The organism is Xanthomonas sp. NCPPB 3005 (assembly GCF_041228095.2).
GTDB classification, from domain to species: Bacteria; Pseudomonadota; Gammaproteobacteria; order Xanthomonadales; family Xanthomonadaceae; genus Xanthomonas_A; species Xanthomonas_A bonasiae.
Window position 1 is genome coordinate 894,199 of the sequence record NZ_CP166096.2, and the last position, 460,312, is coordinate 1,354,510.

Below are 460,312 nucleotides of genomic sequence, written 5' to 3' on the forward strand. Positions count from 1 at the left end.
ACCAGTGGCACGGCATGTCGCGCAGCGGCCGGGTGCCGGGGCTGTTCGCGCACAGTCCGCAGCCGGGCCTGCGCATGCATCCGCAGGACGCGGCGCGGCGCGGACTGCGCGCCGGCGACCTGGTGCGCATCGTCAGCAAGCGCGGCAGCCTGGTGTTGCCGCTGGAAGCGTGCGAGGAAATGCGTTCGGGCGACGTGTTCGCGGCGATGCACTGGAACGCGCAGTTCCTGCACAGCGGCGGCATCAACGAACTCAGCCTGGGCGCGGTGGACGCGCGTTCGCAGCAGCCCGAGCTCAAGCACGCGGCAGTGCGTGTGGAGAAGGCCGAGTTCGGCTGGCATCTGTTGCTGGCCCGGCGCGGCGATGCACTCGCGCTGCAGGCGGCGGCGCAGCCGTGGCTGCGCGACTTCGGCTATGCCGCGTTGAGCCTGCAGGCCGAGGCCGGCGAACAGGATCAGGCCTGGCTGGTGCTGCGCGCCGCCGCCGAGCAGGCGCCGGCGCCCGCGCAGCTGGAAGCGCTGGCCGCGGCGCTGGCGCTGGCCGGCGGCGACGCCGATACCCTCGAATACCGGGACGCGCGCCGCGGCCTGCTCAAGCGCGTGGCCTGGCGCGGCGCCGCGCCGCTCAGCCATCTCGACGGCCTGCTGCTGGCGGGTGCGCAGCGCGATGCCGGCGGCGAAGCGTTGCTCGAGCGCGCATTGAGCGGCGATGCCTGGCACGGCGCGCGGCTGGCGGCATTCGCGCAGGCCGGCGGCGCGGCGCGCGATCCGGTGGTGTGCCAGTGCACGCAGGTGCGCGAGTCGGCGATCCGCGCCGAAGCCGCGCGCGGCGCGGCGCCGGCCGAGATCCGCACGCGGCTGGGCTGCGGCAGCGTGTGCGGCTCGTGCATGCCGCAGGTGCTGCGGCTGTGCGCCACGGCCGCAAGCGCATGAACGGCTGTGGCTTACAGGCTGCCCTTGTGCCTGCCGGGGAGTGTGCAGGAAATGCCGCAGGCGTCGGCCTTCCGCGTCAGGCGGGCGACAACGCGCAGCGACGCGCCGGTGGCCAGCGCCTGCCGCAGCTGCGGCGGTTGGGTAACGCAATGGGACTGGCGCTCGCGAGATCTTCCCGCGTCGCACACGCCGCCGCCGCTGCGAGAGTACGCGGCAACCGCGTGCACATGAGCGGTCGCGGCGCGAGCGCCGCCCTGGTGTCAGCAGCGAATGGCGCGACGAACGTCGCATGCGCCCGCGGCCCGCGCCACGCCGCCGGCAGGGCGCGGCGAGCGCGCGCGTCGCGGGCGCAGGCAGACGGCATTGCGGATGGGCGCAGCCGGGCACAGGCGGGTGCGATGTCCCTGGGGTTGTTCCTTCTTTCTGGCTGGAGTCTGCGATGAACGATGCAAGCGCGTCCGGTGTGCGTGGCGGCGGCGAAGTGGTGTTGTTGTCGGCCGGTCCTGGCGACCTGGAACTGCTGACGCTGAAGGCGGTCAAGGCACTGGCGGCGGCGCAGGTGCTGCTGCTCGACGATCTGGTCAATCCCGACATCGTGCAGTTCGCGCCGCAGGCGCGGGTGATCCGCGTCGGCAAGCGCGGCGGTTGCCGTTCCACGCCGCAGGATTTCATCTGCCGGCTGATGCGGCGCTATGCCCTGCAGGGCGCCAATGTGGTGCGCGCCAAGGGCGGCGAAGCGTTGCTGTTCGGCCGCGCCGGCGAGGAGATCGCCTTCCTGCGCGCGTCGGGCGTGGCGGTGCGGATCGTCAATGGCGTCAGCGCGGGGTTCGCGGCGGCGGCCGGGCTGGGCATGTCGCTGACCCATCGCGACCACTGTCACGGCATCACCTTCGTCACCGCGCACACCCAGGACCATGGCGAGCCGGACTGGGCGGCGCTGTGCGCCACCCGCACCACGCTGGCGATCTACATGGGCATGGGCCGCATCGCCGCGCTGACGTCGGCCTTGCTGCGCCACCTGCCCGGCGCCACGCCGGCGGCGGTGGTGCAATCGGCGAGCCTGCCGCAGCAGGCGCAGTTGCTGACCACACTGGACCGCTTGGCCGCCGATGTCGAAGGTTTGGGCATCGGCGCGCCGGGGGTGATCCTGATCGGCGGCGCGGTGGGCGAAGCGCAGGCGCAGCCCGCGCAGTTGCACGTACTGCAGGCGATAGCGTGATTCCTTGTGGGAGCGACTTCAGTCGCGACGGGCTTTACCCGAGGAGCCCGTCGCGACTGAAGTCGCTCCCACAACTGACAACATGGGCATCGAAAATTCGCCAACGCTCCCTGTAGGAGCGACTTCAGCCGCGACGAGCGGAGTCGAACTATCTCGGCATCGTGTAACGTTCCGAAGTCGATGACCCCGAACCACCGCGACATCCTGAATCCAGATGGGCCACCGGCTGCGGATACAGTCGCGGCTGAAGCCGCTCCTACAGTGCACCGCCTTGGAATCTGCCGCGATCCTCTGTAGGAGCGGCTTCAGCCGCGACGAGCGGAGTCGAACTATCTCGGCACCGTGTAACGTTCCGAAGTCGATGACCCCGAACCATCGCGACATGTTGAACCCGGATGGGCCTACGGCTGCGGATACAGTCGCGGCTGAAGCCGCTCCTACAGTGCACCGCCTGGAATCTGCCGCGATCCTCTGTAGGAGCGGCTTCAGCCGCGACGAGCGGAGTCGAACTATCTCGGCACCGTGTAACGTTCCGAAGTCGATGACCCCGAACCACCGCGACATCCTGAATCCGGATGGGCCACCGGCTGCGGACACTGTCGCGGCTGAAGCCGCTCCTACAGAGGCGGGCTCGTCTGTGCTGAGAGCGGCCCAACAATCGATCTGGGCCGCTGTCTGCCACCGCTTCGCGTTACGCCGCCGGTGCCGGCGGCGGCGCCGCATTCTGGTGCTGGGCGGCGGCGACCTTGCCGTCGCGTTCCGCGGCCAGCAGGGTCAGCGAGCGGCAGATGCCATGCCATTGCGAGCCGCCGGGCAGGCCGTGTTCGTGGTCGCGTTCGGCGGTGTCGATCAGCACGCGCCAGTGCTCGCCTTCGACCATCGGCAAGGTGAAGGTCACGTCCTCGGTGGCGCCGTTGACGATCATCAGCAAGGTCACGTTCGACGCCGCCTGGCGCAAGCCGCTGGACGGCGCCTTGCCGTCCAGGCGCATCATCAGCGCGCGTGCGTGCGGATCGTGCCAGGACGCATCGTTCATTTCCTCGCCGTCCGGCGCCAGCCAGCTCACGTCCTTGATGCCCAGTTCTTCGTCGTAGACGCCGTCGAAGAAGCGTGCGCGGTGCAGCAGCGGATAGTGCGCGCGCAGGTGGGTCAGGCGCGTCACGAACGCGGTCAGCCGCTGCGCGCGCTCGCCGCTTTCCCAGTTCAGCCAGGTCAGCTCGTTGTCCTGGCAGTAGGTGTTGTTGTTGCCGCCCTTGCTGCGCCCGAACTCGTCGCCGGCCAGCAGCATCGGCGTGCCCTGCGACAGCAGCAGCGTGGCCAGCATGTTGCGCATCTGCCGCAGGCGCAGTGCGTTGATCTCAGGGTCGTCGCTCTCGCCCTCGACCCCGTAGTTGGCCGAGATGTTGTTGTCCGAGCCGTCGCGGTTGTCCTCGCCGTTGGCCTCGTTGTGCTTGTGCTCGTAGCTGACCAGGTCGTGCAGGGTGAAGCCGTCGTGGGCGGTGACGAAGTTGACCGAGGCGGTGGGGCGGCGGCCGCGGTGGTTGAACAGGTCGGCCGAGCCGGTCAGGCGCGTGGCCAGTTCCGCCAGCTGGCCTTCGTCGCCGCGCCAGAACGCGCGCACGTTGTCGCGGAACTTGTCGTTCCATTCCGACCAGCCGGGCGGGAAGCCGCCGACCTGGTAGCCGCCGGGACCGACGTCCCACGGTTCGGCGATCAGCTTGACTTGGCTCAGCAGCGGATCCTGGCGGCAGGCGTCGAGGAAGCCGCCCTTGGGATCGAAGCCGTGGTGTTCGCGGCCGAGGATGGTGGCCAGGTCGAAGCGGAACCCGTCCACGTGCATCTCCGACACCCAGTAGCGCAGCGAGTCGTTGACCATGCGCAGCGCGCCGGCATTGGTCAGGTCGAAGGTGTTGCCGGTGCCGGTATCGTTGATGTAGAAGCGGCGGTCCTGCGCCAGGCGGTAATAGCTGGCGTTGTCGATGCCCTTGAACGACAGCGTCGGCCCCAGTTCGTTGCCTTCGGCGGTGTGGTTGTAGACCACGTCCAGGATCACCTCCAGCCCGGCGTGGTGCAGGCGCGCCACCATCTGCTTGAACTCGGCGACGGTGCGCGTGGCCATGTAGCGCGGCTGCGGCGCGAAGAAACCGATGGTGTTGTAGCCCCAGTAGTTGCGCAGGCCCTGCTTGAGCAGGTATTCGTCGTCGACGAAGGCGTGCACCGGCAGCAGTTCCACCGCGGTCATGCCGAGCCGCTTGATGTGCTCCACCACCTCGTCCACCTTGAGCCCGGAGAAGGTACCGCGCCAGGCCTCCGGCACCGACGGGTGGCGCATGGTGGTGCCGCGCACGTGGGTCTCGTAGATCACCGTGCGGTCCCAGGGCGTCTGCAGGCGCTGGTCCTTGCCCCAGGTGAAGGCCGGATCGATCACCGCGCACTTGGGCACGTAGGCGGCGCTGTCGCGGCGGTCGAAGCTCAGGTCCGCGTCCTTGTGGCCGATGGTGTAGCCGAACAAGGCAGGCGCCCATTTCAGCTCGCCGACCAGTTGCTTGGCGTAGGGATCGAGCAGCAGCTTGTTGGGATTGAAACGGTGCCCGGCGTCGGGCGCGTACGGGCCGTACACGCGGTAGCCGTACAGCTGGCCGGGGCGCGCATCGGGCAGGTAGCCGTGCCAGATTTCGTCGGTGTACTCGGGCAGCACGATGCGCTCGACCTCGCGGCCGCGCTCGTCGAACAGGCACAGTTCGACCTTGGTGGCATTGGTCGAGTACAGCGCGAAATTGACGCCCAGGCCGTCCCAGGTGGCGCCGAGCGGATACGAGCGGCCTTCGCGGATGCGGGAGCGGCGGGCGAGCTTGCGAAGCGGCATGCGAAATCCTTACGACGTGGCGGGGCCGTTGCCGGCCGGGGAAAGCGAGTGGTCTTGCGGATCGGCGCGGGCTTCGGCGTCGACCAGGCGTTCGGCCATGGCCCAATGGCGGGCGGCGCGGCCGTCGGGCCGGCCTTCGGCTTCCCAGATTTCGTGTGCGAGTTGTTCGATGCGGCGCTGGCGTGTTTCTGCGTCCATGGCGGTCTTGTCGGGGGAAGGTGGCCAGCACGGCCACCGGCATGTCAGGGAACGGCGGCCAGCACGGCCACCGGGAAGTCGGCGAGCAGGTCCGCTACCGGCATCGAGGCCGATGCCGCGAGGTCGCGCCCGCTCAGCACGTGCCGGTACTGTGCCGCGGGCAGCGTCAGAAAGGTGTTACGCCAATCCAGCTGCGCGCGCAGCGGCGCCGCCGCATCCAGCGGTTGCGCCGCGGCGGTCAGGCGCGGCACCACCACCAGCAGGGTCTGGCCCTCGTGTTCGCGCGCGAAGCCGAGCACGTGTTGCGCGTGCGGGCCCTGCGCCTGCAGCGGGCGATAGCGGCCATGCGCGAACAGCGCCGGATGCGCGCCGCGCAGGTGCAGCAGCTGCGCGGTCAGCCACGCCTTGACGTGGCCGCTGTGCCAGTCGCGCAGCAGCGCCGACGGCGCGGTGGCGTCGTGCAGCCAGGCCTGGCGCAGCGCGTAGTCCACCGGGCGGCGGTTGTCCGGATCGACCAACGACAGGTCCCAGCCTTCGCTGCCCTGGTAGAGGTCGGGCACGCCGGGCACGCTCAGCCGCAGCGTGGTCTGCACCAGGCTGTTGAGCGCGCCGGCCGGGGCCAGCGCGGCCGCGGCCTGGGCCAGCGCCTCGCGCAGCGGCGCGCCGGCCGGCGCCAGCAGCGCCGCGTCCAGCAGTGCGCGCGCGCCGCGTTCGTAGGCCTCGTCCGGCCAGGTCCAGTAGGTGCGCAGCTTGGCCTCGCGGGCGGCCTTCAGCTGCCAGGCGCCGACGCGCTCGGCGTAGTCGGCCAGGCCGGCGGCGTCGTCGCTGGCCAGTTCCAGCGGCCAGGCGGCGACCAGCATCTGCCACAGCATCAGCACGTCGCCGGGCAGCGGCGCGGCACTGCCGGCCGGCAACAGGTCGGCGGACAAGGCCTGGAAGCGCGCCACCCGTTCGGCCCACCACGGCGCCTGCGCGCTGAGCGCGGCCAGGCGCATGCGCACATCTTCGCCGCGCTTGTGGTCGTGGGTGGCGGTGGCCAGCAAGGCGCGTGGATGGTGCTGCGCGCGCGCGGCGTTGGCGGCGTGGAACGCGTCCGGCGCCAGCGCGAACACGTCCGGGTCGCTGCCGACCTCGTTGCGCGACAGCAGCACGCCGTGGCGATAGAACGCGGTGTCCTCGACCGACTTGGCGTTGAGCGGCGCCGACAGCTGTTCGATGCGCCGGCGCACGATGCGCCGCAGCGCGATCTGCGCCTTGCCGGTGCCGCGGCCGTCGCGGCTCCAGCGCTCGATCGCGTCGATCGCCGCGCACACCCGCGGCTCGGCGCCGGCGCGCGCGTGCTGCGCGGCCTGCGCCAGGCGCGCCGCATCGGCTTCGTCCAGGCCATCCGGCCCGGCGTAGGTGCGGTACACCTCGAAGTGCCGCAACAGCGCCATCAGGCCGCGCGCCAGCATCTGCGGGCTGAACTCGCGGGTGGCCGGGTCCAGGTGCGCGGCGGCGGCCAGCGCCTGCACGGTGCGCACGAATTCGGTCTGCAGCGACCCTTGCAGGATCTCGTCGCGCGCGGCGCGCTGTTCCTGGCCGAAGTCGCCGCTGCGGCCGGTCTCGCGGCGCCACAGCGCGGTCAGCGGTGCGGCGCCGGCCGGGTCGTGCAGCACGCCGGCGACCTGGTCCATGAAGTCGTAGCCGGTGCTGCCGTCGCATGCCCAGTCGCTGCGCAACGTCTCCTGCGGTGCCAGGATCTTCTCGATGTACAGCGCGATGCCGCCGGCGGCGATGCCGCGGCGGCGCCCGGCGCGGTCCAGCTGCGCGCGCAAGCGCTGCACGTAGCCGGTGGGATCGGCCAGGCCATCGACGTGGTCCACGCGCACGCCATCGAGATGGCCTTCGGCGACCAGCCGCAGCGGCAGTTCGTGCACCGCGGCGAACACGTCGTTCTGCTCCACGCGCAGTGCTGCCAGCGAGGTGATGTCGAAGAAGCGGCGGTAGTTGAGCATGTCGTTGCCGACCCGCCACCAGGCCAGCCGATAGCACTGGCGTTCGATCAGCCGATGCAGCGCGTCGTCGCCCAGCCGCGCGGCGTCGTTGAGCCGTGCCGCCCAGGCCTGGCGTGCGGCCGGCGGATCCTGGGCCACGGCGCCTTCCAGGCGGATCGGGAAGCGCTGGTCGTGGTGTTCCAGCTGCACCTCGCCGTCCTCGGCCACGCGCAGTTGCAGCGCGCCTTCGCTCAACGCCTGCGCGTAGGCGCGGTCCAGCACCGGCAGCCACAGCTTGCCGTCGCGTCCGGGCGCGCGCCAGTCGATGTCGAACCAGCCGGCGTGGCGGCTGCGCCGGCCATGCTTGAGCACGTCCCACCACCATGGATTGGCCGCGTGCGCGGCCATGTGGTTGGGCACGATGTCCAGAACCAGGCCCATGCCGTGCGCGCGCACGCGCTCGGACAGGTGCAGCAGCGCGGGCTCGCCGCCGAGTTCGGGATTGACCTGGCGCGGATCGGTGACGTCGTAGCCGTGGGTGGAGCCGGGCACGGCGGTGCCGATCGGCGACAGGTACAGATGGCTGATGCCCAGGCCGGCGTAGTAGGGCACCTGTGCGGCGGCGTCGAGCAGGGTGAATCCGGCGTGCAGTTGCAGGCGCGCGGTGGCGCGCAGCGGAGTGAAGCTCATGCGTCGGTTCCTTGCGCGGCGGAGGCGGTGCGGCGCGCGTGCGCGAACGCCTCCAGGCGGGTGGCGAGCGGCGCGCCGGCGGCCGCCGTGTCCGCCGCCGGCAAGCGCCGGCGCCAGTTCGGGTGGCCATCGACGGTGCCGGGCAGATTGGGTTGCTGGTCCAGGCCCAGCGCGTCCTCGGCCGGCAGCAGCGCCAGCGGCGAGGGCGTGGCGGCGACGAAGCGCAGCGCATCCAGTTCGGGGTCGTGCGCCTGCGGCAGCGCTGCGGCGACGGCGGCGTCCATGCGCGCCACGTCGGCGATGCGGGCCAGATGGTCGGCGCGTTGCTGCGCGGCATCGGACAGCTGCAGGCGGTGGCGCCAGTCGATGTCCTCGCCGCGGCGCCAGCCGCGCAGCGTCGGCAGGTCGTGGGTGGTGGTGGTGGCGATGGCATCGCCACGCCATTGCGCCGGCGCCAGGAACGCGCCCTTGGCGTCGCGGGTGAACAGCAGCACGTCGATGCCCATCACCCCGCGCTGCGACAGTTCGGCGCGGATGCCGTCCGGCACCACGCCCAGGTCTTCGCCGATCACGATCGCGCGGTGCCGCCACGATTCCAGCGCCAGCAGGCGCAGCAGGTCGTGCAGCGGATAGCGCAGGTACACGCCGTCGGCGGAACGGGCGCCGCGCGGGATCGTCCACAGCCGCAACAGGCCGAGGATGTGGTCGATGCGCACGCCGCCGCGGTCGCGCATCACCGCACGCAGCAGGTCGATGAACGGCGCGAAGCCGCTGGCGCGCAGCCCGGTCGGCGAATAGCCGCCGATGCCCCAGGCCTGGCCGTCGCCGTTGAACGCATCCGGCGGCGCGCCCAGTTCCAGCCCGGCCAGCACCGCCTGCGGCCAGGCCGCGGCCTCGGCACCGCCGGGATCGAAGCCCACCGCCAGGTCGGCGATCAGGCCGATGCCCATGCCGGCATCGCGCGCGTGTCGCTGCACGCCGGCCCAGCTGCGCGCGGCCAGCCACTGCGCGAAGCTGTGCAGGGCCGGATCGGCATCGCCGAAATCGCGCGCGGCGAACGCGGCGTAGTCGTGCAAGGCGGCGCCGCGTTCGTGCTGGAACGCGGCGAAATCGGAATAGAGCGCGGCGTCGGCCTGGGCGAAGTCGGCGTGCAGCTGGCGCAGCCACTGCCACTTCGCCGCGCACGAGGCCGGCCAGTCGATCAGCGCGCGGGTCTGCGCTTCGGCGAAGGCCTGTTGCAGCCCGGCGGCCTGCAGGGCACGCTGCGCCATAGCGGTACCGAGCACGCGTGCCGGGGCGGCCTGCAGCGGATCCAGGAAACGGCGGTCGCCCGGCGAATACGGGCTGTAGTGCGTGCCGATCGGTCGCGCCGCATGCACCGGGCTCAACGCGATCGCATCGCCGCCGGCACGCGCGATGCGCTCGGCCCAGGCGGCGACGCCGTCCGCATCGCCGATGCCGGCGTCGTCCTGGCCTTGCGCCGAATACACCTGCAGCGACAGGCCCCAGCGCCGCGGCGCGTCCTCGCCGACCGCCTCGGCGACGCCGTAGCAACGCACCGGCGCCACCGCCAGCGTGGTGTGGCGGTCGCCGTGCTGCAGGGTCCAGTAGCCGTCGCGGTCGATCGCGGCGAGGCGGCCCTGCGCATCGAAGCGGCCGTCGCGGCGGCTGCCGTCCTCGTGTTCGAGCCGGTACGCCGCACCCGGCGTGCCGCCGGCGTCGATCGGCGTGCCGACGTCGGCGGTCAGCAGCGGCGCGGCGCTGCCGCCGCCGGCCTGCAGCTGGCGCAGGCTGTCGCGGCAGGCGGCATCGTCGCGCGCGTCCAGGCCGAGCGCACCGAGCACGCTGCGCAGCGTGTCCGTGCCGACCGTGCGCGGCGTGTCGGATGCGTCGATCCAGTCGACCAGCAGGCCGGCGGCGGACGCCAGGGTGTGCAGGGGGGTATCGGTCATGGGCGAGTCGGGGCCGCGGCAATGGGGAAAGAAGGACGCACCGCCGTCGCCGCGCGCGCCGCGCACCTGTCAGGCAGGCGCACGGTCGCGGGCGACGCACGGGAGGGGCAGCGTGCCGGAAGCGCTGTCGCGATGGCGTCGCGACAGCCCGCGCTCACGTGGCGGAACCGGCCCGGTAGCGGGCGACGAAGGCGTTCGGCGGCAGCTGCGCCGGATCGTCGCCGGCGTTTTCGGCATGGACCGTCGCGCCAGGCAGATCCAGCGCCACCGGCGTATCGCCGAAGTTGGCGGCTACGTGCCACTCGCCGCCGCCCAGGGTCCAGCCCGCGGCCACCGCCCTCGGCCCCAGCATGCGGGCGCCCACGGCGCGTGCCTGGGGCAACGCCGGTACCAGATGCTGGCGGCGCAGGGCCATCAGCGCCACGAACCAGTCGCGCCAGCGCGCGCCGTCGCCGTGGGTGGCATCGCTGATGTCGGCGATGGACGCTTCGAACGTGCTCGGCGCGTTCGGGTCGGGAATGGTCGCGCGCTGCTCAGGATCGGCGAACGCGGCGAAATGCGCGAACTCGCGGCGCCGGCCTTCGCGCACCGCTTCGTCCAGCGGCGGCGCGAAGTCGGTGAAGAACAGGAACGGGGTGCGGCTGCCCCACGGCTCGCCCATGAAGAACAGCGGGATCATCGGGGTCAGCGCGGTCAGCGCCAGCGCCGCGCGCAGCGCCGGCTCGGACACCTGGGTGATCAGCCGGTCGCCGCGCGCGCGGTTGCCGATCTGGTCGTGGTTCTGCGCGAAGATCACGAACTTGTGCGGCGGCAGCTGCGCGCTCGGTTCGCCGCGCGCATGCCCGCGGTGGTCGGCCTGGCCCTGGTAGGCGAAGCCTTCGCCCAGCACCCGCGCCAGATGCTTCGCCGGCGCGTCGGCGAAGCCGGCGTAGTAGCCCTCGTTCTCGCCGGTCAGCAGCACGTGCAGGCTGTTGTGGAAATCGTCGTCCCATTGCGCGCTGTAGCCGCGCTCCAGCACGCCGGCCTGGTTGGCCTCGTTCTCCAGCACCAGGTGCACGTGGCGCCCGGCCGGCACGCTGGCCACGATCGCCTCGCGCAGCGTGTCCAGGAACGCGTTCGGCACGATCGCGTGCACCGCGTCCAGGCGCAGGCCGTCGAAGCGGTACTCGTGCAGCCACATCAGCGCGTTGTCGATGAAGTAGCGCTGCACCGGCGCGAGCCGGAAGTCGATCGCCGCGCCCCACGGGGTCGGCGCGTCTTCGCGGAAGAACGCCGAGGCGTACTGGCCGAGGTAGTTGCCGTCCGGGCCGAAGTGGTTGTAGACCACGTCCAGGAACACGCTCAGGCCCAGCCCGTGGGCCTCGTCGATCAGCGCCTTGAGCTCGTCCGGATGGCCGTAGGCCGCGGCCGGCGCGTACGGCAGCACGCCGTCGTAGCCCCAGTTGTGGCGGCCGGGGAACGCGGCCAGCGGCATCAGTTCGATCGCGGTGACGCCCAGCGCCGCCAGCGTCCGCAACTGCGCGCGCAACCCGGCGTAGCCGCCGCAGGCGCCCACGTGCAGTTCGTAGAACACCGTTTCCGCCCATGGCCGGCCGCGCCAGTCGGCGTGCTGCCAGCGATAGCCGTCGCTGGCCAGCACCGCGCTGGCGCCGTGCACGCCGTCGGGCTGCCAGCGCGAGGCCGGGTCCGGCACCGGTTCGCCGCCGTCGACGGCGTAGCGGTAGCGGGTGCCGGCGGCGCAGGCGATGGTCGCGGCGAAATAGCCGTCCGCGGCCGCGGCCAGCGGCTGCCGGCTGCCGTCGTCGAACACGATGTCGACGCTGCTCGCGTCCGGTGCCCACAGCACGAAGGCGACTGCGCCGTCGGCGGTGGGCCAGGCGCCCTGGCGCAGTGCCGCGGGCGAAGCGGTTGCCGCGTCGCCGGTCGGCGTTGCGCTCGTTGCGATGTTCAAGTCAATGCTCCGCTTGCAACCAGAGGGTGGACAGCGGCGGCAAGGTCAGCGCCAGCGATTGCGCGTGCCCGTGCATCGGCTGCGCGATGCTGCGCAAGGCGCCGCCGTTGCCCTGGTTGGAGCCGCCGTAGTGGCCGCTGTCGGTGTTGAGGATTTCGCGCCACAGCCCGCCGCGCGGCACGCCCAGGCGGTAATCGTGATGCACGTTCGGGGTGAAGTTGCTCACCGCCAGCAGCGGCGGCGCGCCGCCGGCGCGGTCGTGGCGCACGAAGGCGAACACGCTGTTGCGGTGGTCGTCGGCCACGCTCCATTCGAAGCCTTCCGCCGCAAGGTCGCTGCGGTACAGCGCCGGCAGCGCGCGCAGCTGGCGGTTGAGGTCGCCGACCAGCCGCGCCACGCCGCGATGCTCCGGGCGCTGCGCCTGCGCCCAGTCGAGCGCGCAGTCGTGGTCCCATTCCTGCCATTGCCCGAACTCGCCGCCCATGAACAGCAGCTTGCGTCCCGGGTGCGCCCACATGAAGGCCAGATAGGCGCGCAGGTTGGCGAAGCGCTGCCAGGTGTCGCCGGGCATCTTCGCCAGCAACGAACCCTTGCCGTGCACCACTTCGTCGTGCGACAGCGGCAGCACGAAGTGCTCGGAGAACGCGTACACCAGGCCGAAGCTCATCTCGCTGTGGTGGTGCTGGCGGTGGATGGGATCGCGCCGCATGTAGCTGAGCGTGTCGTGCATCCAGCCCATGTTCCACTTGTGGCTGAAACCCAGCCCGCCCTGCTCCGGCGGCGCGGTCACACCCGGCCAGGCGGTGGATTCCTCGGCGATCACCCGCACCCCGGGGAAGCGTTGCGCGATCTCGGCGTTGAGCCGGCGCAGGAACGCGATCGCCTCCAGGTTCTCGCGCCCGCCCTGGGCGTTGGGCACCCATTCGCCCTCGTTGCGGCCGTAGTCGCGGTACAGCATCGCCGCCACCGCATCCACGCGCAGGCCGTCGACGTGGAAGCGCTCGATCCATTCCAGCGCGCTGCCGATCAGGTAGGCGACCACTTCGGCGCGGCCGTAGTTGTAGATCAGCGTGTTCCACTCGCGGTGCACGCCTTCGCGCGGATCGGCGTGTTCGTACAGCGCGGTGCCGTCGAAGCGCTGCAGGCCGTGCGCGTCGTCGGGAAAGTGCGCGCCGACCCAGTCCAGGAGCACCCCGATCCCGGCCTGGTGGCAGGCATCGACGAAGCGCGCGAAACCGTCCGCGTCGCCATGCCGCGCGGTCGGCGCATACAGGCCCAGCGGCTGGTAGCCCCAGGAGCCGCCGAACGGATATTCGGTGATCGGCAGCAGTTCGATATGGGTGAAGCCCAGTTCCTGCACGTACGGGATCAGCTGCGCGGCCAGCGCGTCCCACTGCAGCGGCTGGCCGTGCGCGTCGTGGCGCCAGGAGCCGGCGTGCAGCTCGTAGATGCTCATCGGCTGCGCCGCGCCGGCGCGGGTTTCGCGCTGCGCCAGCCAGGCCGAGTCGTGCCAGGCGAAATCGGCAGCGCTGGGCACCACCGACGCGGTGTCCGGCGCGCGCGTGCTGTGGCGGGCGACCGGGTCGGCCTTGCGCGGCAGCGGCGTGCCGTCGGCGTCGAGAATCTCGTATTGGTAGTGCTCGCCGCCGCGCAGCCCGGGCACGAACAGTTCCCAGACGCCGGCCTGGCGATGCAGGCGCAGCGGATGGCGGCGGCCGTCCCAGCCGTTGAAGTCGCCGACCAGCGCGACCCGCCGCGCATGCGGCGCCCACACCGCGAAGCGCACCCCGTCGACCGTGCCGATACGGGTGTGGTGCGCGCCCAGCGCGGTGCGCAGCGCGGCGCCGTCGCCCTCGGCCATGCCCTGCAGCCAGGCCTCGTCCAGCACCGGGCCGAACGCGTAGGGGTCGTCGATTTCCTGCACGGCGTCCGGCCACACGATGCGCAGCCGATAGGCCGTCGTGGTCTTCAGGTCGCCTTCGAACACGCCTTCGGCCTCCGGGTGCGCGCGCATCCGCGCCACCAGTTTGCCGTTGCCGTCGAGCAGGCCCAGCGCATCGGCGCCCGGGACCAGCGCGCGCACCCGGATCGTGCCGTTCTCGTCGGCGTGCGGGCCCAGCCAGGCGAACGCGTCCACCGCTTCGCCGCGCGCCAGCGCCTGCAGGGCGAGGCGTTCGCGTTCGTCGTTCGCCGCTTCCAGCGGCGCGTCCCACACCGGGATCGCGTCCGGCGCCTGTTCCCGTTCGCTCATGCCACCGCCGGCGACAGCGGAGCGGTGCGGTCGTACAGGGCCATGTACTTGCGTCCGGCCAGGTCCCAGCCGCTGGGCCGCAGCATCGCCGCGCGGCGCATCGCCTGCAGCAGGCCCGGCAGGCGGAAGGTGCGGAACACCCGCTGCAGGCAGCGGCGCAGGCCGTCGGCGGAGGGCTCCTCGAACAGGAAGCCGGTGACGCCATCGTCCACGGTATCGATCAGGCCGCCGGTGGCGTGCGCGATCGGCAGGCTGCCGAAGCGCTGCGCGTACATCTGGCTCAGCCCGCAGGGTTCGAAGCGCGACGGCATCAGCAGGAAGTCCGAACCGGCGAACATGCGCCGCGCCAAGCGCTCCTCGAAGCCGATATGGGCGCCGACATGGCCGGGGAAGCGCCGCGCCAGCGCCGCCACCGCCTGCTCGATCTGCGGCTCGCCGCCGCCGATCACCACGATCTGGCCGCCGGCGGCGACGATCTGCGGCGCCACCTCGCAGATCATGTCCAGGCCTTTCTGGTGCACCAGCCGCGACACCACCGCGAACAGCGGGCCGTCGCTGTCGATCAGGCCGAACGCGCGGCGTACCTGGGCGGCGTTCTCGCGCTTGCCCTGGACCTGGTCGATGCCGAAATGGGTGTGCAGATGGTCGTCGGTGCGCGGGTCCCAGCTGGCGTCGATGCCGTTGACGATGCCGCTGAGACGGCCGCTGGCGGCATGCCGGGCCAGCAGCGTGTCCAGGCCGCAGCCCTGCGCCGGGCCGGTGATCTGCGCCGCGTAGCTGACGCTGACCGTGTTGACGTGGTCGGCGTGGACGATGCCGGCGCGCAGGAACGACATCTGCCCGTAGAACTCCAGGTCCTGCAGGCCGTTGTCGGGGATGCCCAGCGTGCCGGCCATTGCGTACGGGAACAGGCCCTGGTAGGCCAGGTTGTGGATGGTCAGCAGGCACGGCGTGTTGCCGCCGGACCAGCGCACATAGGCGGCGGCCAGCGCGCACGGCCAGTCGTTGAGATGCAGCAGGTCCGGATTCCAGTCCAGCCCGGCGCGGCCGCCGGCGATCTGCGCGGCGGCGTGCGACAGCGTGGCGAAGCGCAGCGCATTGTCTTCCCAGTCGCGGCCTTCGCTGGACACGTAAGGCGAACCCTGGCGCTCAAACAGCTGCGGGCACAGCAGCACGTACACGCACAGGCCGTCCGGGCGGTCCGCGCGGCCCAGCGCGCAGGCCGGCAGCCCGGCGTGGGCGGCGACGTGGCCGACGATCTCCAGCGGACCGGTCTTGCGCAGCACCGCCGGGTAGCCGGGGATCAGCACCCGGATGTCGCAGCTGCCGCGCAGCGCGCGCGGCAATGCCGCCGCGACGTCGCCCAGGCCGCCGGCCTTGATGAAGTCGGCCATTTCCGAGGTCACGAACAGGCTGGCGCGGCGCGGCGCCGGTTGCAGCTTGACGGTGACCTCGGCGGTGCGGATGAAGCGTCCGCGCGCATCGCGGTGGCGGCGCCGGGGCGCGCGCAGCACCGGGTGGGTGTCGCGTTGTCTATCGGGCAGATCGGCGGGCGGGGGAGGCGACATTGGCGATTCCGTCGGGGAGGGGGGGACGGGCACACGGAAAACGACTGCCGTCGCGTGTCCGCAGCGGGCGCGCGACGTGAAACCAGAAAAATGAAGGACAGCAGATACCGGCGGGTCAGCGCCTCTTCAGTAATGTACGAACGCAGCGATAAAAGGGGCGTGAAACGCGCGGCTTGTCTACGCTGCGCCCGCCCCGTTACCGCATAGTGATTTCGCCGCAATACAGTGGGTTAGACCCGCACAGCCCATGAACCGTTTAGTTTCCTTTCCAGTGCCGCCATCCGCCACGCCGCTCGGCATGAATGCGCAGGTTGCGCTGTCTTCATCGGGCCTGTGCTGCAATGCCGGCATGAACCCATCGGACCCAAGGATGCGACGCGAGCTGGACGGCTTCGTATTGGATGCCGTCCTCGCCGCGGCGCCGGACGGCGTGCTGCTGCCGCAGATCCGCATCTCGGACGCCAAGGGTGCGGTATTGAGCCGGCATGCGTTCGATGGCGTGTATTTCGGCGATGTTCGCGCCGGGGAGCACTTCGTCGCCGAACGTCTGGCGGCGATCCGTTCGGCGCAGTATGGGAAATTGGTGTTCGGCTGAGCCGCAGCGTGCTGTCCGCGGGCCTCGGGCGCAGGCCGTGCATCGGCCCTGCGTCAGTGCGCCGGCTGCAGGCGCTGCAGCGCCGCCAGCAAGCCGGCATGGCTGTAGGGTTTGGGCAGGAAGCCGGTATGCGTCGGCAGCGCCGCGGTGTCGGGATGTTTCATGCCGGAGGTGAGCAGGGCCGGGATCGTGACCGCACGCCGGCGCAGTTCGCGCACCATGGTCATGCCATCGCCGCCGGGCATCTGCACGTCGCTGAAGATCAGGTCCACATCGGGATCCTGTTCGAGCATGGCGAGCGCCTCGTGGGCGGTGCCGGCGGACAGGACCCGATAGCCGTCGGCATCGAGCATCATCCGAGCCAGTTCGCGAATCGTCTGGTCATCCTCAACCAAAAGAATGGTGGTGAGGGCGCAAGTGCCACGCATAATGCTGATACCGCCGCGTTTTCAGTATTGGCAGCTTCACGATTCAGCAGTGAAGCGCTGGTGACGCTGCGGTGATGCCGATATGCTGGACCCACTCATCGCGAGACTCCGCTTGTCCACTCACGCCCGCTATCGACAGATCGTCGAACTCTCGCACGACTGCATCAAGGAGATCGGCCGCGACGGTGTCGTGCGTTCGATCAACACGGGCGGCCTGCGCCTGCTCGGCGCGGCTGAGCCCAAGCACGTCGTCGGCCGCACGTGGCAGGATCTGTGGCCGGAGGAGATGCGGCCGCTCGCCGAAGCGGCGTTCGCCGCCGCCTTGCGCAACGAGCAATACGAATTCTGGGCGCAGCGCGAAACCTTCGACGGCCGGCCACGCTGGTGGCACGTGCAGGCCAGCCCGCTGACCAACGTCGACGCCGAGGTGGAAAGCGTGCTGGTGATCAGCCGCGACGTCACCCAGCACCGCCAGATCGAGGAGGCCCTGCGCACCCTGGGCGACCTGCCGCAGACCGGCGCCGGCGTGCCGGTGCAGCGCGTCAGCGAGACGCTGGGGCAGCAGTTGCAGGCCGAGCACATCGAGCTGCGCGGGCAGCTGGACATCGCCCTGGCCGCGCAGCGCGTCGCCGAGCGGGCCATGACCCAGGCGCAGAAAGGCGAGGCGATCGGGCAGATGCTCGCCGGCATCGTCCACGACTTCAACAACATGCTGCAGACCGCGATGACCTCGGTGAGCATGGTCGCCGAGCATCCGCAGCGCCTGCAGCCGGACCAGCGCAAGCTGCTCGGCATCGCCGGCGAGGCGCTGCAACACGGCGCGCGGATGACCCGGCGCCTGCTCGGCTTCGCCCGTGCGCACCCGGTCAAGCCGCAGTGGCTGGATCTGTGCGAGGTGGTCGCGCACATGCAGCCGCTGTTGGCGCAGGCGTTGGGCGGCGAGATGAAGTTGCAACTGACCAGCCTGGCCGGCGGCGCCACCACCTATGCCGACCGCAGCTCGGTCGAGCAGGCGGTGCTGAACCTGGCGTTGAACGCACGCGACGCCTGCCAATCCGGCGACGTGGTATCGATCCGCTGCGGCAACCTGCAGGTGCCGCCGGGTCAGGCTGCGGCGATGCGCCAGCCGGGCCGCTACGTGACCCTGTCGGTCAGCGACCAGGGCGAGGGCATGTCCGAGGACACCAAGTCGCGGCTGTTCGAGGCCTATTTCACCACCAAGCCCGAGGGCAAGGGCACCGGCCTGGGCCTGGCCCAGGTCTACGGCCTGGTGCGCCAGGCCGGCGGCTTCGTCGACGTGGACTCCGAACTGGGGCGCGGCACCACCATCACCCTGGCGTTCCCCTATGTCGCCGAAGCGCCGCCGGGCGAGGGCGGCGACAGCGCGGCATTGCCCTCGCCGGCCTGAGCCAGAGGCTTGGCGTGTCGGCAGCAGTTCGCTCCGCCTGACCGCTTGCGCGCGGTATAGCCGGCGCACCGCGCTGCTGGCGCGACGCGTGCAAACCGTACCAGCAGCGGCGCCCGGTGCATTCGGCCGCCTGCGGCAGCACCGAGTCGAACCCGGCACCGGCGTTTCCGCGCAACGATTGCGTCGGGCGTCGCGCAGTGCTTCAGCGCGGTCGCGCGCCGGCACGGCAGGCCTGGCGGCTGCGACGGTGAGGTAACGCGACCTTTGTACGAGGCGCTTGCTGGAGCGCGCATCTCTCCGCTGTCCTAGGCGAATCGCGGCTCCGATCCGCCGCGTTTCGAACCGCATGGCCTGCCCGTCGCACGCTTCTGCGCATGCAGCGAAACGCCGCTTGGCGCTGGCGAATGGCTGAACGGACCTGCTGGCGGCGGCGTGGCGCGCGCTCGGCCATCTTCGCGAAAGCTTACTATTTAGGGTTTACAGTGGCGGCCGTATTTTGCCCGCCCGACAGGAGAGAACGTGGGTACGAGTGGCAATGACAGCAGAACGGTGCCGATCGCGGCGCCAGCGCGCGCGGTGGCGCGCCCGTGCGGAAGTCCCAGGTCGCGTCGCTGCGCTGTCCGACGAGGCTGGCGGAACGCATGAGCATGGTCGCCCCCACACCGATCCTGCCCGATTCCGTTGTGCTCGATGCCGGCCATGCGGTGCTGCCGCCCGAGGCGCCGTTGCCGATGCCGGTGCAATCGCTGCGCCAGGGCAAACTGCGCAACACGCGCCTGCCCACCACCCCGCCCGGCATGTTCTGGCGGCGGCTGTACGTGTTCGGCAGTACCGCGCTGATGACCGCCTACGCCAGCGTGCTGATCGGCAAGGTGCTGCTGATCGGCGGGGTCAGCGTGCTCGAAGCCTGCCTGATGGCGCTGTTCATTCCCCTGTTCGCGTGGATCGCGTTTTCGTTCGTCAGTGCGCTGGCCGGATTCGTGACCCTGGTGTTCGGCGGCGGGCGCAAGCTCGGCATCGATCCGGACGCGCCGCTGCCGCTGGTGCGCAGCCGCACCGCCCTGCTGATGCCCACCTACAACGAGGATCCGCACCGGTTGATGGCCGGACTGCAGGCGATCTACGAATCGGTCGAGGCCACCGGCCAGATCGAGCACTTCGATTTCTTCATCCTCAGCGATACCACGCGCGCCGCGGTCGGTGCCGAGGAAGAGCAGGTCTACGCCGAACTGGTCGAACGCACCGGCGGCAAGGGCCGCATCTACTACCGGCGCCGTGCCGACAACGCCGAGCGCAAGGCCGGCAACATCGCCGACTGGGTGCGCCGTTTCGGCGGCGCCTATCCGCAGATGCTGATCCTGGACGCGGACAGCCTGATGACCGGCGAGACCATCGTGCGCCTGGTCGCGGGCATGGAAAACAATCCCGACGTGGGCCTGATCCAGACCCTGCCGGAAGTGGTCAACGGCAACAGCCTGTTCGCGCGCATGCAGCAGTTCGGCGGCCGCGTCTACGGCCCGGTGATCGCCTACGGCGTGGCCTGGTGGCACGGTTCGGAGAGCAACTACTGGGGCCACAACGCGGTGATGCGCACCCAGGCCTTCGCCGAACAGGCCGGCCTGCCGGCGTTGCCCGGGCGCAAGCCGTTCGGCGGCCACGTGCTCAGCCACGATTTCGTCGAGGCCGCGCTGATGCGCCGCGGCGGCTGGGCCACGCACATGGTGCCGTACCTGCAGGGCAGCTACGAGGAGGGCCCGCCGACGCTGACCGACCTGCTGGTGCGCGACCGCCGCTGGTGCCAGGGCAACCTGCAGCACTCCAAGGTGGTCTTCGCGCGCGGCCTGCACTGGATCAGCCGCATGCACATGATGATCGGCATCGGCCATTACTCCACCGCGCCGATGTGGGGCCTGCTGATGCTGATCGGCATCGCGATCCCGCTGCAGAGCAATGGCATCGACCTGGTCGCCACGGTGGTGTCGCCGTTCTCGCCGGCGCGCTACTGGCACCAGCAGGACTCGACCCGGGTGTTCTGGGTGTTCGCGGTGACCATGTTCGTGCTGCTGGCGCCGAAGGTGCTGGGCTACTTCGCGATGCTGCTGAAACCCGAGGAGCGGCGCGGCTGCGGCGGTGCGCTGCGCGCGCTGCTGAGCATGCTGCTGGAAACCGTGCTGGCAGCGCTGATGGCGCCGGTGGTGATGTACGTGCAGTCGCGCGGCGTGGCCGAAGTGCTGGCCGGCAAGGATTCGGGCTGGGACGCGCAGCAGCGCGACGACGGCCGCCTGTCGTGGCTGGCGTTGGCGCGCAGCTACGGCGGGCTCAGCGCGTTCGGGCTGCTGATGGGCGGGATGGCCTATGTGGTGTCGCCGTCGCTGGCGGCGTGGATGGCGCCGGTGGTGATCGGCATGGCGCTGGCGATTCCGGTGGTGGCGGTGAGTTCCTCGCGCGCGGCCGGGTTGTGGCTGCGCCAGCTGCGCATCCTGGCCATTCCCGAAGAGCAGAAACCGCCGGCGGTGCTGCTGCGCGCGGGCGAATTGCGCCGCGCCGCCGCCGCGCGCCGCGCTGCCGGCTGACCCGGCGGCGGACGCGGCAGGCATAATGCGCCCCATCTCGATGGGGACCGCACGCATGCTGGAAACAGTGGAACACGAAACCGCCGCTTCGCCGGCGTGGACCGTCCTGTGGCTGCACGGACTCGGCGCCGACGGCCACGACTTCGCGCCGCTGGTGCCGGAACTGCTGCGGCCGGGCTGGCCGGCGTTGCGCTTCGTGTTTCCGCATGCGCCGGTGCGCGCGGTGACGATCAACAACGGCGTGCGCATGCGCGCCTGGTACGACATCGTCAGCCCGGATTTCTCCAATCGCGCCGACAGCGCCGGCGTCGCCGCATCGGTCGCCCAGGTCGAGGAACTGATCGCGCGCGAACACGCGCGCGGCGTGCCCGCCGAGCGCCTGCTGCTGGCCGGTTTCTCGCAGGGCGGGGCGATCACGCTGGCGACGGGGCTGCGCCGCGAACGGCCGCTGGCCGGGTTGATCGCGCTGTCCACCTACCTGCCGGACGTGGCCGACGTGGCCCGCTGGCATGCGCCGGCGGCGCTGTCGCAGCCGCTGTTCATGGCCCACGGCCAGGGCGACCCGGTGATCCCGCAGCCCTATGCCGAGCAGACCGCGCAGGCGCTGCAGGCGCTGGGCATGCCGGTGCAATGGCAGCGCTATCCGATGGCGCACCAGGTCTGCGCCGAAGAGATCGCCGATCTGCAGGACTGGATGAGCGCGCGCTTCGCCGCCGGCTGAGGCGCGGCCGCGGCGCCGTGCCGCGTGCGCCGGAGCCGAGGCCACAGTCGCTGCGGCGCGGATGACGGCCCGCCGGCAGCGGGGCTACTATGCGGCGAGACCGCGCTCCAGCCCACTGAGGTGACGTACGTGAAGGTGGTGATCGCCGACGACGAACCCCTGGCACGCGAGCGCTTGCGCGCGCTGTTGGCCGAGCATGCCGGCGTCGAGGTGGTGGCCGAGGCCGGCAATGGCCTGGAAACGCTGCGTGCCTGCGCCGAGCTGCGTCCGGATCTGGTGCTGCTGGACATCGCCATGCCCGGCGTCGACGGGTTGGAGACCGCGCGCCACCTGGCCAGCTTCGAGCCGCGCCCGGCGGTGGTGTTCTGCACCGCCTACGATGCGCACGCGCTGTCCGCGTTCGAGGCGGCGGCGATCGACTACCTAATGAAGCCGGTGCGCGCCGAGCGGCTGGCGGCGGCGCTGGAGCGCGCGCGCACCTTCCTGGCCGGCCGCGGCGGCGCCGCGGCGGTGTCGTCGGCGCAGCGCCGCAGCCATCTGTGCGCGCGCCTGCGCGGCAGCCTGCGGCTGATCCCGGTCGACGACATCCACTATCTGCAGGCCGAGGAAAAGTACGTGGTGGTGCATCACGCGCGCGGCGAGGACCTGATCGAGGAGTCGCTGAAGTCGCTGGAAGAGGAGTTCGCCGAGCGCTTCGTGCGCATCCACCGCAACTGCCTGGTCGCGCGCCACGAACTGGTCGAGCTGCGGCGCCTCGGCGAGGGCCAGATGCATGCGGTGCTGCGCCATGCCAAGCAGCCGCTGGAGGTGAGCCGGCGCTGCGTGGCGCAGCTGCGGCAGGAGATCCGGCATCTTTGAGGGGCCGGGATTGGGGATTCGGGATGAGTAGCCGTGCGGCGTTGGGATTTGGGGTGGCCGGGCGTGCGTCTGTGGACGGGCGGCGATCGGCAGCGGCCGTGGGCCTTCGCGCCTGCGGCCCGTGGCGGCGCTTTCCGCGATAATGGGCGGATGAAGATCCTGCGCATCGCTACCCGCAAGAGTCCGCTCGCCCTGTGGCAGAGCGAACATGTCGCCGAACGCCTGCGCCAGGCGCACCCGCAGCTGGACGTGGTGCTGGTGCCGATGAGCACCCGTGGCGACGAAGTGCTGGACCGCTCGCTGGCGGCGATCGGCGGCAAGGGCCTGTTCCTGAAGGAACTGGAGCTGGCGATGCTGCGCGGCGAGGCCGACTGCGCGGTGCATTCGCTGAAGGACGTGCCGATGGAGCTGGACCCGCCGTTCGCGCTGCCGGCGATCCTGACCCGCGCCGATCCGGCCGATGCGCTGATCTCCAATCTCTATGCGTCGCTGGAGGCGCTGCCGCTGGGCGCGCGGGTGGGCACCTCGTCGTTGCGCCGGCAGGCGCAGCTGCGCGCGCGGCGCCCGGACCTGCAGTTGCTGGACCTGCGCGGCAACGTCAACACGCGCCTGGCCAAGCTCGACAACGGCGGCTACGACGGCATCGTGCTGGCCTGCGCCGGCCTGCAGCGACTGGGCCTGGAGGCGCGCATCACCCAGCGCCTGCAGGCGCCGGACTGGCTGCCGGCGCCGGCGCAGGGCGCCATCGCGGTGGAATGCCGCGGCGACGACGCGGCCGCGCTGGGCCTGTTCGCCGCGCTCGACGATGCCGCCACCCGCAGCTGCGTGGAGGCCGAGCGGGCGATGAACCGTGCGCTGCACGGCAGTTGCCACGTGCCGGTGGCTGCGTTCGCGCACTGGCAGGGCGAAGACCTGCTGTTGCAGGGCATGGTCGGCGGCGTCGCCGACGGGCGGCTGGTGCGTGCCGAGGCGCAGCGTCCGGCACACGAGCCCGAGGCACTGGGCCAGGCCGTCGCCGCGGCGCTGCTGGGCGCCGGCGCGCGCGAGCTGCTGGACGCCGCGCTGCCGGCTTGAGAGGCCGAGCCAGGCGCCCTGTCTGCAGGCGGCCAACCCGTAGGGGGCGGCTTCAGCCGCGGCCGGGCCTCACCAGGAACATCCTGTCGCGGCTGAAGCCGCTCCTACAGGAAAGCGCCGTCAGCCGACAGGCCGGGATCGACCCCGACGGCTGGCCGACCATGCGCCGGCCCGATTGCCGCCGCACCTGCCGTTGCGAATCCCCAATCCCGAATCCCCAATCCCGGCCTCACTTGAACTTGTAGACCACGTTCATCGTAGCCAGCGTATCGGTCTTCTTCTTGTCGTCGCTGACATCGCTGTTATGGCGCGCCTGCCAGCCGGCCTTCAGCGCCAGCCGCGAGTTCATGCTGACCGAGATGCCCAGATCGTTCTGCGCGAAGGTGTTGTAGGAACCCGATTCGACCAGCAGGGTATTGGCCAGCTCGGTGTTGTCGGTCAGGCCGTACTTGAAGTCGACCAGGCCGCGGCCGATCAGCCCGGTTTCGGTGCGGTCCTCTTCCACGTCGTGGGCGCGGCGCACGCCGGGGCCGATCTGCACATCGAGGCTCCTGTGATCGCCGTCCATGATCCGCGTGCCGTAGCCGATGCCGATCGTGGCCAGGCGGTCGTAGGTGGCGAAATCGTCGCGCTCGTAGCGCAGCGAGGCGGTCAGCTGGCGGTGCTCGCCCAACTGCAGTGCGCTGCCGGCGCTGCCGGTGTAGCGGTTGGACGTGGTCTGGCGCACGCGCTCGGTGCTGCCGTCGTCGTTGGTGTTGGTGTACTCGGCGCTGGCGCGCAAGGCGAACAGGTCGATGCTGTGGATCCAGTCGCCATCCAGGTACTGGCCCTTGAGCCGGCCGTTGAAACTTTCGTTGGAGCTGTTGCCGCGCGAGGAGGAGAGTCCCAGTTCGCCGGAGCCGCTCCACGGTGAACTGCCCGGTTCCGCCGGCGGGGCGGGCACATCGGCGGCCAGGGCCGGGGAGGTGCACAGCAGCAACAAGGTGATGGCGGATACTACGGTGGCGCAGCGGGGCATGGCTTTACTCTCCGGTTGAGGACGCAGCCTTCGGCTAACGGAATGGAAACGATTTCATCATACCGGATCTACATGACGCCCCGGCCGCCGGCGGACCCCGGCTTCATCGCCGGTTCGGCCGCCTCGCCGCGGTTGGCGCGCGCGACCGGCCGCAGCGCGTTCTTCCGCCACGGACTTCAGACATAATCGGGGCCATGGACCGCTACGAACGCATCAACGCACTGCACCGGCTGCTCAAGTCCGCCCGCTATCCGGTGACGGTGGCGCGGCTGCAGGACGAACTGAGCTGCTCCCGCGCCACCGTCTATCGCGACCTGGCGTTCCTGCGCGATGCGCTGATGGCCCCGGTCGAGGGCGACGGCGAGGCCGGGTTCCGCTACGAGTCCGGCGAGAGCGACCGCTTCGAACTGCCCGGGCTGTGGCTCAGTTCCGAGGAACTGCACGCTCTGCTGGCCTCGCAGCAGTTGCTGGCGCGGACCGGCGGCGGGGTGCTGTCCTCGGTGCTGGCGCCGCTGCAGCAGCGCATCGAGAGCCTGCTGGCGGCGCAGGCCGGGGCCACCCATTGGCCGGTGGAGCGGGTGCGGGTGATCCCGCACCGCGGGCGCAAGCTCGACGAGGCCAGTTTCCGTACCGTCGCCTCGGCGGTGCTGGAGCGCAAGCGGCTGTCGTTCGACTACCGCGCGCGCTCCACCGACGAATCGACCAAGCGCACGGTGTCGCCGCAGCGCATCACCCACTACCGCGACAACTGGTACCTGGACGCCTGGGACCACGGCCGCGATGCGGTGCGCAGCTTCGCGGTGGACCGCATCAACCATGCGCGGCTGCTCGACCAGGTGGCGCAGGACGTGGCCGACGAGGAACTGGACTCGCAGCTGGCGGCCAGCTACGGGATCTTCTCCGGCGCGCCCAAGGGCTGGGCGACGATCGTGTTCAGTCCCAAGGCCGCGCGCTGGGTCGCCGACGAGCACTGGCATTCCAAGCAGCAGGGGCGCTTCCTGGCCGACGGCCGCTACGAACTGAAGGTGCCGTACAGCGTCTCGCGCGAGTTGCTGATGGACGTGCTGCACTACGGGTCGGACGCGGAAATCGTCGAGCCGCGCTCGCTGCGCGAACAGGCCAAGTCGCTGCTGTCGCTGGCGCTGAGCAACTACAGCGACGACTGAGGCGTTGGTAGCGGGCGGGATGCTGCCGTTGTAGGAGCGGCTTCAGCCGCGACGGGGTTGCCGTTAGCTGATGCCGCCTGTCGCGGCTGAAGCCGCTCCTACACTGGATCCGGCGGTGCGCTGCCGCTGCCCAGGATGGCGCCGATGTTGGTCTCGATCCAGTCCACCAGCGCCTGCACATGCGTCGCCGCGTCTTCGCCCAGCGGGGTCAGCGCGTATTCCACATGCGGCGGGACTACCGGATAGGCGGTGCGTTGCACCAGGCCGTCCGCTTCCAGCGCCTGCAGGGTCTGCGACAGCATCTTCTCGCTGACCCCTTCGAGCTTGCGGCGCAGGTCGCCGAAACGATGCGTGCCCTTGCGCAGCGCCACCAGCACCAGCACGCCCCAGCGGCTGGTCACATGGCTGAGGACGGCGCGGGAAGGACAGTGCTGCGCGAACACCTGGCCGCGCGTGGGATCCGCGGCGGGGACGCGCGGCGCAGTGCAGGGGACGTCGGAAGGAACGCTGGCCAATCGGTGCACCTGTCTGGGGGACGGACCGGCCCGATCATACGGGGGCCGGCTGGCGCTGCGCTGAGCGGCAGGCGATGGGGGTGCAACCTATTCGGGGATCGGTGACACGCCTCAGGGCTTGCTCGGCACTTCGAAACCGAGCTTGCCGACCTGGTCGCGGCGCTGCGCCACGCGCTTGAGCTTGTCCACCTTGATCCCGTAATCGTGGTCCAGCTTGCCGACCAGCTCGCGATACTGCTTGTAGTCCATGTCCGGCGTGCGCGAGAACACCCAGGCCAGGTCGCGGCCGGGATAGTCGATCAGCGCCCAGGAATAGTCCGGCGCCACCTCGAGGATGCGGTACTTGGTCGGGACCACGGCGAAGAACCAGGTGGTCCAGCGGCGGTCGCCGGTGCCCTCCTTGACCGTGGCGCGCGAGGTGACTTCCTTGACCGGTTCGTCGAAGCCTTCGCGGTACTGGTAGCGCACGGCGATCTTGCCGTCTTCCTTGAGCGTGTACTCGTCGCTGCTGGCGACATGCCCGCGCTCGGCGAAATAGGGCACGTGCGCGATCACGTACCAGCGGCCCATGAAGCGCTGCAGGTCGATCGGCGGTTGCTGCGAGGGTTCTTGCTCCGGGGATTTCGCCCGTGCCGCCGGCAGGGGAACGGCCATGCCGAGCAGCAGCACGGAGGCGAACAGGGAAAGCAGGCGCATAGGGCAGGGATCCGGGGCTTGAAGAGACACGCTATCCAGTATCGGGCGAAAGTGATGTCAATAGTGGGTCGCAGCTGTTGAGATGGCCGCGCGGCAGGCTGCACGCCTCAACCCTGCTCCGGAGTCGCCGCCATGCCGATCGCCCGTTCCGCCCGTCCCGCCCCCGCGCCGCACCCCGCGCTGCGCCGCCTGGTGCGGCAGGCGCTGCTCGCCGGCCTGGCCCTGGTGCTGGTGTGGCCGGCGGCGCGCGGCTACAGCGAATGGCTGGGCTGGCGGCCGCTGTGGCTGCTGGGCATGCCGCTGAGCGCCTGGTGGGCGCTGCACCGCTTCCCGCTGCCGCTGCGGCCGTTGCGGCGGGTCCTGGCGCGGATGCGGCCGCGGGTGCAGGCACGGCGCCGGCGTGCGCCGGCCTGGCGGGTCAGCCGCGCAGCCTGACCTTCGGCAGGGGAGGGCCGCGGCCCTGCATGCTACGGTTCCGGGCTGTTCTCCTGGACGTAACCCATGCCCTCTCTTGCCCATGCCTGCCTGCTCGCCGGACTGATCGTCTCCGGCACCGCCGCGGCGAAGGAAACCGCGATGCCCCAAGATCCCTATGCCTGGCTCGAAGACGTCACCGGTGCCAAGCCGCTGGACTGGGTCAAGGCGCAGAACGCCAAGACCGAGGCGCGGCTGACCGCGCAGCCGGGCTTCCAGGCGCGCGAAGCCGGCATCCGCGAGGTGCTGGACTCGGACGCGAAGATCCCGGCGGTGCAGAAGATCGGCCCGTACTACTACAACCTGTGGAAGGACCGCGAGCACGAGCGCGGCCTATGGCGGCGCACCACCCTGGACGAATACCGCAAGCCCGAGCCGAAGTGGGAGACGGTGTTGGACCTGGATGCGCTGAACAAGGCCGAGGGCGAGAACTGGGTGTGGCATGGCGCCGAGTGCCTGCGCCCGGACTACCGCCGCTGCCTGATCGCGCTGTCGCGCGGCGGCGCCGACGCCGACGTCACCCGCGAGTTCGACCTGGGTTCCAAGCAATGGGTGAAGGATGGCTTCTTCCGCCCCGAGGCCAAGGGCGGCCTGGGCTGGATCGACGCCGATACCGTCTACCTCTACACCGATTTCGGCGCCGGCTCGCTGACCAGCTCCGGCTATCCGCGGGTGGTCAAGCAGTGGAAGCGCGGCACTCCGCTGCAGAGCGCGAGCCTGGTCTACGAAGGCAAGCCGGAAGACATGTACATCGCCGCGATGCACGACGACACGCCCGGCTACGAGCGCGATTTCGTCAGCCGTACGCTGGCCTTCTATAACGACGAGATGTATCTGCGCAATGCCGACGGCAGCCTGCGCAAGATCGACGTGCCCAACTCGGCCAGCAAGCGCGTGCACCGCGAATGGCTGACCCTGCAGTTGCGCGATCCGTGGACCGTGGACGGCACCACCTATCCCGCCGGTGCGCTGCTGGCCGCCAAGTTCGACGACTTCATGGCCGGCAAGCGTGCGTTCCGGGTGTTGTTCACGCCGACCGACAGCACCTCGCTGGAGGGGTTCGCGTGGACCAAGTCGACGCTGGTGCTGAACGTGCTGGACGACGTCAAGAGCCGGCTGTGGGTGCTGACCCCGGGCGACGGCGAGTGGGCGCGCGCGCCGTTCCCGGTCGGCGATCTGGCCTTCGGCAGCATCAGCGTCGATGCGGTCGATGCCGACGAGAACGACCAGGTGTGGCTGACCTCCACCGATTTCCTGACCCCGACCACGCTGATGCTGGCCGACGTGCAGCGCGGCCCGCAGAGCATCGAAACGCTGAAGGCGATGCCGAGCTTCTTCGATGCGTCCAAGGACGCGATCGAGCAGCACTTCGCCGTGTCCAAGGACGGCACCAAGGTGCCGTACTTCCTGGTCCGGCCGAAGCAGCTCAAGCTGGACGGCAGCCATCCGACCCTGCTGTACGCCTACGGCGGCTTCGAGATCTCGATGACCCCGTTCTACTCCGGCGGCCTCGGCCGCGCCTGGCTCGACCAGGGCGGCGTGTACGCGCTGGCCAATATCCGCGGCGGCGGCGAGTACGGCCCGCGCTGGCACCAGGCGGCGCTGAAGCAGAACCGGCACAAGGCCTACGAGGACATGGCCGCGGTGGCGCAGGACCTGGCCGCGCGCAAGATCACCTCGGCCAAGCACCTGGGCGTGCAGGGCGGCAGCAACGGCGGGCTGATGGCCGGCAACATGCTGGTGCAGTACCCGCAGCTGTTCGGCGCGGTGGTGGTGCAGGTGCCGCTGCTGGACATGAAGCGCTACAGCCACCTGCTGGCCGGCGCCTCGTGGATGGCCGAGTACGGCAATCCGGACACCGACGACTGGACCTACATCCGGACCTTCTCGCCGTACCACCTGTTCGACCCGAAGAAGACCTACCCGCCTGTGATTTTCCTGACTTCGACCCGCGACGACCGGGTGCACCCGGGCCACGCGCGCAAGATGGCGGCGAAGATGATCGACGCCGGCAAGGACGTGAGCTACTACGAGAACACCGAAGGCGGCCACGGCGGCGCGGCCAACAATGCGCAGGCCGCGCATATGCAGGCGCTGGCGTACGGGTTCCTGTGGGAGCGGCTGGCCAAGTGACCGCTGCGGTCCGCTTCCGGGCCCGGAAGCGGACCTTCGTCTTGTCGTGGCACGAAGAGAAAGCGCGATGCTGCTGAACCTGGCGCTGGCCCTCGTGGCCAGCCATTGCACGGTGGAACGTGCGCGCTATGCGTTGCGCGACGATCCTGCGCTCACCGCGCGCTTCGTCGCGGTGGAGTCCGGCCTGGCGTGGCCGGCGCATCTGGCATTGCGCCTGCAATCGGCGCGCAGCGGCCGGGCGTATTGGTTCCTCCCTGCCGATGGCGGCAGCGACGGACGCCAGATGCTGGCCTCGATTACCGATCCGAGCGTGCCGGGCTGGCAGGCGCCGGATCCCGACGGCGGTACGCGTCCGCTCGGCGATGCCGAATACATCGGCACCGATGCCGATTACACCTTGCTGGATCGTGTGCCGCGGCGCGGCGACGCGGCGCCCGCGCATTTCCTGGTGCCGGAGCTGCGCGAACTGCTGTGGTACCGCACGCCGTCGGATCAGCGCGAAGGCAGCGCTCGGCAGTTCTTCGACCTGGTGGGATGCGGCGAATGAGCGGCGCGCGCGCGCGTCAGCGCGACCAGCGCGCCAGCCCGCGCGCGATCCGTGCCACCGCTTCCTGCAACCGCGGCAGGCTCTGCGTGTAGGCGACGCGCACGTGTTGGCGCGCGCGGTGGTGGCCGAAGTCCACGCCCGGGGTGAACGCCAAGTGCTCGGTCTCCAGGAAATGCGCGCAGAACGCCTGCGCGTCGTCGGTGAAGGCGCTCACGTCCGCGTACAGGTAGAACGCGCCCTGCGGTTCCACTTCGATGCGGAAGCCTAGCGCGCGCAGCGCCGGCAGCAGGTAGTCGCGGCGCTGGCCAAATTCGGCGCGGCGCGCTTCCAGGATCTGCAGGGTTTCCGGCAGGAAACAGGCCAGCGCCGCATGCTGGGCGATGCTCGAGGCGCTGATGTACAGGTTTTGCGCCAGCTTCTCCAGCGACGGCACCGCCGCGCGCGGCGCCACCAGCCAGCCCAGGCGCCAGCCGGTCATGCCGAAGTACTTGGAGAAGCTGTTGAGCACGTAGGCGCTGTCGTCGACCTCGAGCACGCTGGGCGCGTCGGTGCCGTAGCTGAGGCCGTGGTAGATCTCGTCGACCACCAGGTGGCCGCCGCGCGCCTGCAGCGCCTGCGCCAGCGCGGCCAGTTCGGCGCGGTCCAGCAGGGTGCCGGTCGGGTTGGCCGGCGAGGCGACCAGTGCGCCGACGCTGTCGGCGTTCCAGTGCGCGTCCAGCAAGGCCGGGGTCAACTGGTAGCGGCTGTCCGGGCCGACCGGCACCAGCTGCGCCGCGCCTTCGACCAAGCGCAGGAAATGCCGGTTGCACGGATAGCCGGGGTCGGCCATCAGCCAGCGCTTGCCCGGATCCACCAGCAGCGCGCTGGCCAGCAGCAGCGCGCCGGAACCGCCGGGGGTGATCATGATCCGCGCCGGGTCCAGGTCCACGTCGTGGCGTTGCCGGTAGAACCCGGCCAGCGCCTCGCGCAGCGCCGGCAACCCGCGCGCGGCGGTGTAGCGGGTGTGGCCCGCGGCTAGCGCGGCCTGGCCGGCGGCGACGATCGGCGCGGCGGTGGTGAAGTCCGGTTCGCCGATCTCCAGGTGGATCACGTCGTGGCCGGCGTGTTCCAGTTCGTTGGCGCGGGCCAGCAGCGCCATCACGTGGAACGGTTCGATGTCGCGGCTGCGTTGGCTGTAGGCGGGCAGCGCGTGCGGCGCGGTACGGGGTTCGGTCGGAAGCGGGTTCATGGCCCGATGATAGAGGAGGGCGGCGCACGAAATCGTTGCGCGCGCTTGCCAGGATGCGGCGTCTCGCGGAGACTCGGCCGGCACCGTGCGGCGCCGCGCCGCATGCCTGCCGTCTCCCGGCCCGGGCGGCGCGTCCTTGCTTGCGTTACTGCCGCCGGAGCCCCATTAGATGCATCACCGTTCCCTGCTAGCGAGCTTTCTGCTGCTCATGACCGCGCCCTTCGCTTCCGCCCTCGCCACCGACGCGACCCCGCCGCATCCGGCCAAGCAGCCGCACACGGTCACCGCGCCGTTCGGCGCCACCCGCCAGGACGACTATTACTGGCTGCGCGACGACAAGCGCGAGAATCCGCAGATGCTGGCGTATCTCAATGCCGAGAACGCCTACGCCGACCAGGTGCTGAAGCCGCTCAAGCCGCTGGAAGACACGCTGTACAAGGAGATCGTCGGCCGCATCAAGCAGGACGACAGCAGCGTGCCGTACCGCGAGCGCGGCTACTGGTACTACACCCGCTTCGAGAGCGGCAAGGACTACCCGGTGCATGCGCGGCGCAAGGGCAGCATGGAGGCGGCGGAGGAAATCCTGCTCGACGTCAACGCGATGGCCGCGGACAAGGGCTATTTCAGCCTGGGCGATGCGGTGGTCAGCCAGGACAACCGCCTGCTGGCGTGGACCGAGGACGACGTCGGCCGCCGCCAGTACGTGGTGCGCTTCAAGAACCTGGACACCGGCGAGATCTACGCCGACCGCGTGCCGGGCGTGTCGCCGGAGGTGGTCTGGGCCGACGACAACAAGACCTTGTTCTACGTCGAGAACGACCCGGAGACCCTGCTCACCGTGCGCGTCAAGAAGCATGTGCTGGGCACGCCGGCCGCGCAGGACGTCCTGGTCTACGAGGAGAAGGACGACAGTTTCTACATGGGCGTGGGCCGTACCCGCGACGACAAGTACATCGTCATCGGCGTGGAGAGCACGGTGTCCTCCGAGCAGCGCTACGCGCCGGCCGCCGACCCGCAGCGCTTCACCGTGCTGGCGCCGCGCGAGCGCGACGTCGAGTACAGCGCCGACCATTTCGACGGGCGCTGGGTGATCCGCACCAACTGGAAGGCCAAGAACTACGCGCTGATGACCGCGCCCGACGGCGCCACCAAGCGCTCGCAGTGGCAGGCCTGGCTGCCCTACGACGAGAAGGTGTTCATCGACGGCTTCGAGCTGTTCGACGGCTTCACCGCGATCGCCGAGCGTTCCGACGGCCTGGAGCGGATCCGCCTGCACTTCGCCGACGGCAAGGAGGACTACGTCAAGGCCGACGAGCCGGCGTATTCGATGGGCCTGTCGGTCAATCCCGAGCCGGACACGCCATGGCTGCGCTACAGCTACACCTCGCTGACCACGCCGGCCACCACCTACGGACTCAACACCCGCACCGGCGAGCGCAAGCTGCTCAAGCAGCAGCCGGTGATCGGCTACGACGCCGACAAGTACCAGACCGAGCGCGTGTGGGTGACCGCGCGCGACGGGGTCAAGGTGCCGGTGTCGCTGGTGTACCGGAAGGGCTTCAAGAAGGACGGCACCGCGGCGCTGTACCAGTACGCCTACGGCAGCTACGGCATGTCCACCGATCCCAACTTCAACCTGCCGGTGGTCAGCCTGCTCGACCGCGGCGTGGTCTACGCCATCGCGCACATCCGCGGCGGCCAGGAGATGGGCCGCGACTGGTACGACCAGGGCAAGCTGCTCAACAAGAAGAACACCTTCACCGACTTCATCGACGTCACCCGCGGCCTGGTCAAGCTGGGCTATGCGGCGCCGGACCGCGTCGCCGCGGCCGGCGGCAGCGCCGGCGGCCTGCTGATGGGCGCGGTGGCGAACATGGCGCCGCAGGATTACCGGGTGCTGGTGGCGCAGGTGCCGTTCGTCGACGTGGTCACCACCATGCTCGACCCGAGCATTCCGCTGACCACCAACGAATACGACGAGTGGGGCAATCCGGAGCAGAAGCAGTACTACGACTACATGCTCGGCTATTCGCCGTACGACAACGTCACCCGCCAGGCGTATCCGGCGCTGTTCGTCGGCACCGGCCTGTGGGATTCGCAGGTGCAGTACTGGGAGCCGGCGAAGTGGGTGGCCAAGTTGCGCGACGACAACACCGGCACCCGCCCGATCGTGTTCCGGGTCAACATGGAAGCCGGCCACGGCGGCAAGTCCGGGCGCTTCCGCCGCTATCGCGAGCAGGCCGAGTCGTACGCGTTCATGCTCGACCAGCTGGGTGTGGAGCAGGCGGCGAAGTAGCGCCGGCTGGTCTGGCATCCTGTCGCGGCTGAAGCCGCTCCTACAGTGTACCCGGCCGGTGCGCCGCAAGCGTTCTTTAGGACCGGCTTCAGCCACGACGGTTCCCCAGGTCAGCCAGGCTTCCGGCTTGGCTCGTCGCGACTGAAGTCGCTCCCACAGTTGAAGTCGCTCCCACAGTGGCGTGCGCTCGGCTGGCTGGGTGCACTGTAGGAGCGGCTTCAGCCGCGACCACGAGGTTCCGGAGCCGGCCCGGTTTCCGGCTTCGTTCGTCGCGACTGACGTCGCTCCTACAAGAGGCCGCTGCGGCGAGTGCCGGTGGGTGCACCGTGGGAGGGACTTCAGTCCCGACGGCATCCAGCTTCGGCCAGCGCGCTGCGTCGTTCCGGGCGCACGAAGCGACGGCGCCCGGCACCGCGAGGTCCGCGTCGCCATCCGGCCGCGGCTTTATCATGCGCCGATGGAACCCCCTTCCCGTTTCCGCTGGGCCTGGTGGCTGCTGGCCTACGTCAGCCTGGCGACGGGCATCGTCGGCATCTTCGTGCCGGGCTTGCCGACCACGGTGTTCGTGCTGATCTCGGCCTATGCCGCCTCGCGCGGCTCCGAGCGCCTGCGCCGGCGGTTGCTGGAGGATCCGCGTTTCGGCGCCAGCATCCGCGACTGGGAAGCGCACGGTGCGGTCAGCCGCCGCGGCAAGTGGATGGCCACGCTGACCATGGCGGTGTGTGCGCTGGTGCTGCTGCTGTTCGTGCACACGCCATGGGTGCAGGTGGTGGCGATCGGCTGCATGAGCTGCGTGGCGCTGTGGCTGTGGCTGCGCCCGGAGCCGCCGCCGCGCGATTGAAGCGGGAGCGCGCGTCTGCATGGGCCCAGGCGTGGCTGCGCCTGGCCGCAGCGTGGCAGGCGGCACAGCCGGTTCATGCCCTTCTGGCTATACTCGGCGCATGAGCACATCGTTCCGTCATCCGATCCGTATCGCCCTGTTCGGCGCCGCCCTGCTGGCGCTGTCCGGGTGCGGCAACAAGGGCCCGCTGGTGATGCCGCAGAAGCCGGTTCCGGTGGAAGCCGCACCGGCCGCCGCGCCCGACGCGACGCCGCCCGCCACCACCGATCCGGCCGGCCAGGCGCAGCCGGTCGATGGCCAGCAGAAGCCGGCCGACGACACCAGCACCACGCCCACCGATGGGAATGAGTGAGGCCAGCGTCGCGGCGCGCCTGCGCTTTTCCAAGATGCAGGGCGCGGGCAACGATTTCGTGGTGCTCGACCTGCGCGACGGCACCCCGCCGCCGGACGCCGCGTTGGCGGTGCGCCTGGCCGATCGCCATTTCGGCGTCGGCTGCGACCAGCTGCTGACCATCGAGGCGCCGCGCACTGCCGAGGCGGTGGCCAGCTACCGGATCTGGAATACCGACGGCAGCCTGGCCGGACAGTGCGGCAACGGCGCGCGCTGCGTCGCCGCCTGGCTGGTGCGCGACGGCGTCGCCGGCAGCGATCCGTTCGTCATCGACAGTCCGTTCGCCTCGCATCGCATCGAACGCGGCGCCGACGGCCAGTTCGCGGTGGCGATGGGCGTGCCGCGCTTCGCCCCGGAGGACGTGCCGCTGATCGGCTTCCCGCGCATGCGCGAGGAGTATGTGCTGCCGCTGCAAGGCGGCAGCGTGCGCTTCGGCGCGGTGTCGATGGGCAATCCGCATGCGGTGCTGGAAGTGGGCCTGGTCGATGCGGCGCCGCTCGAACGGCTGGGGCCGTTGCTGCAGCAGCACGCGTCGTTTCCCGATTCGGTCAACGTCGGCTTCGCCCAGGTGATCGACCGCGGCCATGTGCGCCTGCGTGTGTACGAGCGCGGCGTCGGCGAGACCCTCGCCTGCGGCAGCGGCGCCTGCGCGGCCGCGGCGGTGCTGATCCAGCGCGGCCGCGTGGACCGCGACGTGCGCGTGGTGCTGCCCGGCGGCGAGCTGCGCATCCGCTGGCCGCACGACGCGGCGCCGGTGGTGATGTCCGGGCCGGCCGCATTCGTTTTCGATGGGGAGTGGATCCGATGAGCGAGACCCAGGACAAGATCGGCGCGCACGAAATCGCCGCATGGCTGCGCCGCCATCCGGCGTTCCTGAAACAGTTCCCCGACCTGGCATTGACCCTGGTGGTGCCGCGCGACGACGGCCCGACCGCGTCGCTGGCGAGCTATCAGCTGGAAGTGCTGCGCGACAAGAACCGCGAGCTGTCGCGGCGCCTGTCCGAGCTGGCCGGCAATGCCCAGGTCAACGAGCGCCTGGCGGTGCGGACCCATCAGCTGACCCTGGCGCTGATGCGGCAGACCAGTGCCGCCGACAGCGTGCGCGCGATGGCCGCGTCGCTGCAGGAGGATTTCCAGGGCGACCTGGTCAGCATCGTGCTGCTGCGGCCGTTGCCCGGGCTGGAGCAGGCGCCGTGGCTGCAGATCCTGGCGCAGGACGATCCGCGGCTGGCGCCGTTTCGCGACTGCCTGAAGGACGGCGAGCCGATCTGCGGCCGCCTGCAGCCGGAAAAGCAGGCGCTGCTGTACGCCGAGCGCGTCGAGGACGTGCAGTCCACCGCGCTGCTGCCGTTGCCGGGCGTGGGCCTGCTCGCGGTCGGCAGCCGCGATCCGAACCGCTTCTATCCCGGCATGGGCACCTTGTTCCTGCGCATGATGGGCGAGTCGCTGACGGTGGCGCTGCAGCGCTTCGCATGAAGGCCGGGACGCGGGACGCGGGACGCGGGACTCGGAAAAAGCGCGCCGACGCGCGCGCCGATGCGTCGGCTGTCGATGCCGAATCCCCAATCCCGAATCCCCAATCCCGGTTCCTCAGCTATCTGCAAGTCGAACGGCGCATGTCCGCGCACACGCTGGATGCGTACCGCCGCGACCTCGCCGCGCTGGCGGCCTGGGCGGCGGACAATGCCGGGGTCGACATCGCCGCGCTCGGCGCCGAGCAGCTGCGCCATTTCATCGCCGCCGAGCACCGCCGCGGGCTGTCGCCGAAGAGCCTGCAGCGGCGCCTGTCGGCGTGCCGCAGTTTCTATGCGTGGTTGCTCAAGCATGGGCAGATCGCGGCCAGTCCGGCCGCCGCGCTGCGTGCGCCGAAGGCGCCGCGCAAGCTGCCGCAGGTACTGGACGCGGACGAGGCGGTGCGCCTGGTCGAAGTGCCGACCGACGTGCCGCTGGGCCTGCGCGACCGCGCACTGCTGGAACTGTTCTATTCCTCCGGGCTGCGCCTGAGCGAGCTGTGCGCGCTGCGCTGGCGCGACCTGGATTTCGCCAGCGGCCTGGTCCGCGTGCTCGGCAAGGGCAACAAGCAGCGGCTGGTGCCGGTCGGCTCGCACGCGCGCAAGGCGCTGCTGGAATGGCAGGCGGAAACCAAGGCGGCGGCCGAGGCGCCTGTTTTTCCGGGCCGCGGCGGCGCGCCGATCGGCGCGCGCGCGGTGCAGATCCGGATCAAGCAGCTGGCCGGGCGCCAAGGCCTGTTCAAGCACGTGCACCCGCACATGCTGCGGCACAGCTTCGCCAGCCACATCCTCGAATCCTCCGGCGACCTGCGCGGTGTCCAGGAGCTGCTCGGCCACGCCGACATCGCCACCACGCAGATCTACACCCACCTGGATTTCCAGCATCTGGCCAAGGTCTACGACGCCGCGCACCCGCGCGCCAGGCGCAAGTCGTGACCGGCTGAACGCACGGACGCGGTAAGTCCGTCCGTTCGCGCGCTTGTTCTGGATCAAGGCGCGCGCCGCTGCGGGCGGGAACACTGTCCGCCGGAACATGCAGCGAGGCAGGTCGATGGCGAAACCCTTTCCGTTGCAACCCGCACATCCCGAGCGGATCTGTTGGGGGTGCGACCGCTACTGCGCGGCGGCGGACCTGGCGTGCGGCAACGGCTCCGGACGCGTCATGCATCCGATCGAATTGCAGGGCGAGGACTGGTACCTGCTGTGGGGCATCGAGCCGGAGCCCGAGCATCCGGGCCGCGCGAAGATCGGCGGCGATCGGCAAACCCATGCTTGAACCGGCCGCGGCATGCCCCCACACCTGAAGAACCGCTCAGGAGGCCGCATGGACCCCAGTCAGAATCCCAACGTTTTCCACGCCACCACGATCCTGTCGGTGCGCCGCAACGGCCATGTCGCCGTGGCCGGCGATGGTCAGGTGACGCTGGGCCATACCGTGATGAAGGGCAATGCGCGCAAGGTGCGCCGGCTCGGCCGCGACGGCCAGGTGCTGGCCGGCTTCGCCGGCGCCGCCGCCGATGCGTTCACCCTGTTCGAACTGTTCGAGGCCAAGCTCGAGAAGCACGGCCAGCTGACCCGCGCGGCGGTGGAACTGGCCAAGGACTGGCGCACCGAACGCCGCCTGGGCAAGCTCGAGGCGTTGCTGGCGGTGGCCGACAAGGAAACCTCGCTGATCATCAGCGGCACCGGCGACGTGATCGAGCCGGAGGACGGCATCATCGCGATCGGCTCCGGCGGCTCCTACGCGCTGTCGGCGGCGCGCGCGCTGCTCGGCCACACCGAACTGGACGCCAAGACCATCGCGGTCGAAGCGCTGAACATCGCCGGCGACATCTGCATCTATACCAATCGCAACGTGGTGGTCGAAGAGCTGTGAATCGGGAATGGGGAATCGGGAATCGCAACGGCGGTTCCTGTCTCCGTTGCCGATGACGCCTGCTCTTCCCATTCCCGATTCTCCATTCCCCATTCCCTCTTCGATTTCCCGACCATGACCGATACCCATAGCACCATGACCCCGCGCGAAATCGTGCAGGAGCTGGACCGCCACATCGTCGGCCAGCAAGACGCCAAGCGCGCGGTGGCGATCGCGCTGCGCAACCGCTGGCGGCGCATGCAGCTGCCCGATGCGCTGCGCAACGAAGTGATGCCCAAGAACATCCTGATGATCGGCCCCACCGGCGTCGGCAAGACCGAGATCGCGCGGCGCCTGGCGACGCTGGCCAACGCGCCGTTCGTCAAGGTCGAGGCCACCCGTTTCACCGAGGTCGGCTACGTCGGCAAGGACGTGGAGCAGATCGTGCGCGACCTGGCCGACACCGCGGTCAAGCTGTATCGCGAACAGGCCAAGACCCGCGTGCGCACCCAGGCCGAGGAGCGCGCCGAAGACCGCATCCTCGACGCGCTGCTGCCACGGCGCAGCGCCGGCATCGGCTTCGATCCGGAAGCCGCGCGCAACGAGCCCTCGGCGCAGGACAACGACACCCGCAGCAAGTTCCGGCGCATGCTGCGCGCCGGCGAACTGGACGAGCGCGAGATCGAGCTGGACGTGGCGGTCAACGTCAGCATGGACATCATGACCCCGCCGGGCATGGAGGAAATGGGTCAGCAACTGCGGCAGATGTTCTCCAACCTGGGCGGCAGCAAGTCGCAGTCGCGCAAGCTGACGATCAAGGCGGCGCGGCCGTTGCTGATCGAGGAAGAGGCGGGCAAGCTGGTCAACGAGGAAGACGTGCGCGCCGCGGCGATCGAGGCCTGCGAGCAGCACGGCATCGTGTTCATCGACGAGATCGACAAGGTCGCCAAGCGCGGCGAGGCCGGGTCGTCCGGCGGCGACGTGTCGCGCGAAGGCGTGCAGCGCGACCTGCTGCCGCTGGTCGAAGGCTCCAACGTCAGCACCAAGTACGGCACGGTCAAGACCGACCATATCCTGTTCATCGCCTCGGGCGCGTTCCACCTGGCCAAGCCCAGCGACCTGATCCCGGAGCTGCAGGGCCGCTTCCCGATCCGCGTGGAACTGTCGGCGCTGTCCAAGGACGATTTCATCCGCATCCTCACCGAGCCCAAGGCGGCGCTGAGCAAGCAGTACGAAGCGCTGCTGCTGACCGAAGGCGTGACCCTGAGCTTCACCGAGGATGCGATCGACCGCCTCGCCGAGATCGCGTTCCTGGTCAACGAGCGCCAGGAGAACATCGGCGCGCGGCGCCTGCACACGGTGCTCGAGCGCCTGCTCGATACGTTGAGCTTCGAGGCGCCGGATCGCGACGGCCAGAGCGTCGTCGTCGATGCCGCCTACGTCAACACGCACCTGGGCGAGCTGGTGCAGGATCCGGATCTGAGCCGTTACATCCTGTAACTCCGGCGTGCCGGCTGGGCGCAGGCGAGCCTGCGCCGCAGTGCGCGCAACTGCTTGCTTGCGGTCGGTACAGTTGTGGGAGCGACTTCAGTCGCGACGGGCTTTCCCGGGAAAGCTGCGTCGCGACTGAAGTCGCTCCCACAGAATTCATCTGCAAACCGGAGATGCAAGAACGCACGCCTCGCAGCGCGACGGCGCTGCTGGCTGGTATGCGGCCACGAATGCCTGCCAGGCGTCGGTCTCCGGAACCCTGTAGGAGCGGCTTCAGCCGCGACCGGGCATCACCGGTAACGCCCGGTCGCGGCTGAAGCCGCTCCTACAGGGTTCGTGGCGGTGCCCCCCCCACGCTCAGTACAGCGGCGTCCCCGCCTGGTACGCAGCCACGAATCCCTGCCAGTCCAGCTGCACCTGCGCCGCATAGTCGAACGCGAACTGGCGCAGTTCCGACTTCAATCCGCTCTTGCTGCTGGCCGCGGCATCGATCTGCTTGTCGATGCTGTAGCTCACCACCGCCGGATCGTAGTCCTGGTCGGACAGCGCGTGCGCCGAGGCCAGCGCCTGGCCCAGGTAGGTGGCGGCGGTGGTCAGCTTGCCGGCGCTGCTCAGCGCGGTCGGGTCCAGGTCTTCCTGGAACGGCGATTTCTCGTGCACGTAGAACGGCACGCCGGCGACGCTGGCGTAGCCGATCAGCACGTCGGCATCCAGGGTCTGCGCCTTGGCGGTGCGCGCCACGCGCTCGCCTTCGTGGTTGTCGTAGCTGGAGGCGGGCATCTGCGACGGCGCGGCGACGGCGACCACGCTGGCCGCTTCCTGCTTCCATTCCAGGATCACGTCGTCGCCGGTCGAACTGCTCGCGCCTTCGACCAGCACGTACAGGCGCTGCCGGCCCAGGCTGCCGGTGCCCGAGCCGAGCTTCTGGCGCACGTCCTTGATCGTGTAGTAGCTGGTCGCATAGCGCTTGGATGCCGCGATCGACGCCACATAGCCGTTCATCGCGCTGGCGACCGCCGCGTAGGTGGCGCTGTCCACCGCGACCAGGTTGTCCAGATTCTGGAACGTGCGCTTGCCGCCGCTGACCGCGGTGTATTTGCCGAGCAGGCTGCTGCGGCTCTTGCTGTCGGCGCTGTCGATGGCCTTGGCCACCACGCCGCTGGTGTTGCTCTTGGCCAGCTGGAAACTCTTCTCGGCGTCGCTGCCCTTGAAGTCGCCGATCTTGTCCAGGTAGGCGCCGACCATGGTCTCGATCGCGCTGCCGATGTCGCTGTCGGACAGGCCGTTGTCGCGCCCGGCCAGGACCATGCTCGCCGCCAGCCGGCGCAGGTCCCACACGTACTGGCCGAGATGGCCTTCGTCGAAGTCGGCGACCTTGAACACCGCCTTGCCGCTGCTGTCGCGCGCGGCGTCGAAGTTGCCGATGTGGGTGTCGCCGCCGAGCCAGGTGTAGCCGGTCTGCGGGCTGGTCCACAGCGAGGCCGGCAGGGTCTTCATGTCCTGGTAGAACAGATGGTCGGTGCCGCGATAGAACGCGTAGGCGCTGCCGGCCATCGTCGCCATCTTGGTGTCCAGCTCGGCCTGCTGCGCCGCATAGGGATGGTTGTAGTCGTGGATCTGCTGCACCACCCAGGCGTCGCGCTGGCTCGCGGCGGTGGCGCAGCCGGCGGTGGCGGCGAGGATCAGGCCGATCAGCAGCAGGCGCGGCAGGCGGGTGGGCATCGCAGGTCTCCAGGCGCGGACAGGGCGACCAGTCGAGCATGCCGGCATTGCACGGCGATGAATCCGGGGCCGGGCCGGCCCGGCGCGGGCATCGCTACAGATAGCGCAGCCAGGCCAGGTCGCGCCGGCGCGCCTTCAGTCGCGCGAACGCCGCCACCGGCCAGTACAGCGCCACGCCCAACACCGCGGCGATCGCCCACAGCGCCGCGACACTGTCCACGCCGAACAATGCGCCGTGGTTCGCCCCCCAATACGCCAGCGCTGCCAGGTACAGCAGCCTCAGCACGTACAGATGCAGCAGGTAGAAGAACATCGGCGCCGCGCCGATCACGGCCAGCGGCGCCAGCGCCCGCGCCAGCCGCGGTTGTTCGTACAGGCGCAGCAACAGCAGGCCCACGCCCAGGGTCAGCAGCAGGAACAGCAACGACGGCGGGTACTTGGTCAGGTTGAAGAAGCTCATCGCGGTGTGCACCACGTCGGCCTGGTCGCGCCAGGGCGCATCGCCGTAGCCGTTGTGCCAGCGCAGCAGGTGGAACAGCGCCAGTGCGCCGAGGCCGCAGGCCAGCAGGCGCTGCCGGCGTTGCGCCGGCGCGGTGCCGGCGCCGTACCAGGGGCCGGCCGCATAGCCCAGCGCGATCACCCCGATCCACGGCAGCAACGGATACGAGGTGCGCACGCGCATTTCGCCCAGTTGCAGCCAGCTGCGATCGTGCAGCACGGCCCAGGCCGTGGCCAGCGGACCGTCGCCGGGCACATGCACGCTATCGAGCAGGTTGTGCCCGGCCACCAGCGCCACGCCGAGCAGTGCCAGCAGCGGACGTGGCAGCCACAGCAACGCCGCCAGCGCCAGCATGCTCAGCCCGATCGCCCAGATCACCTGCAGGTACAGCACCTGCGGTGGGAACGAGAGGGTCCAGGCGAAGTTGACCAGGGTCAGTTCCAGCACGATCAGGAACAGCCCGCGCTTGAGCAGGAACGCCGCCGCTGCCTTGCGGCCATGCGGCTGCCGCGCCGCATACAGCCACGCCGACAGCCCGGTCAGGAACACGAACACCGGCGCACACAGGTGCGCCAGCACGCGCGCCACGAACAGCGCCGGGGCGGTGGTTTCCACGTCCACCGGATCGCCGATCGGGTGGTGCAGGTAGAACGTCTCGCGCACGTGGTCGAGCAGCATCAGCGACATCACGGTGCCGCGCAGCAGATCGATCGAGGCCAGGCGCGAGGAGGTGGGGGAAAGAGCGGGGGAAGCGGAAGACATGCGCTGCGGTTCGTGTCAGTATTGAAATAATATAACATTTCTTTTTGGGTGCTTCGCTCCATGTCGCCACGTTCGCCGCAGTCGCTGTCCTTCGTCGCCGCCTTGCTGGCCGGCCTGAGTGCCGGTCCGGCCGATGCCGATGCGGTGCTCGACGCCGCGTCCGAGCCCGCCGAACTGGACACGGTGCGCGTGGTCGGGCGCCGCGATTCGGGCACCTACTACGCCGATGCCACCCAGGGCAGCAAGACCGAGCTGAGCCTGCGCCAGCTGCCGCAATCGGTGCGGGTGCTGCCGCGGCAGGCGATCGACGACCTCGGTGCGACACATCTGGACGGCACCCTGGACTACGTCGGCGGCATCTCGCGGCAGAACGGCTTCGGCGGGCTGTGGGACAACTTCGCGGTGCGCGGCCTGCCCGGCAACGAGAACACCGGCAGCGCGACCCTGCTCAACGGCCTGGCCGGCAACCGCGGCTACAACGCGCCGCGCGACACCGCCAACATCGAGGCGATCGAGTTCCTGAAAGGGCCGGCCGCCGCGCTGTACGGCAGCAGCGAGCCCGGCGGCACGCTCAACATCGTCACCAAGCTGCCGCAGTGGCGGCCGGCGACCGCGCTGGAACTGTCCGCCGGCAGCCACGACGCCTACCGCGTCGCGGCCGACAGCACCGGGCCGCTGGGCGACAGCGTCGCCTACCGGCTCAACCTCGCCGCCGAGGACAGGCACAGCTTCCGCGACGTCGTGCGCACGCAGCGCCGTTTTCTCGCGCCGGCGCTGACCTGGCGCCTGGGGGAGGCCACCACGCTGGACTACAACGGCGAATGGCTGCGCCACCGCGCGCCGCTGGACCGCGGCGTGGTCGCGGTGCGCGGCGACCTGCGCGCGCTGCCGCGTTCGCGCTTCCTCGGCGAGCCGGGCGATGGCGACGTGCAGGTCGAGAACCGCAATCACCAGCTGCTGCTGCGGCATGCGTTCTCCGACACATGGAGCGGGCTGCTCGCCGCGTCGCGGCGCGACGCCAGCCTGCGCGGCTACTCCACCGAACCCAGTGCGGTGCAGGCCGATGCGCGCACGCTGTGGCGGCAGCGGCGCTGGCGCGACTTCGCCTCGCGCGACAGCGCGCTGCAGGCCGAACTGCGCGGCCAGGTGCGCAGCGGGACCCGGCGCCACGACCTGCTGGTCGGCATGGAGGCCTACGACTTCGTGCTCGATCAACGCATGCTGCGGGTCCGCCCCAGCGCCGCCGCACCGTATGCGCTGGACCTGTTCGCGCCGGTCTACGGCCAGGCGCCGCCGACGCCGCTGCCGTTCGTCGATACCCACGAGCGCCAGCGCAACCTGGCGCTGTACCTGCAGGATGCGGTGGCGTTGAACGCGCAGTGGACGCTGCTGCTCGGCCTGCGCCACGACCGCTACCGGCAGGCGCTGGAGGATCGCCGCAGCGGCGGCCGCTACGCGCAGACCCCGGCCAGGACCACGCCGCGCATCGGGCTGAGCTACGCGCCGGGCGAGCAGTGGTCGTGGTACGTCAACGCGGGGCGTTCGTTCCGCCCCAACAACGGCTCCGACGTCTGGTACGGCACCGGCACCAGCACCACGCCGGCGCCGGAAACCGGCCGCGCGCTGGAACTGGGCGGCAAGTGGCAGGCGCGCGACGGCCGCCTCGGCGGCACCCTGGCGCTGTACGAGATCGTCAAGGACAACGTGCTCACCGGCGATCCGCGCAATCCGGGCAACCAGATCGCCGCCGGCCGCGTGCGCAGCCGCGGCGCCGAGGCCGATCTGTCCGGCCAACTGAGCGCGCACTGGCGGCTCAACGCCAGCGCGTCGTGGAACCGGGTGCAGGTGCTGCGCGACAACACGCTGCAGGTCGGCGGCAGCCTGATCAACGTGCCCAAGCTCAACGGCAGCGTGCTGGCGGTGCACGAGACGCCGCTGCCCGGCGGTGGCCTGCTCGGCCTCGGCGGCGGCATCACCCATACCGGTGCGCGGTTGGCCGAGGCCTACACCCAGGCGCAGGCCGACGCCGGTATCGCACCGGCGCGGTTGCCGGCCTACACCGTGGCCAAGCTGCTGGCGTACTGGCGCATCGACGACCGGCTGCGCGTGTCGCTGGACGTGGACAACGTGTTCGACCGGACCTACTACACCAGTTCGGTCGCGGCGACGCCGTGGGTGGCGGTGGGCGCGGCGCGCACGGTCAGCGCCGGCGTGCAGTACCGGTTCTGAGCGCGGCGGCGCTTCAGTCCTCGCCGATGTCCTCGTTCCACACGTCCGGATTGGCCGCGATGTAGCCGCCGAGCAGGTCGATGCATTCCTGGCTGTGCAGGTCGATCACGGTGACCCCGCTGTCGCGCAGCCAGTCGATGCCGCCCTGGAAGGTCACCGATTCGCCGACCACCACGGTGCCGATGTTGAACTGCCGCACCAGGCCGCTGCAGTACCAGCACGGCGCCAGCGTGGTGACCATGATGGTGTCCTTGTAGCGGCGCTGGCGCCCGGCCTTGCGGAACGCATCGGTCTCGCCGTGCACCGACGGGTCGCCTTCCTGCACGCGGCGGTTGTGGCCGCAGCCGAGCAGGCGGCCGTCGTTGTGGTACAGCGCCGCGCCGATCGGGATGCCGCCCTCGGCCAGGCCCTGGCGGGCCTCGGCGATGGCGGTGTCGAGCAGGGCGCGGTAGTCGGGCGTGGCGATCATCGGATGCGTTCCTTGGCGGGAGAGCGCCATAGTGCGCATGGCGGCGCGGGCTGTCATCACCGCAAGCCGGGCGTGGGGCAGGGCGCCTGCGGCGGCGGCGTCGTTGCGAGCGCCGGCCCGCGCGCCGCATCAGCGTTCCGGCGGCGCGCGCATGCGGCTTTACTTACCGCGCGAATGGGTCTATGAACGCTCTACCCCCATCCCCCGCATCACCGGCTCGGCGCAGGCCTGGCTGCAGAAACGCTGTTGTCCGATTGCAGGAGACACGCGATGCGCACCACGATGTGGAAAGGGCTCGGCGGGCTGGCCGTGGCCGCGGCAGGGGTGGCGACCGGCGCGCAGGCGCAGGCCCAGGACCAGGAAAAGGCGCAGGGACTGCAATGGAGCGACGGCGCGGCCAGCGCCTCGCTCTACGGCACGCTGGATATCGGCTACGTCGGCCGCCGCGGCGGCAACGGCGCGGTTGCCGACATGGGCACCCAGAACGACCTGCAGAGCGCCGCCGGTTCCGACGGCAGCAATGTCGGCCTCAAACTCGGCTACGACCTGGGCAACGGCACCCGCCTGATCGGCGAGGTCGAGGTCGGCGTCGACCTGACCGGCGACAAGGACGCCGGCAGCGGCGGCGATACGTTCTACACCCGGCATGCCTGGCTGGGCGCGACCGGCGGCTGGGGGACGCTGCTCGGCGGCACCGTCGACGGCGGGCGCGCCGCGGTGCTCAAGCAGTACGATCCGTTCAAGGGCCGGTCGGTCGCCAGCGCCGGTTCCCTGCAGGTGGTGGTGTCCCGGGCCAAGGACGCGGTGGTCTACGTCACTCCCACCTGGCGAGGCCTCAACGCCACCTTCGCCTATACGCCGAATCTGCTCGGCGTCAGCGACCGCGACAGCCGCAGTCCGCTGTATGCGGTGATCCTGGCCTACAGCAACGGACCGCTGAGCCTGGGCTACGACCACGAAGAGGAATGGTGGAACGACGTGCCCGGCCTGACCCGGCTCAGGATCAATCTGTTCGGGGCCAGCTACGACGTCGGCCCGATCAAGCTGTACGGGTTCTACGAACGCATCGACATCCAGCAGCCGTTCGACGTCGCCGCGCTCGGCTTCTACCACGAGCACAAGGGTTATCTGCTGGGCTTCACCGCGCCGATGGGCGCCAACGGCCTGTGGAAGGCGGCCTGGAGCCGGCGCGATTCGTCCTACGTGGACAACACCTGCAACAAGTGGGGCGTGGGCTACCAGCACGCGCTGTCGCCCAAGGCCTATCTCTACGCCGACTACGCGCGGATCGACAACGGCGCCGGCGGCACCTGCACGATCGCCTACAGCAACGAGCAGACCTCGGCCGACCTCGGCCAGGGCGACGCCGGCGGCTACGGCATCGAGGGCGTGGACGTCGGCCTGGTGCTGAAGTTCTGAGGGTCGCGCCCAGCGGCCGCGCGCGCCGCACCGCGCGCGGCGGGGACGCGGGCGTGCGATCGCCGGGCGGCGGCCGCGTGGCCGGCGGGCCCGGTCGGTCGGCGCAGCGGCGGCTGCGACCGGACGCCGCAGACCATGACGGCGCCAGCAGTGCGATAATCCCCGCCATGAGCGAATCCCCCTACAAGTCCGGCACCACCCATTTCGGCTTCCGCGACGTCGCCGCCAAGGACAAGCAGAAGCTGGTCGGCGAGGTGTTCACCTCGGTCGCCGGCAACTACGACCTGATGAACGACCTGATGAGCCTGGGCATCCACCGGGCCTGGAAGCGCTATTTCGTGGCCACCGCGCAGGTCAAGCCGGGCGACCGCGTGCTCGACCTGGCCGGCGGCACCGGCGACATCGCCGCGCTGCTGAAGGAGCGGGTCGGCGACGACGGCGCGGTGGTCCTGGGCGACATCAACGCCGGCATGCTGTCGGTGGGCCGCGACCGGCTGACCAACCGCGGCCTGGTCGCGGGCCTGGACTACGTGCAGTGCAACGCCGAGGCGCTGCCGTTCCCGGACCAGAGCTTCGACCTGGTCACCATCGCCTTCGGCCTGCGCAACGTCACCGACAAGGACGCGGCGCTGCGCGAGATGTACCGGGTGCTGAAGGTCGGCGGACAGGCGCGGGTGCTGGAGTTTTCCGAGGTCACCGCCGACTGGTTCAAGCCGATCTACGACTTCCATTCGTTCAAGATCCTGCCGCGCCTGGGCAAGCTGTTCGCCAAGGATGCCGACAGCTACCAGTACCTGGCCGAGAGCATCCGCAAGCATCCGCCGCAGGACGCGCTGAAGGGCATGATGGCCGAGGCCGGCTTCGCCCGCAGCCACTACAAGAACCTGACCGGCGGCATCGTCGCGATCCATTCGGGCTACAAGATCTGAGAAGCCGGGATTCGGGATTCGGGATTGGGGATTCGTAAAGCGGGGGCAATGCGCTCTTTGCGAATCCCCAATCCCGAATCCCCGCTTTTCCACAGCCGAATGGCTGGTCATCCCAGCCTTCAAGGTAAACTTCCGGTTTCCCCGAACCGGTGCTGTCCGCCATGCGTTCCCCGTTCCTGTTGTTGTCCCTGGCCGCGGTCATCGCGACCGGTTGTTCCCGCCAAGAGCCCACCGAGGCTGCCGCTCCCGCCGCCAAGCCCGCGCCCTCCGCCGTGAAACCCGCCGACCGCAGCCACGACGAAAGCTCCTACGCCGAGCCGGGCAAGGTCGTGATCAAGGACCTGGCGCTGGACCTGAAGCTGGATTTCGACAGCAAGCAGATCGGCGGCACCGCCACCTACACGCTGGACTGGAAGGACAAGAGCGCCAAGCAACTGCTGCTGGACACGCGCGAGCTGACCATCGAGAACGTGCAGGGCGACGACGGCAAGGGCAACCTGGCGCCGCTGCAGTACGCGCTGGCGCCGGCCGACAAGATCTACGGCAGCAAGCTGACCATCGAAGCGCCGAACCAGCCGCAGAAGGTCACCATCGCCTACCACACCGCCGCGACCGCTTCGGGCCTGCAGTGGCTGGCGCCGTCGATGACCGAGGGCAAGAAACTGCCCTTCATGTTCAGCCAGTCGCAGGCGATCCACGCGCGCAGCTGGGTGCCGCTGCAGGACACGCCGAGCGTGCGCTTCACCTACAGCGCGCACGTCGTGTCGCGTCCGGACGTGATGGTGCTGATGAGCGCCGACAACGACCCGAAGGCGGCGCGCGACGGCGACTACACGTTCAAGATGCCGCAGCCGATCCCGTCCTACCTGCTGGCCATCGCCGCCGGCGACCTGGTGTTCAAGCCGATCTCCGAGCGTTCGGGCGTGTGGGCCGAGCCGACCATGGCCGACAAGGCGGCCAAGGAGTTCGAGGACACCGAGAAGATGATCGTCGCCGCCGAGACGCTGTACGGTCCGTACCGCTGGGGCCGCTACGACATGCTGGTGCTGCCGCCGTCGTTCCCGTTCGGCGGCATGGAGAACCCGCGCCTGACCTTCGCCACCCCGACCGTGATCGTCGGCGACAAGTCGCTGGTGTCGCTGATCGCGCACGAGCTGGCGCATAGCTGGTCCGGCAACCTGGTGACCAACGCCAGCTGGAAGGACATCTGGCTCAACGAAGGCTTCACCACCTACGTGCAGGCGCGCATCACCGAAGCGCTGTACGGCGCCGAAGCGGCGGAGATGGAGCGCGAGATCGACCAGACCGACCTGCTCGCCGAGGTCAAGGACATGAGCCCGGCCGACCAGGCGCTGGCGCTGCCGGCGCTGACCGAGCGCGATCCGGACGATGCGCTGAGCCAGGTCGCCTACGTCAAGGGCGCCTGGTTCCTGCAGTTCCTGGAGCAGCGCTTCGGCCGCGCCACCTTCGATGCGTTCCTGCGCGGCTGGTTCGACGACCACGCGTTCCAGAGCGCCAACACCGACCAGTTCGTCGCGTATCTGAAGAAGAACCTGCTGGCCAAGAAGCCCGATGCGGTCAGCGAGGCCGAACTGCACGCGTGGCTGGACGAGCCGGGCATCCCGGCGTTCGCGCAGAAGGCGCGTTCGCGCAACTTCGCGATGGTCGATACCGCGCGCATCGCCTGGGCCGGCAGCGGCACCCTGCCGGGCAAGCAGGTCACCGACGCCTGGAGCACGCAGGAGTGGACGCGCTTCCTCAGCGGCCTGGGCGCCACGTTGAAGCCCGAGCAGCTCAAGCAGCTCGACGCCGCCTACCACTTCACCGGCACCGCGAACGGCGAGATCGCCATGCGCTGGTATCCGCTGGCGATCCGCAGCGGCTACGTCGACGCACGCCCGGCCGCCGGCGAGTTCATCGCCCGCGTCGGCCGCCGCAAGCTGATCCTGCCGATCTACGCCGAACTGGTGAAGACCCCGGACGGCCTGGCCTTCGCCAAGCAGGTCTTCGCCCAGGCCAAGCCCGGCTACCACCCGATCACCACGGTGTCGGTGGAGGACATGCTGGCCAAGGCCGACAAGGGCGCCGCCGCGCACTGAGGCGGCACTGCGTGCGCACGCACGGCACGGATCGCGGCGCCGGGAGCAGTCCCGGCGCCGTTTTCGTTTGCGCAACGGCGACGGCCGCCGCGCACTGCCTGCGGCGCGCCGACCCGAGCGCACTGCGCCAGCGTGCAGGGCTTGGCGCAAACCGGGCCGCATGCGAAGGTAGGCGCATGGCACGTTTCCGGTTCCCGACTCTTCCATGTTGCTGCTGACGTTGTTGCTGCTGCTGGCGTTCACCGCGCTGGCCGTGGGGGTGACGCTGCTGGTGGGCGCGGTGCTGTTGTTGCGCAGCAAGCCGTTCCTGCTGGTGCGCCTGGAAAGCCTGCGCCTGCGCCGGGGCAGTGGCCTGCGGCGTTGCCAGACGCAGGTCGCCGGGCATCGCTGGATCTACCTGCACCGCGCCGCGGCCGATCCCGCCGCCCCTGCGCTGCTGCTGGTGCACGGCTTCACCGGCAGCAAGGAGAACTGGTTGCCGCTGGCGCGCGCGCTGGGCGACCGCTATCACCTGTTCATTCCCGATCTTCCCGGTTGGGCCGAGAGCCAGCGCATCGACGGGCAGGACTACGGCTTCGTCGCGCAGGCCGAGCGCGTGGCCGCATTCGCCGCGCAGTGCGTGCGCGGGACGGGCAGCGAATGCGTGCTGGTCGGGCATTCGATGGGCGGCGGCATCGCCGCGCTCGCCGCTGCGCGCCATCCTGAACTGTTCGACCGGGTCGGCCTGCTCAACGCCGCCGGCGTGCGATTCGCCGACAACGCCTTCGGCCAGGCGGTGCTGGACGGCGACAATCCGTTCGCGGTGTACGACGCCGACTCGCTGCGCCGCTACATCGACACGGTCTTTCTGCTGGAGCCTAGCAAGCCGCGCATCCCGTCCTGGGCGGTGTCGTCGATCGTCGCCTGGCGGCGCAGCGAGGCCGGCTTCGAACAGCAGGTGCTGGCGCGGATCGGACGCAGCGAGGAAGCCTTCCTGCCGTTCGAGGAAGCCGCGCGCATCCGCCAACCGGCGCTGCTGCTGAACTGCGTGCAGGATGCGGTGATCGATGCCAGCGCGCTGGCGCTGTACGCGCAGCGCGTGCCGCAGGCGCTGCAGGTGCTGCTCGACGGCAGCGGCCACATGTCCATCGTCGAGAAGCCGGCCGAGGTCGCGCAGGCGATCGATACGTTGATCCAACGAGGAGTCCCCCGATGAAACGCATTCTGCTCGGCGCGCTGTGCGCCGTCGCCCTGGCCGGTTGCGGCGACCACGAGGCCGAGCGCAAGGCGCAGGCCGCCGCCGAAGCGCAGGCCAAGGCGCAGGCCGCCGACGACCTGGCCAAGCAATACGACGCCGCGGTGAAGTCCGGCAACTGGGACCTGGCGCGCATCCATGGCGCGGCGCTGCTGGAGCAGTATCCCGGTTCGGACGCGGCCGAGCGCATCGAGCCCGGCTATGCCGAGGTCAAGGCCAAGGGCGAGGCGGCGCGCGAGCTGCGGCGCATGCAGGCCGCCTGGGAATATTCGCAGGTGCCGGCCGGCAAGGGCACGCAGCGCTCGGCGATGCTGTACAGCCGCGACAAGGTCGATGTGGACGGCAGCGGCCCCAAGCCGGTGCAGCTGGTGTTCCGCGACCACCCGGAATGGAAGCGCAGCGCCTACCTGGTGCTGCAGGCCGGCGATTTCCGTTGCGCCGGCGGCTGCAAGGTGCAGTTGAAGGCCGACGCGGCCGCGCCGCGCGCGGCCGCGGCATGGCGTCCGAACACCGACGAGGCGATCGCGATGTTCATCAGCGACGACAAGGCGCTGTGGAAGCTGGCGCGCAAGACCACGGTGCTGCAGATCGAGTTCCCGGTGAAGGCCGGCGGCACCCGTACCGCGGTATTCGAGACCGGCGGCCTGGACGGGTCGCAGATGCCGGGATGGGATTGAGCGCGGCGGCACCCGGCGCGCGCCTGCGCCAGGTGCGGCACTGGGTGTTCGACATGGACGGCACGCTGACCCGTGCGGTGCACGATTTCGCGCTGATCCGCCGCGAGCTGCAGATTCCGCAGCAGGCCGACATCCTGCAGCACCTGGCCGCGCTGCCGGACGGGGAGGGCGCCGCCAAGCACGCCTGGCTGCTCGAGCACGAACGCGAGCTGGCCTTGGGCGCCGTCGCCGCGCCCGGCGCGCCGGCGCTGCTGCGGACGCTGCATGCGGCGGGTTGCCGGCTGGCGGTACTGACCCGCAACGCGCAGGAGCTGGCGCAGCTGACGCTGCGTGAGATCGGGGTCGAGGATCTGTTCGAGGACGCCAGCATCCTTGGCCGCGACGAGGCGCCGCCCAAGCCGCATCCTGGCGGCCTGCAGCAGTTGGCTGCGCACTGGGGCGTGGCGCCGCATTCGCTGGCAATGCTCGGCGATCACGAATACGACCTGCAGTGCGGGCGCCATGCCGGCGCGACCACGGTGCTGCTGCATGCGGACAATCTCTGGCCGGCGCTGGCCGATTTGCATTTCGCCGATTGCGCGGCGCTGCTGGACTGGTGGCGGGACGCGGCCGGGTAGAGCGTCTTCTCTGTGGGAGGGACTTCAGTCCCGACGCTTTGCCGGTGAAGCCCCGTCGGGACTGAAGTCCCTCCCACAAAGGTGAAAAGCGCGCCAGCTGCGGTCGTTGCCTCTGGCATGCAGATCCGGTTTCTTGTGCGCGTGCGTCGCTTGGCGTGTTGCCAATCTCTGCATCCTTCTGATTCCCCTGCGATCACCACTGCGACGGTTAGGCAAAGGCAAAAGGCAAAGCTTTCGCCTTGCGGCGAGTCGCTTTTCTTTGCTTGTGCAAACAGGCGCTTCACAGCAGCCGAAGGCTGATCAAAGTAACCAAAAGAAGCGCTTTACCACGGCCGAAGGCTGGTCAAGCACACCCTCCCCCGCGCCCTCCGTGCTGCGCGCTCCATGTCCGCGAATAGGACGGGATTCGCGGAAGAGGCTGGTCCGCTACGCGGCCAAGTCCGGGGCAGTCGCCTCGCGGCGCCCGCCCGTCGGGGCGAAGCAGTGCTTCGCCTTTTTCCGGCGAGCCCTGCCCCGCCGCGAACGGCGCACATCCCTGTGCGCCGCCCCAGCGGGGTTTTTCCCGACCCATTCGCCGCTGCGTAAGGGACCCGGAAAGTCCAAAGCAACAGCAGAGCAGCAGAGCAACAGCAGCAAAGCAACAGCAGAGGCGAGAGCACGAGCGCGAGCTGGAGAGTTTGTTGCCGCGGATGTTGCGGTTTGCAGCTCGCGCCGGTGATCTGCCGCGCCGCGTCTCCAATAGCTGCCGTGCGATGCAATCGCGTTGGGGCTTAAGGTCTGCAAGGAATCTGGGCGCCATGTCCCAGGTACGCGCCGGCAGCGGTGGTGGATCGGTCCGGCGCCTGTCCCGGCGTCTGCCAGGTCCACCGGTCGCTGCGATGCGTGGGCTTCGGCCCCGCTGCGCCAATCGCGATACAGGCGGGTGGCGCAAAGTGTGCCGTTCTCGATACAGCGCTGCGGCGCGACAGGGGCGCGGCGGTGTCCATGCCGCGGCCGATGCTTGCGGCTCAACGATGGCGCAGTGCAGCAGCGTGCTGGCACGTCGATTGCTCCCTTTCTCCCGATGTTTCCACATCCCGCCGCGCAGGCCGTTCGACGGTAAGCGCCACGGCTCTTCAACGAGGGGAGTAGAACGATGCACAGTCATCCATGTCGTACCCGTGCCTGGACGCTGCTCGCGCTGGCAACCGCGCTGGTGCTGGCAGGCTGCAAGAAGCAGGAAGACGCCGCGGCACCGGCCGCACCCGCCGCCGCGCAGCAACCCGCCGCGGCGGCGCCGGCCGCGGTGGCCGACACCGACAGCGAGTTCGCCGCCACCGCCAGCAATCCCGACAACTGGGGCGGCATCGGTCGCGACTTCGGCCTGAACCGGCACAGCCCGCTGGCCGAGATCAATCGCGACAACGTCAAGAACCTGAAGATGTCGTGGGAAATGAAGACTGACGCCACCCGCGGCCACGAAGGCCAGCCGCTGGTGATCGGCAGCATCATGTACATGGTCAGCGCGTATCCGAACAACGTGTTCGCGATCGATCTGGCGCAGGAAGACGGCGGCAAGGTGCTGTGGAAATACACCCCGCAGCAGGACGAGCGCTCGGTGGCGGTGGCGTGCTGCGACACGGTCAACCGCGGTGCGTCCTATGCCGACGGCAAGCTGGTGTTCGGCAGCCTCAGCGGCGACGTGATCGCGCTCGATGCCAAGACCGGCAAGGAAGTGTGGAAGCAGAAGCTCGCCCATCCGGAAAAGGGCGAGACCATCACCATGGCGCCGATCATCGCCGACGGCAAGGTCGTGGCCGGCATCAGCGGCAACGAGTTCGGCGTGCTCGGCCGCGTCGCCGCGTTCGCGCTGGGCGACGGCAAGCAGGTGTGGTCCTGCGATGCGGCCGGCAGCGACAAGGCGATCTGCCTGGGTCCGGACTTCAACAAGGCCAATCCGCAGCACGGCCAGCTCGGCGACCTGGGCATCAAGACCTTCCCGGAGGATGGCTGGAAGCGCGGCGGCGGCGCGGCGTGGGGCTGGTACAGCTACGACCCGAAACTGAAGCTGGTCTACTACGGCACCGGCAATCCCGGCCTGTGGAGCCCGTCGTACCGCTGCGGCAAGACCACGCAGAAGGAATGCGATACCGGCGAATACGACAACAAGTGGTCGATGACCCTGTTCGCACGCAAGATCGATACCGGCGAAGCGGTGTGGGGCTACCAGAAGACGCCGTTCGACCAGTGGGACTACGACGGCATCAACGAGCCGATCCTGGTCGACCTGACCATCGACGGCAAGCAGGTCCCCTCCGTTGTGCAGTTCGACCGCAACGGCTTCGCCTACGTGCTCGACCGCCGCGACGGCACCCTGCTGCGCGCGCACAAGTTCGTGCCGGCCAACTGGGCCGAGAGCATCGACATGAAGACCGGCCGCCCGATCAAGGTCGCCGCGCATTCGCCGCTGGAGCGCGGCAAGAAGGTCGAGGCGTTCCCGTCGGCGATGGGCGGCAAGGACCAGCAGCCGTGCTCGGTGGATCCGGCCAATTCGGCGGTGTTCTTCTGCGGCACCAACAACTGGCACATGGAACTGGAACCGCAGGAACGCGGCAACACCATGATGGGCCTGCCGTACGTGTTCGCCAACGTGATGATGAAGCCGAACGAACCCGGCGCGCTGGGCATCGTCAAGGCGTTCGACGTGGTCGAAGGCAAGTCCAAGTGGGAGATCAAGGAGAAGTTCCCGGTGTGGAGCGGCACCCTGGTCACCGACGGCGGGCTGGTGTTCTACGGCACGCTCGACGGCTGGTTCCGCGCGGTGGACAAGGACACCGGCAAGAAGCTGTGGGAGACCAAGTTGCCGTCGGGCATCATCGGCAACCCGATCGCCTACAAGGCCAACGGCCACCAGTACGTGGCGGTGTTCTCCGGCATCGGCGGCTGGATCGGCCTGCCGGTCGCCGGCGGCCTGGATCCGGGCGATCCGTACGGCGCGTTGGGCGCGGCGGGCCTGGCCTTCAGCAACGGCTTCGACAAGATCCCGTTGGGTGGCATGGTGCATACCTTCCGCATCGACGGCGCCGGCAAGACCGTCACCGCCAGCGCAACCGCCACCGCTGCAGCGGGTGGCGCACCGGCCGCCGCGGCCAAGACCGCGCGATGAGTCGGCGGCGACGCGTCCATGTTGCGAGCGACCGCCCGGGGGAGGCGGTCGCCCCGCGGCGCTTGTATCGGGGCGCGCGCGCCGTGGTGTTGCTTTGCAGCCTCGGACTCGTCGCCGCAGGTTGCACGCGCGAGCCGTCGTCCGCGACGGCTCGCGTTCCTGAGGCCGCCTCCAGCGCGGCCGCCAAGCCAGCGGCGGGCACCACGCCCGCGCCCGCGCTCCCCGCCGATGCGGCGGTGCTGCGGGTCTGCGCCGATCCGGGCAACATGCCGTTGTCCAATCGCGCCGGCGAAGGTTTCCAGAACAAGATCGCGCAGGTCCTCGCCGAGGCGATGGGCCGGCGCCTGGAATACGAATGGCGCACCTACTATCAACGTGGGTTGGCGCGCAGCACGATCAACGCCGGGCGTTGCGACGTGCTGATGGACATGAACAGCGATTTCGAGATGGGCTTGCCCACGCAGCCGCTGTACCGCTCCACCTATGTGCTGGTGACCCGCAAGGGCCTGGCGTTGCAGCCGGCGTCGCTGGACGATCCGGCGCTGAAGAAACTCAAGATCGGCGTGTTCCAGAGTTCGCCGGCGCGGCAGGCGCTGTTCGACCACGGCGTGTCCGGCGACGTGCAGTATCTGTTCTACGACTCGGCGACCTCGCCGCAGGACCACCCGGGCAAACTGGCCGAACGCGTCGCCGGCGGGCAGCTAGACGCCGCCGAATCCTGGGGTCCGGTCGCCGGCTACTACGCCGCGCGCGGCGGCCTGGGCGTGGTGCCGCTGAACGTCATCGACGACGAAGTGCTGGAGTATTCGATGGCGTGGGCGGTGTCGCGCAAGAACGCCGACCTGCGCGATGCGCTGAACGCGGCGATGCAGCGCAACGCCGGCAAGATCGGCGCGATCCTGCGCGAGTACCACGTGCCGCTGGTGGCGTGCGCCGACTGCATCGTCAACGGCGATCTGCGCTCGCACGGCAGCTACGACACGCCGGCCGACGATGTCACCACGCCGAGCCCACAGGTTTCCTCGGAGATGCTGGCGCAATTGCAGCTGCGCATCGCCGGCGGTGCCGATCCCAACCAGGAACTGGCGCATGCGCTGGATGCCGGCGATGGCGTGCGCGTGGCCTGGCTGCTGCGCCACGGCGCCAGCGCCGATCGGCCCAACCTGCTGGGCGAGCCGCCGCTGCACCAGGCGATCCGCAACCAGGCGCCGCCCCTGGTCGGCGAGTTGCTGGCGGCCGGCGCCAACGTGGAAAGCCGCGACGGCAGCGGCTGGACGCCCTTGATGAAGGCGGCCTGGGGCAACGACGCGCAGAGCACCAAGCTGTTGCTGGCGCGCCGGGCCAAGGTCGATGCGGTGTCCAAGGACGGCTGGACCGCGCTGGACCTGGCGATCTCCTATGCCGATGTCGAACTGGTGCAGGCGCTGCTCGGCGCCGGCGCCAACGTGCGCCGCAGCAATCCGGCCGGCTTCACCCCGGTGATGTTCGCGGTGGCGCGCAACGATCCGCAGATGCTCGATGCCTTGCTGGCGCGCGGTGCCGAGGCCGACCGGCCCAACCGCGCCGGCGTCACCCCGCTGATGCTGGCCGCCGCGGCCGGCCGCGAGGCCGCCAGCCGCCGCCTGCTCGCCGCCGGCGCCAACGCGTCCACCCGCGACGCCGACGGCAAGACGCCGGCGGCGCTGGCGCAACAGCGCGGCGATGCGTCGCTGGCGCAACTGCTGACGGAGGCCGAACACCGACGCACGCAATGACCGCCACGCCTTACCTGCTCGTGCCGCCGCCGCGGCGTTCACGTCCCCACAGTCCGTCCCGCAAAGGTTCTTTTCCCATGCGCAATGCCGTCGTCCGCCGCTCCGTCGTGCCGAAGCTGCTGCACCTGTCCCTGTTCGCGTTGACCCTGGCCCTGTCCGCTTGCGGCAAGGAGGCACCGCCCTCCGCCCCCGCCGCCGCCACACCTGCCGCTCCGTCGGCGGCACCCGCGGCCGCAGCTGCGCCCAGCACGGCTCCGGCCGCCCCGGCCGCCCCGGCCGCTGCGCCGGCCGCCGCCGCCGCGACCCCGCCGCCGGCCGCGGTCACCCCGATTCCGAAAGGCCCGCCGGTGAAGGTGACGCCGGAGCTCGCCGCCGAAGGCAAGAAGATCTTCCTGTCCGCCGGCTGCAGCGCCTGCCACGGCGGCACCGGCGGTGGCGGCATGTGCCCGCCGCTGACCAACGACATCTGGGTCTACGGCCACGACGACGACACGCTGCGCACGCTGATCAGCGAAGGGACCGCCGGCATGACCGCGCACGGCAAGGTCCGCGTCGGCCACGAGAAGGTGGTCGGGCAGATGCCGCCGTTCGCGCCGGTGCTCAAGGACGGCGACACCGAGAAGCTGCTGGCCTTCATCCACTCGATCAACAAGACCGCGGGCGCGGCGCCATGATCCCAGGCGCGCGCCGCACGCTGGGCACCGCTGCGCTGGCGCTGCTGTTGGCCGGCGCGGCCTGCCAGCGTGCGGCGGCGCCTGCCGCGGAGGCGAACGCCGACGCCACGCCGTCCGCCACGCCGGTGGCGGCACTGGCGTACGTGCCCAACCAGCGCGCCGGCACCATCTCGGTGATCGACACCGGCACCGACACGGTGCTGCGCACGCTGTCCGCGCAGGGCCAGCTCGGCAAGCGCCTGCAGCAGATCCTGCCCGGACCCTCGGGGCACCTGTACGTGATCGACGCGCAAGGGCACCGGCTGCTGGAACTGGATACGGTGCAGGACCGGGTGCTGCGCAGCGTGGACATCGGCGAGAACGCCGAGGGCATCGCCGCGTCGCCGGACGGCCGCCAGTTCGCGGTCTGCGTGGAAGGGCAGAACCAGGTGATGCTGATCGATCCGGCCAGTTTCGCGATCGGCGCGCGCATCGCCACCCAGGGCCAGGCGCCAGAGCACTGCGTGTACAGTCCCGACGGCGCGCTGCTGCTGACCAGCAACGAAGGCTCCAACGACCTGGACGTGATCGACCTGAAGGCGGGCAAATCCACCGGCGTCATCGCCACCAGCGGCCATCCGCGCGGCATGGCGTTCGCCCCCGACGGCAATACCGTGTACGTGGCGCAGGAAGCGGCCAGCGTGGTCGATGTGATCGATCTGGTCGCACGCCGGCGCGTGGCCAGCATCCCGGCCGGGCAGCGCACCGCCGGCATCGCCATTTCGCGCGACGGCAGCCGCGTCTACGCCTCCAACGGCGGCGCCGGCACGGTCAGCGTGATCGACCCGGCCGCGCGCGCCAGCCTGGCCGAGATCCCGGTCGGGCAGCGCCCGTGGAATCCGGCGCTCAGCGCCGACGGCAAGAAGCTGTACGTGGCCAACGGCCGCTCCAACAGCGTGAGCGTCATCGACACGACCACCATGAAGGAGATCAAGCAGATCGCAGTGGGCGACATGCCCTGGGGTGTGGTCATCGCGCAATGAGGCGAGGAGCGCATGCGGCACAGCGAGAGGATGCGGGGAGAGGGGAATGAAGACGCGAGCCGCGGTCGCCTGGGCGGCGAACCAACCGCTGGCCATCGAGGAAGTGGACCTGCAACCGCCCAAGGCCGGCGAGGTGCTGGTGCGCCTGGTCGCCAGCGGCGTGTGCCACAGCGACGCCAGCACCCTGTCCGGCGCCGATCCGGATGCCGCGTTCCCGGTGATCCTGGGCCAGGAAGGCGCCGGCGTGGTCGAGGAGGTCGGCATCGGCGTCACCAGCGTGCGCCCCGGCGACCATGTGATCCCGCTGTACATGCCCGAATGCGGTGTGTGCAAGTTCTGCCGTTCCGGGCGCACCAATCTGTGCCAGGCGATCCGCGCCAGCCAGGACCGCGGGCTGATGCCCGACGGCAGCAGCCGCTTCTCGCTGCGCGGGCGGCCGATCCTGCACTACATGGGCACCAGCACCTTCGCCGAGTACACCGTGCTGCCGGAGATCGCGGTGGCCAAGATCCATCCCTCCGCGCCGCTGGACAAGGTGTGCCTGCTCGGCTGCACGATCACCACCGGCATCGGCGCGGTGCTCAACACCGCGCGGGTGCGGCCCGGCGACAGCGTGGCGGTGTTCGGACTCGGCGGCATCGGCCTGTCGGTGGTGCAGGGCGCGGTGATGGCGCGCGCCGGGCGCATCATCGTGGTCGACATCAACCGCGACAAGTTCGAGCTGGCGCGCGCACTGGGCGCCACCGACTGCCTGGATCCGAAGGACTTCGGCGCGCCGGTGCAGCAGGTGATCGTCGATCTCACCGACGGCGGCGCCGACCACAGCTTCGAGTGCGTCGGCGACGTGCGCGCGATGCGCGCGGCGCTGGAGTGCTGCCACAAGGGCTGGGGCGAAAGCATCATCCTGGGAGTGGCGCCGAGCGCGCAGGAGATCAGCACGCGGCCGCTGCAACTGGTCACCGGCCGCGCCTGGCGCGGCAGCGCGTTCGGCGGGGTCAAGGGCCGCAGCGAACTGCCGGCCTACGCCGAGCGCTACCTGGCCGGCGAGATCCGCATCGACGAACTCATCAGCGAGACGCTGCCGCTGCAGGACATCAACCGCGCCTTCGATGCGATCCGCGCGGGCAGGGGCATCAAATCGGTCGTACTGTACTGACACGTAGGAGCAAACATGGCTTGCAACAAGGAACGTGGTACTTCGCTGGCAAGCGCGCATGCGCTGGCCGTCGCCATCGCCATCGCCTTGGCCGCCGCGCCGGCCGGCGCGCAGACCACGGTCAATGCCGGCGATGCGCAGATCACCGCGCTGGACCGGGTCGAGGTCACCGCCACGCCGATCCCCGGCACCCTGATCGATGCCGACCACCTGCCGTACACGGTGCAGACCGCCAACGCCGACGACATCGCGCGCAGCCAGGCTAGCAACCTCACCGATTTCATGCTGCGGCAGATGAACGGCGTGGACACCAACGAGGTGCAGGGTAGCCCGTTCCAGACCGATCTCACCTTCCGCGGTTTCCGCGCCTCGGCGTTGCCGGGCGCCTCGCAGGGCGTGTCGGTCTACCTGGACGGGGTGCGCATGAACGAACCGTTCGCCGACATCGTCAGTTGGGACATGATGCCGGAGGCGGCGATCCGCAGCGTGGCGCTGATGCCCGGCTCCAACCCGTTGTTCGGCCCCAACACGCTGGGCGGCGCGCTGGCGTTCACCACCCAGTCGGGCCTGACCGCGCCGGGCCTGCGCGCGGATCTGTCGTTCGGCAGCGGCGCACGCAAGCGCCTGGACGCGTCCTACGGCTATGCCGGCCGCGATGGCCTGCACGCCTTCGTCGCGGTCACCGGTTTCGACGAGGACGGTTGGCGCGACGCGTCCGAAGGCCGCCTCGGCACCGTGTTCGGCAAGCTCGGGCGGCAGGGCGAAAACACCGACTGGGACGTGTCGCTGCTGCACGGGCGCAGCCGCCTGATCGGCAACGGCCTGCTGCCCGGCAGCCGCTACACCGATGACGGCATCGAGCCCGGTCTGTACGAGGCCGATCGCGACGCGGTCTACACCTCGCCGGACCTGACCCGCAACCGCAACACCCTGCTGACCGCGCAACTGGACCATCGCTTCGACGCGGACACGGCGCTACATCTGTTGGCCTATTACCGCGACGGCCGCCGGGACACCGTCAATGGCGACATCAACGAGGACTACGAGGAATTCGTCGAGGACTGCGCCGATGGCTACGCCGCCGACGGCACGCCGCTGGACGACGACTGCACGGTGTCGCGCGCCGAGGCCGACGCCCTGCACAGCGGCGTGCTCAACACCACGCAGATGCGCCAGCACGCCGAGGGCGTGGCACTTAACTTCAGCCGCCAGGCCGGCGCGCATGCGCTCAGCCTCGGCGCCACCTACGATCGCAACCGGGTGCGCTACCGGCAATACGCACAGGAAGGCTTCGTGGAGGACGACCGCGCCGTCGTCGCCGATCCCGACGAGGAGCGCGAATTCTTTTCCGGGGTCAGCGGCCGCAGCAGCACGCTGGGCGTGTTCGCCGCCGACACCTGGGAGGTGAGCGAGGCCACCCACGTGACCGGCGCGCTGCGCTGGAACCGGGTCGAGGTCAGCAACGTGCTGTCCACCGCCGAGGACGGCGCGCTGCCGCGCGAGCGCTTCGTGTTCGCCAAGGCCAATCCGTCGCTGGGCATCACCCAGCGCCTGGGCGGCGGCTTCACCGCTTTCGCCTCGGCCTCGCAGAACAGTCGCGCGCCGACCGCGATCGAACTGGGCTGCGCCGATCCGGAACAGCCATGCCGGCTGCCGACCGGGCTGCAGGCCGACCCGCGCCTGGAGCAGATCGTCTCGCGCACCTACGAAGTCGGCGTGCGCTGGAACCCGTCGCCGGAGCAGGCCTTCAACGCCTCGCTGTACCGCGCCGACAATCGCAACGACATCCTGTTCCTGCGTGCGCCGAATACCCAGCTGGGCTACTTCGACAACGTCGATCGCACCCGCTACCAGGGCGCGGACCTGAGCTGGCGCGCCAGCAGCGGCCCGCTGCGCTGGTTCGCCGCCTACAGCTACCTGGACGCGACCTACCGCAGCGACGGCGAACTGCTGTCCGGCGAGCGCACCATCGAGCTGCATCCGGGCATGCGCATCGCCGGCCTGCCGCGCAACACGCTGAAGCTGGGCGTGGAGTGGCAGGCGCTGGCGCCATTGGCATTGGGCGCGGACCTGCGCGCGATCTCGCGGCGCGTGGCCAGCGGCAACGAGGACGGCCTGGTCGAGGATCCCGAGGACGGCGAAGACGCGGTGCGCCACGACCTGTCCACCGGCGGTTACGCGTTGATCGACGTGCACGGCACCTGGCAGATCGCCGACGGCCTGTCGCTGTACCTGCGCATCAACAACCTGTTCGATCGCCGCTACGAGACCTATGCGGCGGTCGCCGAGGACCTGTTCCCGGACGGCGCGCTGGCGCGCCCGCAGGACGCCGCGGTCGAGGACGGCCCCTCGCGCTTCGTCGCCCCTGGCGCGCCACGGCAGTACCAGGTCGGTTTGCGCTGGCGGTTCTAGGATGGCCGGTGATCTGTGCAGCGCAGCGCATGGCGCCGCGCCGCCTGCTCCGGACGAATGCTTTTTGTAGGAGCGGCTTCAATCGCGACACCGAAGCCGGAAAGTTTCAGGCTTCGACAGCAGTCGGGACTGAAGTCCCTCCTACAACGGCACGGATGTGCATCGCCGCACCATGCCACGGTTGTTTGTAGGAGCGGCTTCAGCCGCGACATCGAAGCCGGAAATTTTCAGGCTTCGGAGGCAGTCGGGACTGAAGTCCCTCCCACAACAACGGCATGGATGCGCATCGCCGCACCAGGCGGCAGCTTCTTTGTCGGAGCGACTTCAGTCGCGACATCGAAGCCGCTAGGTATCCGGCTTCGATGTCGCGGCTGAAGCCGCTCCTGCAGAGAGCGTTGGCGTACGCGGGATGGCGTGATCGAGCAGCTTCGCGCGCGCACTCAGGCCGTCGCCAACCCATGCTTGCGCAGCTTGCGATACAGGGTGTTGCGGCTGATGCCGAGTGCGTCGGCGGTGCGGCTGACGTTCCAGCGGTGGCGTTCGAGCTGCTGCTGCAGCACGCTGCGCTCGGCGCTGTCCAGGGCCACGCGGCCGGGCATGTCGTCGGCGGCGACCGCATCGCCGTTGACCAGGCACGGGCCGCTGTCGGCATCGACGATTTCCTGCGGCAGGTTGGAGATGCGGATCATGCCGTCGGCGCACAGCACCGCGGCGGTACGCAGCACGTTGCGCAGTTGCCGCAGGTTGCCCGGCCAGGCGTAGCTGAGCAGCTTGTGCAGCGCATCTTCGTTGATGCGCACGTGATGCTCGCCGCTCTCCTCGCGCAGCAGGGTGCGGATCAGTTCGGCCTTGTCGCTGCGCTCGCGCAGCGGCGGCAGGTGCAGCACCACGCCGTTGAGGCGGTAGTACAGGTCCTCGCGGAACTCGCCGGCCGTCACCATCTGCATCAGGTCGCGGTGGCTGGCGCTGATCACGTGCAGTTCCAGCGGCATCGCCCGGTCGCTGCCCAGCGGGGTCACGCTCTGTTCTTCCAGCACGCGCAGCAGCCGCGTCTGCAGCGGCAGCGGCATGTCGCCGATCTCGTCCAGGAACAGAGTGCCGCCGCTGGCCTGCAGCAGCTTGCCGTGGCGGCCTTCGCGCGCGGCATCGGTGAACGCGCCGCGCGCGTAGCCGAACAGTTCGCTCTCGATCAGCGCCTCCGGGATCGCCGCGCAGTTCACCGCCACGAACGGCCGCGCCGCCCACGGCGAGCCCCGATGCACCGCCTTGGCGAACTCTTCCTTGCCGGTGCCGGTGGCGCCGCACAGCAGGATCGACACCCGATGCGCGGCCAGCTTCAGCGCGTTGTCCAGATTGTGGCGCATGCGCGGATCGGAGCCGACGTGTTCGCGCGAATAGGTCGCCTCGCCGCTGTCGGCACTGGCGGCGCGCGCGTGGCCGGCGACAGCGTCGCGGCGCGGCGGCTGCGCCAGGGCGAAGAAGCGGCGCCCGTGGCAGGCGCAGCGGATCGACCACAGCGTGCTGGCGTCGTTGCGCGCGCGCTGCTCCACGGTGTCGAAGTCCAGCTGCATCACCTGCGAGATGTCGCGCCCGACCAGCAGGCCGCGATCGCCCTTGCCGAGCTGTTCCAGCGCGGCATCGTTGACGGCCAGCACGCAGCCGTCGTCGCCGATCGCCATCAGCGCCTCGTGCAGCAGGCCGGCGAACTCCGGGCGGCTGTGGAAGCGCAGGATCCACGCATGCCGGTATTGCTCCAGGAAATACGAGCGCGCGATCTGCGCCGCCGACATGCGCACCAGCGCGCTGGTGTGGCGCTGTACCAGCTTGGTGTCGCGCGCGTCCGGGGTGGAAGCATCCAGTACCGCCAGCAATTGTCCGTGCGGATCGAGGATCGGCGCGCCGCTGCACGACAGCGGCAGATGCCGGACCAGATAATGCTCGCCGCGGTGCACGCCGAGCGCGCTGCGCTCCACCGCGCAGGTGCCGATGCCGTTGGTGCCCTGGTAGCGCTCGGCCCAGCTGGCGCCGCAGAACAGCCCGGTCTCGCGGAATTCGCGCAGCAGCGCCGGGTCCTGCACGCTGTGCAGCAGGGTCGCCTCGGCATCGGCGAACACCACCGCGTAGCCGCCGCCGGCGATCTGCTCGTAGAGGTTCTCCATCTCCACCTTGGCGATGCGCAGCACCTCTTCGAGCCGCTGCTGGCGCTCGCGCAGCCCGCTGCCGTCGTGGACCATCGGCGAAGGGGGGGCGTCCGGACTCAGTCCGTACTCGTCCAGGCAGCGCTGCCAGGAGCGCGCCAGCGCCGGCGGCAGCGGTTCGATCTGGCGGAAGCGGCGCATCCGCGCCAGCAACGCGGATTCCGCCTCGGCAGCGGACGGCGGTCCAGCCGTGGCCTGCAGGAGGTTGGCGACAGTCAGTTCCGACACGTGGCGCATCCTCGGTCCCCACCCGGGACCAGAGCGGCAGTGACGCACAAACCGGGCCTTGGCTCAAACTGCAGTGCAGCAAAAGTGGGGAGTCGGGAATGGGGAATCGGGAATGGCAAGAGCGGCTTGGCTGGTGCGCATCCCGTTCCGCCTTGTAGCCAAAACGAAAAACCGCGCGAAAGCGCGGTTCTTTGTGGTCTCAGGACGCCGGGTTCCCGCTTTTACGATTCCCCATTCCCGATTCCCCACTCGCGGCTACAAGGCATACCCGAACTGCTGCTTGAACTGGTCGTTGAACTCGTCGAAGTCGAAGCGCTGGTTCTGGGTGCCCGGGTGTTCCACCTTCAGCGCGCCCATCAGATTGCCCATGCGCCCGATCGTCAGCCAGTCGCAGCCGCGCTCGATGCCGAAGATCAGGCCGGCGCGGAACGCGTCGCCGCAGCCGGTCGGGTCGACCACGCGGCGCTCGTGCGCCGGCGGGACGTCGTAGGTCTTGTCGGGGGTATACACCAGCGCGCCCTTTGGGCCCTGGGTGGTGATGTAGGCCTGCACCCGCGAGACGATGTCCTGCTCGTTCCAGCCGGTGCGCTCCTGCAGCAGGTTGGACTCGTAGTCGTTGACCACCACGTAGTCGGCCTGTTCGATGAAGGTGCGCAGCTCCGGGCCGTTGAACAGCGGCATCGCCTGGCCAGGATCGAAGATGAAGGGGATGCCGCCGGCGGCGAACTCCTCGGCGTTCTGGATCATGCCCTCGCGCCCGTCCGGGCCGACCAGGCCCAGGGTCACGCCCGGCACGTCGCGCACGTGGTTCTCGTAGCTGCGCATCATCGCGCCGGGATGGAACGCGGTGATCTGGTTGTTGTCGTGGTCGGTGGTGATGAACGCCTGCGGGGTGAACAGCTCGTCGATCACCTTGACCCGCGACAGGTCGATGCCCAGCGTCTCGAAATGCTCGCGGTACGGACCGAAATCCTGGCCCACGGTGCCCATCGGGATCGGATCGCCGCCCAGCAGGTGCAGGTTGTAGGCGATGTTGCCGGCGCAGCCGCCGAACTCGCGGCGCATCCGCGGCACCAGGAACGACACGTTCAGGATGTGCACCTTGTCCGGCAGGATGTGGTTCTTGAACTGGTCCGGGAACACCATGATGGTGTCGAAAGCGAGGGAACCACAGATCAGTGCGGACATCGGGCAGGCCTTGGCGGAGGGATGAGCCCGCATTCAGGCGGGCAGCGTGCGGGGTCGCCGCGGCGCAAAGGGTAACGGCTGCGGCCGGGCAGGGCCACAAGCACGATGCACGGCGCCCCCTGCGAGTGCATGCAAGGCGCGGTTTTAGCGAGAATTTTCCTTGCCCGCACCCAGGTGGGTTGTTACGCTAGCAGACTTCGTTTTCTGCCCATTTTTTCGCCATTCGGCGACGGCACGCGACTCCCCAGGACTCAATTCCCCGATGTTCAAGAAACTCCGCGGCATGTTCTCCAACGACCTGTCCATCGATCTGGGCACGGCCAACACCCTCATCTACGTGCGTGGCCAGGGCATCGTGCTGAACGAACCGTCGGTGGTCGCGGTGCGCCAGGACCGGGCGATCGGCGGCACCCGTTCGGTGGCCGCGGTCGGCGCCGAGGCCAAGCAGATGCTCGGCCGCACCCCGGGTCACATCACCACCATCCGCCCGATGAAGGACGGCGTCATCGCCGACTTCACCTATACCGAGGCGATGCTGAAGCACTTCATCAAGAAGGTGCACAAGTCGCGCTTCCTGCGTCCGAGCCCGCGCGTGCTGGTCTGCGTGCCGGCCGGCTCGACCCAGGTCGAGCGCCGCGCGATCAAGGAATCGGCCGAGGAGGCCGGCGCGCGCGACGTGTACCTGATCGAGGAGCCGATGGCCGCGGCGATCGGCGCCGGCATGCCGGTCACCGAGGCGCGCGGTTCGATGGTCATCGACATCGGCGGCGGCACCACCGAGGTGGCGGTGATCTCGCTGAACGGCATCGTCTACTCGCAGTCGGTGCGCATCGGCGGCGACCGCTTCGACGAGTCGATCACCAACTACGTGCGCCGCAACCACGGCATGCTGATCGGCGAGGCCACCGCCGAGCGGATCAAGCTGCAGATCGGCTGCGCCTATCCGCAGGAAGAGGTGCAGGAGATGGAAATCTCCGGCCGCAACCTCGCCGAGGGCGTGCCGAAGATGATCAAGATCAACTCCAACGAGGTGCTGGAGGCGCTGCACGAGCCGCTGTCGGGCATCGTCTCGGCGGTCAAGCTGGCGCTGGAACAGACCCCGCCGGAGCTGTGCGCCGACGTCGCCGAGCGCGGCATCGTGCTGACCGGCGGCGGTGCGCTGCTGCGCGACCTGGACCGGCTGATCTCCGAGGAGACCGGCCTGCACGTGCAGGTCGCCGACGATCCGCTGACCTGCGTGGCCCGCGGCGGCGGCCGGGCGCTGGAGCTGGTGGACATGCACGGCAACGAGTTCTTCGCGCCGGAGTGATCGTGAAGCCGGGAATGGGGAGTGGGGAATGGGGAATCGAACGGCCCCTCCGCACCGACATTGCCGGCTCCGCAGCCGCTCCCTTGCCTGCGCCCCGGCCTGATCAAGTCGGGGATGCGCTGTTGCTTTCCGATTCCCCATTCCCGATTCCCCAATCCCGGCTTTAACTGTGCCTCCCTACGCCGGTCCTCCCGTCACTGCCCGCCCGGGCGAAGCCGCCAGCACGCCGCGCCTGCTGGCGTACCTGGCCCTGGCGGTGGTGCTGATCGTGCTCGATGCGCAGGCCGGTTGGCTGGCCCAGCTGCGCAGCCAGACCAACCTGCTGGTGCAGCCGCTGTGGGCGCTGGCCGGGCTGCCGGGCCGGCTCGGCTCGCAGGTGCAGGAGAACGCCGCCAGCCATGCGCAGCTGGTCAGGGAGAACCGCGCGCTGCGCAACGAACTGCTGATCGCCAAGGCGCGGCTGACCCGGCTGCAGACCGCGGCGCTGGACAACGCGCAGCTGCGCGAGCTGCTGGGCGTGGCCGAACGCCGCGGCCTGGACGTGCAGCTGGCGCCGATCCTGGACATCGACCTGGACCCGACCCGGCAGCGCCTGGTGCTCGACGCCGGCGGCCGCGACGGCGTCCACGTCGGCCAGGCGGTCATCGACGCCGGCGGGCTGATGGGCCAGGTGATCGAGGTGACCCCGCTGCACTCCACCGTGCTGCTGCTGACCGACCCGGACCACGCGGTGCCGGTGACGGTGGCGCGCAACGGCGTGCGCCTGATCGTCTACGGCCGCGGCGACACCCTCGAACTGCGCGACGTGCCGCTCAGCGCCGGGGTCGAAGTCGGCGACGAGATCGTCACCTCCGGCCTGGGCGGGCGCTTCCCGGCCGGCTTCCCGGTCGGCACGGTGGCGACGCTGCGCCCGGACGACACCCACGCCTTCCTGGTCGGCAACCTGAAGCCGGCGGCGAAGCTGGACCGGGGGCGGGATGTGTTGTTGTTGAAGAGCCGGGAGTGGGGAATCGGGAATCGGGAATTGATGAAGCCGGCGGCTGCGGATGCAGCGCCTGTGCCGGCCACTGAGCCGGCGGCCGGTGCCGCCTCTGATTCTGCCCATGCGGCGCCGCTAACCGCGCACAACCCCGCGCCGGCAGGCAGCCGTGCCAGGGCCGCCACGCCTCGGTCGACGCAATCCCCCCCCGCCGGCGCCACCGCTGCGCCCGTGCCGGCCAAGCCGGCAAGCGCAGCACCCGATTCCCGACTCCCCATTCCCGATTCCCGTCCGTCTCCACAGGAGACGGACCAATGAGCCGCCCCCGCAGCAAAGGCTGGGTGCTGCCGGTCAGCGTGATCCTGGCGCTGGTGCTGGGCCTGTTGCCGTTGCCGCTGTTGCTGCAGCCGCTGCGGCCGTACTGGCTGGCGCTGGTGGTGGCGTACTGGGTGATCGAGACCCCGGACAAGGTCGGGTTGGGGTTCGCCTTCGCCATCGGCGTGGTCGCCGACCTGCTGTACGGCGGGGTGCTCGGCGAGCAGGCGCTGCGGCTGGTGATCCTGAGCTTCATCCTGCAGCGCTTCCGCGCGCGGATCCGCTTCTTCCCGATGTCGCAGCAGGCGCTGGCGATCGGCGGCTTGCTGGTCAACGACCGCATCGTCGCCGCGGCGGTGCACCTGGCGGTGGGCGAGCCGACGCTGCCGTGGAACTACTGGTGGGCGCCGCTGCTGGGCATGGCGCTGTGGCCGCCGCTGTTCGTGCTGCTGGACGCGCTGCGGCTGGGCCGGCGGAGCAAGTAGCGTGGCCTTCACCCGCCGCACGCAGAAGAACCCGCACGCCGAGGCCGAGCAGTTCCGGCGCCGCGCGGCGCTGGGCTTCTTCGGCGTGCTGGTGGCGCTGGTCGGCCTGGGCGCCTGGTACTTCAAGCTGCAGGTGCTGGACCACGACATCTACGCCACGCGCTCGGACGCCAACCGGATCAAGCCGCGGCCGGTAGTGCCGGGGCGCGGCATGATCTACGACCGCAACGGCCGCCTGCTGGCCGAGAACGTGCCCGCGTTCCGGCTCGACGTGACCCCGGACAAGGTCGAGGACATGGACGCGCTGCTGGCCGAGCTGGGCAAGGTCATCGCGCTGTCGGCGGAGGACATCGAGCGCTTCCAGGCCGCGCGCAAGGCCAGCCGCAGTTTCCGTCCGGTCACCCTCAAGCTGCGGGTCAGTGAGGAGGAGCGCGCGCGTTTCGCGGTGGACCGCTGGCGCTTCCCCGGGGTGGAGCTGGAGCCGTACCTGACCCGCCACTACCCCTACGGCGACCTGTTCGCGCACATCATCGGCTACGTCGGCCGCATCGACGAGAAGGACCTGGAGATGCTCGGCGAGGGCAATGCCGCGCTGACCCACATCGGCAAGTCCGGGCTGGAGCGCTACTACGAGGAGGAACTGCGCGGCAAGGTCGGCTACGAGCAGGTCGAGACCAACGTGCAGGGCCGCGCGATCCGTACCGTCGGCCGGGTCCCGGCGCAGTCCGGCGCCGACCTGCGCCTGTCCATCGACGCCGACCTGCAGCGCGCGATGGTCGCCGCGTTCGGCGACTACCAGGGCGCGGCCATCGCGATCGATCCGCGCACCGGCGAGATCCTGGCGATGGTCAGCCTGCCGTCCTACGATCCCAACCTGTTCGTCAACGGCATCTCGCACGCCGACTTCCAGGCGCTCAACAGCGATCCGTCGCGGCCGCAGTTCAACCGCCTGGTGCTCGGCGGGGTGGCGCCCGGTTCGACCATCAAGCCGTTCATGGGCCTGGCCGGTCTGGACAGCGGCACGCGCCGGCCGGAGGACAAGATCCTGTCCACCGGCATGTTCTACCTGCCCGGGGTCAGTCGCGGCTGGGGCGACTCGCACCGCGGCGGGCACGGCTGGACCGACCTGCGCAAGTCGATCGCGCAGTCGGTCAATACGTACTACTACAAGCTGGCCGTCGACATGGGCATCACCAAGGTCGACCAGTACATGAACCGCTACGGCTTCGGCGCGCCGACCGGCATCGACCTGATGGGCGAGATCGGCGGCATCGTGCCGTCGCCGGCCTACAAGGCCAAAAGCCGCAAGGAAGCGTGGTATCCCGGCGACACGGTCAACATCGCCATCGGCCAGGGCGACTGGAAGGTGACCCCGCTGCAGCTGGTGCGCGCGGTGGCCGGCATCGCCGATGGCCAACTGCGCACCCCGCACCTGGTGATGGCCCAGCGCGGCGCGTTCGACCAGCCGTGGGCGCCGGTGGCGCTCGGCCCGGGCAAGCCGATCAGCGACAATCCCGGCAACCTGCAGGCGGTGCGCGAGGGCATGATGGACACCATGCGTCCCGGCGGCAGCGGGCATGCGATCGCGGTCAGCGCGCCGTACCAGATGGCCGGCAAGACCGGTACCGCGCAGGTGGTCAGCCGCAAGGGCCTGGCAGCGGTGGATCCGCGCAGCCTGCCGATGCACCTGCGCCATCGCTCGCTGTTCGAGGGTTTCGCCCCGGCCGAGCAGCCGACCATCGCGCTGGCGGTGGCGGTGGAAGGCGGCGGCTACGGCGCCAGCACCGCCGCGCCGATCGCGCGCAAGATCTTCGACGCCTGGCTGCTCGGGCGCCTGCCCGCGGGCATCGAGCCGCTGGACAGCCTGCGCGGCGCCACCGCGTTCGGCAGCCAGCTGTACTACGCCGAGGACCCGGGGTCGCGCGGCGCCGCCGACGCGGTCGCGCTGGCCGCCGGCGAGCGCCCGGTGCTGATCGGCCCGGTCGAAGTGGAGGCCGCCGCGGTGCCGCTGCCGGCGGCGCCGCCACCGATCCCCGACGAGATCCCGGACGAACGATGAAGGATTTCCTGCGCTGGCTGACCGATCTCGGCGGCCGTTTCGCCCGCACCCTGGACTGGCCGATGTGCCTGGCCCTGGGCGCGCTGATGGTGATCGGCCTGGCGGTGCTCAAGAGCGCCGGCGGCCAGGCCGGCGGCAACCACCTGATGCTGGCGCAGGCCATCCGCTTCGCGATCGGCGCGGCGGCGATGTGGGGCCTGTCGCGGGTCTCGGCGCTGCGCCTGCGCGCGTGGACGCCGCTGATCTACGCGCTGTCGATGCTGCCGCTGCTGGCGGTGTTCGCGCTGGGCACCGGCAAGTACGGCCGGCAGTGGCTGGACCTGAAGGTGTTCTACCTGCAGCCGGCCGAGCTGCTGAAGATCAGCATGCCGATGATGGTGGCCTGGTACCTGCACCGCGTGCCGCTGCCGCCGCGCGTGCCCACGGTGCTGGTCAGCGCGGTGATCATCGGCATTCCCACCGCGCTGATCATGCTGCAGCCGGACTTCGGCACCGGCGTGCTGATCGCCGCCAGCGGCGGTTTCGTGCTGCTGCTGGCCGGGCTGCCGTGGTGGTGGGTGGGCATCGCGGTGGGCGGCGTCGCCGCGGCCGCGCCGGTGGCCTGGCTGTGGCTGCTGCGGCCATACCAGAAGGACCGGATCATGATGTTCCTCAATCCGGAGAACGATGCGCTCGGCGCGGGCTGGAACATCATCCAGTCCAAGATCGCGATCGGCTCCGGCGGCCTGCACGGCAAGGGCTGGGGCCTGGGCTCGCAGTCGCATTTGAACTTCATTCCCGAACAGACCACCGACTTCGCGTTCTCGGTGCTCAGCGAGGAGTTCGGCTGGATCGGCGTGGCCACGGTGCTGACCCTGTACCTGGTGGTGATCGCGCGCTGCCTGTGGATCGCCGCGCAGGCGCGCGACACGTTCTCGCGCCTGCTCGCCGGCGCCACCGGCCTGGCGTTCTTCGTCTACGTGCTGGTCAACGGCGGCATGATCTCCGGGCTGCTGCCGGTGGTCGGCGTGCCGATGCCGCTGATGAGCTATGGCGGCACCTCCGCGGTGTCGCTGCTGGCCGGGCTGGGCCTGGTGATGGCGGTCAAGGCGCACCGCCCGGTGCACGGCTACTGAGCCGTACGCACCGCCGGCGCGCGCTGGCTTAACCGCAAGTATGCGGTGATGTGGCAGACGATTGCGGCATGTGTCGGCGCTGCGCACAATTCGCGTCGATGCCACGTCGCGGCGCCGGATTTTCCGGTCCGCTGCGAGCGCAGGATCCGTTCCGGGTGAGCCACGCGCGGCCTCGATGCCGCCCAGCCGACCCGCGTCCACCGAGGGGAGCCAACGCAGCGCAGCGTCGATCCGGGCCAGGCCCGTGTCGTGTCCTTGCGTCCGTCCGCCTGCACCAGTTCCTCTCTCGTCTTCCCCGTGGTTCCTGTCCGCTCGGCTGTGCCGACATGGATGTGTGTCGATGAAATTCCTGAAATTCCTGCTGCTGCTGAGCGTTGCGCTCGGCCTGAGCGGCTATGCGTTGATCCGCTACTACTTTCCTGTCGGCGCGATGCACAGCCACGGCTACGGCCGGGTCGCGCTGACCCAGCCGCCCGGCCCGCCGCAGGGCATGGTGATCCTGTTCGCCAGCGGCAACCGCGCGCAGCGCCAGGCCGCGGCGGCGCGCATCGCCGCGACCGGCGCGGTGGTCGCGACGGTCGATGGCGATCGCTACCTGACGCGCCTGCAGCGCGCCGGCACCGGTTGCGGCCATGCCTGGCACGATGCCGAGCAGTTGAGCCGGCACCTGCAGCGCGATCTGCACGGCGACCGCTACTTCCTGCCGATGCTGGCCGGCACCGGCACCGCTGCGACCCTGGCCGAGCGCATCGTCGGCGCCGCGCCGGCGGCGACCCTGGGGGGCGCGATCGGCATCGCGCCGGCGCCGACCGAGGTCTGCGCCGGCACTGCGCACCCCAACAGCGCGCAGGGCTTCGTCGACATCGCGGCGGCACCGGTGGGCGCTGCGCCGGAGACGATGCTGGCCGCGCGCGTGGCCGCGCACCTGCACATGCCGGGCAGCGGCGGTGCGCTCGACGACCTGCCGTTGACCGAATTGCCGGTGCGCGTGCCCGGCGCGCCGCTGGCGATCGTGCTGTCCGGCGACGGCGGCTGGCGCGATATCGACAAGGGCATGGCCGAGGCCTTGCAACGGCGCGGCATCGCGGTGGTCGGCTGGGACAGCCTGCGCTACTTCTGGCGCGACAAGCCGCCGGCGCAGGCCAGCGCCGACCTGGCGCGGGTCATCGACCACTACCAGCAGCGCTGGCACCCGCAGCGCATCCTGCTGGTGGGCTATTCCTTCGGCGCCACCGCGATGCCGTTCATGTACAACCGCCTGCCGCCGGCGCAGCGCGCGCAGGTCGGCCTGCTGGCCCTGTTCGGCGTGGACCACAAGGCCGATTTCCAGATCCGCGTGCGCAACTGGTTCGACCTGGGCGATGCCGCCGACGCCAAGCCGGTGCTGCCGGAAATCGCGCGCATCGCGCCGTCGCAGCTGCTGTGCGTGTATGGCGACCAGGAGAAGGACACGGTGTGCCCGCAGCTGCGCGACAGCGGTGCGAAGATCGTCGCGCTGCACGGCGGCCACCATTTCGACCAGCATCCGGCCGGATTGGCGACGATCGTCGACGCGCGTTGGCAACAGCTCGCAGAAGACGCGCGGCATCCTGTCGCGGCGCTCGATGCCGGGCATCCTCGCGCAGGCGCGGTGCAACCCGCGCCGCTGCGCACTCCGCCCGGCGCGCTGCAATAGCGATGTCCGGTGCCCCGGCCTCGGCGCTGCCGCTGCCGGGGCGGATGACGCTCCAGGCCTCCGTCGCGCCCGGCCATGCGCGCATGGCCGTCGCGTCCGCCTGCAACGCGTCATCTGCGTCGCTGCGCTGAAGGCAGGTAGCGCGCGTATCCGCGTGCACGGCTGCGACCCGCAATGCTCCACCGGCAGCGTTGCCGGCGCCTGGGCGACCACGCGTCCGGTGCGCTGCCCGCGTGCAGCGGCGAGCCGGTCGTTCCCGCGTCGTAGCCGCCGTCGCCGCGGCGAGGCGCCAGCACAACCGCGCTGACGGGCGCTATCGCTACCGGAATCGTGCCGCGCCTGTACCGCAGGCCACTGCGCCGGCCGCAATTGATCGCAATCAATGTTCGCGGCGGGCCGCGCGCGCATCGTGCCTGCAGTTCCCCACAGGCACCGACCCATGGCGTTCACCGTAGCGGTAGTGAAGGAAGAGCAGGCCGGCGAGCGCCGCGTGGCGATGGTGCCCGCGGTGCTGCCGAAGCTGGCGAAACTCGGCGCGCAATTGCGCCTGCAGGCGGGGGCCGGTACGGCCTCGCGCTTCGACGATGCCGCCTATGCCGGCGCCACCGTGCTCGACGACGCGCAGGAAGTCGTCGCCGGCGCCGACCTGGTGCTGGCGGTGCAGGCGCCGTCGCTGCAGACGCTGGCGGCGATGCGTCCGGGCAGCGTGCTGGTGGCGATGCTGTATCCGGCCAAGGCGCCGGGATTGCTGGAGCTGCTGTGCGAACGCCGCATCACCGCGTTCGCGATGGAAACCGTGCCGCGGATCAGCCGCGCGCAGGCGCTGGACGTGCTGTCCAGCCAGGCCGCGCTGGCCGGCTACTACGCGCCGCTGCTGGGCGCGGTGCACCTGCCGCGGATCCTGCCGATGATGACCACCGCGGTCGGCTCGCTGCGCGCCGCGCGCGTGCTGGTGATGGGCCTGGGCGTGGCCGGCCTGCAGGCGCTGGCCACCGCGCACCGGCTCGGCGCGATCACCGAAGGCTACGACGTGCGTCCGGAGACGCGCGAGCAGGCGCAGTCGGTCGGCGCCAAGTTCGTCGACACCGGCATCGATGCGCGCGGCGAGGGCGGCTATGCGCGCGAACTCACCGCAGAGGAGCGGGCCAAGGCCGCCGCGGTGCTGACCCAGCACATCCAGCAGGCCGACATGATCGTCACCACCGCCAACGTGCCCGGACGCACCGCGCCGATCCTGATCGACCGCGCGCAGATCGCGGGCATGAAACCCGGTGCGGTGATCGTGGACCTGGCCGCCGACAGCGGCGGCAACTGCGAGGGCAGCGTGCCCGGGCAGACCGTGGAAGTGGGGCCGGTGACCATCGTCGCGCCGTTCAACGTGCCCTCGGCATTGGCCCAGCACGCCAGCGAGCTGTACGCGAAGAACCTGTTGAACCTGCTCGAGCTGCTGGTCCGCGACGGCGCGCTGGCGCCGGACTTCGACGACGAGGTCGTGGCCGGCACCCTGCTCACCCGCGACGGCCAAGTCTGCCATCCCACGCCACATGCGGCGCCGCCTGCGCCCGCTACCAAGGAGTCCTGAGCGATGAATCTCGATCTGTCGATGAGCTGGATGATCGCGTTGTACGTGTTCATGCTCGCTGCGTTCACCGGCTACGAAGTGATCGGCAAGGTGCCGTCGATCCTGCACACGCCGCTGATGTCCGGTTCCAACTTCATCCACGGCATCGTCGTGGTCGGCGCGATGCACGCGCTGTTCAACGCCGACACCGTCGCCGGCCAGGCGATCGGCTTCGTCGGCGTGCTGCTCGGCGCCGGCAACGCCGCCGGCGGCTACGTGGTCACCGACCGCATGCTGGCGATGTTCAAGCCCAGCGCCAAATCCGTCTCCGCCTCCGCCCCGAAGGAATAGCGCCATGTTGCAGCTACTGGTGGAAGTCAGCGGGTTCGCCGCCGCCCTGTTGTTCATTCTCGGCCTCAAGCACATGTCCTCGCCGGTGACCGCGCTGCGCGGCATCGTGCTGGCCGGCATCGGCATGTTGGTCGCGGTCGCCGCCGCGTTCGGCTATCTGGCCGACCTGCAGCCCAGCGCGCAGCCGCACGCGCTGACCAATCTCGCCCTGGCGCTGCTGGCGCTGGCGCTCGGCGGCGCCTGGGCCTGGCGCAGCGGACGCAGCGTGGCGGTGACCGCGATGCCGCAGATGGTGGCGCTGTACAACGGCATGGGCGGCGGCGCCGCGGCGGCGGTGGCCGCGGTCGCGCTGACCTCGCGGCAGCCGCAGCACGGCGGCCTGCACCTGGCGGTGACCGTGCTCGGCGCGTTGATCGGAGCGATCTCGCTGTCCGGTTCGGTGATCGCCTGGGCCAAGCTCGACGGCCGCATCAACAGCGCCTGGCGCTTCAAGGGCCAGAGCGTGTTCAACGCGGGCGTGTTCGTCGCGGCGCTGGCGCTCGGCGCGCTGGTCGTTGCGCAGATCGGCGGCGGCTGGGCGGCACTGGCGTTCTTCGTCGCCGCGCTGGGCTTCGGTGTGCTGATGACGCTGCCGATCGGCGGCGCCGACATGCCGGTGGTGATCTCGCTGTACAACGCCTTCACCGGCCTGGCGGTGGGCCTGGAAGGCTTCGCGCTGCAGAACCCGGCGCTGATGATCGCCGGCATGGTGGTCGGCTCGGCCGGCACGCTGCTGACCGTGCTGATGGCCAAGGCGATGAACCGCTCGCTGGCCAACGTGCTGTTCAGCAATTTCGGCGACGGCGCCGCGGTGGCGCAGGGCGACGTGCAGGGCCGCATGACCGCGGTGGAAGCCGGCGATGCGGCGGTGGCGATGCGCTATGCCTCCAGCGTGATCATCGTGCCCGGCTACGGCCTGGCGGTGGCGCAGGCGCAGGCGCGGCTGTACGAACTGGTCAAGCTGCTGCAGGCCGCCGACGTCGACGTGAAGTTCGCGATCCATCCGGTCGCCGGGCGCATGCCCGGGCACATGAACGTGCTGCTCGCCGAGGCCGGCGTGCCCTACGACCTGATCTTCGACATGGAAGACATCAACGACAGCTTCGCCAGCACCGACGTGGCGCTGGTGATCGGCGCCAACGACGTGGTCAATCCGGCCGCGCGCACCGACAAGGCCTCGCCGATCTACGGCATGCCGATCCTCAACGCCGACCAGGCGCACCAGGTCTACGTGATCAAGCGCGGCCAGGGCAAGGGCTACGCCGGCGTGGAGAACCTGCTGTTCTACGGCGACAACTGCGACATGGTCTACGGCGATGCCGCCGCGGTGCTCAACCGCATGGTGCAGGCGGTCAAGGAACTTGCTGCCTGACCGAACCGATTCCCGTGCCGGCGCAGCCACGCGCCGGCGCTTTCCCACCTTCCACGAGGACACGACCATGGCTTATGCGACTCGCAATCCCTACACTGGCGAACTGCTCGCCAGTTTTCCCGAGGCCACCGATGCGCAGGTGCTTGCCGCGATCGGCGCTGCCGATACCGCCTTCCAGCACTGGAAGAACGCCTCCTTCGCCGAGCGCGCCAAGGTCATGCACGCGGCGGCGCAGCTGTTGCGCGCCGATGTGCGCGGCTTCGCCAAGTTGCTGACCCTGGAAATGGGCAAGCTGATCGGCGAGGCCGAAGCCGAGGTGACCCTGTCGGCCGACATCTTCGAGTACTACGCGGTCAATGCCGAGCGCCTGCTGGCACCGGAAACATTGCCGGTGGCCGATCCGGCCGAGGGCGAGGCGATGGTGGTGCACGAACCGCTGGGCGTGCTGCTGGCGATCGAGCCGTGGAACTTCCCGTACTACCAGATCGCGCGGATCATCGCCCCGCAGCTGTCGGCCGGCAACACGGTATTGCTCAAGCACGCCTCCAACGTGCCGCAGTGCGCGGCCAGGTTCGAAGCGCTGATGGCCGAAGCCGGGCTGCCGGCCGGTGCGTTCGCCAACCTCTACGCCACTCGCACCCAGGTGGAGACCATCCTGAACGATCCGCGCGTACACGGCGTGGCGCTGACCGGCTCGGAAGGCGCCGGCGCCATCGTCGCCGCGCAGGCGGCCAGGGCGCTGAAGAAATCGACGATGGAACTGGGCGGCGCCGACGCCTTCGTGGTGCTGGCCGATGCCGAGCTGGACAAGACGGTGAAGTGGGCGGTGTTCGGCCGCCACTGGAACGGCGGCCAGGTGTGCGTGTCGTCCAAGCGGATGATCATCGTGCGGGAGGTGTACGAGCAGTTCCTGGACCGCTACACGCAGGGCGTGGCCGCACTCAAGGCCGGCGATCCGATGGACGCGGCGACCACGCTGGCGCCGCTGTCCTCGCAGGGCGCGGCCGACGAGCTCAAGCTGCAGATCGCCGCGGCGGTCGACCATGGCGCCACCGCCACCGAGGTCGGTCCCAAGGTGCCGACGCAGGGCGCGTTCGTGCAGCCGACCATCCTGACCAACGTGACCAGGGACAACCCGGCCTACTACCAGGAGTTCTTCGGCCCGGTGTCGATGCTGTTCGAGGCCGCCGACGAGGACGAGGCGGTGCGCATCGCCAACGACTCGCCGTTCGGCCTGGGCGGCTCGGTGTTCACCGCCGACACCGCGCGCGGCGTCGACGTGGCCAGGCGCATCTCCACCGGCATGGTGTTCGTCAACCATCCGACCATGGTCAAGGCCGACCTGCCGTTCGGCGGCGTGCGCCGCTCCGGCTACGGCCGCGAGCTGATCGGGCTGGGCATCAAGGAGTTCGTCAACCACAAGCTGATCGACGTGGTGGACATCGACGCGCCGTTCTGAGCGTCGGCGCCGCGCAGCACTCCGGGCCGTCGGTGGGCAACCACCGGCGGCCTTTGCGTTCGTGCTGCGCGGCCGGCGATGGCGCCGATGCCGGCGCCGCGCCCCAGCGGGGCATCGCCGCGCTGCTCAGCATGAATACGCCAGGCGCACTTGACCCGCGGCAAAGTTCTTTTGTTTCATGGCGTTATTGGTGGAAATTCATCTGGACTCTGTTAACCTGCCGGCATGATTCGACGCTCGCTGATTTGCCTGATCACGCTTGGCCTGGTCGCATGCGCGACCCAGCCCAAGGCTCCGCCGCCGCCGCCGCAGGCCAATGCGCTGCCGCAGCCCGCGCCGCGCCCGGCGTTGCCGGTGGAGGCGGCGCCCGAGGCGGTGCCGGCGCCGCCGGTCGACCTGACCCCGGTGCCGTTCGAGATCGCGCGCGCCAACTTCGTCCGCGACACCGCCGCCAAGTACGGCCTGGACCCGGCACAGATCGAGGCGACGCTGGCGCAGGCGCAGTTCAAGGACGCGATCGTGGCGGCGATGTCGCGCCCGGCCGAGCGGGTCAAGCCGTGGAACGAATACCGGCCGATGTTCATCAGCCAGGCGCGCATCGACGGCGGTCGCGCGTTCCTGGCCACGCATCGCGAAGAACTGATGCGGGTGCAGGCGCGCACCGGCGTGCCGCCGGAGATCATCGTGGCGATCATCGGCGTGGAGACCAGCTACGGCAAGAACGCCGGCAGCTACCGCGTGCTCGATGCGCTGTACACGCTGGCGTTCCGCTATCCGCGCAGCGGCGACCCGGCCAAGCTCGAGCGCGAAGTGCGCCGCGAGCTGTTCTTCCGCGACGAACTCGGCCAGCTGTTCGCGCTCGGCCGCGAAGAGAACCTGGACATCGCCAGCCTGATCGGCAGCTACGCCGGCGCGATGGGCCTGGGCCAGTTCATGCCGTCCAGCTACCGCCAGTTCGCGGTGGACGGCGATGGCGACGGCAAGCGCAACCTGTTCACCGACTACGACGACATGTTCTCCTCGATCGCCAACTACTTCGTCAAGAAGGGCGGCTGGGTCCGCGACGGCGCGGTCGCGGTGCCGGCCACGCTGCGTCCCGGCGCCGAGGAATTCAATCCAACCGACTGGACCCCGAGCTACACGCTGGCCGACCTGGCCGCGCGCGGCTACCAGCCGGCCGCACCGGTCCCGGCCGGCGCCACCGCCACCCCGATCACGCTGGACGGCAGCGCCGGCAAGCAGTACTGGCTCGGCTTCCAGAACTACTACGCGATCACCCGTTACAACATTTCCAAGATGTACGCGATGGCCGTGTACCAGCTGTCCCAGGCCATCGCCGGCAAGGAGTTACCCCCGGCATGAACCCGAACGCGCTGCTCCGGATCGTTCCCGTCGTCGCCCTGCTGGCGCTGGCCGCCTGCAGCAGCGCCCCGAAGAAGACCGCCGGCGGCGGCGCCGCCGCGCCCGGGGTCAGGGTGGAAGGCCGCGGCCCGGCGCATGTCGCCACCGGCTGCCCGTCCACCTCGCCGTACGCGCCGGCCAAGGAAGACCCGTCCACGCGCGGCAACTACACCGCCGGCGGCCTGTACGCGCCGGGGGTCAGCGACAGCACGCCGGACTACGTGCCCAACGTGGCCTGCATCCCCGAGCCGCTGGTCACCAACGAGCCGCGCTCGGCGGTCGGCAACCGCTCGCCGTACATGGTGCTCGGCCGCGAATACAAGATCATCGACGACCCGCACAGCTACGTCGAACGCGGCACCGCCTCGTACTACGGCAGCAAGTTCCATGGCCGCCTGACCTCCAACCGCGAGGTCTACGACATGTACGCGTTCACCGCCGCGCACAAGACCCTGCCGCTGCCCAGCTTCGCCCTGGTCACCAATCTGGACAACGGCGAATCGGTGGTGGTGCGGGTCAACGACCGCGGACCGTTCCATGACGACCGGGTCATCGACCTGAGCTACGCGGCGGCGGTCAAGCTCGGCATCACCGGCAAGGGCACCGGCCGGGTCGAAGTGCGCGGGCTGACCCCGGCCGACAACGGCAACCTGCTCGCGTCGCGGCGGACCGGCAAGCAGGTCGCGACCGGCACCGCGCTGGCCAGCGCGGCCGGAACGGGCAGTGCGGTGCAGACCGCGGCGGCGCGGCGCGCCACCGACATGGACAACCTGGTCAAGGCCTTGCCGGCCAAGCCGGCCACCGTCGTCGCCGCGGCCAGCGTGCCGGCGCGCAGCGCTGCCGCCTCCAGCACCACTGCCGCGCCCAGCGCCGCCAGTGCGACCGCGGCGGCAGCCGCTTTGCCGGAAGGCGAGCGCTGGCGCTATCGCGTGCAGGCCGATGCCGACACCGCGGCCAATGCCGACCATTTCGACGACTGGATGAAATCGCGCGGCGTGCGCGTGGCCACCGGCAAGCCGGCCAAGGTCGATGCGAGCGTCGCCACCACGCAGGTGCCGCCGCGACGCGCCACCGCTGCCGCGGCGCCGGCGTCCACCGCGACCACCGTCGCGGCTGCGGCATCGGCACCGGCCGTGTCGGCGACCCGCGCGGCCGCCGACAACGCGGCCGCGCGCGGCCCGCTCGGCATCCTGTTGCAGGTGGCCAGTTTCGCCAGCCGCGAGAACGCCAACCACGCGCTGTCGCAGCTGGCCTCGGCCGGCATCGTCGGCGCCAGCGTCAGCGACATCGTGTCCGGCGGACGCACGCTGTGGCGGCTGCGGGTCGCGGCCGAGGACCATGGTCGCGCCACCGAGTTGGCCAGCCGCATCGCCGGCCTCGGCTTCGGGCGTCCGCAGATCGTCAAGGACTGAAGCGCGCGGCAAACCCGCACGCCTGTGGCTGGCGCCGCCGTGTACCAGCGATCGCCAGGTTCGCGTGTCGCTCCCGCGCCGATGGCTTAACGCCGACTCCCGCCTGCGACGCTGCGGCGCCTGGGCGGGCGCCGGCTGGCCCTACAATGCCTCGTTTACCATCGGCCTTCGGGCCTGCCAGGAGTCGTTTTAGATGAAATTCCGCTTCGCCGTCGCCGCCGTGGCCACCTTCGCCGTCGGCCTGGTTTCCGCGCAGACCCCCGGCCCGGTGCCGGCATCGCCCGCCGCCGCCGCCGCGCCCGCCGCCGTGGCGATCCCGCCGGCGCCCAAGCCGGCCGTGTCCAAGTCCTGGGTGTTGATGGACTACGCCACCGGCCAGGTGTTGGCCGGCGAGAACGAACATGTGCGGGTGGCCCCGGCCAGCATCACCAAGGTGATGACCTCCTACGTGATCGCCGCCGAACTGAAGCTGGGCAAGATCAAGCGCGACGACCAGGTCATGCTCAGCGAACGCGCCTGGCGCGAAGGCGGCGCCGGTACCGACGGCAGCTACAGCGGCTTCCCGGTCAACCAGACCGCGCGCCTGGAGGACATGGAAAAGGGCATGGCGATCCAGTCCGGCAACGACGCGGCGATCGCGCTGGCCGAACACGCCGCCGGCAGCGAGGAAGCCTTCGCCTCGTTGATGAACAACTACGCGGCCAAGCTCGGCATGACCGGCTCGCACTTCGTCAACGCCCACGGCCTGTCCGCCGAAGGCCACTACACCACTGCCTACGATCTGGCGCTGCTGGGCCGGGCGATGGTGCGCGACTATCCGGAAACCTACGCCTACAACAAGATCAAGGAATTCAAGGTCGGCGACATCACTCAGCAGAACCGCAACCTGCTGCTGTGGCGCGACCCCAGCGTGGACGGCATCAAGACCGGGCACACCTCCGAGGCCGGCTACTGCCTGCTCAGCTCGGCGCAGCGCGGCGACCAGCGCCTGATCGCGGTGGTGATGGGCGACAGCTCCGAGAAGCAGCGTGCCGAGGACAGCCTGGCGCTGTTGAACTGGGGCTTCCGTTTCTACGAAACCCACCGCCTCTACGAGCCGGGCAAGCAGGTCGCGCAGCAGCGCGTGTGGAAGGGCACCGAGAAGGAAGTGCTGCTGGGCGTGGCGCAGCCGCTGCTGGTCGGCGTGCCGCGCGGCCGCTACAACGAACTGAAGCCGTCGATCGACGTGCCCAAGACCCTGGAAGCGCCGATCAAGCAGGGCCAGGCGATCGGCACGGTAAAGGTCTCGCTGGACGGCAAGGTGATCGCGCAGGCGCCGCTGGTGGCACTGAAGGCGGTCGACGAGGCCGGCTTCTTCAAGCGGTTGTGGGACAGCTTCTGGATGTGGTGGGAAGCCGAATGAGTTGAAAAAAAAGCCGGCTTACGCCGGCTTTTTTTGGGGAGTAGAGAATGGGGAATCGGGAATGGGTAGAGCGGCATTGCTGCATTCGCTCGTTACTGCCGCGATCTCACGGACGAGCTTGTCGGTTGAGGGGCGAGAAACCCGCTTTTCCCATTCCCCATTCCCGACTCCCCATTCCCGGCAGCATCAAAGCCGCCGACTGATCGTAAAGCTGCCAAACACCGGCGTCTGCTTCTGCAGGTCGAATTCGCGGGTGCTCCAGTAGCGTGCCAGTGCGAACTTCCACTTGCCGCGCATCACCGCCAGGCCGAAACCGGCCTCGCCGACGAAGGGGCGCTTCTTCACGCTGTGGCTGTCGCGGAAGGTGTTGCCGTCCAGGGTGATGTCGCGCACGACCCAACGTGCGTCGCTGGTCAGGAACAGATGCGCCGACCAGCCGCGGCCCAGGCCGTAGCGGGGCGGGGCGGTGTTCTCGCCGGCCGGGCGCAGCGGCGAGCTGCCGAAGTCGTCCGGCAATTTCCAGCCGAAGCGCACTTCGGCGCCGGCGTTGGCATGGGTCTCCAGGGTGCCGAGCGCACCGCCCCAGTGGCTGATCGCGTCCCAGCCCCAGCCGTCGGCGTTGACCGTCGCGTCGCCGGGCCAGCGGCGCATGCGTTCGTGCAGCAGGCGGAACACCGGTTCGTCGTGCAGTTGGTTGTCCCAGCCGAGGAACTTCTCGTCGCCGAGCGCGTCGTGCACCGCATCCTGCACCTGCTTGCCCTGCGCCGAGGGGCCGACCATGCCCAGCAGCAGCTGGGTGGTGCGCAGGCGGTCCTGGTTGCGCGCGTTGTAGCCGAAGTTCACCGCCAGTATCGCGGCATAGGGGCGGTCGTCCTTGATCAGGTCGCGGCGGGTCTTGTCGGTCGGGGTGTAGATGGCCTGGCCGAAACTGAAGACCATGTTCTGCTGCTCGAACTCGCCCGGGTGCAGGCGCTCCAGGTAGCGGTTGACCGCCCGCGCCAGCCGCGGCAGGCAGGGGTCGTCGGTGAAGTCGACCAGGTTCGGCGACACCAGGGTCATGCCGAAGCCGTTGGTATAGCCCTGGTCCTGGCCGGCACCGCCGAACAGGTCGTTGTCGACGCGGAAGTTCACCGTCGGCGGGGTGTCTTCCAGTGCGCTGCCGGCGCACCGGTCGGTGGCGGCAGCAGCGGGCAGCGAAGCGAGGGCGAGCACGACGGCGAGGGCGAGAGGCAGGCGCGATGACGGCATGGGCGACGTCCCTGGTAGGGAAAGAGGAATGGGTGCACCGACGCTAGCGGGACGGATGCGCGCGTCCCGTGAAGCCTGCATTCATAAAATGCCGGGGCGAGCATAGGCCGCGGCGGCGTTGGCGCGAAAGCCGTGTAGCCGTATCGCTTCGTCCTATTGGCATCGCTTGCCAACCGTGCCCACATGCTGACGCGGCGCGCCGCGGCGGCCGCTGTCCCCGCACCCGGCCTGCCGGCGCGCCGCGGCCTTGGGTTTGCCCGGCGCCGGCCCGATAATGCAGCCATGGATATCACCTCGGACAACCCCGATCACGGCTTCCAGTTCCCCGGCGTCTTCGAGCTCAGCGCGATGGGCACCGCCAACACCGGACTGGAGACCGAACTGCCGCGCCTGCTCGCCCAGGCCGGCGTGGACGTGCTGGAAGAGCGCATCAGCTGGAAGCATTCGTCCAACGGCAAGTACGTGTCGGTGCGGATCGCCTTCCGCGCCGCCGACCGCGCCCAGTACGACGCCGCGCACCTGGCGCTGCGCGAGCATCCGGAAGTGAAGTGGACGCTGTAGCCGGCGCCGCGGTACCGCCGCCGGAACCGGCGCAGGCGCCGCCGCCGTGCCGGGTCCGCGATCTCGGTCGCCAGCCCTACGCGCCGGTGTGGCGGGCGATGCAGCGCTTCACCGATGCGCGCGAGGAAACCAGCGCCGACGAACTGTGGTTGGTCGAGCACGAACCGGTGTTCACCCTCGGCCAGGCCGGCAAGCCCGAGCACGTGCTGGCGCCCGGCGAGATCCCGGTGCTGCACGTGGACCGCGGCGGCCAGGTCACCTACCACGGCCCCGGCCAGCTGGTGGTGTATCCGCTGCTGGATCTGCGCCGGCTCAAGATCGGCGTACGCGACTACGTGTGCCGGATCGAGCAGGCCATCATCGACACGCTGGACGAATGGAACATCCTCGGCCAGCGCCGCGACGGCGCGCCCGGGGTCTACGTCGGCGCGGCCAAGGTCGCCGCGCTCGGCATCCGCGTGCGCCGCGGTTGCACCTTCCATGGCCTGTCGTTCAACGTGGCGATGGACCTGGAGCCGTTCCACCGCATCAACCCCTGCGGCTACCAGGGCCTGCAGGTGACCTCGGTGCTAGACTTGGGCGGTCCCTCCGGCATGCAGGCCGTCAAACCGGTGCTGCTGGCCCAACTGGCGCGCCAGTTCGGGCTGACCCTGCAGCCGCTCGACGCCTTGCCCGACCTCACGCTCACGCACGCGGCCTGACCGCCTGCCCGCCGACGACGCCATGACCCAGCCCAGCGCACGCACCATCCCCCTGCAGGTCCTTTCCGGCGACAGCGCGCCCGCGTCCGCGCCGCTGCAGGCCGGCGTCAAGCAACTGGGCGGGGACAAGATCAACCGCTCGCCGGTGCAGTTCGCCGATGCGCCAGTGCTGCGCAAGCCGTCGTGGATCCGGGTGCGGATCCCGTCCGGCAACGCCGTGCAGACCCTCAAGGCCAAGCTGCGCGAGAACCGCCTGGTCACGGTCTGCGAGGAAGCCAGCTGCCCGAACATCCACGAGTGCTTCAGCCACGGCACCGCCACCTTCATGATCCTGGGCGAGGTCTGCACCCGCCGCTGCTCGTTCTGCGACGTCGCCCATGGCCGGCCCAAGCCGCCGGATGCGAGCGAGCCGGCCAGCCTGGCGCAGACCGTGGCCGACATGGGCCTGCGCTACGTGGTGGTGACCAGCGTCGACCGCGACGACCTGCGCGACGGCGGCGCCCAGCACTTCGCCGACTGCATCGGCGCGATCCGCGCCGCCGCGCCGGCCACCCGCATCGAGATCCTGACCCCGGACTTCCGCGGCAAGGGCCGCATGGACCGCGCGCTGGAGATCCTGGCGACCAATCCGCCGGACGTGTTCAACCACAACATCGAGACCGTGCCGGACCTGTACCCGAACGTGCGGCCCGGCGCCGACTACCAGTGGTCGCTGACCCTGCTGCAGAAGTTCAAGGCGCAGCACCCGTCGATCGCCACCAAGTCCGGGATCATGCTCGGCCTGGGCGAGACCATGGAGCAGGTGCAGGCCACGCTGCGCGACCTGCGCGCGCACGCCGTGGACATGGTCACCATCGGCCAGTACCTGCAGCCGACCGCGCACCACCACCCGGTGATGCGCTACTGGACGCCGGAGGAATACAAGGCGCTGGAGGAGTACGGCAACGCACTGGGCTTCAGCCACGTCGCCTCCGGGCCGATGGTGCGCTCGTCCTATCACGCCGATCGGCAGGCGGCCGGCGCCGGCGTCGCCGCCTGAGTTCGCCCTGCGGCCCCGTTCCGGCGCCGCCGCCGCGTCCTGGCGGTCCGCCCAGGACGCCCGCCGTGCCGGCCGCGACGCCCGCCCGCGGCGCCTGCACCGGCACCATTCACACTTCGCTACCGGGCCCCGGCTAGTCTGGTTCAGGAACAGGTGACACGGCCTGCAACTTGCGGCACTGTCGTGTTGTCTCACGCGATCTGCAGCCCCCCTGACGGCCTCGTGCCGAGAGTACGTAGATGAAATTCAAAGCTTCCGTCTTCCTGCTGGCGTTCGCGCTGACCACGCCGCTGGCGCTGTTCGCCCGCACCGACGCGCCCGCGCTGCCGGCGGCCTCGACCGCCGACCAGTCCACCACCGCCAAGCTGGTGTACGGGCTGCTCTCCGACAGCCGCTACGCCTACCGGCCGCGCGCGCTCGACGAGGCGACCTCGAAGGAAGTCTTCAAGAAGTACCTGGAGACGCTGGACGGCAGCAAGCAGTTCTTCACCCAGGCCGACGTGGACAAGTTCGCCGCGTTCCAGGCCAACCTCGGCAGCAATATCGCCGCCGGCCAGCTGGAGCCGGCGTTCCAGGTGTTCGCCGTGTACCGGCAGCGCGTGGACGAGCGCATCGGCTACGCGCGCAAGCTGCTCAAGCAGGACTTCGATTTCAACGGCAGCGAGAAGTTCGAGTACGACCGCAAGGACGTGCCGTGGCCCAAGGACAACCAGGAGCTGGACGACCTGTGGCGCAAGTCGGTGATGAACGACTGGCTGCGGCTCAAGCTCGCCGGCAAGAAGCCCGAGGACATCCGCAAGACCCTGGACAAGCGCTACGCCAACCTCGCCGATTCGGTGAAGGAACTGAAGAGCGAGGACGTGTTCCAGTTCTTCATGAACGCCTACACCAACACCGTCGATCCGCACACCGACTACTTCACCCCGCGCACCGCCGAGAACTTCAACCAGCAGATGTCGCTGTCGCTGGAAGGCATCGGCGCGCAGCTGCAGAAGCAGGACGACATGGTGGTGATCCGCGAGGTCATCCCGGGCGGTCCGGCCGCGGTGGACGGCACGCTGAAGCCGGGCGACCGCATCGTCGGCGTCGGCCAGGGCAAGTCCGGCCAGGTCGAGGACGTGATCGGCTGGCGCATCGACGACGTGGTGGCCAAGATCCGCGGCGACAAGGACACCCAGGTGCGCCTGGAGTACATCCCGGCCGAGGCCGGCGTGGACGGCAAGCACCGCCAGCTGCTGCTGACCCGGCAGAAGGTGCGCCTGGCCGAACAGGCCGCCAAGGGCGAGACCATCACCCTGCCGGCGAAGGACGGCGAACCGGCGCGGCGCGTCGGCGTGATCAAGCTGCCGGCGTTCTACCAGGATTTCGAAGGCCGCCGCCGCAACGCCAGCGACTACGCCTCGGCGACCCGCGACGTGGCCAAGCTGCTGGCCGGCTTCAAGACCGACAAGGTCGACGGCGTGGTGCTGGATCTGCGCAACAACGGCGGCGGCTCGCTGGACGAGGCGATCGAACTGACCGGCCTGTTCATCGAGCAGGGCCCGGTGGTGCAGGTGCGCGAATCCGGCGGCCGCGTCACCGTCAACAGCGACGACAACCCGGCCGTGGCCTGGGACGGCCCGCTGGCGGTGCTGATCAACCGCGGCTCGGCCTCGGCCTCGGAGATCTTCGCCGGTGCCATCCAGGACTACGGCCGCGGCCTGATCATCGGCGAGACCAGCTTCGGCAAGGGCACGGTGCAGAACATCGTCGACCTGGACCGCTGGCCGGCCAACGAGACCGACCGCTTCGGCCAGGTCAAGCTGACCATCGCCCAGTTCTTCCGGGTCAGCGGCAGCAGCACCCAGCACAAGGGCGTGGTGCCGGATATCGCGTTCCCGGCCAGCGTCGATGCCACCGAGTTCGGCGAGAGCACCTATCCCAACGCCTTGCCGTGGACCCGCATCGCCGCGGTGCCGCACACCCAGTACGGCAACTTCGCGCCGCTGCTGCCGAAGCTGGAGACGCTGCATGCCAGCCGCATCGCCAGCGACAAGGAATTCCAGTGGTGGGAAGAGGACGTGCAGCAGTTCCGCACCGAGGCGGCGAAGAAGTACGTGGTGCTCAACGAGGCCGAGCGCCGCGCCGAGCGCGAGAAGCAGGACGTGCAGCGCAAGCAGCGCCAGGAGACGCGCAAGCAGCTCGGCCTGCCGCTGGATCCGCTCGCCGACGACAGCAGCGACGACGGCCTGACCGGCAACGAGCGCGACATCGTCAAGGACGCCGCGCGCGAGAAGCTGGTCGACAAGCGCCCGGATCCGCTGCTGCGCGAGTCGGCCTCGATCCTGGCCGATGCGCTGAACCTGCTGGAAAAGGACCGTCCGCTGTCGGTGCAGGTGCTGCCGCAGTCCACCGGCCCGGGGCGCTGGGCCGACTGAGCTAGCACTCCATCGCCGCGCGAACACAGACGCGCCATCGCCCAGCGGTGGCGCGTTTTTCGTTGGGCGTTCGCTTGGCCGCACGCAGTCGCCTGCATTCCACTGTAGGAGGGGTTTCAGCGCCGGCAGGTCATCGCCAGCGTATCGACAGGCTCTTTGTGGGAGCGAGTTCAGTCGCGACGGGCCTTACCGATAAAGCCGTCGCGACTGATGGCCCGATGCCGCCCGAAACCGCTCCTGCAAGGGTTTGCGACGGGCCGGCTGGGCGCACGGTAGGAGGGGCTTCAGCCCCGACAGGTGGCCTGACACGCTCTTTGTAGGAGCGGCTTCAGCCGCGACCGGGCGTTACCGGTAAGACCTGGTCGCGGCTGAAGCCGCTCCTACAAGTGCGCATCAGCATCGAAACCTGCGCTAACCCAGCGCCTGCCACAGCTGATGCACACCCAGCGCCAGCAAGGTCAGGAAGAACACCCGGCGGAACGCCTCGGCGGAAATGCGCCGGCGCAGGTGCGCGCCCAGCCACATGCCGATCGCGGTCGGCAGCAGCGCCAGCAACGACGGCCCGAGCGCGCCGCGCGCGAACGCGCCATGCCAGGCCAGGGCAGTGGCGAGCGCCAACGTGGCGGTGAAGAAGCAGTAGCCCAACGCGCGCATCAGCGTCTCCCGCGGCAGGCCCAGCGCGACCAGATAGGGCAACGACGGCAGCACGAATACGCCGGTGGCGCCGGTCAGCAGGCCGGTCGCCAACCCGGCCGCCGGGCCCGCCCAGGGCTCGTGCCGCGACGGCAGCCGGCCCTGCCAGCGGCTCAGTCCGAGCAGCGCGTACAGCGCCAGCAAGGCGCCGAGACCGCCGCGCGCCAGCGCCGGATCGGCGCCGACCAGGATGCCGGCGCTGAGCCAGGTGCCGATCGCGATCGTCGCCAGCAGCGGCCACAGCCGCCGCAACAGCGGCGCCGCGCCTTCGCCCCAGGCCTGCTGCAGATTGGTCAGCAGCGACGGCAGCACCAGCAGCGCGGCCGCTTCGGGCGGGGCCAGCCACAGCCCCAGCAAGCCCATGGCGACGGTCGGCAGGCCGGTCCCGGCCACGCCCTTGACGAAGCCGGCCAGGCAGAACACCGCGGCGATCGGCAGTAGATGCGGGATGAGCGAGTGCATGCCTCCAGCATCGGCCGTGCCGCGGCGCCGGACAATGCGCGATCGCTTCAGGCAGACTTCGGCAACGACGAAGGCTGGAGCGGCGATGCACCTGGATTTCATCGACTTGCGGCTGTTCGTGGCGGTGGCCGAGGCCGGCAGCATCACCGCCGGCGCCGACCGCGCCGCGTTGTCGCTGGCCGCGGCCAGCGCGCGCATCCGCGCGCTGGAGCAGCAGGCCGGTGCGGCGCTGTTCGCGCGCGGCCGCCGCGGGGTGAGCCTGACCGCGGCCGGCGCCGCGCTGTTGCGGCATGCGCGGCAGTTGCTGCGCCAGGCCGAGGCGATGCGCGCCGAACTGGGCGAGCACGCCGGTGCCAACCAGGCCACGGTGCGGCTGCTGGCCAATACCGCGGCGCTGTACGAGTGGCTGCCCGAACTGCTGGCGGAGTTCCTGGTCGCGCATCCGCGCATCGACCTGGCCTTGCGCGAACAGGGCAGCACCGCGGCGGCCGACGCGGTGCGCGAGGAGCGGGCCGACCTGGCGGTGATCGCCGACCATGCCGACCTGGCCGGCCTGCACGCGCAGGCGTTCCGCCAGGACCGGCTGGTGCTGGTGGCGGCCGCCACGCATCCGCTGGCGCGCGCGCCGCAGCTGCGCCTGGCGCAGCTATGGCAGGCGGAATTCCTCGGCCTGGCCGACGACAGCGCGCTGCAGCGGCACCTGCGTACGCAGGCCGCGCGCGCCGGCGGCCAGCTGCGCATCCGCGCCCACGTGCACGGCATCGAACCGCTGTGCCGGATGCTGGCGCGCGGCGCCGGCGTGGCGATCCTGCCGCAGGCCGCGCTGGCCCGGGTCAGCGTGCGCGAACACCTGGTCGCGGTGCCGTTGCAGGAGCCGTGGGCGGCGCGGCAGTTGTCGATCGTGTGGCGGCCCGCACCGGCGCCGGCGCCGGCGGTGCGTCAGGTGCTGGACTGGCTGTGTGCGCACGCCGACGGCGCAGCGGCCACCGGCGCGGGATGACGTCCCGCGCGCACGCGATGGACCTCACTGCGGCCAGGCGAACTCGGCTTCCACCGGGAAGTGGTCCGACGGCCAATGTCCCTGCGGCCGCGCGTCGAGCGTGGCGAAGTGGGTGGCGCGCAATCCGCGCGACAGGATCCAGTCGATGCGCCGATCGGGATGGCCGGTGAAATCGTGGAAGGTCGCTTCCGGTCCCAGCGCGTGCGGTGCCTGCTTGCGCGCGTCGGCCAGCGCCGGAACCAGCGTGCGGTAGGTGGGCGAATCCGGCGCCGTGTTGAAGTCGCCGGTGATCACCACCGGCACGTCGGCCGGCAACGCCTGCACGCGCGCGAGGAGCAGCGCGGCGCCCTTGGCGCGCGCGGCCTCGTCTTCGTCGCGGTACGGCAGGTGGGTGTCGAACAGGTAGAAACGGCGTCCGTCGGCGATGCGTTCGAACAGGCCCCAGTTCACCATCCGCGGCAGCGGGTGGCCCCAGCTGATGCTGCCGACCACGTCTGGCGTGTCCGACAGCCAGAAGTCGCCCGATTCCACCAGCTTCAGGCGGCGGCTGTCGTAGAACACGCCCATGCGCTCGCCGTCCTCGCTGCCGTCGCGGCTGCGCCCGAACCAGCGGTAGTCGGGCAGTTGCGCGGCCAGGTAATCGGCCTGCAGCTTGACCAGCTCCTGGGTGCCGAATACGTCGGGATGCTGCGCGCGGATCAGCGCGGCCATCGCGCTGCGGCGGATCTCCCAGCGCTTGTCGCCGTCGGTATCGACCGGCACGCGCACGTTGAAGCTCATCACCTTGAGTGTGGCTGGCGCCTTGTGCGATGGGGCGCGCGCCTGCGCCGGGGCGAACACTGCGCCCAGTGCGAGCAACAGCAGCAACCCAAGCGAACGCGGTGACAACGGAAATGTGGACATGGCGACAGGTCTGGCGGTGGGGATCGCGCCAATGGTGGCATGCCGATGTGACCGTCAGCCAGTCGCGGATTGCGCCGCGCTCGCGACGCCACACTGCGTGCCTCGGCGCATGCCGCACGCGGCGCGACCCACCCGCCGCGCATCCGCGCGAGGCGCTGCATGCGTTACTGGAATGCCGCAAGCGCCTGGGTAAGCTGCCCGTTGTTGTTCACCGCGCCCTTGGTATAGCCCTGCCAGCCCGGATACGCATCGGATTCCCAATAGAACACGCCCAGCCCATGCGCACCGACCGCGCGGGTCTTGGCGACCAGGTCGGCCAGCATCGCGCGGGTCGCCGCGTCCTGCTGCCAGTCCATGCCCACTTCGCTGACGATCACGTCCGCGCCGTAGCGCGCCACCATGTCGCGCATGTTGCTGGCGATCTGCGTGTTCGCGCTTTGCCAGCCGCTGCTCGAGGGGTAGTGCGACATCCCGACCACGTCCCACTTGCCGCCGGCGGACTTGAGGCCGTCGAAGAACCAGCGGAAGGTGGCGTTGTCGTACCCGTTGGCCAGATGCACGACCACCTTGGCATTGGGATAGACCGACTTGCTGGCGTTGTAGCCGCTGTTGATCAACTGCGCGAGATTGCCGAAGTTGGGGGTCTTGCCGTCCGGCCACAGCATGCCGCTGTTGATCTCGTTGCCGACCTGCACCCAGCTGACGTCGATGCCGTTGGATTTGAGATACGACAGGATGCCGCTGGTGTGCGCGTAGACGTCGGTGACCAGCTTGGAGAACGCATCGCCGCTCCATGCCGCGGGCTTGGTCTGCTGTCCGGGATCGGCCCAGCTGTCGCTGTAGTGGAAGTCGATCATGATCTGCATGCCCTGCGCCTTTGCCCGCTTGGCCATGTTCAGCACGTCGGCGCCGTCGCACCAGCCGTCCTTGGGATTGACCCAGACGCGCAGCCGGATTGCGTTGACGCCGGTGCCTTTCAGCAACGCGAAGAAGTCGGCGTTCGCGCCCGCGGCATTGCGGAACACGCGGCCGCTGCTCTCCTGCTGGTCGATCCAGCTCACGTCCGCGCCCTTGGCGAAACTCTGCGCCGCCGCCGGTGCGCACAGACAAGTCAGCAGCAGCGCCAGCCATGCGCACATGCTCTTGCTCGATCCGTTCATAGGTTCCTCGCGATGATGGAGTGTCGGAAAAAACGCTGCCTGCGGCGCGGGCCGGGGCGTGCGCGAGGCTAGCGCGATCGCGCGCGCCACGCGCGTCGCAGCGCAGGGTGTCTACGCCTGGCGACAGCGGCGCCTGGCGCGCGGCACTTGACGCCTTCGCCCATTGGCGTAGCATTTGCCGCACGCCAAGGGACAGACCCGCGGCGACTCCAATCACCGTGAGGGATGCTCATGGAATACGACTATCTTGTTTTCATCGGGCGCTTCGAGCCCTTCCACAACGGCCACGCTGCCGTTGCCCGCCACGCCCTGGCGCGTGCGCAGAAACTCATCTTCCTGATCGGCTCGGCCGAAACCCCGCGCACCATCCGCAATCCGTGGACGGTGGCCGAACGCAGCGTCATGATCCAGGCCGCACTCGAGGGCGCCGCCGAGCGCCTGATCCTGCGCCCGCTGCGCGACCACCTGTACAACGAGAGCCAATGGATCGCCGCGGTGCAGTCGGCGGTGGCCGAGGCGGTGCGTGCCGATGGCGGCGGCAGCGAGGCGCGCATCGGCCTGGTCGGCATGGACAAGGACGCCAGCAGCTACTACCTGCGCGAGTTCCCGCAGTGGCCGCTGGTCGACGTGCAGCACACCGAGACGCTGTCGGCGACCGAGCTGCGCCGCTACCTGTTCGAGGCCGGCAGCATCGATTTCCACGGCGCGCTGCTGATGCTGCGCGGCAACGTGCCGGCGCCGGTGTTCGACATGCTCGAGGCGTTCCGCAAGAACTCGCCGTCGTATGCGGAACTGCTCGCCGAATACCAGTTCATCGAGCAGTACCGCGCGGCCTGGAAGGAGGCGCCGTATCCGCCGACCTTCGTCACCGCCGATGCGGTGGTGGTGCATTCGGGCCACGTGCTGCTGGTGCGGCGCCGTGCGGCGCCGGGCAAGGGCCTGTGGGCGCTGCCGGGCGGCTTCGTCGGCCAGCACGAGAGCATCTTCGATGCCTGCCTGCGCGAACTGCGCGAGGAAACCCGGCTGAAGATCCCGGTGCCGGTGCTGAAGGGTTCGCTGAAGAACCGCCATGTGTTCGACCATCCCGAGCGCAGCCTGCGCGGGCGCACCATCACCCATGCCTTCCACTTCGAATTCACCTTCGGCGAACTGCCCGAGGTGCGCGGTGGCGACGACGCCGACAAGGCGCGCTGGATTCCGGTCAGCGAAGTGCTGGGCATGGGCCCGAAACTGTTCGAAGACCACCTGCACCTGCTCGAATTCTTCCTGGGCCGCGGTTGACCGCGGCTTTCCCGGCCGGCGGACAGACCGCTGACCTTCCCCCGACGCGAAGGAGCTTCCCGTCATGCAATGCCTGAACAACCTGCTGCTCAACACCGACAGCTACAAGGCCAGCCACTGGCTGCAATATCCGGCCGGCACCGATGCCACGTTCTTCTATGTGGAATCGCGCGGCGGCGTCTACGACCGCACCGTGTTCTTCGGTCTGCAGTCGATCCTCAAGGAGGCGCTGGGCCGCGCCATCACCCATGCCGACGTCGACGAGGCGCGCGACCTGTTCGCCGCGCACGGCGAGCCGTTCAACGAGGCCGGCTGGCGCGACATCGTCGATCGCCTCGGCGGGCAGTTGCCGATCCGCATCCGCGCCGTGCCCGAGGGCAGCGTGGTGCCGACCCACAACGCGCTGATGACCATCGAGTCCACCGACGCGCAGGCCTACTGGGTGCCGTCGTACCTGGAAACGCTGCTGCTGCGCATCTGGTATCCGGTCACCGTGGCCACGGTCAGCTGGCACGCCAAGCAGACCATCCGCCAGTTCCTGGAACGCACCAGCGACGATCCGGAAGGGCAGTTGCCGTTCAAGCTGCACGACTTCGGCGCGCGCGGCGTGTCCAGCCTGGAGTCGGCGGCGATCGGCGGCGCCGCGCACCTGGTCAACTTCCTCGGCACCGATACCGTGTCCGGCCTGTTGCTGGCGCGCGCGCACTACCACGAGCCGATGGCCGGCTATTCGATCCCGGCCGCCGAGCACAGCACCATCACCAGTTGGGGCCGCGAGCGCGAAGTGGACGCGTACCGCAACATGCTCCGGCAGTTCGGCAAGCCCGGCGGCATTGTCGCGGTGGTGTCGGACAGCTACGACATCTTCCACGCGATCCGCGAACACTGGGGGACCACGCTGCGCGAAGAGGTGATCGCCTCCGGCGCCACCGTGGTGATCCGCCCCGATTCCGGCGACCCGGTCGCGGTGGTGCACCAGTGCCTGGAACTGCTCGACGAGGCCTTCGGCCACAGCGTCAACGGCAAGGGCTACAAGGTGCTCAACCACGTGCGCGTGATCCAGGGCGACGGGGTCAACCCGACCAGCATCCGCGCGATCCTGGAGCGCGTCACCAGCGCCGGCTACGCCACCGACAACGTCGCCTTCGGCATGGGCGGCGCGCTGCTGCAGCGGCTGGACCGCGATACGCAGAAGTTCGCGCTGAAGTGCTCGGCCGCGCGCGTGGACGGCGCGTGGATCGACGTCTACAAGGACCCGATCACCGACAAGGGCAAGCTCAGCAAGCGCGGCCGCATGAGCCTGCTGCGCCATCGCGAATACGGCGGCTACCGCACCGAGCCGGTGCCGGCCACGGCCGCGTCGCTGGACGAACTGGCCCGGCCTGCCGGCTACGACGACGCGATGGTCACGGTGTGGGAAAACGGCCGCCTGCTGCACGACTGGAGCCTGGCGGAAGTGCGCGAGCACGCGAACGCCGCGCGTCTGTAGGTGCCGGCATGGACGCCAGCATGGAGTTCGCGCCGCCGCTGAGCGGCGCCTCGCCGCTGTTCGCCGCACTGCGCGCCGGCATGCCGCACCTGGAATGGCGGGTGCCGGCCGCCGCCGATGCCGCGCGCTGGCGGGTGCAGCGCATCGGCGGGCGCGACTACCGCGTCGCGCAGCCGGTCACCTTCACCCCGTACGCGTCGGTGCGGCCGTGTTCGGCACGTTGCCGCTTCTGTTCGGAAACGCTGCGCCCGCAGGTAGGCGGCACCGCCGCGGCCAGCCTGCGGCCGCCGCCGGACTATTTCGCGATGCTGCGGCAGGGAGTGGCGCAGCTGTCCGGGCTGCCGCTGTCGCACTCGCTGTCGGGGCTGGAGATGACCGACGACGAAGCCTGGTTCCTGCAACTGCTGCAGACATTGGGCGAGGCCGAACGCGATGGCTTGCTGGTCGAGCAGCGCGTGCTGTACAGCAACGGCGCGGGTTTCGCTCGCAGCAAGGGCGATGCGTTGCTGGACGCGCTGCAACGCTTCCGGCTGTCGTGGGTGGAGTTGTCGCGGCACCATCCGCAGCAGGCCGGCAACGACGCGATCATGCGCTTCCGCGACGGCGAGGCGATCGCCGATGCGCAGGTCTTCGTCGCCACCGCGCAACGCATCGCCGCCGCCTTGCCGCTGCGCCTGGTATGCATCCTGCAGCACGGCGGCATCGCCGATGCCGAAGGCGTTGCCGGCTACCTGCGCTGGGCACGCCAGTGCGGCGCGACCACGGTGATCTTCCGCGAGTTCTCGCGGCTCGGCGACGGCTACCGCACCGGCGGCACCCAGCGCTATCTGGCGCAGGCGCGGGTTGGCGTGGAGCAGGTCGTGGCCGCATGCATGGCCACGCCGTGGTGGCGCACGCTGCGGCCGCTGCAGATCACCGAGGGCTATTACTTCTGGAACCTGCGCATGGTCACCGCCGAGGGCATGGAGGTGGTGTTCGAGACCTCCGACTATGCCGCCATGCAGGCGCGCCACGACAGCGGCGACATCTACAAGCTGGTGTTCTTCGCCGACGGCCGGCTGTGCGCGGGCTGGCAGCCGGATCGCGATCTGCTGTGGCGGGCCGGCCATGGATAGCCGCAGCTGGTGGACGCCGCCGCCGGATCCGCCCGAACACCGGCTGCCCGAGGACCTGCGCCAGCGCGATCCGCTGGGCGCGCGCGACTGCGGCTGGGTCAGCCAGATGCGTCCGTTCGTGCGCCAGTTCAGCGCGCCGGACGCCTGCGTGCTGGATCCGTTCTGCGGCTTCGGCAGCACCTTGCTCGCCGCCGAACTGGAGGGCCGGCGCGGACTGGGGCTGGAGATCGACGCGGGGCGCGCGGCGCTGGCCCGTGAACGCCTGCAGCGGCTCGGGCTGCGTGCCGAGGTCCGGGCCGGCGCGCTGCCGCAGCTCGCGCTGGAGGAGCCGATCGACCTGTGCCTGACCAACGTGCCGTACTTCGGTTGCGACTGGCCGGGCGCGACGGCACCGGGCCAGCTGTATGCCAGCCCCGATTACGCGGCTTACCTGGGCGGGCTGCGCGCGGTGTTCCATGCGGTGCGCCGCGGCCTGCGCGACGATGGCTTCTGCATCGCGATGGTCGAGAACGTGGAGGTCGGCGGCGTGTGCGTGCCGCAGGCCTGGGACCTGGCGCGGGTGCTGGGCAGCCTGTTCGTGCCCTGTGCCGAACGGGTGCTGTGCTATCCGCGCGAGAGCGTGCAGCCGCTGGCGCCCGGCGACACGCGCAGCGACCGCAGCCATGAGTACGCGCTGGTCTTCCAGAAGCGGCGCGAACCGATCGACCTGCCGGGCAGCGCCGAGCTGCTGGCCGCGTTGCGCGCGGACGGGTTCGATTACGCCGTGCACGGCAGCTATCCGCTCTGGCTCGCCGATCCGGGCACGGCCGTGCGCCCGCCCGGCGACGTGGACCTGCTGCTGCCGCGCGACCTCGGCCAGCTGCAACGGCTGCTGGACTGGCTGCGCGCGCGCGGCTTCGGGCTCACTCTGTGGGGCGAGCCGCTGGCGGCGCCGCCGACGCTGGCGTTGCTCGACGCCTACCACTACCTGCGCGCCGAACGCCGCGACCGCGGCGGCGGCCTGCTGCGGGTGGACCTGTCGCTGCAGCCGGTGCCTGGCTCGCTAACCGCGGGATGAGCGCTGGCGGCGGCATCAAGGCCGCCTCGACACGCTTGCGGCTATCCTTGGCCGGTTCCTTCCTTTCGGTCCACGGCCATGTCCGCTTCGTCCAACGTCCTCGCCTTTCCTGCGCTCGTGCTGGTCGCGATCGGCCTGAGCGGCTGCTTCGCCCGCAAGCAGGACAACCTGGTGAAGGAGACCTTCAACTCCGACAACACCTATTCGCGCAGCTATCCGGTACAGCCGGGCCAGGCCTGCGAATCGGCGCGGCGCGCGCTGCTGAGCCAGGGCTACGTGGTCGCCAAGGCCACCGCCGATGCGGTCGAAGGCACCAAGAACTTCCAGCCCAACCAGGAGTCGCACGAGCAACTGGAGCTGCGCGTGTCGTGCGTGGCGCACGGCGCGGACGAGTCCTGGGTGTTCGTCAGCGCGCTGCAGGACCGCTATGCGCTGAAGAAGAGCGCGACCTCGGCCAGCGTCGGCGTCGGCGTGCTCGGCTCGGTGTCGCTGCCGGTCGGCAGCAGCGACGACTCGCTGGTGCGCGTGGCCAGCAGCACCGTGCAGGACAGCGATTTCTACAAGCGCTTCTTCGAACTCATGGCGCAGTACCTGCCGAAGGCCAAGCCGGCCGCGCCGCCGGAGCCGCCGCCGGCGGCAGCGCCCAAGCCCGAGCCGGCCGCTGCGGTACCGGCGCCTGTACCGGCACCGGCAGCAGCAGTGCCGGCGGCACCTGCACCTGCAGCAGTGCCAGCGACGCCGGTGGCGGAAGCGACGCCCGCGCCCGCTGCCGCGCCCGCGGTCAGCGACGGCACCACGCCGCGCTGAGGCATGCGTTCATCCGCGGCTGCGGAAGCTGAATAGAGGGCATTTCGCTTCACGATCCATTCGCAATCGCGGTGCAAAGGTGGCTCCGTCGGGAGTGCGATGCCTGCAACAGGCATCGGCTCCGCCACCCAGGAGCAACCAGCATGAACACTTTCAAATCCGCCGTGTGTCTGAGCATCCTCGCGATCGCCACTGCTGCCGCGCCGTTGGCGCAGGCGCAGCGCCATTACGGGCCGGAAGACGCCGGACGCCGCTTCAACGACGGCACCCGCGTGCACTGCAAGAAGGTCGCGGTGCAGAAGAACAACACCGATCCGAACCGCATCGGCGGCACCGTGGCCGGCGCGGCGATCGGCGGCCTGCTCGGCAACCAGATCGGCAAGGGCGACGGCAAGAAGTTGGCCACGGTCGGCGGCGCGGTCGCCGGCGGCGCCACCGGGCGCTACATCCAGGGCCAGCGCCAGCAGGCCAACGGCAACCGCCGCGTCGAGACCGTCTGCAAGCGCTATTGAGTCCACGCCGCGATCGGCCATCGCGGCGCGCTCGGCAAACAAGCAAAAACGCCCCGGCGGACAGCATCCGCCGGGGCTTTTTTTATTGTCGAGGCGTGCGGTTGTGTGCAGTTCGCTGGGATGCCACCACGCGGCTCGCCTGCGCTCGCCAGGCCTTGTGTAGGAGCGGCTTCAGCCGCGACAGGGCGTTGCCGGGAATGCCCCGGTCGCGGCTGAAGCCGCTCCTGCAGGGGCAGGCTGGCGCTTTACCGGCCCTATCCGATCACTTCGCGCAGTGCGCCCCCCAGCTCCGGATAGCGAAACACGTAGCCTTCCTGCTGCGCGCGCGTCGGCAACACCCGCTGGCTGCCCAGCAGCAGGTCGGCCATCTCGCCGAAGGCCAGGCGCAGCGCCGCGGCCGGTGCCGGCAGCAGCGCCGGCCGGTGCAGCGCCTGGCCGAGCTGCTGGGCGAAATCGGCATTGGTCACCGGGGTCGGGGCGGTGGCGTTGTAGGCGCCTTCGCCGCCGTGCTGCAGCAGCCACAGCAACAGGCCGACGTGATCGTCGCGATGGATCCAGCTCATCCATTGCCGGCCGTCGCCCATGCGCCCGCCCAGGCCGAGCCGGAACGGCGGCAGCATCCGCGACAAGGCGCCGCCGTCGCGGCCGAGCACCACGCCGGTGCGGACCAGGCTGGTGCGCACGCCCAGCGTCTGCGCGCGCAACGCCTCGGTTTCCCAGTCGCGGCACAGGTGCGCGGCAAAGTCCTCGCCGGCCGGGCTGCGTTCGTCGAGCAGGTCGTTGCCGCGGTCGCCGTAGTAGCCGATCGCCGAGCCGGAGAGCAGGCAGGCAGGACGTTGCGCCGGGTCCAGTTGCGCGATCCAGTCGAGCAGCGCGCGGGTGGTGCCGATGCGCGAGGTGCGGAAGCGGCGCTTGCGGGTCTCGTTCCAGCGGCCGTCGCTGAGCGGTTCGCCGGCGAGATTGATCACCGCGTGCGCCGGCGCCGCGCCCTGCAGGTCTTGCAGCGCCTGCACGCCGGGCAGGGCACGCGTCGCACGCGCCGCGTCGCGGCTGAGCACGCTGACCTGGTGTCCGGCCTGGAGCAGGGCAGGGCACAGTGCGCGGCCGATGAATCCGGTGCCGCCGGTGACGAGCACATGCATGAGGAGGGTTCCGCGAGCGGGGAGCGGCAGTGTAGGGCCGGTCGGCATGGCAGCAGAGTGAATACGCCTGCCGATGACCGCCATGCGCGTCGCTGCGGCGCGCGGCTTCGCGGCGCGTGCACCGCGCGCGCGTCACGCTGCGCACCCGCGTGTGCGTGCTGCTGCGCGGCCATGCATCCCGCCACTGTCCTCTTTCGCATCTGCCATGCTCGCGCCATGACCGTCCCGACTCCGAACCCGCCAGCGCCGCGCCGATGCCGTTTCGCCGCGCGCCTGCTGCTGGCGCTGGCGCTGGCCAGCGGCGGTGCACTCGCCGCGCCGCCCGAGCCGGCCGACCAGGCCAGCGCCGACTGTCTCGCTGCACTGCTGCGCCAGCTCGGCTGGCGCATCGACAGCACGCCAGCCGCGCAGCCGCGGCTGCTGCCGGGTGCGCCGTGCGAACGCAGTTCGCTGGCCGACGCACAGGCGCACGGCGACCTGCAGGCGGCGTTGCCGGCGCAGTGGAACCCGGCGCAACGGCGCGACGCCCTGCGCGCGCTGCTGGAGACGCCGGCCACGCAGTGCGGTTATTTCCTGCTGCTCGGCGCGGCCACCCAGCGCGCGGTGGCGCATCTGCAGGGCAATCCCGGCTACCGCTTCAGCGCGCTGCAACTGGGCTGGATCGGATTCGGTCCCGGCGGCGCGCGCCGACAGGGCTGGCAGCGCTTCCGCAGCTTCGGCCGCGGCTACCGTCCGGTGCAGGGCAATGCGCGCGCGATCGAGGCGTTCTACAGCGGCCATGTGCGCTCGGAGTGCGGCGTCGGCCGGCAGATCGCGCAGCTCGCCACGCAGCGCGAGCTGTACGGCGATGCCGGCTTCGATCGCGCGTTCAGTGCCGGGGAACTGTCGATCGGCACCTTCCTCACCCTGCACGACACCGACAGCATCCTGCTCGGCGCGCATGCCGGCGAGTTCTTCGCCGACGGCAAGGCGGTCAAGACCTCGCAGTTGGGCGGCGCCGCCTTCCTCGGCGCACCCGGTTTCATCGCCCACGTGTTCGAGCGCCGCTACCTGGACGACATCAACAACCAGGCGGAGAACTTCGTGGTCGTGGCGGTCAGTGCCGACGCGGCAGCGGCGCTGCTCCGGCATGGCGGCTTCGCCCATTACGACGCCAGCAACCGGCGCATCTGGGAACTGGCGCAGGCGCTGCGCGGACCCGGCCGCGAGCGCTTCGAGAAACTGCTGTTCGAACGCGACCCCACGCTGCGCGCGAGCTTGTCGCCAGCGCAACGCAGTGTCCTGGCGCAGATCGATGCGCTGCTCGATGATCCCTTCTACCGGGGCTTCGACGTGTACGTGCATCCCAAGGGCACCAAGCCGATCGGCTACCACGTGTCGCGCCTTTTGGACCGCAATCCGCGCACCCCGTTCGCGATCGACCTGACCCTGCACAACCTGCATACCACCCTGTACCGGCGCTGGCGCGACCACCAGTTGCAGGCCTGCGCGCAGGCCGCGCAGACGCCATCGCCTTAGCTGCGCGTCAGCCGCGGCGCGACGCTTCGTGCGACCCTAATGGGCCTCACTTCGAGCTAGGACAGACGCATGGAACTGGGACTTGTAGGCTTGGGCCGGATGGGCGCGAACATGGCCGAGCGGCTGGTACGTGGCGGCCACCGCGTGGTCGGTTTCGACCTGGGCGAGGCGGCGCGCAGCGCGGCGCAGCAGCGCGGCGTGGAGACGGCGGACTCGATGGCGGCGCTGGTCGCGGCACTGCCGGCGCCGCGTGCGGTGTGGCTGATGGTGCCGTCCGGCAAGATCGTCGACGACACCCTGGCCGCGCTGTTGCCGCTGCTGGCCGAGGGCGACGTGGTCGTGGACGGCGGCAATTCGTACTACAAGGATTCGATGCGCCGTGCCGCCGAGTTGGCCGCGCACGGCATCGCCTACGTCGATTGCGGCACCAGCGGCGGCGTGTGGGGGCTGAAGGAAGGCTACAGCCTGATGATCGGCGGCGACGAAGCGGCGGTCAGCCGGCTCGACCCGCTGTTCGCCACCCTGGCGCCGGCCACCGATGCCGGCTGGGGCCGGGTCGGTCCCAGCGGTGCCGGCCACTTCACCAAGATGGTCCACAACGGCATCGAGTACGGAATGATGCAGGCCTATGCCGAAGGCTTCGCGCTGATGGCGCGCAAGCAGGAGTTCGAACTGGACCTGCACCAGATCGCCGAGGTCTGGCGGCAGGGCAGCGTGGTGCGTTCGTGGCTGCTGGACCTGTGCTCGGATGCGCTGGGCGACAACCCCACCCTGGCCGGGATCGCGCCCTACGTCGAAGACTCCGGCGAAGGCCGCTGGACGGTGGCCGAGGCGATCGACCTCAACGTTCCCGCGCCGGTGATCACCTTGTCGTTGCTGGAACGGCTGCGCTCGCGCGACGACGATTCGTTCACCGACAAGCTGTTGTCGGCGATGCGCAACCAGTTCGGCGGGCACGCGATCAAGCACGAAACGCCGGCCGTGCCGCCGTCCGGGACCACGGCCGGATAAGCCGCGCGGTGGTTCAAGCCAGCGCCAGCGTGCGGCCTTCGGCGGCGCTGCGCTGGCCCAGTTCGAGCAAGCGCATCACCGCCAGCGCCTGCGCCGCATCCACCGGCGCAGGTGCGCGCCCGGCCATCGCTTCGCGAAAGCCGGCGTAGCAGTGCCGATAGTCGCCGCGCTGCGTCTGCAGCGCGTGCGCGGTGGCGCTGCCGTCGTCGGCGACCAGGGTCAGCTGGCCGGCGAGCGGATCCTCGCCCCACTGCGGCGCGGCCGGGGTGAGTCCGGCGCGCAACTGCGCCTCCTGCGTATCCAGGCCATGCTTGAGATAGCTGCCGCGCTCGCCATGCACGGCGAAGCGCAGCCCGTTCGCCGCGACCAGCGAGCCGGCATGCAGGACCGCACGCAGCCGCGGGTAGCGCAGCACGGCATGGAAATAATCGGTCGCCTGTGCGCGGTGGCGCTGCTGTGCCAGATCGACCTGGATCGCTTCCGGCAGGCCGAACAATTGCAGTGTCTGGTCGAGCAGGTGCGGCCCCAGGTCGAACCACAGTCCGGAGCCGGGCAGCGCATGCTCGCGCCAGCGGTTGCCGACCCGCGGGCGATGGCGGTCGAAGTGCGAATGGAACTCGGCGACCTCGCCCAGCGTGCCCGCCTCCAGCAGCGCGCGCAGGGTGAGGAAGTCGCCGTCCCAGCGCCGGTTCTGGAACACGCTGACGATGCGCCCGACGCGTTGCGCCTGGGCGACGACCTGCTGCGCCTCGTCCACGTCCAGGGTGAACGGCTTGTCCACCAGCACGTGCTTGCCCTGCGCCAGCGCCGCCAGCGCCAGCGGCGCATGGGTCTGGTTCGGCGTGGCCACCACCACCGCATCGATCTGCGGATCGGCGAAGGCCTGCTGCGCGTCGGCGACGATGCGCGCCTGCGGATAGGCCGCGGCCGCCTCGTCGTGGCGGCTGGACACGATGGTATGCAGGCGCAGGCCCGGCGTGTGCGCGATCAACGGCGCATGGAACACGCGGCCGACGAAGCCGTAGCCGAGCAAGGCGAGATTGAAGGTCTGATCCATGGCGTGCGAGCGGCAGTACAAGGGCGGACAGTATCCCGGCAAAGGCCGTCACCCGGCGTGCACGCCTTTCACGCTGCCGCGATTTCCCGGTCACGTCGCTTGTACGCCGCCGCGCAGACACTGCGCCCCACACCTTCAAGGGAGGAGGACATCATGAAAAAGTTCACGTCGCCCACGCTGCTCAGCGCTGCACTCGCCTTCGGTCTGACCCTGACCGCCGGCCAGGCGCTCGCCGTCGATCCGCCGACCACCGCCGACAAGGACCATGCCGGCATGGCCCACAACGACGGCATGAAGCACGAGTCCAAGGAGCCGGTCACCGACACCTGGATCACCACCAAGGTGAAGGCCGATCTGCTCGCGACCAAGGATGTCTCCGGCACCGACATCAAGGTCGAGACGCTCAATGGCACGGTCAAGCTGTCCGGTGCGGTCGAAAGCAAGGCGCAGCGCGACAAGGCCGTGTCGGTCGCCAAGATGATCGACGGGGTCAAGAAGGTCGATTCGACCGGCCTGAAAGTGACCGGCGCGGCCAAGCACTGAGCTCTGCCACGCCATCGGTGACGGCGGCGGGGCGCGAGACGAGGCGCGCCCCGCCGCTGCACTACGACGCACTCTTCGGAGTGCGTTTTTTTTGGGCGACACATTCGCGTGCGGGGCATCACCCAGCGTATCGCCGCGCTTCGCATTGCATTGACGCACGTTCAGTCATCATCAAGCCACGTCAGCTACCAGGCGAATTGCCATGTTGGATGCTTACTCTCCAGCCGCGTCCAGCCACGCGGCCACGCACCCCGCGTCGCTCGACGCGGTGGATACGGCGCTCTCTTCGACAGGCGCGCCGCCGCGACCGTCTTCCTTGCTCCTGGCGATGCGCCAGCTCGAATCGAAGCTGGGCATGTTGCTGGTCACCTTCCACGACGATGCCGGGTTCTGGCGCGCCTTCGCCAGACTGATGCAGGACCTGGACAAGGACCTGACCACGGGCGAGCGCGCGCGCCTGCGCAGCCATGCCGATTTCCTGCTGGTCCGGGCAGGGATGTCGTCGTGGACGCTGATCGGCGCGACGCACGACGCCGCCGCCCGCGCGCTCCGGGCGGCAGCACGCTGATCCGGATGCGGGCCAACGGTCTCGACCCATGGGCGGCGCATAGCCGCCCATTTCTTTGCACCCAATCGTTAAGATAGAGTCGCATTCAGGTGTCGCGACGGGGAGCTTGCGCGAAGCCTGAATAATTCATCGTGCGCTCGCGCGGATCGGCGACAATGCCGCCCCGCTTTCGCTGCCGTCTTCAATCTTCCAAGAACAGGTATGCAGATCACCGCCAAACATGACGCCTGGGACCGCTGGCGTTTGCCGCTGCTGGTGCTGGCGGTGGTCCTGATCGTGATCCTGCCCTCGTTGCTGTTGCGGCAGATGAGCGAAAGCACCTTGCGTGCGGCCGATTGGGTCAGCCACAGCCAGGAGGTCACGGCGGGGCTCAGCAGGTTGGAAGCGGACATGCGCGACATGGAGTCGGCGGCGATGGCGATGTCGCACGATGTCGACTCGCCGATCCTGCGCGCACGGTTCGGCGAGTCGCGCGCGGCGATCCCCCCGACCATCGCGCGCCTGGTCGAGCTGACCCGCGACAACCCCGACCAGCAGGTGCGTATCGGCCGCCTGCAGAGCACCCTGGACCGCCGCAGCCTGCTGGCGGCGCGCATTGCCCAGAACCGCGACCCGGACCGGATCCGTGGCTTGATCCAGGAGATGACCGCGGACAACCCGATCCGCGGCCTGGTCGCCGAACTGCAGAAGCGCGAGGATGCGCTGCTGGCCGAGCGCACCGCCGACGCCGACCAGCGGCGGATGCTGGCCTCGGCGATCAGCTGGGTGTCGCTGGCGGTGCAGTTGCTGCTGCTGGGCCTGGTGATCTGGCTGCTGCAACGGCAGATCGGCCGGCGCCTGGACGCGGAGCGGCACATGCTGCGCGCCAATGCCCGCGCCGCCGCGGTGCTGCAGACGGTGCGCGAGCCGATCGTGCTGCTCGACAGCGAGCAACGCATGCTGATGCACAACGCCGCCTTCGGCGAGCTGTACGGGCTGGACCCGGAGCGTCCGACCAAGATGCTGGCCGATGTCGGCGACGGCGTCTGGCAGGATCCCCTCGTGCGCCAGCGCCTGGCCGACGTGCTGCTGCGCGGGCGCGAGCTGTGGGACTTCGAGCACGAACAGCTCGGCGCCGACGGCGTCGGCCGCACCATGCTGCTGAACGCGCGGCGCATGCCGCTGCCGGACAGCGAGGACGAAGTGGTGCTGATGACGGTCAGCGACATCAGCCTGCAGAAGGCCTCGCAGCAGCGCATCCAGATGCTCAACCGGCAGCTCGAGGGCAAGGTGGAGCAGGTCTCGGAGGTCAATCGCGAACTGGAGGCCTTCAGCTATTCGGTCTCGCACGACCTGCGCGCGCCGCTGCGCCATGTCGCCGGCTTCGCCGACAAGCTGGCCCGCCACCTCGGCGACGACGCCGACGAGAAGAGCCGCCATTATCTGGAAGTGATCGGCACCTCGGCGCGGCGCATGGCGTCGCTGATCGACGACCTGCTGGTCTACTCGCGCCTGGGCCGCAGCGCGCTGCGCCTGCAGGCGGTGGACATGCAGTCGCTGGTGGCGGAGACGCGCTCGGTGCTCGATGCCAACGCGCAGTCCGACCACGCCGGCAGCGGCCACCGCATCGAGTGGAACGTCGCGCCGCTGCCGATCCTGGTCGCCGACGAGAACATGATGCGTCAGCTGTGGCTGAACCTGCTCGGCAATGCGGTCAAGTACAGCGCCAAGCGCGAGGTCGCGGTGATCGAGGTCGGCTATCAGCTGCAAGCCGACGGCAGCCACCACTTCACCGTGCGCGACAATGGCGCCGGTTTCGACATGGCCTATGCGGCTAAGCTGTTCGGTGTGTTCCAGCGCCTGCACAAGGCCAGCGAGTACACCGGGACCGGCATCGGCCTGGCCAGCGTGCGCCGCGTGCTGACCCGCCACGGCGGCCATATCTGGGCCGATGCCGCGCCGGACCAGGGCGCGTCCTTCCATTTCGTCTTACCTCCCGCGCTCGAAGCGCCTACCAACGAGTTGACCGTATGACCGCCATCCGCACCATCCTGCTCGCCGAAGACAGTCCCGCCGATGCCGAAATGGCGGTCGATGCGCTGCGCGATGCGCGCCTGGCCAATCCCATCGTGCACGTCGAGGACGGCGTGGAGGCGATGGATTACCTGCTGCGCCGCGGCGCCTACGCCGACCGCGAGGAAGGCCTGCCGGCGGTGCTGCTGCTGGACATCAAGATGCCGCGCATGGACGGGCTGGAAGTGCTGAAGCTGGTGCGCACCGACGAGTCGCTCAAGCGCCTGCCGGTGGTGATCCTGTCGTCCTCGCGCGAGGAAAGCGACCTGGCGCGCAGCTGGGATCTGGGCGTCAACGCCTACGTGGTCAAGCCGGTGGACGTGGACCAGTTCTTCACTGCGGTGAAGACCCTGGGCACGTTCTGGGCGGTGATCAACCAGGCGCCGGACAAAGAGTAAGCGCCTATGCCTACGACCGGCACCAAGCTCGGACCGATCCGGATCCTCATGGTCGAGGATTCTCCGGAAGACGCCGAGCTGCTGTCCGACCAGTTGCTGGACGCCGGCCTGGAGGCGACCTTCCGGCGGGTGGAAGGCGAGTCCGCGCTGCGTGTCGCGCTGCGCGAGTTCGCCCCGGACATCGTGCTGTCGGACCTGAGCATGCCGGGCTTCTCGGGACACCAGGCGTTGCGCGTGCTGCGCGAGCACAGCACGTCGGTGCCCTTCATCTTCGTCTCCGGCACGATCGGCGAGGAGACCGCGGTGGAGGCGCTGCGCGATGGCGCCAACGACTACATCATCAAGCACAACCCGACCCGGTTGCCGTCGGCGGTGGCGCGCGCGATCCGCGAAGCGCGTACCGAGCGCGAGCGGCAGCGGGTCGAGGGCGAACTCATGCGCGCGCAGCGGCTGGAGAGCCTGGCGATGCTCGCCGCCGGCCTGAGCCACGACCTGCGCAACATCCTGCAGCCGCTGTTGATCGTGCCGGAGCTGATGATCGGGCGCAGCGACGACCCGCAGCTGCGGCATCTGGCCGAAGTCATCGCCGAGTGCGGCCGGCGCGGCCACGAGATGGCCGAATCGATGCTGTCGTTCGTGCGCGGCTCGCGCACGCCCAGCGAGCGGGTGTCCATCGCCGGCCTGTTCCAGGCGGTGCAGATGCTGCTCAAGAGCAGCCTGCCCGAGCGGGTCGGCCTGCAGGTGGACGTGGCCGACGCCGAGCTGTCGATCGAGGCCAACTACACCGAATTGCAGCAGTGCCTGCTCAACCTCGGCCTGAACGCGATCCAGGCGATGCCCGATGGCGGCACGCTGTCCATTTCGGCGGCGCCGGCGATCGGCGCCGACGGCAGCGAGCAGGTGCGGATCCTGGTCCGCGACACCGGCGTGGGCATGGATGCGGACACCCAGGCGCAGCTGTTCAGTCCGTTCTTCACCACCAAGGCCGACGGCACCGGCCTGGGCCTGATCTCGTGCAAGCGCATCGTCGAAAGCTACGGTGGCAGCATCGGCGTGGACAGCACGCCGGGCGTGGGCACCTGCTTCGAACTGCTGATCCCGCTGCGCGGCCATGCGCCCTCGGCCGAGCCGGAGCCGGCGATGCCGATGGGCAGGGGCCAGCGCGTATTGCTGGTGGACGGCGAGGCCACGCGCCTGTCGCTGCTCGGCAACGCCTTGTCCAGCCAGGGCTACCAGCCGCAGCTGGCCTCCGACGGCGCCGCGGCGCTGCGCGAGGTGCGCGAACACGGCATGCCGGATCTGGTGATCGTGGACAGCGACATCATCCTGCTGTCGGCGGTGAGCCTGCTGCTGGCGCTGCAGGACCTGGACTACCACGGCCCGGCGATCGTGCTGGAAGATGCCGGTACGGCCCTGCAGCGCGATCACTTCCCGCGCGACATCGCCGTGCACGTCCTGCGCAAGCCGCTGGAGATGCAGCGCGTGTTCCGCGCGGTGGCGCATGCGTTGGAGAGTGGCTAGAGGCTGGGAATCGAGAATGGGGAATGGGGAATCGGAAAAGCGAATCCCCGCACCCCAACGCGTACGCCAAAGACACCGCTGCCGCGGAGGTCATCGGTCAGGCGCTGTTGCCGTTACGATTCCCCACTCCCTATTCCCCACTCCCAGCTTCACTGCTGGGACGACTGATCTTCCGGGTCGCGCCTGGCCGGGACGCGGCGCGGCGGCAGTGGCGGCAGGGCGCCGCGGGTGTCGGTGTCGCTTTCGGTGGTCAGCGCCGGCTCCCAGGGGAAGCGCGGCAGGGTGCGCACCGCGTTTTCCAGCTTGCGCGACCAGGTGTCGTGGATTTCCGAATACAGCGGCGTGTCCGCTTCCAGGCGCAGGCGCTCGGTGACGCGCAGGTCGTTGCGGCGGATCACCGCCAGGTCGATCGGCATGCCGACCGACAGGTTGGAGCGGATGGTGGAGTCCAGCGAGACCAGCGCGGTGCGCGCGGCGTCCTCCAACTGCATTTCCGGGCGGATGATGCGGTCCAGGATCGGCTTGCCGTACTTGGACTCGCCGATCTGCAGGTACGGCGTCTCCGGCGAGGTGGCGATGGCGTTGCCCAGCGGATAGATCATGTACAGCCCGGGCCGCTCGCCGGCGATCTGCCCGCCCAGGATCAGGGTGGACTGCACGCTGACGCCGCTGTGCTGGGACTGGTCGGAGAGCTTGACCTGGCTGGAGACCAGGACCTCGCCGACGTACTCGGCGACCTCGAACAGGTGCTTGAACGAGCGCAGGCTGCGCGGCGCGTCCGGATCGTCCGCATCGCGTTGCAGCTTGGAGATCGCCAGCTGGGTGGTGGCCAGGTTGCCGGCCGACATCAGCACGAACACCGCCTGCCCCGGATACTCGAACACATGCAGCTTGCGATGCACGCGGACGTCGTCCAGCGAGGCGTTGGTGCGCGTGTCTGCGGCGAAGACCAGGCCTTCGTCCACTTCGATGCCTACGCAATAAGTCATGTCGCTGCCGGAGTTCAATGCGTTTCGATTCTATGCGGGGGGGACGGGCTTGGCTACCCGTTGACGGTCGCGGCCGCGGCATGCGCGAATATCCCATGACCACCGTGCTCCTCAGCCTGGGCAGCAATCTGCGCCCGCACCAGCATCTGCCCGCCGCGATAGGTGCGCTGCGGCAGCGTTTCGGCCCGATCGCGGTGTCCCCGACCTACCGCACCCCGGCGGTCGGATTCGACGGCCCGCCGTTCCTGAACAATGCCGTGTCGTTGCAGACCGAGTGGGAGCTGGAAACGCTGGATGCCTGGCTGCATGCGCTGGAAGACGCGCATGGCCGCGACCGCAGCGGCCCGCGTTTCAGCGACCGCACCCTGGATATCGACGTGGTGTTCTACGGCGACCGCATCGTCGAGGGCCCCGGCCACTTGCGCATCCCGCGTCCGGAACTGCGCCACGCCTTCGTGCTCAAGCCGCTGGCCGACATCGCCGCCGACTTCGTCGACCCGCTCAGCGGCCGCCGCCTGGGCGCGCTGTGGCAGGCGCATGCGCAGTTCCGGGAGGCGTTCGAGGTGGTGGAGCTCGATGAAGCCGGGAGTGGGGAATCGGGAATGGAGAATCGGTAGAGCCGGACGCCGGGTCGGGGCCTCGGGCTGTCATGGCGCGGTAATGAGTGGCTCTGGGCAACGACTGGCCTGGTCGCGCTCGCCTGTTCCCCATTCCCCATTCCCAAGTCCCAGCCGTCAGGAAAGCCCCCGCCCCCCATCCACCCGCAACGTCTGCCCGGTGACGAAGCCGGCGTCGTCGAGCAGCCAGCGCACCGCCTCGGCGATCTCCTCGACCTGGCCGATCCGCGCCAGCGGCGTGCGCGCCAGCAGCGCCTGCTGCGCAGCGCTGTCCTTGCCGGTCTCCGGCCACAGGATCGCGCCGGGGGCGATCGCGTTGACCCGCACCTGCGGCGCCAGCTCCAGCGCCAGCGAGCGGGTCAGCATCGCCAGCGCGGCCTTCGCCGCGCTGTACAGCGGGTGCGCGCGCAGCGGCTGCTCGGCGTGCAGGTCGGTGATGTTGACGATCGCGCCGCGGTGCTCGCGCAGTTGCGCGGCGGCGGCCTGGGCCAGGAACAGCGGCGCGCGCGCATTGACCGCGAACAGGTCGTCCCATTGCGCCGGCGTGGCCTCGACCAGCGGCGTGGGATAGAAGTTGGAGGCGTTGTTGACCAGCGCATCGAGCCGGCCGAAACGCTGCACGCACTGCGCCACCAGCGCCGGCAGCTGGGCGGTGTCGCGCAGGTCGGCGTGCAGGGTCAGGGTGCTGCCGGCGCGCGCGGCTTCCAGTTCCTGCGCCAGCGCCTGCAGCTCGGCCTGCGAGGTATGCGCGTGCAGCGCCAGGCGATAGCCGGCCGCGTGCAGGCGCCGCGCGATGCCGGCGCCGATGCGCCGTGCGCTGCCGGTGATCAGGGCGACTTTGGTCTCGGTCATGTGTGCATTCCACGCTCGGCTATGCTGTGCATTGTCCACGCAATCCAGCGCCGCATGCCTATCGACTTTCCCACCCCCGACGCCGACGCGCTCGCCCACAGCGATCGATTGGCCGCGCATCTGCGCGCCGAGATCGCCGCCGGCGGCGGCGCGATTCCGTTCTCGCGCTTCATGGAGCTGGCGCTGTACGCGCCGGGCCTCGGCTACTACAGCGCCGGCAGCAGCAAGTTCGGCGAGGACGGCGACTTCGTCACCGCGCCGGAGCTGGGGCCGTTGTTCGCCGCCACCGTCTCCAACGCGCTGGCCCCGGTGCTGCAGCAGCTCGGGCCGCAGGCGCGGATGCTGGAAGTGGGCGGCGGCAGCGGCGCGTTCGCCGAGGTGATGCTCAAGCGCCTGCTGGCGCTGGACGCGTTGCCCGAGCGCTACGCCATCCTCGAGCCCAGCGCCGACCTGCGCGAACGCCAGCGCGCGCGTCTGCAGCGCGCGCTGATCCCGCCGGTGTTCGACCTGGTGGAGTGGCTGGACCGGCCGTTCGAGGACGACTGGAACGGCGTGCTGTTCGCCAACGAGGTGATCGACGCGCTGCCGACGCCGCGCTTCACCCTGCGCGACGGCGAGGTGTTCGAGGAAACCGTGACCCTGGACGGCGAAGGCCGCTTCCGCCGCGGCGAGCAGCCGGCCGATCCGCTGCTGGCGGCGGCGGTGCGGCATGTCGAACGCTATCTGCAAACGCCGTTCGCCGATGGCTACCGCTCCGAACTGCTGCCGCAGCTGCCGTACTGGATCCAGGCGGTGGCCGGCGGCCTGCGCAGCGGCGCGATGCTGTTCGTCGACTACGGCTATCCGCGCGGCGAGTTCTACCTGCCGCAGCGCGACGACGGCACCCTGCGCGCGTTCTACCGGCACCGCACCCATGCTGATCCCTATCTGTGGCCGGGTCTGCAGGACCTGACCGCGTCGGTGGACTTCACCGCGCTGGCCGAGGCCGGCACCGGCGCCGGTTTCGAACTGGGCGGCTACTGCACCCAGGCCAGCTTTCTGCTCGGCAACGGCCTGGATGCGCTGCTGGCCGAGGCCGAGGCGCGCAGCGACGAACGCGGCCGCCTGCGCCTGCGCGAGCAGGTGAAGCGCTTGACCCTGCCCAGCGAGATGGGCGAGCGCTTCCAGGTGATGGGCTTCGAACGCGATGTGTCGCTGGCGCCGGCGTTCCTGGTCGGCGACCTGACCTGGCGGCTGTGATGGCGGCGGTCCGCGCATTCCGCCGGCCCTGGCTGTGGCTGGGGCTGTGGTGGCTGGGCGTGCTGGTGCTGATCTATGTATGCATGATGCCGCACCCGCCGCAGCTGTCCGACCTGCCGGACACCGACAAGGCCGAGCATTTCACCGCCTACCTGCTGCTCGCGGCAGGCGCGGTGCAGGTCTACGCCGGGCCGCGCGCCTGGCGTTGGGCGGCGCTGGGCCTGCTGTTGCTCGGCATCGGCATCGAGTTCGCGCAGGGCGCGTGGACCACCACGCGTTCGGCCGATCCGTTCGACGCGCTGGCCGATGCGCTGGGCGTGGCGGCGGGCATGGCCACCGCGCTGACCCCGCTGCGCGATCTGCTGTGGCGGTTGGAGACCGGGGCGGGGCGGCGCCGCCGCGGCTGATGCCCGGTTTCGCTTCGCGCGCGCCGTGCCGCCGGCCCGGCGCCGCGGTCTACGCCATCGGCCAAGATGTGGTTTCCCCGGTGGCGGTGCCGGTGCGCGCGCAGCGCCTGGCATAGAGTGCGTCGGCCTGCGCAGTGCCCGGGCCGCCGCGCGGCGCACCGCGCACCTTGCGCATGGCCGGCGGCCGCACGCCAGCGGCCGGCGCCGCCTTCGCCGAGGAGAATCCCCATGCCGACACGTCGCGCCCGCGCCTTGTGCAGCACCACCCTGTTCGCCGGGCTGTGCCTGGCCGCCATCGCCACCCCTGCCGCTGCCGCCTGGGACGGGATCTGCAACGGCACTGCGACCTATACCGGTTCCGGCTACTCCGGCGGCGCGGTGCTGCTGGATCCGATCCCGGCCGATGCGATGATCACCGCGCTGAACCCGGCGCAGATGAACTACGGCGGCGTCCCCGCCGCGCTGGCCGGCGCCTATCTGCAGGTGCAGGGGCCGCGCGGCACCGCCACCGTCTACGTCACCGACCTGTATCCGGAAGGCGGCGATTGCGGCCTGGACCTGTCGCCCAATGCCTTCGCCGCGATCGGCGACATGAGTGCCGGGCATCTCCCGATCAGCTGGAAGGTGGTCGCCGCGCCGATCGATGGCAACGTGGTGTACCGGATCAAGGAAGGCAGTTCGCAGTACTGGGCCGCGATCCAGGTGCGCAATCACCTGTACCCGGTGGTCAAGTTCGAATACAAGAAGGACGGCGCCTGGGTCAGCCTGCCGAAGATGCCGTACAACCATTTCGTCGGCGAGCAGATGGGCGCGCAATTGCTGGAGATCCGCCTCACCGACATCCGCGGCCAGGTGGTGACCGACACGTTGTCGGCGTTGCCGAGCCAGGGCGACAAGGGCGTGTATTTCGTCGAGGGCCATGTGCAGTTCGCCAAGTGAGTGGCGGCGTGGCGCGGACTGGCGCGTTGCGCCGTCGCCGGAGCGACGACGGGGAGCGGCGCCTGCGGGAGCGGCGCCGGATAGCCTGCTGAATTCATTGTAGGGGCGGCTTCAGCCGCGACCGTCAGCATGGAGCAATTGCGGACGCCCCGCGCGGTCGCGGCTGAAGCCGCTCCTACAGAAAGCGTGGTTCCGGCTGCAGCCGAGCGCCGGATCGCGCTCAGAACTTGAAGTGCAGCGTGGCCATGTAGCGGCGACCGTTCTTGTAGCGTCCGGCCGGGTGGTCCTTGTCGCCCAGGTACTGGAAGTAGTCCTCGTCCAGCAGGTTCTGCGCGTCCACCTGCAGCGACCACTGTTCGCTGATCGCATAGCCGATGCTCGCGCCCAGGTCGGTGTAGTCGTCGACGCTGGCCGGCGCGGCGCCGGCGACGTAGCCGCCGGCCAGATAGCTGTCGCGCCAGTTCAGGCTGATGCGCGCGTTCCACGGCCCCTTCTCGTAGTACGGGCTGAAGGCCACGCTGTTGCGCGACTGGTAGGGCAGGCGGTCGCCGGTGTTGTTCTCGCCGTTGGCATAGGTGTAGTTGGCGGTCAGGCCGAAGCCGCTGCTGCCGAACGGTTGCTGGTAGGCGAGGGTGAAGCCCTTGACCTTGCCGTCGCCGGCGTTGCGCGGGCGCTGGATGCTGTAGTCGCAATAGCCGTCGGCGGTGCAGCCGTTGCTGCCGAGCATCTGCGCCCAGGTCTGCGGCGAGGTGTCGCGGATCGAGTTGTACTGGCGTTCGATCGTGGCCGAGGTGTCGATGTAGTTGTCGATCTTCTTGTAGAACAGCGACCACGCCACCACCGCCTGCTGCGCGAAGTAGTACTCGGCCGACAGGTTGAAGTTCCACGATTCGTACGGCGACAGCGCCGCGTTACCGCCGCTGCCGGTGAGCGTGGTGTCGTTCAAGAAGGTGTTGTTGACCATCTGGTTGTACGGCGCCCAGGCGATCACCTTGCCCGCGGCGAAGCGGAACACCCAGTCGGTGTCGGTGTCGTAGGCCAGGTTCAACGACGGCAGCAGGAAGTTCTCCTTTCTGGTGCGGGTCTGCCACTTGCTGTCCAGGTCGTCCAGCGTCGGCGTGCCGCTGTAGACGAAGCCGCTGCCCTCGGTCTTGGAATCCACGTAGCGCACGCCGAGGTTGCCGCGCAGGCCGCCGTTGGAGAAGTTCAGCTGCACGTAGGCGGCGTTGTTGGTCTGCTGCAGCGCCCAGCTGTTGTTGAGGTAGCTGGCCGGGTCGGGATTGGCGTAGTCCACCGGGCTGTTGCGGATCCAGTCGATGACGTTGCCGCGCCCCGCCTGCACGTGTTGGCCTTGATCGGGATAGAAGCCCTGGATGTCGGTCAGGCCGATCGTGCCCACGTCGGCCAGGGTGCCGGGCGTGACGCCGCCGTACACGTTCAAGGTGAAGTCTTCGTCGTGCTTGCCCTGGCGCACGCCGAACAGCAGCTGGTTGAACACGCTGTCAAACTGCAGGTTGAAATCCAGCTGGGCGTAGCGGTCCTTGCTGTGCGTGGCGAAGATGCCGTTGTTGCCGAACCAGCCGCCGGCCGAGCCCCAGTTGGCCGGATCGCGCGCGCCGGCCGGATCGTCGAAGCGGATGCCGCGTTGCAGGTCCCAGCTGAAGCCGCCGTTGTAGAACGGTTCGATGAAGTATTGCGACAGGTCCTTGTTGTCCGACTTGCTCTGCCCGACCTGGCCGCTCACGCCCCAGCCTTCGCCACGGAACGCGCCGCGCAGGTCGATGCCCTTGGTGACGACTTCCGACTGGCGCACGTTGTTGTCGTAGATCACCGTGCCGCCGCCGGCATTGGCGTTGGCGCCGGAATGGCCGCTGCCGACCACGCCGTTGCGCACGCTGCCGAGCGCGTCCACCGCGTCGATGGTGCCCTGGTTCCAGGTCAGGAAGCTGTACATCGACTGGTTGTAGTTGTCGAAGTTCTCCTTGATGTACAGGCCGCTGAGGTTGAACTCCAACGCATCGCTGGGCTTGAGCTGCAGGTTGAGCACGGCGCTGTCGCGCTTGCGGTCCTGTTGGAACCAGGCCGCGTTGACCGAGTTGGGCACGTCCGCATCGGCGGGCACGCCGCCAGCGTTGGCGAAGGTCGCGGCCTTGGCGTAGCCGAACACTTCCATGCCCTGGCGATCGACGCGCTCCTCGTAGTGCTGCGCGGACACCGCGATGCCGAAGGTCTCCTGCGGGTTCTTCCAGCTGTACAGCAGCGAGGCGTTCGGCTTGCCCTCGCTGGCCTGCTGGCTGTAGCTGTAGCCGACCGAGCCGGCGATCTCGTTGGCCTTCAGGTCCAGCGGCTGCCGGCTGTGCATCAGCACGGTGCCGCCGAGGCTGCCTTCGACCAGCCGCGCCTCGGAGGATTTGACGATCTCCGCCCGCCCCAGGATCTGCGGCGACAGCAGGGTGTAGTCGAAACCGCGGTTGGGCTGCTCGCCGTACAGCCAGATCGCCTGCGCCACCGGGTGGCCGTCCAGGAACGACAGGTTGAGGCTGGGATCGGTACCGTCGATGCTGACCCGCTCGCCCTGGCCGAAGCGGCGGTCGATGGTGACCCCGGGAATCTGCGCGAACGCTTCGGCGACGTTGGTGCTGGGGAACTTGCCGATATCCTCGGCGGTGATCGCTTCGGACACGGTGACGTTGTTGCGTTTGGTGTCCAGCGATTTTTCCAGGCTGGCGCGGATGCCCACGACCTGGACGGCGTCCAGGTCGGTGGCATCGCCGCCGGCCTGCTGCGCCTGCGCGGCACAGGCCAGGGTGGCGAGGATTGCTGCGGACAAGACGGAATGGCGGTATTGCATGATGTCTCTCCTCATCATTCAATGGGTCGACGCGGCGCGCGAGCGTTGCGCTGCGTGCCGGCTCTGCCTGTTGCCTTACTGCCTGCGGTGCTGATGCCTGCTGTGCTGCTGCGTGGGTGATGCGCGGTGTGGCTGGCTGGAGTCTTCCGGCGCTGGGGCCGCCGGTTTCGCTTGTGCGTGCAATGCCTGGTGCAGCGTGCCGCCGTGGTGCGCGACGCGCTGCGTCAAGCTGTCGAGCTGAAACGATGCCGATGCGGCAGGGCGGCGCTGGCCGCGGCGATGCCAGCCGCTGCGGCGGACAGCGGTATGCCGACCCCGGTGGCGAACAGGGCGTGCAACGGCGTCTGGTATTGCAACGGCGTGCCGAGTGCGGCACGCGACTCGCGCGTCAGGATCATTGCGATCACATGCCTCCCATGGCCCGCTTTTGCGCCGCGTATGCGCGGCCCCACCCCCGTGTGTGCCGATTCTTACGAGGCTATGACAACGATGTCAAGTCTTGCCCGAAAAATTCGTCTGGTGCTGGTTTCGCCATGCGTAACGCCGGCCGGCGTCCCGCTGTCGCCATCCGTGCTCGTCGAAACGCAGCTGCATCAACGGGTTATGCGGATCGCCGGGACGGCGGCGGCGGCGCGCAAATGAGAACGCGGCGCAGTCATGTCGCGGTGCACAAAATTGGTCTCATTCGTAGAATTGGTGCGACATAGGTATCGTGACAACGATGCGTGAAAGCGGACGCGCACAAAATATTTCTAATCGACAAGTTTTTGATAATGAAAGGTATTTTCTGGAGCGCGCGGCAAGTCCAGGCGCCATTTGCCGATTGTGGGCATTGCAGCGTTGACACAATCTTTCTAAGACCATAAGAATCGAGGCGCCTGGAATTGGTCTTTGCCAATTCGGGATCGATCAGTCCAGCAGCATGCAATCGCCCGCTCCGGGGTAGGGACGGGGACGCGCCTTGCGCACCACGAGGCGCCGCAACAGACAGCACGTTCCATCGACTCCGTGTCCGCACGGACGGCATCGCCCTGCGCGTCGCGTCGGGCGCCATGGAGGGTGCTGCCTGCCGATCGCTGCCGCTGGATGTCAGACGTGCCGTGCCGATCAGCCATCAACCAGGATAGCCCAATGCCACATGCCGCCCGCTCCCGTCCGCACTGCTGTTCCCTGTCCGTCCTCGCCAGCGCCATCGCGTTCGGCCTGCTCAGTGCCGCAGCGCAGGCGCAGCAAGCGCCCGCATCCGATTCCATCTCCCAGCTCGACACGGTCACCGTCACCAGCTCCTACCAGAAGAGCCTGATCACCGCGCTGGACAACAAGCGCGAAGACGCGCGCATGACCGACGGCATCTCCTCCGAGGACATCGGCAAGTTCCCGGCCGAGAACATCGCCGAGGCGATCCAGCGCATTCCCGGCGTGCAGATCTCCACCATCAACGGCCGCGGCTCGACCATCAGCATCCGTGGCCTGGGCCCGCAGTATTCGGCCACCACGATCAACGGCCAGACCATCAAGAGCGCCGATTTCACCGACGGTTTCCGCTACGACATCATCCAGCCGGAAGTGGCCGCGGCGATCGAGGTGATCAAGTCGCCGTCGGCGGACATGGATGCCGGCGGGCTGTCGGGCACGGTCAACATCGAGACGACCAAGCCGCTGGACTACAAGGAGCGCAAGCTGATCCTGTCGGCCAAGGAGCAGTACTCCGAATTCGCCGGCGGCGCGCCGACGCCGAAGGCGGTGCTCACCTACATCGACCAGTTCCAGCTCGCCGATGGCGGCCAACTGGGCGTGTTCGTCAACGCCGGCTACCAGAAGCTCAAGGACCGTGCCGACTATCTGTGGATCGACCGCTGGTACACCCAGGACACCGACGACGGCACTCTGTACATCCCGCGCCGCCCGCGCTACCGCTCGATCGAGCGCGAGACCGACCGCAAGATGCTCACCGCCGGCCTGCAGTGGAAACCGAACGACCGGCTGGAGATGAATCTGACCGCGCTGTACTCGCAGGACAAGACCGACAACGACATGAATCAGTTGGTCTATTCCTTCGACCGCAACTACCTCACCGTGCTCGAGACCAAGGACCTGACCGCGACCAAGGTGTCGGCGTCCAACTACTGGCTGGAGAACAACCGCCAGCTCGAGCGCCACGATCTCACTTCGCAGCTGGTGACCTGGGACGCCAAGTGGAAGGGCGATGCGTGGACCTTCAGCGGCGTGGCCAACTACACCGAAGGCAAGACCGACGAGGACGAGCGCGCGGTGATCCTCGGGCGCCTGCCGTCGGCGACGCTGTTCGACATGTCCAATCCCGGCGCGATCTCGCTGACCACCGATGCCGACGCCAACGACGCCAGCGCCTGGGACCAGGCCAACCTGGTGCGCGACGAATACCCCAACGGCGCGATCACCAAGCTCAGCAACAAGGAATGGTCGCTGCAGTTCGATGCCGAACGCTACGTCGGCGCCGGCTTCCTGGACTCGGTGAAGTTCGGCACCAAGTTCCGCCGCGAGACCTTCGACCGCAACGTCTGGCGCCGCGATTTCCTGTACCTGATCAACTCCGGCGCGGTCTCCGGCTACGCCATGTTCCCGGAACTGTCGGCGGCCAGCTCCAGCGTCAGCAACTTCCTCGACGGCAACCTGGCGTCGCAGAGCGGCTGGGTGGCGCCTGACGTGTACGCCTACGCGCAAGCGCTGGCCGCCTCCGGCATCACCGTGCCGGTGCTGTTCGCGCCGCAGGCCAGCTACCACATCCGCAACGACATCTTTTCCGCCTACGCGCTGGCCAAGATCGACACCGAACTGGGCAGTATGCGCCTGCGCGGCAACGTCGGCGTGCGTTACGAGAACACCAAGCGCACCACCGACACCTACCTGACCACCGCCTCGCAGTACAGCGAGGACGCCAACGAGGTGGTCGGCACCGAACGCGCGCCGTACGACTACCACAACTGGTTGCCGAGCCTGAACCTGGTGCTGGACATGCGCGAGGACCTGCTGCTGCGCTTCGCCGCCGGCAAGGTGCTGGTGCGGCCGATCCTGGACAGCAACACCGCCATCGCCACCACCATCTCCTCGGGCAGCAACACCGGCGGCACCACCACCTACGACGTGTCGCTTGGCCAGACCGACCTGAAGGCGCTGACCGCCGACCAGGCCGACCTCAGCCTGGAGTGGTACTACGGCCAGGGCGGCGGGCTGACCCTGGCCGGCTTCTGGAAGCAGGTCAAGAACGGTACCTTCAACAGCATCGTGTGCCCGACCACGTTCAACGGCGCGGCACTGTCCAGCAACAGTTCCGGCGATTGCGTGGACGGCAGCGGCAACATCTACGAGATCACCGCCACCCGGAACGATCCGAGCAAGGTCAAGATCAAGGGCTACGAACTGGGTTGGACGCAATCGTTCGACGCGTGGCTGCCGATCCAGGGCTTCGGCCTGACCGCCAACTTCACCCGGGTGCTCCCGCAGCGCGACACCGATTTCAAGATCCGCAACCTGTCGGAGAAGACCTGGAACGCCACCGGCTACTGGGAGAACGCAATGTTCTCCGCGCGGCTGTCGCTGAACCACCGCAGCGAGTACGAGCAGGACAGCAGCGACAGCTTCTTCGCCCGCGAAGGCCACACCATGAAGGCGCGCACCCAGCTCGACGCGGTGCTCGGCTACCAGGCCACCGATACGCTCAGTTTCCAGCTCGGCGGGCTCAACCTGACCGACAAGAAGGAAGAGGCGTACAAGGACATCAGCAGCCGCTGGCAGATGACCGGCGTCACCGGCCGCAGCTTCTACGTGTCGATGCAGTGGGACATCCTGTGAGGGCGATGCGGTCGCTTGCAGGGTAGTCCGCAGCCTGCCCGGCGCCGCGGTGGCGCCGGGCAGGGCAACGTGGCCTATCCCGATCGCATTCACAGGTTCCAGGGCAAGCGCATGCAACGACGAGAATTCCTGGCAGGCGGCGCGGGCGCCGGCCTGCTGCTGGCGGCGCCGCGGTTGAGCTGGGCGGGCAGCGCGGCGGATGCCGGCATGGCAGGCACCGCCTCCGCCACTGCCGCAGCGGCGGTGCCGGCGCCGACGCTGGCGGCCGATCCGGGCCTGTTCTGCCTGGACGAGGGGTGGCGCTTCCACGAAGGCGACATCCCGTTCCCGCCGATCAGCGGGCAGGACGCCAGCTACGACAACGCCAAGGCGGGCAAGGCCTGGGGCGCGGCCGCGGGCGATTTCGACGACAGCCAATGGCGGCAGCTGCGGCTGCCGCACGATTTCGCCATCGAGCAGCCGATCGAGGCCAGCGCCAATGTCGCGCAAGGCTATCGCCGCCGCGGCATCGCCTGGTACCGGCGCAGCCTGCGGCTGGACGAGGCGCAGCGCGGCAAGGCGCTGGAGCTGCGGTTCGACGGCATTTCCAGCCGCGCCATGGTCTGGGTCAACGGTTTGCTGATGGCGCGTAGCTGGAGCGGCTACGACGGGTTCGCCATCGACCTGAGCGCAATCGCGCGCTACGGCCAGGACCTCAACAGCATCGCGGTACGCGTGGATGCCGAGGCAATGGACGGCTGGTGGTACGAAGGCGCGGGCATCTACCGGCACACCTGGCTGGCGGTGCGCGATGCGCTGCATATCGTCGGCGATGGCGTGCATGCGGTGCCGCGGATCGGCGACGGCGAACGTTGGACGCTGCCGGTTGCGGTCACCGTCGCCAATGCCGGCGAGCAGGCCGACGCGGCGCTGCTGGAGGTGGCGCTGTACGACGCGCACGGCACGCTGCTGGCGCAGGGCAGCAGCGCGTTGCAGGTCGGCGCGCTGGCACAGGCGGTGGCGCAGGTCGAGCTGCAGGTGCAGCGGCCGCAGCGCTGGGACGTGGCCGCGCCGCATCTGTACCGGGTCGCGGCGGTGCTGCGCAGCGCTGGCCGCGAGCGCGACCGCCGCGAATGCGCGATCGGCTTTCGCACGCTGCGCTTCGATGCGCAGCAGGGCTTCTTTCTCAACGAGCGGCCGCTGAAGATCAAGGGCGCCTGCCTGCACCAGGACCATGCCGGGGTCGGCGTGGCGGTGCCCGACAGCCTGCTGAAGTTTCGCATCCGCCGGCTCAAGGCGCTGGGCTGCAATGCGATCCGCCTGCACCATGCGGTGGCCAGCGAACTGCTCGACGTCTGCGATCGGCTTGGCATGCTAGTGATGGCCGAGAACCGGGTGTTCAATCCGGCGCCGGATTACGCCGCGCAGTTGCGCTGGCTGGTGCGCCGCGACCGCAACCGCGCCTGCGTGTTCCTGTGGTCGGTGTTCAACGAGGAACCGATGCAGGGCACTGCCGCCGGCTACCAGATGGTGCGCCGCGCGGTCGCGCTGGTACGCGAGCTGGACGACAGCCGCCCGGTGACCGCGGCGATGAACGACGGCATGCTGACCCAGCGCAATGCGGCCGATGCGGTGGACGTGGTCGGCTTCAACTACCGCCAGTTCAACTACGACCGGGTGCGCGCGGCGATGCCGCACAAGCCGTTGCTGTCCAGCGAGGACACCAGCGCGTTCCAGACCCGCGGCGCCTGGTTCACCGACATGGACGCGCACATCATCGCCGAGGACGATTCGGTCGCCGCGCCGTGGGGCAACACCCATCGCACGTCGTGGAAACTGATCGACGAGCGTCCCTATCTCGCCGGCAGTTTCGTCTGGACCGGCTTCGACTACCGCGGCGAGCCGACCCCGTTCGAATGGCCGTCGGTGTCCTCGTTCTTCGGCATCATGGATCTGTGTGGTTTCCCGAAAGGCGCCTACTGGCTGCGTCAGGCGCAGTGGATCGACGCTGCACCGGTGCTGCAGCTGCTGCCGCACTGGAACTGGCCGGGCCGCGAAGGTACGCCGATCAAGGTGATGGCGTTCTGCAACGCGCAGCAGGTGGAGCTGTGGCTCAACGGGCAGTCGCAGGGGCGGCAGGCGGTGGACCGGATCGAAATGAATGCCTGGCAGGTGGCGTACGTGCCGGGCGTGCTGGAGGCGGTGGCCTATCGCGATGGCCGCGAAGTGGCGCGGCAGCGGGTGCAGACGGTCGGCGCGCCGGTCGCGCTGCGGCTGACCCCGGACCGCGCGCGGATGCGCGGCGACGGCCGCGACGCGCAGCCGATCACCCTGGAAGCGGTGGACGCGCAGGGCCGCCACGTGCCGTTCGCCGATGCGCAGATCGCGCTGCAGGTCGAAGGCGGGCGCCTGCTCGGCGTCGGCAACGGCGATCCGAATCGACACGCGGCCGACAACGTGCCGCAGGTGCAGTTGTTCAACGGCCTGGCGCAGGCCATCGTCGAGGCCGGCACCGGCCAGCGCCGGCTGCGCATCGAGGCGCGCGCGCCGGGCCTGCGGGCTGCACAGGCGACGATCGGCCTGGATGCGGTGGCCTTGCCGCCGTCGCTGCCGCCGGCCGCCGCGGCGATGGTAGTGCCCGGCTGGCGGCGCACGCTGCCGTTCGCCGCGCCGCCGGATCCGGCGCTGCCGCGCGCGCCCAACGACAACAATAGCTGGAGCTTTTGCCAGCCGGGCAACCTGGAGACGCGTGCCGAGCGCGATGGCTATGTGTTGTACCGCACCGCGTTCACCCCGTGGGCCGGGATCCAGCAGCGCGGCGGCGTGCTGCGGCTGGGGCGCGCGACCGGCGCGGCGCAGGTGTATCTGGACCGGAAGCTGGTCGCCCGGGTGGCTGCGGGGCAGCATGCGCAACTGCGCTTGCCGCCTGCGGACGGCGAACGGGTGCTGGCGGTGGTGATGCAGGTGACGGCCGGAATGCCTTTCGGCTTCGACGATGTCGCGATAGTGGAGTATTGACCGAATGAAGCGAGTTTTCCGCCATGCCTTCCCGCACGCACGTGCCTGGATGCGCTTCGTGCGCGCGTTGCCGATCCCCGGGCAGGCCGCGCTGCTGCTGGCCTGCATGCTGCTGGCGCCGGCCGCGGTTGCGGCACCCGTACAGGACGCGCAAGGCGACGCCGCGCGCGGCGTACTGTTGCGCACGCTCGGTCCGCGCGCGGCCGCGCTGACCCTGCAACGGCAGCCGCGCGGCAACGGCAACGACTGGTACCAGGTCGCCGCCGACGCCGGCACGCTGCGCGTGTCCGGGTCCTCGGAAGTGGCGCTGGCGCATGGCGCGTACAGCTATCTGCAATCGATCGGCGCCGCCTCGGTGAGCTGGGAGGGCAGCCGGGTCGCGCTGCCTGCCGCGTATGCCGATTTCAGCGGGCAGCGCGTGGTCACGCCGTTCGCCTACCGCGCCTATCTCAACGTGTGCACCTACGGCTACACCACGCCGTGGTGGGACTGGGCGCGCTGGGAACGCGAGATCGACTGGATGGCGCTGCACGGCGTCGACATGCCGCTGGCGATGGAAGGCCAGGACTACGTGTGGCAGGCGTTGTGGCGCGAGTTCGGGGTGAGCGACGCGGACCTGGCGCAGTATTTCTCCGGCCCGGCGTTCGCGCCGTGGCAGCGCATGGGCAACATCGAAGGCTACGACGCGCCGCTGCCGCAGCAGTGGATCGAGGACAAGCATGCGTTGCAGCTGCGCATCCTGCAGCGCATGCGCGCGCTGGGCATGAAGCCGGTGTTGCCGGCCTTCGCCGGCTACGTGCCGAAGGCGTTCGCTCAGGCGCATCCGCAGGCGCGCATCTACCGCATGCGCGCCTGGGAAGGCTTCCACGAAACCTATTGGCTGGATCCGGCCGATCCGCTGTTCGCCAGGATCGCGCAGCGTTTCATCGAGCTCTACGACCGCACTTACGGCAAGGGCACCTATTACCTGGCCGATGCGTTCAACGAGATGCTGCCGCCGATCGCCGCCGACGGCAGCGACGCGCGCCTGGCCAGCTACGGCGACAGCACTGCCAACACGGCCAAGACCACGCCGCCCGAGGTGCCGCCGGCACAGCGCGACAAGCGCCTGGCCGACTACGGCCGTGCGCTCTACGCATCGATCCATCGCGCCAATCCCGACGCGGTGTGGGTGATGCAGGGCTGGCTGTTCGGCGCCGACCGCCATTTCTGGACGCCGCAGGCGATCGCCGCGTTCCTGCGCGAGGTACCCAACGACAAGCTGCTGGTGCTGGACATCGGCAACGATCGCTACCCGGGCACCTGGAAGCTGTCCGACGCGTTCGACGGCAAGCAGTGGATCTACGGCTACGTGCACAACTACGGCGGCAGCAATCCGGTGTACGGCGACCTGGCGTTCTACCGCGACGACCTGCGCGCGCTGCTCGCCGACAAGGACAAGCAGCAGCTGGTCGGCTTCGGCGCGTTCCCCGAAGGCCTGCACAACAACTCGGTGGTCTACGAGTACATGTATGCGCTGGCCTGGGGCGGGCAGGAGCGTTCGCTGCAGGACTGGCTCGGCGACTACACCCGCGCCCGCTACGGGCATACCTCGCCGGCGCTGCGCGCGGCCTGGGACGACCTGCAGGCCTCGGTGCTATCGACCCGCTACTGGACGCCGCGCTGGTGGCGCAGCCGCGCCGGCGCCTACCTGCTGTTCAAGCGGCCGACGCTGGACATCGGCGAATTCGAAGGCGCGCCCGGCGATCCGCCGCGCCTGCGCCGCGCGCTGGAGCAACTGCTGGCGCTGGCGCCGGAGTACGCCGACGCGCCGCTGTACCGCTACGACCTGGTCGACTTCGCCCGCCACTACGCCACCGGCCGCGTGGATGCGCAGTTGCAGCAGGCGGTGGCTGCGTACAGGCGCGGCGACGTCGCCGCCGGCGATGCCGCCTTCGCCCGCGTGCAGGCGGCGGTGCAGCAGCTCGACGTCCTGATCGGCGGCCAGCAGGAAACCCTGTCGAGCTGGCTCGACGATGCCGCCGGCTACGCGAAGACGCCGCAGGACGCGGCCTACTACCGGCGCGACGCCAAGGCGCAGGTCAGCGTGTGGGGCGGCGAGGGCAATCTCGGCGACTACGCATCCAAGGCCTGGCAGGGCATGTACGCCGACTACTACCTGCCGCGCTGGGCGCTGGCGATGCAGGCGCTGCGGGCGGCGGCGGTCGGCGGCGGCAGCGTGGACGAGGCGGCGCTGCAGCAGCGACTGCGCGCCTGGGAGCGGGACTGGGTGAAGCGCGAGACACCCTACGCACGGCAAGCGCCGGCCGATCCGGTCGCCGCGGTGCGCACGCTGCTGCAGCAGGTGGATGCCCGATGAGCGCCGCTTCCGCGACCATTCCCGCCGCGCTGCCGTCGCGCGAACGCTTCCTGTCGCTGGACGTGTTCCGCGGCCTGACCATCTTCCTGATGATCCTGGTCAACACGCCCGGTGCCGGCGCCGATGCGTTCGTGCAACTGCGGCACGCGCCGTGGTTCGGCTTCACCGCCGCCGACCTGGTGTTCCCGTCGTTCCTGTTCGCGGTCGGCAACGCGATGAGCTTCGCGCTGGACCGCGGCCAGCCGCTCGGCGCGTTCCTGCGCCGGGTCGGCAAGCGCAGCGCGCTGATCTTCCTGCTCGGCTTCCTGATGTACTGGTTCCCGTTCGTGCACCAGGGCGCCGACGGCAGCTGGAGCTTCACCGCGATCGACCAGACCCGGGTGCCGGGCGTGCTGCAGCGCATCGCGCTGTGCTATGCGCTGGCCGCGCTGCTGTGCCGCTGGTTGCCGCCGCGCGGCCTGCTGGCCGCCTGCGTCGCGCTGCTGCTCGGCTACTGGGCGGCGCTGTACCTGTGGGGCCAGCCGGGCGCGGAACTGAGCAAGCTCGGCAACGCCGGCACGCGCCTGGACCTGTGGCTGCTGGATCCGGCGCAGCTGTACCGCAAGGACGGCGGCTTCGATCCGGAAGGCCTGCTCGGTACGCTGCCGGCCACGGTGAATGTCGTCGCCGGCTACCTGACCGGTCTGTACGTGCGCCGCGTCGGCAAGCAGGCGCGCACGGTGCGCTGGCTGCTGCTGGCCGGCATCGCGCTGGCGCTGCTGGCGCTGGCCTGGCAGCCGTGGTTCCCGCTGGCCAAGAAGCTGTGGACCGGCTCGTTCGTGCTGCTGACCGTGGGCCTGGATCTGCTGCTGCTGGGCGCGCTGCTGTGGGCGATCGAAGTGCGCCAGTGGCGGGCCGGCAGCGGCTTCTTCACCGTGCTCGGGCGCAATCCATTGGCGATCTACCTGTTTTCCGAACTGTTCGTGATCGCCCTGCGGCTGGTCCCGGCCGGCGACAGCGGGTTCGACCTATACCAATGGCTGGGCATCGCCGTGTTCCAGCGGTGGTTGCCGGGACCCTGGGGCAGCCTGGCGTGCGCCCTGGCCTACACCCTGCTGTGCTGGGCGGTGGGCTGGTGGATGGACCGGCGGCGGCTGTACCTGCGGCTCTGACCCGGCGTGCACAGGCCGCGGATTGGTACTATATTGGACATAATGAATCCATACGGTCCGGAGGGAGCACGATGACCAAGCCCAAGCCGGAGGCCGACCCCAGACTGGCAGGCCTGGCCGTGGACCCGAGCGCGCCGACCCCGCTGTACCTGCAGCTGGCCAGCAAGCTGGTCGAGGCGATCAAGGGCGGCCAGTGGAAGCCGGGCGAGGCCCTGCCGGCCGAGCGCCAGCTGTGCGAGCAACTGCAGGTGTCGCGGGTGACCCTGCGCCAGGCGGTGGATGCGCTGGTCGAACAGGGCCTGGTCTCGCGCCGGCAGGGCGCCGGCACCTTCATCACTTCGCACATCCAGCACCAGCTCAGCGGCCTGGCCAGTTTCAGCGAAACCCTGCGCATGAAGGGCCTGGAGCCGGGCACGCGCTGGCTGGAGCGGCGGGTGCGTCCGGCGCACGGCGAAGAGATCCTGCGCCTGGGCCTGTCGCCCGATACCGTGGTGGCGTCGCTGACCCGCCTGCGCAGTGCCGACGGCCGGGTCATGGCCTACGAGAAGGCGGTGCTGCCGCAGCGCACCGTGCCCGATCCGCTGGCCATCGGCGATTCGCTGTACGCCTACCTGGACGCGCAGGGCACCCCGGTGGTGCGCGCGCTGCAGTACTTCCGTGCGATCAACCTGCCGGCGCGGCTGGCCGGGCACCTGGGCATGAAGGAAGGCGAGGCGATCCTGCACGTGGTGCGGGTCGGCTACACCCGCGACGGCAGCGCGATCGAGCTGACCGACACCTATTGCCACAACGACTACTACGACTTCGTCGCCGAACTGCGACGCTGATCGACCGACCCACGCGCCTTTCCGGAGCCCGCCCGCCCATGACCACCGCACGGCCTGCCAGTCCCTTCGCCTCGATCGCCATCGTCGGCCTGCTGTTCTTCATCATCGGCTTCTTCACCTGGATCAACGGCCCGCTGATCACCTTCGTGCGGCTGGCGTTCGACCTCAACGAGGTCAACGCGTTCCTGGTGCTGATGGTGTTCTACCTGTCCTACTTCTTCCTGGCGCTGCCGTCGTCGTGGATCCTCAAGCGCACCGGCATGAAGAAGGGCCTGGCGCTGAGCCTGGTGGTGATGGCGGCGGGCGCGGCGGCGTTCGGCCAGTTCGCCACGCAGCGCTTCTATCCCGGCGCGCTGGCCGGCCTGTTCGTGATCGGCAGCGGCCTGGCGCTGCTGCAGACCGCGATCAATCCCTACATCAGCATCCTCGGCCCGATCGAGAGCGCGGCGCGGCGCATCGCGGTGATGGGCATCTGCAACAAGATCGCCGGCATCCTGGCGCCGTTCCTGATCGGCACGCTGGTGCTGCACGGCGTCGGCGACCTCGCCGCGCAGGTGCAGGCCGCCGATCCGGTGGCCAAGGAAGCGCTGCTGACCGCGTTCGCCGCCAAGATCCACCTGCCGTACCTGGTGATGGCCGGCGTGCTGGTGGTGGTGGCGATCGGCGTGCTGTTCTCGCCGCTGCCGGAACTGAAGGCGTCGGAAGTCAACGCCGCGCCGGTCGGCGCCGGCAGTCCGGCGCAGAAGACCAGCATCTTCCAGTTCCCGCACCTGTGGCTGGGCGTGCTGTGCCTGTTCGTGTACGTGGGCGTGGAAGTGATGGCCGGCGATGCGATCGGCACCTACGGCAACGGCTTCCACCTGCCGCTGGACCACACCAAGCTGTTCACCTCCTACACCCTGGCGGCGATGCTGGCTGGCTACGTGGCCGGCCTGCTGCTGATCCCGACGCTGATCTCGCAGGCGCGCTATCTCAGCATCTCGGCGCTGCTCGGCGTGCTGTTCTCGGCCGGCGCCTATTTCACCCATGGCTACGTGTCGGTGGGCTTCGTCGCCGCGCTCGGCTTCGCCAACGCGATGATGTGGCCGGCGATCTTCCCGCTGGCGATCAAGGGCCTGGGCCGCCACACCGAGATCGGCTCGGCCTTGCTGGTGATGGGCATCGCCGGCGGCGCGATCATCCCGCAGCTGTTCGCGGTGCTGAAGCAGCACTTCGACTTCCAGCTGGTGTTCCTGCTGCTGATGGTGCCGTGCTACCTGTACATCCTGTTCTATTCCCTGGTCGGCCATCGCGCCGGCCAAGCCTCCGCCCGCGCGTGATCGCGCATCATGGGCGTACTTCCCGACGTGCAGGACCGCAGTATGCGTAGACCCACCATCAAAGATGTCGCCGAGCGGGCGCGGGTGTCGTTGAAGACCGTGTCGCGGGTCATCAACAACGAACCGTCGGTGATGCAGGCCACGCGCGCGCGCGTGCTGCACGCCATCGCCGAGTTGGACTACGAACCGGATCCGTCGGCGCGCAACCTGCGCAGCGGCACCCCGTTCGTGATCGGGCTGGTGTACGACAACCCCAACCCGTACCACATCATCGGCGTGCAGAACGGCGTGCTGGCGGCGTGCCGCGAGACCGGCTTCGGCCTGCAGATCCATCCCTGCGATTCGACCTCGCCGATGCTGGCCGAGGAACTGGCCGAATGGACCCAGCGTTCGCGCCTGGCCGGGCTGGTGCTGACCGCGCCGATGTCCGAGCGCGCCGAGCTGGTCGCGGCGCTGACCGCGCGCGGGATCAAGACCGTGCGCATCATCGCCGCCACCGAAGATCCGAAGGACGGCCCCTGCGTCTACGTCGATGACCGCGACGCCGCCTACGAGGTCACCGAGCACCTCATCCAGCTCGGTCACCAGCGCATCGGCTTCCTGTGGGGCGGCACCTCGCACCGCTCCAGCGGCGAGCGCTACGCCGGCTACGAGGCCGCGCTGAAGGACTACGGCATCACTCTGGACAAGCACCTGGTGGTGCCCGGCGACTACACCTTCGACGACGGCTTCCGCGGCGCGCGGCGGCTGCTGGCGCTGCGCGAGCCGCCGACCGCGATCTTCGGTTCCAACGACGAGATCGCCGCCGGCGTGCTGGCCGCGGCCAAGTCGGCGGGCATGAACGTGCCCTACGACCTGTCCATCGCCGGCTTCGAGGACAGCCCGTTCTCGCGCCAGTCGTGGCCGGCGCTGACCACCGCCAAGCAGGCTACCGAAGACATCGCGCGCCACGCCGCACGGCTGCTGATCAGCCAGCTGCGCAGCGACGCCTATGAAGACCATCCGGCGCCGATGCACAACCAGGGCTTCGTGCCGCAGCTGGTGGTGCGCGGCTCCACCGCGCCGATGCAGCCGCAGTCCCGCCGTTCTCCTTCCCCCGATCCCACATGACCCTGCCCATGGCACTGCCCACCGAAACCGAAACCCTGATGTTCCGCGAAGCCGCGGAAACCGCCGATGTCGTCGCCGCGCAGTTCGCGCGCAACCATGCCGTCGTCAGCGCGCTGGCCGCTTCGCTGCGCGCCGACCCGCCGCCGTTCGTGGTCACCTGCGCGCGCGGCAGTTCCGACCATGCCGCGACCTACGCCAAGTACCTGTTCGAGACCCAGCTCGGCGTGGTCACCGCCTCGGCCTCGCCGTCGGTGGGTTCGGTATACGAATCGCCGCTGCAGTTGCGCGGCGCGCTGTACGTGGTGATCTCGCAGTCGGGCAAGAGCCCGGACCTGCTGCGCAACGCCGAGGCGGCCAAGGCCGCCGGCGCGCGCGTGGTGGCGCTGGTCAACGTCGAGGATTCGCCGCTGGCGCAGCTGGCCGACACCGTGATCGCGCTCGGCGCCGGCCCGGAGAAGAGCGTGGCCGCGACCAAGAGCTACCTTGCCTCGCTGGCGGCGATCCTGCAGCTCGGCGCGCACTGGAAGAACGATGCGACGCTGCTCGCCGCGCTCGACGCGCTGCCGCAGGCGCTGCGCGCCGCGTGGCAGGCCGATTGGCGCCCGCTCACCGACGGCCTGGTCGATGCGCACAACCTGTTCGTGCTCGGCCGCGGTTTGGGCCTGGCCGCGGCGCAGGAAGCGGCGTTGAAGTTCAAGGAAACCTGCGGCCTGCATGCCGAGGCCTACAGCTCGGCGGAAGTGAAGCACGGGCCGATGGCGCTGGTCGGCCCCGGCTTCCCGGTGCTGGCCTTCGCCCAGCCGGACGAAACCGGCGCCGGCACCCGCAGCCTGGCCGAGGAGTTCCGCGGCCGCGGCGCGCAGGTGTGGCTGGCCAGCGCCGACGGCGACCTGCCGCTGGTCGCCGCGCCGCACCCGGTGTGCGCGCCGCTGCTGACCATCCAGAGTTTCTACCGCGCGATCAACGCGCTGGCGCTGCGCCGCGGCTACAACCCGGACCTGCCGCCGCATCTGAACAAAGTGACGGAGACGGTGTAATGACGACGACGGCGCTGCGCAATGCGCGCGTGCTCGGTGCGGATGGATTCCTCGACGGCGTGAGCGTGCTGCTGCAGGACGGGCGCATCGCCGCGCTGCTCGACGACGGCGACGCGCGCGTGGCGGCGGCGACGACGCAGCTGGACCTGGGCGGCGGCACGCTGCTGCCGGGGTTTATCGATGTGCAGGTCAACGGCGGCGGCGGCGTGCTGTTCAACAACAGCACCGACGTCGAGGCGCTGCGCCGCATCGGCCAGGCGCATCGCCGCTACGGCACCACCGGCTACCTGCCGACGCTGATCAGCGACGATGTCGAAGTGATGCGCGCGGCGATCGCCGCGACCCGCGAGGCCATCGCCGCCGGCGTGCCGGGCGTGCTCGGCATCCACCTGGAAGGGCCGTACCTGGCGCCGGCGCGCAAGGGCACCCACAACGTGGACAAGTTCCGCGTGCCCGATGCCGCCGAACTGGCGCTGGCCACCTCGCTGGACAACGGCGTCACCCTGATCACGCTGGCCCCGGAGCGGCTGCCGGTCGACAGCATCCGCACGCTGGCCGCCGCCGGCGCGCGCGTGTTCGCCGGCCACACCGCGGGCAGCTACGACGAGATCCGTGCCGGCCTGGATGCGGGCGTGTGCGGCTTCACCCATCTGTACAACGCGATGTCGCCGCTGCAGGGACGCGATCCCGGTGCGGTCGGCGCCGCGCTGGAAGACCGCCACGCCTGGTGCGGGCTGATCGTCGACGGCGTGCACGTGCATCCGGCCAGCCTGCGCGTGGCGCTGGCCGCCAAGCCGCGCGGCACGCTGTTCCTGGTCACCGATGCGATGCCGATGGTCGGCGCCGACAGCCCCAGCTTCGACCTGTACGGCGAAACCATCACCGAGGTGGACGGCGTGGTGCGCAACGCCGCCGGCGCGCTTGCCGGTTCGGCGCTGGACATGGCCAGCGCGGTCCGCAACAGCGTGCAATGGCTGGGCGTGAGCCTGGACGAAGCCGCACGCATGGCTTCGCTGTATCCGGCGCAATGCCTGGGCCTGGACGACCGCTACGGCCGCATCGCGCCCGGCTACCAGGCCGACCTGGTGCTGCTCGACGACGCGCTGCAGGTGCGGCAGACCTGGATCGCGGGGGCGGTGGAATAATCGGCGGCGTTGCCGAGCGTGCGCCGCGCGCGTCCGCCCTCGCGCAAGCGGGTGGCGTTCGTTGCCGGCGTGCCGGCGATTTCGATCCAGGTGTGGGAGCGACTTCAGTCGCGACGCGCTGCGCCGTGAATGCCGATCGCATTCAAGCGAAACCCCTCTAGCCTGAGCCGATGCCTACCGCTGGTTCCGACCTGTTCGCCTTGCCGCCGCACGACGGCCTGCACCGGCTGACGTTGCGCGACGGCCGCGACGCGATCTGCAAACGCCGCCGCGCGATGCCGGCCGATTTCTTCGCCGCCGAAGTGCGCGGCCTGGACGCGCTGCGCGCTGCGGGTGGTCTCCGCGTGCCGCAGGTGTACGCGCAAGGCGAAGACTGGTTGCTGCTCGAAGACCTGGGAGCGGCGGTCCCGCATCCGCACTTCGCCCGGCTCGCCGGCGAGGGCCTGGCACGCCAGCACCGCGTACGCGGCGGCCACTTCGGTTTCGACCACGACGGCTACATCGGCGACAGTCCTCAGGACAATGGCGCCGACCGCGACGGGCATCGCTTCTTCGTCGAACGGCGGCTGCGCCCGCAGGCTGAGCGCGCGCTGCGCAATGCTGCACTGGTTCCCGCGGACATGGCACGCCTGGAACGCCTGTGCGTACGCCTGCCGCAACTGATTCCAACGCAGCCGCCGATGCTGCTGCACGGCGATCTATGGCAGGGCAACCTGCATTGCGCCGGCGACGGCCTGCCGGCGCTGATCGACGCCGGCGCGGCGCACTACGGCTGGGCCGAGGCCGAACTGGCGATGCTGACGCTGTTCGGCGAACCCGATCCGCAACTGCTGCGCAGCTACGCCGAACACGCGCCGTTGGCGAAGGATTGGCGCGAACGCGCGCCGCTGTACAACCTCTACCATCTGCTCAATCACCTCAACCTGTTCGGTGATGGCTATCTGCAAGCGGTGCGTGCGGTGCTGGCGCGGTATTGATGGCGGTCCGCTGTGTGAAACTGGCATATTCGATGCGGCATCTGCGGCCGTTAGCCAATTGTAGGAGCGGCTTCAGCCGCGACGCGCTTTACCGGTAGAGCCCGTCGCGGCTGAAGCCGCTCCTACAGGGGCGTTCTGTAAACAGATAGGCGTGGCGGAACAGGCCGCGTCAGTCCGCAGCCGCGCCGCGCGCTGCACCGATCGCCTTGATCCGCGCCTTCGCCAGCGCCTCGCCGATCTGCGGGCCGCTCAGGCCCTGCGCGGCCAGGTCGCGCGCGTTGACCGCCAGCGCCGCGGCGTGCAGGCGCTGCAGTTCGCGGCCCTGCGGGTAGTCGGCGTCCTCGTTGCCGAGGCGGCCGCGCTTGTCGGCCTCGCATACCAGCGCCAGCTGCGCGATGCGTTCGGGCTTGCGGAAGCCGTCGCAGCGCTGCAGCAGTTCGTGCACGGTGCGGTCGCGCAACTCGGCCAGGCGATGCACGTTCAAGTGCTCGCGGCAGGCGATCTCGGCCAGCTGGCGGTGTTCCTGCGGCAGCTTCAGCCGTTCGCACAGCGCGCGCAGCGGGGCGACGCCGCGCTGTTCGTGCATCACATGCTTCGGCCATTCCGCGGGCGGCGTCAGCGCCTTGCCCAGGTCGTGGGTCAGCGCGGCGAAGCCGATCAGCGCATCGCCCGGCGCCAGCCGCGCGGCCATGTCGCTGACCAGTTCCTGGTGGCGGCCGGTATCGATCTCGGGATGGTACTCGGCGCGCTGCGGCACGCCGTACAGCGCCTCAAGTTCCGGCAGCACGCTGCGCAGCGCATCGGCATCGTGCAGCGTGCTCAGGAACGCCGACGGCTGCGCCGAGGCCAGGCTGCGGCGCAATTCCTGCCACACGCGCTCGGGCACCAGCGTGTCCAGTTCGCCGCTGGCCGCCATCTCGCGCATCAGCGCCAGGGTCTCCGGCGCCACGCTGAAACCGAGCGGGGCCAGTCGCGCCATGAAACGCGCCGCACGCAGCACGCGCAGCGGGTCCTCGCCGAAGGCCGGGCCGATGTGGCGCAGCACGCGTTGTTCGATGTCGCGCACGCCGCCGTACGGATCCACCAGCGCGCCGCTGTCCTCGTCGCGGGCGATCGCATTGATGGTGAAGTCGCGCCGCTGCAGGTCTTCTTCCAGCGTCACCGACGGGTCGGCGTCGACCACGAAGCCGTGGTAGCCGCGCCCGGACTTGCGCTCGGTGCGCGCCAGCGCGTACTCCTCGCCGCTGTGCGGATGCAGGAACACCGGGAAATCGCGGCCGACCTGTTTGTAGCCCAGGTCCAACATCTGCTGCGGCGTGGCGCCGACCACGACCCAGTCGCGGTCGCCGGGCGGTTGCCCGAGCAGGCTGTCGCGGACGGCGCCGCCGACGAGAAAGATGTTCATTGGATGCCGGGAATGGGGAGTCGGGAATCGGGAATGGTAAAAGCAGGTTCGCTCGGCCTGATGCCGCGGTGGCAGGCGGCCGCCGGTTTCGGCTCGGTCGCGCGCGCTGTGCCGTTGCGATTCCCCATTCCCTATTCCCGATTCCCGGCCGCTGACGCGGCCGCACAGACGAATTTCTTGCGCGGCGCGTCCAGCTTGCCGAGCATGCGGTCGCTGACCGGCAGCGCGTCGCCGTTGAGGCGCCAGTCGTAGATCACGCTGAAGGCGAGGATGCGTGCGACGTATTCGCGGGTTTCCTTGTAGCTGATCGTCTCGATCCAGAAGTCGGCGTCGTGGCCGGGGCGCTGGGTCTGCCAGCGCGCCGCCGGGCCGGGGCCGGCGTTGTAGGCGGCGATGGTCAGGTAGGGCAGGCCGTAGGTGTTCAACAGCTGGCGCAGGTAGGCGGTGCCGATGGCGATGTTGGTGTCCGGGTCGTACAGGCTGGCGGCGCCGCCGTAGCCGGCCAGGCCGAGGTTCCTGGCCACGCTGGCGCCGGTGGCCGGCAACACCTGCATCAGGCCCATCGCATTGGCCGGCGAGCGCGCATTCGGGTTGAAGATGCTCTCGGCGCGGATCTCGGCGGCCACCCAGGCCGGGTCGATCGCGTTCTTGCCCGCTTCGCGGCGGATGGTGGCGTCGTGGTGCAGCGGGAAGCGCAGCGAATACAGGCGTTGTTCGTCGGGCAGCTTGCCCAGCGCGAACACCGCGCGGTCGAACCAGCCGTTGTCGCGCGCCACTTCCACTGCGATGCGTCGCTGGGTGTCGTCGAAGCGGGTCAGCGCGTCGTTCCATTCGGCCACGGCCCATGCCGCACGGTCGATCTTGAACAGTTCCAGCGCGCGCACCAATGCCGGATCGCGGGCGACGGCGGCCTGCGCCTGCGCACTGTCGTTGGGTTCCCACGGGCATAGCGCATAGGGCTGCTTGAGCCGGTCGGCGGCCATGAAACCGTGGAAAGTGGCGGACTTGGCGGCCTCGCGGTACAGCCGCTGCGCCTCGCCGGCATTGCCGGTCTTCTCCGCCAGCCGCGCCTCGAAATACTGCCAGCGCGAATCGTTGCGCTGCGCCGGTGCCATCTTGCGGATCGCCGCCAGTGCCGCCGGCCAGTCGCCGCGCGCCATCGCCTCGCGCGTGCGCCATTCGTGCAGGCGTTCGTCGTAGGCGCTGTCGGGTACCGCGTTGAGCCGGCGCGCCGAATCCGGTCCGTACGAGGCCACCGTCCACAACGCGATCTGGTACAGCACCTCGCCGCGCTGCGCCTCGCTCAGCTGCAGCGCCTGGGCTAACTGCGGCAACTGCCGCTCGGCCGCGTCCGGATCGGTCTTGGCCAGTTTCTCCAGGCCGTCCACCGCCACCTTGCGGCTGCGCTCGGTCTTCGGCCAGGTCAGCGCACGCGTGTGCACCGTGTCCAGGAACGCCGCATAGTCGTTGGCCAGGGCCAGTTCGGCGGCGGCCAGGCCGCGCGCTGCGCTGCGCATCACCGCCGGCTGCTGCGCATCGGCCGCCGCTTCCACCCGCGCCCAGCGCAGCGTGTCGTTCATTCCGCCGCGCGCCTGCAGCACCGCGAATACCGCATCGCAGGCATCGGGCAGCGACTTGCCGCTGCTGCGCCACAGCGCCTGCGCCTCGTCGATCCATTGCGCGTCGGCGCGGCCGGTGGCCTGGCGCGCGTTGAGCTGGGCGCAGCGCAGGCCGGTGTTGTCGGTGGGCTTCCAGTTGGCCAGCAGCGCCGGCCAATCCTGGCGCCGCGCCAGCGCCGGCAGCCACAGCGTGCGGAAGCTCTCGGCCACCGGCTGCCCGGCGTAGCGCTTCAGGAAATCCTGCGCCTGCGCATCGGAGATGCGGTCGATGTTGCGGCGCAGGTTGGCGTATTCGAGCCAGCCGTACAGCGGGTGCTGTTTGAATGCGGCCGCTTGCACGGGATCGAACTGGCCGCGCTCGGCGGCGTCGATCGCCGCGCGCAGCGCAGGACGCTGGGCGTCCAGGTTCTGGGCGAGGGCAGGGGCGGTGCCGCACAACGCGGCGGCGAGCAGCAGGAGAGACGTGCGCAATTTCATGCGCGGGACTATACCGAACGCCGATGAATCGACGCGGCAAGGGCTTTGCGGCGTAGCGACGCGAGCGCAGCCGGCAAGGGCGTGCAAGGGGGGATGCGCCGTGATGCGCAGCGCTGTCTGGCGCGGCGTGGGCGCTGGTTGGATCCGGTGCCAGCTGCGCTTGGCGTGACACGGTGCATTGGGCTGTCGCCGCACGCTTGGCGCTGCATCGAGCCGTGTCCGCCCCGCGCCGTCGGAGGCCGCGAGGCGGTGGCGCAACCGGGCGTAGCGGTGCGACGCGTGCAGCCATGTCGCCGGCCGCGTTCGCACCGGCAAAAACACCGCGCACTTGGCTTCCCGTAGCTTGCCGAGCCGGCCGGCGCGATCGGCATGCCGTTGTCTTCGCCATGTGCCGGTGCTCGCTTGCCTGACGCGCACTGTCCTGCGGTGGCCCGAATCGAGTCCGGGTGGACTGCGCCATGTCTACGAAATCGTCCAGTCGGTCCGCGACTGTCCGAATCGCGGTCCGATTGCTTGCTTAGGGTTTACGTTTTGTTTACAAGGTAGGCCACGCCGTCGCGGTGCAGGGGGTCGCAGCGGCCGACCCACATCCTTTCTGGAGAGAGAGACGGATGAATTGCCTGCACCGCCATCCTTTGGTTTTCGCGGTTTCCTTGTCCTTGCTGGCCGGTTCGCCCGCGCTGGCCATCGCCCAGCAGGCCGCGCCCGCTGCCCCCGAGTCCGCCACCACCCTGGACAGCGTCCAGGTCACCGGCACGCGCATCCGCAAGGCCGAGCTGGAGGGGCAAGTGCCGGTGCAGACGCTGAGCCGCGCCGACATCGAACGCACCGGCCTGACCTCGATCGGCGACGTGCTGCAGGAACTGACCGCCTCCGGCTCGGCGTTGAACACCAAGTTCAACTCCTCCGGCAACTTCGGTTTCCCGCCCGACGGCAGCGGCGTCGGCGCCGGTTCGGCGCAGGTGGACCTGCGCCATCTGGGCGCCAAGCGCGTGCTGGTGCTGGTCGACGGCATGCGCTGGGTCAACGAGTCCTCGGCGTCCGGAGTGGGCGCGGCCACCGACCTCAACACCATTCCGCTGGCCATCGTCGAGCGCATCGAGGTGCTGGAAGACGGCGCCTCCTCGCTGTACGGCTCCGACGCGATCGCTGGCGTGGTCAACATCATCACCCGGCGCAAGTTCGACGGCGGCCAGGTCACGCTGAACTACGGCCAGTACGACAAGGGCGATGGCGCCAGCAAGGGCGTGGACCTGGCCTGGGGCCACAGCACCGAACGCACCAGCCTGTTCCTGGGCGCCAGCTACACCAAGCAGGATCCGATCTATGCGCGCGACCGCAAGCAGTCGCTGTATCCGGTGCCCGGCACCGGGCTCAGCTTCGGCAGCTCGGCCACGCCGGACGGCCGCTTCATCTTCGTCGATCCGGTCACCGGCGCCGAGCAGGACCTGACCCCGAACAGCGGCGCCGGCACGCCGACCTACGACGGCAGCGCCGGCTGCACCCGCAGCGACGGCTACCACTGCTTCGGCACCGCCGACCGCTACAACTTCGCCGCCTCCAACCTGTTGCTGACCCCGTCCGAGCGCAAGGGCGTGTTCGGCCAGTTCCGCTACTTCTTCAACGACGACGTGCAGTGGTACCTGAAGCTGCTCGGCAACCGCCGCGAATCGACCAACCAGGCCGCGCCGGAGCCGATCTTCCTCGGCCCCGATGCCGGCACCGGCAATCCGCTGGCCGACAACATCGTCATTTCCGCGGCCAATCCGTACAACCCGTTCGGCTTCGACCTGGATTCGTCCAGCAACCTGATCATGATCGGGCGGCGGCCGGTGGAAGGCGGCGCGCGCGTGTTCGAGCAGCGCGTGGACACCCAGTACGTCGGCACCGGTTTCATCGGCAGTTTCGAGAGCGCCGACCGCACCTGGTTCTGGGACGTCAACGGTGCCTACAGCAAGAACAAGGCCGAGCAGACCAACTACGGCAGCTACAACATCTACAACATCAACCTGGCGCTGGGCGACCCGGCCGCCTGCGCGGCGGTGGCCGGCTGCGTGCCGCTGGACATCTTCGGTGGCGCCGGCAGCATCACCCCGGAGATGCTGCGCTGGATCCAGCCGGTGGTACGCGACCGCAGCCAGAACGAACTGACCCAGTTCACCGCCAACCTCAGCAGCGACCTGTTCACGCTGCCGGCCGGCGCGGTGTCCTTCGCCACCGGCGTGGAGTACCGCAAGTACGAGGGCTGGTACCAGCCCGATCCGTTGACCGTGATCGGCCACTACAACGGCGTGCCGTCGCTGCCGACCGAGGGCAGCTACAACGTCAAGGAGGCCTACCTCGAACTGAGCGTGCCGATCTTCGCCGACTCGCCGCTGGGCGACAAACTGGACCTGAGCCTGGCCGGGCGCTATTCCGACTACTCCACCTTCGGCGGCGAATTCACCCCGAAGTACGGCCTGCGCTGGCAGGTGTCGCCGGACTTCGTGCTGCGCACCAGCTATGCCGAAGGCTTCCGCGCCCCGACCATCGGCGAGCTGTACGGTTCGGCCGCGCGCGCCGACCTGACCCTGTCCGATCCGTGCTCGATCGGCCTCGGTGGCACCGCGCCGCGCGGCAGTGCAGCCAACTGCGCCACGCTCGGCGTGCCGGCCGGCTATCAGCAGGCCAACTCGCAGATCTCGGTGACCACCGGCGGCAACCGTGCGCTGGAGCCGGAGAAGGCGCGCAGCTTCAGCGCCGGCTTCGTGTGGAGTCCGTGGTTCGCCAGCAACGTGCCGTGGTCGGACCGTTTCGACGTCGAGGTGACCTTCTACCGCCACGACATCGACGGCGCGATCCAGGCGATCAACGCGCAGACCCAGCTCGACCTGTGCGTGGACACGCTGGATGCGACCTATTGCGACGGCATCACCCGCGCTTCCACCGGCGGCATCAACGGCTTCAACAACCGCCTGACCAACCTGGGTTCGATCAAGACCGACGGCTGGGACGTGGATCTGTTCTGGACTTCGCCGGAGACCGCGGCCGGGCGCTTCAAGATCGGCTGGCAGAACACCTTCGTCACCCGCTACGTCGCCACCGGTGCCGCCGGCCAGGTGCAGCCGCAGGAACCGGGCGTGGAAGTGGTGGACAGCGCGATCCCGGAGTGGACCAGTAACCTGACCCTGGACTGGTCGTTGAACCGCTGGAACGCCTCGTGGACGGTGCGGCACATTTCCGAACTGACCGAGCAGTGCGGCGACGCGGTGGCGTTCCCGGTGTGCAGCAACCAGGCCGCCGGCACCAACACGCTCGACGCGATCACCTACCACGACGTGCAACTGGGCTACCGCTTCGACTGGATGAAAGGCCTGACCGTCAGCGGTGGCGTCAACAACGTCTTCGACAAGGATCCGCCGATCTGCCTGTCGTGCTCGCTCAACGGCTACGACGCGTCGACCTACGACATCCCGGGTGGCCGTTATCTGTACGTGCGTGCGGATCTGAAGTTCTAGGGCGCTTCGATCCGGAAGCGGCCACTTGTGGGAGCGACCTCAGTCGCGACGGGCGTTACCGATAAATCCCGTCGCGACCGATGGCCTGGGCCATCAAGAGTCGCTTCCGCAATTCCTTGCGAGCCGCCGCATTGTCGCTTCCACAATGCTCCTTGCGAGCCGCCGCATTTCTGTAGGAGCGGCTTCAGCCGCGACGCTTTACCGGTAAAGCCCGGTCGCGGCTGAAGCCGCTCCTACAGGGAATGCCGCCGCCGCACCGCCAATGCATGCGCACAGGAAACGCAGCAGCTGGCTAGCGCAGCATCGCCTGCGGCACTTCGATCTCGGTCGCCACTGCCAGGTGGTCGGAGAACGCGGCGGGGAGCGCGCGCTGCTCGTTGCAGCGCAGGCCGTCGCTGACCAGGATGTGGTCGATCGCGCGCTGCGGGCGCCAGCTGGGGAAGGTCGGTACCACGCAGCCCGGCGGTTGCAGCCGGGTGCGCTTGTACAGGGCCTGCATCTCGGGCCGGTCGGCGACGCAGTTGAAGTCGCCCATCAGCACCGCGTTGGGATGGTCGGACAACAGTTCGGCGATGAACGCCAGTTGCGAGGCGCGCGAGTTGGCGCCCAGCGACAGGTGCGCCACCGCGATCGCCAATCCTTCCGCACCGTCGCCGAACTTGGCCAGCAGCACGCCGCGCCCGCCGAGCCGGCCGGGCAGCGGATGGTCCTGCACTTCGACCGGCTCCAGCCGGCTGAGCAGGCCATTGGCGCTGGAGGCCACGCCGCCCATGCGCCGGTTCGGCTGGTGGCTCCAGTAGTTGAAGCCGGCGCGCTCGGCCAGGTAGTGGGTCTGGTTGGTGAAGCCCGAGCGCAGGCTGCCCGGATCGCTTTCCTGCAGGCCGACGATGTCGTGCTCGCGGGCCAGCTGCGCGATCGCATCCAGGCTGCTGCGCTTGCTTCCCGCCGGCAGCGCATGCGACCAGCTGCGGGTCACGTAGTCGCTGTAGCGGCGCGTGCTGGAGCCGGCCTGGATATTGGCGGTGAGCACGCGCAGCGTGCGGGTGGCGGGGGCGGTCACGGCAGAGCGGCCTGGTGGGAGCGGGAGCTTACTTGGCCAGCGCCGCGCGCTCGCGCGCGATCAGGTGATCGGCGATGCGCAGGATGTCGTCGTAGTTCTTGCCCTTGACCAGGTACTTGCCGTTGACGATCAGCGACGGCGTGCCGCTGATGCCGCTGCGCACGGCGAACTGCTTGGCGCGGTTGGTCTTGCTGGTGACCGCGAAGCTGCCCATGGTGTCGGCGAACTGCTTGGGATCCACGCCGTACTTGGCGTAGAAGCCGGCGATGTCCTGCACCGAATCGCGGCCGCGCTCGCCCTTCAGGGTCTCGTCGACGTGGATCGCCTTGTACAGCGCCTCGTGGGTCTTTTCCTGCACGCCCAGCGCCTCGGCGGCGTAGAACGCACGCGCATAGTCGTCCCAGGGGCCGCCGAACATCGCCGGCACGTAGACGAAGTGCACGTCCGACGGCAGGCCGGCCTTCCACGGGCCGATCAGCGGCTGGAAGCGCGCGCAGGCCGGGCACACGTAGCCGAACACTTCGGCCACTTCGATCTTGCCATTGGTCGGCTGGAACGGCTGGCCGCCCGCAATGTCGACATAGTCGGTGCCGGCGACGGGCTCGGCTCCGCTCGGCGCACGCGCCGCGACCGGCGCGGCCGGCGTATCGGCGGCAGGCTGCGCAGCGGCATCGGTCGTCGGGGTGGAGGCGGTTTCGGCAGTGGCGGCCGGCGCGGTGTCGCTGGCGGCGGGCGCCGCCGGCGCTGCGGCCGGCGCGTCGGCAGCCGGGGCGACGGTGTCGGCAGAGCCGTCCTGGGCCTTGCATGCGACCAGGATCGGCAGCAGGGCCATCAGGGTCAGGGCGAAGCGGGTCTTCATCGGCGACATCTCCAGCAGGATGGGGGGCAAAACGCCTGCCGCGCCGAAACGCGTGGCAGGCAACCCCGGCATGATGCCATGGCGTGGATGAAGCGCCGTGTTGCGGGTTCGCGCGGGATTACTTGCCCGCGCGCTCGCGAGCGACCAGCGCATCGGCGATGCGCAGCATGTCCTGGAAATTCTTGCCCTTGACCAGGTACTTGCCGTTGACCACCAGCGCCGGGGTGCCGGGGATGTCGCTGCGCGCGGCGAAGTCGCGCGCGGCCTTGACCTGCGCGGCCACCTGCGGGCTGCTGTAGGCGGCAACGAAGTCCTGCGGCTTGACCCCGTATGCGGCATAGAACGCGGCCAGCTCTTCCGGCGCCACGTTCTGGACCGGCACGCTGTGCTTGTCGTGGATCGCCTCGAACAGGTCGTGGTGGCTGCGGGTCTGCACGCCCAGCTTCTGCGCGGCATAGAAGGCGCTGGCGAAGCTGTCCCAGAAACCGCCGAACGCGGCCGGCACCAGGGTCACTCGCACGTCCTTGCCCTGCTTGCGCGTCCACTCTTCCAGCAGTGGCTCGAAGTGCGCGCAGTGCGGGCAGGTGTAGCCGAACACCTCCACCACTTCGATCTTGCCGGCCAGCGGCGCGAACGGCTGCGGTTTGGCGATCAGCGCGTAGTCCTCGCCTTCGACCAGGGCGGCGGTCTTGGGCTGCGCGCAGGCGCTCAGCGGCAACAGGGTGAGCAGGCACAGCAGCAGGCGGGGCAGACGGTTCATGCGATCTCCATGGCAAAAAACGAACGCCGGTCGTGACGACCGGCGCGAGGGGGAAGCGGTGCGGCGCCGCGACGGCGGCGCACGCTCAGGATTGTTGCGCAGGCGCCGCCTGTTGCGGCGAGACCGGCGCCGGCGCGGCCTGCGCCGCGGCCGCGTCGTCGGCGCGGTCGTGCAGGCCCTGCAGGTAACTGCCCAACGCCTTCATCTCCTGCTCGGTCAAGGGCTTGGCCACCTGCGCCATGATCTTGAACAGGGCCGGGTCGCGTTCCTGGGTGGTGCCGGACTGGTACTCCTGCAGGCGCCGCGCCACGTAGTCGGCATGCTGGCCGCCCAGGTGCGGATACGCCGGGCCGGGATTGCCGGCGCCGGTGGGGCCGTGGCAGGCCATGCATGCCGGAATCCCGCGCGCCGGATCGCCGCCGCGGTACAGCTGCTGCCCGACCTCGTAGAACTTCATGCCGGCGTACGGGCCTTCGCTGACCACCGCGTCGTCGGCGATGCCGGCACCGGCCTTCTGCGTGGCGAAGTAGGCGCCGATGTCGCGCATGTCCTGCGCGCTCAGCGGCTGCACGAACGGCAGCATCGCCGCGACTGCGCCGGAGGTGCGCTCGCCGTGCGCGATCAGGGCCATCTGCCGCGCGCTGTAGCGTTCGCTCTGGCCGGCGATGCGCGGATACATCGCCAGGGACGGGTTGCCGTCGGCGCCATGGCAGGCGGCGCAGGCCGCCGCCTTGGCCTGGCCGGCCTTGGGATCGCCCCAGGCGACCTTGCCGACGTCGCCTTCCAGCGGCGCGGTACGCACCGGCGCGTTGTCGGGAATGGGAACCACCGAGGTCTGCGCGAACGCGACCGCGGCGGCGATGGAAATTGCTAGACCGGCAAAGGCAAGAACGCGAGCGTGGCGCATTAGCTGAAGCTCCGTGTGACCCGACCCGCGGCTGCCAGGCCGGCGACCGCACTCGCGCGATTATCCCCGCGCGGCGCCCTGCCGGTCAACGAACCCCGCCAGGAGCGGCGGACGTGCGATCCTAGCGCCATGTCGCTGCTCATCGAACGTGCCCAATACCTGCTTTCCGCCCACAATCCCCGGCAGCTGCCGGAGGACGGGGGCTGGGAGGTGGCCTTCGCCGGCCGCTCCAACGCCGGCAAATCCAGCGCGCTGAACGCGCTCACCCGGCAGAACGCGCTGGCCCGCGTGTCCAAGACCCCCGGCCGCACCCAGCAGCTGGTGTTCTTCCAGATCCAGCCCGAGCGCTATCTGGTGGACCTGCCCGGCTATGGCTATGCCAAGGTGCCGCTGGAGTTGCAGGCGCACTGGCAGTCGTTCATCGACAAGTATTTCCGCACCCGCGAGGCCCTGCGCGGCCTGGTGGTGGTGATGGACATCCGCCACCCGCTGAAGGACTACGACCGGCAGATGCTCGGTTACGCGGTGCAGCGCGGACTGCCGGCGCATGCGCTGCTGACCAAGGCCGACAAACTCGGCCGCGGCCAGCAGGCGCAGGCGCTGCAGCAGGTGCGCAAGGACCTGTCCAGCTCCTTCGGCGACACCGTCAGCGTGCAGCTGTTTTCCGGCGAGACCCGCCAGGGCGTGGACGAAGCGCGTGCCATCGTCGGCGGCTGGCTGGGGCTGGACACGGAGCCGACCGCCACGGCGTGAGCGCGGCGGCGCCGGACCTCCGGCGTCTTCTGCGCAGGCGCTGCCTGCGATCGATCGCGAGCGGCGGACGCGTCCGTTCTGTCTGCGTTGGCTGCATCGCATGCGCGATGCCGAGCGCCCGCAGGGGCGGATGCCGGTACGGGCGCATTCTCATGCATCCAAGCACCGCGAGTCGCTTCGCGCCGGACCCTCACCCCCAACCCCTCTCCCGGCGGGAGAGGGGCTAGTCGGCTGTTCCTTCTCCCGCCGGGACCATGGCCCCCTTTTCGGGGGAAGGTGCCCCGCAGGGGCGGATGAGGGTACGGGCGTAGCCTCGTGCACCCAACTCCGCGAGTCGCTTTTGCGCCGGACCCTCACCCCAACCCCTCTCCCGGTGGGAGAGGGGCTAGCAGCTGTTCCCTTCTCCCACCGGGAGAAGGTGCCCCGCAGGGGCGGATGAGGGTACGGGCGTAGCCTCGCGCCTCCAAACGCCGCGAGTCGCTTCGCACCGGACCCTCACCCCAACCCCTCTCCCGATGGGAGAGGGGCTAGTGCCTGTTCCCTTCTCCCACCGGGAGAAGGTGCCCCGCAGGGGCGGATGAGGGTACGGGCGTAGCCTCGTGCACCCAACTCCGCGAGTCGCTTTTGCGCCGGACCCTCACCCCAACCCCTCTCCCGGTGGGAGAGGGGCTAGCAGTTGTTCCCTTCTCCCACCGGGAGAAGGTCGCACTCAAGGTGTGGCCGGCAACGGCGCGAACTCGGCCGGGACCCAGGCGAACGCGTCGCCGTCGCGGCGCACATGGCCCAGGCCCGGGAACGGCAGATGCGCGCCGGCCACCCACCAGCCGCCGTCGGCGGCCTGGGCCATGGTGCGCCTGCGCGCGGCGATCGCCGCCGTGCGGTCGCTGTCGGCTTCGTAGGAAGCCTGCGGCTGCGCGAACTGCACCGCGTGGTAGTGCACCAGGTCGCCCCACACCAACACCTGCTGGCCATCGCCGCCGTCGAACCGGTAGGACACATGGCCGGGCGTATGTCCGTGCGTATCCAGCGCCACCGCACCGCCGGGCAACGCATCGCCGGGACGGAAGCGGCGCAGCCGGTCCTTGGCCTGGTACGGTGCGGCCGCCGCGCGCGCCAGCGGGAACGCGAACTTCAGCATCTGCGGTGCGCTCGCTTCGCTGGCCGGATCCAGCCAGTGCGCGGCATCGGCCGCGCTCAGCCACACCGTGGCGTTGGGATAGGCCGCCTGTCCCTGCGCATCGAGCAGGCCGCACATGTGGTCCGGGTGCGCGTGGGTCAGCAGCACGTCGTCCACCTGCGCCGGCGCGTAGCCGGCCGCGCGCAGGTTCGCCAGCACCTGGCCCAGGCCGGGGCCGAAGCAGGTGGCGGTGCCGGTATCGACCAGGGTCAGGTGCGTGCCGTCCTGGATCAGGTAGGCGTTGACCGCGGTCTGCAGGCCCTTGGCGGTTTCCGGCACGTAGCGATGGTCGAGCAGGCGCGCGATCGCCTCCGGGGCGATGTTCGCCAGTTGCGCGCGCGGCAGCGCCACGGTGCCGTCGAACAGGGCGGTGACGCGCAACCGGCCGATTGCCTGGCGATAGACGCCGGGCACCTGCGTCTGGCTGCTGGCCGGCGCGGCGGCATCGGCGGGGGACGGCAGCGTCAGCGCCGCGCTGGCACTCAGGGCCAGCGCGCACAGCGCGCGCAACGGGAACATGGACATGGGGACTTCCTGGCAGAGCGGCAGGCGCCGCGGTACCGGCATGCTGCGCCTGCGCCGCTGCGCGATTCGCTCATTCCGCTGCGCGCGGCGCTCAGCGCCGACGCGGCTCAGTTGCCGATGCTGGACGGGTCCAGGCCGTAGCGTTGCTGGAAGCGTTGGCTGAAGCTGCGCACCGAACGATAGCCGGCGTGCGCGGCGACCGTCTTCAGCGGCCAGCGCGTGGTGTAGAGCAGCTGCATCGCATGCGCCAGGCGCGCATCGGCGAGCAGTTCGCGCAAGGAGGTGCCTTCGCTGGCCAGGTGTCGGCGCAAGGTCGCGCCGCTGAGGCCCAGGCTGTCTTCGATGTCGCGCGAGCGCCAGGCGCGTTGCGGCTGCGCGACGACCAGGTCGCGCACCTGCGCGGCCACGCTCGGCGCCGGCGGCATCAACAGGCCGCCGTGGCCGCGCCGGCACAGTGCCACCACCAGGGCCGCCAGCGCCAACCGCGCCTCGGTGTAACGGCCGTCCTGCAGCGCCTGCCGCCATTGCAGCAGGGTGATGCCGAACTCCTCGGCGCGCAGCCGCGCCAGTTCCGCGCCGGCAGCGGGCAGCGGTTCGTTCCACAGCACGCGCGCCGCGCTCAGCGCTTCTTCGCACAGCGGCACCAGCACGCTCAGGTACAGGCCGCTGTGCGGATCCGGGATGTTGACCACATCAATGCGGCAGCGCTGCGTCACCAGGAACAGGTCGCCCGGCACGAAGTCCAGGGTTTGTGTCGCGGTGCGCACCTGCTTGCGTCCCTGCACCAGGATCGCCAGGTGCGGCTGCGGGATATCCACCGAGCGCGCCCCGTGTTCGCGACGCGCGGTGATGCAGGCATAGCCCTCGGCCTGCGTGCAGTCGGCCAGGCTGGCCAGGCGCGCCAGCAGCAAGGCGTCGGAAGAAGTGGTGTCGGCCATGGCCGTGATACTAGCGCGGCGCGGTGCGCGCGTGCTCAGAGTAAAGCACCGGGTCGCTACGTCGCAGCCGGCAGGACCAGCACGACTACGCTGGTGCCGGCCCCGCAAACTGCCGGTCTCGGCGCACCACAGGTCGCTTCCCAGCGGGTTGGCCGTCCGCGCCTCAGACAGCGACGCATATCGCCTCAAAGTGCATCACACACTTTAGCCAGCGGCGATCGAAAGTACCGGAGCGCCCCACGCCATGCCGGATGAGACTTTAGAGTGGCTAACAAAACGTCGCGAGCAGTCGCCACGCTGGCGCGGGCGGCGCACAGGAACTGCAGCGTACAAGTGGGGACATGAGGATTCCGAGCGCTGCACGCGCCCGGCCGGCGGTTGCGCAGTCGTTGTATTAGCTACTCTTACCTGGGAGGTTGCATGACCTCGATGGTGATCCCGTCGGGCCCGCTGACGTAGGCAACGACGGTTCCCGCGCGTGGCCCGGCCTCGATCGGTCGCGGAGATCCTTTCAAGTGCCATCCCTGCGCCTGGATCCTGGCGACAGCCACGTCGATATCCGTCACGGTGACGGCAAGATGGGCCGCGCCGATCGCGCCAGCGCTTGCGGGTGTCTTGCCCAACGTGCGGGCTGTCGAGTATTCCAGCAGTTCGATGGGAAAGCCGGCAGGCGATACCACCAGCGCCATGCGGCAACGAGGATCGTCGACGCCCGTCACCTCGCGCAGGAAATCGCCGCCCATTTCGCCTGTGCGGACAAGTTCGAAGCCCATGGCCTCAGTCCAGAACGCGATCGCCTCATCCAGCGATGAAACGGAAAATCCCATGTGGTTGACGACGAAGGTACCAGTGTTGATTTTCAGTACTCCAGTTCAGGTTCCGCTTCGAGCGATGGGCGTGCGGTCGCCTCGCACTTCGGGGAAACACGTGTCGGCCATGCCGGTGATGCTACCCAGTACGGTGCGCATCCGCTCACACATGCACGCCGAACACGTGCCCGATCGCGCCGCTGGCGAGCATCGCCGCCGCGCCCCAGAACACCACACGCACCGCACCGCGCACGCCCGAAGCGCCGCCGGCGCGCGCGGCCAGCGCGCCGGTCAGCGACAGGCCGACCAGGGTCGCCGCGCCGGTCACCCACAGTTGCCGGCCGTCCGGCGCCAGCCACGCGGCCACGACCGGCAGCGCCGCGCCGGTGCAGAATGCTGCCGCCGACGCGGCCGCCGCCTGCAACGGCCGCGCGCGCAGGGTCTCGGTGATGCCGAGCTCGTCGCGCGCATGCGCGCCCAGCGCATCGTGCGCGGTCAACTGCTCGGCGACCTGGCGCGCCAGCGCCGCGTCCAGCCCGCGCTGGCGGTAGATGCCGGCCAGTTCTTCCAGCTCGCTGTGCGGGTCCTCGCGCAACTCGCGGCGCTCGATCGCCAGGTCGGCGCGCTCGGTGTCCACCTGCGACTGCACCGACACGTATTCGCCGGCGGCCATCGACATCGCGCCGGCGACCAGGCCGGCGATGCCGGTCGCCAGGACCGCCGGCGCGGGCGCGCCGCTGCTGGCCACGCCGACCACCAGTCCGGCCACCGACAGGATGCCGTCGTTGGCGCCGAGCACCGCGGCGCGCAGCCAGCCGGCGCGATCGGCGCGATGCAGTTCGGAGTGGGCGGGGCGCATCGGCTGCCTGCAGGGCGGGGAACAGGCCTGCAGCCTAGCCGAGCGCGCTGCGGCCGGCGGTGCTGCGTCTCACTCTCGCTGGCGCCGACCGGGCGGATCCGTGGAATGCTGCAGTACCGCCGGTAGCGATGTGGGCTTCGCGCCGGTCACGCTATAGTGCGGCCCTTGCGAGGCGGGCGTTCCATCCCCACATCGCCTCATCTTCCGTGCGAGCCTGCCCTTGTCGAGCCCAAGCCACGTTGCCGAAACGCCGATCACCGACCGCAACGAACTGGTCGAGGTGCTGGCCTCCGGCGAAAAGCCCGAAGCGCAGTGGCGCATCGGCACCGAACACGAGAAGTTCGGCTTCCGCCTGGACGACCTGCGCCCGCCGACCTTCGACGGCGAGCGCGGCATCGAGGCCCTGCTCACCGGCCTGACCCGCTTCGGCTGGGAGCCCGTGCAAGAAGGCGGGCATACCATCGCGCTGCTGCGCGACGGCGCCTCGGTGACGCTGGAACCGGCTGGGCAGCTGGAGCTGTCGGGCGCGCCGCTGGAGACCATCCACGACACCTGCGTGGAAGTGGGCAGCCACCTCAACGAGGTCAAGCAGGTCGCCGACGAACTGCGCCTGGGTTTCCTCGGCATGGGCTTCCAGCCGAAGTGGCGCCGCGACGAGATGCCGTGGATGCCCAAGGGCCGCTACCAGATCATGAAGAACTACATGCCCAAGGTCGGCAAGCTCGGCCTGGACATGATGACCCGCACCTGCACGGTCCAGGTCAACCTGGACTACGCCAGCGAAGCGGACATGATCAAGAAGTTCCGCGTGTCGCTGGCGCTGCAGCCGATCGCCACCGCGCTGTTCGCCGACTCCCCGTTCACCGAGGGCAAGCCCAACGGCTACCTCAGCTACCGCTCGCACATCTGGACCGACACCGATGCCGACCGCACCGGCATGCTCGACTTCGTGTTCGAGGACGGCTTCGGCTACGAGCGCTACGTCGACTACCTGCTCGACGTGCCGATGTACTTCTCCTACCGCGACGGCACCTACGTCGACGCCAGCGGGCAGAGCTTCCGCGACTTCATGCAGGGCAAGCTGCCGGCGTTGCCGGGCGCGCTGCCGACGCTGCGCGACTGGTCCGATCACATGACCACCGCGTTCCCGGAAGTGCGGCTGAAGAAATACCTGGAAATGCGCGGCGCCGATGCCGGCCCGTGGGGGCGGCTGTGCGCGCTGTCGGCGTATTGGGTCGGCCTGCTGTACGACGATGCCGCACTGGACGCGGCCTGGGACCTGGTCAAGGATTTCAGCCTGGTCGAACGCCACGCCCTGCGCGACGGCGTGCCGAAGCAGGCGCTGAAGCTGCCGTTCCGCAACGGCACCGTGCAGGACCTCGCCGCCGAGTCGGTGAAGATCGCCCTGGACGGCCTGCGCCGCCGCGCGCGTTTGAACGGCGACGGTCAGGACGAATCGCGCTTCCTGGAACCGCTGGTGGAGATCCTGCACGCCGGCGAGACCGCGGCCGAGCGCAAGCTGGCGCTGTATCACGGGGCGTGGCAGGGCGATATCGATCGGGTGTTTCGCGAGTTTGCTTACTGATCGGTTTGCGACGACTGCGGTCGATGCAACTGGCGGTCCTCTATCGTAGCCTCGCTTCGGAGAGCGGCTTCATCGACGGCGTCGCATCGCACTCCCATGCTATTCGGCGTGCGCCCGCTTGGTGCACAGGGAGAGGGGCGCAGCCGGAGCCGGCCTGGGAGTTTCTCCCACGCTGCCGAGAGTAGATACCCCGTTACGCCTTCACCGTCACGGGTGTAACTCATACGCCTGTGCAAACGTCGGATAACGCGGTCGCTGTCTGTGGCCGAACCGCCATCCATGAGCCGGCAAGTCGCTGAAAGGTAATGGGAATTCACCTCTTTCCAGACTTCTTCCGATGGTGGATACTCGGTGCAACACCGCTTTTAGGCGGTCCAATAGTAGTTAGGTCCCATGACAAGCAATGAAGCTGCCGCACGTAAGGCTTTCCTTGTCAACTTGCTGGCGGCACGCTCGCGGTCTGGCACTTTCTTCGGCTCGCTCTGGGCAAGTCGCTGGCCGCTGCTCCAATGGATCGCCATTCTTGTTGTCTTCGCCGCGTTCTTCGGCTACACATTCGGCGCCGCATACGTGCCTAACGTCGTAGCGGCGGGCATCGGGCTTGTTCTTGGGCTCGTCGTCAGCGCACGCCAGGGTCACCGCACCTGGCCATGGCTCTCGAGCGTCATAGACTGGGGAAAGGTCGAAAGCGACGTCGCGCGGGCTCCAGAAGATGGGCCCTAACAATTCGTCCAAGCCGACGCCGCTTCGCGGCGCGGCTTAACTCAGGCGTTAGGCCGCAATAGAGATCACGGGGAATCTGTGGGCACGATTGAGATCAACAAAGACGGAAAGACCTACGAGGCTGAGTATTCTATTGAGCAGGGGCTTGTCACTGTCTACGGTGATCGTGATCAAGAAACCACTCAGCTTGGCGGGCTTAGCGAACAACAAGTTGCAAAGTTCCTTCTTAGCAGTCTTATCCGCAAAGGTTACATTGATCCCATTGGGCCAGATGCGGCCTAACAATTCATTCAAGCCGACGCCTCTTCGCGGCGCGGCTTAATTCAGGCGTTAGGCCGTAGTGGAGCAATAGCATCGGGGCTCTCATCTTCGATCAGTTCACTGGCGCCCACGCGGTCGGCTCCGGACAGTGGTTCTCACCGCAACTGGCATCGGACAGTCCGCCGCTTTGTCATTTCGTGTCACTGCTGTGCGGCACTCATAGCGCCTAGCTTTGGAGCCAACAGGCCCCGTGGCATTGCGGCGCAAGCTTCATCCCGCAAGCTGTGGCACACTCGGCTCAGGCGGGCAGTGCTGGGGAGCACGGTTGCGGTCTCAGCCGTTTCGGCCACTCACTGCCTAACAACTCATTCAAGCCGACGTTGCTTCGCAACGCGGCTTAATTCAAGCGTTAGACCGCATGTTGAGAGTTGCCCTGGCGTTGGGAATATCCTTGATCGTTGGTTGCGCCGTTAACCCGATCATGAGTGGGTCGCCTCAAGCGGCCGAACTCGTGCTTCGAGAATCGCAGGAAGAGCAACCTACGAATAGAGTTGGTGGCATGTTTGTGATTGGTGGGCAGCCGGTGCCGGACAATCAGCACTTCGGTGTTTGGGTCTCTCCAGGGTCACACAAGGTAGAATTTCTGTGCCCTGGCTGGATGTTCATAGACGGCTACCCGGCAGTTCGGCACAGATTTGAGGCTGGTCGTCGTTATGAGCTGGTTTGCGACAATGGTCCGCCTCGGATTGAGCTGTCCGAGAGGCCTAACTAATCATTCAAGCCGACGCCTTTGGCGCGGCTTAACTAAGGCGTTAGACCCCTTCATGCGCCGCAAGGTGATTCAACATTTTGCAAACATGCTTCCTCAGAGATTCCTGGATCTTCCCGAGGGGCTGGATCTAGCGGTCTTGGCGAGGGAGAAGAATGGCGTAGTGGAGTTTGATTTTCTGCAAGGAACCGCCTCAATTGATGGCCTCTCCAAGCCAGAGATGCGCACCGGTGCTAGCTATCGAGAGTGGCTCTTAAAAGAGTCGGAGGCGCATAACATTCCCGCGGACGCACTGCTGCATGCATCGATGAATGTCGCATTCGAGGTCACAGGAATCGAGGTCAAGGAGTCCTATGGTCATGTCTTTCATAGCGCACATTTCAGCTTTGAGTGCACGAGTGAGCTACGTACTGATGAAAGGTCTTACATCTGCCGATCCTCAGGTGCCAAGGCATGGAGTTACGGTCACTACTGGGAGCAGTTGTATGGCGCGGGGCCAGTGGCCTAACCAATCATTCAAGTCGACGCCTTCGGCGCGGCTTAACTCAGGTGTTAGCCTTCCGAGACAGATCATGCGTAAGCTTCTGGCAGTCGCAGCACTATTTCCGGCCTTCGCTGTGGCGTCTATGCCGCCGGACAGCATCAACGACCTTTTCGCTGGCACGTGCATGAAGCACTTCTACTCGCAGGACGCTCTGCGGAAAGCCATGAGCGACATAGGCGCTCCGGAGGCTCCAGTAGAGAAGGCGGAGTTCTTCCTCGCCGGCAAGCCAGGCAAGGCGTGGTTCGTTGTAGCGCCCTCCACCGCATATGTGGTCGCGCTCAGAGATGACTCTGTCTGCGCAGTTTTCGCTCAGCGCGCCAACGCTGATCAAGCTCATTCAGGCTTCTCGAACATGGTTGGCACGGCCCCGGAACCGCTCGTGGCCACGGCACAGGACGCAACCGCGCTTGGCCCCCAAGCCCCGCAGACTCGCACAACAGCCTACTCGTGGTCGCGATCAGAAGACAAAGATCAGCTTTTGTTTGTCCTTACCACCTCGGACAGCGCTGACGCCACTGCTCAGGCAATGGTTTCAATGTCACTGGTCGGCAAGGCTAACAATTCGTTCAAGGCGATGCCGCTTCGCGGCACGCCTTAACTCAGACGTTAGAGTCCACTATGGATCATGGCTATGTGCTTGAGAAGCTGATCCCTTATCGCCTCGGCGCGGTGAGCTCGCTTGGTGTTGCACTTAAGTACTTACAACGCTGGGATTCGCCTAAAGAAATGGAAATTTATTTCAGTGGCAGTCTTGCTATCGAGGGAAACTCTTACGGGTTCACCAACCCCGTATTTGAGTCTGGGCTTATCCACTGCCGCGCCTTGCTCGAATTTCTCGGCCTTTGCTCCAACCGCGCCGGCACAGAGTTAAAGAATCTCCAGCTGCCGCGGCGTAAAGACGACATCGGCATTGAGCATTTTTCGAATGCCAGCGGATCGCTCCCGTTAGTTACACCAGAACAGGCATTGGGGCGATATGCCGGAGAGAGCACAGAGGCAGAACAGGCCCTGCTTGCTGTTTTTCACGCCACCAACAAGGGTCTAGCACATTTGACTTCGGGATTAGATCTCGCTCGGAGCGATGCGAGACTAATTGAAATTGCCAGCCGCGGTGTTCCCGCTCTAGTAATTAGTCACCTTTACACTCCTTTAGAGAGGTCAGCGCCGCAGGGTGTGGTTACAAGCAGGGCTCGCGGTGGGCTCTAATAATTCATTCAAGTCGACACCGCTTCGCGGCGCGGCTTAATTCAGGCGTTAGGCCGCTCGCCATAGACTATGAGCTACGACATTTATCTGTATGACGCAAGATTTCTCCGGACAGCCATAGAGTCAGGGTTTGGAGATTGGACCGGTTCACCTCATCTATCGGATGAGGTGATTACTGCGGCAGGGCGTATGGCCAAAAATTTCGGCTTCGTCCCCAAACTCCACCCTCCGGGATTTGCTGAGTTCTTATTGTGTCAGGGTGTCACACCGACGCCGTTCACGGTGCGACTCAACTCAGGCCTCGGGTGTCCGAATGACGTCATTCGCGTTTGAGGCAAAGAGCGTCGCGGTGGCCCACTCCGAGGGTGAGTTCCATCTGGTCGGATTCGCCAATCACGAGTCCGATGTCGAATGCTACTTCATGCTTCAGCGCGCCCTGGAATTCGACGAGCAAGACGTTTCCCTTGGCATGGATACCTATCACGTCGAGTGGTGCGGCCAAGAAAATTCGGGCTATGGCGGCATCTCTCGGTTCTTGCTTTTCCGCGACCACGCTGAGATCACGTTTGCTCCTGGCGGGGCGGGTGCACTGGGCGGCTTGGAGCTCCTCGGCATCTCCTTTGAGCTGACGCCTTCCGAGTACTCGGCGTTGTTGGAGGCTCTTGCCGACATCTTTGAGGGGAGCGGTTGCCTTGTCGTCGCCGATGCCCAATAGTCCCGTCAAGCCGATCCACTCCACGAGTCGAATCAATTCAGGCATTGGACGCACCATGAACATTCGCGGTATCGGTATCGGCATCTGCTTGCTCGCGTTATCGTTGCCTCAGCAACTCGGCGCTACGAGCATCGACTTCTCCAGCATCGCATTCGCCCCCGGTCGCCCGATGCTGAGCGATTCGCTTGCGGATGCTGTTCAAGATCGGACGTTGTTGAAGGAAGCAATAGCGCTCAATCTCCAGTTGATTCGACGGGTGCCGCATATCAAGTATCAGGTCGCTGGCTATGCGGATGGAAAAGAGTGCACTGGTTCAGGATGTCACGACCTTGCATTGCGCCGAGCACGCCTGTTTCAAGCGGCGCTCATGGCCAGCGGTGCTCCAGCGCACATTTTCTGCCACCCGGCAGCGATGGATCGCCCTTGGCCCTCCAGCTACGTCCCTAGTGCCGACGAGCTCGTAATCGGGCGACAGGCTACCCTCCAGCCGGTATTCGATGGTTGCGCCTGACAATTCTCAATTCGACGCCGCTTTGCGGCGCGGCATGGCTCGGATACCTGCCTCCATGAAAATTTTCAGAAATTTATTCGCCAAAAGCACAGTGGAACAGCGTCCCGAGTTTCCGGAGGGCATGCTCCGTGAAGCGAGAGCCAATCCGGGCGGATGGGTGTACGAGATCTCGAGTCAGTACGACCCCAATGGCGCGGTTCCGCCTCACGCAATCAAGGGCGCCTGGCGCGTGGATGACCGAGGCGAAATCGTTCCCGGGAGCTACACACCCAATCCCAACTTCCGGCCGGAGCCGTAGTGCTTCCAGTCACACGCAGGTGCATCGTGCGGTTCAGCGCCGCGCCCAACCCCTCATTCCAGCCGGGGCCGCATCGCGGCTTGGCCTAGTTCAGGCGCAAACGCAATGGGAACGCTTCGAAGGCTTGCGGCGGCTCTTCTCCTGGCGGCCGGAACTGTCGCAGCTTTGCTGGGGGCTTTCCAGGTCGTTCGCGTTCTTTGGGCCATGGCTCATCCGCCAGAAGGCGTGTTCGAGCCGCTCATACCTTTGCTTGTAGGGGGCCTGGCATTGTTGGTGGGCCTTTGGCTGCTCAAGGTCGGGCGCGCGTTGCGACCGGCTGACGGGACTGGCTCCGACTAGTTCGCCTCTGCTCGCCTTGGGTCATACAATCCATGCAAGTTAAACCGGCTTTGCGGATCGTCTAACTCAGGCGTTGGATGCCATGTCCAAATTTAGCGTGCTTTTCGGTATCGGCATCTGTGTTGTGGTTGTGCTGTCTGCCACTTCATGCTGCGCCAAATGGAACCATCTGGATTGTCGAGGGCAACAGGATCAGGCTGGTTGACCGCAAGGAAACGAAGGGCTGACGCTTCATTCTCGAGCCGCTTGGTCACTTGGCGAGCGTCGGCAGCCAACCGGGCGGGTCAAGCGTATGGTGTGGCTTTGTTTTGCTATGGCCGCCTTCTTCACTATGATTCGCACGGTGTTGATGACCTCGGCAGGCGCGTGGGTGGTCGGTCAGCGGAGGCCGTCGAGAGATTTTTTGTGTGAGCCGTAGCGATGCATTCAGGTAGAGGCGGCTTTGCGGGCGGCTCCATGCAGGTATTCGCTATCATGAAGAAATCTATCTTTGTTTCCCAGAATTCCCGCGGCCGGCGACTCGCCGCCTGGTCTCTCTTTGTTGCCCTGTTCGTATCGGGATATTCTTCCTTTTCTATCTGCATCCTCGAGTAATGTAAGGCTACATCGCGGACAGTCCTGACTTGCCCAGGACCGATACCGGCCAGATCGATTACTACAATCAGCATGGCAAGATCGTCTATTTCTCGCATTCGCAAGAGATGAAGCTTCTTCTTCTGCAGCTGGCTGGGGTCACGCAGCTGATCGCTGCGGGTCTGGCCTGGAAGTTCTTGAGCAGGAGCCAGCAGGTGTCTTAGAGGATAGTTATAAAGAGATCATTCAAGCCGAATCCGGATCGCAGGTGCTTGCTTGGAGATGGGGGCATGGCGAGTCCGGATCCGCTTATCGAATCAGCATAATTCATTCATTCAATCTCATATGACCCACTCGCATGCGTTTCTGTCCTGGCCTTTCGATCTTCCGATCAATTCAGGTGTGTTCACCACCAGGCAGGTTCTCGAAGGACTGCAGCCCGTCCGTGAGGTCTACCATGATCACGACGGCGATTGGCAGTTTCTGTGCGGAACCACGTTGGACCGGGAAGACCTCAAGTTCGTTTGCCTCGGCTGTATGGTCGAGAGAGATCCTACGGTAGGCGAGCTCTCGGAAATGTCGCCAGGCTGGTACGCTGCGCGGCAAGGTCATGGCGCCGAGTGGATCCAGGAGCCATACGCGGATCGTGAAGATGAGGCTTGACGATTCGATCAAGCAGGATCTGCTTTGAAGGATGGCGGTCTTCGGGTGTCGGTGGCTTTTTCTGAGGATTCCAATGAACGTGACGCTCTTGTTGTCGGCAGTGGTGGTCTTCGCCAATGTCCTCGCGTCGGCGGCAGTACTTCGCGTCCCTGTCTTTTCTCCAGCGCAGCGCTTGTGGCAGCTGGCACTCATTTGGCTGGTTCCACTCGTCGGTGCAGTTGTTTGTGGCGTGTTTGCAGCCTCTCAGGCACATGTGCCTGCTTCGCCCGGCACAATCGACCCGCTCTATCTGCCTTCGGACGGAGGTGGCTCAGATGACCTGAGCGTCGGATCGTCTGGTTGTGGCGGCGAAGAGGGGAGCAACTAGTGTTGCCGTCAACTCATTCATCCAGGCCAACGTCGCTCCGTGACGTGGCGTAGTCCGTGCATGGGGTAGCGATGACCGTCATCAGCAGGCTTTTCGCCAACTTTTCCTGGCCGATCTACTGCCGCAGCTATCTCGTCACGCTGGGTGCGCTCTTTATCGGATTGGGTTACTTGCTCGTGGAGCACCAAACGGGAGGAGTCGGCGCGCTTTCTCAGGGCTATCAGCTTGGACTCAGGCTTGCCTTGTTCGTTGGAATCCTCCTGGTGCTTGCGGGCCTGTTCGGTTCGTCTCGCCTGATCGACGGCTGGGCCGATAGTTGGTCCGGACACGAGATCGCGCTCGTGCTCATGCTTCTGGCGGTTCCTTTGTACTTCGTGCTTGTTCCAATCTATCGACGCCGCTAGGCTGCCGCCTCGCTGCTTCTTCGGATCCTCGTTGCTCCGCAACGCCGCTTCATTGGGGCGGAACGGCATGCGTGCCGTTTTGCTGGACGAGTCTGGTTGGTGTCGTGCATGGAGCGCCGAAGATCACGGCGCGATGCGTAACGCCGCCGCCGCCTCAGCTCGTCGCCGCCGCCTGACACGGCAACTCCACGCACACCCGCAGCCCGCCTTCGGGGCGGTTGGTCAGGGTGATCTCGCCGCCGTGGGCGAGGACGATGCTGTGCGCGACCGACAGGCCCAGGCCGATGCCGCCGGTGTCGCGGTTGCGCGAGTTCTCGCCGCGGAAGAACGGCAGGAACAGTTGCTCGTGCTGCGCCGGGTCGATGCCGGGGCCGTCGTCGTCGATCCACAGCGTGCAGTCGGCACCGTCGCGGTGCAGTTGCAGGCGCGCGCGCTTGCCGTACTTCAGCGCGTTCTCGAGCAGGTTCATCACCATCCGTCGCAGCGACAGCGGGTCGCCATCGAGGGTGATGGCCTGGCCTGCGACGAAGCTGACTTCGGCGCCGGTGTCGCTGGCGTCGTCGACCACGCTCTCCACCAGCAGGCGGAAATCCAGCGGTGCGCGGGTGCCGCGGCGGCTGTCGTTGTGGATGAAATCCAGCGCTGCGGAGATCATCGCCTTCATCTCGTCGATGTCGGCGATGGTCTTGTCGCGCAGCGGCGGCTGCAGGCCTTCCAGGCGGAACGCCAGGCGCGCCAGCGGGGTGCGCAGGTCGTGGGCGATCGCCGCGACCATGTGCGTGCGCTCGTTGATCAGGCGGTTCAGGCGCGCCTGCATGGCGTTGAACGAGTCGGCGGCCTGCACGATTTCGCTGGGGCCGCTGCGTTGCAACGGCTCGGCGTTGGGATTGCGGCCGAGCCGGTCGGCGGCTTCGGCGAAGCGGCGGATCGGCGCGGCAAGGGCGCGCGAGAACCACCAGGCCAGCGGCAGCATCGCCAGCAGGCCGGCCACGAACAGCAGCGCGACCTGGGTCTTGAACGCGGTGGAGAAGCGCCGCGGTGGCGACACCACGCTGCGCCAGCGGCCGTCGGGCTGTTGCAGCGCGGCGGTGAAGCCGCCCAGCAGCGGGGATTCGGGGGCGAAGCCGCGTTCGCGCCAGTGCGATCGCATCGCGCGCATTGTGGTGCTTGCGGCGCCATTGGCGACGAGGGCGGACTCTTCCGGCGGCGGTTGCTGCCCTGCTGCGTCGCCGAACGGCGGCGGACCGTGATCGGCGAACGGCGGCGGCGGCCCGCTTCCCGGCGGGCGGTCGTCTCCGGCCGGGGGCGGTGGCGGGCGCTGCTCGTCCTGCGGGAAGTCCAGCGCTGGCATGTTCTGGCTGCCGCTGCGATAGAAGCGCACCCGGTCCGGTACCACGTCCAGCCACATGGTCATCATGCGTTCCGCGAAACGGTCGCGGATCTGCCCGGTGGCCGGCAGCGGTGCTTGCGCGGTGTCGTGCACCTTCAGCGTCTGCGTGCCGGCCGGCATCTTGGTGGTCAGCAGCGCGATCACCTCCGGCGGATGCACCGGCATCTCGTACACCGGCGTGCGCAGCACCAACAGGGCGATGCCGATCAGCTGCGCGGTCAGCAGCGCGGCCAACAGCAGCAGGAACGTGCGGGCAAAGATCGACATGCCGCGTCGCCCCCGTTGCTGCGTGTTCACAGGCGGGCGACGCTCGGCAGCAGCATGTAGCCTTCGTTGCGCACGGTACGGATCAGTTCGGTCTGCACGCGTTCGTTGATCTTGCGGCGCAGGCGGCTGATCTGGCTGTCGATGGCGCGGTCGTAGACCTCGGTGTCGCGGCCGCGCGCATAGTCGAGCAGCTGGTCGCGACTGAGCACCCGCTGCGGATGTTCGACGAAGGTGCGCAGCAGGGCGAACTCGCCGTCGGAGAGGTTGATGAAGATGCCGGTGGGATCGCGCAGATCGCGGCGGATCACGTCCAGGCGCCAGCCGGCGAACTCGTAGACATTGCCGCGCGCTTCCGGCGGCAGCGTCGCCGCCTGGCTGCGGCGCAGCAGCGCGCGTACCCGCGCCAGCAGCTCGCGCGGATTGCACGGCTTGGCCAGATAGTCGTCGGCGCCCACCTCCAGGCCGATGATGCGGTCGGTGTCGCTGCCCAGCGCGCTGAGCATGATCACCGCCGGCGCGCCGCGCTCGCTGGCCAGCTGCCGGGCGGCGCTGAGGCCGTCCTCGCCGGGCATCATCACGTCCAGGATCACCAGGTCGGGCTGGCGGATGGCCATCAGCCGGCGCATGTCCGCGACATTCTCGGCGGCTTCCACCTGGTAGCCGTGCTCTTGCAGGAACTCGCTGATGAGCCGGCGCAGATCGGGGTCGTCGTCGACTACCAGAATGAAGGATTGCATATCCATGATCTTGAAGGGCGGCCGCGACGGGGTTCAGCCAGTCTAGACGCAGCCGCTGCCGCCTGGAACTGGTGCGGGCAGGCCATCGCTGCTGGGTGCAAGGCGGGCGTGTGATCGCGGGGTCATGATAGGCAGCGGTGGCGGTGGCCTCATGGCGGGTTTGTGTCGTATTCAGACACGTGTTGACACAAAGCGCTGACGCGTCGGCGCCTCGCGGCGGTCGCGGGGGCGTGTTGCATGAGGCGCGCCGACCGCGCCAGGGGAGTTCGGCGCCTGGCGGCGCCGCATTGGATGCGGCTTACTGCACCAGTTCCACGCCGAACGGGTCCAGATCGATCCGGCCGGAATAGGTCCTGCGCGTGAGCACTCCGGTCTTGCTGCCGGGGAAGGTCACGCTGGCCGGGGCGTCGTTGGTGTTGACGTACAAGGTGCGCCCGTCGACCACTCGCGCCACCACGCCCGCCGGCGTCTGCGGCCCGCGGGCGATGCCCAGGGACGCATACAGCGAGCGCAGCAGCGGCGCGATGAACGGCCCCTGCGCCGCGGTGGCGAGGTAGATCGCCTGTCCCTTGCCGTAGCGGTTGATCGCGATCGCCGGGCTTTTCTGCGGCGTGTTGGCGAACATGGCCAGCGGCTTGGCGGTGCCCAGCTCCAGCACTTCGTAGTACGGGTCGGTGCCGGTCAGCGTGGCGCCGTCGAAGCCGATCTCTAGCGGCGCTTTCGACCGGTAGAACTCGTTGGTGCGCAGGCCGAACACATCGGTCAGCCGGCCCGGCAGCGGGGTTTCGAACCATTTGCCGGTTTCGTCCACTTTCGCCGAATAGCCGGTCATGATCACGGTACCGCCCTTGGCCACGTAGTTGCGCACGGCCTCGGCGGTTTCCTTGTCCATGATGTAGGCGCTGGACAGGACCACCAGCTTGTACTTGTCGATCGCGTCGTGGCCGATGTCGATCACCGCGGTGTCGATGTTGTCCTCGAACAGCGGCGCGAACGCGGCCTTGACCTGGTCTCCGTAGTTGCCCTTGAAATACTCCTGCATGGTGTTGGGGCCGGGCGGCGGCGTGGTCAGCCAGTTGGTGTCGAAGGAGTAGTGGATGGCGACTTCGGGCCTGCCATAGCGCGGGAAACCCATGCCGCGCAGGGTCTTCATCTCGCTGGCGATGCGCTTGAATTCGTCGACCTTCCAGGACGGCCGGCTGTCGTGGTCGAGCAGGCCGAACAGGGACTGTTCCTCGCCGCCGATATGCGAGTTGAAGGTCCAGGCGAGGAAGGTCTGCGAATAGTGCAGCAGGCCGAAATAGGCCCACATCCGCGAGCGTCCGGGCGTGCCGTAGTAGCCGCCGCCGCCGGCGGTGAACTCGTTGAACCAGATCGGCGTCTGGTGTCCGGCGCGGGTCATCATCACGTCGAGTGCGGCGGTCACCGGATCGCCGGGATAGAAGCCTTGCGCGCCGTAGGTGGAGATCTCGTCCCACGAGCGCAGATAGTCGAAGCCTTTGGTCGGTGCGGTCGGCCACAGGTTGGAGGCCACCGGCAGGTTCGGCGCGTAGCGTTTGCGCGCCGCTTCCAGATCCTTGAGCGCGCCGATGGTGTCGTCTGACCAGAAACGGCGCAGGTCGAGATAGCGCTCGTTCGGTCCGGGGCCTTTGACGTAGGGCAGGTCGACCTGGTCCCAGTCGTTGATCCGGCGCGACCAGCGCTGCGTGGCCCAGGCCTTGTTGAGTGCGGCGATCGAGCCGTACCTGTGCTTCAGCCAGGCGATGAAACGTTGCCGGTCGGCTTCGGAATAGGACAGCTGGCCGTTGCCGATTTCGTTGTCGTAGCCGAGCGCGATCACTGCCGGATTGTCGGCGTAGCGCTGCATCATGGTCTCGGCCAGGCGCCGCGCCAGGCGCCGGTAGTCGGGGTCGGCGATGTTGTCCCAGTAGCGCGTCGCCGCATGCAGGCGCACGCCGTCCTGGTTGACCAGGTCCACGCCGGGATAGGCCTTGTGCAGCCAGATCGGCGCCGGTTGCCCGGGGATATCGACCACGACCTTGATGCCGGCGGCATGCATCTGTGCGACGACGTCGTCGAACCAGTCGAAGGTGAAGTGGCCTTCCTCCGGTTCGAACGAATCCCACGACAGATCGCCCATGCGCACCATGCTGAAGCCGGCCGCCTTCATGACCGCGATGTCCTGCCGGATCTGTTCCGGCGAGCGGTCGATCGGCTGATAGTTGGCGCCGACGAACAGCTGGCCCTTGCCTGGCCAGTCCGGATGCTCGTCGGCGCTCTGCGCGTGGGCGCTGCGCGGCGGTGCGATGAGCGCGAGGACGGCGCCGAGCGCCAGGGTCAGGGCAAGGCCGGCCAAGCGGGCGATCGAATGCGTCATGCGTGTCGTGTTCCTGGGAAGGGGGCGCGGCGGTGCGCAGCCACCTGGGCGACATGCGGCTGGCACGGGCCCGGGGCTTCGGTCTTGGCGGTGAGCGTCATGCACGCGCATGCGGCGAGGGCGCACAGCGCATGTCGCGCTTGCTCAACAGGGACATCGGTCTCTCCGTCTGCCTGGTCGTGCTCGGGCGCTGCGCGTTCCCCTGGAGCAGGGCGCTCCAGACGCGGCATGAGCCAGGCATGGTTGCAAATATCGCTGCACCCGACAAGCCGCCTGCCGCCTGCGCGGGGCGGCGTCCACGGGCGTCGCTCCGGCCTGCCGCCGCTGCGATGCGATGTCCGTGGCTCGCCGACGATACGCGTCCATCGTCGGCGGCGTCCGCTGGCCTGGCTGAAGTGTGCCGTGTGCCGGCATGTCTGGACAAAACGCCGACATCTGCGCCCTCGACGCTGACCCTCTTTCTTCAAGTACCACGTGCATGGCGTCCGATCTCTACCGCATCGTCAGTTGCGACAACGGCACCGGCCTGAGCCGGGATCTGGGACTGATGGCCGACGCGCTGACGCTGGGCGGCCAGCGCGTGCAGCGACTTGGCTTCAGCCGCGGCAAGCTGACCCGATTGGTGCAGGAGGCCGGCGCCCGGCTGGCAGGCGCATTCGGTCACCAGGTGCACACCCAGGTGTTTTCCGAGCGCGTCTATCCCGGCTGCCTGGCCTTGGCCGAGCGCAACCTGCTGGTGCCCAATCCGGAGTGGTTCCTGCCGCAATGGTTGCCGCTGCTGCCGCGTTTCGAGGCGGTGCTGTGCAAGACCCGGCATGCCGAGCTGGCGTTCCGGCGGCTCGGCTGCCGCACCCGCTACATCGGCTTTACCAGCCGCGACCGCTACGATCCTGGGATACCGCGCCGCTACGCGTTCTTTCACCTGGCCGGGCGCAGCACCGCCAAGGGCACGCGGGTGTTGCTGGACACTTGGCAGCGGCATCCGCAATGGCCGCAACTGACCGTGGTGCAGAACCCGCGCAGCGCCGGCGAACGGGTCCGCGCCGGCAACATCGACCATCGCATCGCCTACCTGGACGACGCCGAACTGCGCACGCTGCAGAACGCCCATCTGTTCCACCTGTGTCCGTCCGAGGTGGAAGGCTTCGGCCATTCGCTGATGGAGGCGATGAGCGTCGGCGCAGTGACGCTGACCACCGACGCCGAGCCGATGAACGAGCTGGTGACGCCGGCGCGCGGCCTGCTGCTGGCGCCGGCATGCTCGCGCATGCAGCGGCTGGCCTCCTATCACTACGTCGATCGCGCCGGCATCGAGGCCGGCGTGGAGCGCGCGCTGGCTCTTTCGGTACTGCAGCGCGACACGATCTCGCGCGCCGCGCGTCGCTACTTCTGCCACAACGATGCGGCTTTTGCGACACGGTTCCAGGCCGCGGTGCTGTCCCAGGCGGCGCCGGCCGCGGCGGCGCCCGCGGTGGAGCGCATCGCCGGGATCGGAGTGCCTGCGCCATAAGGGGGCGGGCGGCGCCATGGCGGCTGTTGCGTCGCCCTTCGCCGGACCAATCGCGGACCCGGCAAGCGGTGCCCGGCCAGCGTATTCCCCGCGTGTCGCCCGCCGACAACGGCGCGCGATATCGGCATGACAGGATGCGGTCCGCGGGTGCATCGGCGAGCTTGCCGCGGGGAGCGGGTGCGGCGCCGTCGGCGCACCGCGTCCATCGCCCGTTTTCACCACCCGCCATCAGGAGGAGGCATGCCTAACATGACATCGCATCGAATCGCCAAAGCGGCGCTGACCCTAGTGTTGAGTACCGCGCTGAGCGGCTGCGTCACCGTCTATGTCGGTGGTCCCGCCGCGCTGCCGCCGCCACCGCCGCCGCCGGACGGCGGGCCGCGCCACGGCCCTGGCCACGGGGCGGACAGCGGGCCGGGCCACGACCAGGCGCCGCCGCGCGACCCGGCGTTCGAGGCCGCGGTGCAGTCCTGCGCGCGCGAGCTCGGGCTGCCGCTGCCTGGACGGCCGCCAGGTCCGCCGCCGGCCGACGCCGGCATGGGCAAGGGTGCCCCGGCCAATGGCGGCGCGCGGCCGGCGGGCGCTGGGCCGGATCCGGCCAAGCCGGACCCGGCGATGCGCGCCAACTTCGCCAAGCTCGATGCCTGCCTGCGCGGCAAGGGCGTGACGCCGCCGCCGTGGCGTGGTCCGTCGCAGGATGGCGCCGCACCATCCGCGGCCGCGCCGCCCGCGCAGCGCTGAGTCCTGCGGCCAGGTGCCGCATGCCCGCGCGGTCCCGATCCGGGATGGCGCGGGCGTTTTCTTTTTCGGGCAGAGGAATATACTGTCCCCCAGTATAGTTCCCAGGTCGCCGCATGCCGCATACGCCCCACGAGAAGAAACGCGTCCTGGCCCGCATCCGCCGCGTGCGCGGACAGACCGAGGCGCTGGAGCGTGCGCTGGAAGGCGGTGCCGATTGCGCTGCGGTGCTGCAGCAGATCGCCGCGATCCGCGGCGCGGTCAACGGCCTGATGTCGGAAGTGATGCAGGCGCACATCCGCGAAGAATTCGGCCATGCCGCCGCCTCGGAAACGCAGCGCGCCGCGCGCGTGCGCGAGATGGGCATGCTGGTCCGCTCCTATCTCAAGTGATCCCGAACCCCACGACCCAACCCGTTCTTCCAGGAGAAACCTCATGAAATCCCGTGCCGCCGTCGCTTTCGAAGCCGGCCAGCCGCTGCAGATCGTGGAGATCGACGTCGAACCGCCGCGCCAGGGCGAGGTGCTGGTCCGCATCACCCACACCGGCGTCTGCCACACCGATGCGTTCACGCTGTCCGGCGACGATCCGGAAGGCATCTTTCCCGCCGTGCTCGGCCATGAAGGCGGCGGCATCGTCGAGGCGATCGGCGAGGGCGTGACCAGCGTCAAGGTCGGCGACCACGTGATCCCGCTGTACACGGCCGAATGCCGCAAGTGCAAATTCTGCCTGTCGGGCAAGACCAACCTGTGCCAGGCCGTGCGCGCCACCCAGGGCAAGGGCCTGATGCCCGACGGCACCACCCGCTTCTCCTACAACGGCCAGCCGATCTTCCACTACATGGGCTGCAGCACCTTCAGCGAATACACCGTGGTGCCGGAGATCTCGCTGGCGGTGGTGAATCCGGAAGCGCCGCTGGAGAAGGTGTGCCTGCTCGGCTGCGGCGTCACCACCGGCATCGGTGCGGTGCACAACACTGCCAAGGTCAAGCCGGGCGACTCGGTGGCCGTGTTCGGCCTGGGCGGCATCGGCCTGGCGGTGATCCAGGGCGCGGTGCAGGCCAAGGCCGGCCGCATCCTGGCCATCGACACCAACCCGGGCAAGTTCGATCTGGCGCGCAGCATGGGCGCCACCGACTGCATCAATCCGAAGGACTACGCCAAGCCGATCCAGGAAGTCATCGTCGAGCTGACCGATGGCGGCGTGGATTTCAGCTTCGAGTGCATCGGCAACGTGCACGTGATGCGCTCGGCGCTGGAGTGCTGCCACAAGGGCTGGGGCGAGAGCGTCATCATCGGCGTGGCCGGCGCGGGCCAGGAGATCAGCACGCGTCCGTTCCAACTGGTCACCGGCCGCGTGTGGCGCGGCAGCGCGTTCGGCGGCGTCAAGGGCCGCACCCAATTGCCGGGCATGGTGGAGCAGGCGATGCATGGCGAGATCGATCTGGATCCGTTCATCACCCACACCTTGCCGCTGGAAGAGATCAACGAAGCCTTCCACCTGATGCACGAAGGCAAGTCGATCCGCACCGTGATCCATTTCTGACCTGACGGTCAGTCCGGCGCGCGGCCGCTTCCGCGCATGCAGGTACGCAACGAACCCGGGAGGGGCATGATGAGTACCGTAACGATTCATCCGTCGGTGGACGGCGGAGTGCGCGCAGGCGCGGAGAATTTCCAGGGCGGCACCCTGGAATGCCACTGCGCCAGCGACAAGGTGACCGTGGACGTGGGGGCGCAGACCGCGCACAACCACGCCTGCGGCTGTACCAAATGCTGGAAGCCGAAAGGTGCGACGTTCGCGGTGATCGCGGTGGTCGGCCGCGACAAGGTCAAGGTCACCGCGCACGAGGAGAAGCTGAAGGTCGTCGACGAGAGCGCGACGATCCGGCGCCACGCCTGCACCGGCTGCGGCGTGCACCTGTATGGGCGCATCGAGAACACCGAGCATCCGTTCTACGGCCTGGACTTCATCCATACCGAGCTGTCGCCGCAGCAGGGTTGGTCGGCGCCGGGCTTCGCCGCGTTCGTGTCCTCGATCATCGAGAGCGGCACCCGCCCGGAAGCGATGGACGGCGTGCGCAGCCGGCTGCGCGAGCTGAAGCTGGAGCCCTACGACTGCCTGTCGCCGCCGTTGATGGACGCGATTTCCACCCACGTCGCGCGCAAGAACGGCGTGCTGCAGTAAAGCCTGCCGCCCGCGGCGTGCCGCCCTGGCGGCGCGTCGCGGCGGCGTCTCCGGATGCGGCCGGCGTTTGCCTGGCCGCGTCCCCCTCTTCGGGATCCCTTTCATGGAACGCATCGAACACCATGCGTGCTGCGGCGGCTGGCAGGACGTCTATCGCCACGACTCGGCCGTGCTCGGCTGCACGATGAACGTGGCCGTGTACCTGCCGCCGCAGGCCGAACACGCCACGCTGCCGGTGCTGTACTGGCTCAGCGGGCTCACCTGCACCGAGCAGAACTTCATCACCAAGGCCGGCGCGCAGCGCTACGCCGCCGAGCACGGGGTGATCTTGGTCGCGCCGGACACCAGTCCGCGCGGCGACGATGTCGCCGATGCCGAGGGCTACGACCTGGGCAAGGGCGCCGGTTTCTACGTCAATGCGACCCGCGAGCCGTGGGCCAGGCACTACCGGATGTACGACTACGTGGTGCAGGAGCTGCCCGCGCTGATCGAGGCGCAATTTCCGCACAACGGGCGGCGCGCGATCAGCGGCCACTCGATGGGCGGCCACGGCGCGCTGGTGATCGCGCTGAAGAATCCGGGCCGCTATCGCAGCGTGTCGGCGTTCTCGCCGATCGTGGCGCCATCGCAGGTGCCGTGGGGCGAGAAGGCGTTTTCGGCCTATCTCGGCGACGACCGCGCCAGCTGGAAGGCCTACGACGCCACCGCGCTGATCGCCGGGGCGAGCGAGCGCCTGCCGTTGCTGATCGACCAGGGCGGCGGCGACGAGTTCCTCGACAAGCAGCTGCAGCCGCAGTTGCTGCAGGCCGCGGCCGATGCCGCCGGCTACCCGCTGACGCTGCGCCTGCAGCCCGGCTACGACCACAGCTACTACTTCATCGGCAGCTTCATCGGCGAGCACATCGCCCACCACGCGCGCGCGCTGCAGGGCTAAACGCCGCTGCAGCGCTGCGGATGGGCGCCGCCGCCTGGCGGGGCTACACCGCCAGGCCGATGGTGATGGTGCCGGTGTAGCCGTTGCTGGTGTCGCCGCTGAGCGTCGGCGTCTGCGCGGCCAGCTGCGTGCTGGTGTTGTCGCCGAACACATTGTCGCTGGACAGGCTGATCGCGGCCTTGTTGGTGACGCTGGCGCTGTAGCCGCTGACCGCGGCATAGACCGTATCGCAGATGTCGCTGGGCATCGCCATCTGCGAGGTCAGCACCTTGTTGGTATAGCTGGTCGCGGTGTCCAGGCTCGGATAGATCTCGAAGTGGATGTGCGGCCAGCGTCCGCTGTAGCAGGCGGGGAAGATGGTCTGGAAGGTGACCTGGCCGTTGCTGTCGGTGACCTGCACGCCGCGCAGGTAGTTCTGATCCTGGATGCCGCTGGAGTACAGCGAATACTTGCCGTCGCGATTGCAATGCCATAGGTAGATGGCGTAGCCGGACAGGACCGCGCAGCTGTTGTTGACGTTGACCAGGGTCAGGGTCAGGGTCAGCGGCAGGCCGGCCGCGGTCCCGCTGTCGCTGCCGAAGCTGCTGCGGATGTCGCTGCGGACGATGCCGCTGGACGAGAGCACGTTCACCACGCTGCTGTTGACGCTGTTGGAGCCGTCGGCGGGATAGGGGCCGGCGGTTTCTTCCGGATCGGCAATGCAGCTGCCCGATGTGGTGCTGGTGGTGGTGGTCGTCGTGGTGCTGGTGGTGGTCGATGCCGTAGTGGTGGTCGCGGTGGACGTGGACGAAGTGTCGTCGCCGCTGGAGCCGCCGCCGCAGGCGCTGATCACCGCCATCGCGCTGCCGGAGGCGATCCAGGCGAGCAGGCGCCGCCGTTCCTGCATGCGTTGCTCGAGAGTTTGCAGGTCGAACTGCAGGCCGCGGTCGTGGTCGTCGAGGTCGTGGTTGCGGTCTGTCATGGCGTGGCCTCCAAAGGCGCGTGGCGAGAGTCGATCGTGCGCACCGTCGAGTGGGCACGAGCGCCGCCAGTCTTGCCGTTCGCCGCTTGCGGCGTTTGCCTGAATATTGCCTCGCGCGACAAATGCCGGCGCAGTGCCGCGTGCGAGGATGGATTCGAGCTTTCGTGTCCGTTGCGTCGCGCATGCGGCAACAGGCTGGCGACTGGCGGCATGCCGCAGTCGCGCGACGTTCCCGCCCGCAACGTGCCATCGCGATTCCGGATTCCACTGCCATGCTGCGCCACACCGTTTCCCGCCGCCCACGTCGTGCCGTACCGGATGCCCGCATGCGGCGCCTCGCATCGTTGCTGCTGGCGCTGGCGGCATGGCCGCAGGCCCACGCGCAGGTCATGGAAATCGGCGAAGACGGCAGCGTGCGTCACCTCGGCGCAGGCTGGGCGACGCCGGGCGCGGCGCAGCGTCCGGCCGCCGCGGCGCACGCCTCCGCAGTCGCCGCCGCGCCGCCCTATCGCGCCGCCTTCGAGGCCGCTGCCGCCCGCCATGGACTCAGTGTCGCGTTGCTGCAGTCGCTGGCCTGGTCCGAGTCGCGCTACGACGCCTCCGCGGTGTCGCCGGCCGGTGCGATCGGGGTGATGCAGTTGATGCCGGCCACCGCCCGCGCACTGGCGGTGGATCCCTGGGATCCGCAGCAGAACATCGAAGGTGGGGCGGCCTATCTGCGGCAGCAGCTGGACCGCTTCGATGGCGATCTGGAGCGCGCACTGGCCGCCTACAACGCCGGCCCCGGGCAGGTGCAGCGGCATGCAGGCGTGCCGCCGTTCCGCGAGACCCGCGCCTATGTCGCCGGCAACCTCGAGCGTCTGGCCGAGCTGAGCGTCGCCGGCCGCGCGGCCTTCACCGTGTCGCTTTCCGTTCCCCAGGGAGATCTGCAATGAACCCCATGTTCCGCCGCCTGCCGATATCGCTCGCCACCGTCGCGTTCGCTCCCGCCGCGTGGGCGCGGGGCGGCGATCCGGCCGGCTCCGGGCCGATCCTGTCGGCGCTGGAGTGGATCCAGGGCACGCTGCTCGGCAATGCCGCCACCGCGGTGGCGGTGATCGCCGTGGCCGTGGTCGGTTTGATGATGCTGAGCGGGCGCATCCATTGGCGCCTCGGCGCGACCGTGATCCTCGGTTGCTTCGTGTTGTTCGGTGCGACCACCATCGTCGCCGGCATCCGCGCGGCGGCAGGTTGAGCAAGGCGATGAGCGCGTTGCGATCCACGCCGATCTTCCCCGCGCTGACCCGGCCGCAGATGTTCTGCGGCGTCACCTACAGCTATTTCATCGTCAATGGCGTTGTGACCACGGAGGCGTTCCTGATGACGCGTTCGTTCTGGGCGCTGGCGGTGGCGTTGCTCGCCCATGGCGTCGGCTACCTGGCCTGCCTGCGCGAGCCGCGCGTGTTCGACCTGTGGCTGGTGCGGGTCAGCCGCTGCCCGCGGGTGCGCCATTGGCGCCGCTGGCGCTGCAACAGCTACGCGCCATGATGCGGCGGCGCGAACAACGCGCTGGCGACCATCTGCCCTACGCGCGGCTGCTGGATGCGCATACGGTGCAGTTGCGCGATGGCGCGTTGCTGCAGTGCCTGCGCCTGGAAGGATTGGCGTTCGAGACCGCCGACGGCGACGTGCTGGACCTGCACCAGCAGGCGCGCGACGCGGCGTTGCGTGCGGTGGCCGATTCGCGCTTCGTGTTGCATCACCACCTGCTGCGGCTGCGTGCGAGCGTGGACGTGGGCGGCGACTTCGCCGATCCGGTCTGCGCGCTGATCGACCGGCGCTGGCGCGGGCAGCTCGGCCAGCGCCGGCTGTTCGTCAATGAGTTGTTCGTCAGCCTGCTGCGGCGCCCGGCGCGCGGCAAGACCGGTATCGCCGAGCGCCTGGGTGGCGTGTTGCGCAGGGGCATGGGCGACACCGCGCGCGCGGCGGCGCTGGCGCGCGAGCGCCGCGAACTGGATGCCGCGCGCGATGCCTTGCTGGCCGCATTGCAGCCCTACGGCGCGCGCCTGCTCGGCGAGTACGAGACCGCGCACGGAGTGTGCTCCGAGCCTTTGGAACTGCTCTCGGCGCTGTACAACGGCGAGCTGCGGCCGATGCTGCGGCCGCCGCATGGCGACCTGGGCCATCACCTGCCGTACCGGCGCATCAGCTTCGGCCTGGAAGCGCTGGAACGCAAAGGCCCCGGCGCCGCGCGCGACTACGCCGCGCTGCTGTCGCTGAAGGAATATCCGCCGAACGCGCTGCCGGGCATGTTCGATGCGCTGTTGCGCATGCCGTGCGAGTTGGTGCTCTCGGAAAGCTTCGCTTTCGTCGAACGACAATTGGGGCTGGAGCGCGTCTCGCTGGCGCTGCGCCGCATGCGCGCCGCCGAGGACGATTCGGCGTCGCTGCGGCAGGGCCTGGTCGAGGCCAAGGACGACCTGGCCAGCGGCCGCGCGGTGTTCGGCGAACATCGCTTCGGCCTGCTGGTGCGCGCCGACGCGCTGGAGGCGCTGGACGCGGCCGTCGCCGAGTGCGCGGCGGCGCTGGCCGACCTGGGCGCGGTGGCGGTACGCGAGGACCTGTGCCTGGAGCCCGCGTTCTGGGCGCAATTCCCCGGCAACGAAGCCTACGCGGCGCGGCATGCGCTGCTGTCCAGCGGCGCGTTCGCCAGCCTGGCCTCGCTGCACGGCTTTCCGCAGGGCCGCGCCGACGGCAACCACTGGGGCGACGCGGTGACGGTGCTGGAAACCACCGCCGCCACTCCGTATTTCTTCAATTTCCACCGTGGCGACCTGGGCCACTTCAGCGTGATCGGCCCGTCCGGCTCGGGCAAGACGGTGGTGTTGAACTTTCTCGCCGCGCAGGTGCAGAAGTGGCGCCCGCGCGTACTGCTGTTCGACAAGGACCGCGGCGCGGAGATCTTCGTGCGTGCGATCGGCGGGCGCTATGCCAGCTTGCGCAGCGGCGAGGCGACCGGCTTCAATCCGCTGCAGTTGCCGGATACGCCGGGCAACCGTGCGTTCCTGCGGCGCTGGCTGGCGCAGTTGCTGGGCGATGCGCAGCAGCCGTTGAGCGCCGACGAGGCGGCGATCCTGGCCGCCGCGGTGGACGCCAATTACGAGCAGGCGCCGCAGTACCGCCGCCTGCGCCATTTCCGCGAACTGCTCGGCGGCCAGCGCCGTCCGCAGCCCGGCGACCTGGCCGCGCGCCTGGCGCCGTGGTGCGGCGACGGCGAGCGCGCCTGGTTGTTCGATCACGCCTACGACCGGTTGGACCTGGGCATTCCGACACTGGGGTTCGACATGACCGAGCTGCTGGACATGCCGCAGCTGCGCACGCCGACGTTGTTGTACCTGTTCCATCGCGTGGAGGAACGGCTCGACGGCAGCCCGGCGCTGATCCTGATCGACGAAGGCTGGAAGGCGCTGGACGATGCCGTGTTCGCGGCCCACTTGCGCGACTGGATGAAGACCTTGCGCAAGCGCAACGCGATCGTCGGCTTCGGCACCCAGAGCGCGCGCGACGCGCTGGACAGCCAGGTCGCCAGCGCGATCATCGAACAGGCCGCCACGCAGATCTTCATGCCCAATCCGCGCGCCAGGGCGGAGGACTATTGCGACGGCTTCGGCCTCAGCGCGCAGGAACTGGAACTGGTGCGGCTGCTGCCGGCGCATGCGCATGCGTTCCTGGTCAAGCACGGCAACGAGAGCGTGGTGGCGCGGCTGGACCTGTCGGGCATGCCGGAGTTGCTGACCGTGCTGTCCGGTCGCGAAGCCAGCGTGCGCCGCCTGGACCAGCTGCGCGCGCAGTTGGGCGAGCATCCGCGGCAGTGGTGGGAAGCGCTGACCGGGGTGCCGTATCCGGCGCCGGCCGCCTGCGCTGCCGACGAGCGTGCCGCATGAGCGCCTGCGCGGCGATTCCGATCGACGGCGATGGCGGCCTGGCCGCCGGCCTGGCCGCCATCGACTGCCAGATCAACGGTGCGGTGCAGGCCGGCTATGCGCAGCTGTTCGGCGCCAGCGGCATGTTCGGCGCGGTGCTGCGCGCGCTGTTGGTGGTCTGGGTGGCGATGCTGGCGCTGGGCCTGATCGGCGGGCGCCTGCGCCTGAGCCTGCCGGCGCTGGGGCCGCGCCTGTTCGGCGTCGCCCTGGTGCTGACCTTCGCCACCGCGTGGCCGGCCTACCAGACGGTGGTCTATGGGCTGCTGGTCGGCGGTCCCGACCAGATCGCGTCGGCCTTCCTGGGGGCGCCGCAGGGCGCCACCCAGGCCTTCGCGTCGCGGCTGGACGGCCTGCTCGGCGAACTGGTCGAACTCGGCCGCCAATTCGATGCGCAGGCGGCGGCGCCGCAGGCCAAGCAGGCGGCCAAGCTGGTGCGCGGCTGCGCCCTGTTGCTGCTGCTGTCGACGGTGGGGTTGCTGGTCGTGGCGCGGCTGGTGCTGGCGGCGTTGCTGGCGCTGGGGCCGATGTTCGTGCTGCTGGCCCTGTTCCGCGCGACCCGCGGCCTGTTCGAGGGCTGGTTGCGCATGGCGCTGAGTTTTGCGCTGGTGCCGATGCTGGTGGCATTGGCCGGTGCGGTGTTGCTGCGGGTGCTGGCGCCGGTGATCGACGCGATCGCGCTGGATCCGCTGGCGGCCGCGCAACAGCAGCGGCCGCTGCTGATGCTGCTGCTCGGATGTGCGATCTACCTGGGCCTGCTGCTGGCGATGGCCTGGACCGCCGCCGGCCTGGCCCGCGCATGGCGCCTCGGCCGTGGCGATCGACCTGCAGACGGTGGTTCGTCGCGGGTCGATGTGCAGGCCCGTGGGGCGCCCGCCGCGCTATCGCCCGCGCGGGTGCATGATTTCGCCACCGAGGCGCGGATCGCCTCCGCGGGCAGCGCCCGCACCCTGCACTGGCTCGGCGGCCTGGCCCGCGACAGCGCGCCGCGCACGGCGCCACAGGCGTCTGTCGCCGCGGTGAGCGTGGGCAGTCGCCGTGGCGGCCTGGGGCAAGGCATGCGGCCACGCATGGCGCCGCACCCGCTCGGCGGAGCGAGGACGCCATGACCACCCGCGCTCGCCGAGTCGGCCGCGCCGCGTTGTGCCTGCTTGCGTTGGCGGCGGTTGCCGATGCCTGCGCCGATCCGCGCATCCGCGAACTGGACTACGACGACCGCAAGGTGGTGCGCATCGACGGCTGCTTCGGTTTCCAGACCATGGTCGAGTTCGCCGCCGACGAGCGCATCGAGAACGTGGGACTGGGCGAGGCGGCGCACTGGCTGGTGGTGCCCAACAAGCGCGCCAACCTGCTGTTCGTGAAGCCGGCCTATCGGACCAGCCACAGCAACATGACCGTCGCCACCGACCGCCGTCGCTACAGTTTCGAACTGGTGGCCAGCGATTCGCCCGATTGCAGGCGCGGGCGCGTGGTCTACGACCTGCGCTTCCGCTATCCCGAGGAGGCCGCCGCACGCGCGACGGCGGCGACGGCGGCGGTGGCCAGCGCGCAGGCCGAGGTGCAGGCGAGCGCGGCGCTGCCGGCGCCGGCGCAGCGCAACAGCGCCTACAGCTTCAGCGGCGCGCGCGAGAACGTGCCGCTGCGCGTGTTCGACGACGGCCGCAGCACCTATTTCCAGTGGGCCGATGCAAGCAGCACGCCGGCGGTGTATGCGCTGGCCAGCGACGGCTCGGAGACCCCGCTCGCATTCACCCGCCGCGGCGACTACCTGGTGGCCGACCAGATCGCGCCGGCGTTCGCCCTGCGCCGCGGCCATGCGGTGGCGCAGTTGTTCAACGACGGCTTCCGCACGCCGGCACTGGATGCGCAGTCGCCGCAGCCGCGTGCCGCGGCGGCCGCGCCCGCGCGCCGCCCGGCCTGGTGGCGAAGGAAAACAGCCGATGCGCAATGATGCCGGCGAGCGCGATCCGAGACTGGCGCTGGACGCAGAGACGCTGCATGCGGCATCGCTGCGCGCGGCGCCGCAGGTGGCGCGCACGCCGCGCGTCGGCGACAGCCTGGGGTTCGCGCTGGGCCTGCTGGGCGCGGTGGCGCTGGGCGGATTGACCCTGCTGCTGCTGTCGCGGCAACGCCTGCATGCGCCGCCGGTGCCGGCGCCGGCGCAGACGTCGGCGCTCGCGGCGCCGCTGCCACGGGCGCCGGTCGCTTCCCGCACGGCACCGTCCCCGCCCGCGGTCGCCGCTGCGGCCACGGCCGTCGCTCCCACGCAGTCGCGGTCGATGCCGATGATCGTCGACAACAGCGCTGGGTCCGAGGCGGGCACCGCACCTGGGCAGGCCGCTGCCGCATCGGGGACTGCCAACGCCGCGCCTGCGGGCGGTGCCGGACTCAACCAGGACGAGCAGTTCGCCCTGCGCGTGGGCGGCGACGCGCCGCCGTTGCAACAGGCGGTGGCGCTGGCGCATCCGGCGCGCACGGTGGTGCAGGGCAGCCTGATCCCCGCGGTGCTGGAAACCGCGCTCAATACCGATCTGCCCGGGTACGCGCGCGCGCTGGTCAGCCGCGACGTGCGCGGCTTCGACGGCAGCGAAGTGGTCATTCCGCGCGGCAGCCGCCTGGTCGGGCAGTACCGCAGCGGTGTGGAGACCGGGCAGCGCCGCGCCTACATCGTCTGGTCGCGCCTGATCCGTCCCGACGGCGTCTCGGTGCAGCTCGCGTCGCCGGCGGTGGACGGCAGCGGCGAGACCGGGCTGGACGGCGAGGTCGGGCGGCATTTCTGGCAGCGCTACGGCGCGTCGATGCTGCTGTCGGTGGTCGGCGGCGTCGCCAGCGCGCTCGGTGGCGACTCCGGCACGCTGGTGATCGGTACCTCGGCCAGCAGCGCCTCGGCGCAGGCGCTGCAGACCGACGGCAAGATTCCGCCGACCATCCGCGTGCCGTTGGGCACGCCGATCCAGGTGTTCGCCGCGCGCGACCTGGATTTCTCCGGCTACTGACGTTCCCGTTTTACTTTTTTCCATGTCCGAGGAATCCGCATGAAGCACCGTTCGCTGCCGTTGCTGTTGTCCCTGGCCGGGGCGCTGTCCTGCATGGCGCCGGCGCTCGCGCGCAACGGCGACGGTGGCGCGCCGGCGAAGCCGCCGTCCGGCCCCAATCCGAAGGTGGAGGCGGCGATGCGGGCGTGCGCTGCCGAGCAGGGTGTGGCGGCGCCCGCTGCAGGTCCGCCGCCCGCTGCGGGACGCCCGTCCGCTCAAGGCCGCCCGCCCGCCGATGCGAAGCGCCTGGACATGGCCAAGTTCGACGCATGCATGAGCGCCAAGGGGCTGCCCAAGCCGAAGGGTCCGCCTCCGCAGGGCGGCCAGCCGGAACATGGCCCACCGCCGGCAGGCTGACGGTGCAGTCGCCGCCGCTGGCATTTCCGCAGGCGCCCGCGCAGGACGTCTATCTGCAGCGTTATCTGCTGCCCTTCCAGCCCTGGCTGGATGCGGCGGACGTCACCGAGATCCTGGTCAATCGCCCGGGCGAGGTCTGGGTGGAGCGCCTCGGCCAGCCCTGCATGCAGCGCATCGATGTCCCCGCCATCGACGATGTGCTGCTGGAACGTCTGGCCACCCAGGTCGCGCGTGTCACCCACCAGGCGGTGAACCGCGAGCATCCGCTGCTGGCGGCCACCTTGCCGGGCGGCGAGCGCGTGCAGGTGGTGGCGCCGCCGGCCACGCGCCGGCATTGGGCGCTGGCGATCCGCCGCCACTTGAATCTGGATCTCGGACTGGAGGCATATCGGCTGGCCGACGCAGGCGCCCGCGACGACCTGGCCTGGGATGCGCAGGCGTCGCTGTCCGGGTTGCGTGCCGCGGTCGCGGCGCGGCGCACGCTGTTGATCGCCGGCGGTACCTCGTCGGGCAAGACCACCTTCCTCAATGCGTTGCTGAAGGAGGTGCCGGCCAGCGAGCGCATCGTCGCGGTGGAAGACACGCCGGAGCTGCACCTGCGCCAGCCCAATCACCTCGGCCTGGTCGCGGTGAAGGGCGAGCAGGGCGAAACCCGCATCACCACCCAGGACCTGCTGCAGGCCGCGTTGCGGTTGCGGCCGGACCGCATCCTGCTCGGCGAAGTGCGCGGCCCGGAGGCAGTGACCTTCCTGCGCGCGATCAACACCGGCCATCCAGGGTCGTTCACCACCATCCATGCCAACACGCCGCAGGGCGCGCTGGAACAGCTGGCGCTGATGGTGATGCAGTCGGGCATCGGCCTGAGCCGCGCCGACACCTTGGGCTACATCCGCAGCGTGGTCGACCTGGTGGTGCAACTGGGCCGGGTCAACGGCGAGCGTCGCATCCTGGCGATCGAGGCGCTGCGCTGAGTGCGCGCTGGGCATCGCCGCCTGCGCGATGGCGATTGTGTGACGATTCCGTTCGCGTATCGGTGCCGCTCGTAAACAAATGCGCGGCGCGTCGTCCAATGCGCGGTTGTGCGATTGCCGTCGCGTCGGCTGAGACGGCGTGCCGCTAGATTCCTCGGCCTTCGCCATCGTGTCGTCCCGGACTGGAGTCGCGCCATGCTCGCTTGCCGCAAACCCGCATCGCCGTTGTCGCGGCAGCGTTGGCGCAGCCCGCTCAGCGCGCTGGCCATGCTCGCCTGCACCTTGTTCGGTGCTTGTGCGGCGCTGGCGATCGGCGCGGCGACGGTATAGCGGGGCGGAGCGGATCGATGCGGGTCCGCAGCGCCACGCTCCTGGCTTTCGCCAGGCCTGGGAATGGCGCTGGGCGCGATGGGATGGGCTGCCGCAGGTGAGCCTTGCGGCGACAGGTCTGGTTGCTTGCGACGGGACTAGAGAAACGTCGCGTCGTTCAAGCGCCTCGCGTGTTTGCCGCGGTGGCGATGGCGTCTGTTCAACGGTGGCGCCGCCGTAGGGTGCGCCGCCTTCGGTACTTCGATGCGATCTTCGGCGCGATGCCCCTGCACGCCATGCGCACGGCCGCCTCCGATCGCGCGAACCGGCAGCTTGGCGACCGGCCGATGGCTCAGCGCGGCAACCGTGCGGCCAGTTTTCCCAACTGCCGCATCGCGCTTTCCAGGGGCTCGCTCCACGGCTGGCCGCAGGTCAGACGCAGGTGGTCGGCGTAGTCGCCGCGGCTGGAATACAGATGCCCGGGCGAGGTGCCGATGCCCGCGGCCAGCGCCGCCTCGAACAGCGCCTGGCCGCTGCCGCCGTCGGCCAGTTGCAGCCACAGCGACAGCCCGCCGGCGGGATCGCCGACCCGGGTGCCGGTAGGCCAGTGCCGCACGATCGCTTCGCGCAGGCGCTGGCCGTTGTCGGCGAGGGTGCGGCGCAGCTTGCGCAGGTGCCGCTCCAGATCGTGCTGCGCCAGGTAGTCGGCCAGCGCCAGCTGCGGCAGGCTGGCGCCGCCGACGGTGGAGAAGTACTTGGCGCGGACCAGCGCGTCGGTCCATTCGCCGCCGAGCAGCCAGCCCACGCGCAGGCCCGGCGCCAGCACCTTGGAGAACGAGCCGCAGGTGATCACGTTGCCGTGCGTGTCGAAGTGGCGCAGCGGGCGCGGGCGCTGCCCGGACCAATCCAGCTCGCCGTAGATGTCGTCCTCGATCACCACGGTGCCGTGGCGTGCGCAGCTGTCGAGCAGGGCGCGCTTGGCGCTGTCGGGAGTGAGGCTGCCCAGCGGATTGTTGAAGTTGGGCACCAGCACCGCCGCGCGCGCCGGGGTGCGTTGCAGCAGCGCGTCCAGGCGCGCGGCGTCGATGCCGTGGCCGGCGCGGTTGGGCACTTCCAGCACCTTCAGCCGCAGCGCCGCGACCGCCTGCAGGATGCCGTGGTAGGTCGGGGTTTCCACCAGCACCACGTCGCCGGGTGCGGTGAGCGTGCGCAGCGCCAGGCTGATCGCCTCCATCGCGCCGGCGGTCACCACCACTTCGTCCGCCGCCACCGTGGTGGCGCAGTGCGCGTAGCGCTGCGCGATCTGCCGGCGCAGCGCGGCGTGGCCTTGTGGCGGCGCATAGTCGAGCGCGACCGCGCGATGGCGGCGCAGCTGCCGCGCCAGCGCGGCGGCGAGTTGTGCGGCCGGCAGCAGCGCCGGCGCCGGGGTCGCGGTGTGCAGCGGGACCAGGTCCGAGCGCGCGAGCATGTCGAGCACGCCTTGCAACGCCGGGTTGTCGACCATGCCCGGCGTGCGCCGCCGCGCCGGCGTCGGCAGCGGCGTCAACGGCTCGGCGGCGGCACGCACGAAATAGCCGGAGCGCGGCCGCGCCTGTACCCGGCCTTCGCGCTCCAGCTGCAGGCAGGCCTGCACCGCGGTGGCGGTGCTGATGCCGTGGTTGGCCGCCAGCTGCCGGATCGACGGCAGGCGCTCGCCGGCGCGCAGCGTGCCGCGCTCGATCTGCTCGCGCAGCTGCACCGCGAGCGATTCGTACAAGAGCATGCGGGCGCCTCATCTGTATCGGTCCACTTACAGCGTATCTGAATCTGTAATGGTCGGGTGCGGCGCTGCACACTGGGCCTGTGCCGGCCATCGCGTCGGCGTTCCCCCTTGCTTGCGAGGCCGGCCATGCCGCTTTCCGTGTTCGTCGTCGATGCCTTCACCACGGTCCGCTTCAAGGGCAATCCCGCCGCAGTGGTGCCGCTGCAGGCGTGGTTGCCGGATGCGCTGATGCAGGCCATCGCCAGCGAGAACAACCTGTCGGAGACTGCGTTCTTCGTGCGCGATACCGATGGCGTGTTCGCGATCCGCTGGTTCTCGCCGCTGAAGGAAGTCGGTTTCTGCGGCCATGCGACGCTGGCCAGCGCGTTCGTGATCGCCACCCAGCAGCTCGCACCGTTTCCGCTGCGCTTGCGTGCGGCCGCGGTCGGCGAACTGGGTGTGGAGCGGCTCGCCGACGGCAGCTTCGAGATGCGCTTTCCGAATCAGGCGCCGGCCTTGTTGGCGTCGGTGCCGCAGGCCCTGTACGACGCCTTGTCGATCGTGCCGCAGGCGGTGCATGCCAACGCGCAGGCGTACATCGCGGTGTACGCGGACGAACGCCAGGTGCGCGCGGTGGTGCCGGACCTGGCGCGGATGCTGGCGCTGGCGCCGCGCGATGTGGCGGTGACCGCGCCCGGCATTAGCCACGATTTCGTGTCGCGCTATTTCTGGCCGGCCAATGGCGGCGCCGAAGATCCGGTGACCGGCTCCATCCATGCCGCGCTGGCGCCGTTGTGGGCGCAGGCGCTGGGCAAGGTGCGGCTGACCGCGCTGCAGGCCTCGGCGCGCGGCGGCGAGCTTGGGTGCCGGGTCGAGGCGCAGCACGTCTATGTGCGCGGCAGCGCGGTGCAGTACCTGCACGGGACGATCGCGCTGTGAGCGCGGCGGTCGCCGTTCCCGCCGGCGCCGCGCGGCGCGCGCTGTGGCAGTTGTTGCTGGCCGAAGTGCTGATCGGCTCGGTCGGCGTGTTCGTGCACGAGAGCGGCCAGGACCCGGTGACCGCGGTGTTCTACCGCTGCCTGTTCGGCGCATTGTTCCTCACCGTCTGTGGGCTGCTCGGCGGCCAGTTGCGCGGGCTGTGGCGCGAGCGCAGGTTGCTGCGCGATGCCGCGGTCAGCGGCGTGCTGCTGGTGCTGAACTGGGTGGCGCTGTTCGCCGGCATGGCGCGCTCGTCGATCGGCGTGGCGACGATGGTCTACCACGTGTTCCCGTTCGTGATGCTGATCCTGGCGGCGATGCTGCAAGGCGAGCGCACGCGCCGCAGCGACCTGGGCTGGACGCTGCTGGCCTTCGTCGGCGTGGCGTGCTCGGCGGATCCGGCGCGGCTGTGGCATACCGCCGATCGCGGCTATCTGTTCGGCATCGCGCTGACCCTGCTGGCGGCGTTGCTGTGCGGCGCGTCGCTGTTGATGTCGCGGCGCATCAGCCGCGAGCGGCCGCTGGCGGTGGTGACGGTGCAGTGCTGGGTGGGCACGCTGCTGCTGGCGGGATTTTCCAGCGGCAGCGCATTGCATCCGGGCATGCACTGGCTGTGGCTGGCCGGCCTGGGGGTGATCCACAGCGGCATCGTCTACGTGCTGTTCTATTCGTCCTACCGACACCTGCACGTGGCGACGATCGCGATCCTGGCGTTCGTGTATCCGCTGGTCACCTTGCTGCTGGACTTCCTGCTGTACGGCCACCGGCTGGTGCCGGTGCAATGGCTGGGCCTGGCGCTGATCGTGCTCGGTACGCTGGCGGTGAACCTGAAATGGCGTTGGCCGCGGCGCGCTGCAGGCGTGGTGACGGGCGGCGTAACGCGCTAGATGCGCAGTTCACGCATCGCAGTCGGCGAAGCGTTTGTGGGAGCGACTTCAGTGGCGACAGGCCTTGCCGGTACGGCCTGTCGCGACTGAAGTCGCTCCCACAGAGGTCATTCGCACCTGCGCACCTGTTCCGGCCGGTCCGTATCGCCGGCACGGATGCGCGGACGATGCGCTCAACGTACGTTGCGCAATTCCCAGCCGCTGCCGGCGAGCAGGCGCATGCGTTGCTTGAGGATGTCGCCGGGAATGCTGGTGGTGGCGACCAGGTCGATGCGCAGGTCGTCCTGCTTGCCGCTGACCGTGGCGGCCGGATCGACGACGCCCAGCGACGGATCCACGTCGTCCGGCTCCGGCTGCAGTGCGCGCCAGCGCTCGAACCAGGCGGGGCTGCTCAAGGCCTGCTGCAACTGCTCGGCGAAGGCGTCGGCGCCGTTGGCGCTGAAGCTGAGCGTGGGTTCGCTGCCGCGCGCGCGGGCGGGGTCGGGCAGGCTGATCGAATAGGTCACGGCCATGGCGGTTCCTCTGTGGAGCGGTGCGGCGCAGCCTAGCAGGCGGCGTCGTGAGTGGGTTGTCTACGCCGGAGACGTTGCAGGAGCGGCTTCAGCCGCGACAGGTGCTATCGGCAGCTTGTCGCGGCTGAAGCCGCTCCTACAACAAGCAACAAGATTCGCGCGCAACCCCTAGCCAAACACATGCGGCCCATCGGCGAAGCCCAGGGTGAGCGCGCCCTTGCCGACGTTGACCATGCCGGTCAGGCTCATCACGCTTTCCAGCACCTCCACCGTGTGCGCCTCGCAGACCTGGCGCAACGCCGTATAGCCGGGCAGGGCGCGCAGTTCGCTCAGCTCGCCGCCGTAGCTCAGGCACAGCGTGGGCGTCATCAGCCCGGCGGCGACGCGCTTGCCGACGAACTCGAACAGCTTCTGCACCGCGGCGTCGAAGCCCTTGATCTTGGCCACCGGCGCGGTGTCGCCGCGATAGCCGTGCAGCACCGGTTTGATGTCCAGCGCGGTGCCGAGCGCGGCGCTGATCAGGCCGACGCTGCGGTCGCCCTTGCTGCGCGCGCGGGCGCGCATGTAGTACAGGTCGCGGGTGACCATGTAGCCGTGCACGTTGCCGGCCAGTTCCTCCAGCCGTTCGCGGATCGCCTGCACGCTGGCCCCGGCCGCGCGCAGGCGTACCGCCTCCACCGCGGTCACCGCCTGCGCGGCGAACAGGTTCTGCGTGTCGATCACCCGCAGCGCGAACGGCGAGGTGTGTCCGGCGGCCTGCCGGATCGGCTTGTAGTCGTTGAGGATGGCGAAGCTGGCCTGCAGCGCATGCTGGTGGATCGGGCTGCGGGTCTTGGTGATGGTCATGCAGAACACGTGGTCGTAGTCGATCACCAGCCGGCTCAGGAACAGCTCGCGGATCTGCGCCACGCTGAACGGGATGGTTTCCGCTTCGGCGCCGTGCTCGGCCACGTGCGCATGCAGGAAGCTGAGCGTGGCTTCCTCGTCGCGATGGTCGGCCAGCACCGCCTCGCCGATGCGCACGCTGATCGGCAGCAGCACGATGTTGTGGTCTGCGATGTAGTCCTGCGGCAAGTCGCAGGCAGAATCCACCACGATCCCGATACGCATCTGGCCCCCTCCGGCGTTGCGCCTCGTCAGTACCGGCTAGGTTAGCGCAGACGCCCGGGAACGTCGCGGCCGGCTCAGCCGCTGCGCTGCACGGCGACCGACAGCGCCGCCAGCCGCGCCATCTCGCCGCGCTGCAGCAGCTGCGGATCGGCCAGCAGCGCCTGCATCAGCGGATGCGCGTCGTTGCCCCACAGCAAGGCCTCGCCGACCTGCAGCGTCGGCACGCCGAACACGCCGGCGGCGATGGCCTGTTCGGTATTGCCGCGCAGCTGCGCCTTGACCTGCGGATCGCCCGCGGCGGCGGCCGCATCGGCGATGCCCAGCGCCAGCGCCACCGGGGCCAGTGCGGCGGCATCGTCGCCGGCGTGGCCGTCGCGCCACAGCCAATCGAACAGCGCGTCGATCGCCTGCGGCGTGCTGCCGGCGGCGATGCACAGCCGCAGCGCGGCCAGCGGGTTGAACGGATGCGCCGGCGGAAACCGCAGCGGCACGCCCTCCTGCTGCGCCTGCCACTGCACGAACTGGTAGGTGAAGCTGCGCTTGTGCGGGATCTCCGCCGGTCCGCGCGTGTGCAGATGCTGCAGCACCGCGCCGAACACGATCGGCACCGGCTCGATCCGCGCGAACTCCGGCAGCGCCTTGAGCTTGTGCCAATGCAGATAGGAAAACGGCGAGACGAAATCGAAATACCAGCGCAAGCGCATGAGCGGGTTCCGGTCGGGGATGCGCCAGCTTACTCGCCTGCCGGCATGCGGCGCGGCGTGCTGCACTGCGGCGCATGCCGCGCCCGTGCGCGTGCCGCGACCGGGGCGCTGGACGCCGCGGTAGACAATGCGTCGCCGCCGATCTCGACCGCGTGTGGGAACTGGGAACGCGCGCACGCTGCAGGTCTCGACCGCGTGGCGCTATTGCCGCAGCGCATGCCGCCAGGCGTTCTTCGCATAGCTCGTGCCGCGCGGGTCTTGCTAGCGTCCGCCGCGGCAGCACCTCCGCTGCCGTGCCCGCCGACTTCCTGGGAGAAACCGAACATGCATGATGTCCAGATCGTTCCGATCGCCGCACCGCATCTGCGCGCCGCCGCGCCGCGCGCGCGCATGCGCCGGCGCCTGCTGCAGGCGCTGTTCGCCGTGTCGTGCCTGGCGGCTGCGCCGCTGGCGCTGGCCGGGCCCTACAAGATCTTCGGCAACCACTATGCCTGGGTCAACAATTTCAACGATCCCAACAACGTCATCCAGGGCACCTTCGGCACCGGCAGCACGCCGGAGCTGACGGTCACCTTCAATTTCGCCAACTCCAGCCTGTACGGGTATCCGGCGATCGTGCGCGGCTGGCACTACGACTGGAACCCGACCAGCGATACCTTGTTCCCGCGGCAGGTGTCGTCGCTGAGCACGATCCCGGTCAAGTTCACCTACAGCGCCGGCGGCAGCAACCTGGGCGGCGATTTCGCCTACGACCTGTTCTTCCGCCGCGACACCAGCAAGGGCGTGCCGCAGCTGGAAGTGATGATCTGGGGCGGACACAATTCCTGGCCGATCGGCACGCTCAGCGCCAGCAACGTGATCAGCGCCGGCGGCTACACCTTCGACCTGTGGGAAGGCAACAACAGCGCCGCCGGCTACTACGTCTACACCTTCATCCCGCACGGCACCGCCGGCCAGCCCAACCTGCCCACCAGCGGCAACCTCAACGTCGACGTCAAGCCGTTCCTGAACTGGCTGCAGGCCAACCGCAGCAAGGACGGCCGCTACAGCAACGCGCTGTATCTGCACGTGGTCGAGGCCGGCTTCGAGGTGGTGCGCGGCAACGGCTGGGCCAAGGTCAGCGCGACCATCGACGCGCATTGAGCTGCGCGCCGCAGCGGCGGCCCGACCGGGCCGTCGCCGCCCTGGCGGGAATTTCCAGGCATCGATGCTGGCGCGCCGGCAATGGCCGACGCCAGCGCGGCAAACGCGGCGGGCTGGCGCGCCACACCGTCGTCGCGGCGGACCGCGGACGCTTGCAGAGCAGCGGCCGGGCCACGGTGCGTGTCGCGACGTGATGCGGCGCGGCCCGCACCGCTTGCACCGCCTACGCGCTACTGCGTATACGCCCGCGGCAGCGCGCCGGCCTGCTTCATGTAGCGGTCGCGCAACTCGGTCTGGCGCGAGCGCATCGGGATCGGGCGGCCGCCCAGCCAGACCTGCTCGGCGTAGTGGGCCACGTCCAGCGGATCGCCTTCCCACAGCACCAGGTCGGCGAGCTTGCCGGGGGCGATGCTGCCCAGCTTGTCGCCCACGCCCAGCGCCTCGGCCGGGACCCGGGTCAGGCCGGCCAGGCCGTCTTCCCAGGGCAGGCCGTGCGCTACCGCGTTGCCGGCCAGCTGGCGCTGCTTGCGCGCGTTGTGCGAGCCGTCGCCGCCCTGGGTGAAGCTCACCGCGACGCCGGCCGCGTTCAGCCGCGCCGCGTTCTCCAGGGTCGCGCCGATCTGGTCGAAGCTGCTCGGCAGATCGTCCAGTGCGTTGACGAACACCGGCACCTTCACCGCGGCCAGCAGCGGCGCCAGCTTCCACGCCTCGTCGCCGCCGGCGATGGCGATGCGCACCTTCTCGCGCTGCGCCCAGCGCAGCAGTTGGCGGATGTCGGCGGCGCGGTTCACCGCCACCACGATGCGACCCTGGCCGGCCAGGTACCTGGCCAGCACGGCGCGCCCGGCCGGGGTCAGCAAGGCATGCGGCGAGTCCGCCGGCATGCGTCCGCGCGCTTCGGCCACCAGCTGGTCGAGCAGCATCCACTGCGCGGCGCGCGACTTGCCGCTCAGTTCCAGCGCGTCGCTGCCCAGGCGCACGTACAGCGCGTGCGGGCCGATCGGGTCGGCGCCGCCGTCCAGGCGCATCACCGCGCCCTGGCCGGCGATGAAGGCGCCGCCGCTGTTGGCGCCGAGCGCGGTGAAGCCGATGCCCTCCACGCGCGCGACCGGGATCAACACCGAGTCGGGGTTGTAGGCCAGGGTCACGTCGAACTCCGGGCGCATCGGCTGGTCGTGCGGCAGGCTCAGCGCGCTGTCCACGGTGGAGGACTCGCCGGACACTTCCTCGATGCCGATCTCGGTGATGCCGCCGAACAGTGCCGGGGTCAGCGGGCGGCCCTTGGCCTCGATCACCGCGACCCCGGCCGGAGCGGACAAGCCGCTGCCGACCGCGCGGATGGTGCCGCCCTGGACCAGCACGTCGGCGTTTTGCAGGGTGCCGCGCGCGCTGGCGGTATGCACGGTGGCGCCGCGGATCAGCACGTCCTGCGCGAAGGCGGGTGCGCTGCCGAGGATCAGGCAGGCAGCGATCGCCAGGCGCTGTGCCAGGGGGCGGCGCGAATGCGGAGCGGAACGGCTCATGGGGCAGCCTCCTGGCCGAGCATGAAGTCGGATGTGGGTTGCAGGCGGCGGTCGGCGCGGTCGTAGACCTGCGCGCCGTCGATGTAGACCTTCTCGGCCAGCGCGTAGGAACTGAACGGGCTGCCGTTCCACACCACCACGTCGGCCATCTTGCCCGGCTCCAGCGAGCCGGTCTGCTTCTCGATGCCCAGCGCCTTGGCCGGGTTGCTGGTCAGCCAGCGGATCGCGCGCTCGGGCGCGATGGCGATGCCGGCGCGGCGCCCGGCGGCCATCGCCTTGGCCGCTTCCTGGTTGAGCCGCTGGATGCCTTCCTCCGAATCCGAATGCACGATGGCGCAGCCGTTGGCCGGGCGATCGACCAGCGCGATGTTTTCCTGGATGCCGTCGAAGGCTTCCATCTTGAAGCCCCACCAGTCGGCCCACAGCGCGCCGCAGACGTTTTCCTGGGCCAAGCGGTCGGCGATCTTGTAGGCCTCCACGCCGTGGTGGAAGGCGGCGATCTTGAAGCCGAATTCCTTGGCCAGGTCGAGCATGGTGGTCATCTCGTCGGCGCGGTAGCAGTGGATGTGCACGCGGATGTCGCCGTTGATCGCGCCGGCCAGGGTGTCCAGCTTCAGGTCGCGCTTGCCGCCGCTGTCGCCGGAACTGTCGTTGTCGCCGGCGCCGCGGCTCCACCAATGGCGCTTTTCCGGCGCCTTCTTCTTCGGCGCGTTCTTGCGCAGGTATTCGCTGGCGTCGATGAACGCGGCGCGGTAGCCGGCGACGTTGCCCATGCGCGTGGCCGGGCCGCCCTTCTCGCCGTACACGCGCTTGGGGTTCTCGCCGCAGGCCATCTTCAGGCCCCACGGCGCGCCGGGGAACTTCATCGCCTGGTAGGTGGTGGCCGGCACGTTCTTCAGGGTCACGCCGCGGCCGCCGACCAGGTTGGCCGATCCCGGCAGCACCTGCAGCGAGGTGACGCCGCCGGCCAGCGCGGTGCCGAAGCCCGGGTCCTGCGGCCAGATCGAATGTTCGGCCCAGACGTTGGGCGTCACCGGCGCGGTCATCTCGTTGCCGTCGCTGTGCGCGCTGACGCCGGGGCTGGCGTACACGCCCAGGTGCGAGTGCACGTCGATGATGCCGGGCGTGACCCACTTGCCGTGGCCGTCGATGCGGGTGACGTTGGACGGAGCGGCGAGCGCGCGGCCCACCGCCTGCACGCGGCCGTCCTGCAGCAGCACGTCGGCATCGTCCAGGCGCTCGCCGGTGCCGGTGAGCACGGTGGCGTGCTCGATCAGCACCGGCGTGGACGCCAGCGGCCGGTAGGTGCTGGGGTAAGGGTCTTCGACGAAGCGCGAGGCGGCCGCGGCAGGACCGCACAGCGCCACGCCCAGGCAGGCGAGCAACAGATGACGCATCAGATTTTCCCCGGATGTTGGCTGCAGCGTTGGCGCCGCCTGCGCACGCTAGCCCGAGCCGGCGCGCTTGCCAAGTGCGGGTGGCGTGGGGCGGGATTGGGGATTGGGGATTCGCAGAGCGCGTCGGCAGGCGAATGCTCACCCGCCGGTGGCTCAAGGTGACAGCGAACTGCCACGCTTTCCCCAATCCCCAATCCCCAATCCCCCATGCGTCCGTTGTTGGTGGAGGACAGCATCGATCCGGCCGACGCGATCGCGCGCCGCACGCCCCGCGCTGGGCATGGGTGGATTGGCAGAGCGATGGTCCGGGCGCGGCCAGCGTGGCCGATCGCGCGGCGGCGACAGCCCACGGATCGCTCGCCGCACACCGCATGCCGACGCCGGATCGGGTATAGAGGCCGATTGCCGACCGATGGAAATGCGATGACCGAGATCCTGCCCCGCGATGTCGTGGAGTTCTGGCGCAGCGCCGGCCGCGAGCGCTGGTTCGCCGCCAACGAATCGTTCGATGCGAACGTGCGCCAGAACTTGCTGGACGCGCATCACGCCGCGGCGCGCGACGAGTACGCGACGTGGATGGACAGCGCCGAGGGCGCGCTGGCGCTGCTGCTGTTGCTCGACCAGGTGCCGCGCAACGCCTTCCGCGGCAGCGCGCACGCCTACGCCACCGATGGCCTGGCGCGGCGCTACGCGCAATGGGCGCTGGCGGCCGGCTACGACCAGCAGGTCGAGCCGGAGTTGCGCATGTTCTTCTACCTGCCGTACGAGCACGCCGAGGATCCGGGCCTGCAGCGCGAGGCGGTGGAGCTGTTCAGCGCGCTCGGCGATGCCGACAGCCTGCAGTGGGCCACGCAGCACGAGGACATCATCCAGCGCTTCGGCCGCTTCCCGCATCGCAATGCGGCGCTGGGGCGGGAGACGACGCAGGACGAGCAGCGGTTTCTGGACGAGGGCGGTTTCGCCGGTTGAACGGCGCGCCGGCGGCGGCGCTGTTGCAGGGGCGGCTTCAGCCGCGACGGACTCTACGGATAGAACCTGTCGCGGCTGAAGCCGCTCCTACAGGGCAGTGTCGAGTGTTTCTGCGGGCGCCGGCGCTCAGCAGCCGCCGACCAGGTCGTCGCTGCGCCATTGGCCATCGACCAGGTGCAGCAGCCAGAATCCGTAGGTCTCGTAGCCGCTGTGCTGGATCAGGAAATCGACCGTGCCGTCGGCATCGATGTCGGCGAACTGCAGCAGCGCATAGTTGTTCTTGCGCCCCTCGCAGTCGTCGCAACCATAGTCGGCGAGGGTCTTGCGCAGCCGCCAGCCGGCGTCACTGCGTTCCAGCACCGCCAGCAGGGTGGTCAGCTTGGGCGAGGCTCCGTCCGCGTTCGCAGCCGGCGCCGGGTCGTAGACGCTGGCGGTCACCAGGGCGACCTCGTGGCCCGGCTGCTTGGCATCGCCGATCACGGTCAGTGCCGGTGCCTCGTCGGCCGGCGGTGCGGCGAGCTGCGCCAGCAGCCGCTTCAGCGCCGCGGCAGGCAGGCGCTTGCGCACCGACGGATCGTTGCCGACCACCTGCAGCAGCGCGCGCCGCTGCGTGGCATCGAGCTCGCGGCGTGCGAAGCGCTGGCCGGGATTGAGGTCGAACGAGGCCAGCAGGGCATCGTGAGCGAAGGTGGCGCCGTGCGCGGTCTTCAGGCGCACGCGCAGGTCGCCGCCGCACATGCTGTTGTCGTCGACCGAGAACGCCAGCGGCGTCGCCACGCCGTTCTCGGCGCCGTTGTCGAACACCCGCAGCGGCTTTTTCAGCCCGCGCCAGGCGCCCAGTTCGGCCTCTTCCGACGGCGCGTTGCGCACCGGGATGTAGCTCATCACCTTCGCCTCGTCCGAGACCGGGGTGACGTAGATCACCGTCGGCGGCGGTGCGGCGGCCGGCGCGGCGGCGGCAGGCAGGGCGGCGGCAGGCAGGGCGGCGAGGCCGATCAGTGCTGCGGTCCAGCGTTTCAGTGCGCGTGCCATGGCTTGCTTCCTCCCCGGAAGCGCAAAAACCGTATCGCAAAAAAAGCGGGCGACCCTCTGGATCGCCCGCCGTGATGCCGCTGCGTCGTGCGCCGCCGGCTCAGTATTTCGCCACGCTGCTGTCCACCTCGTCGGCCCAGGCATCGATGCCGCCGACCACGTTGTGCACGCGGCTGAAGCCGAGCGCGCGGAACTGCTCGGCCGCCTGCGCGCTGCGCCCGCCGTGGTGGCACAGGAAGGCCAGTGCGGTGTCCTTCGGCAGCGCTTCCAGCTGCGCGCGCTGGTCGCCGTCCAGGGTGCGGAACGGCACGTTCACCGACGCGATCGCGCGCTCTTCCGGCGGGCGCACGTCCACCAGGATCAGGCCGCCGGCGCGCACCTGGTCGTCGGCGTCGCGCACGCTCAGCTCCTGCACCGGCTTGGGCGCGTTCGGGTTGTCGATCGCCAGGCCGCGGCCGCGCAGGTCGTCGACCCAGTCGATGGTGATGCCTTCGGCGCGGCGCGCGCTGGCCAGGTCGAACTGCACGCGCAGGCCGTTGGACTCGGCGGCGATGGCGTTCGGGTCGGTCGGCGCCAGCTGGAAGTTCGGCTGGAACTGCGCGTCGATCGCCAGCGCCAGGGTCGCGCCCGGGGCATCGGCCAGCGCGCCGCGCAGCATCTCCGCGGCGGCGTCGGTGATGGTGATCGAGGGCGGGGTGCGGTCCGGCGCCTGCACGCCGAGCAGTTCGCTCAGCTCGCCGCTGCCGGCCATCTGCAGGATGATGTCGCTGCCGCCGACCAGTTCGCCGTCCACGTACAGTTGCGGGATCGTCGGCCAGTCGCCATAGGCCTTGATGCCTTCGCGGATGTCCTGGTCGGCCAGCACGTTGACGTGGGCGAAGTCGACGCCCAGTTCGTTCAGCGCACCCACCGCCTTGGCGGAGAAGCCGCACTGCGGCATGCTCGGCTGGCCTTTCATGAACAGCACGACGCGGTTGGAACTGAGCAGCGTTTCGATGCGGGAACGCAGGGCGGGATCGAGGGACATGGCAGTGATTTCGGTCGCTGAGTCGGACCGGTCATTCTACGCCGCATGGCATCATGGGGCATGACAGTTCCGGAAACGCTGCATCGCATCCCCCGTCACCCGTACCGCTGGCTGCCTTTGGCGCTGGCCTCGCAGGTGCTGGTGGCGGCGATCTGGTGGGCGTGGGGCTGGCGGGTCGGGCTGCCGGCGCTGCTGGCCTCGCATGCGGCCCTGGTGCTGCCGGTGTTCCTGCCGCGGGCCTGGCTGTACGCCCCGGTGCTCAGCCGCCTGCCCGGCACCGCGCCGCGGGTGTGGCTGACCATCGACGACGGCCCCTCCGACGACACCGCGCCGCTGCTGGACCTGCTCGACCGCCACCAGGCCAAGGCCACCTTCTTCCTGGTCGGGGAACGCGCCGCCGCGCGCCCGGAGCTGGTGCGCGAGATCCTGCGCCGCGGCCACGGCGTCGGCAACCACAGCCAGACCCACCCGCAGGCCTGGTTCTGGGCGTTGGGACCGCGGCGCATGGCGCGCGAGATCGGCCAGGCGCAGCAGGCGCTGGGCGCCATCGCCGGCACCGCGCCGCGCTGGTACCGCTCGGTGGTGGGCATGACCAACCCGTTCGTCGCCGCGCCGCTGCGCCGCCACGGCCTGACCCGGGTCGCCTGGAGCGCGCGCGGCTTCGACGGCGTGCACTGCGATCCCGCCGCGACCGTGGCGCGCATCGCGCGCGACCTGACGCCCGGCGCGATCGTGCTGCTGCACGAAGGTGCGGCACATGGGCACAACCTGGCGATCGTGGAAGGCGTATTGCAGGCGATGCGCGAGAAAGGCCTGGTCAGCGTCCTGCCGGGCTAGCGCGCCGGGCGCGAGTGGGATGCCCAACGCGCACCCCGGCGGCATGCCGGCACTGCAGTCCCCGTGGACTCTCGACGCGAGCCAGCGGCTCGCGTTCGCGCCGGGCTCAGCTGCCCTGGATGAGCCCGAACACGATCAGCGCGGCGACGCCGACCAGGGTCGCGATCGCAAAGATCAGGCCGAGCACGCCGTACAGCTTCCTGCGGTCGCGCTGGAACAGGCTGCCGATGCCGAGCGCGGCGGCGGCCAACTCGGCGAACACGCCGACCATCATCGCCATGCCGACCAGCATTGCCAGCGGCGAGTCTTCGTCCAGGCTGTCGGGCTGGGAATAGACCAGTGCCGCGCAGACGCCGATCAGCACGAGCGTCAGCACCGCGGCGATCAGGCTGACCGCGAACGAGGCGATGCCGAGGCCGGAATAGGGAGGAAGCGTTGGCGATGTCATGGGAACTCCGAGGGGAAACAGGTCGTCCCGGCGCCGATGCGCGCAGGACAGCGTGATGCGGTTCGCGTGCGCGGCGCTTGCCGCGTCGGCATGCGCTGCCAGCGCAGCACTCGCGGATGCGGATCCGGCTAGGCCGGTCGGCGCGTTCGCACTGGATTGGGTGCGACGCCGCAGCTTGCCGAGCGTTGCATCGATCCGTGCAATCCGAGCGGTGCTGGCGATGCGCCAGCGACGGCGCGGCAGTATAGACGTCGTGCTCCTTGCCCGCTGCCGGTGGCCGTGGAAATGCGGTGCGGACCCGAGCTGCAATGCGTGCACGCAAACGATGCACAGCGTTTCCGACGGCATTGCATGCAATGTCGAAACGGCGCTGTGCGGTGTATTCCGAGCCAGGGAGGCGCGTGGGCGGCCGCGTCAGTGCGGTTCGGCCACGATCAGCCAGTTGTTGAACGGGGTGTTGCCGTACAGCGGCGCGAACGTGGCGCGCAACCCGGCGTCGCCGAGCTGGCGTTCCAGGCTGTCGCGGGTGGGATAGCACTTGGGCACTTCCTGCATCCAGCCGGCCAGGTGCGCGAGCACGTCGGTGACGCGGCTGGTGCGGCCGCGGCCGCTGGCATCGCCCAGGCCGCTGCGGATCACCAGCTTGGCGCCGGGCGTGAGCATCTTCGCCACGCTGCGGATCAGGTTGGCCTGCATGGCCGCATCGAGGTACTGCAGCACGTCCAGGATCGCGACGCTGCCGCTGTGGTCGGGCCAGGCCTGGCCGAGATCGACCACGTCGAAGCGGGCGCCGTGCAGTGCGCTGCGCGCGGCGATATTGATCGCGCGGCGGATCTTCGCCGCGTCGATGTCCACGCCGTGGTAGCGCTGCCGCTGGCCGTCGGCGCGCAGCGCATGCGCGAGCAGGCCAAGGCCACAGCCCAGGTCCAGAATCGGGGCGTCGGTGCCGCGCAGCGCGGCGAGCACGCCAGGGTAGAGCGGATCGGTGCGCAGCTTGGTGCGGGTGTAGTAGTAGTCGTAGCGATTGCCGAGCGGATGCGTCGGAAGGAAGGCGCGGGCGATGGCCAGGGCCTGCGGTCGGGTCATGGGCTGGATGGTGCTGGCGTCGCGCAATGTCGGTCCTTGGCAGCGGGGCGTCGTACTCCGCTAGGCTAACGCATCGCGCGCCGCAGGCAACAGCAGGCCGGTCCAGCGCGCATACATCGCCGCCGACGGATGCAGGCCGTCGGCGGCGAGCATCGCGGCGCTGCCGCCGCCATCGCGGCTGGCCGCGGTGATGTCGACGAAGCGCGCCGCACGCGCCTGGCAGCACGCCTGTGCGGCGGCATTGAATGCATCGATCTGCGTGCCGATCAGGGCCGGATCGTGTGCGGGCGGCTGCGCGAACGCGGTCACGCCCCAGTCCGGGATCGACACCGCCAGCACTCGCCGCGGCTGGCCGTCGGCAAAGCCGATCGCGCGTTGCAGCAGCGCGGCGAACTGTTCGCGGTACTCCTCGAGCGTGCGTCCGCGGTACTGGTTGTTGACTCCGATCAGCAGCGTCACCAGCGCGAACGGACCCTGCGGCGCGGCCGCATCGATGCCGGCAGCGAGTTCGTCGGTGGTCCAGCCGGTGGTGGCGACGATCTGCGGATCGGCGATGGCGATACCGTCGTGGCGCAGCGCCGCGGCCAGTTGCAGCGGCCAGCGCCCGCTGTCGGCGACGCCTTCGCCAATCGTGTAGGAATCGCCTAACGCCAGATAGCGCAGCGGGGCATGGTGGAGCGTGGCGAAGCTGACCTGGCTCATCGCGACGGCACCGAAAACGGCCGAGTCACAGGCGCCGGAAATGGCCGCAACGCTTCACGCTTTGCCCATTCCCGACTCCCCATTCCCGATTCACCGCCCCCCAGCCACACTGCGCGGCTTCAGCGGCACCACCTTGGTCGCCGCGTCGGCGCGGCGCGCCAGCACCCGGTCGATGCGCGCGAACACTTCGCGCATCACCGCCGCTTCCGGCAACAGGGTCACGCGGAAATGGTGGCGATAGGGCACGTTGAAGCTGGAACCGGGCACCACCAGCACGCCCTCGTCGTTCATCAGTTCCAGGGCGAAGTCGTGGTCGTCGAAATTGCGCGCGGCCGCGCCGACCACCGCCGGGAACGCGTACAGCGCCCCGGCCGGCTGCACCAGCGCCAGGTGCTCGCTGGCCGCGCAGGCCTCGATCACCGCGCGGCGGGTTTCGTACAGGCGCCCGCCCGGCGCGCACAGCGGCGAGATCGTGTCCGGGCCGTTGACCGCGGCGTCGATCGCGTACTGGCCCGGCACGTTCGCGCACAGGCGCAGCGCGCCGAGCAGGTCCATCGCGTTGCGGAATTCGGTGACCCGCTCGGCGGCACCGGACAGCAGCGCCCAGCCCACCCGCCAGCCGCAGGCGCGGTGCACCTTGCTCAGGCCGCCGAAACTGATGCACGGGTGCTCGCCGGCCAGCGGCGCGACCGGCACGAACGCGGCGCCGTCGTACAGCACCTGGTCGTAGATCTCGTCGACCATCAGCAGCAGGTTGTGCTTGGCCGCGATCGCCACGATCTTCTCCAGCAACTCGCGCGAATAGCTCGCGCCGCTGGGATTGTTCGGATTGATCAGCACGATGGCGCGGGTGCGCGAGGAGACCAGCGTCTCGATCTCCACCGGATCGGGCTGGAAGCCGTTCTCCGGCGCGCAGCGGTAGTACACCGGGCGGCCGTCGTTGAGGATGGTGGCGGCCGACCACAGCGGGTAGTCGGGCGAGGGCACCAGCACTTCGTCGCCCGGGTTGAGCAGGGCGCGCAGCGACAGGTCGATCAGCTCGCTGACCCCGTTGCCGATGAAGATGCGGTCCGGATGCGCGTCCGGGTGCTGGCGCCGCGCATAGGCGGCGGCGATCGCCTCGCGCGCCTCCGGCAGGCCCTGCTGGTGGGTATAGGGATCGGTGCGGCCCATGTCGTCGGCGATCGCGCGCTGCAGGTGCTCCGGCGCGCGGAACCCGAACGCGCCGGGATTGCCGATGTTGAGCTTGATCAGCTTGCGCCCCTGCGCCTCCAGCTCCCGGGCTCGCCGCGCCAGTTCGCCCCGGATCTCGTAGCGGACTTCGGACAGGCGTTCGCGGATCGCGAGCGGCTTGATCGGCAGGGTGGGCATCGCATAGGCCGGTGGGGGCGTGGAACCGGCATGGTAACGGAAATGTGACACGGCGGCCGGCCCGGGGCCCGCACCGTCTAGAATCCGCCCATGACTTCCCCCCAGATCGACTTCGACGCGCTGCGCCCCATCGGCTGGCCCTGGCCCGGCATGCCGGAAGAACCGGCCTGGCTGGCGGCGATGGCCGCGCACCCGCTGGCGCGGCCGGCGCGGGTCAGCGAGCAGCACCGCACCGGCTACGTGGTGGCCGATGCGGTGGATGCCGGCTTCAAGGTCGAGTCGCTGCCGGAATGGCAGCGGCCGCGCTTTCCCAGCCACGAGCGCGCCGCGGTCGGCGACTGGGTGCTGCTGGAGGACGACAAGCGCATCGTGGCGCTGCTGCCGCGGCGTACCGCGATCAAGCGCGGCGCGGCCGGCGAGCACTATCACCAGCAGGTGATCGCGGCCAACATCGATACGGTGTTCATCGTCTGCGGCCTGGATGCGGACTTCAATCCGCGGCGCATCGAGCGCTACCTGCTGCTGGTCGGCGGCGGCGGTGCCGAGCCCGTGGTGATCCTGACCAAGGCCGATCTCACCGAGTACGCCGACGATGCGCTGGCGGTGCTGGAGGAGTTGGCCGCGCAGTCGATTCCGCTGCTGACCGTCAACGCCAAGGACGCCGACAGCGTGGCGGCGCTGCGGCCGTGGCTGGGCGCCGGGCGCACCGCGGTGCTGGTCGGCTCCTCCGGCGCCGGCAAGTCCACGCTCACCAACACCTTGCTCGGGGTGCAGAAGATGCGCACCGCGGCGGTGCGCGAGAACGATTCGCGCGGCCGCCACACCACCACCCACCGGGCGCTGCTGCCGCTGCCGTCCGGGGCCTGCCTGATCGACACGCCGGGCATGCGCGAGCTCAAGCCCACCGGCGAGGAAGACCTGGCCGAGGGCGGGTTCGCCGACATCGAGGCGCTGGCCGCGCAGTGCCGCTTCAACGATTGCGCGCACCAGGCCGAACCGGGCTGTGCGGTGCAGGCGGCGATCGAGCGTGGCGACATCGAGGAGGCGCGGCTGGCCAACTACATGAAGCTGCGCGACGAAGTCGCCGGTGCCGCCAGCAAGCTGGCGCAGCGCCAGGCGCAGAATGCGGACGCCGCCAGGTCGGGCCGGCCCGGCGCGGGCAAGCCGGGCGGCAAGCGGCCGACGCCGCGCAACCAGCGCCGCTGACCGGCCGTCCGCCCACCACGCTTGCGATGACCGCGCTGCCTGCCGAGATCCTGCACCACGCCGCGCTGGATGCGCGCCTGGTCAAGGCGGTGCGCGGCATCCGCCTGCTGGCGCTGGCGAGCTGGCCGGCGGCGGTGCAGGCGCCGTTCCTGGACAGCGTGGCGCGCGGCCAGCCGCAGCTGCCGCAGGTGCAGTACCCGCGGCTGGATTTCGCCGACACGCGCCGCGAGCTGGCGGCGATCGCGCAGGGAGCCGATCCGACGCATCCGCTGGGCGCGTATCTGCAAGCCTCCGCGCATAGCTGGGACCTCGCCGCAGCCTTGCTGGAGTCGCTGGGCACGCCCGCGGTCGGCACGTACTCGGCGCAGCTGTTCGGCGCGCCCGAGGATCCGATGCCCGGGCATGGCCCGACCACCCGCGATGCCGCCGGCCACTTCATCCGGATCGCGCAGGAGCTGGATCGCGAACTGCTGTCGGCGGAAGAGCAGGTGCCGGTGTCGGCGACGGCGCTGCGCCTGCAACTGCAGCAGGACCTGGACGAATTCTTCGGCGCGCGGGTGATCGCGGTGGAACTGGATCCGGAGTTGCTGGCCAAGGCCGCGGCCGGCGCGCACCGCATCCGCCTGCGCTCCGGCGCCTCGTTCAGCGACTACGACCGCGCGCAGCTGTTCCACCACGAGGCGCTGGTGCATTCGCTGACCGCGCTCAACGGCCGCGAGCAGGCGCATCTGCCGAGCCTGGCCCTGTCGTCGCCGCGGGTCACCGCCACGCAGGAGGGCCTGGCGACCTTCGCCGAGCAGATCACCGGCAGCATCGACATCGAACGCATGAAGCGCATCAGCCTGCGCATCGAGGCGATCGCACTGGCGCGCGGCGGTGCCGATTTCGTCGAGGTGTTCCGCTATTTCGATGCGGCCGGGCAGTCGCCGGCGGAGAGCTTCTCCTCGGCGCAGCGGGTGTTCCGTGGCGTGCCGACCGGCGGCGGCGCAGCCTTCACCAAGGACACCGTGTACCTGCGCGGGCTGGTGTCGGTGCACACCTTCTTCCGCCAGGCCTTGCAGCGCGATCGCCTGCCGCTGTGCCGCTGGCTGTTCGCCGGCAAGATGGCGCTGGAGGACGTCGCCGCGTTCGCGCCGCTGTTCGAGGCCGGCGTGCTGGCACCGCCGCGCTGGTTGCCGAACTGGGTCGCGCGTGCCAGCGGCCTGGCCGGCATGCTGGCGTTCTCGCTGTTCGCCAACCGCATCCGCATGGATCAGCTGGACAGCGCCGAAGGCGCCTGAACGCCACCGCGTCGCGCTCACCTGCCGCGAATGCGCGCTTGCCGATACTGCGCGCCTGGCCTGCAGCGCATGGCCGCCATTTCCCCTCAAAAAGGACATCCGCATGAAGATCCTGATGGTGCTGACCTCGCACGACCGCCTCGGCGACACCGGCCACAAGACCGGCTTCTGGCTGGAGGAATTCGCCGCGCCGTACTACGTGTTCAAGGATGCCGGCGCCGAGATCACGCTGGCCTCGCCCAAGGGCGGGCAACCGCCGCTGGACCCGAAGAGCGACGCGGCCGATGCGCAGACCGCGGCCACGCAGCGCTTCAAGGCCGATGTCGATGCGCGGCAACAACTGGCGAGCACGCGGCCGCTGGCCGACGTGCGGATGGCGGACTACGACAGCGTGTTCTACCCCGGCGGCCATGGCCCGCTGTGGGACCTGGCCGAGGACCGCACGTCGATCGCGCTGATCGAGGCGTTCGAGCGCGCCGGCAAGCCGATCGGTTTCGTCTGCCATGCGCCGGGCGCGCTGCGCCGGGTTACCGCTGCCGATGGCGCGCCGCTGGTCAAGGGTCGCCGCGTCACCGGCTTCACCAATGGCGAGGAAGCGGCGGTCGGGTTGACCGACGTGGTGCCGTTCCTGATCGAGGACGAGTTCCAGCGGCTGGGCGGCCTGTACGAGAAGGGCGCCGACTGGGGCGTGCACGTGGTGGTGGATGGGCGCCTGGTCACTGGCCAGAACCCCGCGTCGTCCGAGGATGCAGCCAAGGCGTTGCTGGGCTTGGTGGGCAAGTAAGTGCTGGCGGCGTGCGGCTTTCGGCGGATGCCGAGTGTGTGTCGCAATGCTGCCTCGAGGGCGAGGCAAGGCGCCGGCTTGCCTTCTGTAGGAGGGGACTTCAGTCCCGACTGCTTTCGGAATCGGCCAGGTTGCTGCTTCGTTCGTCGCGACTGAAGTCGCTCCCACAAGGGCAATGGGCGATGCATGCCATGCCCGTTTTTCTGTAGGAGGGACTTCAGTCCCGAGCGCTTCCGGGATCGGCCAGGCCGCGGCTTCGTTTGTCGCGGCTGAAGCCGCTCCTACAGAGGCGCGTTGCCGCGCAGGCATCGCTGCGTTTTGTGGGAGGGACTTCAGTCCCGACTGCAGCGGAGCCGGATCGCGGTTGCGGCCCCGTGCGTCCGCGGTTTGGTCCTCGAAAGCGCTGCTCCCGCGCAGCGCTTTCGCGAGTCCGTGGCGTCGCCAGGACGTGCTCCGCGCTCAGTCGCGCCGCCACCAGCGCAGGCCGTAGGCCGGCAAGGTGCCGTCCCATTCCTGCAGCGTGGTCGCGTCGCGTCCGCCGTCGGCGATGGCCTGCCATTCGCCAGGGCCCAACGCACTGCGGTCCACCGCCACCGGTTGCGCACTGAAATTGTAGGCCGCGACGAAGTCTGCACCGCGGGCGATCCCGAGCAAGGCCGAATTGCCCAGCGGCAACGCGCGCAGCGGTTGCCCGGCAGCCAACGCAGTGGTCGCCGCACGCGCGGCAATCAGCCGCCGCAGGCGGGTGTAGACCTGGCCGGGAAGGCTGCCTTGGTCGTCGCGCCGCGCCGCGCGCTCCCAGTCCATGACCGGACGGTGCAACCAACGGCCTTCGTGGCGGCGCAGCAGGTCGTTGCGATAGCTCGCGTCGTTGCCCAGCGCCAGTTCGTCGCCCATGTACAGCAGCGGGATGCCCGGCATCGCCAACGCCACCGCATACAGCAGCAGCAGGCGCCGGATCCCCAGCTCCAGGGCGTCGGCATCGCCGTCGGCCAGCGCCGCTTCGATGCCGACCAGCGCGGCGCTCATGCCGTTGCTGCCGTGCACGCCGTCGCCGCTGCTCTGGAACGCTTCGCCGCGCGCGTAGCTGCCCGGTACGCCGCCGGCGAAGAAGCGTGCGGCCTGCGCAAGATCGAACGGCGCGCCGCCGTCGCCGCCGTCCGCTTCGTGGCGCAGCACGTTCCAGCCGATGTCGTCGTGGCAGCGCACGTAGCTCAGCCACGCGCAGGCCGGCGGCAACGCCGGCGTCTGCGCGATCGCGCCCTGCACGATGTCGCCGCGCTGTTCGGCCAGCGCCACCCAGGCGGCCGCCATCAGCGTGCTGTGGTAGGCCAACTGGCATTCGTGGCCGCGTGCGTCGCCTTCGCCGAAGTAGGGTGGCAGCTGGGCCATCGGCACGATCGCCTCGGCCTTCAGCAGCACCGCGGGTGCGGCGATGTCGGTGAGCGCGCGCAGCGCCTGCAGGATGGTGTGCGCCTCGGGCTGGTTCATGCAGTCGCTGCCTTCGCGCTTCCACAGGTAGGCGGTGGAATCCAGCCGGAACACTTCCACGCCCAGGTTGGCCAGCTGCAGCAGCGCCAGGGCCATTTCGCCGAACACCGCCGGGTTGCTCCAGTCCAGATCCCACTGATACGGATAGAACGTGGTCCACAGCCACGCGTGGGCGTCCTCGACCCAGGTGAAGTTGCCTGGTGCGGTGTGGGGGAACACCTCGCCCAAGGTGCGTTCGTAGCGGTCGGGCAGGTGGCGGTCGGCGAAGTGGTGGTAATAGTCCAGGTAACGCGCGTCGCCCCGTTTGGCGGCCAGCGCCCAGGGATGGTCGTCGGCGGTGTGGTTGAGCACGAAGTCGGCGCACAGGCTGATGCCGGCCTCGCGCAGGCGCGTGGTCAGGGCGATCAGGTCGGCGTTGTCGCCGAGTCGCGGTTCGACCTGGCCGTAGTCGCTGACCGCGAAGCCACCGTCGTTGTCGCCTTCGCGCATGCGCAGGAACGGCAACAGATGCAGGTAGCGCACACCCAGTTCCTGCAGGTAGGGCACGCGTTCGCCGACCCCGGCCAGGGTGCCGGCGAAGCGGTCGGCGTAGGCGCTGTAGCCGAGCATCGACGGGTCGCCGAACCAGTCCGGCGCGCGCGCCGCATCCAGTTCGGCCAGTGCCGGCGGTCGTGCGCGGATGGTGGCGGCGACCGCATCGAGCCAGCGCGGCAGCCATTGCGCGTAGTCCGGATGGTCGCCGTACAGGGCCTGCAGTGCGGCGAACAGGCGCGGGCCATGGGCGCCGTAGCGCGCGTGTGCGCCGGGCTGGGCGGCCAGGGCCGCCTGCACGCCGGCGTGATCGGGGAGGGGGGAGGCAACAGCGTTCATGATGGGCCGCGCCCGGGGGCGGGCGCGGCGGGCTCCTTGGGGGTCAGAAGTCGTAGCGCACGCCGACGCTGGCGGTACGGCCGGGGATGGAGCGCGCGCGGATGTTGGCATTGTCCGGAATGCTCGCGTCCTCGGCCTCGGTCAGGCCGAAGGCGTCGAACAGGTTGTTGACGTTCAGCGACAGGGTCAGCGCATCGGTGACGCGGTAATTGCCGAACAGGTTCACCTGCGTGTAGCCGGGCATCTTCAACTGGTTGCTGTCCTGGGTGTAGGCCGAACTGGTGCCGATCGCATTGACCCCCAGCTCGTAGCGCTCGCCGCGGTAACTGGGGGTCAGCTGCCAGACGAACCTGGCCTGGCGGCGCGGCGTGTTGCCGGCGTTGGCCGGGGTGATCTGGTCCTTGTCGATCGTCGCATCGGTCCAGGTCGCGCCGCCGTTGAGGCCGAAGCCGCCGGCGCGGTAGGACGCTTCCAGCTCCAGCCCGTGCGCCTTGTAGGTGCGGTTGAAGAAGCGCTGGCTGGTGGCCTCGTAGTTCTGTTCCTGGGTGCGCGCAGCGAAGACGGTGGCGAACACGCTCAGGCCGCCGGCGCGCCACTTCAGGCCGCCCTCGAGTTGCTTGACGAAGTTCACCGCTTCGTCGGAAGACACCGAGCCGTCGTCGCGCACCACGCCGAACAGCAGGCGGTCGGCGTTGGCGCGCGCGCCGCGGCTGTAGCGGGCGAAGGCGGCCAGATCGTCGTTGAGCATGTAGTTGCCGCCGAGCGAGTACGACAGGTAGTTCCAGTCGTAGTCCACCGGCTTGCGGTTGGCGTAGTCGATCGTCGCCACGCTGCGTTCCGGCGCCTGGATGATCCCGTCGCCATCGACGTCGAGATTGTCGACCAGCAGCCCGCCGGCGGTGTTGCCGCGTGCCCGGCCCATGTCGTAGCGCACGCTGGCGTCCACGCTCAGCGGGCCCTGGTCCCAGCCCAGCGCCACGTACGGGGCGTTGATGGTGTAGCGCACGTCGTAATGGCGGGTGTTGTCGGTGCCCCAGTACGGCACGCCGTAGGCGTACAGCCCGTCCTGCGAGAGCAGGCTGCCGTCGGCAGCGACCACGTCGAGCAGGCGCGAACGGCTGGACACCGACTGCACGTAGGAATTCCAGGTCCAGTCCATGTCGATGACCTGGCGCGAGCTGTACAGGCCGGCCTTGAGGTTGACGTTGCCGCCATCGCCGTTGCCGAAGTCGCGCGCCAGGCTCAGATCGTTGACCGCGTTGCCGAGGTCGTTGATACGGGTGTTGAACAGGTGGGTGCGCACCGCCTGGCCGCTGTAGGTCTGGCCGTCGGCATCGCGCAGCGTCGCGCCGGCGCCACCGATCTGCGCCGCCAGGCTGGCGGCGTCGGCCACTTCGGCCGGGAACGGCGAGACGAAGCGGCCGGAGGTGTCGGCGATGCGGAACTTGTCGGTCAGCGTCCAGCCGCCGCCGATGTCGAACTGCGCCTCGGCGCCGATCGCGCGCGACACCGGATGCATGCCGTCGCCGAGGTCGACGCGGGTGAGCCGGTTGCTGCCGTCCAGGCTGTTGCTGCTGCGGAAATACGGGCTGTACAGGGTATCGCGGCCCGGGTCGAAGCTGCCCACATCGTGGAAGTGCGGCGAACCGTCGCTGCCGCTGACCAGGGTCGGCACGGGGGTATAGGCGGCGGCGCGGTCGTTGAGGTACTTGGCGTAGACACGGACGTAGCCGTTGTCGAACAGCCGGGTCAGGTTGGCCTTGAGCTGGCCGCCCTTGTCGGTGGCGTAGCCGGCATCGCGCACGCCGTCGCCGCGGCGGTAGAAGCCGCCGACGTTGAACTGCCAGTGCTCGGCGAACGGCGCGCCGTAGTCGAAGTCCAGGCGCGTGTTGTCGAAGCGGCCGAGGCCGCGGCTGAGGCAGACGCTGCCGCCGGCGGTGTCGCCGGTCTTGCTGATGAAGTTGATGATGCCGCCGGGCGAGTTGCTGGCGAAGGTCGAGGCCGAGCCGCCGCGGATCGCCTCGATACGCTCCAGGCTGTAGTCGGCGCGCAGGAAGATGTCGGCATTGCCGAAGGCGATGTCGCCGAATTCCAGCACCGGCAGCCCGTCTTCCTGCAACTGCAGGAACTTGGCGCCGCCGGAGGCCACCGGCAGGCCGCGCACCGCGATGTTGGCGTTGCCTTCGCCGCCGCTGGATTCGGAGCGGATGCCGGGGATGTTGCGGAAGATCTCGGCGGTCGAGCGCGGCGCGGATTGCTCGATGGCTTCTGCGCCGACGGTGCTGACCGACACGCTGGACTTGAGCTTGCTCTTGGCGGTGGCGGTGCCGGTCACGAACACCGAGTCCAGGCTGACCACGTCGGCCTGCGCGGAAGCGGGCTGGGCGGCAGGCGCGGCCGCGTCCTGGGCGAAGGCGGCCGGGGCGGCCAGGGCCGCGGCGACGGCCCAGGCCAGGGTATGCAGGCGGATCGAAGGGTGGTGCATCGCTATCTCTCCCGAAGCGAGGGGTGACGCGGGTAGGGCCTGCATGCGGCGTGCGAAGGCGTGGACCGGCGCGACGCCCATGCCGGACAGGCGGTGGGGTGGCGCAGTGATACGGCGTTTTGCAATCGATTGCAATTTGCACCGCAAAAAAATGCGGAAGTCACCGCCTGTAGTGATGAAAGCCTGATTTATCAGTCAAATAATGATGCAGCGCAGCGTTACAAACGATTGCATTAATCCCAACATGCGCTCCGCCGCCGTGGCGCGTCGCCCGCGGCGCCCTTGGCTTCCTGTCAGGCTGATGCGCATGCGCTCCGATCGCCCCTTGCTTCCGCTGTCGCGCGTGCTGGCGCTCAATGCCGGCTTCTTCGGCGTGCAGTACAGCTTCGGCTTGCAGCAGAGCAACATGAGCCCGATCTACAACTATCTGGGCGCCGATCACGCCAGCCTGCCGTACCTGTGGCTGGCCGGGCCGATCACCGGGCTGGTGCTGCAGCCGGTGGTCGGCGCGTTGAGCGACCGCACCGTCACCCGCTGGGGCCGGCGCATGCCCTACATGGTGGTCGGCGCGCTGGTGTGCAGCCTGTGCTTGCTGCTGATGCCCTTCAGCGTGGCGCTATGGATGGCGGTGAGCCTGCTGTGGATGCTGGACGCGGCCAACAACGTGGCGATGGAGCCGTATCGCGCCCTGGTCAGCGACGTATTGGCGCCGCGCCAGCGCCCGCTCGGCTATCTCACCCAGAGCGCGTTCACCGGCCTGGGCCAGACCCTGGCCTATGTGACGCCTCCGTTGCTGGTGTGGTTCGGCATGAACCAGGACGCGGCCAATGCGCACCACATTCCCTACGTCACCATCGCCGCGTTCGCGATCGGCGCGGGATTCTCCGCGGCCTCGATCCTGCTCACCGCGCGCAGCGTGCGCGAGCCGGTGCTGCCGCCGCTGGAACTGGAGCGCCTGCGCGGCGCGCCGGTCGGGCCGTTGGCCACGCTGCGTGAGATCGCCGATGCGGTGCGGCAGATGCCGCCGACGATGAAGCAGATGGCGCCGGTGATGCTGTTCCAGTGGTATGCGATGTTCTGCTACTGGCAGTACATCGTGCTGTCGCTGTCGACCACGCTGTTCGGCACCACCGCGCCGGATTCGCACGGCTTCCGCGAGGCCGGTCTGGTCAACGGCCAGATCGGCGGCTTCTACAACTTCGTCGCCTTCGTCGCCGCGTTCGCGATGGTGCCGGTGGCGCGCCGTGTCGGCCCCAAGGCCACGCATGCGGCGTGCCTGCTCGCCGCCGGCATCGGCATGTGCCTGCTGCCGGTGATCCACGACCGCTGGCTGCTGCTGTTGCCGATGATCGGCATCGGCCTGGCCTGGGCGAGCATGATGGGCAATCCGTACCTGATGTTGGCCGACAGCATCCCGCCCGAGCGCACTGGCGTGTACATGGGCCTGTTCAACCTGTTCATCGTGCTGCCGATGCTGATCCAGATCGTGACCTTGCCGCTGTACTACGACTCGTTGCTGCACGGCGATCCGCGCAACGTGATCCGCCTGGCCGGCGCGCTGATGCTGATGGCGGCGGTGGCGATGCTGTTGGTGAGGCAGGGCCGGGATTCGGGAGTGGGGATTGGGGATTCGTAAAAGCGCAGCGTTGCGCGTTGAAGTTCCGCGGCTAGGATTGAGAAACCGGGTTGGCTGGTACAGCGTCAGTGCGCACGTCCCGCTCTTGCGAATCCCCAATCCCGACTCCCCAATCCCGGCCCTTCACGCCGAATCGCGCACCACCAGGCTCACCGCCAGTTCCACCGATTGCAGCGGTTGCCCTTCGATCAGGCCGAGCACGCCGTCCACCAGCAGCGTCGCCGCCTGCGCCAGGTCCTGGCGCACCGTGGTCAGTGGCGGCTGGCTGTAGGACGCCAGCGGAATGTCGTCGAAGCCGACCAGCGAGATGTCCTGCGGCACGCGGTGGCCGGCCTCGGTCAGCGCGCGGATCGCGCCCAGCGCGATCACGTCGGAGGCGGCGAACACCGCGTCGGGCGGATCGGTCTTCTTCAGCATGGCCCGCGTCAACCGGTAGGCGTCTTCGCTGAGAAAGTGGCTGCGCGCATGTAGCCGCGGATCGAACTCCAGGCCGTGGTGCTCGAGCATGCGCCGGTAGCCGGCGAAGCGCGGCGCCACCTCCGGCAACTGCTCGTCGCCGAGGAAGGCGATGCGGCGGCGGCCGGTCTCGATCAGGTGCGCGGTGGCCAGCTCGCCGCCGCGCAGGTTGTCGCTGCCGATGCTGACGTAGGCCTGGCCGTCGATGCGGCTGCCCCACACCACCATCGGCAGGCCGCCGCGCGCGGCGGCGTCGAGCGCGGCATGCTCGGAACTTTGCCCGAGCATGATCACGCCGTCGGCGCGGCTGCCGCGCGCCAGGTCTTCGACCCAATGGTCCTGGTGCCGGTCCAGCTTGGACAACAGCATGCTGTACCCGCGCGCGGTCAGCGCATCGGCGAGCAGCGCCAGCATGGTCATCATGAACGGGTCCGACAGCGGCTGCTCATGCGCGTGCATCAGCGGCACCGCGACGCAGACGATGTTGGAGCGCCGCGAGCGCAGGCTGCGCGCGGCCAGATCGACGCGATAGCCGGCCTCGCTGGCCAGTTGCTTGATATAGGCGCGCGTGCGCCGGGCGACCACCGGGTTGTCGGCCAGCGCGCGCGAGACGGTGGATTCGGACACGCCGGCCATGCGCGCGATGTCGGCCATCTGCAGGCGCGCGCCCGGTGCGGCGCGGTCGGGTTTGTCGGGCATGCGATGTCGGCGCTGGCGCAGGGAGCGGAATCGGCAGTGTATGCCAGCCGCTGCGATGCGAGCGCCAACCCGTGAGGCAGCGCCGGCCTAGCCCATGTGCAAGCCGCCGTTGACCGCGTAGTCGGCGCCGGTGACGTAGGCCGCTTCGTCGGAGGTCAGCCAGCCGCACAGCGCGGCCACTTCCTCGGGCTTGCCGAGCCGGCGCAGCGGCACCGAGGTCGCCAGGCGGTCGAGCACGTCCGGCGGAAAGCTGCTGATCGAGGCGCTGGCGATGTAGCCGGGCGACACCGTGTTGACGGTGACCCCGCGCGAGGCCACTTCCTGCGCCAGCGCGCGGCTGAAGCCCTGCATCGCCGCCTTGGCGGTGGCGTAGTTGATCTGCCCGATCTGGCCCTTCTGCGCGCTGACCGCGCCGATGTTGACGATGCGGCCCCAGCCGCGCGTGGTCATGCCGTCCACCACCTGCTTGGTGATGTTGAACAGCGAGTTCAGATTGCTGGCGATCACCGCCTGCCAATCCTCGCGGCTCATCTGCCGGAACAAGGTGTCGCGGCTGCCACCGGCGTTGTTGACCAGCACGTCGATCTCGCCGACCTCGGCCTTGACCTTGGCGAACGCGGCGACGGTGGAGTCCCAGTCGGTGGCGTTGCCTTCGGAGGCGACGAAGTCGAAGCCCAGCTCGCGCTGCTCGCGCAGCCACGCCGACTTGCGCGGCGAATTGGGGCCGCAGCCGGCGACCACGGTGTGTCCGTTGCGCGCCAGCTTCTGGCAGATCGCGGTGCCGATGCTGCCCATGCCGCTGGTGACGTAGGCGATTCGTAGAGTCATGGAAGAACTCCTTCGGAGTTGGGGAATGGGGAGTAGGGAATGGGGAATGGTTGGAAGCGAGCGCCGCGTTTGCGATTCCCGTTTCCCCATTCCCGATTCCCGGCAGCCATCAAGCGGCCAACGGATACAGCGCGAACAGAAGGCTGCCGCCCATCAACAGCAACGACACCAGCACCGCCCACTTCATGGTGAAACGCTGGTGGTCGGCGAAATCGACCTTGGCCAGGCCGACCAGCAGATAGGTCGAGGGCACCAGCGGGCTGAGCAGGTGCACCGGCTGTCCGGCCAGCGAGGCGCGCGCCATTTCCACCGGGGTGATGCCGTAGTGGCTGGCCGCTTCGGACAGGATCGGCAGCACGCCGAAGTAGAACGCGTCGTTGGACATGAAGAAGGTGAACGGCATGCTGGCGAGTGCGGTGATCACCGCCAGGTACGGGCCCCAGGCATCGGGAATCACCGCCAGGAAGCTGCGCGACATCGCTTCGACCATGCCGGTATTGGAGAGGATGCCGGTGAACACGCCGGCGGCGAAGATCAGCGACACCACCGACAGCACGTTGCCGGCATGGTTGACCAGGCGCCGGCGCTGCTCGGCCAGGTTCGGATAGTTGATCAGCAGCGCCAGCGCGAAGCCGATCATGAACAGCACCGGCATCGGCAGCACGCCGACCACCAGCGCCGCCATCAGCGCCAGGGTCAGCACCAGGTTCACCCACAGCAGCTTCGGCCGCTTGATGTCCTCGGCGTCTTCCACGGTCGGCAGCGCATCGCCGTCGTCGGCCACGCTGCTGTCCATCCAGGTGTCGCCCGGCAGCGCGGCCACGCCGAGGCGGCGCCGCTCCTGCATGCCCAGGTACCAGGCCAGCACCAGGATGCCGGCGATCGCCAGCGCCATCGCCGGCACCAGCGGCACGAACACGTCGGCCGGGTCCACGTGCAGCGCGGTGGCCGCGCGCGCGGTCGGTCCGCCCCACGGGGTCAGGTTCATCACCCCGCCGGCGAGGATGGTCACGCAGGTCAGGTTCAGCGCGTTCATGCCGATGCGCCGGTACAACGGCAGCATCGCCGACACGGTGATCATGTAGGTGGTGGAGCCGTCGCCGTCGAGCGAGATCAGCAGCGCCAGCACCGCAGTGCCGACCACGATCTTCATCGGGTCGCCCTTGACCAGGCGCAGGATGCGCCGCACCAGCGGATCGAACAGGCCGGCGTCGATCATCACCCCGAAGTACAGGATCGCGAACATCAGCATCACGCCGGTCGGCGCGATCTTCTTGATCCCTTCCAGCATCATCTCGTTGATGCCGGTGCCGAAGCCGCCGGCCAGCGCGAAGGCGATCGGCACGATGATCAAGGCGACCAGCGGCGACAGCCGCTTGCTCATGATCAGGTACATGAAGGTGATGACCATTCCGAAACCGAGCGCGGTCAGCATGTGAGTTCCTCAGGGTGGTGCATGGAAAAAATCGAACCCGACAGCAGGAGAGGGCAGCGGTAGAACGCAAGCCGACAACGCATCAAGTCGCGTAATCCCGCCTTTGCGATTCCCGAATCCCGATTCCCCAATCCCGGCTCTCAGAAGTCGTACTGGAAGCGGCCGGTGATCGCGCGGGTGTGGTCGAGCGTGGTGCCGGCCAAGTGGTCGCGGTTGCGGCTGTCGATCAGGTTCAGCATCAGGCGCAGGTTCGGCTTGAGGTACCAGTTGCCGGCCAGCGTCCACGACGCGGTGGAGGCGTCGAGGAAGTCCGCCTGGCCGTCCAGGTGCTGCGTGCCCCACATGCGGTCGTAGCGCAGCGCCAGTTCGAACGCGCCGCGCGGATTGTTGACCTGCTTGATGCGGGTGAAACGCCCGGTCTTGCTGTCGTAGCGGCGCGATTCGCCGGTCGCGAACCAGCTGACGAAGCCATAGGCGGACAGCACCTGCGCACGCTGCGCACCGTCGTCGAACAGGCCGCCGCTGAATTCGCTCTGCCACGACAGCGGGCCGCGCACCTGCGCGTACTCCAGCGACCACTTGTCCACGTCGGTATCGCGGCCGTCGGCGAAGCGCGCCAGGGTGATGCGGCTGTCGTCGGACAGATGCCCGGCCGGGCGCGGGCGGATGCTCAAGGCCGGTGCACCGTTGGCGCCGGGATGGTCGTAGCGTTCGTGCGCCAGCGACAGGCCCAGGTGCAGCACGTCGCCGTCGCGCGCGCCCGGCGCCCAGGTGCCGCGGCCGCCGAACGCATCGCCCTTGATGTTGGACACGTCGATGCTTTCCAGGCTGTAGACGCTGGCGGCCCAGGTGTAGTCCTTGCCGGCGGCCTGCCACGACACCGCCTTGCGGTACAGCGGCGCCAGCGTGCTGGCCGCGCCGCTGCGCTCCAGGAACTGGCCGAAGTTGGAGCCGGTGCGGTCGTCCAGCGAGAAGTACTGCTTGAACTGGCCGACGCTCAGCGTGCCGGCGTCGAACTTTCGGGTCAGGTAGACGTCCTTGGCCTCGATGCCCTTGCCGTTGAAGTCGTCCTGCAGCCCGGCGAAATCGCCTTCGACCTTGTAGCCGAAGCCGAAGAACTTGCCGGACACGTCGATCCACAGCCGGCGGATCTCGGTATCGTCGGGATTGGGTGTGCCGCGCTGGTCGTTGTCGAACTGGGCGAAGTCCCAGTGCAGGCGGCCGCCGATCTCGGCGGTGACCGGGCCGTCGTCGTCGCCATCGGCGGCCTGCGCCAGCACGGGCAGGGACAGCAAGGCGCAGGCGCAAGCGCCGCACAGGCTCGATTTCTTCAGGTTCACGTACCCTCCCAGGTGCGCGCAGCGCGTCGATGAGTCGGTAGCCCGCAGCGGAAGGCGCAGGCCAGCGTGGCTGCAGCCTAGTGCGGCGTAGCTGTCATCGACCTGTCGATGGGAAGCCAAGCGTTTCAGGCGCGCCCGGTCGCCTGCGGCCGGACCGTCGGTCCAGGGGCGCTGGCGGCCGGCGCAGTGCTCGTCGTTGTGCAACCGGCGCAGTCTAGGTAGGTTATCGGCGCTGGACTTTCGGCCAGCGGGAGACCGCGTTCCCTCGTGTCGCAGCATCTCCCTGGCCCCAATCGCGCGTCATCGGAGTCGCCATGCGTAGAGTGCTCGCCGGCCTGTCGGTCCTGGTTCTCGCGGTCGGAGCGTTCATGCTTTGGCAGCGGTCGCCTGTCGCCGCACGCTCGCAGCCAGGCACAGGAGCCGCCGCCGCTATGGGCGACGCGCGCGATGCGCGCGCCGTCGGCGCCGACACGCGCTCAGGTACGGACGTTCTCCGAGCCGAGGAAACGTCGCCCACCGTCGCCGACACGTTCCCTGCGACGCAGGGTCGCCAGCCGGCGCCCTTGGCGGAGATGGCATTTCTCAGGGGGAAGGCGATCGACGGGGGAATGGCCATGCGCGTCATCGGCAGCAGGGACTTCGACCTGATCCTGCAGAAGCTGGCAAGGCAGGCCGAGTCCGACGGCCTGGCCAAGTCCAGGGTCTACAAGGATAATTTCAGGGATTACCTGAGCGAGGCCGACCCCGGTTTCGCGGTCAAGGATGTCGCATGCGGAGCCCATGTCTGCATGGCATCGGCCTCGAACACGCGCCCCAGCGATGCGCAATTCTCCACCGCAGTGCAGGCCATGGCCGGTGCGCGCGATGCGCGGATGTATTCCACCGTCACGCAGACGTTGCCGGATCCGGATGTGCCAGGCGCCTATCTGTACCGCATCATCTTCACCACCGATCCGAGCCTGGCGGCGATCACCATGCCGTCGCAGTGAACGCGCCATCGGTGGGCACAATGGCGATGGCAGTGGCCTGCGATTCCGCTGCCGGGCATCGCCGCGACCTGAATCGCCGGCCTGATTGCCTGCTGCCAACGCGGCGCGAGCGGGTTAGCATCCGCCGGCCGACTCGCTTCTGCGAATCCCCACTCCCGGCTTTCCGCAGCCGCACGGCTGGTCATCTCCAATGCGTCTTTTGTTAGTCGAGGACAACGCCGATCTGGCCGATGCGATCGTGCGGCGCATGCGCCGCAGCGGGCATGCGGTGGACTGGCAGAGCGATGGACTGGGCGCGGCCAGCGTGCTGCGCTACCAGAGCTTCGATCTGGTGGTGCTGGACATCGGCCTGCCCGGGCTGGATGGACTGCGGGTGCTGGCCGGGCTGCGCGAGCGCGGCGACACCACGCCGGTGCTGATGCTGACCGCGCGCGACGGCATCGAGGACCGGGTGCAGGCGCTGGACGTGGGCGCCGACGATTACCTTGGCAAGCCGTTCGATTTTCGCGAGTTCGAGGCGCGCTGCCGGGTGCTGCTGCGGCGCAATCGCGGCAACGCCAGCGAGGTGGTGCAGCTGGGCGGCTTCGCCTTCGACAATGCCGCGCATACGGTCAGCCTGGACGGTGCGCCGATCGAGTTGCCCAATCGCGAATACCGCCTGCTGGAGATCCTGATCGGCCGGCTCGGCCAGGTGGTGGGCAAGGACGAGATCGGCAACGGGCTGTTCGGCTTCGACGACGAGGCCGGGCCGAATGCGATCGAGCTGTACGTCGGGCGCCTGCGCAAGAAGCTGGTCGGTGCGCCGCTGCGCATCGTCACCGTGCGCGGGGTCGGCTACAAGCTGGAAGCGGCCGGGATCGATTCGCCGCCAGCGACGCCGCAGGACCCAGGCGGCGATGGCTGAGGCCGCGCTGCCGGCACCGTCGATCCGGCGCACGCTGCTGCTGTACCTGGGGGCGCTGTCGCTGCTCGGCGCGGTGGCGCTGTTCTTCGCCGCGCGCGACTACGGCCAGCGTGCGGCCAACCGTTCTTACGATCACCTGCTGGTGTCCTCGGCGCTGTCGATCGTCGATTCGGTGGCGCTGGCCGACGGGCAATGGCAGGTGGACCTGCCGTACGCGGCGCTGGACCTGCTGGCGATGGCGCCGGAGGACCGGGTGTTCTACCGGGTGTTCGATGCGCGCGGGCGCACCATCACCGGCTACGACGATCTGCCCAAGGCGCCGTCGCTGCCGCGTGCCAGCGCGGCGCCGCGCTTGTTCGACGCGTTCTACAGCGGCGAGCAGGTGCGCTTCGCGGTGGTGGCGCGGCGGGTGTCGTCGGCCGCGGCGCAGGACGAGGTGTGGGTGCAGGTCGGGCAGACCCGGCGCGCGCGCGAAGCGCTGGCGCAGGATGTGGTGCTGCACGCGCTGGTCGCGATCGCGGTGCTGTCGCTGCTGTCGCTGGCGCTGGTCTGGCTGGGGGTGTATCGCGCGTTGCGTCCGCTGCAGCGGATCGAGCGCGACCTGTCGCGGCGCGAACCCTCGGAGCTGAAGCCGCTGGCCCTGGCCGCGCCGCAGGAAATGCACCAGATGGTGGCGGCGTTGAACCGCTTCATGGCGCGCCTGGCGAGCAGCAACGAGACCTTGCGCGCGTTCATGGCCGAGGCCGCGCACCAGATGCGCACGCCGCTGGCCGCGTTGCGCGCGCAGGCGCAGCTGGCGCTGGACGACGACGATCCGCGCGACATGCGCCGAAGCCTGGAGGCGATCGAGCGCAACGCCACGCACATGAGCCGCCTGCTCAACCAATTGCTCAGCGACGCCAGCGTGATCCACCGCGCCAACCTGCAGCGCTACGCCAGCGTGGATCTGGCCGAGGTCGTGCATCAGGCGCTGCACGAAGCGCTGCCGCAGTCGCAACCGCGTCCGCGCGTGCAACTGGCCATCGCCAGCGAGCCGGCGATGGTGCGCGGCGACGCGCTGCTGCTGCGCGAGGCGATCAAGAACCTGATCGACAACGCCTGCAAGTACGGCGGCGACGGCGCGCTGCAGGTGGCGCTGACCTGCGAAGCGCGCGATTGCGTGGTGACCGTGGCCGATCACGGGCCGGGCATCGCCGCGGCCGACGCCGAGCGCGTATTCGAGCGCTTCGCGCGTGGCGAGGGCGCGGCCGCCGGCGGCGCCGGGCTCGGCCTGGCGATCGTCAAGCGCGTGGTCGACAGCCACGGCGGGCGCATCGATCTGTCCAACCGCGTCGGTGGCGGCCTGATCGCCAGCCTGCGCCTGCCCAGGTTGCACCCATGAGCTCGCATTTCCTGCTGCGCACGGCTGCCGCAGTGCTGGTCGTCCTGTTCGCCCACGCCGCGCTGGCCGCGCCCGGCGACATCCGCCGCTTCCCGGCGCAGGGCAGCGCCCAGGCGCAGCTGTGCATCCAGGGTTCCACCGACATCGAGGTGTTCGCCGCGGTGATCGGCGACTACCAGCGGCTGCACCCGCGCACCGAGGTGGTGTACCAGGACGTGATCGCCTGGGACATGTACCAGCGCTACCTGCATCCGCGGCCCGGCGCACGCTGCGCCGACCTGCTGATCAGCGCCAGCATGGACCTGCAGACCAAGCTGGTGAACGACGGCCACGCGCTCGCGCACCGCTCGCCGCAGACCGAGGCGCTGCCGGCGTGGGCGCAATGGCGGCATGAAGCGTTCGGGATCAGCTACGAGCCGGTGGCGATCGTCTACAACAAGGCGCGGCTGCCGGCGGCGCAGGTGCCGCGCACGCGCCGCCAGTTGCTGGAGCTGCTGCGCGCGCCGGGCATGCCGCTGCGCGGCAGGATCGGCACCTACGACGTGGAGCGCAGCGGCGTGGGCTATCTGTTCGCGACCCAGGACGGGCAGATCGGCAGCATGGCCGGCGCCTTGCTGGCGGCGATGGGCGACAACCAGGTGGTACTGGAAGAACGCACCGGCGTGCTGCTGGACCGGGTCAGCCGCGGCGAACTGCTGTTGGCCTACAACGTGCTCGGTTCCTACGCGCAGGCACGGATCGACGCCGGCGCGCCGCTGGCGATCGTGCAGCCGGAGGACTACACCCTGGTCGCGCTGCGCACCGCGGTGATTCCGCGCGATACGCCGCACGCGGCCGAGGCGCGCCGGTTCCTCGACTATCTGCTGTCGCCGCGCGGGCAGCAGGTGCTGTCGCGCGAGGCCTGGCTCAAGCCGATCCTGCCGGGCGCCGGCGGCACGACGCCGGCGGCGACTCCCGCATTCCGCCCGATCGCGCTGGGGCCGGGCTTGCTGGTGTACCTGGACGCACTCAAGCGCCGCCAGTTCCTGGATGCCTGGCGCAGCAGCATGCGCCGCCATCCGCCGCGCTGAACGCGCCGCGGCGGGCGCCGGCGTTCAACGCGCGAAGTGTGGCGGCTGCGCGGTGGAGTGCAGGATGCGCACGCTGTCGCCGAGCTGTTCGGGCGCGCCGCCGGCAAGCAAGGCCTGCACGCGCGGCCGGTCCGGTGCCGCGCCGGCGCCCAGCCCCACCCAGGCGTTCTTGCCGGCGCCCTTGGCCGCGTACAGGCAGCGATCGGCCAGGCCCACGCTCTGCTCCCAATCGCCCAGCGCCGGCCACGCCGCCACCAACGGCCATGGCGCGAAACCGATCGAGCAGGTCAGCGCCAGTTCGTGCTGCTCCAGCGCGAAACGCTGCGCGGCCACTGCCGCACGCAGGCGCTCGGCCAGCGCCTCGGCGGCGCCGTCGCGCGGCAGGCGGGTGACCAGCACGAATTCCTCGCCGCCCCAGCGCACCAGCAGGTCGCGGTCGCCGCACAGCGCGCGCAGGCTGTCGGCGCAGTGCACCAGCGCGGTGTCGCCGGCCTGGTGGCCGTAGTCGTCGTTGATGCGCTTGAAGTTGTCGAGGTCGATCATGAAGAAATACAGCGCATCGGCGCTGCTGCCGGCGTCGAGCTGGGCGCGCAGCGCCGGGCATTCGCGGGCCAGCCAATCCTGCAGTTCGCGGCGGTTGGAGACGCGGGTCAGCGGGTCCAGGCGGGTGGCCGCTTCCAGTTGCGCATTGCTCTGCAGCAGCTGCTGGTTGGCGCGCTCCAGCTGCCGCGTGCGCTCGGCGACGGTGAGGTTCAGCAGTTCCACCATGTCGCGCTCGCGGTTGACCGTGCGGCGCACGCGTTGCGCGGCCAGGCCGAGCAGCAACAGGCCCAGCAGCGCGTAGCCGGCATACGCCAGCGGATGCCGCCACGGCGGCGGCCGCACCTCGATCCGCAGCGTGCGCGTGGCGCCGAACTGGCCGTCGCGCCCGGCCGCCTGCAGTTCCAGCGTGTAGCGGTCCGGCGGCAGATGGCTGACCGAGAATTCGCTGTGCGCGGTCTGCGGATAGACCCAGCCCTGGTGCAGGCCGTCGACCCGGTAGCGCAGCCGCGCCGTGCCCGGCGCGGTGAAGTCGATCGCGGTCATGCCCAGGGTGAACACGTTGTCGCGATAGTCCAGCGCGATGTCGTGCGCATACACCACGTCGGTCTCGGTCTGCCGCTTGCCGTCGTGGCTGCCTTCGCTGGCGTCGAGCACGCGCAGGTCGGTCAGCACCGCGCGTGCCGGGTTGCTGCGCAGCGGCAGCTTGCGCGGGTCGATCACGTCCACGCCCTGCGTGCCGCCGAAATACAGCAGGCCGCGGCTGTCGCGATAGCCCTGGCCGCTGTTGTATTCCTGGTTCTGCAGGCCGTCGCGGCTGCCCAGGTTCTGCACGATGCGGGTGGCCGGATCGAGCACGCTCAGGCCGTTGTTGGTGCTCAGCCACAACCGTCCCTGCGGATCCGGCAGGATGGTGTAGATGACATTGCTGCTGAGGCCTTCGCGGTCGGTGTAGCGCACCGCGACGTCGCGCTTCAGGTCCACCGCATACAGTCCGCCGGAGAACGTGCCGACCCACAGCACGCCGTCCTTTTCGTAGAGCGACCACACCGACGGATACAGGCCGGCGCCGCCGGGGCGATAGGGCTCGGCCGGCCGGTCGCCGCGCATCCGCCACAGCCCGCAGTCGTTGCAGCCGATCCACAGCGTGCCCTGGGTGTCGCGGTACACCCGGGTCAGCGTGCGCCCGGCCAGCGGCGCCCAGCGCGGATCGTCCTGCACGCGGCCGTCGACCACCCGGGTCAGGCCGCGGCGCGTGGCCACCCACAGCGTGTCGCCTTCGCGCAGCAGGGCGTTGACGTGCGCATCGGCCAGGCCGTCCACGCGCGCCAGCGCACCGCTGCCGTCCAGGCGCCACAGGCCGTGGCGGGTTCCCAGCCACCAGTGGCGGCCGTCGCCCTCGATGGCGCGCACCATGCGCGTGGCCAGCGCGGCCGGGACCTGCCAGGGCGCGCGGCCGCGCTCGCGCAGCAACAGCCCTTGGTCGGTGCCGATCAGCATGCGCGCGCCGTCGCGCCAGATGCTGCGCACGCTGGGACTGGGCCAGGCATGGGTGTCGCTGAGGTCTTCCTCGTCGTTGCGGATCACCGCCGACATCGGCCGCACCCGGTACAGGCCGGCGGTGTAGGTGCCGATCCACCAGGTGCCGTTGCCGTCCTGATAGAACCGGGTGATGGCGCTTTGCGGCGGCACGTCGAAGCTCAGCCGCCGCGGCGTCGCCGCATCCTTGTCCAGCTGCGTCACCGTGGCATTGGTGGAGCCGACCAGCACCCGCCCGTCGGCCAGGCGGATCAGCGCGCTGAGATCGCTGTGCCCGGCGAGCAGTTGCTGCGTGCTCCAGTGGGCGAGCGTGGCGCCTTGCGCGTCGAGCTTGAACAGCCCGGCGCTGGCCGAGGCCAGCCACAGCCCTTCCGGCCCGGATTGCAGGCCCACGCATTCGTCGATGCCGGGCGGCGCCGGCAGCGCCTGGCGTGCGCTCGCGCCGAGCAGCCACAGCCGGCAGCGCCGGTCCAGCGCCACCGCGCGCTTGCCGTCGGGCATCCAGGTCAGGCCGACCACCGGCGCATCGCCGCCCAGCGGCAGCACCCGGCTCAGCGTCGCGTCGACGCGGTCGATGCCGTGTTCGGTGCCGAGCCAGGCGCCGCCCTGCGGATCGATCAGGATGTTCATGATGCGGTTGTGCGACAGGCCGTCGGCCACGCCCAGCCGATGCCGCTTCCAGGTGGCCAGATCGATCACTTCCAGGCCGGCGTCGTTGCTGCCCAGCCACAGGCGGGTGCCGCGGGCCTCGAAGGCGAGGCTGTCGATGCTGCTGCTGAGCAGGCTTTGCCGGTCGCTGGCGTTGAGCTCGTGCCGGTAGACGCGGAACAGATGGCCGTCGAAGCGGTTGAGGCCCTCCTGCGTGGCGATCCACAGGAAGCCCTGGTCGTCGCTCTGCAGCGCGGTGATGGTGAGTTGCGACAGCCCGTCGCCCAGGCCGAAATGCTCCAGGCTGCTCGGCAACTCGGTGTCGTCGCCGTCGCTGACGGCTGTCGCGGCGAGCGTCGCGGCCACGCTCGCGCCTGGCGCCAGCAGCGCCGCCAGCAGCGCGCAGCGGCACCCGGTCGGGCGCAGGCCGCGCAGCAGGGTCGAAAGAGTCCGGATCACGCCTCGCTATCGGCCGCCGGCGTTGCGGCTTGAACGCGGCCAATGCCGGGGGCGGTGCGATTCCTGGCGCAGGGCCGGCACGGCGGCGGCCGCGCATGCCAGACTGTAGGCATGGATGCGCCCACGATTCTGGTCGCCGACGACCATCCCCTGTTCCGCGCCGCAGTGCTGCACGCGCTGCGCCAGGCCTTGCCACGCGCGCGGGTCACCGAGGCGTCCAGCGCCGCCACGCTGGATGCGGCGCTGGCCGCGCAGGCGCATGCCGACCTGGTCCTGCTGGACCTGGCGATGCCCGGCGCGCGCGGCTTCTCGGCCCTGCTGCACGTGCGCGGCGAACGTCCGGAGGTGCCGGTGGTGGTGATCTCCTCCAACGACCACCCGCGGGTGATCCGCCGTGCGCAGCAGTTCGGCGCGGCCGGCTTCATTCCCAAGTCCTCGCCGGCCGAGACCATCGGCATCGCGGTGGCGGCGGTGCTCGATGGCGGCACCTGGTTCCCGCCGCTGACCGCCGCGCGTTCGGAAGCCGACGCGCAACTGGCCGCACGCCTGGCGCAGCTGACCCCGCAGCAGTTCCGGGTGCTGCTGTGCCTGGCCGACGGCCTGCTCAACAAACAGATCGCCTACGAACTGGGCCTGGCCGAGAACACGGTCAAGGTGCATGTGACGGCAATCCTGAAAAAGCTCGAGTGCCACAGCCGCACCCAGGCCGCGGTGCTGGTCAAGGCGCTGGAGCCGGAAGGCGAGGCCTGAACCCCGCGCGCGGCGATCGGCCATGCGATGGGCCGGGAGCGTTTTCCGCCGCGCCCGGATACGCGATGCTATGCACTGGCGCCCGCGCTTCCTGCGGGCGGAAAGGACCCCCGGACCATGCCTATCCGCAACGAGCAGATCGCCTACTACCCGTTCCTGCAGGAAATGCTGGACGACGACTATTTCCCTTCCTTTCTGGTCGGCAAGGGCCAGAAGATCCTGTTGCGGCTGTGCGAGGCGATCGAGGCGCAGGCCCCGCCGGACCTGCCGGCGCTGTACCGGCTCACCCATGCCGCCACCGAGGAATTCAACGCGCTGGCGCTGGAGTTCGAGGCGCACGACAGCGAGATCGAGACCGCTGCGCGCGACAACATCGGCGTGGACTTCCTGTACATCGCCAGGACCTACGGCTTCGATGCTGCCGATGCCGAGGAGTTGATCGCGCCACGCGAGTGGTGAGCGGGGCGGGGCGTCGGTGGGCTATGCGCGCCGGCTGTTCCTTCTCCCTTCGGGAGAAGGTGCCCCGCAGGGGCGGATGAGGGTACGTGCGCAGCCTCGCGCACCCAACTCCCCGAGTCGCTTTCGCGCCGGACCCTCACCCCAACCCCTCTCCCGGTGGGAGAGGAGCTAGCGCTGTTCCCTTCTCCCCTGGGAGAAGGTGCCCCGCAGGGGCGGATGAGGGGACGGGCGCAGCCTCGCGCATCCAACTCCGCGAGTCGCTTTCGCGCCGGACCCTCACCCCAACCCCTCTCCCGGTGGGAGAGGGGCTAGCGCTGTTCCCTTCTCCCCTGGGAGAAGGTGCCCCGCAGGGGCGGATGAGGGTACGGGCGCAGCCTCGTGCACCCAAACTCCGCGAGTCGCTTTCGCGCCGCACCCTCAACCCAATCCCTCTCCCGATGGGAGAGGGGCTAATGCTCCGGTGGGAGCGAGGCTCAGCCCCGCCGCAACAGCATCTGCGTCATCAGCGCGCGCAGCGCCGGCGCGCGCACCGGCTTGGACAGGAAGCCCCATCCCTGCGCCTGGGCCAGCGCGCGCAGCGCCGGATCCGGTTCGGCGGTGACCAGGATCACCCGCGGTTCGGCGTTCCAGCGCCCGCACAGCTGCGCGAACAAGGCCGGGCCGTCGCGCTCGCCCATGCGCACGTCCAGCAGCACCAGCTCCGGCGCCTGCGCCGGTTGCGCCGCGGCCAACGCCTCTTCGGGCCCGGCGGCCAGTTCCACCCGGCACGCCCAGCGTTCCAGCAGCGCGCGGCTGGCCTCGCAGACGCGCGGGTCGTCGTCGATGCACCACACCCGGCAGCCGTGCAGGATCGGGTCGTCGCCGTTGTCGCTGGCCACCGCGGTCGGCGCCTGCGCCTGCGCCGCGGCGGCGGCGTCGCCCAGCGCCACGGTGACCGCGAACACGCTGCCGCGGCCGAGCTGCGAACGCAGGCCGATGCGGTGGCCGAGCAGGCGGCCGATGCGCTCCACGATCGCCAAGCCGAGGCCAGCACCGCGGTCGTGGGCGACGCCGTCGCCGAGGCGGCGGAACTCCTCGAAGATCTCCTGCTGCAGCGCCTCGGGGATGCCCGGGCCCTGATCGTGGACCTCGATGCGCAGGCTGTCGCCGTCGCGGCGGCAGCCCAGCAGCACGCGTCCGCGCGGGGTGTAACGGATCGCGTTGGACAGGAAGTTCTGCAGGATGCGCCGCAGCAGCGTCTCGTCGCTGCGCACCGCGGCGCGGGTGGGCACGTAGTCCAGGCGCAGGCCGCGGTCCTCGGCGACGATGCCGAACTCGTGCGCCAGGGTCTGCAGCAGCGGCCCCAGCGCGAAGTCGCGCACCTGCGTCTTCAGCGTGCCCGCTTCCAGCCGCGAGATGTCCAGCAGGCTGTTGAGGATCGCGTCCTGCGCGACCAGCGCGTTGTCGACATGGTCGGCGATCTGCCGCGCGTCGTCGTCGTGCAGCTTGCCGCGCAAGGCGGACACGAACATGCGCGCGGCGTTGAGCGGCTGCAGCAGGTCGTGCACCGCCGAGGCGACGAAGCGGGTCTTGTAGCGATTGGCGTTCTCGGCCTCGCGCTTGGCGTCGGCCAGGTCGCGGGTGCGCTCGGCGACGCGGTGCTCCAGCGCGTCGGCCAACGAACGCAGTTCGCGCGCGGCGTTCTTGTAGCTGGTGATGTCGGCGTAGCTGGTGACGAAGCCGCCGTCGGGCAGCGGGTTGCCGCGGATTTCCAGCACCGTGCCGTCGTCCTTCTCGCTCTCCCGCATGTGCGGGCGGCCGCTGCGCAGGTGGTCCAGGCGGCGCTGGATCGCCGCTTCCACCGGGCCGGGACCGAGCAGGCCGCGGCGCGCGTTGTAGCGGAACACGTCCTCGATCGGGCGGCCGATGCGGATCAGCTCCGGCGGGAAACGGAAGATCTCCAGATAGCGCGAATTCCACGCCACCAGGCGCAACTGCGCATCGATGATCACCACGCCCTGCGGCAGATGCTCCAGGCTGCGGCTGAGGCCGGTGTCGGCCTGTTGCGCGGCCTGCACCACGCCGTCCTGCGCGGTGCGCAGCTCCTGCGCATGCTGTTGCAGCAGCGATTCCAGTTCGCGCCGACTGCGCTGGCGCAGCCGCGCCAGGCGCTGGCGTTGCTGGAACAGCAGACCCAGGAACACCAGCGCCAGCCAGATGCCGGCCGCGGCCAGCGCGGCCGCGCGGCCGGCGGCGCGGCTGCCGCCGATGTCGTGCAGCAGGTGCAGGCGCCAGCCGCTTTCCGGCAGCGCCATGCTCTGCCACAGCAGCGGCGCCGATTGCGTGGGCGCGTCGATGCGCATCACCTGGCCGCCGTCGTCCAGCGCGGCCAGGCTGCGCCGCCGCGCCGGCAGCAAGGTCTGCCGGGCGTATTGGCGGGTGGCGAGCAGTTCGTCGCGTTCGTGCGCGCTGAGCGGCTGCAGCTGGCGGTAGCGCCAGGCGTCGCGGCTGGACAGGAACACCACGCCATGGCGATCGCTGACCAGCACCACGTCGGGCACGCGCAGCCATTCGCGTTCCAGCGCGGCCAGTTCGATCTTGATCACGATCACGCCCAGGGTGCGCCCGGTATCGTCGCGGATCGCCTGCGACAGGAAATAGCCGGGCACGCCGGTGGTCATGCCGATGCCGTAGAAACGGCCGCTGCCCTGCGCCAGCGCCTGCTTCACGTAGGGACGGAAACTGTAGTCGGCGCCGACGTTGCTGCTGGCCAGGCGCCAGTTGCTGGCGGCCACGGCGACGCCATCGGCGTCGATCAGGGTCAGCGTCGAGGAACGGGTGACGTCGTTGGCGCGTTCCAGCTTGAGGTTCAGCCGCTGGTGCGCGGCAGGGTCCAGCGGCTGGGTCAACGCCTCGCGCAGTTCTGGATCCAGCGCCAGCACCTGCGGCAGCGTGCGGTAGCGGTCGATGCGCTGCTGCAGGGTCTGCGCGTACAGCTCCAGCTGCTGGCGCAGTTGCCGGCTCTCGGCGCGCAGCGCGCGCTGTTCGGCGAAATGCCCGGCCGACAGCATCGCCAACGCCATGCCGCCGAGGGCGGCGAGCAGGAGCAGGGCGAAGCGGCGATAGCGCAGGGCGGGATACATGCGGAGTGGGCGCGGTCGGGACGGTATCCTGCCAGCTTAGCGGCAGCGGCACGCGCGCTGGCGATTCGTTCCGCGGACGGTCGCGGCGTCGCCGCGATCGCGCAAACGGCCGCCGCGGACGGGGGCCTAATGCACGACGGCAGCGCCGGTCCGAGTGCGGGCCGGCGCTGCCGTCGTGTGTCTTCGTTGCGAACGCACCCGATCGGACAATGCCGATCGGGTGCCGATCAGGACCTGCCGATCAGAACTGCACCTGCGCGCGCAGGTCGATCGAGTCCGGCTTGGTGTGCACGCCGGCGCGTTCGGCATCGGCGCGCACGTAGTTGGCCTGGAACTTGAAGTGGCTGGTCAGGTACCAGTTGGCGCCCACGGTCCAGTCGTGCTGGCGGCCGCCAAGCACCGTGCCGTCGTCCAGATCCAGGCGGCTGTAGCGCAGCAGCAGTTCGACCGCGCCGTAGGCGTTGGCCGGCTTGATGTTGGCCACGTTGCCGGCGCTGTACGGACGCGACTCGCCGGTCAGCACGTAGCTGGCGAACACGTACTGGCCATCGGCGGTGTAGTCCGGGCGACCGTTGTCGCGGGTGACCTCGGCGCGCAGCGCTTCGCCCTGCATCGAGAACGGACCCTTGATCCAGATCGCTTCCAGCCCGGTCCGGCGCACCTGGTCGGCATCGACCAGGGTGCCCGAATCGACCAGGCGCACGTCGGTCAGGCCGGCTTCCGGACGCGCACGCAGGCGCACGCGCGGGCTGAAGCTCACGTCCAGGCCGTTGTGGTAGCCGCGCGGGTTTTCCTGCGAATACGCCAGGCCCAGATGCAGCACGTCGCCCTCGGCCTTGAACGGAGTCCACACGCCACGCACCGCCTGGGTGGTGCCGGGGTTGTCGCCCTGCAGGTCCTTGCCGCCGTACGCGCCGGCCTGCAGCAGGTACTGCGGGCGTTCGAAGGTCCACTCCACGCCGGTGCGGCGACCCTGGTAGATCGCCTGGATCGGCAGCGCGGTTTCCAGGAAGCTGTCGGCGCGCGAACTGGTCACGCCTTCCAGGCCGACCGGCACCTTGATGTAGCCCAGCCGCACCTTGCCGTAGTCGCTGCCGAACAGCGCCTTGGTCTCGAAGCGGAAGAACACGTCCAGCCACAGCTTGGACTGGAAGTCGAAGTACACCATCGCGTCGTAGACGCCCTTCTTCTTCAGCGTGGCGCCGAATTCCTTGCGGCGGAACGCGTTGTCGTCTTCCAGGCGCGCGTCGTCGTCGGAGAAGTTGTTCCAGTCGTAGCCGTAGTTGCCGGTCACGGCCAGTTCGGTGCCGTCGCTGAAGGCGACCTTGGTCGGCCAATCATCGAACCCGCTGGCGGCAGCGGCAGGAGCGGCGGCGGTCAGGCACAGCGCAGCGAAGAGAAGGGTATGGCGCATGGTGTGGTCGTCTTCTTGATGAGGAAAAAAGCGCGCCGGCACTCGACTGACGGGACGGCAAGGCTTGCGCGGGCGGTGCAGCGTGATGCCGACCACGACCTTCCCTCGGCCGCGGTGCGGGGCGCATCGCCGGAACAACGAGCCGCCCGCATGCAATAGCGGACGAATCCGGCGGTTCTTTACAGCGGTGTTGCGATCCTGCGACGGCGCATCGCCCCTGAATACGCATGCGACGCCGGCAGCGCCGGCGGCAGATCGGTACGCGACGCAGCATCGGCGGGCACTCCCATGGCCGGCATTGCGCGTCGCACCTCCCTCCCGTGAGCGTGCCGGAACACTGTAACTGCGTCGGCGGCGCCGCGAACAGGGGACTAGTACCAATAGGTTATCTGCTTAGAAGCCGGCGCCGCGTACAAAGGCAGCATTCCGCGACCTGCGTCGGGTTGCCGGTCCATACCTGTCTTCCGGAGCGCACTCATGCATATCCCAACTTCCCCGGCCGGCGGCGTCGTGCATCGGCACGTGCCGTTCTACCGGCAGCTGTATTTCCAGGTGGTGGTCGCCATCGTGCTCGGTGCGCTGCTCGGCCACTTCGAACCGGCCTTCGCCGAGAAACTCAAGCCGCTGGGCGATGCGTTCATCAAGCTGGTGAAGATGATCATCGCGCCGGTGATCTTCCTGACCATCGTCACCGGCATCGCCGGCATGACCCAGCTGAAGACGGTGGGCCGGGTGTTCGTCAAGGCGATGGTGTACTTCCTGTTCTTCTCCACGCTGGCGCTGGTGGTCGGCATGATCGTCGCGCACGTGGTGCAGCCGGGCGCCGGCATGAACATCAATGCGGCCGACCTGGACCAGAGCGCGGTGCACAGCTACGTGGAGAAGTCGCACGAGCTGACCCTGGTCGGCTTCCTGATGGACATCATCCCGAAGACCCTGCTCAGCCCGTTCGTCGGCGACAACATCCTGCAGGTGCTGTTCGTGGCGGTGCTGTTCGGCGTGTCGCTGGCGATGGTCGGCGAGCGCGGCAAGCCGGTGCTGAACCTGCTGGAGGCGCTGGTCGCGCCGGTGTTCAAGCTGGTGCACATCCTGATGCGCGCGGCGCCGATCGGCGCGTTCGGCGCGATCGCCTTCACCATCGGCAAGTACGGGGTGGAATCGCTGATCAACCTGGCCTGGCTGGTGGGCTCGTTCTACGTGACCGCGCTGCTGTTCGTGCTGGTGATCCTCGGTGCGGTGGCGCGCCTGTGCGGCTTCTCGATCTTCAAGCTGATCCGCTACCTGAAGGCGGAACTGCTGCTGGTGCTGGGCACCTCTTCGTCGGAATCGGCGCTGCCGTCGCTGATGGAGAAGATGGAAAAGGCCGGTTGCGAGAAGTCGGTGGTCGGGCTGGTGGTGCCCACCGGCTATTCGTTCAACCTGGACGGCACCAACATCTACATGACCCTGGCCGCGCTGTTCATCGCCCAGGCGACCAATACCGAGCTGACCCTGGGCCACCAGATCGCGCTGCTGCTGGTGGCGATGCTCAGCTCCAAGGGCGCCGCGGGCGTGACCGGTGCCGGCTTCATCACCCTGGCGGCGACGCTGGCGGTGGTGCCGGAAGTGCCGGTGGCGGGCATGGCGCTGATCCTGGGCGTGGACCGCTTCATGAGCGAATGCCGCTCGCTGACCAACTTCATCGGCAACGCGGTGGCCACCGTGGTGGTGTCGCGCTGGGAGAACGCGCTGGATCGCGATCGCCTGCGCATCGCCCTGGATGGCGGCGAAGACGCCTTGCCGGCGGTCGCGGTCGAGCCCGCCGCGATCCGCTGAGTTTCCGCATGCTGCGCGCGCGCCGGCCTGGCCGGCGCGTCGCGTTTCCGGCCCCGGGCCTGCGCGGCGACAGCCGCAAGACAGGCTTGGTCATGGCCCAGGGAGTAGAATCCTGGGTCCTCGCGCCTCCCGACTACAGAAGCCTCGATGTCAAACGACGATTTCAAACAGGCCGCCCTCGACTATCACCGCCAGCAGCCGCCGGGCAAGATCAAGGTGGCCGCGACCAAGCCCATGCTGACCCAGCGCGACCTGTCGCTGGCCTATTCGCCAGGCGTGGCGTTTGCCTGCGAAGCGATCGTCGCCGATCCGCAACAGGCCAGCGAGCTGACCGCGCGCGGCAACCTGGTCGCGGTGATCAGCAACGGCACCGCGGTGCTGGGCCTGGGCAACATCGGTCCGCTGGCGTCCAAGCCGGTGATGGAAGGCAAGGGCGTGCTGTTCCAGAAGTTCGCCGGCATCGATGTGTTCGACATCGAGATCAACGAGAACGATCCGGACAAGCTGGTCGACATCATCGCCAGCCTGGAGCCGACCTTCGGCGGCATCAACCTGGAAGACATCAAGGCGCCGGAGTGCTTCATCGTCGAGCGCAAGCTGCGCGAGCGGATGAACATCCCGGTGTTCCACGACGACCAGCACGGCACCGCGATCATCGTCGGCGCGGCGGTGCTCAACGCGCTAGTCGTGACCGGCAAGAAGATCGAGGACGTCAAGCTCGCCACCACCGGCATGGGCGCGGCGGGCATCTCCTGCGTCAACATGCTGGTGTCGCTGGGCCTGAAGCCGGAGAACATCCTGGCCCTGGACCGTGACGGCGTGATCCACACCGGCCGCACCGACCTGGACCCGGACAAGCAGCGCTACGCGCGCGACACCGACAAGCGCACCCTGGCGGAAATCGTCGAGGGCGCGGACATCTTCCTCGGCCTGTCGGCCGCCGGCATCCTCAAGCCGGAAATGGTGGCGACGATGGCGGCGCAGCCGGTGATCTTCGCGCTGGCCAATCCGAATCCGGAGATCACCCCGGAAGCGGCCAAGGCGGTGCGCCCGGACGCGATCATCGGCACCGGCCGTTCGGACTATCCGAACCAGATCAACAACGTGCTGTGCTTCCCGTACCTGTTCCGCGGTGCGCTCGACGTCGGCGCCACCGGCATCAACGAAGCGATGAAGATCGCCTGCGTCAAGGCGATCGCGGCGATGGCGCGGCGCGAGGCCTCTGACCTGGGCGCGGCCTACGGCGGCGAGACCCCGAGCTTCGGCCCCGATTACCTGATCCCGCGGCCGCTGGACCCGCGCCTGCTGGTCGAGCTGTCCTCGGCGGTGGCGCAGGCGGCGATGGACTCGGGCGTGGCCACGCGCCCGATCGCCGACATGGAGGCCTACCGCGACAAGCTCGGCCAGTTCGTCTACCGCACCAGCCTAATGATGAAGCCGGTCTACGACCGCGCCCGCGCCGACAAGCAGCGCGTGGTCTATGCCGAGGGCGAAGAGGAAGTGGTGCTGCGCGCGGTGCAGAGCGTGATCGACGAAGGCCTGGCGTTCCCGATCCTGATCGGCCGCCCGGACGTGATCGAGGCGCGCATCCAGCGCCTGGGCCTGCGCATCACCGCTGGCGTGGACTTCGAGGTCACCAACATCCACGACGATCCGCGCTTCAACGACTACTGGCAGTACTACCACGCGCTGACCGAGCGCCGCGGCGTCACCGTCACCGCGGCCAAGGAACTGATGCGCTCGCGGCCGACGCTGATCGCCGCGGTGATGGTCGCGCGCGGCGAAGCCGACGCGCTGCTCACCGGCGTGGTCGGCCGCTTCCACAAGAAGCTCGGCTACGCGCGCAGCGTGATCCCGCTGGAACCGCGGGTCAGCTCGACCTCGGCGATGACCGGGGTGATCAACCCGCAGGGCGCGTTCTTCTTCCTTGACACGCACGTGCAGGAAGATCCGAGCGTGGAGCAGATCGTCGAGGCCACGCTGCAGGCCGCGTACCGGCTGAAGCTGTTCGGCATCGAGCCGAACATCGCGCTGCTGTCGCATTCCAACTTCGGCAGCCACGACTCGCGCGACGCGCTGAAGATGCGCCAGGTGCGCGAGGCGCTGCTCAAGCGCAAGCCCGAACTCAACATCGACGGCGAGATGCAGGGCGACACCGCGTGGGACGAAGCGCTGCGCAAGCAGATCATGCCCAACAGCACCCTGAAGGGGCGCGCCAACCTGTTCGTGCTGCCGAACCTGGAAGCGGCCAACATCGCCTACAACCTGGTGCGTGTGTTCACCGATGGCGTGGCGATCGGCCCGATCCTGATGGGCATCTCCAAGCCGGTGCACATCCTCACCACCAGCGCCACTTCGCGCCGGGTGATGAACATGACCGCGATCGCCGCGGTCGATGCGCAGATCCGCAAGCAGCTGGAAGCGGAGAAGAGCGCGCCGTAAGCGGAGCGCTTCCGGCAGGTTCGGCGTGAATGCGCGCAGCCGCTGGTGGCTGCGCGTTTCGCTGCAGCCTTTCAGGCCGATTGGTGCGTATGGCAGGCTGCCTGCAGCGCATCCCTGTATGCCATCGCATCGGACTTGCCCGAGTTCCCGCCAAGACGTTGCCGATGCGGCGAAGGGTCACCCGGCGCGAATGCGCTTCGCGGATGGCCGAGTGAAGCAGCGGGGTCTGGTCGATCAAGCCTGGGGCGGGTCGACGTCAAGGCACGCTGGTTTGGCGCCTGGCCACGGAACGCCGCGGACGCGCCAGCCGCACACGCGATCGGGCGCGTGAACGATTTAGGATTTGCTGCGCAAACGCCCGCCGCAGGATGCGCGAAGACACGACGCCATGCAGCGCCTGCCAACGCGTTTGCGCAGGATCGAACGCGGCGCCGCAGCGGCGCCGCACTGTGTTCAGGCCAGACGCTTGCCTACCGGCAGCGGCAGGCTTTCGTGATCGCCCTGGTTCAGCTTGGACGGCTTGCCAGTCAGCAGCACATAGGCATCGACGCCGGTAAGTTCGGCAATCTTCAGCAAATGCCGGGCATTGGGAACGGAACGATTGTTCTCCCAGTGACCCAGGGTGCTATGCGCCACGCCCAGCAAGGCCGCCAGTTCGCGCAGCGTGAAACCGGCATTGCGCCGCGCCTGCATCAATCGCACACCTATATCCACGGGACACCTCAGAGCGGCATGGTTGCGCCGCGTCCCCCGAGCATAGTGGATGTCATCGCTTGGCATCAAGCCGACAGGAAAGGACAATTTTGGGACAAGACCGGCGCGGCGTTCCCTGGCCCGGCGCGCGTGTGGGGCGGGCTGCTAGAATTCCCCGTCTCCTCCCGCCGTGTCCCACCGCCATGAGCCATACCGCCACCGCGCCCGCCAATGCAGAGAAGCGCTACAACGTGCACCGCGCCGACCTGCCGCTGAGCTGCCCGACCCCGGAAATGGCGCTGTGGAACTCGCATCCGCGGGTCTATCTGCCGGTGGACGAAGAACCCAGCCACGAGGCCAAGTGCCCTTACTGCGGCGCGGTCTTCGTGCTGGTCGACTGACCGCCGGGTCGATGCACCGCCTGACCGTGGTGCAGCTGCTGCCGGCGCTGGAGTCCGGCGGCGTCGAACGCTCCACCCTGGAAATCGCCGCGGCGCTGGTCGCGGCCGGACATCGCGCGCTGGTGGTGTCGGCCGGTGGCCGCCTGCTGCCGGCGCTGGCCGCGACCGGCGCCGAGCACATCGCCCTGGACATCGGCCGCAAGTCGTTGCTGAGCCTGCGCCACGTGCCGACGCTGCGGCGCCTGTTCGTGCGCGAGCGGGTGGACATCGTGCATGCGCGCTCGCGGCTGCCGGCCTGGCTGGGCTGGCATGCGCTGCGCGGGTTGCCGGCGGCGCAGCGGCCGCGCTTCGTCACCACCGTGCACGGGCTCAATTCGCCCAGCCGCTACAGCGCGATCATGGCCCGCGGCGAGCGTGCGATCTGCGTGTCGGCCACGGTCCGCGACTACGTGCTGCGCCATTACCCGCAGACCGATCCGGCGCGGCTGCGGGTGATCCCGCGCGGCATCGACCCGGCGCAGTTCCCGCGCCGCGCGCAGCCCGATCCGGCCGCGCGGGCCTGGGCCGCGAGCGAGGCGCCGGCCACCGCCGGCAGCGGTCCGCTGCTGCTGTTGCCCGGTCGCGGCACCCGCCTGAAGGGTCATGCCGATGCAGTGCGCCTGCTCGCCGCGCTGCGCGCCGACGGCAGCGACGCACGGCTGTGGCTGCCGGGCGCGCGCGAGGCCGGGCGCGAGGCCTACCTGCAGGAACTGGAGGCCGAGGCCGCCGCGCTGGGCATCGCCGACGCGATCGCGTTCACCGCGCCGACCGCGCGCATCGCCGAGGCCTACGCCGCCAGCGATCTGGTGCTGCAGCTGTCGCGCAAGCCGGAAGCGTTCGGCCGCACCGTGGTCGAGGCATTGGCGGTGGGGCGGCCGGTGCTGGGCTGGGCGCATGGCGGCGCCGGCGAACTGCTGGCGCAGCTGCAGCCGTCCGGTGCGGTCCCTGCGTTCGATCCTGCGGCCCTGCACGCGGCGGCGGCGCGCCTGCTGGCGCAACCGCCGGCACCGCCGGCGCAGATCCCCTACACGCTGCAGGCGATGCAGCACGCGACCCTGGCGGTGTATGACGAACTCCGGCGCTGATTCCTCCCTGCTCGCGCCGCTGACGCCGGCGCGCAGCGAACGCTGGGCCCCGGTCTGGGTGCTGGCGTTCGTGGCACTGTGGCCCGCGCCTGGCCTGGCCGCGGGCGTGCTGGCGCTGGGCGCGCTGGCGACCCTGGCGCGCCTGCTGCACAGCCGCTTCCGCGGCGGCGCCAGCCTGCTCAGCGGGCCGGCGTGGGCGCTGACCACGCTGCTGTTCCTGACCTACTGGTTGCCGCAGCCGCTGTCGGCGCTGGATGCGGTGGACGTGCCGCTGGCATTGCGCGAGTCGGCGGTGGACCTGCGCTTCCTGCCGTTCCTGTGGCTGGTGGCGATGGCGGTGGCGACGCCGCGCGGCCGCCGCACCACCTTCAACGGGCTGGCGGTCATCGCCGCGATCTGGACCGTGGATGCGCTGGCGCAGGCGCTGTGCGGCACCAGCCCGCTGTTCTGGTCGATGGACCAGCTGAAGTGGGCGATCAACCACCACGGCCTGTGCACGCCGCAGGAAATCGCGCTGGCCGACCGCCTCAGCGGCGTGTTCGGCCCGTGCAACCTCAAGTTCGGCCAGGTGCTGGCCAGCCTGTCGCCGTTCCTGCTGTTCGCGGCCGGGCGCCGCGGCGGCGCCTGGGGCTGGCTGCTTGCCGCGGCGGCGGTGGGGGTGGTGCTGGTGCTGGCCGGATCGCGCGCGTCGTGGATCACCTACGCCCTGGTGCTGCTGCTGTCGGGCTGGCGCCTGCTGGGCATGCGCCGGATGCTGGCGCTGGGCGTGGCCGCGGTGCTGGTCGCCGGCGTGCTCGGCGCGCTCTCGCCGCAGGTGCGCGAGCGCTTCGCCCGCACCACGCTGGCGCTGAGCGGGCGTCCGGCCGACGTGAACGCGGCGTTGGCCGGGCGCACCCAGATCTGGGACGCCTCGTGGTGCATGATCCGCCAGCATCCGCTCAACGGCGTCGGCGTGCGCGGCTTCCGCGAAGCCTACGTGGCCTGCGACCCGGATCCGGCGCATGGCGGCGCCTGGGGCCGCGAGCCGGCCTTCCATGCGCACCAGATCGTGCTCGAAGTGCTCAGCGAGACCGGCGTGATCGGCTTGCTGCTGTGGCTGGCCGGCGCCGCGCAGGCGTGGCGCGCATGGCGCTACGCCTCGCCACAGGCGCGCGAACGGGCGCGGCCGGCGATGCTGGCGCTGCTGGTGACGGTGTTCCCGTTCAACACGCACCTGGCGTTCTATTCGTCGTTCTGGGGCTCGCTGGCGCTGATGCTGGTCGGGCTGTATGTCGGCGCGCTGCTGGCCGAGGAGCGCGACGCCGAGGGCACCGCAGAAACTGTGTAGCCCCTCTCCCACCGGGAGAGGGGTTGGGGCCCCTTCGGGGCACCTTCTCCCGATGGGAGAAGGGAACGGCGCTAGCCCCTCTCCCCTCGGGAGAGGGGTTGGGGTGAGGGTGCGGCGCGAAAGCGACTCGCAGCGTTGGGTGCGCGAGGCCGCACCCGTCCCTATCTCTCGCTCAGTCGCGCTCGTAGAACGTACTGCGGCCGCCGGGCTGGCGCTTGAAGCGGCGGTGGATCCACAGGTATTGCGCCGGCGCTTCGCGCACCATCGCCTCGATCGCGGCATTGACCCGCGCGGTGTCGGCGACCATGTCCTGCGACGGGAAGTCCTCCAGCGGCGGGGCGATGCGCAGCACGTAGTCGGCGCCCTCGCGGCGGTGGAAATACGGCACCACCGCGCAGCCGGTCAGCCGCGCCAATTGGTGGGTGGCGGTGATGGTGGAGGCGGGCATGCCGAAGAACGGCACGAATACCGTGTCCTTGCCGCGCATGTCCTGGTCCGGCGCGTACCACAGGAAGCCGCCGCGCTTGAGATGGCGCACGCTGCCGCGCAGGTCCTCGTTGGCGAACATGGCGATGGCGTAGCGCAGGCGGCCGCGCTTGACCGCCCATTCGAACACCGGGTTGCGGTGGCGGCGGTACATGCCGGCCAGCGGCACGTACTGGCACAGCAGCCGGCCGCACATCTCCAGGGTCATGAAGTGGCCCGACACCAGCAGCACGCCGCGGCCCTGCGCCTGCAGCGCACGCAGGTGCTCCAGGCCTTCGATGCGGGTACGGCGGCGGATCGGGCCGAGGCTGCCCCACCAGGCGCGCGCGAACTCGAACACGCCCACGCCCAGCGCGTCGAAGCTGTCGTGCAGCAGGCGCGTGCGCCAGGCCTCGCTCTGCTCGGGGAAGCACAGCTTCAGGTTCACCTCGGCGGCATGGCGGCGGGTGCCGGCCAGGCGCAATGCGATCCAGCCCACGCCGCGGCCGAGCGCGCGTTGCAGCAGCCAGGGCAGCCGCGCGACGGCCACGGCGATGCCGAGCAGCAGCCAGGTCGGCCAGTGCCGTGGCGAGCGCGGCGGCGGCGTGGCCGTGGTGGCGGCGGACGGAAGAACGGGGGAGGGGTCGGACATGGGCCAAGTTTAGCCGGGAGCGGGCAGCGCGGCATTGGCGCGGCGCGGCGGCGTCTTCGCTTGGTGACCACGGTCGCGATCGTCTGCCGCCGGCGCGACGCAACCCGCTATGCTTTCGCGATGCGCAACGATTTCATCGAACGGCTGCTGCGCGGCCTGTACTCGACCGTGCTGTACATGCTGCTGCCGGTCACCGTCTATCACCTGGTCTGGCGCGGGTTCCGCGTGCGCCAGTACTTCCAGCGCTGGGACGAGCGCTACGCCTCGTATCCGCAGGCGCGCGGGCGGCCGCGGGTGTGGCTGCACGCGGTGTCGGTAGGCGAGGTCAACGTCGCCGCGCCGGTGGTCAACGCGCTGCGCGCGCAGCGCCCGGACATCCGCTGGGTGATCACCACCATCACCCCGACCGGGTCGGAGCGGGTGCGCGCGCTGTGGGGCGATGCGCTGGACCACGTCTACCTGCCGTACGACGTGCCCGGCAGCGTCGGCCGTTTCCTGCAGCATTTCCGCCCGAGCCTGGCGCTGATCCTGGAAACCGAGCTGTGGCCGAACATGCTGTTCGGCTGCCGCGACCGCAACATCCCGGTCTACGTGCTCAACGCGCGGCTGTCGGCGCGCTCGCTGCGCGGCTACCGCCTGCTGCGGCCGTTGATCGGGCGCGCGCTGCGCACCGTCACCTGCGTGGCGGCGCAGTCGCAGGCCGACGCCGAACGCTTCATCGAGCTCGGTGCGCATCCGCAGCAGGTGCGTGCGCTGGGCAACCTGAAGTTCGACATCGCCGTGCCCGCGCAGCTGCCGGCGTTCGTCGCCGCGTTCGGCGAACATGTGGCGAAGACGCGGCCGGTGTGGATCGCCGCCAGCACCCACGAAGGCGAGGAGGCGGCGGTGATCGAGATGCACCGGCAGTTGCGCCGGCACTGGCCGGACCTGTTGCTGCTGTGGGCGCCGCGCCATCCCGAACGCTTCGCCAAGGTCGAGGCGCTGGCGCGCGACCAGGGCTGGCGCGTGGCCACGCGCCGCCAGCAGCAGTGGCCCGGCGCCGAGGACAACGTGTTCGTGATCGATACGCTGGGCGAACTGATGATGTTCTACGCCTGCGCCCAGGTCGCCTTCGTCGGCGGCAGCCTGCAGCCGATCGGCGGGCACAACCTGCTGGAGCCGGCCGCGGTCGGCACGCCGTCGGTGAGCGGGCCGCACCTGCACAACTTCGCCGAGATCTCGCGGCGCATGCGCGAGGCCGGTGCGGTGGCGATCTGCGAAGACGCTGCGGCGGTGTGCGCGGCGCTGCACGAATTGCTCGGCGACGCGGCCGCGCGCGCGCGCATGGCCGAAGCCGGCTGCGCGCTGGTCGCCAATGGCCGCGGCGCGCTGCAGCGGGCGCTGCACCTGATCGCCGAGCATCTGCCGCCGGTGGCGCACGACGCGCCCGCGAACGAGTAGCGCGGTTCGACGCAGGCATTGTAGGAGCGGCTTCAGCCGCGACAGAATCTATCGGTAAGGCTGTCGCGGCCGAAGCCGCTCCTACAAGTGACATCCTGATCTTGAGCGGACGTCCCTGGCGCAATCAGGCGTTCTTTCCGCCATTGCGCCGCCCCATGCAAAAACGGCGGACCCGAAGGCCCGCCGTTCGCGGTCGTGCAGTTGCCGGCGCAGCGTTACTGGGTGCTGCTGCCGGAGTTGAGCTTGGATTCGGCGCTCTGCGTCAGCAGCGCGTTGATCGACTGCACTTCGGCCACGTCCAGCGAGCCCAGCGCCTGGCTCAGCAGCAGGCGGTTCTGCAGGAAGTTGTAGCGCGACTGCGCATAGTTCAGCTGCGCCTGATACAGGGTGCGCTGGTTCTGCACCACGTCCAGCACGGTGCGCGTACCCACTTCCAGACCGACCTGCGAGGCGTCGTACGCGGCCTGCGCCGAGACCACCGCCAGGCGCCGCGCCTCGATTTCGCTGATGCCGGCGACGACGGTCTGGTAGGCGTTACGGGTATTGCGGTCGAGCGCGCGCTTCTGCTGCTCGAACGTGTCCTGGGCGATGTCGCGCTGCGACAGGGCCTGGCGCACCGCCGACTGGGTCGCGCCGCCGGCGAAGATCGGGATGTTCAGGGTCAGGCCGATGACGTTGCTGTCGCTGCGCGGCGAGTTGCTGCCGGACACGCCGTCGCCCCAGCTCGCATCGCGGCCGACGCTGGCCGACAGGTTCAGCGTCGGCAGATGGCCAGCGCGCGCGGTGGCGACGTTGTCTTCGGCTTGCTGCACCTGGTACTGGTAGGCGCGCAGCGACGGGTTCTTGTCCAGCGCGGAGGCGATCAGGCTGTCGATGTTGCCGCTGTCGGCCGGCAGCTGCGGACGGAAGTCCTCCGGCAGGCTGCGCAGGTCGTGCACCGGCTGCCCGGTGATCTCGGTCAGCGCCTGGTACAGGTCCTGCAGCGAGTTGCGCGCGGTGATCGTGTCGGCGCGCGCCTGGTCGTATTCGGCGCGCGCTTCGTGCACGTCGGTGATCGGCGCCAGGCCCACTTCCAGGCGCTTGTCGGCGTAGTCGAACTGCTTCTTGGCGGCGGCTTCGTTGGTTTCCGCGGCGACCAGCGACTCGATCGCCACCAGCACGTTGAAGTAGGCCGCCGAGGTGCGCACGATCAGGTCGTCGTTGGCCGATGCCAGCGTGTAGTCGGCGGCCAGGCTGCGCGCCTTCTGCGCGCGCAGGGTGGAGAACTGGGCGAAGTTGACCAGCGTCTGCTGGCCCTGGATCGCGTAGCTGCGGCTCTTGCCGGTGCCGGCCAGTTCGCCGCTGGCGCGCTCGATCTCGCTGTGGCTGCGCTGCAGCGAGGCGGAGCCGTTGATCTGCGGCAGCAGCGCCGCGCGCGCCTGCACCGCGCCTTCCTTTTCGTACAGCCGGTTCGATTCCGCGCTGGCCAGCTGCGGGTCGCTATTGCGGGCCATTTCGTAGACTTGCAGCAGGTCCGTGGCGTTGGCGGCCAGCGGAAACAGTGCGGCGGCCAGCGCCAAAACGAGGGATCGGCGGATCATTGCGGCTTCCTTGATGGATCAGAATGTGAACTGGGGGACTGGCGCGGCGCCACGCAGGTAGTACGCCAGGTCGGTTTCGAACAGCGATTCCACGCGCGGCGCGCCGGCGTCGGCGTGGACCAGCACCGCGTCCATGGCCGGGGCGCGGCCGCGGACCGCGAACAGGCGGCCGCCGGGCCGCAGCCAGGCCAGGAACTGCGCCGGGATCTCGGTGACCGCGGCGGTGATGCAGACCACGTCGAAGCGGCGCTCGCTGTGCCAGCCGAACGCGTCGGCGGTCTCGATGCGCACGTTGCTGCCGAGCCCGGCGGCATCCAGGTTGGCGCGCGCGGCGGCGGCCAGGGCCGGCTCGATCTCCAGGCTCACCACCTCGCGGCCGAGCTCGCCCAGGCAGGCGCTGATGAAGCCGCTGCCGGTGCCGATCTCAAGCACGTCCTCGCCCGGTTGCAGGTCCAGCGCCTGCAGCATGCGGCCTTCGATCACCGGCTTCATCATGTACTGGCCGTGCCCCAGCGGGATTTCCAGATCGGCATAGGCCACCGCGCGGTGGCTTTCCGGCACGAAGGTCTCGCGCGGCAGCCGCGCCAGCACGTCGAGCACGCGCAGGTCGAGCACGTCCCAGGGACGCACCTGCTGTTCAACCATCGTTTCGCGGGCTTGGGAGTAGTCGATCGTCATCTGGGGCATCCAACGCGGTGGGTCGCGCATTTTAGCCGGCGCGAGGGCCGTGCGTATGCTGCAGCATCGCCGCAGCGGTGCCGCCGCGCGCAGTGCCGGAAGTCATCGGGCCGCCCGGCCGGCGCGGGCTCAGCGCGCCGCATAGGCGCGCAGGAAGAAATCCACGCTGGCCTCGACATGGGCCTGGATCCGCACCTGGCTGGGATCGCGGCACAGGCCGCACATCATCAGCGAGTGCAGTTCGCCCTTGATCAGGCAGAAGAACTGGGAGGCGGCCAGGCCCAGGTCGGCGATCTCCAGTTCGCCGGCCGCCACGTGCGCCTGCAGCAGCTGCGCCAGGTCCTGCTGGGTACGTTTGGGACCGGCATTCCAGAACATCTCGCGCACGTGCTCGTCGCCGGTGCCCGGGGCCAGCATCATGCGGTGCGTGGCCATGGCCGCCTCGCTGCTGATCATGGCGAAGAAGGCCAGGCCGATCTCCACCAACTGGGCGCGCAGCGGGCCTTTCAGCGCATGCCCGAACAGGTCGTCGGGCAGCAGCGCCTGGCACTGCGCGCGCACTGCCTCGGCGAACAGGGTCTCCTTGTCGCCATAATGGCTGTAGACGGTGAGCTTGGACACCCCGGCGCGGGCGGCGATGCCGTCCATGCTGACCCCGCCGAAGCCCAGCTCGGTGAACATGTGCTTGGCCGCTTCCAGGATCGCCGCACGCTTGCCCATGTCCTTCGGACGGCCCGGCCCGGCGGCGCGGGAAGAGGCTTTGGGGGAGGGAACGGGTTTGCTGACCATGGCGGCAATACTAGACCAGTCGGTTCGATATTTATACTATACCGTTAAGTATACTATTTAGTATGTCAGCTTCGCGCGCCGGGACTCCGATCGAGCGGTTCAGCGTGCGGCAGGCTTGGTCCGCGGTTTGGCGCCTGCGCAATGATTTGCTTATGCGCGCCTTACATTGGCCTAACGTTCGGCTCATGGTCGGCTAATCGGCGCCGCCGACGATGCCGCCATGGCCATCGTCCCCGACTCCCCCGCATCCCATTCCCGCTTCGCCAGTGCCGTGCTGATCGGTCTGGGGCATCCCGAGCGCGATGCCGTGGAAGCGTTCATCGCCCGCGTCTACCGCCAGCGCTACGGCGCGGTGCTGCGCGGCTTCCTGCCGCATCTGCTGGCCTACTACGACGCCGACGGCGGGTTGCGGGCCGCACTGGGGCTGCGCTGCGCCAGCGAAGGCGAGCTGTTCGTCGAGCACTATCTCGAGCGACCGGCCGAACTGGCCATCGCCGAGCGGATGCCGCGGCGGGTGGCGCGCAGCGAGCTGGTGGAGGTGGGCAACTTCGCCGCCGAGCAGGCCGGCGATGCGCGCGCGATGATCCAGGCGCTGACCGGCACCCTGCACGCGGCCGGGCTGCGCTGGGTCCTGTTCGTGGCCACCCGGCAGTTGCGCAATACCTTCGACCGGCTGCATCTGGCGACGGTGGACCTGGGCGAGGCGCGCGGCGAGCGCCTGCGCGGGGATCCCAGCGACTGGGGCGACTATTACGCCGCGCAGCCGCGGCTGACGTTCGGCGACATCGCCGCCGGGCATGCGTTCCTGCAGCGCGCCGCCGCGCCGCGGGCGGACGCGATGTCCCTGTTCCACGCTGGTCCGTTCCAGCCCTGCCTGGTGGGTGCGCCGTGAGCGCGCCCGGTTTCGCCGAGGTGCTCGGCCAGTTGCGCGGCGACCAGGAGCGTCTGCTCACCGGCCACGGCGCGATCCGCGAGGGCGAACTGGCCGACCGGATCCGTGCGCTGGCCGACGCGTTGCAACGGCACGATCTGCACTGCGTCGCCAGCCGCCTGGACAACGGCAGCGACTGGCTGGCGCTGGACCTGGCGATCCGCCTGCGTGGCGGCGTGCACGTGCCGCTGCCGACGTTCTTCAGCGAGGCGCAGGCGCACTACGCGCTGCACAGCAGCGGTGCGCAGTGCCTGGTCGCCGGTGCGGGCATGCCCGCACCGGCGCAGGGCGTGCCGCTGCATCTGCCGCTGTCGGCCCCGGGCCTGGCGTGCTGGCGCCTGGCGCCGATGCCGGTGGCGCTGCCTGCCGGCACCGGCTGCATCACCTATACCTCCGGCACCACCGGCCAGCCCAAGGGGGTATGCCTGGAGGCGGGCGCGCTGCTGCAGGTGGCCGCGTCCCTGGCCGATGCGGCCTCGGCGCTGGCGCCGCGCCGCCACCTGTGCCTGATGCCGCTGTCCACGTTGCTGGAGAACGTGGCCGGGGTCTACGCCACGCTGTTGTCCGGCGCGCAGATCGCAGTGCCGTCGCTGGCCGAGATCGGCTACAGCGGCGCCGCCGGACTCGACATTCCGACCTTGATCGCCTGCCTGCACCGCTACCAGCCGCACAGCGTGATCCTGGTGCCGCAGCTGCTGCTGGCGCTGGTGATGGCGGCCGAACAGGGCGTGGCGCTGCCGGCCTCGCTGCGCTACCTGGCGGTCGGCGGCGGCCGGGTCGGTCCGGGTCTGCTGCGTCGCGCCGCGGCGCTGCGGTTGCCGGTGTTCGAAGGCTACGGACTGACCGAATGCGCCTCGGTGGTGGCGCTGAACCGGCCCGAGGCGCAGCGCGCCGGCAGCGTCGGCCGCGCGCTGCCGCATGCGCGGGTCAGCGCGATCGACGGCGAACTGTGGGTCGACGGCGTGCGCTGCCTGGGCTACCTCGGCGCGGAGGGGCCGCCTGCCGGCGCCATCGCCACCGGCGACCTGGGCCATGTCGACGACGAAGGCTTCGTCCACGTCACCGGCCGCCGCAAGCATGTGTTCATCACCGCCTACGGCCGCAACGTGTCGCCGGAGTGGGTGGAAAGCGAACTGTCGCAGCACCCGCACATTGCCCAGGCGGTGGTCTGCGGCGAAGCGCGCGCGCACAACCTGGCGGTGCTGTGGCCGCGCAACCCCGTGCTGGACGATGCGGCGATCGCGCGCGCGCTGGCCGAGGTCAACGCCGGCCTGCCGGACTACGCGCGCGTATCCGGCTTCGTCCGCGCCAGCGCGCCATTTACCGACGCCGACGGCCTGCTCACCGGCAACGGCCGCCCGCGCCGCGACGCGATCCTGCAGCGCCATGCCGATGCCATCGCGCAGCGCTACGCCGAACTCGAACCCCTTTCCTCCCACGGAGCTTCCCGATGACCTTCCATGAGCGCTTGCTCGCCGAGACCCAGGCCGAACGCGCCGCCATGATCTCGATCCCGATCATCCAGTCGGCGCTGGCCGGACAGATCGCGCGCGAGGACTACCTGGCCTTCCTCGGCCAGGCCTACCACCACGTGCGCCACACGGTGCCGCTGCTGATGGCCTGCGGCGCGCGCCTGCCGGCGCGGCTGGAGTGGCTGCGCACCGCCGTCGCCGAATATATCGAAGAGGAACTGGGTCACCAGGAATGGATTCTCGACGACCTGGCCGCGTGCGGCGCCGACCGCGCCGCCGCCGCGGCGTCCGAACCGGCCGCCGCGACCGAGCTGATGGTGGCCTACGCCTACGACACCATCGCCCGCGGCAACCCGGTCGGTTTCTTCGGCATGGTGATGGTGCTGGAAGGCACCAGCGTGGCGCTGGCCACGCGCGCGGCCGAGAGCATCGAGACCACGCTGGGCCTGCCGCGCAATGCCTTCAGCTACCTGCGTTCGCACGGCGACCTGGACATCGAGCATGTCGGTTTCTTCGTCGGGTTGATGGACCGGCTCGACGACCCCGACGACCAGCGCGCGGTACTGCACGCGGCCAAGCGCTTTTACGGCCTGTACGGCGACATCTTCCGCAGCCTGCGCGCGCTGCCGGCGCCGCGCATGGCGGAGGCGGCGTGATGGACCTGCGCGGCCGGAGCGTGGTGTTGACCGGTGCCAGCGGCGGCATCGGCGCGGCGTTGTGCGACGAACTGGTCGCCGCCGGCACCCGGGTGCTGGCGGTGGGGCGCGACCCACTGCGGCTGGCGCAGGTGGCCAGCCGCCATCCGCAGGGCCAGGTGCTGGCGTTGCCGGCGGACCTGTGCAACGACAGCGGCCGCGCGCAAGTGCTGGCGGCGGCGCGCGCGCTGCAGGCGCCGCCGTCGCTGCTGCTGATCGCGCATGCGCAGAGCGGCTTCGGTCTGTTCGCCGAACAGTCCGAGCAGGAACTGCGGCGCATGCTCGAAACCAATCTGCTGGCGCCGATGCTGCTGGTGCGCGCGCTGCTGCCGTTGCTGCAGGCGCAGCCGCAGGCGGCCGTGGTCGCGGTCGGTTCGACCTTCGGCAGTCTGGGATTTCCGGGCTTCGCCGGTTACAGCGCCAGCAAGTTCGGTCTGCGCGGCCTATTCGAGGCGCTGGCCCGCGAATACGCCGACAGCCACGTGCGCTTCCAGTACCTGGCGCCGCGCGCCACCCGCACCGCGTTCAACACGGCCCAGGTCGATGCGCTGAACCAGGAACTGAAGGTCGGCGCCGACACGCCCGAGCGGGTGGCGCGCGCCTTGCGCGAGGCGATTGAGCGCGGCGACAGGCGGCTGCAGATCGGTTGGCCGGAAAAACTCTTCGCACGCCTCAACGGCGCCTTGCCCGGTCTGGTCGACCGCAGCCTGAAGGCGCAACTGCCCGTGGTGCGGCGCCATGCCGCCCGGGTTCCTTCCGATCTTGGAGACCTCCGATGAAGACTTGCCGCCGTTGCCTGCTCTTGCTCCTGTCGCTGCTGCCGCTGGCCGCGGCGGCGGCCACGCCGCTGTCGCCCGCTGTCGCCGCGGTGCGCGAGCAATGGGCGCAGGTCGCCTACCAGACGCCCAAGCCGCAGCGCGTGCAGGCCTATGCGGCGTTGGCCACGCATGCGGCGGCGGCCAGGCAGGCCGCGCCGCAGGATCCGGCCGCGCTGATCTGGGAAGGCATCGTGTTGTCGAGCGAAGCCGGCGAGCGTGGCGGCCTCGGCGCGCTGAGCCTGGTCAAGCGCGCCCGCGCCGATTTCGAGCAGGCGCTGAAGCTCGATCCGGCCGCGTTGAACGGCTCGGCCTGCACCAGCCTGGGCGCGCTGTACTGCCAGGTGCCGGGCTGGCCGGTCGGTTTCGGCGACGACGCCAAGGCGCGCACGCTGTTGCTGCAGGGCCTGCACTACGACCCCGACGGGATCGACGCGAACTACTTCTACGGCGATTTCCTGCGCGACCAGAAGGACTGGAATGGCGCGGCGGCGGCGCTGAAGAAAGCGTTGGCGGCGCCGCCGCGGCCGGGCCGCGAACTGGCCGACCGTGGCCGCCGCCAGCAGATCCAGGCGGCCCTGCAGGAGCTCGAGCCGCACCTTGCCAGCCATTGAGCGGCCGCCCACACTGACCCACATGCGCATCTTGCTGGTCGAGGACGATCTGTCGCTGGGCGAAGGCATCCGCACCGCGTTGCGCCGCGCCGCCTATTCGGTGGACTGGGTGCAGGACGGCGCGGCGGCGCTGATCGCGATCGGCGACGGCGGTATCGACCTGGTGCTGCTGGACCTGGGCTTGCCGCGCATGGACGGGCTGGAGGTGATCCGGCAATCGCGCCAGGCCGGCGCCGACGTGCCGATCCTGGTGCTGAGCGCGCGCGAGCGCCCGGCCGACCGCGCGCTGGGCCTGGACCTGGGCGCCGACGACTACCTCGGCAAGCCGTTCGACACCACCGAACTGCTGGCGCGCACGCGCGCGCTGCTGCGGCGCAGTGCCGGGCGCGCCACGCCGCAATTGGAGATCGGCGCGCTGTACCTGGATCCGGAGCGGCTGGCGGTGCGCTGGCGCGGCCGCGCGCTGGACCTGACCCGGCGCGAGTTCGCGCTGCTGTGGCTGCTGGCCGAACGCCACGGCCGCGCCATCGCGCGCGAGGCGATCCAGCAGCGCCTGTACGGCTGGGACGAGGATGTGGCCAGCAATGCGGTCGATGTGCACGTGCACCAGCTGCGGCGCAAGCTCGACCCGGCGCTGATCCGCACCGTGCGCGGGGTCGGCTATGCGCTGGACGAACAGGCCGCGGCCGCGGTGGCGGCGCCATGAGTTCGATGCGGCGGATGCTGCTGGGCGGTCTGCTCGGGGTGGTGACCCCGGTGTTCGCGGTGGCCGCATTGCTCAGCTACCGCGCCGGCCTGCAGGAGGCGGGCGAGATGTTCGATGCCAAGTTGGTGCAGTCCTCGCGGGTGCTGATGAGCCTGGTCGACGAACCGCTGGGCGAGCTGACCCGGCTCGGCCCGGCCGGCGAGCCGATCGTGATCCGCGGCTGGCACGGGCAGGCGCAAGGCGTGGGCGAGGCGCTGGCGTTCCGCACCGGCCATGCCTACGAAAGCAAGCTGGCGTTCCAGGTCCGCGACGACCGCGGCCACCTGCTGCTGCGCTCGGACAGCGGCCCGACCCGGCAATTGGCCCCGCTGGTCGCCGGCTACGCCGACGTGACCCTGGATGGCCGCCGCTGGCGCACCTTCAGCCTGCACTCGGCGGGCGGGCGCTGGTTCCAGACCGGCGAGCAGGCCGACATCCGCCGCGAGCTGGCCGAAGACATCGCGTTGGGCACGGCCTTGCCGCTGCTGTTGGCGCTGCCGGTGCTGGCGCTGCTGGTGTGGGCGGTGGTGAACTGGGCCAGCCGCGCCTTGAGCCGGGTCTCGCAGGCGATCGGCGAGCGCGACCCGCAGCGGCTGGAGCCGTTGCCGCTGCATGGCGTGCCGCGCGAGATCCATGGGCTGGTGGTGGCGGTCAACGACCTGATGCGGCGCCTGGAGGCCGCGCTGGCGCGCGAGCGCCGCTTCATCGCCGATGCCGCGCACGAACTGCGTACCCCGATCGCCGCGCTGAAGGTACACGCCGACAATCTGGGCCAGGCCCGCGACGCCGCCGAACGCGACGAATCGCAGCGACACCTGGATGCCAGCGTGCGCCGGGTGGAGCGACTGGTCGCGCAGTTGCTGACGCTCAGCCGGGTCGAACCGGGCGCCGCCGAGCCCACGCAGGGGCGGCTGGCGCTGGACGGCCTGGTCGCGCTGCAGGTGGACGATGCGCAGCCGCTGGCGGCGCGGCGCCAGCAGCGGCTGCGGATGCTGTGCAACGACCCGGTCATGCTGCTCGGCAACGAGGCGGGCCTGTCCGCGCTGGTGCGCAATCTGATCGACAACGCGCTGCGCTACGCGCCGCCGGGCGGGCAGGTGGAAGTCGCCCTGCGTGGCGACCATGCCTGCGCCTGGTTCACGGTCGAGGATTCCGGCCCCGGTGTCGCCGAGGCGGCGCGCGAGCGCGTGTTCGAGCGCTTCCACCGCGAACTCGGCAGCGGCGTGGAGGGCAGCGGACTGGGCCTGGCGATCGCGCGCGAGGTGGTGAACGCGCACGGCGGCGACATCGCGCTCGATACCTCGCCGACCCTGGGCGGGCTGCGGGTCAGCGTGCGCCTGCCGTTGCGCTGAGTGGTGTGGCGGGACGGCCGCCGTTCGGCAATGTGAGGAACGTCCTGACATCGGCGGCGAACATGTAGTGATAAATTGGCTTCTCGTGCGGTTTGGAAACCGCGTGCTGCCGAGGGCATGATTCGGGAAGCAATGGAGCAGGGGGGACCGGCGTCACACTACCATCGGCAGCGCACCTGCGCTGCGCCGACGCCTGCGCGGGCGCATCGGTTTGTTCCTGATGCTGCTGTGCGCCTGCTGCGCGGCAGGTACCGCCGTGGCCCAGGCGACGCGGCCGGTGACCGCGGGCAGCATCACCGACCGGCCGACGGTGGTGCGCTGGACGATGGACGAAGGCCTGCCGCACAACCTGGTGCATGCGCTGGCGCAGGACCGCGACGGCCTGCTCTGGATCGGCACCTGGGAAGGCGTGGCGCGCTTCGATGGCCGCGCCTTCACCGTGTTCGACCGGCAGAACACGCCGGGCATGGAGATGTCCGGCGTGTTCGCGATCGTGCCCGAACGCGACGGCGGGGTGCTGGTCGGCACCGCCTACGACGGCGTGTTCCGCTATGCCGGCGGCGCCTGGGAGCACCTGGGCGATGCGCGTGCGCAGCGGCTGCAGGTGGCGTCGATGCTGCGCGACCGCGACGGTGTGCTGTGGGTCGGCAGCGAGGACGGCCTGTTCCGGATCGAGGCCGATGGCCGCCTGAGCGCGGCCGGTGCCGCCGCCGGGCTGCCGAAGACCCGGATCGCGGCGCTGCTGCAGCAGGCCGATGGCAGCGTGCTGGTCGGCACCGCGCAGGGGCTGTTCCGCCTCGACCCGGCCACCGGCCGTGCGCGGCGTTGGGGGCGGACGGAGGCGATGCGCACGGCGCCGGTACGGCGGCTGAGCCGCGACCGCGACGGCGGGCTGCTGGTCGCCGGCGACGCCGGCGTGTTCTGGCTGCACGCCGACGGCGCGCTGCAGTGGTTGCGCCAGGGCCAGCGCGTGGATGCCGCGTTGCAGGATCGCCAGGGCCAGGTGTGGACCAGCCTGTCCAGCGGCCAGTTGCTGCGGCGCTCGTCGAGCGGGGTCAGCGAGGAGATGTTGTCGATCTCCGGCGTGGTCAGCCCGGCGCTGATCGAGGACCGCGAAGGCCTGATCTGGGCCGGCAGCACCGACGGCCTGTTCCGCATCGCCGTGGGCGATGCCGGCGGCCTGACCCGGCACGACGGCCTCGGCGGCGACTACGTGCGCGTGGTGCAGCAGAGCGCCGATGGCGCGGTCTGGATCGGCCATGCCGCCGGCCTCGATCGCTGGCAGCACGGCCGCATCGCCACGTTGCGCATCGCCGCCGCCGGCCGCGATCCGTCGGTGCTGGCGCTGGCCGCGGCCAACGACGGCGGCATGTGGGTCGGTACCTACAACCAGGGAGTGCTGTTGCTGGCGCCCGACGGTGCGGTCCGGCAGCGGCTCGGCACCGAGGCCGGCATCCCGCAGGGCATGGTGCGGGCGCTGTTGCAGGATGCGGACGGCGGGCTGTGGGTCGGCGGCAACGCCGGCCTGGCCTATCGCAACCGTGGCCGCACCCGCCTGTACACCCTGGCCGACGGGCTGCCGGCGCTGCAGGTGCAGGCGCTGTACCGCGATCGCGCCGGCGTGCTGTGGATCGGCACCAGCGACGGCATCGCGGCGCTGTCGGCAGACGGCACGCTGCGCCGCTGGCCCGCCGGCGCCGCGTTTCCCGCGCACAACGCGTTCGATTTCCTGGAGGACGCCGACGGCGCGCTGTGGATCGCCAGCGACCGCGGCCTGCTGCGGTTGCGCGACGGCCGCTTCCGCACCTACGACCATCGCGTCGGGCTGCCGCGCGACAAGCTGTTCCGGGTCATCGACGATGGCCAGGGCCATCTGTGGGTGACCAGCAACCAGGGCGTGTTCCGCATCGCCCGCGACAGCATCGCGCAGCTCGATGCCGGGCGCCGCACGCAACTGGCGGTGGACGTGGTCGATCGCAGCGACGGCATGCCCGGCAGCCAGGGCAACGGCAGCAGCGCGCCCGCCGGCTGGCTGAGCCGCGACGGCATCTTGCTGATCCCGACCTCCGCCGGCCTGGCGCTGATCGACCCGGCGCTGCCCAGCCGGCATTCGCTGCGCGCGCCGGCGGTGGTGATCGAGCGGCTGCAGGTCGATGGCCGCGAGCAGCCGCTGCGCGCCGACTACCGCTTGCCCGGCAGCGTCGGCCGGCTCAGCGTCGACTACGCCGGCTTGAGCTTCCGCTCGCCGGACAAGGTGCGCTACCGCTATCGCCTGCATGGCTTCGACCGGCAATGGATCGATGCCGGCAGCAGCGAGGAGGCGGTCTATACCAACCTGCCGCCTGGCGACTACCGGCTGGAAGTGCAGGCGACCACCAATGCGATGGACTGGTCGCGCAGCGATCTGGTGGGGCGCGCCTCGCTGCAGCTGGACGTGGTGCCGCCGTTCTGGCAGCGCGGTCCGTTCGTGGTGATCGCGGCGATCGCGTTCAGCGGCCTGCTGCTGTGGTGGTACCGCGGCCGCAGCCATCGCTACCTGCGCCGCCAGCGCCGGCTCAATCGCATCATCGCCGAGCGCACCCACGAGCTGCGCGCGAAGAACCTGGCGCTGAAGCTGGCCGATTTCGAACGCGAGGAGCTGGTGCGCAAGCTCGCCTACCAGGCCGGCCACGACGCGCTGACCGGCCTGCCGAACCGGCGCACCGCCGATCCGCACCTGACCGCGGCGCTGGAGCACGCGCGGGCCACGCAATCGCCGCTGTGCGTGGCGCTGCTGGACATCGACAACTTCAAGCGGATCAACGACAGCTACGGCCACGAGATCGGCGACGAAGTGCTGCGCCGGGTCGGCGAGGTGCTGCGCGCCACGCTCGGCGAACACGCCTTCGCCGCGCGCCACGGCGGCGAGGAGTTCCTGCTGGTGTTGCCGGGCCTGGACCGCGAACAGGCGCGGGCGCGGCTGGACGACCTGCGCCACCGCGTCGCCGCGATCGTGGTCCACGATGTCGATGGGCGCACGGTGCAGTGCACGGCCAGCGTCGGTTTCGCCTGTGTCAGCCCGGCGCTGCAGAGCCGGCGCGAATTGCTGGTGCTGGCCGACCAGCGCCTGTACCAGGCCAAGCACGAAGGCCGCGACCGGGTGGTCGGCTAGGGCGTAAAGCGCAGGTGCACCCTTGTAGGAGCCGCTTCAGCCGCGACACACAGCACGGCGAGCCTGCGGCGCGGAATCCTGTCGGGGCTGAAGCCCCTCCGACAGGAGAGATCCGCGCCGCCCGATGTGAGCGTTCGGCCGCTGCCTATCCGCGCAGTGGCCGAACGCAGTTACCAATCCCCAATCCCTACTCCCGAATCTCGGCTTCCACCGACCCATGCGCCTGCAACTGCTCCACCACCGCGCGCGCGGCCGCATTGGTGGAAATGCCGTGGCCAGGGGCGGCGAGGTCGGCGGTGAAGGCGTGCGCGTTGAGCGCGGCGTCCACCGCCTGCTCGATCGCCTCGGCTTCGGCGTTCAGGCCCAGCGAATGGCGCAGCAGCAGCGCCGCGCTGAGGATGGTGGCGTAGGGATTGGCGATGCCCTTGCCGGCGATGTCCGGAGCCGAGCCGTGGATCGGCTCGTACAGGCCGATTTTGCCTTCGCCCAGCGACGCCGACGGCAGCAGGCCCAGCGAACCGGCGAGCATCGACGCCTCGTCGGTGAGGATGTCGCCGAACATGTTCTCGGTGACGATCACGTCGTACTCGCGCGGCTTGGCCAGCAGGTGCATGGCCATCGAGTCGACCAGCTGGTGCTCCAGGCGCACGTCCGGGAATTCGTCGCGGCCGATGCGCGTGGCCACGTCGCGCCACAGCCGCGAGGTCTCCAGCACGTTGGCCTTGTCCACCGAGGTGACGTGGTTGCGGCGCTGCTGCGCCAGGCGGAACGCGCTGCGCAGGACCCGCTCGATCTCCTCGACGCTGTAGCGGCACAGGTCGCTGGCGTCGGTGGCGGTGCGGGTCTTGTCGCCGAAATAGATGCCGCCGGTCAGCTCGCGCACCACCACGATGTCCACGCCGGTGAGCAGGTGCGGCTTGATTGGCGAGGCGTCCAGCGCCGCCGGATGCGGCTTGACCGGGCGCAGGTTGGCGAACAGGCCCAGGCCGCGGCGGATCGCCAGCAGGCCCTGTTCGGGGCGGATCTTGGCGTTGGGATCGGACCACTTCGGCCCGCCGACCGCGCCCAGCAGCACCGCGTCGGCCTGCTGGCAGGCGGCCAGCGTCGCCGCCGGCAGCGGTTCGCCGTGGCGGTCGATGGCGATGCCGCCGATGTCGTGCTCGTGGAATTCGAAGGTGTGCTGGTAGCGGCGGGCGATGGTGCGCAGCACCGAGACCGCGGCGGCGGCGACTTCGGGGCCGATGCCGTCGCCGGGCAGGACGACGATGTCAGCGTGCATGGGTGGCCTCGTACTGTTCGATGGCGGGTTGGCGCAGCAGCAGGTAGCCGAGTTCGTCGACGCCTTCGAGCAGGCAGGTCTGCGAGAACTCGTCGAGCGGGAACGGATAGACGCGGCCGTCGGGCGTACGCAGTTCGCGCGCGGCCACGTCCACGGTCAGCGCGTCGTCCGGGCGCTGCATCAGGGTCTGCACGTCGGCCTCGTCCAGCACGATCGGCAGCAGTCCGTTCTTGAGGCTGTTGTTGCGGAAGATGTCGGCGATCTCGCTGCTGACGATGGCGCGCAGGCCCAGATCGGTCAGCGCCCACGGCGCGTGTTCGCGCGAGGAGCCGCAGCCGAAGTTGCGCCCGGCCAGCAGGATCTGGCGGCCGGCGTTGTGCGGCTGGTTGAACGCGAACTCCGGGTTGGGCGTGCCGTCGGCCTGCCAGCGCCAGTCGTTGAACGCGTTGCGGCCGAGGCCGGCGCGCTCGGTGGTGGACAGGAACCGCGCCGGGATGATCTGGTCGGTGTCGATGTTGGTCTGGCGCAGCACCACGCTGGCCGAGGTGAGGGCGGCGAATCCGGCCATCAGCAGGTCTCCTGGGACACGGTGGCGGGAGCGGCGACGGCCGCGTCGGGCAGCGATGCCGGCGGCAGCGCCGGAGTGGGGACGTGCGGCGGCAGCAGTGGCTTGCCGCGATGCGCGAAGGCGCGGGTGGTGGCGGCGACGAAGGTCAGCGTGGCCGCGAACGCGGCGATGTGCGGCACCATCACGCGACCTCCGCGAACAGCGTGCGCGGGTCGCTGACCTTGCCGTTCACCGCGGCCCAGGCCGCGGTCATCGGCGACGCCAGCAAGGTGCGCGAGCCGGGACCCTGACGGCCTTCGAAATTGCGGTTGCTGGTGCTCACCGCCAGCTGCCCCGGCGCGACCAGGTCGCCGTTCATGGCGATGCACATGGAGCAGCCGGATTCGCGCCACTCGGCGCCGGCGGCGCGCACCACCTCGTGGATGCCCTCGGCCTCGGCCTGGCGCTTGACGATCTCCGAGCCCGGCACCACCAGCATGCGCACGTTCGGCGCGACGCGGCGGCCGCGCAGCACCTGCGCCACTTCGCGCATGTCGCTGAGCCGGCCGTTGGTGCACGAGCCGACGAACACCACGTCCACCGGGGTGCCGATCAGCGCGTGGCCGGATTCGAAATGCATATAGTCCAGGCCCTTCTGCGCGGCCGCGTCCTGCGCCGCCGGAATCGGCACGTCCACCGCGATCGCGGTGCCCGGGTGGGTGCCCCAGGTCAGGGTCGGGCGGATGTCGCGCGCGTCGATGCGCACGTCCACGTCGAAGCGCGCGCCCGGATCGCTGCGCAGCTGCGACCAGCGCTGTACCGCGGCGTCGAACTCCGCGCCCTTCGGACCGCGCGGCGTGTTCGCCATCCAATCGAAGGTGACCTGGTCCGGCGCGACCATGCCGGCGCGCGCACCGGCCTCGATCGACATGTTGCACAGGGTCATGCGCTGCTCCATGTCCATCGCCTCGATGGTGGAGCCGCGGTACTCGAGCACATGACCGGTGCCGCCGTTGACCCCGATCACGCCGATGATGTGCAGGATCACGTCCTTGGCGCCGACGCCCGGCGCCAGTGGCCCGTCGACGGTGATCGACATGGTCTTGGCCTTGCGCTGCAGCAGGCACTGCGTGGCCAGCACGTAGCCGACCTCGCTGGTGCCGATGCCGAACGCCAATGCCCCGAAAGCGCCGTGGGTGGAGGTGTGGCTGTCGCCGCAGACGATGGTCATGCCGGGCTGGGTGAAGCCCTGCTCGGGCGCGATCACGTGCACGATGCCGCGATTGTCCGAGGCCATGTCGAACAGCTCGATGCCGTAGTCGGCGCAGTTGCGCGCGAGCATGTCCACCTGCGCCTCGGAGGCCTTGGTGTAGTACGGCAGCTTGCCGTCGGCGCCGCGCGGCAGGGTCGGCGTGGAGTGGTCCATCGTCGCCTTGGTGCGGTCGGGACGGCGCGGCGCTAGCCCGCGCGCCTTCAGTTCGGTGAACGCCTGCGGCGAGGTCACCTCGTGGATCAGGTGCAGGTCGATGTACAGCACCGCCGGGGCGGTGCCGCTTTCGGGGACGACGACATGCGCGTCCCACAGTTTGTCGTACAGGGTGCGGGGGGTCGAAGACATTACGGGACTACCTGGCAGGGACGCTGGGCAAGGATGGGGAGCGGTGAGAAGGGTGCATCGCGACGATGACGCTGGCGTGGCCGCTCAGGCGGCCGCCGTCGCGGCGCCGGCATGCGTGCCCTGGCGCTGGCGCAGCACGCGGTTGGCCACGTCCAGCCAGGCCAGCGCGCTGGCCTCGATGATGTCGCGGCTGGTGCCGCTGCCGTCGTATTCGGTCTCGCCGTGGCGCACGCTGAGGTTGGCCTCGCCGCGCGCATCGGCGCCGATGCCGACGCTGTGCACCTGGTAGCTGTCCAGGGTCAGCTGCACGCCGGTGGCCGCGGCCAGCGCGGCGAACAGCGCATCCACCGGGCCGTCGCCTTCGGCGCGCTCGCTGACCCGCTGGCCATCCGGATCGGACAGCTCGACCTGCGCGCTGGCGCGCTGGCCGCGGTCGCTGACGGTCATCGACGACAGCCGGTAGCCCTGGCTTTCCGGCGCGTCCTGCATCATCGCCTGCAGGTCGGCGTCGTTGACCACGCGCTGCTGCTCGCACAGCGCCTTGAACGCCTCGAACGCCAGGTTCAGTTCGGCCTCTTCCAGCACGTAGCCCAGCGCGCGTAGGCGCTGCTCGACCGCGGCGCGGCCGCTGTGGCGGCCCAGCACCATCTGCGAGGACTCCCAGCCCACGTCTTCCGGACGCATGATCTCGTAGGTGCCGCGGTGGCGCAGCATGCCGTGCTGGTGGATGCCCGACTCGTGGGCGAAGGCGTTGCCGCCGACGATCGCCTTGTTGCGCTGTACCGGCATGCCGACCAGCCGCTGCAGCAGCTGCGAGCTGGCGACGATGCGCTGGGTGTTGATCGCGGTGTCGATCTCGTAGAACGCGTTGCGCACCTTCAGCGCCATCGCGATCTCTTCCAGCGCGCAGTTGCCGGCGCGCTCGCCGATGCCGTTGATGGTGCATTCCACCTGCCGCGCGCCGCCTTCCACCGCGGCCAGCGAGTTGGCCACGGCCAGGCCCAGGTCGTTGTGGCAGTGGGTGCTGAAGATCACCCGCTCGGCGCCGGGCACGCTGGCGATCAGCCGCGCGAACATGCCGCGGATCTCTTCCGGGGTGGTGAAGCCGACCGTATCGGGCAGGTTGATGGTGGTGGCGCCGGCGGCGATCGCCACTGCGGTCACTTCGGCCAGGAAGTCTTCCTCGGTGCGGGTGGCGTCCTCGGCCGAGAACTCCACGTCGTCCACGTACTGGCGCGCCAGCGACACGTGCTTGCGCACCGATTCCAGCACCTGCTCGCGGCTCATCCGCAGCTTGTGCTCGCGGTGCAGCGGGCTGGTCGACAGGAACACGTGCAGGCGCGGCTTGGCCGCCGCCTCCAGCGCGCGCGCGGAGGTCTCGATGTCGGTGGCCAGGCAGCGCGACAGCACCGCCAGGGTCGGCTCGCGCAGTTCGCGGCCGATCAGCGCCATCGCCTCGCGGTCGGACTGCGAGCTGGCCGGGAAGCCGGTTTCGATGACGTCCACGCCCAGCTCGGCCAGGGCGCGCGCCATGACCAGCTTCTGCGGCGGGGTCATGCTGCAGCCGGGGGATTGCTCGCCGTCGCGCAGGGTGGTGTCGAAAATGCGGATGCGGGGGGTCTGGGAAGAAGGAGAAGTGTTCACCAGATGGTTTCCTCTACGGCGGCGGTGGCTGGCGGATGGGAGAGCGAAGACGCGGGGCGAGCGGGAGCGGGCGGGGCGGCGGCACGTTGGTTGCGAAGTCGCTCGGCATTGCGGCGGCGCGGCTTGCGTGGTGCGCGCGGGCGCACCTCCGACAGCAGCGTCGCCAGCACGCCGGCGTCGATGTTGCCACCGGACACCACCGCGCATTTGCGCTTGCCGGAGACGCGGCGGCCGGCCGCCAGGGCCAGCGCGCCGGCGCCCTCGGCGATGACGTGCTCCTCCAGCGCCAGGCGGACCAGCGTTTCGCGCAGTTCCGCCTCGCGCACGATCACCACGTCGTCGAGCAGGCTGGCGCACAGCCGGCGGGTGATGAACCCGGGGATTTTAACCTTGACGCCGTCGGCCAGGGTGGGCACCGGGTCGATCGCGCGGATATCGCCGCGGATCGCCCGCGCCATGGAATCCACGCCCTCGACCTGCGCGCCGACGATGCGCACGCCCTGCGAGCGCAGCGCCAGGGCCACGCCGGAGGCCAGGCCGCCGCCGCCGATCGGCACGATGACCACGTCCGGGGCGTGGGCGGCCAGCTCGATGCCGACCGTGCCCTGGCCGGCGATCACGTCCGGGTCGTCGAACGCGGACAGGAAGCGGTAGCCGTTCTGCTCGGCCAGTTCGCGGGCGAAGGCGTAGGCCTCGTCGTAGCTGTCGCCATGCTGGCGCACGGTGGCGCCCCAATGGGCGACGCCGGCGATCTTGGTCTGCGGCGCGCCGTGCGGCATCACCGTGATCGCCTGCACGCCCAGCCGGTGCGCGGCCCAGGCCACGCCCTGCGCATGGTTGCCGGCCGAGGCGCAGATGATGGTGCGCTCGTCGCCGCGCTCCAGCCCGGCCAGCAGTGCGTTCAGCGCGCCGCGCACCTTGTAGGAGCCGGTGCGCTGCAGGTTCTCCAGCTTCAGCCACACGCCGAAACGCTCGGCGTAGTGCACCGGCGTCGGCGGCAGGTAGCGGCGCAGCCGCGCCTGCGCGGCCAGCACGTCGGCGACGCTGACCGCTACGTCGCCTACGTCGGGTTCCTGCGGGGCGGGGCGGCCGGTGTCAGGCATGAAGGGGCCGGGATTGGGGATTGGGGAGTAGGGATTCGACATGCGAATCCTGTGCCCGAAGAAGCGACCTCCCTGGAAGAAGACTCCTCCGCATCGTCGCCCGGCCCTGCCGCGCAGCCGGCATGAAGCCCGAAACCACGGAGCTGCCAGCGCAGCCTCCGAATCCCGAATCCCCAATCCCGAATCCCGGCTTCATCATGGCACCACGTCCAACGCAGTCACCCGCACCGACTCGCAGTCGTACACCTTCTCCATCTGCAGGCGCAGGCTCTCGCCGGGGCGGGTGCCGTCCACCACCATCTGCAGGTGCCAGCGGCCGGCATCGTCGGCCACCGGCGCGCCGCTGATCGACAGCGGCGCGAAGCCGCGCCGTTCGGCCATGCCGATCGCGCGCAGCAGCGCGCCTTCGGCCGGCTTCAGCACCAGGTCAAGCTGGTATCGCATGGGGGATCTCCTGGCGCTGGGTCGCGGGGTTGCTCTCCAGCATGGTGCTGTTGGCGGTGTTCGGCGGCACCAGCGGCCACACGTTGGCGCGCGCGTCGATGGCCACGTGCAGCAGCGCCGGACCCGGCTGCGCCAGCAGCTCGGCCAGGCCTTCCTCGACCTGGCCGCGCGCGGTGATGCGCTTGGCCGGGATGCCGAACACCTGCGCCAGCGCGGCGAAGTCCGGGTTGTCGGACAGGTCGATCTCGCTGTAGCGCTCGGCGAAGAACAGCTCCTGCCACTGCCGCACCATGCCCAGCGAACTGTTGTCCAGCAGCACGATCTTCACCGGCAGCTTGCAGCGCGCGATGGTCACCAGCTCCTGCACGTTCATCATGAAACTGCCGTCGCCGCTGACCAGCACCACGGTGCGGTCGGGGCAGGCGAACTGCGCGCCCATCGCCGCCGGCAGGCCGAAGCCCATCGTGCCCAGCGCGCCGCTGGTCAGGTGGTTGCGCGGATGGTTGAAGCGGCAATGCTGGGCCACCCACATCTGGTGCTGGCCGACGTCGCAGGCGATCACGGTGTCGGCCGGCGCCAGCTCGCTCAGCCGCTTCAGCAGCCCGGGCGCGTAGATGTCGTCGCCCGGCGCGTCGTAGCGCGCGCCGAACTTCTCGCGATGGCCGATGCAGCGCGCGTGCCACGCCTCGCAGGTGCTGGTCGCCGCGCTCAGCGCGCGCAGCGCCTCGGCCACGTCGCCGGGCACGGCGATGTCGGCATGGCGCAGCTTGGAGATCTCGCAGGCGTCGGCGTCCAGATGGATGACCCGCGCGAACGGGGCGAACTCGGCCAGCTTGCCGGTGGCGCGGTCGTCGAAGCGCGCGCCGACCACGATCAGCAGGTCCGACTCCTGCACCGCCATGTTGGCGGCGCGGGTGCCGTGCATGCCGAGCATGCCCAGGTAGTGCGGATGCCCATGCGGCAGCGCGCCCAGCCCGCGCAGGGTCAGCACGGTCGGAATGCGGGTGGTGTCGACGAACTGGCGGAACGCGTCCACCGCATTGGCCAGGGCGATGCCGCCGCCGCCGTAGATCACCGGCTTGTCGGCGCCGGCGATCGCCGCCAGCGCTTCGGCCAGGGCCGCAGCGTGCGGCGCCGGCGGTGCCGGCACCGCGGCCGGCACGTGGTCGGGCAAGTGCGAGGCGTCGCCCAACTGCACGTCCTTGGGCAGATCGATCAGCACCGGTCCCGGACGCCCTTCGCGGGCGATGCGGAACGCGTCGCGCACCACCTGCGGCAGGTCGTCCACGCGGCGCACCAGGAAACTGTGCTTGACGATCGGCAGGGTCAGCCCGAACACGTCCAGTTCCTGGAACGCGTCGGTGCCCAGCAGCGGCGTGGCGACCTGCCCGGTCAGGCAGATCATCGGCACCGAGTCCAGCATCGCATCGGCGATGCCGGTGACCAGGTTGGAGGCGCCCGGGCCGGACGTGGCGACGCAGACCCCGACCCGCCCGCTGGCGCGGGCGTAGCCGTTGGCGGCCAGCGCCGCGCCCTGCTCGTGGCGGACCAGGATGTGCTTGAGCTGGCTGTCTACCAGCGCGTCGTAGAACGGCATGATGGTGCCGCCCGGATAGCCGAACAGCGTGTCCACGCCTTCGGCTTCCAGGGCCTGCGTCAGCCAGCGCGCGCCGTTGCGGGGCGTGCCGTGAGCGGAGGAGTTCATACGGTGGCGACCTTTCGGTGGAAGCGGGTGGGGGAGCCGCGGGTTACGCGGCTTGGCCTGTCGCGGCCGGCTTGGCGGCAGCAGCGGCGTCGCCGTTCAGCCAGACCATCTTGGCGCGCAGCTGCTTGCCGACCACTTCGATCGGGTGCTCCAGGTCGGCCTGCTTGAACTTGTTGTAGTTCGGCAGCCCGGCTTCGTACTCGGCGACCCAGTTCTTGGTGAAGGTGCCGTTCTGGATGTCGGTCAGCACGTCGCGCATGCGCTCCTTGGTGGCCGCGTCGATGACCCGCGGGCCGCTGACGTAGTCGCCGTACTGCGCGGTCTCGGAGACGAACTCCAGCATGCGGGTGATGCCGCCTTCGTAGAACAGGTCCACGATCAGCTTCAGTTCGTGCAGCACTTCGTAGTAGGCGATTTCCGGCTGGTAGCCGGCTTCCACCAGCACTTCGAAGCCGGCCTGGACCAGCGACGAGGCGCCGCCGCACAGCACCGCCTGCTCGCCGAACAGATCGGTCTCGGTCTCTTCCTTGAAGGTGGTCTTGATCAGGTTGGCGCGCGCGCCGCCCAGGCCGGCGGCGTACTCGAGCGCGAACTGCTCGGCCTTGCCGCTCTTGTCCTGGTACACCGCCCAGATGCACGGCACGCCGCGGCCGATCTCGTACTCGCGGCGCACCAGCGCGCCCGGGCCCTTCGGCGCGACCAGCACCACGTCCAGGTCGGCGCGCGGCTTGATCATGTCGAAATGCACGTTCAGGCCGTGCGCGAACAGCAGGCAGGCGCCCTGCTTCATGTTCGGCGCCAGCACGTCGTCGTACAGCTTCTTCTGCACCATGTCCGGGGTCAGCACCGCGACCAGGTCGGCGTCCTTGACCGCCTCGGCGGGGCTCTTCACCACGAAGCCGTCGGCCTGCGCCTTGGCTTCGGTCGGGCCGCCCGCGCGCAGGCCGACGGTGACATCGAAGCCGGACTCGCGCAGGTTCAGCGCGTGCGCGCGGCCCTGGCTGCCGTAACCGACGATGGCGATCTTGGTGGTGGGCTGGGCGGAACTGGTCATGGGGCGAATGTCCTCGGAACGGTGTGGGTAGGAAGGGAACGTGTGTTTCGCGGTTACTAAAATGAAAAACCCCGCGCCGTTGCCGGTGCGGGGTCTGATCGAATCCAGGCTGCTTGTCGCTTACACGCCGGTTCGTCCCGCACTTGTGGGCGAGGTAATAAGCACGAGTACGAGGAGCGACGCGGCGGCGTCCGCGCGCAGCGCGGCGGGCAGGCGGGTCGGCTTCGGGCTGGTGTGGCGATGCAACATGCAGCGAGATAAACATGGCCTTTGCGGGGCTGTCAACCCTGCCGCCGGCGCGCAACCGCGAATGTGCCGAAAGCCGCACCAACACAGCATCGTTACGCCTGAAACGGTGCGCCGGCGCAGTGCGCGCGCGGCCGATTGCGCGGAAAATCGGCGCGTCCCGGGCCTGCCACGCGGCGTCAACAGGCGGCCGCCCTCCTGCGGTAATCTGGCGCGGCTGCCACGGCCCGGCCGTTGCCGGCCACCTTCAATCACTCCCGTTCGACGATCCGGCGCATGCATTCCGAATCTCTTCCCGTGGCGGTCGCTCCGCGCAAGGCCTCCGCGTCGGCCGTGGCCGAGAGCGAGCAGGTCACCAGGCTGCTGCAGCGCTGGCGCAGCGGCGACGCGCAGGCCGAAACGCAATTGCTGGAACTGGTCTATGCCGCGCTGCGCGAGATGGCCGCCGCGCGCATGGCGGCGCGCCAGGGCGACGCCTTGCTGCAGCCGACCGCGCTGGTCCACGAAGCCTTGCTGCGCATGCTCGACGCCGACGTGGAGTACCGCGACCGGGTGCATTTCTTCGCCCTGGCCTCGCTGAAGATGCGCGCGGTGCTGGTCGACTACGCGCGCGCCAACCTGGCCGCCAAGCGCGGCGGCGGGGCGATGATGATGACCCTGTCGCATGCCGACCGCGACGGCGCCGCGCCCAGCGAGGAATACCAGGTGCTGGCCCTGCACCAGTCGCTGCAGCGCTTCGCCGGTTTCGACCCGCGCGCGGCGCATGCGGTGGAGCTGGCCTATTTCGGCGGCATGACCCATGACGAGATCGCCTGCCTGCTGGAGGTGTCGGTGCCGACCGTCGAGCGCGACCTGCGCATCGCCCGCGCCTGGCTCAAGCGCGAACTCAGCGCCGATCCGGGCCGCCCATGAGCGAGGAACGCTGGCAACAGGTGCGCCAGCTGTTCGAATCGGTCTGCGACCTGCCGCCGGCGCAGTGGCAGCCGACCCTGGAGCGGCTCAGCCAGGATCCGGCGCTGGTGCAGGAGGCGCTGGCCCTGCTCGCCGCGCAGACCGTGCAGTTGCAGCAGTTGGCCGCGCCGTTGCGGGCGCTGGCCGGACGCATGGCCGCGCCGGAACTGGGCGTGGGCGACCGGCTCGGCCCGTGGCGGCTGACCCGCTTCCTGGCCAGCGGCGGCATGGGCAGCGTGTTCGTCGCCGAGCGCGCGGACGAGCAGTATCAGCAGCAGGTGGCGGTGAAACTGCTGCGTGGCCTGCCCGACGCGCTGACCGCGCAGCGGCTGGCCGCCGAACGGCAGATCCTGGCCAGCCTGCAGCATCCCAACATCGCGCGCCTGTACGACGGCGGCGCCACCCCGGGCGGGCAGCCGTACCTGGTGATGGAGTACGTCGACGGCATCGCCGTGGACCGCTATCTGCAAGAGCAGGCGCCGGACCTGCCGGCGCGGCTGCAGCTGTTCCTGCGCATCTGTCGCGCGGTACAGGCGGCGCACCAGCGCCTGGTGCTGCATTGCGACCTGAAGCCGGGCAACGTGCTGGTGCGCGCCGACGGCGAGCCGGTGCTGCTGGACTTCGGCATCGCCCGGCTGCAGGACGCGGCCGACGGCGCCGAGCGCGGCCGCTTCTGCACGCCGCCCTACGCCAGCCCGGAACTGCTGGCCGGGCAGCCGGTGGGCGTGGCCGGCGACGTCTACAGCCTGGGCGTGATGCTGATCGAAGTGCTGTCCGGGCAGCGCCTGCCGGCACAGACCGGGGCTGGCGCGGCGTGTCCGCGGCCCAGCGCGCTGGCGCGGCTTCCTGCCTTGCGCCGGCGCCTGCGCGGCGATCTCGACGCGATCGCGGCCAAGGCCTGCGCGCAGGATCCGGCGCAGCGCTATGCCAACGTCGCCGAACTGGCCGCCGATCTGCAGCGCCATCTCGGCCACCGCCCGGTGCAGGCGCGCCGCGGCGGCCGCCGCTATGCGCTGGCCCGCCTGCTGCGCCGGCGCTGGCGCGAAAGCGCGGTGGCCGCGGCGGTGCTGCTGCTCAGCGCCGGCTTCATGTGGCGCCTGCTGGAGACCCGCGCGCAGGCGCAGCGCGAGGCGGCGATCGCGCAGCAGGTCAGCCAGTTCATGACCGACGCGTTCGATGCCGCCGACCCGCGCAGCCGCGGCGCGCAGGGCACCGCGACGATCAGCGCGCAGCAGGTATTGGACCGCTCCGCCGCGCAGCTCGACCGGGGCCTGGCGCAATCGCCGGCGGTGCGCGCGCGGCTGCGGGCCACGCTCGGCCGCGCCTACCTGAACCTGGGCCAGGAAGCGCGTGCCGAGGCGTTGCTGCGCCAGGCCGCGCGCGAACTGCGCAGCCCCCAGGTGGACGAACCGGCGTCGGCATCGCAGGCGCTCAGCGACCTGGCGGTGCTGCTGTACAACCAGGATCATGGCGATGCGGCGCTGGCCGCGGCGACCGAGGCGCTGCGCCTGGCCGAACGCAGCGAAGCGCGCGACCCCCTGGCCAAGGCGACCAATGCGTTGGGCCTGGCCTTGAGCCGTGTCGGCCGCGCCGACGAGGCGGTGGCGATGCTGCAGCGTTCGCTGGCGCTGCGCATGCAGCCGGGGGTGAAGACCGACGGCGGCCCGTCGACGGCAATGCACAACCTGGGCCAGGTGTTCAAGGCCAAGGGCGACCAAGTGCAGGCCGAGCAGTGGTACCGGCGCGCGCTGGCGCTGAAGGAACGCGAATTCGGCGTGCGCAGCGTCGACTACCTGCACAGCGCCGAAGGCCTGGCGAAGGCGCTGGCCGCGCGCGGCGCCTTGCCCGAGGCGAGCGCGCTGATGCAGCGCAACCTGGAGCTGGCGCGCGCGCTGTACGGCGCGCACAGTCCGCTGCTGGCCGATGCGGAAAACGAGCTGGCGTCGGTGTACCAGGACGCCGGCGATTTCGCCGCCGCACGCACGCACTATCTGCAGGCGCTGGCGATGCTGCCGGCGCTGGGCCTGGCGCAAAGCGTCGACCATGCGCGCTATCTCAACAACCTGGCCACGCTCGAGGAATCGCGCGGCGACCTGGCGGCGGCCGAAGACCTGTATCGGCAGTCCTGGCAGATCCGCCGCCAGCGTCTGGACGCGGACGATCCGATGACGCTCAACGCCGAAGGCAACCTCGGCCGCATGCTGATGCGCCAGGACCGGCTGGGCGAGGCCGAGCCGCTGCTGCGGCATGCCTACGCGGGCATGGCGCGGCTGTATCCCGCCGATCATCCGCGGCAACTGGTGCAGCGCCTGAGCCAGGTGGAGCTGCGCATGCGCCGCGGCGAGCTGGCGCGCGCGCAACGCGAACTGGACGCGCTGCGGCCGGCGGCCGGCTGGCCATCGACGCAGCTGCAGCGGCGCCGCGACATGTTGGCCGCGGAACTGGCGCAGCGCGCCGGCGACCGCGCCGCGGCGCTGCGCGGCTGGGAACGGGTGGTGCAGGCGAACCAGGCCGAACTGGGCAGCGCGGCGGTGCCCACCGCGATGGCGCGGGTGTCGCTGGCCGAAGCCCTGCTCGCCGTGGAGCGGCGCGACGAAGCGCGTGCGCAGCTGCAACAGGCGCGTCCGGTGCTGGTCGCGCAGCTGGCGCCGCAGGCCGAGTTGCTGCGGCGGCTGGACGCCGGGCAACAGACGCTGGCGCTGCGCTGAGCGGGCGCGCGGCGCACGCAGCGCCGATACGTGCGCGGTCGCAGGCGCTCCCGTCGAGAGGGCGGATACGCCGCCGCAGCTGCGCGCGCGGCTCCGCTCGGGTAGGGTGGCGCGGTATCCGCTGTGGGGAATGCGCATGTCCGTTTCGAAGTTTTCCGTGGCATGCCTGGCGCTCGCGCTGGGCCTGCCGTCGCTGGCCGCTGCGGCCGACCGCGTCACCGGCCAGGCGTTCGCCACGCGCTCGGAAGTGATCGCGCCGCACGCGATGGCCGCCACCTCGCAGCCGCTGGCCACGCAGATCGCGCTGGACACGATGAAGGCCGGCGGGTCGGCGGTGGATGCGGCGATCGCCGCCAACGCCGCGCTCGGACTGATGGAGCCGACCGGCAACGGCGTCGGCGGCGACCTGTTCGCGATCGTGTGGGATCCGAAGACCCACAAGCTCTACGGCTACAACGGTTCGGGCCGTTCGCCCAAATCGCTGACCCTGGCCGAGTTCCAGCGCCGCGGCTTGAAGGACATTCCGCCGACCGGGCCGCTGCCGGTGTCGGTGCCGGGCGCGGTGGACGGCTGGTTCGCGCTGCACGAGCGCTTCGGACGCCGGCCGATGGCGCAGAATCTGGCGCCGGCGATCCGCTACGCCCGCGAGGGCCACCCGGTGGCCGAGACGATCGCCTATTACTGGGACCGCTCGGTGCCGCGGCTGTCGCAGTATCCCGGCTTCAAGGAACAGTTCACCATCGACGGCCATGCGCCGCGCAAGGGCGAGCTGTGGAAGAACCCGAACCTGGCCAATACGCTGCAGCAGATCGCCGACGGCGGCCGCGACGCGTTCTACAAAGGGCCGATCGCGCGCACCATCGATGCCTATTTCAAGGCCAACGGCGGCTTCCTGAGCTACGACGACCTGGCCAGCCACCACGGCGAATGGGTCGAGCCGGTCAGCAGCAACTATCGCGGCTACGACGTGTGGGAACTGCCGCCCAACAGCCAGGGCATCGCCGCGCTGCAGATGCTCAACATCCTGGAGGGCTACGACTTCTCCAAGATCCCGTTCGGCTCGGCCGAGCACATCCACCTGTTCGCCGAGGCCAAGAAACTGGCCTTCGCCGACCGCGCGCGCTTCTACGCCGATCCGGCGTTCCAGCCGGCGCCGCTGGCCAAGCTGATTTCCAAGGACTACGCCGCGCAGCGCCGTGCGCTGATCTCGATGGACAAGGCCCTGAAGGAAGTGCAGCCGGGCACGCCGAAACAGTTGGAGGAAGGCGACACCATCTACCTGACCGTGGCCGATGCCGACGGCATGATGGTGTCGCTGATCCAGTCCAACTACCGCGGCATGGGCAGCGGCATGGCGCCGCCGGGGCTGGGCTTCATCCTGCAGGACCGCGGCGAGATGTTCGTGCTGAAGAAGGACCATCCCAACGGCTACGCGCCGGGCAAGCGCCCGTTCCAGACCATCATCCCGGCGTTCGTGACCAAGGACGGCAAGCCGTGGCTCAGCTTCGGCGTGATGGGCGGGGCGATGCAGCCGCAAGGGCATGTGCAGATCGTGATGAACCTGATCGATTTCCACATGAACCTGCAGGAAGCCGGCGATGCGCCGCGGATCCAGCACGAAGGGTCGACCGAACCGACCGGGCAGGCCACGGCGATGAGCGACGGCGGCGAGCTGAATCTGGAAACCGGGTTTTCCTACGACGCGATCCGCGCGCTGATGCGCAAGGGCCACCGCGTGATCTTCGCCGACGGCCCGTACGGCGGCTACCAGGCGATCGCGCGCGACCCGGTCAGCGGCGTGTACTACGGCGCCTCGGAAAGCCGCAAGGACGGGCAGGCCGCCGGCTACTGAGCCTGCGCCGCGGCAGTGCCGCCGTCGGCTCGCGTGCGGTAGCCGGCGCGCTGCGGCGGTGCGCGCGCCGGCGCCGGCGCGCTCACTCCTGCGCTTGCGCGCCGCCCACCTCGGTGCGGGTCTGCTCCTGCGCCGCCTGTTCGCGCGCGATCCATGCCTCGATCATGTGCCTGGCGCGTCGAGCGCGGCGGCGTTCCCGGGTGTGCTCGGCGTCCAGCACGCGGTAGAGCGAAACGATCACCAGCACCATCAGCAACGCGAACGGCAGCGCGGCGATGGTGATCATGCCCTGCAGCGCGTCCAGGCCGCCGGCCAGCAACAGGACCGCCGCGATCAGCGCCACCGCCACGCCCCAGACCAGCTTGCGCGCCAGCGGCGGGTCGCCGGCCTCGTCGGTGGACATGCTGGCCAGCACCAGTACCGCCGAGTCGGCCGAGCTGACGAAGAAGATCATCAGCAACAGCAGGGCCAGGCCGGACAGCAGCAGCGACCCCGGCAGGCTGTCGAACAGGGTGAACAGCACCGTTTCGTAGCCGTTGCCCAGCGCCTGCAGCATGTCGACGTGGCCGAACAGCTGCGACCACAGCGCGGTGCCGCCGAACACCGAGAACCACACGAAGCCGAGCAGGGTGGGAGCCAGCACCACGCCCACCACGAACTCGCGGATGCTGCGTCCGCGCGACACGCGGGCGATGAACGCGCCGACGAACGGCGCCCAGGCGATCCACCAGGCCCAGTAGAAAATGGTCCATTCGGCCACCCACTTGCTGCCGGAGAACGGCGACATGCGCAGGCTCATCGTCACCAGCTGGTTGAGATAGGAGCCCAGCGTGGTGGTGAAGGTATCGAAGATGAAGCCGGTCGGGCCCAGCACCAGCACCGCGGCCAGCAGCAGCGCGGCCAGCGCCAGGTTGAAGTTGGACAGCCACTTGATGCCGCGCTCCACGCCGCTGGCGGTGGAGGCCATGTACAGCACGAAGGCCACGGCGATGATGGCCATCTGCACGGGGATGCTCGCCTGCACGCCGAACACGCGGTGCAGGCCGGCGGCGATCTGGATCGTGCCGAAGCCCAGCGTGGTGGCGACGCCGATCGCGGTGGCCACCACCGCGGCGATGTTCACCGCCTGCCCGATCCAGCCGCGATGATGGCGGCCGATGACCGGCTGCAGCATGTCGCTGACCAGCCCGCGGCCGTTGCGGTTGTACTGGAACCAGGCCATCGCCAGGCCGATCAGCGCATAGATCGCCCAGGGATGCAGGCCCCAGTGGAAGAACGCGTAGCGCATCGACGCGCGCGCCGCCTCCATGCTTTGCGGCGGCAAGCCTTCCGGCGGCTTGAGGAAGTGCGAGATCGGCTCGGCCGCACCCCAGAACACCAGGCCGATGCCCATGCCGGCGGCGAACAGCATCGACAGCCAGCTGGCGCGGGAGAAGTCCGGCTCGGCATCCTCGCCGCCGATGCGCAGATGGCCGAAGCGGCCGAAGGCCAGATACAGCATGAAGGCCAGCGTCAGGAACACCACCAGCAGGTACATCCAGCCGGCGCCGCGGATGACCTGGAGCAGCGTCGCTTGCACCACGTCGTTGAACGGGCCGGGCGCGATGCCCGCGATCAGCACCAGCAAGGCCACCAGCGCGATGGAAATACGGAACACCATGGAGCAGCGTCTCCGGGCAAGGGGTCGAGGGGGAGCGCGCCGGCCTTGCAGCGATGCGCAAGGGCAGGCGGCACGCGGCGGTTGCCGGTCCGGAATCGCTGCAGCGGCAGCGAAGCGGCGGTCACTAACGAGGCCGGCAACGATACCGGGCGCATCGTCACGGTACCGTTATGGTGCGCTGCGGCCGGTGCCGGAGCGGTGCGGATGCAAGGTTCTTTCCTTCAGGCAAACCAGGCCACACCGCACGCAGCCGGGTCCGCCGCGTCCCACGCACTCGGCGCCGGCTCCCTTCACGACGCTGTCCGCGCCCATCGGCTGTGATTCTCGCCATCGTGGCGCGGCCATCGGCACCTGATTCCGCCAAAGCCCGGACATGACGCCGATCCCGGTTGCGCATGTCTCCGCTCAGGTTGCACGGCGGCGGCCGATACCATGGCGGAAGAATTCCTGGAGGGGAAGACGATGTCGTTGTTCACACGCGGTCCGAACGCCGATGCCGGACATGCCGCAGCCCTGCCGGACGCACCGGTGGCGTTGCTGCGGTTGGACCCGCAAGGCCGGGTCTGCGCCGCCAATCGTGCCGCGCTGGACCTGCTCGGGGTGCACGCGGAGGCCGTGCTCGGCGAACCCAGCGAAGCGGTGTGGGGCCTGCCGCTGGCGTCGCTGGTCGGTGCGGAAGGCAGCTGGCTGGCGTCGGACGCCGATCCGGCGCGGCGCGTGCGCTATCAACGCGATCGCGACGGCGACGGTTGGCTGCTGTCGCTGCCGCATGCGGAAACCGCCGCGCTGCTGCGCGACGTCGCCCTGCTCGGCGCCGGGCAGGCGCAAGACGCCATCAGTCCGGCGCTGCAGGCGCTGGCGCAGCGGCTGCAGGCCGGTGCGCAGGCGCAGGCCTTGCTGGACCGGGTCGGCGAGCGCCTGACCGGGTGCGATCTGGACCTGGGACTGAGCACGCCGCTGTCCGCGCAGGAAACCGAGGCGATGGCCGGGCGGCGCCTGTCGGCCGGCTTCGGCAATCTGGCCGAGGCGATCCGCCAGGCGGTGGCGCTGTCGTTGCAGATCGCCGCCGACGTGCCGCACGTGGTCGCCGAGAACGAGGAACTGGCGCAGCAATCGCAGACCCAGATGGAGGCGCTGCAGACGGTGGTGGCGACCACCCGGCGGCTGCTGCAGGGCCTGCATGAGATGGACCAGGAGCTGCGCGCGGTGATCGCGGTGGCGGCCAGCGCCGACGACAGCGCGCGCCAGGGCGTGGAAGCGGCGCGTGCGCTGGGCCAGGCGATGCGCGAAGTGGAGCGGCGTTCGGCGCGCGCCACCGAGGTCATCGAGGTGATCGACGCGGTCGCGTTCCAGACCAACATCCTGTCGATCAACGCCAGCATCGAGGCGGTGCACGCCGGCGCCGCCGGGCGCGGCTTCGCCGTGGTCGCCAGCGAGATCCGGCGCCTGGCCGAACGCGCCGCCGCCGCTGCGCGCGACGTGCGCGTCATCATCGGCGAGACCGGCAGCGCCTTGCACGACAGCGCCGCCTCGGCGCAGCGCACCGAGCAGGTGCTCGGCGGCATCGGCCAACTGCTCGGCCGCGCCAGTGCGGCGATGGAAACCGTGGCCACCCGCGTCGCCGCGCAAGGCGAAGAGATCGGCGGCATCGATCGCGCGGTCGAGCACGTGGTCGGGCTCAGCCGCAGCAACCTGGAGCATGTCGCGCGCGTGGTCGAGCGCAGCGCGGCGCTGGCCGCAGGCAGCACCACGCTGCACGACTGCGTGGGCCTGTTCCGCTTGCCGTCCGATCCGATGCAGCAGCCGCGGCACGCGCGCATCCGCGAACTGGCCACGGCGACCGCCGGCAGGATCGGGCAGGCGCTGGCCGATGCGGTCGCACGCGGCCGCATCGGCGAGGACGCGCTGTTTTCCACCGACTACACGCCGATCGCGGGCATCGATCCGCCCAAGTACCGCACCGCTTTCGATGCGTTGTGCGACGAACTGCTGCCGCCGCTGCAGGAACCGTTGCTGGCTGCGCATCCGTGGATCGTGTTCGCGATCTGCGCCAATCCGGACGGCTACGTGCCGACCCACAACCTGCGCTTCAGCCAGCCGCTGAGCGGCGACCGCGCCCGCGATCTGGTCGGCAACCGCACCAAGCGCATGTTCACCGATCGGGTCGGGCGCAGCGTCGGCCGCCATACCCAGCCCTATCTGTTGCAGGTGTATCGGCGCGACACCGGGCAGATCCTGTTCGACCTGTCGGTGCCGGTGCACGTGCGCGGCCGCCACTGGGGCGGGCTGCGCGTGGCCTACGTGCTGGAATGAGCGTCGCGGCGAACGCCGCACAAAAAAACGCCACCGGGGTGAGCCGGCGGCAGGGAGAGAGAGACGTCGTTCTTGTGGGACCCAGGCTAGGCCCGGTATTTCGCCGGGGTTTGCCGCAATGGCGTGCGCGCGTGCCGGCGCTGACAAGAAGCGGATCCGGTTGTGCACCGATTCAGCTGCGCGCGGTTGGCTGCGGCCGCGGAAACGGGTCTAATAGCCGCAGAAGCGGGGGTACCGTCGGCGCAGGCCGCGGTTGAGACAGTCCCTTCGAACCTGATCCGGTTGATACCGGCGTAGGGAAGCTTCGCAAGCCTGGTCCGTGCGCCGTTCGCGCCGGGCCGTGCCCGCGCCGCCGCTTCGTCCGTGATGCGAGTTCGCTCGCAACCGCCTGCACTCCCTGCAGGCTCTCAGAAATAGGACGAATGCCGATGAATGCCGTACCCAGCCCGTTGCTGCAGCAGGCCGATACCCTGTCCGAGTCGGTGACCCGGCCGATCCCCGGTTCGCGCAAGATCTTCGTGCCAGGCTCGCGTCCCGACCTGCGCGTGCCGATGCGCGAGATCCAGCTGACCCGCACCCCGACCCTGTTCGGCGGCGAAGACAATCCGCCGGTCACCGTGTACGACACCTCCGGGCCGTACACCGATCCGGACGCGACCATCGACCTGCGCGCCGGCCTGGCGCCGCTGCGCGCGCGCTGGATCGCCGAACGCGGCGACACCGCGGCGCTGGCCCAGCTCAGCTCCGATTTCGGCCGCGGCCGCGAGCACAACGCGCGGCTGGACGCGGTGCGCTTCCCGGCCCGGCACCTGCCGCGACGCGCGCTGGCCGGCGCCAACGTCACCCAGATGCACTACGCGCGCCGCGGCATCGTCACCCCGGAGATGGAGTTCGTCGCGATCCGCGAGAACCAGCGGCTGGAGGCGGTGCGCGATGCGCTGCTGCGCCAGCAGCATCCCGGCGAGGCGTTCGGCGCCAGCATCCAGCACGTCATCACCCCCGAGTTCGTGCGCGACGAGATCGCCCGCGGCCGCGCCATCCTGCCCAACAACATCAACCATCCGGAAAGCGAGCCGATGATCATCGGCCGCAACTTCCTGACCAAGATCAACGCCAACATCGGCAACAGCGCGCTCAGCTCGGGCATCGCCGAGGAAGTGGAAAAGCTGGTGTGGTCGATCCGCTGGGGCGGCGACACGGTGATGGACCTGTCCACCGGCAAGCACATCCACGAGACCCGCGAGTGGATCATCCGCAACTCGCCGGTGCCGATCGGCACGGTGCCGATCTACCAGGCGCTGGAAAAGGTCGATGGCCGCGCCGAGGAACTGACCTGGGAGATCTTCCGCGACACGCTGATCGAGCAGGCCGAGCAGGGCGTGGACTACTTCACCATCCACGCCGGAGTGCTGCTGCGCTACGTGCCGCTGACCGCCAAGCGGGTCACCGGCATCGTCTCGCGCGGCGGCTCGATCCTGGCCAAGTGGTGCCTGGCGCATCACAGGGAAAACTTCCTCTACACCCACTTCGAGGACATCTGCGAAATCATGAAGGCCTACGACGTGGCCTTCTCGCTGGGCGACGGGCTGCGCCCGGGCTGCATCGCCGATGCCAACGACGCGGCGCAGTTCGGCGAGCTGGAAACGCTGGGCGAGCTGACCAGGATCGCGTGGAAACACGACGTGCAGACCATGATCGAAGGCCCCGGCCACGTGCCGATGCAGTTGATCAAGGAGAACATGGACAAGCAGCTGCGCGAATGCGGCGAGGCGCCGTTCTACACGCTGGGGCCGCTGACCACCGACATCGCGCCCGGCTACGACCACATCACCTCGGCGATCGGCGCGGCGATGATCGGCTGGTTCGGCACCGCGATGCTGTGCTACGTGACGCCCAAGGAACACCTGGGCCTGCCCAACCGGCAGGACGTGCGCGACGGCATCATGGCCTACAAGATCGCCGCGCACGCGGCCGACCTGGCCAAGGGCCATCCGGGCGCGCAGGTGCGCGACAACGCGCTGTCCAAGGCGCGCTTCGAATTCCGCTGGGACGACCAGTTCCATCTCGGGCTGGATCCGGAAAAGGCCAAGGAATTCCACGACGAGACGCTGCCCAAGGACGCGCACAAGCTGGCGCATTTCTGTTCGATGTGCGGCCCGCACTTCTGTTCCATGAAGATCACCCAGGACGTGCGCGACTACGCCGCCGAGCACGGCGTCGGCGAGAGCGACGCGCTGCAGGCCGGCATGGCCGAGAAATCGGCGCAGTTCCTGGACGCCGGCGCCGAGGTCTATCGGCAGGGGTAAGTCCGGGGCATGCCGCCGCCGTGGCGTGCGCTTGTCTATGATGCGCGCACGCCACCTCCGGAATTCCGCATGCTCCGCTACGCGCTCGCCTTGCGCCGCCATCCGTCCGCGTTGCTGCTGGGCGTGCAATTGCTGGGCCTGCTGCTGTATCCGCTGATGGAAGACACCGCCGCCGGGCGCGCGCTGTTCGGCGCGTTCGGCATCGTGGTGCTGGGCCTGGCGCTGTGGGTGGTCAACCGCAGCCCGTCGGTACTGTGGATCGCCTGGTGCCTGGCGGTGCCGTCGGTGGTGCTGTCGATCGCCGCGGCGCTGCGCCACAGTCCCGGACTCGGCGCGTTCGCGCAGTTGCTGGAAAGCCTGCTGTACTTCTATACCGCGGCCAGCCTGATCGCGTACATGCTGCAGGACCACGAGGTCACCCGCGACGAACTGTATGCGGCAGGCGCGACCTTCACCTTGCTGGCATGGGCGTTCGCCTTCGCGTTCTCGGTGTGCCAGCAATGGCTGCCGGGCAGTTTCATCGGCGCGCAGACGACGCAGTCGCCGCGGACCTGGATGGAACTGCTGTACCTGAGTTTCAGCGTGCTGTCCGGGGTCGGCCTCAGCGACGTGCTGCCGGTGTTGCCGCTGGCGCGTTCGCTGGTGATGCTCGAACAGTTCGCCGGGGTGATGTATATCGCCCTGGTGGTGTCGCGACTGATTGGGCTCAGCGTCACACGCAAATCAAGAGCCTGAACTGTGGCTAAAAAAAACGCGCCAAGTGGCGCGTAATCTTGCAACGTTTATGTGAGTTTCGTCGGCGGAGAGAGAGCCTGTAGTGCTTCGCCGCGGTTGGCGGCGGCAACGACTAGGGTAGAATTTGTCGGCGTCGCCACGCCTGGCTGCATTCGTTGCATTGGTTTGCCGAATCTGCCCGTTGACGCCACGCGGCGCCATTTTGCCGCGACGTGGTTCCCACTCCATCGCGGATCGTCGTTGCCTTAGTCGCATGTCCTCTCCATCCTCCGCCACTCCACTGCTTCCGGAACGGTTGCAGGTCGGCGATTGCCTGGTGCTGCTGTCGCTGCGCGAAGTGCATGCGCCGCGCGCGCGGCGGCCGCAGCGGCTCACGCCCAAGGCGATGGGCGTGCTGCGCGTGCTGCTGGCGCAGCCGGGGCAGGTGGTGGAGCGCGAGACCTTGCTGGCCCAGGTCTGGCCGGACACGCAGCCGACCAACGATGTGGTGACCCAGGCCATCACCCAATTGCGCAAGGCGTTCGCCGCCGGCGCGAAGAGCGATGCGCCGGCCTACATCGAGACCCTGGCCAAGACCGGTTATCGCCTGGTGGCGCCGGTACAGGCGCTGGCCGAGGTGGAGGCCGATACCGCTGCTCTGGCGAGCGAGGACCTGCGCGCCGATACCGATGCCGACGTCGCCGTGCCGGCGGTCGCCGACGCAGCGCCGTCGCCGGCCGCGGTCGTGCCTGCGCCGCCGTCGCGCCGTTTGCAGGCGGTGCTGGCCGCCGCCGCGGGCGCCGGCCTGATGCTGCTGGCGATGCTGGTCTGGTGGCTGCCCCGGGGCGGCCAGGACCCGGCCGGCAGCGAGCAGGAGCGGGTGGTCGGCAGCCCGGAGCGGCCGTACCGATTGATCACCACGATGCCGGGCTTCGAGCTGGAGCCGGCCTTGTCGCCGGATGGCGCGCAGGTGGCGTATGCCGCCGGGATCGAGGGCCGTGCGGGGACGCAACTGCTGGTGCAGGCGACCGGCCGTGCGGCCGGCAGCGCGCCGCCGCGCTCGCTCGGCGTGCCGGGCAAGGGCTATTCCGACCGCTTGCCGGCCTGGTCGCCGGATGGCCGGCGCATCGCCTTCGCCCGGCTGGGGCCGGAAGGTCAGTGCCAGGTGCTGCTGGTGGCCGCCGACAGGCCTGGCGTGGCGCGCGAAGCGACGCGCTGCGACGGCACCGAGCTGCTCAGTTTCGACTGGATGCCGGACGGGCGCGGCCTGCTGTTCGGTAGCATGACCGGGCGCCAGCCCAGCCGCGGGATCCGTGTGCTGGACCTGGCCAGCGGCCACTGGCGCGCGCTGCCCTACACGCTCGCGGCGGGCGATTTCGACTACGCGCCGCGTTATTCGCCCGATGGCCAGTGGATCGCGTTCGTGCGCAATCCGCAGATGGGCGGCCTGTGGCGGATGCCGGCCGGCGGCGGCCGGGCCGAGCCGCTGACCCGCGAGTTCGCCGAGATCCGCGGCTGGGACTGGACCCAGGACGGCCGCGGCCTGGTGTTCGGGCGCCGGGTCGACAGCGAGACGCGCCTGTACCGGCTGGATGCCGCCTCGCAGCGCCTGCGCGACCTGGACCTGGGCGACGCGCAGTCGCCGACCCTGTCGCGCGACGGCGAGCGGCTCGCGTTCGTGCACCGGCGCCCGCAGTTCGCGCTGTATCGCATCTCCGCCGCGGACCGTTCCGGCAAGCGCGACAGCCAGCGCCTGTTCGCCTCGACCGGGCGCGACAGCCAGCCTGTGATCGCGCCCGACGGCCGCCAGCTGGTCTTCACCTCCGACCGCTCCGGCAGCTTTGCGCTGTGGTGGGGCGACGTGACCCGGCCGCAGTCGCTGCGCCTGATCGAGGGCGTGCGTCCGGAAACCGGGCAGGCGCCGGCCTGGTCGGCCGACAGCCAGTCGCTGCTGGTCAGCGGCCGCGATGCGCAGGGGCGCTCGGTGATCTACGAAGTGCGGCCGCAGTCGGGCAGCGTCGTGCCCTTGCCGGTGCCGTCCGGCGAACCGCTGCAGGCGGAGTACACCGGCGATCCGGCGCAGCTGCTGGTGCTGCTCGGCGAGAACGGCCGCACCCGTCTGCAGCTGTACGACCGGCGCAGCCTGCCGTGGCGCCGGCTGGCGTCGCTGGACGATGTCTCGCAACTGCGCGTGGACCCGGGCAGCGGGCGGGTGCTGTTCACCCGCCTGGCGCGCAGCGGCCTGTGGCGCGCCGACGCGACCCTGGACCCGGCCAGCGTGGCGGCGGTCGACGCGGCGGTGCCATCGCTGTGGCGCTACCGCACCTGGGCGCTCGGGACGGACGGCGAGGTGCGCTACCTGTTCCCGACCGGCGAGTGCGCCAGCCGGCTGGCGCGGATCGGCGGCGGCCTGGGCGACAGCGTATGCCTGGACCGCGACCGGCTCAGCGCGGTCAACGGCTTCAGCATCGATCGGCGCAGCGGCGACGTGTACGCGTCGCTGGCGGTGGAGGACGGCAGCGACATCGGCTTCATGCGCATGCCCGAGAGCACCGGCTGGTTCTCGGTGATCGCCTCCAAGTGGTTGCTGCACAAGGGAAAGTGAGCTTCGTAAGTCATTCGTGACGGCTTCGTGCCGATTTCGGACAAATATCGCCACATCGTCCTGACCCTGCCGCCACATCCGGCAACACTGCGCGCCGGTTAACGCAAAGCGGGTGCATCGGATGCGACAAGTCTTCCTGGCCGATCGTGGGCAGCAACGGATGCTGGACAACGAGGACGCGCCCGCCGGCTCGGCCTGCCTGGGCGCAGCGCGCCTGGGTAGCCTGCAGGCCTCGGCCGCCGCGTTCACGGTCTGGATCCAACTGCGCGGCAGCGCCTGGATCGAAGCCAAGGAGGGCCGTTTCGAACTGCAGCGCGGCCAGTGGCTGGCCTTCGAACGCGATTCGCGGCCGCTGGTGCAGGCCGATCGCGACGGGCTGTGCATCGGCCTGAGCCTGGATGCCGACGCATTGAAGGCGCTGGGGCGCATGGCCGATGCGACCCTGTATGCCGGCCGTGGCGTGCTGCCGCCGCGCGAGGCGCGGATCGCGCTGCGGCTGTGGCGGCAAGCGGCGGCGCGGCCGGGCGATGTGCTGGCGATGCGTCCGGTGTTGCTGCACCTGGCCTCGATGCAGGGCGAGCTGTCGCACCGCGTGCAGCGTTGCCCAGGGCGTTCGCGGGTGCGCAAGCGCCAGGTGTTCGGGCGCATGCAACGCGCGCATCTGTATCTGGAAGGGCACCGCGACCGCGTGGTGCGGATCAGCGAACTGGCAGAGCTGACCAACTTCTCCAGTTGGTATCTGTCCAAGACCTTCCAGTGCCTGTACGAGGAAAGCCCGCAGGCGCTGTCGGCGCGGCTGCGCCTGGAGCGCGCCGCGGATCTGCTGCGCGATACGGCGATGATGATCGGCGAGGTCGCCGCGGCCAGCGGCTTCGACAATTGCTGCAGCTTCGCCCGCGCCTTCCGTGCGCGCTTCGGCGTGTCCGCTTCGCAATATCGGCAGGCGGCGACCGTGCCGCCAGAGTCGGCAAAGTCTGCGAACGGCCGCAGCAAAGCGCCGGTGCTCACCGGAACGTAACGTGCCCAGGGCGCTTAACACGCCCCTAACGTTACCCCTGGAGAGATGAATGAACCTTCGCACTTCCGCAGTGCGGCTGGGCCTGTTGCCCGCCAGCATCGCGATCGCGTTGACGCCGGCCATGGCCGGCGCGCAAGAAGCCGCCGCGTCGACCACCACCCTGGACCGCATCGAGATCACCGGCTCGCGCATTCGCAGTGCCGACGTCGAGACGCAGCAGCCGATCCTGACCCTTGACCGCCAGGCACTGGAGCGCCAGGGCTACACGTCGGTCGCCGACGTGCTGCAGAACCTGACCTCGGCCGGCTCCCCGGCCATCTCGCGTGCCGACGCATTGGCTTCCGGCGAGAACGTCGGCGGCTACTACGTGGATCTGCGCAACCTGGGCGCCGAGCGTACCCTGGTGTTGGTGAACGGCAAGCGCCTTGGTGCAACCACCTACGGCCTGCAGGACCTCAGCCAGATTCCGATGGCCGCGATCGAGCGCATCGAAGTGCTGAAGGACGGCGCCTCGTCGATCTACGGCTCCGACGCCATCGCCGGCGTCGTCAACGTCATCACCCGCAAGCGCTTCGACGGCGCCGAGGCCTCGGTCGAGTACGGCCAGTTCGGCGAGGGCGACGGCGGCACCTCGCAGTACTCGCTCACCATCGGTTCGCAGGGCGAGCGCGGTGGCGTGACCCTGTCGGCCGAATACTCCAAGCAGGATCCGGTGTTCGCCAAGAACCGCTGGTTCAGCCGCGACGGCAGCCGTGGTCCGAACTCGACCCCGAACAGCTGGAGCCCGATCAGCCAGAACGGCTCCTGGTGCAACCCGCTCGCGGTCGATTGCACCGATCCGGACACGGCGGTGTGGCAGACCCTGAATCGGGGCGGCAATCCGAACAATCCGGCCGACTACCACACGCTGACCCCGTCCGAGTATTCCAACTCGAACCAGCAGATGATGACGCAGACCGGCATCGAGCGTAAGTCGGTGTTCGCCAACGCGAACTACGACCTGACCGATGCGATCGTGTTCAATGCCGACGTGCTCTACAACGAGCGCACCACCGATCAGCAGATCGCCGGCTATCCGTACCAGTCCGCGTCCTTCGACACGCCGCTGGCCGGCGACAGCGCGTTCAACCCGATCGGCCAGGACATCGATTTCCGCCGCCGCCTGTGGGAAGTGCCGCGCACCACCGAAAGCAAGCTGAAGACCACGCGCTTCGCGCCGACCGTCAGCGGCTACTTCGAATTCGCCGGCAAGACCTGGGACTGGGACGTCGGCGCCCTGTGGAACCGCAACGAAAGCACCAAGATCGGTCATGGCGACATGAGCCTGATCGGCTCGCGTCAGGCGTTGGGCTCGTCCTTCATCAACGCCAACGGCGTCGCCCAGTGCGGCACCGCCGCCAACCCGGTGCCGCTGAGCGCGTGCCGTCCGTGGAACCCGCTGCTGCCGTACGGCGTGGCCGGGCAGGGCTCGCTGGCGGATCCCGATCTGCAGAGCTTCCTGTTCCCCGACTTCACCGATACCGGCCTGACCAAGACCAACAGCTACACGGCCAACCTGAGCGGCACGCTGGCGACCCTGCCCGCGGGCGACCTGGGCATCGCGGTGGGCTATGAGCACCGCAAGGAAGAAGGCCGCTTCGCGCCGGACGCGTTCGCGCAGTCGGGCGAGAGCACCGGCCTGGGGTCCAAGACCACGGCCGGCAACTACAAGCTGGACGAGTTCTATCTCGAGTTGAACGTGCCGATCCTCAGCGACATGGCGTTCGCCAAGGAACTGACCATCAACGCCGCCAGCCGGTATTCGGACTACAGCAACTTCGGCGACACGGTCAATTCCAAGTTCGGTTTCACCTGGAAGCCGATCGACGAGTTGCTGGTGCGTGGCACCTACGCGGAAGGCTTCCGTGCTCCGACCATCCATGATCTGTACGGCGGCCTGAGCAGCAGCTTCGAGTCGTATGTGGATCCATGCGGCGTGGGCGCTCCCAACAGCGTCAACGGCAACGCGGCGTGCGGCGCGGCCGGCGTGCCGGTCGGCTACACCCAGCTGGGCCAGGGCTACGTGCCGTGCACGACCTATCCGTGCCAGACCCCCGACGAGTTCATCAGCGGCGCCAACGCCAACCTGAAGCCGGAAACCTCCACCAGCAAGACCGCCGGTCTGGTGTGGAGCCCGCGCTGGGTGCAGGGCCTGGACATCTCGCTGGATTGGTACCGCTACGAGATCAAGGACATGATCATCGCCGACAGCGTCGACCGCATCCTGCGCGACTGCTACGTGCTGGGCGACGCCTCGCGTTGCGCGGGCGTGACGCGTGCGGCCGACGGCCACATCTCGGCCATGACCTACGGCGTGGCCAACCTCGGCCAGATGGAAACCGAAGGCTACGACCTGGGCGTGAAGTACCGTCTGCCGGAAATGGGCATCGGCAACATCCTGATCGACTGGCAGAGCAGCTACGTCAGCAAGTACGACGAAGCGGGCCAGAACAGCGCCGGCGACAACATCATGATCGGCCGCGTCGGCGAGCCGGGCATCTTCCGCGTGCGCTCCAACCTGGGCGTGAACTGGTCGATGGGCGACTTCGGTGTGAACTACACCCTGCGCTACTACTCGGGCATGAAGGAAAGCTGCATCACCCTGGCGCAGGGCTACTGCGACGCTCCGGACCATTTCGCCAACGGCGAGTCCGATCCGCTGCGTCACACCGGCTCCAACACCTTCCACGACCTGCAGGTCAACTGGAAGGCGCCGTGGGATGCGACGATCGCCATCGGCGCGAACAATGTGTTCGATCACCGTGGTCCGCTGATGTACTCGGCGCCGGATAGCAGCTTCGCTTACTACGGCGGCTTCGATATCGGTCGCTACATGTACATGAAGTACACCCAGCGCTTCTGATCCACCGGCGTTTGAGCAAGAAACAAGACGGGCCGCAAGGCCCGTCTTTTTTTGTTTGCCACTTCTGCCGAACGTTGCGGCGGCCAGGAGGCGAGGAGTCGCTTTTTTTGTGGGAGCGACTTCAGTCGCGACGGCCTTCCCGGTAATGCGTGTTGCGACCGAGGTCGCTCCCGCAGAACCGGCAGCAGTGCCGACGCCCTGTTGCCCCCTGCGCAGCCGTCATGGCGGTGGTGCGCACAGCGTGGCCGGGCGCAGCGAGGCTGCACCCATGTTGTTTCTACCTGGATGGCCTGTGCCGGCGATGCATCGCCGGATTGCCGGCAAGCCGCCAGCGGCAGCGCCGCATGGGGCGCTGCGCATTTCATTCCTTTCGATCCTATGCGCGATGGGGCCGGCTCTCGCGGAAGAGAACCGCTTTCCCATCACCTCCCTGCGCTGCGAGGGCAGCGCCGCCCCGGCTAGGCCGAGGTCAGCCCCATCAGGTTTTCCGCCTGTTCGCGCCAGGTCGGCAGCTTGTTCAGCGTGCCGGTCTTGGCCAGGTAGTCCTCGTCGATCTCCGAGCCGCTGGCCAGCGCCATCGCCACGTGCACCGCGCCGGTGACCCAGAAGCTGCGGGTGCTGGACCGCTGCGGCTCGCGGTGGAACGCCACCGCCTCGATGATCGGCATCGGCAGGCCCCACAGACCGAGCAGGTAGGCGCCCGCCTCGGCATGGCCGGGACGTTCCTCGTCGCCTTCGACGGCCGGCTCGCGCTCGTTGCGGATGCCCGGCAGCAGCAGGCCGATGTCGGCCAGCAGCGCGGCGGTCGCGCCCAGTTCGGCGCTGGAGGACGGCAGCATCTTCGACGCCAGCTTCGACGCCAGCAGCGAGCGCTGCTGCAACGCGTTGCGTTCGGCATTGGACAGCGCCTGCACCGAGAACACTTCGCTGGCCAGGACCAGGTCGCGCAAGGTGGCGATGCCCAGCCGCGTCACTGCGGTGCGCAGGTCGGAAATCGTGCGGCCGTTGGAGAAGTACGCCGAATTGCACAGCTGCAGCACCTTGGCCGCGATCGCCGGATCGGCCGAGACCAGCTTGGCCAGGTCGGCGGCGTTGCTGCCGTCGTCCTGTTCCAACGCATGCATCAGGCTCAGGTACAGGTGCGGCGGCGAGGGCAGCTTCTCGATGCGGCCGATGCTGGCGCGCAGCCTGGGATCGCCGAGCAGCTCCTGCAGTTCCTCGATGCTGGTGACCGCCTCGAGCAGCATTTCCGGCGACAGCGGCAGCGGCAGGAAGCGATGCGCCACGCCGATGATGCGTGCCGGCGGCGCGCGGTTGCTCTGTTCGGCGTCGATCAGCGCGATGCGGATGGTTTCCGGGCTCAGCGTGCGGATCTGGCCGAGCAGGGTGGCCGTGGTCAGGTCCGGCAACGCCGGCGCGGCGATCACCGCATCCAGGTGCACGGTCGCCGCGGCGGCGATGGCGGCATTGCCGTCGGTCACGGTCTGGACCTGCCAGTCCTCGCCCAATTCGCGGATGTATTCGGTGACTTCGGCCGGCAGGCTCGCCTCGTCGCCGACGAACAGGATACGCAAGAGACTACCCCCCAAGAGGGGCCGGTTCACGCTCGACCGGCCCGGACATTCGTTCAGCAATGTACTCTAAACCCCAGAATGCGGCAGCGTCCGCATTCGTAAAACGTGAAGCGAGTCAGCCGCGGCGGTTGCTCCCCCCGCCGCGGCGTCGGTTGGTCGGGTCAGGCGCCGGCCTTGTAGCGCTCGACCGCGTCCAGCAGGATCTGCTTGGCCTCGGCGGCGTTGCCCCAACCGTCCAGCTTGACCCACTTGCCCTTCTCCAGATCCTTGTAGTGCTCGAAGAAGTGGCCGATGCGCTCCATCCAGTGGCCCGACACCTGGGCGATGTCCTCGATGTGGCCGTAGCCCTCGAACACCTTGGCCACCGGCACCGCCAGGATCTTCTCGTCGCTGCCGGCCTCGTCGCTCATCTTGAGCACGCCGACCGGGCGGCAACGCACCACGCAGCCGGGCACCAGCGGCAGCGGCAGCACCACCAGCACGTCGGCCGGGTCGCCGTCGCCGCACAGGGTGTTGGGCACGTACCCGTAGTTGCAGGGGTAGCGCATCGGCGTGGACAGGATCCGGTCGACGAAGATCGCGCCGCTGGCCTTGTCCACTTCGTACTTGACCGGCTCCGAATCCTTGGGGATTTCGATGACGACGTTGATTTCTTCCGGGAGATTCTTGCCGGAGGTGACCAGTTCCAGACCCATGCGCTAGCTCCAGTGGAGTGGCTTCAAAGAGGCCTGCATTCTAGTCGGTTGGCTGTTGCAATGCAGCGCGGGCGGCTAAGCCTATTCCTACAAGGCTTTCGGACTCCGTACCGCTGCGCATGGGCAGGTGTCCGATAGTGCCCGGCCGCCTGCGGGGCGACCCTGTGTCCACAGTCCACCCAAGGAGCAAGGCGATGAAAGGAATCCGGTATTCGATGGGCCCGCTGCTGGCGGTCGTGTTGCTGGCCTGTGGCGCATCCCGGGCGCAGGCGCAGCAGGTCTACGTGGATGCGGTCGACTATCCCACCGCGGGCGCGGGCTGGGAGGCGTTCGACGACCTGGAGCGGCGGCTGGCCGAGGACTTCGACCAGAGCTGCGGCGACACCTTCTGCGAGGGCGAGTACAGCGACTACCAGCCGCTGCGCTACCGCTGCTCGGTGCGCCAGCGCGATGGGGCGATCGGCCAGTGCGTGTGGACCTTCGGGGCCAGCGAGGCCAGCATCGACCCGGCCACCGGCCAGGTGCAGGTGGATGCGAAGCTGTGGCAGTGCCCCACGCCGTTGCTGCCGCAGACCCGGCTGGTCGCGCTGTACCAGGCGCTGGCAGGGGAGCACCCGTTGTTCGCGGCGCTGCCGCACAGCCAGCGCAGCGTCAACGACGGCTTGATCGATTGCCTGTAGTGGCGCTGCGTGCGGCCCGGCGCCGGCGGATCGCCAGCGCCGGTGCCGGGCGCGTGCCGCTACAGCAGCGGCACCATCAGCAGGGCGACGATGTTGATGATCTTGATCAGCGGGTTGATCGCCGGGCCGGCGGTGTCCTTGTACGGATCGCCGACCGTGTCGCCGGTGACCGCGGCCTTGTGCGCCTCGCTGCCCTTGCCGCCGAAGTGGCCATCCTCGATGTACTTCTTGGCGTTGTCCCAGGCGCCGCCGCCGGTGGTCATCGAGATCGCCACGAACAGCCCGGTGACGATGGTGCCGATCAACAGGCCGCCGAGCGCGCGCGGGCCGAGCAGCAGCCCGACCACGACCGGCACTGCCACCGGCAGCAGCGACGGCACGATCATTTCGCGGATCGCCGAACGGGTCAGCATGTCCACCGCACGGTCGTATTGCGGCTTGCCGGTGCCTTCCATGATGCCGGGGATCTCGCGGAACTGGCGCCGCACTTCTTCGACCACGGCGCCGGCGGCGCGGCCCACCGCCTCCATCGCCATCGCGCCGAACAGATAGGGAATCAGGCCGCCGAGCAGCAGGCCGATGATCACCGTGTGGTCGGACAGGTCGAAGGCGAAGGTTTCGCCCGGATGCGCGGCGCGCAGGTTGTGCGTGTAGTCGGCGAACAGCACCAGCGCAGCCAGCGCGGCCGAACCGATCGCGTAGCCCTTGGTCACCGCCTTGGTGGTGTTGCCGACCGCATCCAGCGGGTCGGTCACCGCGCGCACCTCCGGCGGCAGCTCGGCCATCTCGGCGATGCCGCCGGCGTTGTCGGTGATCGGCCCGTAGGCGTCGAGCGCGACGATCATGCCGGCCATCGACAGCATCGCGGTGGCGGCGATGGCGATGCCGTACAGGCCCGACAGCGCGAACGCGCCCCAGATCGCTGCGCACACCGCGATCACCGGCAGCGCGGTCGATTTCATCGAGATGCCGAGCCCGGCGATGATGTTGGTGCCGTGGCCGGTGGTCGAGGCCTGCGCCACGTGCTGCACCGGTTTGTACTGGGTGCCGGTGTAGTACTCGGTGATCCACACGATCAAGCCGGTCAGCACCAGGCCGATCAGCGCGCAGCCGTACAGCTTGGTCGCGCCGGCGGCGGTGTCGCCCATCAGTTGCTGGGTCACCGGCCAGAACGCCGCTGCGGCCAGCAGTGCGGACACGATCACGCCCTTGTACAGCGCGCCCATGATCGAGCCGCCGGGCCGCACGCGCACGAAGAAGGTGCCGACGATCGAGGCGACGATCGACACCCCGCCGAGCACCAGCGGATACAGCACCGCGTTGCGCCCGGCCTCGGCCGCCATCAGCCCGCCGAGCAGCATGGTGGCGATGACGGTGACCGCGTAGGTCTCGAACAGGTCCGCGGCCATGCCCGCGCAGTCGCCGACGTTGTCGCCGACGTTGTCGGCGATCACTGCCGGGTTGCGCGGATCGTCCTCGGGGATGCCGGCCTCGACCTTGCCGACCAGGTCCGCGCCGACGTCGGCGCCCTTGGTGAAGATGCCGCCGCCCAGCCGCGCGAAGATCGAGATCAGCGAACTGCCGAAGGCCAGGCCGACCAGCGCATGCAGGCTTTCCTCGACGCTGCGCCCCAGCCATTGCAGCACGCCGTAGTAGCCGGCCACGCCGATCAGGCCCAGCCCGACCACCAGCATGCCGGTGATCGCGCCGCCGCGGAACGCCACGTCCATCGCCGGCCCCAGGCCGCGCCGCGCCGCCTCGGCGGTGCGCACGTTGGCGCGCACCGACAGGTTCATGCCGATGTAGCCGGCCGCGCCGGACAGCACCGCGCCGATCGCGAAGCCGCCGGCGGTGTACCAGCTCAGGAAGAACCCGACCAGCAGCAACAGCGCCAAGCCGGCGATGGCGATGGTCTGGTATTGGCGGTTGAGGTAGGCGCGTGCGCCTTCCTGGATCGCATCGGCAATCTGCCGCATGCGTTCGTTGCCGGCGGGCTGCGCCAGGATCCAGCGCGTGGACACGACGCCGTAGAGTACTGCCAAGACCGCGCACGCCAGTGCCACGGTGACCGCATATCGTTCCAGCATGACCCCTCCCAAGGATGTGGATGTCGCCCAAGCGGTGGGACGTACAACGGGATCACACCGAAAGGAGCCTGAGGCATGCAACGACTCCGCGGCCGCAACGCGCCGGTGGTGCGTATCGCAATGTGCGACCTGGCTTGAACCGGGCCGAGTATGCGCCCGGGTCCTACGCATCGCCAGCGGCAGGCGCCTGCGCTGTCTTGGCGCCGCGTTCAGTCGGCGCGTGGCAGCGTTGCGCATCGCTTCCAAGGAGCAAGCCCATGCAATCGACGATCCCGGCGCGGGTGCGCGCACTCGCTTCGACCCTGGCCCTGGGCCTGTGCGCCTGCGCGCCGCTGGCGGCGCTGGCGGCGCTGGCCGCCGATCCGGTCCCGGAACTGCAGCGCCAGCCCGGCGCGCCTCAGGCGGTGGGCGTGGTGCACACGATCCGGCAGATCCCCGAGGCCTGCGTGCGCTTCGAAGGCGTCTACACCGGCGATGCGGCACAGCCCTACAAGTTTTCCGCGGTGCGCAGCAGCCCCACCTGCCAGCCGCGCGCCAAGCTGGTGGAGTTCGACCAGGCCAAGCCCAGCGAGGCCACCGGCTGGAAGTTCAACGACGTGATCCGCGTGCCCAGCGCGGCCTGTCCGTCGCAGCAGGCGGTGGTGCGGGTGTGGCGCAAGCCGGTGGCGACCAAGGCGGAGCTCGACGGCCAGGGCCAGTCGCGGATCTATCTGGAAGAGGCGAAGAAGCAGGCCGCGGCCGGCGCGATCGCGCAGGTGCCGCAGTTCGCCGCGCAGATGACGCTGGAAGGCAAGGCCTGCCGCTGAGCCGGGGTGCGGAGCGGCATTTCGCCGCGCGCGGCATCCCCACTTGGTTCCGGCGAGATTTGCGGGACGTCGCCCGCTGCGTGCCTGCTTAAGCGTCGCCGCCGATGCCATGCATGGACATCGGCGGGTGCGGCGCGTCCTCGCCTGGTGCGATGCGCATGCTCGCAGGCTTCATCGCGTCCAGCGCCGCTGGCGGCTGTCTCGGACTGTCGCGCCCCGCCGCCGATGCGCGCTGCCGTTGTTTCAGGTGTGCAGTTCGGCGCGTGGGCGCATTCGAGCCGGTGCAGGCCTAGCGCGCCGCTTCCGGCCCTTGTCGCCGCCGCCGCAACCATTCGTCGGCAACCTCGCCCATGCTCTTGGGCACGCCGTCCTTGATCCACGCCATGAAGCCGCGATCGAACTTGAACTCGGCGCCGCATGTGCCGCTGAGGAAGCGGCGTACTGCCTGCGTATTCCGATAGGTCTTGTCGACCGGCGTCGCGCGCGTGATCGGGCCGTTTTGCCAGTCGAAGCTCATCTCGTTCCTTGCCGATCGTGCGCGCCGTTCGCGATCTTGTCTTTCGTCGCGCTCCTGGCAATACTCCTGCACGCGCTAAAAGGTCCGAGCATCCATGCGGTTTCAATCGATTGTCGGCGGCTTGTTGTGGCTGATGGCGGCGACGGCTGCGAGTACGGCCGCGATGCCTTCCGCCACGGCCTCGCCGGCCGTGCCGGATGCGCCCGCGCCGGATGCGGCGGCGCGCGTCCAGGCCGCCAACGACCAGTCCGTTCAGGACGCCATGCATGGCCGCTATCTGGATGCCTCGTTCGGCCTGCTGGCGCATCTCGGCGTGGCCTCTGCGGGCGATATCCAGGATGCGGACGTGTTCGACCAATGGGCGCAGGTGATGTCGTGCATGACCGGCATGCCGACGTTCAATCCGGCGAAGGCGGCGGACTTCCACGTGCCCGAAGAACAGCTCGCCGACCTGCGCGCCGCGCACGGCGTTTCCGCGCTTGCGGAGATCGTGCGCCGCGCGCGCCGCACCAGCATCGTGATCCTCGACGAGAACCATCTCGATCCACGCGGCCGCGCGTTCGGGCTGGAGGTCGCGCGCGCCTTGCGCCCGCTCGGCTACACCGTGCTGGCGGCCGAGGCGTTGAAGCGCGATGCCGACGATGCGGTCTCGCGCGACAAGATGGCGGCGCTCTCGAAGGACGGCTACCCACGGCAGACGAGCGGCTACTACCTGCACGATCCGGTCTTCGCCGATTTCCTGCGCCAGTCGCTCGCGCTGGGCTACCGTCTGGTGTCGTACGAAACCACGCGGACGGACTATGCCGCCGATCCCGGCGAGGCCCAGGCGCAGCGGGAGCAGGACCAGGCCGACAACCTCATCCGGCGCGCGCTCGAGCACGCTCCCGCCAGCAAGATCCTGATCTATGCCGGCGAACACCATGCCGCCGAACGGCCGATCGCCGCAGAGGGCGGAAAGGTCGAGATGATGGCGCAGCGGCTCAAGCGCGCCACGGGCATCGATCCGCTGACGATCGACCAGGCGGGCCTGTCGCCGATCCCGATGAATCGGCCCGACGCCGACCTGTACGCCATCGCCGAACCCAAGACGCACGGCCGCTCCGTGGTCTTGATGCGGCACGGAAAGCCGCTGACGGTGGGCCTGCTAGCGGGTTCGGTCGATCTGCAGGTCGTGCACCCGCGCACGACGCTCGTCGCCGGGCGTCCGCAATGGCTGGCGGGCATGGGCCGCACGCCGAGTCCGATCCCGCAGGCGCTGTTGCCGACCGCCGGCACCCGCCTGGTCCAGGCTTTCGTCGCGCGCGAGGGCGACGACGCGATCGCGCTGGACCAGGTGCTGGTCGCGCCGGGAACCGCAGCTCCCGCGTTGATGCTGCCGTCGCTGCCGGTTCGCTATGCCGTGCAGGAACGCGACGCGCGCTAAGGCCTGCAACGCGATCGGCACCGCCTGGCCCAATCGCGTCGCCAGGTCCTGGGCAGTCGCGAGGCTGCGCTGCGCAGCCGCACTTGGCAGCAGGTTGGAGAACTGATGCCACTGCGTTCTTTGTCGCCAGTTCTTAATCGAACGCACAGGCCACGCACGCGTGGTCGAACATATAGGCCACGCGAACCCACGCAGCTATCGAGCTGGCGACAGTCCTGCCCGCTGCCGGCGCAGCCATTCGGCGGCAACGTCGCCCATGTTCTTGGGCGCGCCGTCCATGATCCATGCCATGAAGGCGCGATCGAACTTGAACCCGGCCCCGCACGCGCCGGCCAGGAACCGGCGCACGGCCTGCGTCTTGCGGTAGGTCTCGTCCACCGGCGTTGCGTGCGTGATCGGACCGTTGTGCCAATCGACGCCCATTCCGGTTCCTTGTCGCGGGTTTGCAGGACGGATGCCGGTTGCCGTGCGATAGCGTAACCGCCTCCTGCGCCGTGAATCCGCAGCACCCTTGCGCCTGGACAACCATTATCCAAGGCGGGGAGCGTGTTCTCGCCAGGCGCCTCAGGAAGTCGAGGGCGCCGGACGCGGCTTCCGGAAGCTCAGCCACAGGGCGGAAAGCAGGAAGTAGAGGCCGCCGAATCCAGCGTAGGGCGCGAGCTGGGCGAGGGTCGGCGCGGCGCCGAATGACTGGACGACGAAGAAGACACCGGCGAGCGCCGATTGGGCGCCACTGAGCATCATGAAGACCTGGCCGCCGAGCTTGCGGCGGCGGATGCCGACGGCGAGCTGGAACAGTCCGGCGAGCAGCGCCCATGCGCCGAAGACCAGGACGCCGCCCGGGTTGCCGTGCAGCGCGAACGCGATGGCCATGGCGACGGCGGTGACGGCACTGACCAGCGCGTTGAACGTCTGCCCCGGGTTGGCCTGAAGTCCGCCGCTGCGCCGCGCATCCAGAACGTTCGCGAGCGCGTCCCAGGCCGGGTAAAGCACCAGGAGTGTCCCGGCGAGCGCCGCGGATCCGGGCGAGGAAAGGAGGACCGCGGCAACCCAGGCAAAGGCGGCGGCGGCGCGCAGGAAGTAGAAATTGCGAAGTGCGTTCATGGAGGACATCCTCGGAAGAGATATCAACCTACTAGTTGGTAGGCAAATAGTCAACGCATTCCTGAGATCCCTTGATCTAAGGCCATACAGGGCTTGATGGATCGAGTGGCTACCTACCGGGTGGTAGAATCCAGCCATGACCACGCAGCAGAAACTGATCGATTCGGCCCGTTACCTGATCCAGACCCGGGGCTACAACGGCTTCAGCTACGCCGACGTCGCCGAACAGGTACAGGTGCGCAAGGCGAGCATCCACCACCACTTTCCTGCCAAGGCCGATCTGGCGCGTGCGGTCGTGGAGGAATCCCGCGCCCTGATCGTTGCGCAGACCCGGATGCTGGAGAGCGGCGTCTTCGATCCCGAGCAGCAACTCGGCTTCTATACCGGCTACTGGGAGCGGTGCATCGCCGACGCGTCCGCCCCTTTTTGCGTCGCCGGCATGCTCGCCAGCGAATTGCCCACCTTGCCCGACGATCTGGCCGAGCATGTGCGCGCGCACTTCCGCGACCTGTCGAACTGGCTGGAAGTCGTACTGACCAAGGGCGCGCAACTGGGCCGCTTCCAGCTGCAAGGCTCCGCCCGCCTGGAGGCGGAAGCGTTCATGTCGATCGTGTACGGCGCGATGCTCACCGCGCGCGCCTATGGCGAACCGAAGGTGTTCGCGGAGATCGTCCAAAGCGGGCTGAAGAAGCTTCTGCGCCCGCCAGGGTGATCCGCCCGGCGCTCAACCGGCACAGCGCGTCGGGTGCAGGAGATGTGGCGTCGGGGACCCGGCTGCAGCGAAAGCGGCACTGTCCCGGCGGCCATGACCGAAGCGCGCTGGACGCCGGGGCCCGCGCCCCGGCACCCGCGCCATGCCTCACCCCTCCCAGGCCGGCAACTTCTTCTTCACCGCCACGTTCTTCAGCGCCACGTACTTCGGCAGGCCGTCGTTGCGGTCGTAGGGCGGATAGGCTTCGCCGCGGATCAGCGGCTGCAGGTAGCGGCGCGCCTTCTCGGTGATGCCGAAGCCGTCCTTGCGCAGGAACGCCGGCGGCATCTTCTTCTCGTGGTTGGCGATCTTGCTCAGCGGCGCGGCTTCGATCTTCCAGCGGTACGGCGCATCGCTGCTGCGCACGATCACCGGCATCACCGCGTTCATGCCCTTCAGCGCGAACTGCACCGCGGCCTTGCCGGCCGCCTGGGCCTGTTCCCAGTCGGTCTTGGAGGCGATGTGGCGGGCCGAGCGCTGCAGGTAGTCGGGCAGGGTCCAGTGCACCTTGTAGCCGAGTTCGGCCTTGACCTTGCCGGCCAGGTAAGAGGCCACGCCCCCGAGCTGGCTGTGGCCGAACGCGTCGGTGCCGCCGCCGGCATCGGCGACGAAGCGTCCGTCGGCGGTCTGGATGCCTTCGCTGGCCACCACCACGCACCAGCCGACCTTGTCCACCACCTTGCGTACCTGCGCCAGGAACGCGGCTTCGTCGTAGGCGCGTTCGGGGAACAGGATGATCTGCGGCGCGTCGTCGGGCGACTGCGCGGCCAGGCCGGCCGCGGCGGCCAGCCAGCCGGCGTGGCGGCCCATCGCCTCGTAGACAAATACCTTGGTCGAGGTCTCGGCCATCGCCGCCACGTCCAGCGCCGCCTCGCGCACCGACACCGCGGTGTACTTGGCGGCCGAACCGAAGCCGGGACAGGTATCGGTGACCGCCAGGTCGTTGTCGATGGTCTTGGGCACGCCGATGCAGTGCAGCGGATAGCCGAATGCGTCGGCCAGCTGCGACACCTTCCACGCCGTGTCGGCCGAATCGTTGCCGCCGTTGTAGAGGAAGTAGCGCACGTCGTGCGCCTGCAAGACCTGCAGCAGGCGCTCGTACTTGGCGCGGTCGGCCTCCAGCGACTTGAGCTTGTAGCGGCACGAGCCGAACGCGCCGCCGGGGGTGTGCGCCAGCGCGCGGATCGCCGCGGCCGACTCCTTGGAGGTGTCGATCAGCTCCTCGCGCAGCGCGCCGAGAATGCCGTTGCGCGCGGCCAGGACCTTGACCTTGCGCGCGCGCGCCTCGCCGATCACGGCGGCGGCACTGGCGTTGATGACGGCGGTGACGCCGCCGGACTGGGCATACAGCAAGGTGCCTTGGGCCATGGTCGGGACTCGCTCCTGGGGTGGGGACATTGCCGGGACATTGCCCGGATGCGTTAAGCTGGGGGCCTTGCGGTACAGCGCAGGCGTGGCCCCCGAGTCTAACGCCGCCGGCCGCGCACGGTAATTTCCTCGAGGAGTCAGGTTGATGCGATTGGTTCTGTTGGGACCGCCCGGATCGGGCAAGGGCACGCAGGCGAGCCGCCTGAAGGACAAGCTGCAGATCCCGCACATTTCCACCGGCGACCTGCTGCGCGCCGAAGTCGCCGCCGGCACTCCGCTGGGCGTGCAGGCGAAGGAAGTGATGGCGCGCGGCGACCTGGTTTCCGACGATATCCTGCTCGGCATGCTCGAATCGCGGCTCGGCCGCGACGACGTCGCCAACGGTTTCATCCTCGACGGCTACCCGCGCAACCTGGCCCAGGCCTCGGCGCTGGACGAACTGCTGGCCAAGATCGGCCAGCCGCTGGACGCGGTGGTGCAGTTGGACGTGGCCACCGAGCTGCTGGTCGAGCGCATCGCAGGCCGCGCCAAGGCCGAAGGCCGCGAAGACGACAACCCCGAGTCGGTGCGCAAGCGCCTGCAGGTGTACAACGATTCGACCGCGCCGGTGATCGGTTTCTACGACAAGCGCGGCACCTTGGCGCGCGTGGACGGCGTCGGTTCGCTGGACGACGTGCTGACGCGCATCCTGGCGGCGATCGGCCGCTGAGCCGGCCCTGCGTCGAGCGGCCGCCTCGCTGCGGCGCTCGGCGCGCCTGCTGGTCCGACGCATCCGTAGCCCCTGCTTCGCAGGCCTGCCGCCATCGTGCTGGGCGCACTGTAGGAGGGGCTTCGGCCCCGACGGCTTCCGAAGTCGGAAGGCTCGCCGCTGTGCTCGTCGCGGTTGAAACCGCTCCTACAGGGAATATGCGCTTGGTGGGTTGGGTGCGTCGTGGGCGTGCTTCGGCCCCCGCACTGCCCGACGCCGTGTCAGGTCTGCCGCTTCGTTCGTCGCGACTGATAGCGAGGCCAGCGGAGTCGCTCCCTAAGGGACTTGTGGCCTGCTTACTGGGTGCACTGTGGGAGGGACTTCAGTCCCGGCGCGTTGCGCCGCCGGAAAGCACGCCGTTTCGCTCGTCGCGGCTGAAGCCGCTCCTACAGGGACTTGCGGCAAGCTGACTGGGTGCACTTTAGGAGGGGCTTCAGCCCCGACGGCTTCCGGCCTCGGAAGACGCGCTGCTGCGCTGATCGCGGTTGAAGCCGCCCCTACAGGGAAAAAATGCGCTTGGTGGTTGGGTGCGTTGTGGGAGTGCTTCGGCCCCCGCACTGCCTGACGCCGTGTCAGGTTTGCCGCTTCGTTCGTCGCGACCGATAGCGAGGCCATCGGAGTCGCTCCCTAAGGGACTTGCGGCCTGCTTACTGGGTGCACTGTGGGAGGGACTTCAGTCCCGACGCATTGCGCCGCCGGAAAGCACGCCGCTTCGTTCGTCGCGGCTGAAGCCGCTCCTACAGGGACTTGCGGCAAGCTGACTGGGTGCATTGTAGGAGGGGCTTCAGCCCCGACAGGCTGTGTCCGAAGTCCGCACCTCTCACGCTGCGCTTGTCGCGGTTGAAACCGCTGCTGCAAGGGATAAAAGGACGCAAGGCCGGCATATGCGGCGCGCGCAGGGCTCAAGCCCGCCAGGGCGTCGACCCACTCCGGCTGCCGCGCGTCCGTGCCACCTGGTCGGCGAGCCGCGTTCTGCGCCAGGGTTTAGCTATATCCGTCGCCAAGGGCGGGCAGGGCAAAACAAAACCATGCCTCCCGCCACGCGTGGGCGCGGGCGGGAGGCCGGAAACGTTAGGTGCCAGCGAACGGGCTTGCTCAGGGCCCCACAACATGAGCTCCCTTGGGGATGGCCTCTTGGGGAGTAGGACCGTAGGGTGTTGCGGCTGGCTTGTTCATTTTCGATGTTGGCTCCCGACTTGCCTATCGGGAACTTTCTTCGGTGGGTGTGGGGGATTTCCTAACTTGACGTGGCCGCCGTTTCGAGGGCCGGGCGTGGGCGTTCGCCCTTCGGCGGCGCCGCGCCGCGGGCCGGCGGCCGCAGCGTGCCGGTTTGCGCGCGTCGGGGGATCGGCGACAATCGCGCCATGAGCAAGATCCATATTCTCGGCATCGCCGGTACGTTCATGGGCGGTGTCGCCGCGCTGGCGCGCGAACTCGGCGATGAGGTCGAAGGCAGCGACCAGGCGATCTATCCGCCGATGTCCACGCAACTGGAGCACCTGGGCATCGCGCTGAAGCAGGGTTACCTGCCCGAGCACATCGGGGCCGACTGCGCGCAGGTGATCGTCGGCAACGCGCTGTCGCGCGGCAATGCCGCGGTCGAGGCGGTGCTGGATTCCGGCCGTGCCTACACCTCCGGCGCGCAGTGGCTGAGCGAGCGGGTGCTGCCCGGGCGCGACACGCTGGCGGTGGCCGGCACCCATGGCAAGACCACCACGACGAGCATCCTGACCTGGCTGCTGCAGGCGGCCGGCCGCGAGCCGGGGTTCCTGATCGGTGGTGTGGCCGAGGATTTCGGCGTGTCCGCACGTTTGGGCGGCACGGCGTCTTCGGCCGGCGGTGCGCATCGCGATCCGGTCGCCGAGGCCGTCGTTGCGCGCCAGCACGCAGCGGTCGCCACCGGCCCGCGCACGCTTGTCAGCGAAACCGCAGCCGCGCAGGAGCGGCCGCTGTTCGTGGTCGAGGCCGACGAGTACGACACCGCGTTCTTCGACAAGCGCAGCAAGTTCGTGCACTACCGGCCGCTGGTGGCGATCCTCAACAACCTCGAGTACGACCACGCCGACATCTTCCCCGACGTCGCCGCGATCCAGCGCCAGTTCCACCATCTGGTGCGCACCGTGCCGCGGCGCGGCCGGCTCATCGTCAACGGCGAGGACGCGCATCTGCGCGAGGTGCTGGCGATGGGCTGCTGGACGCCGGTGGAGCGCTTCGGCTTCGATCCGGCGTTCGAATGGAGCGCGCGTCCGCTCGCCGCCGACGGCAGCCATTTCGCTGTCTTGCACCGCGGCCAGGAACTGGGCGAAGTGCGCTGGCCGCTGCTCGGCCGGCACAACGTGATGAACGCGCTGGCGGCGCTGGCCGCCGCGCACGCGGTCGGCGTGGCGCCGGCGCAGGTGATGCCGGCGCTGGCGCAGTTCCGCAGCGTCAAGCGGCGCCTGGAAGTGCTCGGCCAGGCGCAGGGCATCACCGTCTACGACGATTTCGCGCATCACCCCACCGCGATCCGCACCACCCTGGAAGGGCTGCGCGCGAACGTGGGCGCGGCGCGCATCGTGGTGGCGATGGAGCCGCGCAGCAATTCGATGCGCCTGGGCGCGCATGCCGAAGCGCTGGCGCCGGCGCTGGAAGCGGCCGATGCGGTGGTGTTCCTGCAGCGGCCGGAGTTGGCCTGGGACGCCGGCAAGGTGATCGCCGCGGTCCGCGGCCAGGCCTGCGCCGCCGCGGACGTGGATGCGCTGCTGGCGGCGCTGCAGGCGCAGGCGCGTGCCGGCGACCATGTGGTGTTCATGTCCAACGGCGGCTTCGACGGTGCGCCGCGGCGCTTCCTGGCGGCGCTGCAATGAGCGTCGTGCCGTGCAGTGGGGCGCCTGCATGAGCGAGGAGCGCAGCACGCTGGCGCTGTTCCCGCTGCATGCGGTGCTGCTGCCGGGTGCGTCGATCAAGCTGCGCGTGTTCGAACGCCGCTACCTGGACATGGTGCGCGACTGCGGTCGCAGCGGCAGCGGCTTCGGCGTGTGTCTGATTCTGGAGGGCGCCGAGACCGGCGTCCCGGCCGTGCCGGCGGCGTACGGCACCGAGGCGCGCATCGTCGATTTCGATGTCGGTGCCGACGGCGTGCTGGTGCTGAGCCTGCGCGGCGAACGCCGCTTTCACGTGTTGCGCAGCCGGGTCCGCGACAACGGCCTGGTGGTCGGCGACGTGCACTGGCGCGAGCCGGACGAGGACGACGAGTTGCAGCCGCAGCACGCGCTGTTGTCGACCGTGCTGGACAGCATTCTGGACCAGGCCGCCGATGTGTATCCGGTGGTCGGCCCGCGCCTGCTCGACCAGGCCGCCTGGGTCGGCTGGCGCCTGGCCGAACTGTTGCCGCTGGACGAGCGCCAGCGCCTGGCGCTGCTGCAGGAAGACGATCCGCACGAGCGGCTGGAGCAGTTGCTGGGGTGGATTCCTTGAAGCCGGGATTCGGGATTCGGGATTCGCAGGAGTGCTGGCGGCGGATGCGTTGAGGGCAGCCTGCGGTTTACAGCAGCATGTTCGTCCGGTAATGCCCGTTTGTGGGAGCGACTTCAGTCGCGACGCGCTCTACCTGGACGATCTGTCGCGATCGAGGCCGCTCTGGCCATGAACAGCGCGCAAGCCGGCCGTCGTCTCGACGGCATCTGACTCGGAGAACGAGGGCGCGTCTCGCTGTGTGTTCGCGTGTCTGCTGCGGCGTGGAGTTGGACGTAGCACTGCGCTGCGGTCCGGAGTGGATCCGGGGGCCGGGAGCCGGGTGCGATATGCGATGTATGGGATTGCGCGGTCGCGCAAACGTCGCGGGGCGATGGCACGAGGCCAATCGAATGCATTCCTGCATGCATCGCCGTTCGCCCACATGGCTGGGAGCGGGTGCTCCTGGCCATGATGAACGGCACGGCACACCGGGTGGCCTTGGTCTTCGGCCGACCGCGAAAGCGCTCAGGGGGCCGCGACCGGCGCCTCGCCCTCGCTGCGCACCAGCAATACCGGCACATCCGACGGGCGATGCATATCCTTGCGCGTGGGCAGCGCGTGCAGCGCGTCGGTGACGGCGTTGAGCGCGGGATCGGCGCCGCGCAGCGGGCGCCACAGGCCGATCAGGTTGAAGTGGCGTTCGTAGCGCAGGCTCTGCGCGCTGCCCAGCCACAGCGGCACGTTGCCCGGTTGCAGCCGCGCGGGGGCCGGCCACAGGCGCAATGCATAGAGTTCGCCGGGGCGCGGTCCGCTGCGCAGCATCAGCAGCGATTCCACCCGGGTGTCCAGCGTCGCCGGCAGCACCGGGACGCGTTCGGCCTGGGTCTTGTAGTCGAGCAACTGCAGTGCCTGCTGCCAGCCGGCTTGCGGCTGCACGCGCCAGCCGGCGGCTTCGAGCTGGCGCTGCAGCGGCGCCAGCGGTCCGGCCACCTGCAGGTCCAGCGGCCAGCGCTGGTCGTCGTCGAATTCGTTGCGCCGCGATGGCAGCAGCCGCCATTCGTCCTGCCACCACGTGGTGGCAGCCAGATCCATCAGCACCGGCGGCGGCGGTTCGAACTTGGCCAGCTTCTGCTCCAGGTTGCGCGGCGCGTACCACAGCGCCGCGGCGACGAAGCCGCCATAGAACAGCCAGGCCAGCGGCTTCATCCAGAACGCGCGGTTGAAGCGGCGGCGGTAGGCGATGCCCAGGACCAGCAGCCAGAAGATGCCGAACAGCATGCCGCCGACCACGTCGCTGAGCCAGTGCGCGCCCAGGTACAGGCGGGCGAAGCCGATCAGGGTCACCACCACGCCCGACAGCAGGTACGGCCACACCCGCGAGCGCCCGGGCAGTTCGCGCGCGATCAGCACGGCGAAGAAGCCGAAGCTGATCGTGGCCATGGTCACCGCCACCGAGGGAAAGCCGAAACCGCTGCTGGCCGCCGGCGGGCGCACCACGTGCACGGTGGTGCCGAGCAGCTTGGTCAGCGCCAGGCCGAAGGCCAGCGCCGCCAGCCAGTGCGCCGCGGCCATCCAGCGCTGGCGCCAGATCAGGTAGATCAGGCCCAGCGTGGTGGCCGGCACCAGCACCTGCCAGTCGCCGAGCGAGGCCAGCGCGGTCATCGGGTAGTCGGCCAGCGGATTGCGCAGCGCCAGCATCAGGTCGTGCACCGCCAGGTCCAGCCGCAGCGGCTCGCCGTGGCCGACCACCACCATCAGCAGCGCGAACCAGCCCCAGCCCAGCGCCAGCAGCATCACCGCCAGCATCGCCAGCGGCACCGACTCGCGCCGTTGCGGGTCGAACACCGCGATCGAATAGCGGCCCAGCACCGGGTGCCGGCGCGACCAGTCCAGGCCGCGCGCCAGCAGCGCGTCCATGTGCCCGGCCGACCAGCGATAGCCGTACAGCACGATCGCCCAGACCAGGCCCAGCGCCAGCACCAGCAGGCCCAGCACCAGGAACAGGCGCCCGGCGACCGCGGCCACCGCGTCGTAGGCCTGGCCGAGCAGCCAGCCCGGGCCCAGGAACAGCAGCGCCCAGGTCACCGCGGCGACGCCGCTGGCGACGAAGTAGCGGCGCAGCGGCATCTTCATCATCCCCGCCACGGCCGGCACGAACGGGCGGATCGCGCCGACGTAGCGCGCCACCAGGATGCTCTTGAAGGCATTGCGGCGGAACATCGCCTCGCCGCGATCCAGCAGCTGCGGATAGCGCCGGAACGGCCAGTAGTTGCGCAGCTGGTGGCCCCAGCGATGGCCGACCCAGTAGCTGAGCGCGTCGCCGGCCAGCGCGCCGAGGGCGGCGCTGACCACCGCGTACGGGCCGGAGATCTGACCCAATCCGATCAGCACGCCGATCGCGAACAGCAGCGGCAACGCCGGCACGATGGTGCCCAGCACGATGACCGCGTCGCAGAACGCGATCGCGAAGATGACCGCGCCGGCCAGGATGGGATGCGTTGCGACCCACTCCAGCGTGGCGTCGATCCATGATGCATTCATGGGGGGATTATAAGTGGGCGAGCATGGCGTTCCGCTTAAACTGGCGCGATGACACGCGCGCCGGCCGCTTCCACCCAGATCCTCAAGTCCGACAGCTTCGGACGCATCCTGCTGGTACGCGAAGCCGACGGCGACGGCGAGCACGTGTTCGTGCGCCGCGACCTGACCGCCGCGCCATGGTGGCTGCGCCTGCCGGCCTGGTGGCTGGCGCGGCGCGAGGCGCGGGCGCTGCAGCAGTTGTCGGGCATGGCGGCGACGCCGCAGCTGCGCGGTTGGGACGGCACCTTCCTGGACCGCAGCTACCTGGCCGGCGACGCCATGTACCAGCGCCCGCCGCGCGGCGACCTGGCCTACTTCCGTGCCGCACGGCGCCTGCTGCAACAGGTGCACCGGCGCGGCGTGGCGCACAACGATCTGGCCAAGGAAGCGAATTGGCTGGTGCTGGAGGATGGCAGCCCGGCATTGATCGACTTCCAGCTGGCGGTGCGCGGCGCGCCGCGTTCGCGCTGGATGCGGCTGCTGGCGCGCGAGGACCTGCGCCACCTGCTCAAGCACAAGCGCATGTACTGCCGGCAGGCGCTGACCCCGATCGAACTGCGCCTGCTCAAGCGCCACTCCTGGGTGCGCGAACTGTGGTTCGCCACCGGCAAGCCGGTCTACCGGTTCGTGACCCGGCGCCTGCTGAAGTGGGAAGACAACGAAGGGCAGGGGCCTAAGCCTTGAGAGGTCGGTAGGGCCGGCCATTCGGCTGTTGAAGGCAGGGATGTTGGATAGGGAGGGGGAACGCGGTCGCGGGCTTGACGTGCGACGGCGTGACGGGAAGGCGTTTCGCGCAGCGATCCGGCTATCGGCTCGATCCTGTCCCGCGATCCGATGGCTTCTGCCGACCGTCGATGGGCCGCATGTCCAGGCGCGTCGCTACGCCCAAGAACACTCCGCCATGGCGCCTAAAGTTGTGTTCGCCGGGGCCGATACCCCATGTGCGTCACACGGTCCATTCCTGCCGGATCAGATAGGACAACCCATGATGCGTGAATTGGGGCGAATCTGGCCGGTGTATCTGGCGGTGCCTGGCATTGTCGCGCTGGCTCCGGCGAGTGCGATGGCGGCAGAGGTCCTGTTGTCGGCACCGCGGCAAGGCAATTGGTTGATTCGCGCAATGGCGCTGGAGATTGTTCCGCTCAATCTCGACTCGGAGATCTCCTACATCGGCGGCGAAGTCGATACGCCCAGCGATTTCGTGCCAGGTCTGGATCTGAGTTACTTCGTCACCGATCACTGGGCGATCGAGTTCCAAGGCGGATTGTTCGCGCGGGAGTATCGGATCTCGAAGTCGAGCATCGGCGCTTTCGACGTGGGCACCGTCGAAAGCGGTGCCGTCTCGCTGACCGCCCAATACCACTTCCGCCCCCATGCCGCGCTCAATCCGTATATAGGGCTGGGCGTCAATTACGCGTGGGAGCACAAGGTCCGCCCTGCCGCCGGGATTCCCGATTTTCGGGTCGATGCCATCGCCAGCGGCATCGCGAACCTGGGATTCGATTACCGCTTGGCAGGAAACTGGTACTTCAGTTCGAGCGTGCGCTACGTGATCAGCCCGGCCTACCGCTTCGAGGGTCAGGGTTTCAATGCCACCGTCAAGGTGAGCACGCTGGTGTTGGGTCTTGGGGTGGGGTATCGATTTTGAATAAGACCGTTACTTCCGCAAGTGCGACAAACCAGGCGTCCGGCGTCTAAGCATCGCTTCGCGGAGAGCCGATCGCCATGCTCGACATCGAAACACTCTACTTCAGCAGCACGGTGAGTCGTGCAGCCTTTCTGGTGATTTTCGTGGTCACCGTGTTGAGCCGGCCCAAGGAGCGCTATCTCCATCACTGGACCGTTGCGTTGCTCGCGTCCACCTTCGGATCGCTGCTGACGATCACTCGCCATGGCGACGCGCTGCCACCGTTGATGGCGTTGTTGGTCTACACGCTATTCATTTCGAGCCTCGCATTGTCGTGGAGCGGCATGAGGCTGTTCTACGGACGAACGGTGTCCGTCCGCACGCTCTTGCTGCTGTCTGTGCTGCCGAGCGCGCTTTATGCCGCCGCCGCCGTTGCCGGCGTAACCGAGCGGATAACGCTGCCCTTCATCTATTTCAGCGCCGCCTTGCCGGCCGCCCTGGTGCTCTACGAAATCCTGATCGCTCCCGACCGTCGGCTGCTCTCGCAGTACGTTGTTGCGTTGGCGTTTGGCTGCTACTTCCTGACGCTTGCCGTGCCGGCCGCATTGATGACGTTCGGTCTGGTGCTGGACATCCGCAAGAGCGAAAGGATACCTATCATCTTCGACCAGGCCAGCAGCATCCTGGTCTACTTCGGCTACATCGCCATGGCCGGCGAACGCGCCAACCTCGGCTTGAAACGGCAGGCGGAGAGCGATCCGCTGACCAATCTGGCCAACCGGCGCGGCGGCCGCCGGATGCTGGAGCGGCTACACGCGCGGCTGGCCTCGGGAAGGCGGTGCAGCGTGCTGCTCGCCGATGTCGACTACTTCAAGCACGTTAACGACGGCTTTGGGCATGACGTGGGCGACGCTGTGCTTGTGTCCATCGCGCAACGCTTGAGCGGTGGCCTGCGCAAGCGCGACGAGGCGGTGCGCTGGGGCGGCGAGGAGTTTCTGGTCGTGCTGCCCGATACCGGCATCGACGACGCTGAAAATTCTGCAGAGCGTCTGCGGGCGCTGATGGAGGCAGAGCCTTTCAAGGTCGAGGGGCGACAGCTTGCGATCACGCTCAGCCTGGGCGTTGCCGAAATGGATCCCGCCGACCTCAGCTTCGACGCGGTCATCTTGCGTGCCGACAGGGCGCTCTATCGAGCCAAGCGCGAGGGGCGCAACCGGGTGTGCCGGTCTGCCGGTCCGCTCGAATGAAGGCGGCGCGCCGGTAACGCGTCAATTCGCCGGAGTTCAACACAAGCGTTCCGCACAATCGGACACAGCGCGCTTCGACGAGTGCATGGAGTGGGCGCCGTACCAGGCATCGACGCGGTGCAGTGCCGTTGCGGCCAAGATGGAAGACAGCGATCGCGAGCCATCCCCCCGCACTGCTATCGGGCAATGCGGACGCCCGTATGGGCAAATAGCTGAAGTCGAGTCGGGTTGACCGGCAGTTGCAGCCGGATGTGGGCAGCGGCATTGCGCGAAACGTATGCGCAGCGCAGTCCAACAGCTTGCTAAGCTACGTGATCGCCGTTCTCTTCGGGATTTCCATGACGCTGAAAGGCAAAACCCTGTTCATCACCGGCGCTTCGCGCGGGATCGGTCTGGCGATCGCGCTGCGTGCGGCGCGCGATGGCGCCAATGTGGCGATCGCGGCCAAGTCGGCGGTGCCCAATCCGAAGTTGCCCGGCACCATCCACAGCGCCGCGGCGGCGGTCGAGGCGGCCGGCGGCCGCGCGCTGGCGCTGAAGTGCGACATCCGCGAGGAGGAGCAGGTGCGCGCGGCGGTGGCGGCGACGGTCGAGGCGTTCGGCGGCATCGATATCCTGGTCAACAACGCCAGCGCGATCTGGCTGCGCGGCGCGCTGGACACGCCGATGAAACGCTTCGACCTGATGCAGCAGGTCAATGCGCGCGGCAGCTTCCTGTGCGCGCAGGCCTGTCTGCCGCATCTGCTGCGCAGCGCCAATCCGCACATCCTGACCCTGGCGCCGCCGCCGTCGCTGGATCCGAAATGGTGGGCGCCGCATACCGGCTACACGCTGGCGAAGATGGGCATGAGCTTCGTGACCCTGGGCCTGGCCGGCGAATTCGGCCCGCAGGGCGTGGCGGTCAATGCGTTGTGGCCGCGCACGCTGATCGCCACCGAGGCGCTGAACATGATTCCCGGTGTCGATGCGGGCAACGGCCGGCGTCCGGAGATCATGGCCGATGCGGCGCATGCGGTGCTGACGCGCACCGCGGCCGGGTTCCATGGGCAGTTCCTGATCGACGACGAGGTGCTGGCCGCGGCCGGCGTGACCGACCTGTCCGGCTACGCGCTGGATCCGGCGCAGCCGTTGTTGCCGGATCTGTTCCTGGATTGAGCGGGGCAGGCGCCGGCCGCGCGGCGACGATGCGTTCGTCGCGCCGGTGCCCGCAGGAAGGGTTTCAGCTCCGACCCTCTGTTCCCAGACTGGAAACTCCCATTGCATTGGTCGCCGCAGGGCGGGTTTCCTTGCGGGATGTGCGGCCTGGGACCGATGCAGAAGCGCCGCGGTCTCTGGAGCAGCCACGTTGCAAAGAGGCGATCTTCCATGGCGATGGCCGGATTCTAATAACTAAGGGTGAATTAAATATTTCACCATTGCCCGCTATGCTTTCCCGACCTTCCGCCGATTCTCGCTCATGCCCGCTCCCGTCGCCGTCTCGCTGCCGCGCGCTTCCCGCCCTGTCCATGCCACGCATGCCGATCTGAGCGACAACGAGCGGCGCATGCTCGACAGCCTGCGCCTGTTCGGCACCGTCACCCGTGCCGATCTCAGCCGCATCACCGGCTTGACCGTGCAATCGGCGGTGCGCCTGATCGATGGCCTGGCCGAACGCGGGCTGGTGCTGATCGGCGCTTCGCTGGCGCATGGCGGCCGCGGCAAGCCGGGTGCGGCGATCGCGCTCAATCCCGCGCACGGCCACACCGTCGGCTATTCGATCGCCACCGATGCGCTGTCGCTGGCGCTGCTGGACTTCAGCGGCCAGGTCCGCGCCACCGCCGAGCACCCATTGCGTTCGACCGAGCCGGCGGCCTTGCTGGCGCAGTTGCGCGAGGCCGACGCGGCGCTGCTGGCCGAGGCCGGACGCGGACTCGGGCCGCGGCTGGGCGCGGGCGTGGCGATGACCGGGTTCTTCGTCGATGGCGCCGAGCGCATGAACCCGCCCGATCCGCTGCGCGCGCTGGGCGAACTGCCGATCGGCGACTGGCTCGCCGACGCGCTGGGCCTGCCGGTGTGGGTGGACAACGACGGCAGCGTCGCCGCGGTCGGCGAGAGCCTGCTCGGCGTCGGCCGCCAGTATCGCGACTTCGCCTATCTGTATTTCAGCTACGGTCTCGGCGGCGGCGTGGTGATCGACGGCGCCTGCCTGCGCGGCGCGCACGGCAATGCCGGCGAATTCGCCGGCATGCTGCCGGGGCCGGGCCTGGAGCGCGGCACGCTGGAGCTGCTGCGGCAGATGCTGGGCGAGGACGGGGTGGTGCTGGCCGACGTCAGCGCGCTGGTGGCGGCCTACGACCCGTCCTGGCCGACGATCGAGCGCTGGATCGCGCGCGCGGTGCCGGGCCTGTCGCTGATCGTCTCGGCGATCACCGCGGTCTTCGATCCGCAGGCGGTGGTGTTCGGCGGACGCATTCCGCGCGATCTGGCGCTGCGCCTGATCCCGCAGCTACGCATCGACAACCAGCCGCGCCGCGGCCAGGCGCGGCCGTTGCCGGTGCTGCTGCCGGCCGCGGCGATGGCCGACGCCAGCGCGGTCGGCGCGGCCACGCTGCCGTTGAAGGCCTGCTACTTCCGCTGAGCGGCGGGCGCAGCGGCGGCGTCTGCGGCTTGCCTGCGCCTGCACGCCGCGGGCGCTACCCTATGCGCCTGTGCAAGGACTCCGCTGTCGCGCTGCGCGTGGCGGCAACGCCGCAAGGCGCGGCGGTCCTGCCCATTCCCCCATCCACTGGAGTTGTCGCGATGAAATACCTGCACGCCATGATCCGCGTCCACGATCTGGAGAAGACCAGCAAATTCTTCACCGAGGGCCTGGGCCTGAGCGAAACCCGGCGCATCGACAACGAAGCCGGCAAGTTCACCCTGGTGTACTTCGGCGCGCCGCAGAACCCGGAGGCCGAAGTCGAGCTGACCTACAACTGGGGGTCGGACGAGGACTACGGCAGCGCACGCAACTTTGGCCACCTGGCGTTCGAGGTCGATGACATCTATGCGCTGTGCGCGCACCTGCAGGCGCAGGGCATCGTCATCAACCGCCCGCCGCGCGACGGGCGCATGGCCTTCGTGCGCAGCCCGGACCTGATCTCGATCGAACTGCTGCAGAAGGGCGAGGCGCTCGCCCCGGCCGAGCCGTGGGCATCGATGCCCAACACCGGCGTGTGGTGAGGACTCAGGGCGCTGCGGGATCGGGCAACGCCTGGCCGCAGCCCCGGCAGTAGCCGGCGCTGCGGTCGTGGCCTTGCAGGCCGCAGTGCGCGCAGGTGCGTTGATCCGGCACGCGGCTGCGGTCGGCGTCGCGCAGGCTGTTGGCCAGTTCGGCGGTGTAGATGCCGGTAGGCACGGCGATGATGCTGTAGCCGATCAGGATCAGCACCGAGGTGATGGCGCGGCCCAGCGGCGTGAGCGGCGCGATGTCGCCGAAACCGACCGTGGCCATCGTCACCACCGCCCAGTACATGGCGGTGGGGATGCTGGTGAAACCGTTGGCCGGCCCTTCCACCACGTACATCAGCGCACCGAAGATCACCACCAGGGTGATCACGGTGAACAGGAACACGAACACCTTGCGCCGGCTGCGCCATAGCGCGTCGACCAGCAGGCTGCTCTCCTCGACGTAGCGGGTCAGCTTGAGGATGCGGAACAGCCGCAGCACCCGCAGCACCCGCACCACCAGCAGCGTCTGCGCGCCGGGCAGCAGGAACGAGATGTAGGTGGGCAGGGTCGATAGCAGATCGATCACGCCCCAGAAGCTCAGCGCATAGCGCAACGGCCGCTTCACCGTCATCAGTCGCAACGCGTATTCGGCGGTGAACAGCGCAGTGAAGGCCCATTCCAGCACGTACATGGAGCCGGCGTAGCGTGCGTGCAGCGCCGGCACGCTGTCGGCCATGATCACCGCGACGCTGGCCACGATCGCCGCGACCAGCAGCAGGTCGAAATTGCGCGAAGGCCGGGTGTCGTGCCGATAGATGATGTCGAACCAGCGTCGCCGCCAGCCGTGCTCGCGTGCGGGGGCGAGCTGGGGATCGGTGAACAGTCGCATCCGCGCATGCTAACCCGACGCCGGCGTCGGCGGACCCGCCGTCTGCGCGCGGCCGCGGGTGGGAGCCTTGCGCGGCGCCGGCATGGTGGTGGCGTGGACGCGCCAGCGGCCCCGGTGGGGGGCGACGGCAGGGCAGCGCGGCAGGCGGCGCCGCTCGCGGAGATGGCGGACGGTCGCAACCGTGGGCGCAGTCTGTCGCAGGCGCCGCTCCGGGGCGCGCCGGGCGCATCGAAAGCAGGGTAGTCGGCTTTGCGCCGGCGGCGGCTGCGCAAATGCACAGCCGCGCGACCGGCAGACGCCGCGCAGGCATCGCCGCCGCGATCCGCGCGCGCCGGCCGTTCATCACCGATCAAGCCGGGCGGCGACGCTCGCCGTCCTTGCCTTTGCAGGCCTTCGCCATTTTCTGCGTCAGCGCGTGACGTTGCGTTGCAGCGTATGCGCATGCATGCACGAAACCGGCATGCGACGGCAATCCGCCGCCACATCCGCTGCAGACCCTTCGGCGCTCGCCCCCGCGCCCCTGGATCTGTCCATGCCCTCGTCTTCGCCCGCCGCGTTGCAGGCCGCGCCGACGGTCTCCGTCGTCATCTGTACCTTGAACGAACACGAGGCCATCGGTCCGGTATTGCGCGAACTCGCCGCGCATCTGCAGCACGTCGACTACGAAGCGATCGTGGTCGACGACTCCGACGACGAGCGCACCGCGCAGGCGGTGACCGCGTATGCGGCCGGCAATCCGGCGGTGCGCCTGGTGCGCCGCCGCGGCGGCCGCGGCCTGGCCTCGGCCGCGATCGCCGGCTGGGACAGCGCCCGCGGCCGTTGCCTGGCGATCATGGACGGCGACGGCCAGCACGATCCGGCGCTGATCGCGCGCATGCTGCGGCGCATGCGCGACAGCGAGGCCGAGGTGGTGGTCGCCAGCCGATATCTGGACGCGGGCGGTTCCGGCCTGTGCCGCCACCGGCATGCGCTCAGCCGCGTCGGCGTACGCCTGAGCCAGGCGCTGCTTGGGCTGGGCGTAGCCGATCCGATGAGCGGTTGCTTCCTGATGCGCCGGTCCTGGTATCGGCAGGTGCGGCCGCAGCTGTCCGGCGTCGGCTTCAAGATCCTGGTCGATGTGCTGGCCTCGGCGCGGCGGCGTCCCTACACGGTGCAGGTGCCGACGCAGCTGCGCCGCCGCCGCGGCGGCGCCTCCAAGCTCGACGCGCGTGTGGTCGCCGAACTGGCCGCACTGCTGCTGGAAAAGCGCACGCGCGGCTGGCTGCCGGCGCGCATGAACCTGTTCTTCGCGGTCGGACTCAGCGGCATGGGCGTGCACCTGCTGTCGCTGGGCACGTTGCTGATGCTGGGCACGGCCTTCTGGCTGGCGCAGTTGCTGGCGATCTGTACGGCGATGGGCTGGAATTTCCAGTGCAACAACCTGCTGACCTTCCGCGATCGGCGCCTGAGCGGCATGCGCCTGCTGCACGGCATGGCGATGTTCTATGCGGCCTGTCTCGGCGGCGCGATCCTCAGCGAGCTGATCGGCAGCGGCCTGCATGCGCTGCGGTTGCCGTGGTGGCTGGCCGGCGCCGCCGGCGCGCTGGCCGCGGGCGGGTGGAACTACCACGCCGCCAAGCGCAGCGCCTGGCGGCCCGAGGATGCCGCGGCCGGCGCCGCGCCGAGCCGCGACACCGTCGCAGCGTCGCCGCTGGCGATGAAGGAGTGAGCGAGCTGCGCAACCTCGCCGGCGCGGCGCCGCGCTGGCCGGCACTGGCCTTCGCCGCGATCGCGGCCTGCGCTTGCGTGTTCGCCTTCGTCGGCCTGGATGCCAGCGACTACTGGATCGACGAGCTGTACACGGTGCACGTGATGGGCCACGGCCAGGGCCTGGCCGAACTGTGGCGGCGCGCGCTCACCGACACCCATCCGCCGCTGTACTACGTGCTGCTGTATGCGTGGAGCCAACTGGCCGGCAACGGCGAGGCGGCGCTGCGCCTGCCCAGCGCGGTGGCCGCGGTGCTGGCGCTGGGCGTGTTCGGATCCGGCCTGCGGCGCGTGTTCTCGCCGGCGGCGCTGGCCTTCGCCCTGGCGGCGGGCGCGGTGTCGGTGTTCTGGTTCGAGCAGAGCCAGAACGCGCGCAGTTATGCGCTGTGCCTGCTGCTGTCGGCTGGCCTGCTGAGCAGCGCCGTCGCGTTGCGCCGACGTGCGCAGACCAGCGACGTCTTCCCGTTCGCGCACTGGGCCGCGCTCAGCGTATTGGGACTGATCGCCAGCTTCACCCACGCCTATCTGCTGTTGTGCGTCGGCATGGTGCTGCTGTTCCTGATCGCGACGCAGCGCGACACGCGTCTGCGCGTGGCGCTGGCGGTATCCGGCGTGGCGATCCTGGCGCTCAATGTCGGCTTCGTGCTGTTGTTGCTGCACTGCACCCAGCAGGACGTGCACCAGCTGTGGTTCCGCAACGATGCCCGGTTCTTCTATGTCCAGTTGCTCAGCGCCAGCCGCGACCTGCTGTCCGGGGGCACCATGCTGGCGGTGCTCGCGCTGCTGGGCCGTTGGGTGTGGCGGCGCCTGCCCGCGGCTCCGCACGACCCTGCGCGGATCCGCGGGCAGGCCGATTGGGTCGCGGCGCTGTGCGGCTGCGTGCTGGTCGGCATGGTGGTGAGCGGGATCGTGGTGAGCGTCGCGATTGCGCCGTCGTTTTCCGCGCGCAACCTGCTCACCGCCGCGCCGTTCGCCTGGGCCTTGCTGGCGCGCCTGTACGACGTGGCGGGGCCGAGCGCGCGCAGCCGTGGCGGGCGCATCGCCGCGGCCGTGCTGATCGTGCTGGTGGGCGCGCAGCTGTGGTTGCTGCGCGGCCGCCCGTTGCAGCGCAACGAGGCCTGGCGCGGGTCGGCGCAGGTCGTGCAGCGGCTGCCCGGTTGCCGCGATGTCGTGCTGCCGGTGGTGCTGCCGTACAAGTTCGGCCCCTCCAGCGCGCCGTACCGCAGGTTGGCCGAACAGGACTTCTTCGGCCATTACCTGCAAGGCCATCGCCTGCGCGCCTACACGCCCGACGAACTTGCCGGGCGCACTGCCGCGGAAGGGCTCGCTGCGCAGTTGGCGGCACGGGCGCAGGCGGCCGCGGGCGGCGGCTGCGCGCTGCTGGCCTGGGGCGTGCACGACCTCAATGCGGCGGCGGCGCTGCGCCTGGCGCAGGACCTGGCGCGGCTGCCGGGCGTAGCCCCGAACCGGGTGCTGGTGCAGCCGGTGCTGCGCTGGCGCCGGCGCGGCCTGGGCTGGCATCCGGTCGCCGACGGATTCGTGTTCCTGGCGGCACCGCCGCTGCGCGCCGGACGGGCGCCAACCGATCCCGGCGTGCCTGCGGCGGTGGCGCGGCTGCCGGCGCTGGGCGCACCCTGGGTGTCGAGCGCAGACGGCGCGGTGTGTGCGCCCGACTGCGCCGCAGCGCCCGGCACAGGTGCCAGGCCGTAGCCGCGCAGGCGCCTGCCGCGCACACCCGCCCAGCCGCGCGCGGCCGCCGCGCCGGCGGTCTTATACTCGTGCGCTTTCTCCCAGGAATCCCTTCGATGACCGCTTCCTCCGCCGCGGATCTGATCGCCCTCGGCCAGCACTACTACCTGCCGATCTACCGTCCGCGCCAGCTGGTGCTGGAGCGCGGCCAGGGCGCCAAGGTGTGGGACAGCGAAGGCCGCGACTACATCGACCTGTCCGCCGGCATCGCCGTGTGCGGGCTCGGCCACAACGATCCGGACCTGACGGCGGCGCTGCTTGAGCAGGCCGGCAAGCTGTGGCACACCAGCAACGTGTTCTACAGCGAGCCGCCGCTGCGCCTGGCCGAGGAGCTGGTCGCCGCGTCGCGCTTTGCGCAGCGGGTGTTCCTGTGCAACTCCGGCAGCGAGGCCAACGAGGCGGCGATCAAGCTGGTACGCAAGTGGGCTGCCAGCCAGGGCCGCGCGCCGGACCGGCGGGTCATCGTCACCTTCCGTGGCAGCTTCCACGGCCGCACCCTGGCCGCGGTCACCGCCACCGCGCAGCCGAAGTACCAGGAAGGCTACGAGCCGCTGCCCGGCGGCTTCCGCTATGTGGATTTCAACGACATCGTGCAGTTGGAGACGGCGATGGCCGCCGGCGACGTGGCCGCGGTGATGATCGAGCCGCTGCAGGGCGAGGGCGGGGTGATGCCGGCCGCGCCGGGTTTCCTGGCGCAGGTGCGCGCGCTGTGCGACCACCACGGCGCGCTGCTGCTGCTGGACGAGATCCAGTGCGGCATGGGCCGCACCGGCACCTTGTTCGCGCACTGGCAGGACGAGGTGACGCCGGACATCGTGACCCTGGCCAAGGCATTGGGCGGCGGTTTCCCGATCGGTGCGCTGCTGGCCGGGCCGAAGGTGGCCGAGACGATGCAGTTCGGCGCGCACGGCAGTACCTTCGGCGGCAATCCGCTGGCCGCGGCGGTGGCGCGGGTGGCGCTGCGCAAGCTGGCGTCGGCGCCGATCGCGGCGAACGTGTCGCGGCAGGCGGCGGCGCTGCGGCAGGGGTTGGCCGCGCTCAACGACGACTTCAAGCTGTTTGCGCAGGTGCGCGGGCGTGGCTTGATGCTCGGCGCGGTGCTGAACCAGGCGCATGCGGGGCAGGCCGGGGCGATCCTCGATCATGCCGCTGCGCATGGGTTGTTGACGTTGCAGGCGGGGCCGGATGTGTTGCGCTTCGTGCCTTCGTTGAATATCACCGATCAGGAAATGGCTGAGGGGTTGAAGCGGTTGCGGGCGGCTTTGCAGGCTTATGTCGGTAAGCGTTGAGCCTGATTGACGTTTGAGTGTCTGTTGGCTTTTGATTCAACGGCAACGGCAACGGCAACGGCAACGGTACAAGCAAAGCTTTCGCGCTTTGCGCGAGTCACTTTTCTTTGCTTGTGCAAAGAAAAGTAACCAAAAGAAAGCACACCCTGACTTCGCGCCCTCCGCGCTGCGCGCTCCGGGTCCGCGAATAGGCCGGGATTCACGGAAGGGGCATCCTGCCCCTGCCGTGAACGGCGCACATCCATGTGCGCCGCCCCTTCGGGGTTTTTCCCGTCCTATTCGCCGCTACGTAAGGGAACCCGGTAAAGCAAAGCCACAGCAGCATCAACAGCCACAGCTACGGCCACAGCTACAGCTACAGCCACAGCCACAGCCACAGCCACAGCCACAGCCACAGCTACAGCTACAGCTACAGCAGGAATGGCCGCGGGCGTTATGGCAGCTGCGGCGGACGCGGGCTCTGTCGGCGATAGGAGCGTCGTCTAGCCCAAGCCGTGCCGCGCAAGGGCGCGGCGCAGGGCGCGGGTGCCGCTGGCGGTTTCGGCGGGTAGGCCGATCGCGCGGGCGCCGCGGACGTTGACGAACAGGTCGTCGATGAACAGGGCGTGCCGCGGGGCGACGCCGAAGTGGGCGAGCGCGCGGCGGTAGACCTCGGGCTGCGGTTTGCGGCCGCCGAGGGCGCCGCTGCACAGCACGCGCCCGTGCAGTAGCGGGAACAGGGTCGGTACGATGCGCGGGATCGCTTGCGCCATCAGTGCGCCGTTGTTGGTCAGTACGCCGATGTCGATCCTGTCGGCCAGCACCAGGACGCGTTCGATCACGCCGGGATCGCCGCGGGTGCCGGCCACGCGTGCGGCGATCCAGGCGGCCTCGTCCACCTGCGTGCCAAGGCCTTCGCCTAGCCGTTGCAGGTAGGCGGCGGTGGCGATGGCGCCGCCGTCGTAGGCGGTTTCCAGTCCGGAGGCGAACAGGACCTCCCGCACCCGCGCCGGATCGCAGCCGCAATGGGTGGCCAGGTGCGCGATGCGTGCCGCCCGCGAGTAGGCCGCCAGCACGCCGTCGAAGTCGAGCAGCAGCAATTTCGGGCTTGGATGGATCAACGCGGCCACCGCGTCTGGCGCTGCACGCAACGGCGCGGCTGGAACATGGGTCGGGTCCGAAGTGTCGTTGGCCGAGATTAACCCACTCCCCCGCGGCGATGAACGCCACTACCCGCGGCTCGGCGCTCGCCACCCCCCACCCACCCGCTCGCGGCGCACCTACCCGTCGGATCCGGTCGTCCGGTGCCGTGTGCTGGCTATGGTCCCTGCACGCCGCGATCGCGGCGCCGCCGGTCGGGGAACCGGTGCGCATCCACGCCACATCCACGTCACCTCGGGGGTCTTGAACATGAGCAAGCGTTTGAACGCCGATCGTCTGGCGGAATCGGTATGCAGGGGACTGTGCAATGCACGGCACGGCCACGGGCTGGCCACGCTGACGCTGCTGCTGGCCGGTGCACAGGCGCTGCCGGCGCTGGCCGAAGAGCCGGGTGGCGAGGCCAAGACGCTGGATGCGATCACGGTCATTTCGACCGGCACGCGCAAGGCCAACATGGCGGTCACCGACAGCCCGGCGCCGATCCAACTGGTGAGTGCGGAGATGCTCAAGCAGTCGGCCGCGCCCGACCTGATCAACGCCATCGCCAACCAGGTGCCGTCGTACAACGCCAACCAGACCGGCAACGACATGGCGAGCCAGACGCTCACCGCCAGCCTGCGCAATCTCTCGCCCAACCACACCCTGGTGCTGGTCAACGGCAAGCGCCGCCACATCACCTCCAACGTCAACACCACCACCGGCGCGGCCTCGGCCGATCTGTCGTTCATCCCGGCCGCGGCGATCGATCACGTCGAAGTGCTGACCGACGGCGCCGCCGCGCTGTACGGTTCGGACGCGATCGCCGGGGTCATCAACATCATCCTCAAGAAGAACCACGACGGCGGCGAAGTGGACGCCGGTTACGCGGGCTACAAGGATGGCGGTGGCGGCACCGATTCGTGGGGCGCCAACATCGGCTTCGGCAGCGACGCGGCGTATTTCAGCCTCAGCGCCGAGGTCGAGAACCGCAAGACGGTGTACCGGCTCGGTTCGTACAGTTATGCCGACTGCGTGGCCAACTATGCCGACTGCACGGCGGTGAATCCGAGCATGGCCGACTTCCTGGCCGACGACGTCGAGGGCATGACCCTCAACGGGCGCTTCCCCAACGTCAACGCCTGGCTCAACCCGCCGGAAGTGCACCGCAAGGCGCTGTTCTTCAACTCCGGGGTGGTGCTCAGCGACACGCTGGAGTTCTACGCGTTCGGCAGCTACGGCAAGAAGACCGCGCAGTCGGAGGAGAACTACCGCCGTCCCAGCCAGGACGGCGGCTACGTCGATCCGGTGACCGGCGCGGTCAGCCACAAGTATCCGCTGGGCTTCAATCCGTCCGAGGCCTCCGACGAGGTCGACTACGAGTTGACCGCCGGGCTGAAGGGCGTGCTGGCCGATTGGTCGTGGGATTTCTCCAGCAGCTACGGCAAGAACGAGATGGACGTGTACACGCTGAACTCGATGAACTTCAGCCTGTGGCAGGACTACGGCTATTCGCCCGAGGACTTCTACGACGGCAGTTTCTGGGCCAGCCAGTGGACCACCAACTTCAACGCCACGCACGATTTCGACGTCGGCCTGTCGCAGCCGCTGACCTTCAACGCCGGCGTCGAATACCGCCGCGACCAGTACGGCATCGATCCGGGCGATCCGACCTCGTACTACGGCGCCGGCGCGTCCTCGTTCCCCGGCTACAACCCGCTGTTCAACACCGGCTCCTACAGCCGCCACAGCTACGCAGCCTACGCCGACGTGGTGTTCAATCCGACCGAGAAGTGGCTGGTGGATGTGGCCGGGCGTTACGAGGACTACAGCGACTTCGGCAGCAAGGTGGTCGGCAAGCTGACCACGCGCTTCGACTTCACCGACACCTTCGCGGTACGCGGCACCGCCAGCACCGGGTTCCGCGCGCCGACCCTGCAGGAAGGCTATTACTCGGCGGTGCAGGTCGGCCCGACCAGCGCCACCCCGACCCTGCAGCCCAACAGCGCGGCTGCGGCGGCACTGGGCTTCGGCAGCCTGAAACCGGAGACCAGCACCAACTACAGCCTGGGCTTCGTGTTCCGGCCGATGCCCAACTTCGACAGCACGCTCGATCTCTACCGCATCACCATTTCCGACCGCATCGGCGTGGGCACCTTCGAATATTCCAAGGCCGGCCAGCCGGGCGACACGAATGGCGACGGCACGCCCGACGCCGCCTACAACGCCGCGCTGGGCCAGGCGCTGGTCGATTTCGGCTATCTCGGCGGCATCGATCCGGCCGCGCCGGGCGGCTCGCTCGACGCCACCGCGCGGCAGAACATCTCGGTGGCGATCTTCAATAATGCGCTGAAGACGCGCAGCACCGGCGTGGACTGGGTGACCAACTACATCACCGAGTTCGACTGGGGCTCGATCGACTGGATGCTGGCGGCCAACTACAACAAGACCGAGGTGCTCAGCGCCAAGCCGGCGCCGGAGGTGCTCGGCGGCGCCACCATGTACAGCGCGGCGACGCTGATCAACCTGGAGAACAACGCGCCCAAGTACCGGTTCAACCTGGGCGCCACGTTCAACATCGGCAAGTTCAGCCTGCGCGTGACCGAGGCGGTCTATGGCCCGCAGTACCAGCTGATCGCGCCGTACGACGAGTGGAACGGCGACATCTTCCCCGACAGCGTGCTGAGCCAGCTCGACGTGGTCGACGTCAACGGCGCGCCGTACTACAAGCAGAAGATCGGCACGATGGCGCTGACCAACGTCGAACTGACGTTCCGGCCCACCGAACAGCTGACCGTCAGCGTCGGCGGCGACAACGTATTCAACAAATACCCCGACAAGGTGCCGGCGGCGGCGTACGACTACCTCGAGAAGAACTACCTCAGCTACTACAACTCGCCGTACCTGACCGGCAGCCCGGTCGGCTACTTCGGCGCGCGCTACTACGCCAAGCTGACCTACCGCTTCTGAGCTGCGCGCGCCCCGCTTGAGCCCCTCTCCCCCCGGGAGAGGGGTTGGGGTGAGGGTCCGTCCGCCAGCGGCGCATCCGCTCGCGCCGCGCGCCGCCGGCCGCACTCCTACCCGCTCCATCGCGACCTACCCGCCGCACACGGCCTGCGCCGCCGCCGCGGCGGCTATGGTCGATCCGCAATCCGTGAGGCGATATCGACGATGCAAGCACCAACCAGGGGCGCCATGACCCGCCGCCAATTGCTCGCCAGGATCGGCCTGGCCGGCGGCGGCGCGATGATGTACCAGGCGATGCACAGCCTGGGCCTGGCTGCCGAATCGCGCTTCGGCGGCGTACCGCGGCTGGACGGCGACGCCAAGGGCGCGTCGGTGCTGGTGCTCGGCGCCGGCCTGGCCGGGCTGACCGCGGCCTATGAGCTGCGCAAGGCCGGCTATCGCGTGCAGGTGCTCGAGTACAACGCGCGTCCCGGCGGCCGCAACTGGACGCTGCGCGGCGGCGATCGCTACACCGAACTGGGCGGCTTCGAGCAGCAGTGCGGTTTCGACGAGGGCATGTACCTCAATCCCGGCCCGTGGCGCATCCCGCACCATCACAAGGCGGTGCTGTCCTACTGCAAGCAGTTCGGGGTGGCGCTGGAACCGTTCGTGCAGGTCAACTTCAACGCGTTGCTGCACAGCCGCGAGGGGTTCGGCGGCAAGCCGCAGCGTTTCCGCGACATCGACGCCGACTACAAGGGGCACGTGGCCGAACTGCTGGCCAAGAGCACCCGGCAGGGCGCGCTGGATGCGCAGGTGCAGCGCGAGGACCAGGAGATCCTGCTCGAGTCGCTGCGCAACTGGGGCGCGCTGGACAAGGATTTCGGCTACGTCAAAGGCCGCGAGAGCAGCGAGCGCCGCGGCTTCGCCAAGTATCCCGGCGGCGGCCTGTCCGGCAAGCCGCAGTTCTCCGAACCGTTCACCACTCAGGACATCCTGCGCTCGCGGCTGTGGACCACGCTGGCGGCGGGCAACAACTACGAAATGCAGACCGCGATGTTCCAGCCGGTCGGCGGCATGGACCAGATCGGCAAGGCGTTCGCGCGCCAGCTCGGCGACGCGATCCGCTACAACGCACGGGTCACGCGCATCGATCAGGACGCGCACGGGGTCAGCGTCGCGTACCAGGACGGCGCCGGCGCCGAGCAACTGGCCAAGGCCGATTGGTGCGTGTGCACGATCCCGCTGTCGATCCTCAGCCGCATTCCGCTCGCGGTGGGCGAGAAGATGGCCGCCGCGATCGGCCAGGTGCCGTACGCGGCTTCGGTGAAGGTCGGGCTGCAGTTCAAGCGCCGCTTCTGGGAAGAGGACGAGGCGATCTACGGCGGCATCAGCTACACCGACCTGCCGATCACCCTGATCAGCTATCCGAGCACCGGTTTCCAGAGCGCCGGCAAGGGCGTGCTGCTCGGCGCCTACGTATGGGGACTGGAGGCGTTCGAGTTCACCTCGATGACGCCGCAGCAGCGCGTGGCCAAGGCGGTGGAATACGGCACCCAGCTGCATCCGCAGTACCCGCGCGAATTCGACAACGGCATCGCCGTGGGCTGGCACCGGGTACCGTTCACCCATGGCTGCTTCGGCGTGTGGAGCGATGCCGCACGCGCCGAGCACTACGAGAACCTGTGCCGGATCGACGGCCGCATCGCGCTCGCCGGCGAGCACGCCTCGTACATTCCGGCCTGGCAGGAAGGGGCCATCACCTCGGCACTCGACGCGATCGAGCGCCTGCATCGCCGCGTCGTCAACGGAGCCCGCGCATGAAGCTGGATCGTCACTGGATGCTCGCCGCGGCGGTCGCGGCCGGGGTGCTGGCGCTGATGCTGCCGCCGGCGATCGGCCCGGCCGCGGCGCAGAGCTCCGATGCCACGCCGCTGTATCCGCAGGCCGCGTTCGCCACCGCCTCCGGCGCCACCGTGTACGCGGCGATCTGCCAGAGCTGCCACATGCCCGGCGGGCAGGGCGCGCGCGGCGGCGGCGAGTATCCGGCGCTGGCCGGCAACCCCAAGGTGGCCGCGGCGCCGTACGTGGCGATGATGGTGCTCGACGGCCGCGGCGGCATGCCCGGTTTCGCCGGCATGCTCAACGACCAGCAGGTCGCCGAGGTCGTGCATTACGTGCGCAGCCAGTTCGGCAACGACTATCCCGGCAAGCTCAGCGCCGACGAGGTGCGCACGCTGCGGCACTGAGCCGGTTCCGTTTCATTCTCTTTTCCGATCGCGAGGAGTTCCGCATGCGCCGTTCGTTCGTTTCCCGCTCGCTCCGTGCCGGTCTGTGCGCTGCGCTGTGGCTGCCCGCCCTGGCCGGCGCCGCCGAAATCGTGCGCCACAAGATTCCCAACAGCGATTTCCCGATTTCCGCGGCGGTGGAGATCCCGGCGGGCAAGACCACGGTCTATCTCAGCGGCGCGGTGCCGCGGCCGATCGATGCGAGCGCGCCGAAGGATTCGCCCGCCGCCTACGGCGACACCAAGGCGCAGACCATCAGCGTGCTGTCGCAGATCGAAGCGCAGCTGCACGGCATGGGCCTGGGCATGCGCGACGTGGTCAAGATGCAGGCGTTCCTGGTCGGCGATCCGGCGCTGGGCGGGAAGATGGATTTCGCCGGGTTCATGGAGGGCTACCGGCAGTTCTTCGGCACGCCCGAACAGCCCAACCTGCCGTCGCGCTCGGCGTTCCAGATCGCCGCGCTGGGCAATCCGCTGTACCGCATCGAGATCGAAGTGGTTGCCGTGCGTCCGTAGGTTCTTCGCCCTGTCTTCCAAGGAGTCCGCCATGCAGCAGCCGTCGCGTTCGCGTCGCACTTTCCTCAAGGACTCGGCGCTGGTTGCCGCGGCCGGCTTCGGCGCGCCGTGGCTGGCGCAGGCCGCGCCCGCCGCGGTGCAGGCGACCAATGCCGACCTGGCGCCGGTGCTGATCAACGCCAACGAATATCCCGGCGGACCGTCGCCGGCCGCGCAGCGCGCGATCGCCGCGATCGCGTCCAGCGGCGGCCGTTACCTGGGCGAGCTGCAACTGGAATTGCTGCAGACTCTCGCCGACCAGCTCGGCGTGGGCATCGATCACCTGATGGCCTACGCCGGTTCCACCGAGCCGCTGGACTACACCATGCTGGCGTTCACCTCGCCCAGCGCGTCGCTGGTCACTGCCGACCCCACCTTCGAATCCGGCTGGCGTGCCGCTGCGCGCAACGGCGCCAAGGTGATCAAGGTGCCGCTGCGCAAGGACGACGCGCACGACGTGCAGGCGATGTGCGCCGCCGACGCCAACGCCGGGGTGATCTACATCTGCAACCCGAACAATCCCACCGGTTCGGTGACGTCGCGCAAGGACCTGGACTACGCGCTGGCGCACAAGCCCAAGGGCAGCGTGCTGGTGGTCGACGAGGCGTATCTGCATTTCTCCGACAGCGCCCGCAGCATGGTCGACCGCGTCGCCGCCGGCGACGACGTGATCGTGTTGCGCACCTTCTCCAAGCTCTACGGCATGGCCGGCATCCGCCTGGGCTATGCGGTGGCGCGGCCGGAGTTGCTGGCCAAGCTGAAGTTCTACAGCGTCAACAGCCTGCCGGTGACCGCGGCCGCCGCCGGCCTGGTCAGCCTGCGCGATCCGGCGCTGGTGCCGCAGCGGCGCACGCTCAACAGCGCCATCCGCAGCGACGTGGTGCGCTGGCTCGGGGCGCAGGGCTATGCGTGCACGGCATCGGAAAGCAATTGCTTCATGGTCGACGTGAAGCGCCCGGCGAAGGAGTTCATGGACGCGATGGCCACCTATGGCGTGTTCGTCGGCCGCAGCTGGGCGTTGTGGCCGAACCGGTCGCGCATCACCGTCGGCACCGCGCCGGAGATGGCGCGATTCAAGAGCGCGTTCGCGCAGGTGGCGGCCGGCAAACGCGGGCCGCTGCCGGTGCCGGCGCCGAGGATGGCGCTGCACGATCCGCTGCATGGATTCTTCCGCAACGCCTAGGCATTGCCTGCGCCGGATGCTGCAGTGCACGAGGACTTGTCGTTGACAAACATTTGCGCAAAGGCAGACAGTCGTGGCGACGCCGCTGCGCGCGCAGCGCATGCTGGCGAGGTTCGCGTTGCTGTGCCGTCCCCATTGAAGGAGTCCGTCTTGAAAGCGAAGTCGCTGTCCCCCTTGCTGGTCCTCGCCGCGCTCGCGTTCGCGCCGGCGGCCTGGGCCAAGACCTGCGCGGTGACCATCACCGGTACCGACCAGATGTCTTTCGACCAGCCCCAGATCAAGGTCGCCGCCGACTGCACCGAAGTGGCGCTGACGCTCAAGCACAGCGGCAAGCTCGCTGCCGCGGTGATGGGCCACAACTGGGTGCTGACCAAGACCCCGGACTTCCAGGCGGTGGCCAATGCCGGCACCAGCTCCAGCCTGGCCGACAACTACCTGCCGAAGAACGACGCGCGGATCATCGCGCACACCAAGGTGATCGGCGCCGGGCAGTCGGACACGGTCAAGTTCTCCACTGCCAAGTTGAGCAAGGGCGGCGACTACACGTTCTTCTGCTCGTTCCCGGGGCACTGGGCGATGATGAAGGGCAAGTTCGTGTTCGGCTGAGTCGCGGCGGTTGCGGTTGCGCTGCAGGTTGCGATCGGCGATCTGCAGCGCCTTTCGAACAGGATGGCGCCGCAGACGTCGGCCTGCGTCAGTGCCGACTCACCTGTAGGAGCGGCTTCGGCCGCGACCGGGCTTTCCCGGTAAGGCCCGGTCGCGGCTGAAGCCGCTCCTACAGGGTCGCGACGACTCTCGCGATTGCGAGATCGCGCTCAGTCCAATGCGGAATCCGGCGGCGCCATGCGCTGCAGCAGGCCGCGTTGCAGCGCGCTGGCCAACGCCGCTTCGCGGGTGCCGGCTTCCAGTTTGCGGTACAGGTTCTTCAGGTGGAACTTGACCGTGTTCTCCGACAGCGCCAGGCGTCGCGCGATCTGCTTGTTCGCATCGCCCTGCGCCAGCAGCGCCAGCACTTCCAGTTCGCGTTCGCTGAACAGGTCGGCGCCGCTGTCCTGGTCGTGGCGCAGCTTGTCGAGCAGCGCCTGGATGGTCATCGCCAGCGTGGTGTTCGGTGCGGCCTGCGGATCCTGCTGGCGCGCCATGCGCAGCAGCGCCTTGCCCGGCACGCCCAGTTCCAGCAGGCATTGCCAGGCCTGGGTGCTGGCCACGTGCTGCAGCGCGTGACGCAGATAGGGCAGGGCGGCGGCGGATTCGCCGCGGTCGTGCAGCACCAGCGCGATGCGCGCGCGCGCCCGCGCCAGCTGCACCTGGTTGTCGGCGGCCACGCAGGCCGCTTCGACGCCTTGCAGCACCGCCAGCGCAGCGCGGGTGCGTCCGCCCAGCCGATGCCAGCGGGCCAGGGCGAAGCCGAGCGCGGCGAGGAAGCGCCAATCCTGCGGCTGGCCCAGCGCGTGCGCGAACCGCGCCTCGCCGCCGGTGCGCGCGACCAGCACGTCGATCGCCGGCGAGGGCGGCTGGTCGAGCAGCACGTGCAGGCGCCAGGCCAGGGCCAGGTCGGCGAGCCGGCCGAGGTGCCGCGCATGCGCGATGCGGTCGATATGGTCGAGCAGAGCCAGCGCGGCGCGGCCGCTGCGGTCGTGCTGCCGCGCCAGCACCAGCGCGGTCTCGTAGCCGGCGGCATAGATGTCCAGCCAGCCGTCGTGCTGTTCCAGGAATCCCAGCGCCGGCTGCAGGCAGTCGGCGGCTTCGTCGTAGCGGCCGTGCTCGCATTGCAGCTGCGCCAGCAGGCACTGGCCGACCGCCTGCAGGGTCGGATCGAGCTGTTGCTGGCGCTGGGCGATGGCCAGCGCCTGGCGGCAGATGGCTTCGGCCCGCTCCAGTTGGCCGTGGTAGTAGTGGCTCTGCGCCAGATGGATCAGCGCATAGCTGGCGCCGACTTCGCTGCCGCTGGCCTGCATCGCGGTACCGGCCAGCTGCGCATAGCGCTCGGCGCCGGCGAAATCGGCGCGGCCCAGGGCGGTGGTGGCGCAGATGCACCATAGCGTGCCGCGGCCCAGGCTGTCGTCCTCGTCCAGCGCCGCCGCCTGCGCGGCGATCTGCGCCAGTCCGCGCGGGTTGGCGCAGACCTGGTCGAGCAGGTCGCGCAGCAGCGCCACTACCACCGTGTAGTCGCGTTCGAACGGGGCGCGCACCTGTTCGGGGAAATCGCGGAAGCGTTCCAGCAGGGTCTGCGCGTGCGCGAACTCGCCCAGCTTCATGTGCAGGTAGGCCTGGGTCAGGTTCAGCGCCGGCCGCTCGCCGATGCTGCTGCGCGGGAAGCGGCGCAGCAGCGCGCGGATCGGGGCGGTGCCGTGGCGCAGCAGCAACTGCCAGGTGCCGGCGCGGGCGATGCAGTCAGCGGCGCTGTCGATCGCCCCGCCGCGCACCGCATGCCGCACCGCTTCGGGCAACTGTCCGTGCGCGTCGAACCAGTGCGCGGCGCGCCGGTGCAGCTGCGGCGCCAGTCCGGGCGTGTCGCGCTCCAGTTGCTGGTACAGATAATCGGCGAACAGCGGATGGAAGCGGAACCATTCGTGCTCGCCGTCCAGCGCTACCAGCAGGCCCTGGAAGTGCGCCAGCCGCTCCAGCAGGCGACCGCTGTCGTCGCGTTCGCGCACCGCGTCGGCGAGCGCGGCGTTGAACCGCTCCAGTGGCGAGAGCTGCAGCAGCAAGGCGCGCAAGGCCGGATCCAGGTCGTTGAGCACCTGTTCGGCCAGGTATGCCGCCAGCTCGGCGGTGCGTCCGGAGAACCGGCCCAGATCGTCGCGGCGGCGTTCGTCGCCGCCCAGCCATAGCCCGGCCAATTGCAGCGCGACCGCCCAGCCCTCGGTCTGTCGGCGCAGCTGGCGGGCCATCGCCGCCGGCACCTGCGGTCCCAGCAGCGCCAGCGTCTCGGCGTCGTCCAGGGCCAGTTCGCGTGCGCCGATGCGTTCAAGTTGGCCCTGCAGCGCCCAGCGCGCCAATGGCAGCGCCGGCGCGCGCCGTGTCGCCAGCAGCAGGTGCAACTGGCCGCCGGCATGTTCGACCAGTCGCGTCACCACCTCGTCGAGCGCGCTGGCGTGGCCGCGGTCGTAGTCGTCGAGGATCACCAGCAGGCGTCGCGGCGCGGCGCGGATCGCGCGGATCAGCACCGGCAGGGTGGACGCCACATCCAGGTCCTGGCCCTGCTGCTGCAGCGCGGCCTGCAAGGGCGCGCCGAGTTCGATCCCGGCGCCGCGCGCGGCCAGTGCCAGGTAGGCGAGGAAACGCCCCGGATCGGCGTCGTCCTCGTCCAGCGACAGCCATGCCACCGCGGCCTCGCCGCGCTCGCGCAGGCGCTGGTGCCATTGCCCGAGCAAGGTGGTCTTGCCGAAGCCGGGCGGCGCCAGCAACAGGGTCAGCGGCAGCTCGGCGGCGCGGTCCAGGTGCTGCAACAACGCCTCGCGCGCCACCGCGGCCACGCGCGAGCGCGGCGGCGCCAGTTTGTCGGCCAGCACCCAGTCGGGCATGGCGGGACTGTCGTGCGCGGCCGGAGGGAAACGCGGATTCAACAGCGTGACAGGCTTGAGCATGTCGCCATGAGTGTCTGCAGCGGTCGCCCTTGCGCCCTCTGGCGGTTCGGGTGACGGTACGGAGTCGGACGCGTGCCGGCTCGCCGCGCAGATCGCGGAAAGCGCGTGTGCGGTACCGATTCCACGGGCCCCCGCCCTGATGCCGTCCGTTGGCCGTGAACGTTGAACTTATGACACGGCCGCGACAAAAGCAAAGTCGCGACCGGGTGCTCAGTTTCCGTTCAGCCGGCGGCGACCACGCCGAATGCCTCGCGCGCCGCGGCCAGCGTGGCCTCCAGCACGCCTTGATCGTGCGCGCTGGACAGGAAGCCGGCCTCGTACGCCGAGGGCGCCAGGAACACGCCGCGCGCGAGCATCGCGTGGAAGAAGCGGTTGAACGCGGCGGTGTCGCAGGCGGTGGCCTGGGCGTAGGTCTCGACCTTCTCCGACGTGAAGAACAGCCCGAACATCGCCCCGACCCGGTTGGTGGTGACCGCCACTCCGGCCGCGGCGGCGGCCTGCTCCAGCCCAGTGCACAGCGCGGCGGTGGCCGCATCCAGGCGCTGGTGGAAGCCCGGCGCCTGCACCAGCTCCAGCATCGCCAGGCCGGCGGCCATCGCCACCGGATTGCCGCTCAGCGTGCCGGCCTGGTAGATCGGCCCGGAGGGGGCGATCTGCCGCATCAGGTCGGCGCGGCCGCCGTAGGCGCCGACCGGCATGCCGCCGCCGATGATCTTGCCGAAGGTGGTCAGGTCCGGCACCACGCCGTAGTGCGCCTGCGCGCCGCCCAGCGCCACGCGGAAGCCGGTCATCACCTCGTCGAAGATCAGCAGCGCGCCGTGGCGGGTGCACAGTTCGCGCAGGTGTTGCAGATAGCCCTCGCGCGGCGGGATGCAGTTGGCGTTGCCGACCACCGGCTCGATGATGACGGCGGCGATCTCACCGCCGATCTGGTCGAACAAGGCGGTGGCCCCTTCGAAGTCGTTGTAGCTCAGCGTCGCGGTGAGTTCGCTCAGGCCTGCCGGCACGCCCGGCGAGGTCGGCACGCCCAGGGTCAGCATGCCGCTGCCGGCCTTGACCAGGAACGAGTCGCCGTGGCCGTGGTAGCAGCCTTCGAACTTGACGATGCGGTTGCGCCCGGTGGCGCCGCGCGCCAGGCGCACTGCCGACAGGGTGGCTTCGGTGCCGGAATTGACCATGCGCACCATCTCGCACGAGGGCACCAGGCGGGTGATGGTGTAGGCCATCGTCACCTCGGCCGGGCACGGCGCGCCGAACGACAGGCCGTCGCCGATCGCGCGCTGCACCGCCTCGCGCACCGCCGGGTGGTTGTGCCCGGCGATCATCGGCCCCCACGAGCCGACGTAGTCGATGTAGCGGTTGCCGTCCACGTCGTACAGATAGGGGCCGTCGGCGCGCTGCACGAAGAACGGCTCGCCGCCCACCGACTTGAAGGCGCGGACCGGCGAGTTGACGCCGCCGGGGATCAGCGATTGCGCCTGGGCGAAGAGGGCGTGCGAGCGGGCATGGTGCATGGGCGGGATCCTTGACGAGGCTGGCCGGGCCGGTGGGCCGGGCGCGGAGCGATGCCGCCTATTGTCGCGGCTGCCGCCTGCACGTGCCATGTCGCCCGCGGTTCGGCCGCGCACCTACCCGCCCGCCGCGCACCTACCCGCCGCGACCGGCTCCCTCGTGTGATCCGCTGCCTAGTATCGGAACGTCCAGGGGCGCACGGCCCGATCGCCGACAGCGAGCGGCCGTGCGGTGGGCGGAGTTTGCACAGGGTTCGCGGGGCGCGCCATCGGCCATTGGCGCGGCGCCTGCATTTTTCGTTGGGTTGCCAACGATCTTCATCTTCGGGGAGAGAGCATGCACCGTACGATCCGCAGGAGCGCCCTGCCGCTCGCGTTGGCGCTTGCCGCCGGCAATGGCTATGCGCAGTCCACCACCGGCAGCATCGTCGGCAGCGTGCCGCCCGGCGCCGGCGAGAGCAGCGTGCTGATCACCAACACCAGCGGCTTCAGCCGCGAGGTCAAGGTGGACGAACGCGGCCGTTACGCACAGGGCAATCTGCCGCTGGGCACCTACACGGTCACCCTCAAGCGCGACGGCCAGGTGGTGGAGACGCGCGAGAACATCAGCCTGGTGGTCGGCGCCGGCACCGAAGTCGGCTTCGGCGGCCCGGCGCAGACGCTGGATGCGGTCAACGTGGTGGCCGGCAACGTGGCCAGGATCGACGTGGCCAGCGTCGACAGCCGCACCGTGATCACCGCCGAGCAACTGGCGGTGCTGCCGCTGGGGCGCAGCGCCGAGGCCATCGCGTTGCTGGCGCCGGGCGTGGTCGCCAACAGCGGCGGCTACGACAACGGCCCGCTCGGCGGCTCGCTGGCCAGCTTCGGCGGCTCGGCGGCGAGCGAGAACGCCTATTACCTCAACGGCTTCAACACCACCGATCCGGCCAGCAGCCTGGGCGGGCTGACCCTGCCGTACGGCGCGATCGATCAGCAGGAAATCTTCACCGGCGGCTACGGCGCGCAATACGGACGTTCCAACGGCGGCGTGATCAGCCAGGTCGGCAAGCGCGGCAGCAACGAATGGCATTTCGGCGCGGCGGTGATCTGGCAACCGGACAGCCTCAGCGCCCGGCAGAGCGATCTGTATTTCCGCAAGGACAGCGTGTACTCGGATCCGAGCAATGCCAAGTACACCGCCGGCAACTACATGCCGCTGAGCGAGACCACCGCCGACAAGACCACCTACAGCGCCTACCTCGGCGGTCCGCTGGTGCAGGATCGATTGTTCTTCTTCCTGGCGCTGGAGCAGGTCGATTCCAGCGGCACCCGCGTCGCCGACGCGCGGGTCACCTCCGGCGGCATCTCCGGCTCGCCGTGGACCCGCTACGACTACAAGCAGACCCGCGCCTACGCCAAGATCGACTGGCAGATCAGCGACAACCACCTGCTCGAATTCACCGGCGCGCAGGACAAGGCGCGCACCAACGGCAACATCTACGGCTACGACTACGTCAATCGCGAGGTCGGCAGCTATGTGGGCCGCGAAGCCAAGAACGAGTTCGGCCCGACCCTGTTCCTGGGCAAGTACACCGGCTATTTCGGCGACAACCTCACCTTCACCGCGCTGTACGGCAAGGAGAGCCTGCCCAACAAGCTCACCGCGATCGGCTACGACGCCGGCAATGGCCCGTTCCTCAACAGCGTCGACAACCAGAACCCGGCGTACGTCGGCGCAACGCCGATCAGCAACCAGCAGCGCGTCGTCTCGATCACCGATCCGGACCGCGAGTACAAGAAGGACAACCTGCGCCTCAATCTCAACTGGCGACTCGGCGCGCACAGCATCGACGTCGGCATCGACAACCAGAAGAGCGAGGCGATCAACATCGGCACGTACAAGTCCGGCCCCGGCTATGCGTGGACCTACGGCTACACCCCGGACCCGTACGGCCTCAACAGCGGCGGCCAGGTCAGCGGTTCGGTGGCCGAGGACGGCAGCATCGGCGTGCCCAGCCCGGGCCTGGCCGATCCCACCTACGGCAGCACCGGCTACTACGTCACCCAGGACATCGACACCAACCTGTATTCCTACGACGCCAAGCAGACCGCGTACTACCTCGAAGACCATTGGCAGGCCACCGACAGACTGATGCTCTCGCTCGGCGTGCGCAACGACAGCTTCACCAACTACACCCCGTTCGGCCAGGCCTACATCGAGCTGAAGAACCAGTGGGCGCCGCGGCTGGGCTTCAGCTGGGACGTCCACGGCGATTCCAGCCTGAAGGTGTACGGCAACATCGGCCGCTACTACCTCGGCCTGCCGCTGTCGCCGGCGGGCCTGTTCACCCCCGCGGTGTCCACCAGCACCTACTACACCTACAGCGGCATCAACGCCGACGGCACGCCGATCCTGGCCACCCAGCTGGCGCCGCCGGTGTCGGCCAACTCGCGTTTCGGCCGGCTCGCCGACGTGCGCACCGCGGTGGCCGAGGACATCAAGGGCGAGAACCAGGACGAGGTCATTCTCGGCTTCACCACGGTGTTGCCGAACGATTGGGTGTTCGGCGTGCGCGGCACCCACCGCCGGCTCAACGACGGCATCGACGACACCAACCTCGACAACTCCAACGCGGGCCTGGTGGCGGCGGCGGCCGCCGCGGGCGTGGACATCGACTGGACCAAGAACGCCAGCGCGGCGCTGGTCAATCCGGGCAAGACCAATACCTACCGGGTGATCGGTACCGACGGCCAGGTGCATGCGCTGACCGTGACCCGCGAGCAGGGCGGCTACCCCGAATTCAAGCGCCGCTACTCGGCGCTGGAATTCAACCTGGAGCGTCCGTTCGACGGCCGCTGGTACACCAAGATGAGCTATGTGTGGTCGCACAGCTACGGCACCACCGAAGGCCAGCTGCGTTCGGACCTGTGGCGCACCGGCGGCGCGCTGGGCAGCTACCAGGGCCAGGCGGCGACCTCGACCACGCAGAGCTGGGACCATGCGGCGCTGATGGAGAACTTCAACGGCAACCAGTCCAACGATCGCCGCCATCAGCTGAAGGCATACGGCTTCTATCAGCTGACCGAGGAGTGGGGCACGTCCGCGAACCTGAGCCTGATTTCCGGCGCGCCACGGCCGTGCCTGGGCTATTACTACGGCAGCAACTACGACGCCGGCGACCGCGACCCGGCCGGCTATGCCAATCCCAGCATCACCGGCGGCACGTACCACTTTTGCTACAACCCGGCCACCGGCACCGGCGAGGCGTCACCGCCGGGGTCGCATGGCAATCTTGGCTGGGTGGCGCAACTCGACCTGGGCCTGACCTACAAGCCGAAGTTCGCCGAAGGCAAACTGGCGCTGAGCCTGGACGTGTTCAACGTCACCAACCGGCAGACGGTGACCAATGTCTATCCGTTCTCCGAATTGAATCCTGGTCAAGTCAATCCGCTATGGAACCAGGCAGTGGCCTACCAGGCGCCGCGCTCGGCACGGGTGACGCTGAGCTACGACTTCTGAGCGCGCATGGTTCCAAGCCCCTCTCCCGTCGGGAGAGGGGTTGGGGTGAGGGTACGTGCGCGAAGCGCCTCGCGAAGTTTGGGTGCACGAGGCTGCGCCCGTATCCTCATCTGCCCCTGCGGGGCACCTTCTCCCGAAAAGGGGGCCATGGTCCCGAGGGGAGAAGGGAACAGCCGCTAGCCCCTCTCCCATCGGGAGAGGGGTTGGGGTGAGGGTACGGCGCGAAGCGCTTCGCTGAGTTTGGAGGCGCGAGGCTTCGCACCAAGAGCGCTCCGCCAGCGGCGCATTCGATACCCGCGCCGGCCCCCCGCCTCAGTCGAAGCAGGCGCGGTAGGCGGCCAGCGCGGCAGGCGGATCCTCGGCGTCGAACACGCCGCTGATCACCGCCAGCAGGTCGGCGCCGGCGGCGACCAGGGCGCGGCCGTTGTCGGGACGCACCCCGCCGATCGCCACCCGCGGCAATCCCAGCGCCGCGGCATCGCGCAGCAGGCCGGGGTCGGCGCGGCGCGTGGTGACCTTGCTGCGGGTGGGGAAGAACGCGCCGAAGGCGACGTAGCTGGCGCCGGCGGCGGCGGCGGCGCGGGCCAGCGCGAGGTCATCGTAGCACGAGGCGCCGATCAGCGCCTCGGCACCGAGCGCTGCGCGCGCGGCGGCCAGGTCGCCGTCGTCTTCGCCCAGGTGCACGCCGGCGGCGCCGACCGCCTGCGCCAGGGCCACGTCGTCGTTGACGATCAGCGGCACCCCGGCCTGCGCGCACAGCGCCTGCAGCGCCGTCGCCTGGGCCAGGCGCTGCGCCGCGTCGGCGCGCTTGTTGCGGTACTGCAGCCAGGTCGGGCCGTGGCCGAGCAGCGGCGCCACGCGCGCGAGCAGGCGCGCGCCGTCGGCCTCGTCGGGCGTGATCAGGTAGACGCCGCGTGGCGGCGGTGATGCATTCATGGAGGAGCCTTCCGGTGTGCAGGCGACGGTGGGACAATGCCCCTCCGTTCGGCCCGTAGACCCGCGATTATCCAATGAGCGATGCCACTGCCACCACCTACCGCGCCTGGATGTGCGTCGTCTGCGGCTTCATCTACCGGGAAATCGACGGCCTGCCGGAAGAGGGCATCGCCCCCGGCACCCGCTGGGAAGACGTGCCCGACACCTGGACCTGCCCGGACTGCGGCGTGACCAAGGACGATTTCGAGATGGTGGAGATGGATTGATTGCTGGGAATGGGGAGTGGGGAATCGGGAATGGGAACAGCGACTCCCTGCCTCCAGATCTCGCGCGGCGGATTGGGTTTAGGGTTGTCCGGGCATACACAGCGATTCCGAGCCATCGGATTGCGGCAACACCACAGGTCAGGTCGAGCTGTCCGCCCACGGACGCTCGCATGGACGATTCGGACGGCTACGTATCGACCGTTTGGTCAAGCCAGTAACCCTGAGCCTCAGGGCAGCTGCTTTTCCCATTCCCGATTCCCCACTCCCGATTCCCAGCCTCAATGCATCCGCTGCGCCCGCGCGCTAAGTTCCACCAGGCGTTCGCGGATCGGCAGCACGTCGTTGGCTTCCGGGTTCAGTTGCAGGTAGCGGCCCAGGTCGCGGCGCGCGCCGGGGACGTAGTCCATCTGCAGGTAGGCCAGGCCGCGGTCGCGCAGGGCTTCGGGCTGGTCGGGCATCAGTTTGAGCACGCGGTCGGCGCTGCGTGCGGCGCGATCCCATTCGTCGCGTTCGGCGTAGACGCCGTGCAGGTTGCGCAGCACCCGGGTCAGGATCGCGCGGTGCGGTGCCGGATCCAGGATCTGCAGCAGCGCGCGGTCGTCCGGGGTCTCGCCGCCCAGGTGCGGACGCGCGCGTTCGCGCAGTTCTTCCACCGCCAGCGGGCGGCCGCCGTTGAACGGGTCCATCACCAGCAGGCCGTCGTCCACCGGCAGGCGCACCAGGAAGTGTCCGGGGAAGGACACGCCGTCGAGCGGGATGTCCAGCCGCCGCGCCACTTCCATCTGCACCAGCGCCAGCGAGATCGGATTGCCCAGGCGGCGCTCGAAGACCTCGTTCATGTAGCTGTTGCGCGGGTCGTAGTACTCGTCGTGGTTGCCGCTGTAGCCGAGTTCCTCGAACAGGTGGCGGTTGATCGCGGCCATCTTCAGCGGCCACGGCTCGATCATCGCCACTTCGTGGCGCAGGTGCTCGGCGTGGTTCTGCGCCAGCGTGTCGTAGTGCTCGGCATCCAGTTCCGGATACTCGTCGCGGGCGATCAGCAGCGCGGTGGCCAGCAGCGGCAGCGCATCGTCGTCCAGCGCGGCCAGGGTATTCCAGCTCGGCAATGTCAGTCGGTCGACCATGGCCCAAGACTGGCTGCAAAGTGCGACGCGATCAAGTCCGGGGGTTCCCGACAGCGGTGTCGGGTTCAGCGCCACAGCGGCGGCGCTTTTTCCGACGCCGGCGCGGCTCAGCGGGCGGTGGGGATGCCCGGGCCGAAGCTCAGTTCGGCGCCGTCCTGCAGCTTGAGTTGCGCGGCCTGGCCGGCATTGAGTTCCAGCACGTAGCGCGCCGGCGCGTTGCTGGGATAGGGCGGGCAGGCGTTGCCGGCCGAGCACGGCGGCACGTCGCGCTGCTGCGCCACCAGCTTGCGCTGGGTGTCGAAGTACAGGATGTCCAGGGCGATCTTGGTGTTCTTCATCCAGTACGCCTGCGGTTCCTCGCGGTCGTGGATGAACAGCATGCCGTGGTCGGCGTCCATCTGGTCGCGGAACATCAGCCCGCGCGCGCGGGTCGCATCGTCCTGGGCCAGCTCGACCTGGTAGCGGTGTCCGGCCAGTTCCACCCAATGGCCGCCGGCGCTGGCGCAGCCGCTGAGGGTCAGCAGGACGAGGACGAACAGGGCGCGGAACAGGGACATGGCGTTGCCGGGGAAGGTGGGATCAGCGCGCACCTTGTTGCATGGTGGGTGGCGAGTCAAGAGAGCCGGGAGTGGGGATTCGGGATTGGGGATTCGCAACAGCGGATTCGGAGGCCGGAGGGAGGTTTTGGCTTTTACCAATCCCCAATCCCGAATCCCCAATCCCGCGCGCGTCCTACAGGACGCGCGGCGGCTCGCCACCGACGATCACCACGTCGGCCGGGCGGCGCGCGAACAGGCCGACGCAGACCACGCCGGGGATCTGGTTCAGTTCGCGCTCCAGCGCCACCGGATCGGTGATGCTGAGGTGGTGCACGTCGAGCACCACGTTGCCGTTGTCGGTGACCACGCCGTCGCGCCAGACCGGCTGGCCGCCGGTGCGTGCCAGGATCTCGCGCGCGACCAGGCTGCGCGCCATCGGGATCACCTCGATCGGCAGCGGGAACGCGCCCAGCGTCTGCACCTGCTTGCTCGGGTCGATGATGCAGACGAAACGCTCGCTGGCCTCGGCGATGATCTTCTCGCGGGTCAGCGCGGCGCCGCCGCCCTTGATCAGGCAACGGTTCGGATCGCACTCGTCGGCGCCGTCCACGTACAGCGACAGGTTGCCGGTGTGGTTCAGCTCCAGCACCTCGATGCCGTGCTGGCGCAGGCGCGCGGTGCTCTGCTCGGAGCTGGACACCGCGCCCTTGATGCGATGGCCGATGCGGCCCAGCGCGTCGATGAAGTAGGCCACGGTGGAGCCGGTGCCGACGCCGACGATCATGCCGTCTTCGACGTATTCGATGGCTTTTTCGGCGGCCAGGCGTTTGCTTTCGGACATGGGGGGCTCGGGATTCGTGATTGGGGATTGGGGATTCGTCAAAGCGGCAGGCGGGGCCGGGCAGGGACGAATCCCCAATGCCCAATCCCCAATCCCGGCTACTCGAGCGCCAACAGCAGCTTCCACTGCGCGGCGCTGACCGGGAACACCGACAGGCGGTTGCCGCGCGCGGTCAGCGGGAAGCCTTCGCCGAGCGCGTCGGCGTGCTGCTTGATCTCGTCCAGCGCGATGGTGCGCGCGAGCTTGCGCTCGAAGGCGACGTCCACCAGATACCAGCGCGGCTGTTCGCGGGTGGCCTTGGGGTCGTGGTAGTCGGAGGTGGGATCGAACTGGGTGACGTCCGGATACGCGTCGCTGGCCACCGTGGCGGTGCCGACGATGCCGGGCACCTTGCAGTTGGAGTGATAGAACAGGATGCCGTCGCCGACCTTCATGCCGTCGCGCATGAAGTTGCGCGCCTGGTAGTTGCGCACCCCGTTCCAGGGTTCGCTGCCGACCCGCTGCAGGTCGTCGATCGAGAAGGCGTCCGGTTCGGACTTCATCAGCCAGTAGCGCTTGCGTGCGGTCATGCGGGGAGATCGGTCGCGGTCAGGAGGGTGTGGGAGTCGGTGCAGACCGCATCCAGCGCCACGTCCCAGGCGGCGACGGACAGCGCGTCGACCTGCTGCGCAGCGAAGGCGGCGCCGACCAGCCAGGGCGGAGGCGCTTGCCGCTGGCGAAATGCGAAGCTGCGATCATACCAGCCACCCCCCATGCCCAGGCGTCCGCCGCCGGCGTCGAAGCCGACCAGCGGCGCCACCACCAGCGCCATCTGCTCGGGCGCCAGCGTCGCTTCGGCGGCGACGTCGGGTTCGGGAATGCCGTAGCGGTTGGCGCTCAGCGGCTGCCCCGGGCGCCACGGCGCGAAACGCAGGGTCTTGCCGCTGAGCACCGGCAGGCAGTACTGCACGCCGGCCGGCAGGCTCAATTGCCAGCGGTGCAGCGCGATCTCCCCGTCCATCGCCCAATAGCCGGCGACGTGGCCGTGCTGCGGCGCGAACGGCAGGTCCAGCAAGCGCAGCGCCAGCGCGTCGGCGGCGGCCAGGCGCGCGGCGGCGGGGAGCGCGCGGCGGCGCGCGCGCAGTTGCTGGCGCAGGAGGTCGCGGTCGTCGGGAGTCATCGGGCAGGCGCGGGAAGGGACGGCGCTATTGTCGGTGCCGGCGCGTGGACTGGCTAGGGCGTTGCCGTCGTCGCGGCATCAGGCGTAGATCGCCACCGTCTGCCGGCCCGACAGCACCAGCTGCCCGGCTTCGTCCCAGATCTGCATGTCCTGCAGCGAGTAGCCGTCGGCGGCGTGTTGGCTGGCCGAACGCAGCAGGAACCAGTCGCCTGCCGCGGCCGGCTGCGGAAAATCCAGGGTCCAGGTCATCGAGCTGACCGGCGCCGGTTCGGTGAAGCAGGCCATCGCCGCCGGCGGCAGGCTGTCGCCGAGCGCGATCAGGGCCAGGCTCGGATCCACGCCCGCGCTGTCGCGATGGCGCACCCAGACCATCAGCTCCGGGCTGGCCGCGGCGGACACCGGGAGCGCGCCGCCGGCCAGGCGCATCTCGAAGTTGGCGGCGAACGCCGGGGTGATCGCGCTGGCGGCGATCGGCGTTGCGGCGTCGGGCCCGCACACCGCGGGCCGCGCAGGCATGAAGTCGTGGGCGATGCGGCTGGGGCGCGGCTGCGCGAACAGCAGCGCCGCGCGCAGCGCGACCTGCGCGCCGGCCAGGCAATCGACCGCGATCGAGGTGGTGGACTTGCCCTGGCGCAACGGCTGCGCCTGGAAACGCAGGGTGGCGTCGGTGGGGCCGACGAACCAGATATGCGCCGACTTCAGCGGCGGCAGCGCGGACGGCGCCGCGCGCAGCGCGGTCTGCAGCGCCAGCGCCGCGGACAGGCCACCGAAGGCGGTGCGTCCCTGCAACCAGCTGGCAGGCACGTCGAACCCGGCGTTCGGGTCGAAGCGGTCGATGATCTGGGCGAGCGAGGGCATGCGGCGTCTCCTGGAAGGGCGCGACAGTATCCCAGGCTTGCGCGGGCGGCTGGTCGGTGCGGGACGCCGTGCGCTGCGGGGACGCCAGCGACGGCGCCGAGGCGATGGGCGTCGGGCGTGGCGCATGCCGGACGCACAAAAGGAAACGGCGCCTTGCGGCGCCGTTTCCGGGATATTGCATTCTCCGCCATGACGATGCGTGCGAAACGACCTTGAACCCGGGGTTCAAGTGGGATAGCTGGGGAACCATCGGGCTTCCCGCTACAAGGCGGACCTGCACACCCGATTCCGTCGCCATCCCGTGGTCGTAATTAAGGGACAAGGCGAATGTTTGCACACGCTGTCGTTTACAGCAGAGAACGCAAGCGAAGTATAGCGTCGTCGCCGCGCTTGGCTAGTCCGTTCGTCGGTCGCGCGGTACGGCGCAATTCACGTTGATGATCGAAATGCGAGGCGTGTATCAACGCGCCGTATCGACCACGCCGTCGAGTCGGCGATTGAGATCGGCGAGCGTGCGCGCCATCTCATGATCGCGCCGGGCCTGCTCGTCGCGCAGTTGCTGCAGCTCGTGCGCCAGGTTCAAGGCGGCCAGCACCGCGACCCGGTCGACCGCGGCCATGCGGTTGCTGCCGCGCACCTCGCGCATCTTCGCGTCGAGCAGGCGCGCGGCGGCGAGCAGGCTGTCGCGTTCTTCGGCCTCGACGCCGACGGTGTATTCGCGGTCCAGGATGCGGACGCTGACCGGTTCGCTCACGTGTGCTGCTCCAGCGACTTGAGCCGGGTGATCATCGCCTCGACCCGCGAGCGCGCCTGCTCGTTCTTGGTCAGCAGCTGCGAGCGCTCGCCGATCAACTGCTCCTGCTGCTGGCGCAGGCTGCGGTTCTCGTCGGCGAGGCGCTGGCAGCGCTCGACCAGCGTTTCCACGCGTGTGGCGAGGGTGCGAAGCTGGGCGAGGGCGTCGGGGCTGTCCATGGCGCCCACGATAGGCATGCGCCCGAGCGGCGGTCAAGACGCCGGCGGACGGCGCGACGGCCGCCGCTCAGGCGGGCAGCAGCAGCGGCTGCCGCAGCAACTGCAGGCAGGCGTCCGGTTCCAGTGCCGGCGCGACCAGATGGCCCTGGATCTCGTCGCAGCCGTGCTGGCGCAGGAAGGCCAGCTGGCCGGGCAGCTCCACGCCTTCGGCGACCACTTTCAGGGTCAGCGAGTGGCCCATCGCGATGATGGTGCTGGTGATCGCCTCGTCGTCCGGATCGCGGGTCAGGTCGCCGATGAATTCCTGGTCGATCTTCAAGGTGTTGATCGGCAAGCGCTTCAGGTAGGCCAGCGACGAATAGCCGGTGCCGAAGTCGTCGATCGCCAGGGCCAGGCCCAGGGCGCGGCAGGCGTGCAGGGTGGCGGCGTTCTTGCCGACCTGCGACATCACCACGCTTTCGGTGAGTTCCAGCTCGACGTTGCCGGCCGGGACCCCGGTCTCGGCCAGGATCCGCGCCATCAACGCCGGCAGGTCGCCGCGCTCGAGCTGGATCGCCGAGACGTTGACCGACATGCACAAGTCGGTCAGGCCCAGCTGGCGCCATTCGCGCAGCGTGCTGCAGGCCTGGCGCAGCACCCATTCGCCGATCTCCAGGATCAGCCCGGTTTCTTCGGCCAGGGGGATGAACTGGCTCGGCGAGACCGTGCCGAAATCGGCGCTGTGCCAGCGCAGCAGCGCTTCCACGCCGACCACGCGCTGCTCGCGCAGCGAATAGCGCGGCTGGTAGACCAGCTTCAGCTCCTGGTCGAACGGGATCTTGCGCAGGCTGCTGGCCAGGGTGGCGCGGTGGCGGGTGGCCTCGTCCATGCGCGCCGAATAGACCTGCACGTTGCGGCGCCCGGCGGCCTTGGCCTGGTACATCGCGGTGTCGGCATGCTTGAGCAGTTCGCTGGGCAGCAACGCGTGCTGCGGGAACAGCGAGATGCCGATCGACGAGGAGATCGCCACTTCGCGGCGATCCTCCAGTTGCAGCGGTGCGTCGAACGCGGCCAGCACGCGCGTGGCGACGGCTTCGGCCTCGGCCTGATCGGCGATGTCCTCCACCACCACGGTGAACTCGTCGCCGGCCAGGCGCGCGACCGTGTGCTGCGGGCCCACCGCCTGCTGCAGGCGTTCGGCGACCGCGCGCAGCACCCGGTCGCCGACCGCATGGCCGAGCGAATCGTTGATGTCCTTGAACCGGTCCAGGTCCAGGAACAGCACCGCCACCGAACTGCCCTGGCGCCGCGCGCGCACGATCGCGCGCGCCAGCCGCTCGGACAGCAGCGCGCGGTTGGGCAGGCTGGTCAGCGTGTCGTAGTTGGCCAGGTAGCGCAGTTCCTGCTCGGCGCGCTTCTGGTCGGTGATGTCTTCCAGCACCACCACGTGGAAGCTGTGCCGGCCGTCGGCGTCGACGACCGTGTTGCGGCGCACGTGGCAGAGGATTTCCAGGCCGTCCTTGCGCCGCTTCCAGGCATCGCCGCGCCAGGACCGGCCGCGCTCGAGCGGCGGCGCGGCGGGCACGTCGGGCGCATGGTCGAGCAGGGTCATCGGCTGGCCGAGCACCTCGCGTTCGCTGTAGCCGGTGATGCGGGTGAAGGCCGGGTTGACCGAGATGAAGCGCAGGTCTTCGTCCAGCACCGCGACCGCCTCGCTCATGCTGCGTAGCACTTCGCTGGCGATGCGCCGTTCCAGGTCGGCCTGGCGGTGCGAGGTGATGTCGCGTGCGGTGCCGGCGAGCCGGCGCGGCTTGCCGGCGGCGTCGTAGTCGACCACGCGGCCGCGCACCCGCGCCCACAGCCACACGCCGTCGCCGGCCAGGTCCACCCGGTACTCGGCCACGTAGACCGGGGTCAGGCCCTGCAGGTGTTCGCGCAGCGCGCGCTCGGCCTGCGGCACGTCGTCGGGGTGGATGCGCAGCGGATCGTCCTCGCGGATCACCATGGTGATCTCCTGCGCATGCGGCGCCGCCTCGTCGGCGCGCATGCGGCGCAGCTTGCGCTGCTGCAGGTCGTAATCCCAGAAGTGCTCGCCGGAGGCCCACAGCGCCAGCTTCAGATGGCGGTCGCGCTGTTGCAGCTGCTGCTGGCGCTGCTGCTGTTGCTGCATGCGCCGCCGCCAGTGCAGCGCCTGCAGCGCGGAAACCAGCGCGGCCACCGCCAGGATCGCCGCTGCGGCGGCCCAACCCCAGCGCCAATCCGTTCCGGCATGGCCGGCAATTCCCGCAGCGACGTGCTCGATCGACATGGCGGGAAGAGGGCTTCGGTCAGGAAAGGGGGTGGTGGAGTGTAGGCGCCCGCCGGAAGCCTTCACAAGCAGCGCGACACATGCGGATTGCTACACTGCGCAGTCCCGCTCCGCCGCTGGCCCCGACTCTCCGTGGCGAGCGCACAACAGGCCTTGCGTCCATGATCGAACTTCCTAGCGCCGACGACGTCACCCAAGCCAGCCAGCAACTGGGCCTGGCCGCGTCGGCGGCCGAACTCCACGGCGCGTTGTGCGGCTGGCTGGCCGGCGGCGGCGCCGACCTGGCGGCGTGGCCGGCCGCGGTGCTGGCCGATGCCGGCATCGCCACGCCGCGCCGCGGCGACGTGCTGGACCGCTTGCGCGAGGCCACCGCCGCGCAACTGGAGGACCGCGATTTCGCCTTCGACCTGGTCCTGGCCGATGCCGGCGCGCCGCTGTCCGAGCGCGCCGACGCCCTGTTCGACTGGTGCCGCGGCTTCCTCGGCGGGTTCGGCCTGGCCGCCGGCGCCAAGCCGCCGTTGTCGGAAGAAGGCGAAGAGTCGCTGCAGGATCTGGCGCGGCTGGCCCAGGCCAGCACCGACGATTTCGACAGCGCCGACGAGGACGAGGACGCGCTGGCCGAGATCGAGGAATTCGTGCGCGTGGCCGCGCTGCTGCTGCACAGCGACTGCGTGCTCGGCCCGCGCCATCGGCAACGCCTGAACTGACGCGATGAAGCGACTCACCGGCATCGGCGCGGGCGAATACGCGCGTCGGCGCAAACACCTGATGGACATGGCCGGCGACCACGCCATCCTGGTGCTGCCGAGCGCGCCGGAGCGGGTCCGTAGCCACGACACGCACTATCCGTACCGGCAGGATTCGGATTTCTGGTACCTGTGCGGCTTCCCCGAGCCGGAGGCGGTGCTGGTGCTGGTGCCGGGCCGCAAGCACGGCGAGGCGCTGCTGTTCTGTCGCGAGCGCGATCCCGAGCGCGAGGCCTGGGACGGCCCGCGCGAAGGCCAGGAAGGCGCGGTGGAACGCTACGGCATGGACGATGCGTACCCGATCGAGGATCTCGACGAGATCCTGCCGGGCCTGCTGGAAGGCCGCTCGCGGGTGTACTACCACTTCGGCCGCGACGTCGATTTCGACCTCAAGCTGATCGGCTGGGTCAATCGGGTGCGCGAGCAGGTGCGGCATGGCGCGCAGCCGCCGCACGAGTTCCTGGAACTGGGCCACCTGCTGCACGAGCAGCGCCTGTTCAAGTCGCGCGACGAGATCGCGCTGATGCAGGTCGCCGCCGACCTCAGCGTGGCCGCGCATCGCGCGGCGATGCGGCTGGCGCGGCCGGGCATCCACGAATACCAGGTGCAGGCCGAGATCGAGCGCGAGTTCCGCGCCGGCGACGCCTGGCCGGCCTACGGCAGCATCGTCGGCAGCGGCGCCAACGCCTGCGTGCTGCACTACCGCGCCAACGCCGCGCGCCTGCGCGACGGCGAACTGGTGCTGGTCGACGCCGGCGCCGAGTACCGCGGCTACGCCGCCGACATCACCCGCACCTTCCCGGTGAGCGGCCGCTTCAGTGCCGAGCAGCGCGCGCTGCACGATCTGGTCGGCGCGGCGCATGCGGCGGCGCTGGCGCAGGCGCGGCCGGGCGTGGCCTACGAGGCCGGGCATCTGGCGGCGGTGCAGACCCTCACCGAAGGCTTGCTGCGGCTGGGCCTGCTCAAGGGCACGCTGGAGCGGAACCTGGCCGATGGCGACTACCGGCGTTTCTACCGGCACAAGACCGGGCACTGGCTCGGCCTGGACGTGCACGACGTCGGCGACTACAAGCTGGCCGGCGCCTCGCGTCTGCTCGAGCCGGGCATGGTCTTCACCATCGAACCGGGGCTGTACATCGCCGCCGACGACAAGCAGGTGGAGCCGCGCTGGCGCGGCATCGGTATCCGTACCGAAGACGACGTGCTGATCACCGACGACGGCCACCGCGTGCTGACCGCCGCGCTGGAGCGCAGCGCCGAAGAGATCGAAGGCTTGATGGCCGGTGATTGACGCCGCGCTTGCGTACGTCACGCGGGTTGCGCACAGTAGCTTGCTTCCGGGGGAGGGGGCAGGCATGAAGAAATGGATGCAGGCAGTGCTTGCGGCAGCGCTGTGCCTTGCTGCCGCTGCTGAGGTGGTTGCCCAGGACGCGGCGGCGCCACCATCGCCTGCCGCTGCCGCCTCGGCGCCAGTGCCGTCAGCGGTGCCGACGTTGGCGCTCGAAGATCTGCAGACCTTGTTGTCGGCGCGCTCGGCGCCTGCGGCACGCGAGCAGATGCTGGCGCAATTGGTCGCGCTGGCCGGCAGGGGCGACGGCATGTCGGCCTACGTGCTCGGCGTGCTGTACCGCAATGGCGAGGCGCATCCGGCGCATCTGGTGCCGCGCGAGCCGGATACCGCGCGCTATTGGCTGGAGCGGTGCCTGGGCATGCCGCGTTGCCCGCTGTTGGCGCTGGCGTCGCTGGCGGAACTGGAGTTGTCGGCAGGCCGTGCCAAGCCGGCACTGCAATGGGCGCAGGGCTGGGTGGCATTGGATCGCGAGTTCACCACCCGCGCCCGCGCGATCGAAGGCCGCACGCTGCGTCCCAGCCAGCGCAATCGCGATACCGCTTACCACGCCTATCTGCTGGAGCGTTGCTATGCGGCGATGCCGGCGGGCGACCGCGACGCGCTCGGACTCGCCTGGTTCAACGAATTCCGCGGACAGTGGGGCGGCGTGCTGGACCGGATGCTGTTCGCGCAGATCGATGCCCTGCAGGCGCAGTCGACAGGAGAGGACAGTGGACTGGCCGCGCGCGCCGAGAACCAGCGACGCAAGACCGTCCTCGACAGCCCGATGGATCTGCCGGTGACGCCTGCGCTGAGCCTGTTCTTGCTGCGTGGCGATCCGCAGGGCGGACGCCCCGAGTCGGCCCTGGTGGTCGAGGCGCTGCCCTCGCCGAACGCGGCGCGCGGACTCGAAGCGCTTGCGCACGATTTCAAGACCGCGCCCTATCCTGCGCAGGCCGGGCAACGGCGCTACGACCTGATGCCGATGAGTTTCAACCGCGGTCCTTACGCGCTGACCGGGAAGTGAGCGCGGCGCCGCCGAGCGACTTCAAGACGGCCCCGGCGCGGCCTGGCGATGCAGCCGCGCGTGCATGGGGGATATGCATGCTGGCCCGAGCGCATCCGCGACGGCGCGTCCGCTGTGGTCAGGCGGCCGCTGCAAACGCCGGCCGGGTCAGGTTCTCCGGTTCGCCCTCGGTGCACGCCACTTCGTCTTCGATGCGGATGCCGCCGTAGGGCTTGAACTGCTCGACCCGGTTCCAGTCCACGCTGGCGGCATGGCCGCTCTTCCTGACCTCGTCGAGCAGCATGTCGATGAAGTACACGCCCGGTTCGATCGTCACCACCATGCCCGGTTCGAGCACGCGGGTCATGCGCAGATAGGGATGGCCGGCGGGGCGCTCGATGCGGCCGCCGCGGTCGCTGGCGGCGAAGCCGGCCACGTCGTGCACCTGCAGGCCGATCGGGTGGCCGAGGCCGTGCGGGAAGAACGCGGCGCTGACGCCGGTGGCCAGCGCGGCTTCCGGCGATACGGTGATCACCCCGAAGTCCTTGAGCACGCCCATCAGCGCCAGGTGCGCGTCGAGGTGCAACTGCTTGTAGTCCACGCCGGCGCGCACGCCCTGGCCCATGCGGATCTGCGCGGCGTCGACCGCGTCGATCAGCGCCTGGAACTCGCTGCCGGTGTCGGCGGCATAGCTGCGGGTGATGTCGCTGGCGTAGCCGTGCGCGGAGGCGCCGGCATCGATCAGGAAACTGCGCCGCTGCGCCGGCGCCTGCCGCTCCAGTTCGGTGTAGTGCAGCACCGCGCCGTGCTCGTTCAGCGCAATGATGTTCCCGTACGGCAGTTCGTTGGCGTCCTGGCCGACCGCGCTGCAATACGCCATGTGGATCTCGAACTCGCTGCGGCCGTCGCGGAACGCGGCTTCGGCGGCGCGGTGGCCGCGTACCGCCAGGTGCTGCGCCTGGCGCATGAGCACCAGTTCGTAGGCGGTCTTGTAGGCGCGGTGGTATTCCAGGTACTGCACCACCGCGTCCGGATTGTTCGGCACGTAGTCGCCCAGCGCGCTCTGCGCTTCGCCGAGGATCGCGCAGCGCGCGGCCGGTCCCGGCAGCAGCGCCAGCGCGTCTTCCGGGGTGCGGATCACGTGGATGTCGCAATGCTCGACCCACCAGCCGTTCGGCGCCGCCGGCACCACGTGCCAGTAGTCGCGCGGCTGGTGGAAGATCAGCTGCGGGCGGCGTCCCGGGGTGTATACCAGCCAGCTGTTCGGCACCCGGGTCAGCGGCAGCCAGGCCTTGAACTGCGGGTTCACCGCATACGGATAGTCGCGATCGTCGAACAGCTGGTAGTGCAGGCTGCCGCTGGGCACGAGCAGATGGTCGAAGCCGCCGCGCGCCAGCGCGGTGTCGGCGCGTTGCGCCAGCGCGCGCAGGTGCGCGGCGTACAGGGCGCTGGGGTCTTGCTGGCTCATGGCGACTCGTTCGGCGATGCGGAAAATTGGATGCCAAGTTTGCCGCAAACGGCGCGAGCGTGGTGACGCACCGCGTGCCCGCGCATGGCATGCGGCCATGCCCAAGGCGTAGCCGGGAAGCGACAGCCGTCGCCAGGCCGGCCGGATCTTCTTCCAGGCGATGGAGGAACCTGTAGGAGCGGCTTCAGCCGCGACAGGCCTTACCGATGGATCCTGTCGCGGCTGAAGCCGCTCCTACAGGGGGTGCCAGCGATGCCTACCCGGCCGGCCCGGACTTGATCCATTGCCGCAGCAGGTCGCGATGCGCCGGCGAGATGGTCAGGAAGCGGAAGCCGGCCCAGGCCTGGCCCGGCGCCTGCGCGCGTTCGCTCCACAGCAGGTGCACGCCGACGTCGATCTGCACGTCGCGGCCGAGTTGCGGCAGCGCGAAGCGCAACTGGTACAGCGCGTCGTCGTGCAGCGGCGCCGACGCCAGCAGCAGCATGCCGCTCTCGGAGAGGTTGCCGAGCCGGCCGACCACGGCGTCTTCCATCATGTCCAGCACCGGCACCATGTCCGGGACCTGGCGGCGCGGCGAACGGCGGGCTTCGGCGATCATGCGTCCTCCAGGGTGTCGGCGGGGACCGGCGCGCCGGCCAGGGTGCGCAGCGCGCGCACGGTGGCGTGCCAGGCGCGGTCGATCAGGCGCGCGCGGTCCTCGGTGACGATCCGCGCCTGGTTCTGCGCCAGCAGCCGCGACAGCGCATCCAGCGAATACTCGGCGGTCTTGTGGCCGCGCTGGTTGACGAACAGGGCGCGGTCGGTGATCGGGCTGTACCAGGACAGCCGCTGCCGTTTCAGGTCGCCCTGCTGGTTGGTCACGAATTCGAACCAGGTGCCGAACGGCAGGCTGCGCAGCCGCGTGTAGGCCGCTTGCTCGGCGTCGTTGCGCGGCGCCAGCAGCGGCCGCTCGCCATCCTCGCCCTGGTCGCCGAGGCGGGTGCGCGCCTTCAACTTGGCGCTGAGTTCGGTGCGCGAGGTCAGCGTGTCGCCGCCGCCCGGAGTGGACAGGCGCCGCGCGATCGCTTCGGCTTCGTCCTGGTGGTAGCCGACCTGCAGCAGGGCGCTGCGCACTTCGCCGGCCAGCTCCGGATCGGGTTCGCCGCCGCTGGCGCGGCAGGTGACCTCGGCGATGCATTGGCTCAGTTGCTGGCGCTCGCGCCAGGCGTCGGAGTCCTCGCCCTGGCGCAGCAGGGTCAGGGTCAGCACATCGGACCAGGCCTGGTTCAGCAGCGCCTGCACGAACTTGGGCGGCTGCCAGGTCCGGCACAGCGCTTCCAGCGTGGAGCTGGCCAATTCCTTGGCCACCTCCAGCCGTTCCTTGCCGCGCGCGGCCTCGATGTGGCGGCGCTCGGCGATCTCGGCCTTGTGCGCCAGCGCGCGGTACTGCGCCTGGATGTCCTGGTGGGCCTGTTCGAAGACCTGTTCGTCGCCTTCGTATTCCTCGACTACCCGGTCGACCGTCTGGTTCAATTTCAGCAGCAGCTGCGGATCGGTGTCCTCTTCGCTGAGCCAGGTGGCGCCGGACTCGGCGACCGCATTGAGCAGCTCGCGCGCCGGATGCTGGCTGCGCACGAAGAACGCGCTGTCCTGCAGCGCGGCGCGCACCAGCGGAACCTGCAGGCGCTCCAGCAGAGCGGCGGCCGGCGCGTCGCTGCGCACTTCGCGTTCGATCTCCGCATACAGCAGGCCGAGCAGGTCGAAGGTGTCGGCATCCTGCGGTGCCAGCGCCGCCTGCGGGCCATGTTCGGTGCGCAGCGTGGCCAGCAGCGCCGCCTGCACGTCGCGCACCTGGCGACGTCCGCGCAGGCCGGCCAGGGTGCTATGCGCTGGCGGCTGCGCCTGCAGTTCGCCCAGGGCCTGCAGCAGCGATGCGGTGGGCACGCCGGGGGCGCTGGCCGGGGCGGCGGCGCGCGGCGCCGGCATCGGGACGTTGCCGGACGACGCAGGCATCGCTGTCGCTGCGGCAGCGTGGGCGGCGTCTGCGGGAGCGGTGCCGGTGGTCCCGGCCGGCGCCGTCGCACGGTCGCGCGCGGCGGCGAGCAGCTGGCGCAGCGTGGCCAGGTCGGTCGGTGCGTTGCCGGGCGCGGCCGGCGCGGCGCTTGCTGCCGTCCCGGGGGTGGCCGCGAGCGGCGGCGGAAGCGGGGGCGCTGCGCTCGGCAGGGCCGCTTCGCCGCCAGCGGCGCCGGGGCCCGGGCCGGACCAGCCGCCGGGTGCCGCCTGTCCGGACCAACTGGTGGCCGGGCGCGTGGCGGAGGAAGGGCGTGCCGCGCCGCGGTTGCCGGCGGCCGCGGCGGGTGCTGCGGTCGTCGGCCGCGCCACGTAGGGCAGGTAGACCAGGCCGGGCAGCACGCCGGCGTGCGCCAGCAGCACGTTGGCGCGTTCCACGATCTCGCCGTAGCGGACCAGCACCTGGCGCTCGAAGGCGCGGTACAGGGTCAGCTGCGCGTCCAGCCCCAGCCGCAATTCCTCGCCGGCCTCGCGCAGGATCCGGCACAGCAGGTGCGGCCCCAGCGGCGTATGTTCGGCTTCGAACGCCGGCCGCGCGGCGAGCACGCCGAAACGCTGGCCGAGCAGCTGCAGCGGGGTGCTGGCCCGCGCCGCCTCGCGCCGGGCGATGTCATGCAGGACGATGTCGCGGTCGATGTCCACGTCGGCGACCAGGGTCAGCATCTGCATCGCCGCGCTGGCCTTGTCCTGGCGCAGCAGGCCGACCGGGGCGAGCGGCAGCCGCAGCGTGGCCAGGGCCGCTTCCAGTTGCGCCTTGTAGAACGGCGCGAAGCGCTCGCGGCGCGCCCGCAGGCCTTGCAGTTCCTGGTAGATGTCCTCCTGCAGCTGGCTGTTGCGCGCGCGTTCGGCCTGGTCGAACAGCTCGCGCTCCAGCTCGCTCAGGGTCGACTGCAACGGCGCCTCCAGCGATTGCCACAGCAAGGCCTTCAGCGCCTCCAGGATGTCGCGCACGCGCGTGGGCAGGGCGGCGCTGGCGAGCGTCGCCGGGTTTGCCGACGGAATGGCAGACAATGACATCCTGTGATCGCCGTTTGATTTCCGGGTCCGGTATGTAACACGTTTCTGGCGGCGCAACCATGTTGGCGGCGGCCTGGCGCAGCGTTCAGAGCATGAACAGGGCGACCACGTCGTTGGTGAAGCGCCGTCCCAGTTCGGTCGGCAGCGCATGCCCGGATTCCACCTGCAGCCAGCCCCGCGCTTGCGCCTGGGCCAGCGCCGGGGCGATCGTCTCCGGCGCCAGGCCGGTGCGCACGGCGAAGTCGCGCAGCGCGAACCCCTGGTTCAGGCGCAGCGTATTGAGCATGTACTCGAACGGGCGCCGCTCGGCGCCGATCCAGTCGTCGCCGCCGATCGCCGCCGGGGTGCCGGCGGCGGCCAGGAACGCCTGCGGATGCTTGGTCTTCCAGCGGCGCAGGATGCTCTGCTCGGCGCCGGAGCTGATCTTGCCGTGGGCGCCGGCGCCGATGCCCAGGTAGTCGCCGAACTTCCAGTAGTTGAGGTTGTGCGCGCACTGGTAGCCGTCGCGGGCGTAGGCGCTGACTTCGTACTGGGCGTAGCCGGCGGCGGCCAGCAGCGCCTGGCAGCGCTCCTGCATGTCCCAGGCGTCGTCGTCCTCGGGAATGCCCTGCGGCGGGCGCGCGGCGAATACCGTGTTCGGTTCCAGGGTCAGCTGGTAGTGGCTGATGTGGGTGGGCTGCAGCGCCAGCGCGCGCGCGATGTCGCTCTCCGCCCCGGCCAGGGTCTGCTGCGGCAGCGCGTACATCAGGTCCAGGTTGAGGTTGGCGTAGCCGGCGTCCTGCGCCAGCTTCACCGCGCGCTCGGCGTCGGCGCTGTCGTGGATCCGGCCCAGACGCTGCAGCGCGGCGTCGTCGAAGCTCTGGATGCCGAAGCTGAGCCGGTTGACCCCGGCCGCCAGATAGCGGTCGAAGCGACCATGCTCGGCGGTGCCCGGGTTGGTCTCCAGGGTGATCTCCAGGTTCGGCGCGAAGCGCAGGCGCGCGCTGGCCGCTTGCAGGAAACGGTCGATCGCCTCGGCCGGAAACAGGCTGGGGGTGCCGCCGCCGAAGAACACGGTCTGGACGGTGCGGCCCCAGACCAGCGGCAGGTCCTGATCCAGGTCGCGGATCAGCGCGTCCACGTAGTCGTCGAACGGCAGCGCGCCCTTGGCCGCATGCGAGTTGAAATCGCAGTACGGGCATTTGCGCACGCACCAGGGCAGGTGCACGTACAGCGACAGCGGGGGCGGGATCAGCATGGTGCGGTGCGGGGCCTGTTAACGCGATCGGGATAGGCCACGCCGCGCTTAGGCGCGTGCGGGGCAAGGAAGAACGAGAGAGCTTATGTCGATAAGAGACCGAGTGATGACGCGGCACCGTGCGCGCCTAAGCGCGGCCCTCCGGGTTGCCGTGTCCGGCGCCCAGGCGGCCGCGCACGGCTTGGACAGGCGGCCAGCCTGCCGCGGCGCCGTGCGCGACCGCCTGGGCACCGGACACGGCAACGTGGCCTATCCCGATCGCGTTAACAGGCCCCAGTAGCCCACGCAGCGCTCGGCAGTGGTCAGCGCATCGCCGAGCCGGTCGAGCTGCGCGTAACGCTCGCGGCCGTACGCCAGGCAGTGGGTGTAGTCGGCTTCGTCGCGCCAGCGGTCGATGGTCAGGTAGGCGCCCGGTGCCTGCGCGCGCAGCAGTTCGGTGCCCAGGTAGCCCGGGTACTCGGCGAACAGTGCGGCCCAGGCGCCATCGGCGGCGTACAGCGTCTCGAATGCCTGTGCCTGGCCTTCGGCCACCTCGTATTCCCAGATCGTGACGAACATCGGCGTCTCCCTCAGGTGTCCCAGTGCGCCAGTTGCCTGCGCAGCAGCGCCAGCGCCTGGCCGCGGTGGCTGATCCGGTTCTTCAGCGCCAGCGGCATCTGCGCCGCGCTCTGGCCGTGGTCCGGATCGAAGAACACCGGATCGTAGCCGTGGCCGCCGTCGCCGGCGCGCGCGTGCAGGATGCGCCCGCGCCAGCTGCCTTCCACCAGCAGCGGTTGCGGGTCTTCGGCATGCCGCAGCAGCACCAGCACGCAGTAGAAATGCGCGGTGCGCTGCGCGTCGGGGACGTCGCGCAGTGCATGCAGCAGCTTGTCGATGTTGGCCGCGGCATTGCCGTGTTCGCCGGCGTAGCGCGCCGAGTACAGCCCCGGCGCGCCGCGCAGCGCGTCTACGCAGATGCCCGAGTCGTCGGCCAGCGCCGGCAGGCCGGTGACCTGGGCGGCGTGGCGCGCCTTCAGCAGCGCGTTCTCGACGAAGGTCAGGCCGGTCTCGTCGGCATCGCGCACGCCGAGCGTGGACTGCGCGACCAGGTCGATGCCGGCGCCGTCGAGCAGCGCATGCAGTTCTTCGAGTTTGCCGGCATTGCTGCTGGCCAGGACCAGTTTCTTCATTGCTTGGGTTCCAGCAGGTCCCACTTGGTGCCGTACAGGTCGCGGAACACCGCGACCGTGCCATAGGGTTCCGCGCGCGGGGATTCGAGGAACTCCACGCCCTGCGCCAGCATCGCGGCGTGGTCGCGGGCGAAATCGTCGGTGTACAGGAAGTGGTCCACGCGCCCGCCGGTCTGGTCGCCGATCCGCGCGCGCTGGGCGGCGTCGCCGGGTTCGGCCAGCAGCAGCGCGGCATCGTCGCTGCCGCCCGGGCCGACCACCACCCAGCGCTTGCCGTCGCCGAGCGCCACGTCCTGCAGCAGGACGAAGCCGAGCTTGCCGGTGTACCAGGCGATCGCCGCGTCGTAGTCGGCCACGACCAGCGTGGTCAGCGCGATCCGTCGCTTCACCGTGCCAGCGCCTCGCGCTGGGCGGCAAGCAGTTGGCCGATGCCGGTTTCGGCCAATGCCAGCAGCGCATCCAGTTCGTCGCGGCGGAACGCATGGCCTTCGGCGGTGCCCTGGATTTCGATGAAGCCGCCACCGTCGTTCATCACCACGTTCATGTCGGTGTCGCAGTCGCTGTCCTCGGCGTAGTCCAGATCCAGCACCGGCGTGCCGCGGTAGACGCCGACCGAGACCGCGGCGACCGCGCCGAGCACCACCGGCTTCTTCAGGTCGCCGCGCTTCTGCAGCCAGTTCACCGCGTCCATCAGCGCCACGTAGGCGCCGGTGATGGCCGCGGTGCGGGTGCCGCCGTCGGCCTGCAGCACGTCGCAGTCCAGGGTGATGGTGCGCTCGCCGAGTGCGTTGCGGTCCACGCAGGCGCGCAGCGCGCGGCCGATCAGGCGCTGGATTTCCAGCGTGCGCCCGCCCTGCTTGCCGCGCGCGGCCTCGCGGTCGGAGCGCGAATGGGTGGCGCGTGGCAGCATGCCGTATTCGGCGGTGACCCAGCCTTCGCCCTTGCCGCGCAGGAAGCCCGGCACCCGGTTCTCCACGCTGGCGGTGCACAGCACCCGGGTGTCGCCGAAGCTGACCAGCACCGAGCCTTCGGCGTGGCGGGTGAAGGCGCGTTCGATGCGCACCGGGCGCAGCTGATCGGCCGTGCGGCCACTGGGACGGGAAAAGGACATGGGGATCGATCCGGAGGTGTCGTGAGGGCCGGGCGCGGCAGCGGGCCGGGCCGTGGGAGCTGAGAGGCGCTAGGTTACCATTCGCGCTTTGCACGCACCGGAACACCACATGATCCGCAGCATGACCGCCTTCGCCGGCGCCGAGCGCATCACTCCCTGGGGCACGCTGGGCTGCGAACTGCGCTCGGTCAACCACCGTTTCCTGGAAGTGGGCGTGCGCCTGCCGGAAGAGCTGCGCGCGCTGGAGCCGCAACTGCGCGAACGCCTGGCCGCCCGCGTCAGCCGCGGCAAGCTGGACCTGATGCTGCGCCTGCGCGCGCCCGACGCCGCGCAGGCGCTGGCGGTGAACGAGCCGCTGGTCGAACAGCTGGCGGTGCTCGCGCAGCGGCTCGGCGCGCGCTTCCCGCAACTGCAGGTGCAGTTCGCCGACCTGCTGCAGCTGCCCGGCGTGCTGCAGGGCCAGGCGGTCGATCCGGCCGCGCTGCAGGCGCAGGCGCTGGAGCTGCTGGACGCGGTGGTGGCCGAATTCGTCGCCGCGCGCGAGCGCGAGGGCGGCAAGCTGGCCGCGGCCATCGTCGAGCGGGTCGATGCGGTCGAGCGCGTCGCCGCCGAGGTGAAGCAGCTGATCCCCGCCATCCGCGAGGGCCAGCGTGCCAAGCTGGCCGCGCGCCTGGCGGACCTGCCGCATCCGGTCGATCCGGGCCGCGCCGAGCAGGAACTGGTGCTGTGGCTGCAGAAACTCGATGTGGACGAGGAACTGGACCGGCTCGACAGCCACATCAAGGAGATCCGCCGCGTGCTGCGCCAGCCCGAGCCGGCCGGCCGGCGCCTGGATTTCCTGTTGCAGGAATTCAACCGCGAGGCCAACACCCTGGGCTCCAAGTCGGTGGACAGCCGCACCTCCAACGCGGCGGTGGAACTGAAGGTGCTGATCGACCAGATCCGCGAGCAGGTGCAGAACCTGGAATAGCGCTCCGCGCGCTTGGACCTGGCGCGCGCAGCGTGGCGCGGCCGCGTCAGCGTTCGCGCAGGAAGAAGTCCACCGGCACCACCACCTGCACCGGGTCGCCTTCGATCTCCGGCGGCGGCGCCGGCAACGGGCTGGCCCGCTGCACCGTCGCCAGCGTCTCGCTGTCCAGCGCGTCATGGCCGCTGCCCTGGACGATGCGGATCGCGCTGGCATGGCCGCGCCGATCCACCGCGAACTGCACCTGCACCACGCCTTCCTGGCGGCGCCGCTGCGCCGGCCGCGGGTAGCGCTTGTAGCGCTGCAGATGCCCCAGCACCTGCGCCTGCCAGGTGGCGCGCCGCTGTTGCGCCGCGCCGGACAGCGACTGCGCCGCGGCATAGCGGCTGGCCTGCGGCACCGCCACGCTGGGCGGGGCGCTGGCCTGCGCCGCGCTGGACGCTTGCGGTGGGTCTTGCGCCGGCGTCGACGGCTGCGCTTCTTCCAGGTCGGCATGCAGCGGTTGCGGCGGCGGTTGCGGCGGCGCCGGCCGCGGCGCGCGCACGCGCGGGGCCTGGGGTTGCTCGGGCTGCGGCGGGCCCGGTGGCACATCGGTCGGTGGCGCCGCCGGCGCGGTCGGGGCCGGCGCCAGCTCCAGCATGAGCGCCTGCGCCGGAGCGGCGGGCGGCGGCGGCCGCTCGCGCGGCGGCCAGCACAGCAGCGCGGCGACGAGCGCCGCATGCGCCGCCAGTACGCCGCCGAGGCTGAGCAGCCAGCGCCGCAGCGTCCGCGGTCCTGCGCTCATCGGCCGGCCGGCTCCAGCCCGACCAGCGCGACCTTCAGGTAGCCCGCGTCGCGCAGCGCGTCCATGGTCCGCATCAGTTCGCCGTAGGCCACCGCGCGGTCGGCGCGCAGGAAGATGCGCTGCGTGCGGTCGCCGCGGGTCAGCCGGTCCAGCGCCGGCTGCAGCGCAGCGCGCTCGATCGGGGTGTCGCCGAGGCGCAGGCTCAGGTCCTTGCGCAGGGTCAGGTAGACCGGGTCGCGGTCCCTGGGCTGCGGCGCCGCGGTGCTGGCGGGCAATTCCACCGGCACCTGCACCGTGGCCAGTGGCGCGGCGACCATGAAGACGATCAGCAGCACCAGCATCACGTCGATCAGCGGGGTGACGTTGATCGCGTGGTGCTCGTCCAGCGCATCCTCGTCGTCGTCTCGGTTGCTGCGGATCGCCATGGCCGGTGTCCTCAGGCCATGCCGGCCATGGGCGCGCCGTGCGCAGCGGGCCCGGACGCCCGCTGACGATCCAGGTCGCGCGACACCAACTGCTGCACGCCGGCCGACAGGTCGCCCAGCTGCTGGCGCAAGCCGCCCAGGGTGCGCACGAAATGGTTGTAGATCACCACCGCCGGGATCGCGGCGACCAGGCCCAGTGCGGTGGCGAGCAAGGCCTCGGCGATGCCGGGCGCGACCACCGCCAGGGTGGTGGTGTTGGCGCGGGCGATGCCGACGAAGCTGTTCATGATGCCCCACACGGTGCCGAACAGGCCCACGAACGGCGCGGTGGCGCCGATCGTGGCGAGCAGGCCGGTACCCTTGCGCAGCTGCCGCGCATGGCCCAGTTCGATCCGTTCCAGGCGCGAGGCCAGCCGTTCCTTGATCCCGGCCATGTCCTGCAGGCCGCTGGAGTGCTGCAGTTCGGCGCGGGCTTCGCGCAGCAACAGCTGCGCCGCGGGCACCGCCAGCGGCGGGCGGCGCTCGGCATCGGCCAGGTCCTGCGCTTGCGCCAGCGCCGTGCGCGCGGCCTGTAGGGCCCGCCCGAGCCGCGCCAACTCCCAGCTCTTGGCCACCAGCACCGTCCAGGTGGCGACCGAGGCGATGGCCAGACCGACCATCACCGCCTGCACCACCAGGTCGGCGTGCAGGAACATCTGCCAGGGCCCCAGGTCGGGCGGCAGCACGGGGGGCGGGGCGATGTCAGCATGCATGGTCGTCATCCAGCGGGTCGAAACGGGGGGCGGGGGTGTGCGTTTGCGTCATGGCCTGGGCATGCGGCGCGTCCGGCAGCAGGCCGGCCGATTGCAGGCAGGCCAGCACCCGGTACCAGGCCGATGCCGAGATCGCGTAGCCGGCGTCGCGCGCGGCGGTATGCAGGTGCTGCGGCGTCAGCTGGCCATGCGCGCCGAGCACTTGCGGCGCCAACCGCACCGCCGCCAGGCGCGCGGAGGTGACGTTCAATCCGGCGCCGCGCAGCAGCGCCGACCACGGATCGGCGCGCCGCACCTGCCGACGGCGACGCTGCGCGCGGATCTTGCTCGGCATCACCGCGCTCCCGGTGCATCGGCGGCGCGGCGCGGCGCCAGACGCGACAGCACGTAGGCGGCGCTGCCGGCGAAGAACAGGCCCACGCCCAGCGCCAGCTTCCAGCCCGGATGCGCGCCGCAGCAGAACAGCACGTAGCCAACGCCCATGCCGGCGCCGGCGAAGCACTTGCCGCGGCGCGTGATCGCGCCCTGTTCGCGCCACAGCCGCAACGCGGCGCCGTAGCGGGGATGCTGCAGCAGCCATGCCTCCAGGCGCGGCGAGGAGTGCGAGAAGCACCATGCCGCCAGGATCAGGAAGATCGTGGTCGGCATCACCGGCAGCAACGCGCCGATCAGGCCCAGCGCCAGCATCAGCAGGCCCAGGCAGCACCACGCGCCGCGGCTCAGCGACATCGCCGCACCTCCTGCGCGCAAGCACTCATTGCGCGCCGGCCGGGAGATAGGTATCGACATGGGCGTAGACGCGATCGAACGCGGCGCACGCCGCGGCGACCACGGCCTGCTCCTGCGCAGGATCCAGCGGCACGCTGTCGAGCGCGGCGGTGAACTGGCGCCAATGCCGCGCGCGCCCGTCCGGGTGGCCGGCGAGGTGGCGCGCACCGAACTGCTCGTGCAGTCCCAGTCGGGCGGCCAGCTTGGCCAGGATCGCCGCGCCCAGGTTGGAACCTTCGGCCACGTACAGCCAGCCCAACGCGTCGACCTGCTTTTCGTAGCGGCGGCCGTCCGGCGCCGGAAGCGGGCGCATGGCGGGGACCGCGACGCCCAGGTCGGCCAGGTCGGCCAGCAACTGCGGCAGGCGCCGCCGCTGCGCCAGTTCGGGGATCACGCTGGCGAGCACCGGATTGCGGTACACGTTCTCCATGTCGCAGTGGAAGCAGTACTGCACCTGCACGAAGCGCGCGTAGTTCGCGCGCGATGCGAACGGTTGCGCGGCCATGATGCGCTGGTCCAGGCGCGCGTGCGCTGCGTGGGTGGCGGCCTTCAGGCGCTGGCTGCGGGTGGTGGTGTCGGCGAAGCATTCGGTCATGGCGCGGGCTCGTGGTCGGTGGGGCAGGGGCGCGGGTGGGCAGGCGGGGGCGGAGGCAGGCGATCCGGACTCAGAACACCCGCTCCAGCTTCAGGCTGATCGCGTTCTTGTCGTAGCCGTACAGCCAGTCCACGTTGCTGTGCACGCGGTTGTGGCGCAGGATGAGCAGGGGCGTGAAGCCGGCGAAGGCCAGGCGCGGCGCCTTCAGCACGACGGTGTAGTTCTGCTCGTCGTCGCGGCGGCGCGCGCCGAGCACGGCGCTGTAAGCGTCGTAGTCGCGGCGCCGGTACGAGGCGAACGCGCTGCCGACGAAACCGGCCGGCCATTGCAGGGAGGCACCCAGCCGCGCGCCGCGCTGCAGGTAGCCGTTCGCGGCCTGCCGCGCATCGCTGGCCACCACATCGATGCCGCCGAACACGGTCCAGCGCGGGCCCAGGCTGCGGAAATAGGTGGCGTAGGCCGAACGCAGGCCGCCGTCGTAGTTGCGCGCATAGTCCTGGCGCCGGTAGCGCATGTCCTTGTAGTCGGCTTCCAGCTTCAGCAGCGAACTGGGCGACAGCGTCCAGTTCCATTCCCCGTGCACGCCCCAGGCCGCGTACAGCGCGTCGTTGCCCCAGGCGTAGTACTCGAACGACGGCGCCAGCGAAATGCCATGGCGGCCGCTGCGGTAGCTGTAGCCGGCCTGGGTGGTCGTGGTCAGTTCGTTGTAGGCGCTGTGGCCGCGGTAGCCGTTGCCGAACAGCAGCGAGCGCAGATACAGGCCGTGATGGCCGCGCAGCGGCAGGCGCTTGTCGAGGCTGGCGTCGTAGTCCACCCCGCCGGCGCCGATCGCGGCCGGCAGTTGCCGGTCGATGTAGCAGAAGCCGCTGCTGTCGGCGAGCAGGCAGGTGCGGCTGGCGGAGCTGCGGTTGAGGTTGTCGTTCCAGGTCGGGCCGAACGCGAACGCGCCGCTCCATGCGCGGCGGCTGGCCAGCGCGCGCTGGAACGCTTGCACGCTCTTGCGCACCCCGGCGGTCCTGGGGTCGCCGGCATCGACGGCGGCGGCGATGGCGTCGAACAGCTCGCCCGCCTCGCGGTCCTGCTGGTCCTCGAACAACACGCGGGCCAGCTCCAGGCGGCCGGGCAGGAAATCGGGCTTGAGCGCGAGCAGCGCACGGTAGTGGCGCTCGGCGTCCGCATAGCGGCCATCGCGCCGCGCCAGTGCGCCCTGCGCGTAGTGCAGCAGCAGCGGGTCGTGGTCGGCCAGGGTCAGGTACTCGGCCAGGAAGCGTTGCGCCGCGTCCCACCGCTTTTGCTGGATGGACAGGTACAGCGCGCGGCCGAGGTCGCTGGCGCTGCGCTCGACGGTGTAGGACTTGCCCTCGATGTCCAGCGTCGGACGCGGCCCATCGTCGTCGAGTTCGTCCTTGAGCAGCTCGCGTTCGCGCTGCAACGCATGCCGCTCCACGCTCTGGTCGAGCATGCGGCGGGTATCGTCGCGTTCCTGTGCGGCGACAGGAAACGCCGGCAGCGACGCTGCCAGGAGGAGCAGGGCGGCGAGCAGCGCAGGCCGCGCAGGAGACATGGGGTGCATCGAATCGATAGGCCAGGTGGTGGTGGGCAGGACTGGCTTGGCCTTGGCTTGTCCTGCCCGGATCATCGACGGAACGGCGAAGAGCGAACGCTCAGCGCGTCATGCTCAGTTCTTGGTGCCGCCGAAGGCGGTGTCGTACTGGGTGCCGCTGAAGTTGACGATGCCGGCCAGGGCGGTCTGGCCGCTGTAGAACTGGCCGGACACCGCGCCGCCGGAGGCCACCAGGCTGCCCGATTGCGTCGCCAGCGCGGTGCTGCCGGAAATGCTGGCATTGCTGTTGATGGTGGCCGAGCCGATGTTCACCGTGTAGCCGCTGCTGCTGTTGGCGATGCTGCCGGTCAGCGTGCCGCTGCCGAAGTTGGCGGTGAACACGCCCGACAGCAGGTTGCCGTTGCCGCCGTTGGCTGCGGCGTTGTAGTTGTTGATGCCGACCACGTTGTAGGTGGCCGAGCCGGTGGTGGGCACCGTGGTGTCGCCGTTGTCGCCGATGTAGTAGACGGTGCGGGTGCTGTCGCCGCTGGTGCCGTACGCGGACCATTCGCCGAACCACACGTCCTGCGCGCCGACCTGGGCGAACACGAACACGCCCAGATTGTCGTGGCTGTCCGGCGCGCCGGTATACGGGAAGTTGAGCTTGTGCACGAGCCTGGTGCCGTCGCTGCTGCCGTCCTTGTTCCAGTCCACCGCGCTGTTGGTCTTGACGCTGTAGGCGGTGAGTCCCTGGAAATCGACTTCGTTGCCCAGGCCGGTCGAGTTGACGGAAATGCCGGCCTTGCCGCTGCTGTGCGGGCCGCCGTTGACGTCGGATTCGCCGACCTGGACGTTGCCGGTGTTGCTCGAGGCGCCCTTGAAATTCGCCGCCTGGCTGGCACCGATGGTGGCCACGGCGAGCACGGACAGCGCGAACACGGACAGTCTGCGTTGCGTCTTCATATTGCCAATCTCCTTTTGCGGATTGAGGTACTGCGTTGGTGCGGACGTCCTGTCCTTTACGGTCACTTCTCCAAGCTCGCCAGCCGCCGCCGCGCTCAGAAGCGCGCGGACAGGCTGAGTTTCAGGGTCCTGCCGGGTGCGGCCACCGCCGAGCGCGTGGCCGGGTCGACGTAGTACTGGTCGGTCAGGTTGGTGCCGGTCAGCTCCACGCTCAGGTTCTCGCGCAGCTTGTAGCTGGCGTAGGCGTCGAAGATCAGGGTCGTGCCCCAGGAGAACGGCACGTTGAAGTTGTAGACCAGGCGCCCGCCGCCGCTTTGGATCGAGTGCGCGCGGTACCAGTCCAGGTCGGGGTTCTCGTATTGTCTGAAGTAGCTGGCGCGCCCGCCGATCTCCAGGCGTCGGTCGAGGAAACGCCCGCCCAGCGACCAGGTCGCCGATAGCTCCGGCGCGGCCTGGGTCAGCAGGTAACCGCCGACGAAACCGTAGTCCACGCAGGTCGGCACGGCCTGGCTGCCGAGCGCATAGCCATTGCTGGTGCTCAGGATGGCCGCGGTGCTTTCGTCGCAGACCTGGTTCTCCAGGCTGTAGTTCACCCCCAGGTCGGTGAACAGGCGGCCGCCGTCGTAGCGGGCCTGCAATTCCAGGCCGCGGATGGTCTGCTTGTCGACGTTGTCGAACTTGAAGCGCGGATCGCGCTCGATCACGTCGCGGGTCTTGTTGACGTAGTAGGCGAGCTTGACGTCGGCGGTCGCGTCTGGCCCCAGCAGGTGGCCGAGGTCGTGGACGTAGGCCAGCTCCCAGTTGTAGGCGTGTTCGGGCTTCAGTCCCCAGGGATTGATCGAAGCGGAGAAGGCCAGCGTGCTCTCGAACATGCTCGGATAGCGCACCGTCTCGGCGTAGCGCAGATAGGCGCGGCTGTGGTCGCCGAAGTCGAGCGTGGCCGAGAAGAACGGCACCCAGCCGTGGTCCTTGCGCTTGCTCGCCTGCGCGACGTAGCTGGTGCCGACCGCGGTGGCCCGGCACAGTCCATCGACGACGTTCGCGACCCCGTCCAGCGTGCCGTTGAGGCAGGCGTTGCCGGACTTGCTGTAGTTGCCGTCGGCGTCCGCTTCCCAGGGCACGCTGTGGTTCACCGTATAGCTGGTCGGCACCGCGGCCAGCAGCTCGTTGGCGAGTTGGTCGTAGATGTCCTGGGTGATCGCGCCCAGGTCCAGCAGCATCTTGTAGACCTCCAGGTTCTCGCCGGCCATCGCCTCGCGTTCCTGCTGGGTATAGGCCTGCGTGGTGGCGTATTCGACGTTGTATCCGGTCGTCGCGCTCGCCTGTATCTGCCCCGGGTGGGCGGCGAGGAAATCGTCGTAGGCCCAATACGAGGTGTAGCGCGCGCCTGCACCCACGGTCAGGACATCGAGCGGCCGCCATTCGACATTGAAGTTCGCCTGCCATTCCTGGCGGCGTCCGGCGCGCGGGTACATGCGCCAGCCGTCGCTGGTGCCGAAGTAGGCATCGTCCGAGCGCAGCTTCTCGCGCTGCCAGCTGCCGCCCAGGGTCAGGTCCAGCGTATCGCTGAAGCGAATCTTGTTGCTGAGGGTGATGCCGTTGCGCGTGTTGCTGGCGTTGGCCAGCGCGGTGTTCTTGAGCGTGGGGTCGTAGCCCCACTGCGGATCGCCCTGGGCGAAGTTGGGGAAGCCGCCGGCGGTGTAGGTGTCGCTGGCCGTGTCGGTACGCCACAGGTTGGCGTACAGGTCGATCCAGCGGCTGTCCTCGGGCCGCCATTTGTATTCCAGGTTGTAGGCCTTGGCGTCGACCCGGCTCAGCGGCCACTGGATCGCGCCGCGGTCCTGCGAGTTCATGATCCGCGAGGGTATGATCTCGCCGTAGTGGGACAGGCTGTCGCGGTAGCCCAGTTGCAGCGCCTGCGCGTCGTCGATGCGCCAGGTGGCCTTGAACAGCCACGATTCCATCCGGCTGGACGTGTTGGTCACCTCGTTGCCGGGTTTCCAGTAGTTCGCCATCGAGGTGATGTAGTCCTCGGCATAGGAACTGCGTTCGTCGCTGTAGTAGCCGGTGTTGCGCTTGCCGGCGTAGTAGTTGCCGCGTTCGCGGTAGGCATAGGCGGCCAGCAGGTCGAGCCGGTCGCTCGGGCGCCAGCCCAGGGCCATCCGGTAGGCGTAGTCCTCGCCGGCGAAGACGTTGTAGCCGCCGCCGCCGGTCCTGGGCGTGACCCGCAGCGTCTGGTCCGCATACGGAATGGCCGGCGTGTCCTGCGGAAAGCCGTCCACCGTGCGGTAGTCCTCGCCGGTGTGCAGGGTCGGCAGCCGCGGCGAGGTCGCGTTGCTGCTGCCTTCGAGCTTGAACTCGCCGCCGAAGCGCTGGCCCGGCGCGACGATGTCGTCCACGTCCAGGGTATCGATGACCATCGCGCCGCCGACGCCGGTGGTGACGTTGCGGGTCAGCGACGGGCCCTTGAGGATCTGGATGCCGCCGATCAGGAATGGGTCGATGTAGTTGCGGTTGCTTGCGCCGTTGTAGCCGCGCCAGACCGTCAGCGCCTGCTCGGTGCCGTCGATCGTCACCGGCACGCGGCCGGGACCCTGGATGCCGCGGATGTTGATGTCCAGCGCGCCGCTGTTGCGGGCGTCGCCGCTGAACACGCCGGCGATGCCGTTGAGCAGGTCCGATGGCGTGGCGCCCTTGTAGCGTTCGACTTCGCTGCGACCGATGTAGGCGCTCGACACGTCCAGGTCGTAGACGTCGTCGTAGCCCTGCGCATCGCGCGCGCTGCCGGTGGCGGTGCCGCGGGCGGCCCCGGCCACGTTCAACGTGTCGGTGACGATCGCAGGCTCGCGTTCGGCCTGGGCCGGGTCGTGCGCCGCGGTCTCCAGGGTGACCGCATTGGCGCCGGTCCGCCGCGGGACCAGGCCGCTGCCCTGCAGCAGCCGCTGCAGCGCCTGCTCGGCGCTGTAGTCGCCCTTCACTGCGGGAGCGACGAGGCCGTAGGGTTCCTGCCGGCTGTACAGCACCTGCAATCCGGTCTGTGCGGACAGTTTCACCAGCGCGTCGGGCAGCGGCTGGGCGTCCAGGTCGATGGCGTAGCGCGCTTGTCGTGCGCCCGCCGTGGGGATCGGCGACTGCGCATGCGCAATGGTGGAGATGCCGAGCAGGGTGGACGCGAGGGCGCTGGAGAGCAGGGTGCGGCAGGCAGGCGAGCGGCCCTTGCGCAAGGCGGCGGTGGCGATGGACATGGAGTCTGGTATCGGGAGGAAGGTATTTAATGCGAACGAAAATCATTACGTTCTTGTCGGTAACACGGGTTCGGCGTGCCCCGACTACCCAGTCCATCCGTGGGCGACGTGCCACATCGCCCCGTTTTGTTTATGTTCTATTCATTTTTTTGAGCTCGTCTGCGGCGACGGCCGGTACACGAAGGTCGCCCATCCCAGGTGCACCGCGTCGAGCCGCAGGCTGTCCAGCAGCACCTGCAGGCCGGCGTCCGGGTCGGCGATGTTGAACGCGCCGGAGACCGGCAGTGCGCCGATGTCGCCGCGCAGCTGGATGAAGCCGTGGCGGTAGCGCGAGAGCTCGCGGATCACCTGCGACAGCGGCGTGTTGTAGAAGACCAGTTGCTGCCGCCGCCATGCGGCCACCGCGAGCGGATCGACGGCGGTTTCGCGGCGCACGCTGTTGCCTGCCAGCCATGCGCGTTGCCCGGCGACGAGCACCGTGCCGGTCGTCCCGGCGGGCGGGCGGACGGCGACGCGGCCTTCGGCCACGCTGACCTGGCTCGTATCGTCTTCGAGATGGACATTGAACGCGGTGCCCAGCACGCGCGCGCTGCCGCCGGCGCTGTCCACGATGAAGGGGCGGCGTGGATCGCGCGCGACCTGGAAGAAGGCTTCGCCGCGCAGCAGCCGCACCGAACGGGTGCCCTCGTGCATGCGCACGACGATGGCGCTGTCGGTGTTGAGGGTGACGACGCTGCCGTCCTGCAGTTGCAGCCGCCGCATCGCGCCGACCCCGGTGTAGGCATCGCTGCGCAACCGGTCCAGGCCGCCGGCGCCCAGCCAGGTGCTGGCGCCGATCGCCAGGGCGAGCCCGGCGGCCACCGCCTGCCAGCGCTGCCGCTGCCGGTGCGAGCGCCGCGGCGCAACCGTCGGTGCGGCCGCCGCGATCGCGGCAGAAGGCGATGGCGCGGGCTGCAACGGATCGATGCCGAGTTCGTCGCCGACCTCGGCGGCCGGGCGCTGCAGCATGCCCAGCAGCGTGCGCGCCGCCGCCACCGCTTGCGCGCGCGCCGCAGGGGCGACGGCCAGCCAGTCCCGGTACTGCCGCAAGGTGTCCGCATCGCTGGGCGCTTCGTCCAGGCGCAGGATCCAGTGGACGGCTTGGTCGAACAGGTCGTCGTCGACGGAGGGGGTGTCGGGCATCGTCTGCCTATCCGCTAAGGAATGGGGTTGTCGTCCGCGGCAAAGGGAATCCGCGGGTCATTGATGAGCATGACGGGTCCAGCGCTGCCGATCCCGTAGCCGCGCTAGAGGTCCCGGCCGGCCTCCCGCAGCCGCCGCCGGCAGTGGGCGAGCGCGACGGCGATGTGCTTTTCCACGGTGCGCGGGGAAATGTCCAGCTGTGCGGCGATCTGCGCCATGCTCAGGTTGCGGCCGCGGAACAGCACGAAGACCCGCCGCGCCTGCGCGGGCAGGTCGCGGATCGCCTGCAGCAGGACCGCGTATTCCTGCTGGCCCAGGGTCGCGGCGTAGGGCGATGGCTCCGCGCTGGGAACATCTTGCGCAGCGTCCGCAGGGGCGAGAAAGCGGCTGCGCGATGCGGTCAACCGCTGCCGGTCCACCGCGACGTTGTCGACCACGCGGCGTAGATAGGTGAGCGGGTCGCGGACGCTGTGGTGGCCGGGCTCGCGCGACGCCAGGCGGATCCACGCATCGTGCACGATGTCGCCCGCCGCGCCGGCGTACTTGCGCGTCGCATACCGATGCAGTTCCGCGTAGCTGCTTTCCAGTTCGTCCGCCAGCGAGACAGGCGTGGCGGAAGAGGGAGGAGTGGACATGGCATCCGTCCAGGACCACGGAAGAAGAGCCGAAGTGTAGTGCGGATGAGATTTATTCTCAATTAAGCTCGGCCGCGACCTGCCGCCGCCGCATGCAACTGGACGCGCCACCGTGCGGAGGCGCGGTCGCTTGCGCGTCCCGCCGCGCCGCTGCGTCGCGCACAGGGATTTGCTCTGCCCGCGCGTGCAGCCGCCAGCGGCCCGACCGGCAGGACCGTGCATGCGATCGCGTGGGGAAAAGCGCTTGAGGATCATGCCGTTAAGTCCTCAGACTGTGGGCGGGCGGCGAACGGGCGACGCATTGCCCGGCGGATGCTGCAAGGCCCGGTCGCTTGCGGTCGCGGCTGGGGCTGGTATCGTGCGCCGCCCGACTTCAATCGACGGCGAGACCTGAGCGATGCGCGGCACTCTCTATATCGTTGCGGCGCCTTCCGGCGCCGGCAAGAGCAGCATCGTCAACGCCACGCTGGCGCGCGATCCGCAGATCGCGCTGTCGATCTCGTTCACTTCGCGCGCGCCGCGGCCGGGCGAACGCCATGCCGAGCACTACCACTTCGTGTCCGCCGACGAGTTCCAGGGCATGATCGATGCCGGCGACTTCTTCGAGTACGCCCGCGTCCACGGCGACTGGAAGGGCACCGCGCGGCAATCGGTGGAGCCGCAGCTGGCCGCCGGCCACGACGTGCTGCTGGAGATCGACTGGCAGGGCGCGCGCCAGGTGCGGGCCAAGGTGCCCGACGCGGTCAGCGTGTTCATCCTGCCGCCGTCGCGCGCGGCGCTGGAGCAGCGCATGCGCAAGCGCGGCCAGGACAGCGAGGCGGTGATCGCGCAGCGGCTGGCGGCGGCGCGCGAGGAGATGTCGCACTACGCCGACTTCGACTACGTGATCGTCAACGAGGATTTCGACACCGCGGTGGACGAGATGTGCGCGATCTTCGTCGCCAGCCGCCTGCGGCGCCTGCCGCAACAGCAGCGCCATGCCGATCTGATCGCCGCGCTGCTCGACCAGGATCAGGCAACTGGCTGATTCCAAAGGAAACTGAATGATGACCGGTTGATTTCGGTCGGCCCGCGCCCTACAATCGCCGCCCTTTCCCTCATTCGAGCGCGTGGCCGCCAGCGGCCCGCCGGGAGCCCGCATGGCCCGCATCACCGTAGAAGATTGCCTGGAAGTCGTTAACAACCGTTTCGAACTGGTGATGATGGCGTCCAAGCGCGCCCGCCAGCTCGCCAACGGCGTGCAGGCCACCCTCGACAACACCGAATCGGCCGACAAGCCGACGGTGCTGGCGCTGCGCGAGATCGCCGCGCGCAAGATCGACAACGCGCTGATCGACGAAGTCGAGAAGGCCGAGCGCGAGCGTGCCGAGCGCGAAGCGCTGGAGTGGGCCGCGGCCGAGGTCGTCGCCGACGAAGACATGTCCAAGAACGACGACTGATCGCGTCCCCGCGCTCGGAGCGTCTGCCGAACAGCCCGCATCCGCGGGCTGTTTCGTTTTGCGGGTTTGCCGTCCTCGCGCCGCTGGCATAGTCTTCGCGCATGAACCCAGGCCCTTCTGCCCAGGTCGCCACCGCCGCGCCGTCGCCGGCCAACGAGGCGATCCCCGACTACGTTCTGCAACTCGAACGCAGCGCCAGCTATCTGCCGGCCGAGCAGATTCCGCTGCTGCGGCGCGCGTGGGAAGTGGGCGCGGCCGCGCATGCCGGGCAGACCCGCAAGTCGGGCGAGCCCTACATCACCCATCCGGTGGCGGTGGCCGGCGTGCTGGCCGAACTCGGCCTGGACGTGGAGGCGCTGATCGCGGCGATCCTGCACGACACCATCGAAGACACGCCGCTGACCCGCGCCGAACTGGCCGCCGAATTCGGCGAGGCGGTCGCCGAACTGGTCGATGGCGTCACCAAGCTGGACAAGCTGAAGTTCCGCGACCGCCAGGAAGCGGCGGCCGAGAGCTTCCGCAAGATGTTGCTGGCGATGTCGCGCGACCTGCGCGTGATCATGATCAAGCTCGCCGACCGCCTGCACAACATGCGCACGCTCGGCGCGCAGAGCGCCGAGGCGCGCAGCCGCATCGCCCGCGAGACGCTGGAGATCTATGCGCCGATCGCGCAGCGTCTGGGCATGAGCCTGATGAAGTCCGAGCTGCAGAACCTCGGCTTCCGTGCGCTGCACCCGTGGCGCCACGCGATCATCGAAAAGCACATCCGCAGCCAGCCGGTGGTGCGCCGCGAGTCGATGGCGCAGGTGGAGGTGCAACTGTCGCAGCGCCTGGCCAAGGAGGGGCTGGAGCACCGCCTGGTCAGCCGGATCAAGACCCCGTGGAGCATCTACAACAAGATGCGCGACGAGAACAAATCCTTCGACCAGGTGATGGACGTGTTCGGCTTCCGCCTGGTGGTGCGCGGGGTGCCGGACTGCTACCACGCGCTGGGCGCGGTGCACGCCACGTTCAAGCCGCTGGACGCGCGCTTCCGCGACTTCATCGCCATTCCCAAGGCCAACGGCTACCAGTCGCTGCATACGGTGCTGTTCGGCCCCTACGGCTCGCCGATCGAAGTGCAGATCCGCACCGAGGAAATGGACCTGATCGCCGAGCGCGGCGTGGCCGCGCACTGGACCTACAAGTTCGGCGGCGATTCGCCCAACAGCGCGCAGAGCCGCGCGCATGCGTGGATCGTCGAATTGATCGAATCGCAGCGCGCCGCCGGCTCGTCGCTGGAATTCCTGGACAACGTCAAGGTCGACCTGTTCCCGGACGAGGTCTACCTGTTCACGCCGAAGGGCAAGATCCTGGCGCTGCCGCGCAATTCCACCGCGCTGGATTTCGCCTATGCGGTGCATACCGACGTCGGCAACCGCGCGGTGGCCTCGCGGGTGGACAAGAAGCTGGTGCCGCTGCGCACCAAGCTGGTCAGCGGGCAGACCGTGGAAGTGATCACCGCGCGTTCGGCCACGCCCAAGCCGCAGTGGCTGGAGTTCGTGGTCAGCAGCAAGGCGCGTACCGCGATCCGCCATCAGCTCAAGCAGCTCGAGCACGAGGACGCGGTGCAGCTCGGCCACCGCATGCTCGACCGCGCGCTGGAAGCGATGGACAGCGCGCTGGAACGGCTGCCGAAGGGGCGCCTGGACTCGTTCCTCAGCGAGCACCGCTATCCGCGCCTGGAGGCGTTGCTGGCCGACATCGCGCTGGGCAACTGGATGCCGAACCAGGCCGCGCAGGCGCTGATGGCCTATGCGGAACTGCGCGGCGGCGGCCTGTCCAAGCATTCGCAGGAAAAGATCCTGATCAACGGCACCGAGCGCGGCGTGGTCAGCTTCGCCAACTGCTGCCAGCCGATTCCCGGCGACGAGATCATGGGCTACCACACCGCCGGCAAGGGCATCGTCGTGCACCGGCTGGATTGCCCGAACCTGGCCGAACTGCGCAAGTCGCCGGAGCGCTGGGTGCCGATCGGCTGGGACACCAGCGTCATCGGCGACTACGACACCGCATTGGTGGTGGACGTGGAGAACCGCACCGGCGTGCTGGCGCAGCTGGCCGCGGCGATCGCGCAGAGCCAGTCCAACATTGAGCGCGTGGACTACCTGGATCGCGATTTCAACGCCGCGGTGCTGCGCTTCAACATCCAGGTACGCGACCGCAACCACCTGGCCGAAGTGATGCGCCGACTGCGCCGGCTGACGGCGGTGCAGAGTGTGCGCAGGCAGTAGTGGAGCCGGGATTCGGGGCTCGGGGGATGGTCGCAAGTGCGCTGCATCTTGCTTTTCTGTAGGAGCGCCTTCAGCCGCGACGCATTCCCGGTAAAGCGTCGCGGCTGAAGCCGCTCCTGCAGAAAGGCGGTTTGTCGCTGGCTGGAAGAGGTGTCTTCCTCAAAAGAATCGGTACTTCAAGTCTTTTGACGGCGATATGCCTTGAGACAGCATCCTGCCGTCCCGAGTCCCGAGTCCCGAGTCCCGAGTCCCGAGTAAAATACCCATTCCCTATTTCCGTTGGAGCCGCCATGTCCCGCCAGATCATCCACACCGAGCAGGCGCCGGCCGCGATCGGTCCGTATTCGCAGGCGGTGCGCGCCGGCAACACGGTGTATTTCTCCGGCCAGATCCCGCTGGATCCGGCGACCGGCGAGGTCGTGCCCGGCGATGTCGGCGCGCAGGCGCGCCGCGCCTTCGACAACCTCAAGGCGGTGGCCGAGGCGGCCGGCGGTTCGCTCGACCGGATCGTGCGGCTGGGCCTGTACCTGACCGACCTGTCGCAGTTTGCCCAGGTCAATGCGGTGATGCAGGACTATTTCCAGGCGCCGTTCCCCGCGCGTTCCACCGTCGAAGTGTCCGCGCTGCCGAAGGGCGTCGGCTTCGAGGTCGATGCGGTGATGGTGCTCGACTGACCCTCGCCCGTGCCGCGCGTGCAGGTTCCGGCGCCGGCGCTGTCGGCGGCAGGCGAGGCGCCGTTGTCGGCGCTGCCGGGCGTTGGCCCGAAGGTCGCCGAGAAGTTCGCCGCGCGCGGCCTGCTGACCCTGCAGGACCTGTGGCTGCACCTGCCGCTGCGCTATGAGGACCGCACCCGGCTGACCCCGGTGGCGGCGCTGCAGCCGGGCGTCCCGGCGCAGGTCGAAGTGCGGGTGGAGGCGGTGGATCGCGGTTTCCGCTACCGGCCGATGCTGCGCGTGGCGGTCGCCGACGACTCGCGCGCCACCCTGGTGCTGCGCTTCTTCCAGTTCCGTGCCGCGCAGGTGGCGCAGTTCGCGGTGGGCGCGCGGCTGCGCGCGTTCGGCACGCCCAAGCCGGGCCAGCACGGCCTGGAGATCGTGCACCCGAGTTACCAGATCCTCGGCGGCGACGCGGCCGCGGGTCTGGACGACAGCCTGGACCCGGTGTATCCGGCGGTCGAAGGCATCGGCCCGGCGACGCTGCGCAAGCTGATCGGGCAGGCGCTGGACCGATTGCCCGACGAAGCGTCGCTGGAGCTGCTGCCGGCGGCGATGCTGGCCGAACTGGGGCTGCCGTCGTTGCGCAGCGCGCTGCTGATCGCGCACCGGCCGCCGCCGCAGGCCGACCTGGGCGCGCTCGCCGCCGGCCTGCATCCGGCGCAACAGCGGTTGGCGCTGGAAGAGCTGTTGGCGCACCACCTGAGCCTGCGTCGCCAGCGCATCGCGCTGCAGCGGCAGCGTTCGCCGTCGCTGCGCGGGCGCGGCCTGTTGGCCAAGCGCCTGCAGCAGTCGCTGCCGTTCCAGCTCACCGGCGCGCAGCAGCGGGTGTTCGCCCAGATCCGTGCTGACCTGGAAAAGCCCTCGCCGATGCTGCGCCTGGTGCAGGGCGACGTTGGCAGCGGCAAGACCGTGGTCGCGGCGCTGGCGGCGATGCTGGCAGTGGACAAGAGCAAGCAGGCGGCGCTGGCGGCGCCGACCGAACTGCTCGCCGAACAGCACCTGGCGAACCTGCGCGCCTGGCTGGAGCCGCTGGGCATCCGCGTCGCCTGGCTGGCCGGCAAGGTCACCGGCAAGGCGCGCGCCGCGGTGCTGGCGCAGATCGCCTCGGGCGAGGCGCAGGTGGTGGTCGGCACGCATGCGCTGATGCAGGCCGCGGTGGCCTTCCACGACCTGGCCCTGGCCATCGTCGACGAGCAGCACCGCTTCGGCGTGCACCAGCGCCTGGCGCTGCGCGACAAGGGCGCCACCGGCGCCGGCGTGCCGCACCAGCTGGTGATGACCGCCACCCCGATCCCGCGCACGCTGGCGATGGCCGCGTACGCGGACCTGGACGTGTCGGCGATCGACGAACTGCCGCCCGGGCGCACGCCGGTGCAGACCATCGTGCTCAGCGCCGAGCGCCGCCCGGAGCTGGTGCAGCGCATCCGCGTGGCCTGCGCCGAAGGCCGCCAGGCGTACTGGGTGTGCACGCTGATCGACGAAACCGAAGACAGCGACAAGCCGGCGTCCGGGCCGGGCGGCGGCAACCGCATCGACGCAACGGCCGCGCAGGCCACCTTCGAGTCGCTGTCGGCACAGTTGCCGGAACTGAAGGTGGGGTTGGTGCACGGGCGCATGAAGGGCGCCGAGAAGCAGGCGGCGATGCGCGCGTTCAAGCAGGGCGAGATCGACCTGCTGGTCGCCACCACGGTCATCGAGGTCGGCGTCGACGTGCCCAACGCGTCGCTGATGATCATCGAGAACGCCGAGCGGCTGGGTCTGGCACAGCTGCACCAGCTGCGCGGTCGGGTCGGGCGCGGCGCGGCCGCCTCCAGTTGTGTGCTGATGTACCAGGCGCCGCTGTCGGCGATGGCGCGGCAGCGGTTGCAGACCATGCGCCAGACCAATGACGGCTTCGTCATCGCCGAGAAGGACCTGGAGCTGCGTGGTCCCGGCGAACTGCTCGGCACCCGCCAGACCGGCCTGGCCGCGTTCCGCGTCGCCGACCTGGCGCGCGACGCCGGCCTGCTGCCGCGGGTGCATGCGCTGGCCGAACGGCTGCTGGCCGAGTCGCCGGTCCTGGCCGATCGCATCGTCGCGCGCTGGGTGGGCGGCGCGGCGCGGTTCGCGGGGGCTTAGCCGTGGCTGGCGCCACGGCTGGGATTGGGGATTGGGAATTGGGGATTCGCCCAAGCCGCGGAAGCCCCGGCTTCCCAGGTCCGCGCCGCAATGCCAGACTCGGCGGCCGAACGGAATGACGAAGAATCACGCATGAGCGACAAGATTCCCCTGTTGATCGACACCGATCCCGGCGTGGACGATGCCCTGGCCCTGCTGATGGCCTTCGCCGACGATCGCCACGACGTGGTCGGCCTGACCATCGCCGCCGGCAACGTCGGCCTGCAGCACACCGTGCGCAATGCGCTGAAGCTGTGCGAAGTGGCCGGGCGCGAGGACGTGCCGGTGTTCGCCGGCTGCGCCGACCCGTTGCTGCATCCGGCGGTGGACGCCGCCCACGTGCATGGCCTGGACGGTTTCGGCGATGTCGGCCTGGCGCCGGCGGCGCGCGCCGCCGAGTCCGAGCACGCAGCCCTGGCGATCCTGCGCCTGTCGCACCGGTACGCCGGTTCGCTGCTGCTGGTCGCGCTCGGTCCGCTGACCAACATCGCGCTGGCGCTGAAGCTCGATCCGACCCTGCCGCAGCGGGTGCGCCGTTTCGTGGTGATGGGCGGGGCGATCACCTGCCACGGCAACATCACCCCGGCCGCCGAGTTCAATATCGCCTTCGACCCGGAAGCGGCGCACATCGTGTTTTCCGGGTTCCCGCACATCGAGGTCGCCGACTGGGAGGCCACCGTCGCCCATGGCCTGCCGCATCGCGAGGTCGAGCAGTGGCTGGCCGCGGATGCCGACAAGGCGCGCTTCTACGAGGAGATCTCGCGCAAGACCCGGCTGTGGTCGGAGGATTCGCGCGGCGAGCACTGGTATGCCGCCGATGCGCTGGCGATGGCCTGGGCGCTGCAGCCCGAGGGCGCGCTGGAGGTGCAGTCGCGGCCGCTGCAGGTCGAACTGGCCGGGGTCCACAGCCGCGGCGCCACCCTGGTCGACTGGAACCGCCAGCTGGGCCTGGCCGACAACGCGGCCATGCTGATCCGCTACGACCAGGCCCGTTTCCAGGCGCTGGCGCGTGCGGCGGTCGGCGCCGGCTGAGCCGGGCAGGGCGGCCGCCCCGGTGCGGCAGGGCGTGGCCGGGACGCCGCGCCGGCGCCCTGGCGTCGGCGGGGGTGAATTCCGCGCAAGTTGTTCTTGCGTGCAGGCCGGGTGAGTTGCTATAGTTTCCCTCTTGTCCAGCAGCCCCCTACGGTGCGAGCCCATGAAGGCCGACATCCATCCCAAGTACCACAACGTCGTGTTTCACGACGTCACCTCCGATTTCAAGATCCTGACCCGTTCGACCATGTCCTCGAAGGACAAGGTCAAGTGGGAGGACGGCGAAGAATATCCGCTGGTCAAGGTCGAAATTTCCTCGGCTTCGCACCCGTTCTATACGGGCAAGCACAAGGTCATCGACACCAGCGGCCGCATCGACAAGTTCCAGAAGCGCTACGCGCGCTGATCGAGCGGTCGAAGTGGTAAAGAAGGCCGCGCCCTGCGCGGCCTTCTTTTTTGGCGTCCCCGATGCATCAATTCCCGGCTGTGATGCCGGCGTAGATTCTCCCGTCCTGGCGATGGCGAGGATGCAACGCTGTGTCGCCGCCCAGCCCTCGCTCTACGACTTCAGTACGAGCGACTACTCAAATGTTGCTGTGCGATAATGACGCGATCCGTGGTAATTGCCGTGGACTTCCTTCACGCGTCTGTTCGCAAAGTACGGGCAGGCGCCTTCCACTGAGGAGCGCACACTGTGTCCGATCTTGATCAGGTCACGCTGAATGCCGGCGACAAGTCGGTCGTTCTGCCGGTACTCAAACCCACCTTGGGCAACGATTGCGTCGACATTTCCAAGTTGACCAAAGAAACCGGTCTGTTCACCTACGACTCGGGCTTCACCGCGACCGCCAGCTGCAAGTCGGCGATCACCTACATCGACGGCGACAACGGCGTGCTGCTGTACCGCGGCTACCCGATCGAGCAACTGGCCGAGAAGTCCAACTTCCTCGAAGTGGCCTACCTGCTGATGAACGGCGAGCTGCCGACCGCCGACGAATTCAAGAAGTTCGACCACGAAGTGACGCATCACACGATGATGCACGAGTCGCTGAAGAACTTCCTCGGCGGCTTCCGCCACGACGCGCACCCGATGGCGATGATGGCCGGCACCGTGGCCTCGCTGTCGGCGTTCTACCACGACACGCTGGACCTCAACGATCCGGAACAGCGGCGCCTGGCCGCGATCCGCCTGATCGCCAAGGTGCCGACGATCGCCGCCGCGGCGCACCGCTATTCGATCGGCTGGCCGATCCGCTACCCGCGCAACAACCTCGGCTACGTCGACCGTTTCCTGCACATGATGTTCGAAGTGCCGAGCGAGCAGCTGGAGATGAATCCGGTCGTGGCCAAGGCGCTGGACCTGCTGTTCATCCTGCATGCCGACCACGAGCAGAACGCCTCGACCTCGACCGTGCGCCTGGTCGGTTCCACCGGCGCCAATCCGTACGCCTCCGTCGCCGCGGGCATCACCGCGCTGTGGGGCCCGGCGCATGGCGGCGCCAACGAAGCCGTGCTGAAGATGCTGGAAGAGATCGGCACCGCCGACAACGTCGAGAGCGCCGTGGCCAAGGCCAAGGACAAGAACTCGAGCTTCCGCCTGATGGGCTTCGGCCACCGCGTCTACAAGAACTTCGATCCGCGCGCCAAGATCATCCGCGAGATGACCCACAAGGTGCTGGGCGAACTGGGCGTCAACGATCCGCTGCTGGAAGTGGCGCTGAAGCTGGAAGAGGCCGCGCTGAAGGACGACTACTTCGTGCAGCGCAAGCTGTACCCGAACGTCGACTTCTACTCGGGCATCATCTACAAGGCGCTGAACATTCCGGTGGAGATGTTCACCGTGATGTTCGCCATCGCGCGCACCGCGGGTTGGGTGTCGCATTGGCTGGAGCAGCAGGTCGATCCGGAAATGAAGATCGGCCGTCCGCGCCAGATCTATACCGGCTACGACAAGCGCGACTACAAGGCCGACGGCCAGCGCTGATCGCGCTGCCGCTGGTCTGTCGCAATCGAACGCCCCGCTTCGCGGGGCGTTTTTTTATGAGCGGAGCGCGATGCGACGGCTTTTCCGCAGGCCTCTCGTCGCGACGGATGGCCGGATGTCACCCGGAGTCGCTCCCATAAACCTGCATGCATGCAACGCGCTGAAGCGCTGTTCATGCGGGAGGGGCTTCAGCTAAGGCAGGATCTGCGGCCGGAAGGTCTGCCGCTGCGTTCGTCGCGGCTGACGCCGCTCCTGCAGAGACGTGCGGCCAACTCGCTGGGTGCACTGCGGCAGCAGCTCCGGATGGCCCGGGGCCGCCCGGCGCCGTTTCCGCGGGGCAGCGTGGAGTGCATGACCTGGATCGAGATGCCCTACAACTGCGCCGGCACGTCGATCTGCGCCACCAACGCATGGCTGTCGGCGTCGTGCATGCGCGCGATGCCGTCGAGGTCGAGCAGGTAGAAGTGGCCGCGGTCGGTCAGGAAGTGCCAGGCCAGTACCTGCCTGCCGTCGTGCACATGGCTGGGATCGCCGGCGGTGACGCGGTCCAGCGTGTGCCCGCTGTCGGCGCACAGGCGGCGGATCAGTTTCATGTAGCGCGGTTCGTTCTCCAGCGCCGCGGCGATGCGCTCGAGGCGATCGGGCAGGGCAGCGCCGCGGCGCTCGACCTCGGCCTGCATCTCCGGAATCGACAGCGCCACCAGCTGCGGATGCGCGCGCAGCCAGGCCGAATTCAGTGCGATCAGGTCCTCTTCTTCCGCCAGCGCGAAGAACGCGTCGCCATGCCGGTCGAGCGCATCGCGCGCCGGGTTGTCGCCGAAGTACTGGCCGTCCATGAACGCCTGCAACGTGGCGTCGTCCATCTGTTCGAGCAGCGCGCGGCTGGTCGCGTACAGCGCCGCATGCCGGGTTGCCCGCATCGCCTGCAGTCCGCGCCCGACTTGGTCCAGCACCAGCGGATCGGCGTTGCAGTTGTAGACGAACTGGGCGAAGCCGCCGTTTTCCACCTGCGCCACGTAGAAGTCGACGTAGTAACTGCACATTGCATCGGCGGCGATCTCGTCCGGACGCAGCCACTGGTCGAGCTGGGCGTTGATGAAGCTGATGTTGGACTGGATCGGCGCGTACGCGTCGGCGCTGTCGAGACTGTTGCGCGAGACGACGATGGCGTCGGGCGGAATGGCGGGCATGCAGCGGGTCCGTTGGCGGAAAGGAAGCGGTGCGCCGGGCGCGGCGCGCGCGGGCGCTCAGCGGCGCTGCTGGTAGTCGGCGATGTCCTGTTCGGTCAGCAGCTGCCGCAGCTGGCTTTCCGAGGCGCGCCGCATCGGCTTCTCGTCGACCTGCGACAGCGGCGCCTGGCGCAGCGCATCGTAGGGCAGCACGGTCAGGTCGAAGGTCAGTTCCTCGGCGGCGAACAGCCACACCGGGAAGTCCTCGCTGCGTTCGCGGTCCAGGCGCAGCCGGCGCGTGCGCGATTCGGCCGGGATCCGGTGTTCTTCGAGGAAGCGCGCCACCGCGTCGGCGTCGTCGCTGTGCAGGTGCAGTTGCACCGGGCTGTTGGCATCGGCGGTGCCGTCGTGCACCGGGCCGACCAGGCGCGGGGCGAAGCCATGCAGGAAGTCCATCGCGCGCAACGCGGCCTCGCGGCGCAGGCGCAGGCCGCCGGCGTGGTCGGGTCCGGCGAACAGGCGCTGGTACTCGCGCAGCGCATCCTCGATCTCGCGGTTACGCGGCAGCGAGGCGTCGTCGTGGATGCCGAGCCGCTCGGCGGCCTTCAGCTTGGCCTGGTGGAAGTCGCGGATGCCGCCTTCGGCCATCAGCCGGGCGGCTTCGTGGGCCAGCCGGCGGCGGCGTTCGTGCGTGCGGGTCTGGGCATGTTGCCGAGCGTGGTGCATGGGGCCGCCTCCCTGAAAGCCTGCCCCGACTGTACAACAGCGCGGTGACATCGGCATGCAGCGCGGTTGACGCGCTGGACAGCCGCTGCAGTCCGCTCGACCGGCCGCGGCGACGCGGCATCCGCCCCGTGGCGATCCCGCCAGCCAGCGCCGCCTCGGCACCGGGACCCGCCGAGTCCCGAGTCCCCGGTTCCGAGTCCCGCGCGCGTCAGAAAATATCGAACGCGGCGTCGTCGGTCTTCTGGTCCTGCAGGCCGTAGTCGAACTCCTGGATGCGATCCATGTCCTCGACCTTGACCCACTCGGTGGCGCCGTTGAGCGTGGCCTGGACCATGCCGGCCGGCGGGTCGTTGCTGGCGATCGGCTTGTCCTTCAGCGCCACGCGCATGTACTCGATCCAGATCGGCAGTGCCGCCTTGCCGCCGTACTCGCGGTAGCCGAGCGAACGGAAGTCGTCGCGGCCGACCCACACGGTGGTCACGTAGGGGCCGCCGAAGCCGGAGAACCAGGCGTCGCGATGGTCGTTGGTGGAGCCGGTCTTGCCGCCGACGTCCGCGCGGCCCAGGACCTTGGCCGCAGTGCCGGTGCCGCGCTGGACCACGTCGCGCATCATCGAGACCAACTGGTAGGCGGTGCGCTCGTCGATCGCGCGCGGCGCCACCTTGGCGTCGGGGTCGGTCGCCGGCGCGGTGTCGGCCGGGGTCGGAGTGGCGGCGGCGGTGGCCGCGGGCTTGGGCGGCGGTGGCGGCGCGGCGCTGCCGAAGTTGAAGCCGTCGACGACCTGGCTGGCCGGGGTGGCGCTGCCGCCGACGCTGCCGCAGCTGCGGCAGGCGGTGGGCGGGTGCTCCTGGAACAGCACGTTGCCGTCGCGGTCGGTGACCTTGTCGATGATCCAGGTATCCACCCGCGAGCCGCCGTTGACGAACACCGCATAGCCGCGCGCCACCGACAGCGGGGTCAGCGACGCGGTGCCCAGCGACATCGACAGGTTGGGCGGCAGCTCGGCCTCCTGGAAGCCGAACTGGCTGATGTACTTGCGCGCGAAGTCCACGCCGATGCTGTCGAGCAGGCGTACCGAGACCAGGTTGCGCGACTGCACCAGCGCTTCGCGCAAGCGCATCGGGCCGCGGAAGCCGCCGCCGTCGTTCTGCGGCGACCAGGTCTTGCCGCGGCGGTCGCGGAACACCACCGGCGCGTCGAGCACGATCGAGGCCGGGTTGAAGCCCTTCTCGAACGCGGCCGCGTACAGGAACGGCTTGAAGCTGGAACCCGGCTGGCGCCGCGCCTGGGTGGCGCGGTTGAACTTGTTGCCGGCATAGCTGAAGCCGCCGACCAGGGCGCGCAGCGCGCCGTTGCTGGCGTCCAGCGACACCAGCGCCGACTGCCCGCGCGGCAGCTGGGTGACTTCCCACTCGCCCGGCTTGTCGCCGGCCTGGATCCGCACCAGGTCGCCGCGCTTGAGCAGGGTGGCGGGGCTGCGCCCGGTCCAGCGGCTGGACGCGACCGGCAGCACCAGTTCGCTCTTGTTGGCCAGCACCACGGTGGCGCTGCCGTCGCTGCCGGTGGCCGCGACGATGCTCGGCAGCATGCCGCCCTGCGCATTGATCCCGGCCAGGTGGCTGGCCAGCGCGGCCGCGTCGGCATCGGCGGCGACGTCGAAATGCTTCTCCACGCCGTTCCAGCCATGGCGGCGGTCGTAGATCACCAGGCCCTGGCGCACCGCATGGTTGGCCGCGGTCTGCAGCTCGGTGTCGATGGTGGTGGTGACGTGGTAGCCCTTGTCGAGCACGTCGCCGCCGAAGCGCGCGATCATCTCCTGGCGCACCAGCTCGGCCACGTAGGGCGATTCGACCTCGACCGGGCGCTCGTGCGGGGTCGCGTGCATCGGCACCGCCTTGGCCGCGTCGGCCTCGGCCTGGGTGACGAAGCCCAGCGCGGCCATGCGGCTGAGCACGTAGTTGTCGCGGCGCTGCTTGGCGCGCTCGGGATTGCTGATCGGGTTGCCGCTGGACGGGAACTTGGGGATGCTGGACAGCGAGGCCATCTCGTCCAGGCTCAGTTCGTTGAGCTTCTTGCCGTAGTAGTACTCGGCCGCGGCGGCGATGCCGTAGGCGCGGTTGCCGAAGAAGCTCTTGTTGAGGTACAGCTCGAAGATCTCGTCCTTGCTCAGCTCGGCCTCGATCTTGCGCGCCAGCAGGATCTCGGCCAGCTTGCGGGTATAGCTGTACTCGGAGCTCAGGAAGAACTGGCGGGCGACCTGCTGGGTGATGGTCGAGCCGCCCGGCACGCGCTTGTCGTTGGTCGTGGCCAGCAGCCACACGGCGCGGGCGATGCCTTTGTAGTCGACCCCGCCGTGCTGGTAGAAGCGCGCGTCCTCGGTGGCCAGGAACGCCTGCTTAAGCCGCTCCGGCACGTCCTTCATGGTGATCGGATAGCGCCGGGTCTCGCCGAACAGGGCCATCAGCTTGCCGTCGCTGGCATACACGTACATGGGCTCCTGCAGCTCCACCTGACGCAGCGTCTGCACGTCGGGAAGCTTGGAGGAAACGACGTAATACAGACCGCCGGCGGCGGCGGCTCCGATCAGGGCGAGAACGACGAACGTGACCAGCGCCCAGCGCAGCCAACGACGAAAACGGGGCATCGAGAGAGATTCCGATTGCAGATTTCTTGGGCGCAGAGTATAGAGTACGCCGGGGAAAGGCTGGGGCCGATTCCGGGGATGCGACGGGTTTGCTGCCACGGGATGCGTTGTGACGTAAGTCGCGACATGTCCAGGGCGGTTGCCAATTGCAAAAAATTTGTTATTAATGCGTGGGCGCAGCATTGCCGTCCAAGTGCCCGTCGGCAGGGGAAAATCCGTGGGGCTTATTCCAAAGAGTCAGCAACCGCTGATCGGTGTCGATATCAGTTCGACCGCGGTCAAGCTGTTGCAGCTGTCCCGTAGCGGCAACCGGTTCCGCGTAGAGCACTACGCCGTGGAACCCCTGCCGCCCAACGCCGTGGTCGAGAAGAACATCGTCGAGGTCGAGGCCGTGGGCGAGGCGATCCGCCGCGCCGTGACCCGTTCCGGCACCCGCGCCAAGCATGCCGCCGCGGCGGTGGCCGGCTCGGCGGTGATCACCAAGCTGATTCCGATGCCGGCCGAGCTCGACGAGAACGAGCTGGAAGCGCAGGTCGAGCTGGAGGCGGTCAACTACATCCCGTACCCGATCGACGAAGTGAACCTGGACTTCGAGGTGCTGGGGATCATCCCCAACAACCCGGAAATGGTGCAGGTGCTGCTGGCCGCGTCGCGCTCGGAGAACGTCGAGCTGCGCCAGTCGGCGCTGGAGCTCGGCGGCCTGGTCGCCAAGGTCATGGACGTGGAGGCCTTCGCGGTCGAGAACGCGTTCGCGCTGGTCGCCAGCGAGCTGCCGGTGGCGGCCGACGGCGTCGTCGCCCTGGTCGATATCGGCGCCACCATGACCACGCTCAACGTGCTGCGCGGCGGACGCAGCCTGTACAGCCGCGAACAGGTGTTCGGCGGCAAGCAGCTGACCGACGAAGTGATGCGCCGCTATGGCCTGACCTACGAGGAAGCCGGCATGGCCAAGCGCCAGGGCGGGTTGCCGGAAAGCTACGAGATCGAGGTGCTGGAGCCGTTCAAGGAAGCCACGGTGCAGCAGATCAGCCGCCTGCTGCAGTTCTTCTACGCCGGCAGCGAATTCAATCGGGTCGACCATATCGTGCTGGCCGGCGGTTGCGCGGCGCTGGCCGGGCTGCCGGAGATGGTCGAGGAACAACTGGGGGTGGCGACCGTGGTCGCCAACCCGCTGGCGCAGATGACCCTGGGGCCGAAGGTCCAGGCGCATGCGCTGGCCCAGGACGCACCGGCGCTGATGATCGCCACCGGCCTGGCTCTGAGGAGCTTCGACTGATGGCAAAAATCAATCTGCTGCCCTGGCGGGCGGAGCGGCGCAAGCAGCGCGAGCGCGAGTTCTACTCGATGCTGGGCTTCGCCGCGCTGGCCGGCGTGCTGCTGGCGCTGCTGATCTGGTTCTACTACGACCGCCAGATCACCGGGCAGAACGAGCGCAATGCCTACCTGCAGACCGAGATCGACAAGGTCAAGGCGCAGAACAAGGAAATCGACAAGCTCGACGAGCAGAAGCGGCGCCTGTTGGCGCGCAAGCGGGTCATCGAGGAACTGCAGGCCAAGCGCTCGCAGATGGTGCACCTGTTCGATTCGCTGGTGCGCACGATCCCCGACGGCGTGGTGCTGACCGCGGTCAAGCAGGAAGGCGACATCCTGACGCTGGAAGGGCGCTCGCAATCCAATGCGCGGGTCAGCGCCTACATGCGCAACCTCGAGGGCTCGGGCTGGATGACCAATCCGGAGCTGTCGGTGATCGAGGCCAAGGCGCAGGACAAGGAGGTCAAGGGGCCGATCGTCGACGCCAAGGCCTTGCCCTACGTGTTCACCCTCAAGGTCAAGCTGCCGGTGCCGGGCGATGGCTCGGACGCGGCGACGGGCGCTGCCGCGCCGGCGCCAGGCGCACCTGCTGCCGCAGCCCCGGTTCCGGGCGCCGCCGCCGCGCCGGCACCCGCTGCCGTTCCCGCGCCTGCCGCGCCGACTGCACCGACTGCACCTGCGACGCCGCCGGCCGCCGCGCCGGCGACGCCAGCGGCCACGCCAGCGCAACAGGGACCGGCGTCATGAGCAAGAAATTCAACGTAAAAGACCTGGACTTCAACAATCTCGGCAACTGGCCGCAGCAGGCCAAGATCGGCTTCTGTGTGCTGGTCACGCTGTTCATCCTGATCCTGTCCTGGTTCCTGCTGCTCAGCGACAAGCGCGACGAGCTGGGAACGCTGGAGCAGAAGGAAACCGAGCTGCGCGCTTCGTTCGAGAAGGAGCAGAGCCGAGCGGTCAATCTGCAGCCGCTGAAGCAGCAGCTGGCGCAGATGGAGCAGGTGCTGCAACAGATGCTGCGGCAGCTGCCGAGCAAGACCGAGATGCCGGACCTGATCATCGACATCTCGCAGACCGCGTTGTCCAGTGGCCTGGCCAACGAGCTGTTCCAGCCGGGCCCGGAGTCGCCGAAGGAGTTCTATGCGGAGAAGCCGATCGCGCTGCGCATGGTCGGCAGCTACCACCAGTTCGGCGCCTTCGTCAGCGGCGTGGCGTCGCTGCCGCGGGTGGTGATCCTGACCATGCACGACATCAATTTGAAGCCCAAGGACAAGAAGGCCGGCATCACCACGCGCGGCGAACTGGAGCTGTCCGGCACGGTCAAGACCTACCGCTATCTGGACGACAAGGAGATGGCGGACCAGGAAAAGGCGGCGGCTGCGGCGAAGAAGGGTTCCAAGCAAGGCGGTGGCGCATGAAGCGGCGGACCAGGGCGTTCGAGTGCTTGGCGGGGCTGGCGCTGGTGGCGCTGCTCGGCGGTTGCGGCCGTGGCGTGACCAGTGGCCCGGGCGAGGCGTCGAACCTGGAGAACTGGGTCAAGGAAGTGCGCGCGCGGCCGGCGTAGCCGCTGGAGCCGCTGCCGGTGATGCAGCAGTTCGAAACCTTCGAGTATGCGGCGCAGGGCCTTCGCGATCCGTTCAGCGATGCCTGGTCGAGTCCGGACGGCAACAACGGCCTGCGCCCGGATCCGAACCGGCGCAAGGAGCCGCTGGAGCAGTTCCCGCTGGACGGCCTGAAGATGGTCGGCACGCTGGGCAACGGCGCGGGCCTGGTGGCGCTGGTGATGGCGCCGGACAAGGTGACGTATCGGGTCCGTCCCGGCATCTACATGGGGCAGAGCGATGGCCGCGTGACCGGGGTGCACGAGGATCGCATCGATTTGATTGAACTGGTGCCGGATGGCGCTGGCGGTTGGCTGGAACGTCCGGCCGCCGTGGCGCTGGACGATCAATGATTGATTATGGGGATAGCACGATGACTTTTTCCAAAGCCCTGAGCCTGCGTCCCATCCGGCGCCACGCGACGGTGCGGCTACGCGCATTGGGGTTGGCGGCGCTGCTGGGAAGTTCGGCCGCGATGGGCGCGGCGCCGGCGGCAACGCCTGCGGCGGGTCCGGCGCAGGCGACGGCGCAGGCACCGGCCAAGCTCACGGTGTCGAAGATCGACTTCAAGCGCGGCGACGGCGATGCGGGGCGGCTGATCCTGCACTTCAGCGGCGCCGGCGCCAGTCCCGACCTGCGCACCCAGGGCAACACCGTGGTGGTCGACGTCGGCAACGCCTCGTTGCCGGCGGAACTGCAGCGTCCGCTCAACGTCACCGACTTCGCCACCCCGGTGCAGCGCATCGACGCCAAGCCGTACGCCGGTGGCGCGCAGCTGGTGTTGAGCACCAACGGCGCCTTCGAGTCGTTGGCTTACCAGTCGGGGAACGAGTACGTGGTGGAGATTTCGCCGCGGACCTCGGCGCCGGCGGTGGGCGCGGTCAGCGCGGCCACGGTCAGCCAGGCGGCGGCGCAGGTCGCCGCGCGCGGCTACAGCGGCCGCCCGGTGACGTTCAACTTCCAGGACGTGCCGGTGCGCACCGTGCTGCAGCTGATCGCCGAGGAATCCAACCTCAACATCGTTGCCTCCGACACCGTGCAGGGCAGCGTCACCCTGCGCCTGGTCAACGTGCCGTGGGACCAGGCGCTGGACATCGTGTTGCGCGCCAAGGGCCTGGACAAGCGCCGCGACGGCGCCGTGGTCTGGGTCGCGCCGCAGCAGGAACTGGCCAAGTTCGAGCAGGACAAGGAAGACGCGCGGATCGCGATCGAGAACCGCGAGGACCTGAGCACCGACTACATCCAGATCAACTACCACAGCGCCACCACGATCTTCAAAGCGCTGACCGAGGCCAAGGGGATCGGTGGCGGCGGCGGTGGCGGCGGTGGCGGTGGCGGTGGCAGCGGTCAGACCGACAACGGCTTCCTGTCGCCGCGGGGGCGCATCGTCGCCGACGAGCGCACCAACACGCTGATGATCAGCGACATCCCGAAGAAGATCGCGCAGATGCGCGAGCTGATCAACGTGATCGACCGTCCGGTCGACCAGGTGCTGATCGAGGGACGCATCGTCATCGCCACCGATACCTTCGCCCGCGACCTGGGCGCCAAGTTCGGCATCGGCGGCACCCATACCTACGGCGACAACACCGCGACCGTCGGCAGCGGCGCGACCGGCGGCGGCACCGCGGCCACGCGCGGGCTCAACGTCGATCTGGGCGGCACCACTTTCACCAATGCGACGACCTTGCCTAGCCTGGCCTATACGCTGCTCGGATCCAACTTCAACCTGGATCTGGAGCTATCGGCGCTGCAGGAAGAGGGCCGTGGCGAAGTGATCTCCAACCCGCGTATCGTCACCTCCAATCAGCGCGAGGCCGTGATCAAGCAGGGCAAGGAAATCGGCTACGTCACCATTACCGGCGGCACCGCCGGGACTGCGGCGACGCCGAACGTGCAGTTCAAGGAAGTGGTGCTGGAGCTGAAGGTCACCCCGACCATCACCGACGACAATCGCGTTTTCCTGAACATGAACGTGAAGAAAGACGAGGTCGACCAGTACCGCGTGCTCGAAGGCTACGGCACCATCCCGGAAATCAATCGCCGCGAGGTCAATACCGCGGTGCTGGTGGACGACGGCCAGACCGTGGTGATCGGCGGCGTGTACGAGTTCACCGACCGCAACAGCATTTCCAAGGTGCCGTTCCTGGGCGATATCCCGTTCCTGGGCAATCTGTTCAAGAAGCGCGGCCGCAGCAAGAGCAAGGCCGAATTGCTGATCTTCGTGACCCCGAAGGTGATGCGCGTGGCCAAGCGCGCGCCTGCCGCCGGCTGACGCGCCGGCCGTGCCGAAAGACGGCGCGCCTGCCAACAACCACGGTAGCCTCGAGACGGGAGAAGCCTCTGCTTCTCCCGTCGTCGTTTGTGCCGGCGGATGAGGCAAATCTGAATTTGCGGCCGATTGTTGCGCCGGGCGCAGAACCATTTCACCGCCGATGGGTCAAACTCGGCACATGAACACCACGCCCTCCAGCTTCGATCCCACTCCCGCCGCGTCCGAGCAGCAGCGCCTGCATGCGGCGTTCCTCGCCCTGCGCGACGGCCTGTCCGCAACCATCGTCGGCCAGTCCGCGTTGGTGGAGCGCTTGCTGATCGCGCTGCTCGCCGATGGCCACCTGCTGGTCGAAGGCGCGCCGGGCCTGGCCAAGACCACCGCGATCCGCGCGCTGGCCGCGCGGCTGGAGGCGGATTTCGCCCGTGTCCAGTTCACCCCGGACCTGTTGCCGGCCGACCTGACCGGGACCGAGGTCTGGCGCCCGCAGGAAAGCCGCTTCGAGTTCCTGCCCGGGCCGATCTTCCATCCGATCCTGCTTGCCGACGAGATCAACCGCGCGCCGGCCAAGGTGCAGTCGGCGTTGCTGGAAGCCATGGGCGAGCGCCAGGTCACCGTCGGCCGGCATACCTATGCGCTGCCGAAGCTGTTCCTGGTGATGGCCACGCAGAACCCGATCGAGCAGGAAGGCACGTTCCCGCTGCCGGAAGCGCAGTTGGACCGGTTCCTGATGCACGTGCGGATCGGCTATCCGGAGGCCGCCGCCGAGGCCGAGATCCTGCGCCTGGCGCGCGAGCGTGCGCGCGAAACCCTGGACCATGGCGAGGCGCCGCCGCCGCGGATGCCGCTGGACGACGTGTTCGCCGCGCGGCGCGCGGTGCTGTCGCTGCACATGGCGCCGCCGCTGGAGCGCTATCTGATCGAACTGGTGCTGGCCTCGCGCGATGCCAGCGGCTACGACCCGGCACTGGCACGGCGCATCGCCTGGGGCGCGAGCCCGCGCGGCTCGATCGCGCTGGAGCGCTGCGCGCGCGCACGTGCCTGGTTGGCGGGACGCGATTTCGTCACCCCGGACGACGTACGTGCGGTGGCGCCGGACGTGTTGCGCCATCGCGTGCTGCCCAGCTACGAGGCCACGGCCGAGGGCTGGGATGGCGATCGTCTGGTCGCCGCGCTGCTGGACAAGGTGCCGCCGCCTTGAGCGAGCGGCAGCGCCAATCCGGGCGGCCGCAGCGCCGCAGCACGCCGGTGCATCGCGCCGCCGTGCGGCCAGCGCGCGGCAGCGTGGCGCAGGCGAGGTAAGCGACGATGGCGGTGCAGGTGATGCCTCCGCAGACGCTGCGCGCCGACGCCGCGACCGGCGCGGACGGCGTGCGGCCGACCCTGGCCGAGCTGGTGGCGCTGCGCGCCACGGTGGCGCGGGTGCCGCCGCCGCGGCGCGGCCGCCATGGCCTCAGCGGCAGTGCGCCGGCGGCGCTGCGCGGTCGCGGCATGGAGTATGCCGAGTCGCGCGAATACGTGGCCGGCGACGATGTCCGCCATATCGACTGGCGGCTCACCGCGCGCAGCGGGCGCACCCATACCAAGCTATTCCAGGCCGAGCGCGAGCGGCTCAGCCTGATCGTGGCCGATACCGCGCCGACGCTGTATTTCGGCACCCGCGTGCGCTTCAAGTCGGTGCAGGCGGCACGTGCGGGGGCGGTGGCGGCGTGGACCGCACAGCGCCAGGGCGACCGCCTGGCCGCCTTGCGCGGCAGCCGCAGCGAGGCGCCGGTACCGCCGGCGGCCGGGCCGCGCGGCGCCTTGCGCGTACTCGACGCGCTGGCGCGCTGGTACGCGCAGCCGCCGCAGGACGATGCCGGCCTCGGCGTGGCGCTGGAACATGCGGCCAAGCTGCTGCGGCCGGGCTCGCGGCTGGTGGTGCTGGCCGATCCGGCCAGCGCGAATGCGATTCCGGCGGCGCGCTGGGCCGGGCTGGCGCTGCACAACGACGTGGTGCTGCTGCTGTTGGCCGACGCGCTGGAACTGCAGCCGCCGCGGGCGGCGCTGCCGTTCTGGGCCGGCGGGCGCCGGGTGGAAATCGATTTGCAGGCGGCCAGCGCGCAACAGCGCTGGCACGAACAATTCGTCGCGCCGCTGGAAACCCTGGCGGCCGAACTGCCCGGCCGCGGCGTGCAGGTGCGCGTGCTGCGCAGCGACGCGGCCAGCGAATCCTGGCTGCTGCCGGTGCCCGGCGGGAGCGCGCCGCGATGACGCCGCAACAACTGCCGCTGCGCGACGTGCATCTGCCGCCGGCGCCGCCGTGGTGGCCGCCGGCGCCAGGCTGGTTGCTGCTTGGCGCAGCGGTGGTGTTGGCGCTGGGCATCGCGCTCGGCCTGTGGGCCTGGCGGCGCGCGCGGCGGCGCCGCTGGCAGCGCCAGTTCGATGCGGCGCTCGCCACCGGCGCGGCGCCGGCGCAGGTGGCCGCCGTGTCGGAACTGCTGCGCCGCGCGGCGCGGCGGCGCGACCCGGGCGCCGCCGCGTTGCAGGGCGAGCCATGGCTGCGCTTCCTGGACGGCGGCAAGCGCCAGGACTTCTCTGCGGGACCGGGCCGCGTGCTGCTCGATGGCGGCTATCGGCGCGAACTGGATCATGCGCAACTGCAAGCGCTGCTGCCGCTGGCGCGGCGCCGCTTCCTCGAGCTGATGGGCGGGCGTCGCGCGTGATGGCGATGAGCATGCTTTCGCTGCACTGGCAAAACCTCAGCGATCTGCTTGCCGGGTTCGCCTGGCCGTGGATGTGGCTGGCGATGCCGTTGCCGCTGCTGGCGCGCCTGTTGCTGCCGGCGCAGCGCGGCAGCGCGCCGGCCTTGCGCGTGCCGTACGGCGCCCAGTTGCAGGCGGTGGCGGCTGCGCCCGCGCGCGGCGGTCTGTGGCGGGTCGGCCTGTGGCTGACATGGCTGGCCTGGTTCTGCCTGTGCGGTGCGGCGGCGCGGCCGCTGCAACTGGGCGAGCCGATCTCGCCGCCGCAGCAGGCGCGGCAACTGATGCTGGCGGTGGACCTGTCCGGCAGCATGAGCGAGCCGGACATGACCCTGGGCGGGCGCGTGGTGGATCGGTTGACCGCGGCCAAGGCGGTGCTGGCCGACTTCCTCGACCGCCGCGACGGCGACCGTATCGGCCTGCTGGTGTTCGGCCAGCAGGCGTATGCGCTGACCCCGCTGACCGCCGACCTGGCGACGGTGCGCGATCAGTTGCGCGACAGCGTGGTCGGCCTGGCCGGACGCGAGACCGCGCTCGGCGACGCGATCGCGCTGTCGGTCAAGCGCCTGCGCGAGCAGCCGCAGGGCGACCGGGTGCTCATCGTGCTGACCGATGGCGTCAACACCGCCGGCGTGCTGGAACCGATCAAGGCGGCGGAGCTGGCCAAGGCCGAACACGTGCGTGTCTACACCATCGCCTTCGGCGGCGCCGGCGGCTATTCGCTGTTCGGCTTGCCGATGCCCGGTGGCGGCGGCGACGACCAGGTCGACGAGGACACCTTGCGCAAGATCGCGCAGGACACCGGCGGCCGTTTCTTCCGCGCCCGCGATACCGACCAGCTGGTGTCGATCTATGCGGAACTGGAGCGCCTGGAACCGGTGCGTTCGGCCGGCCCGGCGGTACGCCCGCGGATCGAGCGCTATGCGTGGCCGCTGGGCGCGGCGCTGCTGCTGGGACTGATCGCCTTCGTGTGGCCCTGGAGGCGGCAATGAACGCGGTGCTCGGTTTCCTGGAGGCGTTGCACCTGCTGCGTCCGCAGTGGCTGTGGGCGTTGTCGTTGCTGCCGTTGCTGGGTTGGAGCTGGCTGCGCCGGCGCCGGCGCCGCAATGTGTGGCGACACAATGTGGACGCGCATCTGCTGCCGCATCTGCTGGCGAAGGAGGATGGCCGCCAATCGCTGTCCGGGTTGTGGCTGGCCGCGCTCGGTTACGTGCTTGCGGTCGTGGCGCTGTCCGGGCCGAGCTGGCGCCAGGAACAGCAGCCGCTGTGGCAGTCGCGCACGCCGCTGGTGATCGCGCTGGATCTGTCGCCGCGGATCGAGGCCGGCGACCTGCCGCCGTCGCGCCTGCTGCAGGCGCGCGCCAAGCTGGCGACGCTGCTGCGCGAGCGTGCCGGCGGCGAAGTCGCGTTGCTGGCCTACGCCGGCGAACCCTACACCGTCGCGCCGCTGACCGACGACGCGGCCAACGTCGCCCTGTTCCTGGATGCGCTGTCGCCGCAGGTGATGCCGGCGCCCGGGCAGCGCACCGACCTGGCGATCGATTGGGCGGCACAGCTGCTGCGCCAGGCCGGTTTCACCCGCGGCGACATCCTGTTGCTCAGCGACCAGGCCGACGCGCAGGCGCAGCAGGCCGCGTCGCGCGCGGCCGGGCAGGGCTACCGGGTGTCGGCGCTGGGATTGGGAACCACGCAGGGCGCGGCCTATCGCGATGGCCAGGGCGGCGTCGGCCACGCGCAACTGGATCCCGGCTCGCTGCAAGCGCTGGCGAGCGCCGGCAACGGCCGCTACGCCGCGCTGACGCCCACCGATGCCGATCTGCGCGAGCTGGGCGTGCTGCAACCGGCGCAGCAGCAGGACGCGACGGCCGCCGGCGAGCACAGTGGACGGGTCTGGGTGGATCAGGGCTATTGGCTGCTGCCGCCGCTGTTGCTGCTGGCGCTGTTCGCGTTCCGCCGCCGCGGTGGCGCTGCGTTGCTGCTGGTGTTGCTGCTGCCGTTGGCGATGCCGCTGCCGGCGCGTGCGGCGGCGGCCGAGGCGGTCGGCGGCGATTGGTGGCGGCGTGCCGACCAGGTGCGCCAGCAGCGTCTGGACGCGGGCGTGCAGGCCTATCGCAAGGGCGATTTCGCCGCCGCGCAACAGCAGTTCGAGGGCATCGACAGCGACCAGGGCTGGTACAACCTGGGCAATGCCTTGGCCCGCCAGGGCCGCTACGACGAGGCGATCGACGCCTACGACAAGGCGTTGCGGCAGCATCCGCAGATGGCCGATGCGGTCGCCAACCGCGCCGCGGTCGATGCCGCGCGCAAGCGCCAGTCCGGGCAGAACGACTCCGGGCAGAACAAGCCGGGACAGCAGGGCAAGGACCAATCGCAGCAGAACCAGAAGGGCCAGCCGCAGCCGGGCGCCGGCGGCGCGCCCAAGGGCCAGGACCCGTCGCAGGCCAAGGCGCCGTCGCCCGCGGATGCGCAAGGCCAGCCGGGACAGAAGAATGCGCCATCGCAGGCGGGGTCCAAGGACAAGGATGCGCCGCCGCCGGGGCCACCGAAGCCGGGCGATGCGCAGGCGCAGCAGCAGGCCGACGCGGCGCAGCGCCAGCAGATGCAGCAGGCGATGGCGCAGCAGGGCGCGGCAGGCAAGGAGGCGGCCGCACGCGCCGCCGCGGCCGCCGCGGAAACCCCGCAGCAGCGCGAACAGCGCCAGGCGGTGGAGGCGTGGCTGCGGCGGGTACCGGACGATCCGGGCAACCTGCTGCGCGCCAAATTCAAGCTCGAACACGAACGCAGGCAGCGGGAAGGACCATGATCGAACGCAAGCAACGCCGCTGGCGCCGGGACGCGTCCGCCACGCGGATGCGGTCGGCGATGCTGACCCTGTGGGCGGGGCTGCTGCTGGCCACGCTGGCGCTGCCGGCCGCGGCCGCCACCCGCGCCTGGCTGGACCGCGACAGCATCGGCGCCGGCGAGAGCGTCACCCTCAACATCGAGACCGACCAGGGCCTGGCGGCGCCGGAGTACGCGCCGCTGCGCGCGCAGTTCGCGCTCAGCGACGAGGTCAACAGCCGGCAGATGCAGATGGTCAACGGCCAGGTCACGGCCAAGTCGCTGTTCGGCGTGGCGCTGACCCCGCGCGGCACCGGCACGCTCGACATCCCGTCGTTGCGCGTGGGCAACGAGCGCACCGCACCGCTGCGGCTGCAGGTCGCCGCGGCCGCGCCGGCGCCGGCCGGCAGCACCCGCGCCGGCGATCCGGCGCAGCTCGGCAACGCCGACGTGTTCGTGCAGACCGTGGCCGACGACGCGCAGCCGTATGTGCAGCAGAGCGTGGGCGTGGTGGTGCGGCTGTATCTGGGCGTGCCGCTGACCTCGGGCGAACTGGACCTGGATCCGCCGGCCGGCGCCGCGCTGCAGCGCGTCGGCGACGATGTCCAGAGCCGGCGCGAGATCGACGGACGCATGTTCACCATCGTCGAGCGCCGCTACCTGCTGGTGCCCGAGCGCAGCGGGCCGTTGACGCTGCCCGGCGCGCGCTTCCGCGGCCGCGGTCCCAGCGGCTTCTTCGACGATTATTTCGGCCGCGGCGGCGACCTCAGCGCGCGCAGTGCGGCGCAGACCCTGCAGGTGCGCGCGCAACCGGCCAATGCGCCGCAGCCGTGGCTGCCGCTGCACGACCTGCGCCTGCGCTACACCGCCACGCCGCAACGTGCGGCGGTGGGCGAGGCGGCCGACATCGTGGTCGAGGCCAGCGCGCGCGGCGCCACCCAGGCGCAGTTCCCGGAACTGCCGACGCCGAGCGTCGATGGCGCGCAGGTGTTCGCCGAACCGCCGCAGTTCGACGAGACGTTCGTCGACGGCAGCCCGCAACTGAAGATCACCCGGCGCTACTCGATCGTGCCGCAAACCGCGGGGCCGTTGCGGGTCAGCGGGCTGCGCGTGCCGTGGTGGGACGTGGCGGCCGGCAGTGCGCGCGAGGCCAGCTTGCCCGATCTGGACCTGCAGGTGCTGCCCGGGCGTGCCGCACCCGTCGCGCCGGCCGCGCCGGCCAGCGCAGCGGTGCCGCGCGTGGACGCCGCGCCGGCCGGCAACGCGGTGACACCGACCCACGCGGTGTCCGGGTGGGCCGGGTCGTTGCCGCTGTGGATGGCGCTTGCCGCGCTGTTCGCGCTGTTGTGGCTGGCGACGCTGGTCTGGGCCTGGCGGCGCAGCCGCGGTGCGCGTGCACCGGCCGGCGCACACGCTGCGCCGGCTGCGGCGGGCGCTGCGCCACGCGCCCGCTACGGCCTGCCCGACCTGCGCAAGGCACTGGATGCCGGCGGCCTGGACGAGGTCGCGGCGATCCTGTGCGCGCAGGCCGGCGTCGCCGATCTCGATGCGCTGCTGACCCGCCTGGACGATCCGGCGCAACGCGAGGCGGTGCTGCGCCTGCAACGCGCGCGTTGGGGCGGTGCCGGCGATGTGCCTGGCGCGCGCGCCGCGCTGCGCCAGGCGTTCTGGGCCGGGCCGCGCTGGCGCGACGCGCCGCGCAAGCACGGCAAGGACGAACTGCCGCCGCTGTATCCGCGCGACGCGTAAGCAGCGTCGGCGCGGGCCTGGGCGACGCGGCCCGCAGCGCACTCGCCAGGTGGCGCGGGCTTGCGGCCCGCCGGTGCGGGTTTGTTAAGCTCGGGGTTCCCTTCTGCAAGGCACACACCATGACCGACACCCCCGTGAAGGCCAAGACCGGCATGCCTTTGCATTGGAAAATGGCGATCGGCTTCGCTGTCGGGCTGGTGTTCGGTCTGGCCGTGCACATGAGCGTGGGCGGCGATGCGGCCTGGGTGCAGGCGCTGACCACCTACCTGACCACGCCGTTGTCCAAGCTGTTCCTCAGCCTGATCTTCATGCTGATCGTGCCGTTGCTGTTCTCGGCGCTGGTGATGGGGATTTCCGAGATGGGCGACATCCGCGCGCTGGGCCGGATCGGCTGGAAGACGCTCGGCTATACGGTGGTGCTGTCGGGGATCGCGGTGCTGCTCGGGCTGGTGCTGGTCAACGTGCTCAAGCCGGGCATCGGCGTGGACCACGCACTGGCGCAGCAACTGCTGCAGCAGAACGCGGAGCGCGCCGCGCAGATCGTCGACCAGAGCAAGCAGCAGCCGCGCGGCATGGACATGCTGCTGGCGATCGTGCCCGACAACGTGGTCGCCGCCGCCTCCAGCAACGGCGCGATCCTGTCGCTGATGTTCTTCGCGGTGATGTTCGGCGTGGGCATGGTGCTCAGCGACGATGCCAAGGTGGCGACGCTGCGGCGCGGCATCGAGGGCATCTTCGAGATCTCGATGACCCTGATCGGGCTGGTGATCCGTCTGGCGCCGTACGCGGTGGCCTGCTTCATGTTCAACCTGGCGGCGCTGTTCGGCTTCGAACTGCTGATCCGGCTCGGCGCCTACGTCGGCGTGGTGGTGCTGGCGCTGGGCCTGCACATGGTGGTGACCTACGGGCTGGCGGTGAAGTTGGCCGGGCGCTCGCCGCTGGCGTTCTTCCGCGCCACCCGCGAGGCCACGGTGATGGCGTTCTCCACCGCTTCCAGCAACGCCACCTTGCCCACCGCGCTGCGCGTGGCCGACGAGATGGGCCTGCCGAGCAAGGTGTCGCGCTTCGTGCTGACCGTCGGCGCCACCGCCAACCAGAACGGTACCGCGCTGTTCGAGGGCGTCACCGTGATCTTCCTCGCCCAGTTCTTCGGCGTGGAGTTGAGCATCGCGCAGCAGTTCATGGTGATGCTGGTGTGCATCCTCGGCGGCATCGGCACCGCCGGCGTGCCGTCCGGCTCGCTGCCGGTGGTGGCGCTGATCTGCGCAATGGTCGGGGTGGACCCGGTCGGCATCGGCATGATCCTGGGCGTCAACCATTTCCTGGACATGTGCCGCACGGCGCTGAACGTGACCGGCGACCTGGCGCTGACCACCCTGGTGGCGAAGGGCGAGGGGGACGACGCCGCGCCACGGGCGGCCGCGGTCGGCTGATCGGCCGGTCGCGGCGGCGTTCCAGGCCGCCGCCGCCGCGGGTCCAGGTCCGGTGACTGTCCTGCGCCCCGGGCTGTGGGACAATGGTGGACCCGACGCCCCCGCGCCCGCTCCCGGTCCAATAGAACCCACATGACGACGCCTACCCGCCGCCAGCTCGCCAACGCGATCCGCTTCCTCGCCGCCGATGCGGTCGAGGCCGCCAAGTCCGGCCATCCCGGCATGCCGATGGGCATGGCCGACATCGCCGAAGTGCTGTGGAACGACTTCCTCAGCCACAACCCGAACAATCCGAAGTGGTTCAACCGCGACCGCTTCGTGCTCTCCAACGGCCACGGGTCGATGCTGCAGTACGCGCTGCTGCACCTGTCCGGCTACGACCTGCCGCTGGACCAGCTGAAGCGCTTCCGCCAGCTGCACAGCAAGACCGCCGGCCACCCCGAGCGCAGCGAGACCCCCGGGGTGGAGACCACCACCGGTCCGCTCGGCCAGGGCTTCGCCAACGCGGTCGGCTTCGCGCTGGCCGAGAAGCTGCTGGCGCAGCGCTACAACCGCCCCGAGCACCAGATCGTCGACCACCGCACCTGGGTGTTCATGGGCGACGGCTGCATGATGGAAGGCATCTCCCACGAAGCCGCCTCGCTGGCCGGCACCTGGGGCCTGGGCAAGCTGGTCGCGTTCTGGGACAACAACCATATCTCCATCGACGGCAACACCGCCGGCTGGTTCAGCGACAACACTCCGGCGCGGTTCGAGGCCTATGGCTGGCACGTGCTGCGCGATGTCGACGGGCAGGATGCCGACGCGATCAAGGCCGCGATCGAGGCCGCCATCGGCGAGAGCGACAAGCCGACCCTGATCTGCTGCCGCACCACCATCGGCTTCGGTGCGCCGAGCAAGGCCGGCAAGGAATCCTCGCACGGCGCGCCGCTGGGCAAGGACGAGCTGGAAGGCGCGCGCAAGGCGCTGCAGTGGCCGTACGGCCCGTTCGAGATCCCGCAGGAGATCTACGACGGCTGGCGCGCCGGTGGCGCCGGCACGCTGCGCCAGGCCGAGTGGGAGCAGGCGTTCGACAAGTACGCCAAGCAGTTCCCGGCCGAGGCCGCGGAGCTGACCCGCCGCTCGCACGGCGAACTGCCGGAGGACTTCATCGCCCAGGCCGACGCCTACATCGCCAAGCAGGCGAGCGAGGCGCAGACCATCGCCTCGCGCAAGGCCTCGCAGATGGCGATCGAAGCCTTCGCGCCGCTGCTGCCGGAACTGGTCGGCGGCTCGGCCGACCTGGCGCATTCCAACCTGACCCTGTGGAAGGCCAGCAAGTCGGTCGCCACCGACGACCCGAACGCCAACTACGTGTACTACGGCGTGCGCGAGTTCGGCATGACCGCGATCGCCAATGGGCTTGCGCTGCATGGCGGCTTCATCCCGTTCGACGCCACCTTCCTGGTGTTCAGCGACTACGCACGCAACGGCGTGCGCATGAGCGCGTTGAACCCGGCGCATGCGATTCACGTGTACACCCACGATTCGATCGGCCTGGGCGAGGACGGCCCGACCCATCAGCCGGTGGAACACCTGGCCTCGTTGCGCTACATCCCCAACAACGACGTGTGGCGCCCGTGCGACACGGTCGAGTCGGCGGTGAGCTGGAAGGCCGCGATCACCCGCCAGGACGGCCCGAGCTGCCTGGTGTTCAGCCGCCAGAACCTGCCGTTCCAGGCGCGCAGCGACGCGCAGATCAAGCAGATCGAACGCGGCGGCTACGTGCTGGCCGATGCCGAGGGCGGCGCGCCGGACGTGATCCTGATCGGCACCGGTTCGGAAGTGGGCCTGGCCGTGGACGCGAAGAAGGTGCTGGATGCCGCGGGCCTGAAGACCCGCGTGGTGTCGATGCCGTCGACCGACGTGTTCGACCGCCAGGATGCGGCCTATCGCGAATCGGTGCTGCCGAACGCGGTGCGCAAGCGGGTGGCGGTGGAGGCCGGCGTCACCGGTTTCTGGCGCAAGTACGTGGGCCTGGACGGCGCGGTGGTCGGCATCGACACCTTCGGCGCCTCGGCACCGGCCGACGAGTTGTACAAGTACTTCGAGATCACCGCCGAGCACGTGGTCGCGGCGGCGAAGGCGTTGTAACGCAGCGTCTTCCGCGGCAACGAGAAAGGCCGGCGCAAGCCGGCCTTTTTCTTGCGTGCGTTGTTGCGCAATTCAGGCGCGTCCCCTGTAGGAGCGGCTTCAGCCGCGACAGGCTGCATCCGTAAAGCCTGTCGCGGCTGAAGCCGCTCCTGCAGGGGCGTTATCGGCCTGGATTGGATTGTGCGCCGGGCACGCATTGCGGCCAGCGCGTGGGCCGTGTTTCAGCCGCGCTTGCGCGGCTTGCCGCGCGTCGGCTTCTTGCCGACATCCGCGCCGGGTTTCTGCTGCGTCGCGAGCACGTCATCGTCGTGCATCTGCTGCAGCCACGACAACGCGTCGACGTAGGCGAGGAAATGCTGCAGATAGCCCGGCGACAGGGTGCGCATCAGCGCCAGCGCGCGATGCACCAGCACGCCGGAGTTCAACGGGCCGGCATCGGCAGGGGCCTGCTGCAGCGATTGCCGCAGCTGGCTGCGGCTGCGCAGCTCGGTCCACAGTCTGCGCGCATCATCGAGTGCGGGCAGTTGCTGCGCAGGCTGCGGCGGCATGGCGTTTGCCGTGTCGTTCGCGTCATGCGCGTCATGCGCGGCGCCGCCGGCGAACCGCTGCAGCAGTTCGCCGAGCGGGCTGCGCGCGGTCGCAGTCGCGGTCGCGGGAGGCGCGGTATCGGTATCGGTATCGGCGATGGCCGCGCCGTCGTCGGTATCGGTTTCGGCGTCGGCGGTTGTCGCGGCCGGCATCCTGGCCAGGTCCGCTGCATAGGCGTCGAGCAGCGCGGACAGCTTCTGCTCCAGCAGGCGCCGCGCTTGGCCATGATGCGCATCGACACGCCGCGCCAGTGCTTCGATGAAGCGGAAGCGCAGCGGATCCAGGCGCTCGGCCTGCCGCTGCCGCCATGCGCCGAGCAGTTCGCTCGCGGATGTCGCGTTATCGCGCATGGGGTCTGGCGGCAGACGTGGACAGCTTCGGCAGCGGCGCCATTTCCACGCGCCGGTTGCTGGCGCGTCCGGCTTCGTCGGTGTTCGGGCTGACCGGTTGCTGCGCGCCGAACGCGGCGGCGAACACCGCATCGGCCGGCACGCCTTCGTCGATCAGCGCGCGGGTCACGGTCAGCGCGCGCTGCGCCGACAGTTCCCAGTTGTCGGCGAACTGGCGGTTGCTGTCGCGCACCTGGCGGTCGTCGGTGAAACCGCTGACCATCAGGATCTCGCCGCGCGCCTTGAGGTAGCCGGCCAGCGGCGCGGCCAGGCTCTTCAGCACTTCGCGTCCTTCGGGCTGCAGTTGATCGGAATTGAGCGCGAACAGCACGCTGCCGCGGATGCCGATGCGGCCATCGACCAGGGTCACCCGGCCTGCCGCCAGCGGCGCGGCCAGCGCCTGTTCCAGGGTCTTGCGTTGCCGCGCCTCGGCCTGCCGCTGCCGGACTTCTTCGTCCAATTTGTGCGACAGCTGCAGCTGCACGCCGATCACGCCGATCAGGATCAGCACGAACGCGCCCAGCAGCACCGACATCAGGTCGCCGAACACGGCCCAGATCGGCGCGCCGGCGTCGGCTTCGATCTCGAGCTCGTCGCTCATGCCGCTTCGGCTCCGTCATGCGCCGGCTTGGCCGACAGCTGGCGCAGTTCCTCGATGATCTGCTTCTGCGACAGCATGCTCAGGTCGATGACTTCGCGCGCCTGGGCCACGTAGTAGGCCAGTTGCTCGTCGCTGCGCGCGAGCGACTTGTCCAGCGCCTGTTCGATGCCCTGCAGGCGCTCCAGCAGCGCCGCGTTCGAGTGGCCGAACGCCTCCACCGCGCCGCCGAACGCATCGCCCAGGCTCGCCACTTCGGTGGCGCCGACCGCGACCTGCGCGGCGACCGATTCGAGCTTGCCGGTCTCGGCTTCGATGTGGTCGGTGAAGCGGGTGCCGACCCGTTCGAGCAGATCCGCCGAGGTGGTGACCAGGGCGTCCACCGCGGTGCGTTGCTCGGTGGAGGCGTGGTTCACCGCGTCGAGCAAGGTGTGCAGCGTGTCCAGCAGGCGGCTGCGCTCTTCCAGCATGGCGGTGTCGCGGACCATGCTCTCGGAGAGTTTCTGGCGCAGCTCGGCGACGACATCGGCGGCGGCCTTCGGCGCTTCCGACGCGGTCTGCACCAGGCGCGAGATCTCGGCGATGGTCTCGCTGGCATGCGCCTGGGTCTGCGCCGCGATCGCGCCTGCGGTGCGTTCGAGGGTGGCGCAGATGTCCTGCTGGCGCTGCGCGATGCGCTCGCCGTTGCGCTCCCACTCCGCGTTCAAGGCGGCGACCATCGCGGCGAACGTGTCGGTCCACGTGGCCAGGCGCGCCTGGTCGCGCGCTTGCAGCGCGTCCTGCAATTGCGCGTGGGAGTGCTGCATGACCTCGACCAGCGCCGCCGCGCGTTGTTCCAGCGTCGCCGCGGCCGCGTCCAGCGCCTGCGCGTTGCGCTCGGCCAGGGCGGCGTTGACGTCTTCCTGGCGCGACAGCGCATCGCTCCAGGCCTGCTTGGCGCCATCGGCGGTGGCGTCGAGGCGTACCGAGATCGCATCCAGCGCCTGTGCGTTGCGGGCTGCCAGCTGTTCGTTGATCGCTTCCTGGCGCGACAGCGCATCGCTCCAGGCCTGCTTGGCGCCATCGGCGGTGGCGTCGAGGCGTACCGAGATCGCATCCAGCGCCTGTGCGTTGCGCGCCGCCAATTGCGCGTTGATCTCTTGCTGGCGCGACAGCGCATCGTTCCAGGCCTGCTTGGCGCCGTCCGCCGTGGCGTCCAGGCGCGCCGACACGGCATCCAGCACGCCGTTCGAGCGCGTCGCGAAGCTGTCGCCGAAGCCGTCCAGCGCGCTGCGCAGATCCTGGACCAGCGCCTGGTTGGTGTCGCGCTGGCCGGCCAGCGCGGCATCCCACGCCTGTGCGGCGCGCGCGGCGGCGTTCTCGAAGCCGCTGGCCAGGCTGTCCAGCTGGCGTTGCACGGCCTGGCCGACGTGCTCGTGCAGCGTGGCGGTTTCGCGCGCCAGGCCGTCCAGAGTGGCCTGCATCACCGGCTGCAGCGCCGCGCCGAGCGCGCGCGCGTTCTCCGCGACGCCCGCCTGCAGCGACTGCTCCACCGCGCTGGCCAGGCGCGTGTAGGCGGCCTCGGTCCTGGCGTGGAAGGCGTCCTGATTGCTTGCGAGGCGTTCGCCGCTGGCGGCGCCCTGTTGCTCGATACCGGTCGCCATCGCCTGCAGCCGGTCGATCAATGCCGGCATCAGTTCCGTCTGCCGCTGCAGCAGCTTGAACGCTTCGCTGCGCTGGAACGCCTGCGAATGGATGTGCAGCGTGGTCGCGATGGCCAGGTCGAGCCCTTGCACCGCCTGCAGCCGCTCGCGCCGGCACAGCGCGGCGAGCAGGCCGAGCATCGCCGAACTGGCCACGCCGGCGATGGAGGTGCCGAACGCGAAGCCCAGGCCCTTGACCGGTGCGGCCAGCGAGTCGCGGATGGCCTGCAGGTCGGTCGCGCTTTCCAGCGCCAGGCCGGTACCGCGCAGGGTCGCCATCATGCCCAGGAAGGTGCCGAGCATGCCCAGCAGGACCAGCAGGCCAACCAGGTACGGGGTCAGTCCCGGTGCCGGCAAGGCGACGCGCTCGCCCTCGATGCGCAGGCGCACCGCATTGCGCAGGCTCGGATCCAGGCGTTGCAGCCAGCCGCCCAGGTCGGACTGCGCCGCGTCCGCGTCGGCCACGGCGTGGACCAGCGTGGCCGTGGCCTGCCGGTAGCGGTACAGCTCCAGCGCGCCGGCCACGTAGCACGCGCCGATCAGCAGCGCGAAGCCGACGCCCAGCGGATTGGTGCCGAGATAGCCCACGCCGATCCAGCACACGGCGGCGAGGCCGGCCAGGAACACGACGGAATTGAAGAAGTTCTTGAACATGAGGTCTCGGTCAGCGGGGGCGCAGCGCTGCGAGCAGCGCGTCGATGGGGTGGAAGCGGACATCCAGCTCGGCGCGCAGCACGCTGCGCATGTCCTGGCGGAACACGTCCAGCCAGGCGTTGGCGGTCGGTGCCTGAGCGGTGTCCGCCGTGTGCGTGTCGGCCGCCGCGGTGGGCTCGGTCTCGCGCAGGCGTTCGAAATGCTGTTGCAGCAGCGCCGGCACGGCAGCCAGCAGGGTCTGTTCGCGCGGACTCAGGGTCAGCTCCATGACCGCATCCACCTCCGCCAGCCGCGCCATGTCGGCCGACGTCCGCGCCAGCGTGTCGCGCAGCTGGCCGCGCAGGCGGCCGGTCGCGGTCAGCATCGTCCGCTGCAGCGACAGGTAGCGCTGGCGGAACGGCGCGTAGTCGAGCGGCGCGTTCGCGTCTGCGGCATGGCCAGGCCGGGGGCCTTGCTTGCCGGCGTCCGCGGCGGTGTCGCTGGAAATCGCCTCCTCCAGCGCGCGGCGCACGCGTGCGCACTCGTGCGCGTCGACGCCCTCGAATGGCGCGTCGGCGTCGATCGCGGGCAGCCTGCCGTCCAGCGCCCTGGACACGGCCACGGCGCGCGTCCAGTCGATCCATTGGCCGAGCCGGTCGGCCAGCGCGGGGCTGGACGGCGCGATGTCGGCGTCGGTGAGACGTGCGAGGAGGCGAATGAACGCCGGGCCCGGGACAGGCGGCCGTGGAAGAGCTTTCGCCATTGCTTCTGGGTAAAACCGGGAATTTTACACGCGAATGACATGGCGGGCCGGCCGGCAACCCCGGCGGCGGCCCGAAAGCCGCCCCGCCGGTCCGGTGCGGTTCAAGCTGCCGTTGCCGGGTTGCCGCCAGCCCTGGCACGCCCCGGCCTGGCGGGGTGGGGCTGCGGCCCGCGGGTCAAGGCATCGAGCCGTCGGCAGGTCCAGGCACGAGGCGGAGGCGCCTGCGATCGCGCAGCCTCCCGAGACGCAGCGTCGGGCCGCGCCTGCGCCTACAGGCGCTGCTCGCCGCGCAGCAGCGGATACGGATTGAGCGATTCGCCCTTCCACCACTGCTTTTCCGGGCCCAGCCGGTGGATCTCGAAATGCAGGTGCGGCGCGCCAGGATCGGCATTGCCGGTGCTGCCGACATAGCCGAGCACCTGGCCGCGGCGGAGCGTCTGTTTTTCCGCCAGTCCATCCGCGTAGCGCTGCAGGTGCGCGTAGTAGTAGGCGTAGCGGCCGCTGGGTTCGAACTGGTACACGGTGAGGCCGCCGCGCTCGCTGTCGAACAGCTTTTCCACGCTGCCGTCGGCCACCGCCAGCACCGGCGTGCCGGCCGGCGCCAGGATGTCGATCGCGTCGTGGCGCCGGCCCTGGCTGCGCGCGTCGGTGAAGGTGTCCTGCAACTGGTCGCGACGCACGCCTTGTACGGGGATCAGCAGGTCGTCGGAAGCGTTCGCCGGCGCGGCCGCGGGGGGCGCTGCGGCTGCGGCAGGCGGCGCCGCCGGCGGGGTGTCCATCGCCATAGGTAAAGGCGCCGGCGCGGTCGCCTCGCGCTGTGCCGGTGCCGCTGCTGGCGCTGTGGCAGGGGACATCGCGGGCGTGGCCGCTGCGTCGCCGGCCGCGGCTGCGCTGGGGCGCACCTGTACGCCGGCGCGCAGCACCCAGTAGCCGAGCGCTACCGCCATTACCAGCGCCGCCAGGCTGAGCAGGGTCTTCATCCGCTCACTCCTGCATGGTCACCGGCACCGACGCGTTCACCGCGGCGGCCACGGTCAGCGCGTCCCAGTTGGTCAGGCGCACGCAGCCATGCGATTGCGCCTTGCCGACCCACGCCGGATCCGGCGTGCCGTGCAGGCCGTAGTGGTCCTTGGACAGGTCGATCCACACCTCGCCGACCGGATTGTTCGGGCCTGCGGCCAACGTGGCCTTCTTGTCCGACTTGTCGGCGTCCCAGAACAGCTTGGGGTTGTAGTGGAAGGTCGGCTGCCGCACCACGCCCTTGATCTTCCAGTCGCCGATCGGCAGCGGATCGTGCTCGCTGCCGGTGGAGGCGGGGAACTGGGCCAGGATCGCGCCGCCGGCGTCGAGCAGGCGCACGGTGGAATCGGACTTGTCGACCACCAGCTTGGCCGCCTTCGGCAGCGCCGCGGTGCCGAGCACGTTCGGCACCTGCACGCTGGCGCCAGCCTGGCTGAAGTCGACCGACGGGTTGAGCGCGCGCAACAGCGCAGGCGCGGCGTGGAAGCGTTCGCCCAGGCGCTCTTCCACCGATTCGTAGCCCAGCGCCGGCAGCTTGGCCTTCTCCGCGGTGTCCTCGGGGATCTTGGGGAACGGACCGGCCACGTCCTCGGCGGTGAGCGTGTAGGCGATCAGCGCGGGCGCGCTGTCCTGCGCCAGCGCCTGCCAGGTGGCGTCGTCGAGTTCGCCGCTTGCGGTCAGTCCGCGCGCCTGCTGGAAGCCGGAGACCGCGCGGCGCTGGTTGGAGCCCGGCTGGCCGTCGATCTCGCCCGGGGAGAAGTGCGCGCGGTCCAGCAGCACCTGTGCGCGCAGCGGCGAACGTTCGCCGCTGTCCGGGGCTGCGGTGGAGGCCGCGGCCTTGGCGGGCGGCTGCGCCGATGCAGTGCCGACGGCGCTCGCGAACAGCACGGCGAGGCAGGCGAGTGGAAGCGATAGGCGGGACATCGGCGACTCCGGCATGAATTGCAGCCACCATGCCTAAGCGCCGCGACTAGCCAGCGTGAAATGGCTGGCTGCCCGCTGACCGGAGCGCGGCCCGGCACTGCCGGGCCGCGCATCCGTCTCTACTTCGAGATCGAAGACGCGACGCCTTCGGCGCACTTCGCCGGAGGCAGGCCGCGCTCAGTAGGTGTAGCCCAGCGTCAGCATGTACACCCGGCCGGTCTCGACATAGGCACCGTCGGCACCCGGATCGTAGGCCATGTAGCGCTTGGACTTGCCCTGGGTCTCGTAGAAGGTGGCCGCATTGAGCAGGTTCTTGGCCGACACGCCGACGTCGATGCCGTGCGGCAGGTGGTAGGTGGCATTCAAGTCCAGCGACTTCACCGGCTGCAGGTAGTAGTTGAGCCGGTCGCTGGTCAGGCCGAGCAGTTGCAGGCCGGTGTAGTTGTAGCTCAGGTCCGCACGCAGCTTCGTGTCCTCGTAGAACAGGTCCAGGTTGTAGATGCGTTCCGGCGCGCGCGGCAACCAAGTCGTTTCCGGTTGATCCGGGCGCTTGCTGTCCGCTTCGCTGTGCTGCAGCGTGAGGTTGGCGGTGGCGCCGAAATTGCCCCAGATGCCAGGCAGATCCTGCAGGCGTTTGCTGGCCGCCAGTTCCACGCCGTAGAGCTTGGCTGTGCCGCCGTTCTGCGGCATGGTCACCGGCACGCCGTTCTCGAACGTGGTGCCGGTGGGAACCAGGCCGCCGAGCGTGTTGTCGTTGCTGGTGGCCGACTGCGAGGTGTAGACGAAGCCGGTGATGCGCTTGTAGTAGGTCGCCGCGCTGAGCACGCCGCCATGATGGTCGTAGAACTCCGCGGACAGGTCGGCGTTGTCGGCCTTGCTCGGATTGAGGTCGGGATTGGGCTTGGAAATGCCGATGACCGTGTTGTTGGGGTCGATGGTGTACACCGTCTCGCCGGAAATCAGGCCGAAGGCCGGGCGGCTGAAGCTGCGCCGCAGCGAGGCGCGGTAGACGGTGAGATCGTCCGGGCGATAGTTGAGGCTGATCCCCGGCAGCACTTCGCCATAGGTGCGGCCGGTGCCGACGAACCGGCCATTGATGCCGTCGCCGCTGGATTGCCAGGAATCGGCCGAGTAGCGGGTCAGCTCGTAGCGCACGCCAGGCAGCACGGTCACGTCGCCGACGTGCAGCGTGGCCATCGCGTAGCCGGAATAGATCGCCTCGGTGCTGGAGGTGGTGTTGGCGTTGTAGTCGTTGGCGGTATAGACGCCGGCGCCCTTGGGATCGTCGATGTACTTGTAGGGCACGGCCTGCGCCAGCATCCAGTTGCGGTCCAGGATCTTGAACGGGCCGGCATAGTGGCCATCGAAGGCGCCGTAGGTCACCCGCCCCGGGATCGCGCTCAGCGGCGGGCCGCCGGCGGTGGGGAAGGCGTAGTTGGGGCCGCCGAAGTAGGGACCGTTGGTGACGAAGTTGCCGTCCTTGTGGAAGAACGGATGGTCGTAGGCGCCGCGGTCGGCGTGGTCGGCCGACAGCCCGACCTTGACGCTGTCCAGCACGCTGTCGTCCACGCGGTAGGTGATGTCGGTGTGCGCATTGACGCGGTTGTCGTGGCTGCCGGCGTCATGGCCCTGCACCTTCCACAGCAATGCAGAATCCAGGTTGTAGAAATAGTTCTTCAGCGCGTCGGAGCTGGGGCCGATGCTCGGATAAGTCGGGTCGCTGAGGTCGAAGGCGAAGCTGCCCGGGGTGAAACCGTACAGGCTGGCCGAGACGTAGTCCGGCCGGCTGCGGGTGCCGCGGCCGAAGGAACTGCCGTAGTCGAACTGCAGGCGGTCCAGTGTGGTCTTGCCGCCCACTTGCAGCGTCGCCAGCTTCTCGCCGATGTCGTGCGTGTTGAAGTAGCCGCCGCGCACGGCCGTGGGCTGGTTCAGATAGGTTTCCAGGCGCGCGCTGGACTGGTCCTGCTGCCCGGTGACACGGTAGCTGCCGTAGAGGGCGCGGGCGTACAGCGCGCTGTGCTCGCCCTGCCAGTCGAGCGCGAGGTTGCCGCCGTAGCGTTCGATCTGGCTGGTGTAGACGCTGTACTTGTAGCGGGTGCTGACCAGGGGTCCCACATCGCGCAGATCGACGGCATTGGCCTGCGCCGGATCGGCCGGAACGTATTTGCTGTTGGGCGCAGGCGCCTGCGCCATGTTGTTGTTCTTGCCGTAATAGGCGGACGCGTAGAGGCCGAAGGCCTGGTTGTCGCCGAACTTCCAGGCCAGTTCCTGCTGCAGCGTGCCGCCCTTGTCCTTGCCGCCGAGGTCCGAGGCGAGCGCGTTGAACTGGCCCTGCGCGGTGGTCTTGCCGTAGAAATCGCCGTTGAAGTCGAACGCGCTGGGCGTGCGCATGTCGATCGCGCCACCGATCGCGTCGCCGGGCATGTCGGGGGTCGGCGCCTTGGACACCTGCACCGACTGGATGCCGAACGGGGCCAGCATGTTCAACGAGATCGCGCGGGTCGAGGAGTCGGTTTCGGGCATGCCGAAGCCGTTGAGGGTGTAAGCGTTGTAGCTGGCGTCCATGCCGCGGATGCTGACGTAGGCGTTCTCGCCGGTGGTGGCCTGGCCCAGGTGCATGTCGCTGTAGGCCGACAATCCCGGCATGTGCGCGAGCACGTCGGCGATGCCGGCCGACGGAATGGCGTCGATCTGCTCCTTGTCCATCACGCTGTTGACGCTGTTGGACAGGCGTTGTTCGTTGATCGAACCGGGCGCGGGCGCCTGGTCGGCCTGCACGTTGACCGAATCCAGCGTGGTGGGGGTGCGTGGGCTCGCGTCCTCCGCGAATGCGGGTGCGCAGAACGTCAGGGCGATGCTGATGGCGTAGGTCAGGCGGCTGATGGAACGGGTGGACTGCATGTAGAGAACTCGCGGTTGGTGAGCTTGGGTACCCTGGCCCCGGCGATGCGGGCGCAGGCGATTGCATCGCCCATGCGTTCCATTGCGACAGGTGTGTGGAGGTGGTGCGGTACGAAACGGTGCGAGCGCTGCCGATTCAATGCGTCAGATCGACGCCGTCGCAGCGCGCGTTCGGGAATTGCGGATTGCAGCGGGCGGCCGCGTCGCCATCGAAGCGCACCACGTAGCCGGAAGCGGCCGCTTCGTGAGTGGGGAAATCGGTGCTGAGCAGCTGTGCGCCGCTGGCGAGCATGCCGTCGCGGCGCGTGGTGTCGTTGCGCGCCGGTTCTTTCAGGTCCGCATCGGTGCGCGTGCGCACCAGATATCCGGCTTTCACCAGGCGCGCGATCTCTTCCGCGCTGCCGTCGTTGCGTTCGGTGAAGGCGGCGTCGGCTTCGCCCGCAACGGCATTGGTGAAGCACACCCGGCCGCGCAACGAAGGGTGGCCAGGCAGATAGCTGTTGCCGGCCGAACGTTGGTCGAGCAGGAACACGACCTTGCCGCGCGTCTCGGCCAAGGCTGGCCAGCCACGGGCGAGGATGGCGGCATTGAGCGTGGGCGCATCGCCACGCACCTGGTCCGGGCTCAGATACTCGCCGGGCGCGAACACCGAGCGCAGCTCCGCATCCAGTGCATCCATCGCGGCGCCATCGAACGGTTCGGGCTGCACGGTTGGAAAGCCGAGCTGCAGCGGCGATTGCTTGGTTTCGAGCAGGATGAAGATCGGAAGATGCCCCGGGTGTCGCCTGGACCAGGCGCGCACGTCCTGCAGGCAGGCGACCAGCGGCTGGCAGGTGCTGCGCTGGTCCAGGTCCTGCACATGCATGACCTTGATTCCGGGCTTCTCCATCACGCCGGGGGGAGCGATGGCCGGCGCTGGCGGCAGTCCGGCCTTGGCGATCTGTTCCACGATCGCCGGGTGCGCATAGCGGCCACCCTTGGCATCGGCATAGAGATCCAGTTCGATCTGCCTGACGCCATCGTCGAGCTGTTGCGCCATTGGCGGATGGCGGTAGTCCAGCATCGCGAACGATGCCGGGTCCATCCGTTTCCAGAACGTGGCTTCGCTGGGCGCGAAACCGGCGTGGTAGCTGTTGTGGCTGCCGATGTACTGCAGTTCGTTGAGCCTGGGTGCGGCGTGCAGCGCGAGCGGGACGATCGTCAACAGACCGAGCAGGACGCCTTCGATACGTTTGCGACGTTGTGAGCGCGCCGCTGGCGGTGCGGCGAAACAGACCGATTCCAGCGCCTGCAGTACGGATGAAAAGGGGCGCATTCGGCAAAGCCGGAAAACAAGACCCCGCTATCATCGGCCGCCAGCTTGACGCGCATCTTTCCATCTTGTTGCCACACGGCGTCATGCATTGCGACAGTTCGCCATGCGTACGGCCGCTGTCGCAGTTGCGATGGCGCCGCTCGATCGGCGCGCGTGCCATCCGTGGCAAGCGATCGCCGCAAGATCCGCCTCGCGCGTGTTGTGTGCTGCGCGACAACGCGAGCGCGTTGCAGCGCCTGCACGCCTTACTCAGTAGGTGTAGCCCAGCGTCAGCATGTACACCCGCCCGGTCTCGACGTAGGCGCCGTCGGCGCCGGGATCGTAGGCCAGGTAGCGCTTGGACTTGCCTTGGGTTTCGTAGAACGTGGCTTCGTCGAGCAGGTTCTTGACCGACACGCCGACGTCGATACCGTGCGGCAGGTGGTAGGTGGCGTTCAAGTCCAGCGACTTCACCGGCTGCAGATAGTAGTTGAGGCGGTCGCTGGTCAGGCCGAGCAGCTGCAGGCCGGTGTAGTTGTAGCTCAGGTCGGCGCGCAGTTGCGCGTCGTCGTAGAACAGGCCCAGGTTGTAGATGCGCTCCGGCGCGCGCGGCAACCAGGTGTTCTCCGGCTGGTCGGCGCGCTTGCTGTCGGCCGAGCTGTGCTGCAGGGTCAGGTTGGCGGTGGCGCCGAAATTGCCCCAGATGCCGGGCAGATCCTGCAGGCGCTTGCTCAACGCCAGTTCCACGCCGTAGAGCTTGGCGGTGCCGCCGTTCTGCGGCATGGTCACCGGCACGCCGTTTTCCAGCGTGGTGCCGGTAGGGACCAGGCCGCCGAGCGTGTTGTCGTTGCTGGTGGACGATTGCGAGGTGTAGACGAAGCCGGTGATGCGCTTGTAGTAGGTCGACGCGCTGAGCACGCCGCCGTGCGCGTCGTAGAACTCCGCGGACAGATCGGCGTTGTCGGCCTTGCTCGGGTTCAGATCCGGATTGGGTTTGGAAATGCCCAGCAGCTTGCCGCTGGTGTCATCGATCGAGTACACCGTCTCGCCGGAAATCAGGCCGAAGGCCGGGCGGCTGAAACTGCGCCGCAGCGAGGCGCGATAGACGGTGAGATCGTCCGGGCGATAGTTGAAGCTGATCCCCGGCAGCACTTCGCCATAGGTGCGGCCCGTGCCGACGAAGCGGCCGGTGGCATCGTCGCCGTTGGATTGCCAGGAATCGGCCGAGTAGCGGGTCAGTTCGTAGCGCACGCCAGGCAGCACGGTCACCTCGCCAAGGTGCAGCGTGGCCATCGCATAGCCGGAATAGATCGCCTCGGTGCTGGAGGTGGTGTTGGCGTTGTAGTCGTTGGCGGTGTAGACGCCTGCGCCGTTGGGATCGTCGACGTACTTGTAGGGCACGGCCTGCGCCAGCACCCAGTTGCGGTCCACGATCTTGAGCGGCCCGGCGAACCTGCCGTCGAAGCCGCCGTTGACGATCTTGCCGGGCAACACGGACAGGGTGGGGCCGCCGGCCGCATAGAACGGATAGTCGGGGCCGCCGAAGTAGGGGCCGCCGTAGACGAAGTTGTTGTCGTTGTGGAAGAACGCGTGATCGTAGGCGCCGCGCTCGGAATGGTCGGCGGACAGCCCGACCTTGACGCTCTCCAGCACGCTGTCGTCCACCCGGTAGGCGATGTCGACATGCGCGTTGGCGCGGTTGTCGTGGCTGCCGGCGTCGTGGCCCTGCACTTTCCAGAAGTGTGGCGTGTTCAGATCGTAGAAATAGCGTTTCAGCGCGTCGGAGCTGGGCGCCAGGTTCGGATAGGTGGGGTCGCTGAGGTCGAACGCGTAGTTGCCGGCGGTCAGCGCATACATGCTCGCTTCGACGTAGTCCGGACGGTTGCGGGTGCCGCGGCCGAACGAGGTGCCGTAGTCGAACTGCAGCTTGTCGAGCGTGGTCTTGCCGCCGAGTTGCAGCGTCGCCAGCTTTTCCTGGATGTCGCGCGTGTTGAAGTATTCGCCGCGTACCGCGATCGGCGCGCCGCCGCTGCTCGCCGATGCGGCGCCGGCCTGATCCTGTTGTCCGGTGACGTTGTAGGCGCCATAGATCGCGCGGGCGTACAGCGTGCTGTGCTCGCCCTGCCAATCGAGCGCGAGGTTGCCGCCGTAGCGTTCGATCTGGTTGGTATAGAGGCTGTACTTGTACTGCGTGTTGACCAGCGGGCCGACAGCGCGCAGGTCGGTGGCATCGGCCTGCGCCGGATCGACCGGGGTGTAGGGGGTGTTGGGCGAGGTGGCCTGCGCCAGGGTGTTCGACTTGCCGTAGTAGCCGGAGAGGTAGAGGCCGAACGCCTGGTGGTCGCCGAATTTCCAGGCCAGTTCCTGCTGCAGCGTGCCGCCCTTGTCCTTCGTGCCCAGGTCCGAAGCCAGTGCGCTCAGCTTGCCCTGCGCGGTGGTCTTGGCATGGAAATCGCGGTCGAAGTCGAATGCGCTGGGCGTGCGCATGTCGATGGCGCCACCGATCGCATCGCCGGGCATGTCGGGCGTAGGCGCCTTGGACACCTGCACCGACTGGATGCCGAACGGCGCCAGCATGTTCAACGAGATCGCGCGGGTCGAGGAGTCGGTTTCGGGCATGCCGAAGCCGTTGAGGGTGTAGGCGTTGTAGCTGGCGTCCATGCCGCGGATGCTGACGTAGGCGTTCTCGCCGGTGGCGGCCTGGCCCAGGTGCATGTCGCTGTAGGCCGACAGTCCCGGCATGTGCGCGAGCACGTCGGCGATGCCGGCCGAGGGAATGGCGTCGATCTGCTCCTTGTCCATCACGCTGTTGACGCTGTCGGACAGGCGCTGTTCGTTGATCGACCCCGGCGCCGGGGTCTGGTCCGCTTCCACATTGACCGACGCCAGGGTCTTGGGATTCTGGTCCGGGGTGTCCGCAAATGCCGGCGCGGACAGCGCCAGTACGATGGAGCAGGCCAAGCGGCTGATCGTGTGGGTGCGCTGCATGTCGGTGGCTCGGGTGGGAGTCTGGGTGGATCGGTCGGACCCGATCGCGCGCACGCGTCCAGCGGCGATCGCCATCGCGATCACGCGTGCGTTGCGCAACGGCCGCCGCGGTTAGTGCGTCAGGTCGTAGCCGGCGCAGTGCGCCGCCGGGAATTGCGGATTGCAGCGCGCCACCGCGTCGCCGGCGAAGCGCAGCACATAGCCGGAGGCGGCCGGTTCGTGGTCCGGATAATCGGTGCTGAGCAGTTGCGCGCCGCTGGCCAGCATGCTGTCGCGGCGTGTGGTGTCGCCGCGCGCCGGCTCCTTCAGGTCCGCATCGGTGCGCGTACGCACCAGATATCCGGCCTTCACCAGCCGCGCGATCTCTTCTGCGCTGCCGTCGTTGCGCTCGGTGAAGGCCGCATCGGCTTCGCCCGGAATGGCGTTGGTGAAGCACACGCGGCCGCGCAGCGAAGGATGGCCGGGCAGGTAATGCCGGCCCACCGAATGCTGGTCGAGCAGGAACACGATCTTGCCGCGCGCTTCGGACAGGGACGGCCAGCCGTGCGCAAGAATCGCGGCGTTGAGCGTGGGCGCCGTGCCGCGCACCTGGTCCGGACTCAGATACTCGTCGGGCCGGAAGACCGAGCGGATTTCCGCATCCAGCGCATCCATCGCGGCGGCATCGAAGGGTTCGGGCTGCACGGTCGGAAACGCCAACTGCAACGACGACTCCTCGGTTTCCAGCAGCACGAACACCGGCAGATGGCCCGGATGCTGTGTGGACCACGCGCGCACTTCCTGCAGGCAGGCGACCAGCGGCTGGCAGGTGCTGCGCTGGTCCAGGTCCTGCACGTGCATGACCTTGAATCCGGGCTTTTCCATCACCCCGGGCGCGGCGATGGCCGGCGCCGGCGGCAGGCCGGCCTCGGCGATCTGCCCGACGATCGCCGGGTGCGCATAGCGGCCACCCTTGGCATCGGCATAGATGTCCAGTTCGATCTGCCTGACGCCGTCGTCGAATTGCTGCGTCAGCGGCGGATGGCGGTAATCCAGCGTCGCGAACATGGCCGGATCGGTGCGTTTCCAGAGTTCGGCTTCGCTGGGCGCGAAGCCGGCGTGGTAGCTGTTGTGGCTGCCGATGTATTGCAGCTCGTTGAGCCGCGGTGCGGCGTGCAACGCGAGCGGCGCGAGCGCCAACAGGCCAAGCAGTGCACGTTTGATACGTTCGATACGTTTGGCCCGGGCGCCACGCGCCACAGAGCGACAGGCCCTATCCGGCGTCGGATGGGCGGATGAACGGAGATGCATGCGGCAAGACCGAAGAACAAGATGTGATGATCATCCCGATGCAGCTTGACGCAATGCTTTCCGTCTTGTTGCCGCGCCGCGTCACACGTTGCCATGTTCACCCTCTGCATGGCCCGCTGCGTCGGGCTGACGCAACGGGCGGGATGCGTTGTCGGCTAGCGCGAGGCGCCAGGCGGCAGAGGAGCGTTCACGGCGGCATCCTTGCCGAACGCCTGCAGCATCACGTCCGGGCGATTGGTGGTGATGTAGTCCACGCCCAGGTTGTACAGCAGGCGTGCGGTGTCGGCATCGTCCACGGTCCACGCGCCGAGTCGCAGATGGTCGTGGCGTGCCTGGGCCAGGTCGGCGGCGGTGATGTCGGCATAGTTGATGTCCCAGATGGTTCCGCCTTCGTCGCGGACCGCCTCGCCGACCGAGCGTCCGCCCAGTCCGTCCAGGCCGCTCATCTGCTGCATCACGCTGTGCGCGTCCTTGTTGGTCAGCGCACGCGCGTCGTCGCGGGCGAGCGCGCGCTTGACGTCCTGGCTCAGGAACACCAGCCGGATCGCCGGGTCGAGGCGGTGGATCGCGCGCAGCACGTTCCAGTCGAAGCACAGCACATAGGTGCGCTGCTTGAAGTCGTTCTTGCTCAGCGCCTGGACCACCCCGCGGGCCAGCACCTCGGGGCCGGCGCTCAAGCCGGGAACGATCGGCAGGGATTTTATTTCCAGGAACAACTGGGTCGTGTCGTCGTGGCCGCGGATCAGCGCGATCAGCTGATCGAGCGTGGGCACGCGCTCGCCGTCGACCGCCACCAGCGCGGAATGCTCCCTGGCGTAGGCCGAACCCGGGCGTGCGCGGCCGATGTCGTAGCGTTCGATCTGCGCATAGGTCATGGCCGACAGCGGGGTCTTGGGTGCATTCCATTGGCCGTCGCCGTCGCGTGCGACATCCGGATTCAGGAAGAAATCGTGGTTGATGACCCACACGCCGTCCTGGGTCCGGTGCACGTCGGTCTCCAGCGCGTCCGCGCCCAGTTCCAGCGCTTCGCGAAACGAGGACAAGGTGTTTTCGGGACGAATCCCCGCCGCGCCGCGATGGCCGACGATGGCCGGGCGTCCGGGACGGTCGTAGCTGCCGCTGTAGGAATCGGGACCATTGGCTTGCGTGCCGGCGAAGGCGGGTAGGCAGTTGCACGACAACAGGGAAAGCAACACAGCGAGCGATCGGAATCCGCGCATGAACGAGGTGCCTTTGGTCTTTGGGGGAGATGGGCGAAGTGCCGCCCCCGTCCGGCATCCGGTCGCCATCCGGCACGCCAGCGAACGCGCAACGAAACGTTGCGCAGCGCGGCCGGCATGCCGATGGAGCGGCCGTCGTGGTGGATGGGCGTTGGTTGCCGCGTCCTGCGGGCGAGGCCACCTTACGCAGTGGATGTGGCGATGCGGTGACCTCGGCGATGGCCGAGGTGTGCGGCCGTGGTGCCGGCTTCGCCGCCTCGCGGCGGCGCGATGTTCAGTGTGGCCTGGTCTGCTGCAAGGCGTAGGCCAGCAGGCGCGCCTCCATGCGCTCGCCGATGCCGCGCGGCGCATCCAGCGCCATGCGTTGCAGGCTGGCCGGATCGCCGGCGTCGCGCGACAGCAGCGCGCGCGCCACGGTGGCCAGCTTCGTGCCGGTGCTGGCGGTGTTGCGCTTGAGCCAGGTGAGCGCGCGCAGCAGGCGCTGTTCGACCTCGGTGAAGTCGCTGCCCAGCGGATAGTCGGGCAGGGTGCCGTCGGCGCGGAATGGGACCAGCGCGGCGCCCACGCGTTCGGCGCGGTTGCGCTGCCAGTGCGGTCGCGCGAGGACGTCGGCGCACAGCTTGCCGGCCTGTTTGGCCTCGGCCAGCAGCGCAGGCTGGAACGCCGCATCGGCGATGCCGATCATGCCGACGATGCAGTCTTCGTCGGTCAGGCCGCGCAGGTCGGCGATGCCGTACTCGTTGAGATAGATGTCGCGCAGGTGGCGCGGAATCGTGGTGTGGCCATAGTTCCAGCGCACGTTGGAGTGCAGCGCGGGCGCCTCGCCGCGGACGGCGCGGAACATCAGCACGCTGCGCGCGTCGTCCAGGGCGTGCGCCATCGCTACGAAGTTGTACTGGCCGCCGACGCCGGACACCACGCGGCCGTCGTCCAGCGCGTCGGAGACTGCCGCGCCCAGCACGGTGGCCATCATGCACGAGTTGAAGAAGCGCGCCTCGCGCCGCTGCAGGCGGCGCAGGCGCTCGTCGCCGTACAGCTGGTTGATCGCGCTGATCCGGTGCATGCCGATGCCGGTGCGCGCCTCCGGCGCCATCTCGCGCAGCCAGGCGTAGAACTCGGGCGAGCCGAGGTAGAACGCGCCCTGCAGGTATTCGCCGTCGCGCTGCAGCCGCGCCTGGTCGTCGGCATCGGCGCTGCCGTCGGTCACGCGCTGCATCAGCGCGGCGTCGTCGAGCACCTTGCGCTTGATCACCCCGCACTGGACCAGCTGACGGAAGCCTTCGTTGAGCATCTCGCTGCAGCCGAACAGGCCGATCGAGAACGGCGCGAGCCCGCCGCATTCCTGGACCGCGGGGTGCGTTGCCAGTTCCGGATCCAGCGCCGCAAGCACCTGCCGGTAGCGCGCGTTGTCGGTGTGCCGTAATACCAGCGCGTGGCACAGCGCATCGGCCAGGGTGCCGATGCCGATCTGCAGCGTGCCGCCGTCGCGCACCAGCGCGCTCGCATACAGGCCGATGGCATAGTCGGCGTCGGCCACCGGCTGCCGCGGCAGTCCGAACAGGCGCGGATACGGACCCGGCGGGTTCACCACCACGTCGAAGAACGACGGCTCCACCGCCGCGCTGCCGCCGATCCACGGCAGCTGCGGATCCACCTCGGCGACCAGCAGCGGCCGCGGCAGGCCGCGCCGGCGCACTGCGTCCAGCGTGTCCTGGGTGATGTCGTTGTTGCAGGAGAACGACAGGCGGGTGCCGTCGGGTTCGCGCGCCACCTTCTGCACGATCAGGTTGGGCGCGCGCTGCGCCACCGCATCGGCCGCATGGGTGTAGTTGAGGCTGGTGTAGTTGCGCTGCGCCTGCGTCGAGCGCAGCAGCGCGCCGGACTGCATGTAGAACTCTTCCACCTGGATATGCGCCGGCAGCGCATCGCGCTGCAGGGCCTGCACGTACTTGAGCTTCGGGAAGTCGTCGCCGAAATGGCGTTGCACGAACGGGCGCAGGAAGCGGCCTTCCAGTCCGCCGCCGGGCGCCGGCGGGTTCAGCGACAGCGCGGTGTAGAGCTGCATCGGCCGCTGCGGATCGGCGGCGACCCGGTCGTACAGCGCGTTGAGCAGGCGGTGCGGCTTGCCGATGCCCAGCGGCGCGCCGATGCGCAGTGGGCCGGGGATGCGCTGCAGGATCAGCTCGGCAGCGGCGTCGAGGTCTTCGAGGGAGTCGGTCATCGGCATAGCTTAGGCGAGCGCCGCGATCGCGTGCTTCCGCGGTTGGCGAAAGCGCTTGACAATGGCTTCGATTACTCATGTAATCGGTAAAAATTACAGGCGTAAACGACATGTCGATCAGCGATGCCGAAGCCGTGGTGATGGAGGTGCTGTGGGACCGCAGCCCGCTCGGCGCGGAGGAGGTGTTCGCCGCCCTGTCCGGGCATGGCGGCTGGGCCGAACCCACGGTCAAGACCTTGCTCAATCGGCTGCTCAACAAGGGCGCGATCCGCGCCGAAAAACAAGGCCGCCGCTATCTGTATTCGCCGCTGCTGCAGCGCGAGCAGTGGGTGCAGCAACAGAGCGAGGGCCTGCTCGAACGCCTGTTCGGCGGCCGCGTCGCGCCGCTGGTGGCGCACTTCAGCGAACGCGGCAAGCTCAGCGACGCCGATATCGCCGAACTCAAACGACTGATCCAGGAGCTGGACGATGAGCGTTGATACCTTCGTAGCGGGAATGTGGGCCACGGCGCTGTCCGGCAGCGCGGCGATCGTGGCGGTGTTGGCGCTGCGCGCGCCGTTGCGGCGGCTGTTCGGCGCGGGCATTGCCTACGCAGTGTGGGGCGTGGTGCCGATGGCGATGCTCGCCGTGCTGCTGCCTGCCGATGTGCGTCCGGCATTGCCGGCGGCATTGGCGATGCCGCAGGTCTGGGTCGGGCTGCCGCAGGGAGCGGCTGGCGCTGCGGGTGCGACGACGATGGCGAGCAACCATGCCGCTCTGTGGATGGCTGCCCTCTGGCTGTTGGGCGCGGCGGCGATGGCCGCCGCGTTGTGGCGGCAGCAGCAGCGCTACCGGCGCAGCCTGGGGCGGCTGTCGCCCGGCGCCGATGGGGTCCTGTACGCGCAGCACGCCCAGCACGGTCCGCTGGTGCTCGGCGCCTGGCGCCCGCGGGTGGTGCTGCCGATGGATTTCGCGCAGCGCTATCCGTCTGCGCAGGCGCAACTGGTGCTGGCCCACGAGCGCATGCATATCGCCCGCGGCGACACCCGCCACAACCTGTTGCTGGCCGCCTTGCGCTGTGCGTACTGGTTCAACCCCTTGCTGCACTGGGCCGCGGCGCGGTTCCGCTTCGACCAGGAGCTGGCCTGCGATGCGGCGGTACTGGTGCGGCACCCGGCCTCGCGGCGCAGCTACGCCGAGGCGATGTTGCAGACCCAGCTGGATGCGATCGCGTTGCCGGTCGGCTGCCACTGGCAGGCGGGGCATACCTTGCGGCAGCGGATCGGGATGCTGCAGCGGCCGGCCGTGAGCGGCTGGCGGCGGCGTGCGGGCATCGCCGTGGTGGCGATGGCGACACTGTGCGGCGGTGGCGCGGCATGGGCGTTGCAACCGCTGCCGGCGTCCGCGTTGGCAGGAAGCGGCAGTGCGCCCGCGCTGGCGGATGCGCAAGCACCGGATGCGGGCGCGCGGGCGGGGACCGCTTCCGCGGTAGGCACGGCGCCGGCCAACGCTGAAACGCGCTCGCCAATGCTGCTCGCGTCGGCAGCCGAGGCTGCGACCACATCCGCCAAGCATGCGGCCACACCGGCCAAACCGCTGGCCATGCCGCCACCGGCCTATCCGCGCGACGCCCTGGACGAGGGCGCCTCGGGAAAACTGTCGCTGTTGGTGAGCGTGGATGCCGCCGGCGCCGTCAGCGATGTGCAGTTGCTTGGTCGTGGCACCGGCAACGCCGCGCTGGATCAGGCGGCGATTGCCGCCGCCAGGCAGTGGCGCTTCGTTCCGGCGCAGAAGCAGGGACGGCCGGTCGCGTCGCGGCTGCAGATACCGGTCAACTTCGAATCCGGAAGGGAGCCTGTGGATGCGCCATCTGGGGTCCCCAATGCATCGGACTACCGCTGGTATCTGGTGGATACGGAAGCGGATGATGCGCCTGAGCAAACCTGCGACGTTGTCTCTGTCGTCGAGCAAAGGCCGACCCGGCGCGTGTATTGCGGCATGTCCATCAAGACGGCCAAGCGATGAGCCTGCACAGGATCTGCCTGGCCAGCGCGTGCCTGTGCCTGGCCAGCTGCGCCAGCCAGCCGCAGCGCGAGCAGACCCAGCGGCTGGATTCCGTGGACCAGCGTCTGCTGGCGCCACGCGGCGATGGTGCCCCGGGTGGGGCCATCACCGCCTACACGATGCAGCCGCAGCAGGTGTTCCGCATGCCGCAACCACTGGACGCGCCGACGCCGCAGCTGCCGGCCGATTCGCCACGGCGCACGCTGGCGCCGACCACGGTGTGCGTGCGCGTGATCCTGTCCGCGCAAGGCGCGGTGCAGCGCAGCGAGCCCTTGCGCGACCGAGAGGAATGCCGTGCCGGCGCGCTGGCGGACAACGCCGATCTGCTGCAGGCGGTACAGCAGGAGGTCGCGCGCTGGCGCTTCGTGCCGGCGGCGATCTGCACCTATGCCGATCCGGCGCAGCGGCCGGCGGTGGAGGGACGCTGCGACGATGCCGTGTCGGTGGAAGAGGTGCCGGTGACGCTGGCCTACGCGTTCACCTTCGAGGTGCGCGAGGGCAAGGCCAGCGTGCAGGCCGGGCGCGTGGGCGGTCGCAGTGCGCGTTGAGTGCGTGAGCAGATGCCGAGCCGTGAGCGCTGGAAGGTCTTGCTGTCATGGTTGCGGGTTGCGGAAGCGATTCGTGTCTTGCCATCGATTGCGATAGGCGTCGCCGGTAGAGCCTGTCGCGGCTGAAGCCGCTCCTACAAGGGCAGCATCTTGAGAGAGATGCCCCATGTGGGCGGCGGCAGGATCGCCGCCGCGCTACAGCATCTCCGGCTTGAACAGGCGCCGCCGCGAGACTTCCGCGCCGGACAGCATGAACTTGCCGTCGCCGCGGTAGTGCAGGGTCCTGGGCAGTTTCGGCGACGTGGCGACATGCGCCTTGACCACTTCCCAGACGAACAGGTTGTGCCTGGCGATCTGGCGGCCGTCGTGCAGGCGGCACTCGAAGCTGGCATAGCACTCGGCGATCGACGGCGCATCGACGTGCGTGCCGGCCACCGCGGTCAGGCCGAAGTGCGCGAACTTGTCGAGCTGCGCGCCGCTGCTGTTGCCGATGCCGACCACGGTGTCGAGCAGGTCCGCGGTCGGCAGGTTGATCGTGCATTGCTTGCTGCGCCGGACCAGTTCGAAACTGTGGTTGGCGCTGGAGATGCAGCAGGCGATCAGCGACGGCGAGAACTCCAGCACCATGTGCCAGCCCATGGTCATGATGTCGCGCTGCCCTTTCCACGCCGAGCCGACCAGCACCACCGGGCCGGGTTCCAGGAACCGGCGCACCTGGTCGAGCGGGAAATCGTGCTTGCGGTAGCGGCGCATGGCGGCGGCCTGGCTTCGTTGCGATGGCGCACAGTCTGGCCATCGGCGGTGAACGCGGCGTCGGCGCGTTACTCCAGCCGATGGATCGCGTCGGCGATGCGTTCCACTTCCTCGGCCTGGTGGCTGACGTACAGCATCGGCAGGCGCACCTCGTCGCGCACGCGCTGCAGGTACGGAATCAGTTCGCCGCGGCGTTGCGCGTCCAGCGCCGACAGCGGTTCGTCGAACAGCAGGATCGCCGGCTGCGACAGCAGCGCGCGGCCGATCGCCACGCGCTGCGCCTCGCCGCCGGACAGATTGCCCGGGCGCCGCGCCAGCAGCGGCGCGATGCCGAGCAGTTCCACCACCGCCTCGAAGCCGAAGCGCTCGGCCTGGCCGCGGCCGTGGCGGCCGTAGCCGAGGTTGCGGCGGACGTCCATGTGCGGGAACAGCCGCGCGTCCTGGAACACGTAGCCGATGCGGCGGCGGTGGGTGGGCACGTCGATGCCGGCGGCGCTGTCGTAGAGCACGCGGTCGTCGATGACGATGCGTCCGCTGCGCGGCCGCAGCACGCCGGCGATGGCGTTGAGCATGCTGGTCTTGCCGGCGCCGGACGGGCCGACCAGCGCGACCACCCGCGCCGTCTCCTCGACCCGCAAGCGGCGCTGAAAGCGGCCGCGCTGCACTTCGATATCGATGCTCAGCACCGGCGCACGCTCGCATCCTGCGGCAAGCGCGGCGCGACGTGGAGACGTGCCGCGGACCGACCGCGTGCAGCGGCGGGGAGCCGACTCACGCGTCCGCCTCCGGCCCGCGCTGGCGCCGCACCAGCCATTCGGACAGCAGCAGCGCGGCCAGCGAGATCGCCAGGGCCACCGCCGCCAGCCGCCAGATGCCCGATTCGCCGCCGGGCACCTGCAGCAGGCCGTAGATCGCCGACGACAGGGTCTGGGTTTCCCCGGGGATATTCGACACGAAGGTGATGGTGGCACCGAATTCGCCCAGCGCCTTGGCGAAGGCGAGCGCGGTGCCGGCGACCAGCCCCGGCCAGGCCAGGGGCAGGGTGATGCTGAAGAACACCCGCCATGGCCCGGCGCCGAGCGTGGCCGCGGCGGCCTCGAGGCGACGGTCGGTGGATTCCAGCGCCAGGCGGATCGCGCGCACCATCAGCGGGAATCCCATGACTGCGCTGGCCAGTGCCGCGCCGGTCCAGCGGAATGCGAACTGCACGCCCAGGTGGTCCAGCAGCCAGGCGCCGACCGGTCCCTGCGTGCCGAGCACGATCAGCAGTACATAGCCGGTGACCACCGGCGGCATCACCAGCGGCAGATGCAGCAACGCATCCAGCAGCGCCTTGCCGGGGAAGCGGCGCCGCGCCAGCAGCCAGCCGCAGGCCACGCCGAACGGCAGGCTGCCCAAGGCCGCGACCAGTGCGACCTTGACGCTGAGCGCGATCGCGGTGAGCTCTTGCGGCGTGAATGCGAACAACGGCAATGGCTCAGCGCGCGAGCGAGAAACCGCGGCGCTGGAAGATCGCCTGCGCCGGCGCGGTCCCCAGCCAGCGCACGAAGTCGGCTGCGGCGGGATTCTTGCCAGCGCGCAATGCCGCCACCGGATACACGATCGGCGCATGGCTGTCGGCCGGGAACACCGCCACCACCCGCACCTTCGGTTCGGCCTTGGCGTCGGAGCCGTAGACGATGCCCAGCGGGGCCTCGCCGCGCGCGACCAGCATCAGCGCGCTGCGCACGCTTTCCGATTCGGCCAGGCGCGCCTGCACGCCGTCCCACTGGCCGAGTTTCTGCAGCGCGGCGCGCGCGTATTTGCCGGCCGGCACGCTGCTGGTCTGGCCGACCGCGAGGCGGCCCTGCGCACCGAGCGCGGCGGCGAGCGTGCCGGGTTTGCGCAGATCGACCTTGGCGGCGCTCGCCACCGGCGCGACCAGCACCAGCGTGTTGCCGAGCAGGTTGCGGCGTTGCGCCGGATCCACCAACCGGCGCTGCTGCAGATAATCCATCCACTCCAGGTCGGCGGAGAAGAACACGTCCGCCGGCGCGCCCTGTTCCACCTGCCGCGCCAGCGCCGAGCTGGCCGCGTACGACACCTGCACCGGCGTACCGCTGGACTGCTGGTAGGCGGCCGCGGCCTCGTCCAGCGATTCCTTCAGGCTGGCGGCGGCGAACACGGTCAGCGGTGCCTGTGCCCAGGCCGGTGGCACGGCCAGGGCGACGACGAGCGAGAGCAGGCACAGCAGGCGGAGTAGCGAACGGGACATGGAGGCGCTCCGGGAATCAGGGGGACGGGCGGCGATCGGCTTGGCCTGGCGCGCACGGCGCGCAGGCCGTCGCCAGCGCAATGCGGTCGTGCGGGGCATGCCCGCATCCTACCGCCTTCACTGCGGCGCGGCGTGCAGGTCGTCGGTGCGGCCGGCCTGGATGTTGGCGCGTACCGACGGCTGCATCAGCCGCGGCGGCGCCAAGGTCGCGTCGCGCGCGCGCCGCAACGCGACGAACTCGGCTTCGCCGATGCCGTCGCGCACATGGATGTTGTCGCGGCGCTGCGCGCCGATGCTGGTTTCGCAGGCGACCGCGCGGCCGCCTGCGCCGTAGTCGTGGCAGACGAACACGCGGGTGGCGGCCGGCAGTGCGTAGAGCGCTCGGATCGAGCGGAACAGCGTGGCCGCATCGCCGCCGGGGAAATCGCAGCGTGCCGTGCCGCTGTCGGGCATGAACAGCGAATCGCCCGGAAACAAGGCGTCGCCGATCAGGTAGGCGATGCTGTCGTCGGTATGTCCGGGCACCGCGATCACCTGCGCCTGCAGCGCACCGATCGCGAAACGCTCGCCGTCGGCGAACAGGTGGTCGAAGCCGCAGCGCCCGTCGCCGGCGTCCTCGGCCAGGCCGAATTGCGGCGCGAAGCGCGCGCGCGCCGCGCGGATGCCGGCGCCGATCGCCAGCGTCGCCTGCGGCCAGCGTTGCTTGAACCACTGCGCCGCGGAGACGTGGTCGGCGTGGGCATGGGTTTCCAGGATCCAGCGCAGTTGCAGGCCGCGCGCGGACAGCAGCTCGGCCAGGCCCTGCACCGGCGCCTCGCGCAGGGTGGCGGTGTCCGCATCGAAGTCCAGCACCGGATCGATCACCGCGGCGTCGTGGCCGTCTTCGACCAGATAGCTCCAGGTGCCGGAACCGGCGTGGTGGAAGGGGTGGACGTGGGGAACCTGGCTCATGGGCCTGCCTTGGCGGGAGAGGAAGGGCCGACGCTGCAATAGATGCCGTGCAAGGTATCGAGGATGCGCTGCGCCGGGCCGGGGACCAGCGAATAATAGATGGTCTGCCCGTCGCGGCGGGTCTGCACCAGGCCGTCCTCGCGCAGCACCGCCAGGTGCTGCGACAGCGCCGATTGGCTCAGGTCCAGGCGCGTGTTGAGTTCGCCCACCGAGTGTTCGTGGTCCACCAGCAGGCACAGCAACAGCAGCCGCTTCTCGTTGCCGAGCGCCTTCAGCAGGCGCGCGGCCTCGCCGGCATGCGCACGCATCGCCGCAGGATCCATCGCGGGTTGCAGACGGCGGGCCATCGGACTCAGAAGGCGACCGGCAGGCCGGCAGCGGTCCAGCCGAGGAAGCCGCCGTTCAACGAGCGCACCGCGCTGTAGCCGAGGTGCTGCAGGCTCAGCGCGGCCAGCGTGGAGCGGCCGCCGCTGGCGCAGTACAGCAGGATCGGCTGGTCGCGCCGGGCCAGCGCCGGGTCGGTGTCGAGACGGAATTCGAGGATGCCGCGCGGAATGTTGATCGCGTTGGGCAGGTGGCCGACGGCGAACTCGCCGGGTTCGCGCACGTCGATGATCCATTCGCCGGGCAGCGGCGTGGCGGCGGCGTCGGTATCGACCTCGTGGATCTGCGGGCGTGCCCTGTCGACCAGGGCTTGTGCGGAGGAATGGGGCATTGGGGGCTCCGGTGGATGAACGGCGCTCATAATATCAGTTGACTCTAATATAAGAAAATTCTAATTTATCTCGCAGCCAGCGACGGTTCGCTGGCACCGACCGGGTTCCGTCGAACCCTCGTCCTGGAGCCGCCGCGTGAAGCCGTTTGCCCTCTCGATCGCGCTGGCCGCGAGCCTGTCGCTGGCGGCGTGCCGCCACGAATCCACCTCGGCGGTGCCGCCGCCGCTGCCCGCGCTGCAGACCGACCCGGTGGCGTTCGCCGATCCCGCCGCGCGCGCCTGGGATGGCGTGGTCGCCGCGGTGGAGCATGCCGACCTGTCGGCGCAGACCGACGGGCGGGTGCTCGAAGTGCGCGTGGACGTCAACGATCGCGTCGCCGCCGGCCAGGTGCTGCTGCGGCTCAGCGCGGTGGAGCAGCGCGCAAGCGTGGACAGCGCACAGGCGCAGTTGCGTTCGGCCGCGGCCAGTGCCGACGAGGCCGAGGCCAGCTACCGCCGCTACGCCGCGCTGGCCGGCGCGCAGTACGTGTCGCGTGCGCAACTGGACCAGGCCCGGGCCACCCGCGATGCCGCGGTCGCGGCGCGCCAGTCCGCCGCCGCGCAACTGGCGCAGGCGCGGCAGCCGGCCGACTACACGGTGATCCGCGCGCCGTTCGCCGGCGTGGTCAGCGCGCGCCAGGTGCAGCCGGGCGAAGCGGTGGCGACCGGCCAGGCGCTGCTGTCGCTGTACGCGCCTGGCGCGCAGCGCATCGACGTGCAGGTGCCGCAGTCCGACGCCGCGGCGATCCGCGCCGCGCCGCGCGCGCAGGTGCGGCTGGACGATGGCCGCGCGCTGACGGTGCCGCAGGTGGTGGTGTTCCCCACCGCCGATCCGAACAGCCACAGCGTGACGGTGCGCGTGCCGTTGCCCGCGCTGGCGCCGGCACCGGCGCCGGGGACGACCGCCAAGGTCGCGTTCGCCGTCCCCGACGCTGGCGCCGATGTGGCCACGGCCACGCTGTGGATGCCGCGCGCGGCGTTGCTGCAGCGTGGCGAACTCAGCGCGGCCTATGTGCTCGCCGCCGGCACGCTGAGCCTGCGCCAGCTGCGCGTGGGCCGGCAGGATGCGCAGCGGGTCGAGGTGCTGGCTGGATTGCAGGCCGGCGAGCGCGTGGCGCGCGATCCGGTCGCCGCCGGACAGGCGCTGGCCGCGCAGCGGCGCGCGTTGGCGGAGCGCTGAGATGGCGGCGCGACTGGGCGTGTCCGGGCGTCTGGCAGCGGCGTTCCAGGCCAATCCGCTGACCCCGTTGCTGGCGCTGCTGGGCCTGCTGCTGGGCCTGGCCGCGGTGGCGATCACCCCGCGCGAGGAAGAGCCGCAGATCGACGTGACCATGGCCACCGTGTCGGTGGCCTTCGCCGGCGCCGATGCGCGCGAAGTGGAGCAATTGCTGAGCACGCCGCTGGAGCAGAAGCTGGCCGAGATCGAAGGAGTCAAGCACGTGACCTCGGTCAGCCGCCCGGGGCAGGCGCTGCTGACCGTCGAGTTCCAGGTCGGGGTGCCGCGCCAGGCGGCGCTGGTGCGGCTGTACAACCAGGTCTATTCGAACCTGGATGCCTTGCCGCAGGGCATGGGCGTGGGCACGCCGCTGATCAAGCCCAAGGGCATCGACGACGTGCCGGTGATGGCGGTGACGTTGTGGAGCGACGATCCGCAGCGCAGCGCGGTGGACCTGGGCGAGGTCGCGCACACCCTGGAAAGCGAACTCAAGCGCATCCCCGGCACGCGCGATATCTACAGCATCGGCGCGCCGCAGCGGGTGCTGACGTTGACCCTGGATCCGTCGCGGCTGGCCGCCTACGGCCTGACCGTGTCCGACCTGAGCCAGTCGCTGCAGGCGGCCAATGCGGTGCGCCAGCTCGGCGAGCGCATCGGCGGCGGTCGCGCGGTCCCGGTCGCCGCCGGCACCTTCCTGGCCGATGCCGACACGGTGGCGGGGCTGGTGATCGGCGTGCACGAAGGCCAACCGCTGCATCTGCGCGACGTGGCGCAGGTGCGCGCCGGCGCCGACCTGCCGAGCAGCTATGTCTGGTACGGCGCACCGGCGGGCCGCGGCGGTCCGGCGCAGGGCCGTGCGCCGGCGGTGACGCTGGCCATCGCCAAGCAGCCCGGCAGCGATGCCGCCGCGATCACCCGCGCCGTCGCCGCGCGCCTGCGGCAGCTGCGCGGCGAGACGATCCCGCAAGGCGTGCACGCCGAGGTGACCCGCGACTACGGCGCCAGCGCCGACGCCAAGGCCGCCAAGCTGATCCACAAGCTGGTGTTCGCGACCGGCTCGGTGGTGCTGCTGGTGCTGTTCGCGCTGGGCTGGCGCGAGGCCGTCGTGGTCGGCAGCGCGGTGGTGCTGACCCTGGCGCTGACCCTGTTCGCGTCGTGGGCGATGGGCTTCACCCTCAACCGGGTGTCGCTGTTCGCGTTGATCTTCTCGATCGGCATCCTGGTCGACGACGCCATCGTGGTGGTGGAGAACATCCACCGGCACATGCGCGCCGGCGGCAAGACCCTGCGCGAGGCGATCCCGCCGGCGGTGGACGAGGTCGGCGGGCCGACCATCCTCGCCACCTTCACCGTGATCGCGGCGCTGATGCCGATGGCCTTCGTCAGCGGGCTGATGGGGCCGTACATGCGGCCGATCCCGATCAACGCCTCGGTCGGCATGCTGCTGTCGCTGGCGATCGCGCTGATCGTGACCCCGTGGTTGTCGCTGAAGCTGCTGGCGCGGCATGCGCCGGCGCCAGCCGCTGCCGACGGCGCCACGCCATCCGCATCGCCGCGCCTGCAGCGCTTCTTCTCGAAACTGCTGCACCCCTTCCTCGCCCCCGAGCGCGGCGCGCGGCGGCGCGGCTGGCTGTTCGCCGGCATCGCCGCATTGCTGGTGCTGGCGGTGTCGCTCGTCGGGTTGCAATGGGTGGTGATGAAGATGCTGCCGTTCGACGACAAGTCCGAATTGCAGATCGTGGTCGATCTGCCCGAAGGCAGCACCCTGCAGGACACCGATGCGCTGCTGGTCGAACTGTCCGGCGTGCTCGACCGCACCCTGGACGTGCACGACTATCAGGGCTATGCTGGTACCTCGGCGCCGGTCAATTTCAACGGCCTGGTGCGTCAGTACTACCTGCGCAGCGGCAACAACGTCGGCGACCTGCAGGTGAACCTGGTCGACAAGCAGCTGCGCACGCGGCAAAGCCACGCCATTGCGCGCGCGCTGCGTCCGGCATTGGCGGCGATCGCGCGCCGCCATGGCGCGGCGCTGAAGGTGGTGGAGGTGCCGCCGGGCCCGCCGGTGCTGGCGCCGCTGGTGGCCGAGGTGTACGGCCCGGACTACGCGCGCAGCCGCCAGCTGGCGCTGGCATTGGAGCGGCGCTTCCTGCGCACGCCGAACGTGGTCGATGTGGATACCAGCGTGGAAAGCGCGGCGGCGCGCGAGGCGCTCGTGGTCGATCGGGTGCGCGCGGCGCGGCTGGGCGTGACCCAGTCGGCGATCGCCGATGCGCTGGCGGCGTCGGTGCAGGGCGTGGACGCGACCTGGCTGCACGATGGCGCTTCCAAGTACCCGCAACCGGTGCGGCTGCGCCTGGCCGCGGCCGCGCAGGCCGGCGTCGCGCGCATGCTGGCGCTGCATGTGCGCGGCGGCGACGGCCAGCTGGTGCCGTTGTCGGAACTGGTCGCGGTGCAGCGGCTGCCGTGGGACGGTGCGATCTGGCACAAGGATCTGCGGCCGGTGGTGTACGTCACCGGCGACGAGGCCGGGCGCCTGGACAGCCCGCTGTACGGCATGTTCGACCTGGTCGGGCAGCTGCGCCGACAGCGCGTCGGCGGGCAGGCAGTAGCGCAGTCCTTCATCGCGCAACCGCTCGACAGCGGCGATTTCGCGGTCAAGTGGGATGGCGAGTGGCAGATCACCTACGAGACGTTCCGCGACATGGGCATCGCCTACGCGGTCGGCCTGCTGCTGATCTATCTGCTGGTGGTGGCGCAGTTCCGCAGCTATCTGGTGCCGCTGGTGATCATGGCGCCGATTCCGCTGACGGTGATCGGGGTGCTGCCGGGGCACGCGCTGCTCGGCGCGCAGTTCACCGCGACCAGCATGATCGGCATGATCGCGCTGGCCGGCATCATCGTGCGCAATTCGATCCTGCTGGTGGACTTCATCCGCCAGGCCTTGGTGCAGGGCCGCAGTGCCGAGCAGGCAGTGGTCGAGGCCTGCGCGGTACGCGCGCCGCCGATCGTGCTGACCGGGCTGGCGGCGATGCTGGGCGCCTTCTTCATCCTCGACGATCCGATCTTCAACGGCCTGGCGGTGGCGCTGATCTTCGGCATCCTGATCAGTACCGCACTGACCCTGCTGGTGATCCCGCTGCTGTACTACCCGTTGGCGCGCCGCGCTGCCAAGCCGGCGTGAGCGAGATGCGCATGCGCGTCCACGCGGTCTTTCCGGCGCCGGCGTAGAGTCGGCATTCCCCCTGTCTGCGTCACTGGAGACCTGCATGAGGAGTTCTGCATGACCATCGGCGATCCGATCCGCGTCACCCTCGAACAGGAGGCGGATTTCGCGTTCCGCATCCAGTTCGACGAAACCGATCTGGCGCCGTGGCTGGGCGACGAGACCGCGCCGCTGGGCCACGAGCGCGGGCCCAACCCTTCGCGCATCCTGTTGGCCAGCATCGCCAACTGCCTGGCGGCGAGCCTGCTGTTCGCGCTGCGCAAGTTCAAGAACGATCCGGTCGGGGTGGTCGCGCACATCACCGCCACGCCGATGCGCAACGCGGAAGGGTTCTGGCGCATTCCGCAGGCATCGGTGGAACTGCAACTGCCCGATGGCAACCAGGACTACGCGCAGCTGCAGCGCATCCTCGACCGGTTCGAGCAGTTCTGCGTGGTCACCCAGAGCGTGCGCCAGGGCATCGACGTGCAGGTCACGGTCAAGGACGCGCACGGCAATGTGTTGCTCGGCGACAAGAGCATCGAGGCCGGCGCGTGAACGATCCGCTGCACATCGCCTGCCCGCACTGCCAGGCGCTGAACCGGGTGCCGGGCGAACGCCTGGCGGCGGCACCGCAATGCGGGCGTTGCCATCGTGCGCTGTTCGTCGGCGCGCCGGTCGCGTTGACCGCGGACACCTTCGCCGCCCATGCCGAGCGCAGCGACATTCCGCTGCTGGTGGACTTCTGGGCGCCGTGGTGCGGCCCGTGCCGGACCATGGCGCCGCAGTTCGAGGCCGCCGCCGCACACCTGGAACCGCGCATGCGCCTGGGCAAGCTGGACACCGAGGCGCAGCCGGCGCTGGCGGGGCGCTTCGGCATCCGCAGCATTCCGACCCTGGCCTTGCTGCGGCATGGCCGCGAGTTGGCGCGGCACAGCGGTGCGATCGGTGTTGCCGAGATCGTGCGCTGGGCGCAAGGGCATGCCGGCTAGGTCCGGCCCCCGCGCGATCCCGCAGCATTCCTGTATTCCTGTAGGAGCGGCTTCAGCCGCGACAGGACCTGTCGGGAAGGCCTGTCGCGGCTGAAGCCGCTCCTACAAAAAGCAGGGGCCGCGCGTTACTTCCCCAGCGCAGCGTTCAGCGTCGCCGCCAGATCCGCGCCGGCCTGGCGCAGTTGCGCTTCGGCGACCGGGCGCCAGGTCGCCACGTAGTCGGCCGGCAGCTTGGCGCCGGGCGGGTAGAAGCCCGGGCGCAGCATGATCCGGCACGAGGCTTCGGCCCAGGCCGCGGCCGGCGGCGGCAACGCGCTGCCGGCAGGCGAGGGGGCCGGCAGCGGTTGCGCCTGCAGCTGCGCCAGGTAGTGCGCCTCGTCCAGGCCGCGGCTGCGCAGCAGGCCGCTGTCCCACAGCGAATGCAGGTTGCTGCCCTTGCCCTCGAACTGGATCTGGAACGTGTTGGCGCCCTTGTCGTGGGCGTAGCCGGCGTGCAGCGGCTGCTGGATGTCGCCGGCGAAATGCACCACGAACTTCAGCGCCTGGGCCCGTGCCGCCTGCGGCTGGCTGCGATCGGCGAGGATCGCGGCCTGGCGGCGCAGCGCCTCGACCGCGCAGTTGCCGTCGGGACAATCGCGGGTTTCCTCGTAGTGGCACTGCTCTTCGCCGAGGTTGACGTAGTGCCAGGGGCCGGTGCGCTTGCCCATGTCCGGGTCGCTTTCGCGCAATTGGTCGGCCCAGTTGGCGACGCCGGCCAGGGTCGGCTCGGGTTCGCCCTGCAGCAACCGCTGCACCTGCGCGCGGGCCTGCGGGGTGAGTTGGGCATCGGCGAGATCGGCGACCAGGCGATGGCCCAGCGGGCCCCAGGCGAAGGCGGCGGACGGCGCGGCGGTCAGTGCCGCGGCGAGCGCGGCGGAAACGAAGAGAGAGGATTTCATGCGCGGATTCTAGCCGGCGCCGATGACGTTGCCATGGCCGCGTCATCGCGCCGTTGCGCAACCGCTAAGCCTCGCCCGTGTGGACGCGGCTGCGGGCCCTGCGGATCAGAAATACAGCAGGTAGGCCAGGCCGTAGGTGATGGGGTCGAGCTTGGCCTTGCCGAGCGTGCCGCTGTCCACTTCCACGTCGCTGCGCATGCTGGTCCAGCGCGCGTCCACGCGCAGCGCGCTGCGCTCGCCGATGGCGAAGTCCACGCCGGCATGCACGGCCGGGCCGACGCTGTCCTTGAACTTGACGTCGTCGCGGGAGAACGCGCCCTTGCCGTCGGCGCCCAGGAAGGTGGTGTAGTTGAGGCCCACGCCGACGAACGGGGAGATGTCGCCGTTGCCGTTGAAGTGGTACTGCAGCGAGAGCGTCGGCGACAGCGCCCAGGCGCTGCCGATATCGCCGCCCTGTTCCAGGCCGATCTTCTGCTGCCCGACCAGGGTCTGGATCTCCACGCCGAGGTTGCCGCGGAAGAAGTATTCGTAGCTGAACGAGAGCGCCGGTGCGGTGTCGGCGCTGAAGCGCTGCTCGCTGCCGCTCAGGGTGCCGTTGGAGGACCCGGGCACCATGCCGTGGATGCCGTAGCTGGTGGTGAAGTGGCCGGCCGACTGCGCCGCGGCGGGCAGGGCGATGGCGGCAAGGGCGGCGACGGCGAGACGGCGGAACAGGCGTGGCTTCATTGGGGACCCCGGTGACGGCGAATGGGCGGATGCGAATCCCAGTGTCGGCCCGGCGGCGACCGATCCACATCCTTGTGGAGCGTAGTCTGCCAGAGAAGCGCGGCGCCCGCGCAGCCTCAGAACTTCATCACATAGGCCAGGCCGTACACCAGCGGATCGATGTTCGCGGTGCCCATGCTGGCGCCGTTGACCTTGACCTTGCTGTCGATGTCGGCCCAGCGCAGGTCCACCCGCAGCGCGGACTTGTCGGTGAGCGCGACGTCCACGCCGACGTGCGCGGCCAGGCCCCAGGAATCCTCCAGCTTGAGCTTGGTGCCGGCCAGCGCGCCGGTGGTGTCCTCGCTGAAGAAGGTGGTGTAGTTGATGCCGGCGCCGACGAACGGGGACACCTTGCCGGCGCTGTTGAAGTGGTACTGCAGCGAGACCACCGGCGGCAGCTGCTTGGTGCTGCCGACCTTGCCGACGCCCTTGACGTCGATGTCGTGCTTGAACGGCAGCGCGGCCAGCACCTCGATGCCCAGGTCCTGGTGCACGAAGTACTCGAAGGTGACGGTCGGCTTGATGTCGCTGCCGATGCTCAGCGGCAGGGTGCCGCCGGCCAGCTTGCCGTTGTCGGACTTCGGGTTGACCTGGTGGGCGCCGATGCCCACGGTCCAGTCGCCCTGCGACTGCGCCAGCGCCGGCAGGGCGCACAGCGCGAGGGCGGCCGCCAGGCCGGACAGCAGGAGAGGGGAGGTCTTGCGCATGATGGGTGTCTCGTTTGGGTGTGGGCGCAGTGTCCTGCCGGCGTCGCCGCGCCGCCTTGATCCTGATCAAACGCGTCGAAGCGCGTGCCGGGCGCGATGCGGCCGGCCTGATAGAATGCTCGCCCCCTTCCATCCGCCGCGTCTGGCGCGGCCGCAGGAGCTACTGAAATGGCAATCAAGGTTGGCATCAACGGTTTCGGTCGCATCGGACGCAATGTGCTGCGCTCGGCGGTACAGAATTTCGGCAGCGACATCGAGATCGTCGCCATCAACGACCTGCTCGAGCCCGACTACCTGGCGTACATGCTGCAGTACGATTCGGTGCACGGCCGCTTCGACGGCGAGGTATCGGTCGACGGCAATCACCTGGTGGTCAACGGCAAGAAGATCCGCCTGACCCAGGAGCGCGATCCGGCGGCGCTGAAGTGGGACGAGGTCGGCGCCGAGGTGGTGATCGAATCCACCGGCCTGTTCCTGACCAAGGACACCGCGCAGAAGCACATCGATGCCGGCGCCAAGAAGGTGATCCTGTCGGCCCCGTCCAAGGACGACACGCCGATGTTCGTGTACGGCGTCAACCACGCCACCTATGCCGGCCAGGCGATCGTCTCCAACGCCAGCTGCACCACCAACTGCCTGGCGCCGCTGGCCAAGGTGATCAACGACAAGTGGGGCATCAAGCGCGGCCTGATGACCACCGTGCATGCCGCCACCGCCACGCAGAAGACCGTGGACGGCCCCAGCAACAAGGACTGGCGCGGCGGCCGCGGCATCCTGGAGAACATCATTCCGTCCAGCACCGGCGCGGCCAAGGCCGTGGGCGTGGTGATCCCGGAGTTGAACAAGAAGCTGACCGGCATGAGCTTCCGCGTGCCGACCTCGGACGTGTCGGTGGTCGACCTGACCGTGGAGCTGGACAAGCCGGCGACCTACGCCGAGATCTGCGCCGAAGTGAAGGCGCAGAGCGAAGGCGCGCTGAAGGGCATCCTCGGCTACACCGAAGACAAGGTGGTGGCCACCGACTTCCGCGGCGACGCGCGCACCTCGATCTTCGACGCCGACGCCGGCATCGCCCTGGACAGCACCTTCGTCAAGCTGGTGTCCTGGTACGACAACGAGTGGGGCTATTCCAACAAGTGCCTGGAAATGGTCAAGGTGGTGGCGAAGTAAGCCGCGCCGCAACGTCCAGCCGTCATCCGAAACGCACGATTTCGCCGGAAATTTCGGCAATGCAATGCTAGTGGTGGCGTCCGGCGTTGTGCTGGAGCTCTAACGCAAAAAGGAGCGCAAAATGCGCTCCTTTTTGTTTGTCCTATGCTGAAAGAACGTTCGATCAGGACATCGCCTGCCGGTAGCGCCGGAGCGTGGCGACACACTCGTGCGCTACGCGGCGTTCGCCTGGCTACAGTGCGTTTTTGGACTCGTTGCTCTCGCTCTGGTCGTAGTCGGTGACCACGCCTTTGGAGTCGAATTCGATCGACAGCGAGTAGTCCTTGACGTTGCGCGCGCCGACGCCATGTTTCTGCGCTTCATTCACCGCGGCGCCAGTGTAGGCGCCAGGCAGCATCGACCTGAATACTCCGGTCACCGTCTTGCGGGCTTTTTCGCCATGCGATTCACCGGGGTTGTAACGCCACCTGTTTTCGTACCCGCCATTCTTCGCGGAAGTTTTGTAGACATAGGTCGGCTCGCCATAGATGGCACGCACTTCTTCTCTGGTTGTCTTGCCCAGGACCAGATTCTTCTTCACCGCCTCGGTGGTGTAGAGGCTCGGATCGTCTACCTTTTCGGCGAACGCCGGAGCAGCGAAGGAAGTGGCCAGCAGGGCCGAGATGCAAAGCGTGCGAAAGGGTTTCATGGTCATGTCCGTTTACCTTGTGATTGCGCCTGATTTGCAGATTGCATCTGTACCACGCCGACATGTCGCGCAGTCTGTGCGCATCGGCGATTCGTACATGAGCTTAGGCATGCCGAAACGGCACCGTCAACATGATGGCCCGTCTGGTCAGCCTCTTTCACGCTGGCAGGCACCCCCCGTTGGGTGCCAAGTTCATCGGCATGATGCGGTGAAGAAGGGGCAAAAACAGCCGGGATGGGGGCGATCTGTGATGTGTTGCGCTTTCTCGTTGGTTTGTCGAGAGCGCAGCCCGACAGGCGAAACCCCTCGAATCGACTTCGTCAATCGGCATAGGTCCGCGTGCATGCGCAGCGAACGCACGGCCCTGCCTGGCCGCGCTCGCCGATGCGGGACGCTCTGCATCGCCTGCAGGCTTGCCCCTACAGCGCCTGCACAATCAGCGATTGCAGTTGGTGCGCTAGGTTTCGTATGAAACAGGTGACCGACCTGATTGGCGAACGCACCGACCAGGGTTCTTACGTCACCGGTCCGGTAAGGCCTTCATTCCGTTCTTCTAGGGCGGCGACCGCTACCGCTACGAGCTCGCCTACCAGGGCCAGGGCCGCCTGGTGTTCGCCGGCAAGTCGATGGGCGGCGGCGGCAGCCTGATCGGGATCATCCACAACAAGAACGACAGCGGCTACCGCGAATAGGCGGTCGCAGCGGCAGAGCCCGGACCGCATCGCGCGCCCGGGCTTTTTTTCCTTGCGAAACGGCGGTCGTGCGCGAATGGATGTGGCTGCTGCCGCGCGGCAAGCCTGCACCGGCGTCGCGTCGCACTAACGCGATCGCGTTCCGCTGCGCTTGCCCGCCGCCGGGGCCGTGTCCAGCGCCGCGAGCAGGTTGGCGCGGCACGCCGCGAGGATCTCGTCCGCCAGCGGCGAATCGTCCGGACAGGCCCGGGACATGACGATCGCGCCGAGCGCGTGCGCCAGCATGTCCAGGCGCGCGGCGCGCGCATCGGCGGGGCTGGCGCCGGTCGCCGCAGCATCCTCGCGCTCCAGGGCCGCCAGCATGGCTTCGACGCCGTCCGCGAACGCGGACCGGACCGTCTCCGGCTCGCGTGCGGCGTCGCCGCCCAGCGCGGCCATGGTGCAGCCCACCGCGCGGGCATCGCGGTGCTCGCGCGAGACATAGCGGCGGACGAATTCCGGCGGATCGATCCCGTCCACCAGCGCCACGGTCTGCGCGATCCCGCACGCCGTCGCCTCCGCCATCAGGTCGGCCTTGGACGGGAAGTGCTTGTAGAAGCCGCCGTGGGTGAAACCGGCGGCGGCCATCAGATCGGCGACGCCGATGCCTTCGTAGCCGCGCTCGCGAAACAGCGCGGACGCGGTTTCGACGATGTGCGCCCGGTTCGCCTGCGCCTGCGCCTTGCTGACTTTCATTGCGGGTGTCCCCCGGCGGTGCTGGTCCTGGCACAAGGATACATTGATGTTGTTCATCATCAAAATGTTGACAAGTAAGATTATGATCATCATCATTGCGTGGCTTTCTTCCAATGCCTGCTTCCAGGGGCGTCGGCGGCTGAGCAGCCCCTCCACACCACGGGCCACGTCATCGTGGCCGCAGTTCCCTTTCCATCCGAAGAGACCACGCGCATGAGCACCACTTCCACCGTCCTCATCACCGGCGCCTCCAGCGGCATCGGCGCCGTCTACGCGCAGCGCTTCGCCCAGCGCGGCCACGACCTGGTCCTGGTCGCACGCGACAACGCCCGCCTGGACGCGTTGGCCGCACGCCTGCGCGAGGAACACAAGGTCGCGGTCGACGTGCTGCAGGCCGACCTGACCGCACAGGCCGACCTGGCCAAGGTCGAAGCGCGGCTGCGCGACGACGCGCGCATCGGCATCCTGATCAACAACGCCGGCATGGCCCAATCCGGCGGCTTCGCCGAGCAGACGGCGGACGGCGTCGAACGCCTGCTGGCGCTCAACACCACCGCGCCGACGCGGCTGGCGCTGGCGATCGCGCCGCGGCTGGCGCAGTCCGGCAGCGGCGCGATCGTCAACATCGGCTCGGTGGTCGGCCTGGCGCCGGAATTCGGCATGACCGTGTACGGCGCGAGCAAGGCCTTCGTGCTGTTCCTGTCGCAGGGCATGAGCCTGGAACTGGCGCCCAAGGGCGTGTACGTGCAGGCGGTGCTTCCGGCGGCCACCCGCACCGAGATCTGGGAGCGCGCGGGCATCGACGTCAACACGCTGGCCGAGGTGATGGACGTGGAAGAGCTGGTCGATGCGGCGCTGATCGGCTTCGATCGCCGCGAGTTGGTGAGCATCCCGCCGCTGCACGACGCCGACCGCTGGGACGCGCTGGACGGCGCCCGGCAAGCGCTGCTGGGCAGCATCCGGCAGGCCAATGCCGCGCAACGCTACCGGCCGGCGGCCTGAAGCCTGCAGTCCCGCACCTGCCGCGATCGAGGCGATCATCATGGAAACGCAACGCGATAGCTGGGTGCTGATCACCGGCGCATCGAGTGGATTCGGCGAGGAGTTCGCCAGGCAGTACGCGGCGCGCGGCCACCGGCTGATCCTGGTCGCGCGGCGCCTGGACCGGCTCGATGCGCTGGCGCAGGCGTTGCGGCAGCGGCACGGTGTGGAGGTCCTCGTCGAGCAGGTCGATCTGTCGCAGATCGCGGCCGTGCGCCGGCTCCACGCCGGCCTGCACGCGCGCGGCATCGAGGTCGAGGTGCTGGTCAACAATGCCGGGCACGGCCTGCAGGGGCCGTTCCTGGATGGCGACCTGGAGCCGGCGCTGTCGATGATCCAGCTGGACATCGCCAGCCTGACCGCGATGACCCATCTGTTCGGCCAGGACATGCGCCGGCGCCGGCGCGGCAAGATCCTGCAGGTGGCCAGCCTGCTGGCCTACCAGGGCGTGGAGAACTTCGCGGTGTATTCGGCCGCGAAGGCCTACGTGCTGCGCCTGGGCGAGGCGCTGCATCGCGAGTTCGCGCGCGATGGCGTCACCGTCACCACGCTGTGCCCGGGGCTGACCGACACCGGATTCGCGCGTGTCGCCCAGCAGCGGATCACGCCCCAGTTGAATGCGTTGATGATGCAGACCCCGCCGGTGGTGCGGGCCGGCATGCGCGCGCTGGATGCCGGCCGCATCAGCGTGGTGCCCGGGCTGATCAACAGGTTGAACGCGGTCTTCATGTGGGCGACGCCGCGCTGGATCCACCAGGCCGTGCTGTCCCGCATCCTCAACCGGTGAGCGCCATGCGGCTGGGTTTCCGCTCGCTGTCGGTCCTGGCCTCGCTGCTGTTCCTGGCGATCGCCTGCACCTGGATGTTCTCGCCGGACGCGATGCTGGCGAACTGGGGCATCGGCGCTTCGCCGTCGGCCGAGCTGATGGCGCGACGCGGGGCCGCGCTGTATGCGGGCCTGAGCGTGATGTTGTTCATGGCGCGCGGCGCGGCGCCATCGCCGGCGCGTTCGGCGCTGGTGGCAGGCTTCGTTACCGCCTGTTCGTTGCTGGCGGTGCTGGGCGTCGGCGAACTGGCCAGCGAGCACGCGGGCCGCGGGATCCTGGTCGCGGTCGTGCTCGAAACCGTGTTCGTCCTTGCGTTCGTTTTCGTCGGGGGAAAATCATGAAGGCGTTCTTCATCGAAGGCTATGGCAACAAGCATCCAGGCCGGATCGGCGAGCTGCCCGAACCGGAGGTGCGCGACGACGAGGTGCTGGTCGAGGTGCATGCCGCCGGCGTCAACCTGCTCGACGCGAAGATCCGCAAGGGCGAGTTCAAGCTGATCCTGCCGTACCGCTTTCCGCTGGTGCTGGGCAACGACGTGGCCGGCGTGGTGCTGCGGGTCGGAGCCGGCGTGCGCCGCTTCAAGCCGGGCGACGCGGTGTATGCGCGTCCCGACCAGACGCGCATCGGCAGCTTCGCCGAACGCATCGCGGTCAGGGAAAGCGCGCTGGCATTGAAGCCCGCCAACCTCGGCATGGAGGAAGCCGCCTCGGTTCCGCTGGTCGCGCTGACCGCGTGGCAGGCCCTGGTGGAGATGGCGCGGCTGCAGAAGGGACAGAAGGTGCTGATCCATGCCGGCTCCGGCGGCGTCGGCAGCATCGCCATCCAGCTCGCCAAGCACCTCGGCGCCTTCGTCGCGACCACCACCGGCACCGGCAACGTCGCTTGGGTGAAGGCGCTGGGCGCCGACCTCGTCATCGACTACCGCTCGCAGGACTTCGAGACCGTCGTGCACGGCTACGACGTGGTCCTGCACAGCCTGGGCAGCGACGTGCTGGAGAAATCCCTGCGCGTGCTGAAGCCCGGCGGCCAGCTCATTTCCATCTCCGGCCCGCCGGACCCGGACTTCGCCGCGCGACAAGGCCTGGTATGGCCGTTGCGGCAGGCGATCCGTCTGCTGAGCAGCGGCATCCGCAAAAAGGCCAGGCGGCACGGGGTCGGCTACGCCTTCCTGTTCATGACCGCCAACGGCGACCAGTTGCGCGAGATCGGCGCGTTGATCGAGGCCGGCAGCATCAGGCCGGTGATGGATCGGGTGTTCCCGTTGGAGGCGACCGCGCAGGCCCTGGCCTACGTCGAGAGCGGACGTGCCAAGGGCAAGGTGGTGATCAGGGTCGGCCAGCGCTGAGCGTTGGCCGACCTGCGCCCGCGTCGCGCTACAGCGCCTGCAGAATCAGCGAATGCCAGCCGGTGCGATAGGTTTCGTAGCCGGGCGAGGCTGCGTGCGCGATGCAGTGCGGGCGCCCGTCGAGGTCGCTCAGCACGGCGCCGCGCGGTTGCTTGAACAGCGCGTCGCGGCCCTGGAATTCGATCCGCTCCTGCAGCATGCGCCCGGCCGAATCGGCCAGGACCTGGCCGCGCTGGTCGACGATGCAGACCCGGCTGCGGCCCCATTCCTGTTCCGACAGCGGCGTGCGCTGGACCACCGTCTGCGCCAGCGCGTCCCAGCGGAACACGATGCCGAGCACGCCCAGCACGCGGCCGTCGACGCGGCCGCCGTCGCGCACCGTGCACGAGTACACCAGCACGCGTTCGCCATCGGCCAGGGTGCTGGCGTGCACGTCCTGGAAGCCGAATTCCTCGCCGCTGCGGGTGCGCGTGGCGTCTTCGAACCAGGCCTGCCCGGACACGTCGCTGCCGGCCGAGGCGTACTGCTGCGGCCGGCCGTTGGCGAGGATGCGGCCGTCGGTGCCGGCCAGCACCAGGTCGAAGTAGACGGTGTACGAATCCAGGATCTGGCCCATGCGCCGCGACGCGTAGGCGAGTGCGTCGTCGCCGCGGCCAGGGCGCGCGGCAGCGACGATGGCCGCATCGGTCGCCCACCAACGCACGTCGCAGCTGCGTTCGTAGAGGTTGCGATCGATCAGGTCGATGTTGCTCAGCGCCAGTTCGCTCAGGCGCGTGCGGCGCACATCGTCTTCCAGCCGCTGCAGGGTGTGGCGCATGTCGGCGCTGGTACTGGCGGCGACCTTGTCCAGGTCCTGGGTGGCGTCGGCGACGCGCCGCGACAGCACGTCCATTTCCTGCGCGATGACGCTGAAGCCGCGCCCGGCCTGGCCGATCCGTGCCGATTCGATGCGGGCATTCATCGAGATCACGTGGGTGGTGCGGTTGATCTCGTCGATGCGCTGCAACGAACGGCGCAGCTGCCCGAGCAGTTGGTCGGACAGGCCGACCACGGAGCGGATATGGTCGTCGATTCCCGCTTCTGCGGGCTTGGCTGGCAGGTTCATTGGTGCTGTCGGTGGGAGGGGAGGGAACAGCGGACGCAACGTGGGATAAGGGAGGTAGCGGCCGAGAATGCACCGGCTTTAGCGCCGATTCCGTCGGCCTGCATTGCCGGGATGCGTTGCCGCGCCTGGGTTGCGCCGCCGCCGGCGCGGCCGCGGCGAGGCCGAACTCGTCTACCATCTGCCCCAGGACCGGCGCCGCCGGACCATTGGTACGCCGCCCAGCGCCGTGCCGGCTTGGGCATGGAGTCCGGATGGAAGCGTTGATCGTGTTGGTGGTGGTGGCGGTATTGGCGGTGCCGATCCTGATGATCGTGATGCTGGTGGCGCTGGCGGGCGTGCGCCGGCGCGTGGCGGCGCTGGAACTGCAGCTGGCGCACCTGCACGGCGCGGTGCCGCAGGCGGTGCACGCCGCGACCCGATTCGACGCGGCCGACGATGTCGATGACACCGATGCCGGCTTCGAGAACGATGGCGAGCGCGATGCGCGGTTCGCCGACGGCGGTGTTGCAGAGGAACGTCCGTCCGCCGTGGCCGCCTTCGTCGCTTCGGTAGCGCCTACGCCGCCGCCGCTTCCGCCGCCGTTCATCGCGCCGACCGCCATGGCTAACGCGGCAGCGGATCCCGTCGCCGCGCCACTGCCGCCGGCACCGCGCGGTCCGGATCCGATCGAGCGGCTGCTGGCCGGCACCAAGCGCTGGTTCACCGAAGGCAACGTGCCGGTCAAGATCGGCATGCTGGTGCTGCTGGCCGGCGTCGCCGCGCTGCTGAAGTACGCCGGCGACCAGGGTTGGCTGCGCATGCCGATCCAGCTGCGCTATGCCGGCATCGCCGCAACTGCGCTGGCGGGCCTGGGCTTCGGCTGGCGCCAGCGCGAACGCAAGCGCAGCTTCGCGCTGGCGTTGCAGGGCGGCGCGATCGGTGTGTTGCTGCTGACGGTGTTCGCCGCGTTCAAGCTGTCCGGGCTGATTCCGGCCAGCGCCGCGTTCGCGCTGAGCATCGTGCTGGTGGCCAGCATGTGCGTGCTGGCGGTCGTGCAGGAATCGCGCACGCTGGCGGTACTGGCCACGCTGGCCGGGTTCCTGGCGCCGATCTGGCTGTCCACCGGCAGCGGCAACCATGTCGGGCTGTTCTCCTATTACGCGGTGTTGAACGCGGCGGTGTTCGCGATCGCCTGGTATCGGCCGTGGCGGGTGCTCAACCTGCTCGGGTTCGGCTTCACCTTCGGCATCGGCACGCTGTGGGGCGTGCTGCAATACCAGCCGGCGAAGTTCGCCAGCACCGAGCCGTTCCTGCTGCTGTTCTTCGCCTTCTACCTGCTGATCCCGATCCTGTACGCGCGGCGCCAGCCGGCCACGCGCGGCAACCTGATCGACGGCAGCCTGGTGTTCGGCACGCCGCTGGTGGCGTTCTCGCTGCAGGCCGGGCTGCTGCGCGGCGAAGGCCTGCCGCTGGCGCTGTGCGCGCTGGGCCTGGCGGCGGTGTATGCGCTGCTGGCCGCGGCGCTGATCCGGCGCGAACGCTTCGCGGTGCTCGGCCAGGCCTATGCGCTGCTGGCGGTGGGCTTCGCCACGCTGGCGGTGCCGCTGGCGCTGTCCGCGCGCGCCACCGCCAGCATCTTCGCGCTGGAAGGCGCGGCGCTGGTGTGGCTGGGACTGCGCCAGCAGCGCTGGCTGCCGCAGTTCACCGGCGCCGGCCTGCAATTGGCCGCGGCGATCGGTTTCGTGCTGGGGCTGGACATGGCCTGGCACGACGCCCAGGCGGTGGCCAATGCCACCTTCATGAGCGGTGCGCTGCTGGCCCTGGCCGGTCTCGCCAGCGCCTGGAGCTATCGCCGTGCCGGCGCCGACACCCCGGCCTTGGCCTATTACCTGTGGGGCCTGGCGTGGTGGTGCGGCATTGGCATTGCCGAGATCGAACGCTTCGTCGCGGCCGCGGCGCAGGCCGACCTGCTGCTGGCGTTCGTCGCGCTCAGCGGCTGGCTGGCCGCCGAGGCGCAGCGCCGCTGGCCGGCGCGCGCGCTGGCCGCGACCACGCTGGGCGGGCTGCTGCTCGCGTTGCCGCTGGCGGTGCTGCAGGCGGACGCGCACGGCCAGCCGTTCGCCGGGCATGGCGCCTGGGCCTGGACCCTGTTCGCGGTGCTCGGCGTACGCAGCCTGATCTGCCTGCGCGGCAGCGGCGGCTGGGTGGCGCGGGCGGCGCAATTCGCCTGGTGGCTGGTGTGGCCGTCGGTGCTGTCCTTGCTCGGCCTCTGGCTGGCGCAGCGCTTCGCCCTGGCCGAGGGCTGGCAATGGGCGTTGCTGCTGGCGCCATGGCTGGCCGCGGCGGCGTTGTCGCTGCTGCGCTGGCCGTGGCTGGCCGCGCCGCTGGGGGCGGACTTCGACCGCTGCCGCACGGCGCTGCAGGGCAGCTATTTCGGCCTGCTCGGCCTGGCCTGGCTGTGGACGCTGTGCGTGCCCGGCGCCAGTGCGCCGCTGCCGTGGGTGCCGCTGCTCAATCCGCTGGAACTGAGTCAGTTGCTGGCGGTGGCGCTGGCCGCGCGCTGGCTGTGGTCGGCGACCGCGCCGGCCCTGTTGCGGGCCCAGCGTCTGCAACTGCTGGCCGCCGCCGGATTCCTGTGGGTCACCAGCGTGACCCTGCATGCGGTGCACTACTGGGCGCCGGTGCCGTGGGCGTCGCTGTTGTCCGCCGGCGTGGCGCAGACCAGCCTGACCGTGGTGTGGAGCGTGCTCGGCGTGCTCGGCTGGGTGCTCGGCTCGCGCCGCGGCCAGCGCGGCCTGTGGCTGGCCGGCGCGCTGCTGATGGCGGTGGTACTGGGCAAGCTGCTGCTGGTGGATCGCGGCAACCTCGGCAACGTCGCCGGCATCGCCTCGTTCATCGCCTACGGCCTGCTGTGCACCGTGGTCGGCTATTTCGCGCCGGCACCGCCGCGCGCCACCGAACCGGCCGAGGAGGCCCATCCATGAAACGCCTGATCTTTCCGGCTGTGCTGCTGGCGTTGCTGCCGGTGGCGGCCTCCGCTGCCAGCCAGCGCGACGACTACGTGCAGCAATGGCCGCTGACCCTGCAGGATCCGGCCGCCGGCGCCTACCGCGTGCAACTCGACGATGCGGTGTACCGCAGCGCGCACCTCGCCTCGCTGGGCGACGTGGAAGTGTTCAACGCGGCCGGCGACCCGCTGCCGGCGGCCCTGTTCGCGGCCGAACTGGCCGAGACCACGCCGCGCCGGCAGCCGCTGCCCTGGTTCCCGCTGCCGGCCGTGGCCGGTGGCGGCGCGGACAACCTGGAGCTGATCGCCGAGCGCGATACCGACGGCAGCGTGCGCCGCATCCGCACCCGCATCGCCAGCAGCGCCACGGCCAGTGCCGAAGCGGGTTGGTTGATCGATGCCAGCGCGCTGCGCGAGCCGTTGCGCGCGCTGTCGCTGCAGTGGGCCGCCGATGCACAGCCGCGGCAGGCGCGCTACCGGGTCGAGGCCAGCGACGATCTGCGCGACTGGGAACTGCTGGTGCCGGAGGCGACCCTGGTCGACCTGGCCAACCAGGGCAAGCGCCTGCAGCAATTGCGCATCGCCATCGATCGCCAGGTGCGCTACCTGCGGCTGCTGCCGCTGTCGTCGCCGCCGCTGCCGACACTGACAGGGGTGGAAGCCGAACTGGCGCCGGCGCCCGTCGCCGCCGACTGGCACTGGCAGCAACTGGACGCGCTGCACGCCGATCCGGCGCAGCACAGCTTCGACTTCGTATCGCCCGGCCGCTATCCGGTCGCGCAGCTCGACATCGCGCTGCCCGGCAACAGCGCGATCGAATGGCGCGTGCAGAGCCGCGACAGCGCCGAGGCGCCGTGGCAGGACCGGGCCGGGCCGTGGGTGGCCTATCAGGTCGGCGCCGGCGCCAGCCGCTCGCCGCCGCAGGCGCTGACCCAGCCGGTGCGTGACCGCTACTGGCGGCTGCTGGCCACGCAGGATCCGGGCCGGCAGCGGCCGGCGCTGCGCCTGGGCTACCAGCCGGAAACGCTGATCTTCCTGGCCCAGGGCACGCCGCCCTATGCGCTGGCCGCCGGTAGCGCGCGCACCCAGCGCGCTGCCGCGCCGTTGGCGACCACCTTGCAGGCCCTGCGTGCGCAACGCGGCCCGCAATGGACGCCGGCCACCGCCACGCTCGGCGCGGCGGTCCCGCTGGCCGGCGCCGCCGCGCTGCAGGCGCCGGCCGCGCCGCGCGACTGGAAGACCTGGCTGCTGTGGGCGCTGCTGGTCGGCGGCGCATTGATCGTGGTCGGTTTCGCCTTCAGCCTGTTGCGCAAGCCGGTCGCGCCCGGCGCGGGCTGATCGGTTCGGCACCGCCACGCCACGCGCCTGTCGCGGCGTGGCGACCTCCGTGCGCGCGTGGTTTTGCCCGCGCCGCCGAGCCGCGGCCGCACGCCGCGCGATGTCTCGATTTGCCGCTGCGCGGCCGACGCCGGACAATGCCCGCCTCGGCACCGCCCGCGCGCGCTGGCGCCAGCGTGCCTAAAGCGGGCGTTCCGATCGCCGCGTCTATGCTGCGCACCGCCTCCTCTTTCCTCAGCAACCCCACGATAGCGAGCAACCGACAATGCCCATCCTGCGAATGACCGATCTCGACCTGTCCGGCAAGCGTGTGCTGATCCGGCAAGACCTCAACGTGCCGATCGACGACAACGGCCAGATCACGTCCGAGCAGCGCATCCTGGCCTCGGTGCCGACGCTGCGCCACGCGCTGGAGCAGGGCGCGGCGGTGATGGTGACCTCGCACCTGGGCCGGCCCAAGGAAGGCGCGTGGACCCAGGCCGATTCGCTGGCGCCGGTCGCCGCGCGGCTGACCGCGCTGCTCGGCGCCGAGGTGCCGCTGCTGCGCGACTGGGTCGACGGCGTGGAGGTGCAGCCGGGCCAGATCGTGCTGCTGGAGAATTGCCGCATGAACGTCGGCGAGGGCAAGGACGACGAGGCGCTGGCGAAGAAGTACGCGGCGCTGTGCGACGTGTTCGTGATGGATGCGTTCGGCACCGCGCACCGCGCCCAGGCGTCCACCCACGGCGTGATCAGGTTCGCCCCGGTGGCGGCCGGCGGACCGCTGCTGATGGCCGAGCTGGACGCGCTGGCCAAGGCGCTGGAACACCCGGCCAAGCCGCTGCTGGCGATCGTCGCCGGCAGCAAGGTCTCGACCAAGCTGGAGCTGCTGTCGAACCTGGTCAACAAGGTCGAGCAGCTGATCGTCGGCGGCGGCATTGCCAACACCTTCATCGCCGCGGCCGGCTATCCGGTCGGCAAGTCGCTGTGCGAGCCGGACCTGCTCGACACCGCGCGCAAGATCGTCGCCGACGCCAATGCCCGCGGCGCGGCGATCCCGCTGCCCACCGACGTGGTGGTGGCCAAGCAGTTCCTGCCCGACGCCGAGGCGACGGTGAAGGCGCTGGCCGACGTCGCCGACGACGACCTGATCCTGGACATCGGCCCGCAGACCGCCGCGCACTACGCCGACCTGATCGCCAAGGCCGGCACCGTGGTCTGGAACGGCCCGGTCGGGGTGTTCGAGTTCGACGCGTTCGGGCATGGCACCGAAACCCTGGCGCGCGCCATCGCCGCCTCGCCGGCGTTCTCCATCGCCGGCGGCGGCGACACCCTGGCCGCGGTCGACAAGTACGGCATCGCCGAGCAGGTGAGCTACATCTCCACCGGCGGCGGCGCGTTCCTGGAATTCCTGGAAGGCAAGACCCTGCCGGCGGTGGCGGCGCTGCAGGCGCGCGTCGCGTGAGCGCGAACACCCTGTTCTTCGACCTGGACGGCACCCTGGTCGATTCGGAGGCCGGCATCGTCGGCAGCATCCGCCACGCGTTCGCCGAACTCGGGCGCCCGGCGCCCGAGCCGCAGCAACTGCGCGCCTGGATCGGGCCGCCGTTGCGCGACAGCTTCAACGACTACTTCCACGGCGATCCGCCGCTGGTCGAGCAGGCGCTGTCCCTGTACCGCGAGCGCTACGACGCGCAGGGCTGGCGCGAGCACACCGTGTTCCCGGCGATCGGCGCGGCGGTCGCGGCCTTGGCCGCGGCCGGCCATCGCTTCGCGGTGGTGACCTCGAAGAACGAGCGCTTCGCCCGGCGCATCGTCGAGACGCTGCCGTTCGCCGCGCACTTCGAGGAGATCGTCGGCGCCAGCGACGACGGCCAGCGCCGCTTCAAGCCGGACCTGATCGCCGAAGCCCTGCGGCGGCTGTCGCTGCAGCCGGCGCAGTGCGTGATGATCGGCGATCGGCGCATGGACATCGAAGGCGCCAACCATCACGGCATGCGCAGTATCGGCGTGCTGTGGGGCTTCGGCGACGCAGCGGAGCTGCGCCAGGCCGGCGCCAGCGCGCTGGCGCAGGTGCCGGCGCAGTTGCCGGGTTTGGCAGCTTGACAGCGGGGATTGGGGAGTCGGGATTGGGGATTCGTAAAAGCGGTGCCGCTGCGGCACGCGCGCATTTCCTCCATTCCCGGTTCCAGATGCGATGACCGGCCTGCGTCGCGTGCGCCGGTCGTAGCGCCAGGCCACTCCGTGGCGTGTCTGTCCGGGTGTTGGCGGCTTCGCCCGACCGGGCCGGGAGCCGCGCAGGAGCGTTGAGTCCGGGCTTGCCCGGCGTGGCGCCCGCGCCGCCGGCTGGGCACGGGCGCGGACGGCGCCGGCGCGGCCTCGAGTCCGCATACTGTCCCGCACTGTCTGCAAGACATGCATGAATCCGCAGCCGCCTATGCCGATTCGCCATCCTGCGGTAGCGGCGCCTGTGCTAGTTTTGACGGCTTTTCCAGGGAACGACGTCTCATGATCGAACGCCAGCGCCGCACCAAGATTCTCGCCACCCTCGGCCCGGCCACGGATCCGCCCGGCGTGCTCGAGGACCTGTTCCGCGCCGGCGTCAACGTCGTGCGCCTGAATTTCTCCCACGGCGACCCGTCCGGCCAGGCCAAGCGGGCCGCCGAAGTGCGCGCCGCCGCGCAGCGCGTGGGCAGCGAAGTGGGCATCCTCGCCGACCTGCCGGGTCCGAAGATCCGCATCGAGCGCTTCGCCGCCGGCAAGGTGTCGCTGAAGGCCGGCGCGCGCTTCGACCTGGTCGCCGACGCCAACGCGCCGGCCGGCGACGAAAACGAGGTCGGCGTCAGCTACCTGGGCCTGCCCAACGACGTCAAGCCGGGCGACGTGCTGCTGCTCGACGATGGCCTGCTGCAGCTGCAGGTGGTCGAGGTCGACGGTTCGCGCATCGTCAACACCGTGCTCAACGACGGCGTGCTGTCCGACCGCAAGGGCCTGAACAAGCAGGGCGGCGGCCTGTCGCTGGGCGCGCTGACCGAGCGCGACAAGGAGCTGATCGGCATCGTCGCCAAGATCGGCGTGGATTTCATCGCGGTGTCGTTCTGCCGCAACGCGCAGGACATGAACGACGCGCGCCGCATCGCCCGCGAGCACGGCTGCGACGCCGCGCTGGTGTCCAAGATCGAGCGCACCGAGGCGATCGAGAACCTGAGCGAGATCGTCGAAGCCAGCGACGTGGTGATGGTCGCGCGCGGCGACCTGGGCGTGGAGATCGGCGATGCCGAACTGCCGGGCCTGCAGAAGAAGATCATTCGCGAGTCGCTGGCGCAGAACAAGGTGGTGATCACCGCCACGCAGATGCTGCAGTCGATGGTCGAGAACCCGATCCCGACCCGCGCCGAGGTGCTGGACGTGGCCAACGCGGTGATCGACGGCACCGACGCGGTGATGCTGTCGGCCGAGACCGCCGCCGGCGCCTACCCGGTCAAGGCGGTGCAGGCGATGGCGCGGATCTGCCTGGGCGCCGAGCGCCAGTTCGAGATGGACACCGACTTCGAGGCCGCGCAGCGCAACCTCGAGCGCGCCGACCAGGCGATCGCGATGGCGACCATGTTCCTGTCCGAGCACATCGGCCTGAGCGGCGTGGTCACCCTGACCGAGTCCGGCGGCACCCCGCGCTTCCTGTCGCGGTTCCGCTCGAAGATGCCGATCTACGCGTTCACCCGCCACGACGGCGCGCGCCGCGGCATGGCGATGATGCGCGGCGTGTTCCCGATCAACTTCGACAGCCGCGGCCTGACCCCGCGCGAAGCGGCGCGTGCGGCGATCCGCCTGCTGGTCGAGGCCGAGCGCATGGGTCCCGGCGACCGCGTGGTGTTCACCAGCGGCGAGCACATGGAAACGCATGGCGCGACCAACACCCTGCGCCTGCTCGAAGTCGGCCCCGACGGCCGCGCCAGCGGCCTGGGCGAGCTGTAGCCGCAGCGCCGCCGCCACGCCGGCCCACCACCGCGCGCTGCGTCTGCAGCGCGCGGTTTTTTTTGCCTGTCCGGCTGGCGTCGCCGGTCGCCTGCCGGTGCACGCGACTGCGCATGCGGTCGCGGATTGCGTCTACCGGATGGAAACGGTTGCAGGCATTCCGTGAAGGAATCGGTAGCGTTTGCCGCGATATACTTCGGGTTTCCCCCCGTGCCATAGGAATTCCATGAGCATCGAACAGCTTGCCGAAACCGCACAGGCGATGGTCGCCCCGGGCAAGGGCATCATCGCGATCGACGAATCCACCAGCACGATCGCCAAGCGCTTCGCCAGCGTCGGCATCGAGAATGTCGAAGAGAACCGCCGCGCGTATCGCGAGCTGCTGCTGACCACGCCGAAGCTGAGCGACCACATCTCCGGCGCGATCCTGTACGACGAGACCATCCGCCAGAAGACCAAGGACGGCGTGCCGTTCCCGAAGTACATGGCCGAGCACGGCATCATTCCCGGGATCAAGGTCGACAAGGGCACGCATCCGCTGGCCGGCATGCCGGGCGAGCTGATCACCGAAGGCCTGGACGGCCTGCGCGCGCGCCTGGAGGAGTACTACAAGCTCGGCGCGCGCTTCGCCAAGTGGCGCGCGGTGATCACCATCGGCGAGGACATCCCGTCGGGCGTGTGCATCGAGACCAACGCGCACGCGCTGGCGCGCTACGCCGCGCTGTGCCAGGAGCAGGGCCTGGTGCCGATGGTGGAGCCGGAAGTGCTGATGGACGGCAACCACGACATCGAGACCTGCTACGAGGTCACCGAAGCCACGCTGCGTTCGCTGTTCGGCGCGCTGTACGAGCAGAACGTGGTGCTGGAAGGCACCATCCTGAAGGCCTCGATGGTCATCGCCGGCAAGGACTGCGACGAGCAGGCCAGCGTCGAGGAAGTGGCCGAGTCCACCGTGATGTGCCTGAAGAGCACCGTGCCGGCGATCCTGCCGGGCATCGTGTTCCTGTCCGGCGGGCAGACCGACGAGCAGTCCACCGCGCATCTCAATGCGATGAACCAGATCGGCACCCTGCCATGGCCGCTGAGCTTCTCCTACGGCCGCGCGATGCAGCAGGCGGCGCTGAAGCTGTGGTCGCAGGACATGAAGGGCAACTTCGCCAAGGCGCAGCAGGTGGTCTACGACCGCGCCAAGGAGAACGGCCTGGCCGCGCTGGGCAAGTGGCAGGACTGAGGTCCAGCTAGTAAAGAGTCCATGAAAAACGCCGGCATCGCCGGCGTTTTTCGTTGCAACGCTCCTTCTCCCATCGGGACCATGGCTCTTTTCGGGGGAAGGAGCCCCGAAGGGGCGGAGGAGGGTAAGGGGCGTAGCCCCTGACAAAGCGTGTTGGCGCGACACACCGCACAAGCCGCGAACTCAAGGCTTCAACGCAGCCGGCGCATGAAACCGGTAACCGCTGTTGCGCAGCGTCTTCACCGGCAGCGGCCGCCCGCTGATCTCCTCCACCCGTCGCCGCAGCCGGTACATCTGCGTGTCCAGCCGGCGCCGGTCGTGGTCGAGGAAGTTCACCCCGAGCGCCTCGGCGATTTCGCGGTGGCCCACGCTTTCGCCGGGCCGGCTCATCAGGCACTTGAGCACCAGCAGATCCTGGTGCGAGAGCGGAACCGACGGCGCGTCGGGCACGTTCAGGCGCGCGGCACCCAGCTCCAGCATCCAGCACGCTTTCTGCAGGCCCAGGCGCCGGCCGAGCGCGGCCAGGGTCGCGGCCAGTTCGTCCAGGTCGGCGCCTTTGCCCAGGTAGTGGTCGGCGCCGATGTCGAGGCCGGTGACGCGATCGCGGCTGGTGTTGCGCGCACTGAACACCACGATGCCCAGCCGTTGCGCGCCTTGCCGCAGTTCGCCGATCAAGTCCAGGCCGCTGCCGTCGGGGAGTCCGATGTCGATCACCGCCAGGCCATGGCGCAGCGGATCGAACCGTTGCCGGAATTCCCTGACGCTGGCCGCGCACGTCGCGGCGTAGCCGAGATCGGCGAGGAACTCGCCGATCTCCTCGCGCAGCACGGGTTCGTCTTCCAGCACGATCACCTCGCCCATCGCGGCAAACTCTTGGTGCATCATTGGCCGCTGTGACTCAAGCGGGTTCGGCGATCGTGCGGTATGGCAAATGATGGCGAAGTGGTTTCGCTGGTTTGTGGGCGCATGGCTGTACTGGGGTGCGGTGGCCTGTGTTGCGGCGCAACCGGGATGGGCGCCGCCTCGAACGTTGCCGCTGACCGCCGCGGCCGAGCCTCTGGATGCGAGCGGATACCTGCAGCGCCTGGACGATCCGCAAGGCCGGCTTGATGCCCGCCAGGCCGCGGCGGCATCCGGCTGGACCCGGTTGCCCGCCAGTCTCAATGCCGGGTTCACCGCCAACACCGTGTGGCTGCGCGTTCCGTTGCGCGTGGACAGTGTAGCGTCCGCGGGCTGGATGCTGCGACTGAGCAATGCCGTCATCGACGATGCGCAGGCCTACGCCAGCGTCGACGGCGGCGCTTGGCAAACGTTGGGCCATAGCGGCGAGAACGTCCGCCGCGACGCTTGGCCAGTGGACTACCGCAGCCCGGTGTTCCAGTTCGCGCCGTCGCGTCCCGGCGACTACGTGATCCTGCTGCGGCTGCAGAGCAAGAACGCGCTGGTCACCCGCCTCGACATCTGGCAGCGACTGCCGTTCGACAACCAGTCGCGGCGCGAGGGGCTGCAGTTCGGCCTGTACTTCGGCTTCTACCTGCTGCTGATCTGCTTGCATCTGCTGTTCTGGAGCGTGACGCGTGCGCCCATGAGCGGCCTGTTCGTCGCCTACCTCGGCGGCTGCGTGCTCAACGAGGCCATGTCGATCGGGCTGGTGCAGCAGGTGACGGGACTGCCGGTGGCGTGGAGCGACCGCCTGCTGGGGATCAGCATCGCCTGCAGCCTGCCGGTGGGATTCCAGATCGCGAGCAGGCAGTTGAACCTGCGCGCCCTGTATCCGCAGTTTGCGCGCTGGTCCATCCGCTTCCTGTGCGCCGCCGCGCTGGTCTGCGCCGCGCTCGTCGCGACCGGGCATTACGCACTTGGCATGCAGCCGGTGCAGACCCTGGCCTTGCTCGGCATCGCGGTGCTGACGGCGCTGGCGCTCCGCCTGCTGTGGAAACGCTACCCGCCCGCGGTGTTCTTCGCGCTCGCCTTCTTCCCGTTCTACCTGGGGGTGATGCTCGGATTCCTGCGCAATCTGGGCCTGGTCCCGGTGAACGCGTGGACCCAGTACGCCACCACCGTCGGCACCATGCTGCACATGACCGTGATGAGTTTCCTGGTCGTTGGCCGCTACGAGCGCCGGCGCCGCATCCGCGAGCGGCGCCACGCCAATGCCGCGGCGGAACTGGCGCGCCGGCACGGCATGCAGCTGGAGCGCGAGGTCGCGCTGCGCACGGCCGAACTGCATGGACAGATCCGCAGGCGGCAACGCCTGGAGGACGAACTGCGCGCCTCGTTGCAAACCGAGCGCAGGGTGATGCAGGAGCAGCGCGAGTTCGTGGCGATGGTGTCGCACGAGTTCCGCACGCCGCTGGCGGTGATCATGACCTCGGCGCAGCAACTGGCGCGCAAGCTGGAGGGACCGATAGAGCGCAACCGCGCGCGCTGCGGCAACATCCATGGCGCGGCGCAACGGCTGCTGGCGCTGGTGGACGAGTACCTCGGCGCCGACCGCATGGACGCGACCACCGCGGACCTGCGGCTGCAGCCCTGCGCGCTGCGCGATCTGCTGGACGCGGTGTGTCGTGACTTCCCGCCGCAGCGCGTGGTCTGCGACCACCAGAGCGACGACGACAGCCTGGTCACCGACAGCGGACTGTTGCGCGTGGCCTTGCGCAACCTGATCGCCAATGCCGATCGCCATTGTCCGCCGGGCGAGCCGATCCGTATCCGCGTGCGCGGGCACGGCGAAGCGCTGCGGGTGGAGATCGCCAATGCGGGCGAGCGCATCGCCGCCGCCGATCGGCAGCGGTTGTTCCAGAAGTACTACCGGGGCGAGAACGCCAGGAACACGCCAGGCGCCGGGCTCGGCCTGTACCTGGTGCGCAGGATCGCCGAGCGTCTCGGCGGCTGGGTGGGGCTGGCCGGGGACGCTGCGGACGCGCCGGTCTGCTTCGTTCTGCTGCTGCCGCGGCGCCCGCAGGCGCAGGTCGAGCCGCTACCGCCAGCGTTCGACGCCTGATCCTTGGCGTTGCGCTCGCGGATTCGGCGTCGCGGCGGCGCCGACATTCGGGCCGCACACGATGGGGCAAACCCACGCGCCGGCTTGCCGCGCGAGAACGGTGTGCCTGTCGGCCAGGCCTTAACCGTTTGGCGAAGACCGCCGCCATTCGTGTTGCGGGAATGGCGGCGGCCTGGCCTCGCGACGCCTCGACGAGGCGTCCGCGGCCGATGCCGGCTACTGGATGATGCAGGTTTCCGCAGGCGCGACGGAGCTGCCCTGGCTGCAGGCGAGCGCGGGGACGCGAACGCCGCCATCGACGATCAGGATGGAATCGGTCGCGGCCGTGGCGGTGCTGCCGCCCGCGGCCTGGGCGCTCGCCGCCAGCTCCCTGGCGGTCTCGTCGTTGCTGGTGCCGGTAGTGCCGGTTTGCGCCGTCGCCGAGACCGAACTGTTGATCGCCTGCACCGTCGAATTTCCCAACTGAATGCCGGTGCCGGGACCGGTATCGCCGCCGGGCAGCACGCTCAACAGGCCATCGACATAGCCGACGGTGTAGTTGGACAGCCCCGCGCCGGTGGCGCCGGAAGCGCTGATCGCGTAGGTGCCGACTGCGGCGCTGGCGGCCGAACCGCTGCTGCTCAGGCCGACGCCGGAGACCGTGTCGCCATTGAGCAGCCCTGACACGGTGTAGCCGGTCAGATTGATGCTGCTGCCGAAGGTCTTGCTGGCATCGGTGGCGACGATGCGCAACGTGGCCGGATCGACGCGCAGGCTGCCATCGACATAGCGGATGACGTAGTTGGACAGTCCCGCGCCGCTGGCACCGGAGGCACCGATCGCGTAGGTGCCGACCGAAGCGGTGGCGGCCGAACCGGCGCTGCTCAGGTCGACGCCGGAAACCGCATCGCCATTGAGCAGGCCGGACACGGTGTAGCCGCTCAGGCCGAGGCTGCTGCCGTAGGTCTTGTTGGCGTCGGTGGCGACGATGCGCAGCGTCGCCGGATCGACCGTCAGGCTGCCATCGACATAGCGGATGACGTAGTTGGACAGTCCCGAACCGCTGGCGTCGGAGGCGCCGATGGCATAGCGGCCGACCCCGGCGGTGGCGGCCGAGCCGCCGCTGCTCAGGGTCACGCCGGCGACCGTGTCGCCACCGATCAGGCCGGACACGCTGTAGCCGTTGAGGCTGGCAGTGCTGCCGTAGGTCTTGCCGGCGTCGCTGGCGGTGACCGTCAGGCTCGCCGGGGTGATGGTGATGCTGCCGGTTGCCGTATAGGCGATGTCGTAGCCCTGCTGGGTGGAATACAGCCCGCCGACCGCGATACCGCCATTGCCCGTGGTGTAGGTTCCCGCGTTCTTGCCGACGGTCGCATAGCTCAACGACGAACCGAGCACCAGGTTGCTGTTGGGGGTGCCGCCCACCGTGTAGCTGGACGTGGTGCCGCTGACGCCGGTGCCGTCGTAGGTCTTGTCCGCGCCGGAGACGGTGGCGGTGACCGTGAGCGACTTCAGGAAGCCGCGCAGCAACGGCGACGTATGGCCCTCGTACATGCGCCAGGTCAGGCCGGTCCCGCCCTTGTCGTCGATGTTCCAGCCGGCGTCGGTGAAGGTGGACAACGTGGTCAGCTGGTTCCAGGTCTTGCCGCCGCTGTAGCCGTCGATGCTGCCGCCGGCATTGCCGGCGACGTTCAAGCCGGTGTTGATCGCGTTACCGTTGGCATCGGTGGTGGCGAAGAAGCTGGCGACGATGCTGCCGTTGGAATTGGAACCGACCAGGCCGCCGACCGCATTGCTGCCGGTCACGCTGCCGGTGGCATAGGAATCGCGCAGCGTGTTGTTGTAGTTGACGCCGACCAGGCCGCCGACATACGCGCTGCCCGAGACATTGCCGCTGGCGTAGGTGTTGGCGATGGTGCCGTTGTAGTTGTAGCCGGCCAGCCCGGCGACATACATGTCGCCGGTCGCGGTGCCGGTGGCGTAGGCGGTCGCGATGCTGCCCTCGTCGTTGTAGCCGACCAGCCCGCCGATGTAATCGTCGCCGGAGACATTGCCCATGGCGTAGACCGTGCCGACGCTCGCCGAATCGTTGTAGCCGACCAGGCCGCCGACATAGCTCCCGCCCGACACGTTGCCGCTGGCGTAGGCCGATTCGATGCTGCCGCCGGACAGGCTGCCGACCAGGCCGCCGGTGTCGTAGGTGGTACCGGTCACGGCGCCGGTCGCATACACGTTACCGATCGTGGTGCTGGAACTGCGGCCGACCAGGCCGCCGACGCTCTTGGTTCCGGAGACGTGTCCGCTGGCGTAGGCATTGTGGATGCTGCTGGACGCGGCGAGGCCGACCAGGCCGCCCGCGCTGGCGGTGGTCGCGGTGACGTCGCCGCCGGCATGGGCGTTCTGGATGCTGCTCTGGGTCGCGCTGCCGATGAGGCCGCCGACGTTGTTGCCGGTGGACGAACTGGTGCTGGTCACGTTGCCGCTGGCGCGGACATCGTCGTAGGTGCCCTGATAGTCGTTGCCGACCAGGCCGCCCACGGTGCTGCCGCCGGACACCGTGCTGGTCGACGACGAGGCGGACACCGATCCGGCGTTGTTGCTGCCGATCAGGCCGCCGACGTAGTTGCCGCTGTATGCGCCGCCGCTGGCGACGACGCTGCCTGCGGTCTGCGCGCCGGAGATCGCGCCGCCGTCGTTGTAGCCGACCAGGCCGCCGACGAAGTTGCCGGTGCCGGCCACGCTGCCCGCGGCGGAGACGCCGCTGAGGGTGCCGGCGTTCTGGCCGACCACGCCGCCGACATAGGCCAGGCCCGAGATGCTGCTGCCGGTCAGCGCGAGATTGCGGATCGCGCTGCCGCTGCCGGTCACGCCGAACAGGCCGACGCTGTTTTCGGCGCCGCGGGCGATGCTCAGGCCGCTCACCGTGTGGCCGTATCCGTTCAAGCTGCCGGTGAAGGCGTGCGTGGCTTCGCCGACCGGATCGAAGCCGGCGCTGCTCCACATGCCGCTGGCGTTGCTGCCGGAGGTCTGGCTGGCATCGATGTCGGTGGACACGGTGTAGCTGGCCGCCAGGTTGTAGGCCATCAACTGCAACTGGTGGGCGTTGCCGATGCGGGTGCTGTACTCGCTGGCCAGGAACGGGCGCGTCTGCCCCTCGATCATGATCCAGGCCGCAGTGCCGTTGCTGTCCGTGGCCACGTAGACGTCGCTGGTGCCGCCGACCAGCGACCAGGTGCCCAGCGCGCCGTAGCTGGCGTGGGCATAGCGGCTGCCGCTGCCGATGCTGGCGACGTTGGACGAGGTCGAATTCTCGAAGCTGTAGCCGATCGCATTGGCCTGTCCGGAACTGCTCGCGTCCCAGTAGGCATTGCTGAGGCTCGAGTTGTAGCGGTGGTAGCCGACCAGGCCGCCGACCGACGCCGCCGACGTATTGGTGGCGGTCACGGTGCCGGTCGCGTAGACGTGATCGAGAGTCGCCTCGTAGGTATAGCCCACCAGGCCGCCGACCTCCGACGTCGCGCTGACGTTTCCGGTCGCATAGGCTCCGCTGATCGAGCTGCCGACGATCTGCCCGACCAGGCCGCCGGCGTTGTTGCCGGAGGCGGACACGTTGCCGGAGGCGTAAACGTTGGCGAGGGCGCCGGAGCTATAGCCGACCAGGCCGCCGACATAGGCCTGGCCCGTCACATTGCCGGTGGCATAGGACGCGCTGACGGTGCCGGTATTGGACCCGACCAAACCGCCTGCGTAGCGGTAGGTGCCGCTGACGTTGCCGGTCGCGTACGCATCGCTGATGGTGCCGCCGTTGTAGGCGACCAGCCCGCCGAAATAGGTTCCGCTCGCGCTGACCGCGCTGCTGGAATGGCTGGCGGTGATGGTGCCGTCGGCGTTGTAGCCGACCAGTCCGCCGACGTAGTTGGCGCCGCCGACGCTGCCCGTGGCGTAGACGTTGCTGAGCGTGGCCCGGCTGGTGCCGGCGAGGGCGCCGACATAGTTGCTACCGATGACGCTGGCGTTGACCAGGCCCAGGTCGCGGATGGTCGCGGTGCCGACATAGCCGAACAGGCCGACGTAGTTGTTCCCCGAGTTGATGCTCAGGTTGCTGATCGTGTGGCCCAGGCCGGCGAAGGTGCCGGAGAACTCGCCGGAGACCGTGCGGGCGATGATCGGTGACCCATAGGTGGTGCCGCTGGCGTCCAGGTCCGCGGCCAGCGCGTAGTTGCCGGTATTGCCCACCACGTTCTGCAGATCGTCCAGGGAGCGCAGCAGGGTGTAGGCGTCGCCATTGATGCTCAGCTGGGCGTTGCTGCCGCTGAGCGTGACCGGTGCGTTGACGCGGTAGTCGCTGCCGCTGGTGACGGCGCCGTTGGCGGTGTAGCCGCCGTAGTTCAGCACCAGGCCGGCGTTGTTGCCGGTGGCGGTGATCGCGGCATTGAGGTTGATGTCGTTGTAGGCATCCAGGGTCAGCGTGGAGTTGCCGCCCCAACTGATCGCCGCGTTCACGTTGATGTCGCCGCTGCCGCTGGTCACGGTGCCGGGGCCGCTGGCGGTGGTGCTGGTGGTGATCAGGGTGACGTTGGTGCCGCCGTCCAGCGTGCTGCCGATGGTGCCTGCGGCGGCGCTGTCCACGGTCAGGTCTTCCGGATCCACCAGCCAGGTGCCGGCGCTGCCGTTGCCGGCTGCCTTGGCGCCGACGGCGATGCCGCCGAAGTCCACGTGGTGGCCGCTGGTCTCGATGCTGCCGCCGTCGCCGCTGCCGGCGGCATTGGCGCGCAGGCTGCCATGTACCGCGGTATCGCCGTTGGACCAGACCACGATCGAGCCGCCGTTGCCGTGCGCGGTGGCGCTGGCGTCGAGCACGCTGCCGCTGCCGACCGTGGCCGAGCTGGCCTGCAGCAGGTTTTCGCCGCCCTGGTAGCCGCCGCCGATCCGGATGCTGCCGCCGGCGTCGGTGCCGCGCGCATCGATGCGGCCGCTGACCGTCACGCCGGCATCGGACAGGACCTGCACGCTGCCGCCGCGGCTGCCGGAGACGTCGATGCTGCCGCTGCTGGCCACATCGCCGCCGTTGGCGACCAGCCGGATGCTGCCGCCGGAGGTGTCGATGGCGGAGGCTTCGAGCGCGCCGGTGTTGTTGACCAGCAGCTCGGACAGGCCGGTGCTGGCCGCCTGCAGCAGGATCTGCCCGCCGCCGGCGGTGAGCGTGCCGCTGTTCTCCACGGCCGCGCCGGTGCCGCTCGCCGCCTGGGTGGAGGCGGCGAGCAACTGCAGGCCGATCGCGCCGGCCGCGTCCATCGTCACCTGCACCTGGTCGGCGGAGAGCAGCCGGATGGCGCCGCCGTTGGCGCTGATCGTGCCGCTGTTGGCGACATGGTTGCCGACCAGGTTGACCGAGCCGCCGTCGGCGGCGGTGATCCGTCCATGGTTGATCACGCTGGCGGCCGCGGCATCGCCGCGGCCGAGCAGGTAGCCGTCGCCGTCGTCGTCGGCCAGGCCCAGCGAGCTGGCGACCAGGCCGCCGACATTGACCTGGGCATGGCGGCCGAACAGGATGCCGGCCGAGTTGATCAGGAACACGTTGCCGTTGGCGCGCAGGCTGCCGTCGATGGCGCTGGCGCCATGGCTGGCATCGATCAGGTTGAGCGCCACCGCCGAGCTGGAGGGCTGGGCGAACACCACGCTGGCGTCCTTGCCGATGTTGAAGCTGTTCCAGTTGAGCACGGCCTTGGCCGCGTTCTGGTCGATGGTCAGCGTGCTGCCGTGCTGCGACACGCTGGCGCCGGTGGCGCTGGACAGCGAGGGCAGGCCGCTGGCGTGCGCCGGCGCGGCCAGCGCCCAGGCCAGGGCGAACGGCAGCAGCGGCGCCAGCAGGCGCGCGGCGCCGGAGGTGCCGCCGCCGGCGTGGCCGGCGGCGACTTCGGAGGCGACCTGGAGCACGCCGAGATTGCGGTTGAAGACGAGGCGGTAGATGCGGTTCATGGCGTTCCCCAGATCAGAAAGTGAGGCCGAAGCGGGCCCAGTAACGTACGTTCTTGCCGTCGGCCGGCTCGGTGCCGCCGGTCGGCTTGGCCGCGGCCAGGTCGAACGACAGGCCCTGCCAGTGGGGAAGGCGGAAGTTCAGGCCGACGCCGGGTCCCTGGAAAGTGGTGACGGCGTCGTAGACGGCACGGTTGGCTCCGTTGGGATAGACCCGGCCGTAGTCGTAGAACACGCTGGCGGTCAGCAGTTCGCCCCAGGGGCGGCCGCCGAACGGCGAGGCGGCGCCGGCGAAGCCCGGCGCGTCGATCTGGTATTCCAGGCTGGAGTCGAAGCCGCGGTCGCCCAGCGCGCCGCCGAGCGCGAAGGCGCGCACGCTGGTCGGGCCGCCGAGCGAGAACTGCTCCAGCGGCGTGAGCGCATCGTCGCTGTATTGGCCGTTGAGGCGCAGCTGCAGGCGCTGGGTGGCGGTCAGGCCCTGCAGGCGGGTGTAGGCGAGGCGGGCGACCAGGAAGTGGCGGTCGTGCTGCGCGTACAGGTAGTCGGTGCGTTGCGAGTCGTCGTCCAGCGCGCTGCGCACGCTGAGCTGCAGGGCGTCGATCGCATGCCGCTGGCGATCGTCATGGCGCAAGGCGGTGCCGAGTTCGACCACGTCGAACTTCTGCTTGGACAGCAGCACGCCCAGGCCCTGGATGCGCGAGCTTTCCTGGATCAGGTGCAGCCAGGCCTGCATGCGCCAGGCGTCGGTGTTGCGGAACTTCCAGTCCAGGCCCAGCGATTTCTGCTGGGTCGGGCCCTGGATGCCCAGCGCGGCGAAGGCGCCGGTGTCCAGGTTGATCAGGCTGCGGGTGTAGGCGGCATTGACGCTCAGGCCGTCGACGTCGGCGATCGGCACCTGGTAGGCGAAACTGCCTTGCCAGTTGTTGGCCGGGTCCAGCGCATAGGCGTAGCTGGCGGAGAGGTGGTCGCCCAGGCCGAGCGGATTGTTCCAGTCCACGCCGAGCTGGGCGCGATAACGGCCGATGCTCTCGGTGCCGTAGTTGCTGGCGCCGACGCTGACCTGCAGCGGGCGGTCCTCGCTGGCCTGGATCACCACGTCGGTCTCGCCCAGCTGCGCGCCGGGCTTGAGCACCGAGGTGACGGACACGCCGGGCAGGTCGCGTGCGTAGAGCAGCGCCGACTGCAGGTCCTGCTGGCGCAGGATCTGGCCCTGCAAGGCCAGCGCGGGGCTGGCGATGAGGCGGTCGTCGTAGCGGCGCGTGCCCTCGACGGTGATCTTGCCGACGCGGCCTTCGGCGACGCGGATCTCGACGCTGCGATCGGCGCCGATGGTCTGCACCGGCAGGTAGGCGCGGGCGACCAGGAAGCCGGCCTGGCGATAGGCCTGGGTCAGGGCATCGGCGATCTGCTGCAGCTGGGCGAAGCTGAGCTGGGCCGGCAGCGCCTGGCCGCCGAGTTCGCGCAGGCGCGCATCGGCCAGCGCCTGCAGGCGCTGCGGGGTGATGTCCTGGCGCGGATGTTCGCCGACGCCGGTCACGCGGATGGCCTGGACGGCGATGGGTGCCGCCGCCGCGGCAGGCGTACTGGCTGGGACGGCGGCCGCATCCTGGGCGAAGGCGGCAGGGCAGGCCATGACCAAGGCAAGGCTGGTCGCCCACGGCAGGACGAACAGGGCTTTCGCCAGCGCATTCGGACGCGGGTGACGGCAAGAGGTCTTGGTCATTGTGAAGTAAAAATAGTGTGAAGTTGGCGCAATGTATCGCCGCCACTGCGCGCCAATCTGAGCAAATCTGAGCGCGCCCCCGTGAAAGCTGTCACACCCTGACAGCGTGAGGGGAAAATCCCTACAGCGGACGTCTCAGGCCATCGCCTGCGCAGCAGTGTGCGAAGCATGGCGAGGTAGTGGCGATGCCCGCGCGAGCAGCGGGGGATGGCGCCACAACGCTGTGCGCGGGGAGCTTGCAGGCCGTCGCTGGCGTAGACCAACTGCCGCGGTGTGCATGCCAGACCTTGGCGGCGGCGTCATCGCAGGCTCGCCGCTTCGGTACCGCATGCCAGCTGTCGGGCGCCGAGTCTTTCGGCAACCGGGATGCGCATGGGCTGGCTGGGTAGGGTGCTCGGCAGGCTACGCCAGGACCGATCGCGGAAACACGGCCGGATGCAGTCCAGGTTGGATGAGCGCGACGCCTCCCCGCGGATGCAGCAGCGTCGGGGCGGCTCAGGCCACCTGCGTCTGCGCCGCCTGCAGCAACGAGACCTGCATCAGCGCCTGCTGGTAGGCCTTGTAGGCGGCCTCGTTGTAGGCGACCAGGATCACCCGCTTCGGCACCGCATGCGCGCGCTGCCAGGCGGTGGTTTCGGCCACCGCGATGCGCGCGGCCTGGTGCAGCGGATACCCGTAGACGCCGCAGCTGATCGCCGGAAACGCCACCGAGTGCAGGCCCATCTGTTCGGCCAGGCGCAGCGAGCGCCAGTAGCAGTTGGCCAGCAGTGCCTGCTCGTCGTGCGCGCCGTCGCGCCATACCGGACCGACGGTGTGCAGCACATGGCGTGCCTTGAGCCGGTAGCCGGCGGTGGCGCGAACCTCGCCGACCGGGCAGCGCACGCCGGGCTTGAGTTCCGGAAGCCGCAGGCATTCGTCCAACAGCTGCGGACCGGCGGCGCGATGGATCGCCCCGTCCACGCCGCCGCCGCCGAGCAGGGATTCGTTGGCGGCGTTGACGATGGCGTCCACGTCCAGTTCGGTGATGTCGCCTTGCCAGATTTCGATCTTCATGCCGGGATCTTTATGGGATTCCAATGATGGAAACGTGATGAACGTGGAGTTCGCGCCGCGCCGATGCAACGGCGGCTTAACTGGCGAACGGCAAGACTGCAGCGTCTTCATCTCAGCGCCTGCGACATGAACCGGAACCAGCCGTCACCCCCCATCGCCGAGGCCCTGGCGCGTGGCGAGATCGTCAAGGCAATCAAGCTGTTGCGCGCGCAGAGCGGCATGGACCTGCGCAGCGCCAAGCTGCAGGTGGACGCGTGGCTGCAGGCCGGCGCGGCGCAGGCGGTCGCGGAGATGCTCGACCGGCATGCCGGCGCCGCCCAGACCCCAACCGGGGCATCGCTGCGCGCGGACACGGATCGGTTGCCGCCGGCGGCGTTGCTGGCGCTGGGCCAGGGGCAGCTGCTGCAGGCGATCAAGCTGACCCGCGAGCAGCATCCGGGCATGCGCCTGCGCGAGGCCAAGGAATTGGTCGAGCGTTACCGCGACCGCAATGCGCCGCGCGCAGGCACACCGCCGACCGTGGCCGGCGGCGATCGCCCCGGCGCGTGGCTGTGGGGCATGCTGGTGCTGCTGCTGGCGGCCGCGGCGACGTTCTGGTGGCTGCGCGCCTAGCGGAGTGTTCTAAGAACTGTTTGGCAGGTTGTGGGAGCGAGCAAGCCAGCGAGATCTGAGGCTTGCCGAGGCGAGCGCAGTTGCGCTCCAGCGCGACGCATCCGATTCCCCATGCGGCGCAGCCTACAGCCAGCGCCTCACCTGCGCGCAATAGCGGGCGTAAGCGCTGCCGAAGCGCTCGCGCAGGCGCGCCTCCTCGAACGGGATCACCACGCGTTGTAAGGCAAGTAACGGCAACGGAAGCAGCAGGAGCGCCCACGGCCAGCCGATCTGCACGCACAGGCCGACGTAGCTCAGCACCAGGCTCAGGTACATCGGGTTGCGCGTGTAGCGGTACGGGCCGCGCAGCACCAGGCTGGACGGCGCACGCTCGGGCAGGATCGTGGTACGGCGCTGCGCGAACAGCACGAAGCAGGCCAGCGCCAACAGCAGGCCGGCGCCGGCGATGACGCCGCCCGCGATCTGTATCCACGCCAGTGCGCGGCCCTGCGGCAATGGCAGGGAGAACATGCGTTGCAGCAAGGCGCCAAGCAGCAGCGCGACGAAGAAATGCGCCGGCGAAGTCGAGCGCACCAGCAGCGGCACGTGTGCAGATCGGCAATGGTCCGGCCTCGAAACTCGATTGCTCAACGCTCCCTCCCCAGTTCCAAGGCTCCTAGCGCGGCTACTTTACCGTGTCGTCGCCTGCAGGCGTCAAGGCGGACGTGCCTGGGGAAAGGTGGCGAAAGCTACACTGCTCGACTCGAATAACGAAGCATTGTGTCGAAGGAAGAGGCATGAGCGAATTGGCGGATTTCCATCTTTTCTGGGGCGCTGCGATGGGGGTGGCGGAAAAGCTATCCGCGTCGGTGGAGGAGGGTGCGGACGATTTCGTCAAGGGTCTTTACGGCGAATACGTCGCGCAGGGTTCTCCGAAAAACAAGAAGAAATGGTTGTCTGAGCGCCTGAAAAACGAGTTCCTTTGTTTGAACGAGAAGCCGGTGTGGGTGGGTGAGCCGGCCTGGGCATACCATCAGGGACAGCCCATGGTGTTCCTGCACCAGGTGCTGGTTTCGCCTTCGGCGCAGCACATCAAGGAAAAGCTGTCGCTTGGCGATACCGTCTACGTGTTTGGATCGAGGCATCGTCTCGAGAGGCCGGGCGAGGAGTGGTCTGACGTTTATCGGACGGTGGTCCAGACCTTCGAAGGCAACACCGCATACGAGATCCTGCAATAGGGGCGCTGCAGATCCGGTGCTCGGCTGGCGAGGGGGCATATCGCTGGCAGGGCCGGGGACGCCGGCCGCAGTCGCAGGGTGCGCACGTTGCGCTTGCCGATGCGCCGTTGCCGAGACGGTTGATGGTGCCTTCGGCGCAAACCCCGCTACCCTAGGCGACCCGCTCCGATGCCGGCATTCGCCAAAGCGTCGGCATTGTGGGCGCGCTGCGAAGCGCCTCGCATTCCCTTCCTTGCCGGTCCCGATCCATGTCCACACCGCAAGCTTCCGCCGACACCGCCTCCGTTTCGCGCCGCCGCGTCATCCTCGAAGACGACATCGACGGCTTCACTCCCGCGCAGCTGCTGTTGCTGCAATCGCCCGAGGTCGAGGTGCTCGGCATCTCGGTGGTCAGCGGCAACATCTGGCGCGACGAAGCGCTGGCGCACACGCGCCGCCTGCTGGAAATCGCCGGGCGCGGCGAGGTGCCGGTGCTGCCCGGGCCGGTGCATCCGCTGCTCAACAGCGAGCTGGCCACCGAGCGCTGGGAAGCGCTGTACGGCAAGCTGCTGTGGAAGGGCGCGTGGACCCGGCAATGGATCGAGCACGACACCGTGCAGAGTTCGCCGCGCTACCACGCGCACGACGTGGTGCCGGACCTGGCGCTGGGCAATCCGTCGGTGGTGCACGTCGCGGACGAGCCGGCGGCGCTGTTCATGCTCCGCAAGGTGCGCGAGTTTCCCGGCGAAGTCAGCATCGTCGCCACCGGCCCGTTGACCAATCTGGCGCTGGCGCAGCGGCTGGATCCGCAATTCGCGTCGCTGGCCAAGGAACTGGTGTACATGGGCGGCAGCCTCAACCCGCGGCAGCGGCGCGACAGCGTGTCGGCGCGGCAGTTCGCGCGCGAGTTCGTCAATTCGCCGCGGCGCGAATTCAACATCCGCTGGGACCCGGAAGCGGCCAGCATCGTGATGCGCTCGCCGTGGCGCAAGATGGTGATGGTGCCGGTGGATCCGTCCACCGCCACCGAGCTGACCCCGCAGCTGCTGGCGCGGATGAGCGCCGCCGACACGCCGATCGGCCATGCGCTGCGCCGGCGCGAGCCCGGCTTCCCGCTGTGGGACGAGCTGGCCACCGCGCTGTGGCTGCATCCGGAACTGGCCACCGTCACCGAGACGCTGTACGTGGACACCAACACCGAGTTCGGCGCCGGCTACGGCGACATCCTGTCGTGGGCGCCGGGCTACCAGCCCGGCCTCGGCGAACAGGCGCAGCAGGTGGTGCGCGAGGTCGATGTGGACGCGATCGAACGCCTGCTGGTGGAACGCCTGACCGCGCCGCAGCCGCCGGCGCTGGGCGTGCCGTTGCCGGGCTGAGGCGTTCCAACGCGACTGTTCGCAGAGGGGGAGTCTTGCGCGAACCGCGCGTCGCAGGCGACTCTGCGGATCGACAGCGCGCGTCGGCCCCCACTCATCGAGACAACCGTCATGCAGATTCCACAGACGTGGCAAGCCGGCATCCAGCGCAATACCGAGCTGTTGCGTGGCTACGCGCAACTGCTGCAGGAGTTCTCCGCGCCGCCGCTGCCGCCAACCGCGGATGGCGCCGGCGCCATCGCCACGCTGGTCGCGGCCACGCGCGCCGATGGCGCGGCCGCGCAGCGCCACGCGCAGCAGGCGCTGGCGCAGATCGAACGCGGGAATCCGCGGTTGTGTGCGGTGACGCGGCCATTGCCGGCGCGTGCCGAGGCCGATGCCGCGCGCGTGCAGGCGGCGCTGGCCGGCGGCGGCGAGGGCGGTGCGCTGGCCGGGGTGCCGTTCGTGGTCAAGGACCTGTTCGACGTGGCCGGCCTGCCGACCACCGCCGGCGCCGCGTTGCGCGCCGCCGTGCCGCCGGCCACGCACGACGCGGCGGTGGTACGGCGCCTGGCCGATGCCGGCGCGGTGCTGGTCGGCACCGCCAACATGGATGAATTCGCCTACGGCTTCGCGACGGTCAACGCGCATTACGGCACCACTGCCAATCCGCACGATCTGCAGCGCCTGGCCGGCGGTTCTTCCGGTGGCTCGGCCGCGGCGGTGGCGGCGCGCTGGGTGCCGTTCGCGCTGGGCTCGGACACCAACGGCTCGATCCGCGTGCCGGCGGCGCTGTGCGGCATCTACGGGCTGCGCCCGAGTCACGGCAGTCTGGAGATGGACGGCGTGTTCCCGTTCGTCGAGGCCTTCGACGTGGTCGGCCCGTTCGCGACCTCGGTCGCCGACCTGCGCACGGTGTACGCGGCGATGCGCGGGCACAGCCTGGCGCCGGTGGACACCGCTGCGTTGCGCGTGGCGCGGCTGGGCGGCTGGTTCCAGCGCAACCTCGATCCGGAGCTGGAGGCCGGCCTGGCCGCGCTGCATGCCGCGCTCGGCGGCCATGCGTTGCGCGAACTGCCGCAGGCCGAACGCGCGCGCGCCGCGGCGTTCGTGATGACCGCGGCCGAAGGCGGCTATCGCCACCGCCAGGCGCTGGCCACGCACGGCGCGCGTTTCGATCCGGCCACGCGCGATCGCCTGCTCGCCGGCCTGCAGCTGCCGGCGGCGGCCATCGCCGATGCCCAGCGCTTCGGCGCCTGGTTCGCTGGCGCGATGCAGCGTCTGTGGGACGAGGTCGATGTGCTGCTGGCGCCGGCCACGCCGTGCGCGGCGCCGCGCATCGATCAGGAGACGATCCAGATCGACGGCGTGGCGGTGTCGGCGCGCGCCAACCTCGGCATCTTCACCCAGCCGCTGGGCCTGGCGCGTTGCCCGGTGCTGGCCGCGCCGCTGTACCGTCCCGGGCGCCTGCCGCTGGGCGTGCAACTGATCGCCGCGCCGGGACGCGAGGACCGCCTGTTTGCGCTCGCCGCGCAGCTGGAACGCGATGGCCTGATCGGTTCGACCCCGCCGTCGCTGGAGCCGCGCTGATGTTGCACACCTTGCGTTCCCGGCGCGGCATGGTGGTCGCGCCGCACCATCTCGCCGCGCAGGCCGGGCGCGATGTGCTGCGCGACGGCGGCAACGCGGTGGAAGCCGCGGTGGCGACCGCGGCGTGCCTGGCCGTGGTCTATCCGCACATGACCGGCATCGGCGGCGACGGCTTCTGGCTGATCGCCGAAGCCGATGGCCGCGTGCAGGCGATCGATGCCTGCGGCCGCGCCGCGCAGGAGGCCACGCTGCAGCACTACGCCGGGCAGGCGGCGATTCCCTGGCGCGGTCCGGGCGCGGCCAACACCGTCGCCGGCACCGTGTCCGGCTGGGCGCTGGCATTGCAGCAGAGCGACGCGCAGCTGCCGCTGCAGCGCCTGCTCGAGGACGCCATCCACCACGCCGCGGCCGGCGTGCCGGTCACCCTCGGCGGTGCCGGCGTCGCCGCGGCCAAGAGCGCCGAACTGCGCGTGCAGCCGGGCGCCTATGCGGCGATCTTCGAAGCTGCCGGCCGGCCGTTGCGCGAAGGCGAGCTGCTGCGCCAGCCGCAGCTTGCCGCCACCCTGCAGCGCCTGGCCGCGGACGGCCTGGACGATTTCTATCGCGGCGCGCTGGCGGCCGACATCGCCGCCGATCTGCAGGCCCTGGGCAGTCCGCTGCGCGCCAGCGACCTGGCCGCGCACCGAGCCGAGGCCAGCGTGCCGCTGTCGGTGGCGATCGCCGGCGCGCGCCTGTACAACCACGCACCTCCGACCCAGGGCCTGGCCTCGCTGCTGATCCTTGCGTTGTTCGATCGTCTGGCCGTCGACCAGGCAGACGGCTACGCGCACCTGCACGGGCTGATCGAAGCGACCAAGCAGGCATTCCTGGTGCGCGACGCACACATCGGCGACCCGGCCTGGATGACGCTGGACGCGCAAGCCTTGCTCGACGACGCCGGCGCGCTCGACGCGATGGCCGCACGCATCGATCCCGCGCGCGCGCTGCCGTGGCCGCAGCCCTCGCAGGCCGGCGACACGGTGTGGTTCGGCGCGATCGACGGCGCCGGCCGCGCGGTCAGCTGCATCCAGTCCACCTATTTCGAATTCGGTTCCGGGCTGGTGCTGCCGCGCAGCGGCATCGTCTGGCAGAACCGCGGCTGCAGCTTCCGTCTCGCCGCCGACGGTTGGAACGCGCTGGCGCCGGGGCGCAAGCCGTTCCACACGCTCAATCCGGCGCTGGCACGTTTCGACGACGGCCGGCTCATGGCCTACGGCACCATGGGCGGCGAAGGCCAGCCGCAGACCCAGGCGGCACTGTTCAGCCGCTATGCGCGTTTCGACATGCCGTTGCAGCAAGCGCTCAGCGCGCCGCGCTGGTTGCTCGGCCGCACCTGGGGCGAGGACAGCACCACGCTCAAACTGGAGGACCGCTTCGATCCCGCCGTGGTGCAGGCATTGCGCGCGGCCGGTCATGTCGTCGAACTGTTGCCGCCGTTCACCTCGGTGATGGGCCACGCCGGCGCGCTGGTACGCGAGACCGACGGCACGCTGTGCGGCGCCAGCGACCCGCGCAGCGATGGCGCGGTCGCGGGCTGGTAGTCAGCGCCTGCGGCTTGCGATGGCAATGTCCCACCACAGCGAAGTCCTCGCCCGCGCCAGAGCGCTGGTGGATGCGGCGATGACCGATCCGCAGCGCTGCTCCGCGCATCTGGCACAGGCCGAGTCGTTGCTCGTCGCCGCAGCGGCGTCGGCACCGGACGATATCGCGCTGCTCACCTGCCTGGGCGCGGTGCGCTGCGATCTGGGGAACTACGGCGATGCGGTCGAGGTGTTGCAGCACGCTGTACGGCTGCGTTCGGACGACCGCAACACCTACTTCAATCTCGGCGTCGCGCTGCTCAACAGCGGCAGGCGCCGCCAGGCCATGGACCGCTTCCGGCAGGCGGCAACGCTGCAGGGGTCGGCGGCGACCTGGGAAGCCTATTTCGATCCTCATGCGCAATGAAGCGCTGTGTGCTTCATGCCGGCGAGGGACAAAGCGAGCACACGCCGCGCCGCCGCCGACGCTTCCATACTATGGCGGTCGCGCGACGACGCAGCCGCTTCCACGCCGAGCGCCAGGCCCCACAGGAACCGAAGCCGCCATGCCGACCTTCTCCCGCTTCACCCGCTATTTCATGGAAGTGGCGCATTGGCGCAGCATCCGCCGCGCCTCCGAGGCGCTGCATGTGTCGGCGTCGGCGATCGACCGGCAGATCCTCAAGGCCGAGCAGGAGCTGGGTGTGCAGTTGTTCGAGCGCCTGCCGAGCGGCTTGCGCCTGACCAGCGCCGGCGAGTTGCTGCTGGTCGATGTGCGGCGCTGGGAGAAGAGCTATCAACGCACGCTGGAGCAGTTCGACGAATTGAAGGGCCTGCGCCGCGGCCATGTCGAGATCGCGATGATCGATGCGTTGAGCGAGGGCATCGTGGTCGATGCGCTGGCGCAGCTGATCGACGAGCACCCGGGCCTGACCTTCGGCCTGCAGACCGAGGACAACCAGAAGGTCGCCGACAAGGTCGTCGCGGCGGAGGTGGACTTCGGCCTGCTGTTGGACCCGGTCAGCGGCATCGATCTGGAGGTGGTCGCCTTCGCCGAGATTCCGCTGGGCATCTGCATGCCGGTCGGGCATCCGCTCAGCGGCAAGGCCAGCCTGCAGTTGAACGAGGTCCTGGACGACCATCGCCTGCTGCTGCCGGCCGCGCCGCTGATCGTCAACGAACACGCCAAGGTGGTGTACCAGCGCCAGCACATCGACACGCGCCGCTGCATCCGCTGCAACGACGTGCGCACGCTGCGCGCATTGGTGCGCCAGGGCGTGGGCGTGGGCTTGCTGTCGCAACTGGATGTGCTGGCCGATCTGGCCGACGGGCGGCTGGCCTTCGTGCCCCTGCGCGAAGGCCTGGCCAAGCCGATGACGCTGTCGCTGTGCGTGGCCCCGCAGCGGCAACTGTCCAAGGCCGCGCAGACCATGCTCAAGGCGCTGGCGCCGCGGGTGGAAGCGATCCTGGAGCCGCGCTAGCCGGAGCGCGGTCGAGGTTGAAGCCCCTCCTGCACGTGCCCCGCCAGCCCACGATAACCCTGTAGGAGCGGCTTCAGCCGCGACCGATTCCTACCGGCGCCAGCCAAGGTCTGCCGTTCAAACGCCCACAGCGCAGCACACGCATCCCATCCTCTGCACGCGAATGAGCGCGCGGACCGTCGTCGCGTTGCATTTTTTGCACTGCCTGTGCGCGAAAACGGTGTTTGCCCGGTTTCGGTGCGGTTCGTATAGTGCCTTGAGCCCGGCAAAAGCTGTGTTCCCTGGAAATAAGCTTTTGAATCGAAAGAACTTCCTTCGGCGCGTGGCGCCGGTGAAGGTTTCCGCCGATCGCCTATCCCGTCCGCCCGACTTCCAAGCGAACCCCGTCATGCGCGACACCCTTCGACATCCCGGCCACCACGGCGGCCGCACCTGAGCCGGCAGCGGCCATGCTGATGCCGGCGTCCCGCCCAGGCCTGCGTGCGGTCGCGCGCTGCGACGCGCTCGGCGTGGCGCCGTATAGCGACACCGCCGACGGCCTGTTCCGCGGCTGGCTGAGCCCGGCGCATCGCGCCAGCGTGGCGGCCGTGGCCGAGTGGATGGGCGAGGCCGGCCTGCACACCCGCATCGACCCGGCCGGCAACCTGCTCGGCCGCTACGAGGGCGTCGCCGCGCAGGCGCCGGCGCTGCTGATCGGCAGCCACCTGGACAGCGTGCGCGACGCCGGCCGCTACGACGGTCCGCTCGGGGTCATGCTCGGCATCGAATGCGTGGCCGCGCTGCACGCGCAGGGCCGCCGGTTGCCGTTCGCGATCGAAGTGATCGCCTTCGGCGACGAGGAAGGCTCGCGGTTCCCGGCGTCGATGCTGAGCAGCCGTGCCGTCGCCGGCACGCTGGATCCGGCCGCGCTGCAGGTAAGCGACGGCAACGGCATCGCGCTGGTCGATGCGCTGGCCGCCTGGGGCCTGGACATTGCGCTGGTGCCTAACGCGGCGCGCGCGCCGCACAGCGTGCTGGCCTATCTGGAAGCGCATATCGAACAGGGGCCGGTGCTGGAGGCCGAGGGCCTGGCGCTGGGCGCGGTCACTGGCATCGCTGCGCAGCGGCGCTATCGCGCGCTGCTGGTCGGCCGTGCCGGCCACGCCGGCACCACGCGCATGGATCTGCGCGCCGATGCGCTGGCCGCCGCCGCCGAATGCGTGCTGGCGGTGGAGCAGGTGGCGCGCAGCGGCCCTGCGGACCTGGTGGCCACGGTCGGGCGCCTGCAGGTGGCGCCGGGCGCGGTCAACGTGGTGCCGGGGCGGGTCGAATTCTCGATCGACGTGCGTGCCGGCGACGACGCCGTGCGCGATGCGGCGGCCGAGGCGATCGCGCAACGCCTGCATGCCATCGCCGCCGCGCGCGGCGTGCAGTTGCAGCTGCACTGCGTGCAGGACCTGCCGGCCAGTCCCTGCGCTCCGCGCCTGGTCGCCGCGCTGGAAGCGGCGATCGCCGCGCAGGGCATCGCGCCGCGGCGGCTGGTCTCCGGCGCCGGCCACGACGCGATGGTGATGGCGGCGCTGTGCCCGACCGCGATGCTGTTCCTGCGCTGCGCCGGCGGCGTCAGCCACCACCCGGCCGAACACGTGGATGCCGCCGATGCCGATCTGGCGGTGGCGGCGATGCTGCACTTCATCGAATCCCTGGGAGACACCCTTGTCCGTTGATCCGCTGCACGCCGACCTGTTCGGCGAAATCGATCCGCCGCAACGCCTGCTGATGGGCCCGGGCCCGGTCAACGCGCATCCGCGCGTGCTGCGCGCGATGTCCGCCGACCTGCTCGGCCAGTTCGATCCGGAAATGACCGGCTACATGAACCAGGTGATGGCGCTGTACCGGCCGCTGTTCGGGACCGAGAACCGCTGGACCTTCCTGGTCGACGGCACCGCGCGCGCCGGCATCGAGGCGGCGCTGGTGTCGCTGGTGGCGCCGGGCGACCGCGTGCTGGTGCTGAACTTCGGCCGCTTCGGCCTGCTGCTGGGCGAGATCCTCGGCCGCATCGGCGCGGTGGTCGAGTACGTGGAGGCGCCGTGGGGCGAGGTGGTGCCGATGGACGCGGTGGCCGATGCGATCGAACGCTTCGCGCCGAAGTTGGTCGCCTGCGTGCATGGCGACACCTCGACCACGATGGCGCAGCCGCTGGACGGCCTCGGCGCGCTGTGCCGCGCCGCCGGTGCGCTGTCCTATGTTGATGCCACCGCGACCATCGGCGGCATGCCGATCGCCAGCGACGCCTGGGGCGTGGACGTGGTCACCGGCGGTTTGCAGAAGTGCCTGGGCGGGCCGTCCGGCTCGGCGCCGATCACCGTGTCCGCGCGCGCCGCCGAGGCGATCTTCGCGCGCCGCCACGTCGAGCGCGGCATCGTCCGCGACGACATCGCCAACGGCAGCGGCGTGCGCATCGGTTCGAATTATTTCGACCTGGCGATGGTCATGGACTACTGGTCCGACAAGCGCCTGAACCACCACACCGAGGCCACCAGCATGCTGTACGCGGCGCGCGAGTGCGCGCGCGTGGCGCTGCAGGAAGGCCTGCCGGCACGCTTCGCCCGCCACGCCGCGGCCGGCCGCGCGGTCGCCACCGGCGCGCGTGCGCTGGGTTTGCAGGTGTTCGGCGACGACCGCCACCGCATGACCAACGTCACCGGTGTGGCGATTCCCGCCGGCATCGACGGCGAGGCGGTGCGGCGGCGCATGCGCGAGGATTTCGAGATCGAGATCGGCACCGCGTTCGGCCCGCTGCAGGGCAAGCTGTGGCGGATCGGCGCGATGGGCTACAACGCGATGAAGCACAAGGTGCTGATCACCCTGGGCGCGCTGGAAGCGGTGCTGCGCGCCGAAGGCCATGCCTGCGCACCGGGCGCCGGCGTGGATGCGGCGTTGGCCGCCTGGCATGCCGACGGAGCGCAGGGATGATGAGCGCGGCGCGCGACCTGGTCGGCTACGGCGCGCAGCCGCCGGACCCGCAGTGGCCGGGCGGGGCGCGGGTGGCGCTGCAGTTCGTCGTCAACTACGAGGAAGGCGCCGAAAACGGCGTGCTCAATGGCGATGCCGGCTCGGAGGCGTTCCTGTCGGAGATGGTCGGCGCGCACAGCCAGCCTGGCGCACGCGCGATGGCGATGGAGAGCCTGTACGAATACGGCAGCCGCGCTGGCTTCTGGCGGCTGCAGCGGTTGTTCGCCGCGCGCGGCGTGCCGGTGACGGTGTTCGGCGTGGCGCAGGCGCTGGCCGCCAATCCCGAAGCGGTGCAGGCGATGCGCGACGCCGAGTGGGAGATCGCCAGCCACGGCTTGCGCTGGATCGATTACCAACAGGTGCCGGAGGCGACCGAACGCGCGCATATCGCCGCCGCGATCGCGCTGCACACGCAGGTCACCGGTGCGCGCCCGCTGGGCTGGTACCAGGGCCGCACCAGCCCCAACACCGCGCGGCTGGTGGCCGAGGAGGGCGGCTTCGTCTACGACGCCGACAGCTACGCCGACGACCTGCCGTACTACGACCGCCGCCACGGCCGCGCGCAACTGGTGGTGCCGTACACGCTGGACGCCAACGACATGAAGTTCGTCGCCTACAACGGCTTCGCCGACGGCGAACCGTTCTTCCGCTACCTGCGCGACAGCTTCGAGCAACTGTGCGCCGAAGGCGGGCGGATGATGTCGGTGGGCCTGCACGGACGCATCGCCGGACGTCCGGCACGCGCGCTGGCGCTGGCCCGCTTCGCCGATCATGCGCTGGCCAGCGGCCAGGCCTGGATCGCGCGGCGCATCGACATCGCCCGCCACTGGCAGCAGGTGCATCCGGCATGATCGTCGACGCGCCCGAGGTGCTGGCCGAAGTGCAGGCGGCGTTCGCCGACTACGAGCGTGCGCTGATGGCCGACGACGTCGCCGCATTGGACCGGCTGTTCCACGATGCGCCGACCAGGGTGCGCTATGGCGTCGGCGAAGCGCTGTACGGCGCCGAGGCGATCCGCGCATTCCGCCGCGGCCGCGGCGGGTCGCCGCAGCGGCGCCTGTTGCGCGTGCAGATCGTCGCCTACGGGCGCGACTTCGCTACGGCCGATGCCGAATTCCTGCGCGAGGGCGCGACCCGACCCGGCCGCCAGAGCCAGAGCTGGGTGCGTTTCGCCGACGGCTGGAAGGTGGTATCGGCGCATGTGTCGCTGCAGGGCGACCACGCATGAACGGCGTGGACTGGAATGCGCTGCCCGAGGCCGAGTTCGTCGCGCGCCTGCACGCGCTGTTCGAGCATTCGCCGTGGGTGGTGGAACGGGCCGCGGCACGGCGCCCGTTCGCCGACCTGCATGCGGGCCTGCTGCAGGTGCTGCACGCGGCCAGCGCCGACGAGCGGCTGGCGTTGATCCGCGCGCATCCGGAACTGGCCGGCAAGGCCGCGATCGACGGCAGCCTGACCGCGGCCTCGGCTGCCGAGCAGGCGCAGGCCGGGTTGGATCGGCTCACCGCGGAGGAATTCGCACGTTTCCATGCACTCAATGCGGCCTATCGCGCGCGCTTCGATTTTCCGTTCATCGTCTGCGTGCGGTTGACCGACAAGGCCGGGATCCTCGCTGCGATGCAGGCGCGGCTGGCGAATACGCCTGACGCCGAGATCGCCACCGCGCTCGACGAGATCGGCAAGATCGTGCGCTTGCGGCTGGAGGCCCTGCAATGAGCGCCGCGGCAGCCGGCGGTTTGCAGGCGTTGTCGGCGCAGGTCGCGCGCGAGCTGCAGTGGCTCGGCCATGGCGGCTGCGATTGGACTCGCCCGAAGCAGCATGGCGAAGAGCATGTCTACGACGTGGTCGTCGTCGGCGGCGGGCAGAGCGGGCTGGGCGCGGCATTCGGCCTGATCCGCGAGCGCATCGCCAATCTCCTGGTGATCGACGAGAACCCGGCCGGACTGGAAGGGCCGTGGGTCACCTATGCGCGCATGGTCACGTTGCGCACGCCGAAGGAACTGAGCGCGCTGGACTTCGGCATGCCGTCGCTGACCTTTCGTGCCTACTGGGAAGCGCTGCACGGCACGCAGGGCTGGGACGCGCTGGGCAAGATCCCGCGCGCGGACTGGATGGACTATCTGCGCTGGTACCGCGAGGTGCTGGGCCTGCCGGTGCGCAACCAGGCGCGGCTGCTGCGCATCGAACCGCTGCCGGCGCAGCGCCTGCAGCGGCTGCACCTGGCCGGCGGCGACAGCCTGCTCGCGCGCAAGGTGATCCTGGCGACCGGCATCCAGGGCGGCGGGCAATGGCACGTGCCGCCGCTGGTGGCGCAGAAACTGCCGCGCTCGCGCTACGCGCACACCTCCGAAGCGATCGACTACGCAGCGCTGGCCGGGCGCCGCATCGGCATCCTCGGTGGCGGCGCGTCGGCGTTCGACAACGCCCAGCACGCGCTGGCCGCAGGCGTCGGCGAAGTGCACGTGTTCCTGCGCCGCTCGGAACTGCCGCGGGTCAACCCGATCCGGCACATGGAACGCAGCGGCATCATCCCGCGCTTCGCCGCGCTGCCCGATGCCGACAAGTACGCGATGATGTCCACGTTCTTCCGCCACAACCAGCCGCCGACCAACGACACCTTCGAACGCGCCGCGGCCTGGCCCAATTTCCGCCTGCATCTGGGCAGCCCCTGGCAGGACGTGGCCGAGGACGCCGACGGCGTGCTGGTGACCACGCCGCACGGGCGCCTGCGGTTCGATTTCGTGGTGCTGTCCACCGGCCTGGTCACCGATCCGGCGCTGCGCCCGGAACTGGCCGCGGTGGCCGACGGCATCGCGCGCTGGTGCGACCGCTACCGTCCGCCGCAGGGGCAGGAGGTGCCGCTGCTCGACGCGCATCCCTACCTGGGGCCGGGCTTCGAACTGCTGCCGCGTGCGCCCGAGCACGCTTCGGCGCTGCATGGCCTGTTCGCGTTCAACTATTCCGCGCTGCTGAGCCTGGGCCTGTCGGCGGCGGCGCTGTCCGGACTCAAGCACGCCTTGCCGCGGCTGGTGAAGGCGGTCGCCGACCAGTTGTTCCTGGACGACCGCGAGGCGATCGTCGGCGCCTACATGGATTACGCCGAACCCGAATTCGTCGGCCAATGGCCGCTGCCGCAACTGGAGGAACGCGTCGGATGAGCACGCTATCGACCCATGTGCTGGACCTGAGCCGCGGCGTGCCCGCCGTCGGCGTGGCGGTGCGGCTGTTCGCCGGCCAGACGCTGCTGCACGCCGGCGTCACCGATGCCGATGGGCGCTGTCCGGCGCTGCGCGAACTGACGCTGGCGGCGGGCCGCTACCGGCTGGACTTCGCGGTGGCCGACTATTTCCGCGGCCAGGGCGTGGCCTTGCCCGAGCCGCCGTTCGTGGACGTGGTGCCGATCGCGTTCGGTCTGGCCGATGCCGCGCACTGCCACGTGCCGCTGCTGGTCTCGCCGTTCGGCTATTCCACCTACCGGGGCAGCTGAGATGGACGCGGTGCGGTTCCTGCTCGATGGGCAAGTGCTGGAACTGGAGGCGGGGGATCCGAC

375 protein-coding genes, 2 other RNA genes, 4 pseudogenes and 1 riboswitch (2 of these 382 running past the window's edge) are annotated in these 460,312 nt (G+C 69.6%); of the genes and pseudogenes, 227 read left to right on the plus strand and 154 right to left on the minus strand.

Annotated elements, in window-relative coordinates; translation table 11 throughout:
• Both AB8810_RS03935 and cobA read left to right on the plus strand, forming a co-directional pair.
• A protein-coding gene (locus AB8810_RS03935; RefSeq protein ID WP_369916614.1) for a molybdopterin oxidoreductase family protein crosses the window boundary here: on the plus strand, positions 1-932 show its final stretch. The gene continues 1,861 nt to the left of window position 1, outside the view; 932 of the gene's 2,793 nt are visible here — the last part of the coding sequence; its start codon lies off the left edge, out of view; it ends in the stop codon at positions 930-932.
• Between the two features lie 481 nt (positions 933-1,413).
• Complete coding sequence (gene cobA / locus AB8810_RS03940; RefSeq protein ID WP_318241299.1) at positions 1,414-2,151, plus strand: uroporphyrinogen-III C-methyltransferase; 738 nt, start codon at positions 1,414-1,416, stop codon at positions 2,149-2,151.
• A gap of 691 nt (positions 2,152-2,842) precedes the next feature.
• On the opposite strand, the gene glgX is transcribed toward cobA, so the two are convergent.
• The 7 genes from glgX to glgA all read right to left on the minus strand — a co-directional run bounded on the left by glgX (position 2,843) and on the right by glgA (position 15,603).
• Positions 2,843-5,017 carry a glycogen debranching protein GlgX gene (gene glgX / locus AB8810_RS03945; protein ID WP_179567463.1) on the minus strand — a complete coding sequence of 725 codons (2,175 nt, stop codon included), beginning with the start codon at positions 5,015-5,017 and terminating at the stop codon, positions 2,843-2,845.
• 9 nt (positions 5,018-5,026) lie between these two features.
• Positions 5,027-5,215: a DUF2934 domain-containing protein gene (locus tag AB8810_RS03950; protein ID WP_179567461.1), complete on the minus strand. Its 189-nt coding sequence runs from the start codon at positions 5,213-5,215 to the stop codon at positions 5,027-5,029.
• Positions 5,216-5,259: 44 nt separating this feature from the next.
• Positions 5,260-7,881: a malto-oligosyltrehalose synthase gene (gene treY / locus AB8810_RS03955; RefSeq protein WP_369915624.1), complete on the minus strand. Its 2,622-nt coding sequence runs from the start codon at positions 7,879-7,881 to the stop codon at positions 5,260-5,262.
• Entirely contained in the window at positions 7,878-9,833 is a 1,956-nt protein-coding gene (gene malQ, locus AB8810_RS03960; RefSeq protein WP_369915625.1) for a 4-alpha-glucanotransferase, read from the minus strand. The genes treY and malQ overlap by 4 nt, the downstream gene beginning before the upstream one ends.
• 154 nt (positions 9,834-9,987) lie before the next feature.
• Positions 9,988-11,724 carry a malto-oligosyltrehalose trehalohydrolase gene (gene treZ / locus AB8810_RS03965; RefSeq protein WP_369916615.1) on the minus strand — a complete coding sequence of 579 codons (1,737 nt, stop codon included), beginning with the start codon at positions 11,722-11,724 and terminating at the stop codon, positions 9,988-9,990.
• Positions 11,725-11,785: 61 nt separating this feature from the next.
• A complete protein-coding gene (locus AB8810_RS03970; protein ID WP_369915626.1) occupies positions 11,786-14,035 on the minus strand; it encodes a 1,4-alpha-glucan branching enzyme in 2,250 nt (749 codons plus the stop codon).
• Entirely contained in the window at positions 14,032-15,603 is a 1,572-nt protein-coding gene (gene glgA, locus AB8810_RS03975; RefSeq protein ID WP_191825220.1) for a glycogen synthase GlgA, read from the minus strand. Before glgA ends, AB8810_RS03970 begins: the two co-directional genes overlap by 4 nt.
• A 247-nt stretch (positions 15,604-15,850) precedes the next feature.
• Here glgA and AB8810_RS03980 point away from each other — a divergent pair, with 247 nt between their 5' ends.
• Positions 15,851-16,198 carry a hypothetical protein gene (locus tag AB8810_RS03980; RefSeq protein ID WP_369915627.1) on the plus strand — a complete coding sequence of 116 codons (348 nt, stop codon included), beginning with the start codon at positions 15,851-15,853 and terminating at the stop codon, positions 16,196-16,198.
• Between the two features lie 53 nt (positions 16,199-16,251).
• Here the strand turns inward: AB8810_RS03980 and AB8810_RS03985 are convergent, their stop codons facing one another.
• Positions 16,252-16,551, minus strand: coding sequence for a response regulator (locus AB8810_RS03985; protein ID WP_241093224.1), 300 nt, complete (start codon positions 16,549-16,551; stop codon positions 16,252-16,254).
• A 187-nt stretch (positions 16,552-16,738) separates the two neighbouring features.
• On the opposite strand from AB8810_RS03985, the gene AB8810_RS03990 reads away from it, so the two are divergent.
• From AB8810_RS03990 to hemC, 5 genes are all read left to right on the plus strand, one after another.
• Positions 16,739-18,034: a nitrogen regulation protein NR(II) gene (locus AB8810_RS03990; protein WP_369915628.1), complete on the plus strand. Its 1,296-nt coding sequence runs from the start codon at positions 16,739-16,741 to the stop codon at positions 18,032-18,034.
• A gap of 641 nt (positions 18,035-18,675) precedes the next feature.
• Positions 18,676-20,607, plus strand: a complete 1,932-nt coding sequence (gene mdoH, locus AB8810_RS03995) for a glucans biosynthesis glucosyltransferase MdoH (protein WP_369915629.1) — start codon at positions 18,676-18,678, stop codon at positions 20,605-20,607.
• A gap of 55 nt (positions 20,608-20,662) precedes the next feature.
• Positions 20,663-21,328: an alpha/beta hydrolase gene (locus tag AB8810_RS04000; RefSeq protein ID WP_369915630.1), complete on the plus strand. Its 666-nt coding sequence runs from the start codon at positions 20,663-20,665 to the stop codon at positions 21,326-21,328.
• 129 nt (positions 21,329-21,457) lie between these two features.
• Positions 21,458-22,186, plus strand: coding sequence for a LytR/AlgR family response regulator transcription factor (locus AB8810_RS04005; protein ID WP_369916616.1), 729 nt, complete (start codon positions 21,458-21,460; stop codon positions 22,184-22,186).
• Positions 22,187-22,336: 150 nt separating this feature from the next.
• On the plus strand, positions 22,337-23,260 hold the full coding sequence (hemC, locus tag AB8810_RS04010; RefSeq protein ID WP_179567445.1) for a hydroxymethylbilane synthase: 924 nt from the start codon (positions 22,337-22,339) through the stop codon (positions 23,258-23,260).
• A gap of 229 nt (positions 23,261-23,489) precedes the next feature.
• On the opposite strand, the gene AB8810_RS04015 is transcribed toward hemC, so the two are convergent.
• Positions 23,490-24,278, minus strand: a complete 789-nt coding sequence (locus tag AB8810_RS04015) for a YdiY family protein (RefSeq protein ID WP_179567443.1) — start codon at positions 24,276-24,278, stop codon at positions 23,490-23,492.
• 194 nt (positions 24,279-24,472) lie between these two features.
• Here AB8810_RS04015 and AB8810_RS04020 point away from each other — a divergent pair, with 194 nt between their 5' ends.
• The gene (locus AB8810_RS04020) at positions 24,473-25,444 is read left to right on the plus strand and encodes a YafY family protein (protein WP_179567441.1); all 972 of its coding nucleotides are present in this window, start codon (positions 24,473-24,475) and stop codon (positions 25,442-25,444) included.
• A gap of 98 nt (positions 25,445-25,542) precedes the next feature.
• On the opposite strand, the gene AB8810_RS04025 is transcribed toward AB8810_RS04020, so the two are convergent.
• Positions 25,543-25,845 (minus strand): winged helix-turn-helix transcriptional regulator, encoded by a 303-nt coding sequence (locus tag AB8810_RS04025; protein ID WP_318241286.1) that lies wholly within the window; start codon positions 25,843-25,845, stop codon positions 25,543-25,545.
• Between the two features lie 225 nt (positions 25,846-26,070).
• Positions 26,071-26,655 carry a lipocalin family protein gene (locus AB8810_RS04030; protein ID WP_206231109.1) on the minus strand — a complete coding sequence of 195 codons (585 nt, stop codon included), beginning with the start codon at positions 26,653-26,655 and terminating at the stop codon, positions 26,071-26,073.
• Between the two features lie 132 nt (positions 26,656-26,787).
• Between AB8810_RS04030 and AB8810_RS04035 the strand changes: the two genes are divergently transcribed.
• From AB8810_RS04035 to AB8810_RS04045, 3 genes are all read left to right on the plus strand, one after another.
• Positions 26,788-27,090, plus strand: a complete 303-nt coding sequence (locus tag AB8810_RS04035; protein WP_369915631.1) for a hypothetical protein — start codon at positions 26,788-26,790, stop codon at positions 27,088-27,090.
• A gap of 66 nt (positions 27,091-27,156) precedes the next feature.
• Entirely contained in the window at positions 27,157-29,262 is a 2,106-nt protein-coding gene (locus AB8810_RS04040; protein WP_369915632.1) for a prolyl oligopeptidase family protein, read from the plus strand.
• A 67-nt stretch (positions 29,263-29,329) separates the two neighbouring features.
• The gene (locus AB8810_RS04045) at positions 29,330-29,809 is read left to right on the plus strand and encodes a hypothetical protein (RefSeq protein WP_369915633.1); all 480 of its coding nucleotides are present in this window, start codon (positions 29,330-29,332) and stop codon (positions 29,807-29,809) included.
• A 16-nt stretch (positions 29,810-29,825) separates the two neighbouring features.
• Here the strand turns inward: AB8810_RS04045 and AB8810_RS04050 are convergent, their stop codons facing one another.
• A complete protein-coding gene (locus tag AB8810_RS04050; protein WP_369915634.1) occupies positions 29,826-31,037 on the minus strand; it encodes a pyridoxal phosphate-dependent aminotransferase in 1,212 nt (403 codons plus the stop codon).
• Between the two features lie 208 nt (positions 31,038-31,245).
• Between AB8810_RS04050 and AB8810_RS04055 the strand changes: the two genes are divergently transcribed.
• From AB8810_RS04055 to hslU, 9 genes and pseudogenes are all read left to right on the plus strand, one after another.
• Positions 31,246-33,333, plus strand: coding sequence for a S9 family peptidase (locus tag AB8810_RS04055; RefSeq protein ID WP_369916617.1), 2,088 nt, complete (start codon positions 31,246-31,248; stop codon positions 33,331-33,333).
• A 457-nt stretch (positions 33,334-33,790) separates the two neighbouring features.
• A complete protein-coding gene (locus AB8810_RS04060) occupies positions 33,791-34,174 on the plus strand; it encodes a YbaN family protein (RefSeq protein ID WP_179567427.1) in 384 nt (127 codons plus the stop codon).
• Positions 34,175-34,274: 100 nt separating this feature from the next.
• Complete coding sequence (locus tag AB8810_RS04065; protein WP_179567425.1) at positions 34,275-34,526, plus strand: lipoprotein; 252 nt, start codon at positions 34,275-34,277, stop codon at positions 34,524-34,526.
• Positions 34,519-35,373, plus strand: a complete 855-nt coding sequence (gene dapF / locus AB8810_RS04070; protein WP_206259588.1) for a diaminopimelate epimerase — start codon at positions 34,519-34,521, stop codon at positions 35,371-35,373. The genes AB8810_RS04065 and dapF overlap by 8 nt, the downstream gene beginning before the upstream one ends.
• Entirely contained in the window at positions 35,370-36,041 is a 672-nt protein-coding gene (locus tag AB8810_RS04075; protein ID WP_179567421.1) for a DUF484 family protein, read from the plus strand. Before dapF ends, AB8810_RS04075 begins: the two co-directional genes overlap by 4 nt.
• A complete protein-coding gene (gene xerC / locus AB8810_RS04080; protein ID WP_369915635.1) occupies positions 36,038-37,012 on the plus strand; it encodes a tyrosine recombinase XerC in 975 nt (324 codons plus the stop codon). Before AB8810_RS04075 ends, xerC begins: the two co-directional genes overlap by 4 nt.
• A gap of 115 nt (positions 37,013-37,127) precedes the next feature.
• Positions 37,128-37,214, plus strand: a pseudogene (locus AB8810_RS04085) (DUF3079 domain-containing protein); the annotation flags it as partial.
• 186 nt (positions 37,215-37,400) lie between these two features.
• Complete coding sequence (hslV, locus tag AB8810_RS04090) at positions 37,401-37,952, plus strand: ATP-dependent protease subunit HslV (protein ID WP_003465879.1); 552 nt, start codon at positions 37,401-37,403, stop codon at positions 37,950-37,952.
• Positions 37,953-38,066: 114 nt separating this feature from the next.
• The gene (gene hslU, locus AB8810_RS04095; protein WP_369915637.1) at positions 38,067-39,431 is read left to right on the plus strand and encodes an ATP-dependent protease ATPase subunit HslU; all 1,365 of its coding nucleotides are present in this window, start codon (positions 38,067-38,069) and stop codon (positions 39,429-39,431) included.
• Between the two features lie 348 nt (positions 39,432-39,779).
• On the opposite strand, the gene AB8810_RS04100 is transcribed toward hslU, so the two are convergent.
• Both AB8810_RS04100 and AB8810_RS04105 read right to left on the minus strand, forming a co-directional pair.
• Positions 39,780-41,144, minus strand: coding sequence for a DUF2252 domain-containing protein (locus tag AB8810_RS04100; RefSeq protein ID WP_369915638.1), 1,365 nt, complete (start codon positions 41,142-41,144; stop codon positions 39,780-39,782).
• 94 nt (positions 41,145-41,238) lie between these two features.
• A complete protein-coding gene (locus tag AB8810_RS04105; RefSeq protein WP_369915639.1) occupies positions 41,239-42,405 on the minus strand; it encodes a DUF1624 domain-containing protein in 1,167 nt (388 codons plus the stop codon).
• Positions 42,406-42,465: 60 nt separating this feature from the next.
• Here AB8810_RS04105 and AB8810_RS04110 point away from each other — a divergent pair, with 60 nt between their 5' ends.
• The gene (locus AB8810_RS04110) at positions 42,466-44,634 is read left to right on the plus strand and encodes a TonB-dependent siderophore receptor (RefSeq protein ID WP_369915640.1); all 2,169 of its coding nucleotides are present in this window, start codon (positions 42,466-42,468) and stop codon (positions 44,632-44,634) included.
• Positions 44,635-44,647: 13 nt separating this feature from the next.
• Here the strand turns inward: AB8810_RS04110 and AB8810_RS04115 are convergent, their stop codons facing one another.
• Positions 44,648-45,103 carry a nucleoside deaminase gene (locus AB8810_RS04115; protein WP_179567409.1) on the minus strand — a complete coding sequence of 152 codons (456 nt, stop codon included), beginning with the start codon at positions 45,101-45,103 and terminating at the stop codon, positions 44,648-44,650.
• A gap of 270 nt (positions 45,104-45,373) precedes the next feature.
• Between AB8810_RS04115 and AB8810_RS04120 the strand changes: the two genes are divergently transcribed.
• The 12 genes from AB8810_RS04120 (at position 45,374) to AB8810_RS04175 (ending at position 62,241) form a co-directional block, all read left to right on the plus strand.
• Entirely contained in the window at positions 45,374-46,522 is a 1,149-nt protein-coding gene (locus tag AB8810_RS04120; protein ID WP_179567407.1) for a porin, read from the plus strand.
• Positions 46,523-46,689: 167 nt separating this feature from the next.
• A complete protein-coding gene (gene ubiE / locus AB8810_RS04125) occupies positions 46,690-47,451 on the plus strand; it encodes a bifunctional demethylmenaquinone methyltransferase/2-methoxy-6-polyprenyl-1,4-benzoquinol methylase UbiE (protein ID WP_179567405.1) in 762 nt (253 codons plus the stop codon).
• Positions 47,452-47,612: 161 nt separating this feature from the next.
• Entirely contained in the window at positions 47,613-49,550 is a 1,938-nt protein-coding gene (locus AB8810_RS04130) for a M1 family metallopeptidase (protein ID WP_369915641.1), read from the plus strand.
• Between the two features lie 205 nt (positions 49,551-49,755).
• Positions 49,756-50,745 (plus strand): alpha/beta fold hydrolase, encoded by a 990-nt coding sequence (locus tag AB8810_RS04135; protein WP_369915642.1) that lies wholly within the window; start codon positions 49,756-49,758, stop codon positions 50,743-50,745.
• Complete coding sequence (locus AB8810_RS04140; protein ID WP_053838437.1) at positions 50,742-51,461, plus strand: hypothetical protein; 720 nt, start codon at positions 50,742-50,744, stop codon at positions 51,459-51,461. The genes AB8810_RS04135 and AB8810_RS04140 overlap by 4 nt, the downstream gene beginning before the upstream one ends.
• Positions 51,452-52,078 (plus strand): HAD family hydrolase, encoded by a 627-nt coding sequence (locus AB8810_RS04145; protein WP_206259958.1) that lies wholly within the window; start codon positions 51,452-51,454, stop codon positions 52,076-52,078. Before AB8810_RS04140 ends, AB8810_RS04145 begins: the two co-directional genes overlap by 10 nt.
• 1,135 nt (positions 52,079-53,213) lie before the next feature.
• Positions 53,214-55,223 (plus strand): methanol/ethanol family PQQ-dependent dehydrogenase, encoded by a 2,010-nt coding sequence (locus AB8810_RS04150; protein ID WP_179567397.1) that lies wholly within the window; start codon positions 53,214-53,216, stop codon positions 55,221-55,223.
• Complete coding sequence (locus AB8810_RS04155; RefSeq protein ID WP_369915643.1) at positions 55,220-56,977, plus strand: quinoprotein dehydrogenase-associated putative ABC transporter substrate-binding protein; 1,758 nt, start codon at positions 55,220-55,222, stop codon at positions 56,975-56,977. The genes AB8810_RS04150 and AB8810_RS04155 overlap by 4 nt, the downstream gene beginning before the upstream one ends.
• A gap of 77 nt (positions 56,978-57,054) precedes the next feature.
• Entirely contained in the window at positions 57,055-57,651 is a 597-nt protein-coding gene (locus AB8810_RS04160) for a cytochrome c (protein WP_369915644.1), read from the plus strand.
• Positions 57,648-58,673, plus strand: coding sequence for a beta-propeller fold lactonase family protein (locus tag AB8810_RS04165; RefSeq protein WP_369915645.1), 1,026 nt, complete (start codon positions 57,648-57,650; stop codon positions 58,671-58,673). Before AB8810_RS04160 ends, AB8810_RS04165 begins: the two co-directional genes overlap by 4 nt.
• A 46-nt stretch (positions 58,674-58,719) precedes the next feature.
• Positions 58,720-59,829, plus strand: coding sequence for an S-(hydroxymethyl)glutathione dehydrogenase/class III alcohol dehydrogenase (locus AB8810_RS04170; protein ID WP_179567391.1), 1,110 nt, complete (start codon positions 58,720-58,722; stop codon positions 59,827-59,829).
• A 15-nt stretch (positions 59,830-59,844) separates the two neighbouring features.
• Entirely contained in the window at positions 59,845-62,241 is a 2,397-nt protein-coding gene (locus tag AB8810_RS04175; RefSeq protein WP_369915646.1) for a TonB-dependent receptor, read from the plus strand.
• A 440-nt stretch (positions 62,242-62,681) separates the two neighbouring features.
• Here the strand turns inward: AB8810_RS04175 and AB8810_RS04180 are convergent, their stop codons facing one another.
• The gene (locus AB8810_RS04180) at positions 62,682-64,667 is read right to left on the minus strand and encodes a sigma-54-dependent Fis family transcriptional regulator (protein ID WP_369915647.1); all 1,986 of its coding nucleotides are present in this window, start codon (positions 64,665-64,667) and stop codon (positions 62,682-62,684) included.
• A 255-nt stretch (positions 64,668-64,922) separates the two neighbouring features.
• Positions 64,923-65,855, minus strand: a complete 933-nt coding sequence (locus tag AB8810_RS04185; RefSeq protein WP_179567385.1) for a carbohydrate kinase family protein — start codon at positions 65,853-65,855, stop codon at positions 64,923-64,925.
• A 262-nt stretch (positions 65,856-66,117) separates the two neighbouring features.
• Here AB8810_RS04185 and AB8810_RS04190 point away from each other — a divergent pair, with 262 nt between their 5' ends.
• The 13 genes from AB8810_RS04190 to AB8810_RS04250 all read left to right on the plus strand — a co-directional run bounded on the left by AB8810_RS04190 (position 66,118) and on the right by AB8810_RS04250 (position 82,789).
• Complete coding sequence (locus tag AB8810_RS04190) at positions 66,118-67,164, plus strand: rod shape-determining protein (RefSeq protein ID WP_003465837.1); 1,047 nt, start codon at positions 66,118-66,120, stop codon at positions 67,162-67,164.
• Between the two features lie 169 nt (positions 67,165-67,333).
• Entirely contained in the window at positions 67,334-68,461 is a 1,128-nt protein-coding gene (mreC, locus tag AB8810_RS04195) for a rod shape-determining protein MreC (RefSeq protein WP_369915648.1), read from the plus strand.
• The gene (mreD, locus tag AB8810_RS04200; protein WP_179567381.1) at positions 68,458-68,943 is read left to right on the plus strand and encodes a rod shape-determining protein MreD; all 486 of its coding nucleotides are present in this window, start codon (positions 68,458-68,460) and stop codon (positions 68,941-68,943) included. Before mreC ends, mreD begins: the two co-directional genes overlap by 4 nt.
• A 1-nt stretch (position 68,944) precedes the next feature.
• Positions 68,945-71,002, plus strand: coding sequence for a penicillin-binding protein 2 (mrdA, locus tag AB8810_RS04205; protein WP_191825241.1), 2,058 nt, complete (start codon positions 68,945-68,947; stop codon positions 71,000-71,002).
• Positions 70,999-72,117, plus strand: coding sequence for a rod shape-determining protein RodA (rodA, locus tag AB8810_RS04210; protein WP_179567377.1), 1,119 nt, complete (start codon positions 70,999-71,001; stop codon positions 72,115-72,117). The genes mrdA and rodA overlap by 4 nt, the downstream gene beginning before the upstream one ends.
• Positions 72,118-72,457: 340 nt before the next feature.
• Entirely contained in the window at positions 72,458-73,792 is a 1,335-nt protein-coding gene (locus AB8810_RS04215) for a virulence factor family protein (RefSeq protein WP_369915649.1), read from the plus strand.
• Between the two features lie 439 nt (positions 73,793-74,231).
• Positions 74,232-75,374 (plus strand): NAD(P) transhydrogenase subunit alpha, encoded by a 1,143-nt coding sequence (locus AB8810_RS04220; protein WP_369915650.1) that lies wholly within the window; start codon positions 74,232-74,234, stop codon positions 75,372-75,374.
• A 3-nt stretch (positions 75,375-75,377) separates the two neighbouring features.
• Entirely contained in the window at positions 75,378-75,704 is a 327-nt protein-coding gene (locus tag AB8810_RS04225; RefSeq protein WP_179567371.1) for an NAD(P) transhydrogenase subunit alpha, read from the plus strand.
• A 4-nt stretch (positions 75,705-75,708) separates the two neighbouring features.
• Positions 75,709-77,115: an NAD(P)(+) transhydrogenase (Re/Si-specific) subunit beta gene (locus AB8810_RS04230; protein ID WP_369915651.1), complete on the plus strand. Its 1,407-nt coding sequence runs from the start codon at positions 75,709-75,711 to the stop codon at positions 77,113-77,115.
• Between the two features lie 67 nt (positions 77,116-77,182).
• The gene (locus AB8810_RS04235) at positions 77,183-78,574 is read left to right on the plus strand and encodes an NAD-dependent succinate-semialdehyde dehydrogenase (RefSeq protein WP_369915652.1); all 1,392 of its coding nucleotides are present in this window, start codon (positions 77,183-77,185) and stop codon (positions 78,572-78,574) included.
• 225 nt (positions 78,575-78,799) lie between these two features.
• On the plus strand, positions 78,800-79,936 hold the full coding sequence (gene mltB, locus AB8810_RS04240) for a lytic murein transglycosylase B (protein ID WP_369915653.1): 1,137 nt from the start codon (positions 78,800-78,802) through the stop codon (positions 79,934-79,936).
• The gene (locus tag AB8810_RS04245; RefSeq protein WP_369915654.1) at positions 79,933-81,387 is read left to right on the plus strand and encodes a septal ring lytic transglycosylase RlpA family protein; all 1,455 of its coding nucleotides are present in this window, start codon (positions 79,933-79,935) and stop codon (positions 81,385-81,387) included. The genes mltB and AB8810_RS04245 overlap by 4 nt, the downstream gene beginning before the upstream one ends.
• A gap of 193 nt (positions 81,388-81,580) precedes the next feature.
• On the plus strand, positions 81,581-82,789 hold the full coding sequence (locus AB8810_RS04250) for a D-alanyl-D-alanine carboxypeptidase family protein (RefSeq protein WP_369915655.1): 1,209 nt from the start codon (positions 81,581-81,583) through the stop codon (positions 82,787-82,789).
• Between the two features lie 186 nt (positions 82,790-82,975).
• On the opposite strand, the gene AB8810_RS04255 is transcribed toward AB8810_RS04250, so the two are convergent.
• On the minus strand, positions 82,976-84,037 hold the full coding sequence (locus AB8810_RS04255) for a lipid A deacylase LpxR family protein (RefSeq protein WP_369915656.1): 1,062 nt from the start codon (positions 84,035-84,037) through the stop codon (positions 82,976-82,978).
• 282 nt (positions 84,038-84,319) lie between these two features.
• On the opposite strand from AB8810_RS04255, the gene AB8810_RS04260 reads away from it, so the two are divergent.
• The 4 genes from AB8810_RS04260 (at position 84,320) to AB8810_RS04275 (ending at position 88,755) form a co-directional block, all read left to right on the plus strand.
• A complete protein-coding gene (locus tag AB8810_RS04260; protein WP_009606261.1) occupies positions 84,320-84,598 on the plus strand; it encodes a DUF493 family protein in 279 nt (92 codons plus the stop codon).
• Positions 84,586-85,299 (plus strand): lipoyl(octanoyl) transferase LipB, encoded by a 714-nt coding sequence (gene lipB / locus AB8810_RS04265; protein WP_372530414.1) that lies wholly within the window; start codon positions 84,586-84,588, stop codon positions 85,297-85,299. The genes AB8810_RS04260 and lipB overlap by 13 nt, the downstream gene beginning before the upstream one ends.
• Positions 85,300-85,321: 22 nt before the next feature.
• The gene (lipA, locus tag AB8810_RS04270; RefSeq protein ID WP_179567355.1) at positions 85,322-86,338 is read left to right on the plus strand and encodes a lipoyl synthase; all 1,017 of its coding nucleotides are present in this window, start codon (positions 85,322-85,324) and stop codon (positions 86,336-86,338) included.
• 239 nt (positions 86,339-86,577) lie between these two features.
• Positions 86,578-88,755, plus strand: coding sequence for a carboxy terminal-processing peptidase (locus AB8810_RS04275; RefSeq protein WP_179567353.1), 2,178 nt, complete (start codon positions 86,578-86,580; stop codon positions 88,753-88,755).
• 411 nt (positions 88,756-89,166) lie between these two features.
• On the opposite strand, the gene AB8810_RS04280 is transcribed toward AB8810_RS04275, so the two are convergent.
• Positions 89,167-89,910, minus strand: a complete 744-nt coding sequence (locus AB8810_RS04280) for a sulfite exporter TauE/SafE family protein (RefSeq protein WP_369915657.1) — start codon at positions 89,908-89,910, stop codon at positions 89,167-89,169.
• Positions 89,911-89,995: 85 nt separating this feature from the next.
• On the opposite strand from AB8810_RS04280, the gene AB8810_RS04285 reads away from it, so the two are divergent.
• Complete coding sequence (locus tag AB8810_RS04285) at positions 89,996-90,910, plus strand: LysR substrate-binding domain-containing protein (protein ID WP_369915658.1); 915 nt, start codon at positions 89,996-89,998, stop codon at positions 90,908-90,910.
• Positions 90,911-90,934: 24 nt separating this feature from the next.
• On the opposite strand, the gene AB8810_RS04290 is transcribed toward AB8810_RS04285, so the two are convergent.
• Together AB8810_RS04290 and AB8810_RS04295 are read right to left on the minus strand one after the other, a co-directional pair.
• A complete protein-coding gene (locus AB8810_RS04290; protein WP_369915659.1) occupies positions 90,935-91,813 on the minus strand; it encodes an endonuclease/exonuclease/phosphatase family protein in 879 nt (292 codons plus the stop codon).
• Between the two features lie 164 nt (positions 91,814-91,977).
• Positions 91,978-92,973, minus strand: a complete 996-nt coding sequence (locus AB8810_RS04295) for a glycosyl hydrolase 53 family protein (protein ID WP_369915660.1) — start codon at positions 92,971-92,973, stop codon at positions 91,978-91,980.
• A 225-nt stretch (positions 92,974-93,198) separates the two neighbouring features.
• On the opposite strand from AB8810_RS04295, the gene AB8810_RS04300 reads away from it, so the two are divergent.
• From AB8810_RS04300 to AB8810_RS04325, 6 genes are all read left to right on the plus strand, one after another.
• A complete protein-coding gene (locus AB8810_RS04300; RefSeq protein ID WP_179567343.1) occupies positions 93,199-94,254 on the plus strand; it encodes a bifunctional nicotinamide-nucleotide adenylyltransferase/Nudix hydroxylase in 1,056 nt (351 codons plus the stop codon).
• A 64-nt stretch (positions 94,255-94,318) separates the two neighbouring features.
• Positions 94,319-95,743, plus strand: coding sequence for a nicotinate phosphoribosyltransferase (locus tag AB8810_RS04305; RefSeq protein ID WP_191825255.1), 1,425 nt, complete (start codon positions 94,319-94,321; stop codon positions 95,741-95,743).
• A gap of 8 nt (positions 95,744-95,751) precedes the next feature.
• On the plus strand, positions 95,752-96,858 hold the full coding sequence (locus AB8810_RS04310; RefSeq protein ID WP_369915661.1) for a hypothetical protein: 1,107 nt from the start codon (positions 95,752-95,754) through the stop codon (positions 96,856-96,858).
• Entirely contained in the window at positions 96,851-97,915 is a 1,065-nt protein-coding gene (locus AB8810_RS04315) for a DNA methyltransferase (protein WP_369915662.1), read from the plus strand. The genes AB8810_RS04310 and AB8810_RS04315 overlap by 8 nt, the downstream gene beginning before the upstream one ends.
• 78 nt (positions 97,916-97,993) lie before the next feature.
• Entirely contained in the window at positions 97,994-98,722 is a 729-nt protein-coding gene (locus AB8810_RS04320) for a DUF2242 domain-containing protein (RefSeq protein ID WP_206257349.1), read from the plus strand.
• Positions 98,723-98,865: 143 nt separating this feature from the next.
• Positions 98,866-99,234 (plus strand): glycine zipper 2TM domain-containing protein, encoded by a 369-nt coding sequence (locus AB8810_RS04325; RefSeq protein WP_179567333.1) that lies wholly within the window; start codon positions 98,866-98,868, stop codon positions 99,232-99,234.
• A 254-nt stretch (positions 99,235-99,488) separates the two neighbouring features.
• Here the strand turns inward: AB8810_RS04325 and AB8810_RS04330 are convergent, their stop codons facing one another.
• The gene (locus AB8810_RS04330) at positions 99,489-100,376 is read right to left on the minus strand and encodes a TIGR01777 family oxidoreductase (protein ID WP_206229681.1); all 888 of its coding nucleotides are present in this window, start codon (positions 100,374-100,376) and stop codon (positions 99,489-99,491) included.
• A gap of 216 nt (positions 100,377-100,592) precedes the next feature.
• On the opposite strand from AB8810_RS04330, the gene AB8810_RS04335 reads away from it, so the two are divergent.
• Positions 100,593-101,894, plus strand: a complete 1,302-nt coding sequence (locus tag AB8810_RS04335; protein ID WP_369915663.1) for a hypothetical protein — start codon at positions 100,593-100,595, stop codon at positions 101,892-101,894.
• 69 nt (positions 101,895-101,963) lie between these two features.
• On the plus strand, positions 101,964-102,905 hold the full coding sequence (gnd, locus tag AB8810_RS04340) for a phosphogluconate dehydrogenase (NAD(+)-dependent, decarboxylating) (RefSeq protein ID WP_369915664.1): 942 nt from the start codon (positions 101,964-101,966) through the stop codon (positions 102,903-102,905).
• Between the two features lie 13 nt (positions 102,906-102,918).
• Here gnd and AB8810_RS04345 read toward each other — a convergent pair whose 3' ends face one another.
• Positions 102,919-103,962 carry an oxidoreductase gene (locus AB8810_RS04345; protein WP_369915665.1) on the minus strand — a complete coding sequence of 348 codons (1,044 nt, stop codon included), beginning with the start codon at positions 103,960-103,962 and terminating at the stop codon, positions 102,919-102,921.
• 153 nt (positions 103,963-104,115) lie between these two features.
• On the opposite strand from AB8810_RS04345, the gene AB8810_RS04350 reads away from it, so the two are divergent.
• From AB8810_RS04350 to AB8810_RS04370, 5 genes are all read left to right on the plus strand, one after another.
• Positions 104,116-104,505, plus strand: coding sequence for a BON domain-containing protein (locus AB8810_RS04350; protein WP_369915666.1), 390 nt, complete (start codon positions 104,116-104,118; stop codon positions 104,503-104,505).
• 202 nt (positions 104,506-104,707) lie between these two features.
• On the plus strand, positions 104,708-105,073 hold the full coding sequence (locus AB8810_RS04355; RefSeq protein WP_369915667.1) for a hypothetical protein: 366 nt from the start codon (positions 104,708-104,710) through the stop codon (positions 105,071-105,073).
• Between the two features lie 201 nt (positions 105,074-105,274).
• On the plus strand, positions 105,275-107,086 hold the full coding sequence (locus AB8810_RS04360; RefSeq protein WP_206257360.1) for an ATP-binding protein: 1,812 nt from the start codon (positions 105,275-105,277) through the stop codon (positions 107,084-107,086).
• Positions 107,083-107,523: a response regulator gene (locus tag AB8810_RS04365; protein WP_179567317.1), complete on the plus strand. Its 441-nt coding sequence runs from the start codon at positions 107,083-107,085 to the stop codon at positions 107,521-107,523. The genes AB8810_RS04360 and AB8810_RS04365 overlap by 4 nt, the downstream gene beginning before the upstream one ends.
• Positions 107,524-107,529: 6 nt before the next feature.
• Positions 107,530-109,044, plus strand: coding sequence for a hybrid sensor histidine kinase/response regulator (locus AB8810_RS04370; RefSeq protein ID WP_206229685.1), 1,515 nt, complete (start codon positions 107,530-107,532; stop codon positions 109,042-109,044).
• A 149-nt stretch (positions 109,045-109,193) separates the two neighbouring features.
• Here AB8810_RS04370 and AB8810_RS04375 read toward each other — a convergent pair whose 3' ends face one another.
• The gene (locus AB8810_RS04375; RefSeq protein ID WP_179567313.1) at positions 109,194-110,033 is read right to left on the minus strand and encodes a 20S proteasome subunit A/B; all 840 of its coding nucleotides are present in this window, start codon (positions 110,031-110,033) and stop codon (positions 109,194-109,196) included.
• Between the two features lie 95 nt (positions 110,034-110,128).
• On the opposite strand from AB8810_RS04375, the gene folK reads away from it, so the two are divergent.
• Positions 110,129-110,650 carry a 2-amino-4-hydroxy-6-hydroxymethyldihydropteridine diphosphokinase gene (folK, locus tag AB8810_RS04380; RefSeq protein WP_206229686.1) on the plus strand — a complete coding sequence of 174 codons (522 nt, stop codon included), beginning with the start codon at positions 110,129-110,131 and terminating at the stop codon, positions 110,648-110,650.
• A 117-nt stretch (positions 110,651-110,767) separates the two neighbouring features.
• Here folK and AB8810_RS04385 read toward each other — a convergent pair whose 3' ends face one another.
• The gene (locus AB8810_RS04385) at positions 110,768-111,502 is read right to left on the minus strand and encodes a pteridine reductase (protein ID WP_369915668.1); all 735 of its coding nucleotides are present in this window, start codon (positions 111,500-111,502) and stop codon (positions 110,768-110,770) included.
• Between the two features lie 54 nt (positions 111,503-111,556).
• Between AB8810_RS04385 and AB8810_RS04390 the strand changes: the two genes are divergently transcribed.
• The 3 genes and pseudogenes from AB8810_RS04390 to AB8810_RS04400 all read left to right on the plus strand — a co-directional run.
• A complete protein-coding gene (locus AB8810_RS04390) occupies positions 111,557-112,741 on the plus strand; it encodes a class I SAM-dependent methyltransferase (RefSeq protein ID WP_225209873.1) in 1,185 nt (394 codons plus the stop codon).
• On the plus strand, positions 112,741-113,148 hold the full coding sequence (locus AB8810_RS04395) for a VanZ family protein (protein WP_369915669.1): 408 nt from the start codon (positions 112,741-112,743) through the stop codon (positions 113,146-113,148). The genes AB8810_RS04390 and AB8810_RS04395 overlap by 1 nt, the downstream gene beginning before the upstream one ends.
• Before the next feature lie 336 nt (positions 113,149-113,484).
• Positions 113,485-114,087: pseudogene (locus AB8810_RS04400) on the plus strand (expansin EXLX1 family cellulose-binding protein); the annotation flags it as partial.
• 220 nt (positions 114,088-114,307) lie between these two features.
• On the opposite strand, the gene AB8810_RS04405 reads toward AB8810_RS04400, so the two are convergent.
• Together AB8810_RS04405 and AB8810_RS04410 are read right to left on the minus strand one after the other, a co-directional pair.
• A complete protein-coding gene (locus tag AB8810_RS04405; protein ID WP_369915670.1) occupies positions 114,308-116,938 on the minus strand; it encodes a TonB-dependent receptor in 2,631 nt (876 codons plus the stop codon).
• 224 nt (positions 116,939-117,162) lie between these two features.
• Positions 117,163-117,336, minus strand: a complete 174-nt coding sequence (locus tag AB8810_RS04410) for a hypothetical protein (protein ID WP_369915671.1) — start codon at positions 117,334-117,336, stop codon at positions 117,163-117,165.
• 733 nt (positions 117,337-118,069) lie between these two features.
• On the opposite strand from AB8810_RS04410, the gene AB8810_RS04415 reads away from it, so the two are divergent.
• From AB8810_RS04415 to AB8810_RS04460, 10 genes are all read left to right on the plus strand, one after another.
• A complete protein-coding gene (locus AB8810_RS04415) occupies positions 118,070-120,769 on the plus strand; it encodes a TonB-dependent receptor (protein ID WP_179567299.1) in 2,700 nt (899 codons plus the stop codon).
• 111 nt (positions 120,770-120,880) lie between these two features.
• A complete protein-coding gene (galA, locus tag AB8810_RS04420; RefSeq protein ID WP_369915672.1) occupies positions 120,881-123,766 on the plus strand; it encodes a beta-galactosidase GalA in 2,886 nt (961 codons plus the stop codon).
• Between the two features lie 106 nt (positions 123,767-123,872).
• Positions 123,873-126,125 carry an alpha-N-acetylglucosaminidase gene (locus AB8810_RS04425; protein ID WP_369916619.1) on the plus strand — a complete coding sequence of 751 codons (2,253 nt, stop codon included), beginning with the start codon at positions 123,873-123,875 and terminating at the stop codon, positions 126,123-126,125.
• Positions 126,122-127,276: an acyltransferase family protein gene (locus tag AB8810_RS04430; RefSeq protein WP_179567293.1), complete on the plus strand. Its 1,155-nt coding sequence runs from the start codon at positions 126,122-126,124 to the stop codon at positions 127,274-127,276. The genes AB8810_RS04425 and AB8810_RS04430 overlap by 4 nt, the downstream gene beginning before the upstream one ends.
• A gap of 104 nt (positions 127,277-127,380) precedes the next feature.
• On the plus strand, positions 127,381-128,103 hold the full coding sequence (locus AB8810_RS04435; protein WP_179568040.1) for a GntR family transcriptional regulator: 723 nt from the start codon (positions 127,381-127,383) through the stop codon (positions 128,101-128,103).
• Positions 128,104-128,141: 38 nt separating this feature from the next.
• Positions 128,142-129,422 (plus strand): sugar MFS transporter, encoded by a 1,281-nt coding sequence (locus tag AB8810_RS04440; RefSeq protein WP_179567291.1) that lies wholly within the window; start codon positions 128,142-128,144, stop codon positions 129,420-129,422.
• Positions 129,423-129,464: 42 nt separating this feature from the next.
• Positions 129,465-130,532: a LacI family DNA-binding transcriptional regulator gene (locus AB8810_RS04445; RefSeq protein WP_179567289.1), complete on the plus strand. Its 1,068-nt coding sequence runs from the start codon at positions 129,465-129,467 to the stop codon at positions 130,530-130,532.
• Between the two features lie 8 nt (positions 130,533-130,540).
• Complete coding sequence (locus AB8810_RS04450; protein WP_369916620.1) at positions 130,541-131,569, plus strand: SIS domain-containing protein; 1,029 nt, start codon at positions 130,541-130,543, stop codon at positions 131,567-131,569.
• The gene (gene nagA / locus AB8810_RS04455; protein ID WP_179567287.1) at positions 131,569-132,714 is read left to right on the plus strand and encodes an N-acetylglucosamine-6-phosphate deacetylase; all 1,146 of its coding nucleotides are present in this window, start codon (positions 131,569-131,571) and stop codon (positions 132,712-132,714) included. Before AB8810_RS04450 ends, nagA begins: the two co-directional genes overlap by 1 nt.
• A 170-nt stretch (positions 132,715-132,884) precedes the next feature.
• Complete coding sequence (locus AB8810_RS04460) at positions 132,885-133,691, plus strand: fructosamine kinase family protein (protein ID WP_369915673.1); 807 nt, start codon at positions 132,885-132,887, stop codon at positions 133,689-133,691.
• A gap of 169 nt (positions 133,692-133,860) precedes the next feature.
• On the opposite strand, the gene AB8810_RS04465 is transcribed toward AB8810_RS04460, so the two are convergent.
• A complete protein-coding gene (locus tag AB8810_RS04465) occupies positions 133,861-135,096 on the minus strand; it encodes a multifunctional CCA addition/repair protein (RefSeq protein ID WP_369915674.1) in 1,236 nt (411 codons plus the stop codon).
• A 131-nt stretch (positions 135,097-135,227) separates the two neighbouring features.
• Positions 135,228-137,192: a transglycosylase SLT domain-containing protein gene (locus AB8810_RS04470; protein WP_369915675.1), complete on the minus strand. Its 1,965-nt coding sequence runs from the start codon at positions 137,190-137,192 to the stop codon at positions 135,228-135,230.
• A 611-nt stretch (positions 137,193-137,803) separates the two neighbouring features.
• Between AB8810_RS04470 and AB8810_RS04475 the strand changes: the two genes are divergently transcribed.
• Positions 137,804-140,689: a TonB-dependent receptor gene (locus AB8810_RS04475; RefSeq protein ID WP_206257378.1), complete on the plus strand. Its 2,886-nt coding sequence runs from the start codon at positions 137,804-137,806 to the stop codon at positions 140,687-140,689.
• A 292-nt stretch (positions 140,690-140,981) separates the two neighbouring features.
• On the opposite strand, the gene AB8810_RS04480 is transcribed toward AB8810_RS04475, so the two are convergent.
• The 4 genes from AB8810_RS04480 to AB8810_RS04495 all read right to left on the minus strand — a co-directional run bounded on the left by AB8810_RS04480 (position 140,982) and on the right by AB8810_RS04495 (position 144,275).
• Positions 140,982-141,749: an endonuclease/exonuclease/phosphatase family protein gene (locus AB8810_RS04480; protein ID WP_179567270.1), complete on the minus strand. Its 768-nt coding sequence runs from the start codon at positions 141,747-141,749 to the stop codon at positions 140,982-140,984.
• A 28-nt stretch (positions 141,750-141,777) separates the two neighbouring features.
• Positions 141,778-142,608, minus strand: coding sequence for a thiol:disulfide interchange protein DsbA/DsbL (locus tag AB8810_RS04485; RefSeq protein ID WP_191825279.1), 831 nt, complete (start codon positions 142,606-142,608; stop codon positions 141,778-141,780).
• A 118-nt stretch (positions 142,609-142,726) separates the two neighbouring features.
• Positions 142,727-143,368, minus strand: a complete 642-nt coding sequence (locus AB8810_RS04490) for a thiol:disulfide interchange protein DsbA/DsbL (RefSeq protein WP_191825280.1) — start codon at positions 143,366-143,368, stop codon at positions 142,727-142,729.
• An 85-nt stretch (positions 143,369-143,453) separates the two neighbouring features.
• Positions 143,454-144,275 carry a c-type cytochrome gene (locus AB8810_RS04495; protein WP_191825281.1) on the minus strand — a complete coding sequence of 274 codons (822 nt, stop codon included), beginning with the start codon at positions 144,273-144,275 and terminating at the stop codon, positions 143,454-143,456.
• A gap of 129 nt (positions 144,276-144,404) precedes the next feature.
• Between AB8810_RS04495 and yihA the strand changes: the two genes are divergently transcribed.
• Positions 144,405-145,028, plus strand: a complete 624-nt coding sequence (yihA, locus tag AB8810_RS04500) for a ribosome biogenesis GTP-binding protein YihA/YsxC (protein WP_179567262.1) — start codon at positions 144,405-144,407, stop codon at positions 145,026-145,028.
• Positions 145,029-145,737: 709 nt separating this feature from the next.
• Here the strand turns inward: yihA and AB8810_RS04505 are convergent.
• From AB8810_RS04505 to AB8810_RS04525, 5 genes are all read right to left on the minus strand, one after another.
• Positions 145,738-146,730: an MBL fold metallo-hydrolase gene (locus tag AB8810_RS04505; protein WP_369915676.1), complete on the minus strand. Its 993-nt coding sequence runs from the start codon at positions 146,728-146,730 to the stop codon at positions 145,738-145,740.
• 107 nt (positions 146,731-146,837) lie between these two features.
• On the minus strand, positions 146,838-147,668 hold the full coding sequence (locus AB8810_RS04510) for a helix-turn-helix transcriptional regulator (protein ID WP_206257381.1): 831 nt from the start codon (positions 147,666-147,668) through the stop codon (positions 146,838-146,840).
• A gap of 266 nt (positions 147,669-147,934) precedes the next feature.
• A non-coding RNA gene (locus AB8810_RS04515) (sX9 sRNA) lies at positions 147,935-148,011 on the minus strand.
• 61 nt (positions 148,012-148,072) lie between these two features.
• Complete coding sequence (locus AB8810_RS04520; protein ID WP_191825284.1) at positions 148,073-148,495, minus strand: VOC family protein; 423 nt, start codon at positions 148,493-148,495, stop codon at positions 148,073-148,075.
• 145 nt (positions 148,496-148,640) lie between these two features.
• A complete protein-coding gene (locus AB8810_RS04525) occupies positions 148,641-149,336 on the minus strand; it encodes a VIT family protein (protein ID WP_191825285.1) in 696 nt (231 codons plus the stop codon).
• 220 nt (positions 149,337-149,556) lie between these two features.
• Between AB8810_RS04525 and AB8810_RS04530 the strand changes: the two genes are divergently transcribed.
• The 7 genes from AB8810_RS04530 (at position 149,557) to AB8810_RS04560 (ending at position 155,650) form a co-directional block, all read left to right on the plus strand.
• Positions 149,557-150,921 carry a glutamate--cysteine ligase gene (locus AB8810_RS04530; protein WP_369915677.1) on the plus strand — a complete coding sequence of 455 codons (1,365 nt, stop codon included), beginning with the start codon at positions 149,557-149,559 and terminating at the stop codon, positions 150,919-150,921.
• Between the two features lie 393 nt (positions 150,922-151,314).
• On the plus strand, positions 151,315-151,644 hold the full coding sequence (locus AB8810_RS04535) for a hypothetical protein (RefSeq protein WP_369915678.1): 330 nt from the start codon (positions 151,315-151,317) through the stop codon (positions 151,642-151,644).
• A 1,085-nt stretch (positions 151,645-152,729) separates the two neighbouring features.
• Complete coding sequence (locus AB8810_RS04540) at positions 152,730-153,182, plus strand: hypothetical protein (RefSeq protein WP_369915679.1); 453 nt, start codon at positions 152,730-152,732, stop codon at positions 153,180-153,182.
• A 64-nt stretch (positions 153,183-153,246) separates the two neighbouring features.
• Positions 153,247-153,816, plus strand: a complete 570-nt coding sequence (locus tag AB8810_RS04545; protein WP_206257385.1) for a hypothetical protein — start codon at positions 153,247-153,249, stop codon at positions 153,814-153,816.
• 20 nt (positions 153,817-153,836) lie between these two features.
• Positions 153,837-154,424 carry a hypothetical protein gene (locus AB8810_RS04550; RefSeq protein WP_369915680.1) on the plus strand — a complete coding sequence of 196 codons (588 nt, stop codon included), beginning with the start codon at positions 153,837-153,839 and terminating at the stop codon, positions 154,422-154,424.
• Positions 154,425-154,737: 313 nt separating this feature from the next.
• A complete protein-coding gene (locus AB8810_RS04555; RefSeq protein WP_369915681.1) occupies positions 154,738-155,139 on the plus strand; it encodes an Imm10 family immunity protein in 402 nt (133 codons plus the stop codon).
• Positions 155,140-155,194: 55 nt separating this feature from the next.
• Complete coding sequence (locus tag AB8810_RS04560; RefSeq protein WP_369915682.1) at positions 155,195-155,650, plus strand: hypothetical protein; 456 nt, start codon at positions 155,195-155,197, stop codon at positions 155,648-155,650.
• Between the two features lie 1,606 nt (positions 155,651-157,256).
• Here the strand turns inward: AB8810_RS04560 and AB8810_RS04565 are convergent.
• Positions 157,257-157,640, minus strand: coding sequence for a hypothetical protein (locus AB8810_RS04565; protein ID WP_372530415.1), 384 nt, complete (start codon positions 157,638-157,640; stop codon positions 157,257-157,259).
• Between the two features lie 321 nt (positions 157,641-157,961).
• Between AB8810_RS04565 and AB8810_RS04570 the strand changes: the two genes are divergently transcribed.
• Complete coding sequence (locus AB8810_RS04570) at positions 157,962-158,294, plus strand: hypothetical protein (RefSeq protein ID WP_369915685.1); 333 nt, start codon at positions 157,962-157,964, stop codon at positions 158,292-158,294.
• Between the two features lie 154 nt (positions 158,295-158,448).
• Here the strand turns inward: AB8810_RS04570 and AB8810_RS04575 are convergent, their stop codons facing one another.
• From AB8810_RS04575 to AB8810_RS04585, 3 genes are all read right to left on the minus strand, one after another.
• Positions 158,449-159,951 (minus strand): ATP-binding protein, encoded by a 1,503-nt coding sequence (locus AB8810_RS04575; RefSeq protein WP_369915686.1) that lies wholly within the window; start codon positions 159,949-159,951, stop codon positions 158,449-158,451.
• Between the two features lie 26 nt (positions 159,952-159,977).
• Positions 159,978-160,694: a response regulator gene (locus AB8810_RS04580; protein WP_038237819.1), complete on the minus strand. Its 717-nt coding sequence runs from the start codon at positions 160,692-160,694 to the stop codon at positions 159,978-159,980.
• A gap of 292 nt (positions 160,695-160,986) precedes the next feature.
• The gene (locus AB8810_RS04585) at positions 160,987-163,065 is read right to left on the minus strand and encodes a beta-galactosidase (RefSeq protein ID WP_369915687.1); all 2,079 of its coding nucleotides are present in this window, start codon (positions 163,063-163,065) and stop codon (positions 160,987-160,989) included.
• Positions 163,066-163,543: 478 nt separating this feature from the next.
• On the opposite strand from AB8810_RS04585, the gene AB8810_RS04590 reads away from it, so the two are divergent.
• The 6 genes from AB8810_RS04590 (at position 163,544) to fghA (ending at position 168,434) form a co-directional block, all read left to right on the plus strand.
• On the plus strand, positions 163,544-164,575 hold the full coding sequence (locus AB8810_RS04590; RefSeq protein ID WP_369915688.1) for a glycosyltransferase: 1,032 nt from the start codon (positions 163,544-163,546) through the stop codon (positions 164,573-164,575).
• Between the two features lie 249 nt (positions 164,576-164,824).
• Positions 164,825-165,316: a hypothetical protein gene (locus tag AB8810_RS04595; RefSeq protein ID WP_369915689.1), complete on the plus strand. Its 492-nt coding sequence runs from the start codon at positions 164,825-164,827 to the stop codon at positions 165,314-165,316.
• A 113-nt stretch (positions 165,317-165,429) separates the two neighbouring features.
• On the plus strand, positions 165,430-165,705 hold the full coding sequence (locus AB8810_RS04600) for a metal/formaldehyde-sensitive transcriptional repressor (RefSeq protein ID WP_179567232.1): 276 nt from the start codon (positions 165,430-165,432) through the stop codon (positions 165,703-165,705).
• Between the two features lie 43 nt (positions 165,706-165,748).
• Positions 165,749-166,858 (plus strand): S-(hydroxymethyl)glutathione dehydrogenase/class III alcohol dehydrogenase, encoded by a 1,110-nt coding sequence (locus AB8810_RS04605; RefSeq protein WP_145702909.1) that lies wholly within the window; start codon positions 165,749-165,751, stop codon positions 166,856-166,858.
• A 69-nt stretch (positions 166,859-166,927) separates the two neighbouring features.
• The gene (gene gfa / locus AB8810_RS04610) at positions 166,928-167,500 is read left to right on the plus strand and encodes an S-(hydroxymethyl)glutathione synthase (RefSeq protein WP_179567230.1); all 573 of its coding nucleotides are present in this window, start codon (positions 166,928-166,930) and stop codon (positions 167,498-167,500) included.
• 103 nt (positions 167,501-167,603) lie between these two features.
• Positions 167,604-168,434 (plus strand): S-formylglutathione hydrolase, encoded by an 831-nt coding sequence (fghA, locus tag AB8810_RS04615; RefSeq protein WP_179567228.1) that lies wholly within the window; start codon positions 167,604-167,606, stop codon positions 168,432-168,434.
• Positions 168,435-168,477: 43 nt separating this feature from the next.
• Here the strand turns inward: fghA and AB8810_RS04620 are convergent, their stop codons facing one another.
• Entirely contained in the window at positions 168,478-169,395 is a 918-nt protein-coding gene (locus AB8810_RS04620) for a hypothetical protein (RefSeq protein WP_206229709.1), read from the minus strand.
• A gap of 326 nt (positions 169,396-169,721) precedes the next feature.
• Here AB8810_RS04620 and AB8810_RS04625 point away from each other — a divergent pair, with 326 nt between their 5' ends.
• The 10 genes from AB8810_RS04625 to AB8810_RS04670 all read left to right on the plus strand — a co-directional run bounded on the left by AB8810_RS04625 (position 169,722) and on the right by AB8810_RS04670 (position 178,047).
• Entirely contained in the window at positions 169,722-170,330 is a 609-nt protein-coding gene (locus tag AB8810_RS04625; protein WP_369915690.1) for a lytic transglycosylase domain-containing protein, read from the plus strand.
• Positions 170,327-170,629 carry a TrbC/VirB2 family protein gene (locus tag AB8810_RS04630; RefSeq protein WP_179567222.1) on the plus strand — a complete coding sequence of 101 codons (303 nt, stop codon included), beginning with the start codon at positions 170,327-170,329 and terminating at the stop codon, positions 170,627-170,629. Before AB8810_RS04625 ends, AB8810_RS04630 begins: the two co-directional genes overlap by 4 nt.
• 8 nt (positions 170,630-170,637) lie before the next feature.
• A complete protein-coding gene (locus tag AB8810_RS04635) occupies positions 170,638-170,922 on the plus strand; it encodes a type IV secretion system protein VirB3 (protein ID WP_179567220.1) in 285 nt (94 codons plus the stop codon).
• The gene (locus AB8810_RS04640) at positions 170,919-173,318 is read left to right on the plus strand and encodes a VirB4 family type IV secretion/conjugal transfer ATPase (RefSeq protein ID WP_369915691.1); all 2,400 of its coding nucleotides are present in this window, start codon (positions 170,919-170,921) and stop codon (positions 173,316-173,318) included. Before AB8810_RS04635 ends, AB8810_RS04640 begins: the two co-directional genes overlap by 4 nt.
• A complete protein-coding gene (locus AB8810_RS04645) occupies positions 173,315-174,463 on the plus strand; it encodes a type IV secretion system protein (protein ID WP_369915692.1) in 1,149 nt (382 codons plus the stop codon). Before AB8810_RS04640 ends, AB8810_RS04645 begins: the two co-directional genes overlap by 4 nt.
• Entirely contained in the window at positions 174,460-175,305 is an 846-nt protein-coding gene (locus AB8810_RS04650; protein WP_369915693.1) for a TrbG/VirB9 family P-type conjugative transfer protein, read from the plus strand. The genes AB8810_RS04645 and AB8810_RS04650 overlap by 4 nt, the downstream gene beginning before the upstream one ends.
• Complete coding sequence (locus AB8810_RS04655; protein ID WP_369915694.1) at positions 175,295-176,350, plus strand: TrbI/VirB10 family protein; 1,056 nt, start codon at positions 175,295-175,297, stop codon at positions 176,348-176,350. Before AB8810_RS04650 ends, AB8810_RS04655 begins: the two co-directional genes overlap by 11 nt.
• Before the next feature lie 39 nt (positions 176,351-176,389).
• Positions 176,390-176,746, plus strand: a complete 357-nt coding sequence (locus AB8810_RS04660) for a hypothetical protein (RefSeq protein WP_369915695.1) — start codon at positions 176,390-176,392, stop codon at positions 176,744-176,746.
• Between the two features lie 2 nt (positions 176,747-176,748).
• Entirely contained in the window at positions 176,749-177,717 is a 969-nt protein-coding gene (gene virB11, locus AB8810_RS04665; RefSeq protein ID WP_206229716.1) for a P-type DNA transfer ATPase VirB11, read from the plus strand.
• Between the two features lie 195 nt (positions 177,718-177,912).
• The gene (locus tag AB8810_RS04670; protein ID WP_255432684.1) at positions 177,913-178,047 is read left to right on the plus strand and encodes a hypothetical protein; all 135 of its coding nucleotides are present in this window, start codon (positions 177,913-177,915) and stop codon (positions 178,045-178,047) included.
• Between the two features lie 331 nt (positions 178,048-178,378).
• Here AB8810_RS04670 and AB8810_RS04675 read toward each other — a convergent pair whose 3' ends face one another.
• The gene (locus AB8810_RS04675; RefSeq protein ID WP_369915696.1) at positions 178,379-179,788 is read right to left on the minus strand and encodes a PLP-dependent aminotransferase family protein; all 1,410 of its coding nucleotides are present in this window, start codon (positions 179,786-179,788) and stop codon (positions 178,379-178,381) included.
• Positions 179,789-179,914: 126 nt separating this feature from the next.
• Between AB8810_RS04675 and AB8810_RS04680 the strand changes: the two genes are divergently transcribed.
• Positions 179,915-180,706: a PhzF family phenazine biosynthesis protein gene (locus AB8810_RS04680; protein WP_369915697.1), complete on the plus strand. Its 792-nt coding sequence runs from the start codon at positions 179,915-179,917 to the stop codon at positions 180,704-180,706.
• Positions 180,703-181,632, plus strand: coding sequence for a DMT family transporter (locus AB8810_RS04685; protein ID WP_369915698.1), 930 nt, complete (start codon positions 180,703-180,705; stop codon positions 181,630-181,632). Before AB8810_RS04680 ends, AB8810_RS04685 begins: the two co-directional genes overlap by 4 nt.
• Positions 181,633-181,805: 173 nt before the next feature.
• Here AB8810_RS04685 and AB8810_RS04690 read toward each other — a convergent pair whose 3' ends face one another.
• The 3 genes from AB8810_RS04690 to AB8810_RS04700 form a co-directional block, all read right to left on the minus strand.
• Complete coding sequence (locus AB8810_RS04690) at positions 181,806-182,144, minus strand: hypothetical protein (protein ID WP_179567200.1); 339 nt, start codon at positions 182,142-182,144, stop codon at positions 181,806-181,808.
• A gap of 168 nt (positions 182,145-182,312) precedes the next feature.
• The gene (locus AB8810_RS04695; RefSeq protein ID WP_369915699.1) at positions 182,313-183,254 is read right to left on the minus strand and encodes a DegV family protein; all 942 of its coding nucleotides are present in this window, start codon (positions 183,252-183,254) and stop codon (positions 182,313-182,315) included.
• Positions 183,255-183,328: 74 nt separating this feature from the next.
• Positions 183,329-183,958 carry a 2-hydroxychromene-2-carboxylate isomerase gene (locus AB8810_RS04700; RefSeq protein ID WP_369915700.1) on the minus strand — a complete coding sequence of 210 codons (630 nt, stop codon included), beginning with the start codon at positions 183,956-183,958 and terminating at the stop codon, positions 183,329-183,331.
• 324 nt (positions 183,959-184,282) lie between these two features.
• Here AB8810_RS04700 and AB8810_RS04705 point away from each other — a divergent pair, with 324 nt between their 5' ends.
• Positions 184,283-185,101, plus strand: coding sequence for a cellulase (locus AB8810_RS04705; RefSeq protein WP_369915701.1), 819 nt, complete (start codon positions 184,283-184,285; stop codon positions 185,099-185,101).
• A 230-nt stretch (positions 185,102-185,331) separates the two neighbouring features.
• Here AB8810_RS04705 and AB8810_RS04710 read toward each other — a convergent pair whose 3' ends face one another.
• Together AB8810_RS04710 and AB8810_RS04715 are read right to left on the minus strand one after the other, a co-directional pair.
• Positions 185,332-186,624 carry an amidohydrolase family protein gene (locus AB8810_RS04710; protein ID WP_369915702.1) on the minus strand — a complete coding sequence of 431 codons (1,293 nt, stop codon included), beginning with the start codon at positions 186,622-186,624 and terminating at the stop codon, positions 185,332-185,334.
• The gene (locus tag AB8810_RS04715; protein WP_369915703.1) at positions 186,621-188,021 is read right to left on the minus strand and encodes an amidohydrolase; all 1,401 of its coding nucleotides are present in this window, start codon (positions 188,019-188,021) and stop codon (positions 186,621-186,623) included. Before AB8810_RS04715 ends, AB8810_RS04710 begins: the two co-directional genes overlap by 4 nt.
• 423 nt (positions 188,022-188,444) lie before the next feature.
• Here AB8810_RS04715 and AB8810_RS04720 point away from each other — a divergent pair, with 423 nt between their 5' ends.
• The gene (locus AB8810_RS04720) at positions 188,445-188,990 is read left to right on the plus strand and encodes a DUF924 family protein (RefSeq protein ID WP_369915704.1); all 546 of its coding nucleotides are present in this window, start codon (positions 188,445-188,447) and stop codon (positions 188,988-188,990) included.
• Positions 188,991-189,116: 126 nt separating this feature from the next.
• Here the strand turns inward: AB8810_RS04720 and AB8810_RS04725 are convergent, their stop codons facing one another.
• The gene (locus AB8810_RS04725; RefSeq protein WP_369915705.1) at positions 189,117-190,022 is read right to left on the minus strand and encodes a hypothetical protein; all 906 of its coding nucleotides are present in this window, start codon (positions 190,020-190,022) and stop codon (positions 189,117-189,119) included.
• 100 nt (positions 190,023-190,122) lie between these two features.
• Entirely contained in the window at positions 190,123-191,049 is a 927-nt protein-coding gene (grxD, locus tag AB8810_RS04730; RefSeq protein ID WP_191824557.1) for a Grx4 family monothiol glutaredoxin, read from the minus strand.
• Between the two features lie 45 nt (positions 191,050-191,094).
• On the opposite strand from grxD, the gene AB8810_RS04735 reads away from it, so the two are divergent.
• Positions 191,095-191,886 carry a polysaccharide deacetylase family protein gene (locus tag AB8810_RS04735; RefSeq protein WP_191824556.1) on the plus strand — a complete coding sequence of 264 codons (792 nt, stop codon included), beginning with the start codon at positions 191,095-191,097 and terminating at the stop codon, positions 191,884-191,886.
• A gap of 106 nt (positions 191,887-191,992) precedes the next feature.
• Here the strand turns inward: AB8810_RS04735 and AB8810_RS04740 are convergent, their stop codons facing one another.
• The 4 genes from AB8810_RS04740 to AB8810_RS04755 all read right to left on the minus strand — a co-directional run bounded on the left by AB8810_RS04740 (position 191,993) and on the right by AB8810_RS04755 (position 195,493).
• Positions 191,993-192,682 (minus strand): hypothetical protein, encoded by a 690-nt coding sequence (locus AB8810_RS04740; RefSeq protein ID WP_369915706.1) that lies wholly within the window; start codon positions 192,680-192,682, stop codon positions 191,993-191,995.
• A 66-nt stretch (positions 192,683-192,748) separates the two neighbouring features.
• Positions 192,749-193,420, minus strand: coding sequence for a methyltransferase domain-containing protein (locus AB8810_RS04745; RefSeq protein WP_369915707.1), 672 nt, complete (start codon positions 193,418-193,420; stop codon positions 192,749-192,751).
• Positions 193,421-193,480: 60 nt separating this feature from the next.
• Positions 193,481-194,122, minus strand: a complete 642-nt coding sequence (locus tag AB8810_RS04750; RefSeq protein ID WP_369915708.1) for an SGNH/GDSL hydrolase family protein — start codon at positions 194,120-194,122, stop codon at positions 193,481-193,483.
• 90 nt (positions 194,123-194,212) lie between these two features.
• On the minus strand, positions 194,213-195,493 hold the full coding sequence (locus AB8810_RS04755) for a pyridoxal phosphate-dependent aminotransferase (RefSeq protein ID WP_191824553.1): 1,281 nt from the start codon (positions 195,491-195,493) through the stop codon (positions 194,213-194,215).
• Positions 195,494-195,583: 90 nt separating this feature from the next.
• Here AB8810_RS04755 and rsgA point away from each other — a divergent pair, with 90 nt between their 5' ends.
• From rsgA to AB8810_RS04770, 3 genes are all read left to right on the plus strand, one after another.
• Positions 195,584-196,699 carry a ribosome small subunit-dependent GTPase A gene (gene rsgA, locus AB8810_RS04760; RefSeq protein WP_369915709.1) on the plus strand — a complete coding sequence of 372 codons (1,116 nt, stop codon included), beginning with the start codon at positions 195,584-195,586 and terminating at the stop codon, positions 196,697-196,699.
• Between the two features lie 26 nt (positions 196,700-196,725).
• Positions 196,726-197,979 carry a flavohemoglobin expression-modulating QEGLA motif protein gene (locus AB8810_RS04765; protein ID WP_369915710.1) on the plus strand — a complete coding sequence of 418 codons (1,254 nt, stop codon included), beginning with the start codon at positions 196,726-196,728 and terminating at the stop codon, positions 197,977-197,979.
• Positions 197,980-198,082: 103 nt separating this feature from the next.
• On the plus strand, positions 198,083-198,763 hold the full coding sequence (locus AB8810_RS04770; RefSeq protein WP_369915711.1) for a type 1 glutamine amidotransferase domain-containing protein: 681 nt from the start codon (positions 198,083-198,085) through the stop codon (positions 198,761-198,763).
• 459 nt (positions 198,764-199,222) lie between these two features.
• Here AB8810_RS04770 and AB8810_RS04775 read toward each other — a convergent pair whose 3' ends face one another.
• Together AB8810_RS04775 and AB8810_RS04780 are read right to left on the minus strand one after the other, a co-directional pair.
• Positions 199,223-201,124 carry an alpha-amylase family glycosyl hydrolase gene (locus AB8810_RS04775; protein ID WP_369915712.1) on the minus strand — a complete coding sequence of 634 codons (1,902 nt, stop codon included), beginning with the start codon at positions 201,122-201,124 and terminating at the stop codon, positions 199,223-199,225.
• A gap of 43 nt (positions 201,125-201,167) precedes the next feature.
• Positions 201,168-203,609 carry a TonB-dependent receptor domain-containing protein gene (locus AB8810_RS04780; protein ID WP_369915713.1) on the minus strand — a complete coding sequence of 814 codons (2,442 nt, stop codon included), beginning with the start codon at positions 203,607-203,609 and terminating at the stop codon, positions 201,168-201,170.
• Positions 203,610-203,916: 307 nt separating this feature from the next.
• Here AB8810_RS04780 and AB8810_RS04785 point away from each other — a divergent pair, with 307 nt between their 5' ends.
• Positions 203,917-205,245: an MFS transporter gene (locus AB8810_RS04785; RefSeq protein ID WP_179567151.1), complete on the plus strand. Its 1,329-nt coding sequence runs from the start codon at positions 203,917-203,919 to the stop codon at positions 205,243-205,245.
• A gap of 123 nt (positions 205,246-205,368) precedes the next feature.
• On the opposite strand, the gene AB8810_RS04790 is transcribed toward AB8810_RS04785, so the two are convergent.
• The 4 genes from AB8810_RS04790 to AB8810_RS04805 all read right to left on the minus strand — a co-directional run bounded on the left by AB8810_RS04790 (position 205,369) and on the right by AB8810_RS04805 (position 210,003).
• The gene (locus tag AB8810_RS04790) at positions 205,369-206,400 is read right to left on the minus strand and encodes a LacI family DNA-binding transcriptional regulator (RefSeq protein ID WP_179567149.1); all 1,032 of its coding nucleotides are present in this window, start codon (positions 206,398-206,400) and stop codon (positions 205,369-205,371) included.
• A gap of 87 nt (positions 206,401-206,487) precedes the next feature.
• Positions 206,488-207,228: an acetoacetyl-CoA reductase gene (gene phbB, locus AB8810_RS04795; RefSeq protein ID WP_179567147.1), complete on the minus strand. Its 741-nt coding sequence runs from the start codon at positions 207,226-207,228 to the stop codon at positions 206,488-206,490.
• Positions 207,229-207,337: 109 nt separating this feature from the next.
• A complete protein-coding gene (locus AB8810_RS04800) occupies positions 207,338-208,663 on the minus strand; it encodes a CitMHS family transporter (RefSeq protein ID WP_369915714.1) in 1,326 nt (441 codons plus the stop codon).
• A gap of 140 nt (positions 208,664-208,803) precedes the next feature.
• Complete coding sequence (locus AB8810_RS04805) at positions 208,804-210,003, minus strand: OprO/OprP family phosphate-selective porin (protein WP_369915715.1); 1,200 nt, start codon at positions 210,001-210,003, stop codon at positions 208,804-208,806.
• Positions 210,004-210,317: 314 nt separating this feature from the next.
• Between AB8810_RS04805 and AB8810_RS04810 the strand changes: the two genes are divergently transcribed.
• The 4 genes from AB8810_RS04810 (at position 210,318) to AB8810_RS04825 (ending at position 214,347) form a co-directional block, all read left to right on the plus strand.
• The gene (locus AB8810_RS04810; protein WP_369915716.1) at positions 210,318-210,992 is read left to right on the plus strand and encodes a hypothetical protein; all 675 of its coding nucleotides are present in this window, start codon (positions 210,318-210,320) and stop codon (positions 210,990-210,992) included.
• A 190-nt stretch (positions 210,993-211,182) separates the two neighbouring features.
• A complete protein-coding gene (locus AB8810_RS04815) occupies positions 211,183-211,896 on the plus strand; it encodes a response regulator transcription factor (protein ID WP_179567141.1) in 714 nt (237 codons plus the stop codon).
• Entirely contained in the window at positions 211,889-213,277 is a 1,389-nt protein-coding gene (locus AB8810_RS04820) for a sensor histidine kinase (RefSeq protein ID WP_179567139.1), read from the plus strand. The genes AB8810_RS04815 and AB8810_RS04820 overlap by 8 nt, the downstream gene beginning before the upstream one ends.
• On the plus strand, positions 213,274-214,347 hold the full coding sequence (locus AB8810_RS04825; RefSeq protein ID WP_369915717.1) for an ABC transporter substrate-binding protein: 1,074 nt from the start codon (positions 213,274-213,276) through the stop codon (positions 214,345-214,347). Before AB8810_RS04820 ends, AB8810_RS04825 begins: the two co-directional genes overlap by 4 nt.
• A 24-nt stretch (positions 214,348-214,371) precedes the next feature.
• Here the strand turns inward: AB8810_RS04825 and AB8810_RS04830 are convergent, their stop codons facing one another.
• A complete protein-coding gene (locus tag AB8810_RS04830) occupies positions 214,372-217,533 on the minus strand; it encodes a diguanylate cyclase domain-containing protein (RefSeq protein ID WP_369915718.1) in 3,162 nt (1,053 codons plus the stop codon).
• 111 nt (positions 217,534-217,644) lie between these two features.
• Here AB8810_RS04830 and AB8810_RS04835 point away from each other — a divergent pair, with 111 nt between their 5' ends.
• The gene (locus AB8810_RS04835) at positions 217,645-218,283 is read left to right on the plus strand and encodes a response regulator transcription factor (protein ID WP_179567135.1); all 639 of its coding nucleotides are present in this window, start codon (positions 217,645-217,647) and stop codon (positions 218,281-218,283) included.
• Positions 218,284-218,400: 117 nt separating this feature from the next.
• Positions 218,401-218,742: a DUF5713 family protein gene (locus tag AB8810_RS04840; protein ID WP_179567133.1), complete on the plus strand. Its 342-nt coding sequence runs from the start codon at positions 218,401-218,403 to the stop codon at positions 218,740-218,742.
• Between the two features lie 473 nt (positions 218,743-219,215).
• Here AB8810_RS04840 and AB8810_RS04845 read toward each other — a convergent pair whose 3' ends face one another.
• A complete protein-coding gene (locus AB8810_RS04845; RefSeq protein WP_369915719.1) occupies positions 219,216-221,864 on the minus strand; it encodes a PAS-domain containing protein in 2,649 nt (882 codons plus the stop codon).
• 241 nt (positions 221,865-222,105) lie between these two features.
• Complete coding sequence (locus AB8810_RS04850) at positions 222,106-223,278, minus strand: OprO/OprP family phosphate-selective porin (protein ID WP_179567122.1); 1,173 nt, start codon at positions 223,276-223,278, stop codon at positions 222,106-222,108.
• A 477-nt stretch (positions 223,279-223,755) separates the two neighbouring features.
• Here AB8810_RS04850 and AB8810_RS04855 point away from each other — a divergent pair, with 477 nt between their 5' ends.
• On the plus strand, positions 223,756-225,093 hold the full coding sequence (locus AB8810_RS04855) for a dicarboxylate/amino acid:cation symporter (RefSeq protein ID WP_369915720.1): 1,338 nt from the start codon (positions 223,756-223,758) through the stop codon (positions 225,091-225,093).
• 147 nt (positions 225,094-225,240) lie between these two features.
• On the plus strand, positions 225,241-227,535 hold the full coding sequence (locus tag AB8810_RS04860; protein ID WP_179567118.1) for an NADP-dependent malic enzyme: 2,295 nt from the start codon (positions 225,241-225,243) through the stop codon (positions 227,533-227,535).
• A gap of 453 nt (positions 227,536-227,988) precedes the next feature.
• Here AB8810_RS04860 and AB8810_RS04865 read toward each other — a convergent pair whose 3' ends face one another.
• Positions 227,989-228,228 carry a helix-turn-helix domain-containing protein gene (locus tag AB8810_RS04865; RefSeq protein WP_145703540.1) on the minus strand — a complete coding sequence of 80 codons (240 nt, stop codon included), beginning with the start codon at positions 228,226-228,228 and terminating at the stop codon, positions 227,989-227,991.
• 203 nt (positions 228,229-228,431) lie between these two features.
• On the opposite strand from AB8810_RS04865, the gene AB8810_RS04870 reads away from it, so the two are divergent.
• The 3 genes from AB8810_RS04870 to AB8810_RS04880 are packed head-to-tail and all read left to right on the plus strand — an operon-like array spanning position 228,432 to position 231,080.
• Positions 228,432-228,629 carry a zinc-finger domain-containing protein gene (locus AB8810_RS04870; protein WP_179567116.1) on the plus strand — a complete coding sequence of 66 codons (198 nt, stop codon included), beginning with the start codon at positions 228,432-228,434 and terminating at the stop codon, positions 228,627-228,629.
• An 11-nt stretch (positions 228,630-228,640) separates the two neighbouring features.
• Positions 228,641-229,753 carry a glycosyltransferase gene (locus tag AB8810_RS04875; RefSeq protein ID WP_369915721.1) on the plus strand — a complete coding sequence of 371 codons (1,113 nt, stop codon included), beginning with the start codon at positions 228,641-228,643 and terminating at the stop codon, positions 229,751-229,753.
• Positions 229,734-231,080 (plus strand): O-antigen ligase, encoded by a 1,347-nt coding sequence (locus AB8810_RS04880; protein ID WP_191824538.1) that lies wholly within the window; start codon positions 229,734-229,736, stop codon positions 231,078-231,080. The genes AB8810_RS04875 and AB8810_RS04880 overlap by 20 nt, the downstream gene beginning before the upstream one ends.
• A gap of 172 nt (positions 231,081-231,252) precedes the next feature.
• Here the strand turns inward: AB8810_RS04880 and AB8810_RS04885 are convergent, their stop codons facing one another.
• On the minus strand, positions 231,253-232,197 hold the full coding sequence (locus AB8810_RS04885; protein ID WP_369915722.1) for an LpxL/LpxP family Kdo(2)-lipid IV(A) lauroyl/palmitoleoyl acyltransferase: 945 nt from the start codon (positions 232,195-232,197) through the stop codon (positions 231,253-231,255).
• 120 nt (positions 232,198-232,317) lie between these two features.
• Between AB8810_RS04885 and waaA the strand changes: the two genes are divergently transcribed.
• Entirely contained in the window at positions 232,318-233,637 is a 1,320-nt protein-coding gene (waaA, locus tag AB8810_RS04890) for a lipid IV(A) 3-deoxy-D-manno-octulosonic acid transferase (RefSeq protein WP_369915723.1), read from the plus strand.
• 215 nt (positions 233,638-233,852) lie between these two features.
• On the opposite strand, the gene AB8810_RS04895 is transcribed toward waaA, so the two are convergent.
• The 3 genes from AB8810_RS04895 to AB8810_RS04905 form a co-directional block, all read right to left on the minus strand.
• Entirely contained in the window at positions 233,853-235,217 is a 1,365-nt protein-coding gene (locus tag AB8810_RS04895) for a TolC family outer membrane protein (RefSeq protein WP_179567106.1), read from the minus strand.
• 18 nt (positions 235,218-235,235) lie between these two features.
• Positions 235,236-235,895 carry a protein-L-isoaspartate O-methyltransferase gene (locus AB8810_RS04900; RefSeq protein ID WP_179567104.1) on the minus strand — a complete coding sequence of 220 codons (660 nt, stop codon included), beginning with the start codon at positions 235,893-235,895 and terminating at the stop codon, positions 235,236-235,238.
• A gap of 129 nt (positions 235,896-236,024) precedes the next feature.
• Positions 236,025-236,684, minus strand: coding sequence for a TetR/AcrR family transcriptional regulator (locus tag AB8810_RS04905; protein ID WP_179567102.1), 660 nt, complete (start codon positions 236,682-236,684; stop codon positions 236,025-236,027).
• 220 nt (positions 236,685-236,904) lie between these two features.
• On the opposite strand from AB8810_RS04905, the gene AB8810_RS04910 reads away from it, so the two are divergent.
• From AB8810_RS04910 to AB8810_RS04945, 8 genes are all read left to right on the plus strand, one after another.
• Positions 236,905-237,576 (plus strand): thermostable hemolysin, encoded by a 672-nt coding sequence (locus tag AB8810_RS04910; RefSeq protein ID WP_369915724.1) that lies wholly within the window; start codon positions 236,905-236,907, stop codon positions 237,574-237,576.
• Positions 237,573-239,069 carry an AMP-binding protein gene (locus AB8810_RS04915; RefSeq protein ID WP_369915725.1) on the plus strand — a complete coding sequence of 499 codons (1,497 nt, stop codon included), beginning with the start codon at positions 237,573-237,575 and terminating at the stop codon, positions 239,067-239,069. The genes AB8810_RS04910 and AB8810_RS04915 overlap by 4 nt, the downstream gene beginning before the upstream one ends.
• Positions 239,066-239,743, plus strand: a complete 678-nt coding sequence (locus tag AB8810_RS04920; protein ID WP_369915726.1) for a TenA family transcriptional regulator — start codon at positions 239,066-239,068, stop codon at positions 239,741-239,743. Before AB8810_RS04915 ends, AB8810_RS04920 begins: the two co-directional genes overlap by 4 nt.
• The gene (locus AB8810_RS04925; protein ID WP_206258952.1) at positions 239,743-240,561 is read left to right on the plus strand and encodes an SDR family oxidoreductase; all 819 of its coding nucleotides are present in this window, start codon (positions 239,743-239,745) and stop codon (positions 240,559-240,561) included. The genes AB8810_RS04920 and AB8810_RS04925 overlap by 1 nt, the downstream gene beginning before the upstream one ends.
• Positions 240,558-241,211, plus strand: a complete 654-nt coding sequence (locus AB8810_RS04930) for a hypothetical protein (RefSeq protein ID WP_369915727.1) — start codon at positions 240,558-240,560, stop codon at positions 241,209-241,211. Before AB8810_RS04925 ends, AB8810_RS04930 begins: the two co-directional genes overlap by 4 nt.
• Before the next feature lie 22 nt (positions 241,212-241,233).
• Positions 241,234-241,917: a response regulator transcription factor gene (locus AB8810_RS04935; RefSeq protein ID WP_191824531.1), complete on the plus strand. Its 684-nt coding sequence runs from the start codon at positions 241,234-241,236 to the stop codon at positions 241,915-241,917.
• Positions 241,918-241,934: 17 nt separating this feature from the next.
• Positions 241,935-243,308 (plus strand): ATP-binding protein, encoded by a 1,374-nt coding sequence (locus AB8810_RS04940; RefSeq protein WP_369916621.1) that lies wholly within the window; start codon positions 241,935-241,937, stop codon positions 243,306-243,308.
• 220 nt (positions 243,309-243,528) lie between these two features.
• On the plus strand, positions 243,529-246,459 hold the full coding sequence (locus tag AB8810_RS04945; RefSeq protein WP_369915728.1) for a two-component regulator propeller domain-containing protein: 2,931 nt from the start codon (positions 243,529-243,531) through the stop codon (positions 246,457-246,459).
• Between the two features lie 187 nt (positions 246,460-246,646).
• Here AB8810_RS04945 and leuB read toward each other — a convergent pair whose 3' ends face one another.
• The 9 genes from leuB to ilvC form a co-directional block, all read right to left on the minus strand.
• Complete coding sequence (leuB, locus tag AB8810_RS04950) at positions 246,647-247,738, minus strand: 3-isopropylmalate dehydrogenase (RefSeq protein ID WP_179567081.1); 1,092 nt, start codon at positions 247,736-247,738, stop codon at positions 246,647-246,649.
• The gene (gene leuD / locus AB8810_RS04955; protein WP_179567079.1) at positions 247,728-248,306 is read right to left on the minus strand and encodes a 3-isopropylmalate dehydratase small subunit; all 579 of its coding nucleotides are present in this window, start codon (positions 248,304-248,306) and stop codon (positions 247,728-247,730) included. Before leuD ends, leuB begins: the two co-directional genes overlap by 11 nt.
• Positions 248,306-248,488: a hypothetical protein gene (locus AB8810_RS04960; RefSeq protein ID WP_179567077.1), complete on the minus strand. Its 183-nt coding sequence runs from the start codon at positions 248,486-248,488 to the stop codon at positions 248,306-248,308. The genes leuD and AB8810_RS04960 overlap by 1 nt, the downstream gene beginning before the upstream one ends.
• The gene (gene leuC, locus AB8810_RS04965; protein WP_206258939.1) at positions 248,488-249,903 is read right to left on the minus strand and encodes a 3-isopropylmalate dehydratase large subunit; all 1,416 of its coding nucleotides are present in this window, start codon (positions 249,901-249,903) and stop codon (positions 248,488-248,490) included. The genes AB8810_RS04960 and leuC overlap by 1 nt, the downstream gene beginning before the upstream one ends.
• An 84-nt stretch (positions 249,904-249,987) precedes the next feature.
• Positions 249,988-251,547 carry a 2-isopropylmalate synthase gene (locus tag AB8810_RS04970; RefSeq protein WP_179567073.1) on the minus strand — a complete coding sequence of 520 codons (1,560 nt, stop codon included), beginning with the start codon at positions 251,545-251,547 and terminating at the stop codon, positions 249,988-249,990.
• The gene (locus tag AB8810_RS04975) at positions 251,544-252,650 is read right to left on the minus strand and encodes a threonine dehydratase (protein ID WP_179568015.1); all 1,107 of its coding nucleotides are present in this window, start codon (positions 252,648-252,650) and stop codon (positions 251,544-251,546) included. Before AB8810_RS04975 ends, AB8810_RS04970 begins: the two co-directional genes overlap by 4 nt.
• A 195-nt stretch (positions 252,651-252,845) precedes the next feature.
• Positions 252,846-253,094: an ACT domain-containing protein gene (locus tag AB8810_RS04980; RefSeq protein ID WP_179567071.1), complete on the minus strand. Its 249-nt coding sequence runs from the start codon at positions 253,092-253,094 to the stop codon at positions 252,846-252,848.
• Positions 253,078-254,799 carry an acetolactate synthase 2 catalytic subunit gene (ilvG, locus tag AB8810_RS04985; RefSeq protein ID WP_369915729.1) on the minus strand — a complete coding sequence of 574 codons (1,722 nt, stop codon included), beginning with the start codon at positions 254,797-254,799 and terminating at the stop codon, positions 253,078-253,080. The genes AB8810_RS04980 and ilvG overlap by 17 nt, the downstream gene beginning before the upstream one ends.
• A 43-nt stretch (positions 254,800-254,842) precedes the next feature.
• Positions 254,843-255,853: a ketol-acid reductoisomerase gene (ilvC, locus tag AB8810_RS04990; protein WP_191824526.1), complete on the minus strand. Its 1,011-nt coding sequence runs from the start codon at positions 255,851-255,853 to the stop codon at positions 254,843-254,845.
• A gap of 522 nt (positions 255,854-256,375) precedes the next feature.
• Between ilvC and AB8810_RS04995 the strand changes: the two genes are divergently transcribed.
• The 3 genes from AB8810_RS04995 to ggt all read left to right on the plus strand — a co-directional run bounded on the left by AB8810_RS04995 (position 256,376) and on the right by ggt (position 261,610).
• On the plus strand, positions 256,376-257,011 hold the full coding sequence (locus AB8810_RS04995; protein ID WP_369915730.1) for an ECF-type sigma factor: 636 nt from the start codon (positions 256,376-256,378) through the stop codon (positions 257,009-257,011).
• Positions 257,008-259,758 carry a tetratricopeptide repeat protein gene (locus AB8810_RS05000; RefSeq protein ID WP_369915731.1) on the plus strand — a complete coding sequence of 917 codons (2,751 nt, stop codon included), beginning with the start codon at positions 257,008-257,010 and terminating at the stop codon, positions 259,756-259,758. The genes AB8810_RS04995 and AB8810_RS05000 overlap by 4 nt, the downstream gene beginning before the upstream one ends.
• Positions 259,759-259,894: 136 nt before the next feature.
• The gene (gene ggt, locus AB8810_RS05005) at positions 259,895-261,610 is read left to right on the plus strand and encodes a gamma-glutamyltransferase (protein WP_369915732.1); all 1,716 of its coding nucleotides are present in this window, start codon (positions 259,895-259,897) and stop codon (positions 261,608-261,610) included.
• A gap of 82 nt (positions 261,611-261,692) precedes the next feature.
• Here ggt and AB8810_RS05010 read toward each other — a convergent pair whose 3' ends face one another.
• Positions 261,693-263,270: a BCCT family transporter gene (locus tag AB8810_RS05010; protein ID WP_191824523.1), complete on the minus strand. Its 1,578-nt coding sequence runs from the start codon at positions 263,268-263,270 to the stop codon at positions 261,693-261,695.
• Between the two features lie 462 nt (positions 263,271-263,732).
• On the opposite strand from AB8810_RS05010, the gene AB8810_RS05015 reads away from it, so the two are divergent.
• From AB8810_RS05015 to AB8810_RS05040, 6 genes are all read left to right on the plus strand, one after another.
• Positions 263,733-265,583, plus strand: coding sequence for a methyl-accepting chemotaxis protein (locus AB8810_RS05015; RefSeq protein WP_179567059.1), 1,851 nt, complete (start codon positions 263,733-263,735; stop codon positions 265,581-265,583).
• Between the two features lie 217 nt (positions 265,584-265,800).
• Positions 265,801-265,901, plus strand: a riboswitch (TPP riboswitch).
• Between the two features lie 110 nt (positions 265,902-266,011).
• On the plus strand, positions 266,012-267,889 hold the full coding sequence (gene thiC, locus AB8810_RS05020; protein WP_179567051.1) for a phosphomethylpyrimidine synthase ThiC: 1,878 nt from the start codon (positions 266,012-266,014) through the stop codon (positions 267,887-267,889).
• A gap of 69 nt (positions 267,890-267,958) precedes the next feature.
• Complete coding sequence (locus AB8810_RS05025; protein ID WP_179567049.1) at positions 267,959-268,624, plus strand: two pore domain potassium channel family protein; 666 nt, start codon at positions 267,959-267,961, stop codon at positions 268,622-268,624.
• Positions 268,625-268,877: 253 nt separating this feature from the next.
• Positions 268,878-271,208, plus strand: a complete 2,331-nt coding sequence (locus AB8810_RS05030; protein WP_369915733.1) for a winged helix-turn-helix domain-containing protein — start codon at positions 268,878-268,880, stop codon at positions 271,206-271,208.
• A 121-nt stretch (positions 271,209-271,329) separates the two neighbouring features.
• Positions 271,330-272,226: a helix-turn-helix transcriptional regulator gene (locus AB8810_RS05035; RefSeq protein WP_179567045.1), complete on the plus strand. Its 897-nt coding sequence runs from the start codon at positions 271,330-271,332 to the stop codon at positions 272,224-272,226.
• A gap of 49 nt (positions 272,227-272,275) precedes the next feature.
• A complete protein-coding gene (locus AB8810_RS05040; protein ID WP_179567043.1) occupies positions 272,276-275,128 on the plus strand; it encodes a TonB-dependent siderophore receptor in 2,853 nt (950 codons plus the stop codon).
• A gap of 458 nt (positions 275,129-275,586) precedes the next feature.
• Here AB8810_RS05040 and AB8810_RS05045 read toward each other — a convergent pair whose 3' ends face one another.
• Both AB8810_RS05045 and ppa read right to left on the minus strand, forming a co-directional pair.
• Positions 275,587-276,702 (minus strand): HDOD domain-containing protein, encoded by a 1,116-nt coding sequence (locus AB8810_RS05045; protein ID WP_179567041.1) that lies wholly within the window; start codon positions 276,700-276,702, stop codon positions 275,587-275,589.
• A 161-nt stretch (positions 276,703-276,863) separates the two neighbouring features.
• Positions 276,864-277,397 carry an inorganic diphosphatase gene (ppa, locus tag AB8810_RS05050; protein ID WP_179567039.1) on the minus strand — a complete coding sequence of 178 codons (534 nt, stop codon included), beginning with the start codon at positions 277,395-277,397 and terminating at the stop codon, positions 276,864-276,866.
• A gap of 194 nt (positions 277,398-277,591) precedes the next feature.
• On the opposite strand from ppa, the gene AB8810_RS05055 reads away from it, so the two are divergent.
• The gene (locus AB8810_RS05055) at positions 277,592-278,077 is read left to right on the plus strand and encodes a hypothetical protein (protein ID WP_179567037.1); all 486 of its coding nucleotides are present in this window, start codon (positions 277,592-277,594) and stop codon (positions 278,075-278,077) included.
• 59 nt (positions 278,078-278,136) lie between these two features.
• On the opposite strand, the gene AB8810_RS05060 is transcribed toward AB8810_RS05055, so the two are convergent.
• On the minus strand, positions 278,137-280,164 hold the full coding sequence (locus tag AB8810_RS05060; RefSeq protein ID WP_369915734.1) for a sodium-translocating pyrophosphatase: 2,028 nt from the start codon (positions 280,162-280,164) through the stop codon (positions 278,137-278,139).
• A 257-nt stretch (positions 280,165-280,421) separates the two neighbouring features.
• Here AB8810_RS05060 and AB8810_RS05065 point away from each other — a divergent pair, with 257 nt between their 5' ends.
• Positions 280,422-280,970, plus strand: coding sequence for a hypothetical protein (locus tag AB8810_RS05065; RefSeq protein WP_369915735.1), 549 nt, complete (start codon positions 280,422-280,424; stop codon positions 280,968-280,970).
• Between the two features lie 289 nt (positions 280,971-281,259).
• On the opposite strand, the gene AB8810_RS05070 is transcribed toward AB8810_RS05065, so the two are convergent.
• Positions 281,260-281,487: a DUF6434 domain-containing protein gene (locus AB8810_RS05070; protein ID WP_369915736.1), complete on the minus strand. Its 228-nt coding sequence runs from the start codon at positions 281,485-281,487 to the stop codon at positions 281,260-281,262.
• 94 nt (positions 281,488-281,581) lie between these two features.
• On the opposite strand from AB8810_RS05070, the gene AB8810_RS05075 reads away from it, so the two are divergent.
• Positions 281,582-282,910, plus strand: a complete 1,329-nt coding sequence (locus AB8810_RS05075; protein ID WP_369915737.1) for a hypothetical protein — start codon at positions 281,582-281,584, stop codon at positions 282,908-282,910.
• A 195-nt stretch (positions 282,911-283,105) separates the two neighbouring features.
• Here AB8810_RS05075 and AB8810_RS05080 read toward each other — a convergent pair whose 3' ends face one another.
• Together AB8810_RS05080 and AB8810_RS05085 are read right to left on the minus strand one after the other, a co-directional pair.
• Positions 283,106-283,333, minus strand: coding sequence for a DUF6434 domain-containing protein (locus AB8810_RS05080; protein ID WP_179567029.1), 228 nt, complete (start codon positions 283,331-283,333; stop codon positions 283,106-283,108).
• Between the two features lie 141 nt (positions 283,334-283,474).
• Positions 283,475-284,014, minus strand: a complete 540-nt coding sequence (locus AB8810_RS05085) for a hypothetical protein (RefSeq protein WP_218848141.1) — start codon at positions 284,012-284,014, stop codon at positions 283,475-283,477.
• 136 nt (positions 284,015-284,150) lie between these two features.
• Between AB8810_RS05085 and AB8810_RS05090 the strand changes: the two genes are divergently transcribed.
• Positions 284,151-284,726: a TetR/AcrR family transcriptional regulator gene (locus AB8810_RS05090; RefSeq protein ID WP_369915738.1), complete on the plus strand. Its 576-nt coding sequence runs from the start codon at positions 284,151-284,153 to the stop codon at positions 284,724-284,726.
• 147 nt (positions 284,727-284,873) lie between these two features.
• Here the strand turns inward: AB8810_RS05090 and AB8810_RS05095 are convergent, their stop codons facing one another.
• On the minus strand, positions 284,874-286,133 hold the full coding sequence (locus AB8810_RS05095; RefSeq protein ID WP_206229623.1) for a 6-phosphofructokinase: 1,260 nt from the start codon (positions 286,131-286,133) through the stop codon (positions 284,874-284,876).
• A gap of 145 nt (positions 286,134-286,278) precedes the next feature.
• Here AB8810_RS05095 and AB8810_RS05100 point away from each other — a divergent pair, with 145 nt between their 5' ends.
• The 3 genes from AB8810_RS05100 (at position 286,279) to AB8810_RS05110 (ending at position 290,337) form a co-directional block, all read left to right on the plus strand.
• Positions 286,279-286,842 (plus strand): adenylate kinase, encoded by a 564-nt coding sequence (locus AB8810_RS05100; RefSeq protein WP_179567021.1) that lies wholly within the window; start codon positions 286,279-286,281, stop codon positions 286,840-286,842.
• A gap of 1,403 nt (positions 286,843-288,245) precedes the next feature.
• Positions 288,246-289,727, plus strand: coding sequence for a UDP-N-acetylmuramate:L-alanyl-gamma-D-glutamyl-meso-diaminopimelate ligase (gene mpl, locus AB8810_RS05105; protein WP_369915739.1), 1,482 nt, complete (start codon positions 288,246-288,248; stop codon positions 289,725-289,727).
• A 28-nt stretch (positions 289,728-289,755) separates the two neighbouring features.
• Positions 289,756-290,337: an LON peptidase substrate-binding domain-containing protein gene (locus AB8810_RS05110; RefSeq protein ID WP_179567017.1), complete on the plus strand. Its 582-nt coding sequence runs from the start codon at positions 289,756-289,758 to the stop codon at positions 290,335-290,337.
• Positions 290,338-290,841: 504 nt separating this feature from the next.
• Here AB8810_RS05110 and AB8810_RS05115 read toward each other — a convergent pair.
• Positions 290,842-292,857 carry a bifunctional DedA family/phosphatase PAP2 family protein gene (locus tag AB8810_RS05115; RefSeq protein ID WP_369915740.1) on the minus strand — a complete coding sequence of 672 codons (2,016 nt, stop codon included), beginning with the start codon at positions 292,855-292,857 and terminating at the stop codon, positions 290,842-290,844.
• A 48-nt stretch (positions 292,858-292,905) separates the two neighbouring features.
• Here AB8810_RS05115 and AB8810_RS05120 point away from each other — a divergent pair, with 48 nt between their 5' ends.
• The 6 genes from AB8810_RS05120 to AB8810_RS05145 all read left to right on the plus strand — a co-directional run bounded on the left by AB8810_RS05120 (position 292,906) and on the right by AB8810_RS05145 (position 298,970).
• Positions 292,906-293,580, plus strand: a complete 675-nt coding sequence (locus AB8810_RS05120) for a serine/threonine-protein kinase (RefSeq protein WP_179567007.1) — start codon at positions 292,906-292,908, stop codon at positions 293,578-293,580.
• 301 nt (positions 293,581-293,881) lie between these two features.
• A complete protein-coding gene (locus AB8810_RS05125; RefSeq protein WP_179567005.1) occupies positions 293,882-294,544 on the plus strand; it encodes an OmpW family protein in 663 nt (220 codons plus the stop codon).
• Positions 294,545-294,621: 77 nt separating this feature from the next.
• Entirely contained in the window at positions 294,622-295,770 is a 1,149-nt protein-coding gene (locus AB8810_RS05130; protein ID WP_179567004.1) for a diguanylate cyclase, read from the plus strand.
• A gap of 338 nt (positions 295,771-296,108) precedes the next feature.
• Positions 296,109-296,924 carry an NAD(P)-dependent oxidoreductase gene (locus tag AB8810_RS05135; protein ID WP_179567003.1) on the plus strand — a complete coding sequence of 272 codons (816 nt, stop codon included), beginning with the start codon at positions 296,109-296,111 and terminating at the stop codon, positions 296,922-296,924.
• Positions 296,925-297,225: 301 nt separating this feature from the next.
• Positions 297,226-298,386, plus strand: a complete 1,161-nt coding sequence (locus tag AB8810_RS05140) for an ROK family protein (RefSeq protein ID WP_369915741.1) — start codon at positions 297,226-297,228, stop codon at positions 298,384-298,386.
• Between the two features lie 161 nt (positions 298,387-298,547).
• Positions 298,548-298,970 (plus strand): VOC family protein, encoded by a 423-nt coding sequence (locus AB8810_RS05145; protein WP_179567002.1) that lies wholly within the window; start codon positions 298,548-298,550, stop codon positions 298,968-298,970.
• A 4-nt stretch (positions 298,971-298,974) separates the two neighbouring features.
• Here the strand turns inward: AB8810_RS05145 and AB8810_RS05150 are convergent, their stop codons facing one another.
• Positions 298,975-299,847 carry an ion transporter gene (locus AB8810_RS05150; protein WP_369915742.1) on the minus strand — a complete coding sequence of 291 codons (873 nt, stop codon included), beginning with the start codon at positions 299,845-299,847 and terminating at the stop codon, positions 298,975-298,977.
• 532 nt (positions 299,848-300,379) lie between these two features.
• On the opposite strand from AB8810_RS05150, the gene AB8810_RS05155 reads away from it, so the two are divergent.
• The 3 genes from AB8810_RS05155 to AB8810_RS05165 all read left to right on the plus strand — a co-directional run bounded on the left by AB8810_RS05155 (position 300,380) and on the right by AB8810_RS05165 (position 304,631).
• A complete protein-coding gene (locus tag AB8810_RS05155) occupies positions 300,380-301,555 on the plus strand; it encodes a glycosyltransferase (protein ID WP_369915743.1) in 1,176 nt (391 codons plus the stop codon).
• Positions 301,552-303,303 carry a glycosyltransferase family 39 protein gene (locus AB8810_RS05160; protein ID WP_369915744.1) on the plus strand — a complete coding sequence of 584 codons (1,752 nt, stop codon included), beginning with the start codon at positions 301,552-301,554 and terminating at the stop codon, positions 303,301-303,303. The genes AB8810_RS05155 and AB8810_RS05160 overlap by 4 nt, the downstream gene beginning before the upstream one ends.
• Positions 303,304-303,398: 95 nt before the next feature.
• Positions 303,399-304,631, plus strand: coding sequence for an acetylornithine transaminase (locus AB8810_RS05165; RefSeq protein WP_369915745.1), 1,233 nt, complete (start codon positions 303,399-303,401; stop codon positions 304,629-304,631).
• 482 nt (positions 304,632-305,113) lie between these two features.
• Here the strand turns inward: AB8810_RS05165 and AB8810_RS05170 are convergent, their stop codons facing one another.
• Positions 305,114-305,728, minus strand: coding sequence for an HAD-IA family hydrolase (locus AB8810_RS05170; RefSeq protein WP_369916622.1), 615 nt, complete (start codon positions 305,726-305,728; stop codon positions 305,114-305,116).
• 292 nt (positions 305,729-306,020) lie between these two features.
• On the opposite strand from AB8810_RS05170, the gene AB8810_RS05175 reads away from it, so the two are divergent.
• The 6 genes from AB8810_RS05175 to azu all read left to right on the plus strand — a co-directional run bounded on the left by AB8810_RS05175 (position 306,021) and on the right by azu (position 313,324).
• Positions 306,021-308,717, plus strand: a complete 2,697-nt coding sequence (locus AB8810_RS05175) for a TonB-dependent receptor plug domain-containing protein (protein ID WP_369915746.1) — start codon at positions 306,021-306,023, stop codon at positions 308,715-308,717.
• 201 nt (positions 308,718-308,918) lie between these two features.
• The gene (locus AB8810_RS05180) at positions 308,919-310,517 is read left to right on the plus strand and encodes an NAD(P)/FAD-dependent oxidoreductase (protein WP_369915747.1); all 1,599 of its coding nucleotides are present in this window, start codon (positions 308,919-308,921) and stop codon (positions 310,515-310,517) included.
• Positions 310,514-310,942, plus strand: coding sequence for a cytochrome c (locus AB8810_RS05185; RefSeq protein ID WP_225209733.1), 429 nt, complete (start codon positions 310,514-310,516; stop codon positions 310,940-310,942). Before AB8810_RS05180 ends, AB8810_RS05185 begins: the two co-directional genes overlap by 4 nt.
• Positions 310,943-310,986: 44 nt before the next feature.
• Positions 310,987-311,496: a RidA family protein gene (locus AB8810_RS05190; protein ID WP_206229633.1), complete on the plus strand. Its 510-nt coding sequence runs from the start codon at positions 310,987-310,989 to the stop codon at positions 311,494-311,496.
• A 31-nt stretch (positions 311,497-311,527) separates the two neighbouring features.
• The gene (locus tag AB8810_RS05195) at positions 311,528-312,718 is read left to right on the plus strand and encodes a pyridoxal phosphate-dependent aminotransferase (RefSeq protein WP_369915748.1); all 1,191 of its coding nucleotides are present in this window, start codon (positions 311,528-311,530) and stop codon (positions 312,716-312,718) included.
• A 165-nt stretch (positions 312,719-312,883) separates the two neighbouring features.
• Positions 312,884-313,324: an azurin gene (gene azu / locus AB8810_RS05200; protein WP_318241178.1), complete on the plus strand. Its 441-nt coding sequence runs from the start codon at positions 312,884-312,886 to the stop codon at positions 313,322-313,324.
• A 209-nt stretch (positions 313,325-313,533) separates the two neighbouring features.
• Here the strand turns inward: azu and AB8810_RS05205 are convergent, their stop codons facing one another.
• Together AB8810_RS05205 and hemL are read right to left on the minus strand one after the other, a co-directional pair.
• A complete protein-coding gene (locus tag AB8810_RS05205) occupies positions 313,534-316,308 on the minus strand; it encodes a LuxR C-terminal-related transcriptional regulator (RefSeq protein ID WP_369915749.1) in 2,775 nt (924 codons plus the stop codon).
• Positions 316,309-316,529: 221 nt separating this feature from the next.
• On the minus strand, positions 316,530-317,822 hold the full coding sequence (gene hemL, locus AB8810_RS05210; protein WP_369915750.1) for a glutamate-1-semialdehyde 2,1-aminomutase: 1,293 nt from the start codon (positions 317,820-317,822) through the stop codon (positions 316,530-316,532).
• Positions 317,823-318,156: 334 nt separating this feature from the next.
• Here hemL and AB8810_RS05215 point away from each other — a divergent pair, with 334 nt between their 5' ends.
• Positions 318,157-321,318, plus strand: a complete 3,162-nt coding sequence (locus AB8810_RS05215; RefSeq protein ID WP_369915751.1) for a TonB-dependent receptor plug domain-containing protein — start codon at positions 318,157-318,159, stop codon at positions 321,316-321,318.
• Positions 321,319-321,630: 312 nt separating this feature from the next.
• Here AB8810_RS05215 and thiE read toward each other — a convergent pair whose 3' ends face one another.
• Positions 321,631-322,254, minus strand: coding sequence for a thiamine phosphate synthase (gene thiE / locus AB8810_RS05220; protein WP_369915752.1), 624 nt, complete (start codon positions 322,252-322,254; stop codon positions 321,631-321,633).
• A gap of 74 nt (positions 322,255-322,328) precedes the next feature.
• Between thiE and AB8810_RS05225 the strand changes: the two genes are divergently transcribed.
• The gene (locus AB8810_RS05225; RefSeq protein ID WP_179566989.1) at positions 322,329-322,520 is read left to right on the plus strand and encodes a rubredoxin; all 192 of its coding nucleotides are present in this window, start codon (positions 322,329-322,331) and stop codon (positions 322,518-322,520) included.
• Positions 322,521-322,798: 278 nt separating this feature from the next.
• On the opposite strand, the gene AB8810_RS05230 is transcribed toward AB8810_RS05225, so the two are convergent.
• The 10 genes from AB8810_RS05230 to AB8810_RS05275 form a co-directional block, all read right to left on the minus strand.
• Positions 322,799-323,713 (minus strand): SirB1 family protein, encoded by a 915-nt coding sequence (locus AB8810_RS05230; RefSeq protein WP_369916623.1) that lies wholly within the window; start codon positions 323,711-323,713, stop codon positions 322,799-322,801.
• A gap of 38 nt (positions 323,714-323,751) precedes the next feature.
• A complete protein-coding gene (locus tag AB8810_RS05235; RefSeq protein WP_179566987.1) occupies positions 323,752-324,201 on the minus strand; it encodes a DUF192 domain-containing protein in 450 nt (149 codons plus the stop codon).
• Positions 324,202-324,376: 175 nt separating this feature from the next.
• Positions 324,377-325,024, minus strand: a complete 648-nt coding sequence (gene rpiA / locus AB8810_RS05240) for a ribose-5-phosphate isomerase RpiA (RefSeq protein WP_145702709.1) — start codon at positions 325,022-325,024, stop codon at positions 324,377-324,379.
• 98 nt (positions 325,025-325,122) lie between these two features.
• Positions 325,123-325,593 (minus strand): EVE domain-containing protein, encoded by a 471-nt coding sequence (locus AB8810_RS05245; RefSeq protein WP_179566985.1) that lies wholly within the window; start codon positions 325,591-325,593, stop codon positions 325,123-325,125.
• Positions 325,590-326,183: a 5-formyltetrahydrofolate cyclo-ligase gene (locus tag AB8810_RS05250; protein WP_369915753.1), complete on the minus strand. Its 594-nt coding sequence runs from the start codon at positions 326,181-326,183 to the stop codon at positions 325,590-325,592. The genes AB8810_RS05245 and AB8810_RS05250 overlap by 4 nt, the downstream gene beginning before the upstream one ends.
• Before the next feature lie 78 nt (positions 326,184-326,261).
• Entirely contained in the window at positions 326,262-327,041 is a 780-nt protein-coding gene (locus AB8810_RS05255; RefSeq protein ID WP_369915754.1) for an acyl-CoA thioesterase, read from the minus strand.
• A gap of 177 nt (positions 327,042-327,218) precedes the next feature.
• Positions 327,219-327,403: non-coding RNA, 6S RNA (ssrS, locus tag AB8810_RS05260), on the minus strand.
• Between the two features lie 98 nt (positions 327,404-327,501).
• The gene (locus AB8810_RS05265) at positions 327,502-327,795 is read right to left on the minus strand and encodes a cell division protein ZapA (protein WP_003471552.1); all 294 of its coding nucleotides are present in this window, start codon (positions 327,793-327,795) and stop codon (positions 327,502-327,504) included.
• Entirely contained in the window at positions 327,792-328,013 is a 222-nt protein-coding gene (locus tag AB8810_RS05270) for a TIGR02449 family protein (protein WP_179566973.1), read from the minus strand. Before AB8810_RS05270 ends, AB8810_RS05265 begins: the two co-directional genes overlap by 4 nt.
• A 67-nt stretch (positions 328,014-328,080) precedes the next feature.
• Positions 328,081-330,300 (minus strand): bifunctional diguanylate cyclase/phosphodiesterase, encoded by a 2,220-nt coding sequence (locus AB8810_RS05275; RefSeq protein WP_191824496.1) that lies wholly within the window; start codon positions 330,298-330,300, stop codon positions 328,081-328,083.
• 161 nt (positions 330,301-330,461) lie between these two features.
• Here AB8810_RS05275 and AB8810_RS05280 point away from each other — a divergent pair, with 161 nt between their 5' ends.
• The 3 genes from AB8810_RS05280 (at position 330,462) to AB8810_RS05290 (ending at position 333,403) form a co-directional block, all read left to right on the plus strand.
• Positions 330,462-331,007: a YecA family protein gene (locus AB8810_RS05280; protein ID WP_179566969.1), complete on the plus strand. Its 546-nt coding sequence runs from the start codon at positions 330,462-330,464 to the stop codon at positions 331,005-331,007.
• A gap of 4 nt (positions 331,008-331,011) precedes the next feature.
• Positions 331,012-332,337: an aminopeptidase P N-terminal domain-containing protein gene (locus AB8810_RS05285; protein WP_191824494.1), complete on the plus strand. Its 1,326-nt coding sequence runs from the start codon at positions 331,012-331,014 to the stop codon at positions 332,335-332,337.
• A gap of 64 nt (positions 332,338-332,401) precedes the next feature.
• Positions 332,402-333,403 carry a hypothetical protein gene (locus AB8810_RS05290; RefSeq protein ID WP_372530416.1) on the plus strand — a complete coding sequence of 334 codons (1,002 nt, stop codon included), beginning with the start codon at positions 332,402-332,404 and terminating at the stop codon, positions 333,401-333,403.
• A gap of 118 nt (positions 333,404-333,521) precedes the next feature.
• Here the strand turns inward: AB8810_RS05290 and pepQ are convergent, their stop codons facing one another.
• The 8 genes from pepQ to rph all read right to left on the minus strand — a co-directional run bounded on the left by pepQ (position 333,522) and on the right by rph (position 341,433).
• Entirely contained in the window at positions 333,522-334,850 is a 1,329-nt protein-coding gene (pepQ, locus tag AB8810_RS05295) for a Xaa-Pro dipeptidase (protein ID WP_369915756.1), read from the minus strand.
• Positions 334,851-335,106: 256 nt separating this feature from the next.
• Positions 335,107-335,448 (minus strand): PilZ domain-containing protein, encoded by a 342-nt coding sequence (locus AB8810_RS05300; protein WP_179566961.1) that lies wholly within the window; start codon positions 335,446-335,448, stop codon positions 335,107-335,109.
• Positions 335,445-337,916, minus strand: a complete 2,472-nt coding sequence (locus AB8810_RS05305) for a DUF1631 domain-containing protein (RefSeq protein ID WP_369915757.1) — start codon at positions 337,914-337,916, stop codon at positions 335,445-335,447. The genes AB8810_RS05300 and AB8810_RS05305 overlap by 4 nt, the downstream gene beginning before the upstream one ends.
• An 85-nt stretch (positions 337,917-338,001) precedes the next feature.
• Positions 338,002-339,153: a radical SAM family heme chaperone HemW gene (gene hemW, locus AB8810_RS05310; RefSeq protein WP_179566957.1), complete on the minus strand. Its 1,152-nt coding sequence runs from the start codon at positions 339,151-339,153 to the stop codon at positions 338,002-338,004.
• A 249-nt stretch (positions 339,154-339,402) separates the two neighbouring features.
• Positions 339,403-339,711, minus strand: a complete 309-nt coding sequence (locus tag AB8810_RS05315) for an antibiotic biosynthesis monooxygenase (protein WP_179566955.1) — start codon at positions 339,709-339,711, stop codon at positions 339,403-339,405.
• A gap of 11 nt (positions 339,712-339,722) precedes the next feature.
• Complete coding sequence (rdgB, locus tag AB8810_RS05320) at positions 339,723-340,322, minus strand: RdgB/HAM1 family non-canonical purine NTP pyrophosphatase (protein WP_191824490.1); 600 nt, start codon at positions 340,320-340,322, stop codon at positions 339,723-339,725.
• Complete coding sequence (locus AB8810_RS05325) at positions 340,319-340,711, minus strand: VOC family protein (protein WP_191824489.1); 393 nt, start codon at positions 340,709-340,711, stop codon at positions 340,319-340,321. The genes rdgB and AB8810_RS05325 overlap by 4 nt, the downstream gene beginning before the upstream one ends.
• The gene (gene rph, locus AB8810_RS05330) at positions 340,708-341,433 is read right to left on the minus strand and encodes a ribonuclease PH (RefSeq protein ID WP_046981340.1); all 726 of its coding nucleotides are present in this window, start codon (positions 341,431-341,433) and stop codon (positions 340,708-340,710) included. Before rph ends, AB8810_RS05325 begins: the two co-directional genes overlap by 4 nt.
• 109 nt (positions 341,434-341,542) lie before the next feature.
• Between rph and AB8810_RS05335 the strand changes: the two genes are divergently transcribed.
• Positions 341,543-342,403, plus strand: a complete 861-nt coding sequence (locus AB8810_RS05335; RefSeq protein WP_191824488.1) for a YicC/YloC family endoribonuclease — start codon at positions 341,543-341,545, stop codon at positions 342,401-342,403.
• Between the two features lie 46 nt (positions 342,404-342,449).
• Here AB8810_RS05335 and AB8810_RS05340 read toward each other — a convergent pair whose 3' ends face one another.
• The 11 genes from AB8810_RS05340 to AB8810_RS05390 form a co-directional block, all read right to left on the minus strand.
• Entirely contained in the window at positions 342,450-343,184 is a 735-nt protein-coding gene (locus tag AB8810_RS05340) for an energy transducer TonB (protein ID WP_369915758.1), read from the minus strand.
• On the minus strand, positions 343,181-343,609 hold the full coding sequence (gene exbD, locus AB8810_RS05345) for a TonB system transport protein ExbD (protein WP_191824486.1): 429 nt from the start codon (positions 343,607-343,609) through the stop codon (positions 343,181-343,183). The genes AB8810_RS05340 and exbD overlap by 4 nt, the downstream gene beginning before the upstream one ends.
• An 11-nt stretch (positions 343,610-343,620) precedes the next feature.
• Positions 343,621-344,361 carry a tonB-system energizer ExbB gene (gene exbB / locus AB8810_RS05350; RefSeq protein ID WP_369915759.1) on the minus strand — a complete coding sequence of 247 codons (741 nt, stop codon included), beginning with the start codon at positions 344,359-344,361 and terminating at the stop codon, positions 343,621-343,623.
• A complete protein-coding gene (locus tag AB8810_RS05355) occupies positions 344,351-344,695 on the minus strand; it encodes a hypothetical protein (RefSeq protein ID WP_206229647.1) in 345 nt (114 codons plus the stop codon). The genes exbB and AB8810_RS05355 overlap by 11 nt, the downstream gene beginning before the upstream one ends.
• Positions 344,695-345,090, minus strand: a complete 396-nt coding sequence (locus tag AB8810_RS05360) for a YbaN family protein (protein ID WP_369915760.1) — start codon at positions 345,088-345,090, stop codon at positions 344,695-344,697. Before AB8810_RS05360 ends, AB8810_RS05355 begins: the two co-directional genes overlap by 1 nt.
• Positions 345,091-345,115: 25 nt before the next feature.
• Entirely contained in the window at positions 345,116-345,724 is a 609-nt protein-coding gene (locus AB8810_RS05365) for a biliverdin-producing heme oxygenase (protein WP_179566937.1), read from the minus strand.
• 70 nt (positions 345,725-345,794) lie between these two features.
• On the minus strand, positions 345,795-347,288 hold the full coding sequence (locus AB8810_RS05370; RefSeq protein WP_206229478.1) for a surface lipoprotein assembly modifier: 1,494 nt from the start codon (positions 347,286-347,288) through the stop codon (positions 345,795-345,797).
• Between the two features lie 114 nt (positions 347,289-347,402).
• Positions 347,403-348,230: a Slam-dependent surface lipoprotein gene (locus tag AB8810_RS05375; protein WP_369915761.1), complete on the minus strand. Its 828-nt coding sequence runs from the start codon at positions 348,228-348,230 to the stop codon at positions 347,403-347,405.
• A gap of 95 nt (positions 348,231-348,325) precedes the next feature.
• On the minus strand, positions 348,326-351,475 hold the full coding sequence (locus AB8810_RS05380; RefSeq protein WP_369915762.1) for a TonB-dependent receptor domain-containing protein: 3,150 nt from the start codon (positions 351,473-351,475) through the stop codon (positions 348,326-348,328).
• 141 nt (positions 351,476-351,616) lie between these two features.
• Positions 351,617-352,657: a FecR family protein gene (locus tag AB8810_RS05385; protein WP_369915763.1), complete on the minus strand. Its 1,041-nt coding sequence runs from the start codon at positions 352,655-352,657 to the stop codon at positions 351,617-351,619.
• 104 nt (positions 352,658-352,761) lie between these two features.
• Entirely contained in the window at positions 352,762-353,547 is a 786-nt protein-coding gene (locus AB8810_RS05390; protein ID WP_369915764.1) for an RNA polymerase sigma factor, read from the minus strand.
• Between the two features lie 142 nt (positions 353,548-353,689).
• On the opposite strand from AB8810_RS05390, the gene gmk reads away from it, so the two are divergent.
• The 8 genes from gmk (at position 353,690) to AB8810_RS05430 (ending at position 362,893) form a co-directional block, all read left to right on the plus strand.
• Positions 353,690-354,319 (plus strand): guanylate kinase, encoded by a 630-nt coding sequence (gene gmk / locus AB8810_RS05395; RefSeq protein ID WP_179566932.1) that lies wholly within the window; start codon positions 353,690-353,692, stop codon positions 354,317-354,319.
• Between the two features lie 112 nt (positions 354,320-354,431).
• Positions 354,432-354,731: a DNA-directed RNA polymerase subunit omega gene (gene rpoZ / locus AB8810_RS05400; RefSeq protein ID WP_010343101.1), complete on the plus strand. Its 300-nt coding sequence runs from the start codon at positions 354,432-354,434 to the stop codon at positions 354,729-354,731.
• A 101-nt stretch (positions 354,732-354,832) separates the two neighbouring features.
• Positions 354,833-357,004 carry a bifunctional (p)ppGpp synthetase/guanosine-3',5'-bis(diphosphate) 3'-pyrophosphohydrolase gene (locus AB8810_RS05405; RefSeq protein ID WP_179566931.1) on the plus strand — a complete coding sequence of 724 codons (2,172 nt, stop codon included), beginning with the start codon at positions 354,833-354,835 and terminating at the stop codon, positions 357,002-357,004.
• A 290-nt stretch (positions 357,005-357,294) separates the two neighbouring features.
• Complete coding sequence (locus AB8810_RS05410; RefSeq protein WP_053842173.1) at positions 357,295-357,678, plus strand: RidA family protein; 384 nt, start codon at positions 357,295-357,297, stop codon at positions 357,676-357,678.
• A 9-nt stretch (positions 357,679-357,687) separates the two neighbouring features.
• A complete protein-coding gene (recG, locus tag AB8810_RS05415; protein WP_369915765.1) occupies positions 357,688-359,838 on the plus strand; it encodes an ATP-dependent DNA helicase RecG in 2,151 nt (716 codons plus the stop codon).
• A gap of 132 nt (positions 359,839-359,970) precedes the next feature.
• Positions 359,971-360,909 (plus strand): nucleoside hydrolase, encoded by a 939-nt coding sequence (locus AB8810_RS05420; protein WP_179566927.1) that lies wholly within the window; start codon positions 359,971-359,973, stop codon positions 360,907-360,909.
• 163 nt (positions 360,910-361,072) lie between these two features.
• A complete protein-coding gene (locus AB8810_RS05425) occupies positions 361,073-361,315 on the plus strand; it encodes a type B 50S ribosomal protein L31 (protein ID WP_046977672.1) in 243 nt (80 codons plus the stop codon).
• A gap of 288 nt (positions 361,316-361,603) precedes the next feature.
• Positions 361,604-362,893 carry a citrate synthase gene (locus tag AB8810_RS05430; protein WP_179566925.1) on the plus strand — a complete coding sequence of 430 codons (1,290 nt, stop codon included), beginning with the start codon at positions 361,604-361,606 and terminating at the stop codon, positions 362,891-362,893.
• A gap of 371 nt (positions 362,894-363,264) precedes the next feature.
• Here the strand turns inward: AB8810_RS05430 and AB8810_RS05435 are convergent, their stop codons facing one another.
• From AB8810_RS05435 to AB8810_RS05445, 3 genes are all read right to left on the minus strand, one after another.
• Positions 363,265-364,083, minus strand: a complete 819-nt coding sequence (locus AB8810_RS05435; protein WP_369915766.1) for a DUF4375 domain-containing protein — start codon at positions 364,081-364,083, stop codon at positions 363,265-363,267.
• A 57-nt stretch (positions 364,084-364,140) separates the two neighbouring features.
• The gene (locus AB8810_RS05440; RefSeq protein WP_179566916.1) at positions 364,141-364,788 is read right to left on the minus strand and encodes a hypothetical protein; all 648 of its coding nucleotides are present in this window, start codon (positions 364,786-364,788) and stop codon (positions 364,141-364,143) included.
• Between the two features lie 208 nt (positions 364,789-364,996).
• A complete protein-coding gene (locus AB8810_RS05445; protein WP_206229473.1) occupies positions 364,997-367,432 on the minus strand; it encodes a penicillin-binding protein 1A in 2,436 nt (811 codons plus the stop codon).
• A gap of 217 nt (positions 367,433-367,649) precedes the next feature.
• On the opposite strand from AB8810_RS05445, the gene AB8810_RS05450 reads away from it, so the two are divergent.
• From AB8810_RS05450 to tkt, 13 genes and pseudogenes are all read left to right on the plus strand, one after another.
• Positions 367,650-368,708: a pilus assembly protein PilM gene (locus AB8810_RS05450; protein WP_338123791.1), complete on the plus strand. Its 1,059-nt coding sequence runs from the start codon at positions 367,650-367,652 to the stop codon at positions 368,706-368,708.
• On the plus strand, positions 368,708-369,490 hold the full coding sequence (locus AB8810_RS05455) for a PilN domain-containing protein (protein WP_369915767.1): 783 nt from the start codon (positions 368,708-368,710) through the stop codon (positions 369,488-369,490). Before AB8810_RS05450 ends, AB8810_RS05455 begins: the two co-directional genes overlap by 1 nt.
• Positions 369,487-370,161, plus strand: a complete 675-nt coding sequence (locus tag AB8810_RS05460) for a type 4a pilus biogenesis protein PilO (RefSeq protein WP_179566908.1) — start codon at positions 369,487-369,489, stop codon at positions 370,159-370,161. The genes AB8810_RS05455 and AB8810_RS05460 overlap by 4 nt, the downstream gene beginning before the upstream one ends.
• Positions 370,158-370,697: pseudogene (locus tag AB8810_RS05465) on the plus strand (pilus assembly protein PilP). Before AB8810_RS05460 ends, AB8810_RS05465 begins: the two are co-directional and overlap by 4 nt.
• Positions 370,698-370,717: 20 nt before the next feature.
• Positions 370,718-372,619, plus strand: a complete 1,902-nt coding sequence (locus AB8810_RS05470; RefSeq protein ID WP_369915768.1) for a type IV pilus secretin PilQ — start codon at positions 370,718-370,720, stop codon at positions 372,617-372,619.
• A 178-nt stretch (positions 372,620-372,797) separates the two neighbouring features.
• Positions 372,798-373,817 (plus strand): AAA family ATPase, encoded by a 1,020-nt coding sequence (locus tag AB8810_RS05475; RefSeq protein WP_369915769.1) that lies wholly within the window; start codon positions 372,798-372,800, stop codon positions 373,815-373,817.
• A gap of 122 nt (positions 373,818-373,939) precedes the next feature.
• Positions 373,940-374,869 carry a DUF58 domain-containing protein gene (locus AB8810_RS05480; protein WP_369915770.1) on the plus strand — a complete coding sequence of 310 codons (930 nt, stop codon included), beginning with the start codon at positions 373,940-373,942 and terminating at the stop codon, positions 374,867-374,869.
• Positions 374,866-375,321 (plus strand): DUF4381 family protein, encoded by a 456-nt coding sequence (locus AB8810_RS05485; protein ID WP_179566898.1) that lies wholly within the window; start codon positions 374,866-374,868, stop codon positions 375,319-375,321. The genes AB8810_RS05480 and AB8810_RS05485 overlap by 4 nt, the downstream gene beginning before the upstream one ends.
• An 11-nt stretch (positions 375,322-375,332) precedes the next feature.
• The gene (locus AB8810_RS05490; RefSeq protein ID WP_191824584.1) at positions 375,333-376,349 is read left to right on the plus strand and encodes a VWA domain-containing protein; all 1,017 of its coding nucleotides are present in this window, start codon (positions 375,333-375,335) and stop codon (positions 376,347-376,349) included.
• Positions 376,346-378,160, plus strand: a complete 1,815-nt coding sequence (locus tag AB8810_RS05495) for a tetratricopeptide repeat protein (protein WP_369915771.1) — start codon at positions 376,346-376,348, stop codon at positions 378,158-378,160. The genes AB8810_RS05490 and AB8810_RS05495 overlap by 4 nt, the downstream gene beginning before the upstream one ends.
• Before the next feature lie 47 nt (positions 378,161-378,207).
• A complete protein-coding gene (locus tag AB8810_RS05500) occupies positions 378,208-379,926 on the plus strand; it encodes a BatD family protein (RefSeq protein WP_369916624.1) in 1,719 nt (572 codons plus the stop codon).
• Between the two features lie 119 nt (positions 379,927-380,045).
• A complete protein-coding gene (locus tag AB8810_RS05505) occupies positions 380,046-381,359 on the plus strand; it encodes a dicarboxylate/amino acid:cation symporter (RefSeq protein ID WP_179566894.1) in 1,314 nt (437 codons plus the stop codon).
• 132 nt (positions 381,360-381,491) lie between these two features.
• Entirely contained in the window at positions 381,492-383,492 is a 2,001-nt protein-coding gene (tkt, locus tag AB8810_RS05510) for a transketolase (RefSeq protein ID WP_369915772.1), read from the plus strand.
• Between the two features lie 221 nt (positions 383,493-383,713).
• On the opposite strand, the gene AB8810_RS05515 is transcribed toward tkt, so the two are convergent.
• From AB8810_RS05515 to AB8810_RS05570, 12 genes are all read right to left on the minus strand, one after another.
• Positions 383,714-384,430 carry a DUF2894 domain-containing protein gene (locus AB8810_RS05515; RefSeq protein ID WP_369915773.1) on the minus strand — a complete coding sequence of 239 codons (717 nt, stop codon included), beginning with the start codon at positions 384,428-384,430 and terminating at the stop codon, positions 383,714-383,716.
• Positions 384,420-385,070, minus strand: coding sequence for an OmpA family protein (locus AB8810_RS05520; protein ID WP_206229465.1), 651 nt, complete (start codon positions 385,068-385,070; stop codon positions 384,420-384,422). Before AB8810_RS05520 ends, AB8810_RS05515 begins: the two co-directional genes overlap by 11 nt.
• Positions 385,067-387,403, minus strand: a complete 2,337-nt coding sequence (locus AB8810_RS05525; RefSeq protein WP_369915774.1) for a DUF802 domain-containing protein — start codon at positions 387,401-387,403, stop codon at positions 385,067-385,069. The genes AB8810_RS05520 and AB8810_RS05525 overlap by 4 nt, the downstream gene beginning before the upstream one ends.
• 10 nt (positions 387,404-387,413) lie before the next feature.
• Complete coding sequence (locus AB8810_RS05530; RefSeq protein WP_191824465.1) at positions 387,414-388,145, minus strand: DUF3348 domain-containing protein; 732 nt, start codon at positions 388,143-388,145, stop codon at positions 387,414-387,416.
• 269 nt (positions 388,146-388,414) lie between these two features.
• A complete protein-coding gene (locus AB8810_RS05535) occupies positions 388,415-389,125 on the minus strand; it encodes a M23 family metallopeptidase (protein WP_369915775.1) in 711 nt (236 codons plus the stop codon).
• Positions 389,126-389,129: 4 nt separating this feature from the next.
• A complete protein-coding gene (locus AB8810_RS05540; protein ID WP_369915776.1) occupies positions 389,130-390,089 on the minus strand; it encodes a L,D-transpeptidase family protein in 960 nt (319 codons plus the stop codon).
• Between the two features lie 177 nt (positions 390,090-390,266).
• Positions 390,267-392,990 (minus strand): TonB-dependent receptor, encoded by a 2,724-nt coding sequence (locus AB8810_RS05545; RefSeq protein WP_369915777.1) that lies wholly within the window; start codon positions 392,988-392,990, stop codon positions 390,267-390,269.
• Between the two features lie 136 nt (positions 392,991-393,126).
• Positions 393,127-394,305, minus strand: coding sequence for a phosphatidylinositol-specific phospholipase C1-like protein (locus AB8810_RS05550; protein ID WP_369915778.1), 1,179 nt, complete (start codon positions 394,303-394,305; stop codon positions 393,127-393,129).
• 249 nt (positions 394,306-394,554) lie between these two features.
• Positions 394,555-397,272, minus strand: a complete 2,718-nt coding sequence (locus tag AB8810_RS05555; RefSeq protein ID WP_369915779.1) for a TonB-dependent receptor — start codon at positions 397,270-397,272, stop codon at positions 394,555-394,557.
• Between the two features lie 111 nt (positions 397,273-397,383).
• On the minus strand, positions 397,384-398,454 hold the full coding sequence (locus tag AB8810_RS05560) for a phosphatidylinositol-specific phospholipase C1-like protein (protein WP_369916625.1): 1,071 nt from the start codon (positions 398,452-398,454) through the stop codon (positions 397,384-397,386).
• Positions 398,455-398,717: 263 nt separating this feature from the next.
• Entirely contained in the window at positions 398,718-399,758 is a 1,041-nt protein-coding gene (locus AB8810_RS05565) for a glycerophosphodiester phosphodiesterase family protein (protein ID WP_369915780.1), read from the minus strand.
• A 298-nt stretch (positions 399,759-400,056) separates the two neighbouring features.
• Positions 400,057-402,003 carry an acetyl-CoA hydrolase/transferase C-terminal domain-containing protein gene (locus AB8810_RS05570; RefSeq protein ID WP_369915781.1) on the minus strand — a complete coding sequence of 649 codons (1,947 nt, stop codon included), beginning with the start codon at positions 402,001-402,003 and terminating at the stop codon, positions 400,057-400,059.
• A 110-nt stretch (positions 402,004-402,113) separates the two neighbouring features.
• On the opposite strand from AB8810_RS05570, the gene AB8810_RS05575 reads away from it, so the two are divergent.
• Genes AB8810_RS05575 through AB8810_RS05585 form a run of 3 tightly spaced genes read left to right on the plus strand, consistent with a single transcriptional unit; the run spans position 402,114 to position 404,594 of the window.
• The gene (locus AB8810_RS05575) at positions 402,114-402,482 is read left to right on the plus strand and encodes a BlaI/MecI/CopY family transcriptional regulator (RefSeq protein ID WP_179566868.1); all 369 of its coding nucleotides are present in this window, start codon (positions 402,114-402,116) and stop codon (positions 402,480-402,482) included.
• A 58-nt stretch (positions 402,483-402,540) separates the two neighbouring features.
• Positions 402,541-404,007, plus strand: a complete 1,467-nt coding sequence (locus tag AB8810_RS05580) for a TonB family protein (protein ID WP_369916626.1) — start codon at positions 402,541-402,543, stop codon at positions 404,005-404,007.
• Positions 404,008-404,009: 2 nt separating this feature from the next.
• The gene (locus tag AB8810_RS05585; RefSeq protein ID WP_369916627.1) at positions 404,010-404,594 is read left to right on the plus strand and encodes a hypothetical protein; all 585 of its coding nucleotides are present in this window, start codon (positions 404,010-404,012) and stop codon (positions 404,592-404,594) included.
• A 195-nt stretch (positions 404,595-404,789) separates the two neighbouring features.
• Here the strand turns inward: AB8810_RS05585 and AB8810_RS05590 are convergent, their stop codons facing one another.
• The 7 genes from AB8810_RS05590 to AB8810_RS05620 all read right to left on the minus strand — a co-directional run bounded on the left by AB8810_RS05590 (position 404,790) and on the right by AB8810_RS05620 (position 409,267).
• Complete coding sequence (locus AB8810_RS05590; RefSeq protein WP_179566864.1) at positions 404,790-405,347, minus strand: flavin reductase family protein; 558 nt, start codon at positions 405,345-405,347, stop codon at positions 404,790-404,792.
• Positions 405,348-405,415: 68 nt separating this feature from the next.
• Entirely contained in the window at positions 405,416-406,033 is a 618-nt protein-coding gene (locus AB8810_RS05595; RefSeq protein WP_179566862.1) for a molybdenum ABC transporter ATP-binding protein, read from the minus strand.
• A gap of 85 nt (positions 406,034-406,118) precedes the next feature.
• Positions 406,119-406,814, minus strand: coding sequence for a molybdate ABC transporter permease subunit (gene modB, locus AB8810_RS05600; RefSeq protein ID WP_179566855.1), 696 nt, complete (start codon positions 406,812-406,814; stop codon positions 406,119-406,121).
• Positions 406,815-406,824: 10 nt separating this feature from the next.
• Positions 406,825-407,601 (minus strand): molybdate ABC transporter substrate-binding protein, encoded by a 777-nt coding sequence (modA, locus tag AB8810_RS05605; RefSeq protein ID WP_369915782.1) that lies wholly within the window; start codon positions 407,599-407,601, stop codon positions 406,825-406,827.
• 117 nt (positions 407,602-407,718) lie between these two features.
• Positions 407,719-408,552 carry an MBL fold metallo-hydrolase gene (locus AB8810_RS05610; RefSeq protein ID WP_369915783.1) on the minus strand — a complete coding sequence of 278 codons (834 nt, stop codon included), beginning with the start codon at positions 408,550-408,552 and terminating at the stop codon, positions 407,719-407,721.
• Positions 408,549-408,899, minus strand: a complete 351-nt coding sequence (locus AB8810_RS05615) for a metalloregulator ArsR/SmtB family transcription factor (RefSeq protein ID WP_191824450.1) — start codon at positions 408,897-408,899, stop codon at positions 408,549-408,551. Before AB8810_RS05615 ends, AB8810_RS05610 begins: the two co-directional genes overlap by 4 nt.
• Positions 408,900-408,904: 5 nt before the next feature.
• Positions 408,905-409,267, minus strand: coding sequence for a rhodanese-like domain-containing protein (locus AB8810_RS05620; RefSeq protein WP_191824449.1), 363 nt, complete (start codon positions 409,265-409,267; stop codon positions 408,905-408,907).
• 136 nt (positions 409,268-409,403) lie between these two features.
• Here AB8810_RS05620 and AB8810_RS05625 point away from each other — a divergent pair, with 136 nt between their 5' ends.
• The 4 genes from AB8810_RS05625 to trxC all read left to right on the plus strand — a co-directional run bounded on the left by AB8810_RS05625 (position 409,404) and on the right by trxC (position 414,719).
• Complete coding sequence (locus AB8810_RS05625; RefSeq protein ID WP_206256853.1) at positions 409,404-410,486, plus strand: efflux RND transporter periplasmic adaptor subunit; 1,083 nt, start codon at positions 409,404-409,406, stop codon at positions 410,484-410,486.
• Position 410,487: 1 nt separating this feature from the next.
• Positions 410,488-413,706 (plus strand): efflux RND transporter permease subunit, encoded by a 3,219-nt coding sequence (locus AB8810_RS05630; RefSeq protein ID WP_369915784.1) that lies wholly within the window; start codon positions 410,488-410,490, stop codon positions 413,704-413,706.
• Between the two features lie 99 nt (positions 413,707-413,805).
• Positions 413,806-414,285, plus strand: a complete 480-nt coding sequence (locus tag AB8810_RS05635; RefSeq protein ID WP_369915785.1) for an OsmC family protein — start codon at positions 413,806-413,808, stop codon at positions 414,283-414,285.
• On the plus strand, positions 414,282-414,719 hold the full coding sequence (trxC, locus tag AB8810_RS05640) for a thioredoxin TrxC (RefSeq protein WP_369915786.1): 438 nt from the start codon (positions 414,282-414,284) through the stop codon (positions 414,717-414,719). Before AB8810_RS05635 ends, trxC begins: the two co-directional genes overlap by 4 nt.
• A 125-nt stretch (positions 414,720-414,844) precedes the next feature.
• Here trxC and AB8810_RS05645 read toward each other — a convergent pair whose 3' ends face one another.
• From AB8810_RS05645 to AB8810_RS05655, 3 genes are all read right to left on the minus strand, one after another.
• On the minus strand, positions 414,845-415,657 hold the full coding sequence (locus AB8810_RS05645) for a S1/P1 nuclease (RefSeq protein ID WP_369915787.1): 813 nt from the start codon (positions 415,655-415,657) through the stop codon (positions 414,845-414,847).
• A gap of 105 nt (positions 415,658-415,762) precedes the next feature.
• Positions 415,763-416,383, minus strand: coding sequence for an OmpW family protein (locus tag AB8810_RS05650; protein WP_179566835.1), 621 nt, complete (start codon positions 416,381-416,383; stop codon positions 415,763-415,765).
• Positions 416,384-416,499: 116 nt separating this feature from the next.
• Positions 416,500-417,129, minus strand: a complete 630-nt coding sequence (locus AB8810_RS05655) for an OmpW family protein (RefSeq protein ID WP_179566833.1) — start codon at positions 417,127-417,129, stop codon at positions 416,500-416,502.
• A gap of 168 nt (positions 417,130-417,297) precedes the next feature.
• On the opposite strand from AB8810_RS05655, the gene gap reads away from it, so the two are divergent.
• The gene (gene gap / locus AB8810_RS05660) at positions 417,298-418,299 is read left to right on the plus strand and encodes a type I glyceraldehyde-3-phosphate dehydrogenase (RefSeq protein WP_184411928.1); all 1,002 of its coding nucleotides are present in this window, start codon (positions 417,298-417,300) and stop codon (positions 418,297-418,299) included.
• 232 nt (positions 418,300-418,531) lie between these two features.
• On the opposite strand, the gene AB8810_RS05665 is transcribed toward gap, so the two are convergent.
• Positions 418,532-418,993: a hypothetical protein gene (locus AB8810_RS05665; RefSeq protein WP_191824442.1), complete on the minus strand. Its 462-nt coding sequence runs from the start codon at positions 418,991-418,993 to the stop codon at positions 418,532-418,534.
• Between the two features lie 462 nt (positions 418,994-419,455).
• Here AB8810_RS05665 and AB8810_RS05670 point away from each other — a divergent pair.
• A pseudogene (locus AB8810_RS05670) lies at positions 419,456-419,679 on the plus strand (hypothetical protein); the annotation flags it as partial.
• Between the two features lie 126 nt (positions 419,680-419,805).
• On the opposite strand, the gene AB8810_RS05675 reads toward AB8810_RS05670, so the two are convergent.
• On the minus strand, positions 419,806-420,414 hold the full coding sequence (locus tag AB8810_RS05675; protein WP_191824581.1) for a TetR/AcrR family transcriptional regulator: 609 nt from the start codon (positions 420,412-420,414) through the stop codon (positions 419,806-419,808).
• Between the two features lie 213 nt (positions 420,415-420,627).
• Here AB8810_RS05675 and AB8810_RS05680 point away from each other — a divergent pair, with 213 nt between their 5' ends.
• The 4 genes from AB8810_RS05680 to AB8810_RS05695 are packed head-to-tail and all read left to right on the plus strand — an operon-like array spanning position 420,628 to position 423,626.
• Entirely contained in the window at positions 420,628-421,416 is a 789-nt protein-coding gene (locus AB8810_RS05680; protein WP_191824441.1) for an SDR family oxidoreductase, read from the plus strand.
• A 40-nt stretch (positions 421,417-421,456) separates the two neighbouring features.
• Positions 421,457-422,242 (plus strand): SDR family NAD(P)-dependent oxidoreductase, encoded by a 786-nt coding sequence (locus AB8810_RS05685; protein WP_369915788.1) that lies wholly within the window; start codon positions 421,457-421,459, stop codon positions 422,240-422,242.
• Positions 422,185-422,622, plus strand: a complete 438-nt coding sequence (locus tag AB8810_RS05690; protein WP_343204334.1) for a hypothetical protein — start codon at positions 422,185-422,187, stop codon at positions 422,620-422,622. The genes AB8810_RS05685 and AB8810_RS05690 overlap by 58 nt, the downstream gene beginning before the upstream one ends.
• Positions 422,619-423,626 (plus strand): NADP-dependent oxidoreductase, encoded by a 1,008-nt coding sequence (locus tag AB8810_RS05695; protein ID WP_369915789.1) that lies wholly within the window; start codon positions 422,619-422,621, stop codon positions 423,624-423,626. Before AB8810_RS05690 ends, AB8810_RS05695 begins: the two co-directional genes overlap by 4 nt.
• A gap of 28 nt (positions 423,627-423,654) precedes the next feature.
• Here AB8810_RS05695 and AB8810_RS05700 read toward each other — a convergent pair whose 3' ends face one another.
• Positions 423,655-424,731 (minus strand): methyl-accepting chemotaxis protein, encoded by a 1,077-nt coding sequence (locus tag AB8810_RS05700; protein WP_179566817.1) that lies wholly within the window; start codon positions 424,729-424,731, stop codon positions 423,655-423,657.
• A gap of 251 nt (positions 424,732-424,982) precedes the next feature.
• On the opposite strand from AB8810_RS05700, the gene AB8810_RS05705 reads away from it, so the two are divergent.
• From AB8810_RS05705 to AB8810_RS05730, 6 genes are all read left to right on the plus strand, one after another.
• Positions 424,983-427,694 (plus strand): DUF2339 domain-containing protein, encoded by a 2,712-nt coding sequence (locus AB8810_RS05705; RefSeq protein WP_369915790.1) that lies wholly within the window; start codon positions 424,983-424,985, stop codon positions 427,692-427,694.
• The gene (locus tag AB8810_RS05710; RefSeq protein WP_369915791.1) at positions 427,691-429,055 is read left to right on the plus strand and encodes a DUF3999 domain-containing protein; all 1,365 of its coding nucleotides are present in this window, start codon (positions 427,691-427,693) and stop codon (positions 429,053-429,055) included. Before AB8810_RS05705 ends, AB8810_RS05710 begins: the two co-directional genes overlap by 4 nt.
• A 265-nt stretch (positions 429,056-429,320) precedes the next feature.
• Entirely contained in the window at positions 429,321-430,499 is a 1,179-nt protein-coding gene (locus AB8810_RS05715; protein WP_369915792.1) for a phosphoglycerate kinase, read from the plus strand.
• Complete coding sequence (locus AB8810_RS05720) at positions 430,496-431,140, plus strand: HAD-IA family hydrolase (RefSeq protein ID WP_206229437.1); 645 nt, start codon at positions 430,496-430,498, stop codon at positions 431,138-431,140. Before AB8810_RS05715 ends, AB8810_RS05720 begins: the two co-directional genes overlap by 4 nt.
• Positions 431,141-431,542: 402 nt before the next feature.
• Positions 431,543-433,009: a pyruvate kinase gene (pyk, locus tag AB8810_RS05725; protein WP_145702518.1), complete on the plus strand. Its 1,467-nt coding sequence runs from the start codon at positions 431,543-431,545 to the stop codon at positions 433,007-433,009.
• 226 nt (positions 433,010-433,235) lie between these two features.
• Positions 433,236-434,240: a class I fructose-bisphosphate aldolase gene (locus AB8810_RS05730; RefSeq protein ID WP_179566805.1), complete on the plus strand. Its 1,005-nt coding sequence runs from the start codon at positions 433,236-433,238 to the stop codon at positions 434,238-434,240.
• Positions 434,241-434,423: 183 nt separating this feature from the next.
• On the opposite strand, the gene AB8810_RS05735 is transcribed toward AB8810_RS05730, so the two are convergent.
• Positions 434,424-435,122: a response regulator transcription factor gene (locus AB8810_RS05735; RefSeq protein ID WP_369915793.1), complete on the minus strand. Its 699-nt coding sequence runs from the start codon at positions 435,120-435,122 to the stop codon at positions 434,424-434,426.
• Between the two features lie 52 nt (positions 435,123-435,174).
• Between AB8810_RS05735 and AB8810_RS05740 the strand changes: the two genes are divergently transcribed.
• Positions 435,175-437,244 (plus strand): 7TM diverse intracellular signaling domain-containing protein, encoded by a 2,070-nt coding sequence (locus AB8810_RS05740; protein WP_369915794.1) that lies wholly within the window; start codon positions 435,175-435,177, stop codon positions 437,242-437,244.
• A gap of 216 nt (positions 437,245-437,460) precedes the next feature.
• On the opposite strand, the gene AB8810_RS05745 is transcribed toward AB8810_RS05740, so the two are convergent.
• From AB8810_RS05745 to AB8810_RS05755, 3 genes are all read right to left on the minus strand, one after another.
• Positions 437,461-443,202: a GLUG motif-containing protein gene (locus tag AB8810_RS05745; RefSeq protein WP_369915795.1), complete on the minus strand. Its 5,742-nt coding sequence runs from the start codon at positions 443,200-443,202 to the stop codon at positions 437,461-437,463.
• A gap of 13 nt (positions 443,203-443,215) precedes the next feature.
• Positions 443,216-444,832, minus strand: coding sequence for a ShlB/FhaC/HecB family hemolysin secretion/activation protein (locus tag AB8810_RS05750; RefSeq protein ID WP_369915796.1), 1,617 nt, complete (start codon positions 444,830-444,832; stop codon positions 443,216-443,218).
• 585 nt (positions 444,833-445,417) lie between these two features.
• Complete coding sequence (locus AB8810_RS05755; protein WP_179566797.1) at positions 445,418-445,975, minus strand: O-acetyl-ADP-ribose deacetylase; 558 nt, start codon at positions 445,973-445,975, stop codon at positions 445,418-445,420.
• Between the two features lie 126 nt (positions 445,976-446,101).
• Between AB8810_RS05755 and AB8810_RS05760 the strand changes: the two genes are divergently transcribed.
• Entirely contained in the window at positions 446,102-446,587 is a 486-nt protein-coding gene (locus tag AB8810_RS05760) for a hypothetical protein (RefSeq protein ID WP_369915797.1), read from the plus strand.
• A gap of 123 nt (positions 446,588-446,710) precedes the next feature.
• Here AB8810_RS05760 and AB8810_RS05765 read toward each other — a convergent pair whose 3' ends face one another.
• Entirely contained in the window at positions 446,711-447,217 is a 507-nt protein-coding gene (locus AB8810_RS05765) for an isoprenylcysteine carboxylmethyltransferase family protein (RefSeq protein WP_369915798.1), read from the minus strand.
• 146 nt (positions 447,218-447,363) lie between these two features.
• On the opposite strand from AB8810_RS05765, the gene AB8810_RS05770 reads away from it, so the two are divergent.
• The 14 genes from AB8810_RS05770 to xdhA form a co-directional block, all read left to right on the plus strand.
• Complete coding sequence (locus AB8810_RS05770; protein ID WP_369915799.1) at positions 447,364-447,804, plus strand: hypothetical protein; 441 nt, start codon at positions 447,364-447,366, stop codon at positions 447,802-447,804.
• A gap of 248 nt (positions 447,805-448,052) precedes the next feature.
• Positions 448,053-449,159, plus strand: coding sequence for a nucleoside hydrolase (locus AB8810_RS05775; protein ID WP_369915800.1), 1,107 nt, complete (start codon positions 448,053-448,055; stop codon positions 449,157-449,159).
• Between the two features lie 111 nt (positions 449,160-449,270).
• Positions 449,271-450,728, plus strand: coding sequence for an AtzE family amidohydrolase (locus AB8810_RS05780; protein WP_191824425.1), 1,458 nt, complete (start codon positions 449,271-449,273; stop codon positions 450,726-450,728).
• Positions 450,728-452,308 carry a gamma-glutamyltransferase family protein gene (locus tag AB8810_RS05785; RefSeq protein WP_369915801.1) on the plus strand — a complete coding sequence of 527 codons (1,581 nt, stop codon included), beginning with the start codon at positions 450,728-450,730 and terminating at the stop codon, positions 452,306-452,308. Before AB8810_RS05780 ends, AB8810_RS05785 begins: the two co-directional genes overlap by 1 nt.
• Positions 452,309-452,387: 79 nt before the next feature.
• Entirely contained in the window at positions 452,388-452,714 is a 327-nt protein-coding gene (locus AB8810_RS05790) for a tetratricopeptide repeat protein (RefSeq protein WP_241092933.1), read from the plus strand.
• 139 nt (positions 452,715-452,853) lie between these two features.
• A complete protein-coding gene (locus AB8810_RS05795) occupies positions 452,854-453,768 on the plus strand; it encodes a LysR family transcriptional regulator (protein WP_179566781.1) in 915 nt (304 codons plus the stop codon).
• A gap of 449 nt (positions 453,769-454,217) precedes the next feature.
• Positions 454,218-455,474 carry an allantoate amidohydrolase gene (locus AB8810_RS05800; RefSeq protein WP_369915802.1) on the plus strand — a complete coding sequence of 419 codons (1,257 nt, stop codon included), beginning with the start codon at positions 454,218-454,220 and terminating at the stop codon, positions 455,472-455,474.
• Positions 455,475-455,526: 52 nt separating this feature from the next.
• Complete coding sequence (locus tag AB8810_RS05805; protein WP_369916628.1) at positions 455,527-456,723, plus strand: alanine--glyoxylate aminotransferase family protein; 1,197 nt, start codon at positions 455,527-455,529, stop codon at positions 456,721-456,723.
• Positions 456,723-457,613 carry an allantoinase PuuE gene (puuE, locus tag AB8810_RS05810; protein ID WP_369915803.1) on the plus strand — a complete coding sequence of 297 codons (891 nt, stop codon included), beginning with the start codon at positions 456,723-456,725 and terminating at the stop codon, positions 457,611-457,613. Before AB8810_RS05805 ends, puuE begins: the two co-directional genes overlap by 1 nt.
• Positions 457,610-457,990: an oxalurate catabolism protein HpxZ gene (gene hpxZ, locus AB8810_RS05815; protein ID WP_369915804.1), complete on the plus strand. Its 381-nt coding sequence runs from the start codon at positions 457,610-457,612 to the stop codon at positions 457,988-457,990. The genes puuE and hpxZ overlap by 4 nt, the downstream gene beginning before the upstream one ends.
• Positions 457,987-458,478 (plus strand): 2-oxo-4-hydroxy-4-carboxy-5-ureidoimidazoline decarboxylase, encoded by a 492-nt coding sequence (gene uraD / locus AB8810_RS05820; RefSeq protein WP_179566771.1) that lies wholly within the window; start codon positions 457,987-457,989, stop codon positions 458,476-458,478. Before hpxZ ends, uraD begins: the two co-directional genes overlap by 4 nt.
• The gene (locus tag AB8810_RS05825; protein WP_369915805.1) at positions 458,475-459,920 is read left to right on the plus strand and encodes an FAD/NAD(P)-binding protein; all 1,446 of its coding nucleotides are present in this window, start codon (positions 458,475-458,477) and stop codon (positions 459,918-459,920) included. Before uraD ends, AB8810_RS05825 begins: the two co-directional genes overlap by 4 nt.
• Positions 459,884-460,249 carry a hydroxyisourate hydrolase gene (gene uraH / locus AB8810_RS05830; protein ID WP_369915806.1) on the plus strand — a complete coding sequence of 122 codons (366 nt, stop codon included), beginning with the start codon at positions 459,884-459,886 and terminating at the stop codon, positions 460,247-460,249. The genes AB8810_RS05825 and uraH overlap by 37 nt, the downstream gene beginning before the upstream one ends.
• A gap of 1 nt (position 460,250) precedes the next feature.
• Positions 460,251-460,312, plus strand: partial view of a xanthine dehydrogenase small subunit gene (gene xdhA / locus AB8810_RS05835; RefSeq protein WP_179566758.1) — the 5' end (the start) only. Its footprint extends 1,408 nt past the window's final position; only the first 62 of its 1,470 coding nucleotides appear in the window; its start codon is at positions 460,251-460,253; the stop codon falls past the right edge of the window.

Excerpts from the sequence above, each read along its gene's own strand:
- hemL (WP_369915750.1), bottom strand. The coding sequence starts at position 317,822 with ATGCACCATGCCCGCTCGCACGCCCTCTTCGCCCAGGCGCAATCGCTG.
- AB8810_RS05270 (WP_179566973.1), bottom strand. The coding sequence starts at position 328,013 with ATGGACAGCCCCGACGCCCTCGCCCAGCTTCGCACCCTCGCCACACGC.
- modA (WP_369915782.1), bottom strand. The coding sequence starts at position 407,601 with ATGTCCCGTTCGCTACTCCGCCTGCTGTGCCTGCTCTCGCTCGTCGTC.
- leuC (WP_206258939.1), bottom strand. The coding sequence starts at position 249,903 with ATGTCTTCGACCCCCCGCACCCTGTACGACAAACTGTGGGACGCGCAT.
- AB8810_RS04690 (WP_179567200.1), bottom strand. The coding sequence starts at position 182,144 with ATGGCCGTGACCTATTCGATCAGCCTGCCCGACCCCGCCCGCGCGCGC.
- AB8810_RS04190 (WP_003465837.1), top strand. The coding sequence starts at position 66,118 with ATGTTCAAGAAACTCCGCGGCATGTTCTCCAACGACCTGTCCATCGAT.
- AB8810_RS05140 (WP_369915741.1), top strand. The coding sequence starts at position 297,226 with ATGCCCGCTCCCGTCGCCGTCTCGCTGCCGCGCGCTTCCCGCCCTGTC.
- gfa (WP_179567230.1), top strand. The coding sequence starts at position 166,928 with ATGAGTACCGTAACGATTCATCCGTCGGTGGACGGCGGAGTGCGCGCA.
- AB8810_RS04215 (WP_369915649.1), top strand. The coding sequence starts at position 72,458 with ATGAAATTCCTGAAATTCCTGCTGCTGCTGAGCGTTGCGCTCGGCCTG.
- AB8810_RS04825 (WP_369915717.1), top strand. The coding sequence starts at position 213,274 with ATGAGCTCGCATTTCCTGCTGCGCACGGCTGCCGCAGTGCTGGTCGTC.
- AB8810_RS04245 (WP_369915654.1), top strand. The coding sequence starts at position 79,933 with ATGAACCCGAACGCGCTGCTCCGGATCGTTCCCGTCGTCGCCCTGCTG.
- hslU (WP_369915637.1), top strand. The coding sequence starts at position 38,067 with ATGACCGATACCCATAGCACCATGACCCCGCGCGAAATCGTGCAGGAG.
- AB8810_RS04980 (WP_179567071.1), bottom strand. The coding sequence starts at position 253,094 with ATGCGATACCAGCTTGACCTGGTGCTGAAGCCGGCCGAAGGCGCGCTG.
- AB8810_RS04255 (WP_369915656.1), bottom strand. The coding sequence starts at position 84,037 with ATGCCGTCATCGCGCCTGCCTCTCGCCCTCGCCGTCGTGCTCGCCCTC.
- AB8810_RS05460 (WP_179566908.1), top strand. The coding sequence starts at position 369,487 with ATGAGCAAGAAATTCAACGTAAAAGACCTGGACTTCAACAATCTCGGC.
- AB8810_RS05365 (WP_179566937.1), bottom strand. The coding sequence starts at position 345,724 with ATGACCGAATGCTTCGCCGACACCACCACCCGCAGCCAGCGCCTGAAG.
- AB8810_RS03985 (WP_241093224.1), bottom strand. The coding sequence starts at position 16,551 with ATGCTCGATGCCGACGGCTATCGGGTCCTGTCCGCCGGCACCGCCCAC.
- AB8810_RS04755 (WP_191824553.1), bottom strand. The coding sequence starts at position 195,493 with ATGCCCACCCTGCCGATCAAGCCGCTCGCGATCCGCGAACGCCTGTCC.
- AB8810_RS05375 (WP_369915761.1), bottom strand. The coding sequence starts at position 348,230 with ATGAAGACGCAACGCAGACTGTCCGTGTTCGCGCTGTCCGTGCTCGCC.
- AB8810_RS05190 (WP_206229633.1), top strand. The coding sequence starts at position 310,987 with ATGCGCCGTTCGTTCGTTTCCCGCTCGCTCCGTGCCGGTCTGTGCGCT.
- AB8810_RS04460 (WP_369915673.1), top strand. The coding sequence starts at position 132,885 with ATGCCTACCGCTGGTTCCGACCTGTTCGCCTTGCCGCCGCACGACGGC.
- AB8810_RS05485 (WP_179566898.1), top strand. The coding sequence starts at position 374,866 with ATGACGCCGCAACAACTGCCGCTGCGCGACGTGCATCTGCCGCCGGCG.
- AB8810_RS04060 (WP_179567427.1), top strand. The coding sequence starts at position 33,791 with ATGGAACCCCCTTCCCGTTTCCGCTGGGCCTGGTGGCTGCTGGCCTAC.
- AB8810_RS04355 (WP_369915667.1), top strand. The coding sequence starts at position 104,708 with ATGTTGGATGCTTACTCTCCAGCCGCGTCCAGCCACGCGGCCACGCAC.
- AB8810_RS05715 (WP_369915792.1), top strand. The coding sequence starts at position 429,321 with ATGCCCATCCTGCGAATGACCGATCTCGACCTGTCCGGCAAGCGTGTG.
- AB8810_RS04655 (WP_369915694.1), top strand. The coding sequence starts at position 175,295 with ATGCGCAATGATGCCGGCGAGCGCGATCCGAGACTGGCGCTGGACGCA.
- AB8810_RS05055 (WP_179567037.1), top strand. The coding sequence starts at position 277,592 with ATGAAAGGAATCCGGTATTCGATGGGCCCGCTGCTGGCGGTCGTGTTG.
- thiC (WP_179567051.1), top strand. The coding sequence starts at position 266,012 with ATGAATGCCGTACCCAGCCCGTTGCTGCAGCAGGCCGATACCCTGTCC.
- AB8810_RS05615 (WP_191824450.1), bottom strand. The coding sequence starts at position 408,899 with ATGGCCCGCCGTCTGCAACCCGCGATGGATCCTGCGGCGATGCGTGCG.
- AB8810_RS05705 (WP_369915790.1), top strand. The coding sequence starts at position 424,983 with ATGGAAGCGTTGATCGTGTTGGTGGTGGTGGCGGTATTGGCGGTGCCG.
- AB8810_RS04370 (WP_206229685.1), top strand. The coding sequence starts at position 107,530 with ATGCCTACGACCGGCACCAAGCTCGGACCGATCCGGATCCTCATGGTC.
- AB8810_RS04680 (WP_369915697.1), top strand. The coding sequence starts at position 179,915 with ATGCCGCTTTCCGTGTTCGTCGTCGATGCCTTCACCACGGTCCGCTTC.
- AB8810_RS04900 (WP_179567104.1), bottom strand. The coding sequence starts at position 235,895 with ATGACGATCGACTACTCCCAAGCCCGCGAAACGATGGTTGAACAGCAG.
- AB8810_RS05575 (WP_179566868.1), top strand. The coding sequence starts at position 402,114 with ATGTCGATCAGCGATGCCGAAGCCGTGGTGATGGAGGTGCTGTGGGAC.
- AB8810_RS04235 (WP_369915652.1), top strand. The coding sequence starts at position 77,183 with ATGGCTTATGCGACTCGCAATCCCTACACTGGCGAACTGCTCGCCAGT.
- leuB (WP_179567081.1), bottom strand. The coding sequence starts at position 247,738 with ATGCACGCTGACATCGTCGTCCTGCCCGGCGACGGCATCGGCCCCGAA.
- AB8810_RS05800 (WP_369915802.1), top strand. The coding sequence starts at position 454,218 with ATGCTGATGCCGGCGTCCCGCCCAGGCCTGCGTGCGGTCGCGCGCTGC.
- AB8810_RS04550 (WP_369915680.1), top strand. The coding sequence starts at position 153,837 with ATGGATCATGGCTATGTGCTTGAGAAGCTGATCCCTTATCGCCTCGGC.
- AB8810_RS05405 (WP_179566931.1), top strand. The coding sequence starts at position 354,833 with ATGAACCCAGGCCCTTCTGCCCAGGTCGCCACCGCCGCGCCGTCGCCG.
- AB8810_RS04740 (WP_369915706.1), bottom strand. The coding sequence starts at position 192,682 with ATGCCGTCGGAAACGCTGTGCATCGTTTGCGTGCACGCATTGCAGCTC.
- ppa (WP_179567039.1), bottom strand. The coding sequence starts at position 277,397 with ATGGGTCTGGAACTGGTCACCTCCGGCAAGAATCTCCCGGAAGAAATC.
- treY (WP_369915624.1), bottom strand. The coding sequence starts at position 7,881 with ATGAGCTTCACTCCGCTGCGCGCCACCGCGCGCCTGCAACTGCACGCC.
- AB8810_RS04725 (WP_369915705.1), bottom strand. The coding sequence starts at position 190,022 with ATGGCACGCGCACTGAAACGCTGGACCGCAGCACTGATCGGCCTCGCC.
- AB8810_RS05785 (WP_369915801.1), top strand. The coding sequence starts at position 450,728 with ATGTTGCACACCTTGCGTTCCCGGCGCGGCATGGTGGTCGCGCCGCAC.
- AB8810_RS05420 (WP_179566927.1), top strand. The coding sequence starts at position 359,971 with ATGAGCGACAAGATTCCCCTGTTGATCGACACCGATCCCGGCGTGGAC.
- AB8810_RS04750 (WP_369915708.1), bottom strand. The coding sequence starts at position 194,122 with ATGAGCCAGGTCAGCTTCGCCACGCTCCACCATGCCCCGCTGCGCTAT.
- AB8810_RS05790 (WP_241092933.1), top strand. The coding sequence starts at position 452,388 with ATGACCGATCCGCAGCGCTGCTCCGCGCATCTGGCACAGGCCGAGTCG.
- AB8810_RS05335 (WP_191824488.1), top strand. The coding sequence starts at position 341,543 with ATGATCCGCAGCATGACCGCCTTCGCCGGCGCCGAGCGCATCACTCCC.
- AB8810_RS05075 (WP_369915737.1), top strand. The coding sequence starts at position 281,582 with ATGCGGTTTCAATCGATTGTCGGCGGCTTGTTGTGGCTGATGGCGGCG.
- AB8810_RS05775 (WP_369915800.1), top strand. The coding sequence starts at position 448,053 with ATGTCCACACCGCAAGCTTCCGCCGACACCGCCTCCGTTTCGCGCCGC.
- glgX (WP_179567463.1), bottom strand. The coding sequence starts at position 5,017 with ATGCCGCTTCGCAAGCTCGCCCGCCGCTCCCGCATCCGCGAAGGCCGC.
- AB8810_RS04520 (WP_191825284.1), bottom strand. The coding sequence starts at position 148,495 with ATGGGATTTTCCGTTTCATCGCTGGATGAGGCGATCGCGTTCTGGACT.
- AB8810_RS05550 (WP_369915778.1), bottom strand. The coding sequence starts at position 394,305 with ATGCGCCCCTTTTCATCCGTACTGCAGGCGCTGGAATCGGTCTGTTTC.
- AB8810_RS05700 (WP_179566817.1), bottom strand. The coding sequence starts at position 424,731 with ATGAACCTGCCAGCCAAGCCCGCAGAAGCGGGAATCGACGACCATATC.
- AB8810_RS04325 (WP_179567333.1), top strand. The coding sequence starts at position 98,866 with ATGAACACTTTCAAATCCGCCGTGTGTCTGAGCATCCTCGCGATCGCC.
- AB8810_RS04820 (WP_179567139.1), top strand. The coding sequence starts at position 211,889 with ATGGCTGAGGCCGCGCTGCCGGCACCGTCGATCCGGCGCACGCTGCTG.
- uraD (WP_179566771.1), top strand. The coding sequence starts at position 457,987 with ATGAACGGCGTGGACTGGAATGCGCTGCCCGAGGCCGAGTTCGTCGCG.
- AB8810_RS05275 (WP_191824496.1), bottom strand. The coding sequence starts at position 330,300 with ATGTCGATCGAGCACGTCGCTGCGGGAATTGCCGGCCATGCCGGAACG.
- AB8810_RS04775 (WP_369915712.1), bottom strand. The coding sequence starts at position 201,124 with ATGAACGCTGTTGCCTCCCCCCTCCCCGATCACGCCGGCGTGCAGGCG.
- AB8810_RS04225 (WP_179567371.1), top strand. The coding sequence starts at position 75,378 with ATGAATCTCGATCTGTCGATGAGCTGGATGATCGCGTTGTACGTGTTC.
- rph (WP_046981340.1), bottom strand. The coding sequence starts at position 341,433 with ATGTCCTTTTCCCGTCCCAGTGGCCGCACGGCCGATCAGCTGCGCCCG.
- AB8810_RS04510 (WP_206257381.1), bottom strand. The coding sequence starts at position 147,668 with ATGGCCGACACCACTTCTTCCGACGCCTTGCTGCTGGCGCGCCTGGCC.
- AB8810_RS05440 (WP_179566916.1), bottom strand. The coding sequence starts at position 364,788 with ATGCACCACGCTCGGCAACATGCCCAGACCCGCACGCACGAACGCCGC.
- AB8810_RS05750 (WP_369915796.1), bottom strand. The coding sequence starts at position 444,832 with ATGGCCTGCCCTGCCGCCTTCGCCCAGGATGCGGCCGCCGTCCCAGCC.
- AB8810_RS04100 (WP_369915638.1), bottom strand. The coding sequence starts at position 41,144 with ATGCCCACCCGCCTGCCGCGCCTGCTGCTGATCGGCCTGATCCTCGCC.
- AB8810_RS04810 (WP_369915716.1), top strand. The coding sequence starts at position 210,318 with ATGCGTAGAGTGCTCGCCGGCCTGTCGGTCCTGGTTCTCGCGGTCGGA.
- AB8810_RS04930 (WP_369915727.1), top strand. The coding sequence starts at position 240,558 with ATGAAGACTTGCCGCCGTTGCCTGCTCTTGCTCCTGTCGCTGCTGCCG.
- ilvC (WP_191824526.1), bottom strand. The coding sequence starts at position 255,853 with ATGACCAGTTCCGCCCAGCCCACCACCAAGATCGCCATCGTCGGTTAC.
- yihA (WP_179567262.1), top strand. The coding sequence starts at position 144,405 with ATGTCGCTGCTCATCGAACGTGCCCAATACCTGCTTTCCGCCCACAAT.
- AB8810_RS04350 (WP_369915666.1), top strand. The coding sequence starts at position 104,116 with ATGAAAAAGTTCACGTCGCCCACGCTGCTCAGCGCTGCACTCGCCTTC.
- AB8810_RS04495 (WP_191825281.1), bottom strand. The coding sequence starts at position 144,275 with ATGCGCCACGCTCGCGTTCTTGCCTTTGCCGGTCTAGCAATTTCCATC.
- AB8810_RS05070 (WP_369915736.1), bottom strand. The coding sequence starts at position 281,487 with ATGAGCTTCGACTGGCAAAACGGCCCGATCACGCGCGCGACGCCGGTC.
- AB8810_RS04600 (WP_179567232.1), top strand. The coding sequence starts at position 165,430 with ATGCCGCATACGCCCCACGAGAAGAAACGCGTCCTGGCCCGCATCCGC.
- AB8810_RS04305 (WP_191825255.1), top strand. The coding sequence starts at position 94,319 with ATGCAATGCCTGAACAACCTGCTGCTCAACACCGACAGCTACAAGGCC.
- AB8810_RS05255 (WP_369915754.1), bottom strand. The coding sequence starts at position 327,041 with ATGCCCTCGCTCGCCCAGATCATCGACCGCTTCGACCCGAACGCCGGG.
- ggt (WP_369915732.1), top strand. The coding sequence starts at position 259,895 with ATGTCCGTTTCGAAGTTTTCCGTGGCATGCCTGGCGCTCGCGCTGGGC.
- AB8810_RS04410 (WP_369915671.1), bottom strand. The coding sequence starts at position 117,336 with ATGATCCTGACGCGCGAGTCGCGTGCCGCACTCGGCACGCCGTTGCAA.
- AB8810_RS04110 (WP_369915640.1), top strand. The coding sequence starts at position 42,466 with ATGTCGCCACGTTCGCCGCAGTCGCTGTCCTTCGTCGCCGCCTTGCTG.
- hpxZ (WP_369915804.1), top strand. The coding sequence starts at position 457,610 with ATGATCGTCGACGCGCCCGAGGTGCTGGCCGAAGTGCAGGCGGCGTTC.
- gap (WP_184411928.1), top strand. The coding sequence starts at position 417,298 with ATGGCAATCAAGGTTGGCATCAACGGTTTCGGTCGCATCGGACGCAAT.
- AB8810_RS04330 (WP_206229681.1), bottom strand. The coding sequence starts at position 100,376 with ATGCATGTGCTCGTCACCGGCGGCACCGGATTCATCGGCCGCGCACTG.
- AB8810_RS04260 (WP_009606261.1), top strand. The coding sequence starts at position 84,320 with ATGGATATCACCTCGGACAACCCCGATCACGGCTTCCAGTTCCCCGGC.
- AB8810_RS05285 (WP_191824494.1), top strand. The coding sequence starts at position 331,012 with ATGAAGCGACTCACCGGCATCGGCGCGGGCGAATACGCGCGTCGGCGC.
- AB8810_RS04220 (WP_369915650.1), top strand. The coding sequence starts at position 74,232 with ATGGCGTTCACCGTAGCGGTAGTGAAGGAAGAGCAGGCCGGCGAGCGC.
- AB8810_RS04880 (WP_191824538.1), top strand. The coding sequence starts at position 229,734 with ATGACGAACTCCGGCGCTGATTCCTCCCTGCTCGCGCCGCTGACGCCG.
- AB8810_RS04320 (WP_206257349.1), top strand. The coding sequence starts at position 97,994 with ATGTCCGCTTCGTCCAACGTCCTCGCCTTTCCTGCGCTCGTGCTGGTC.
- AB8810_RS04035 (WP_369915631.1), top strand. The coding sequence starts at position 26,788 with ATGCCGATCGCCCGTTCCGCCCGTCCCGCCCCCGCGCCGCACCCCGCG.
- AB8810_RS05120 (WP_179567007.1), top strand. The coding sequence starts at position 292,906 with ATGACACGCGCGCCGGCCGCTTCCACCCAGATCCTCAAGTCCGACAGC.
- AB8810_RS04735 (WP_191824556.1), top strand. The coding sequence starts at position 191,095 with ATGGCATCATGGGGCATGACAGTTCCGGAAACGCTGCATCGCATCCCC.
- AB8810_RS05015 (WP_179567059.1), top strand. The coding sequence starts at position 263,733 with ATGTCGTTGTTCACACGCGGTCCGAACGCCGATGCCGGACATGCCGCA.
- AB8810_RS04695 (WP_369915699.1), bottom strand. The coding sequence starts at position 183,254 with ATGCGTATCGGGATCGTGGTGGATTCTGCCTGCGACTTGCCGCAGGAC.
- AB8810_RS05530 (WP_191824465.1), bottom strand. The coding sequence starts at position 388,145 with ATGGCGAAAGCTCTTCCACGGCCGCCTGTCCCGGGCCCGGCGTTCATT.
- AB8810_RS04675 (WP_369915696.1), bottom strand. The coding sequence starts at position 179,788 with ATGCTCTTGTACGAATCGCTCGCGGTGCAGCTGCGCGAGCAGATCGAG.
- AB8810_RS04975 (WP_179568015.1), bottom strand. The coding sequence starts at position 252,650 with ATGCCTGACACCGGCCGCCCCGCCCCGCAGGAACCCGACGTAGGCGAC.
- AB8810_RS05435 (WP_369915766.1), bottom strand. The coding sequence starts at position 364,083 with ATGCCCGCCATTCCGCCCGACGCCATCGTCGTCTCGCGCAACAGTCTC.
- hemC (WP_179567445.1), top strand. The coding sequence starts at position 22,337 with ATGAAGATCCTGCGCATCGCTACCCGCAAGAGTCCGCTCGCCCTGTGG.
- AB8810_RS04115 (WP_179567409.1), bottom strand. The coding sequence starts at position 45,103 with ATGATCGCCACGCCCGACTACCGCGCCCTGCTCGACACCGCCATCGCC.
- rodA (WP_179567377.1), top strand. The coding sequence starts at position 70,999 with ATGAAGGATTTCCTGCGCTGGCTGACCGATCTCGGCGGCCGTTTCGCC.
- AB8810_RS05380 (WP_369915762.1), bottom strand. The coding sequence starts at position 351,475 with ATGTCCATCGCCACCGCCGCCTTGCGCAAGGGCCGCTCGCCTGCCTGC.
- AB8810_RS05470 (WP_369915768.1), top strand. The coding sequence starts at position 370,718 with ATGACTTTTTCCAAAGCCCTGAGCCTGCGTCCCATCCGGCGCCACGCG.
- AB8810_RS05635 (WP_369915785.1), top strand. The coding sequence starts at position 413,806 with ATGACCATCGGCGATCCGATCCGCGTCACCCTCGAACAGGAGGCGGAT.
- AB8810_RS04150 (WP_179567397.1), top strand. The coding sequence starts at position 53,214 with ATGCACAGTCATCCATGTCGTACCCGTGCCTGGACGCTGCTCGCGCTG.
- hslV (WP_003465879.1), top strand. The coding sequence starts at position 37,401 with ATGGACCCCAGTCAGAATCCCAACGTTTTCCACGCCACCACGATCCTG.
- glgA (WP_191825220.1), bottom strand. The coding sequence starts at position 15,603 with ATGTCGCCTCCCCCGCCCGCCGATCTGCCCGATAGACAACGCGACACC.
- AB8810_RS05060 (WP_369915734.1), bottom strand. The coding sequence starts at position 280,164 with ATGCTGGAACGATATGCGGTCACCGTGGCACTGGCGTGCGCGGTCTTG.
- AB8810_RS05115 (WP_369915740.1), bottom strand. The coding sequence starts at position 292,857 with ATGAATGCATCATGGATCGACGCCACGCTGGAGTGGGTCGCAACGCAT.
- AB8810_RS04540 (WP_369915679.1), top strand. The coding sequence starts at position 152,730 with ATGCGCCGCAAGGTGATTCAACATTTTGCAAACATGCTTCCTCAGAGA.
- AB8810_RS05155 (WP_369915743.1), top strand. The coding sequence starts at position 300,380 with ATGCCCTCGTCTTCGCCCGCCGCGTTGCAGGCCGCGCCGACGGTCTCC.
- AB8810_RS04800 (WP_369915714.1), bottom strand. The coding sequence starts at position 208,663 with ATGCTGACCGCGCTCGGTTTCGGAATGGTCATCACCTTCATGTACCTG.
- leuD (WP_179567079.1), bottom strand. The coding sequence starts at position 248,306 with ATGGCCGGATTCGCCGCCCTCACCTCGGCCAGCGTGGTGCTGCGCCAG.
- AB8810_RS04300 (WP_179567343.1), top strand. The coding sequence starts at position 93,199 with ATGCTCATGGAATACGACTATCTTGTTTTCATCGGGCGCTTCGAGCCC.
- AB8810_RS04595 (WP_369915689.1), top strand. The coding sequence starts at position 164,825 with ATGACATCGCATCGAATCGCCAAAGCGGCGCTGACCCTAGTGTTGAGT.
- AB8810_RS04280 (WP_369915657.1), bottom strand. The coding sequence starts at position 89,910 with ATGCACTCGCTCATCCCGCATCTACTGCCGATCGCCGCGGTGTTCTGC.
- AB8810_RS05650 (WP_179566835.1), bottom strand. The coding sequence starts at position 416,383 with ATGAAGCCACGCCTGTTCCGCCGTCTCGCCGTCGCCGCCCTTGCCGCC.
- AB8810_RS05525 (WP_369915774.1), bottom strand. The coding sequence starts at position 387,403 with ATGTTCAAGAACTTCTTCAATTCCGTCGTGTTCCTGGCCGGCCTCGCC.
- AB8810_RS05090 (WP_369915738.1), top strand. The coding sequence starts at position 284,151 with ATGACCACGCAGCAGAAACTGATCGATTCGGCCCGTTACCTGATCCAG.
- AB8810_RS04160 (WP_369915644.1), top strand. The coding sequence starts at position 57,055 with ATGCGCAATGCCGTCGTCCGCCGCTCCGTCGTGCCGAAGCTGCTGCAC.
- AB8810_RS04705 (WP_369915701.1), top strand. The coding sequence starts at position 184,283 with ATGCATGATGTCCAGATCGTTCCGATCGCCGCACCGCATCTGCGCGCC.
- AB8810_RS04745 (WP_369915707.1), bottom strand. The coding sequence starts at position 193,420 with ATGACCCGACCGCAGGCCCTGGCCATCGCCCGCGCCTTCCTTCCGACG.
- AB8810_RS05225 (WP_179566989.1), top strand. The coding sequence starts at position 322,329 with ATGAGCGATGCCACTGCCACCACCTACCGCGCCTGGATGTGCGTCGTC.
- AB8810_RS04385 (WP_369915668.1), bottom strand. The coding sequence starts at position 111,502 with ATGACCGAGACCAAAGTCGCCCTGATCACCGGCAGCGCACGGCGCATC.
- AB8810_RS05665 (WP_191824442.1), bottom strand. The coding sequence starts at position 418,993 with ATGACCATGAAACCCTTTCGCACGCTTTGCATCTCGGCCCTGCTGGCC.
- AB8810_RS05385 (WP_369915763.1), bottom strand. The coding sequence starts at position 352,657 with ATGCCCGACACCCCCTCCGTCGACGACGACCTGTTCGACCAAGCCGTC.
- AB8810_RS05515 (WP_369915773.1), bottom strand. The coding sequence starts at position 384,430 with ATGCGCGATAACGCGACATCCGCGAGCGAACTGCTCGGCGCATGGCGG.
- AB8810_RS04790 (WP_179567149.1), bottom strand. The coding sequence starts at position 206,400 with ATGCCCGACAAACCCGACCGCGCCGCACCGGGCGCGCGCCTGCAGATG.
- AB8810_RS04765 (WP_369915710.1), top strand. The coding sequence starts at position 196,726 with ATGACCGCGCTGCCTGCCGAGATCCTGCACCACGCCGCGCTGGATGCG.
- AB8810_RS05095 (WP_206229623.1), bottom strand. The coding sequence starts at position 286,133 with ATGGCCCAAGGCACCTTGCTGTATGCCCAGTCCGGCGGCGTCACCGCC.
- AB8810_RS04175 (WP_369915646.1), top strand. The coding sequence starts at position 59,845 with ATGGCTTGCAACAAGGAACGTGGTACTTCGCTGGCAAGCGCGCATGCG.
- AB8810_RS05205 (WP_369915749.1), bottom strand. The coding sequence starts at position 316,308 with ATGCTCAAGCCTGTCACGCTGTTGAATCCGCGTTTCCCTCCGGCCGCG.
- AB8810_RS04525 (WP_191825285.1), bottom strand. The coding sequence starts at position 149,336 with ATGCGCCCCGCCCACTCCGAACTGCATCGCGCCGATCGCGCCGGCTGG.
- AB8810_RS04660 (WP_369915695.1), top strand. The coding sequence starts at position 176,390 with ATGAAGCACCGTTCGCTGCCGTTGCTGTTGTCCCTGGCCGGGGCGCTG.
- AB8810_RS04310 (WP_369915661.1), top strand. The coding sequence starts at position 95,752 with ATGGACGCCAGCATGGAGTTCGCGCCGCCGCTGAGCGGCGCCTCGCCG.
- AB8810_RS05630 (WP_369915784.1), top strand. The coding sequence starts at position 410,488 with ATGGCGGCGCGACTGGGCGTGTCCGGGCGTCTGGCAGCGGCGTTCCAG.
- AB8810_RS04945 (WP_369915728.1), top strand. The coding sequence starts at position 243,529 with ATGCTGCTGTGCGCCTGCTGCGCGGCAGGTACCGCCGTGGCCCAGGCG.
- AB8810_RS04290 (WP_369915659.1), bottom strand. The coding sequence starts at position 91,813 with ATGTCCACATTTCCGTTGTCACCGCGTTCGCTTGGGTTGCTGCTGTTG.
- AB8810_RS04185 (WP_179567385.1), bottom strand. The coding sequence starts at position 65,855 with ATGTCCGCACTGATCTGTGGTTCCCTCGCTTTCGACACCATCATGGTG.
- AB8810_RS05235 (WP_179566987.1), bottom strand. The coding sequence starts at position 324,201 with ATGTCCCTGTTCCGCGCCCTGTTCGTCCTCGTCCTGCTGACCCTCAGC.
- grxD (WP_191824557.1), bottom strand. The coding sequence starts at position 191,049 with ATGTCCCTCGATCCCGCCCTGCGTTCCCGCATCGAAACGCTGCTCAGT.
- AB8810_RS05370 (WP_206229478.1), bottom strand. The coding sequence starts at position 347,288 with ATGTCTCCTGCGCGGCCTGCGCTGCTCGCCGCCCTGCTCCTCCTGGCA.
- AB8810_RS05780 (WP_191824425.1), top strand. The coding sequence starts at position 449,271 with ATGCAGATTCCACAGACGTGGCAAGCCGGCATCCAGCGCAATACCGAG.
- gmk (WP_179566932.1), top strand. The coding sequence starts at position 353,690 with ATGCGCGGCACTCTCTATATCGTTGCGGCGCCTTCCGGCGCCGGCAAG.
- AB8810_RS04050 (WP_369915634.1), bottom strand. The coding sequence starts at position 31,037 with ATGAACCCGCTTCCGACCGAACCCCGTACCGCGCCGCACGCGCTGCCC.
- AB8810_RS05735 (WP_369915793.1), bottom strand. The coding sequence starts at position 435,122 with ATGCACCAAGAGTTTGCCGCGATGGGCGAGGTGATCGTGCTGGAAGAC.
- AB8810_RS05520 (WP_206229465.1), bottom strand. The coding sequence starts at position 385,070 with ATGAGCGACGAGCTCGAGATCGAAGCCGACGCCGGCGCGCCGATCTGG.
- AB8810_RS04250 (WP_369915655.1), top strand. The coding sequence starts at position 81,581 with ATGAAATTCCGCTTCGCCGTCGCCGCCGTGGCCACCTTCGCCGTCGGC.
- AB8810_RS05610 (WP_369915783.1), bottom strand. The coding sequence starts at position 408,552 with ATGAGCCAGGTTCCCCACGTCCACCCCTTCCACCACGCCGGTTCCGGC.
- AB8810_RS04840 (WP_179567133.1), top strand. The coding sequence starts at position 218,401 with ATGCCTATCCGCAACGAGCAGATCGCCTACTACCCGTTCCTGCAGGAA.
- AB8810_RS04575 (WP_369915686.1), bottom strand. The coding sequence starts at position 159,951 with ATGTCGATCTTTGCCCGCACGTTCCTGCTGCTGTTGGCCGCGCTGCTG.
- AB8810_RS04490 (WP_191825280.1), bottom strand. The coding sequence starts at position 143,368 with ATGAACCGTCTGCCCCGCCTGCTGCTGTGCCTGCTCACCCTGTTGCCG.
- AB8810_RS05480 (WP_369915770.1), top strand. The coding sequence starts at position 373,940 with ATGCCTCCGCAGACGCTGCGCGCCGACGCCGCGACCGGCGCGGACGGC.
- AB8810_RS05695 (WP_369915789.1), top strand. The coding sequence starts at position 422,619 with ATGAAGGCGTTCTTCATCGAAGGCTATGGCAACAAGCATCCAGGCCGG.
- AB8810_RS05355 (WP_206229647.1), bottom strand. The coding sequence starts at position 344,695 with ATGCCGAGCAAGATCCGCGCGCAGCGTCGCCGTCGGCAGGTGCGGCGC.
- uraH (WP_369915806.1), top strand. The coding sequence starts at position 459,884 with ATGGCCGCTGCCGCAACTGGAGGAACGCGTCGGATGAGCACGCTATCG.
- thiE (WP_369915752.1), bottom strand. The coding sequence starts at position 322,254 with ATGAATGCATCACCGCCGCCACGCGGCGTCTACCTGATCACGCCCGAC.
- AB8810_RS05300 (WP_179566961.1), bottom strand. The coding sequence starts at position 335,448 with ATGATCGCCGAAGCCCGCCGTTCGCCGCGCCGCCAGGTCCCGGACATG.
- AB8810_RS05030 (WP_369915733.1), top strand. The coding sequence starts at position 268,878 with ATGTCCTCTCCATCCTCCGCCACTCCACTGCTTCCGGAACGGTTGCAG.
- AB8810_RS04995 (WP_369915730.1), top strand. The coding sequence starts at position 256,376 with ATGCATTCCGAATCTCTTCCCGTGGCGGTCGCTCCGCGCAAGGCCTCC.
- AB8810_RS05805 (WP_369916628.1), top strand. The coding sequence starts at position 455,527 with ATGGGCCCGGGCCCGGTCAACGCGCATCCGCGCGTGCTGCGCGCGATG.
- AB8810_RS04000 (WP_369915630.1), top strand. The coding sequence starts at position 20,663 with ATGCTGGAAACAGTGGAACACGAAACCGCCGCTTCGCCGGCGTGGACC.
- AB8810_RS04910 (WP_369915724.1), top strand. The coding sequence starts at position 236,905 with ATGGCCATCGTCCCCGACTCCCCCGCATCCCATTCCCGCTTCGCCAGT.
- hemW (WP_179566957.1), bottom strand. The coding sequence starts at position 339,153 with ATGCTGATCCCGCCCCCGCTGTCGCTGTACGTGCACCTGCCCTGGTGC.
- AB8810_RS04625 (WP_369915690.1), top strand. The coding sequence starts at position 169,722 with ATGCGGCGCCTCGCATCGTTGCTGCTGGCGCTGGCGGCATGGCCGCAG.
- AB8810_RS03970 (WP_369915626.1), bottom strand. The coding sequence starts at position 14,035 with ATGAGCGAACGGGAACAGGCGCCGGACGCGATCCCGGTGTGGGACGCG.
- phbB (WP_179567147.1), bottom strand. The coding sequence starts at position 207,228 with ATGACTCTACGAATCGCCTACGTCACCAGCGGCATGGGCAGCATCGGC.
- AB8810_RS04120 (WP_179567407.1), top strand. The coding sequence starts at position 45,374 with ATGCGCACCACGATGTGGAAAGGGCTCGGCGGGCTGGCCGTGGCCGCG.
- AB8810_RS04145 (WP_206259958.1), top strand. The coding sequence starts at position 51,452 with ATGGGATTGAGCGCGGCGGCACCCGGCGCGCGCCTGCGCCAGGTGCGG.
- AB8810_RS04935 (WP_191824531.1), top strand. The coding sequence starts at position 241,234 with ATGCGCATCTTGCTGGTCGAGGACGATCTGTCGCTGGGCGAAGGCATC.
- mltB (WP_369915653.1), top strand. The coding sequence starts at position 78,800 with ATGATTCGACGCTCGCTGATTTGCCTGATCACGCTTGGCCTGGTCGCA.
- AB8810_RS04345 (WP_369915665.1), bottom strand. The coding sequence starts at position 103,962 with ATGGATCAGACCTTCAATCTCGCCTTGCTCGGCTACGGCTTCGTCGGC.
- AB8810_RS04285 (WP_369915658.1), top strand. The coding sequence starts at position 89,996 with ATGCACCTGGATTTCATCGACTTGCGGCTGTTCGTGGCGGTGGCCGAG.
- galA (WP_369915672.1), top strand. The coding sequence starts at position 120,881 with ATGCAACGACGAGAATTCCTGGCAGGCGGCGCGGGCGCCGGCCTGCTG.
- AB8810_RS04865 (WP_145703540.1), bottom strand. The coding sequence starts at position 228,228 with ATGCAGGCGCGGCGCAATGCCGGTTTCACGCTGCGCGAACTGGCGGCC.
- AB8810_RS05445 (WP_206229473.1), bottom strand. The coding sequence starts at position 367,432 with ATGCCCCGTTTTCGTCGTTGGCTGCGCTGGGCGCTGGTCACGTTCGTC.
- AB8810_RS05495 (WP_369915771.1), top strand. The coding sequence starts at position 376,346 with ATGAACGCGGTGCTCGGTTTCCTGGAGGCGTTGCACCTGCTGCGTCCG.
- AB8810_RS05135 (WP_179567003.1), top strand. The coding sequence starts at position 296,109 with ATGACGCTGAAAGGCAAAACCCTGTTCATCACCGGCGCTTCGCGCGGG.
- malQ (WP_369915625.1), bottom strand. The coding sequence starts at position 9,833 with ATGACCGATACCCCCCTGCACACCCTGGCGTCCGCCGCCGGCCTGCTG.
- AB8810_RS05085 (WP_218848141.1), bottom strand. The coding sequence starts at position 284,014 with ATGAACGCACTTCGCAATTTCTACTTCCTGCGCGCCGCCGCCGCCTTT.
- AB8810_RS05825 (WP_369915805.1), top strand. The coding sequence starts at position 458,475 with ATGAGCGCCGCGGCAGCCGGCGGTTTGCAGGCGTTGTCGGCGCAGGTC.
- AB8810_RS04465 (WP_369915674.1), bottom strand. The coding sequence starts at position 135,096 with ATGAACATCTTTCTCGTCGGCGGCGCCGTCCGCGACAGCCTGCTCGGG.
- AB8810_RS04155 (WP_369915643.1), top strand. The coding sequence starts at position 55,220 with ATGAGTCGGCGGCGACGCGTCCATGTTGCGAGCGACCGCCCGGGGGAG.
- AB8810_RS04905 (WP_179567102.1), bottom strand. The coding sequence starts at position 236,684 with ATGGTCAGCAAACCCGTTCCCTCCCCCAAAGCCTCTTCCCGCGCCGCC.
- AB8810_RS05035 (WP_179567045.1), top strand. The coding sequence starts at position 271,330 with ATGCGACAAGTCTTCCTGGCCGATCGTGGGCAGCAACGGATGCTGGAC.
- rsgA (WP_369915709.1), top strand. The coding sequence starts at position 195,584 with ATGACTTCCCCCCAGATCGACTTCGACGCGCTGCGCCCCATCGGCTGG.
- folK (WP_206229686.1), top strand. The coding sequence starts at position 110,129 with ATGACCACCGTGCTCCTCAGCCTGGGCAGCAATCTGCGCCCGCACCAG.
- waaA (WP_369915723.1), top strand. The coding sequence starts at position 232,318 with ATGCGCAACGATTTCATCGAACGGCTGCTGCGCGGCCTGTACTCGACC.
- AB8810_RS04845 (WP_369915719.1), bottom strand. The coding sequence starts at position 221,864 with ATGTATCCCGCCCTGCGCTATCGCCGCTTCGCCCTGCTCCTGCTCGCC.
- AB8810_RS05290 (WP_372530416.1), top strand. The coding sequence starts at position 332,402 with ATGAAGAAATGGATGCAGGCAGTGCTTGCGGCAGCGCTGTGCCTTGCT.
- dapF (WP_206259588.1), top strand. The coding sequence starts at position 34,519 with ATGAGTGAGGCCAGCGTCGCGGCGCGCCTGCGCTTTTCCAAGATGCAG.
- AB8810_RS05540 (WP_369915776.1), bottom strand. The coding sequence starts at position 390,089 with ATGTCCCGCCTATCGCTTCCACTCGCCTGCCTCGCCGTGCTGTTCGCG.
- AB8810_RS04475 (WP_206257378.1), top strand. The coding sequence starts at position 137,804 with ATGAATTGCCTGCACCGCCATCCTTTGGTTTTCGCGGTTTCCTTGTCC.
- puuE (WP_369915803.1), top strand. The coding sequence starts at position 456,723 with ATGAGCGCGGCGCGCGACCTGGTCGGCTACGGCGCGCAGCCGCCGGAC.
- AB8810_RS04855 (WP_369915720.1), top strand. The coding sequence starts at position 223,756 with ATGCATATCCCAACTTCCCCGGCCGGCGGCGTCGTGCATCGGCACGTG.
- AB8810_RS04710 (WP_369915702.1), bottom strand. The coding sequence starts at position 186,624 with ATGAGCCGTTCCGCTCCGCATTCGCGCCGCCCCCTGGCACAGCGCCTG.
- AB8810_RS04835 (WP_179567135.1), top strand. The coding sequence starts at position 217,645 with ATGGATGCGCCCACGATTCTGGTCGCCGACGACCATCCCCTGTTCCGC.
- AB8810_RS04650 (WP_369915693.1), top strand. The coding sequence starts at position 174,460 with ATGACCACCCGCGCTCGCCGAGTCGGCCGCGCCGCGTTGTGCCTGCTT.
- AB8810_RS05535 (WP_369915775.1), bottom strand. The coding sequence starts at position 389,125 with ATGAAGACCCTGCTCAGCCTGGCGGCGCTGGTAATGGCGGTAGCGCTC.
- AB8810_RS05455 (WP_369915767.1), top strand. The coding sequence starts at position 368,708 with ATGGCAAAAATCAATCTGCTGCCCTGGCGGGCGGAGCGGCGCAAGCAG.
- AB8810_RS05040 (WP_179567043.1), top strand. The coding sequence starts at position 272,276 with ATGAACCTTCGCACTTCCGCAGTGCGGCTGGGCCTGTTGCCCGCCAGC.
- AB8810_RS05505 (WP_179566894.1), top strand. The coding sequence starts at position 380,046 with ATGACCGACACCCCCGTGAAGGCCAAGACCGGCATGCCTTTGCATTGG.
- AB8810_RS04670 (WP_255432684.1), top strand. The coding sequence starts at position 177,913 with ATGCTCGCTTGCCGCAAACCCGCATCGCCGTTGTCGCGGCAGCGTTGG.
- AB8810_RS05590 (WP_179566864.1), bottom strand. The coding sequence starts at position 405,347 with ATGCGCCGCTACCGCAAGCACGATTTCCCGCTCGACCAGGTGCGCCGG.
- AB8810_RS04720 (WP_369915704.1), top strand. The coding sequence starts at position 188,445 with ATGACCGAGATCCTGCCCCGCGATGTCGTGGAGTTCTGGCGCAGCGCC.
- AB8810_RS05425 (WP_046977672.1), top strand. The coding sequence starts at position 361,073 with ATGAAGGCCGACATCCATCCCAAGTACCACAACGTCGTGTTTCACGAC.
- AB8810_RS04815 (WP_179567141.1), top strand. The coding sequence starts at position 211,183 with ATGCGTCTTTTGTTAGTCGAGGACAACGCCGATCTGGCCGATGCGATC.
- AB8810_RS05410 (WP_053842173.1), top strand. The coding sequence starts at position 357,295 with ATGTCCCGCCAGATCATCCACACCGAGCAGGCGCCGGCCGCGATCGGT.
- AB8810_RS04850 (WP_179567122.1), bottom strand. The coding sequence starts at position 223,278 with ATGCGCCATACCCTTCTCTTCGCTGCGCTGTGCCTGACCGCCGCCGCT.
- AB8810_RS04445 (WP_179567289.1), top strand. The coding sequence starts at position 129,465 with ATGCGTAGACCCACCATCAAAGATGTCGCCGAGCGGGCGCGGGTGTCG.
- AB8810_RS05745 (WP_369915795.1), bottom strand. The coding sequence starts at position 443,202 with ATGAACCGCATCTACCGCCTCGTCTTCAACCGCAATCTCGGCGTGCTC.
- AB8810_RS04885 (WP_369915722.1), bottom strand. The coding sequence starts at position 232,197 with ATGTCCGACCCCTCCCCCGTTCTTCCGTCCGCCGCCACCACGGCCACG.
- AB8810_RS04925 (WP_206258952.1), top strand. The coding sequence starts at position 239,743 with ATGGACCTGCGCGGCCGGAGCGTGGTGTTGACCGGTGCCAGCGGCGGC.
- AB8810_RS03950 (WP_179567461.1), bottom strand. The coding sequence starts at position 5,215 with ATGGACGCAGAAACACGCCAGCGCCGCATCGAACAACTCGCACACGAA.
- fghA (WP_179567228.1), top strand. The coding sequence starts at position 167,604 with ATGGAACGCATCGAACACCATGCGTGCTGCGGCGGCTGGCAGGACGTC.
- AB8810_RS05500 (WP_369916624.1), top strand. The coding sequence starts at position 378,208 with ATGCGGTCGGCGATGCTGACCCTGTGGGCGGGGCTGCTGCTGGCCACG.
- AB8810_RS05730 (WP_179566805.1), top strand. The coding sequence starts at position 433,236 with ATGAGCATCGAACAGCTTGCCGAAACCGCACAGGCGATGGTCGCCCCG.
- AB8810_RS04415 (WP_179567299.1), top strand. The coding sequence starts at position 118,070 with ATGCCACATGCCGCCCGCTCCCGTCCGCACTGCTGTTCCCTGTCCGTC.
- AB8810_RS05150 (WP_369915742.1), bottom strand. The coding sequence starts at position 299,847 with ATGCGACTGTTCACCGATCCCCAGCTCGCCCCCGCACGCGAGCACGGC.
- AB8810_RS04485 (WP_191825279.1), bottom strand. The coding sequence starts at position 142,608 with ATGAAGACCCGCTTCGCCCTGACCCTGATGGCCCTGCTGCCGATCCTG.
- AB8810_RS04895 (WP_179567106.1), bottom strand. The coding sequence starts at position 235,217 with ATGATCCGCCGATCCCTCGTTTTGGCGCTGGCCGCCGCACTGTTTCCG.
- exbB (WP_369915759.1), bottom strand. The coding sequence starts at position 344,361 with ATGCATGCTGACATCGCCCCGCCCCCCGTGCTGCCGCCCGACCTGGGG.
- AB8810_RS05065 (WP_369915735.1), top strand. The coding sequence starts at position 280,422 with ATGCAATCGACGATCCCGGCGCGGGTGCGCGCACTCGCTTCGACCCTG.
- rdgB (WP_191824490.1), bottom strand. The coding sequence starts at position 340,322 with ATGAAGAAACTGGTCCTGGCCAGCAGCAATGCCGGCAAACTCGAAGAA.
- AB8810_RS05100 (WP_179567021.1), top strand. The coding sequence starts at position 286,279 with ATGCGATTGGTTCTGTTGGGACCGCCCGGATCGGGCAAGGGCACGCAG.
- AB8810_RS03980 (WP_369915627.1), top strand. The coding sequence starts at position 15,851 with ATGAACCGTTTAGTTTCCTTTCCAGTGCCGCCATCCGCCACGCCGCTC.
- AB8810_RS04560 (WP_369915682.1), top strand. The coding sequence starts at position 155,195 with ATGAACATTCGCGGTATCGGTATCGGCATCTGCTTGCTCGCGTTATCG.
- AB8810_RS05675 (WP_191824581.1), bottom strand. The coding sequence starts at position 420,414 with ATGAAAGTCAGCAAGGCGCAGGCGCAGGCGAACCGGGCGCACATCGTC.
- AB8810_RS05165 (WP_369915745.1), top strand. The coding sequence starts at position 303,399 with ATGACCGCTTCCTCCGCCGCGGATCTGATCGCCCTCGGCCAGCACTAC.
- AB8810_RS04785 (WP_179567151.1), top strand. The coding sequence starts at position 203,917 with ATGCGCTCCGATCGCCCCTTGCTTCCGCTGTCGCGCGTGCTGGCGCTC.
- AB8810_RS05145 (WP_179567002.1), top strand. The coding sequence starts at position 298,548 with ATGAAATACCTGCACGCCATGATCCGCGTCCACGATCTGGAGAAGACC.
- AB8810_RS04780 (WP_369915713.1), bottom strand. The coding sequence starts at position 203,609 with ATGCACCACCCTTCGATCCGCCTGCATACCCTGGCCTGGGCCGTCGCC.
- AB8810_RS05655 (WP_179566833.1), bottom strand. The coding sequence starts at position 417,129 with ATGCGCAAGACCTCCCCTCTCCTGCTGTCCGGCCTGGCGGCCGCCCTC.
- AB8810_RS05250 (WP_369915753.1), bottom strand. The coding sequence starts at position 326,183 with ATGACTCCCGACGACCGCGACCTCCTGCGCCAGCAACTGCGCGCGCGC.
- mdoH (WP_369915629.1), top strand. The coding sequence starts at position 18,676 with ATGAGCATGGTCGCCCCCACACCGATCCTGCCCGATTCCGTTGTGCTC.
- AB8810_RS05770 (WP_369915799.1), top strand. The coding sequence starts at position 447,364 with ATGAGCGAATTGGCGGATTTCCATCTTTTCTGGGGCGCTGCGATGGGG.
- AB8810_RS05555 (WP_369915779.1), bottom strand. The coding sequence starts at position 397,272 with ATGCAGCGCACCCACACGATCAGCCGCTTGGCCTGCTCCATCGTACTG.
- AB8810_RS05280 (WP_179566969.1), top strand. The coding sequence starts at position 330,462 with ATGATCGAACTTCCTAGCGCCGACGACGTCACCCAAGCCAGCCAGCAA.
- AB8810_RS04020 (WP_179567441.1), top strand. The coding sequence starts at position 24,473 with ATGGACCGCTACGAACGCATCAACGCACTGCACCGGCTGCTCAAGTCC.
- AB8810_RS04620 (WP_206229709.1), bottom strand. The coding sequence starts at position 169,395 with ATGACAGACCGCAACCACGACCTCGACGACCACGACCGCGGCCTGCAG.
- AB8810_RS05760 (WP_369915797.1), top strand. The coding sequence starts at position 446,102 with ATGAACCGGAACCAGCCGTCACCCCCCATCGCCGAGGCCCTGGCGCGT.
- AB8810_RS04075 (WP_179567421.1), top strand. The coding sequence starts at position 35,370 with ATGAGCGAGACCCAGGACAAGATCGGCGCGCACGAAATCGCCGCATGG.
- AB8810_RS04640 (WP_369915691.1), top strand. The coding sequence starts at position 170,919 with ATGATGCGGCGGCGCGAACAACGCGCTGGCGACCATCTGCCCTACGCG.
- AB8810_RS04450 (WP_369916620.1), top strand. The coding sequence starts at position 130,541 with ATGGCACTGCCCACCGAAACCGAAACCCTGATGTTCCGCGAAGCCGCG.
- AB8810_RS04860 (WP_179567118.1), top strand. The coding sequence starts at position 225,241 with ATGTCAAACGACGATTTCAAACAGGCCGCCCTCGACTATCACCGCCAG.
- AB8810_RS05000 (WP_369915731.1), top strand. The coding sequence starts at position 257,008 with ATGAGCGAGGAACGCTGGCAACAGGTGCGCCAGCTGTTCGAATCGGTC.
- AB8810_RS04375 (WP_179567313.1), bottom strand. The coding sequence starts at position 110,033 with ATGACTTATTGCGTAGGCATCGAAGTGGACGAAGGCCTGGTCTTCGCC.
- AB8810_RS04040 (WP_369915632.1), top strand. The coding sequence starts at position 27,157 with ATGCCCTCTCTTGCCCATGCCTGCCTGCTCGCCGGACTGATCGTCTCC.
- AB8810_RS05175 (WP_369915746.1), top strand. The coding sequence starts at position 306,021 with ATGAGCAAGCGTTTGAACGCCGATCGTCTGGCGGAATCGGTATGCAGG.
- AB8810_RS04870 (WP_179567116.1), top strand. The coding sequence starts at position 228,432 with ATGAGCCATACCGCCACCGCGCCCGCCAATGCAGAGAAGCGCTACAAC.
- AB8810_RS05315 (WP_179566955.1), bottom strand. The coding sequence starts at position 339,711 with ATGTTCGTCACGATCTGGGAATACGAGGTGGCCGAAGGCCAGGCACAG.
- AB8810_RS04440 (WP_179567291.1), top strand. The coding sequence starts at position 128,142 with ATGACCACCGCACGGCCTGCCAGTCCCTTCGCCTCGATCGCCATCGTC.
- AB8810_RS05305 (WP_369915757.1), bottom strand. The coding sequence starts at position 337,916 with ATGTCATTGTCTGCCATTCCGTCGGCAAACCCGGCGACGCTCGCCAGC.
- AB8810_RS04430 (WP_179567293.1), top strand. The coding sequence starts at position 126,122 with ATGAGCGCCGCTTCCGCGACCATTCCCGCCGCGCTGCCGTCGCGCGAA.
- AB8810_RS05795 (WP_179566781.1), top strand. The coding sequence starts at position 452,854 with ATGCCGACCTTCTCCCGCTTCACCCGCTATTTCATGGAAGTGGCGCAT.
- AB8810_RS04315 (WP_369915662.1), top strand. The coding sequence starts at position 96,851 with ATGGATAGCCGCAGCTGGTGGACGCCGCCGCCGGATCCGCCCGAACAC.
- AB8810_RS04545 (WP_206257385.1), top strand. The coding sequence starts at position 153,247 with ATGCGTAAGCTTCTGGCAGTCGCAGCACTATTTCCGGCCTTCGCTGTG.
- AB8810_RS04390 (WP_225209873.1), top strand. The coding sequence starts at position 111,557 with ATGCCTATCGACTTTCCCACCCCCGACGCCGACGCGCTCGCCCACAGC.
- AB8810_RS05490 (WP_191824584.1), top strand. The coding sequence starts at position 375,333 with ATGCTTTCGCTGCACTGGCAAAACCTCAGCGATCTGCTTGCCGGGTTC.
- AB8810_RS04295 (WP_369915660.1), bottom strand. The coding sequence starts at position 92,973 with ATGAACGGATCGAGCAAGAGCATGTGCGCATGGCTGGCGCTGCTGCTG.
- AB8810_RS04770 (WP_369915711.1), top strand. The coding sequence starts at position 198,083 with ATGAAGATCCTGATGGTGCTGACCTCGCACGACCGCCTCGGCGACACC.
- AB8810_RS05685 (WP_369915788.1), top strand. The coding sequence starts at position 421,457 with ATGGAAACGCAACGCGATAGCTGGGTGCTGATCACCGGCGCATCGAGT.
- AB8810_RS05710 (WP_369915791.1), top strand. The coding sequence starts at position 427,691 with ATGAAACGCCTGATCTTTCCGGCTGTGCTGCTGGCGTTGCTGCCGGTG.
- AB8810_RS04700 (WP_369915700.1), bottom strand. The coding sequence starts at position 183,958 with ATGCGCTTGCGCTGGTATTTCGATTTCGTCTCGCCGTTTTCCTATCTG.
- AB8810_RS04605 (WP_145702909.1), top strand. The coding sequence starts at position 165,749 with ATGAAATCCCGTGCCGCCGTCGCTTTCGAAGCCGGCCAGCCGCTGCAG.
- AB8810_RS04590 (WP_369915688.1), top strand. The coding sequence starts at position 163,544 with ATGGCGTCCGATCTCTACCGCATCGTCAGTTGCGACAACGGCACCGGC.
- AB8810_RS05010 (WP_191824523.1), bottom strand. The coding sequence starts at position 263,270 with ATGGTGTTCCGTATTTCCATCGCGCTGGTGGCCTTGCTGGTGCTGATC.
- AB8810_RS04335 (WP_369915663.1), top strand. The coding sequence starts at position 100,593 with ATGACCGTCCCGACTCCGAACCCGCCAGCGCCGCGCCGATGCCGTTTC.
- AB8810_RS04470 (WP_369915675.1), bottom strand. The coding sequence starts at position 137,192 with ATGAAATTGCGCACGTCTCTCCTGCTGCTCGCCGCCGCGTTGTGCGGC.
- AB8810_RS04585 (WP_369915687.1), bottom strand. The coding sequence starts at position 163,065 with ATGACGCATTCGATCGCCCGCTTGGCCGGCCTTGCCCTGACCCTGGCG.
- AB8810_RS04275 (WP_179567353.1), top strand. The coding sequence starts at position 86,578 with ATGAAATTCAAAGCTTCCGTCTTCCTGCTGGCGTTCGCGCTGACCACG.
- AB8810_RS04875 (WP_369915721.1), top strand. The coding sequence starts at position 228,641 with ATGCACCGCCTGACCGTGGTGCAGCTGCTGCCGGCGCTGGAGTCCGGC.
- AB8810_RS05025 (WP_179567049.1), top strand. The coding sequence starts at position 267,959 with ATGCTCCGCTACGCGCTCGCCTTGCGCCGCCATCCGTCCGCGTTGCTG.
- AB8810_RS05110 (WP_179567017.1), top strand. The coding sequence starts at position 289,756 with ATGAGCGAGGAGCGCAGCACGCTGGCGCTGTTCCCGCTGCATGCGGTG.
- lipA (WP_179567355.1), top strand. The coding sequence starts at position 85,322 with ATGACCCAGCCCAGCGCACGCACCATCCCCCTGCAGGTCCTTTCCGGC.
- AB8810_RS04555 (WP_369915681.1), top strand. The coding sequence starts at position 154,738 with ATGACGTCATTCGCGTTTGAGGCAAAGAGCGTCGCGGTGGCCCACTCC.
- AB8810_RS04055 (WP_369916617.1), top strand. The coding sequence starts at position 31,246 with ATGACCGCGCCCTTCGCTTCCGCCCTCGCCACCGACGCGACCCCGCCG.
- rpoZ (WP_010343101.1), top strand. The coding sequence starts at position 354,432 with ATGGCCCGCATCACCGTAGAAGATTGCCTGGAAGTCGTTAACAACCGT.
- AB8810_RS05185 (WP_225209733.1), top strand. The coding sequence starts at position 310,514 with ATGAAGCTGGATCGTCACTGGATGCTCGCCGCGGCGGTCGCGGCCGGG.
- nagA (WP_179567287.1), top strand. The coding sequence starts at position 131,569 with ATGACGACGACGGCGCTGCGCAATGCGCGCGTGCTCGGTGCGGATGGA.
- AB8810_RS04645 (WP_369915692.1), top strand. The coding sequence starts at position 173,315 with ATGAGCGCCTGCGCGGCGATTCCGATCGACGGCGATGGCGGCCTGGCC.
- AB8810_RS05545 (WP_369915777.1), bottom strand. The coding sequence starts at position 392,990 with ATGCAGTCCACCCGTTCCATCAGCCGCCTGACCTACGCCATCAGCATC.
- AB8810_RS05645 (WP_369915787.1), bottom strand. The coding sequence starts at position 415,657 with ATGAAATCCTCTCTCTTCGTTTCCGCCGCGCTCGCCGCGGCACTGACC.
- AB8810_RS05130 (WP_179567004.1), top strand. The coding sequence starts at position 294,622 with ATGCTCGACATCGAAACACTCTACTTCAGCAGCACGGTGAGTCGTGCA.
- tkt (WP_369915772.1), top strand. The coding sequence starts at position 381,492 with ATGACGACGCCTACCCGCCGCCAGCTCGCCAACGCGATCCGCTTCCTC.
- xerC (WP_369915635.1), top strand. The coding sequence starts at position 36,038 with ATGAAGGCCGGGACGCGGGACGCGGGACGCGGGACTCGGAAAAAGCGC.
- rpiA (WP_145702709.1), bottom strand. The coding sequence starts at position 325,024 with ATGTCCGAAAGCAAACGCCTGGCCGCCGAAAAAGCCATCGAATACGTC.
- AB8810_RS04045 (WP_369915633.1), top strand. The coding sequence starts at position 29,330 with ATGCTGCTGAACCTGGCGCTGGCCCTCGTGGCCAGCCATTGCACGGTG.
- AB8810_RS05620 (WP_191824449.1), bottom strand. The coding sequence starts at position 409,267 with ATGCCCCATTCCTCCGCACAAGCCCTGGTCGACAGGGCACGCCCGCAG.
- AB8810_RS04030 (WP_206231109.1), bottom strand. The coding sequence starts at position 26,655 with ATGCGCCTGCTTTCCCTGTTCGCCTCCGTGCTGCTGCTCGGCATGGCC.
- AB8810_RS04165 (WP_369915645.1), top strand. The coding sequence starts at position 57,648 with ATGATCCCAGGCGCGCGCCGCACGCTGGGCACCGCTGCGCTGGCGCTG.
- pyk (WP_145702518.1), top strand. The coding sequence starts at position 431,543 with ATGATCGAACGCCAGCGCCGCACCAAGATTCTCGCCACCCTCGGCCCG.
- AB8810_RS05475 (WP_369915769.1), top strand. The coding sequence starts at position 372,798 with ATGAACACCACGCCCTCCAGCTTCGATCCCACTCCCGCCGCGTCCGAG.
- AB8810_RS04570 (WP_369915685.1), top strand. The coding sequence starts at position 157,962 with ATGACCGTCATCAGCAGGCTTTTCGCCAACTTTTCCTGGCCGATCTAC.
- AB8810_RS04920 (WP_369915726.1), top strand. The coding sequence starts at position 239,066 with ATGACCTTCCATGAGCGCTTGCTCGCCGAGACCCAGGCCGAACGCGCC.
- AB8810_RS04960 (WP_179567077.1), bottom strand. The coding sequence starts at position 248,488 with ATGGTGCCGCACATCGCCGCGTTCGCGGCCACGCTGACCTTCGTCGCC.
- AB8810_RS05755 (WP_179566797.1), bottom strand. The coding sequence starts at position 445,975 with ATGAAGATCGAAATCTGGCAAGGCGACATCACCGAACTGGACGTGGAC.
- AB8810_RS05570 (WP_369915781.1), bottom strand. The coding sequence starts at position 402,003 with ATGACCGACTCCCTCGAAGACCTCGACGCCGCTGCCGAGCTGATCCTG.
- AB8810_RS04535 (WP_369915678.1), top strand. The coding sequence starts at position 151,315 with ATGACAAGCAATGAAGCTGCCGCACGTAAGGCTTTCCTTGTCAACTTG.
- AB8810_RS04230 (WP_369915651.1), top strand. The coding sequence starts at position 75,709 with ATGTTGCAGCTACTGGTGGAAGTCAGCGGGTTCGCCGCCGCCCTGTTG.
- AB8810_RS04360 (WP_206257360.1), top strand. The coding sequence starts at position 105,275 with ATGCAGATCACCGCCAAACATGACGCCTGGGACCGCTGGCGTTTGCCG.
- AB8810_RS05680 (WP_191824441.1), top strand. The coding sequence starts at position 420,628 with ATGAGCACCACTTCCACCGTCCTCATCACCGGCGCCTCCAGCGGCATC.
- AB8810_RS04425 (WP_369916619.1), top strand. The coding sequence starts at position 123,873 with ATGCTGCTGGCGCCGGCCGCGGTTGCGGCACCCGTACAGGACGCGCAA.
- ilvG (WP_369915729.1), bottom strand. The coding sequence starts at position 254,799 with ATGAACTCCTCCGCTCACGGCACGCCCCGCAACGGCGCGCGCTGGCTG.
- AB8810_RS04395 (WP_369915669.1), top strand. The coding sequence starts at position 112,741 with ATGGCGGCGGTCCGCGCATTCCGCCGGCCCTGGCTGTGGCTGGGGCTG.
- AB8810_RS05195 (WP_369915748.1), top strand. The coding sequence starts at position 311,528 with ATGCAGCAGCCGTCGCGTTCGCGTCGCACTTTCCTCAAGGACTCGGCG.
- AB8810_RS04105 (WP_369915639.1), bottom strand. The coding sequence starts at position 42,405 with ATGTCTTCCGCTTCCCCCGCTCTTTCCCCCACCTCCTCGCGCCTGGCC.
- AB8810_RS04140 (WP_053838437.1), top strand. The coding sequence starts at position 50,742 with ATGAAACGCATTCTGCTCGGCGCGCTGTGCGCCGTCGCCCTGGCCGGT.
- AB8810_RS05180 (WP_369915747.1), top strand. The coding sequence starts at position 308,919 with ATGCAAGCACCAACCAGGGGCGCCATGACCCGCCGCCAATTGCTCGCC.
- AB8810_RS04015 (WP_179567443.1), bottom strand. The coding sequence starts at position 24,278 with ATGCCCCGCTGCGCCACCGTAGTATCCGCCATCACCTTGTTGCTGCTG.
- AB8810_RS05080 (WP_179567029.1), bottom strand. The coding sequence starts at position 283,333 with ATGGGCGTCGATTGGCACAACGGTCCGATCACGCACGCAACGCCGGTG.
- AB8810_RS04505 (WP_369915676.1), bottom strand. The coding sequence starts at position 146,730 with ATGTCCATGTTCCCGTTGCGCGCGCTGTGCGCGCTGGCCCTGAGTGCC.
- AB8810_RS04635 (WP_179567220.1), top strand. The coding sequence starts at position 170,638 with ATGAGCGCGTTGCGATCCACGCCGATCTTCCCCGCGCTGACCCGGCCG.
- AB8810_RS05340 (WP_369915758.1), bottom strand. The coding sequence starts at position 343,184 with ATGAGCGCAGGACCGCGGACGCTGCGGCGCTGGCTGCTCAGCCTCGGC.
- AB8810_RS04630 (WP_179567222.1), top strand. The coding sequence starts at position 170,327 with ATGAACCCCATGTTCCGCCGCCTGCCGATATCGCTCGCCACCGTCGCG.
- AB8810_RS05390 (WP_369915764.1), bottom strand. The coding sequence starts at position 353,547 with ATGATCCTCAAGCGCTTTTCCCCACGCGATCGCATGCACGGTCCTGCC.
- AB8810_RS05245 (WP_179566985.1), bottom strand. The coding sequence starts at position 325,593 with ATGACCGCACGCAAGCGCTACTGGCTGATGAAGTCCGAACCGGACGCC.
- AB8810_RS04065 (WP_179567425.1), top strand. The coding sequence starts at position 34,275 with ATGAGCACATCGTTCCGTCATCCGATCCGTATCGCCCTGTTCGGCGCC.
- pepQ (WP_369915756.1), bottom strand. The coding sequence starts at position 334,850 with ATGAGCCAGCAAGACCCCAGCGCCCTGTACGCCGCGCACCTGCGCGCG.
- AB8810_RS05360 (WP_369915760.1), bottom strand. The coding sequence starts at position 345,090 with ATGTCGCTGAGCCGCGGCGCGTGGTGCTGCCTGGGCCTGCTGATGCTG.
- exbD (WP_191824486.1), bottom strand. The coding sequence starts at position 343,609 with ATGGCGATCCGCAGCAACCGAGACGACGACGAGGATGCGCTGGACGAG.
- mreD (WP_179567381.1), top strand. The coding sequence starts at position 68,458 with ATGAGCCGCCCCCGCAGCAAAGGCTGGGTGCTGCCGGTCAGCGTGATC.
- AB8810_RS04580 (WP_038237819.1), bottom strand. The coding sequence starts at position 160,694 with ATGGATATGCAATCCTTCATTCTGGTAGTCGACGACGACCCCGATCTG.
- AB8810_RS04170 (WP_179567391.1), top strand. The coding sequence starts at position 58,720 with ATGAAGACGCGAGCCGCGGTCGCCTGGGCGGCGAACCAACCGCTGGCC.
- AB8810_RS05740 (WP_369915794.1), top strand. The coding sequence starts at position 435,175 with ATGGCGAAGTGGTTTCGCTGGTTTGTGGGCGCATGGCTGTACTGGGGT.
- AB8810_RS04715 (WP_369915703.1), bottom strand. The coding sequence starts at position 188,021 with ATGCGTCATCTGTTGCTCGCCTGCCTGGGCGTGGCGCTGTGCGGTCCT.
- AB8810_RS05215 (WP_369915751.1), top strand. The coding sequence starts at position 318,157 with ATGCACCGTACGATCCGCAGGAGCGCCCTGCCGCTCGCGTTGGCGCTT.
- ubiE (WP_179567405.1), top strand. The coding sequence starts at position 46,690 with ATGAGCGAATCCCCCTACAAGTCCGGCACCACCCATTTCGGCTTCCGC.
- AB8810_RS04130 (WP_369915641.1), top strand. The coding sequence starts at position 47,613 with ATGCGTTCCCCGTTCCTGTTGTTGTCCCTGGCCGCGGTCATCGCGACC.
- AB8810_RS04135 (WP_369915642.1), top strand. The coding sequence starts at position 49,756 with ATGTTGCTGCTGACGTTGTTGCTGCTGCTGGCGTTCACCGCGCTGGCC.
- AB8810_RS05125 (WP_179567005.1), top strand. The coding sequence starts at position 293,882 with ATGATGCGTGAATTGGGGCGAATCTGGCCGGTGTATCTGGCGGTGCCT.
- gnd (WP_369915664.1), top strand. The coding sequence starts at position 101,964 with ATGGAACTGGGACTTGTAGGCTTGGGCCGGATGGGCGCGAACATGGCC.
- AB8810_RS04365 (WP_179567317.1), top strand. The coding sequence starts at position 107,083 with ATGACCGCCATCCGCACCATCCTGCTCGCCGAAGACAGTCCCGCCGAT.
- AB8810_RS04405 (WP_369915670.1), bottom strand. The coding sequence starts at position 116,938 with ATGCAATACCGCCATTCCGTCTTGTCCGCAGCAATCCTCGCCACCCTG.
- mpl (WP_369915739.1), top strand. The coding sequence starts at position 288,246 with ATGAGCAAGATCCATATTCTCGGCATCGCCGGTACGTTCATGGGCGGT.